Genomic DNA, 459,033 nt, shown 5'->3' with positions numbered 1-459,033 from the left:
CCTGCTTTTGCTGGTGCAAAACGAAGCAGGGTATTTGAGCCTGTGCGACATCTTGACCCGTGCCTGGCTGGGCAACCAGTACAAAGGACGTGCCGAGGTACAGCGCGCCTGGTTGAAAGAGTGTAGTGGCCTGATTGCCTTGTCCGGCGGGCGTATGGGTGATATTGGCCATGCCCTGGCCGATGGCAATCTGGACTTGGCCCGGGATTGTGCCCGCCATTGGGAAGACTTGTTCCCCGGTGCCTTTTATATTGAACTGCAGCGCAGCGGTGCGGACGGCGATGAGCTTTATGTACAAGCCGCCATGCGTTTGGCTGCAGAGCTGGAATTGCCGGTGGTGGCGACGCACCCGATTCAGTTTATTGCACGGGACGATTTCCGTGCGCACGAGGTGCGGGTATGTATTGCTGAAGGCGAGCAATTGGCCAACCCCAAGCGTGTGAAGCGTTTTACGCCAGAGCAATACTTTCTCAGCACGGATGAAATGCAGCAGCGTTTTGCGGACGTTCCTGTTGCACTGCAAAACACGCTGGAAATTGCCAAGCGTTGCAACCTGGAGCTGGAGTTGGGCAAACCTTATCTGCCCGACTTCCCGACACCCGATGGCATGTCGCTGGGCGACTTTTTGATCCAGCAGGCCAAGGACGGTCTGGAAATCCGCTTGACGCAGCTGTATGCCGATCCCCAGGAGCGCGAGAAGCAACGCCCGACCTACGAAGAGCGCTTGATGTGGGAGTGCAACACCATCATCTCCATGGGGTTCCCCGGCTACTTCCTGATCGTGGCGGACTTCATTAACTGGGGCAAGCACAATGGTGTGCCGGTCGGACCGGGCCGGGGCTCGGGGGCGGGGTCGCTGGTGGCCTACAGCATGGGGATTACCGACTTGGACCCCTTGCGCTATGACTTGCTGTTTGAACGTTTCCTGAACCCCGAGCGGGTGTCCATGCCTGACTTTGACGTGGACTTTTGCCAGGACAACCGCGAACGCGTGATTGATTACGTGAAACAGAAGTATGGCCGCCAGGCTGTCAGCCAGATTGCCACATTCGGTACCCTGGGTGCGAAAGCCGTGGTGCGTGACGTCGGTCGTGTGCTGGAGCTGCCCTACAGCCTGTGCGATGGCTTGTCCAAACTGATTCCTTTCAACCCTGCTGATCCCTGGACGCTGGAACGGGCGCTGGCCGATGAGCCTGCCTTTCGCGAGCGTTACGAGAACGACGAAGAAGTCAAAGCCCTGATCGATCTGGCCCGCCCCTTGGAAGGCCTGACTCGTAGCGTGGGCATGCACGCCGGGGGGGTTCTGATTGCGCCCGGCAAGCTGATTGATTTTTGCCCGCTGTACGCGCAGTCCGGCCCCGACGCCAACGCCGTGTCGCAATACGACAAGGACGACGTGGAGGCAGCCGGTCTGGTCAAGTTCGACTTTCTGGGCCTGCGTAACCTGACCATTCTGGACTGGGCCGTGCGCTATGTGCGCCAGTTCAATGCCGACAAGCGCGAGTTCGACATCATGGCCTTGCCATTGGATGACGACGCCTCCTACAAACTGCTTTGCGAAGGCAATACCACCGCCGTGTTCCAGTTGGAATCGCGCGGTATGAAGGAGCTGCTGCGTAGTCTACGGCCCTCCACCTTTGAAGACATTATCGCCATGCTGGCCCTGTATCGTCCGGGGCCACTGGAGTCGGGCATGGTGGTGGACTTCGTGAACCGGAAACACGGTCGGGCTGAGGTGGATTATTTCCACCCGGATCTGGAAAGCACGCTGAGCAGCACCTACGGGGTGATCGTCTACCAGGAACAGGTGATGCTGATCTCGCAGATTATCGGTGGCTACTCACTGGGTGGTGCCGACTTGCTGCGTCGTGCCATGGGCAAGAAAAAGCCCGAGGAAATGGCCAAGCATCGCGTCTTGTTCGAGGAAGGGGCGGTCAAGAAAGGTCACGACCCTGAGCTGGCGGTGAAGTTGTTTGACCTGATGGAAAAGTTCGCGGGTTACGGCTTTAACAAGAGTCACTCAGCTGCTTACGCGCTAATTGCGTATCAGACGGCCTGGTTGAAAGCGCACCATCCGGCCGAGTTTCTGGCCGCGACCTTGTTGTCCGATATGGACGATACCGACAAGGTGCAGATTTTCTGGAAAGACGCGCTGGCTAACGGTGTGGAAGTCTTGCCACCCGATATCAACGCGTCCAATTACCGCTTTGAGCCGGTCAAGGACAGCTATACAGAAAAAGGCTTGCCGCCGCGTACCATGCGTTACGGCCTGGGGGCTGTGAAAGGGACGGGTCAGGCCGCCGTTGAAGCGATTGTGGAAGCTCGCAAGCAAGGCGGTCCTTTTACTAGCCTGTTTGATTTCTGCCGTCGCGTGGACCGTCATCAGGTCAACAAGCGCACGATTGAAGCCTTGGTACGCGCCGGTGCTTTTGATTCGATTGACGAAAACCGCGCCGCCTTGCTGGCCAGTATTGGTGCCGCCACGGAAGCGGCTGAGCAGGCCGAGCGTAGCGCGAATCAATCCTCGCTGTTTGATGATGACTCCAACGATATCGTGGAAGGCGAGGTCGCGAAAGTCGCCCCTTGGAGCCTGCAAGATCGCTTGCGTCAGGAAAAGACGGCACTGGGTTTTTATTTTAGCGGCCACTTGTTTGACGCCTGGCGGGATGAAGTTCGTCGTTTCGCACCGACACCCTTGGCACGCCTGGAAGCCTCGCGCAGCCCGCAGTGGTTTGCTGGCGTGCTGTCAGCCGTGCGGGTACGCATGACCCGTCGCGGCAAGATGCTGTATGCCATGCTGGATGACGGCTCGGCGCAACTGGAAGTGGCGATCTTCAATGAACTGTTTGAAGAGCACCGCCAGCGTCTGAAAGAAGACCAGTTGATCATCATTCAGGGCAAGGTCAGCAACGACGACTACACCGGCGGTCTGCGTATCAATGCCGATTCGATTTTTGATCTGCAGTTGGCCCGTGAAGCGCGTGCCAGTTGCTTGAGCATTGCTTTGAATAACAATGCGGACGCGCAGCGTTTGCAAGCCTTGCTGGCGCCGCATCGAGCCGAGCAGCAGGGCGGTGTGCCGGTAGAGGTGCAGTTGCAACGCCCCGATTACGAATGTGTGGTGCAGCTAGGCCCGCAATGGCGTGTTCGTCTGGCTGATTCCTTGCTGGAGCAGTTGGAAGGCTGGGATGCCACACACGAGGTGGAGATCAGCTACCGATGAGGCCCTTGCGCATTCTGCACTCGGAAGCGGCCACCAGTTTTGGCGGTCAGGAAAACTACATCTTGCGCGCCATGCGCATCTTACGTGAACGCGGGCATCAGGTGGAGGCTGCCTGCCAACCCCATGCACAATTGACCGAGCGCTTGCGCGATGAAGGCTTTGTTGTTCATACCCTGTTGATGGATGGCCCGGCCAATTACATGCGCGGTGTGCGCCAATTGCGTCGGGTCTTGCGTCAAGGCCGGTTTGATGTGCTCAATAGCCATAGCCGCCGGGACACCATGCTGGCTGGCGTGGCCGGACGCTTGGCGGGGACGCCTTTGATTGTGCGCACGCGTCATCTGGCCAAGAAGGTCGGTTCCTTGATGTCTTACACCATCGTGCCCAAACGAGTGATCACGCCCAGCGATTATGTGCGCGATCACCTGATCGAGCGCGGCGTGAAGCCTGAGCATGTCCAGGTGGTCTACCCCTGTGTGGACCCCAGTGTGATCGATTCGGCACCCGCCCTGGATTTGCGCGCTGAGCTAGGTTTGGCATCTGACTCCTTGCTGGTAGGCTGCGTTGCCGTGTTGCGCCGTGAGAAAGGCCATCGTGAGCTGATTGCCGCTATGCATCCCTTGTTTGACCGCTATCCTCAATTGCACTTGGTGCTGGTGGGGGGCGGCTCGCCGGGCTACGAGCAATTGCAGGCCTTGATTGTGGAGCTGGGATTACAGGAGCGGATTCATATGCTGGGCGCTCGTGCGGATGTGCCCTCGATTCTGCCCAATCTGGATATTTTTGCCTTGGCGACCCATATGGAAGCCTCGGGCACCGTATTTGTAGAAGCGGGGTGTGCTGGCATTCCCGTGCTGGGCAGCCGCGTCGGTGGAGTGCCGGAGATGATGTTGGACGGTCACAGCGGTTTTTTGGCGGACTTGCATGACCCTAAGCAGTGGCGCGCCGCATTGGAAAAAATGATTCAAAGTACTGAGCTGCGTCAGGACATGGGAGCCGCAGGCCGCCTGTTTTGTCGTAGCGACGAGCGCTTTACCCCGGTTGCCATGGGTGACCGGCTGGAAAGCGCTTACTACCGCTGGTTAAAGGAGCTTCAGGGATGAAAGTGGCAAGCACGGTGCCCGTCATGATGTACCACCATGTCACCCCGGAAGGGGGCATGATCAATGCCAGTCCCGAGCATTTCGAGCAACATTTGCAATGGTTGAAAAAGCATGGCTGGACCAGCCTGACAACCGAGCAGTTTGTAGGCCATCTGCAAGGGCAGGGTGTACCGCCCAAATCGGTGCTGATTACCTTTGACGATGGTTACCTGGATAACTGGGTCTACGCCTATCCTTTGCTGAAAAAATATGGCTTCAATGCCGTGATTTTCCTGGTGACGAGCTGGATCAATGAGGGGCCTGTGCGTCCTTATCTGGGCCAGGGCCAGGACGTGCCCGAATGCCCGGATCATCGTGAATGTGAAGCGCGTATCGAGCAAGGTCGTAGTGACGAGGTGATTTTGCGCTGGAGTGAAATCCACGCCATGCAGACTGATGGCGTGTTCGAGTTCCACAGCCACACCCATACCCATACTCGCTGGGATTTGAGCGAACAGCGCGATCAAAAGAATGACAAGATGCGCTGGGAACTGGAGCAGTCGCGTACAACCTTGAGAGCCAATATGGGTACGGTCTCCGATCAGTTGTGCTGGCCTCAAGGTTATTTTGATCCAGATTACGTGCAGGTCGCCCAGCAGGCAGGTTTCCGCTATCTGTACACGACGCGTGCCTTTGGCTCCAACCAGCCTGGCAGCGATCCTTTGCATATTTATCGCTTCGCCGTGCGTGATACGACTGGCGTGTCAGTCGGGCGCAGGCTGAATGTCGCGGTACATCCCGTGATTGGTCCGATTTTCAACAGGTGGAAAGCATGGCGTCGTCGTCAACGACAGAAGTAGAGCGAAGCGCCTCCGGCAAGCGCCTGTCCGTTATCCTGATTACCAAAAACGAGCAGGCGCATATTCGTGCCTGCCTGGAGTCGGTGGCCTTTGCTGACGAGATCATTGTGGTGGACTCGGGCAGTACCGATCAGACCGTGGAAATTGCCCGTTCCCTGGGCGCGAAAGTCACGGTTACCCCGGATTGGCCCGGCTTTGGGCCGCAGAAGAATCGGGCGCTTGATCAGGCCACGGGCGAATGGGTGCTGTCCATTGATGCGGATGAGCGCGTTACCCCCGAGCTGGCACAGCTGATTCAGCAGGAAATAGCCCAGCCGCGTGGCACGGCTTACCGGATTGCCCGCCTGTCTGAATTTGCTGGCCGCTGGATGCGTCATAGTGGCTGGTGGCCGGACCGGGTGTTGCGCCTGTTCAAGCGCGGTACCGCTCGCTTTAACGATGCCAAAGTCCATGAAAGTGTGCAGACTGAACATCCTGTCCTGATTCTGGATGGGCATTTCCTGCATTACCCCTACGCCAGCCTTGAAGTCTTTATTGACAAGATCAACCGCTATTCCTCGGATGCCGCCCGTCAAATGCAGGCCAAGGGCAAGACCACCAGCTTGCCGGGTATTGCCGGTCATGCCAGTTGGACCTTTGTACGTCACTATATTGTTCGACGCGGCTTTCTGGACGGCCCGCAAGGCTTCATCCTGGCGTGTATGGCCGCTGCAGGCAGCTTGTTTCGATATAGTAAGCTGTGGTATTACACCCGTCAGAAGTCTGATTAGCCCTTTATAATGCCGCCTATGATTCCGATTCTTATGTACCACCAGGTCGGGGTGCCTGCTCCCAAAGGTTCGCCGTATCGAGGCTTGACCGTGCATCCCACTGATTTTCGGCGCCAGATGACGTGGCTGAAGCGCTTGGGCTATCAAGGTTTGTCCATGGCGCAATTGATGCCGTACCTGCGCGGTGAAAAGCAGGGCAAGGTTGTGGGAATCAGCTTTGATGACGGCTACCGTAACGTGTTTCAAAATGCCATGCCGGTGCTGGATGAGTTGGGCTTTACCGCTACTAATTACATTGTTGCGCGGCATCTGGACGGCTCCAACTTCTGGGATCAACCCAAAGGTGTGCCGCATTCCGGTCTGATGTCCTTGCCCGAGCTGCGCGCCTGGGTAAATGCCGGTCATGAAGCCGGTTCGCACACCTTGGACCATGTGCATTTGACTGATGTGTCCTCGGAAATTGCCCATTACCAGATCGCGCAATCCAAGGCAGAGCTGCAAGATGCGCTGCAAGTGGAAGTCAGCGCTTTCTGCTATCCCTATGGCGATCAGAATCAGGCTATCCGTGAGCAAGTGTGTCAGGCAGGGTATCTGAACGCCACCACCACCAATCGTGGCCTGGCGCGTTCGGACGATGACTTGTTTGATTTGCCCCGCGTGACGGTCTCGCGTTCCACCAATATTTTGCGCTTTGTGCAAAAGTGCGTGACACGCCTGGAAGACAAGCGCCGTACGGTTTCCCGCTCATGAATTCAGATCAAATCCACGACACGCCTGCTGCGATTGCCGAGCGTTTACGCATTGCTTTTGTGGTCGATCGTTTTGGTAACCGCTTTGGCGGTGCCGAGGCCTATGGCGTGGAGCTGATGCGTGAACTGGCCGAAAAGCACGAAATTACCGTGTTTGCGCGTGAGTATGACAGTCGTTGCGACTTGAAGCTGGCCTACGTGCCTATCCGTCATTGGTCACACTGGCCTGGCTGGATACGCGGCATCCTGTTCGCCCGCAAGGCGGCCAAGGCCACGGCCCAAGGTTTTGATATTGTGCATTCGCACATGAACGGGTGGTGCGGGGACGTGGAAGTGGTTCATGTCACCCCCGTGCGTTTCAACTGGCGGGTGCGACCCTTGCCCTGGCTTAAAAAGCTGGGTTCCTACTTCAGCCCGCGTGTCTGGGGCTATCTGGGTCTGGAAAAACGCCGTTTGCGGCCCGGTCCTCATGCCGTTGTCGCCGTTTCAGGCTTGATTGCCGAACAATTGCAGCAAGCCTATGGCAGCGTGCACGATTATCCCGTTATCGCTCCTGGCGTGGCCTTGCCGCAAGCCGATTTGCAAGGGGAAGAGCGTACCAAAGTGCGTGAGTCCTTGGGTTTCACCAAGGAGCAGGTCGTCTGTCTGCTGGTGGCGCGCAATCCCCTGCGCAAAGGCTTGAGTACGGTGCTGGAGGCCTTGGCGAAATTGCCATCTCATTACCGCCTGTTGGTGGTGGGTGGAAAACCTGGCCTGCGAGATCAGATGCGCCAACAGTTGCAGTCTCTGAATATGCAGGATCGTGTCATCTTGCAAGGCGAGACCTCGAACGTCGAACCCTTTTATCGTGCTGCCGATATTTACGTGCATCCCACCCTGAATGACAGCTTTGGCATGGCACCGCTGGAAGCCATGTCCTATGGTTTGCCGGTCGTCCTAAGTCCGGCGCCGTGGTGCGGCTTTGCCCAATATGTGCAGGGTGGTTATCACGCCTTGCTGCTCAGCCATCCGGAAGATGCCCAGGAACTGGCCCAAGCGATTGAGAAAATCAGCAAGGATCCGGTGATGGCCCGTAATCTGGTCGAGAACTCTCGGGAATTGCTGGCCCAGTTCAGTTGGCCTGCGGTGGCAAGTCGTTATCAGGAGCTGTACCAAAAAGTGTTGCTTCGCCGCCAAGCTTAAAACGCTGTTTTCTTTGTTATTGGTATTAAATTTTCAAAACTGCTGTTCAGTCATTGTTCAGCTTGCGCAATAGCGGATACACTTTGTGACCCGTAGATGCTCGGCCAGAGCATTTGCCTGTCATTCATAGCCGCTGACGGAGCGAGTTTTGAAGGTCCTGATCACTGATATTCATCACGGTAATGGCGGAGGCCATGTTACCTATATTTTGGGTTTGTTGCGTGGGTTGGCTCATCAGTGTGATTTCACTCTGGCGGCCCCGGCAACAGGCCGACTGTATCGTGAAGCTTTGCAGGTACCTGGCGTCAGAGTGTTGCCGGGCCTGTACACCGCCCGTATCGGGACGGCGTTATCAGAGATATGGAGTTTGCGCCGTTTTTTGCAGCGCGAGGCTTTTGATATCGTGCATTGCAATGGCAGCACCGATCACCGCCATGTCATGATCGCTTGTAAAACGCTGCCTAATCCTCCGGTCATTATCTGGACCAAACACAATACCAACCGTCTCCATAGCGTGGGTAACCGCTTGCGGGCGCGCTTTGGGACGGATCTTTGTATTGCCGTTAGCGATTATGTGGCGCGGCAACTGGCTAATTCCGATTACCGACGTTGCAATGTGGAACGTATTTATCACGGCCTGGACCTGGAGCATTATCGTCCAGTGAGCCCGCAGGAAAAGTGGGCCGCACGTCAGACGCTCTTCGGCTCGACTTTGCCTGACAATTGTCTGGTGCTGGGCTCGGTAGGTGGTACCGATCTGGAAAAAGGCTGGTTGCTGCTGGTGGAGGCGGTTGCTCGTCTGGAACCAGAGCTGAAACAGCGAGTCCGGGTGGTGGTGGCGGGGGATCCGCCAGCCGCCGCCGTCTGCGAAAAAGTGCAGGCTTTGGGTTGCGCCGAACAAGTGCTCTTTCCTGGATTGGTCAAGGATGTACGTTCGGTGTTGGCTGCATGTGATGTGGGTTTTGTGTTGTCTTATAAAGAATCTGCCTCCTACGCGTGTTACGAGTCCCTAGCACTGGGGCTGCCAGTTCTGATTTCCAATGCCGGTGGCTTGCCTGAAAGTATTGAACACTTGTATGAAGGCTGGGTGGTGCCTTGCGGTGATGTCGGGGCCATTGAAGCGCATGTGCGAGACATGCTGTGTCAGAAATATTGCTTGCAAACGGTGGGCAGACGGGCCAGGAAGCGGGCAGAGAAGCGGTTTGACGCGCAACGCTTTTCAGTAGATACCTATCAGGCCTATTTGAAAGCGCGGGCGCTGTCAGCGTCAGCTTATTAAGGGTGTATACAAAGAGGCGTTTTGAGTGTATTTCAGAACACCTCTTTTTTTATATCTCGCTCGTTAGGGCTGGGGGGGGCTGTCAGCGTTTCCAACTCTGCCAGCCAGAGCAAGGCTTCTTCGCGCTTGGTGCCACACATTTCAGGCGAGGCCTGTAAACCAGAGCAACAGGCAGGCCGTTCGGGCTGGCCGAAAATCCGGCAGCGCAGTTGCTCATCCAACTGGATACAGGGCACACCGGCTGGCTTGCCGTGGGGCATGCCGGGGATAGGGCTGGAAATTGAGGGGGCGATACAGCAGGCCCCGCATTCGGAGCGACAAATCATGCCCAGCCTCGGGACCAATACACCAGAATCCCGACATATTCTTTAATGATGGAGCGGCTGGACTGCAGGGCCATCAGATTGGGTTTCCACCTGGAAAACCCGGGACTGTTCGGAACCGTTAACTGTGGGGCTGCACCGGCTGGAATCACATCAACCCCTTGCTTGCGGAAAATGGCCATGGCACGTGGCAGGTGCAAGGCTGAAGTCACCAGCAGGACATGCTTGGCCTGCTTTTCTTGCAACAGCTTGGCCGTATATTCGCCATTTTGTTGAGTGGTCAGGCTGTCGTTTTCCATCAGCAGGGCCGAGGTGGGGACATCCAGGTTGTTCAGGGTGTTGGCCATGACCTTGGCCTCGCTGATGCCGCCGTCCAGCGCTGCTCCCGACAAGACGATGTAAGGCGCACGTCCTGCCTTATACAGATCAGCCGCCCGTTCTACGCGTGCCGATGTCTTTTGGGCTGTCTGTGGTAAGAACCAATTACTGCGGTTTTGGGCAGTGTGGCCACCTAGAACCACAATGGCATCGGCCTGCATCACCTGTTCAGCAGGCTGGTAGGGATACATTTTTTCCAGATACCCACCGGCATACAGGCTGGTGGCAGGCAGGGACCAGGCACCGGTCCAGAGCAGTCCGGCCAAGGCCAGGGCGGCAGCCGTTTTACGCTGGCGCAAGATAAACAGCAACACTGCCAGAAGTAATAGGGCTGCAAACAAGTTCAATGGAATGACCAGGCTGGTCAGGATGCTCGATACGCTCATGGGTGCTCCTGTTCTGACTCCAACACGTGCAGCACTTCGTTCAGCGTAGGCCATTGGCCATCACGTCCCAGGCAGATCGCCCGTGGTGACCAGGGGCCCGTGTCTTGTGGGTTGGTGACGCCACATAAGGTCAGTTGCTGCGCCTTGATGGCCGCGGCGACATGGGAGACGCCAGAGTCATTGCAAACTACCCACTGCGCCTGTTGGCAAAGCCGTGCAAACGCCCCTAAGGGTAGGGGCGGTAGACAACGTGCGCTGGGCGCATTGTGCAGGGCAGCCTCATGCTCGTTGGGCGGAGGACACATAATGACGGTTTTGCCTTGGGCTTGCAGATGTCGGGTCAGTTGGTCGAAATAGGGCCAGACTTTGACGCGGCCTTTGTGCAATCCCGTTGCAGTAGGGGCGATCAGAATATAGTCACCGGGGCGCAGGGCGGCTTGGCGCAAACTGTTGTCGCCTTCTTGCCGTTGCAGGGGGCTGAGCGTCAAATCCAGGGTGGCTGGGGCTTGTTCGGCTGCCGGGTTCAAATTCCACAGCTTCAAAGCCTGTTGAACAATATAGAACCAGGATTGCACCGCGTGCAACCGCTTTTGCGGCTTATTTAAAGGCCAACGTAATAAAAGGCTACGGCCGTCGTCCCGATAACCGCAGGCTGGCAGGCCAGCCAGTTTGAAGCTGAGCGCACTGCTAAGCGAATCAGGTAGCAGCAGGCCATACGCATGGCGATGGCCGTGCTGGCGACGATAGCGGCGTATGGCTTTGGCATCCTGGTGCCAGTGGCTGCTCATGGGGATGAAGCCATGCAAAGGGTACGCCGACAGCAGCTCGCGGGCCCAGGGACGGGCGCAAACCACAACGGGCAAACCGGTATCGAGCAGAGCCTGTAAACACGGCAGGCTCATGCATACATCGCCTAGCCAATTAGGCAATCGTAGGTAAAGGGCAGAGGGATCAGACATGAACAGGGACAACGAGGCAGAACGAACCAAAGCGGGGACGCTCGATTCAGGCAATGAGCGTTAGAATAAACACAATTAGATAGTATATAGGGTGTCCTCGTTGTCCAACGCCATAGAAACTAAAATCAAGCCTGCTGGGCACGATCCCGTCAAATCCGATCTCTGGAGGCGCATTTACAGCCGTTTGCTGCCTTATTGGAAGGTAGCGGTGTTGGCATTGATCCTGGTCAGTCTGTCCTCGGCTACCCAGCCGGTGCTGGCGGTGATCATGAAGCCGTTGCTGGACGATGGCTTTACCGGTGCCAAGCCTGATTACATGTGGTCCATTCCGCTGGCCGTGATCGGACTGATGTTTGTGCGGGGTGTGACCAGTTACGGTAGCTCCTATCTGTTTGCCTGGATCGCCAACAAAATGTTGCTGACTTTACGTGGCGACATGTTCTCCCGCTTGCTGGGATTGTCCGACTCGGAGTTCAAGCAAGGGGATACGGGGCGTTTGCTGAACCGTTTTACGATTGATGCTGGCACCATGACCGGGGTGGCTACCGAGGTGGTCACGGTCGTGGTGCGTGAAACCCTGACAGTGATTGCCTTGCTGGGCGTCTTGCTCTATATGTCCTGGCAATTAACGGTCATCGTGTTTTTGGTCATGCCCGCGTCGGTCTTTGTTGCCAAGATGGTGTCGCGTCGCTTGCGCCGCATTAACCGCGATACGGTGAATATGAACGCCGAGCTGACCCGCGTGGTCAGCGAAGCCATTGATGCTCAGCGTGTCATCAAGCTGTTTGACGGCTACGAGCGTGAAAACACACGTTTCATGTACGTGAGCGCGCGCCTGCGCCGTTTTGCCATGCGCGCCGCTTCTGCGGATGCGGCCTTGTCGCCCATTACGCAGTTGTTTGTGTCCATCGCTGTGGCCGGGGTGATTTTTGTGGCTTTGTATCAGGCCAATACCGGCACACTGACTATCGGTAGTTTTGCGGCGTTCATGGCTGCTTTGGGGCAGATTTTTGATCCTATCAAACGTTTGACCAATATTACGGGCACCATGCAGCGCATGTTGGTAGCGGCAGAAAGCGTGTTCAAGCTGGTTGATCAGGATCCGGAGCCTGACACAGGAACACGGGAGTTCAAGCAGCCCGTTCGTGGCCATATCGAATTTGATGCGGTCTCTCACCGTTTCCCTAACGCCCATCGCGACACCTTGTCCGAGGTCAGTTTTGCGGTGCAGCCCGGCCAGACCATTGCGCTGGTTGGTCGTTCCGGCAGTGGCAAGACCACGCTGGCCAATATGGTGCCGCGCTTTCTAATTCCAAGCAGCGGGCAACTGCGGGTCGATGGTATCCCCTCGGAAGAGCTGACGTTGCGCAGCTTGCGTAGCCAGATTTCTTTGGTCAGCCAGGATGTGGTGCTGTTTGAGGCGACGATCGGCCAAAACGTGGCTTATGGCGCGGGAGCCGAGGTCTCACCGGAGCGTATCTGGGAGGCCCTGGAAGCAGCCAATCTGCGTGAGTTTGTAGAGGGTTTGCCTCAAGGCTTGGATACGATGGTTGGTGAGAACGCCAACTTCCTGTCAGGTGGCCAACGTCAGCGCTTGGCAATTGCTCGCGCCCTGATAAAAAATGCACCCATCTTGATTCTGGATGAAGCAACCTCCGCCTTGGATAACGAATCCGAGCGTCAGGTTCAAATGTCTCTGGAAACCTTGATGAAGGGGCGCAGTACCTTGGTGATTGCTCATCGCCTGTCTACCGTACAAAATGCCGATCAAATCCTGGTGCTGGATGAGGGACGGATTATTGAGCAGGGCAGTCACGACGAATTGCTGGCCCGCAATGGTGTGTATGCCGGGTTCTACCAAATGCAGTTTCAGTTCAACGAATAAGCGGCTTCAGGCTGCACGATAAGGAACATCATGAAGAAGATCATTCTTGCGCTGGCCGGGCTGGCTGTGTTGGCAGGATGTGCCAAGCAGAATGCAGAATTGCGGGAGCAGGATTTGCGTCGATCCAGTTTTTTCAAGACTGAGCGACGCATCAATATGGATTTTGTGAGCATTCAGCGTGCCTTGTTCAAGCACCAGGCAGAGTGTGGCAAAGCCGCTGTGTTCAAGATGGAACCGGGGCAGGCCAGCTACGGCACCTTGCGTTATGAACTGGAGCCGGGGGCGGGTTGGGATAACAGTATTTTGATTGATCTGACCTTGATGCAAAAGGGGTGGGTAGATGCCAAGGTCTATAGTTACCGTGCCGATGTAAAAAAAGAAATCAAGGAAATCTTCACCTCTATTCGTGCTCCGGGCGTGTGCAATCCTGATGATGCGCCCAAAGAGGTGTTGCCCGAGGATGATTTTGTCCCCGTTGCACCGCTGTAATAGTTCAAGCGTTGTGCAGGGAGGCACTTCCAATACGTGAGGTGCCCAAACGGCAGGACAAGCCTGCTTTTGACCCGTCTTTTCAGGCGGGTTTATTGTTTTTAGTTGCTTCTAATAAGAGAGATGATGATGGATTCTGCCTCTACAACCCAAGTCAAACAGACCGCCGTGACGGCAACAATGCTCTATCTGATTTGCGGCAAGATTGCGGCGGGCAAATCCACCTTCGCCAAGAAACTGTCCGAGCAGTCAAAGACAGTCCTGATCAGCGAAGACTTTTGGCTGGCTAGCTTGTATCCCAGTCAAATTGGGTCTTTGGAGGATTACGCTCGTTGTTCCGGCTTGTTGCGTACCGCCATGGCACCGCATATTACGGGTCTGTTACAGGCCGGGGTATCCGTGGTGCTGGATTTTCCATCCAACACGCTGGCAACACGAGCTTGGGCGCGGGAGTTGATTGAAAACGCGGGCGTGGCTCACGAACTGCATTATCTGGATGTGGCTGATGCTGTGTGTAAAGCGCGTTTGCATGCCCGTAATGCCCGTGGGGAACATCTCTTTGAAGCAACTGAAGCGCAGTTTGATTTGTTCAGCCGCTATTTTGTAGCACCGCAGCAGTCAGAGGGCTTTAATGTTATTCGTCATCAGGTTGCGGAATAGGCTACGGGCTTGTTTTCTGGCTGTTAGTTGCCAGATACCGTTTGCTTGACTGCCTCTGCATGTGTGTCTGGGCTTTGTGTGTGTCGATGCTCGCGCGAGTGAGCTGTAATACAGCGTTAGCCTGGGTGTAGTGGTGTGTTTGTTGATGCCTTTTATGGCAAACCACTCATGGCGCACATAAAGCGCTTTGCTCTATTTGTTTGATTTGTTCTATTGAGCTGGCCGACTGAGTCCAACCCGCTATTGAGTGATACCTGCTTGCAGACTGCAGAGATCTTGCCGTGCGATAAGGGATGAAGGGGATTGGCTACCCAGCCAATCCCAAAGCAGAGCACTTACAGCAAGATAATGTCGTACTGTTCCTGGGAGTAGTGCGGGTCTACTTCCAGGGAGATAGGCTTGCCGATAAAGTCGCCCGCCACGGCCAAATGCTGGCTTTCTTCTTCCAGAAACAGATCCACCACTTCCTGAGCCGCCAGAATACGGAACTCTTTAGGGTTGAACTGCTTGGCCTCGCGCAGCACTTCGCGCAGGATTTCATAGCAGACGGTACGGGCCGTACGTACGGAACCACGCGATTGGCAGGTGGGGCAGGGCTCACACAGTTGGTGCGCCAAGGAATCACGCGTGCGTTTGCGTGTCATCTCCACCAAACCTAACTGGCTAAAGCCATTGATCGTCACACGAGTACGATCTTTGGCCAGTGCTTTTTGCAGCTCTTGCAAGACAGACTCCCGGTGAGTGGGGTCGTCCATATCAATAAAGTCCAGAATGATGATGCCACCCAGATTGCGTAGGCGCAGTTGGCGGGCCAGGGCAATCGCTGCTTCTAGGTTAGTCTTGAAAATCGTGTCGTCGAAGTTGCGGCCGCCGACAAAACCACCTGTATTCACATCTACCGTCGTCAGAGCTTCGGTCTGATCGATAATCAAGTACCCCCCCGATTTCAGATCCACTCGACGTGACAAGGCGCGGTTGATCTCTTCATCGACATGGGCGGTATCGAACAAGGCGCGGCTGCCTTTGTGATGATTAATGCGCTCCAGCACGGATGGCGTATAAATCTGTGCCCATTCCTTCATCTCTTGCACGACCGTGCGCGAATCCACCACGATGGACTGGGTGTTGGGTGTGACCATATCGCGCAAAACACGCTGCGCCAGGTTCAAGTCCGTATAAAGCACAGAGGGGGCGCCTTGCTCGCGGATACGCTCTTGAATACGGGTCCATAAGGTGCGCAGGTATAGCTGGTCTGCACTGATCTCTTCATCGGTTGCGCATTCGGCTTGAGTCCGTACGATAAAACCGCCTTTTTCATCCTTGGGCATCAGACGGCTGACGCGTTCGCGCAGCTCGATCCGGTCAGCATCCGAACCAATGCGTTGCGACACACCAATATGAGGATCAAAAGGCAGATACACCAGCATGCGGCCAGCAATGCTGATCTGCGTCGAGACACGAGCGCCTTTGGTGCCCAAAGGATCCTTGATGACTTGTACTAATAAAGACTGGCCTTCGAACAGGAGCTTTTCAATTGGCGTGGTCGCACTACCTTGATTGCGCTCGGCGCGATTCTGGCGCAAGTCGGCCACGTGGATAAATGCCGCGCGTTCCAGCCCTATATCAATAAAGGCACTTTGCATGCCGGGCAAAACCCGAGCCACTTTTCCCAGATACACGTTCCCCACATAGCCGCGTTGGATGCTGCGCTCGATATGAATCTCCTGGACAGCACCTTGCTCGACCAGGGCAACACGGGTTTCAAACGGAGTGACGTTAATCAGGATGTCTTCATGCATAGTTAGTTTCGCTAAAGGAATATCTGTTCCGAGCTAGTGTAGGGCCAAGTCAGTGAGGCTGCTATGCCTTTATGACTATATAGAGAGTTTAGTGAGAAGGAATGCTTCGCTTGCCTTTGTTCTGGAGGCTGCTTTGGGGTGGATGTGGTTCTAGCCGCTCTATGTAGGACGCCGCTCAGGGCCTCGGTACGGGGTGTTGGGGCGGACTACGTGCCGGCGCAACGCGCCGGTCCCCTTGTCAGAGCCACCATCAGGGCGCAGTCTGAACTCGCCCAGTGATTGGTCCCCCGGACCAATCACAAACCTTGGGCTCAAACAGCAGACTGCTTGCATCCCCGATGGTGACTCCGACTGCGGCAAGTCGTCTGACTCGCCCCAACACCCCGTACCGGGGCCCCGAGCGGCTAACAGCTCTGCATCGTGTTCGATCTTGGAGGCCACTCAACCGCCTATCTATATAGAGACACTCTTGATTTGGGGCGAGGGCATGGCGCTGTGTGTTTACCGCCGCTAGCCTGTTTGCCAACCATCCAACCATCCAACCATCCAACCATCCAACCATCCAACCATCCAATCATCCAATCATCCAATCATCCATCCATCCATCCATCCATCCATCCATCCATCCAGTCAGTCAGTCAGTCAGTCAGCCGATCCATCGACAGACGACTATTTTGGGAAGGAATTTCCCCTCCTATCTATATGGAGGGGGGAGTTATCAGAGGGTGGGGGGGATGATCTGACGAATTTCTGTGAGGAAAACAGCGGTCAGTCCATGTTTTGCTCTGTAGAGGGCTGAAGTCTTCCGCCCGTAGGCAAAAATTCGAAGTTAATCAAAAAATTATTTTTATAGTTATTCTTCATAGTTATCAATCGGCTACATCGTTCTGCAGAATTTTTCCTCCTCAAATATCCAGAAAAATGTCAAAGAAGGCTTGCAAGGCGGAAAATCATCGTGCTATAGTTCTTTTCTCGCTGCAGCACGCACAGGGTTTTCCCGGAAGCGCCGCAGAGAGCAGTTAGACAAGTTTCACCGCCTTGGCCAAGAGGCCCGCACCGAAGCTTGAATGACTGGTCAGGTAACTGACACGGTGTAAAATCCGGAGCTTGACAAATCAGAAAATTCTGTGTTAAAGTTCTAGGTTCTGCTCGCCACACGTACACACGGCTGCCCAGCTGTGTTCTGGCGGCATAAGGACCGGATCCCTGCGATCATCGGTCGGACGTCCCTTCCTTCCTCCTGGCCCGTTCTGGGCACCTTGTCTCCCTTCTTCTTCTTCTTCTTCTTCTTCTGTACGGCTTACTCGTGTCTGCTTCGGCTTGCCCATCGAGTAGCTCCCCCGCGTAGCATCCGGTGCTGCCAATACAGGTCGGAGCCTTCAGCCTCACCTTCCTTCCTTCCTTCTTCTGTATGGCTGTTGTTCGCCCCGTCTTCTCCGGCTTGCCTCGGGTAGTTACGTGGATTGGCATCTGGTGAGCCAAGAGAGCCTTTGGTTTGATCGAGCTGATGGCCTATCGGCTGGGGGGACGCTGGATCTTCCCCATTCTTCTTCTACAACACCTCTCCATCCCACCCGTAAAAACTCATTCCGGGCGCTTCTTAACCTACCTTCATTTCTCTGTTCGATTACCCGCCGTCGCTTCCATCGTCATGGTGCTTGCCTGACTCCGGCTGTGTGGAGTGTTTGTTGTTGATAGCTCTGCACACCTGCATCACCATCAGCTCGTTTCGGTTACCGATTCCCCTTCTTTCTATTCGGCTGCTGCCTACCGTGTCTATTGAGTATGTGGGGTGTGTACTTCCTCGGGATATAGGATTTATCTTCAGGCCGCTACTTCTTCTATTCATATGGTGGTAGCTCTGCCACTGTCATACGGTTAATGCCCAAAGTATGGGTAAAATGGTTCGGTATCGTTATTGTTAATGCTTGTTTCAGGAGAACCGAATGAATCAGCCCATTAGCCCCGAGCTTGAACCAGGCTTGTCGCTGCGCAAGATCACGCACATCTGCTATGGCTTGTTTTCTTTGGCTATGATCAGTGCAGGTATCTTCGGTGCTGCGGCTGTGGCAGCCGTGATCCTGGCCTACGTCAAACGCGGTGATGCGTCGGGCACCATTTATGCCAGTCACCTGGACTGGGTTATCAAGACTTTCTGGTGGGGTCTGTTGTGGGTGGTGCTGAGCGCTTTGCTAACGACCATCTTCATTGGTTGGGTAACCGCGCTGGTGGCCTTGGTTTGGATCGTTCATCGCTTGATCAAAGGCTGGTTGGCTTTGGCTGGTGGTCAGGCGCTGGGCCACGATTACTAGGCCGATCCAGTATCAGAAGAGTTCTGGGCCAGACCAGAAAGAAGTATTTTAAAAGGTGCTCTGATGAGCACCTTTTTTTATGTGATCTCGTTTTGCTCCATTCTGGGTACGATTAGTCTTGGGCCCTTTGCTTATGCGTGTTGACTCAGCCTCATCGTGACGGCTGGCAGCTTATCTTCTCTGCGCCCTATGTCAGGGGTTTCAAAAAAGTATAAGACGTTTTGCCCTGGTTTCAGGAGCTTAGGCCACTGCAAGCCAGGATGCTTGCTGCTTGAATGCTTGTACTGAAGGATGCCTGGTTTTATGTTGGGTGTTTTCCTGCATGGCTGGGTTTCTCTTCACCTATAAAAACCCCAAAGGGCAAGCCTCAGGGCGCCAGCAAGTGAACCTGCTCGATATGCATATGGTGCATGCATTCACGCAGCAGTAGCAGGTATATACCCAGGTTTTGATTGTTGACTAGCTGATGGATATTTTCCAAAGAGTTAGCGTTGATCATTTTCAGACTGACGGCCCCTTGGCTGGCGGCGGCATAAAGGGTGAACAGATCGTCGATCATGTCCCGATTGATGATGTGCTGTTCATTGCCTTGAGCTGTATGGAGCCAAGCATGTAGTTCTTCTGCATATTCAGCCGTGGCAAATACCGTGAACTGGCGTAGATCCAGACTGGCCGGCATGATGGCGTCTTCGACGACTTCAATGGCATGCTCCAACTGCGCCTGGCGTGAGCTTGAGTCTGAAAAACAATTGGCCAACAGCTGGACTGCGCTAAGTTCCGGGAAGTGCTCCGTATGTACAGGGGCGCCTTGATGAGCCAAGCTGATTTCGGCATGGTCTGCGCTGAAATCCAGAACGGCCACTTGTGCTTGGGGATGAGCGGCTTGCAGGTTTTGTAGTAATACGGAGGTACTGATCGGAGAAGGTCGCTTGAAGCTATCTGACATAACTATCCTTAAGGTATTTCAATCCGCTTGTTCTTGCTCTCCTGCTTGCTTGAATAAGGCCAAAGCAAGATGCCGTTGTGTGTCATGGTCTACGATGGGGGCCGGGTAGTCTTTCCCTGACCTGAATTCGATAGGGAGCTGCTTGGCCTGCCAAGGCGCGTGAATAGCTTGTTTGTCCAGCGACGCCAGTTCGGGCACATATCGACGTATGAACTGTCCGTCTGGATCAAATTTACGCGATTGGGTGATGGGGTTAAAGATGCGAAAGTAAGGCTGCGCATCGCATCCGGTGGAAGCGGCCCATTGCCAGCCCCCCACGTTAGAAGCCATATCGTAATCAAGCAGCTTCTGGGCAAAATATTGCTCCCCCCATCGCCAGTCTATCAGCAAGTCTTTTACCAGAAAGGACGCACTTATCATGCGCAGCCGGTTGTGCATATAGCCTGACTGGTTCAATTGACGCATGGCGGCATCAACAATTGGATAGCCGGTCTGGCCGTCTTTCCAGGCCTGAAACCAGTCTTCGCAATTAGGGAAGGGCAGGTCCTTGTAGGCCGGCTTGAAGCTCTCTGTCGCCGTTTCTGGGTGATGCCATAGGAACTGCTGGTAGAACTCTCGCCAGATCAGTTCGCTCAGCCAGGTGGCCGCGCCATCGGAGTCGCTGGGCCAAGCCAGAGATACGGCTTGGCGTATGGATAGTGTTCCAAAGCGCAGATGGGGGGCTAAATAGGACACGCCTCGTTTGGCCGGAAAGTCCCGGCGTTCATGATAGGCATGGATTCTGGGCTCAAATTGTTCCAGCAATGTCTGGGCGCCTTGCCAACCGGCGGGACTGAGCAGTTTCGCGCGAGATTTTTCCTGAAAACCCAATTCTTCCAAGTCAGGTAGGGTTTGCTCTGGCAGGGCGGCCCATTCTCCTTGCGAGCAGTCATAGGCTTGTGCATCCTCCGATTGAATACGCGCCAGCCAGTTCCGCTTGTAAGGTGTAAAAACCGTATACGGTTGTCTTTGCTGTGTCAGGATTTCATCCCGCGCAAAGATGACCTGGTCCTTGAATAGCTTTAGTTCCATGCCTTGGCCAGACAGGGTATGACTGACAGTCTGATCTCGTGCCATGGCCGCAGGTTCGTAGTCTTCATTGGCATAGACCGCCTTCGCATTCAGGCGGTTTGCCAACTCGGGAATTTTCTGTACTGGGTCACCGTGAGCCGTGATCAGTTCACTGCCATATTGGTGCAGTTGTTCCTGCACCTGCAGCAGACTGTCATGTATAAAAGCCAGCCGTACATCGTCGGCAGGCAAGGAGTCCAGGATTGTGCAGTCAAAGATAAACACACAGGCCACAGGCAAACCGCTTTTCAGGGCGTGGTGCAAGGCCGCGTGGTCGTGCAGGCGAAGATCGCGGCGCAACCAGCATAAAACACGTGGGGTTTGATCGGGAGCAGTAGAGATTGACATCGATATGAAGATGCGAAGGCTTGATGATGACACATGAAAAAGGGCCGCAGCTGAAAGCTCAGCGACGCGGCCCGATACTGCCAAAGGTGCCTGAGCACCCCGCGCTTATTTCAGGTGAGCGCTGACCAGTTTGGTCAGTTCAAACATGGAGACCTGATCCTTGCCGAACAAGGGGCGTAGTTTGGCGTCAGCATTGATGTTGCGACGGTTCTTGGGATCCTGAAGATCGTGTTTCTTGATGTATTCCCAGATTTTCTTCGTAACTTCAGTGCGCGGTAGCGCGCCAGAGCCAATCACCGCAGCCAGTGTTGGGCTAGGAGTGAGTGGTTTCATGAAGGCTGCATTGGGTTTGCGGGTAGCAGGTTTTTTTTCAGTGCTGGCCATGAACGGAACTCCTGAGAAACGAGTTGAAGGGGCGGGTTATGCGCTAGGGCACGACTTGTCTGTCAGCATACCGTGATACTCCTTATACGTCCAAGCCCTTTGTGAGTAGGAGCTTTGCTGGTCTGTAAGCAGATTTTCCAGTGTTTACAGGCTGCTGCAACGCAGTATTGATTCGGGCTCGGGACTTCTGTGCCGACATGCGCAGCGCAGGCAGCTGTAGCATAATGATGGATTCGGCCTGCTGACAGGCAATTGTGGCACCTGTTGCTTTATTGACGGTTCAAAGCACGGAGCCTTTGTTTGATATTGAGTAAAGATATGAGCCCTACTGTGGATACCCTGGTCATTCGTCGTCCTGATGATTGGCATTTGCACCTGCGCGACGGTGCTGTGTTGGAGTCGGTCTTGGGCCATACTGCGGCACAATTTGATCGGGCTATCGTCATGCCCAATCTGACCCCGCCCGTTACGGCAACTGCACAGGCTCTGGCCTACCGCGAGCGCATTCTGAGCGCATTGGCCAAAACCGAGTACGTCGGTAAGTTTGAGCCTTTGATGACCTTGTACCTGACCGATAATACTCAGCCCGAGGAAATCGTTCGCGCCAAGGAAAGCGGGGTTGTGCATGGCGTCAAGCTCTATCCTGCCGGAGCCACCACCAACTCTGACGCCGGTGTGACGGATTTGCTAAAGAACTGTTCCCGGGTGCTGGCGCAGATGCAGGAATCGGGCATGCCTTTGCTGATGCACGGCGAGGTTACGGACCCCAGCATCGACTTGTTTGACCGCGAAGCGGTATTCATCGAGCGTGTGATGATTCCCATGCGCAAGGCTTTCCCTGAGCTGAAAGTCGTGTTTGAGCACTTGACTACGGCAGAAGGTGCCGCCTACGTGAGCCAGGCCGATGGCCCGGTTGCTGCGACGATCACGGCGCATCACCTGCTCTATAACCGTAATGCCCTGTTCCAGGGGGGCTTGCAGCCACACTGGTACTGTTTGCCAGTCTTAAAGCGCGAGAAGCATCGCCAGGCTCTGGTAGACGCCGCAACCAGTGACAGTAACCGTTTTTTCCTGGGTACAGACAGCGCACCCCACTCGCGTAGCCGCAAAGAACAAAGCTGTGGCTGTGCGGGCTGTTACACCGCGCTGCATGCTATGGAGCTGTACGCGTCGGCTTTTGACAAGGCCGGTCGTTTGGATCGCCTAGAGGCCTTTGCCAGCTTGAATGGCCCCGCTTTTTACGGCTTGCCCGTCAATGAAGGAACAATGACGCTGCAACGCCGTCAATTCACGATTCCCGAGTCTGTGGAGATGGCCGGTGAGCCATTGATTCCTCTCGCTGCCGGTCAGGCTCTGGACTGGAGTGTGGTGAGCTAGGGAAAAAAGAGGCGGCTCGGTTCCTGCGTCTTTAATGACGCTTAGCCGGGCGGCTCTTAATATCTGATCTCACTGCGAAATACGTCCGTGGAAACTGTTTTTCTTGATGTGGTGTGGTCTGCCTTGGCCGCACGCATGGCCGCGACCGCTTTGGTCGTGATCTTGGTTTCGTGGTCTGTGGGCGCATTTGGCCCCTTGATCGGTGGTGCCTTGGCGGGCTTGCCCATGGTGCTGGGCCCCGGCTTTTATTTTTTGTCCCAACAGTTTTCCGCCGATTATGTGCAGCAGGCGGCAACCTATGCCGTGTATTCGCTGAGTGCGACGCAACTGTTTTTGCTGCTCATCATTCTTTGCGCTCCCAACTTGTCGCCTTGGCGCACCTTGCTGTGTGCGGTCGCAGCTTGGGCAGTGGCTGCCTTGCTTTTGTCCTTCATGCCCGTGCAGCCTGTGCTGGGGCTAGCCTTGTTTATTGCCGTCACTGCGTTCAGCTTGCGCGTGTCGCGCCGTTTGGCCGGCATGAAAGGGACCAGCAAAGCGAAGGCGGGCTGGGGCTTGCTGATATTCAGAGGAGCCTTGGCAGGACTTCTGGTCGCTATCGTGACCACCAGCAGTTCTTTGTTAGGGCCGAGCTTGTCGGGACTGATTATGGCTTTCCCCATTGGCTATACCGTGGTGGCTGTGACCATTCACCAAACCCTGGGTGCTGCCAGCTTGGTAGCGACCTTGCGTTCGGCTTTGTGGGGGACGGGGAGTCTGGTAGGGTTTTGCACTACGCTGGCCTTAGTCTTCACGTATATGCACTGGCTGCCGGCCTTGCTGTTGGCCGCCGCCGTATCGATTGCGATTACCTTGCTATTGGTGTTTCGCCCCTGGTCCCGCCGGGGCTAAATGCTTATTCTGCCTCGAACAGGTCCTGACCCTGTGTATTGCGTGGGGGCGTGAGCCCCAGGTGGCGCCAGGTGTTCAGGGTGGCAATACGGCCCCTGGGAGTGCGTTGTAAAAAACCATGCTGGATCAGATAGGGCTCGATCACGTCCTCGATTGTGTCGCGCTCTTCACCAATGGCAGCGGCCAGACTGTCTACTCCTACTGGACCACCGTCGAATTTATGGATGATGGCTTCCAACAACTTTCTATCCATTAAATCCAGACCTTGTGGGTCCACTTCCAGCATGGACAGAGCGGCTTGGGCGCATTCGGTATGGATGATGCCGCCGGTTTTGACTTCGGCGTAGTCGCGCACCCGGCGCAAAAGCCGGTTGGCAATACGCGGTGTGCCACGTGAGCGGCGGGCAATTTCGTAGGTGCCCTCGTCTGTTGTGCTGACATTAAGCAGGCCGGCACTACGTGCCACAATGTGCGTTAAGTCTTTGACGTCATAGAACTCCAGGCGGGACACAATGCCAAAACGGTCGCGCAAGGGGTTGGTCAGCATGCCTGCTCGGGTTGTCGCGCCGACCAGGGTAAAGGGCTGCAAATCCAATTTGACGCTGCGGGCGGCCGGGCCTTCACCAATCAAAATATCAATCTGGAAGTCTTCTAGGGCCGGGTACAGAATTTCTTCGACAACGGGGGAGAGACGGTGGATTTCGTCAATAAACAGGACGTCGTTGGGTTCCAGATTCGTCAGCAGAGCAGCCAGATCACCGGGGCGCTCCAGCACGGGGCCGGAGGTTTGACGTAGATTCACGCCCATTTCATGGGCAATGATGTGAGCCAGAGTGGTTTTACCCAGACCGGGCGGGCCAAACAGCAAAACGTGGTCCAAGGCCTCCTGACGTTGTCGAGCAGCAGCGATGAAAATTTCTAGCTGTTCACGCGCACGAGCTTGCCCGACATAGTCCTCCAGCATCTTGGGCCGTAAGGCGCGCTCGATGGACTCTTCGTTGGGCGACAAGGGTTTGGGCGTAATGATGCGCTGTTCAGAAGGCAGGCTGGAGAGCGAATCGGAGTGTATGGCCATGATGACTACGCTGATTGAATATACAGTATGGTACACCAAGCGCTAGCCGCCTGAGTACTGAGGCTCGTGGCAGCGTGCACAGAGTGCTTATGCAAATCGTCGCTCTGCTACAGGGAGGATCGTTTTGTGCCGACGGGTCTAGGCTGCTTCGCTTGGCATCCCGCATAATGTGGGTTGGAATTTTCAAACGAGATTTTAGCCATGTCCCTGGAATTACCTGATTTTGCTGATGTTGTGGCCGCCGCAGAACGCTTGGCGCCCGTGGCACACCGCACCCCGGTCCTGACTTCCACTACATTGAACGAGCGTCTGAATGGCGAAGTCTACTTCAAATGCGAGAACTTTCAGCGTATTGGTGCTTTCAAGTTCCGAGGTGGTTTCAATGCACTGGCGCGTTTGACAGATGAACAGAAAAAAGCCGGTGTCGTGGCATTTTCTTCGGGTAATCATGCTCAGGCCGTGGCCTTATCAGCCAAGCTCTTGGGTATACCGGCCACCATCATCATGAATTCGGATGCGCCGGTTCTTAAGCTTGCTGCGACGCGCGGTTACGGGGCCAAAGTGATTGAGTACGATCGCCTGACCCAAGACCGTGCCCAGATTGCCCAGGACTTGGTGGAGCGCGAGGGACTGACTTTGATCCCGCCTTTTGCGCATCCTGATGTGATTTCTGGGCAGGGCACGGCGGCTTTGGAGCTGTTTCAGGAAGTGCCCGATTTGCAGCAATTTTATGTTCCCTTAGGTGGAGGCGGCTTGCTGTCGGGCTGCTTGCTGGCCGCCAAGGCCATGGCACCGGCTTGTGAAGTTTTTGGGGTAGAGCCGCAGGCGGGCGATGATGCGCAGCAGTCTTTGCGTAGTGGGGCGATCGTCAAGATTGCACCGCCTGCATCGATTGCTGATGGGGCGCTGACCCAAGCGCTGGCCCCCATGACGTTCGAGCTGATTCGCAGCATGGTGACGGATATTTTGACGGTGCCGGATACCGAGCTGGTTCAGGCCATGCGTTTCTTTGCGGAGCGCATGAAGATGGTGGTGGAGCCTACAGGGTGTCTGGGTGCCGCAGCGGCAATGCGTCAGGGGGATTTGCAAGGCCGTAAGGTTGGTGTGCTGATCAGTGGTGGTAATGTGGATGTCTCCGCCTTGGGTCGGCTGCTGGCTTGATGAGGTCAGTGATTTGCATACGTAAGCATTTATCTTGCCGATGGTTCAGAAAGCAGATCAAACTGGAGTTGCAAACGAGCAAACGAGCAAACGAGCAAACGAGCAAACGAGCAAACGAGCAAACGAGCAAACGAGCAAACGAGCAACCCGCAGTAAGCCAATAGGGCAATTAGCCAGTACATCATCGCATCAATAAGAGTCACGGCGGATAAGCTGCCACATGGATAGATATAAAAAACCGGGCCGTTCATCTGAACGGCCCGGTTTCTTATTCATGGCAGTTTTTTGTCACGCGCGTGACAGCGACTTCAAGGCCTGCTTGATCCCTTCCGACACATCAATATCATCAGGTAGTGCTTTGACAGCAATACTGGCTTCCTTGTTGGAGTAGCCCAATGCCTCCAAGGCGTGCAGCACATCATCACGGCTATTGGGAACGGCGCTGACGGCGCCACCGCTGCCCAGGTCTGCACCCAGCTTGCCACGCAGTTCAAGTAATAGACGCTCGGCTGTTTTCTTGCCTATGCCTGGAATCTTCACCAGACGGGAAGTCTCCTGGCGAGTGATGGCATCGGCCAGTTCTTCAGCATTCATTCCTGAAAGCAAAGATAGGGCTGTGCGGGCACCAATACCGGTGACTTTGATCAGTGCCTTGAAAGTGCTGCGCTCGTTCAGGCTGGAAAAGCCAAACAGCACGTGAGCATCTTCACGAATGGCCAGATGGGTGAACAGATTGACCTGCGCCCCCAGCTCCGGCATTTGGTAGAGCGTACTCATGGGTACATCGATTTCATAACCGACCCCCCCTACATCCACGCAGATGGTAGGCGGTTGTTTTTCGATCAAGGTACCCCGGATGCGACCTATCATGATGTTCCTTCTGGATAGTTAACCCAAGATCCGGCCAGCGCGAATGCGACGGCGCGGCCCGCTTGTGAGAGCTCCGCTTTTTTGCAGACCACCCACCACACTGCTGTGATGGGCATGGCTGATGGCGCAGGCCAGGGCATCGGCCGAGTCCGGCGCAGGCAGGCCGTTCAACTGCAAGAGCCGTTGGACCATCAGTTGGATTTGTTCTTTGGCAGCGTGGCCGCTGCCGGTGACGGTTTTCTTGATCTGCAAAGCCGTGTATTCATGGACATCCAGCCCACCTACCGCCAGTGCACACAAGGCGGCGCCCCGTGCTTGCCCCAGCAAAAGGGTAGAGGCAGGGTTGCTGTTTACAAAGACTTTTTCAATGGCAGAGGTATCGGGCTTGCTTTGCTCAATCACTTCCGTGATGTGAGTCAAAATCAGCTTGAGCCGCTCTGCCAGAGGCAGATCGGGCGGGACCACGATGGTCCCGCTGGCCACATAGCGCAAGCTGGGCCCCTGGGCGTCGATCACTCCGAAACCAGTGCGACGCAAGCCAGGGTCTATGCCCAGGATTCGCATATTAGTGACGGAAGTGGCGTGTGCCGGTCAAGACCATGGCAATACCACGCTCGTTCGCGGCGGCAATGACTTCGTCGTCACGCACGCTGCCGCCGGGCTGAATCACGCAGGTGGCACCAGCTTCGGCAACCACATCCAGACCATCGCGGAAGGGGAAGAACGCGTCGGATGCGACAGCCGAACCCTGCAGGGTCAAGCCCGCGTTTTCAGCCTTGATGGAGGCGATGCGGGCAGAGTCCACACGGCTCATCTGGCCTGCGCCTACGCCTAGCGTCATGCCTTGACCGCAGAACACAATAGCGTTGGATTTCACGTACTTGGCCACGTTCCAGGCAAACAGCATGTCTTGCATTTGCTGGGTGGTAGGCTGGACTTGCGTCACGACCTTGAAGCCTTCGGTGTTGTCGCGGAACGTATCGGGCGTTTGCACCAACCAGCCGCCACCCACACGTTTGACGTCAAAAGCGTTGTGAGCCTGACCGGGCTGAATGCTCAGTACGCGCACGTTCTTTTTCGCGGCAAACACGTCCAGTGCACCTTGAGTGTAGGAAGGTGCCAGCAGGACTTCCACAAACTGGCTGCTGATCGCTTGGGCCGCCGCTTCGTCCACCTCGCGGTTAAAGGCAATAATGCCGCCAAAGGCCGAGGTTGGGTCTGTTTGGAAGGCTTTGCGGTAAGATTCTTCGGCGGTTTCGCCCAAGGCTACACCACATGGGTTAGCGTGCTTGACGATGACGCAGGCGCCCGCATCAAAGCTGCGTACACATTCCCAAGCGGCATCGGCGTCAGCAATATTGTTGTAGGACAGTTCCTTGCCCTGCAATTGCTTGTAGCGACCCAGCAGACCTTCACTAATGGTGCCGTCTGTGTAGAAAGCAGCGCTTTGGTGCGGGTTCTCGCCGTAGCGTAGCGTCTGTTCCTGTTTGAGCTGAATAGTCAGCACATTGGGCCAGGTGTTCACTTCGGGGGCGCTGTCCTGGGCAGGCTCGGCTTGAGCCAGGCTGCTCAGGTAAGCGGCAATGGCACCGTCGTAAGCGGCGGTATGGGCGTAAACCTTGGCAGCCAGTTCCAGACGCAGGCCGTAAGAAGGGTGACCAGCAGGGCCGTCCATATCAGCCAGTACGCGTTCGTAATCGACAGGGTCAATGACGACACAGGCGCCGCCTTCAGGCGTACCGTGGTTTTTGGCAGCAGCGCGCAACATGGCGGGGCCGCCAATATCAATGTTCTCTACCGCATCGGCAAAGGTGCAACCCGGCTTGGCAATGGTTTCACGGAATGGGTAGAGGTTGACGACCAGCAGATCGATACGGTCAATGCCGTGCTCTTCCAATGTCTTCAGGTGTTCGGCGCTGTCGCGACGGGCCAGCAGGCCACCGTGAATTTTGGGATGCAGTGTTTTGACACGGCCATCCAGAATTTCTGGCGAACCGGTGTGCTGGGCCACTTCGGTAACGCTCAGGCCGGCCTGGGCCAGCAGCTTGGCCGTGCCGCCAGTGGAGAGAAGCCGCACTCCGCGTTGGGCGAGTGCTTGGGCAAATTCGACAATACCGGTTTTGTCGGAGACAGAGAGAAGAGCTGTCTGGATTTTCATGGAAGGTGAGACGTGAGAGTTAGGAATCAGGGTTGCAGATTGTGGGCGCTGAGTTTCTTGCGCAAGGTACTGCGCGTGATACCCAGCATTTCTGCGGCCTTGGATTGGTTGCCCGCGGATTTCTCCAGGGCAACTTGCAGGACAGGCCGTTCCACGCAGGAGATGACCATCGACAACAGATCGCGTGGCTCGGATTCGCCCAGATCGGCGAAGTAGCGTTCGAGGCGTTCACGTACGGACTGTTCTAGTGGGTTGGTCGTTGACATTTTTTTCTGAAGGTATACGAAGTACTTAAATACAAAAGAGCCACACAGCTGTCTTTTATTGCAGGTAGGGCTGGTCCAGGTCGCATTCTTGAAACCAGTGAGTAATGGCTTCTAATTGATCTGCACAGTTTTCGATACGATTAATCTGATCCAGCCAGTGTCGGGAGTCCGGCATATCCGACAGATACCAGCCTATATGCTTGCGGGCAGTACGTACTCCAGTGTGCTGCCCGTAGAAAACGTAGTGGTCTTGCAGGTGTTCGATCATGCAATCGCGCAGCTCGCCAAAGGTGGGGGCTGCACGATGTTCGCCATGTTCGAGGTAATGCAGGATTTCCCTGAAAATCCAGGGCCGCCCTTGCGCGGCTCGACCAATCATGACGGCATCCGCTCCGGTGTACTCTAGTACGAATTTTGCCTTTTCGGGACTATCGATATCCCCATTGGCGATGACCGGAATAGAGAGGCTGTTCTTGACTTCGCGTATGGTGTCGTATTCGGCGTGGCCCTGGTAGAAGTCGCAGCGTGTGCGGCCATGCAGGGTCAACGCGGCGATGCCGATATCTTCGGCCAAGCGGGCAATACGAACAGCATTGCGCGATTGCGCATCCCAGCCAGTGCGGGTCTTGAGTGTAACCGGAACCTGGTAGGGAGTACATGCCTTGACAACGTGTTCAAGGATTTCAATGATGCGTGGCTCGTCACGTAACAGGGCTGAACCCGAGGCGACGTTACAGACTTTTTTGGCCGGGCATCCCATATTGATATCAATGATACGAGCGCCTTTGCTGATGTTGAATACGGCGGCTTCGGCCATCATTTCAGGGTCGGAGCCGGCAATCTGTACAGCGATCGGGTCAGCCTCTCCTTCGTGATTGAGGCGTCGTGCTGTTTTCACGCTATCCCACAAGCGCTTGTTGCTGGCGGCCATTTCCGAGACGGCATAACCGGCGCCCAGTGTCTTGCACAGACGACGATAAGGTCTGTCTGTGACTCCCGCCATGGGGGCAATGAAAATAGGGTTGGGAAGGGTCCAGGGGCCGATACGCATGGGGAAGATTTTAACCCTGCGACACGGCTTCGTGGGCAAGGACTTACAAGAAGAAAAGGACAGGCCCCGTATTAGGGCCCCTGTTGCTGGTGGGCCTAGGCGCGCATCCCTTGCAGCAGTTGTCGGGCAAAGGGCTGACGAGCGAAAGGCAGGGTGTCCATCGCCAACAGTCCTAGACCACAAGCGTGCTGGATCAAGGGGTTTTTGGTGGCAAACAGACGTGGCAAAGTGTCGGTGATGGCAGCAGTTAACCAGCGATCCGGACGACGCAGACGGGCATAGCGTGCCAAAAAGGGATCGGGGTTCTGGCTGCAATCGGCTTGCCAGGCGGCCAGACACTGTGACAATTGTGCGACATCGCGCAGGCCCAGGTTCAGACCCTGACCGGCAACCGGGTGCAAGGTCTGGGCGGCATTGCCTACAGCCAGCAGGCGCTCGGACAAGCGGCTGGGGCCAGCATGGAAGGCGAGCGGAAAGATGTGGCGCTTGGAGACCAGCTCCAGATGCCCCAGGCGCTCCCCAAAGGCCTGCAGCATGGCGGTCTGAAACGCGTCGACAGGCAGTTCGGCCAAGGATTGGCTGCGCTCCGGGCTATTGCACCAGACGATCGCGTATAGGTCCGGAGCGTCAGGGTGGGGCAGGGCTGCAAAGGGGCCATGTTCGGTAAAGCGCTCGTATGCCCAGCCGGTTTGAGGCTGGCTGGCGCGTACTGTCGTCAACAGGGCGTGTTGGCCGTAATCGCGTCGTACGCCGCTGGGACGGACGCCGTCACACTGCACGGCAATCAAGGCCGTGGCCTGACCGGCATCGTGGTCGACCAGAATTTGTTTGGGGGCGGAATGGGTACGGGCTTGCTGGGCAGGCAGCAGGGTGACGCCGCTGTCGCGCAACCGGGCATGCAAGGCCCAGAGCAAATCATCGTAATGCACCACCGCGCCCAGATCGGGGACGCCCAGTTCATCGGCCTGAATCAGGCAACGGCCCAGACGCCCCTTTTGGGATACATGCACGGTGCGCATCAGGGCGGCGCGCTCGGGCCAGGCTTTGAGCTGATTCAGAATCAAGCGACGGCTGCCGTGATTCAGGGCCAGGGTGCGCGGATCGCCTTGAGCATGTTCGGTGCTGGCCAGATTGAAGTTTTTCCCCAGGACGGCGATGCGTGACGGGCTTGGGTGCTGGGCAGCCAGCATTAGCGCCAAAGATGCGCCTACGGGACCGGCGCCACAAATGGCGATGTCGTAGTCGGTGGCATTCATGGGGGACCTCATGACGGCAAGGAAGTAATTCAGGTATTGTACGGGAAGGTGGCTGTCAAATTGGCGTTAAGCAATTGACAGCTGTGCTCAATGGCTGGCAGCACAAGCCCGGATTGGATGCCTTGCATGTCTCAGCAGACTTTGTCATTTGTACAGACCAAACCTTTTCGCCATAAAGTCACCGCCGCGTGGCTGTCTCTTTTATTAGGCGTGGTGGGCGCACAGCACCGTTATTTGGGCCGGCGTTTTTGGTATGTCCCGTTGGCGTTTACCAGTTTGGCCGTTCTGGGAACGCTGGTGTTTGAGCAGGGGCTGGATTCGCTATTTCCCAATTTGTTGATCTTGCCAGTCAGTGCCGGGATTATCGAGGCCGTCATTCTGGCTCTGCGTAGCCCCGAAAAATTTGACGCGCTCTACAACCGGCAAAGCGATCAACATAACCAGCATGGCTGGCCCAGTGTCCTGACGGCGGTGGTGGCTGCAGTTGCCTTTGCCAATATCAGCCTGTTCTGGCTGGTGCACATCATCATGGCCTTTTATCGCTATATGGGCTGGCTGGATTTGTCTGTGTATTAAACACATCAAGTGCCTTGTAAAGTAAAGGTTTTTCTAGGGGGCTGCCTTGTGGAAGGGGGCTGCGCACGTTACACTACGGGTTCTTTAGTTTTATAGGAGCTGTGTGGTGAATCCCGACCCCGGCGACAGTGCTAGTCGATCTATGTTCGACCTATCTATGTCCAGGCGCTTTCAGGCCCGCTGATTCCTTCACAGCTTGCCGCGTCCTGGAAATTTCAGGGCGTGGTATCTCAGGCAGTTGTTCTTGCTGCCTTAACTTCCCCGCCATTTCATTCTCTGAAAGCCTTGCGCTTTCTGAATCCTGATGTGTTGCAACGTTAATGTGCAATAGGGGGAATGTATGCGTATTTTTGATCTCTTTTTGCGCCGTGCCGGCATCCAGGCCTCTGCCCTGCGTGCTCGTGCCCCTTTGTCCGTCTCCCGTTTGACGGTTGTCTGCCCTCGTGGCGATCTGGCCCAGATCCGGCGTCGTATTTACTCGGACCTGAACACGGCGGGTATCCGCGTGGCCAATGTGCAGGTGGACCATTCCGATACGCACGATACCGCGTGCGTGACCTTGACCTGCCCGCCTGAACTGCGAGCAGAGCTGATGCAGCGTGCCCGGTTGATTCGGGATTATCCCGGTGTGTTGAATGTGAAGTGGGCAGGCCGGGAGCGTATTGCTATAAACTAAACCGCAACTGGATTTGCGGATGGCGCTGCTATGTCCTTGCTCGACTGGCTGACACCTTGGGAGTTTTCTCCTGTTCTGCTTTTGACCTTCTTGCTGGTCATCACTTTGTACGTCCGGGGGCGGCAAGTACACCGCCCCAATCTTTTGCGCCAGTCCTTTTTCTGGATTGGCCTGATTCTCCTCTACCTTTCTTTGCACACGCGCCTGGACTATTACGCCGAGCGCATGTTCTTCATTCATCGGGCCCAGCATCTGATCTTGCATCATCTGGGGCCCTTGTTTCTGATGGGTGCCTATCCTGGTCAAACCTTGCGCGCTGGCCTGCCTTCAAGCTGGCGACGGGCTCTGGCGCACTGGTTGCGTCGACCCAGTGGCCGGCGTGTCCAGGCTGTCCTGACCAACCCGATACTGGTCGCTTTCCTGTTTGTTTTCCTGGTCCTGATCTGGATGCTGCCTACGGTGCAGTTCTATTCCATGCTGGACTGGCGTTTGTACCGTTTGATGAACTGGTCTGTGGTGATCAGCGGGATCATGTATTGGAACCTGATCCTGGATCGCCGGCCTTCGCCACCGGCCCGGCTGTCGGTGGGTGGGCGTATACTTTCGCCGGTTATTACGATGGTGCCGCAAATGATTGTGGGTGCCATCATCACCTTTACCGAATACGATCTCTATCCAATTTTTGATTTATGTGGTCGTGCCATTGCGGGCATGGATGCACTGGATGATCAGGTCATGGGAGGCCTGATCATGTGGGTGCTGGCCGGTCTGGTAGAAGTGTTTGGCCTTTTGTATGCCTTGGGTACCTTGATGCGCCTGTCAGCGCGTCACCGTTTGCCAGAATCTCGCAGGCAGACAAACGCTATGATGGTCAGGGCCAATTGATTTTGTCGGGAGTATCCATGCAGTTTAAACCCGCCCGTTCCGCACTTTCTCTATGTCTGGCACTGTCGCTGACGTTCAGTTCAGTGATACCTGCACAGGCGCAGCCTGTGGGCATTCCTTCAATGGGAGCCGCTTCGGGTGCCGAGCTGTCTCCGGCTTTGGAGCGGACTTTGGGCAATGCCATTATGGAGCAGGGCAGGCGCTCGCCCGAATATGTGTCGGACCCGGATATCAATCAGTATCTGACGGATATGGGCCGCAGGCTGGCTCAGTATGGCCCGGCCATGGCGCAGCCTGTGACGGTGTTTGTCCTGCGCGATAGCAGTATCAACGCGTTCGCTTTGCCTGGTGGCTATATTGGTATTCATAGCGGTCTGTTTACGGCTTCACAGTCTGAGTCCGAGCTGGCTTCGGTGCTGGCTCACGAAATTGCCCACGTGGCGCAACGTCACGTGGCTCGCGGTATTACGCAAAGTGCCCAAAGCAACCACTTGTTGATTGCTGCTCTGGCCGGTGCCTTGCTGGGTGCCTTGGCGGGCAGCGGTGATCTGGCGATGGGGGCGGCTGCCTTCGGACAAGCGGCAGCCGTGGATCGTCAGTTGGGATTTTCACGGCAGGCCGAGCAAGAGGCTGACCGGGTTGGTTTCGAGATGCTGCTCAAGGCCGGTTACGAGCCTCAAGGCATGGTGCAGATGTTTCAGCGTCTGGCGGCGGCTTCGCGCTTGAATGAACGTGCGACAGCCAATGAGTACGCCAGCACTCACCCCATGTCTCAGCAGCGTGAATCGGACATCAGTAACCGGGTGCGCGGTTTGCCGGCCAGCAGTTATCAGGACACTCCTTCGTTTTGGTATATCCGTGCGAAGTTGATGGTGATGCAGGCCGGGGGCGGGCAGTCCTTGCGCGTTCTGGAGCAGGCGCTGCAAAGCACGAACCAGTCACAAAGTGATCTGGAGCGCTCTGCGGCGCAGTACGGTCTGGCTTATATTGCGCAAGGCCGTCAGGATTATGAGCAGGCTCGTGTGCATTTGACCGAAGCTCGGGGGCAGGGCCAGTTCCAGGCTCCTGAACTGGATACCTTGGGGATCCGCATTGCGATTGCCGATCGTGATGTGCAAGGGGCTTTGAGTTTAGCTAAACAAGCCTGGCAGCGGTGGCCCAAGAGCCAAGGGGTGGCTCTGGCTTATGTGCAGGTCTTGCAGCAATTGGGACAGAATGATCAGGCGCAGGCTTTCTTGACGGATCGCATCAAACAATGGCCTGATGAACCGCAATTGCATCAGTTGCTGGCCAAAACCTATGACCGTTTGGGCGATGGGGTTAAGGCTCGTCGTGCCATGGCTCAATACTATGAATTGGTCGGGGCATTGCCTACCGCGGTGGAGCAACTACAGCAGGCGCGCAATTTGACCCAGGATTTCTATCAGCAATCTGAGCTGGATACGCAGATTCGCCAATTGCGCGAGCGTGTTGAAAGTGAGCGTGTCTTGCTGGAGCGTTTCCGCTCCTGATGAGCCCGCAGGCCCGCTTTAAGCCGTTTTAGCTATTGGTTTCAAAAAAGCGGGCCAGTCTTGCGGGTAACCACCCCATATTGCCGGGAATACTACCTGTAATGAACCCGACATGCCCACCCTCGGCTGGCTGGTGCAGCAAAATAGAATCCGAGCAGTCCTGAATTGTTGGCAAACTGGTGTGCGGCACGAAAGGATCGTTGCGGGCATTCAAAACCAACGTGGGGATTTTGATATTGCGTAGCAAAGGTTTGCTGGACGCGCGCGTCCAGTAGTCCAGCGCATGGCTGAAACCGTGCATGGGCGCAGTGTAAATATCGTCGAAGTCGCGTATGGTGCGGGCCTGGTTTAGGCGGGCAGTATCGACCATTCCTGGAAAGCGATGGGCTTTGTCCTGCAACTTGCGGCGCATGCTTTTCAAAAAGTAGGGCGAGTAGAACCAGCGACCCATTCGGGATTCGGACAGGTAGCGGCCACAAGCGACCAGATCCAGTGGCACCGAAATGGAGGCACATGCCTGCAGCCAGGAGACCTCATCACCCGCTTCACCCAAGTACTTGAGCACGGCATTGCCGCCCAGCGAGGTGCCGGCCGCATGCCAGCGCACATTGGGCAGATGGCCACGAACGGTATTTAAGATAAAGCTGATTTCTTCCGAGTCGCCCGAGTAATAGGCGCGTGCCATACGATTTGGAAAGCCTGAGCAACCCCGGAAATGGGCGACAACTACAATCCAGCCGCGTGCGCGAAAGTACTGCGCAATGGCCTGGATGTAATGGCTGCGGCTGCTGCCTTCCAGGCCGTGAAACAGGATCAGAGCATGGGTGTCAGTGGTGCTGGGCAGGCTGTCCCAATCCTGGGGCTGCATCCAGCGGCGGGCAGCGGTACGGGATAGATGGGCGTCGGGCTGGGCGGTGGCGCCGTTGGCCAGCTTGTCTGCAAACAGGCCCGGCCCGGTCCAGTCCAGATCCAGAAAATCGCCATCGGGCGTATCAAGTCTTTGGCGGACAAAGGCAATATGGTGATGGCGGGCAAAAAATGCCCCGTGAATCGTTTGAAGGTGTCCGCCAGGCAGCCAGGCGGGCAGAGGGCAGGCGCTGGAATCCAGACGAGCAGTCACTTCGGCATGACGCCAAGGGTGCGCGTCTGCTCCGGGCACAGGGCCCGGCGCTATCGCATTGCCAGAGGGGGGAGCAGTGGGATCCAACGAAGCCAGCTTCAAAAATTAATGACCGTGAACCTTCTCGCCTTCTTTCAGGCGGTAGCGGGCACCACAGTAAGGACAAGCGGCTTCGCCAGTTTTGCTGATATCGATGAATACGCGAGGGTGCATATTCCATAGCGTGCTGCCAGGACGAGGGCAGTGTACGGGCAGATCGTCGGCTCCGACCATGATCAGTTCGTGATCTGCTTTTTTAGGTTCGATAGCGGCGCTCATAAGGTTCCTGATAACAATGAGAGGGTAACAATACCGTACACGTAACGGCGATGCTGAGCGTTACGTGCGTAGACTAGCGATTGTAGCAAGACCCGGCCTGTTTTTTCTTGACCATATTAATAGAGCAAGATGTTCGGGGCCGTCTTTTGCTTCTAGAATAAGAAAAATCACAAGTAAAGCTGCCTCCACAGATTACCGCTTGCGGGCAGCACATCTCAGGAGACGGCGTGTCAGCCTTCACAAGATTATCGGCCTTGTTGCCTAGCGCACAGGACCGTGTGCATATGCGCGCCGGTTTTATCGACTTTATTCCCGCTTTGATAGCCACTGTGGTCTGGGGTTTTGTGACGGGTGTGGCGATGGTCAAGTCTGGTCTGAGTGGCTTGGAAGCCACCTTGATGACCTTGTTTGTGTATGCAGGATCGGCCCAACTGACAGCCTTGCCGCTGATCGAATCTCACGCCCCCTTGTGGCTGATTTTCACCGCCGGTTTTATCGTCAATATCCGTTTCATTATTTTTGGAGCGGCCTTGCAGCCTTTTTTCCGCCATTTGAGTTGGAAAAAGCGTCTGGGCCTGGGTTACATCACCAGTGACATGGTGTTTGTTCTGTTTATGTCCAAGTATGGCGACTCCAAAGAGCGCGGCTCGCGCGAGCATCTTTGGTATTACCTGGGTATCATCCTGCCCGGTTGGCTGAGCTGGCAGATTGCTTCCTTGTCGGGCATTGTGCTCAGTGCGTATGTACCGCCTTCCTGGTCGCTGGAGTTTGCGGCCATTCTGGCTTTGCTGGCACTGTTGATTCCCCTGGTCAACAACCGTGCGATGTGGGCCTGTCTGATTACGGCCAGTGTGATTGCGTGGGTTGGACAGGCGCTTCCCCTGCGTTTGGGACTGGTGGCAGCCGTGCTTGGCGGAGTGTTGGCTGGCGTGGCGGCAGAACAACTGCAACGGCATAGGGATGCACGGTGATGAGCGATTGGCAGTATGATTGGTACGTTTTGGGTGCAATTGCCCTGTTGGTGTTGTGCAGCTTGCTCACCCGTTCAGGCTATTTCATGTTTGGTGATTTGCTGCCCCTGACCGAACGTATGCGGCGCGCCTTGCGCTTTGCTCCGGTGGCTGCTCTGGCAGCAATCATTATCCCGGAACTTTTGCCTTGGGCTTACGGCGACACCCCTCGACTGGATATTAAAGCCTTGGCCAGCCTAGTGGCTGTGCTGGTGTTTATTCGTACCCGTAACGCTGTATGGGTAATCGTGGCCGGGATGGTGTCGTTCTGGCTGATACGTGCCGTGATGCCCTGAAATCCTGACGCGAGTACTTAATGCCTGTGGCCGCTGTTGATGCTGGCAGGCATCAGTTAAAATAGGATTGTTACAAATGCTTGCCACTGATGGCAAGCCGACTTTTTGCGTACATGACAGATAAAACTCCTTCGACTCCCAATGACCTTACGTTTGCTGATTTCGGTCTGCACCCTGGAATATTAAATGCCGTCACCGAGGCGGGATATTCCAAGCCTACGCCTATTCAGGCCGAGGCCATTCCCGTGGTGCTGGCTGGCCGTGATGTCATGGGGGCAGCCCAGACTGGTACAGGTAAGACGGCAGCCTTTTCTTTGCCTATCCTGAATCGTCTGATGGCACACGCCACGACCAGCGCTTCTCCCGCTCGTCACCCGGTGCGGGCGTTAGTGCTGACGCCAACACGCGAGTTGGCCGACCAGGTGGCTGAGAGCATTGCGCTCTATAGCAAATCGGTCCCGCTGCGCTCGACGGTGGTATTTGGTGGCGTGGATATCGGACCACAAAAAGAAGCCCTGCGACGCGGCGTGGAGATTGTCATCGCGACCCCGGGCCGTCTGCTCGATCATATTGATCAGCGCACCATCAATTTAAGCCAGGTCAGCATGCTGGTGCTGGACGAAGCAGACCGCATGCTGGACATGGGCTTTTTGCCCGATCTGGACCGTATTGTTTCCATGCTGCCGAAAAGCCGTCAGGGCTTGTTGTTCTCGGCGACGTTCAGCAAGGAAATTCGTAAGCTGGCCCGTAACTTCCTGAATGATCCGGTCGAGATTGAAGTGGCCGCCCGCAACGCGACTGCCTCGAATGTGACCCAGGTGGTATACCCCATGTCAGCAGACGAGAAGCGTCGTGCCGTGGCGCATCTGATCAAGACCAAGAAGTTGACGCAAACCATCGTTTTTTCCAATACCAAGATTGGTGCTGGTCAACTGGCACGCTATCTGGAACGTGAAGGCATCAAGGCGGAATCCATTCATGGCAACAAAAGCCAGCTGGAACGCATGAAAGTGCTGGACGCCTTCAAGAGCGGCACCGTGGATGTATTGGTGGCAACCGACGTGGCCGCTCGTGGTCTGGATGTGGCCGGGATGCCTTGTGTGATCAATGTGGACCTGCCGTATAACGCCGAGGACTACGTCCATCGTATTGGTCGTACCGGGCGTGCTGGTGCCTCGGGGGAGGCGATTGCCTTGATGGCCCCCGATGAAGAGCATCTGTTGCAGGACATTGAAAAATTGATTGGCACCGTTGTGCCACGTCTGAAGCTGGATCTGCCGTCAACGGCTTCGTCGCCCCGTTCCGGCCCCAAGCGCCATGAGCGTCGTTCGTATCAGTCAAACACGCCACCGGTGGATGATTTTTTCTTAAAGCCTTACGAGCCATCGACCGCTGCGGCGCCTAAGCCAGCGGTAACGTCTTCTTCCAACACAACGCGCAAGCGTTCGGTGGGTGTCCTTTTAGGCGGCGGCCGCTACTAAGGCGCGCAAATCTCCAGGCCCGGTATTAAGCACCGGGCTGCGTTCTGAGATGCTGTGCACCAGACGTGTCAGATGTTCGATATGAGGCAGCATGGGACCGTAAAAAACGGTCCCATTTTCGTTTTGGATCAGCAAGGTGGGGAAGTCTTCGATATCTTCCTCGCCCAGCAGTTCAGGCTGCTCTTCAATATCAATCCAGATCAGGCAGGCTTGGGGAAATTGTGTGGCTAAAGCCTCAAAAGCGGGCTGATATTGCTGACAGGTTTTGCACCATTGGGCACAGAAACAGGCAATCAGCAAAGCGTTGGGCGTAGCTTGCAAATGGGCAGCCAGAGCGGGCAGATCGTGTTGGGCGTTGAACAAGGCCATAATTTCATACAGACAAAAAGAAGCGACTGTGTCTATGATACTCGGGTAATCGATTTTGCTTCGCAGGAGCTGTATGTCCCTTTTTTCATCTGCCCCATCTCGATCGGGCCCGGCTGGTGGATGGGCCAGTATTTCAACCGCCTTCAAGCGTTCATTGGTGTCGCAATTTCAGCCACGCATGCTGGTGGCTTTGGTCATGCCTTTTCTGATCATGTTTGTGGGCCTGATTCTGTTGAGTTGGCTGCTTTGGACGCCTCTGCAGAACTGGTTGCTGGAGGTGTTGGGCGGCTGGAATACCTTTGAGTCTGTGGATCAATGGCTGGTGGGCCTGGGCCTGTTCTCGCTGAAAGTGTATTTGGCCCCCTTGCTGGCCTTGGGCATTTTATTGCCGCTGGCAGGGGTGCTGGGCCTGATTATTGCAGCCGTTCTGGTCATGCCTTTGGTTTTGGGGCACTTGCAGCAGAAGGACTATCCCGATGTGATCAAGCAAGGTCATAATGCGACGGCTTATAGCGTCTGGAATGCTGTTTGGGTGGGCACCTTGTTTTTGGTGGGTTGGCTAGTCACCTTGCCCTTATGGATTTTTCCTCCTTTTGCGCTGATTCTTCCCGTGCTGTGGTGGGTCTTTGCCCTGACGCGCATGTTACGGGTGGACTCCTTGGTAGAGCATGCCAATGTGCCAGAGCGTAAATATTTGTGGTCCCGTCTGAATAGTCAGTACTGGCTGATCGGCCTGGTATTTGCCTTGTTGAATCTGATTCCGCCCGCTTGGCTGGTCTTGCCCGTGTTCTCGGCCCTGGTATTTGCTCATTTCTCTTTGGAAAACCTTCGTCGCCTGCGTCAGCAAGAGGCAGCTGCGGCTTCTACTTCACTCATAGACCATGACAACTAAGGATCAAGCCATTATTCGTTTGATTATCATTGGCGACGAAATCCTGTCGGGACGTCGTTACGATAAACATTTTTTAAAATTGATTGAGTTGCTGGGGGCCAGGGGCTTGCAGTTGGGAGGCGCGCAGATCATCCCTGATGATCTGGATACGATTGCCGCTACGTTGGAGCGCAGTTTTGCGACACCGGATATTGTGTTTTGCTGTGGCGGCATTGGCGCGACACCGGATGACCAAACCCGTCAGGCGACGGCCAAAGCCTTGGGTGTAGACCTGACGCTGCACCCCGAGGCAGCGGCCTTGATTACCGAGCGTTGCGCTGAAAACGAACGTAATGGCGTGGGTAGTGCTGATATGTCCTTGCCCGAGAACCAGCAGCGCTTGCAGATGGGCATGTTCCCCGAGGGGGCAGAAATTGTGCCCAATACATACAACAAAATCCCCGGTTTTTTCATTCACAACCATACCTTTATGCCGGGCTTTCCCGTGATGGCCTGGCCCATGATGGAGTGGACGCTGGATACTCGCTATCGACAATTGCATCATCAGGCTCATCGGGTAGAGCATTCTTTCCTGGCCTTTAATTTGCCTGAGTCACGCATTACACCGGCGATGGAACATGTAGAGCTGACTTGGCCTGGGGTAAAAGCATTTAGTTTGCCTAGTGTGGAGGGGACAGATGGGCGGCCTCATATTGATCTGGGCGTAAAAGGCGACCCGGAACCGGCAGCAGAAGCGTTGGACTATTTGCGCAAACAGGTGCTGGATTTGGGGGGAAGCTTGAGCCCTGCGCTAAAATAGCGCTTGCCAAGCGCGCGGCCATTTCATATTATGGAATTTGTTGCGTTGCATCATAATTCTCCTAATAATGACAACAAATTCCTTTACGCCTTCTAACGCATCGCCAAGCAATGGTGGGCAGATGTCGATCCAGGTGCTGGAACGCGCCATGATCCTATTGGACGAACTGGCCAAGCAATCCGAGCCAGTGGCATTGAAGAACCTGGCGGCGGCAACTGGCCTGCACACGTCTACGACTCACCGCATCCTGAATGATCTGGTGGTGGGACGGTACGTTGAGCGTGTGGATAGTGGTTTGTATCGCCTGGGCATGCGTTTGCTGGAGTTGGGCTCCTTGGTGAAAGGCCGCCTCAATGTCCGTGCGGCTTCCTTAGCTCCCATGCGCGAGTTGCACAAGTACACCGGACAAACGGTCAATCTGTCCCTGCAGCAGGGCGATGAAATTGTCTATGTAGAACGTTCCTGGAGTGAGAGCTCCGGCATGCAGGTGGTGCGGGCCATTGGTGGCCATGCGCCTTTGCATTTGACCTCTACCGGCAAGCTGTTTTTGGCCTCCTGGGAGCCGCGTCAGGTTCGGGCTTACGTCATGCGGACCGGTCTGGCTGGTGCGACCCGCAACAGCATCACTCAACTGGAGTTGCTGGAACGTGAGTTGGCGCAAGTTCGTCGCTTGGGTTATGCCCGCGATAACGAGGAGCTAGAAATGGGCGTGCGCTGTATTGCGGCGGGTGTGTACGATGATACCGGCAAGCTTTTGGCGGGCTTGTCTCTGTCTGCGCCTGCTGAGCGTTTGCACGACGACTGGATTCCTGTTCTCTTGAGCACGGCCGCCAGGATCTCTGAAACGCTGGGGTACGACAAACAGCGCTAGGTCTTTGTTTTATCGCTGTTTTTAAGTCATGGATGACAAATAAATGACGGTTTTGTTGCAGCGCAACAAATTTCGTTGACTTTGGTTTGAATAGCGCTTAAAGTTGAATTGTTGCAGTGCAACATAGAAGGTTTGCCTTGCGTAGTTGCGAGTGGGCTGGGCCTTCTACAGACCCTTGTCTAGTAACACTGACATTAATTTCACGTTGGCTTGACCCAGGCCACGTATCTCCAAGGAAAACATCATGAGTGCTATTCCACAAAACGTACTGGAATCCCAACAAGCTACTTTGAACAACCTGTTCGCTGCCCAAGGTCAATTGCTGCAAGGCTTTGAAAAGCTGGTTGGTCTGAACCTGAATCTGCTGCGCAGTTCGCTGGAACAAGCGGCTGGCCAATCCCAGCAAGTCATCAATGCCAAAGACGTGCAAGACGTTGTGGCCCTGTCGCAAAACGTGGCCAAGCCTAATGCTGCTCAGGCTCTGGAATACGGCAAAAGCGTGTACGACATTTTCTCCGACCTGCAACTGAATCTGTCGCGTATCGCTGAGGCTCAACTGGCTCAAGGTCAACAGCACGCTGCTGACGCGATTGACCAACTGGCCAAAAATGCCCCTACCGGCACCGAAAGCGCTGTTGCTTTGTTGAAGTCCTCCTTCGCCACGGCTTCCAATGCTGCTGAGACCGTTGTTAAGGCGGCTCGCCAAGCTGCTGATGCTGCTGAAAGCAACATCCAGGCTGCTACCAACGCCAGCTTGAAAGCGGCTGCTCAAGTGACTGAAGCCAGCAACAAAACGGTTGAAGCGGCTGCCGCTGCTGCAACTGCTGCTACCAGCAAGAAGTAAATCGTTGCTTGCCTGATTTGATCAGGTGTTAAAGGAAAAGCCAGCTCGATGAGCTGGCTTTTTTGCTTCGTGCAGTGCAAGTTGCCAATTTGTTTCTGGATACGGTTGCCCGCATCAAGCGGGCAATAGGCGTTTTACAGAGCGCGAATGCACTCGGAAATCAGTGCGGGGCCTTTGTAAATCAAGCCGGTATATAGCTGCACCGCCTGGGCACCTGCCTGGATTTTTTCCTGAGCCTGACGGCCGGATTCAATACCGCCCACACCAATAATCGGGAAGTCCGGTCCCAATTGCTCGCGCAGACGACGAATGACGTTCAAGGACAGCTCGTGCACCGGTGGGCCGGACAAACCGCCTTGCTCTTGACCATGCTGCAAACCTTGAACGGCCTCACGTGACAAGGTGGTGTTGGTGGCAATAATGCCGTCCAGTCCTTGCGAGGGAACGGTGTCAGCGATGGCATCAATTTGCGATTGATCCAGATCGGGTGCGATTTTCACTACGATAGGCACGTAGCGTTGGTGTTCTTCTGCTAATTCGGTACGCAGCGTCTGCAAGGAGCCCAGCAGGCGAGCCAGCTCGTCTTGAGCTTGCAGTGCACGTAGGTTTTGCGTATTAGGCGAAGAGATATTCACAGTGACGTAATCGGCGTGAGGGTAGACCGCACGCAGGCAGGTCAGATAGTCCTGATCGGCCTGCTCAATAGGCGTGCTCGCGTTCTTGCCAATGTTCAGACCCAGAATGCCACCTTGTGAACGAAACTGGCTTTTACGCACATTCTCGATAAAGGTGTCCAGGCCGTCGTTGTTAAAGCCAAAGCGGTTGATCAGGCTATTGGCTTCAGGCAGACGGAACAGGCGAGGTTTGGGATTGCCGGGCTGTGCTTTCGGAGTAACGGTGCCGACTTCAACAAAACCAAAGCCCAGTGCGCCCAAGGCATCGATATGTGCGCCATTCTTATCCAGACCAGCGGCCAGCCCTACGGGATTGCGTAGCTTCATGCCCATCAGTTCCAGAGGCTTGCTGGGCAGGCTTTTGAGCAAGCTGCCCAAAATAGGGGTTTGGTGGGCGCAATGCAGGGATTTCAGAGTCAGTTCGTGGGCGTGTTCAGCATCCAGACTGAACAGCACCCGGCGAGCCAAGGGATAAAGGCTGAATAGGGCAGACATGGGGATCGATAAAAGAGGACGTTAAGCCAGCCATTCCCAACGACCTTTTATCAGGAGCTGGTAGGGGCGAAAGCGGGTTTTGTAGGTCATTTTACGGCTTTCTTCGATCCAATAGCCTAAATAGAGCCAGGGCAGGGATTGTTGACGGCAATAATCCAGTTGCCAGAGTACGGCGTAGGTGCCCAGACTGCCGGTGTCGTCGGGATCAAAAAAGGTATAGACAGCGGAGAGTCCGTCTTGCAGCACATCAATGACCGCCACGATTTTCAAGGTGCCGTCGGGCTCGCGAAACTCCAGCAGGCGTGAGGTGACATGGCTGGCCAGCAGAAACTGGGCGTACTGGGACTGGTCGTCTTCGTCCATGCCGGCACCGGGATGGCGGCTGGCCTGGTAGCGGCGATACAGCTCGTAGTGCTCGGCGTTCCAGTGCAGGGGCAGATCTTGCACGATCAGATGGCCATGACGTTTTTTGGCACGGCGCTGGGCACGGTCAGGCTGAAAGTGCAGAGTGTCGCAACGCAAGGGCTGGCAAGCGCGGCATTGGTCGCAATAGGGACGATAGGTAAAGGTGCCGCTGCGTCGGAAGCCTTGTTGGACTAGCTTGGAGTAAACCGCGTCGTTAATCAGGTGCGCAGGAGCGGCAACCAGAGAGCGTGCCTGTTGTTCTGGCAGGTAGCTGCAACGGTAGCTGGCCGTGGAATAGAATTGCAGCGTTTGGGGACTGGTGGGTGCTTTGGGATAATTCATGCGACTCTGCCAAGCGTGATAGAGCCATTATGGGATGCTCGCGCCAGCCTAGCAAGTTGGGGGCTGGCCTAGTTGCAAAGCCCCGTGTGGCCAAACCGGGCTGGGCTGGTTCATGGCCCAGGCCAGGGCATCCATGAAATCCGCTCGGGGAATGGGGCTGGCGCCCAGACTGGCCAGATGCGATGTCTCTTGCTGGCAGTCTATATACGGTATCCCGGCAAATTTCAGAAAATCCACCAGATGGGCCAGGGCTATTTTGCTGGCATCGGTTTGTAAGGCAAACATGGATTCGCCAAAAAAGAAGCGGCCCAGATTCACGCCATACAAACCACCGACCAGCTTGTTATCCATCCAGGTTTCTATGCTGTGGGCGTAGCCGCTGTGATGCAAGTCGGTATAGACCTGCTGAATATCCGGGCTGATCCAGGTACCGGTGGCGCTGCGTTGCGCGGCGCATTGGCCGATGACTTGCTCGAAAGCCAGATCGCAGGTGACACGAAGGCGGGCCTCGTTCTGATCTTGCTGGCGTGCAATCTGGCGCAGCTTCTTGCCCAAGGAGCGGGAAATCTTGAATTTGTCCACTTCCAGCACCATGCGCGGATCAGGCGACCACCACAGTACCGGGTCGCCAGGGCTGTACCAGGGAAACATGCCCTGACTGTAGGCTTCTAGCAGACGTGGAACACTTAAATCCAGACCGGCAGCCACCAGCCCTTCCGGGCTGGCGTGCTCAGGGCTGGGCAGGGCCTGATCGGGAGTGACCCAGACAAGCGACATGATCAGTCGTGGTCGCGGGGGGCGATATCAAATTCGTGAATCTGGAAGCGACCAGCCTTGTGATCCTCCACGTAGCGCTCCAAGGTGGCGCTGACCGTGCGGAACGCCAGATTGTCCCAAGGAATGTCGTCCAGGTGGAAGAAACGGGCTTCCAGAGATTCCGGACCGGGATCCAATACGTCGCTGGTGACTTTGGCCAAGTAGTAAATATGCACTTGTTCTGCGTAGGGCACGCTGATGACGGTAAAGAGCGGGCCGGGTTCGACTTGGGCACCGGCTTCCTCACCCATTTCACGCAAGGCGCCTTGCCCCAGGGTCTCACCCAGTTCCATAAAACCGGCGGGCAAGGTCCAGGTGTTGTAGCGTGGTTCGATGGCACGACGGCACAACAAGATCTGATCGTCTTTCCAGGCAGGCACAATCCCGACCACATTACGGGGATTCTGGTAGTGCACCGCGCCGCAGTTTTGGCAGACATCACGCATGCGGTTATCGTCCGGGGGCACCAGTCGTGTCAGTTTGCTGCCGCATTGACTGCAGAAGTTTTGCGTGCGTGGAGCAGGGAAGTAAAAAGAGGCGGGTGGCTGGGTCATGCAGATTCTGTGATGGCGGTTCAAATAGGATCGGGCTCAGGCAAAACAATATACGCCAATTCGTCGGCGGGCGACACGCAGGATGACCAGACTGTCAGGGAACAGCGCCTGGGGTAGGCGGGTAAAGACCAGCCCTCGCTGTAATGAGGGTGCTCCAGATCCAGGCTGTCCAGGCCGTGTTGCTTTGTTCGCAATTGTTCCAGCAGCGCCGGAATATCGCGACTGGCCAATAAGGCCGGGCCGGTAGGGGTACGCAAATACAGCCGACCTTCAGCGCTGACGAACCACGCCTGGACGGCTTTTACGAGGCGTCCGGTGTGGTCTTGCAAATGCGCCAGATCTTCGGCCAGGGACACAATGAGAGGAGCGGCGTCCAGGCGAACATAGACACGCTGGGGGCCATTTTGGATAAACCAACGGCCTTGTTCATCCGTCTGATAATTGCGATTGAAAAATGCCAGCAATCCTGGGTGAGAAATGCGTTCACCCACGTGCTCGGGATGCTGGTTGGCATCGCCAGCCGGATGATGACGCCAATGGCCTGACTGATCCAAAGAAAGATATCCGCTGACAGCGGGTACATTGGGCCATTTTTTCATGGCTTCAATAACAGCAGCATCCATAAACCTCAGCCTTGCGGGGACGAAAACAAAGGGTGGCAACCGTATCGGTGCCACCCTTGATCATGTTGGGTCGACCACAAGGTTGACCTTTGGGCAGACGATCTTGCGCCTTAAACCATATAACTGCGCTGCATGGTTCCGGGAACGGTGTGCGAAAGAGGTTTTTCAATTTTGATTTCCCCTTTGCTATCGCTTTGCATGGCCCGGGATAACAAATTAGACAAGCGTTCACGCACGTCTTGGGGCACATGGCTAAACACACCCGAGAGCCACTCGATGTAATAGGGCAGCAAGTGCTCGCTTAACTCTTTGCCAGCTTCGGTCAGTTTAACAGTGAGTACACGGCGATCCGAGGCATTGTTTTGTCGCACCAGCAATTGCTGCTGCTCCAGCCCGTCTAGCAGGCCGGTAATGGTCGCGCGGGTGACACCGGCTTGTTCAGCCAGCAAGGCGGGACTTAAGCCGGAAGGTTGGCGGCTCAGCAAAAAAAGCAGAACCAGACGGCCTTCGGATAGGCCAAATTCGTTCAAGACGGTGCTGGAGGCGCGATTAATACTGGACGCCAGCGATAGAACGCGTAAACACAGTTCGATATCCTCGGTTTTAGGGTGAGCCTGGCGCTGGGATTCGCTCAGGATAGTTTGATATTTCAGATCGAGTAATTTCATAGTGCTGTGCCGTTGAGTAGTGCGCGGCAAAGAGCAGTAGTTATTTAGAAAGAATCACAAAGCCCAATAAAACCGAGCTTGCTTTCTTTTATTACTGAGCCGCTGCTTTTAAAGTGGAAATTTATCTTATTTTTTAATTCCATTTTCATTGATTTAAACACCTTTTATTGATCAGGAATTTTCATTTAGTAAAATAGTGCTGGTTTTTTTCAGTATTGTCAGTAGTGAGTTTATTGAATGGTCTCACTGTTTGTGTATACTCTTTTGCCTTCTTTTTTTCTCACATAACAAGGTTCTGGGACTCTCAATACCGGCATCTTGGTGATGATTGTTGATCTTGTGTTGTGAGTCTTATAGCGCAACAGCATCAAAATGATGCAAGCACGCAACGTTCGTGTTCAAAACGCCAGATCTTTGTTATGGGCAGGATGAGTGAGCTATATCAGAGGTAGACCGTCAAATTAAGTCGGTTCTCAAGCGCCAAGCAGAAAAACCAGGCGCAGCAACTCAAGAAAAACCGCAAAACGACGTGCAGGCGAGCGCTCGGCGTTTACAATGCTTACAGCGCTTCCCAAGCTCGACGATGCCTTCAAAAAAGGCGGTTGGATCATTCACCCCGCTTGGCGGATAGCAATACAGGCCCGTTTTTTACGGGCCTTTGCTTTCCGCAACTGGATACAAGCATTATCCAAAGCTTATTAGTGGTATTTGCCAGCATGTCCCCGAGCCCCTGCCCAGTTCGCAAGAAATGGCAGGGCTTTGTTCCGTTTGTACTCCGGGATTGAGTATGAGGCGTATCAGAAATGTCTTGCTATCGTTATTAAGGAAACGAAGGAATTATGAGTCAGTTCCGTATCGAACATGATTTGCTGGGAGACCGCCAAGTCCCCGATGAAGTCTATTATGGTGTTCATACCTTGCGTGCCAAGGAGAATTTCCACATTACCGGTACGCCTATTTCAACTTACCCGGAACTGATTAATGCTCTGGCACTGGTCAAGCAGGCTGCTGCTCAGGCCAATTTCAAACTGGGTTTGTTGGAGCAGGACAAGCATGACGCCATTGTGGCTGCATGCCAGGCCGTACAGACAGGCAAGTGTCATGAGCATTTTGTGGTAGACATGATTCAGGGCGGCGCAGGTACCTCGACCAATATGAATGCCAACGAGGTTATTTGTAACCTGGCTTTGGAGCATATGGGGCACAAGCGTGGCGAGTACCAATATCTTCATCCCAATGAAGATGTGAATATGGCCCAAAGCACCAACGACGTCTATCCAACGGCTTTGCACCTGGCGGCCTACCGTTCGCTGGATCCGCTGTTTGCGGCCATGGAACGTTTGCGTGATGCCTTTTTGAAAAAGTCCGAGGAATTCTCCTCGTACATGAAGATTGGCCGCACGCAGTTGCAAGATGCTGTGCCCATGACCCTGGGTCAGGAGTTCAACGCATTTGCCACCATGATTAACGAAGACATCGTGCGCCTGAAAGAATCGCGCAAACTGATGTGTGATGTGAATCTGGGTGGTACGGCAATTGGTACTGGTATTACCGCACATCCTGAATACGCCGAGCTGGCTGTAGCGGCTTTGTCCGATCTGTCCGGTGTTCAGCTGCGCGTGTCTGCCGACCTGATCGAAGCAACTCAGGATTGCGGTGGTTTCTTGCATCTGTCGGGCGTGTTGAAGCGGGCTGCCGTCAAGTTGTCCAAGCTGTCCAACGACTTGCGTTTGCTCTCTAGCGGTCCTCGTGCTGGTATGGGTGAAATTTGTCTGCCTGCTGTGCAAGCGGGTTCGTCCATCATGCCCGGTAAGGTCAACCCTGTGATCCCTGAAGTGGTCAACCAGGTCGCCTTTGAAGTGATTGGTGCCGACTTGACCGTGACCATGGCTGCTGAAGCCGGTCAATTGCAGCTGAACGCGTTTGAGCCTGTGATTATTCACTCCCTGCTGCGCAGCATGAGTTTGTTGAGCAATGCTTGCGACACGTTGACTCAGTTCTGCGTGGTGGGTATCACTGCCAACCGTGAATGCCTGGAAAGCAATATCGAACGTTCTATTTCCCTGGTGACTGCCTTGAACCCGTTTATCGGTTACAAAGCCGCTACCTCGGTTGCCGCCGAAGCCTTCCAGACAGGTACTAATATTCGTGATGTGGTTCTCAAGCGTGGCCTGATGGATGCCGAGACCCTCAATGAAGTGTTGTGTGCCGAATCGCTGATCCAACCTCGTGATCTGCGCGCTGCTGACCCAGCCTGAACCAATCTGAGCCAGGCATGATTTGGCCAACTTTGGCCAACGCCGGTAACAGTTTGGGAAGCCTCCAAGTTGGAGGCTTTTTTCTGCCCGCTCATTTCGCACAAGAAGGATACTGTGACCTTGTCTACATGCAGGAGCAGCAGGGGAATATGGAGTCGGTTTATTGGGCGGTTGCCTTTGGCGCCATTGTGGCCGGTTTTGTGCAGGGCCTGTCAGGTTTTGCCTTTGGTATGGTGGCCATGTCCTGCTGGGCCTGGTTTCTGGAGCCCCAACTGGCGGCGGTGCTGGCAGTGTGTGGTGCCTGGACGGGGCAGATGATTGCCGCCTTTACCCGGCGGCGCACGTCGTACTGGCAGATTCTCTTGCCTTTCTTATTCGGTGGGCTGCTTGGCGTGCCGTTGGGAACGTATCTGCTGCCTTTTCTGGATGCAGCGCTGTTCAAGGCGTTTCTGGGTACCTTGATGGTGATCTGGTGCCCCGTCATGCTGATGTCTAGCCGTCTGGGCCATGTGCGGGTGTGCAGTCGCTTGGCTAATGCTTTGGCGGGTTTGATTGGTGGTGTGATGGGCGGTCTGGGTGGGATGACCGGGGTGATTCCTACTTTATGGACCACCATGACGGGCCTGCCCAAAGACAAGCAGCGTGCCGTTATTCAAAACTTCAATCTGGCTACCTTGTCTGTGACCTTGCTGGCGTATATCGCCTCCGGTTCTATTGTCTCGTCCATGCTGCCCGCGATCGGGTTGGTCATGCTGGCGGTGCTGATTCCCGTATTGGCGGGCGCACGTCTGTATGTGGGGATCAGTCAAAGCACATTTCGCGCCATTGTGTTGAGTCTACTGACTTTGTCCGGGGTAGCGATGTTGCTGTCATCTGTCCCTGTGCTGCTGGCGCGCTAAGGCAGGTGGTTTAGACTTCTAGGGTAATGCTCTATATCGAAAAGGGGCTTGCTCCCCGCATAATAAATGTCGGCGATGGGAGCGCATTTCGGGTTCCCGCCCACTGGAGCAGAGCCTGTGAGAGTTCTGGGGTTTCAATTGTTGTTTGGTGATCACTTGGCACGCAGTGTGCGCGGGATATCCTGCGCCCCTCCCAGCCAGGCTTAAGTCAACGTTTCAAGGCGTTTTTACGCCCTCCTTGATTACCTGATTACAGTTGGAGTCTGCTATGACTGACTTGTTTGAAAATCCAATGGGCCTGATGGGCTTTGAGTTCATCGAATTTGCCGCTCCCCAGCCTGGTGTGATGGAACCTGTGTTTGCGATGATGGGTTTCACCAAAGTGGCGGTACACCGTTCCAAGAAAGTGTCCTTGTACCGTCAGGGCGAGATCAACCTGATCCTGAACGAAGAACCCAAGAGCCACGCTGCTTACTTTGCCGCCGAGCACGGCCCTTCGGCCTGCGGCATGGCGTTCCGGGTGCGTGATGCGCAAAAAGCCTATGAGCGTGCACTGGAACTGGGCGCCCAGCCTGTTGATATTCCTACCGGGCCGATGGAGCTGCGCTTGCCGGCGATCAAAGGGATTGGTGGCGCGCCTCTGTACCTGATCGACCGTTTTGGCGAAGGTAACTCTATTTACGATATCGACTTCGTCTACCTGGAAGGCGTGGACCGCCACCCTGTGGGTGCGGGCCTGAAAGAGATCGATCACCTGACCCATAACGTGTACCGCGGCCGCATGGCCTACTGGGCTCAGTTTTATGAGCACCTGTTCAACTTCCGTGAGATTCGCTACTTCGACATCAAGGGTGAATACACTGGCTTGACCTCCAAGGCCATGACGGCCCCCGACGGTAAAATCCGTATTCCTCTCAATGAGGAGTCCGCCAAGGGTTCGGGCCAGATCGAAGAATTCCTGATGCAGTTCAATGGTGAAGGCATCCAGCACGTAGCGTTCCTGACCGATGATCTGATTGCCTCCTGGGACAAGCTCAAGGCCATGGGCATGCGTTTTATGACGGCGCCGCCACAAACCTATTATGAAATGCTGGAAGGTCGCTTGCCTGAGCACGGAGAACCCACTGCAGAACTGCAAAACCGTGGCATTTTGCTCGATGGCACATCAGAAGGTGGTCACCGTCGTCTCTTGCTGCAGATTTTCTCTGAAACGCTGATGGGGCCTGTGTTCTTTGAGTTCATTCAGCGCAAGGGCGATGATGGCTTTGGTGAAGGTAACTTCAAGGCCTTGTTCGAGTCCATTGAGCGCGACCAGTTGCGCCGAGGTGTCTTGCAGGCTGACTAAAAAGGTGTTGTGTCAGTTCTCAAGGTACTGATGCAGATCTGTCCCCACTGTTTGGCGATGGCAAACAGTGGGGTTTTTTATTGGAGCTCAGCTTTATAGTCAGTCCGGCTGGTCTCGCGGAGGCTGCAGGATTCTGAATAGCTCCAGCATCAGATCTGACTGGGTAATCATGCCCACCAGTTCTTTGTGTTCATTGACCACCGGCATGTGACGATGGCGGCCCTGGCTGAACAAGGGAATCAGCTCGGCCACAGACCAGTTTGCATTGGCGGTGACGGCAGGCGAGGTCATGACTTCGGCCACCGTGGGAGCCGATTGCTGGCGGGGGCTTAAAAAGCGCTTGAGTCGCTGGCGCAGATTATCAGGTTGATCCAGTCCGGCGCGCTGCAAGAAGTCCGACAAGGCCAAAATACCAATCACATGTTTGTCTTGATCCAGCACTGGCAGGGCCTTGATCTTGCGCTCGCGCATCATGTCCCAGGCTTGTTGCAAGGGCGTGCTGACCTGGCAGGACAGGGGGGCATCATTCATCAAGGTCGCGCAGCGTCGTGTGCCCAGATTGCGTCGGAAGGCCGACTGGTGAACGTAGCTGACCAACTTTTCCAGATCATCCTGGCTGATGTTCAGCGTCTGGTTGTAGTGGCTTAGTGCAGCATCGTAATCCTGGTCCGTAAAGCGTGACAGTGTGCTTGTCGCACGAGTGGTGGGCTTAGGGACGGGGGGATAGGTAACCCCGGTCAGGCGGTTGTACAGCATGCCCAGGCAAATCAGCACGCAAGAGTCAAACAGGACCGGAAACAGCGCAAAGTCGTAATTGTGAATCCCGTTCAGGGCGGGGAAAACCGCCATTGCCACGCTAGGCGGGTGCACACAGCGCAGCGCCAGCATGATGGGCATGGCCACACACACGGCCATGGTAATGGCGGCAATTGGGTGAGGTAGCAAAATGGCGCAACTAATCCCTGTCAAAGCACCGACCAGATTGCCCAGCAACACATTCCAGGGCTGGGCCAACGGGCTGGTTGGCACCAGAAAAATCAGCAAGGCACTGGCCGCCAGGGAGGCTACCAGCCAGTGGTGCGTGTGGGCAAAATCCGACAGGTACAGGCTCAGAGAGGAAACAATCAGTACGCTAAGCGTGGCGCCTAGCGTGGCACGCAGCATTTCAGGGCGTGCAATGGCCAGCGACTTGGGGCGCAGGCTGTCAAACCAGTGACGAAATAAAGCAGACATACCCACCAGGGGGAAGAAGAAAGACAGCTTTAAATCATACTGCTAACTCTTCACTTCAGGGCTGAGCCCCTTGCTGAATACCGGCAATGACGGCGGGGCCCTTACGCTCGGTGGCGATTTGTTGGGGCACGGCATCGACCGTAATCACAATATGCTCGCGCTGCAGCGAATCCAGCAGCACGCCTGGTGCCAGCTCCTGACCAGGGCGGTAGGCGCGCACAGCCTGTTGATTAATGCTAAGTAAGGCGGCCCCACCCTGACCACTCACAATCATGCCGTGCAAACGCAGCTCGGGCATGGCGGTGCTGCCTCCAAACCACTGCGCAATTTGTTGCGTGCTGATCTGTTCGCGGTGGTCCTGCTCCAGCACAGGCGCAATCGTTCCTTCCGAGGGTAGGAATAGATGGATCAGCAGGTTGATCAAGGCCAGAGCAATACCGGCCTGACACAAACGCAGCCAAAGATGTGACGGAAATATGGCGGAAATAATACCCATTTAGACTGCATCGAATAGTGCATTGGCAGACAGCCCGTATGGCTGTCTTAAGGGCTCTTAGTGTGCGTGTGCTGCATGAAGCCCGTATGACAAGAGCTTGGGTTTTTTTGGGTGGCTTATTTCCTTCATGTCTCGATCTACTTTATCTCGCAGTCCGGCGCGTCGTTTGGCCGGATCGGTTCAGTCCCGCGCTCAACAAGGTTTTTCTCTGATTGAGGTCATGGTGGTGGTGGTCATCATGGGCATTATGGCGGCCTTGGTTGTCCCCAGCCTGATGGACCGGCCCGATCAGGCACGTGCCGTCGCGGCCCGTCAGGATATTGCCGCGCTGACACAGGCCTTGAAGCTGTATCGCCTGGATAACGGCCGTTACCCCAGTACGGCTCAAGGTTTGGCGGCGCTGCACCAGCGCCCCGCTCAGCCTCCCGAGCCACGCAACTGGCGCCCTTATATGGACCGTCTGCCTAACGACCCTTGGGGCAATCCGTACCAGTATCTGCAACCCGGCGTGCATGGCGAGATCGATGTGTTCTCGCTGGGGGCGGATGGTCAGGCTGGCGGGGCGGGTAGTGATGCCGATATCGGCAATTGGGACTGATGTGGCACAGCGGGGCTTTTCCTTGATCGAGACCCTGGTGGTCTTGTTGATCGTGGGTATTGTCAGCAGCGCAGGTTTAAGCGTGCTGGTACTGGACCGGGATCAGGGGATACAGCGGGAAGCCCGTCAACTGGCCCTGCGTCTGGCGCAGTTGCAAAGCTATGTGCGCGAAAGTGGCCGCAGCGTCGCCTGGAATGCGGATCAGCAAGGCTATCGTTTCAGCCTGATTCCGGACGCTACCGATGGCTCCAGCCCCACTGTGGGCTGGCTGCGCGATCAGGCTCGTTTTGCCCAATTGTTTCCCCAGCGATCCTGGACGCTGGAATCAGTGCGTGTGCGCCTGGAGCCAGCCGGGCCCTGGGTTTTTGTGAATGAATGGTTGTCCGCGCCGCGTCTGCTGGAGCTGGATGATGGCCACGAGGTACTGCATCTTCGCAGCGACCCGACAGGCCGTTTTGATGTGCAGTCATGACAGAGCGTGGCATGAGTTTGATTGAGGTGTTGATTGCGCTGGCCATCGTGTCGGTGGCCCTGACCGCCGGATTGCGTGCGCTGGGCTTGAGTGCTTCTGGCAGCCAGGCCATGCATGAGCGCAGCCTGGCTCTGCTGGCCGTTGATGGTGTGGTGGCCGAGATGCGTCTGCGCCGCCTGTTTCCCGATCCGGGTGAAACCGTGGTGCCTTGCCGCCAAGGTTCCTTGAATTTGCAGTGCAAGCAGACCGTACAAGCCACGGCCAATCGCTTCTTTCGTCAGGTAACGGTACAGGCTGCCTTGCCCCAAGGCCCCGTGCTGGCCGAGCTGCACGCGACCTTGGCGTCCTTGCCATGACAGATACTGGCCAGGAAGGCTTTACTTTGGTTGAAATGCTGGTGGCCTTGACCATCATGGCCTTGATCAGCCTGATGTCCTGGCGAGGCCTGGATGCGGTCTTGCATGCGGATGAGCAACTTGGTCAGCAGGCACGTCAGACCCAGGCCTTGTTCAATGTCTTGGCTCAAATGGGACGGGATCTGGAGCTGCATCTGCCCCCCGTGCCAGGCCCCGTGGACCCGACCGGGGCGATGGCAGTACTGCCCGCCAGTATTCACTGGCAAGCCCAGGGTGAAGGCCCGGCCATCCTGATGATTGAACGTCGTAGCGACGCTGGCGCGGGAACCCAGCAGATTCAATGGCGTTTGCAGCAGGGTGTGTTGCAGCGGGCCATTGCCCAGGCAGGAACGGTGTATCCCTTGCCCGAGCTGGGGCCTTTGCAAGCTGTGCTGGAGCAGGTCACTGCCTGGAATTTGCGTATCTGGATTCCGGCACGTGGCTGGCAAAGCTGGCCGTGGCCCGAGCAGGCTGGAGCAGCGGCGACTGGCATAGAGTTGACCGTGCAATTGGAAGGGCAGGAGCATCCATACCGCAAAGTGGTGATGCTGCTATGAAACGGGTATCCCAACAAGGCATGGCGGTGATCAATGCGCTGGTGGTCGTGATGGCAGTGTCCATTGCCACTATGGGCATTGTGCAGCGTCAAAGTGCACTGGCAACGCAACTGGCCAGCGAGCGTGACTACATGCAGGCCAACTGGCTGCTGCGTGGTGCGCTGGATTGGGCCGTGCTGGTCTTGCGTTTGGACTCGCAGCGTTCGGCTGTGACGCATAAAGGCGGCTTGTGGGCCCAGGCTCTGAGTGAGTTGAAGATAGAGACTCCCGACAAGACCCGTGCGGCTTACTTCTCTGGCTATATCCAGGACGAGCAGGGCAAATTCAATCTGGCTTTATTGCTGAGCGATGGCCGGATCCAGGCCCGCTACGTGCAGGCATTGGAGCAGTTGTTGGGCAGCGTGCAGCAGGAACCCTCGTTGGCTTTGGAGTTGGCCCAGCGGCTACAACGGGCTCAGGCCGGACAAGCGCCCTGGCCCTCTCATTTGCAGGACTTTTTCCCCAATGCGGTGCAACAGGCCAAGCAACTGGAGCCTTATCTCAGCTACCTGCCGCAAGCCAAATCCTTGAATGTGAATACTGCCAGTGCCCAGGTGCTGGCTGCGGTGCAGCCTTCCGTCAGTCTGGTTGAGTGGCGTGGCCTGTTGGCGCAGCGCGATCGGGGCCAGTGGTTCCGGGATCAGGCCGATGTCCAAGCCCGCTTGCAACGTCAGGAGGCGTTGGAGGGGCAAACGCTGACCGTGCGCAGTGAGTGGTTTTTATTAAGTGGTCAGTTACGACTTGACCATAGCCGGGTAGCGACCCAGGCCCTGATTAACAGGGCTGCGGACCGCAGCCGGATTGTCTGGATTCGTTGAAGTGATGAGCAAAGTGCTGCGTATTTATTTGGACTCCCCACCTAGGCTGGATCAGCCGGTGGACTTTGTGCTGCGCGACAAGCGTGCCAAGGTATTGCGCCGTGGTCGGGCAGAGATTCAGGAGTTCAAAGCCCTGGCCCGATCGTTGGAGCTGGTTTTACCGGCCGGGATGGCAACGGTGACTGAGGCGCGTATTCCTTCGGTCAGTGCGTCGCGGCGGCAGGCCGTGGCCTGCAGTGCGGTCGAGCCTTTGTGTTTGAGCCCTATTGAACAGGTGTGGGTGGCCTGCTCGGCACCGGGGCCTTCCGGTATGAGTCAATTAGTCTGGACGGAGCGCCAGCCCTTGCTGGCCTTGGGAGAGCAAGCGCGCCAGGCCGGAGTCCCTCTCAGTGGAGTCTATGCCTGGTCCGAGGGGCATGAGCAAGACAGGCAGGGCCAAGGTCAAATGCTGACAGTACCCGCTTGCTCCTTGTTGATGCCGGAGATGGCCGCCAGTGGCGGCGGGAACAGCGTGCTGCGCCAAAGTCTGTGGTGGACTCTGGCCGCCGTATTGAGCTGGACCTTGGTCTTGCAGCAGCAGGCGCAGTCCTTGCGCTCCCAGATGAAACAGGTACAGACCCAGATGGAGCAGGCTGTTCGACAAGCCTTGCCGCATTTGCCTGTCATTGTTGCGCCCTTGACGCAGGCCAGACAGCATCGTGACGGCTTGCTGGCCGATAAAAGTCCGGCCTCGGCGCCTTTTGATCGGTTGTTGATGGCCAGTGCTGTGCAATGGCCTGCCTTGCAAGGACAGGTGCGTGCATTGAATTTCAAGGACCAACAGTTGCTTTTGACACTGGCCAGCGATTTGCCCGCACCGCCTTTGCCTGCTGAATCGGAGCTGGAGTGGAAACAGGGCGAGTCGGCCCGTCAGTGGGAGATCGGTTTGAACAAAGCAGCGCAAGCGTCCAGCCAGCAAGGGGGGCAGCAATGAGCAAATTTGCTGCCTTTCAGCCTGTACTGCTGACCGTCCATAACAAGCTTGCCATTGCCCGACAGTACTGGCGAGCCTTGAGCCGTCGGGATCAGTTGGCCTTGTCGGTATTGGGGGCTGTGCTGCTTGTGATGCTTCTGTGGTTGTTGCTGTTACGTCCCGCTGTTCGTGATCTGGCCTTGGCAAAACAAGAGCTGCCGCGCCTGCAGTATGAGATGGCGCAACTGCAAACCGTGTTGTCGCAAATTCAGGTCCTGGATAAAGAGCTGGTCGCGCCGGTTGACGCGCAAGGACAAGACAAAGCCTTGCAGCGCAGCTTGCAGACTTTGGGCACCCAATGTCAGACAGAGGCGTCGCCGGCCCAGCAACGTGTTCTGGTCTGCCAGGCCGTGGCCGCTCCTGCCTTGATGGATTGGTTGATGCACGCCCCTCGTGTGCTGGGCTTTGCCGTGCAAGAAGTCAGCCTGAGTCGCTCGGTGGTGGATAGCCGCGAACGTGCAGGTTTGTTGGATGGCCGCATTGTGTTGGGTGCAGGAGAGCCTGCATGAAGAAACTGACCAAAATCATGGCCTGGACCTTGTTGGCGGTGTGTCTGCTGCTGGCCGCCGTGCCCTTTTTGCCTGCCCGCATGATGTTGATCTGGCAGCCGGAGCAATTGCCGCTACGACTGGAAACGGCTCACGGCAATCTGGCTTCCGGGCAAGGTCTGCTGGTGGTGGGGTCGGGTTTGTTGGCTCGCACTGTTCCCGGCCCTGTCAGTTGGCGTTGGCGTTTGACGCCCTGGCCGCAAATGGAAGTAAGCCATGCGTGGCTGGACCAGCCTGTGCGCTTGCAAGCCAGCCTGCAAGGCTGGCGCATTTCTGGCCAAAACCTAACGGTTCCCGCTGCGCTTTTAGGGCGTTTGCATCCCTTGTTGCAGACCGTACAACCGCAAGGGCAGTTGCAGTTGCGCTGGCCCAGTCAGGCGCTGGCCGCTGAAAGTGGACCTTTGCTGGAGCTGGATTGGCGCAATGCGCGCTCGGCTTTGGCGGCCCAAGCCGAGCTGGGTGATTACCAATTGGCTGTCAGCCGCAAGGGCCAGGGTGTGCAGCTAAGCCTGCGAACCCTGGCGGGGGATCTGACTTTGGCAGGTCAGGGTCAGTGGGGGGCGGCAGGCGGGCTGTTTGAAGGACGTGCCCAAGCCAAGCAGGCCGACGATCAACGATTCAAAGAGTTACTAGAGGCCTTGGGGCCTCAGCGTCAGGGTGTGACCCAATGGCGAATAGCCACAACGACTAGCAAGCAGGAATAACCATATTTTGACTATGAGTACCTTGACCAAACGACTTCCTGGGCTGCGCCCTCGCTTCTTTTTAAGTCTGGGGGCCGCCGTCCTATTAAGCGCCTGTGCCAGCACAGGTCAGAAACCTGAGCCCGGCCCGGATCCTTCTTCGTTTTTTGCTTCGGTAGGCAAGACGCCTGTACGCAGTACCCAGGCTGATCCGCGCTTTACCAATGACAATACGCCTTCTGCTGCCGTGACGCGTCGGGTTCCGCAGCGAGTCGGGGGCCGGGCCGCTCCGATCGACCTGCCCGACCCGGCCGAGTTTCCGCAAGGCAACGACATTACCTTGAATTTTGTAGATGCTGAGCTGGACGGGGTGGTGGCCGCCTTGGCGCGCTTTACCGGCCAGAACTTTATTGTGGACCCGCGTGTAAAAGGGCAACTGACCTTGGTGTCTGAGGTGCCGGTCGACGCCCGCACTGCCTACGAGATGTTGCTGTCAGCCTTGCGGATGCAAGGGTTTGCTGTATTGCGCAATGGCAAGGTCAGCCGAGTAGTGCCCGAAACCGAGGCGCGTCAACAGGGCGGTGCCGTGCGTGCCGCAGGTGCCGGGGCCAGCGGCAGTGGCGAGCTGGAAACCCGTGTGTTCACCTTGCGTTATGAAAATGCCACGGCCCTGGTTCCCGTGTTGCGGCCCATGATTTCGCCCAACAATCCGATCAATGCTTACCCCTCCAATAACACCCTGGTTGTGACTGACTATGGTGATAATCTGGATCGCATTGCCCAGGTGATCGCCGGGATAGATACCCCTGCCGGTTTGAATACGGACATCATCCCGATTGATTACGGAGTGGCGCTGGATGTGGCGGCCTTGGCATCCCAAATGCTGGATACTCCGGGAAATGATGTGGCGCAACGCATCACGGTGGTGGCCGATCCGCGCAGCAATTCCGTGTTGGTGCGGGCAGGCAGTCCGGCTCGGCTGGATTTGGCGCGGGATTTGATACGCCGTATCGACAGCCCGGAAAGCAATAAGGGCAATTTGCATGTGGTCTATTTGCGTAATGCCCAGGCCGTACAGTTGGCTGAAGTGCTGCGGGCTGCTTTGACCGGGCAATCCGGCTCAGGTAGTACGGCAACGGGTGGACAGCAACAGAGCAATAGTCTGGCTCCTGCTGGCAATGCCTCCAGCACCACGGGCGCGGCCAAGGCAATGGAAACGTCGGCAACAGCAGGTCAGTCCCAAGGCGAGATGGGCTTGAGTGCCGCTAATAATGCCAGTGGCACCGTGGCCTTTAGCGCTGGTGGGGCGACTGTTCAAGCCGACCCGTCTACCAATACCTTGATTATCTCGGCCCCCGATCCGGTCTACCGCAGCTTGCGTGAAGTGATCGACCAACTGGATCAACGTCGCGCTCAGGTGCTGGTCGAAAGCCTGATCGTGGAGGTGAATGCAGAAAATGCGGCCGAGTTCGGCATTCAGTGGATGACGGGCGGCGGCAATATTTCGGACGGCGGCTCGGGCTTTGTGGGCGGTGCCAATCTGGGCGGCAGCGGTATCACCAAGGCTGGGGCAACGACGCTTGATTCCTTGGCGGCTGGTTTGAGCCTGGGTGTGGTGAAAGGCACGGTGAACGTGCTGGGTCAGCAGATTGTCAATCTAGGTGTACTGGCGCGAGCGCTGGAGCGCCAGGGGGGCACCAATATTCTGTCTACTCCTAACTTGATGACGCTGGACAATGAAGAAGCCAGCATCATGGTGGGCCGTACTGTTCCCTTTGTGACGGGCCAATACACCACCACGGGCGACGGGGCCAGCAATCCGTTCCAGACGATTCAGCGTGAAGACGTGGGGCTGACCTTGAAAGTGCGCCCGCAGATCTCGGAAGGGGGCACCGTCAAGATGGCGCTCTATCAGGAAGTCAGCAGTATCGATACAGCCATGTCGGTATCGGCCAACTCGCCCGTCACACGCAAACGTGCGCTGAGCACGAATGTGCTGGTGGATGATGGCCAGATCATTGTGCTGGGTGGCTTGCTGGAAGACTCGATTGAGGACGGTACACAATCGGTGCCTTTGCTGGGAGATATTCCGCTGGTAGGCAGCCTTTTCAAGTACGAGAAACGCAAGCGCACAAAAACCAATTTGATGGTGTTCTTGCGTCCGCATATCGTGCGTAACGCGCAGGACAGCCAGAGTCTGTCTTTGGACCGCTACAACTATATGCGTGCCGTGCAGACTGGACTGCCGGATCGTTCCACCTGGTTTCACCCTGATGCGGGACACATGGTCTTGCCACAGGCCGCCGGTTCGTCCGCTGCGGTAGACCTGCGAGAGACGCTATGACCCGCCTGCCTTACTCCTGGGCACGTCAGCACCGCGCGGTGCTGACGCAGCAGCAAGGTGTGGGCACGCTGGTGATTAGCGAGCGCACACCGGATTGGGCCTTGGTGGAGTTGCGGCGACGCTATCCCGAGCTGGACGAGCGGCAAATCCCAGATGCCGAACTGGATACCTTGATTGATGCCAGTTATGCACAGGGCGACGATGCTGCCAGCGTGGTGGATGCCGCTGCCAACGAGGTGGACCTGGATCGACTGATGCAGGAACTGCCCGCTGTCACCGATTTGCTGGAAAATCAGGACGATGCGCCGGTCATTCGCATGATCAATGCCTTGTTTACCCAGGCCGTGCGCGATGGCGCCAGTGATATTCACCTGGAGCCGTATGAAACCCACTCGGTCGTGCGCTATCGGGTGGATGGCCGTTTGCGAGATATCGTCAGCCCGCGCCGGGCCTTGCACGGAGCCTTGGTGTCCCGTATCAAGATCATGGCCAGCCTGGATATTGCCGAAAAGCGGCTCCCACAAGATGGCCGTATTGCCTTGAAAGTAGGAGGCAGGGCGCTGGACCTGCGTGTCTCGATTCTGCCTACCGGACATGGCGAACGCGCCGTGATGCGCCTGCTGGACAAGTCAGCCGGGCAACTGGAGCTAGAGCGTCTGGGCATGGCCCCGGATATTTTGGCTCAGCTCGATGAGCTGATTCATCAACCACACGGCATTGTGCTGGTCACCGGGCCTACCGGCAGCGGTAAAACCACGACTTTGTATGCCGCTTTGGGGCGCATTGATACGGCACGCAGCAATGTGCTGACCGTCGAAGATCCGATTGAGTATGACTTGCCTGGCGTCGGCCAGACGCAGGTCAACCCTCGTATTGAATTGAGTTTCGCGCGCGCCTTGCGCGCCATATTGCGACAAGACCCGGACATCATCATGATCGGAGAAATCCGGGATCTGGAAACCGCGCAGATTGCGGTGCAGGCTTCCCTGACTGGCCACTTGGTGCTGGCTACCTTGCACACCAATGATGCGGTGTCTGCGGCCACTCGCTTGGTGGATATGGGGGTGGAGCCTTTTTTGCTGGCCTCTACCTTGCGGGGTGTGCTGGCCCAGCGATTGATACGCAAACTGTGCCGACATTGCCGTCAACCTGCCGAGCAGGGGCAATACCGGGCTAGCCCTGAAGGTTGCCAACAGTGTGCCCATACGGGCTATCAGGGGCGTACTGGGATTCATGAGCTGTATCGCATCGATGAACGTGCCCAGCACTTGTTAAATGACGCCGGAGCCGAACCTGCCTTGCGTCAGGCCGCGCGTGAATCGGGCATGCGAAGCTTGCGTGAAGATGCTCAGCGGTGGGTGGAGCAGGGCGTCAGTACGCCTGAAGAAGTATTGCGCGTCACGCGCGAGTTATAGGCGGACAGGACAGTATGGGGACCTATCACTATGAGGCCGTGGATCAGGCCGGTCGCAGCGAACGGGGGGTGCTGGAGGCCGAGAGCGAGCGTCTGGCACGCCAGCAATTGCTGTCCCGAGGTCTGCTGACCGTTTCCCTGAAAGCGGGGCGCAGTCGTGCTGTGGCTCGTGCCCGCAGTGCGGGTTTGCGCCGCACCGAGCTATCCTGGCTGACTCGTCAGTTAGCCAGTCTGGTGGCGGCGGGCTTGTCTTTGGAGGCCAGCCTGGGAGTGGTGATTGAGCAGGCGACGCGTCGGCCTTTGGTGCAACTGCTGGCAGCCTTGCGTGCTGATATCCGAGCAGGACAAAGCCTGAGCGATGCCCTGGCCAATCACCCTCGTGACTTTCCTGAAATTTACCGAGCATTGGTGCGGGCAGGTGAGCAGTCCGGTGAACTGGAACAAGTGTTGGATCGTCTGGCCAGCTTTATCGAAGACAGCGGAGCCTTGCGCGGCAAGGTGCTGACAGCCTTTATTTATCCCGCCATCGTCAGCCTGATTTCTGTGGCGATGGTGGTGTTTTTGCTGAGCTATGTCGTCCCCCAGGTGGTGGGCGCATTTACCCAAGCCAAACAGCAATTGCCCATGCTCACGCGCGTGATGATCGGCGCCAGCGATCTGTTACGCGACTGGGGTGTGGTGCTGTTTGTGGTGTTACTACTGCTGGCTGTGCTGGCCGCTTTCCTGTTGCGACAACCGGCCTTGAAGCTGGCCTTTCATCGGCGGCTGTTAAGCGTGCCCGTTCTGGGGGGCTATTTGCTGGGTGTGGATACTGCTCGTTTTGCCGCCACGCTGGCGATTCTGGCTGGTAGCAATGTGGCTTTGCTGACCGCTCTGGAAGCGGCAGGACGTACGGTCTCGAATCTGGCCTTGCGCGATGCGGTGAATCAGGCCGCTATTCATGTGCGCGAGGGTCTGCCTTTGGCGACTGCCTTGCAACGCAGTGCCTTGTTCCCGCCATTATTGGTACAACTGATTGCCAGCGGTGAAAAAACTGGCGAACTGGCCCCTATGCTCGATCGTGCGGCCACGACCTTGTCGACTGAACTGGAGCGCAAGGCCCTGACCATGACCGCCTTGCTGGAACCCTTGATGATTTTGCTGATGGGGGGCTTGGTCTTGCTGATTGTGCTGGCCGTGATGCTGCCTATTATCGAGATGAATCAGCTGGTGCAGTAAGCAGGTGTTCAATGGGAGTTGAACCAGGGTTTGATGCTTAGCTTGCGCCCTTTAGTTCGGGTCACCTTGAACAAGGTATCCGAACTAGGGAAATGATTGACAAGTTTTTGTACGGATTTTCCCGAGACAGGCTCGTATCACGTGCCAACGGCCTTGTACCTCTGGCTTTAGCGATATTTCCTCCGGCCGCAGCCATTACAGCGGTCTCCCCCCTCTCTGACGGCAATGTGCAGATAGATGGCAAGATCTGCTGCCGTCATTCAGGGGGAGTTGGCAGTTTTCGCCCCAACTCATCATCAAGATGTCGTCCCGCAGGACGTAATACATGCGCCACTTGGTCGCCATGTTGATGTACATCTGAGCCCTATGCGCAAGGCTACGATTTGTAGGGACTCTTTGCCTGCAGCAGTAGGCATCGCTAGTGCTGGATGCCCACTGTCATGGAGCATTCTAGGAAAGACAAGCCGTTCCTGACCCGGTTAGTAGGGCATTTTTATTCTCTCTGGGGTGTAGGCTACAGATAAAAAAAACCCCGATGCCAAGTACTGGCATCGGGGTAAAAAGTGTGCGTGGTGCGCACGCACACATAGTCAGACAATAGAACGTTGGATTCAGAGTATTTAAGTCTTACAGGTAGGCGGGGATCCCCAGGGCTGGGTCGCTGACGCCATGTGCGCCAAACTCCACTCGACCTGCGAAGCGACGGTAGTAGCTTGGGTCGTTGCTGCTGCGGACCACGAAGTCGTACCAGTGGCCGCTGGACTTCAGGGCCCAGGACTGTTTGGACTGCTGGCCGGGTTCAACCGTCACTTCCCAAGGGCCGTCTTCGCGGTAGGCCATGGATTGGATGGTGAAGGTGCAGGCAGACTGGCCGCCGTTCATCATTTCCAGATAGACATCGCCTTTGGTGACTTCGTAGCAGACACGAATTTCGGGGCGAGCGGCCTCGGACTGGCTCAGTACGCTGACATCGCCACGGAAGTGACGGTGAAAGCCGTTCGGGCCCAGTACCCACAGGTCGTAGTGACCCAGGTTATCGGTCTGAACGTCCCAGACATCGTCCAGCATCTGGTCGGGTTCGACCATGTAGCGGCGGGGAATGCGGTCCAGATTCAGCTTATCGTAGACATGGAAAACAGCAGCGGCTTTGCCTGTGTTGGAGAACAGCAGCTGTACGCCTTTTTCGCTATCGCAGCGGGCGCTGACGTGCAGTTCATAGGGCAGGGCACGCGACGGGCGCACACCGGTTTGCTGCACAGGAATGCGCTGATTGTCCAGGGGCTGAGGCACCTGAGCCAGGCGTTCCTGGGCACGGCGGATGGCATCGGCCTCGTCACGGCTACGACGTCCGTTCAAGGTGGGCAGAGGTTCGTCGTTCGGGCTGGCGAAGTTAAAGGCACTGGTCAAGTCACCACATACTGCACGGCGATAGGGGCTGATATTGGGCTCCATCACGCCAAAGCGCTCTTCCATGAAGCGGATCACGGAGGTGTGGTCAAAGACTTGCGAATTCACCCAGCCACCACGGCTCCACGGAGAGATCACGTACATCGGAACGCGTACCCCGGGGCCAAATACCTTGCCGTCACGTGGAGGTTGACCCATCAAGCCTGTGGGGCTGGGGTAGTTGTAGTATTCAAAAGCAATCTGCTCATCGGTCAGGGTGGTTTTGCCCATAGGCTTGCCCGTGTCCGGATCAATGGATGGTGCCGAAGGGGACGGTACGTGGTCAAAAAAACCGTCGTTTTCATCAAAGTTGACCAGCAGAACGGTCTTGCTCCAGACCTCGGGGTTCGATGTCAGTGCATCGAGCAGTTCCTGCGTGTACCAAGCACCTTGCACCGGGCTGGATGGGCCAGGGTGTTCGGAGTAGGCGGCCGGTGCCACGACCCAGGAAATCTGGGGCAAATTCCCTTCTTCGACATCCTTGCGCAGTTGGCCGAAGAAACCACCGTCGGGCATCGTGTTGGCCACGCCCTTGTACAGGGGATTACCAATGTCATCCGACGGCTCGTAAGGGGTATTGTTTGGCTTGCCCGATTGTTCGTTGGCACGACGATATTGTTTGAAGCCTGCCAGCGAGTTGTCAGTAAAATTGTCAGGCAGGTTTTGGTAGACCTTCCAACTGATACCGGCTTCTTCCAGACGCTCGGGATAAGTCTTCCACTCGTAGCCCAACGCCGAGGAACCCAGGCTGTCCCAGGCGTTGTTGACGGTACATTCACCCGTCCCGGTTGGGCCGTTAGTTCCCGTCCACATAAACATGCGGTTGGAGTTTGTACCGGTGTGCATGGAGCAGTGGTAGGCATCGCACAGGGTAAAGGCGTTGGCCATGGCGAACTGGAACGGCACCTCGGCTTCGCGGTAGTAGCCCATGGAGTGGGGGCGCTTGTACTTGGGCCAGAAAGCCATGCGGCCATGGTCCCAGGCTTGCTGCCCATCGACCCAGGCGTGGGGGGTGCCGTTGACCCGCTGAGCATTGCCCTTGGTGCTGTCCAAGTGGTAGGGCATGATGGTTTCGGTGGAGCTCAGGTTTTGCTGCCAGACATTGCGGCCATTCGGGAGCGGGATGGTGAAGCGGTCCCCGAAACCACGTACGCCTTTCATCGTGCCAAAGTAGTTGTCGAATGAGCGGTTCTCTTGCATCAGGACGACGATGTGTTCCACATCCTTGATGGTGCCCGTCTTGTTGTTGGCCGGAATGGCCAGCGCCTTGCGGATGCTGGGAGGGAAAGCGGCCAGGGAACCGGCAGCCAGGCTGGCACCGGTCATATTGCGTAGGAAATTGCGGCGTGAAGTCATTGTACTTAATCTCTTAGTCAATCAAGGGGCGCATTTCAGTTGCGGCGCGGGTTCGGGCGTGGGTTTGCCAGGCTCGGTGGGCTCTTCAGGCGAGCCTGTGTTACCCGAGCTATCGGTGTCGCTGCCACCACCGCAGGCAGCCAGCAGGCCGCAGAACATCAACAAGACGGATGCGCGTTTTAGGCGCTCAAAGGTGAGTGAAGCGTTCTTGGAAGTCATAAATAGTCCTTGCTTGGCGATCAGGGTTGGAGGCTGGACAGAGGCTGGCGGGATTCGTAAATGCTGGTCAGTTCGTCCGTGCTCAGGGCGCGGTCCCACATGGCCAGTTCGCCAAAGTCCATATTGATGTCGCTGCGTCCCCAGCGTTTGTAGTACTGGCCGGTAACGTCTTCGTTCAAGCCCAGTTCGCCCGTGCCGGTGCCCCCCAGGGCTTGCAAAGTACGGGCTTCCAGAGCCACCGAGCCAAACTGCGCGCCTTTTTTGGGGTCAAACACGTGGCCCAGCATCTTGCCTTGGGCCTTGTCGATGACGACGGCCACATAGGCCCATTCGTCGGGGGTGATGTTGTAGCCCTGGCTCTCGTTGCGGCCGCCACCGTAGCCCGTGTTAAAGCGGATGTCGCAGCCGTTGGCGTTAAATAGGCCCAATGCAAAACCGGGGTTGTTGCCCGAGTCATAGTTCTTGTTGGCCATGATGGAGGCGCCATAGCCGTGGCAGTTGTTGGCAGTGCGCAGCCAAAAGCCAATCGTCATTTGCTGCACGCTGCTCAGAGTGAACAGGTTGCGGCTCATGGACAGGCGGTAACCACGGTTGCCGTTGCCATCGACATTGCTGCCCATGATGCGCAACCCACCCTTGGGTGTGCTGGGGTCCAGGAAGTCAGCGGCAATCAACTGACCGGCCGGCACGGCAGGGGTCGAGGTTTGCAGCGTGCTGCCACCTTTGGCGTCGGTAAAGGGCTGGCTATTGAAGGTGTAATAGCTGAGCAGGCCGTTTTTCAGGGTGTCAGCCAGCTTGGGTGGGGGCTGGTAGCCTACATCGGCTTTCAGGGTCGAGGCCGCCTTGCCCACCTGGACCGAGTAATACAGGGAGTAGGTTTGCGCGGTATCGGAGGCAGGCAGTGGATCGGAGTACTGAGTAGTACCGGCAGGCAAGGTAGCGATCAGTTTGCCATCGCGCATGACCTGGATTTCTTGCGAGGCTTCGCCTTGCAGCACCCAGCTCAGGTCCACCATGTTCTTGTCGGCCGGTTTGCTGAAAACCAGATTGTGTACGCGGGTGTCGGCTTGCAGGGGCGAGCCACGGAAGCGGTATTGTTCGTTTTGCAGACCCAGGTGGGACAGGACGGTGGGCGCGATGTCAATGACGGCGGCCAGGGTGTTCATGTCCGTGCTGCTGGAGACTTGGCTGTCGATGGCAGGCAAGGAGGCCAGGGTTTTATTGGTAGCAATAAAGCTGGTCTTGTTGCGGTTAAATTGCGAGCCGGTGGTGCCGCCAAATTCGTCCAGGCCGTAGCTGGTGGTCAGGATGATCAGCCAGTCTTCCGACGCATCGGCCTGTGTGCGTTTGTCGATCAGGGCGAACAGCTTGTCCAGCGCAGCCAGGGAGTCGTTGACGGCCTGTTGGTAAGCCGGGCTACCCAGGCCTGCCTGATTGGCCGCACGGGCGGGGGCCTGGATTTGAGCCAGGATCAGAGATTTGCCTTCTTGCAGGTATTTTTGGGTTTGCTCGCTGACACAGCTATCAGAGTCGGTGCAGTTGGCCGCTTCGATGATGCGGCCTTCTTGCAGATCCTGACTCCACAGTGTGCGGTAGTCGCCGGTACTCAAGGCCAGGGCGGCCTGGGTTGGTTTGGAGGTCTGGGCGACCAAGGTGGGGCTATTGAGTTTGGTGTCTTCTTGGCCGACACCGCGCAGGCCGTGCTCGTCTGCCCAGACGCCGGTAATCAGGGAGGCCCAGCCAGGCAGTGGCAGGGTGCGTTGTTCGCTGGCAGTGCCCGCGTAGCCACCGGTTTGTGCGGGGGCAATGGTCAGGTTTTTCAGGGCAGGGTGCTGGCCTGCTTGACGGGCTTGCAGCAGGGCTTCGTAGCTTAAGCCGTCGATAGTGACGATCAGGGCTTTTTTGCCGCCCAGCGCCTGGGGTTTGTCGCCGGGCTCTACGGTAGGGGTTTCGGGATTGGTGCCAGGGTTAGCTGGGCCATCATTACCACCGGAGCCGCTGCCGCAGGCGGTCAGCAGCAGCGCCAGGGACAGAGAGAGCCCGGCTTGTTGCAGGCGCTGCACGGTGGGGGATTTCTGGGGACGGGAGGTGAAGGTCATACAGCCACTCAAGGAGAGAAGGTGGAAAGAGAGGCCGGACTGTGCATGAGGGTGGGCTGCCCAGTCGGCATCGGATCAGGACTGCGGGCAGTGTAGGAAGGGCGTGTGACTGCCCTGTGAACGGATCAGAAAATCCGCCGATGATTGGATTGTGTTTTATGTGAAGGGTGGGGCGGGGAGGGGATCAGCGGGGCTCAAAGCCTGGCTGGCTGCGGCTTGGCAGGCATATGACGGTGTGATGGATGGTTTGTTACGGTGGGGCAGTTTGGCGGGGCTGTAAGTGATTTTTATCTTTTAAGTAGCAAATTTAAGGTGGGTGATGGGTTTGAGTTGTAGTTTTTATCACTCTTCGTAGGTCGCCACTCGGGGCCTCGGAGCAGGGGGCGGAAGCGGACAACTTGCCGACGCGGCGGAGAGTGTCGGAAATTTTGTGTTCGAGCCTATGATTGTCTTGAAGGAGACAAGCGATGACACAAGAGCATAAGAAGGCACCCAGAGGTATGGTCTGAGTCAGGGATGGCTCGGGGTTTGGCGCGGCGCTGGCTGGCGTCACTCTCGGGGAGTCTGTTGTTGCTTTGTGCTAGTCCGCGACGATAGGGCGTGTTCCGGCTTGCGTCGGGAATGTCAGCATGGTGGGTTCTGCCAGTCCTGTCAGTGCTCGGATGACTTGTCGCGCTTGCTCCATGGGGGCGCTGCTGATGAAGGCGCTGTTGCCTGCTTGAGCCTGTGTGTTCAGGCAGTTAGCTTGTTCCAGGCGGCGGTGGACTTGAGCGGCGACCGCGAAGGAGGGTTCCAGGATATGGAAGCGTGAGCCACTGATGGCTTCGATGGTGGGGCGCAGGAAGGGGTAGTGGGTACAACCCAGCACGAGTGTGTCGGCCTGGCTTTGCAGGGCAGGGGCCAGGCGGGCGCGCAGCTCTGCTTCGATTTCCGGGCCGCTTAACTGCAGGGCTTCGACGCGGTCGGCCAGGCCGGGGCAGGGGATACGGATGACTTCCACGTTGCTGGCGTAGCGTTCGATCAGGCTTTGCAGGCCGCCGCTGTCCAAGGTGCGACTGGTGGCCATCAGGGCGATGCTACGGTTGCGACTCAGGGCAGCAGCGGGTTTGATAGCGGGTTCGATGGCGATGATGGGGATGCTTAGCGTGTCGCGCAAGGCCTGGGCTGCCACCAGGGTGGCGGTGTTGCAGGCGATGACCAGTGCTTTGCAGCCTTGGTCGACCAGCAACTGTGTCATGCACAGGGTGCGCTCGATGATCCATTCCGGGGAACGGTCGCCGTACGGGGCGCATTGTGAGTCGGCCAGATACAGCAGGTTTTCGTTTGGCAAGGACTGGCGCAGGGCGCGCCAGATGGACAGACCGCCCACACCCGAGTCAAACAGGCCGATGGGAGCCTGAGCAAAGGTAGGTGTTGTGGGAGAACTCATGGCGCTGAATATTTCTTGTGGAGCAAAGCTCGTATTATGGCGCGTTTGTGGATCTTGGAGCCGGTTACAGGGGCTGCTTGGGTAGAAAGTTAAGGTTTCCAGTTGCAACGAGTGGAGCTGATTTAGGGCGGCCCAAGATAGGCCGCCCTTTTGGGTTGCTTAAGCCAGTTGCTTCAGGACGCCACCGACGGCATCGAATAATGAATCAAGCTGGGCGTGTGTGGTGGTGAAGGCGGGGCCAAATTGCAGGGTGTCGCCACCAAAGCGTACGTAAAAGCCTTGTTTCCACAGCTGTAGGCCGGCTTCAAAGGGACGGATGGTGGGGTCACCGTTACGCGGGGCCAGTTGGATGGCACCTGCCAAGCCACAGTTGCGGATGTCGATCACATTCGGGCTATTGCGTAACTGGTGCAGGGCCTGCTCAAAATGCGGGGCCAGTTCGGCAGAACGTTGCAGCAGGTTGTCCTGTTCCAGCAACTCCAGGGCAGCCAGTCCTGCGGCGCAGGCGACAGGGTGGGCGGAGTAGGTGTGGCCGTGGCTGAACTCCACGGTGTGCAGTGGCAGGTCCTGGCCCATGAAGGTTTGGTAGATCTCTTTGCTGGCAATGACCGCGCCCATGGGAATGGCACCGTTGGTCAGTTGCTTGGCCATGGTCATGATGTCGGGGGTGACGCCAAAGTAATCGGCTCCGGTGTAGGTGCCCAGGCGGCCCAGTCCAGTGATGACTTCATCAAAGACCAGCAGGATGTTGTGCTGATCGCAAATCTGGCGCAGGCGTTGCAGATAGCCGGTAGGGGGCACCAGTACGCCTGCCGAGCCCGAGACGGGTTCGACAAAAACGGCGGCAATGGTGCTGGCGTCGTGCAGTTCGATCAGCTTCAGTAGTTCGTCGGCCAGGGTAAGGCCCCCTGTTTCGGGTTGGCCGCGTGTGAAGGCGCAATCGGCTTGCAGCACGTGGGGTAGGTGGTCGGCATCCATCAATTGACCGAACATTTTGCGGTTGCCGCCGATACCGCCCAGGCTGGTACCGGCCACGTTCACGCCGTGATAGCCACGAGCGCGGCCAATCAGACGGGTTTTTGTTGCCTGGCCTTTGATGCGCCAGTAGGCTCGCACCATCTTTACGACAGTGTCGGTGCATTCAGAACCGGAGTTGGTGAAGAAAACATGATCCAGACCGTCGGGGGTGCGCTGGGTTAGTTTGTCGGCCAGTTGAAACGCGGTGGGATGTCCAAACTGAAAGGCGGGAGAATAGTCCAGTTGTCCGAGTTGGCGATGCACGGCGGCCTGGATTTCATGACGGGCGTGTCCAGCCCCGCAAGTCCAAAGCCCGGACAGGCCGTCAAAAATCTGGCGACCCTCCTGGTCATACAGCCAGTTGCCTTCGGCTTTGACGACCAGACGCGGGTCCTGCTGGAATTGTCGGTTCGCGGTAAAGGGCATCCAGTGGGACTGGAGATTGAGTTCACTGGCAATCTGCTGTGGCGCAAAGTAGGGTGAGTTCATGTTTGTCTCCTCAAGGCGGTGAATACCCCCAGTGTAGAGAGCTAAGTTGTTGAGTAAAATACGTTTTTATTTAACTTCACTTATTGTTTTACTTACCTATATGCAGCTCAAAGGACTGTTGCAGGTTTCCGATTTTGATTTGCGTCTGCTGCGTGTGTTCAGAACGGTGGCGCAAGTGGGCAGCTTTTCGGCCGCAGAAGGTGTGCTGGGGATTACGCGCTCGGCCATCAGCCTGCATATGAGCGATTTGGAAAAGCGCCTGGGCGGAATCCGCTTGTGCCAGCGCGGTAGGGCCGGTTTTGCTTTGACGGAGGAAGGGCGGCAAGTATTGCGGGCCAGTGAAACCTTGATGGCTGCGGTGGAGAATTTTCGCAGTGAAGTGAACCAGCTGCATTCCAGCTTGCGGGGAGATTTGAATATAGGCTTGATGAATAGCCTGATCTCGCAGCCTCATATGCACATCACCTCCGCTTTGCGTGCCTTGCGGCAAAACAGCGAGGCGGTGCGTGTGCATATCAGCATGAGCACGCCAGGTGAAATTGAGCGCGGTTTATTGGATGGCCGTTTGCATATGGGTGTGCTGCCCGAAATTAATGCCTTGAGCGGGCTGGAGTATCGCACGCTGTATGCCGAGCCTTATTTTTTGTACTGCTCCTGGGAGCATCCTTTGTTTGCAGCGGTACAAAAAGGGGCAGTGTCTCAGGAAGCCTTGCGCCAGGCTGCGGCTATTGCGCCCGCTTATCGCATGAGCCCGGAGGCGATTGGACAGCATCAGGATTTGAATTGTGTCGCTACCGCCAGTGATCGGGAAGGAACCGCTTTTTTGATTTTGACGGGAGAGTACATCGGTTTCCTGCCTGAGCACGTGGCGGCTCGTTGGGTAGAGAAGGGCCAGATGATTGCGGTGGACCCACAGCAGCGTCAGTTTACGATTCCCTTGTCCTTGGCCATGCGCAAGGACAGACGTGCCCATGCGATTGTGGATTATTTTCTGGGCTTGCTCGATAGCGCGGTTCAACACTGACATGACCAGCACAGGCTGGACTTTGCTCATGGCGTTGAACCAGTGTGCTTAGACCGGCTCGGCACGGTGCCACAGCAAGGTGCCCACGCCTAGTTTGCCAGCCACCACGACGGGATCACGGGTAGACAGTTCCAGCGCGTCTTGGGTAAAGCGTGCCAGGCGTAGCTGGGGAACGCCCACCCAATCGGGGTACAGAGACATATCAACAAAGTGGGTGACGCATTGGGTCGCCTCGTCTACTTCAAACGTACCTGCATAGGCCAGGTACGTATCCAGTAGGGACTGACAATTGTCCTGTACCGTTCTGGTGCTGCTGCCCAGTTGTGCCCCCATATGGCCTGTTTCTGTGTAAATCAGTTGACCAATAGGGTTGGGCCCCAGCCCCGGATAGCGGGGCGAGCCATCCGCTGGAACAAACTCAAAGGACTGCAATTGCCAGACACCGATCAGCTTGTTACGTAAGGTGTGGGCCATCAAAAACTCCTGAACAGACAGTGTGCTTGCGTGTGTAACTGCGTGATCATGCTGTCTTTTCTTTTGTCATTCAATAAGCTGCCAATTTTTATTTTCTATCGTCAGGAGCTACGTGCCTTTACTTTTTAAGTGGCAATGGTCGGCATAAGTTACCCAGAATCTCCAAGGCCTGATCACTGTGTTCTGTCCAGGGGTGGCCAAAGTTAAGACGCAGGCAATGGCTGTAATTCTGGGTGGTTGAAAAGATGGAACCCGGCGCCAGACTGATGCCCTGGGACAGGGCCTGACGATGTAATTCCAGGGTCTGCACGCTTTGTTCCAGTTCTACCCACAGGAAGTAGCCGCCTTCGGGGCGGGTGGCCCGCGTGCCTGCGGGGAAGTAGCGTCCCAAGGCTTTGGAGAACTGCGCATACTGGTTTTTTAACTGGGTACGCAAACGGCGCAGATGCTGGTCGTACGCGCCTTTTTCCAGATAGCTGGCCAAGGCTAGTTGCGTGGGCACGGGGGAGGTCAGGGTGGTGGTCAGCTTGGCTTGGGCGACTTCGCGTATATAGCGTCCCGGGACGGCCCAGCCGATGCGGTAACCGGGTGCCAGGGTTTTGGAAAAAGAGGAACAGTGCATCACCAGACCTTGACGGTCGAAGGCTTTGGCGGGACGAGGGCGTTCCGTGTCGAAGTACAACTCGCCATAGACATCGTCCTCGATCAAGGGAATTTCATAGCGGGCCAGCAGCTCGACCAGTTGGGCTTTTTTAGTGTCGGGCATCAGGCTACCCAGCGGATTCTGAAAGTTTGTCATCAGCCAGCAGGCTTTGGGGGCGTGTTGCTTGATGGCGTGCTCCAGCGCTTCCAGATCAATGCCTTCACGCGGGTGGGTGGGCACTTCCAGGGCCTGCAGCTTCATACGTTCCAGCGATTGCAGGGCGGCATAAAAGGTGGGTGACTCCACCAGCACAATGTCACCCGGTTGAGTCACTGCGGCCAGACAGAGGTTCAGTGCTTCCAGAGCCCCGTTGGTAATCACAATATCGTTGGCATTGATGGCCATGCCTTGAGCCAGGTAACGCAAGGCAATTTGGCGGCGCAAGGGAGCGTGGCCCTGGGTCAGGTCATCCACGCTGGCCCAAGGGTCTTGCTGTTTCAGACTGGCGGACAAGAAGCGCCCAAGCCGTTCCAGAGGAAAGAGCAAGGGGCTGGGAAATGCGGATCCCAAAGGGGCTACGGATCGTTCGGAACTGGATTGCAAGATCGCCATGATCAGGTCGCTATTGTTGACGCTGGTCGCTTGCAGAGGGGGTTGGGAGGCTGTATCTGCCTCCAGCGTATGAGGAGCCAGACTGGAGCACACGTAATAGCCTGAACGCGGTCGCGCCTTGATCAAGCCTTGTGCTTCCAGTCGGTAATAGGCCTGGAAAATAGTCGAGGCACTGATCTTGTGCTTATCCATCAATTGACGCACAGAGGGCATGCGCTCGCCTGCCGCTACGGTGCCGTCAAGAATGGCCTGGGCCAGTTCCTTGGCCAGCGTCTCGTACAGTTTCATGTTGCTCTGTGCTCCATCTGATACGGTAATTTTAATAAATGTGGTTTTTTTATTATCTGATGGGTATGCCGGTAAATACAAGCAAGTCGCGGTTTACACGGCTTTCAAGCCAACTGATAGGGTTTTTTAAGCATTAACTGATTCTTGGAATGCACTGTACCGACGGGTAGCCTTGCCGGGTGTTTTCGTCCGTGCCCGTGTGGGCGGCGGGCCTATCTACTCAGAGGAATACCATGAACCCGACGGCGCTTTTGCTTGCCGCATTCATCCTGTCGATTGCCGGGCTTTTTGCCTTTATCTGGTCCTTGCGCAAGGGCCTGTTCGATGCTGACGTCAGTGGTGCACGCACTATTTTTCACAAGGGCGAAATCGGCCAGCCCGAAGAACCCTCTGCCGGTGATGCCCAACGGCAGGCGTTGAGTCTGGCTGCTGCCGACCATCTGGCAGAAAATCATGGCCAACAAGCCAGTGCCATTGAAATGGCTGCACGTGAGCAGGCTGACCGTTCCAGTTCCTTGCCTGCTTTTTTGCTGATTGTCTGTGCGGTGGTCTGGCTGGTGGTGGCTTCGTTTGCGGGGCTGATCAGCTCCTTGAAGCTGCACTGGCCCGAGTTTCTGGGGGATGTGTCCTGGTTGAGCTTTGGCCGTTTACGCACGATTCACCTGAACGGCGTGGCCTATGGTTGGGCGCCTATGGGCTTGCTGGGCCTGACCATCTGGATGCTGCCGCGCTTGCTGCAAACTCCCTTATTGGGTGGCCGTTTGGTGATGGTGGGCGGCCTGGTCTGGAACGCCGCCTTGGTGGCTGGGATGGGCGCGCTGGCCATTGGCTTGAATGCGGGCCTGGAGTGGCTGGAGATCCCTTGGCAAATTGGCGTGTTGTTTGCCTTTGGCGGCATGATGATTGGTATGCCGCTGGCCTTGATGCTCTCGCAACGCAAGGTCAAGCACTTATACGTGTCGGTTTGGTATATCGGTGCGGCGCTGTTCTGGTTCCCCATTCTGTATCTGGTGGCCAAGGTTCCTGGCGTGCACTTCGGGGTGGAGCAAGCCACCATGAACTGGTGGTTCGGGCATAACGTATTGGGCTTGTTCTACACCCCCATGTCGATTGCCGCCATTTACTATTTCCTGCCTAAAGTCATCGGGCGGCCCGTGCGCTCCTATAACTTGTCGCTGCTGGGATTCTGGACGCTGGCGTTTTTCTACGGACAGGTGGGGGCGCACCATCTGATTGGTGGTCCTATTCCTGAATGGCTGATTACCCTGTCCATCGTTCAAAGCATGATGATGGTGATTCCGGTGCTGGCCTTTTCGGCTAACCAGCACTTGACGCTGAAAGGTCATTTCAGTGCGCTGCGTCACTCGCCTGTTCTGCGTTTCATTGTCTTTGGCGCCATGATGTACACCGTCGCGTCTCTGCAAGGCTCTGCTGAAGCGCTGCGTTCGCTGAACTCCATTACTCACTTTACGCACTTTACGGTGGCACACGCTCATCTGGGTATGTACGGCTTTGTGACCATGGTGATTTTTGGTGGTGTGTACTTTGCCTTGCCACGCATTCTGAACACCGCCTGGCCTCGTCCCGCCTTGATCTCCTGGCACTTCTGGTTGGTGGTGGCTGGTTTTGCTGTCTACATGATCACGCTCAGCATTGGTGGCGTGCTGCAAGGCTTGGCCCTGCTGGATCCTGCGCGTGGCTTTATGGAATCGGTGGCGGTCACCATGCCGTGGCTGCAAGGTCGTTCCATTGGCGGCGCCATGATGACGCTGGGCCATCTGGTTTTCGCCCTGCACGTATTGCTGATGATTGTGAAGTCGGGTGCGTTTGCCTTGACCGAGTCCCGCTCGGCTCCTGTGCGCCGCATCGCTGAGCTGGAGGTTTAAGGTCATGGAAAACGAATTGAAGTTGATTATCGGGTCCATGGTGACTTTGTCCTTGGCAACGGCGGCCATGATTGTGGTGCCCTTTTTGCAACTGAAGGACGAGCCTGCCCCGGAAGGCTTGTCACCCTATACCAGTCAGGAAATACGGGGGCGGGCGGTGTATCGGGGCAATGGCTGCATTACTTGTCACACGCAGCAGCCCAGCACCACGGGTGCGGGTGTAGCCGATGCCAGCCGTGGTTGGGGGCGCGCTTCGGTCGCGGGGGATTATCACTACGACGATCCGCCTTTGCTGGGCACCATGCGTACCGGGCCGGATCTGTTCAATATTGGCGTGCGTCAGCCTAGTCAGGATTGGCATCTGGGCCATTTGTACGATCCACGCGCATATTCGCCGGGTAGCAATATGCCTCCCTATCGTTTCTTGTTTGAAGCCAAGAGTCCAGATCAGGTGCAGCCCGATGAGCGCGTCGTGAGTCTGCCGCCGGGTGTGGCACCGGAGGGCAAGGTGGTGGTGGCCCGTCCGGAGGCCTTGGATCTGGTGGTGTATTTGCAATCGCTCAAGCATGTGTATCCGATCTTGAGTGCGGATGCAGTGGGAGGTGAGGAATGAGTCGCCCTGTGCAAAGTCGTCAAAGCGAGAATGCGGATCCTCACGAGCAATACAACCCGGTTCCGCGCGTTGTGATTCTGGTGGTTTTGGCTTTGCTGGCTTGGGCGGTGTATTACATCGTGTCAGCTCAGCCTAACAGCTCTCCTCGCCTGGGGGATCAACGACCGTTGGCTGTGTTGGCTCCCGCTCCTGCCAGTGCGTCTGCGGACGGCAAGCAGTTGTATGCCAATGCCTGTGTAGCGTGTCACCAGGCGACGGGACAAGGTTTGTCAGGGGTGTTTCCGCCTTTGGCTGACTCTGAATGGGTGAAGGGAGAACCCAAGGTGCTGGCGCAATTGGTGCTGCATGGGATTACCGGGCCTATTACGGTGAAAGGTCAGGAATATCAGGGGGCGATGCCTGCGTTTGCAGAACAATTCAGTGATGCGGAGCTGGCGGCTGTGTTGAGCTTTATTCGCCATGAGTGGGGAAATGAGGTGGATGCTATCACTCCCGAGCTGGTTGCCCAGGCACGCACGGCCAGTGCTGATCGTAGTCAACCCTGGCAAGGGGAGAAGGAATTGCAGGACTGGATTGCGGCGCAGTGAGACGGCTGGGATGAGTTCTTCTGGAATTAATAATTAGAAGCACGTTTTGAAACGGTAGCCCGCCGGGAACAGGCCCCCGGCTTTTGAACCGATATCTCGCCCGACCCCAGGGTTGGAGATGTCGGTTTTTTTTGTTGGGTGTCTCGGTGTGGGGACGCCGCTTGGGGGCTGGGTCCAGGGGGGGCTTGACTACTTGCCGATGCTGCGCATCGGTGCCCTTGTCGATTCTGATATCCGGGCGCCCTGTGAACTCGCCCGGTGATTGGTCCCCTGGACCAATCACAAGCGTCGGGCTCAAGCAGCACAGGGCTTGCATCCCGGATATCAGAACCGCCTGCGGCAAGCAGTCTGAATCGCCCACCCCCCTGGCCCCGGCCCCCAAGCGGCTCAAAACAGAGAAATATAGAAAAACCGATTTGTGGCGGGAGAAAGTGCTGGTTGTATAGGAGACAGGGGGCTTTTTAGAGTTCCTTGGCTTGGCGCTTGGTGGGCTTAGGGCTTGTTGTTGGCCAAGTTGTTGAGATGGATTGAAGGGCTACTGCCATTGAGCGCAGTGAGGCCAGTTGAAAAAGCCCAAAAGCAATCATCAATGATGATCAGCATGCTTTCAGTACTCACACGTTAATGACTGGCATCTATTTGTATGTAGCGAGAACACGTAAGTCAGGGGCTTTTAGAGGGGGCTTTGAGGGTTGCGCTTAAAAATAGAGACCAGGCATTGAAATCTGTCTTTGGGCATCTAGATCTTGGAAGCAAACCAGCTTGAATCGTGGATATGCATCACTGTGAACCACTTGGGTCCCTCTACAGGGATTGGGCGGATCAGAGTACTTGCCGCGGTCAGGAGATAGCGTAGAGGTTCAAGCATCCTGCTGTTTGAGCCGGACGCTTGTACTTGGTCCGGGGGACCAAGTACCCGGCGAGTTCAGGATGCGCCCGTAGCTATCTCCTGACAAGGGCACCGGTGCGCAGCACCGACAAGTTCTCAGCCCAATCCCTGTAGAGGGACCCAAGTGGTGGCTTCACGGAGACCGTTTTCATCATTCAAAGGCCGATTTAACTCTCCGTGAAACCCCACTTATTAAAAACAGACTTACGCCGCCTTCTTCTGTAATGTCAGCCACAGACCCGCCAAGATAGCCACCAGTCCCAACCCCGCGCGAGCCGCCAAGGTATTGCCCAGAATCAGGAAATCCAATCCGGCTGTCACCACAGGAACCAGATAAAACAGGCTAGTGACATTGACCAGATTCCCGCTGCGAATCATGCGATACAGCAGCAACTGGGCCAGCACGGAAATCACCAGGCCAAGCCAAATAACAGGCCCCCAAAAGCCCAAGGTGTTCTCCCAGCGGATGTCTTGCCCTAAACCCAGAGACACCAGAATAAACAAGCCCAAAGACAAAGAGTATTGCAAAGGCATGCCCTGCAAAGCCCCCACAGGCTGGCGCTTTTGAACAATCGTCCCGACAGTAATGCTTAACAAAGCCGCAATGGCAAACACCAGACCCGTTACGGACAAACGGCTGACAATCAGGCTTTGATACACCACCAGAATCAGCCCGGTCAGCGACAGGGCCAAACCAGCCACACGGCTTAAGGAAAAACGCCGCTCGGTCAAGGCCAAGGTCAGAATCGGTTGTACACCCAGGATCGTTGCCAGCAGACCGGGCGTGATTCCCTGGGCCAGAGTTTCAAAATAGAAAAAGGAATACAGCCCGATCATCAGCAAACCGCTGATAGCCGGCAGCAGACGTTGCCCTTTGGGCGGTAGCCAGCCGCCATTGAAGTGCCCCAGCATAATCACCATAGGCAGGGCGATGGCAAAACGCAGGATCAGCATGGCCATAACCGAGCCATGGTCCAAACCGATACGAGTGAAAATACCCGCGCTGCCCCAAAGCAGCACGAACAAGGCAATAGCACCCCCTTGGGCGCGAGAAGAAGAAATCATGATCGTTCTTTATCTGTCTAAATAAATGAGATTTGTCTGCAAAGACATTCCCCAGGCGTATCAACCGCGCAGGAAAAGAAAAAGGGTCTTAGGAGCAGACGCTGTAGACGCGTGTGTCGACGACGACGTCGGACACGACTGCGGCTTGATTGACGACGCCTGGGGCGACGACAGTCAACAGCAAGACAGATGGGGGAGAGCCCGCCCGCAGCGACGCGGCCCGCGACAGGGGCAGAGTGCTTAGCAAAGAGGATGCGGGGCGGTTCATGAAATAAGAATCAGATCGTTAAATCGATGGAGCACTTTAGCATGAAATGTATTTGGTACGTCAATCGTCAGCCGCTAGGGTAATCGCTAGTACAGACGATCGTCCGGGCTATGTAAGAATTGCATCGATCGCGATTTCAGATCGCTGAGACATTTCCGAATAGACACGACATCCGCTGCCAATGCTGCCAGCGCCGATGCTGGGCAAAGAAGCCCGGACCGGTTCATTGTTTGAACCGGTCCGGGCTTTTTTGTTTGCCTGAAATCAATCCGACCTTGTAATTAGGTTGCGAACTATTCGGACCATGCCTGCCGGCAATACGCCATCGCGATACACGGAGCTCATGCAGCACCAGGAGTTTCTGGTGCCAGCCAGGCCGGGATCGTCACCTTGTTTTGGAGGCTTATGCCATGTTGGGTGTTGCGCTTTTCTTTATTGGGGCTGTGCTGATTGTCAATGGCGTGGGTTTGACTGGACGTATTGAAAGTCGAGATCTGGCCCCCTTTAATTTACTGGTGGGTTTGTTGGCCTTGTTCATCAATTTGCTGGGCCTGCAGCGTGGTGAGCAAATGGCGGATTATTTCGCCGCTGCCGGCGGGCTGCTGTTTGCCTTTACCTACCTGTATCTGGCCGTGGTGCAGTGGTATGGCCTGAAAGGGGCGGGCTTTGGTTGGTATTGCTTGTTTGTTGCCGTCAGTGCCTTGGCCTTTGCCGGATCTGCCAGTGATCCGCGTTTGATCGCCATGTGGCTTTTGTGGTCCAGCCTGTGGTTCCTGTTCTTTGTGGCCCTGGGGCTGGGACGGTCCTTGCGCATCTTGCCCGCGTACACCGTCCTGATCGGAGCGCTGACTTGCTGGTTGCCCGGGACCCTGATCCTGATGGATGCCTGGTAGTTTTCATAGGGGTGCAAGCGTGGTGGGGGGCCAGATTCAAGCCGTTTTTTGGAGTAACCTGATGCTCGCTTGTCGTGTTTACTGGCAGGTCCGTTGACCTGCACCCCTACCATGCTAGACAGGAGATGGACTTTGGCTCACAACGAACCCGTACGCGTCGGCGTTCTTTATTCCGCAACCGGCATGACCTCTACCATTGGTCAGTCGCAATGGCAGGGCGCCAAACTGGCGATTGAGGAAATCAACGAGGCCGGTGGCCTGCTCGGGCGCGAGCTGGTGGCAGTGTGCTACGACCCAGCGTCCAAGCCCACTTTATACGCTGAACAGGCCGAGCGGCTGATTGTGCAGGATCGCGTCAATGTGATCTTTGGTTGCTATATGTCCAGCAGCCGCAAGGCTGTGATCCCGATTGTGGAGAAGTGGAACAAGCTGCTGTTTTATCCCACTCTGTACGAAGGTTTCGAGTTCTCCGGCAATGTGATCTATACCGGCGCCGCCCCCAATCAGAACAGCGTGCAGCTAGCGCATTTCATGACCAGCAATTTCGGCGCGCGGGTCTATATGATTGGCTCGGACTACATCTACCCCTACGAGTCCAACCGCATCATGCGCGAGCTGGTCATGCAGCATCCTGATAGCCAAGTGCTGGGTGAACACTATCTGCCCCTGGATGCCAGCGAGGTCGATTACAGCCGCATCATGCAAGATATACGCCAGAAACAGCCGGACTTTATCTTCTCCACCGTGGTGGGCGATTCCACGGCCAATCTGTACCGTGCCTATGCCAATGCGGGCTTCAATCCGCAGACCATGCCCATTGCCAGTCTGACGACCTCAGAGGCCGAGATCGCCCAGATGGGGGCCGATATTGCCTGTGGGCACTTTACCGCTGCACCGTACTTCCAATCCATCGAGTCGGCCGTCAATGCGCGTTGTCTGGCCAGTTTGCGCAAGCGTTTTGGGGCCGACTGCCACCCTAATCTGTGTTGGGAAGCGGCTTATTCGCAGATGCATTTGTTCGCCAATGCGTATCGGCAATCCGCCAGCGATGCGATCGGGGATTTGCTGCCCTACCTGCTGGGCAGCGAGCTGGATGCACCTCAGGGGCGGATCAAGATCGATCCTAATAATCACCACACATGGCTTTATCCTCGGATCGGACGCATCAATGCCGACGGCGAGTTTGTGATTGTGCGCCAGGCAACGCGCCCGGTCTCACCCGACCCCTATCTGGTCACCCATTCTTTGGGCGACTGGACTGCCAAGCTGGATACTTTGGAGACATAAAGCGTGGCCAACTCCTCTTCCTACGGTGATGAGCCGGCAAACAAGCCCTTGCGAACGCGGAATCGTTTTCCGCATGCCACCTCGCCGCAGCTCAAAGAACTGCGGCAATTGACGATGGTGGTCATGCATCCGGACGATAGCGATGGCCGCTTGCTGACCCAGCAACTGCAGCGTATCGGGTGTTCGGTCCAGACCATCTGGCCGCCCACGCAAAACCTGCCTTCAGGAACGGATCTGGTATTTCTGGCCGTGCAACCGGACCTCTTGCACCTGCGCCTGGACTGGGTCTGCGAGGAAGACGCCCCCACAGTGATTGCCGTGGTTAATTATGAAAACCCCACGATAGTTTCCGCTGTGCTGGATTTGAATATTCAGGCGATCTTGCCTTCGCCCATTCGTTCTTTCGGTTTGTTGTCCACGGTGGTACTGGCGCGCAAATACCATAAGGAATTGCGCCAGCAGCGCCGCCTGATCAGCAAGTTGCAGACCAAGCTGCTGGGGCAGCGGCATGTAGCGCAGGCCAAGACGATCTTGATGCGCACTCATCAGGTGTCGGAAGATCAGGCCTACGATCTGATCCGCGAGCAGGCCATGAACAAACGCAGCACGATTGAAGACATTTCGATTGCCATTGTGAACGCCAGTGAAGTGCTGTCTTTGGGGCAGAAAGGTTCGTCCTTGCTGGGGAATTAGCACTTTTTTGGCTAGTCTGATGTGCTGTGGGTAGCGAGAGCAGGCGTAGAGATAATGAGCAATCAGGAACATGAACCAGGCAGGCCGGTGACACAGGAGCAGCGCACCGCCTGGGCGCAGTTGAAAAAAGACCGTGATCAGTTGAGCGAGCAAGTAGAGACTCTGGAGCGTGGTCACCAGGACTTGAGTAAATTTCTGCTCAAAGCCAAGCGCAATAATGGGATTGCCTGCACCTTGGTGGTGATTTTTACCGCTGCAGGCTGGCTGCTGGATGCTTCGGTCTGGCTGCGCTGGTATGTATTGCCGATTACGCTTTTTTGCTGCGCCTTGCTGTGGTTTGGTGGGAAGCGGCTGGAGCGGCTGATGCAAAGCAGGATTGCCAATCTATCCGAGTTTCTGCAACAGGCGGACGCACAAATAGAAAAGGGGCGGCCCATCTATGAGACAGACCACCCCCAAGCCAATCAAAGCTGAAACTACTTTGTCGGGCTCGGTGCCGCTACTCCCCAACCCAAAGCCTGATACAAGGCAATCACATTCAGGTACGAGCCGGTTTCCGCCATTGCCAGCTCTTGCCGGGTCTGGTTCAGACTGCGCTGATTTTCCAACACTTGCTGATAGGCCCCAGCGCCTATTTCATAGCGCGTCAAGGCGCGCTCATGGGCATTTTCCAGGTGTGACGCCGCTCGAGTCAGGCTAAGCAGGCTCTCTTGATGTTGAGTCAGCCTTTGCAAAGAGCCCTGAATTTCTTCCTGAGCTTGCAGCAGCACTTGTTGATAGTGCAGGCGTGATTCATCAGCCACGGCTTCCATGCCACGCAAGCGCGCTCTGGCATGACCCAAGCGCAGGGCAGGCCATTGCATGGCGGGTGAAACATCGAAGGCGCGGGCAGCATGGCCCAGGTCGCTACCCCTCAGAGCAAAGAAGCCGATAAAGCCAGCCAGATCCAGACGGGGGTACAGCTCGGCGGTGGCGGCGGCCACTTCGTGCGAACTGGCCAGGATTTCCTGTCGAGCGGCACGTACGTCAGGCCGGTTGAACAGCATGGCGTTGACGTCCCCCAAAGGCAGGGAGGCGGCAAAAGGTGCCTTGGCGCTAGGCAGCGGCGTATCAATACTCTCGGCTTGTCCGCCGCTTAGCACCTGGATACGCAAACGAGCCAGCTCCAGATCGCTGCGCAGTTGAGGCACCAGGGTTTTGGCTCGTTCCAGACCCGCCTGGGCATTGTCCAGATTCTCCGGCAGTTCCCGGCCCAACGACACACCAGCCTGCACCAGCTTGATGGTTTGTTCCCAACTGCGTACATCGTCCTCTGCCAGAGCCAGTCGTCGTTGCAAACCCTGTGCTTGCACATATTGACGCGCCAGTTCAGCGGCAATGGCCTGGCGAGTCAGATCCAATTGATCTGCACTGGCCTCGCTGCGAGCCTGGGCAGAGCGGGCCAATTGTTCCAGACGACCGAACAGATCAATCTCCCACGTGGCCTGCATGCCCAGGCGCCAGTTTTCGCTAATGCCGTGGTCAATGGAACCGTCTGCTGCGGCAAACTGTGAACCGCTACGGTTGTAGCTGGCGTGGGCCGTGACGGCCGGCAGGCGGTCGTGCTGGCGCTCGTCGATCAGGGCGCGGGAGGCCCGCCAGCGGGCCTGTGCCTGGGCAATATCCAGATTGTGATCCAGGGCCTTGGCAATCAGGGCGTCCAGTTGCGGGTCTTGCAGCAAGGTCCACCAGTTTTCGCCTTGTTCGGTGGTTTGGGCGAACTGACTGTTCCAGTTGGTGTCGGCCAAGCTTGGGGCGGTGGGAATGGAGGTGTCCAGTCCCACGGCACAACCGCTCAGGATCAGGCTGGGGATCACCAGTCGCAGAGCACGCGCCACAGGCGCGAGCCTGTTTGATAATGGTGGCGTCATGATGAGTGTTCTCCAGTCGAAGGGCGCAGGGCCTGAGCCAAATCGCGCGCCCGTGGGGTGTCTGCTTGATGGGCGTGATCACGCGCCAGCAAGGTATACAAAGTCGGCAGGATAAACAGAGTGAAGACCGTGCCAATCAACATGCCCGAGACCAGCACCACACCCAGACCAAAGCGGCTGTTAGCACCCGCACCGGAGGCAAACAGAAGAGGCACCAGACCAAAGACCATGGCTCCGGTTGTCATCAGCACTGGGCGCAAACGAATGCGGGCGGCTTGCAAGATGGCTTCGGGCTTTTTCAGGCCTTCCTTGAATTGCAGCTCATTGGCAAACTCCACCATCAAGATGCCGTGCTTGCTGATCAGACCAACCAGCGTTAACAGGCCTATCTGGGTGTAGATGTTGAGCGTGCCAAACCCCATAGCCAATGGCAGCAGGGCTCCGCACAGGGACAAGGGCACCGTCACCAGAATGATGATGGGGTCCACCAGGCTTTCGTACTGTGCGGCCAGCACCAGATAAATCACCACCAGTGCGGCCAGGAAAGCCCACACCAGAGACTGACTTTCCTGGGTAAATTGGCGCGATTCGGATTGCCAGTCATGCGTAAAGCCAGCCGGCAATTGCCGGGCGATGTCGTCCAGATAGCCCACTGCTTGCCCCAGCGTTACGCCCGGAGCGGGAATGGCTTGCAACGTGGCCGAGTTTTGCTGGTTGAATTGGCGCAGGCTGTTCGGTTCTACTTCGCTGTGAATTTGGACCATGGTCGACAAGGGCACCAGCTCGCCATTGGCACTGCGTACAAACTGGCGTGTCAGGGCTTGAGCCGTCAGGCGCAGTTCACGCTGGCTTTGCGGAATGACGTCGTACGAGCGGCCATCCAGCGAGAAGCGGTTCAGGTAGTTCTCGCCCACCAGTACAGCCAAAGAGTCGGCAATATCACGCAGGCTGATGCCCATGCTGGCGACTTTGCTGCGGTCAATTTCCACGCGGGAAACGGGCTTGTTGTAGTCCAGGTCGCTATCCACTACAACGAACAAGCCACTTTCACGGGCTTGCTGCTTCACCCATTCCATCGTGTCGTACACCGTGCGGTAGTCGCCGGGACTGCGCAGTACCAGTTGTACCGGCAGCCCGCCGCTGGAGCCGGGCAAGGGGGCAAGCTGGAAAGCAAAGATGCTGCTGCCGGGAATCGCGCTGACGCGTCCTTGCAGTTCGCCCTGTACGGCACTGGCATCGCGCTCGCGCTTGCTCCAGTCCTTCAGGTTGATCCCGCCAAAGCTGGCGGCTGGGCCATCGGTGCCCATAATCAGCCAGGTGCTCTCGGTTTCGGCTACGTCACGGTACGTGTCATCCAGCAGCTTGCCGTCGCGCTCGGCATAGGCCAGGTTGGCATTTTGCGGAGCTTTCACGGCTGTTAGCACGCTGGCCTGATCCTCAATGGGAGCCAGTTCACTGTGCGTCATTTGATAGAGCACGGGCAGGCTGATAAAGACCAGCAAGGCCATGGCGCCCGTGATCCAGCGATGACGCAAGGAGCGGGCCAGCAAGTGGCCATAGCGGGCCGACAGGCCACCAAAGAATCGCTCTGCCAGATGGGCCATGCGGCCTTCATCTTGCTGCGAGGGCAGCAGCAAAGAACTCATCACCGGGGACAAGGTCAGGGCCACCACGCCGGATACCAGCACCGCACCGGCCAGGGTCAGGGCAAACTCTTTGAACAGTGCCCCAGTCAGACCACCCATCAGACCAATCGGGGCATAAACCGCAGCCAGCGTCAGGGTCATGGCGATCACAGGGCCGGCCACTTCACGCGCGCCCAGCAAGGCTGCCACCACGGGCGAGCGACCCGCAGCGATGTGACGGTGCACGTTTTCAACCACCACAATCGCGTCGTCCACGACCAGACCAATAGCCAGCACCATGGCCAGCAAGGTCAGCAAGTTGATGCTGAAGCCAAAGGCCAGCATCAAGGCCGCGGCTCCCAACATGGACAAGGGAATGGTAGCCAGCGGAATCAGCACGCTGCGAAAGGAACCCAGACACAGATAAATCACCAGCACCACGATAATCATGGCTTCGGTCAGGGTCTTCAGTACTTCATCAATTGAGGCTTGAATGAAGCGGGCGGTTTCAAAAGCCAGGGCCACTTCTACGCCGGGTGGCAAGGTCGCTTCAATGGCAGGCAGACGGTCACGAATGCCTTCCACAATGCGCAAGGGATTGCCGCCGGGAGTGGGGAATAAACCCAGGTGAATGGCGGGCAGGCCATCCATCAAGGCGCTGGTCTCAGTGGCGGCGGCACCCAGTTCAACCTTGCCTATGTCGCGCAGTCGTACCAAAGAGGTGCCGTCTTCGCGCACGATCAGGTCCTGGAACTCGGCCACGCTGGTCAGGTCCGAGTTGAGTTGGATGTTGCTCAAGACATGCTGGCCTTTGACCATGCCGGGAGCGGCCTGATAGTTGTTGGCGCGTACAGCCTGGGCAATATCGGCAGCAGTCAGGCCATAGCCAGCCATGCGGTCCGAATCCAGCCAGAGTCGCATGGCCAGTTTTTGGCCGCCAAAGGTCTGGATCTTCGCGACGCCATCAATGGTGGAGAACATGGGTTCCACCACGCGGGACAAATAATCGTTCAGCTCCGGGATGGAGATCGACGTCGTGGAAAAGCCCACATAGGCCACGGCGGTGGAGTCCCCGGAGGAGCGCTCCACAACCGGGTCATAAGCGCCTTCAGGCAGGCGATAGCGCACCTGGCTGACCTTGCTCATGACTTCGGTCAGTGCCTGGGTGGAGTCGCGGTTCAGCTCCATGCGCAAGGTCACGACACTGCGGCTTTGCACGGAGTGGGAGGATAGATAATCCACCCCTTCCACCGAGGCCAGTGCCTGGGCGATGGGTTGGGTGACAAAGCCTTGCATCAGCTGTGCAGAGGCGCCGGGGTACTCGGTGGTAATCGTGATGGTGGAGTTCTCCAGCAGGGGATACTGCCGGATGGGCAGCTTGTCCAGAGAGAACAGACCCAACATCAGGAGCAAGGCACTGACCACCAGGGCAAGAACCGGCCGACGCACGAACAAGTCGGTAAAACCGGGACGGGAGGCGGTGTTCATACGGGCTCCTTGTCCTTGGCGGTCTGTACCGTGGAGCCGTCCTGAATCTTGATCTGACCGGCGCTGACCACCTTGTCGCCTTCTTTCAGGCCCTCAAGGATCTCGACATGCTCATCCCACTGCTCGCCGGTTTGTACGGCTACGCGTTTGACCTGCCACAGACCTTGATCCTTGGGGGAGGCCACAAACACGGTCTGGCCGTAAGCGGTGTAGGTCAGTGCGGTTTCGGGCACGGTCAGTACGGGGGCTTCGGCGGGGCGTTTCAATTGAGCGCGGGCGTACATTCCCGCTTTGAGGCGATTACCTGGATTGGGTAGTAGGGCTTGCAGGCGCACCGTGCGCGAATCACCGATCAAAGGATCGACAGCGCTGATTTCAGCCTGGAAGTTTTCACCCGGCCAGGCGTCAACTTGCACCAGCAAGGTCTGGCCCACGCTTAAATCAGACAGATTTTGCTCGGGCACCGTCAGGTTTACGCGCAATTGGCTGTCATCGACCAGACTGGCAATAGCTTGGCCAGGTTGCAGGTAGTGGCCCTGGTGCAGGCTGGTGATACCGATGCGGCCCGAGAAGGGAGCGGTAATTTGCTTCAAGGCCAGCTCAGCACGTTGATATTGCAGTTGAGCCTGGGCTACCGCGTGATCAGCCTGGGCCTGATCCAGTTGCTCCTGGGTTGCGGCTTGCTGTTCTTTTAACTTGCGCACCCGCGTCAGTTGAATAGCGGTCTGTTTGACTTGCGCCTGCTCGCGGCGCACGCTGGCTTGCTCCAGTTCGTCATTAAGCAAGACCAGAGGCTGGCCGGCTTTGACGTGCTGTCCGGAGGTGAAATCAATCTTGCGAATACGACCACTGGTCTCTGCGCTCAGCAACACTTGCTGCCAGGCTTCCAGTGCACCGACGGCATGTAAAAGACGAGGGGCGGTTTGGGACTTGACGCTGGCCAACTCGACAACGGCAGGGGGATAGCCGCCTGCTGCTTGAACTTCTTGTGAGGCTGGCAGCAAACGCCAGCCTATGGCCAATACGCCGGCCACAATGGGAATCATGATCCAAGTACGACGCGCACTCATGCTGCTGGACCTCCTGTTGGGCAAGAGAGCCACAGGGGCTGTCTGTTCGGAAGCGTCCAGCCGAATCGCTGATCGCTTTGTGACCAGTCTTCGGGCTTGAAATGGATGGCTGCTGCAAGCGGCTTGTGGACTTGGGTTGCCAGGGCAGTGGTGATTGTGCTTTGGCCAAGCACGGACTGCCGAAACCATGACAGAGGTCCGGCAAACATAGTCCAAATGAGGGGAGGCATGGCAGGTTCCTGTGACAATAAAGAGGCAGCCGATATGGCTTGCCTTAATTAGGTACCTGGACTATAAAACCTCAAGTTAACTTGAGGTCAAGGGGGTGGAAATGGCGAAAACAGTGGATTTCACGCGTGCACTGACGGTGGGAGAGGTGGCCAGGCGCAGTGGCGTGCCCGTGTCCACGGTGCATTTTTACGAGGCGAAAGGTTTGATTGCCAGTACCCGTAATAGTGGTAACCAGCGTCGCTTTGATTCGGTGGTTTTACGCTACATAGCGATCATTAAAGTGGCGCAGCGTACCGGAATTCCTTTGGAGGAAATTCACGAGGCCTTGCAGGGTTTGCCACCGGGTAGCAGACCGTCCAGCAAACAATGGCGGGCCATGTCCAGCCGCTGGCAAGACAGTTTGAATGATCGGATTGAGCAGTTGACGCGATTGCGCGATGAGCTGACCCACTGCATTGGCTGTGGGTGCTTGTCCATGAGTGAATGTCCCTTGCGTAATCCGGCCGATATCCTGGGCCAGCAAGGGCCCGGCCCCCAGATTCTGGAAAGAAAGCTGGAGGCCGGATCAGAGGTTTAGGTCGGGTCGGGCGACTGTGCGTACAGAGCGGTCGCCTCGGAGGTGACCAAGGCCTGATAGCGCTCGAAGTGGTTCAGGATATCGTTAATGACCTGGCTGGAGGACAAACCCATCAAGTCATAACCCCGACTGCCGTCCGCAAACACGGTGCGTATCTGCCATTCCTGAGGATGTGCCTGCTCGTTACGGGCGGCTGCTGCCGTAAAGCTGGCAACTCGACGGGCACGCAGTTCCACGCCATAGACGAAGTTGCGCTGGTTATCCGCCTGAATCGTCAGTTGAGCGGTATCTTGATCGCTGGTTTCCAGGCTGACATTCAGATTGCGCTTACCTAGTTCGTCGGCCACCGCCTGCAGCGCGGGAATGACGGTCGCGCCCATAAAGCGACGAGCATCCCGTCGATTGGGCGTGTGCAAGATGGTCGAGAGCCGATGACGCCAGGACACTTCTGAGCCTGGTGCCGGGCCGGACATGGGGCTTTGGCGACGCATACGTGACATATCCGCTTTCATGCCTTTGAACAGTCCCAGTATCAGCAAAAAGACGATCACAGCAAAAGGTAGGGCGCTGACCAAAGTGACAGTTTGCAGCGCGGTGAGACCACCGGCCAACAAAAGCAAGGCAGCGGCGACACCTTCCAGCGTGCACCAGTAAATCCGTTGCCATACAGGAGCGTCTTCTACGCCACCGGCTGCCAGTGTGTCGATCACCAGGGAGCCGGAGTCTGCTGATGTGATAAAGAAAATGGTAACCAGCAGTACCGCCAGAGCCGAGGTGACACCAGGCCAGGGCAGGTATTCAAAAAACTCGAACAAGGCCACAGAGGCGTTATTGGCTGCATCTTGAGCCAGTTGGCCAGCGGCAACTCCCATATCCAGGAAAATAGCTGTGTTGCCAAATACGGTCATCCAGAAAAAGGTGAACACGGTTGGAACCAGCAAGACCCCCAGGACGAATTCGCGCACGGTACGACCGCGCGAGATGCGGGCGATGAACATGCCGACAAAGGGCGACCACGCAATCCACCAGGCCCAGTAAAACAGGGTCCAGGCTTTCATCCAGGTTTGCTCTCGGAATGCTTGTGTACTGAATGAGCGAGCGAAAAAGTTATCCAGATATCCGCCAATATTCTGTACAAAAGCATTCATTAAAAAGGAGGTGGGGCCGACAGTCAGCACAAACAGCATCAGACACACGGCTACCAGCAGGTTCAGTTCGGAAAGGCGCCGAATGCCCACATCCAGACCACTGATCACCGATAAGGTCGCCAAGGCGGTGACACCGGTAATGAGTGCGATCTGTAACCAGGTCTCTTGAGGCCAGCCAAACAGGTATTCAAGCCCTGCGTTGATCTGTAAAACACCGAGACCCATGGAGGTGGCAATACCAAACAAGGTGCCGCAGACAGCAAAAATATCAACGCTGTCGCCAATCCAACCCTCGATGCGCTTGCCAAACAGCGGGTATAGGCCCGAGCGAATCGTCAGTGGTAGGTTGTAACGAAAACAAAAGTAAGCCAGTGATAGCCCGACTACGGCATAGACCGCCCAGGCATGCACCCCCCAGTGAAAGAAGGTGATGATCTGTGCCTGATGGGCTGACGTGGTTGTACTAGCCAGCCCTGAAGGGGGGGCCGAGAAGTGTTGCAGCGGCTCGGCCACGGCAAAAAACATCAAGCCAATACCCATGCCGGCGGCAAACAGCATGGCCATCCAGGTCAGGTAAGGGTAGTCAGGCTCAGAGTCATCGGGCCCTAATTTCAAATTGCCATAGCGGCTTAAGGCCAGATAAACCACCGCAAAGAAAAATAAGGCGACGGCAAGGATGTAGAACCAGCCGAAGCTTTTGATGACCCAGTCTTGCAACTGTTCAAAAATAAGCGCGGCGTCTTTAGGGAAAATGATCCCGATCAGCAAGAAAATCAGGACGATAAAGGTAGATCCCCAGAACACCCGTGGATGTAGCGTGCTTCTAAAAGGCAGCCCCATGTCATGCTCCGTTTGTAACTAAGAGGGCACAGCTTAACGAGAACGGCTGACAGTTGAAAGTCTTGTTAGATTAAGAAATATTTGCTCAGGCTCGGAAAGGATCTATGGGCAAAATTAATTCCTGATGTCCGGCCTGCCGTGTCAACTCCAACTGGTGCAGCACATTGGCACTGGCTGTATGCACAGCAGAATGCAGGTCTGCGCCCAATATCAGGTGAGCCAATAAGGTGGCGGCAAACAGATCGCCGGTGCCTTTGGCCGCACAGTCGACGCGTGGATGGCTAAGCAGCGTGTCGGCACGTGGTTCTTTGCGAGACATTAATAATTTGATCTGGCCATCTTGCCAGGATTCGGGGGCGGCACTGGTGGCAATGACCCATTCGGTACGGCCATTCAACAGGCCGTGAGCCGCGCTTGAGCTGGCCTGAATACTGTCACAAGACTGTTGAGACAGTAAGGACAACTCGTAGTTATTGGGTGTCAAGCCCGTAGCCAGCGGCAATAAGGTCTGGTGATAGACGGGGATCAGAGCCGGGTCTACATAGACGCCTACGTCCAGATCGCCAATGACCGGGTCCACAATGACCAGAATGTCGGGGTGCTCTTGCAGTAGCGCTTTTAACCAGCGCGCAATGATAATGGCCTGATTGGCGCTGCCCAGATAACCGATCAGCACAGCGCGCACCTTGTCCAGCGCACCGCGCAAGACCAGATCGTTCAGAAAGCCTTCTAGCCACTCATCGGGTACAGCACCGCCGTGCACCGTGGGGTATTGCGGGTTGTTGCTAAGCAACACGGTGGGAACGGCGGCTACTTTAAAACCGTGTCTACGCAAAGTCGGGCCGGCAACATTGTTGCCCACCCGACCGTAGACGACTTGGGACTGAATCGAAACGACATCCACATGGTAGGGATGTCGTTCACGATCAACAAACGTTACAGCAGTGTTCATGCAGCACAATCAGCGGAACTGGTTTGTTTAAGTTGGCTGAGCCAGTCGGTCAGGACCGTAGCGGCAGCGGCGTGTAGGCGCTTTTGTACCGCCATGGCTTCCAGACGCAGCATTTGCGGGTCGATATCCGCTTGGCCCAGTTCGTTGGCATGACCAACCAGCCAGCGCTCCAGCTTGCTGGTGTCGGCTTCCAAGTGAAATTGCAGGCCCAATACCTGGGTTCCAAAGGAGAAGGCCTGGTTGGGGCCCACATCCGTGCTGGCCAGGTGAATGGCACCGTCAGGAATATCGAACTGATCCCCGTGCCAGTGCAGGACAGGAATACCGCTAACTGCGGACAGGGGCGATTCTTTGCCCGCATCAGTCAGTTTCAAGGGAGAGAAACCGATTTCTTTCACACCCAGTGGATACACATTGGCTCCCAGGGCACGCGCAATCAGTTGTGCGCCCAGACAAATGCCCAGCAAGGGTTTGCCAGCCAGCAGGAATTTGTTGATCAGCTCCAGCTCATCGGAGAGAAATGGGTAAATCTTTTCGTCGTAGGCGCCGATTGGCCCGCCCAATACAACCAGCAGGTCAGCGTCCTGTTCACCCACGTGGCGCAGTGACTCGACGGAAGGGTCAATGTATTGAACTTGGTAGCCCTGCTCGATCAGAACAGGTTCCAGTGTGCCCAAGTCCTCAAAATGGATATGACGCAGTGCGATGACTTTCTTCATAGGGGGTTCTTTTAATTCAGATGGTAAGGATGTCAGCTCGTGGTACCAATGTCTACATTCATGGCGCCCGATAGGGGGAAGGTGCAACATGCCAGAGCATGACCTTGCGCCTTGTCCTGGTCGCTGAGGCAAAAGTCCGGTTCAGAGCGGTATTCGCCCTCCGAGATCTGTACCCGACAAGCACCACAAATTCCTGAACGACACTGACTGCGGATAGGGACATCGGCCGCTTCCAGCATTTCCAGCAAACTACTGCCTGGTTCGGGTGAGAGCGTCTGCCCTGTGCTGCGTACATTGATTTGCAAGGGAGCGCTGCCTGCTTCAGGCAGGATTTCCACACCGGACTTGGCAGGCGGGGAAAAAGCTTCAATCAACATATGCGAGATGGGATGCGCTTGAATCGTGTATTCGCGCAAGGCCTGGGCAAAGCCATGACTGCCGCAAATCACAACAGCCTGCGGGTCTTTCAACTGCTCCATGTTCTCAAAGGAGGGACGTCCCACTTTGAAATGCGCGCTTTCGCGGATTTTTTCTTGCGTGACAAACACCGTCAGTGTGAACCAGCTGGTGCTCAGATCCAGCTGCAGCAGTTCGTGCAAGAAGGGGATGTCGGCAATACGAGCAATACTGAGCAGCAAATGTACTTGTGGTACTGGCAAGCCATCCTGGGCTCGCGCCGCCAACTCACGCAGCAAGGCAATGGGCAGGGTAATGCCAATGCCGCCTGCGATCATGGCGATACGCTCATAACCCACAATAGAGTCCACCGAAATATCACCCGCCACATATTGCAGGGGCACGCTCATGCCCTCACGCAAGGTGGCGTGCAAATGATCGGAGACACTATTGCGGCCCGAACCTTTTACGGCAATTTCAATCAGGTCTGGATCGGCCATACGGGTGATCGAGTACATACGCTGTTGAATGGTGCCGCCGGTATCGGGGTAGCTCAGGGCGACATGCTTGCCCGCCCGCAAGGCGCTCAGAAAATCGAAGTGTTTACTTTGAACGCGCAAGGTGAACACTTTGACGTTTCCGGCCTCGGGGCGAACGGTCTCGCAGCGCGCCTGAATCGTGGCTGTCATTGCAGCGCCTCCTGTTGCTCGGCTTGGGCTTGTGCCTGCCCCGATTTGCTGTTCAAGCCAATGCGTTCGATCAGGCTTTCAACCGAACCGGTGTACACGCCAATCTCGTTGGAGTCGCCCGTATCGTGCAGGATGTCGCGAGCATTGGGGAAGTTCACCATGGAGAACACTTTTTCCCAGGCGCCCATTTCATTGTTGGCGAACATTTCCACGGTGCGCAAAATGATGGCGCGCATGTGTTCACGCTCTTTCTGGCTCAGGCCGTGAATGATGTCCGAAGCGACAAAGCTGAACACGCTGGAGTGGCTCCATTCGTCCATGGCATGGGTGCGAGTGACTTCATGGCACACGGTCTGGATGCTCTTGTCCTCGGCCATGGTTTTCAGGTAGTCGGTAATCAGGGTCTCGGACGCGCAGGCAATGGCAAAGCGGGTCAGGCGACGTTCGGATTCGGAGCTGCACTGGCTCAGGATGTCATTGCGCCACTGCACCAGGTTGAAGTTGGTGAAGTCCAGCGGCTGCAGGCCGCGCATGGAATAAATGTAGTTGCACGCCATGATCGACATGCGGGTGTGCAGGGCCTCGTCCAACAAGGCTTGGGACATGACATCTTGCAGCAGATTGCGATTGGAGCTTGGGGGCGGCGTTTTGATGATGTCTTCGCAAGAAGGGGTAACCACGTTGCATTCAACGTAAATGGTTTTAAGGTTGTAAATACCCCAGGCATAGGACAAGCACTGCGATTTTAATTCCTCGGGGGCTTCCAACCAGGCCTGATGCTCACGGAAAGGCAAAAGGCATTCGCTGAAATCCGCCTTGCTGGGGTCGAACGCCAGATTGTTGTAGTCCGGCAGTTCCTGATTGACAGCGGCCCGGTTTTTCCAAAGTACAGACAGCTTTTGCAGCATATTACGTACGGCGTCATCAGTTTCGTAGCTTTTGATTGTCATTTCAAACTTCCTTGCTGTTGATTGCGATCTGTTCGAAATGAACAGGTCGTTTCTGTATTTCGCCTATCTCTATTTCCAAATGGAAATCCGCAGGCTTAAAAGGATTTGCCGGTCCTTATGAGCAAGGCCCAAAAAAACCCGTCATCGAGTCTCTCAAGTCTTGGGGATCAGCATGGTTGAACTGCCGTTAAAGCAATGGCGTTTCCTGTGGTTGTGGGGAACTGGGGATGTTTCTGTCGTTTGCAGATTAAAAAGAGTGATAATCTGTTTGAGCGAATAGAAGTATGGCTGTTGAGTATTCGTTGGCTGCATTCTAATGATCCTATGACAATAAATGACAGACCATTTCAAGATCATTTAACAGACCACTTAAAAGCAGAAAATAAAATCCCGTTTTAATTCTTGATAAGAATGATCGGGATTGGCTTTCTGGCTGTGTTTCAGAGGGTTTTTAATTATTTATGCTTTAAATGTTTATTTAAATAACAATAATAAAAAGTGGTCTGGTGAATAAAGTTTTATTGGACTGCTTAATAACTTGATAAACAGAATAGGATGTGTATCTTTCGCCCTTGGAGCCATCAGGCCAGGGTTGAGTTTTTCTCTCGTGCCTGAAAAGCAGCCACGGTTGTAAAAGTAGCCAATCTTTGAACAGGAACTCCCATGAAGAGTCTTGCCGGTGGCGACACCCCCCACCAGCCTCTGGTGGGTTCGCAATTTCTACAGCAAAGTGATCGCAATCTTTGGGACATCATCGAAGCCGAGCGGGGTCGGCAACAACACACCATTGAATTGATCGCTTCCGAGAACTACCTGAGCCGAGCCGTTTTGGATGTGCAAGGCTCCTTGCTTAGCAACAAGCAGGCGCAGGGCTATCCAGGACAGCGGATCTACGGCGGGTGCGAACAAGCGGATCAGACTGAAGAGCTGGCTATCGAACGGGCCAAAGCGGTCTTTGGGGCATCCTATGCCAATGTGCAGGCGCACTCAGGCAGCCAGGCCAATCTGGCGGTATATCTGGCCTTGCTCTCACCTGGGGATACTATTTTGGCGCTGGATCAAAGCGCGGGTGGCCATCTTAGCCATGGTTCGCATTTCAATGTATCGGGCCGCTGGTTTCAGACCTGTTCGTATGGAGTAGATCGTCAGACCCAGTGGGTGGATATGGATGAAGTGCGTGCCCTGGCGCACAAGGAGCGCCCAAGGCTGATAATTGCCGGGGGCTCGTCTTATGCACGAACCCCGAACTTTGCCCAATTCAGAGATATCGCTAACGAGGTCAATGCCTATCTGATGGTGGATTTGGCGCATAGTGCGGGCCTGGTCGCAGCGGGTTTGATGGACTCGCCGGTCAAACATGCACACGTCACCACTTTTTCCACTCACGGCACATTACGGGGTCCGCGTGGCGGCATTATCCTGAGCAATGAACCCAAGCTGGCCGAGCGCTTGAGCCAGGCCGTGTATCCAGGCTTGCAAGGCGGACCCTTGCTGAACATTATGGCTGCCAAGGCGGTGGCTTTGGGTGAGGCGATGAGCCCGTCCTATAAAGCCTACGCCCAGTCCGTCATCAATAACGCTCGCAGCTTGTGCCGCCGCTTGTCCGAGGGCGGGTTGACGGTGGTGTCGGGGGGAACAGACTGTCATTTTGGTGTGGTGGACCTGCGCCCCTGGGATTTGTCTGGCCCTTTGGTGGAGCGGGTGCTGGCTCAGCTAGGCATTAGTTTGAGCAAACACCGGGTGCCTTATGAGCAAGACAATGCGGCGTATTCGGGAGTGCGCGTAGGCAGTGCTGCTTGTACCACTCGTGGTTTAGGTGAGGATGATTTCAAAGAAATTGGCGACATGATTCTGGCTTTGCTGGGCGGTGTGCGTAGTGGCTCACGCAACCCACGTACCGAAAATGCCATTCTGGAAGGGGTCGCCGACCTGAATCGACGATACCCCTTGATGTACTGATACCCGGCTCCTTTAGCCTTTGCCCTGACGTAGGGCGTTGGCCAGACGCAACATGGCTGACTCGATTTCATAAGCGGTCAGAGACGCATAGCCCAGTAACCAGCCCTGTTGTTTTTCCTCACCAATGTACAGACGGCTCAAGCCTGGCAGTTGAACCCCGGCACTTAAGGCGCGGCGCAAGGTGTGCTCCTCTGACCAGCCCGGCTCCAGAAAGCAGGGAATCTGCAAACCACCTTCGGGTCGGGCAGCACGAACAATGCCTTGCAAGTGCTGCTCGATGGCTTCCAGCATGATTTCCCGTCGTCCTGCGTACAACTTGCGCATGGCGCGAATATGAGAGTTGTAGTGTCCGTCTTCCATAAAGCGGGCCAGCGTCAGCTGCAGGATTTGCGGTGTGTGGCCGTCCATGATGCTGCGTGCCTGGGTAAAGGGTTTGACCAGTTCGGGCGGCAGCGCTATATAGCCCATGCGCAGGCCCGGATACAGGGTTTTGCTGAAGGTGCCTAAGTAAATCGTGCGCTGGTATTTATCCAGACCCTGCACGCATGCGGTGGGCAGCCCGTCGTAATGAAACTCGCTGTCGTAGTCGTCTTCCATAATCCAGCGGCCATTTTCTGCCGCCCAGTGGATGAGTTCCAGACGGCGTTCCAGTGACATGGTGGCCCCGGTGGGGTACTGGTGCGAGGGTGTCACATAAATACAGTTCGCGCCGCTTCGGTCCTCATTGAGCAAATCGGTGCGCAGCCCTTGTCTGTCCACGCCAATGGGCACCACACGGGCCTCGGCCGCTTCAAATGCTTTACGGGCACCGAAGTAGCCGGGGTTTTCAACCAGAATGGGCTTGCCGGCATCGACCAGTAATTGCGCGCACAGAAATAAGGCTTGGCGTGTGCTGCTCAGAATCAGAATCTGGTCGGCCGAGACTTTGGCGCCACGCTCCAGATTCAGGTACACAGCAATGGCTTTGCGCAGGGACTCGGTGCCTTGCGGGTCACCGTGCAGCAGGATGTTGGCCCGATAGTCTTTCATGGCCTGACGTTGCAGGCGCTCCCAGACATCGGTGGGGAAGTTGCGGGTTTCCGGCAAGCCGGTGGCAAAGGCTTTGATAGTTTGTTGATCAGCAATGCCGCCGCTTTCAAACACGGCGCGACCGCGACGGCTTAAACCGGTGCCCGGTTCCATCACACTGCGTTTCAGATCTTGAGCTTTGATACGACGGTAGGCGCTGCCACGCAGCTCGGTGCCTACTGATTCGGAAACATAGCTGCCCGAGCCTTCACGACGCACGATAAAGCCGTCGCGATGGAGCTGAACATAGGCGTTTTCAACGGTATCGCGGGCCATGCTCAGGGACTTGGCCAGGGAGCGTGTAGCAGGCAGCTTGACCCCGGGGCCCAGCGCGCCATCCAGAATCAATGCCCGCAAGGCACGCTGGATGCGCTGATGGAGATCCAGGGATTGAAGTTCGTCATCGTTAAGACGCATCTTCAAGGTATCCAGTTCAAACGAACGCGTCATGCGGTCTGCTCCAGGGAATATTAATGGTCTGACTAGTCAGACCATTGTGCTCGTAGACTTGATTGTCATTGCCGAAATAGGGGGGGCCTGTTTCGGCGTTCAGGTTTGTACAGGATCTCAACAAGTATGTCCCGACCCTTTAATTTCAGCGCAGGGCCCAGCGCCTTGCCGATGGATGTTCTATTGCAAGTACGAGATGAGCTGCTTGATTTTGCCGGCACAGGGGTCTCTGTGATGGAAATCAGTCATCGTTCCCAGCCTTTCATGGATTTTGCCCATCGTACTGACACCGCTGTACGTCGTGTTCTGGCTGTGCCATCGGACTATCACGTCTTGCTCCTGCAAGGGGGGGCGTATCTGCAGTTCTCTCAAATCCCGATGAACTTGTTTCATCAAAAAAAAACAGCAGACTATATACATACAGGGTTATGGTCGGAACAAGCCGCTAATGCTGCTAGGCAATATGGGGAAGTAAGAATCATAGCGAGTTCTTATGAAACTGGATTTGATCGTATTCCGGAAATTAATGAATCTAATATTAATCTGGATGCAGCGTACTTGCATTACACAGAGAATGAAACTGCACAGGGCTTGCAATTTTCAAAACCACCTGTTTCATCTATTCCATTGGTATGCGATGCTTGCTCCAGCTTGATGTCAAAACCGCTTGACATCTCGGCTCACGATTTGATTTACGCTTCGGCCCAGAAAAATATGGGCATCGCTGGTGTGACAATGGTATTGCTCAATCCTGCTATTTTAGACAAGCCTTTAGCGAGTACGCCACAGGTGTTGGATTTTTCCATTCAGGCACAAAAGCAATCCTTGCTCAATACCCCTTCTACATTTTCCTGGTATGTCTTGGGTTTGACTCTGGAGTGGATTGAGCGAGTAGGTGGAATAGACGTGTTGTATGAAATAAATAAGAAAAAAGCGCAACATCTCTATGGCGTCATTGATAAAAGCAATGGTTTTTATACCAATGGCGTTTGGTCTGACGATCGATCCATCAATAATGTGCCATTTCATATTGCTGAAACTAATTTGGAAGATTTGTTTGTGAAAGAAGCCCAGAAAAATGGTTTTCACGGTTTGAAGGGCCATCAATCAACAGGAGGCTTGCGCGCCAGCATCTACAACGCCGTCACCTTGGACGCGGTACAGGCGCTGGGAGCGTTCATGCGTGAGTTCGAGCGCACGCACGGTTAGGGCGTGGGCCTGCTTTGCAAAGTGGCCAGGCAAGTGGCCGCAACGTGGATAGAATTTTTTTAAGGAAAAGCGATGTACGACAACACTCTCAGCCTGTCCGATTTTGACAAGGAATTGGCCCAGGCCATCCAAGGCGAAGAAAGCCGCCAGGAAGATCACGTAGAACTGATTGCTTCGGAAAACTATGCCAGTCCCCTGGTTATGCAGGTTCAGAACTCCGTGTTTACCAACAAATATGCCGAGGGCTACCCGGACAAGCGTTACTACGCCGGTTGCGAGTTTGTGGACGTGGCTGAACGTCTGGCAATCGAGCGCCTGAAAGCCGTCTTCGATTGTGACTACGCCAACGTACAGCCCCATGCCGGAGCGCAAGCTAATACCGCTGTGTTCCTGGCCTTGCTCAAACCAGGCGATACGGTCATGGGAATGAACCTGGCCCAAGGCGGGCACCTGACACACGGCAACCCGATCAATATTTCCGGCCGTCTTTACAATATTGTTCCTTACGGAGTTGATATCCAAACCGGGCTGATCGATTACGACGAAATGGAGCGCATTGCTATCGAGACCAAGCCCAAAATGCTGATTGGTGGCTTTTCCGCGTATTCGCGTGTGAAGGACTGGGCCCGCATGCGCCAGATCGCCGACAAGGTGGGTGCCTGGTTCTGGGTGGATATGGCCCATGTGGCGGGTCTGGTGGCGGCAGGTGAGTACCCCAGCCCTCTGCCATACGCGCATGTGGTGACCAGTACGACCCATAAAACCCTGCGTGGCCCACGTGGTGGTGTGATCATGGCTAAAGGGCAGAGCGAGGATTTGTACAAACGCCTGAACTCGGCTGTGTTTCCTGGCGTGCAAGGGGGCCCCTTGATGCACTTGATTGCAGCCAAAGCGGTCGCGTTCAAAGAAGCCCTGCAGCCCGAGTTCCGGACTTATCAGCAAAATGTGGTGCGTAATGCCCGCGCCATGGCAGCGGTACTGATGCAGCGCGGCCATAATATCGTTTCAGGCGGTACGGATAATCACATGATGCTGATTAACTTGTCGGCCAAACCTTACACCGGTCAAGAGGCCAGCGATGCCTTGGCAGATGCCTACATTACAGTGAACAAGAACTCGGTGCCTAATGATCCGCGTTCGCCCATGGTGACCTCAGGCATCCGGATCGGAACCCCCGCTGTGACCACGCGCGGCTTTACCGTGGCCGATTGCGAGCAGTTGGCACACTACTTGTGCGATGTGCTCGATGCCTATGAGGCAGGCACGCTGGATACGATCAAGCACGAGATCCGTGAAAAAATCGTGACCTTGTGTCGAAGCTATCCGGTGTATCAAGTGCAGACAGAACCGGCGCAGTTGTAATTCAATGAAAAAGCCCAGTCATTAGCATGACTGGGCTTATCTTTAGGCATGTTGCTTGGGACATGAAGCGGCTTTACCCACCACCTTTTATGTTGAGGCTTGAGGCTTGAGGCTTGAGGTATAGGTGGTAGTGGCCATTCAGTCATCCGTTTAGCTCATGAGCGCCTTGCGGTTCTGTCTTGTATCCGCCAGTCGGCATACCCTTTGGCCCGCAGTTCACAAGCCGGGCATTGCCCGCAGCCATATCCCCAGTCATGCAGCGTTTCCCGATTGTTCTGGTAGCAGGTGTGGCTGTCTTCCCGAATCAGTTGTACCAAAGCATCCGAGCCAAGCTGGTGGGCCAATTCCCAGGTGTCGGCCTTGTCCAGCCACATCAATGGTGTTTCCACGGTCAGTGGGCGCTCGATTCCCAGGCTCAATGCCACTTGCAGCGCTTTCAATGTGTTGTCGCGGCAATCCGGGTAGCCCGAATAATCGGTTTCCGACATGCCGCCTACCAGCGTATCCAGGCCCCGGCGGTAGGCCAGGGCACCAGCCAGAGTAAAGAACAGCAGATTGCGACCGGGCACAAAGGTATTGGGCAGACCGTCTTCCTGCATGGCGATCGTCATGGATTCGGTCATGGCGCTGCCACCTATCTGAGCCAGAACATGGGCATCGAGCACATGGTCTTGCCCCAGGCGCTCTGCCCAATGCGGGAACCGTTGGCACAGTTTGTCTTTTAGTGTCTGACGGCACTGCAATTCCGCATGGTTGCGCTGGCCGTAGTCAAAGCCCACGGTTTCCACAAAGGCAAAGCGGTCCAGAGCCCAGGCCAGGCAGGTAGCCGAATCCTGTCCGCCTGAAAACAAAACCAGGGCCCGGCGGTGTGGAGTGTGCGGCTTCATGCTTTGGCCTGCGCGATGCTTAGGGCGCGGCGCTTCATGGTGCTGATCAGGGAATTGAGCAGCACGCCATACATAGGTACAAACAGCAGCAGGCTGACGCCCAGCTTGATGACGTAATCGACGATGGCAATCTCGCCCCAGTGTTCGGCCATGAAAGGATTGCTGCTATGCCAGAAGGCGATACCGAAAAAGGCCAGCGTATCCAGTGCCTGCCCGAAGACCGAAGCAGCGGCTGGAGCAAGCCACCACTGTTTGTAGTCGCGACGGATGCGGTCAAAGACCTGTACATCCAGCAATTGCCCTAAGACGTAGGCGGCAAAGCTGGCCAAGGCAATACGAAACACAAAGCTGTTGAATTCGCCCAGTGTCTGCAGGCCATTGAATTGGCCTTCATGAAAGAGCACGGAGACCACATAAGAGGCGATGAGGGCCGGAAACATGGCGCGGGTAATCACACGGCGTGCTTCGGACTTGCCCATCAAACGGACGGTCAGGTCGGTAGCCAGAAAAACAAACGGAAAGCTGAAGGCTCCCCACGTGCTATGGAAGCCGAACAATTCAATGGGAAGTTGAACCAGATAATTGCTGGCAATCACAATAAAAATGTGAAAGGCAATGAGAAGTCGCAAGTAGAACGACAGCCGTGAAGACGGCACGGTAGGCAGAGTCATGTCTGGACCTTTTTGGTGGATGGGGTGAGGGAACCCATTGGAAATGGACTGCAACCGACAATTGTACGAGTAGTTGCGGTTCAAGGGAATAATTGGTGGCCACAAGTGTAGCGCGCAGCTCGGCTGCGCTTATACGTCAGGCTTGATGAGGCTTATGGCCTACAACATAAGAGGCCTTGCATGCCAATCAAGCCTGCTTGCCAATGCCATTGAGCTTGATTGCCTGATTTCAAGGGGGCGTGCTCAGGCAGACACGGGTTGCAGGCGCTCTATTAATAAGCGTTTGTGCAGGAGGCGGACTTCTTCAAAGGGTACAGGCGAGTGTTGCGGTCCTAAAACCAGCAAAACCATTAACCACATCAGGGAAGGGGAGGCCGCCTGGAGGTAGTCTGAGGAGCTGACATCGGGGCGGATAAGCCCTCGTTGGATACCCAACTGAAAAAAAGCCTGGTTGGCCGTGTAGTTCTGGTCCAAGAGTTGTTGGCCCCAATACTGGGCCAGATCGGGGACACGACCGCTTTCGGTCATTAACAGCCTGAACATGGCTTGCACGTCCGGATTGGACAGGCGCTCATAGAGTTGATTGAGATACTCATCCACGAGACAGGACAGGGTGGCTGCCTCGCAGGTATCGGAAAGTTCAAAGGTGTTGCCTTCGGGGGGCAGCAGCGTGCTGCGGAGCATGTCCTCGAATACGTCATCTTTGCTGTTGTAGTGCGCGTAAATGCCGGACTTGGAGATTCCAGCGCGGGCGGCAATGCGCTCGAGCGAGGTTCCCAAAAAACCCCGGTGAGAAAATTCGTCAAAAGCTGCTTTCAGGATTTCGCGTTTACGCTCGGCCGAGGGCAGGTAACGTCGCTTGTTTGTGCTTTCGTTTTTATGAAGTTTATTTTGGTGTGTGTCTGTCATGTCATCCTGTGTGGATGGGCAAGATATGGGGCCTGCAGTATATCAGGCTGCTTTTCTCAGACCGCTGGCAAGCTACGTTCCATGAGACGTGACGTTTTGCTTGTTTTGTCACATAGTTGCAGAAATAATAGTTCTGCTCTGTGCTTTGGGGGCGCGGGTTTAACTGAAATGCAGCGTTTTGTTTTCTAAAACCTTTTTTAAAAATGTTTTATTTGTTTTTTACTGATTTTCATTTCCTTATTTCATAACAAGCACGGTATAACAACAAATGGGGCTGACGTTGGCGGTTTTTTATCTGTCATGAACTTGATCTAACGCAAAGGTTTTTTATAGCTTCTTGTTAAAAGACCTGTATGCAAAAAGTTTAGATGTAAACTGGTGTATTATTAAAAAGACTAAGCAGTCGTATCTGTTTTTTGTGTACTTTTTGCGGAGTGGCAATGGTTAGCAGGCAGTCCCATGATCAGGCTGAACAGTTAGACGCATCCGCACGAGCCGCCTGGGCTCGTATCTGGAGTTCCATCTCCCCCGAATCACAATTTCTTGCCTGGATGGACTGGATACGTCATCTGGCCCTTAGCCCCGGCAAACAAGAGCAGTTACGGCAGTTGGCCCAAAATCAGTGGGAACAGTTGTTCCGCGAATGGAGCCAAGAACTGGCTGCATCGACCCAACAGTCCTCGCAAACTGCTCAACCAGCCCCCACGCCAGCCTACACAGACCGCCGTTTTTCTGATCCTGCCTGGGACCGCTGGCCTTTTAATTTGTTGCGACAAACCTATCAGGCGCAACAGCAATGGTGGCAAAGCGCCACGGAAGGTGTGGCCGGTGTTGAGCCCCATCATCAAAAACTAATTGCCTTTGGTGTCGAGCAATGGCTGAACATGCTCAGCCCCAGCAATTTTGCCTGGACGAACCCGCTGGTGTGGGACAAAACCCTTGCAGAGCACGGAGATAACTTTAGCCGTGGTCTGACAAACTGGCAGCAGGATATGCAAGCCCAGTTCGCCGGTGAGCCTTCTGTAGGTGCGCAAGACTTCGTGGTTGGCAAGGATGTGGCGGCCACTCCGGGCAAGGTTGTATTGCGTAATGAACTGGTTGAACTGATCCAGTACGCGCCAACGACCAAACAGGTTCATCCAGAGCCGGTTCTGATCGTGCCGGCCTGGATCATGAAGTACTACATTCTGGATCTGTCCGAGCACAACTCCCTGATCAAATATCTGGTGGATCAAGGTCATACCGTGTTTTGCTTATCCTGGAAAAACCCCGTTGCCCAAGATCATGCGTTCGGGATGGACGACTACATTCGCCTGGGCTGGAAGGCTAGCCTGGATGCGGTCAACGCCATTGTTCCCGGCCAGAAAATCCACGCGACCGGCTATTGCCTGGGCGGCACCTTGCTGGCCATTGCGGCCGCTGCCATGGCACGCGATGGTGATGACAGGCTTGCCTCCCTGACTTTTTTTGCCGCCCAAACCGACTTTTCCGAGCCTGGCGATTTGTCCCTGTTTATTGACGAGAGCCAGGTCAGCCTGCTGGAAGCCCAGATGGCTGATGAAGGGTACTTACGCGCCAATCAGATGGAAGTTGCTTTTCAAATGCTGCGTTCCGCTGATCTACTGTGGGCGCCCATGGTGAGTAAGTATTTATTGGGCGAACGTCGCCCCTTGAGTGACTTGATGGCCTGGAATGCAGATGCCACGCGTATGCCAGCCACCATGCACTCGCAGTATTTGCGCCGCATGTATTTAAATAATGATTTAAGTCAAAACCGTTACCCGGTTCAAGGCCGTATTGTTTCATTGTCGCAAGTTAATTTGCCTATTTTTTGTGTCGGCACGGTTTCCGATCACGTAGCACCCTGGCGCTCTGTTTATAAACTGCATTATCTGGTCCCTTCTGAGATCACCTTTGTCTTGACCACAGGCGGGCATAACGCCGGAATTGTCAGCGAACCGGGTCATCCCCGTCGCAAATATCAGATTCATACCCGCGCAGCAGGCACTGCGCCCATTTTGGTGGACGATTGGCAGGCCCAAGCCGCCTCCCATCAGGGCTCCTGGTGGCTCGCCTGGGCTGAATGGCTGAAAACCCGTTCGGGTGCGAATGTGAAGCCACCGCAAATGGGGGCAGCTAAACAGGGTTATCCACCTGTCGGTCCGGCACCCGGTCAATACGTATTAGTGAAGTAAGCAGTCAGCTCATACACGCTCTCTTTCGAGCTGAGCTTTTCGCGCTGTTTTATGTCGGCGATGGGGACAAAACCTATCGCTGACGTGCTGTTTTGCCTGGACGGCAGTTTTCTTTTTCTCATTAGGCATGTTTTCCCATGGCCCCACAGATCTCTGATTTGAGTATCAAGTATCGAAGTGCTGCGCGTCGCCCTCATTTCGCGCTGGCTGCCTTGCTGCTGACCTTAGCGGGTTGTTCCTCGATGGCACCCGATTACCAGCAGCCCGCCGCCCCCGTTCCGCAAGCCTATTCGGACTTGTCTGCAGAGCAGGCAAATGCGGCGCGAGCGCGTGACCTGGGCTGGCGCCAATACTTTACAGATCCGATTCTGAGCAAGCTCATTGAGACGGCACTGAACCATAACCGTGATATGCGCGTGGCTGTGCTACGGGTAGATGAGGCTCGCGCCATGCTGAATTTGCAGCGCAGCGAACGCTTTCCTGAATTTACCGTGGGTGGTCAGACTGCGCGTTCGCGTGTGCCAGGCGATATGAACCCGAGCGGCCAGGCCGTGACGGGCGGCGATTACCGCGCCCAGGTCGGTTTGACCAGTTGGGAGCTGGATTTGTGGGGGCGTGTACGTAGTCTGGAAGATGCCGCCTTGCAGGGCTGGCTGGCTACCGAGGCAGGCCGACAAGCCGCGCATGTGGCTTTGGTCTCGCAAGTGGCCATTAACTATATTGTGGTGCGCGAGCTCGATGAGCGCGTGCAGATCGCTCGTAAAAGTGTGGAGACGCGTCAGGAGTCCTACCGTATTTTCTCCCGCCGCTATGAGGTAGGAGCAACGTCCAAGCTGGATGTGACTCAGGTCCAAACCTTGCTGACGCAAGCCCAGTCCATGCTGGCCCAACTGGAGCAGCAACGTGCTGTGCAATTGCATGCCTTGCAACAACTACTGGGTGCTGATCCGGGAGTGCCTCTAACGGGGACGCCTTTAAATGACACGCTCATGTTGGCCGAGCTGGCTCCCGGTTTGCCTTCTGACCTGATGATCTGGCGGCCCGACATTATTGCGGCTGAACATAAGTTGCGGGCAGCCAACGCCAATATTGGTGCAGCCCGCGCTGCTTTTTTCCCGCGCATTGCCTTGACCGGCAATTTCGGCACAGCCAGCGCTGAGCTCGATGGCTTGTTTGAATCCGGCAGCAAAGCCTGGATGTTCGCTCCCACGATTTCCCTGCCTATCTTTGATGGTGGCCGTCGCAGCGCCAATCTGGACGTCTCTTACGTGCGTCGTGATATGCGTATCGCCGAGTACGAGAAAGCGATTCAAACCGCTTTCCGTGAAGTGTCGGATGCTTTGTCGACGCGTCGTTGGTTAAGTCAGCAACTGGAAGTGCAACTGGTGGCCCGTAGCGCTCAGACTGAGCGCGCCCGTCTGGCACAGATGCGTTACGACAACGGTTCAGCCGCCTATCTGGAAGTGCTGGATGCGCAGCGCGACCTGCTGGATGTGGAGCAGCAAGTGGTGCAAACGCGCCGTGCGCTCCTGGCCAGCCAGATTGCCATGTATAGCGCCTTGGGCGGTGGGCTGGATCCTGCCGAGCCCCTGACCAACACCCATAACTCCTCTCCATCGAATCCATCCTCGAGCCAGCTATGAGCAAACCATCTTCGTTGAAAAAAAATCTTGTTCCCGTCCTAATCGTTGCCGGGGTGTTGGGCCTGGGCTGGTGGGCATGGCAGAAAATGTCCGATACGGGCCCTGGAGAAGGTTTTGTCAGTGGTAATGGCCGTATCGAAGCGACCGAGATTGATATCTCTACCAAGTTTGCCGGACGTATCCAGAGTATTGCTGCCCATGAGGGCGACTTTGTGAAGGAAGGCCAAGTGCTGGCCATCATGCAGCAAGACAGTTTGGAAGCGGCTCGTGACGAAGCGGTGGCTGGTTTGCGTCAGGCCGAAAACAATGTGGCGGCCTCTCAGGCGCAAGTTGCCTTGCGTGAAAGCGATGCTATCGCCGCCAAAGCCCTGATTGGTCAACGTGAGTCGGAGCTGGATGCGGCCCAGCGCCGTCTGGCCCGTTCCACGACCTTGGCCAAAGAAGGGGCTGCCTCCGCGCAGGAGCTGGATGATGACCGTGCGCGTGTGCGTGGTGCTCAGGCGGCGGTTGCTGCCACCAAGGCCCAGGCCAATGCAGCGCAAGCCGCCATTAACGCCGCTAAAGCTCAGTTGATTGGTGCGCAGTCGGCGGTGGAAGCTGCCACTGCGGCTGTTGCCCGTATTGAAGCCGACTTGCGTGACAGCAAGCTGGTCAGCCCCCGAGATGGACGAGTGCAAATTCGCGTTGCTCAGCCCGGTGAAATATTGGGTGCCGGTGGCCGTGTGTTGAACGTGCTGGACCTGTCTGATGTGTACATGACTTTCTTCTTGCCCAGCGAAGTGGCCGGCAGGGTGGCTCTGGGTACAGAGGTCCGTCTCGTGCTCGATGCCATCCCTGATATTCCGGTTCCTGCTACCGTGTCCTTTGTGGCCAGTTCGGCCCAATTCACCCCAAAAAGTGTAGAAACAGCCTCGGAGCGTCAAAAATTGATGTTCCGCGTCAAGGCTCAGATTGCCCCCGAGTTGCTGAAAAAGCACCTGGAGCAAGTTAAAACTGGCTTGCCTGGTGTGGCCTGGGTGAAGCTGGATCCTAATGCCAACTGGCCTGAGTCGCTGACTTCTACCTTGACGGAGTAAACCATGCTCAAGCAGCAAGCGGCGACTGTTGCTCGCGTTGTTGGGCTCAGCCAGCGTTATGGTGACACGCTCGCACTGGATCGGTTAAGCCTGGATGTTCCTGCTGCTTGCATGGTCGGACTGATTGGCCCTGACGGTGTGGGCAAGTCCAGCTTGCTGTCCCTGCTGGCCGGTGCCCGCATGATTCAGGAAGGCCATATTGAGGTGCTGGGTGGCGATATGGCGGAAAAAAGTCATCGCGACCAGATTTGCCCGCGCATTGCCTACATGCCTCAAGGTCTGGGCAAGAATTTGTATCCCACTTTGTCAGTGGAAGAAAACCTGCAGTTCTTTGGCCGTTTGTTTGGGCACGATGCGGCCGAGCGGCGCCGTCGTATTGACGATTTGACGCGCAGTACCGGACTACATCCTTTTCTTACCCGGCCTGCAGGCAAGCTTTCGGGCGGTATGAAGCAAAAGCTGGGTCTGTGCTGCGCCTTGATTCACGACCCGGATTTCCTGCTGCTGGACGAGCCTACCACCGGTGTGGACCCGCTGGCCCGCAAGCAGTTCTGGGATTTGATCGAGCGTATTCGCATCGAGCGCCCCAGCATGAGCGTGATTGTGGCCACGGCCTATATGGACGAGGCCCAGCGGTTTGACTGGCTGGTCGCCATGGATGATGGCCAGATTCTGGCAACGGGTTCACCCAAAGAGTTGCTGGAACGCACGGAAAGCCAAAGCCTGGAACAGGCTTTTATCCGCCTCTTGCCCGAGGACAAGCGCCAAGGACACAAAGCAGTAGAAATCCCGCCGCTGGATGTGGACGCAGACGATATTGCCATTGAAGCCGAGGGGCTGACGATTCGGTTTGGCGACTTTACCGCCGTGGACAATGTGTCTTTTCGGATTCGACGCGGCGAGATTTTCGGTTTTCTGGGATCGAATGGTTGCGGCAAGTCCACCACCATGAAGATGCTGACCGGCTTGCTGCCCGCATCCGAAGGTCAGGCCTGGCTGTTCGGCCACGAGGTGAACCCCAAGGACATTGATACCCGTCGTCGTGTGGGTTACATGTCGCAGGCTTTCTCTCTGTACAGCGAGCTGACGGTTCGACAAAACCTGGTGCTGCACGCCCAGTTGTTCCACGTTCCCGAGGATGAGGTGGATGGCCGTGTGGCCGAAATGGTGGAGCGCTTCGAGCTGGGGCAGATTCTGGACCGCCTGCCCGATGCAATTCCTTTGGGTATGCGCCAGCGTTTGTCTTTGGCCGTGGCCATGGTGCACAAGCCGGAACTGCTGATTCTGGATGAACCGACCTCTGGGGTGGACCCGGTCGCGCGCGACAATTTCTGGCGTTTGTTGATTGAGCTGTCGCGTCGCGACAAGGTCACGATTTTTATCTCGACTCACTTCATGAACGAGGCCGAGCGGTGCGACCGCATGTCCATGATGCACGCCGGTAAGGTGCTCGATAGTGACACCCCTGCCAATCTGGTGAAAAAACGGGACGCAGCGAGTCTGGAAGAAGCGTTTATCGGCTATTTGCTGGAGGCCAGTGGACCGGAAGCTGACGTAGAGCCAGCTACCGAGCAAGTCACCGTAGCCCAGGAACATAGCGACAAGCGCGATCACTTCAGTCTGCAACGTCTGTTGAGTTATACCTGGCGTGAAGCCCTGGAACTGCGTCGTGACCCGGTGCGCGCCACCTTGGCCTTGGCCGGTTCTTTGATTTTGTTGTTTGTGATGGGTTTTGGTATTACGCTGGATGTAGAGGATTTGCGCTATGCCGTCTTGGACCGTGACCAAACCAGTATCAGCCAGAACTATACCTTGAACCTGTCCGGTTCACGCTACTTTCTGGAACAGCCCCCGTTAACGGACTATCAGGATCTGGATGACCGCATGCGGCGTGGCAAGATTGCGCTGGCCATTGAAATCCCGCCCGGTTTTGGGCGTGATGTTTTACGTGGCAGCAAGCCTGAAATTGCCGCCTGGGTAGATGGTTCCATGCCTACCCGGGCCGAGACCATCCAGGGGTATGTGAAAGCCATGCACCAGCAATGGCTGGTGACACAAGCCAAGGAACGCCTGGGGGCAGGGGCCTTGGTGGTTCCCGCCAGTATTCAGGACCGTTATCGCTACAACCCGGACGTCAAGAGCTTGCCCGCCATGGTGCCGGCCGTGATCCCGGTGCTCTTGCTGATGTTGCCCGCCATGCTGACCGCGCTGTCTGTGGTGCGCGAAAAGGAGCTGGGTTCCATCATCAATCTGTACGTCACGCCGGTGACGCGAGTGGAGTTTTTGCTGGGCAAGCAGATTCCCTATATCGGCTTGGCGATGGTCAATTTTTTGTGCATGTGTTTGTTGGCGATCACGGTGTTCGACGTGCCTATCAAGGGCAGCTTTTTGACTTTGAGCGTGGCCACCTTGATGTTTTGCGTGATTTCAACCGGCATGGGCCTGGTCGCATCCACCGTCACCAAGAGTCAGATCGCTGCCATGTTCTTTGCCATGATCGGCACCATGCTGCCCGCCGTGCAGATATCGGGTTTACTCAATCCCGTGTCCTCCATGGAAGGGATCAGTCGCTGGGCAGGCGAAATTTACCCGGCGACACATATGTTCAACATCAGCCGTGGGGTATTTAACAAGGCCCTGACGTTCTCGGACTTGCAGGGCGCCTTGCTGGCCCTGGCGCTGGCGATTCCGGTGGTCCTGGGTGCGGCGGTCATGCTGCTGAAAAAGCAGGAGAAGTGAGATGAGAAAACTCAAGAATGTGCTGTTGCTGGGCCGCAAGGAACTATGGAGTCTGGCCCGCGACCCCATGATGCTGTTGCTCATCGTGTATGTGTTTTCGGTCTCGATTTACACCTCGGCCACGGCCCAGCCCGAAACCTTGAACAATGCGCCTATTGCGATTGTGGATCAGGACCAAAGCCCCTTATCCGCGCGTATTACGTCGGCTTTCTATCCGCCGGAATTTATTCACCCGCGCATGATCGAGTACGACGAAATGGACTCGGGCATGGATACCGGGGCCTTTACCTTTGTGCTGAATATTCCGCCGAATTTCCAGCGCGATGTGCTGGCCGGACGCAGCCCCGAGGTGCAGTTGAACATTGATGCCACCCGCATGAGTCAGGCCTTTACTGGCAATAACTACATCCAGCAGGTGGTGATGGGCGAGGTCAACGAGTTCGTGCGGCGATATCGCAGCGTTGACACCCTGCCGGTGGATCTGGCTTTGCGGGTGCGCTTTAACCCTACCTTGGAAAAAGCCTGGTTCGGCAGTATTGCCGAGGTCATCAACTCGGTCGCCATGCTGTCCATCATTCTGACTGGCGCTGCCCTGATTCGTGAGCGCGAACACGGCACCATTGAACACTTGCTGGTGATGCCCGTCACACCGGGCGAGATCATGGCGTCCAAGGTAACGGCCATGGGGCTGGTGGTGTTGATTGCGACCGCTGCATCCTTGAACTTCGTGGTGCGTGGCTTGCTGGGCGTACCGATTGAAGGCTCCATCCCTTTGTTCTTGTGCGGCACTGTGCTGTGCTTGTTCGCCATGACCTCCATGGGCATCTATCTGGCCACTTTGTCGCGCAGCATGCCGCAGTTTGGCTTGCTCCTGATGCTGACCTTGCTGCCTATGAACTTGCTCTCGGGCGGACGGACTCCCCGTGAAAGCATGCCTGAAATTGTTCAAAACCTGATGCAACTGGCCCCCACCACGCATTTTGTGTCTCTGGGACAAGCCATTTTGTTTCGTGGCGCCGGTCTTGAAACTGTGTGGCAACCCTTTTTAGCCCTGCTGGTGATCGGAACGGCCTTGTTTGTTCTGTCGCTGCGGCGTTTTCGTAACACCATCTCTCAGATGGCTTGATGGGCTGGGCCCCATTACGGGGCACTTTTTTCCTTTAAGGAGATTTCGATGAGCATGGAAACACTTCCCTTGGATCTGTACAAGGCCAATGTTGAGTTGCAACTGCGTATCACTCGCCTGCTGCAGGAAGGAGGACATCGCTGGCTGGAATCTGTACAGAAGAGCAATTTGCGCAGCATGGAGCAGACCACCGCTGAAATCGAGAGCTTGCTGCAAACCGGCAATTGGCAGTCCTTGGCCGCCTTGCCCGCCGACACCTTCTGGCGTTTGTTCCAGCACGGTGTCAATGACAGCCAGACCATCAATCAGCTTGCGATCGAGAACCAGACTGAATTTACGTCCGGCTTGCAGCAAGCGCTGGAAGCGTGGCAGAAGTCGGTGATGGCGATCGTCAGCGATACCAGCGCGGCGGTGCCTGTGATGGATATTTTCAAGCAGTGGGGCGCACCTTGGGCAACGGCTGCCAGCGCCTCAGACACTAAAAAGGGAGCATAAGCGGTATGTCTACGGTTAAACGCACAGCGTTGGTGACAGGAGGGATGGGTGGTCTGGGCCAAGAGATCGCCCGTGCCCTGCATGATGCGGGCCACCATGTTCTGGTGACTCATTCACGTAGTGAGGCCGATGCCCAGGTCTGGTTAAAAGAGCAGGCCGATGCAGGGTATGTATTTCAGGGCTATCACGTTGACGTGGCCGATTTCGAGTCGTGCCAGCAAATGGCGCAAGCCATTGAGAAGGATGGCCTGCAGGTCGACATCCTGATCAATAACGCCGGTATTACACGTGACGGTACGTTCCGCAAGCTCAGCAAAGACAAGTGGGACGATGTGCTGCGTGTCAATCTGGACTCGGTATTTAACGTGACCAAGCCTTTTATCGACGGCATGCTGGAGCGTGCTTGGGGTCGGGTGATCAATATCTCTTCCATTAACGGTAGCAAGGGGCAGTTCGGTCAAACCAACTACTCGGCCGCCAAGGCAGGGATGCACGGTTTTACCAAAGCGCTGGCTCAGGAAGTGGCGCGTAAGGGCGTCACGGTCAATACCGTCTCTCCTGGTTATCTGGCCACAAAGATGGTCATGGCGGTGCCCGAGGAAGTGCGTAACAGCATTATCGCGGGCATCCCGGTGGGCCGTTTGGGCCAGCCCGAGGAAATAGCCGCTTTGGTGGCTTTTATTGCCAGCGAGGCAGCCGGATTTATGACAGGTAGTAATGTCGCCATGAATGGCGGCCAGCATATGTACTAAGCCCGACCCTGTTCGGCTGCAGCCTGGATGGGCCCGCTTGTCGGGCCTGCGACTTACGAAAGGAATGGATATGCACAAAGATATCGCGATTGTTGCTGCAACTCGCAGCCCCATCGGCCGCTTTCAAGGGGGGCTGTCGACGGTGCCCGCTCATGATTTAAGCGCACAACTGATTCGTGCTGTGCTCCAGAGCACAGGCGTGGCAGCCGAGCAGATTGATGAAGTCATATTGGGCCAGATTCTGACCGCCGGTGCAGGGCAGAATCCGGCCCGTCAGGCAGCGGTCAACGCCGGCCTGCCGTATGAAGTCCCTTCGATGTCTCTGAACAAGCTGTGCGGTTCAGGTTTGAAAGCGGTGAATCTGGCGGCGCAGGCCATCGCCCTGGGTGATGCGGATCTGGTGCTGGCAGGCGGCCAGGAGAGCATGAGCCTGGCCCCGTTTGTCGTACACAAGGCGCGTACCGGCTTGGGTCTGGGCCATGCCATGATGGACGATACCTTGCTGCGTGATGGCCTGACCGATGCCTTCCACAATTATCACATGGGCATTACCGCAGAGAATCTGGCCGAGCGTTACGGCATCAGCCGTGAGCAGCAAGATGCGTTTGCCGTGGAATCCCAGCGTAAAGCTGTCGCCGCTATGGAGGCCGGACGCTTCAAGGACGAGATCACCCCGATCGAGGTTCCTCAGCGCAAAGGCGATCCCGTTCGTGTCGAGGCTGACGAGCAACCTCGTGCACAAACCACCTTGGAGTCCTTGGCCAAGTTGCGTCCCGCCTTCAAAAAAGAGGGTACGGTGACGGCAGGCAATGCATCCACCATCAACGATGGTGCTGCCGTGCTGTTGCTGGCCAGCGCAGAAAAAGCCAAGGAATTGGGCCTGCCTGTTCTGGCCTGGATTCGTGGTTGGGCCAGCACTGGCGTGGACCCGGCCATCATGGGCATTGGTCCTGTGTCGGCCAGTCGCAAGGTCTTGAAGAAGGTGGGCTGGGAGCTGGATCAGTTGGACCTGATCGAAGCCAATGAAGCCTTTGCCGCTCAATCGCTGGCGGTGGCCAAAGACTTGCAGTGGGATATGAACAAGGTCAACGTCAATGGCGGTGCCATTGCTTTGGGTCACCCCATTGGTGCCTCCGGCGCGCGTGTGCTGGTGACACTGGTTCATGAAATGCGTCGCCGTGGTGCCCAGAAAGGTCTGGCCACCTTGTGCATTGGCGGTGGTCAAGGCGTAGCGATTGCTATTGAGGCCGCTTGAACAGATAGCTGATTGAAGGGAGAAGATGATGACAGATAAGTCTCGTGATGACAGCACGGCTTGGTCCTCCTGGATGATGAATCCCTGGAACCTGGGTCAGACCGTCTCCTCGTACTTTGTGGATGCCTGGCAGCGCACCATTCTGTATGCCGACATCGAGCGTCAGGTCGGGGATCAGTACCAGGCCCAACGCAAGCTTGACGTGCCCAATGTGTTGAACTTCCCGGCTGAACTGGTCATGTCGGGTCTGACTCTTCCCCGACCCGTTAACTATCTGATGGTGCGCATTCTGGCACCGGATGATCAGCCTACCGATCCCAGCAAACGTCCTTTCCTGGTGGTAGACCCCCGGGCCGGGCATGGACCGGGCATCGGTGGCTTTAAGTCCGACAGTGAAATCGGTGCTGCGCTGCAAGCCGGGCACCCTTGCTATTTCGTCGGTTTTTTACCTGACCCTGTTCCCGGCCAGACGGTCGAGGACGTGATGCGTGCTCATGCCGCCTTTGTCAGCAAAGCGGCTGAACTGCATCCGGAAAGTCAGGGCAAGCCGGTAGTGATCGGCAATTGTCAGGCAGGCTGGCAGGTCATGATGGCTGCTGCTGTCTGGCCGGAGCTGTTTGGCCCGCTGATTCTGGCCGGCGCGCCCCTGTCCTACTGGGCCGGTCGCAACCCCATGCGTTATGCCGGAGGTTTGCTGGGGGGGAGCTGGTTGACCGCCATGACCAGCGATCTGGGCAATGGCCGTTTTGATGGCGCGTGGCTGGTCAAGAACTTCGAGAACCTGGACCCTGCCAATACCTTGTGGACCAAGCAGTACAACGTGTACGCCAAGGCAGACACTGAGGCCGAACGCTATATCGGCTTCGAGAAGTACTGGGGCGGTTATGTCTTTCTGAACGATGTGGAAATGCAGTACATCGTGGACAATCTGTTCATCGGCAACAAGCTGTCTACGGCTCAGTTACTGACTTCAGATGGCATCCGTATTGATCTGCGTAATATCCGTTCACCGATTGTGGTGTTCAGCTCCTTTGGCGATAACATCACGCCACCAGCACAGGCCCTGGGCTGGATTACCGACCTGTATCTGGACGACGATGATGTACGCAGTCACGACCAGACCATTGTATTTACGACCCATGATCGTATCGGGCATTTAGGTATTTTTGTGTCGGGCAGTGTAGGCAGCAAAGAGCACCGTAAGTTTGCCAGCACCATTGATCAAATTGATCTACTGCCTGCTGGTATTTATCGGGCCACCGTCGAGGAAACACCTGACGACGACACCTTGCTGAACGACCCGTATCTGATGTCGGTGCGTCAAAGCAATCTGGCTGAAATTGCCGAGATTGTGCAACCTGACCCTGAGTCAGACCGTCGCTTTGCTGCGGCTGCACGCTTGTCGGAAATCAATTTGGCTTTCTACAAGAGCACTTTACAGCCGTGGGTCAAAGCTTTGACCACGCCTTATACCGCTGCACTGCTGGAAACCTTGCATCCCATGCGCCTGTCCTACGAATCCTGGACCAGCACCCATCCTTGGGCCGCTACGATTCATCAATGGGCCGAGAACATTAGCCAGCAGCGTCAGACTGTCGACAAAGACAATCTGTTTCTGGAGGCGCAAGAGAATTTCTCCCAAGCCATGGAACGGGTCTTGAATAATTACCGCGACCGTCGCGACAGTATTTATCAGATCTGGTTTGACACGGTGTATGGTTCGCCTTTGCTGATGGCCTTGGCAGGGCATGCGCCGGGTGATTCTGCACCGGCACGCCCGCATCCTGGCAGCTCGCCTGAGCATCTGGCATTTGTGCGTCAGCAAATGCACAGGCTGGACGGTTTGTTGAACGAGGGCGGTTTGCTGGAAGCGGCACTGCGCGGTTTGTTCCATATTGCCAAACAGCGTCACAGCGTTGATGAGCGTTATCACCATGCCGCCATGCGCTTGCGCGAGCAGTACGATACGGGCCACGTTGATATTGAAAAAATGCGCGCAGCGATTCGCGAGCAAGCCTTGGTGCTGGCGCACCACGGTCATAAGGCCGTAGAAGCGATTCCGCATCTGTTGAGCAAACATAAGCCAGAGGAAATCCGTCTGGTAGCGTCCCTGATCAAGAAACTGATCAGTGCGATTGACGAGCAGGATGCCGCCCCCGAGGCGGTGGTCAAGGCCTCTGAAGAAGTGTTGGGCTTGTTCGAGGCAGCGGCTAAACAACAAGAGCAGGGCGGGAAGTCGAGCAGTGCGGACGACAAACCCGTTGCCGAAACGGCCAGCAAGGTCACAACGAAAGCCGCTGCTAAAACGACGCCAGCAGTGGCCAGGAAGTCGGCTGCTCCTGCGTCCGCCAAGCCAAGGACGGCCCAGCCAGTAAGGAAAACGGCTGCGAAATCGACGGGCACATCGTCAACAGGTACGAGCGCTAAAACAGCTGCAACAGCGCCAGTGAAAGCAGCCGCCAAGCCAGCAACAAAACCGCTTGCCCAAACCACGGCAGGCATTCCGGCTCACGCGGCGGCTAAGCCCGCTGTTGACAAGCCTGTCTCTCGCTCCGTAGGGGAGACCAAGGTCGGTGCCGCTACAAAAGCAAAGAGTAATGCCATGGCTAAACCTCAGGCTAAATCGGTAGAACCCAGCAAGGAAACGGGTAAAGCAACTAGCGCTGTCGGGACTCCAGCCGTCAAGTCAGCACCTGCCTCGCCAGCAAGCAAATCCGCCGCCAAGCCTGCAACGACCTCCTTGCCAGCATCCGGGCAAGGCAAGGTGGCGGCCACCAAGCCTGCCAGCACGGGTGCTGCATCCAGGACTCGTCAGCGCAAGTCTTGAGACTGGGTTCCAGTGAATTTTTGAAGGAGTTGTCAGTATGAAGTACTCATTTTCCGGCCATTCTGTTCTGGTGACGGGCGCCGCTTCGGGTATCGGTGCCGCAACGGCCCGCCTGCTGGCGGCCAATGGTCTGTCGGTTGTGGTGTCTGATGTACAGGCCGACGCGGTCCAGGCCGTGGTCAAGGAAATTGAGCAGGCCGGTGGCAAGGCGGTGGCGAACGTGGCCGACGTGACTCAGCCCGATCAGCTGAAAGCCGCTGTTGATGGCGCTATTGAACATTTCGGTGCTTTGCACTTTGCCGTCAATAACGCCGGTGTGGCCGGGGATTCCGGCCCGGCTGGCGAGATGGATCTGGACGGCTGGCGTCGCCTGATCGACATCAACCTGAACGGCGTGGCCTATGGTCTGCGCTATCAGATCCCCGCCATTTTGGCCGCCGGCGGGGGCGCTATCGTCAATATGTCGTCCATCATGGGGCTGGTGGCCAACCCCACTTTGCCCGGCTACAACGCCGCCAAACACGGGGTGATTGGCTTGAGCCGCTCGGCTGCGCTGGAGTATTCCTCCAAAGGTGTACGCATCAACACCATCCACCCCGGTTATGTGGATACGCCGATTCTGTCGGGTTTAGATGATGCCGCCCGTGCAGCACTCGTGGACCAACATCCGATTGGCCGTTTGGGTCATGCCGATGAAATTGCCCACGCGATTGCTTTCCTGCTCTCGGACGGGGCCAGTTTCATGACGGGGGCGTGTATGGTGGCCGATGGCGGGTATACCGCCAAGTAAGCGATCATGGTAGAAGTTCTTTTTTCGTTTGAAGGCATGAATCCGCCACCGTAGCTTGGGACTTAAACCAGTCAAGATGCCGATACTCGATTTTTATACGAGTATCGGCATTTTTCTTATTTCACACCGATGATCCTGATAGTGGTAATTGATACCGAACCGGGCGGCACTCCGGTGCCTGCATGAGCCTCGGTGATGGGGATATGGACTCTTGCAGAACCGCCAATACCTAGCTGTTTGACGATGCTTTGAAATAAGGGGGGCAAATCTTTAGTCAGGCTGGTTTTGCTTTCTCTGGCGGCCAGTATTTCCCCTGTTCCCAGCTCTTCGTCCAGCTCAAACAAGATGTCGCTGCTGGCGGTCACCATGGGTGCTTTGCCTTTGTTCAAGATCTTGTAAACCGTGCCATCCTGCATTTTGACTGCCCCCTTTTCTGCCGCCGCTGCAGCCAGAACCGATTGGGCCTGTTTCTCGTTCTTGGACAGCATGGCCTGTTCCAATAGTTTGTCGACATTGGCCAGTTCTACGGAAATGATGCTGGAGGACAATTGCAGGCGCTGGTCTATCTTGTCGCTAAAACCTTGGGAGAAGGCTTGTAAATCTAGCTTCTTGCCGATAGAGGCCAGTTTCTGTGTCTCGTGTGGCGCACTGTCGGCATACCAGGTACCGATGGCGTAGCTAAGACGAACATCGGCTGATGCCGCATTATTTACAATCATGCGCCTGGGCACGCCAGTGGGTTCGGCCTGGTTTGAGGTCAGAGCTTGTGCGACCAGCCGGTGCTGCAAGTCTTGCTTTGCTGCTTTCAGGTCGTCAATGTCTTTCTTGAGAGAGGCTATTTCAATCGCAGCCTGCCTGCTGTCTTGTGACAGGCCATTGGGCAGGTCGTGGCCACGAGTTTTTTGCAAATTCTCCAGCTCTGATTCCAGGGCATGTTTCTGGTTCAGCTCTTGTTCCAGGCGCTGACTTAAATCCTTGATGCGCGCCAGGTTCTGTTCCTGATCGAGAGCAATGGGGGCCAAGATCATGGAGCCGTCTGGCTCTGCGTGTAGTTGCAGCAACTGTTGTTGCAGTTGGCTGTTCAGGTTTTCGCTATCTGACAAGCGTTGTTGTAAGGCGATCAGTTGTGTGTTGGCCTGATGCAGCTCGTTTCTGAGTAAGGCATGGTGCTCGGCCTGGTTTGTGGTGTTCGGTGTGACGGGGATGGCGTTGGCTCGTGCCGAGTGCTCGTCCCCTTGCGGGCGGGCAAGGCCATCGCCAATGATGTTTTCATGGGCCAAGCGGTCCAGAAGACCAGTGCCAACCGAATGGGACGCCTCGTAAAACAGCAGCAAACTGCAGCAAAGTGCTGCGTTCATGTACTTTCTCATAGCTTGTTCAGGCTTTGAACGCGATCCATCATGTTGGAATAGACAGCGTTATTAATCCGGACACAAACCAGAGATAGCATCTTATTGACTTCGGTCAGCATGACTTCAGAGGCGTTTTCATCAATCAATGCTTCATTGGATTTGTAGACGCCAAAATTCTCGTCAATAGTTTGCATTTGCTGTCGGTATTTTTCGTAGGCAAGCGGATCCAGATCTTTTAGCGCGGCGAATTCTTGATAGCATTTATCTTCCTGGCTGGAGGCAATGGGCGCTTCAGTCGTGTGGGTAGGGGTGGTGGCTTGGCAAGCAGATAAAATAAAGGCGGCCACAATGGCCGCACCGGGAAAGGTAAATCGCATAAATTCCTCGAGATGTTCGACTATCTTTATTCCGTTTTTTGAGGGGCGAGCATTGAATTCGAGCCGTGCTGCAAACCGAGAAAATGGTGGGCCTGGCGCCTGTTTAGGCGATGGTCCGTTCGAATAGAGGCAGTTTGCATTAGCGTGTTGTGTGCATGAAATTGGAACATGCAGATTCAGCTTGCGAAGTAAGAACTATCTGATTTTCATGGCTTTCGATTATTGATGCAGGCAAAAAAATCGCCGCTTTCCATACAGGTCAGCGGCGATTTCATCGATAACGGCGAGTCTGTTGTGATCTTGGCAGACCCGGTTCTAAGGCTTGGTGCTTGTCGTTGTGGGCTGGATATAGAGCAGGGACAGCAGCAATAGCACCAGGCAGATAATGGCGGACAGAATATTGGTGCCGCCCCAGCCAGCAAAGCTGAACAGAAAGGCCGGAGCGAAGGCCCCCAGTGTGGCGCAGATGGAAACCCCCAGATCATTCACACCCTGTACTTCCAGAGAGTGCGGTTTGCCTTCCAGGGCCTGTGTCAGCAAGGCGCTGCCACCCACATAAGTAAAGTTCCAGCCTAAGCCTAGAATCAATAAGGAAAGGCTGAGCGTCGTATAGCTGTGGCCCACGATGTTGATCAGGCTGCTCAAGAGCAAAAGCAAAATACCGGTAATGGCAATGGTTTTCAAACCAAACTTCTGAATCAGAAAGCCGGTAAAGAAAGAAGGGGCGAACATGGCCAGTACATGCCATTGAATCGCGGTGCTGATATCTGAAAAATGTACATGCAGGTGGGACATGTGCATGGAGGCCTGAATCATCAGCAGGTTCATGATGCCGTAGCCAATCGCGGCGATGCAAATGGCGATGGCCAGTGTCTTGTTATGCAGTACCAGGCTTAAGGTCTGGCCACGGTTGCCTGGTTTGCGTGCAGCCTGTTGAGCAGGCTGTATGGGTTTGATGCACAGATTCAGAATGAATGAGACGACGGCCAACACGGTGAAAGCGGCATAGCAGGCGGCAAACTCGGGCCCAAAGCTGCTGGTTTTCAAACCCCGTATCAGCAAAGGGCCCGATACGGCGGCAATCACCCCTCCGGCTACGACCAAGGAAATGGCTCGCGGTTTTAACGCGGCGCTAAGCCCGTCGGTGGCGGCAAAGCGGTTGAAGTTGGCAAAGGCAATATAAATACCCAGTAGGGCATGTGAGGCCACCAGCCAGGAAAACTGCTTCATTTCGATTGCCCAGTAACCGACCACGCCAGAGGCGGCCAAGGGCAGACAGGCCAGCAGAAAGGATTTTTTTCGGCCTATGGCGGCCATCAGCTTGGACGCAGGCAGGGTAAACAGCATCACAAACAGGAACTGAAAACCGTAAGGCACGGTCGATAGCCAGGCTTCGGGCGCCAGACTGCCGCCGACCAGTGCTGCCATGGTGACGGACATGACGGCAGTAGTCAGGTTGATGGATTGGGCCAGGAAATACAGGTAGGTTCGAGATGGAAGATGAGTGGATGTCATGGTGCTGCGCGGTGATAGATAGACCTTTCAAGGGGAACGACTGTCTCGGCTCCAACGGTGGCTGAGTGCGTGAAAACGGTGGGGACCATTTTGTATGTTCACGATGCGCTTGTCTCGAACAGTGGGTGTACTATCCTGAAAACTGTTAGTTAATTTTTTCTAACAGTGTTAAGAGGCAGGCAGCATGGATTTTTATGAGCGTCTGAAGGAAGCGATTGTTCAGGGTGAATGGGCGGTGGGGCAGCCGTTGCCGTCCATCCGCAAGATGATGGCGACAGAAAACCTGAGCCATCACACCGTGGTCAGTGCCTACACCCGTCTGGTTGGCCAGGGGATGCTGGAGGCATTGCAAGGTCGCGGTTATTTTGTGGCTCGCTGGTCTGGTTTGGGGGAGCATTTGCCTCTGTCCCCTTGTGAAGCGGCACGGGACCCTTTGCTCAAGATCTTGCAGGCCAAGCCCGAGCAGTGCAAGTTGGGTTGTGGTTGGTTGCCTGTACCGTGGAGGGATACGGATGCCTTGGCCAAGGCTATACGCAAGACGGCGCGCTCGGGGCGCAGTGGTCTGGTGGAGTATGGAGATATTCAGGGCTATCTGCCGCTGCGCAAGCAGTTGTCCATGCTGTTGCGGCAATCGACCTTGATTGAGGTGTCCCCCCAGCAAATTGTGACGACCTTAGGTGCGACGCAAGCGTTGGATCTGATCGCGCGAATAGTGATTCGTCAGGGTGATTATGTTCTGGTGGATGAGCCTTGTAGCAGCAACCTGATCAAGCTGATCCGCTTGTGTGGGGGTGTGCCTGTCGGTGTGCCGCGCCTGGCCGATGGACCGGATGTGGCGGCTTTGGAGCAGATTCTGCAGGCGCACAAGGTACGGGCGTTTTTCTGCAATAGTACCTTTCATAATCCGACTGGGGCGGGCTTAAGTCCCAAGGTGGCTTTTGCCGTGGTCAAGCTGGCGGCGGAGCACGATTTCCTGATTGTCGAGGATGATGTGTATGGGGATTTCTTCCCCGGTGTGCGGCAGACTTTCGCGGGGCTGGGAGATTTGGAGCATGTGGTTTATATAGGCAGTTTTTCCAAGTCCTTGTCGGCCTCTTTGCGGATTGGCTATATCGCCTGTGGGACGTCGTTGCTCGATCCTTTGATTCGTTTGAAGTTGTTGACCAGCGTGGCTGTGCCAGGGTTTTGTGAGCGTTTCGTCAATACCATTTTGGCCGATGGCACCTATGCGAAACATACGCAGGCAATTCAGCGGCAGTTGATGACGCATCAGCACATTGCACAAAAGGCGTTGACGGAATATGGCTGGGTGTTTGAGGTTCCAGCGCAGGGCGGGATGTTTTTGTGGGTTGGGCACCCGGATATGCCGGATTTGACGGCTTATATAGAGAGGCTGGAACAGCAGGGGATCTTGCTGATGCCGGGGGCCTCGTTTGCTGTAGACAAGGATTTCAGGGACAGGATGCGCCTGAATGTGGCGCATTTGACGCAGGAGGTAATGCCTTGTTTGGGGTGGGTGTAATGCCTGCGCTGTTTGACTTCGTTTAGATTGTTTTCTTGTCTGAAGTGCCTCGGGTTGGTAGCAGGGGGGGCGTTCTGAAAGACGCCATTCGGGCTCGCCCCAGGGCTGAGCGGCTGAGTCCTTGCCGACGCTGCGCGTCGGTCCCCTTGGCAATTGCAGGATACGGGCGCGCCCTTAACTTGCCCGGTGATGTGTCCCCCGGACACATCACAAGCGTCGGGCGCGAACAGAAGGGCGCTTGCCCCCCGTATCCCGCCATCGCCCGCGGCAAGAACTCTGACTCGCCGCTCAGCCACGGGGCGAACGTGAATGGCTTATTGAAAGAAAATAGAGTCCCTTTGTGTTTACGATTTTGATGGCTTTGGCTTTGGCTTTGGCTTTGGCTTTGGCTTTGGCTTTGAACTGGTGGTGGATGCTTTGTCTTTGCCTGGCTTGGTTGGATGTGAGGGGTGTCGGGCCAGTTTGGGTGGGATCAAACGGTCTGAGTCCACTTAAGTGACTGAGCCGACAAGGAGTAGCCCGACGTGTTTGGCGTCCAGCTTGGGGTGCTGAAAGACGAAGATAGCTCAGAGTCGTATTTTTGTTGTTTTCGCTAGCTGGGTCCAAGCTGAACAGATTGCGTCTTTTAGTCGCTTTACTAAAGAAAGCCCTTGTCTGCGGTTGGCGGACAGGGGCTTGTTCCTGTGGGGCTTGGTTTAGCTTACGGTTTCAGGACGGGGTGGTGTCCTGCCAGTGGTTTCATGTTTTCCACGGCGTAGGCGACGTTCAAGATGCGGGCTTCTTCAAAGGCGGGGCCGATGATTTGCAGGCCCACGGGCATGCCCTCAGATATACCGGCGGGTACGGTGATGGCGGGTAGGCCGGTCAGATTGCTGGGGCCGGTAAAGCGGATGCCTTCATCGATGAAGTCCAGGGTTTTGCCGTTGATATTGACGGTATCGGTGCCGATATTGGGTACCTGGCAAGGCAGGGTGGGGGCAATGATGACGTCTACGTCGTTGAAGGTGGCGGTAAATTGCTGTTTCAACGCACGGCGTACTTGCTGGGCTTGCAGGTAGTCGATGCCGCTGAACAGTTCGCCCAGTTCAAACAGGAAGCGGATGTCGCCGCCAAAATCCTCGGGGCGCTTGATCAGGTCCTGGTGGTGGATGGTGGCGGCTTCGGTCAGGCTGACTGCCAGTTCGGCCCATTCGGAGTAGCGCAGGGCGGGGACGTTCAGCGGGATGACTTTGGCCCCTTGTTTTTCCAGGTCGGCCAGGCGGTCACGGATCACTTTTTCGATACCGGCGTCTACGTTCTTGAAGAAATAGTCTTCGATGATGCCGATGCGCAGTCCTTTGACATTCCCATTGAGCGCGTTCAGGTAGGAGCCGACCGGGACCTTGGCGCACGTGGGGTCGCGGCCATCAAAACCGGCAATCACCTCCAGCATGGCGGCGGCGTCCGCGACGGTTTTGGACATGGGGCCAACGTGGTCCAGGGTCCAGGCCAGCGGGTAGACGCCAAATTTACTGACGCGACCATGGGTGGGTTTCAGGCCGACGATGCCGCATGCAGCCGATGGGATACGAATGGAACCGGCGGTGTCAGTACCCAGGGTGTTGTAGGAGCTGTGGGAGGCCACGGCTGCACCCGAGCCACCGCTGGAGCCACCAGGGACGCGGTCGGCATTCCAGGGGTTGTGGACGGCGCCAAAGTGCGGGTTGTTGTTGTCGATGCCCCAGGCGTATTCGTGCATGTTCAGTTTGCCGGTGAAGATCACCCCGGCATCGCGCAGCTTGGTAGCCACGGTCGCATCGTCTTTGGAGACAAAGTCTTTGTGGATTTTGGAGGCCATGGTAGTGACCTCGTTCGCAAAGTAAATATTGTCTTTTAGGGCTAGCGGCACGCCGTGAAACACGCCTTTGTACTTGCCGGCCATGATGTCTTGTTCGGCTTGCTTGGCACTTTTTCTGGCCTGCTCGGCGGTGATGGAGATGTAGGCGTTAGTTTGCTTGTTGGATTGCTCGATGTAGGTCAGCAGATTGTCAGTCACTTCGACAGGGGAAACAGCTTTGTTGCGCAGTTTGTCCGCCAGTTCAATGACGCTCAGTTCAAGTAGGTCTTTATTCATGGTGGTCGCCTCCGGCCAGGTGTTTGATGGCTACGTCTGCATCGTCAATGGCAATGCCTTCCAAATTGCCTTTCATGGCCTGGATCTCACGCCATTTGACCTCCAGCTTCTCCAGATGCTGGGGGCTGGGATGTATCCCTTTCGCCGCCAAGGCGTCTTTCACACTTACCGTCATTTGTCTTCTCCTTGTGGTGGTCATAAAACAGGCATGCATAAATCGCGCGCACAAAAAAAGCCCCACCCCTGGTGTCAGGGAGTGAGGCTTTATTGCCTGCATGTCGCTGGCAACGTTGGCAGCGCATGCATCTGTTTTGGCAGACGAAGATGTCTGCTTATTTAATCTACAAAATATCGATGGCTAAACATACTGGGGTTTACCAGTGGGTCTACAACCATCCGTAATAGTGTATTTCGTCGCCTGTTTTAGAGACTGCCGATGCGCCTTGAGCCCGGCTGGTGCAAGGAGTTCCAGTGCCCCCAGCACCCCATGCTTCCTTATTGCTGGCTGGCGCCCTGCTGCCAGCGTAAATACGCGTGGCGAGTCTGGGCAGAGACGGACTCCAGTACTTTTTGATGCGTGACTTTATGGCGTGCTAGCAAGCGTGCATCGGCCACGGTTTTGGACTTGCAAAACCAGTGACAGCTATGTTGGAACAGATAAAGTTCGGCTGACAAATGATAGGCACGGCTTTTGGGGTCCAACTGCTCGGGATTGTCGACAACATGGCGCAAACCTGCGGCATGAATCTGCAAAAGCTGGCGAAAGTCGCGCGTCATGGACGGGATGATTCGTTCTGCGTAAGGCACACAAAAAGGCAACATGCCCACACGGGTGTTTTCTGCCGGTTCTTTTTGTAGTGCATCGGCCAAGGATTGAATCTGGGTAGCCACGGCGTTTTCAGTCTGGGCAAACATGTCCAGAACCTGCTGTTGGCGCGAGAGATCCTGTTCGCCAATCGCACGGGTATAGCCTTCTGTCAGCGTTTCCATGTGGCGTTCCAACTGAAAGCTGCTCAGATGGTGGCCCAGCAAGATAATGCGCCCGCGTTGATAGCGTGCCCGCACAAAATGAAGGGCAATAGCGGCGATCAGAAGAAGTATGACTGTGTCCATCACTCGTGTTTCCGTGCTGGGCCTGGCGCCTTGTTCTTGTTTCCCCGCAGCAGGGTTAGGCCAGGCTATAGAAAAATGCTGTCAAAGTAGCAGCCGGCCATTGTATCCCGTCATTCTTTATTCTTGTTTTCATTCTTATCAGGGATGACCGCCGATCAGTCTGCTTGGGCAAAACAGGCATGGCATTGTAAAAGATGGCTGTGCCATTTCGAGCCGCCCCCAAAGTCGAATACGGGCTTCGGCGTTGGGGGGCGGCTCATGTCTGTAGTGCCTTCGCTTGGTTGGCAGCAGCCTTAGCACAAGGGCTGCTTATGGAAGGATTGCCCTGCGGACCACACAGCTTGGTGTTGGTCTGCAATCCGCTCTGCTTTTAGGCTTTCCCTGCTGCAGGCAGGGCGCAGGTGCCGGATGCCTGTGTCTGCTCCTGACTGATCTGACGTACCACCAGGAACATGCACAGTGCCGAGACAATAATGCAGGGGATGGCGGAGGTGATTACACCAGCAGCGCCATAGCCCTGGCTAAGCAACATGCCTGCAATGGTGGGGCCCAGGGTGGCGCCAATACGGCCTACTGCGGCGGCGGTGCCAACACCCGTGGCACGCACGGCAGTGGGGTAGACGATGCCGCCAAAGGCATACAAGACACCCTGGCAGCCGATCACAAAAGCACCAGTCAAGGCGGCGGCCCAATACATCTGCTCCAGCCCGGAAGCACCGTTCAAACTGAGCAAACCGGCCAGGATTCCGCCATACATCAGGGCGATGACCAAAGCCTTGTGCCAGCGGTCTGTCAGATAGCCCAGCAAGACGGTGCCCACGGTTGCACTGACCATGAACCAGAATTGGGCGGTGCTGCCTTGTTTACGGCTAAAGCCCAGCTCCTGGAACAGGGAGGGCAGCCAGCTCAGCATCAGATACACCACCATCAATGTGAAGAAATAGCTGACCCACAAGAGCAGGGTACGGGCGGCAAGACCATTGCTGAACAGGTCCTGGAAGCGGCCTTGTACGATGGTTCGATTCTGGCGTGCTTGCAAAAACTCGCGTGACTCAGGCAGCAGCCACACCATCACGGGAATGACCAGCAGAGGCAGCAAGCCACCCAGGTAGAAGATGTTTTTCCAGTTCTCGCCAAAGTTGGAAGCGGCTACCAGCGACAAGATGGCTGCACCAACGGGCATGCCCGCATACATCATGCCCACGGCGCGGGCACGGTGTTCTGGTTTGACGGACTCGGCAGCCAAGGTGATCAGGTTGGGCATGGCTGCGCCCAAACCAGCACCGGCCAGAAAGCGCACCAGCAACAAGGTGGCCAGGCTGTTGACCCAGGCGGTGAACAAGGTAAACAGGGCAAAGATGGCGACTGAGGCAATCAACACGGCTTTGCGACCGTATTTATCTGCCCAGCGTCCGCCCATGAGCGAACCGGGCAGTAGCCCTAGAATGCCTGCGCTTAAAAAATAGCCTTGGTAGGTTTTATCCAGACCGAACTCTGCCGCCACGCCTTTCACGGCAATGCCAGCGGCCTGGATATCCATGCCTTCGATAACAGCGATCAGAAAGCAGATCGCCACCGTAATGACCGCGTGCTTGCGGCCGTGGGTTTGTGTCATTTCAATGTCTCCTCGGTTTACCGGGACGTTTTTTTTCTTGCTTCTGCCACCTGCCCGCCCCGAATTCAGGGTGCAGAAACCCGACTCATCGCGCGATAAAGCGGCGGTGAGCCGGGGGTAGAACTTTTTAGTTTTTTGAAATCAGGCCGTGGTGCCCTGTCGTTGCAGCAAGTCCAGAGCCACGTCCACGATCATGTCTTCCTGACCGCCCACCATGCGGCGTTTGCCCAGTTCGACCAGAATGTCCACGGTTTTCAGGCCGTATTTCTGTGCGGCCACTTCGCTGTGACGCAAGAAGCTGCTGTACACGCCTGCATAGCCCAGGGCCAGGGTTTCGCGATCGACGCGTACGGGGCGATCTTGCAAGGGGCGCACAATGTCGTCCGCTGCATCCATCAAGGTGTACAGATCCGTGCCATGGTTCCAGCCCATGCGTGCGGCGGCAGCAATAAACACTTCCAAGGGCGCATTGCCGGCTCCTGCGCCCATGCCCGCCAGACTGGCATCGATACGGTCGCAGCCTTCTTCCACGGCCACAATGCTGTTGGCCACACCCAGGGACAGGTTGTGGTGGGCGTGAATGCCGGTTTCGGTCTCGGGCTTGAGCACGTCCTTGAAGGCGCGGAAACGGTCACGCACATCATTCATGTTCAAGGCACCGCCTGAATCGACCACATAGCAGCAGGTCGCCCCGTAGCTTTCCATCAGCTTGGCTTGTTCGGCCAAGTGTTGCGGGGTCGTCATGTGGCTCATCATCAAAAAGCCCACCGTGTCCATGCCCAGATTGCGGGCATATTCGATGTACTGCTTGCTGACATCGGCCTCGGTACAGTGAGTGGCCACCCGCACGGTACGGGCACCGGCGTCGTAGGCAGCCTTCAGATCGTGGATGGTGCCAATGCCGGGCAGCAGCAAGGTGGCAATCTTGGCGTGCGTGACAACCGAGGCGACGGCCTCAATCCATTCTAGGTCGGTGTGCGCGCCAAAACCGTAGTTAAAGCTGGAGCCGCACAAACCATCGCCGTGGGCCACTTCAATGGAATCGACCTTGGCCTGGTCCAGGGCACGGGCAATATCCATGGCGTTTTGCACGCTGTATTGATGACGCACCGCGTGGCTGCCGTCGCGCAGGGTCACATCGGAGATATAGAGTTTTTTGTTGGGATCGTGTGCCATTGTGGTGTCCTTGCGTGTCATGCGGTTTGCGTCAGCAGGCGGGTTTGGGCCAGACGCTCGGCGCAGGCCAATGCCGCACTGGTCATGATGTCCAGATTGCCGGCATAGGCGGGCAGATAGTGGGCCGCGCCCTCGACTTCGATAAACACCGAGGTTTTCAGGCCGGAACGCCATCCCAGACCAGGCACATTGATGGGCTTGTCCTCGGGGATGACATCGAACTGCACTTTTTGTTTGAGGCGATAGCCCGGCACGTAGGCCTGCACCTTGTCGGCCATGCGCTGGATGGATTGTTCGATTTCCGCTTCCTTGCCCGGATCGCTCAGGGTGTAGACGGTATCGCGCATCAATAAGGGTGGTTCGGCCGGGTTGAGCACAATAATGGCTTTGCCCACGGTGGCACCGCCCACGACCTGCATGGCTTTGCTAGTGGTCTCAGTAAATTCGTCAATATTGGCGCGGGTGCCCGGACCAGCCGATTTGGACGAGATCGAGGCAATGATTTCGGCATAATGCACCGGGGTCACTTGCGAGACGGCCGCAATAATGGGCACGGTGGCTTGTCCGCCACAGGTCACCATATTGATGTTGGGGGCGTCCAGATTGTCGTCCAGGTTGACCACCGGGATCGTGTATGGACCAATGGCGGCAGGTGTCAGATCAATCACCTGGATGCCGTGCTCTTGCAGGACGGCATTGTGACGGGCGTGGGCACCGGCGCTGGTCGCATCAAACACGATGCGAATGTCCTTGAAGTTGGGCAGCTTCAACAGCCCGTCCAGGCCTTCATGGGTGGTGGGCACGCCCAGGCGGGCCGCACGGGCCAGGCCATCGGAGGCCGGGTCGATACCGACCATGGCGCCCATTTTCAGGTGTTTGCTTTGGCGCATCACCTTGATCATCAGGTCGGTGCCGATATTGCCCGAGCCAATGATGGCGACGGCAATGCCGTTGGGGTTTGTCATGTGTGTTACTCCGTACAAAGAGGACTTAGCCTGCGCTGAAGGTGACGGATACCGAGCCTATGCCCTCGATCACGGCTTCAAAATGATCGCCGGGGGCAACGGGTGCCATCGGGCCCAGGGCACCGGTCAGAATCAGATCGCCGGCCCGTAGCGGTTCGCCCAGTTTGGCCATGGTGCGAGCCAGCCAGGCGGCGGCATTAAAGGGGTGGCCCAGGCATTCGGCACCACTGCCACTGGAGGCCAGTTCTCCATTGCGATGCAGGCTCATGCGGGCATTGCGCAGGTCTAGACCGTCCAGGCGGCGGGCCGGACCGCCCAGCACGTACAGACCGCTGGAGGCGTTGTCGGCCACGGTATCCACAAAGCGGATATCCCAGTTGGCGATGCGGCTGCCGACGATTTCCAGCGAGGGCATGACCCAGCCCACAGCGGCGGCGACATCGCCAAAACTGGTGTCGGCATGGGGCAGGTCGCGATCCAGCACCAGGGCAATTTCAGCCTCGATCTTCGGTTGCAGGACGCGCTCGACAGGAACGGTTTCGCCATCGCCATAGGCCATGTCGGCAAACAGGGCGCCAAAGTCGGGTTGCGACACGCCCAGTTGCTGCTGGACCTTGGGGTTGGTCAGGCCAATCTTGCGGCCTGTCAGGCGACGGCCCTGGGCAAGACCTCGGGCAATATTGATGCGCTGGATGGTGTAGGCTGCCTCGGCATTGTCTTCACCAATCAGGCTGCGAATCGGCTCGATGGACTGACTGCTGTTCTCGGCCTGGCGCAAACGGCTGGCCAGGGTGTCGAGCAGATCGCTGGATGTTTCGCTCATCTCAACGCTCCAGGAAATCCAGAACCAACTGGTTGAACTTCTCGGCATGTTCCCACTGCGCCCAGTGACCGCATTGGTTGTAGACGTGCAGCTCGGAATTGGGGATACCTGCCAGCAGGCGCAGGCCGGTATCGAAAGGCACAACACGATCCTGACGACCCCAGATGATCAGGGTAGGAGCGCTAATGCTGGGCAGACGCGGGCTGAAATCTGGGAACTGACGTGGGTTGGCTTCCAGCGATTTCAGGAAGTTTTCCAGGTGATCCTTGCGGCTGAGCATATTGTTCAGGCGCGCTTGCAGCAGCTCGTCGGTCAGCACACTGGCGTCGAACACGAACACATTGTTAAAGCGTTTCAGGTTTTCCAGCGTGGGTTCGCGGTACAGGCCGTTCAGCAGCTTGATACCTTCGCTGGGCATAGGAGTAAACAGGCTCATGCCACCCGTGCCGCCACCCATCAGAACCAGCTTGGCCACACGTTCAGGCCAGGTCAGGGCAAAGGCAACCGAGCTATGACCGCCCATGGAGTTACCCAGCATGTGGATTTTGTCTATGCCCAGTTGGTCAATAATGCTTTTCACCACACGGGCGTTCAGGTCTGAGCGCGAACCGCTGTTGACGATGGAATCGCTCTTGCCCCAGCCAGGGCAATCGATCAGCAATACGCGGTAGCCAGCTTGCGTGAGCGGTTCAATATTGCGGTTGAAGTTGGCCCAGCCGGTGGCACCGGGGCCTGAGCCGTGCAACATGACGACCGTCTGTTCACCCTGGCCCAAATCGTTGTAATGGATGCGCAGTTCTTTGCCTTCCTCGACCACGGTCGCGAAACGGCTGTAATCAGATTCATTCAGACTCATGACAATCTCCTGAGGTTTTGTTGTGGTGGATTTCAGTTCTGGCGCGGATGGGCGGACAAGCCACCAAAGCCGGCAATCCACTCGGGAATTTCGCGGTAATAGCGATGCCCCGCTTCATAAGGGCCATAGGCTGACAGTCCGGCAAAAGCGGCCACCCAGGTCTTAACCTCGTGGGCACTGCGCCCGGCCAGTGCCGAGACGTCATCGTTCGCCACTTCATCGAGCTGTTGGTAGCTTTGTGTTTGAAGCAGATCCAGAAAGCCCTGGTCCCACTCGGGGTTGAGTGGGTGCAGAACAGAAGGGTCCTGAGTAAAGGCTTTGCCGGCATCAATGGTGCGTTGTGTACGGGCAGCACGCGCCTCGGGCGAGAGCGTGTAGCCTTCGCCATCGAGCGAGCGACGCACGGCATCGGGTGCCTCGGCATACACCGGCACAGGAGGTTGATGCGACAAGCCACCCGAACCGATCCACAGCACGCGCTTGCCGGTCGAGCGGGCCCATTGCCCGATGGCCTCGCCCAGCAAACGGGCACGTTTGAAGGTCGGCAAGGGGGCGGCCACCGAATTGATAAACACCGGGATGACCGGGTACTGATCCAGACTACCCACCAGATGTTCCAGCGGATAGGCGGCACCATGATCGAGCTGCATATCGTGCGAAATGGCCACATCCACGCCGCTATTGATCACATGGGTGGCGCATTGTGTCGCCAGCTCGAAGGGCACGTCCAGGCGTCCGGCCAGGCTGTCAAAATCACCAATGGCATGGGCGCCCGTGCCTATGCAAAAGCTGGGCATGACGTTGTAGAAAAAACCGTTGAAATGATCGGGAGTGAACAGCACGATCAGATCAGGTTTGAAAGCCGCGACACGTTCGCGGGCGGCTTTCTGTACCGCAAAAACTTCGTCCAGTACGGCTTGGGCCGGGTCGTGGTGACCCAGCAACGGCGTGTGTGAAAGACACTCCAGGTGTGCCTGCATGCCAGTCTCCTGACTCTGATTATGGGTGTAAGGGGGCCGCTGCTTCGACTGCCACTGCAGCGATTGCGGCTGGGCTGTTTGTTGCCTGTGCGATTTGTTTGGCCAGGTTGCGCAGGTTCTGGGCAGTGTCGTTCCAGACTTCCAGCGGCAGGACAGCCCGGTGTTCGATCAGCTCTTTAAGCGGGCGCATGTCACGGCCTTGATTGACGGTGATGGCTCCACAGATGGCCCCTTCGGGGTCCAGACCAATCAGGACAAAAGGAGGCGTGTCCAGATCGCCGCGCACAATCCAGTGGGCAGCGGCCATATCCCCGGCAAACTGGATGTTCATATCGCATTGGTCTGTCCAGAACCAAGCCGGGCTGGCCTGAGCCGGCTCCTGGTTGAGCATGTGGCAGACGGCCATGCAGGCTTGATGATTGGCGTTTTCCCAGGTTTCTTGCCGTTGCCAGCGTCCATCCATACCGATTTGCACGGTAGTGTCACCCGCTGCATAAATGGCAGGCTGGGAACTGCGACCATGCTCATCAATCACGATGGCACCTTGTTCGGTGTGCAATCCGGCGCTGTCGGCCAAGCGGGTATCAATCGTCACACCGACACCGTAAATCAGCAGGTCGCCTTGCAACTGCTGGCCATTGTCCAGTGTCAGCACGACTTTCTGTTCTTGGTCGAGGTGGGCCTTGCTGACCTGTGTGCCCAGGTGAAAGCGCACGCCACGCGCTTCATGTACGGTCTGCAGATACTGGCTGAGGACTTCCGGTGCGTTGCGCGACATGACCCGGGCGGCGGGGTCAATCAGTTCTACACTGGCACCCAAGGCGATCAGGCTGGAGGCCAGTTCCAAACCAATAACGCCCGCTCCGACCAGCAATACATGGCTGCCAGGCTTGAGCTGGGCACGGATACGGTTGGCGTCATCCAGCGTACGCAAGACATGCGATACCGAACCCAGCGCGTCCAGCTCGGGCAGACGGCGGGCTTGTGCGCCGGTAGCCAGCAACAGGCTGTCATACTTTAGGGTTTCGCCATTGGATAGGGTGACGCAGCCTTGTTGAGCATCAATCGTATCCGCACGAACCCCCAGTTTCAGGGTGATGTTCTGCTCGGTGTAAAAGCGTTCCGGATGCACGTTGAGCTGCACATTGTCCGGGTCCAACAAGGCATCTTTGGACAAGGGCGGACGCTCGTAGGGCAGGTACGGCTCCTCACCGACCAGGGTGATCTGCCCGGCAAATTCACGGCGGCGCAGTTCAGCGGCGGCCGTGGCTCCGGCTTGTCCCCCCCCGATAATCACAATATGAGGTGTCTGCATCACAGCTCCAGTCCACCGGCCACATTACGTATGCCGCGTATTCCCAGGCCTGCGTCGGCATTGATCATGACGCCGGTCAGCGTTTGGTTGTTCTGGCGCGAGGCCAGCAGCACAAAGGGGCCGGTAAATTCCTCAGGCTCGGGAAAGAATTGCAGGGGCAAAATTGCTTTGATGGCGTCGGGCGAGCGCGAGTCCATGATGCGCGTATCTTGCTGGCCCAAGGCTTGTGGGCCACGCAGATCGGTTTTCATGCCGCAGGGCCCCACGCCGTTGACACGCACTTTAGGGGCCAGCTCAAACGCCAGCTCGCGAATCAGACCGACCGCTGCATGTTTGCTGGCGGTATAGAGCGGGCCACCGCCTTCGGCGTAAAAGGCCGAATTGCTTAAGGTGAAAATCATGCTGCCGCAGGATTTAACCAGTTCAGCGGCGGCTGCCTTGGCACCGAGCAGATAGCCTTTGACGTTGATGGCAAACAGCTCGTCAAAGCCAGTGTCCAATTGCTCGATGCTGGTGTTGATCAGCCGGGCACCGTGGTCCCAGACTGCGGCGTTGCCAATAAAACAGTCCAGCTTGCCAAAGCGGGCAACCGTGGCAGCCACGGCTTTCTGGTTGTCCGCCGCGCTGCACACATCGCCCTGGATAGCCAGCACTTTGCCTGCAAACTTCTGTTCCAGATCGGCACATTTTTCTGCCGAGCGTTCCAGTACCGCCACGGATGCGCCTTCCTGTAGAAAGCGTTCCACCAATGCCAGACCCAGGCCTGAGCCGCCGCCGGTGATCAAAGCGACTTCGTTTTGTAGCCAGCCGTTCATGCCTGGGCCTCCAGATCGATATAGACCATGCCTTCGCTGATGATCACCGGATAGGTACGTAGCGCCTCGGTGGCGGGTTGGCACAGGGCCGCGCCCGTTTTCAGGCAGAAACGGGCAGCGTGCAGTGGGCACTCCACCGTGCCATCGTCCTCGACATAGCCTTCGGACATGGACGCGTTGCCATGTGTGCAACGGTCGTCAGTCGCATAGAAGGTGCCATCAATATTGAACAGGGCAATCTGACGGTCGGGAGTGTCTATCTTCAGTGCCTCGCCATCGGCCAGGGCACCGGTTTCACATGCGGTAATGCGTGTCATATCAATCAACATCGGAAAGTGAGCAGGGTCAGAACAGAACGCTCAGGTTGTGGGATGTAATGACCACTTGATCCAGAACGATCTCGCGTTCATACAGCTCCCAACCAAAGCGGTTGTCTGCACGGCGTACATAGTCCAGGCGTTTGCCGGCGTACCAGGTCTCGTCCTTCTCTTTCTGGGCGCGGTACAGGATGTAGTTGCTACGAATTTCGTAACCCTGGCCGTCGGCAGTGGGGCGAATACGCAGGTTGCTGACAAAGTGGCGGGTGCGCGAAGGGGGTTCTTCGGCCCAGGCCATGCCGGTTTCCAGGCGAGCGACGCGACGTTCCAGTTGGAACTTGTTGTCGTTAAAGATCCAGGTGGTGGGTGGCTGCACGCTGCGGCGACGGTCGCGGGTTTGCGCATTGGTGGTGCTGCGCATGTGGTAGTGCACATCCTCGGACAGCAGGTCCAGCCAGTCGCGAAACTGCCAGTCGTCCAGCAACTCGGCTTCCATGTACAGGAAGTCAGCAATTTCATGATGCAGTTGCATATCGACGATGGCTGTTTGGGTCGGTTCTTCAATGACGGCGCTCATTTCACCAACTCCTCTTCGTAGACGCGGCTGCGCTCCAGGACTTCATCCCAGGTCTCGGACACCATCAGGTCGGCCCAGTACTTGTACAGGCCGCGAGCGGCGGTTTCGGAGAAGATGTAGTTGGTGACGCCTGGCACGCCGTCGCTACGCAGACCTTCGTTACCCAGGCCCATTTCCATGCACAACTGGGTGCCACGGGCGCGTTTGCCACGCAGGATTTTTTGGATCTCAGCCCAGTTCTCGGAGTCGTCCTGCTCCAGGAATCCGGCAGGACCAAAAGCGCGGGTGGCGCTGCGTTCAAAGGCCGCCTTCACATTGTCGGGAGCGGCGGCATCGGCAATACAAAATGCCCAGACTTCCACCTGGTTCGGGCCGCGTGGATGCCAGACGCGCAGCGTTGCGGTACCGTTCAGCCAGCTCAGTGTCGGGAACATATTGTTGTGGCCAGCCAGACGCAGGGCACGCACTTCGCCCAGGCGCTCGTGCGCTTCGGCATAGGTGTCGCGAAAGTACTGCGAGACCTCACCGTCTACCCACACGTTGGCATCGGGCTGTTCGGTAAAAAAGAAGCCACTGCCATGGCCGCGTTGGCCATATTGGACGGCGTCTTTGGCGGTTTCCCAGACAGGGCGGGCGGTTTGACCGGCACCTAGCGCCTTGTCTTCGTCACCCGGTTTTTGGCCCAGCACCTGCACAGCAGAAGCGTGCGAGAACAGAGCGTGGTATTGGTCGGAAGCGAATTGCTCAGCGGGGAATTTCCAGTTGCATTCGATGGTCCATTTCTGAACCCCGCCAATGATTTCAGTCCCGCCTTCGCGTCGGTCCAACACACCGTCCAGATACCAGGCGATATCGCCCATGTATTCTTCCAGATCAGGAGCGCTCGCATCCCAGTTGCCAAAGACCAGACCCTTGTATACTTTGACGCGGGTCACTTCTTGCAGACCCCACTTTTCCTTGCACAAGCCTTGCGGATAGGCGCGCGGCTCCAGCGGTACGTCCACCAGATCGCCGTTGGTGCCATAGCTCCAGCCGTGGTAAGGACAGGTAAAGGCTTTGGTATTGCCCGAGTCGGCATAGGACACGCGCATCGAGCGGTGTCGGCATTGGTTCAGGAAGGCCTTGATCGAGCCGTCTTTTTGACGGACAACGATAATCGGGTCCTCGCCCATATAGGTATTGAAGAAGTCTCCCGCTTTGGGGATCTGGCTGGTGTGACACAGGAACAGCCAGGTGCGGCCAAAGATGCGCTCCAGCTCCAGCTCATAAATATCCGGGTCGGTGTAAATGGAAGGGGTAACGCGTCCATTACGTGCATCGACCAAGGCTTCGATTTTTTCAGGGTTGATTCCCATCGCTTGCTCCTCGCTATTGCAATGCGTGCTTTTGCGAAACAGGTTTTTGTCGCCAACGGCAAAATGTAGAAGCTTGAAATGAATTCGACCAATACTTGCTTTAGATCGGGTGATCGGCAAACCCGATAAGTCGGCTTTAAGACCCTGGCATGTATAGGGTTTAAGTCTGAAGGCCAATATTGATGCGGCTTTACAGGTACTTAGGGTTTACGAGAATCCCAATTGCTGCGCTGCAGCAATGAAAATCGCAGTCGCTTGTAACGCCTTTGGAGCAGCGACAATAGTGCTTGCAAGAACGGCTTGTTCGGGAGAAATACCGCAGGCCGAGCCCTATGCTGTTCGGGTCAGAGCCGGACAGGGCGACTAATTTGACAGGAGACTAACTTGGAATTGCGACACTTGCGTTACTTCGTTGCAGTCGCGGAAGAGTTGAATTTCACCCGTGCTGCTGAGCGGCTCTATACCTCTCAACCCTCCTTGAGTGAGCAGATCCGCAATCTGGAAGAGGATATTGGTTATCCCTTGTTGAACCGTACTCGTCGCAAGGTCGAGTTGACGGAGGCCGGAGCCGTTTTCCTGGATGACGCCCGCGAGATTTTGCAAAAAGTGGAAGAGGCGGTGATACGTGCGGGCAAGGCGGCTTCGCAAGCCAGGGAAGTGCTGACGATAGGCTTTGTCCCGGCGGCAGAGGTGCGTATCTTTCCAGCGGTATTGCCCGCTTTTCGGGCGGCTTTCCCCCAGGTGGATGTGGTGCTGCGTAGCCTGACATCCAACGAGCAAGAAGGCGCCATGGCCCGAGGGGAACTGGATCTGGCTTTCATGCGTGGCCCGGTGCGAGCCACCAATGTTTGTAGTGAAGTGGTATTGGATGAGCCCTTGCGGGTCTATCTACCCAAAGGTCATCGCCTGGAAGCGTATAGCTTGATTCCTCCGGCGCGTTTGAACCGCCTGCCCATGATTGCCGTGGATCGCTCTTATGGCCGCTCCATGCACGATGTGCTGGCTCGCTATCTGGCCCATCACAAGGTGGTGCCCGAGCATACCTACAATTCGGCCAACCCCCTGATGAGCATTAATCTGGTCGCGGCTGGATTGGGCTACACCTTGTTGCCAACCTACGCGGAATACTTCATGCCCAAGAACGTGGTGTCACGACCCTTGATTGGCGGCGGCCCGCGTTGCGAGTTATTGATGGCCTACCCGCGAGAGACAGGCAGCATGAGCGAAGCGGCTGCCAGCCTGATAGAGCGCATACGAGAGCTGGCACGCTGGCATGGTTCAGGACCCTCCGCGGCCAGCAGTCATTTGAAACAGGCACCCAGCAAAATAGCCTGTATGTAGTCAGCAAGGCAGGCCTTATTTGTCTTCCACAAAGCGCATACGGAAGCGGCGACCTTTGATGTTGGCGTTGGAAATACGGTCAAAGAATTGACGGGCAATTCCACGATCCAGGGCCACGTAGGAGCGGGCGTCGGTAATGGCAATCTTGCCGACCTGATCCCCTTTCAGACCGACATCACGCGTCAAGGCACCGAGCAGGTCGCCGGGGCGCAGCTTGTCTTTTTTGCCACCCTGAATTTCCAGTGTCATCATGGGTGCGCGCAAGGGTTCTTTTGATTGAGATCGCAAGGCTTTCAGATTGCCCCATTTCACTTCACGGCCCTGGAAGTCTTCAATCAGCTTGACCCAGCGCAGCTCGTTGCGCGAGACCAGATTCAAGGCCAGGCCTTTTTGATCACCACGACCAACACGGCCAATGCGGTGGATATGCACTTCGCTGTCTTTGGTGACGTCTACGTTGATGACAGCCCCCAGATTCTGAATATCCAGACCGCGCGAGGCCACGTCGGTGGCGACCAGCACAGCGCAGCTCTGGTTGGAGAACTGCACCAGAATTTCGTCGCGATCACGCTGCTCAAGATCACCGGTCAAGGCCAGAGCCTGGATACCTTCGGATTGCAGCTCTTCGACGACTTCCTGGCAACGCATCTTGGTGTTGCAGAAAACCAGGGTCGAGCAGGGGCGGAAATGCTCCAGCAGGGTCACCACAGCAGACAAACGCTGCTCGGGGTGAACTTCGTAAAAAATCTGTTCGATCTGGCTGGCATCGTGCAGGGCTTCCACTTTGACTTCGGCGGGGTTATGCAGAAAGCGGGCGCTGAGCTTGCGAATGTTTTCCGGGTAGGTGGCCGAGAACAGCAGGGTTTGACGACGGGGCGGGCAGTGCGAGGCAATGGCCACGATGTCATCGTGAAAGCCCATGTCCACCATACGGTCGGCTTCGTCCAGTACCAGGGTTTTCAGGGCGGACAAGTCCAGGTTGCCGCGCTCTAGGTGGTCCTGGATGCGGCCCGGTGTGCCCACCACTACGTGAGCACCGTTGCGCAAGGCTTCTGTTTGCGGGCGCGAGGGAACCCCACCGCACAGCGTCAGCATACGCACGTTAGGAATCTGGCGGGCCAGACGACGCAGTTCGGTCGTGACCTGATCGGCCAGTTCGCGCGTGGGGCAGATTACCAGGGCTTGTGGCGTCAGTTTGCTGGGGTTGAGGGTTTGCAACAGACCCAGGCCAAATGCGGCGGTTTTGCCGCTGCCGGTCTTGGCTTGGGCAATCAGGTCGCGGCCTTGCAGAATCAGCGGCAGGCTCTGTTCCTGAATGGCCGTCATTTTTTCAAAACCCAGGCTATCCAGGGTTTCAAGCAAGGCGGGCAAAAGGGGAAGGGTACTGAAAGAGGTATGGGGCACGATGGGTGACATCAAAAAGAACTGCAAAATAAAGGATTTAGCGACAGTTTACCGGTATCGCCTGGTGTGCGGCATCTTAATGTTGTTGCTCGGATCACTGTGTGGCATCTGCAGCCCAGCGCAGGAGAGTCTGCCAGGAGCAGATCATGCTGCTGTGATCGACGGTCTGATTGCTTGGCTTGGCGCACAAAAAAATAAACCCCAAGTTATCGAACCTGGGGTTTATCGGCGGTCTGGGAAAGCGTGGCGAACCCGCTTGTTGTTGGCTTATTCTGGTTTGCGGACTCGTACGGCTGACACGGCAGCAATCGAGATGAGCGCGGCAACGATAATGTAGACCGCGACAGGCACCCAGGAGCCGTCGTAACGACTCATGAGCCATGTTGCGATCAGTGGTGCTGTCCCACCGGCCAAGGCGGCACCGATTTGATAACCCAGGGTAATGCCGGTATAGCGGACACGTGTGGCGAAAATCTCCGAAAACATGGTGCCCAGCACGGCGGTGATCGGTGCCCAGATCAGACCCAGGGCAACAACCGTAGCAATCATCAGGGATGTGGTAGAACGTTGGTCAAGCAGCAGGAAGTAAGGGACGGCAAACAAGGCCATGGCTACTGCCCCAGCAATAAATACTTTGACGCGGCCGATATAGTCAGACAGCAGTCCCATCAGTGGAATGCAGAAGGTGGTGACCAGCGTGGCGACGGTCACCGCGTTAAGAACATCAAAACGTTCGTACTGCAATGTGCTGCTGGTGGCGTAGCTGACTACAAAGGTCGAGAACAAATAAAATGGCGCCGTTTCCACAATCTTGGCACCGATGGCGATCAGCACTTCACGCCAATGGTCTCGCAAGGTTTCAACCAATGGCATTTTGGCGACTTGACCCTCCTGCTTGGCTTTTTGAAAGTCCGGTGTCTCATCAATGCCATTACGTACCCATAGGCCAAGAAAAACCAGTCCGGCGCTTGCCAGGAAGGGGATGCGCCAGCCCCAGCTCATGAACTGCTCATCGGGCAGCAGGCTCATCAAGGTCATGGCCAAGGTGGCCAGCAGCATGCCAATGGTCACTCCCATCTGCGGAACGCTACCAAACAGCCCGCGTCGGTTCGGCGCCGCATACTCATAGGCTAGTAACAAGGCTCCGCCCCATTCTCCACCAATCCCCAAACCTTGAATCAGACGCAGCAGCACCAGCAAAATGGGGGCCCAGACGCCGATCGTATCGTAGCCAGGCAGCAGTCCAATCAGAACGGTAGCCCCGCCCATCATGGATAAGGTGATGACCAGGGTTTTCTTGCGTCCGATTCGGTCCCCAATATGGGCAAAGATCAAACCGCCCAAGGGACGAATGAAGAAGGTCAGGGCAAAGGAGAGGTAGGCCAGCATTAAACCGACGACAGGGTCGAAGGTAGGGAAAAACAGCTTGTTAAAAACGAGTGCGGCGGTTGTGCCGTACAGAAAATAATCAAACCATTCAATAGAACTGCCTGTCAGGCTAGCCAGAAGAACGCGCTTGGCGGAGGCACGTTGTGCGGGAGGGGTGACGTTTGCCGTCATGAGGGGTTTCCTTGTTATTGGTTCGCGTTGAGCCAATCAGCCCGGTGTAAAAGTAGAGGATTGTTCTTGCCAAAGGTCATAAGCCAGTGTCGCGGCAGCCAGGTCTTCCAAGGCTGTGCCAACGGCTTTGAACAGTGTGATTTCGTCGGCACTCTGGCGGCCAGGGTGTCGGCCCTGGCACAGATCTTCCAGCGTGGCGGTAATGTCAGCCGGATCGAATTTTCCGGATTTGATGGGTTCCAGAATGTCGCCCGATTTCATCGCTGCTTCATCGGTATCAACAAAAACGGTGGCGCGTGTAAAGCAGGCATCATCGCTCTCGCGCATGGTGGGCATGAAGCTACCGATCAGATCCAGGTGAGTGCCAGCTTGCAGCCATTCGCCTTTAATCAGCGGTTCGGTGGCCAGGGTGGCGCAGGTAATGATGTCAGCTTGTCGTGCAGCGCTTTCCAGCTCACGCACATGATGAGCGTCAAAGCCATCGCGGTTTAGCCGTTCGACCAAGGCGAGAGCATTGTCGGCATTCCGATCCCAGACCAAGACCGTGCGGATGGGGCGGACGGTGCGATAGGCATCGGCCAGCAGGCTGGCAATCCGACCTGCGCCAACGACCAGCAGTGTTTGCGAGTCTGGGCGGCTGAGCCAGCGTGCAGCCAGGGCCGAGGCGGCAGCGGTACGACGGGAGGTGATGACATCGCCGTTCAAGGCCGCCAGTGGTTTGCCTGTAGTCGCATCAAACAGGGTATAGGTTGAGTGCAGGCCAGGCAGGCCCTGAGTGTTATTGTCCGGGAAAATGGACACGGTTTTCAGGCCCAGATGTTTACCGGCTTGCCAGGCGGGCATCAGCAGCAGGGTGCCGGTTGCGTGACCGGAGTTTTCAATGGCGTGGTTATGCCGTAAAGGCACGTTGCAGCCTTCAATGAACATGGATTCGATCGCATCAAAAAGACGATCGAAAGGCATGGAGTGCTCAGTTTGAGCTTGATCCAGGATTTGCATGTGATCTACCATCAACGTACAGGCGCATGCCTGTAATTTTGAGAAAAAAATTTCTTATACGAAATAATATTGCCATATCGGAAAATCCTCTTTAAGGGTTTTCCATAGGTAGTGCATCCAGGAAGCCTTAAAAACTGCCATGACCCCCCCTGATGATCCCGTCAATGTATTGGCCGTCAAACTGAATCAATTACGCCGTCAGGCCAAATTGACCCTGCAACAATTAAGTGAGCGATCGGGGATTTCTGCCTCGGCCTTATCCAAGATTGAAAATGGGCAGCTCTCTCCGACGTACGAAAAAATCGCTGCCCTGGCCCAAGGATTAGATGTGCATGTGGGCGAGCTGTTTGGCCACACTTCCAAACCCACGCCCCTAGGTAGACGCAGCGTGTCTCGACGGGGGGAAGGGGTGGTGCACGATACGCGTCAGTACAGTTATGAAATTTTGCATAGCGATCTTGCAGATAAGCAATTTATCCCCTTGGTAACGACGATCAAGGCGCATGACTCCAAGGCCTTTAAGACCTTGTTGCGGCATGATGGCGAGGAGTTCATCTATGTGTTGACAGGGACGGTGGTGATACACACGGATTTTTATGCGCCTCTGGAGCTGGAAAGTGGAGACTCCTGTTACTTTGACAGCGCGATGGGACATGCCTGTATTTCTGGTGGCGAGCAGGACGCCACCGTGCTGTGGGTAAGTTCACATCCCTCCTTGGGTGAGTGACGCGCTGGCCGATCAGCAGGTAACAATGGCAAGGTCGGGCCGCCCCAGCGTTGCGCTTGGCATCGCGCAGGACGGCTTGGCTCGACGGTAAGATGGGCGCGGACGGCGCCCCTAAAGAACTATCTCAGTTACCAGATCCGGCTTAAATCCAGGGCCATAGAGCTTTTGACCTCTTCCATGACGGCAAAGGTGCGGGTTTCTCGGATACCGGGTAGTTTCCATAGCACGCGACCGGCAAAGTCCCGGTACGCACTCATATCTTCGTGGCGGGTTTTGAGCAGGTAGTCAAAGCCACCAGCCACCATATGGCACTCCATGACCTCGCGTCGATCCTGTAGCGCCAGCTTGAACTCTTCAAATACGTTGGGCGTGGTGCGGTCTAACAATACTTCAACAAACACCAACATCCCTGCCTTGAGCTTGGCCGGATTGAGCCGAGCCTCGTAGCCCAGGATATAGCCTTCTCGTGTCAGACGTTGCACCCGAGCCAGAGCTGCCGTTGGAGACAGGGCAACGGCTTCGGCCAGTTTTGTGTTGGCAATACGTCCGTCTTGCTGGAGCAAGTCCAGAATTTTCAGGTCTTGCTTGTCAAGTTGGTGCTCTTGGTCTTTCATGATTTATTTTTCACTATAGATCGATGTGAATATAGTGAGAAATTTTACATTTATTCCTTAATAATAGCGAAAAATTTGTCATCAATCTGTCTTTCGTATTTATTGCAGGGGTAGTTCATGGTCCTACAACAAGGTGCGTGCGCGTCGCCAGTTCGTGCTGCAGTCCACTCCTTTGCCGCTTTGACGCCTTGGTTGGAGCAATCCACGTTGCGGCAAGCCATTACTCGGGCCTGGCTGCGTCCAGAAACCGAGCTTGTGCCCAGTCTGTTGGAGCAGGCTCGTTTACCGGGTGAGATGGCGACCCGGGCGCAGGCTTTGGCACTGCGGGTTGCCGGAGCGTTGCGACAGCGTAAAACCGCCACCGGCAAGTCGGGACTGGTGCAGGGCCTCTTACAGGAGTTTTCCTTGTCGTCCCAGGAAGGCATTGCTCTGATGTGTCTGGCCGAGGCCTTGCTGCGTATCCCTGATACGGCAACACGCGATGCCTTGATTCGCGACAAGATCAGTCATGGCAATTGGCGTCAACACGTCGGCAAGAAAGGCACGCCCATCTTTGTCAACGCCGCCGCGTGGGGCTTGATGGTGACGGGCAAACTGGTATCCACCTATAGCGAAACTGGAATGTCGGCCTCGCTGGGGCGCCTGATTGCCAAAGGTGGTGAACCCCTGATTCGCAAAGGGGTGGATATGGCAATGCGCATGATGGGCGAGCAGTTTGTGACGGGTGAAACCATCCAGGCAGCCTTGCAACACGCAGGCTCCCTGGAGGCCAAGGGCTTTCGTTATTCCTACGACATGCTCGGTGAGGCGGCATTGACGGCGGCCGATGCCCAACGCTATCTGCAAGATTACGAGCAGGCTATTCATGCCATTGGCAAGGCCTCTAATGGCCGTGGCGTTTATGACGGCCCAGGGATTTCCATCAAGTTATCTGCCTTGCATCCGCGTTACAGCCGTGCCCAGATTGACCGGGTGCACGAAGAGTTGTATCCCTTGGTGTTAAAGCTGGCCCGTCTGGCATGTCACTACGATATTGGTCTGAATATTGACGCCGAGGAGGCCGATCGCCTGGAGATTTCCCTGGACCTGTTGGAGCGGCTTTGTTTCGAGCCAGACTTGCGGGGCTGGAAAGGAATTGGCTTTGTGATCCAGGCCTACCAAAAGCGATGCCCGTATGTCATTGACTATGTCATTGATCTGGCCCGTCGCAGTAATCAGCGTTTGATGGTTCGTCTGGTCAAAGGTGCGTATTGGGACAGTGAAATCAAACGGGCGCAGTTAGACGGCCTGGAAGGTTATCCGGTCTATACGCGTAAGCCCTACACTGATCTGTCGTATGTCGCGTGCGCACGCAAACTGCTGGCCGCACCAGAGCAAATCTATCCCCAGTTTGCCACTCATAATGCTCAGACACTGGCTAGCATTTATGAGTTGGCTGGGCCTGATCAGTATCATTCGGGACAGTATGAGTTCCAGTGCTTGCACGGGATGGGGGAACCCTTGTACGAGCAGGTGGTGGGCCACCCCGAGCAAGGCAAGCTGGGGCGACCTTGCCGCATTTATGCGCCCGTTGGTACGCATGAGACTTTGTTGGCGTATCTGGTGCGGCGCTTGCTGGAAAATGGGGCCAATACGTCGTTTGTGAATCAGGTCGCGGACGAGAGCATCGCGCTGGGCGAACTGGTGCGTGATCCTGTGTTGCAGGTCGAGCAAATGGCCGCGCAAGAGGGGCAGCTTGGCTTGCCGCATGCTGGCATTGCCTTGCCACGCGATTTGTATGGTGCATCTCGCCCCAACTCATGGGGACTGAATCTAGCCGATGAGCAGCAGTTAAAGACGCTTTCGCAAACCTTGCAGCAGGAAGCGAGCACGTCTATGCAGGTGCAAGCCATGTTGGGCACGGAGACGCCGCATGATGATTTGGCCGCAGCTGTGGTGACGGCGATCGTAAATCCAGCGGATCATCGTGATCAGCTCGGTCAGGTATGCAGTGCGACAGCGCAGCAGGTGGAATTGGCCTTGCAGACGGCCAGTCAGTATTTTCCTCAATGGGCTACGGTCGAGCCTGCCGAGCGTGCAGCAATTTTGTTGCGGGCTGCTGATGGCATGGAGGCGCAAATGCAGCCTCTGATGGGAATACTGGTGCGCGAGGCGGGTAAAACCTATGCCAATGCGATTGCCGAGGTCCGTGAAGCGGTGGATTTTCTGCGTTATTACGCCCAGCAAGTACAGGTCCAGTTTTCCAATCACAGCCATCGACCGCTAGGGCCAATAGTGTGTATCAGCCCCTGGAACTTCCCCTTGGCGATTTTCACGGGTCAGGTGGCCGCTGCTCTGGCGGCGGGCAATACGGTGTTGGCCAAGCCGGCGGAGCAGACCTCCTTGATTGCCGCCCAAGCGGTTCGTATCTTGTGGGACGCGGGTGTGCCGCGCCAGGCTGTGCAACTGGTGATTGGCCGGGGCAGTGTGGTGGGGCCACAGCTGACTTCGGATGATCGTGTGCAAGGCGTCATGTTTACTGGCTCAACTGAAGTGGCTCGTGGTTTGCAGGCGACGGTTGCCCAACGTATCGGTCGGCATGGGGGACCGGTGCCTCTGATTGCGGAGACGGGGGGGCAAAATGCCATGATTGTCGATTCGTCTGCATTGACTGAGCAGGTTGTGCAGGATGTGATCGTATCGGCTTTCGATAGCGCCGGGCAGCGTTGTTCGGCTTTGCGGGTTTTATTTGTCCAAGAAGAAGCGGCAGATCGTTTGATCACCATGCTGCAGGGCGCGATGGCTCAATTGCGGGTAGGCAATCCTATTGAGTGGGCTAATGATATTGGTCCGGTGATTGATCAGCGGGCTCAAGAGGGGATTGAGCGCCATATTGCAAAAATGCGTGCCAAGGGTCATGTCGTCCATCAGTTGAGTCTGGGCGGTGAGGCCGCCCGCACGCTGACAACGGCTAACGGCACCTTTATTGCGCCGACCTTGATTGAGCTGCCTGATCTGTCCGATTTGACGCAAGAGGTATTTGGCCCGGTACTGCACTTGTTGCGTTATCGCCGTGATCAACTGGATGCCGTGCTGGAGCAGATCCGGGCCAAGGGCTATGGTCTGACCATGGGTTTGCATACCCGTATTGATGAAACGATTGACTATGTTGTGGCGCGCAGCCATGTGGGGAATATGTATGTCAATCGCAATACGGTGGGGGCGGTCGTGGGAGTACAGCCGTTTGGTGGAGAGGGTTTGTCGGGAACAGGGCCCAAAGCAGGTGGACCTTTGTACCTGTATCGCTTATTGGCTGAGCGGCCTGAACAGGCGCTCAGTCAGCCTTTCGGCACAGACGGGGCAGGCCAGTTCTTAGGGAACCCACAGGAGTCTGCGCGACAAGCCTTGGCCAATTGGTTGGATCAGCATCCGGAACTGGCTCCAACGCGTACTCCGATGACGTTTTTCAGTAACCAACGCTTTGAGCTGCGTGGGCCAACGGGGGAGTCCAATACCTATCGCTTAGTGCCTCGTCAGGCCGTGCTGGGCGTGGCAGATAATGAGCGCGATCGTATCGCGCAATTGTGCGCCGTGTTGGCTGTTGGCAGTCAGATGGTATGGGATGCGCATGATGAGCAGGCACAGAGACTACATGCCCGTTTGCCCGCCTTGCTGCGTTCGGCCATTACGCTGTCTGATGATCTGGAGCGCTGCTACATTGATGCCATGCTGCATCACGGACAGGCCAGTTCATTGCAACGTTGGCAGCAACGGATCGCGGCCCGAGAGGGAATGATTGTCAGTATTACGGCATTAGCTCCAGGAGACCATGCGATTGCGTTGGAGCGACTGGTTCAGGAGCGAGTCTTGAGCGTTAATACGGCTGCTGCTGGAGGGAATGCAAGCCTGATGACGATGGCCTAAGCGATATGGATGTTCTGTAGGTAAACTGGAGCCTCAGTTCTTTGAGGCTCCGATTGTTTGACCTTGATGTTTTTGATCGGGTTCATCATTTTAGAAATAGGTCGACCATAATGAACACTATAGCGGCATCATTGATTCATAAACTGAACAATCCCCGCCTGGCTAACGATCAGTCCTGGACGGCTCGGGGTTGGGTCAGCGCAACGGATGGCAATACCTTTGCCGTTCTGAACCCTGCTACGGGCCAGTGCCTGGCCAATGTCGCCAGCCTGGCTAAAGCAGAAGTTGAAGTGGTCATCAGCGATGCTGAAGTGGCTCAGCGCGAATGGCAGGCACGCAGTGGGCACGAACGTGCCAAGTTGTTGCGCGCCTGGTTCGATGCCATGGTTGCCAATGCAGATGACCTGGCCACCATCATGACCCTGGAGCAGGGCAAGCCCTGGGCGGAGGCGCGCGGTGAAGTGCTGTACGCCGCCTCCTTTGTAGAGTGGTTCAGCGAAGAAGCCAAGCGCGTATACGGCGATGTGATGGGACACCCCCAGTCGGACAAACGCATTGTGGTGGTCAAGCAGCCTGTGGGTGTGTGTGCGGCCATTACTCCCTGGAACTTCCCTGCGGCCATGATTACTCGCAAGGTAGCGCCTGCTTTGGCTGCGGGTTGCAGCATTATTGTGCGTCCCGCCAGCCTGACTCCCCTGACCGCCCTGGCCTTGGCGGCGCTGGCCGAGCAGGTGGGTATTCCTGCCGGTGTATTCCAACTGGTCACAGGCTCGTCCAGCGTGGTGGGGGCTGCGTTGACGGAAAGTCCCATTGTGCGCAAGCTATCGTTTACCGGCTCGACCGAAGTGGGTCGTTTGCTGATGGCGCAATGTGCTCCTACCATCAAACGTCTGTCGTTAGAGTTGGGTGGCAACGCGCCGTTCATCGTCTTTGATGATGCCGATCTGGATGCCGCCATTGAGGGAGCGATAGCCTCTAAATACCGCAACAGTGGTCAGACTTGTGTATGTGCTAACCGTTTTCTGGTGCAGGACGGTATTTATGATCGTTTTGCCAAAGGCTTAAGCGAACGTGTTGCCACTCTGAAAGTGGGCAACGGGATGGATGAGGGGGTAGAACAAGGCCCATTAATCGAGCAAAAAGCCGTCGATCATCTGAGTGAGCTGATTGAGGATGCCCTTGAACACGGGGCCCGCGTTCTGCTAGGCGGTAAACCCCACCCCTTAGGCGGGACCTACTTCTTGCCCACGGTCTTGGGGGAGGCGAGCTCAGCCATGCGTGTGGCCCGTGAAGAGTTATTCGGCCCAGTGGCTCCATTGTTCCGCTTTGACACTGAAGAACAGGCCATTGCCATGGCCAACGATACCGAATATGGCTTGGCCGCCTACCTGTTCACCCGGGACAACGCGCGAGTCTGGCGGATGGGTGAGGCCTTGGAGTACGGCATGGTTGGTGTAAACACCGGTCTGATCTCTAACGAAGTAGCCCCATTTGGGGGCATCAAACAATCTGGCCTGGGCCGCGAAGGTTCACGCTACGGTCTCGACGAGTACCTGGAAATCAAGTACCTGTGCCAGCAACTATAGGGAGCGATCCCTGTCGCGCACAGCGCCGCAACAAGGCGCCATTATTGATGGCATTCATACTAAGGGGCCGGAGGTTGAACCGGCGCCTTTCAATGTATTGACCTTGCCCGATGGCGGCTTTGTGGGGGCGGCTCAGCGCCCTTGAGGGCAGGGCACTGATGTGGTGCTCAGTGGTGATGCTTTCGGTTCGAAGGCATCACGGTTGGGCCGCAATTCGCAGGGCGGGTTTCAAGGAGGCGGCCAGCATCTGCCCGTGGTTCAGCTCGCTGAAGTTCTCGTAGCTGACGTTCAGCCCGGCCTCTTGCAAATGCTTGGCCATATCCTGTGTGGACCATTGTGCCGCAGCATTGCTCATGGATGTACTGCGGCGCTGTCCGCCGACCATGATGGCGATCTGCTTGTCCTTGGCCCGCCTTGTATCAAAGGTCTGAGCCGTCTTGACCAGAATTCCGTCGTACCACCACAGTGAAGGATCGCCCGCCACGTACCGCTGGTACAGATCAGGGTGGGTAAATAGGGTATGCAAGGTAAACAGGCCACCATAAGAGTGGCCCCACAGCGTCTGGCGGGAGCGATCAATAGGCTCGCGCGTTTCTACTGCAGGCTTGATGTGTGTTTCTATATAGTCCAGAAAAATATCGGCGCCGCCCCCTAAACGACCCCGTACTTCCACCGACTTGCTGACGCCGTTCTCCGTGACCGGAGGCGTGTAGTCGAAGGAGCGGGCAATCACATCGTGACGCGCTTCGGTGTCGTAGCCAATGGCGACCAGTACCGGCGCAGACAGGCTGCTGATGGCTTTCAGGTCGTCCACATCAATACTGGCCATGGCGGCATTGCCATCGACCATATAAATCACCGGATGACCGCGTGCGGGAGCGGGGCGGTTCGGGGTGCCTATCTGTATTTTGTAGTGCCGCTTGCCGTCTTCCGAGGACATGATCAGCGTCTCGAAGCGGTATAGGCTTTGTTGCTGATCCACGATGGTGGGGCCCACTGATTCGTTCCAGGGGCGGGTAGTTTGTTGGGCTTGGGCGGGCAGCGTGCAGGCCAGGCAGAGCGTAGCGGCACTGAGCAGAAAGCGGGGTAAGGAGGTTTTCATCAAGGTCAGATTGCAGAAAGCTAAACAGGAATCATTCTTGATTATAGGGCCTGTGATATCTCAGAAAACCAATACCCGGACAACAAATCGTATCTCTATGATGAGGGGCGAATGATCAATCGTTCATTGCTCATTGTGGGCGATGAAGAGTTTGCCTGTCTGTAATAGGGGGTTGTCGACTGCTTTTGATCATGCAGCGAGAAGCGCAGAGCACAGAGTGTGCCTGGTGCAGAGATTGAAGCGGGTAGTGAAACAGGTGTGAAAAAAAGCCCGGATCCGCATGCTGCCAATCCGGGCTTTTCTTTACAGGGCTTGATCAGGCAATGCAAAGGGGTTCAGGCCGGTGCGGCCATAACCTTCTGCGCTTGCTGCATCATCCAGTACCAGCGTCGCCAAGTCATCCGCGACACTTTCTGCATTGGGTTCGCGTTCCTGTGAGATCACCTTCAGATAGCTGTGGCAGTGACCGCAGCTTTCCGCACGCACCACGGCTTCGGTGGAGTCGAAGCTCAGGTAGTCCAGATCGCCCGCATCGGCGCAGTTGGTGCATTTGGCGCGAACCATATGCCATTGGCTCTCGCACAAGGAGCAGTGCAAATAGCGCAGACCTTGTCTGGTGCCCTTATAGATCAGGCTGGCGACAGGGGCACTGCCACAAACCGGGCAACTGGGGGACTCTTCACTGCTGGCCACAGGCAAAGGCACTGTCCGTGCTGCCAAAGCCACGTCCAGAGAAAAAGCCGCCCACAAAAAAGGAGCCAGGGCCTGGGATACGGAATGGAATTGGTGTTGGGCCAGGGCCAGACCTGCATCCAGACGTGCCTGGGTGCTCATGGCGCGCAGGGCATCCAGATGTGGGGTAATTGCTGGTGAAGCACCAGGGATAAGCTGGTCCAGCATGGTATCCAGATGCGTTACCCATGTACCTTGGCGAGCGATCTCTACAGGATCAACGGCCACGGCATTGGAACGGCTTTCAGGTGAAACTGTTGCCTGAGCCTGAGCCTGAGCCTGAGCCTGAGCCTGAGCCTGAGCCTGAGCGACATCGGCGGCCAAAAGCAGATAGGCCTCCAGCTCATGGCCTGTAGCCAGTTCGCGCAAACGGGCCGCGCGGGCGGTGTACAGCTCATGCAATTCAGGCCGCAGGATGGGGTCAAAGTGCCGGGTGGACTCTTCCGATGGAACGGAACGACGGACAGGAACTTCGTTCATGCCTTGCCTTCCTTCACGTCTTTCTTGGTCGCTTGCAGCTCTTCATGCCAGCGATCGTGATGATGACGTATCCAGGCTTTGGAAACATAGCCTGTCACCATGCCGGTGATGGAGCCGCGCACCCAGATGGCCAGATAAATATGGCCCAGAATCAGCAAGATCAGCCCAATCCCAGCCACGGAGTGGATCAGGATGGCCAGACGCAGAACGGGAATGGAGAAGAACTCGGCAAAGTACGCGCGCCACATGATCAGGCCCGATATCAGCAGCGTGACGATAGACAGCATGATCAGCCAGAACAGTACTTTTTGACCGGCATTGTATTTGCCGATTTTCAATGGCTGCTTGGCGTTGTTCAGGATCACGCCTTTGACGTTACGAAACCAGATCAGATCGGTTTTGGCGGGCAGGTTGTACTTTACGAAGCGGGTGAACATATAGCCAAGGCCAACGAAAACTGCGATCCCTAAAAAGGGATGCAGAACGCGTGCCAATTGCGGGGTGCCCAGAAAGGAACTTAACCAGGAAAAAGAGGGGTAGAACCAGGATAGCCCCGAGGTGGCAGCCAGGAAAAAGCAGAGCACAACGGCCCAATGACATAGCCGCTCACGGAATGGGGTGCGCAGCACAAGATTACTTTTCTTGTTCATGATCGTCTCCTTGCGTTGCCTTGTCGTGCTCGTGTTCTTCGTCCTCGTCCACGCTGTTGGGGCCCACACCGATGAAGTGGGCTGCCATACCGGCCACCGCCACCGCACCAGCTACGGCAGCAGCAGGTTTGAGTACGTCTTTCCAGCCATCCACCACAGAGCTGATCTGCGGGTCTTTGGGCAGGCCCGCGTAGCGCTGCGGATCGTCCGCGTGTTGCAGCACGTACATGACATGGGTGCCACCAACACCTTGAGGATCGTACAGACCGGCGTTTTCATAGCCGCGCTCGTTCAAGTCCTCAATACGACTCAGGGCCAGATCCTTCATTTCCTGTTTTGAGCCAAACGCAATGGCGCCGGTCGGGCAGGTTTTGGCGCAAGCAGGAGCCTGGCCCACGGTAACGCGGTCCGAACACAGGGTGCACTTGTAGGCTTTATGGTCTTTCTTGGAAATACGGGGCACATCGAAAGGACAGCCGGCCACGCAATAACCGCAGCCCACACACAGGTCGGACTGAAAATCCACAATACCATTGGCATATTGAACAATCGCGCCGGGAACCGGGCAGGCTTTCAGACAGCCAGGGTCTTCGCAGTGCATGCAGCCGTCCTTGCGGATCAGCCATTCCAGCTTGCCTGCTTCGTCCTCGTGCTCGGTAAAGCGCATCAAGGTCCAACTGTCGGGGCTAAGGTCGCTGGGGTTGTCGTACACGCCGACGTTTTCTTCCACCTGGCCGCGCAAATCGTTCCATTCATTGCAGGCGACCTGGCAAGCTTTGCAGCCAATGCAGATGGACACGTCAATCAGCTTGGCCACTTCCATCTGGTGATCACGCACCTGTGGGGCTGGTGTGACCGAGTTGGTGGCCGAACGGCGTACTATGTTTTGCGAATTCATGCCGTGGCTCCCTTCATTTTTTCGACATTGACCAGAAAGGCTTTGAACTCCGGTGTTTGCGTATTGGCATCGCCAACGCCGGGGGACAGCGTATTGGCCAGAAAGCCCTTGCGGGTTTCACCTTCAAAGCCCCAGTGGCAGGGGATACCAATTTGCTGCACCTGCTGGCCGGCAACGGTCAGGGTGCGCATGCGTTTGGTCACCACCGCCTTGGCGGTGATGTAACCGCGCTTGGTTGTGACTTTGACGGTGTCGCCGTGGCGGATGTCTTTTTCAGCCGCCAGTTGTTCGCCAATTTCCACGAACTGTTCAGGCTGCAACATGGCATTCAGATAAGAGTGCTTGGTCCAGTGGCGGAACAATTCGGTAATGGAGTAGGTGGTGGCTACATACGGGTAATCGTGACGATTGCCCATGCGCTCGGCGTCATTGGAAAGAATCCGTGCGGTCGGGTTATGCGTTACGTTTTCGTGTAGCGGGTTTTTCGCAATGGGGCTTTCTACCGGCTCGTAGTGTTCGGGGAAGGGGCCGTCATTAATACCTTTTTCCGAGAACAGGCGGCCCAGCCCTTCGGGCAGCATAATGAACGGCGCTGCTGGGCTACCAGGAGGCAGGTTGGCCGGGAAGTCCGGAACATCCGCCCCGGTCCATTGCTGGCCGTCCCAATGCAAAATCTGGCGATGCTCATCCCAGGGTCTGCCCATTTCATCCATAGAGGCGCGGTTGTACAAAATGCGTCGGTTGGCAGGCCAGGCCCATGCCCAGCCAGGGGTGTTGCCCAAGCCCGTATCGGTGTTGTCCCGATTAGCCATCTGGTTGCCTTTCTCGGTCCAGGAACCGGTAAATACCCAGCAGTAGCTTTGTGTCGTGCCGTCATCGCGCAATTGCGCAAAGCTATCCAGCAACTGGCCCTTGCGTAGAATCTGCGTGCCGTTCTCGTCGAAAACATCAGCCAGTGCATAGCCATTGGCCTCTTTGGCCACTTCTTCCGGATGCGGGAAATGCGGGTCGTGATAGGTGTCGGCGTCCCAGGTCATGTTCAGGACTTGTTCGGGACAGGCACCACCTTCTTCTTCGTACAGGCGACGCAGTTCCATCATGATGTCGCCCAGGATGTTGGGGTCATGACGGGCCAGACCGGGAGGTTGCTGGCCGGCATAGTGCCATTGCAACCAGCGGCCCGAGTTCACGATGGAACCGTCCTCTTCAGCAAAACAGTTCGACGGCAGGCGGAACACCTCTGTCATGACTTCTTCTGTCTTGATGTCGTTGAACTGACCTTCATTGCGCCAGAAGTTCGAGGTCTCGGTGACCAGTGGGTCCACAATAACCAGGAACTTCAGCTTGGACAGGGCCTTGGACGTCTTGTTCTTGTCCGGCATCGCGGCCAGCGGGTTAAAACCTTGTGCGAAGTACCCGTTGACCTTGCCTTCATACATCATGTCGAAGTAGGCCAGCATGTCGTAGCTGCGATCCCATTTGGGCAGCAGATCAAAAGCGAAATCGTTAGCGGGCGTGGCGTGCTTGCCGTACAGGTTCTTGAGCAAAGAGATGAAGAACTTGGGTGTGTTTTTCCAGTAATTCACCTGACCGGGCAATACGTCTTTGGGCGTGGTTTCTTCCAGGTACTGTGCCAGTGTCTGCTGATTGTCCGAGGGCAGGTTCATATAACCTGGCAAGCGCAAGGACAGCAGACCCAGGTCGGTATAGCCCTGGATATTGGAGTGACCGCGCAAGGCGTTCACGCCGCCCCCGGCCATGCCGATATTGCCTAGCAAGAGCTGAATCATGGCGGCGCCACGAATGATCTGTGCGCCCCCGGTATGGTGCGTCCAGCCCAGCGCATATAGCCAGGTCAGCGTTTTGTTCTTGGCCGAACAGGAGCCAATAACCTCGGCAATCTGCAGGAAGTCGGCCTGTTTGACGCCGGTAATGTTTTCCACGACTTCGGGCGTGTAGCGGTCCACGTGCGCTTTTAACAACTGCAGCACGGAGCGTGGATGCGTCATGCTGTTGTCGCGCATCACTTCGCCGTTCTCGTCTAGCGCGTAGGTCCAGGAGGACTTGTCGTAGATCTTGGTTTTCGGATCGAAGCCGGAGAACATGCCTTCGTCAAAGGCGAAGTCGTCACGCACAATCAGGCAGGCATTGGTGTAGGCGCGCACGTACTCGTGCTGAATCTTGTCGTTCTCCAGCAGCCAGCGCACCATGCCCATCAAAAAGGCGGTGTCCGAGCCGGCGCGGATGGGCGAGAAGATATCGGCAACAGCGGCTGTACGGTTAAAGCGTGGGTCCACCACAATGACCTTGGCCTTGTTCTTGATTTTGGCCTCAATCACCCATTTGAAGCCGACCGGATGGGCTTCGGCAGGGTTGCCGCCCATCACAATCACCACGTTGGCGTTCTTGATGTCCACCCAGTGGTTGGTCATGGCACCGCGCCCAAAGCTGGGGGCCAGGGCTGACACGGTCGGGGCGTGACAGAGTCGCGCCTGACAGTCGATACCCAGCATGCCTAAGGCACGGGTAAATTTGAAGTCCAGCAGGCCGGTTTCGTTGGACGCGGCCGAGGAAGCCAGAAAGCCCGAGGATAGCCAGCGGTTCACCACCTGGCCTTTTTCGTTCTTGGCAATGAAGTTGGCGTCACGGTCATCTTTGAGCAAACGGGCGATGCGCTTGGTGGCTTCGCTCCAACTGATCTTGACCCATTCTTTGGAGCCCGGGGCTCGGTATTCGGGGTGCAGCAGGCGATTCTTGGAGTGAATCATGTCCAGCAGGCCAGCGCCTTTGGGACAGAGCGAGCCACGGCTGACCGGATGGTCCGGGTCGCCTTCAATATGGAAGATGCGCGGTTTCGCGTTTTTGGAGCCATCGCCCATGGAATACATGAGGATGCCGCAGCCCACTGAACAGTATGTACAGTTGTTGCGTGTCTCTTTGGATCGAAGGAGTTTGTAGGGCCGGACGGCGGCGGGAACTTGAGCGGCGGCTGTCGAAAGTCCCATCGCGGTCGCTGACAGCGCAGCTGCCCCAGCACCAAGAATTTTGAGAAACTGACGCCGACCAAAACTTGGTACGTTGGTATTCATGAAAGGTTCTTCTTGCAGAAAATGTGTTGGCAAAAGGATCGCTAATTGCCGGGCCGGATTATAGCAGTCTGTGTATAAACTGCTTTTGCTGTGCTGATACTGTCGTTTTTAAAGCGGATAGCGTTTAAGGTTTATTCGCACAGCAGCGGCCAATGACTCGCCACAGGTAGTACACAGCGATGCCGCTAAAGATAAAGGCGGGCAAAGCCCAGACCATACCTGCGCCGATCAGGTTGTCTCCCTGCGCGTTCAGGCAACTGGAGGCAGCCGTTTCTATGCAGTCTTTATAGCGGTAGTAGCGCTCGTAAAATAGCCACCAGAAAAAACCAGCCAGACTAGAAAAAATAATCAGGCCAATCGTTGATTTAAGGCGGGGTGTCGAGCGGAAAATCATGCTTGGAAATGTGGACCCATTGGTGTGATGAAAAAAGGGCTTATGCCCCGATTGTTTTAGCTGATTGCATTTTGCTAGGTGATCAACAGCAAAAAGAATAGGTGCAGCACAGATGCAAAATTGTAGCGATTCTGTGTGTCGATTTTGATGCAAGAGCAGACTCTGGCACGATGAGGTCAACATAAAACTCCGTTAATTCAAGGCATTGCCGTACTCTTTGAATTCTTTAGAGGTGCCATATAATTGAGAATGTATGTTATTCTCAGTTGCATTGTGTCGGATGTTCTGTTCCCATCGGCCCGAGTGCCTTGAGCCCGTATCCGCCAGGCTGACATCGTTTTTTCTCTCTATTCCTATGATCAGATTCACAGTATCGGACTTTGACCGACTCGGTCGTCCGGCAGGCTTTCACTATTGTTTGCCTCACTATGTTGGCCCAGATCGGGAGAGGGAGCAGCTTTGCATTGCCGAGGGGCGTGTGCAGGAACACGAGGTCAGGCCGGGCATCAAGCTGGTGCTGTCAGATATCGTCACGCACCATCACTACGAATCCAGTTCCGTCAGCGCGCCGCAGTTCTCTGCCATTGTGATGCTGCAAGGCCGCGCGCAAGCCCGCCTGGCCAGTCAGAATCAACTGAGCCTGGTCGCGCAAAGTGGTGTCAGTATTGCGCATAGCGAATCGGTCGCGTTGACTGGGATACACCCGGCCGGGCAACGTTTGCGCTGTATTAACCTCTCTTTGCGTTCAGCGGAAAGCGTGGGCGACTCGCGCTTGGGCGACACCCTGTCCAAACTGATGGGCCCATCCGGACTGTGCATGCAGAAGTGGACGGTCCCGCCGCATTTGCTCAACACGCTCGAACAGTTGATAGACAGCCCCTGGCAGGGGACGACGTACGATTTGCTGCTGGAAGGTGTCAGCCTGCAAATGCTGGCTCATGCGCTGGACGGATTGGCTCCAAAGCCTGCTAAAGAGTCGCCGGCCACGGCCCGTGACCGACAGCTACTGGAGCGTGTGCGTGAACGTTTGTACAACGCGCCGGGTGACGATCATACTTTGGCGGATCTGGCCAAGCTGGCCTGCATGAGCCCGAGCACCTTGCGGGTGAAGTTTCAGGCAACCTACCAGTGTTCTGTGTTTGGCTGGTTACGTGAGCGTCGTCTGGAGTTGGCACGTGATTATCTGGCGCAAGGCTGGAGCGTACAGCAGGCGGCTCATTTTGTGGGCTATCGCCACGCCACCAACTTTGCCACAGCCTTTCGTGAGCGCTACGGGATTGCGCCCAGTGAATTGAATTGAGGTGGCCGGGCGGCCAGCTCTGTCATTGTTCAAAGCTTTTTAGGCGTTTGCCATTCCCCACTCTGGCGAGCCTGGTCCATCCTGAAAAAGACCTCCCCTATGCGGGTTTGTTTTCTTATTTCAGACAGAGCTGTGTTGCCTTCCTCGCTTCCCCCGTATCCCTTGATGGTGTTGATTCTGGGCCTGCTGGCCTGCGTTGCACCTGCCACTATTGACGCCTATTTACCTGCTTTCAGCGCGTTGGAGCGCGAGTTTCAGGTACCCCCCGAAAGCGTGCAGCAGACCTTGGGTGTGTATATGTCTGCCTATGCAGCGATGTTGCTGCTGCATGGCACTTTGTCCGATGCCTGGGGGCGCAAACCTGTGATTGTGGCGTCCCTGGCGGTGTATATCACTGGCTCGGTGATGGCGGCCTTGGCGCCCAGCATGGATTGGCTCTTGGCTGCTCGGGTACTGCAAGGCTTGTCGGCCGGAGCGGGTTTGGTGATTGGCCAGGCCATGGTGCGTGATTGCTATCAAGGTGAACAGGCGCAACGGACTCTGTCTTATATCGTCGTGGTCTTTAATGTCTCGCCCGCGCTGGCCCCGATTGTGGGTGGTCAATTGATTGCGCTTTTGGGTTGGCGCGCTGTGTTCTGGATGCTGGCCGCCCTGGCCGCTGCGGCGTGCTACTTGTGCCTGCGTCGCTTGCCTGAAACCTTGCCCAGCAGTAAGCGTCAGCCTTTGGCCTGGCGCCAGTTGCGTAGCGATATTGGGCAATTACTGGGCGATGTGCCTTTTATGGGCATGAGTGTGGCTTTAAGTTTGCTGATTGGGGCTCAGGCCTTTCTGATCGGCGCTGCTCCGGATTTCATTTCTCATACTTTGAACTTGCCTGAAACCGCCTTTGCCGTGTTGTTTGTGCCTTTGGTGGTCGGGGCCATGTTGGGGGCTTTGGCCTCTGCCCATCTTGTGCGACATTGGGGAGACATCACGATTATTCGCTGCGCCTATGGCTTGATGCTGGCCAGTTGCCTTGTCTATACCGGGTATCTGGCCAGCGCCTGGCATCCTGCCTTGCCGTGGGCCGTGTTGCTCCCCGCCTTTTTCACCGCAGGTCTGGCTATGTTGATGCCGGTGGTGACCATGCGTATTTTGGCCCAAGTTCCCAGTCGGGCCGGGTTGGCGGCCTCCTTATTGGGCTTTTGCCAGATGAGTACGTTTTCGCTGGTCAGCGGTTGGCTGGTGCCGTGGGTCTACGGCCAGCCTCTGCGGATGTCAGCCGCCATGCTGATCTGCGTCTTGCTCAGTGCCGTTAGCTGGTTTTGGCTGCAACTGCGCGCGGATCGATGCCCCTCCTAGAAGGAAAGCGGCAGGACTGATATTTGGAATAGGGTTTTTGCGTTTAGGGATACGCTCATGCAAACTCTGTAGATGATAATTGTTCGCATCTAAAACCTGTTCTGAGATCCTTGCTCATGCCTGCTGTTTCAACCTGCTATGCCCGTTCAAGATTGCGCTTGCTTGTCCCTGTCACTCGTTCTGCCATGTTGCTGGTTGCTGCCAGCAGCCCGGCCTGGGCGCAGGATTCCGTGGCTGATACGCCTGTAGAACTGTCCACCATTACGATCAAGGGCAATCGAGACCCAGGCGTGACGGAAACCGATCCGTCTTACACCACCAAGGCCATGAGCACGGCGACGGGGCTGTCTCTTTCTATCAAGGAGACGCCGCAATCGGTCAGTGTGGTCACCCGAAAAATGATGGATGATCGCGGCATGCAGACGACGGCGGATGCCTTGCAGAGCGCGCCGGGTATATCTGTGACACGCAGCGATACCAACCGTTATTCCTTTTCCTCGCGTGGTTTTGGTATCGACAACTATCAGTTTGATGGTTTGACGCAGCCAGTTTTGTCGCCCTGGGCCTTTGGTGAAAGCAACCTGGACCTGGTCGTTTTTGATCGGGTTGAAGTGGTGCGCGGCGCGACCGGTTTGATGACGGGGGCCGGTAATCCTTCGGCAGCCGTCAATTATGTACGTAAACGTCCTTTGCGGGACTTTGCCGCATCGGGGGGGATCAGTGTCGGAAGCTGGGACTTTGCGCGTGGATACGCAGATGTGTCTACCCCGATTACGGAAGATGGGCGTATCCGTGGCCGTATTGTAGGAGCTTATGGCAAGGCCAATAGCTATACCGATTTGCAGGATACTAAAACCCGTACATTGTATGGCGTGGTCACGGCTGACTTGATGCCTGGCATGGAGTTGACGGGGGGTGTTGCCTATCAGTCCAGCTCCAATAATGGTTTTGGCAGTGGTTTTCCGCTGTTCTATAGCGATGGCTCTCGTACGGATTTCAAGCGTTCGATTTCCAACAATACAAACTGGTCACGCGTCGAGAACAATACGACAACGGGTTTTGTGGATTTGAGCCACCAGTTCAAGAATAACTTGAGCTTGCGCTTGACCTATAACCAGTCCTACACCGATGCCTTCATGAAAAACCTGTTTCGGGGTGGGTATCCGGATCGGGAAACAGGGCTGGGTACATCGAACTCGTACTCTTATTACGAAGGCGATGTACGCCGCAAGGCATTGAATGCGTCCTTGTCCGGGCCATTTACCTTGTTTGGCAAAGAGCACGAGTTTTCGGTGGGCTGGATGATGTCCCAGGATCGCGTATCTTTCCCGCAGTATCGGGCCGTACCCCCATTGGCTGCGGCGGCCAGCTTCTATCAGCCAGGCCGAGAGCCGGAGCCGAACTGGTCCAGTGAGCCATCCCAGGCAGATGATACGGATAACAAACAGTCCGGCGCCTATGCCGTTGGCCGCTTTGCCTTGAGCGATAGTTTGCGCTTGATGGTGGGGGGGCGGCTGAGCAACTGGGAAACTGATCAGACCTACTTTGGTTCCAAGCGTCAGTATCGCCATCGTAACGAGTTCATCCCCTATGCCGGCCTGATCTATGACTTTGACGATACCTATACCGCTTACGCCAGCTATACCGAGATATTCAAGCCGCAGAACGCCCGCAACGAACAGGGTGCGATTCTGGCACCGATTACCGGTAAAAGCTATGAGTTGGGCTTGAAAGCGGCATGGATGGATGGCCGGCTCAATGGTGCGTTGTCCCTGTTCCAGACACGGCAGGACAATTTGGCGGAAGCCACAGGTAATAATGTGATTGGTGCACCACCTAATACGCCTGCTTACCGCCCGGTGTCGGGGGCCAAAGTAGAAGGGGTGGAGCTGGAGTTGGGCGGAGAACTGATGCCTGGCTGGAATCTGGCCACGAGTTTGACGACCTTTACCGCCAAGGATGCGAAAGGCAAGCCCATCAATACCAGCAAGCCACGTACCTTGTTCAAGCTCTATACCACCTATCGCTTGTCAGGGGATTGGCAAGGGCTGACTGTGGGCGGCGGCATTGATTGGCAAAATCGCATGTATCAGAACGCCACGGCACCAGGCCGCAAAGTGGTGAATGTTGAGCAGGGCAGCTATGCCATCGTGAATCTGATGGCAAGTTATGACTTCAACAAGCGCGTCTCGGCCACCTTGAACGTGAACAACCTGTTCGACAAAAAGTACTACTCGCAGATCGGTTTTTATAACCAGGGCTGGTACGGTGCTCCGCAAAACGTGATGCTGTCCTTGCGGGCGCAGTATTAAGGGTGGAGTGAGCAGACAGGCTTGCCTGATACAAAAGCCTGCTTGGCAAGGACAAGCAGGCTTTTTTCATTGGAAGCGGAGACCTGAGCGGCGTTATCTCAGACGCAAAAATCTTGTGGTCCTGGAGCGGCAAGCGTGGCGCTGTCCGTCTGCCTTGAGGCCTGCGGGCTACAACATTCAGGATACCAAGGCCATTAAATCAGTCACCCCAATATCGACACCCGCTTGATACAACAAGGTGCTGGCCTGACCACGATGGTGAGTCTGGTGATTAAAAAAGTGCGTCACCAAAAGCGCAACATCCTTCTCCATGCTCTGGCCCGCCATATTGTTATAGCGTAGCGTTTGGCCCAGTTGCTCGGGTGTCAGTGTGGCCGCCCAAGCAATAATAATCAGATCCAGTTTGCGACGGTACGGATCCAGTTCCGCCAAGGTGTCGAATAACTGCTGATCCAGTGTACGTGGCTTGGCAAATACCTCCATTTCTTCGCGCAAGCTGAGGGCATCAGGATGTTGGGCAAAGCGGTGCAGCCAGATCGTATCCCCCACTGCAATGTGCATCATCGTCTTGAACAAGGAGCCAAAGAAGGCGCCGCACTCTTGATGCTGCTTCTCTGGGGGCAAGCGAGCGGCGGCCTGATAAAGACGGCGGTTCATTTGGCTGTTGTAGTCAGCCATGCGGATGGCAGTTTGAGGTGTCATAAAGAGCAGTATCCGGCAAGATGAGGCATCCTGATGATTTCTTTAAATAGATAGCGGTACCAAGATCAAGGGCCATCTTTGCCAGTCATGAGTTGTTCGGTTGATCCCGCGTTGACTGCTTGCCTGGCGTGCGGAAAGTTAAGTGGGCCCTGGTGCTCGATAAATTGCGCTGTGAATGTTTCAGCTGAAACAGGTCTTCCAAAAAGATAGCCTTGTATTTCTGGGCATTCATTATTTTTAAGGAATACGAATTGCTCTTCCGTTTCCACGCCTTCTGCAATCACATCCAGGCCAAAGTTCTTGGCTAAGTAGATAATAGCCCTGACCAGTGCGGCATTTCCGGCATATTCGTAGACATGGTGGATGAATGACCGGTCGATTTTCAGGCGGCTGACTGGATATGTTTTTAGCAGGCTTAATGATGCGTAGCCTGTCCCGTAGTCGTCGAAGGCCAGACCAACGCCTATGTTTCGTAAACCGCGAAACAAGTTTTTGGTGACTGCTTCGTTGCGAAGCAAGGAGGTCTCCACGATTTCCAGCTCAAGAGAACTGGCAGGCAGACCTGTTTCAGCCAGTAGAGCGCTGACTGTGTAGAGCAGGCGATTGGTACGTAGCTGTGCCTCGAACAGGTTTACGCTGATACGAAAATCGGGGATGGTTGCTTGCCAGCGCACGGCCTGACGGCAGGCCGTTTGTAATATCCATTCTCCTATAGCAGGCGCAGATGGCTTTTCGTTGAGCACATCAATAAAAGAGAGCGGCGTTAACAAGCCCCTTGTGGGATGGTTCCACCGAATCAGTGCTTCTGCTCCGGTCAACTGCCTAGTGTGTGTTGATACTTGGGGTTGGTAGAAAAGCTCAAACTCATCGTTTTCAAAGGCCAGGCGTAATTCCCGCTCGAACGATCTGCGTGCGACAGCGACCTCGCGCAAGGCCGGAGAGAACACCTCGTAGTATCCCTTACCGGATGATTTCGCTTTGTAGAGCGCCAGATCGGCTGCGCTCAGAATATCCTCGGCGCTAGTGCCGTGCGTCGGCGCGAGAACCACGCCAATGCTGATACTAGTGTCAAAAGACTGGCCAGCAAAGTTATACGGCGTTGCAAAGACGTTGATCAGTGTTTGTGCGGCTCTTCGTGCCGCCTGCACGCCGTTTCCGGGCAGCAAGGCCATAAACTCGTCGCCACCGAATCGAGCAAGCTTAATGGCGTTGGGAAATGTCGACTTTAATTGCTGGGCGATGTGTTTGAGGGCGGCATCGCCAGCCGAGTGCCCGAAGGTATCGTTGATTTCCTTGAAGTCGTCCAGCTCAATTAACAATATGGTTGCAGGGGTTTCGTTGGCAAGCGTTTGGGCAAGGCGTGCCCGCCACATTTCCCGGTTGGCAAGGTTTGTTAGTGCGTCTAGCGAGGCCAGTTGAAACAGCCTTTCTTCATGATGCCGGCGCTCAGTGATGTCTCGCACAATGGCGCCGATATGGGTGGTGTCTGCTTCAACCCAGGTCGATAATGAGAACTCTGCCGGGAACTCGGTTCCGTCCTTACGCAAAGCGGATAGTTCGATCGTGCGGTCAGCAAGTTTCATTCGCTCGCCCTGTCGCAACCGTAAAAGCTCTGTCTCGTAAACCTTACGCCAGTTGTCGGGCAAAATAATCGATCCTGGCTGGTTGAGGGTCTCGTCAGCTAGATAGCCAAAGATTTTCTCTGCAGAGCGATTCCAGAACGTGATGCGGCCATGCTCGTCAGAGCAGATGATGGCATCAGGAGAGGTGGCTGCGATATTTTCAAAACGGGCTTTGCTGTCTGATTTGGTTTGTTCCAGGCGGTGCGCTTCCATTCGCGCCATTACCAGGGTTGCCAGATCGGAAAGGTTGGCACGATCAGTTTCGGTGAAGACATGGCGCGGCTTGGTATCCATCAGGCATACCGTGCCCAATCGCTCCCCCGTTGGGGCGAGCAGTGGTTTTCCCGCATAGAAGCGAACGTGTGGCGGCTTAGTGACTAACGGGTTCGGTGCAAAGTGGGGGGCGTTCAAGGCGTCCGGGACAAGCAAAATGTCATTGGATAGGATGGTAGTCGTGCAAAACGAATCAGCGCGCCTTGTTTCGCACAGATCAATACCAACACGTGCCTTGAAAAACTGTCGGTCCTTATCGATCAGCGAAATCAGAGCGATTGGTACCTTGAATAATCTGGCTGCCAGGTTAACGAGCCGGTCAAACTCTTCTGTAGGGGGAGTATCTAGCAGTTTGTACTCCGCTAGGATGCGTAGGCGACGATTTTCTTCGACAGGTACCGGGGAGGAGAGGGATTTCATAGTTGTCCTGTGCTCCATAGATTTAACTGTAAAAATAATCAATAACTGGTGGCCGTATCGATTACGTTTATGTTTGGGAGCTGGTGCCCCTCCGGTTTGTTCTGTGTAACTGCCGTTTACTGATATTTATACCCTCAGGCGGGCGGTGTTGTCTTATCTATATGTAGGTAGTTATACGTAACGGGCAGGCGGCAGCAGGCCGTGGCTGTGACAGAAGGGGGAGGAAATGGGGGGAGGCAGGACGAAAAAAAGCCCAAACCGAAGTTTGGGCTTTCTGAATTTGGAGCGGGAGACGAGTCTCGAACTCGCGACCTCAACCTTGGCAAGGTTGCGCTCTACCAACTGAGCTACTCCCGCATTTTTTACTGCACTACCGACTTGTGACCAGCATTACTGGAGGCGCAAGCCGGAATCGAACCGACCTAGACGGATTTGCAATCCGCTGCATAACCACTCTGCCATTGCGCCGTGGTCGATTAAAAAGGGAAGCCTAGGCTTCCCTTAGGAATCTGGAGCGGGAGACGAGTCTCGAACTCGCGACCTCAACCTTGGCAAGGTTGCGCTCTACCAACTGAGCTACTCCCGCATTTTGCTGTGCAGATTGAATCTGTTTTCAGCGATTTACTTATTAGCTTTTGCTTATTAAGTAAAGAAAGCTAGTTTAGAGTGGCTATCTTTGTTTGTCAAGAGTTTTTGATATTTTGCTTATGCTTTTTATCGCTTACGCTTTTTATCTGTACTGCCTAACAAACTAGCCTGCCTATAAACTGCCTTTTGCTGCGAAACCAACGCTGCGCTAAGCAAGAACGTAACTATAGACCGCAGGAAATATGCTTGTCAATAGATTCTGTAAATTTTTCCGGAAAATAGGCCGTCCGAGCTATGCTTACTGCTTTCTTTGATTGTGAGACAGGGCCGTGGACAGGCAGCGTAATGTGGATTTGAGCTCTTTTAATACCTTGGGTTTGGATAGCCGCGCGCGCGACCTGGTGGTGTATGACAATGTTACCCAGCTACCTGCCTTGCAAGCGCTGGTGGAGCAGGGCGAGCGTATCTTTGTGCTGGGCGGTGGCAGCAATGTGGTGCTGGCCGAGCACGTGGATGCCCTGGTGATCAAGGTGGAAAGCAAAGGGATCCGTCTGCTGCAAGAGCGGGACGATGTCTATGTTGTGGAGGCGCAGGCGGGCGAGTGCTGGCATGATTTTGTTCAGCATTGCTTGAATCTGGGCTGGCCTGGTTTGGAGAACCTGGCGTTGATTCCCGGTACGGTGGGTGCGGCTCCGGTTCAGAACATTGGTGCTTATGGCCTGGAACTGGAGCAGCGGGTGCACAGCGTGTTGGCCTGGAGCTTTAAAGAAGGCAAAGAGGTGGAACTGTCTGCGGCCGAGTGTGGCTTTGCCTATAGAGACAGCCGCTTCAAGCACGATCCGGCGGGTAGCTGGTTGATTCTGGCGGTGCGTTTTGCATTGCCGCGTCAGTGGACGCCGGTGCTGGAATATCCCGATCTTAATAAGCAAGCTCATTTGGCGGGCGAGCCAGACCCGCAACGCATTTTCGATGCAGTCTGCGAGATTCGCCGTCAAAAATTGCCTGATCCCCACGTCCTGGGTAATGCGGGCAGTTTCTTCAAGAATCCCGTGGTGCAGACCGAGCAGCGTGATGCCTTGAAGCAGCAATGGCCCGATCTGGTCTCTTATGACCTTGGGCAAGGCCAATGCAAGTTAGCGGCAGGCTGGTTGATTGACCAGTGTGGCTGGAAAGGCAAGCGCGATGGCGCGGTGGGTGTACACGACCGCCAGGCTTTGGTGCTGGTGAATCATGGCGGCGGGACCGCACATGATATTGAACATTTGGCCCAAGCAATTCGTGGCTCTGTTCGGGAACGCTTTGGCGTGGAGCTGGAACAAGAGCCCGTTATGGTGAATTAAGCGTCTACCGCGCCCCACCATCGCAGCGTTTGTGCCAGATGGTGGCGTACCGCTTCCATGGCCGCTTCGGGTTTGCCCGCCTGCAGCGTGTCCAGAATGTGCAAATGTTCCTTCATGGCGGGTACGATGCGCTCGGGCAAAGGCCGTCGCGAGTGCTGCAGCACATTGATGCGATCACAATTTTCTTCGTAAATTGTCATGGCCGAGCGGTTCTGCAACGCTTGTGCCAGATAGCGGTGCAAGGCCCAGTCCACTTCCATGGCCTGAATCTGCAAGGCGGTGGTGACAAGGCCGCTTTGCGCCTGCTCCAGGATTTTCTGGTGTTGTTCTCGCAAGCTCTCCAGTGCGGGCTGCGTGGCACGGCTTGCCAATACCCTGGCCCCTTCCTGATCGAAGACACAGCGCAACTGAAAACATTCCCGTAGGGCTTCCGTGGTTGCCTCCAAAACCAGAACGCCGCGCTTGGGCAAGATAGAGACCAGCCCGGCCGCCGCCGCCCGCTTGACGGCCTCGCGCACTGGAGCCAGTGGAAAGTCGCTCAGTTTCATCAGCTCCGCCATCGACACCATCTGCCCCGCGCGTACCTGCCCGGTCGCCAACAAATGACGAAATGCCTGGAAGGCTTGGGTAGCCAGCAACGTGTCAGCAGAGGAGGAGGGAATACTCATGTAGCGTCTCCGTGGGTGCGTAATGTAGCTTCATGGCTGATTTTGTAGGGGTGGCTCTGATTGTATTCGGTATTTCTTATTGAATATGTACTGATATTCAAGATGAAATCTCTGCTGCAGTCCAAACAATAAAATAAATGGCTGAAGTAGTGGGTCGCCAATAAGCGAAAAAGAAGGCCCAATGGCGTGATGTTGCGCGGCGTAAAAAAGCCGGCTCGAAAGCCGGCTTTTTATCAGAGCGTCTGCAAGTCAGGAACTTACAGGCCCAGTACGTCCTGCATGGTGTACAGGCCGGTGCTTTTATCGCCCAGGAAACGGGCGGCACGCAGGCTGCCATTGGCATAACCGGCACGGCTGCTGGAGCGATGCGAAATTTCGATGCGCTCGCCTTCACCGCAGAAAAACACGGTGTGGTCGCCCACAATGTCGCCACCACGGACAACGGAAAAACCAATGCGGCCATCCTGACGCGCCCCGGTATGTCCGTGACGGGCCCAGTCGGCTACATCGTTCAGGGATTCGCCCCAGGTCTGGGCGATGACTTCACCCATGGCCAAGGCGGTGCCCGAGGGTGCATCCACCTTGTTGCGATGGTGGGCTTCAAATACCTCGGCGTCGAAACCCTGGTTCAACAAGGCAGCGGCCATTTCAATCAGTTTCAAGGTGGCATTGACGCCCACGCTCATGTTCGGGGCGAAGACAATGGCAATCTCGCGGCCAGCGGCTTGGATCTGTTGTTTCTCCGCTTCAGAAAAGCCGGTGGTGCCAATCACCAGACGGGTGCCGTGTTGGACGCAGGCATCCAGATGGGCCAGGGTGCCTTCAGGGCGGGTGAAGTCAATCAGGCAGTCGGCTTGGGCCAGGGCGTTCAGATCGTCCGTGATCTTGATTCCCGTGTCTTTACCCAGAAAAGCTCCTGCATCCTGGCCGATGGCTTTGGAGCCGCTGTGGTCCAAGGCGGCGGCCAGTGTCAGGTCGGTACTGTTCAAAACAGCTTCAATCAGCATACGGCCCATACGGCCGTCTGCGCCAGCAATGGCAATGCGCATGTATCCAGTGTCCTTAACGTAAAGCTTAAAGCGTGGGCTGGTTGCCGGTCACGCTGGGCGTGGGGGCCGTGTTTTCGGCGTCAGCGGGAGGCGGCGTTTGTTTCTTGCCGGTATCGCTGCGCTCGAATGGTTGGCGATCAGGCTGTTCGTCGCCTTGCCAGCGAACCAGGGTGTCGCCTTCAAACCAGACGGTGAACGTGCGCTGCTCGATCTTGCCGTAGCCAGGTCGGTTCAGGTAAGGATAGTCCCAACGGTCGGCGTGGAAAATGTCTTGCAAGGTCGGTGAGCCCAGTAGATAACGTACCTGTTCGCGAGTCATCCCCGGTTGCAGGCGGGCCACTTGCTCGGCAGTGATCCAGTTCCCCTGCTGAATGTCTGCGCGGTATGGGAAGCCCCATTTGGAGGATCCGCAGGCGCTCAGGGCGGCGGCAGCCAAGCTGGCTGCGAGTATGGCGCGGATGACAGGAGTGAATGAATTGGCCTTCTTCTGCACGAAATGCCCCAGTAGGAATAAAATCGTTATCATATAAGGGTTTAGGAAAAAGCGCATGAATTGCGCGTTGAACCGCCTCAAGACGAGCTGGTTTTTAATCAGAACGGACTTGAGATCCATCCCCATCAAGATGCGATAATTTAGCCATGAACGATCAAAATGAACTGAAGAACATGGGGCTTAAGGCGACGTTTCCACGCCTGAAGATTCTGGATATTTTTCGCCGCTCCGATCAGGACGGCCAACGACACCTGAGCGCTGAAGACGTATACCGTTTGCTCATTGCTGAAGAAGTCGATATTGGTTTGGCCACGGTATACCGTGTGTTGACCCAGTTTGAACAAGCCGGCATTTTGGTGCGTAGCCAGTTTGACGGCGGCAAGGCCGTCTTTGAACTGAATGATGGCGATCACCACGATCACCTGATTTGCACCAATTGTGGCGTTGTCGAAGAGTTTACCGATAGCAATATCGAAGCCCGTCAGCATCAGGTCGCACAGGATCACGGTTTTGTGCTGGAGAGCCATACGATGCTGTTGTATGGTATTTGCCCCAAATGTTCGGAAGCGGGCAAGCAGGCCAAGCCCGGTTTGCGTAGTTAATTCGGTTGTAGCTGGCCCGCAGGCCCAGGATCTGACGATTGGGGGGCAGGATAGCCAGGACGGCATTCTGAAAATTCAAAGAACAGTCAGATTCAGGCCATAGGGCATCACAGCCGGACATGAAAAAACCACCAGTTGCTGCGGCGCTGGTGGTTTGGTTTGCGTTTCAAAAGCGGCTTTACTGTCGCGCCAGCATTTCCCGTGCATGTTCACGCGTGGTTTGCGTAATTTTCAGACCACCCAGCATACGGGCAATCTCATCTACCCGTTCATCTTGCGTCAAGGGGCGGATCGAGGAAAAAGTCTGGCCTTGTTCGGTCGTTTTCTCGACTTTCAGATGATGGTTCCCACAGGCAGCCACCTGGGGCAGGTGGGTCACGCACAGAACCTGATGGCGTGCGCCCAGCTCTTGCAGTAGACGTCCTACCACTTCGGCCACTGCGCCACCCACACCGGTATCGACTTCATCAAAAATCAAGGTAGGTACACGAGCCGCTTGACTGGCGATCACAGACAGCGCCAGGGAGATTCGAGCCAACTCACCTCCAGAGGCCACTTTGGCCAGTGGACGCGGTGTGACGCCTTCGTGACCTGCAACCAGGAACTCCACGTGCTCGACACCATGGACTTGAGGTTCGCAGGCGGTCAGGGCGACCTCGAAACGGCCGCCTTGCATGGCCATGGACTGCATGGCCTGGCTGACTTGTTTGCCAAGCTGCACACTGGTTTTGCGTCTTGCCGCACTAAGCTTGCCGCTAAGCTCCTGATACTGCTTCTGCGCGTGCTGGGCCTTGGCTTGCAAGGCCTCCAAATCAAAAGATTGCTGTAACTGTGCGAGCTGCTCCTGCCAGGAGTCCAGCAGACTGGGTAATTCCTCGGGCTCCACTTTTAGTTTGCGCGCGGCACTGAAAATGGCTGACACCCGCTCCTCTGCTTGAGCCAGGCGCTCGGGGTCCAGCTCCATATCGCTTAAGTAGCTGTTCAGATCCGAGGCCGCTTCGGTGACGGCAATTTGTGCCGACTCCAGCGCATCCACAATCGCTTGCAGGCCAGGGTCATGGCGCAATAGGGCGCTCATTTCGTGGCTGGCCTTGCCCAGCAGTTGCTGTACCGAGGTTTCCTCGCCATCCAGAGCGGTCAGGGCCAGCGCACTGCCATCAATCAGGGCTTGAGCATGAGACAGACGGGTGTGTTCTTGTTGTAGCTGGTCCCATTCCCCAGCGCGCAGATTCAGGCTGGAGAGCTCATTGATCTGCCATTCCAGGCGCTCTTGCTCGCGCTTGCCTTGTTCCGCACTTTGGCTGGCTTGTTTGACGGCTTTGCGCGCCTGGCTCAATTGCTGCCAGGATTGTGCCACTTGACGCGCCAGTGGCAAATGGCCGCCTTGGCTATCGAGCAGATCGTACTGACTTTGAGGATTCATCAGGCTTTGATGTGCGTGCTGGCCGTGAATATCCACCAGCAATTCGCCCAGCTCACGCAACTGGGTCAAGGTTGCTGCGCTGCCGTTGATGTAGCTGCGGTTGCGCCCTTGCAGGTCAATCAGACGACGCAAGATCAACTCGTCCGAAACATCGAAGTCACGCTCGCTCAGCCAGCGCTGAATGTCTTGTTCGCAATCGAAGTGTGCGCTGACTTCAGTGCGTGTGCAGCCTTCGCGTATGGCTTTGGCATCGCCGCGTGCTCCCAGAACCAGGGAGAGCGCGTCAATCAGGATGGATTTGCCAGCGCCGGTCTCCCCGGAAAAGACCGTGAAGCCGGTGTCGAAATCAATCGTGGCTTGATCCACGATGACAAAGTCTCGAACGTGCAGGGTACGGAGCATAGAGGTTTATTCGTTTTCGTCGTTAGGCAAAGGGATGTGATTCCAGCCCAGTTTTTGGCGCAGAGTGGAAAAAAAGCTGTAGCCCTTGGGATGGATAAAGCGAATGGTGTCCTGGGAGCGACGCACATCAATGCGGTCTCCCTGCTGACAGTCGGACCAGGTTTGCATGTCAAAGTGCACACTGCCACCCGATTCCACCCGGCCCAGTGCCGTAATGGTCAAGTTCAAGGTACCTGTGTCGGGTAGCACGATGGGCCGGTTAGACAGGGTTTGCGGCGCGACAGGCACCAGCAAAAAGGCTTTCAGGGACGGGTGCAGCAAGGGGCCGCTGGCGGCCAGGGCATAGGCGGTCGAGCCGGTGGGAGTGGAGATGATCAGGCCGTCCGAGCGCTGGCGATACATGAATACACCATCCAGTTCTACGCGCAGCTCGATCATGCCGCCACGGCCAGCGCGGTTGATGACCACATCGTTCAGGGCCACGCCTGAATACAGCACTTGTCCGTCGCGCACGACGCGGCCTTCCAGCATGGAGCGCTCTTCAACGTCATACTCGCCTTTGAGAACGCTCAGCAAGGCGTCGTTGGCGTCATTCAAGGGAATATCGGTAATAAAGCCCAGGCGACCATGGTTGATTCCGATCAGGGGGACTTTACTGTGGGCTAATTCGCGAGCCGCGCCTATCATGGTGCCGTCGCCGCCCATCACGATAGCCAGATCGGCGTGCTCGCCAATTTGGGCATAATCGCCGATGGGAAATTCGGTAATACCGGCATTCTGGGCGGTTGTGGCCTCAAGCAATACCGAGCAACCAGTGCTGACCAGGGTATTGGCCAGCGATCGGATGGGCGCATCCAAGCCGGAGTCCTGGTATCTGCCAACAATGGCAACCGTTTTGAAATGCATGGGGCGAAAACCTTAAGATTAATGAAATAATGGCGATCAGTGGATTATAGAGTTGCCACTCTAGGCTTGGCTGTAAGATTCTCCCCTTTATCATGCAGTGCTGGTGTTTTTAAGTGACGTACGCGACATGGATGACAGAGCAAATGCCTTGTTGAAGGTGCTGATCGAGCGTTACATCGCCGATGGTCAGCCGGTAGGGTCTCGTACCTTATCGACCGTTTTTGATTTTTCTCCGGCCACCATTCGAAATGTGATGGCCGAGTTGGAAGGCTTGGGACTGATTCACAGCCCGCACACCTCGGCGGGGCGTATTCCCACGCCCAAGGGTTACCGCTTGTTTGTGGATCGTCTATTAGCGGCAGAGCGTTTCGAGCGGCCTGATGCTCGCAACCTTAGCCAGTATCTGCCTTTTGATGAACCCAACCGGGCGGTCAGTTCCGCCGCTGCCTTGCTGTCGAATCTGTCGCAGTTTGCTGGCGTGGTGCTGGCACCGAAAAAAGCGCAGACCTTCCGGCAGATTGAGTTTATTCGCCTGTCCGACAAGCGGGTGTTGCTGATTATCGTCACACCAGATGGCGATGTGCAAAACCGTATCCTGTTTGTGCCGCGTGATTACCTGGAGCAGGAGCTGGTCGAGGCCAGCAACTTTTTCAATCAGCATTTCTCTGGCCTGTCTTTTGAGTCGGTCAAGCTGGCCTTGTCGCAGGAGCTTAGCTCTTTGCAGGCGGACATTTCGCGCCTGATGCAGCAAGCGGTGGATGTAGGCAGCCATCAGCCTGACAGTGAGGAGGCCGTGGTGATCGCTGGCGAGAGCAAGTTGTTAAATGTCTCGGAAATGGTGGCGGACATGGATCGTTTGCGCCGTCTGTTTTCCCTGTTCGAGAAAAAAACCGATCTGTTGCATCTGCTGGATGTGTCCAGCCAGGCTGAAGGGGTGCAGATTTATATCGGCGGAGACTCCCAGCTCCTGCCGCTGGATGATGTCTCTGTGATTACCGCCCCGTATGGAGTGGACGGCAAAGTCGTGGGTACGCTGGGTGTGATCGGGCCATCGCGGATGGCGTATGATCGTGTGATTCCGATCGTGGACATTACGGCTCGGCTATTGTCCAATGCCCTGAGCCATCACTCGGCCAGTTAATGGATAGATCTTCAACCTGTTGGCAGGCGGAAGGTTTGCTGGCTGTCTAAGGTATTAATCATCATGCCCAAGTTGTTTGCTTCTCCTTATTTGCCCGAAGAGCAGGACGCCGATATGTTCAATGACCAGGCTCCGGTACGCCAGGCTGGGCCGGTCGGTATCTTGCTGGTCAATCTGGGTACGCCGGATCAGCCCGATGCGGCATCCATTCGCCGTTATCTGGGCGAGTTTCTGTCTGATCCTCGGGTAATTGAAATCCCGCAGCCGGTCTGGCAGATTATTTTGCGCCTATTCATTTTGCCCCGCCGTCCCAGCAAGCTGGCGCCGCGTTACAAAGACATCTGGTTGCCGCAGGGCGCCCCCTTGCTGGTCTACAGCCAGGCCCAGGCCGATGGTTTACAAAAGTTGTTGCACTCGCAGGGCCACGATGTAAAGGTGGAGCTGGGGATGCGTTATGGCAACCCGTCCATTGCCAGCGGACTGGATAAATTGAAAGCTGCAGGTTGCGAGCGGATTTTGAGTTTGCCCCTCTATCCACAATATGCAGCCAGCACGACCGCGACAGCGGTCGATTGTGTCGCGGCGCATCTGGGCAAACAGCGCAATCAGCCAGAGCTGCGTTTTCTCAAGCGCTATCACACGCACCCGGATTACATTGGTTCCTTGGCAGCGCTGATTCGTCGTTATTGGGATGAACATGGCAAGCCAGAGCGTTTGTTGTTGAGTTTTCACGGTTTGCCACGCCGCTGCGTGGAACTGGGCGACCCTTATTATCGCGATTGCCGTGAAACGGCCAATGCCTTGCGTGCGGCGCTTGATGAGCCTGCTGTAGAGGTCCACATGGCTTTTCAAAGTCGCTTTGGTGCGCAGCGCTGGCTGGAGCCGTACACCGAGCCTACCTTGCGTGAGTGGGGTAAGCAGGGAGTAGGACGTATCGATGCCGTTTGCCCCGGTTTCTTGGCAGATTGCCTGGAAACCCTGGAGGAGATTCAGGTGGAGTGTCGCGACGCCTTTTTGGAAGAGGGTGGTCGCGAGTTCCATTACATTCCTTGCCTGAATGACGACCCGCAATGGATCGAAGGTCTGGGACGGCTGGCTGTGCAGCATTTGGGAGGCTGGTTGCCCAGCCGTCTGGTGTCAGCCCAGTAGTGGCCAGGGAAGGTTTTAACGGGCCGAGCGAGCAAAATACGAAAGCAGGTCTTGAACTGGGGGCAGATGCCCCCATTTTTATGCGATCAACGAATTCTGTAGTGGAGAAAAATCGAATGGCTACACACGCCGATCCCAATAAGCCTCTGGACGGGGAAGTGACGGAAAACACGCCTGAGCAGGCGCAAACGGGCACCGTCGAGCAAGACCAGCCAGAGATTTTGGCCCAGCAGCCTGAAGAGTGTTCGGCTGATCTGGCGACCGAATTGGCCCAGGCCCAGGAGAAAGTGTCGCAGTATTACGACCAGTTGCTGCGTGCCAAAGCTGAAGTGGAAAACATCCGTCGTCGTGCGGATGATGATGTTGCTAAAGCCCGTAAGTTCGGCACCGAGTCCTTTGCCGAAAGCCTGATTCCGGTGCGTGATAGCCTGGAAGCAGCCCTGGCCCAGGGCGAGCAAAGCCCTGAAACCTGGAAAGAAGGGGTGGAGACGACCTTGCGTCAACTGAACAAGGCTTTTGAACGCAATAGCTTGAAAGAAGTGGCTCCACAAGCTGGCGACAAGTTTGATCCGCATCTGCATCAGGCTATCTCGGCCGTGCCTTCGGAGTTTGAAGAGGGCGCAGTCGCCCAACTGCTGCAAAAGGGTTACACCATTTCGGATCGCGTGTTGCGTCCCGCCTTGGTGATGGTGTCAGCTCCCAAGTAATCAGAGCTTGCCTGACTGTGCCAGCAGGCTTTCCGGGCTAAACCCACTTTCAAGCTTCTTTTCCGGGTTTCTGGCAGGCACAGTGAAAAAAATAGGGCTGTTGCTCTTGAAATGCGTACACAGTTCCCCATATGCATTTCATCAAATAATTTGCTTTCGCAATCAATCTTTTAGTCAGGTAAAAAATCATGGGCAAAATCATTGGTATTGACCTTGGAACCACCAATAGCTGTGTATCGGTGTTGGACGGCGACCAGGTTCGTATTATCGAAAATGCCGAAGGTGGTCGTACGACCCCTTCCATCGTGGCTTACATGCAGGATGGTGAAATCCTGGTTGGCGCTCCTGCCAAACGTCAGGCTGTGACCAACCCTGCCAACACCATTTTCGCGGTCAAGCGTTTGATCGGTCGTAAGTTCACTGAAAAGGCTGTTCAGACAGATATTGAACACGTGCCTTACACCATTGTTGCCGCTGATAACGGTGACGCATGGGTAGAAGCACAGGGCAAGAAGATGGCACCTCAGCAAGTGTCTGCCGACATCTTGCGCAAAATGAAGAAAACTGCCGAAGACTACCTGGGCGAAGAAGTAACCGAGGCCGTGATTACCGTGCCTGCTTACTTTAACGACAGCCAGCGTCAGGCAACCAAGGACGCAGGCCGCATTGCCGGTCTGGATGTCAAACGCATCATCAACGAGCCAACCGCAGCGGCTTTGGCTTTCGGCCTGGACAAGGCTGAAAAGGGTGATCGCAAGATTGCGGTGTATGACTTGGGTGGCGGTACGTTTGACGTGTCCATCATCGAAATCGCCGACATCGACGGTGAAAAGCAGTTTGAAGTGCTCTCCACCAACGGCGACACCTTCCTGGGTGGCGAGGACTTTGACAAGCGCATCATCGACTACATCATCGACGAGTTCAAGAAAGAAAGCGGCGTTGATCTGTCCAAAGATGTGTTGGCCTTGCAGCGTCTGAAAGAATCCGCTGAAAAAGCCAAGATCGAGCTGTCTTCTACGCAGCAGACCGAAATCAACCTGCCTTATATCACGGCAGATGCTTCCGGTCCCAAGCACTTGAACCTGAAGATCACTCGCTCCAAGCTGGAAGCGCTGGTTGAAGACCTGATCGAACGCACGATCGAGCCTTGCCGCGTTGCCATCAAGGATGCTGGCGTGAAAGTGTCGGAAATCGACGATGTGATCCTGGTCGGCGGCATGAGCCGTATGCCCAAGGTGCAAGAGCGCGTTAAAGAGTTCTTTGGCCGTGACCCACGTAAAGACATCAACCCGGATGAAGCTGTGGCCGCTGGTGCCGCGATTCAAGGTTCCGTCTTGTCGGGCGACCGTACTGACGTCTTGCTGCTGGACGTGACTCCTCTGTCCCTGGGTATTGAAACCCTGGGTGGCGTCATGACCAAGATGATCCAGAAGAACACCACGATCCCTACGCGTCATTCGCAAGTGTTCTCCACGGCTGACGACAACCAGCCTGCGGTGACCATCAAGGTGTTCCAGGGCGAGCGTGAAATTGCTGCCGGTAACAAGGCTCTGGGTGAATTCAACCTGGAGGGTATTCCACCAGCAGCACGTGGTCTGCCACAGATTGAAGTGACGTTCGACATCGACGCCAACGGTATCTTGCATGTGTCAGCCAAAGACAAGGGCACAGGCAAAGAGAACAAGATCACCATCAAGGCAAACTCCGGTTTGTCCGACGAGGAGATCGAGCGTATGGTCAAGGATGCCGAGGTCAACGCAGCTGAAGACCACCGCATCGCTGAACTGGCCGTTGCTCGCAACCAGGCCGAAGCTTTGATTCACTCGACCCGCAAGTCCTTGACGGACTACGGCGACAAGCTGGAAGCGGCAGAGAAAGAAGCCATCGAAAAGGCAATCGCTGATCTGGAGGAAACTCTGAAAGAAGGCGATAAGGAAGCCATCGACGCCAAGGTGGAAGCTTTGGGTGTGGCCTCGCAGAAACTGGGCGAGAAGATGTACGCTGACATGCAGGCTCAAGCCGCAGCACAAGAAGGTGCTGAAGGTACAGCCCAGCAGCAGCCCGCCGATGAGAACGTGGTCGACGCTGACTTTAAAGAAGTCAAACGCGATCAGTAATTGAGAGCCTGATTCAGGTTCCCTGGCCCGATCTTTGGCGGCATACGCTGGAGATCGGGCATTATTATTCAAACAGCGGCGTTTGGACGTCGTTAATCAAACATGGCAAAACGCGACTTATACGAAATTCTCGGTGTGGCCAAAAATGCGACGCAGGATGAAATCCGCAAAGCGTATCGCAAGCTGGCCATGAAGTTCCACCCTGACCGTAATCCGGATAGCAAGGACGCCGAGGAAAAGTTCAAGGAAGCCAAGGAAGCGTACGAGATCCTGTCCGACGAACAGAAACGCGAAGCCTATGACCGCTATGGTCATGCCGGAGTCGATCCCAATGCCGGCATGGGCGGTATGGGTGGTGGCATGGGCGGGGCCGGATTTGCAGACGCCTTTGGTGATATTTTTGGTGAAATATTTGGTGGTGGCGGTGGACGTCGCGGCGGTGGCCCTCAGGTTTACCGTGGCGCGGATTTGCGCTATGCGCTTGATATCAGCCTGGAGCAGGCAGCAGCCGGTTTTGATACAGAAATTCGCGTACCAAGCTGGGAAAACTGTGAAACTTGCTCGGGTTCGGGTGCCAAACCCGGTACCTCTGCACAGACTTGCCGTACCTGCCAAGGCAGTGGCGCAGTCCGCATGCAGCAGGGCATTTTCAGCATGCAGCAAACCTGCCCGACCTGTCACGGTAGTGGCAAGGAGATTCCTGATCCCTGCGTGGTGTGCCACGGCGAAGGCAAGGTTAAAAAGACCAAGACTTTGCAGGTCAAGATTCCTGCTGGTATTGATGATGGCATGCGCATTCGCTCCAGCGGCAATGGCGAGCCTGGCGTTAACGGTGGTCCTGCCGGTGACTTGTATGTGGAAATCCGCATCAAGCCGCACGGTATTTTCCAGCGTGATGGCGAGGACCTGCATTGCGAGCTGACCATCCCCTTTACCACGGCAGCCTTGGGCGGAACGGTGGAAGTGCCTACCCTGACAGGGCGTGGCGAAATCACCATTCCAGAAGGTACTCAAGTGGGCAAGACATTCCGCTTGCGCGGCAAGGGTATCAAGGGCTTGCGCTCTAGTTACCCTGGTGACTTGTACTGCCACATTCAAATCGAGACACCTGTACGTCTGAACGAAGAGCAAAAGAAGTTGCTGCGTCAGTTTGAACAGGCCTTGAACGATGGTGGCGTCAAGCATTCGCCCAAAAGCGAGTCCTGGACGGATAAGGTGAAGGGTTTCTTCTCCTGAATCCTGCAAGGCAAAGCGCAGTAAAAAGCCCGGTACATGTGTACCGGGCTTTTTTATGCCTGCCTGAGCAGGCCCTGGGTTTCAGCTATCAGGGCTGGGCTTCCAGTGCAGCCGGGGCATCAGTTGGAGCTGGGGCGGGTGCCTGTCCTTGCTTTGTTTCCTGGGCTTCAGGAGCGGCAGCACCTTGTTTCTGGCGCTCGTGGTCTGCGGCAATTGCCACGACCATTTCCTTGGGTTTCAGGTATTTGCGCAAAGCCGCATTGACCTGTTCGGCATTGAGTTTTTGCAGCTCCTGGTCCATTTTCTCGGACCATTCAAAGCTACGACCCAGGTCCAGGTAGTTCAACCAGGCGCTGCTGACCACGGTGTCCTGGCTGCGCGACAAGCGACGATAATTCAGCAAAGCATTCACACCTTCTTTGACCTCTTGCTCGCTAAAGCCATCTTTTAGTGTTTGAGTCAGTACTTCGTCGATGGTCTTGCCCAGTTTTTCGCTGTTACTGGGGGCGTGGATGGCATAGACCTTCCACGAGCCATTGGGCTCATAGCTGGACGCCTCCACCTGACTGCGTACGTTGTAGGACAAGCCATCTTCCACTCGCACGCGGTTCCACAGGCGCGAAGTTTCAGACAGGCCCAGCAAGTAGTTGGCCAAGTAGACAGCCGGAAAGTCAGCATCGCTGTCTTGTAACTTCAGGCCCAGATCCGCTAGATAAAAGGCGTTGGCCTTGTCTGGGGTGTTGATATCGAAGACCTTGGGGGCCACGGTTTGCAGTGGGTCGTCCGGACGCTGGTAGGTCGGGGCTTTGCGCCAGCCCTTCAGACCCTCCGCCAAAGCCTTGCGAACTTCTTCCTTGTCAAAGTCGCCCACGGCGCTAAAGGCGACATCGCCCGTACCGTAGAATTTTTGATGGAAGTCCCGTACGTGCTTGATGTTTACCGCTTGGACTCGCTCTATGCCTTCCTCAAAGCTGGGCGTGTAGCGAATATCGTCTTTAGGCCAGGGGTTGGTATAGCGTTCAATGGCCTGGCTTGCCAGGGCTGCAGGCTCGGTACTGGCCGATTTCAGGTCGGTTACAACGGCTTGCTGATATTTCTTGAGCTCGTCTTCGGGGAAGTTCGCCTCGCGCAGCACATCCAGCGCCAGAGCAATGGCTTTAGGCAGGTTCTCTCGATTCGAGGATAGGCTCAGGTACAAACGGCCATTGGAGCCGCTGGTGCTGAACTGGGTTTGCATGGCGGTGAACTGGTCGGAAATCTGTTCCCGATTCAGCTTTTTGGTGCCGGTGCTCAGCAGGCTGGCCACGGCAGCGGCGGTAGCTGTCTGGTTCTTGAGTTGATCAGGTGAGCCAAACTTGAAGGACAAGCGGGCCTCCACACGTTCAGCGCGCGTTCCCTTGGGTAGCAGCGCCATTTTCACTTCGCCCAGGTCCTTGCCCAGGGACAGGGGCTGCAGATCAGTGCGGGCCATGATGTTGGCAGGGCTAGGATCAAAGGCCTCTACCGCTTTGCCACTGTCCTTGCCGGTATAGTCTTGCACCAGTTTGGCCACATCTACTGTAGTGGCTTGCGGGGCGCGCAGCGGTTTTTCTGTAGGGATGTATAAACCATTGCTGCGGTTGCTGGCTACCAACCAGGTCTCCAACGCCTTTTGAACGTTTGGCAGCTTGGCCGCTTCTACCCGGTCGCGCTGCAGAAAGAACAAACGCCAGTCCCCGCTGGCAGCCGCTTCAGACAGTGCGCTGGCCAAGCTGGAGGGATTGGCATAGGTCTGTGTCCAGCCTGTCATCCATTGGCTGCGGATGCGCTCCAGATCCGTCTCTTTCAGCGGGGACTTGGCTAAACCCTCCAGCGTGTCATTCATGACCTTCAAGGCCTTTTGCTGATCCATATCGGGTTTGAGCTCGGCACCAAACAAGGCGTAGCCCGGATCGTGGCTTTCGGAGTCAAAGCTAAATACGCTGGTAGCCAGGTTCTGGTTGACCAGGTTCTTGTACAACTGTCCGCTGGGGGTATCGCCCAAGGCGCTGATGCCCAGGCTCAAGTCCATATATTCCGGGCTGGCGGCGCTGGGCAGGTGGTACAGCGACATGATCAGGGGGGTACCACCGTGTCGGCGCAAGGTGACTGTGCGCGTGCCGTCTTGCACCGGCTCAACCGTGTATTCGGGGCGCAGTGTACGAGTTGGCTTGGGGATGGAGCCAAAGGCCTTGGCAATGTTTTCCAGGGTTTGATCGGTGTCGAACTGCCCGGTTATAAAAAGCACGGCATTATCGGGCTGATAGTAATCGTGGTAGAACTTGCGAAGCTGTTCAATATCCACATTTTCTACGTCGGAGCGGGCGCCGATCGTGGTCTTGCCGTAGCTATGCCATTGGTAGGCGGCAGCGGTCAGTTTTTGCATCAGAACACGGAAAGGGCTGTTTTCACCGCTTTCCATTTCATTGCGTACCACGGGCATTTCCGCTTCCAGATCCTGCTTGTCGATCAAGGCGTTGACCATGACATCGGCTTGCCAGTCCAGATACCATTTCAGGGTTTCGGGATCTGCAGCGAAGCTGGCAAAGTAATTGGTACGGTCGCTGGAGGTGGTGCCGTTGGCTTCCAGACCGCGTTTGGAAAATTCGCCCAGCGCATTGCGCAAGGTGGGCGTGCCGCGAAACAGCATGTGCTCCAGCAGGTGAGCCATGCCGGTTTGCCCGTAGTTCTCGTGTCGTGAGCCGACCAGATACGTCATATTGACCGTGGTCGTGGGTTTGGAGTCGTCTGGGGCCAGAACCAGGCGCAGGCCATTGTCCAGAGTGTATTGAGTGACGCCTTCGACAGAGGGGCCTTGGGCCAGACCTGCGGGTAGGGCATAGGCTGCCAGCGAAGTGGACAGCAGCGCAGCCCCTGCAAGATGGCGCAGGCGCAGGGCGGCAATCAGTACAGAGAGTTTCATGAACACATCCTTACGGTTTTAGCGATGAAAAAGCCAGCCAAGCCGACCAGTGTCTTTTGTAGCATGGGGTCGTTTGGCTGGGTAGGCAGCTTGCCTTACAAATGTCCGGCGTGATCGAAAAAAAACCCATCAGGGACACTGATGGGCAAAACAGCAAGAAAACGATGCCGCGTCTAGCTGGGTTTGTGTTTTAGCCTCTCCAAAGCCTCCTTGCGTAGGTGGCTTAGGCTCTTGAAGAGAAAATCGTAAAGTGCAGCCAATTGCTTGGGGTTGTAGTGTGCCGTGGCATCCATGATGTGATGGCCAGGCAGGTTCATATCAGTAATCAGGCGCTTGCAGCGCTCTTGGTTGGGATACAGGCTGGTCATGCGCCCGTCGCGCGGGTGCGGCTTGCGCAGCAGATATCCGGCGCTTTCCAAGCGTGTAATCAAAGCCTGCGTACCACTGGGACTCAAGTCCAGTAGCTGGGCCAGCTTGCCGGGAGACAGAGGTTTGAACTCCAGTACGAACTCCAGAGCCTTGTATTCATTCAGGCTCAAGCCCGCTGCTTGTGCCAACTGGGTTTTGTTTGCCTCCAGGTAGACATCAAACTGGCGCAGCATCATGCGCACAATGTCGCTTTGCATATGCCCTGATAAAACCTCGTCCCTTGCTTCTGGCTCGGTCCAATCCGTTCTCAGGGGCTGTTTATTAGGCATATGCACACATCCTTAGCGCGGGGGAGCGCCCAGCAAACCGTTAATCAGTCCGGTGACGGGGCTTAGTAGACCGACATTGGTGGTGGCGACTGTGTTGCCAGGAGGCGTTTCGGTCGTGGCCGCAGGTGGGCTAAGCAAACCATTGCCCAGCAGACCGGTGATGGGGGCCAACAAGCCTGGGTTATTGGCCATGTCGCCACCAAGACCACTCGTCACGCTGCTGACCAGGTGGGTGACGGGGGCGAGCAGGCCAGCGTTTTGTTCTGTGCCGTCCGCAAGTCCGCCAGTCAGGGAATGGGCCAGACCAGTAATGGGGGACAGAAGCCCGTCATTGCCGACGTTCCCGCCTGCTAAGCCACCAGTTAACCCGTCGACCAGATTGGTGACAGGGGTCAGTAAACCGGCGTTGTTATTGAGTGCTGTGGTTTGAGCACCGAGCAAAGGTTGTAGCTGATTGCTGTCATGCAAGAGTGCATCGCTTGTCGCGGCAAGGCTGCCCGTTAGGTTTTCCAGCGTGGAGCTAATCGGGTTGGGATTGTTGGGGTCGTTATGGAGCAGGCCTCTTGCGCTACCGACCGTATCACTGACTCCATACAGCAAGTTGCCCGCCGCTTGTCCTGCGTTGAGTGGGAGATTGGCGTTTTCAATGAGCTTGCCCACAATATCGATGCCATGTTCAGTTTCGTCCAGGGTGACGTTGACGCCCTCGCTGTCGATGATGGTGCCTAGATCAATTGCTTCCATTATTCGAGCTCTCCAGGGCTCTATATCCTGGATGTCTAGTATTTGATCAGCGCTTAATCCAACACGCTGTCCGTAATCGCGCAATCCGACAGGCAGAATGTTATCTACTGCTTGACCTGTATTTGCCAAGCTCGTTTCAAGCGGGCCGGGTTGGACGACCATTGTTTCTGCTGTTCTCAGGTTTTGACTCAGGTTCAGATTTGCTGGAACAGCGAGAGGGCTGGCTCCCAGCAAATCGGCCTGGGCAGTCGTAGAGAACAGACTGGCTGTCAGGCTGAGCAAAACGATCCTGCTGGACGTAAAACGTGTCTTTATAGTCATGACTTACTCCATCTGAAGATCAGGATTGCTCAGGCGTTTCAAATCTGAATGAGTGAGCTCCTGGGGATAAGGGATGGGGCGGTTGAGCGCCCCATCCTTCCGTTTAGCGGGGGCCGCCCAGCAAGCCGCCGAGCAGGCCGGTTACCGGGGCCAGCAAGCCGCCGTTGTTGGTGGTCCCACCACCGGCATTCACGCTGCCAGAGGCACCGCCATCTACCGAAGGGGCTGCTCCGCCCAAAAGCCCGCCGGTCAAACCACCGACCAAGCCAGTTACAGGAGCCAGCAAACCGCCGTTGGCGGCGTCACCACCACCCAGTCCCCCGGTCAGGCCACCCACCAGATTTGTGACGGGAGCCAGCAAACCGCCGTTGGCAGCATCACCACCACCCAGTCCTCCGGTCAGGCCACCCACCAGATTCGTGACGGGAGCCAGCAAACCGCCGTTGGCACCTTCGCCACCACCCAGTCCCCCGGTCAGGCCACCCACTAGATTCGTGACGGGAGCCAGCAAACCGCCGTTGGCACCTTCGCCACCACCCAAACCGCCGACCAAACCACCGACCAGACCCGTGACAGGAGCCAACAAGCCGCCGTTAGCGGCGTCACCACCACCCAGTCCTCCGGTCAGGCCACCGACCAGATTTGTGACGGGAGCCAGCAAACCGCCGTTGGCAGCGTCACCACCGCCCAAGCCTCCTGTCAGGCCGCCGAGCAAGCCGGTAACTGGTGAGAGCAAGCCACCTTCGCCGTTACCTGTCAGGCCACCGGTCAGGGAGGCGACGGCTTGTGTGGCGTGGTTCAAGGTGTTGCCCAGCGGGTTTGTATTGCTGTCAGTTTGGTGAACCAGTCCACCGACCGAGGCAACGGCCTGGCCCAAGTGTCCAACGACACCGCCCAGACCCAGCGGGGCGGCGCCATCGATCTGAGTACCCACATTGCCCAGGGCACTACCTACGCCGCCCAATAGGGCGTTGATGGGCTGGCCAACACCTAGGCCATCGCCCACTTGTTGAGTGATATTGGTCACCGTGGCACCTACAGGAGCGACCACGGTATCCAGGGTTTCACCGACATTGCCCAGGATGGGGTTCAAGCCAACAGGCAAGATGTTGTCGACAGTCTGGCCTACGTTGGCAAGGGAAGGTTCAAGAATGGGGGCGGCATCGGTACCGTCCAGCAAACCGCCCAAACCGAGTTGGCCGGTGATGGGATGCAACAAGCTGCCTTCGCCCAAGAGGGAGTCGGTCAGTGCCGCCACGCCACCTGTGGCGTGGCCCAGCACGGCGGTCAATGGATTAGGGTTGTTGGCGTCAGCATGCAGCAAACCGCCTGCACTGCCCACCGCGTTGCCCAATCCCGTTAAGAGACCGCCTACGCCTTGGCCTAGATTCAGGGGCAGGCCACTATTGCCCAGTTGCTCGCCCAGATTGGTCACAACACCACCTACTTGCTGTGTTAGACCATTGATGGGCTGGCCCAAGCCGGTTGCGCCGCCAATTTGTTGAGTCAGACCCGTGGCTGTGTCCACGACAGGAGCAACCACGGTGTCCAGTGTTTTGCCCAGTTTGCCACCGGTATCTTGTAGACCGACTGGCAGGACATTGTCGACGGCTTCGCCGACATTATTCAGCGTAGTTTCAAGGGGGCCTGGAGTGTGAGGGTTTCCGCCGTTATCACCACCGCCGTTATCACCACCGCCGTTATCACCGCCGCCGTTATCGCCACCGCCGTTGTCGCCGCCGCCGTTGTCGCCGCCGCCGTTGTCGCCGCCGCCGTTGTCGCCGCCGCCGTTGTCGCCGCCGCCGTTGTCGCCGCCGCCGTTGTCGCCGCCGCCGTTATCACCACCGCCGTTGTCGCCGCCGCCGTTGTCGCCACCGCCGTTATCACCGCCGCCGTTATCACCACCGCCGTTGTCGCCGCCGCCGTTGTCGCCACCGCCGTTGTCGCCACCGCCGTTATCGCCGCCGTTACCTGGTCCGCCCGTACCTGGGCCAGGGTTGGTGGGGGTTTCTCCACCGCCACCACCACTGCCGCCTCCTAATAAGCTGCCGCAGGCGGTCAAGGTCAATGTGCTGGCCATTAAGGTGGCCAGGAGTGTCAGGCGTAGGCCTGGTTTCTTGCTGTCTGTATTTTTATGCATTGCTTGCTCCAATAAATGATCGGGGTACTTGCTTGCTTCCTGATTCTTGTATAAGCAATTTGCATGCCAATTAATTGGGTTTGCGATAGGCCGCATGTGCTCTTGGTTTGGCGCAAAGTAAGCAAAAAAAAGAGGGCTATTTGTTACGGGTTTTGGGCTTTGGGTGGAACGTGTTACGTAACAAAAAAAGAACCGCTGACAAGCAGCGGTTCGGTAGAGGGAGGGCAGGGCGCTCAGGAGGTTCGTGGCACCAGGGCCTTGGCATCCAGCCAGGCTTTGGTGTTCTGCCTGAAGGTGCTCATGCTATCGACCAGAAAGTCGTACATGGCAATTAGCTGGGCCGGGTTTTGATTCGCTGCGGTGTTGATGGCCTGATTAATGGCACGCTCTTTCACAGCCAGAACCTCGCGACACTTTTCCATCACCGGGTGCAAGGCAATTACGCGCTTGTCCAGGGGGTGACGGCCCCGTGTGATGTAACCCCGATGTTCAAGGCGGTTGATCAGGGCGCTGACACCGCTGGCACTCAAGTCCATCAGGTGTGCTAACTGACCAGTGGGCAAGGCATCGAATTCCATGATGTATTCCAAGGCCTTGAAATCGTTCAGAGGCATGTTTGCCTCTTCGGCCAAGCTGGCTTTCAGAGCTTCTGCGTAGATGGTGAACTGACGACCCAGCATCTTGCCCAGATCCATCAGCATCTTTTCTGAAAGCATGCTGTGTTCATCGTTGTGCGAGGACCAGTTGGAGCGGGCCCCGGCACTTTGTGCGCCAGGGTGACGGCTCACCGGCAAACTGACCGGGTTCATGACTTTATTCATCATTGACGGCCACCTCCCAGCAGGCCACCGAGCAAGCCGGTTACGGGCGCCAGCAAGCCGCCATTGGCTTGCCCACCGCCGCTTGTGTCTGCATTTGCCTGCACGTTGACGCCGCCGGTCAATCCACCCACCAGGCCGCCGACCAAACCGGTAACCGGTGCCAGTAAGCCGCCACCTGCCTGGCCTTCTACGGCGGCGCCACCACCAATCGAAACACTGCCTGTGATACCGCCCAGAAGGCCGGTTACAGGGGCTAGCAAGCCACCGTTGGATGCGTCACCACCAGTCAAGCCACCCGTTAAACCGCCAACCAGGTTAGTGACGGGGGCCAATAGTCCGCCGTTGGCGACCTCACCACCGCCCAAGCCTCCGGTCAAGCCACCGACCAGGTTGGTAACCGGGGCCAGTAGCCCACCGTTCGCGCCGTCGCCGCCGCCCAAGCCGCCAGTGAGTCCACTGACCAAACCAGTAACCGGGGCCAGCAGCCCACCGTTGGCAGCATCACCGCCGCCCAAACCGCCGGTCAAACCACCGACCAGGTTAGTGACGGGTGCCAGCAAACCGCCGTTCGCTCCATCTCCGCCACCAAGGCCACCTAGCAGCCCGGTTACAGGTGCCAGCAGGCCACCCCCTTCACCGCCTGTGATGCCGCCTAAGCCACCTGTCAGGGAAGCGACGGCTTGGGTGGCGTGATTCAAGGTGTTGCCCAAGGGATTGGTGTTTGCATCTGTCGCGTGCAACAACCCGCCTGCCGAGGCGACAGCCTGTCCCAGATGTCCTACGACACCGCCCAGTCCAAGAGGCGCTGCATTGTCCAACTGGCTACCCACGTTCCCCAAGGCACTACCGACACCCCCGAGCAACGCATTGATGGGTTGGCCTACTCCTAGGCCATCACCCACTTGCTGAGTCACATTGGTGACGGTGGCAACGACCGGTGCCACCGTGTTATCCAAGGCGCCACCCACATCACCCAGAATCGGGTTCAGGCCCAGCGGCAGAATGTTGTCCACGGTTTGCCCGACATTGCCCAGTGCAGGTTGCAGGATGGGTTCGCCGCTGCCCGCCAACAAGATTCCGTCCAGGCCCAGTTGTGAGGTCAATGGGTGCAGCAGGCTGCCTTCACCCAGCAAGGAGCCGGTCAGCACTTCTACGCCTTTGGTGGCGTGGTGCAGGGTGTTGCCCAGCGGGTTGGGGTTGTTGGGATCGTTAACCAGCAAGCCGCCGACCGAACCGACGGCTTGACCCAGATGGGATAGCAGGCCGCCAGCGCCTTCACCCAGATTCAGGGGCAGGCCTGTCTGACCTAATTGCTCGCCCAGATTGGTCACAACGCCACCGACTTGATTTGTCAGACCGTTGACCGGTTGGCCCAGTCCAGTCACGCCGCCGACGGTGCGTGTGGTGTCGGTCACGATGTCGGTGACGGGTTTGAGTGCGCTATCGAGCGTTTTGCCCAGTTGATTGCCCGTTTTGCTCAGGTTCAAGGGCACTACGTTGTCCACTGCCTGGCCCAGATTGCCCAGCGCATTTTGTGTCAGGCTAGTGTCCTTGCCGCCGTTATCGCCGCCACCATTGTCCCCACCGCCGTTATCTCCACCGCCGTTGTCTCCGCCGCCATGGTCGCCATCGCCGGGGTTGGGCAGGTTGGGATCAACAACAGGTGGGCGAACCGATACATCCAGACCATCGCGTACCCCACCGCGCGAGGAGCAACCGGCCAGAACGGCGGCGCTGATGACTAAGGTAGCGACAACGGCGCGTTGCAGCTTGCGTTGGGTCGAGGCGTTTCTTGCTGAATTCCTTGCTTTCATGTCTGACTCCGATCTGAAGTGTGAGCACGCCCTCAAGGGGCTCTTGATAGACATTAAGCAAGTATCGTGCCAGATTTGTTTGGTGATGCTTTGTTTTGGTTTTATTGTTTTTAATCAAATGGTTAGGTTGGTTTTTTGTTTTCTTTTGAAATCATGCTGCCAGGTTTCAAGGCTCATTTAAGCTTGTTGAAGGCTGTTTTTGTGGAGTGTTCCGTTCCTGTTACGTAACGTTTTTCGTAACACCTGAGCTTGAAATTCGTTGGAATGCAAAACAAAAAAGGCCATCTTGTGATGGCCTTGGGGGAACTGTGCAACAGGTGCCGTGTTTAAAACCCGTCGTAAAAGAACAGGAAGTTAGTGTTTAAACGTAGCTTGCGTTCATCGGAGTTAACCGGCAAATCTCCCAGTGGTTTGGCGACATTGATGTCAAACAAATAATGCTTGTTGTTCGATAGCCGGACCCCAATCGCAGCAGATCGCAGGTTGCGGTTGTTGTAGCTGTTGAGTCGGTCCAGGTTGTACCAGGCGCGCGCCCAGTCATAGGCGATATACGGCTGAATGTTGTTGAGCCAGGTGGAAGAGTTTGTGAAGCGTCGGTTGATCTCCAGCGTAGCGCCCACGCCTTTGTCGCCCGCCAGTTCGCCTTGTGGGTAACCATAGCCATGCCGCCAGGCGCCAAAAGAAATCTGTTCGGAGTTTGGTAAGACGTTCGAGCTGTACTGGCCGCTGGCTGAGAAACTCATGCCGAACTGGCCTGGCAAAGCCAGGTTCTGTTTGAAAGAGGCTGTCCAGCGGGTGAAGTCCAAATCCAGATCCGATTCGGCATCACGCTGCAAATAGGTGTTCAGGGATTTGCGGGCGCCCATGGCATCCAGGCCTTTATATACCCCGAAATTGACCTCGCGAGATTGGCGTGGCGAGGCATCGGTATAGCGCAATTCGGCCTTCAGAGCGCGTACGTCCGTGGTGTTTTCAATCCAGACATTATCCAGCGTTTTGTGGGTGTAATCGTCCAGGGAGCGGCTGGCATAAAAGCCCGCTGTGCCTTTAAGGCTGCGCTGATTGTTCAGAATAAAGGGATAACTGATCGCCGCCCCGATGCGTTCGTTGATGACCTTACGGTTCCAGCCCTGGCTTTCCAGCACTTCGTCGCGCGGCTCGGAGCGGTAGTGATAACCGTCAATTTCCAGGTTCAAGCCGTTGCCGGTCAGGGGGATGGTCAGGTTACCGCTGACATATTTGACGTCTTCGGAGTGGGTAGGAATGGCGGCGGTCAGTTTTAGCTCTTCGCCCAAGGGAGTCAGGCTATTGGCGCTCAGTTGTACCAGAGCCTGCTTGCTGGAGCCCATTTCCGCGACACTGGCATTGGCTCTGAAGGATTTGTGCTGGGCATTGATGAGCAGTTCAGAGGCGCCATCGGTGCGTACGGGCATGTCCAGCTTGGGATCGATTTTCAGGCCAGGGATGGTACGCAGCAGATTCATGGTGCGCTCCAGCGTGCGCTGGGTCAGCGGCTTTTCATCCACCATGGCCTGGGCAATGCGTTCGATGCGTGCCTGGCTGCGTCCTGGATCGCCCTCAATACGAACACTGCCCACATGGCCCTCCACCACCGTGACCTTGATATGTCCTTGCGAGAAGTCCTGCTGCTGCAAGATGGCAAAGGACAGCGGGTAGCCTTGTTGTTGATACAGGGCGGTGATTTTGTTCACCTCATTGATCAACTGGGCAATGCTCAGTGTTTTGCCGGCCAGGGGTTCCAAAATAGCGGTGATCTGCTCAAAAGGAATACTGCGACTGCCGCTGACATCAAAGCTGCGCACCACCACTTGCAGTTGCAGTTGTTGTTGCAACTGACTTTGGGCTGCTGCGGGCGGGATATGTAAAGAGGGCGTGCGGGTGCTGGGTGTAGGCGCATTAATAGGCGGCAAAGAGTCAACCGGGTTCCCCCGCAAGGGGGCGTCTGCCCAGCTTTCTGAACCTGTTGTGGCCAGACCCATGCATAAACCCAAGCTGATGATGATATCGGGGGTTTTTTTTCTGGGCAGGGCCAGCGACAAGTGGTGCTTGAGATTCATGTTCATTAATGAGTATTCGCTAGAAATCGGGCGCTTTTTTCTACTGTGCCGTAGTTTATCTTCGCTGTCACTTTTTGGTGTTTGAAAGCAGGGAATTCCTTCTTGCCGCTTTAAAAAGCGTTAACTATTACATTCTGAAACGTAAAAAAAATAGGCATGATTTAGCTCGTTAGCGAACAGTCCTTTATCACTGTATTCATGCTTACTTAAGGGGGTTCTGGTTTTCCCTTGTGGGTAGCGACGAATCGAAAAAAAACCGCTTTCTTTCAAGTAATTAAAGCTGTATTCCTGGTGTTCTACAACAATGGGTTTCCGTTTGTTCTGTTTCATTTTGAAATGATAAAAACGGTAACATTAACAAGATTCGACACAAAACAGGTAAGTAAAAGTTTCAAATTAGCTGTTTTTTAGCCTTTTTTCATGGGAATTTGGCTGTTGTAAATACACAATCATGCGTTTTTCGTATCTTTAGGCTAGAATTCGTTTGTGTATTTAACGGTTGTTACACGTAAACCCTAGTAAAAACATAGACATACCTGGGTTTAAGATGATTTCATCTGAAAAATACAAAAATTGATAACAGTTAGCGGTGAAAGTTGCCAAATTTGGCAAAGTGTTGTGCCCCGAGGGGCCTCTAGCCCTCGCCATTGAGGGTGGTTTTTTCTTTTTAAATGGGGACGGTCATGAAGACTCAACTTCAGCAATTCTGGAACGATGAAGACGGTGCAACGGCTATTGAATATGGCCTGATCGCGGGGCTGATCGCTGTGGCGATTATTGCTACGCTGACCGCTGTAGGAACAGATCTTAAAGCTATGTTTAAGGCGGTCTCTGATGCTATTAAGGGTGGTACTTCCGCAGGAGCTCCTGGAACAGGCGGTACGCCCTAATTGTAGTTTTGTTCGAGCATCAGCCAATTCAAGAATGGCTGTGCCTTTTAGCTTGAATGGCTGATGCTTATGTCTGTTTTAATTAATCTTTCTTTTGTTTTTATTCTGTTTTTCTTTTCCGTTCAGATTATTTATAACGATCTGAGATTACGGAAAATCCCTAATGCCTTATTAGTTTTTTATGGTTTAGCGGTTCTGCTGCATAAGCTTGTTGTCAGCCTGTCTTATGGCCTTCCTTTGGGATGGGTGGCGGGCTGGGGGGACTCCTTGATCGGTTTTGCAGCCGCCCTGATCGTGTTTTATCCAGTCTGGTTATTACGTTTGATGGGGGCAGCCGATGTAAAGCTGATGGCGGTGCTGGGCCTGGCCTTGGGGTGGAAAGAAGCCGGCATGGTGGTGTTGTTTGGCACGGTATTGGCCGGTTTGCATGCCTTGGTACTGGTGCTGATTCCATCGTTGGAACGTAAGTACGGATTTGCTTTGCCGGGCGTCCGGGTCAAGGCACGTAGTGTGCCTTTGGGGGCCTGGTTATGCCTTGCAACAATGGGGTGGGTATGGATTCACAATCAATAAAGCCCCCACGAGAGGGCCAATTCGCAAAACGGCGTGGTGTCGATAAAAAGTATCAACAAGGAGCCTACGCGCTGGAGTTTGCATTGGTTTTTCCCCTGCTGTTTCTCTTTATGTATGGCTTGCTGACGTTCGGTTTGATCATGACCGCCCAGCAGTCTTTGAATTTTGCGGCCGAATCCGGTGCCCGTGCTGCCCTGATTGAGCCAGGTGCTGGGCCGGGCGGCCCTATGCTTAACCCGGATCGTTTGCAGGCACGCGCGGATCGCGCCAAGGCAGTGGCTGCCGATCAGGTGCAGTGGTTAAGCAGTTGGGTGGGCAGTGAGCATGTACGCATCACCACGGATTTGCATAGTGAAGAGCTGCGTGTTGGCATTGTGTACGACTATCTTCAAGCCCCGCTGATTCCCCGTTTCGCTCCCGATACCTTGTTTGCCTTGGTGGTGCCCGAACAATTAAAGGGCAATGCGCAAATTAATTTGCTGGTCGCTGGCGAAGTGGGCGCAATGGGGGGCACGCCATGACTCGGTTAGCCCAGTCCTTGCCTGCCACGCAGCACCAGCAAGGCATTGCTGCTATCGAATTCGCCTTGATGGTGGGGGTTCTACTGCTGATCTTCAGCGGCATCATCACGTTTAGCTCTTTGTTTTTGGCCAAGCAGAAAATGAGCCATCTGGTCGGTGACCTTTCCCGGCAAGTGACGATGCACGTCAAAACCGTGGATGAAATTGCCCCCTTTTTGAATGACGTACTGGCGAAAGATTATGGCAAGGGCCAAGCCAAGAGCGATGCGTTTTTGCATTGGTTTGGCGATCTTAGTGCGGATGTTCAGTCCCAGGCCTGTACCTCGGAGCCGCAGTACGACTGCGCCCAGCTTTCCCTGACGCTGGATATTGAACCCGGAATCCTTTCTCAAACCCTGGATCTGCTCAGACCTGAAGAAGATCAGGCAGATCCATTGCGCAGCTTAAGCGCCAAGACATTACTCGTACTACGGAGACCACATTAATGAGCGGCATTATGAAGGGGGCAGCAGTCCTTTTATTGCTGATCGCAGCCGTGCTGGTTGCGTTTGCCTTGTACCTGGGTATGAAGCCCAAACCCGAGGTCATCCAGCCAGTAGTCAGCACGCAAAACACAGAGCCTGCGGCCAGCTTGCAGGCGGTGGTTCTGGTCAAACGAGATGTGAAAGCCGGGGAAACCTTGCAGGCCGATGCCCTGGAGCTGGCGCAGTGGCCTGCCGCTCCCGCTCAGTCTTTCAATAACTTGGAGGCCTTGACCGGCAAAACCTTGCGTTTTGATTTGGGCCAGGGCCAGCCGGTGCTCAGTAGTTTCATCGCCAAAAGCCTGGCCAGTTATCTGGAGGATGGCGAGCGTGCCGTTACCATCCCCATTGATGTCATTACCGGCGCCAGTCATAGGGTGGAGCCGGGCGATCTGGTTGATATTTTCATCACCTTCAATAGTGGTAACGAGGTCAACGACACGCAAGCCCGTTTGTTGATGCCGCGTGTGCGCGTGCTGGCCTACGGCGGTGCCTCGCTGTCCGGGCCGGATCCGGTGCAAGCCAATACCAACAATCGTGCCGAGACCCAAGCCCGCCATGCCATGTTGGCGGTCCCTGTGGAGTCGGTCAATGAGCTTTTGCTGGCCAGCCGCAGCGGCGGCCTGCAATTGGTCTTGCGTGCGCCCCAGGACGAAAACCTGCCTGATGCTTCTTTATTCCCCGAATTTGCGGGCTTGATTCCAGCGCGTGCGGGGCTGGACGCGGATCAACGCGACGCCTTGAAATTGCCGGAAAACCGTGCGATGGCCGGTTTGGGCTTGCGCGAGTTTGCCATCAGCCAGACTGAAAAAGAGCAGGTTCAGGCACGAGCCAAAGCCAATGGTGAACCGTATGCGGCGCCGCCGCGCCGCACGGAAGTCATCCGCGGGGGCCGTTTAGAGGTCATTCAGTATTAAGCAATACACATCTTGTTGTGGGGACGGGTCAGCCAAGCTGTGGGGGCTGACGGGAAGCGACGCAAGGCAGCATGGATTAAACACATGAGACAGAAAATCAAAAAAGCGGGTCTGGGTTTGGGGTGCTGGTACGCGCTCTGCTTGTTGGGTCTGGCACCGATTCCAGCCATGGCACAAACGACGCAGACCAGCGCCAGCCAGAAGGTGATTCGCCTGGTCGCTAACGATCAGGATGTTTTGCGCTTGTCGCAAGTGCCGCAGCGTGTGGCGATCAGCGATGAAAGTGTGGCGGATGTGCAGATCCTGTCTGCGTCGGCCGGACAGCGGGGCGAGGTTCTGCTGATTGGCAAGCGCGCAGGCACAGCGGATTTGCGTGTCTGGATGCCGGGTCGCACCAACCCGGATCGCTGGACTATTGAAGTGACCAGCCAGGTGCAGCAGCAACTGGCGCAATCGGGCAGCCCTCTGTCGGCACAGATCTCCAGTGCCGGGCAGCAGTCCTTGATTACGGGGAGTAGTCCGTCTTTGCTGGATCATCAAAATGCCATGGCCGCAGCACGTTCTGGCTCCGGCCCGGATGCGGATGTGCTGGACCTGTCCGAGGTCAGCACCAGTGGCATGGTGCAGGTAGAAGTCAAAGTGGTGGAGGTTTCCCGTGAAGTGATGAAGGACATCGGCCTGAGTGCCAATGCCATTGGCGGTAAACCCTGGTCGGGCGGGGTGAACTTGCTGCCTCAGGCTTTAAGCGGCGGTTTGAGTCTGGCGTATAACTCGCGCAACTTTAGTGCGGCCTTGAATCTGCTGGAACAAAATGGCTTGGCCCGTGTGCTGGCCGAGCCGACTTTGGTCGCCATGTCCGGCCATAGCGCCAGCTTTCTGTCCGGTGGCGAAATCCCTATCCCCAGCTCGGGCGGTTTGGGAACGACCACGGTGGAATACAAGCCTTTCGGGATTGGTTTGACGGTGACGCCAACCGTGCTGTCTGCCGAACGTATTGCCTTGAAGGTTGCCCCGGAAGCCAGTGATCTGGATTACTCACGTGTGGTGGAAATGCCCGGTGGCGGCGTGATGCCCTCCCTGCGCACCCGCCGTGCCGATACCACGATCGAGCTGGGTGATGGCCAGAGCTACATCATCAGTGGCCTGGTGTCGCGCCAAACCGCAGCCGCCGTCAAAAAGATCCCCTTCCTGGGTGATCTGCCGATTCTTGGCAGTTTTTTCCGTAACGTGCAGTACAGCCAGAAAGAGCTGGAACTGGTCATTGTCGTCACGCCCCGTCTGATCAAACCTATCCAGAAAGGTGCCACGATTGCCTTGCCGGGTGGTCGTCAGGAAAAGCTGGATGACGCACCCAATGCCTGGGGCTACTTCTTGCTGGGCCGTCATGGTTACGAGCAGATGCCAGGGTTTTCGCGCTAAGCGCGTGGAGTGGTGACGTGCAACGATATCGGGAATATCTCTTGTGTACAGAGCACCCCGAGCTGGCTGTGATGATCAATACGGCAGCCGCCGGCTTGCTGACGGTAAGGGCGATTGAGCCCACGACCGAGAGTTTGCGCCGGGAGTTGGCCAAGCAAGCAGAACCTTTGGTGTTTTTTGACTTTGTGCATGGACAGCATGGGGATGAAAACGGACCGGTCATGACTTTGGTGCGCGGCCTGGCCCGACTCGATGCCAGTGTGCAGCGTGTGGCGGTGGGACGGGCCTCGGTGCCGCAGGGGCCTGTGAATGCCTTGCGTGCGGGTGCCAATGAGTTCCTGAACCTGGATACGACTGAAGACCTGCATCATCAGTTGCAGGTGCTGATAGAAAAACTGGGGCAGGCCCAGCATAGCCCTTTGCTGGACAAGCCTTTTCGCAGTGTCTTGTTGATGGGCGCGCGTATTGGCGTCGGTTGCAGCACCGCCGCCAGCAGTCTGGCCTGGCTCTTGCAGCAAGAGATGAATCGCGTGGGCAAGGAAGTTCGCGGTGTGTCTTCGGCCAAGCCTTTACCGATTGAGCTGGTGCCGCTGACCGAGCGGGTGGGTTTGCTGGATCTGGGAGCGCCTACCGGAGACTGTGCGTTGTACATGGGCTTGGGGTCGGATTTTGACTTTATTCAGGCCGCCTCGCAGCGTCATCGCATGGACGACACCATGCTGCACTCGGCGCTGGCGCAGCACAGTAGCGGTTTGAACCTGCTGTCTTTGCCCGCCGATGTGAACACCTTGAATCAGATCAGTCTGGAGGATTCGCTGGGCCTGTGCAGTTATTTGCGTGAACGCATGGGCTGTCTGGTCATTGATGCCGGTGGCTTTCCTAATCCGCGTTTTCTGGTGGAACTGGAGTCGCTGGTGGACGAGGTGCTGGTGGTAACCGACCAAAGTATGGGAGCGCTGGTATCCCTGGCGGAATTCATGGCTGTGCGTGCGCAGTTCGATGCGCTGGCCAATGTGCGTCTGGTGGTCAATCAGTTTGATCCGGCTTACGGCTTTTCGGGGCAAGCCATTGCAGAGCGCTTTGGCCTGGAACTGGCAGCCGTTCTACCGGATCGGCGTCTTGGGCATATGCGCAGCGCCGGGCTGGGCAAGATTTTGGTGCAAGTGGATGAGAAGGACCCGTATACCCGTGCCTTGCAAAGTCTGGCATCGGGGCTGACGGGACGCAGGCAGGGGCTGTCACAAAACAAGGTCAGTTCGGTTTTGGGACGGTTGAAATTCAGGTTCGGGGGCTGAACAGGCCCAAGCATGGAAAAGTAAAGCATGAACAATACTTCATTGCTCGGTGGTCGTCCCGACCTGATTCAGGTTCGGGAACAGGCCCATGAACATTTGCTGGCTCGCATCGAGGAGTTGGGAGCCGAGTTTGGCCGCTGGACACGGCAGGCCATTCAGGATTTTGTGGGTATCGAATTAGCCAGCTTTGTGCGTTTGAAGCGGGTGCCTGTCAACGAACAGGAAGTGCGCGAGATCGTGCAGGCGCTGACTCGTGAACTGGCGGGTTTGGGGCCTTTGGAGGATCTGCTGGAAGATCCTGGGGTCGAAGATATTCTGATCAACGGCTACGACAAGCTGTTTGTGTCGCGTGGTGGCGTTCTGGGGCGTGAACCCAGCGGCTTTACCGACGATCAGCATGTGCTGCGCATTGTGCGTCGTATTTTGGCTCCGCTGGGACGCAGGTTGGACGAGTCGGTTCCGATGGTCGATGCCCGTTTGCCCGATGGTGGTCGCCTGAACGTGGTCATTCACCCCTTGGCGGTGGATGGCCCCATGGTCTCCATCCGCAAGTTCCGCAAGGATCCGCTCAAACCGGAAGACTTGCTGCGCCTGGGGGCCTTTGACGAACCGGTTGACCGCTTGCTGCAAGCGGCCGTGGCTTCGCGTTGCAATATTTTGATTTCTGGCGGGACCAGCTCGGGCAAGACCTCTTTGCTAAATGCGCTGGCCTTTTACATCCCCAAGACCGAGCGCGTTGTCACAGTAGAGGATACCGCCGAACTGGCCTTGAACCACCCGCATGTGGTGCGTCTGGAAGCGCGTCAGGCAGGATATGACGGCAGTGGCGAGATTTCGATTCGTGAACTGTTGCGTAACAGCCTGCGTATGCGTCCTGACCGGGTGGTGGTGGGTGAGGTGCGAGGTGCCGAAGTCATCGACATGCTGCAGGCCATGAACACCGGCCATGAAGGTTCCATGGCCACAATCCACGCCAACTCGCCGCGTGAATGTGTATATCGAGTGGAAATGCTGGCCGGTTTTGCGGGTTTCCAGGGTAGTGAAGACAGCTTGCGCCGGCAGATTGCCAGTGCGCTGGACTTCATTATTCAGATTGGTCGCTTGCCCAACGGCAAGCGCCGGGTGCTGTCTATTACCGAAGTGACCGGCATGGGCGATGGCGTGATTGCCATGCAAGAGCTGTATCGCCACGAATCCTATGTGCTGGACGATGGCACCGAACAGGATCGTTGGGTCAGCCTGGGCATTCATCCGCATACCCGCAAGTTGCTGCAGTATCGCGACCAACTGGCTAACGAGCAAGTTCAGGCCCAGGAAAACACGCCTAAAGAAGGCGGTGGTTTTTGGGATTGGAGACGCTAAATGATGGCGTTGTATATCGCTTTGGCGGCTGTGATTTTAATGCTGGGGGCGTTGCTGCTTTGGGCCAAAGGTGCCCAGCACCAGCAGGCACAGCGTTCAGCCCACGTTCTGGAGCAGCAGTTGGCTTTGCGCCCGGCGGTACAGAGCAGCGTACGGGTACAGCCCGGCACCCAGGATGCCTGGTTGGGCGCACCGAAAGGGTGGCGTGAGTTCATGCTGCGCACCGGGATTCGGCCCTCGCAGCGTTTTTATCTGACCCTTTTGCTGTGCATCGTGGTGCCGCCTGCTGTCTTGCTGGTGCTGGTTGGCCCTGTGGCGGGGGGCGCCATGCTGCTTGCGACGGTGCTGGGAGCCTATACCTTTTTGTGGTTTCGCAGCGATAAGCGTCACCGCAAAATCGTTTCGCAGATTCCGGACTTTCTGGATCTGATGGTTCGCTTGATCACCATCGGTAACAGTATGGGCGCGGCCTTTTTAAGTGCGGCTGACAACACGCCGCAACCTTTGGGCCAGGTGTTGCAGGATGCCAACTCCCTGCATCGGTCTGGTCAGGATCTGGATGTGGCCTTGCGTGCGGTGTCGCGCCAACACGGCTTGCATGAGCTGTTTTTGGTGGCTGCCGTTATCAGCGTAGCGATGCGTTTTGGTGGCCGTAGTGACCAGACCATGGAACGTATGGCGGGTTTCATGCGTGACCGGGAAAATGCGCGCAGTGAGCTGGTCGCCTTGTCGGCTGAAGTACGCCTGTCCGCCTGGATTTTGGCTTTATTGCCGATCCTGATCGGGGTCTACATTCTGATTTTCAATAACGAGCTGTTCCTGACGATGTGGAATGACCCGGTGGGTTTTCGCATGCTGTTGTTCGCAGCAGTCCTGCAGTGTGTGGGTTGTTATTGGCTGTATTGGATGGCACGCAATGTCTAGGAGCAAGACATGATGGCCTTGGAAGCACAAACCGTTCTGGTCTGGGGAGCCGTGGCTTGCGCATTGGCAGGCTTGATTCTGTTTGCTTTGTGGTTTCACCACCATTGGCAGCAGCGTCAGCAAGCCACGCGTTTAAGCCAGGTCGTTGATGAACGCCTGAAAGGTGCAGCGCATACGTCGCAGGCGCCTAGCCAGTCTCGTCAAACGGTGGAACAGATCAAGATGCAGGCAGGCAGTTTGGGGGAGCGTTGGCTTAAAGGGCGCTTCGGATCCAGCCTGCTTAGTGAAGAAGATCGCGTGCTCGTCATGAATGCTGGCTTCAAGCATATTGATGTGGCGCGGCAGTATTTCGTCTTGAGTCGAGTGGGCCTGAGCATTTTCCTGATCATCTTGTTCAGCTTGCTGCCCATGACGCGCAGGCTAAATGAGTATGTGCCGTTTGTGTCCGTGTTCATTGGTTTTGCCCTGGGCTGGATGTTACCCAAATGGTGGCTGGTACGCCGCGTCTCGCAGCGTCGTTTGCGTATCGCTGCCGAGCTGCCTTTGTTTGTGGACTTGCTGCGTTTGTTGCAAGGCGTGGGCCTGTCCATGGACCAGACCTTGCACACCATCGAGCGTGAATTTCATGACGTGATTCCCGTTATGGGTTCCGAGCTGACCATTGCGGTTGAGCAATACGCCCGTGGCCGTACTCGTGAGCAGTCTTTGGAGCGGATTGCCAGCGGCTTTACCAACGAGGATCTGGCCGTGATCTGCCGCCTGATTGTGCAGGTGGATCAGCACGGCGGTGCCATGCAAGAACCCTTGCACCGCTTCGGTGTGCGCTTGCGCGAGCAGCGTCGTCTGGAGCTGAAGGCCAAAGTGGGCAAATTGACGGTGAAGATGACGGGCGTCATGGTGCTGACTTTGTTGCCTGCCTTGTTGATTATTACTGCAGGGTCGGGTTTTCTGGCCTTGTTCCGTGGCTTGAGCCAAGTGGCCGGAGGATGATTTTAATGAAAACGTCGACATGGATTCGTCCCGTAATGCGCTGGGCTGCACTGGGTTTGGGCAGTACCTTGCTGGTGGCGTGCTCCACCACGGATTCGGCTTACGAGCTGGTGCGTCAGCAACAGGAGCAGGAAGCCTTTTTGCAGAGCAAAGAGATTGAGCACTGGGAAAAGCGCAAGCCCACCGACAAGCAGATGGCGGTACGCATGCTGCAAGAGACGCAGAAGCAGGGACGTTACTTTGCGTCCCTGGCCTATGCCGAGGCCATGGAAAAAGAATACGGCACCGATCCAGAGGTCATGGTGTTGCGGGCCGAGGCGCAGCGTCAAACCGGGCAGTTGGAACAAGCCGCGCATACGTTTAAGGCTCTGTTGAATACGCCAGTGGCCGGGAGGGCCTATCAAGGCTTGGGTTTGATCGCTGGTTCGCAAGAGCACTTTGATCAGGCCGCCCATTTTCTGAAACAGGCCGCTCAGCAAGACCCTACGAACGCGATTGTCCAAAGCGATCTGGCCTATGCCTACTTGCGTTCCGGCCGCCCCCAGGAAGCACGTCTGGCCTTGGGCAAGGCCGCAGAACTGGCCCCGGACAATCCCAAGATCTTGAGCAATATGGCCTTGTATCTGCTGGTTAGCCAGGAGACGCAGCGGGCAGATTTTGTGATGCAGCAGGCGGGTATGGACCCGGCAACCCAGCAAGCCATTGTGCAGATGGCCGAGCAAATTGGGCAGGAACTAGAGCAATTGCATGCGCGTCAGCAAATGCAGAAACACCAAGAGCTGCGCATGGCAGCGGCTGCAAAGGATGAGCAGGCCAGAGCTCAGGCGGTGGCATTGAGCTCAGCCCCCTCGGTGGCAGCGGATCAAGTGGTCTTGAATCGATCCGCTCAGCCTCAGCGTCAGGTTGTGGCTCGTCCCGCCTCTGTTGTGGTTTCCTCCACGCAAGCGGGCTTGAACCGACCCTTGCTCGAGAGCCTGGGCCCTGTGTCCTCGTCAATGAATTGATTGCCGTTTTTTCAAGGATATCGCAATGAACCGATCCCGCATTTTGGCCTGCTGCACCTTGTTGATGGCCAGTAGTGCCTGGGCGCAGACACAAGCTCCGCTGACTGGAACCATGGTTTCAGGCACCAGCACCTACCCGGTCAGCACCAGCCCGGCAGCAGCCAGCAATCAGGGTGTGCATACACCGGCCGCTCCGGTGGCGGAAACAGTGCCCGCTGAACGTCAGCCTTACGAGAAGTACCGCTTGAGTGATGAGGAAGTACATCCTTGGCCTGAAGTGGAAGGCCTGCCTGTGCATGTGCAGAACGAGCGTCGCCATATCCCACCACGCATCGAGGTGGGCCCTGATACCCGCAGCCTACTTAGCATGCAGGCCGACCCGGACCGGGAAGGCAAGGCCTTGCCCGTGCACGGAGCCGCAGCCAATCTGGTGTGGGAGCGTTACTTGAACAGCTTCAAGCATCCCATTCCTGAGTACATGAAAGAACGCATCAAAACAAACAGTAGTGATTAAGCCTATAGGGCTGGAGCAGGCCAGGAGAGCGAGATGAAATGGGGAATAACTCGAACCCAAAACGAGCAGGCACACAAGCAGCAAGGTTCCATTATTGTGCCTGCGGCTGCAGCTTTGCTGGTGGGGCTGGTGCTGCTGGGGGCGGCGCACCTGGGACATAACTTCCATGTGAAGCGGGGGCTGCAAAACGCGGCTGACCTGGCTGCCTTGGCGGGGGCGCAGGCCCTGGGTTCTGGGGATGCACTGGGCTGTCAGCAAGGTGAGAACATGGCCAGGTTCAGCCTGCGTAGCCAACCCGATTCGCCTGCGGCGGGTTTGACGGGCGATGGCGCCAAAGTCCTTTGTGGTCAATGGAACAGCAACCAAAGTGACCCGACCCAGCGCTTCGTGCCGGCCTTGCCCGCTGACTCGGTGCGCGTCCACTTGAGTTATCAACCCCCTTCCTTGTTTCCCTTTTTCACCTCCTCGGTGATCGAAGCGGTTGCCACTGCCAAGAACAGCGAGCCGGTTGCGACCTTTTCCGTGGGCAGTCGATTGCTGTCCTTAAAACGCAATGGCCTGGTCTATAACCTGCTGCGCGGCGTAGGTCTGCGTCCGGATCAATTGACGGTGCTGGACTCAGCCGGTCTGGTCAATGCCAAAATTACGCCTTCCGGTTTGTTGAAAGCCCTGGGATTGCCTGCCACTGTCATTGCCGGTGTCGGAACGCCGCAGGAGTTGGCGCAACTGGAACAACTGACCTTGGCTGATTTGCTAAGTGCCAGTCTGGATTTGCTGGATCAGCAAAAAACACTGGGTCTGGATGTTGGCGCCTTACAGGACTATATTCGCTTGCTGCTGGGTGTCGGCCCCCTGGATTTGCCGATCAAGCTGCTGGGGGATGGCGGTATCTTGGCCCTGATCAATGGTGTGGATCCTCTGTCGGCCTTGAATGTGAATCTGGATGTGCTGCAATTGGTCAACACCGGTTTGGTGGTGGCCAATGGTCAGAACCTGATCGATCTGAACCTGACGGCGCTGCCAGCCGGTTTGACCGATATGTTCAATAATGCCCTGGATTTGCGAGTACGGATCGTAGAGCCGCCTAGTATTGCCATGGGCGGGGTAGGCACTAAAGCGAATTCGGCAGGTGTACGTGTTTATCTGAATCTGGATACCTCCAAGATTCCGCTGGCAGGCCCGATTTTGAAAATCCTGGGGACGGAAGTCAGCCTGCCGGTCATTATCGAATTGTCCCAGGCCTCTGGCGAACTGGTGAATATCTGCCGCGCTCCGATTGCCGAGAATCAGGCCACCATTGCGGTCAGTTCCTCCTTGGTGAACGTGTGTCTGGGCAAATTTCCGCATTCGGATTTCTTCTCGACCAGCAACAGTTGCAAGGATGAGTCCTTTGGGGATATTCAGCGTCACCGCATCATTAACGTGCTGGGTATTTTGCCCTTGACGGCCAAAGTGACCTTACCCCTGATTGATACCAAAGATCCGGTTCACGTGACGCTGACGGCACCTCCGGGCGAGCCTTCGGAAGCGACTGTCAATGCCACTCAACTGGACCTGTCCCGTAGTGTGCGTCTGCTCTCTGATGCCGTTCTTTCCGGCATTCTTGGTGATTTGTTGAACACCCCATGGAGCGGTGCATCCGGCAAGCGTCAGATGGCAGAAAGTCTGGTGGGGGATGGGGCAGGTCGATCAGTGTCGGCTGTTGTGAACGAGATGAACTGGTCCAAGGAGCGCATGGAGCAATTGTCTCGAACCATGAGCCAGAACGGCTTAATTGGTGTGCTGGGCGGAACTCTGGGCTTTGTCGATAATTTGCTGACCACCTTGCTGGGTGCGCCCTTGAGTGATCTGGCCTGCGTGATCGGTGGTATTGGTGGTCAGCAAGCGATGCGCGAGTGCCGGACAGGTGCGGTCGAGGTATTGGTCTTTAAAGACTCCAACCTGGTCGGTGCCGTATTAAGTCTGGTCGTCGCTTTGTTGGACCCTGTGTTGCAAGGTTTGAGTGCGCTGCTGGAGGGGTTGCTAAAGCTGCTGGGCCTGAGTCTGGTCGAGGCTGATGTGAAACTTCACGATGTGCAGTGTGGTACTGCCTATCTGGTGCAATAGGGCGGGAGGCGAACACAGCAATGAGTGTCAGCTTTATGGGTAATGAACCTGTTTTATACGTCTGGGAGGGCAGCTCCGATCTGGTGACGCGCGCTGAGCGTGCCATGGAGCCCAGTTCGGTAGCGGTCATGCGCGTAGAGCCTTCCTTGGTGCTGGACGCCGAGCGTCATCCCACGCGTCATGCGGTTGCTTTGGTGTCTGTCAGTGTGATGGCCCAGGGGCGTTTTGAGCAGCACCAATGGCTGGTTGAGCATGCCATTCCGGTGATCTGGGTCGCTTCGGAGAACCGGGGCTATGACCCCCGTTTTTACCCGTCGGCGTACTCCTATACTTTGCCGCTTTCTTTCAGTCAGGCCGAGTTGCGTACCCTGGTTGCCAAGTTGGCCGGCTTGACCGCACAGGTCGAGCGTGAAGGGCAGGGTGGCCCTCAGCCATTAGTTGCCGTCTCGCCTGTGATGCGAGCCTTGATTGCTGAGGCGGATATGTACGCCGATAGCGGGGCCAGTGTGCTGATTCATGGCGAAACAGGCGTGGGTAAAGAGCGTATTGCCCAACTGTTGCACGAGCGCTCCTCACGTGCCCAAGGCCCTTTCGTTCCGGTGAACTGCGGGGCAGTGCCCGAGGGTTTGTTCGAGGCTCATTTCTTCGGCCATGCGAAAGGGGCCTTTACGGGCGCAATTGGCGCTCATAAAGGCTATTTCGAGCAGGCAGATCAAGGCACCCTGTTCCTGGACGAAATCGGGGATTTGCCCTTGCATCAACAGGTCAAACTACTGCGCGTTCTGGAGCAGCGCTGCGTGACGCGCCTGGGGTCGACGCAACAGATCCCGGTCGATTTTCGTATGGTCGCGGCCACCAATAAAAACCTCTTGGGTTTGGTGCAGCAGGGTCAGTTTCGCGCTGATCTGTATTACCGTCTGGCCGTGGTTGAGCTGCTGATTCCGAACCTGGAGCAGCGCGGCTCTCAGGAAAAGATCGCTATTTTCTGCGCCTTGCTGGAACAGGCGCTGGAGTGTGACGTTGAAGATATTCCGCAATGGGTGCTGGATGCCGTAGGCAACATGCGCTTTAACGGTAATGTGCGGGAACTGGCTAATCTGGTTGAACGTGTTGCTGTCATGAGTAAACAGTTCGGTGCCTGGGAGTCGGTACAACTGCGACAAGTGCTGGAACGCTTTAACGCCCCGGTGATGGCTCCGGCCATGGCTTTGCCTGAAGGGGCGCCTATTTTGGAGCGGCCCGAGCCGGTCATCAGTCTGAGTGCGCAGGAGCAGGAGGAGCGCGCTCGCATTATCAATGTTCTGGATACGCAGAACTGGCGACGCCAGGATACGGCTGCTGTATTAGGAATTTCTCGCAAAGTCTTGTGGGAAAAGATGCGCAAATTCAACATAAAGGCACAAGATGCGACAACGCGCGTTTAGAATACGGGCTGATTCTGTGTATCAAGCTAAACACAAAAAAATGGATTATCAAGGGATGGGTATGGTGAACCTTAGTCAGAAGACGGCGGCGTTGCTGTCCTTGGGAGGACTTTTTTTATTGTCAGGGTGCAGCTCGATGTCTTTGGTGCAGGAGCCAGAGCGGCCTGTAGTGGCGCAAACTCAAGAGCAAGATGTCCAGGAAGTGGCGCCTGTCGCTTCGCCGGAAGTGGCCCCTACACCGGCACCCGCTCCGGCTCCGGCCTATCAGAACACCACAGTGGCCCAGTTGCAGCAGTTGATTCAGGCGCGTGCCGTCCAAGAGCTGCGTACCGCCTATAACGGTCGTTTTGGTGCCAGCTTGCTGTTCTCTGCCGAGAGCATGACGTATTACGTGGCCCTGTTTCAGCAGCGTGAATTCTGGCGTGTGTTCAAGACCACCGACGAATCCCTGGCCGAGCGTATGTACACCCAGTACCGTCAGGACACGGTAGACTATGCCGCCGCTGATCTGGAGCGCATCAAGCTGCAGGCCGAAGTGGCTGATGCTGAAAAGAAATTGAATGAAAGCGCGGACCAGTTGACTGTTTTGCAAAACGATCTGGCTTTGCAGCGTCAGCAAGAAGCTTTGGCCATCGCCCAGCGTGAAGAGTCCCGCCGTGAAGCTCAGGCTCTGGCCGAGCAGGAACGTGAAGCCCGTGAGCAGCTGCGTGAATTGCAGCGTCAGATCAATGAGTTGGAGAAGCAGCGCGCTGGGATGTTGCAGCGTCAGAAAGGGCGTTGATGGCTTGAAAAGCGTGATGAAAAACCCGCAGCAGTTTTGTAACTGTGCGGGTTTTTTTATGTCTGAAGGGAAAGCGCCCTTGGCTGACCTTATGCCCTTGTCTTTGGCGCCTCGGGTGTTGATTTCCTGTCCGTCGTCGAACAGAAGGTGGTTGTTTAGCGCGACAAGTAACGCATCGCCTCTTCCAGCCCTGCGCTGGTAACGGGGTACATATGGTCGGACATCAGGTTCTGAATGATGGCGATGGATTGTCGATACGGCCAATAAGCCTGCGGTTCCGGGTTGAGCCAGGCGATACGTGGCCAGTGATCGTTCAGCCTTTGCAGCCAGGCTGCGCCGGTTTCCTTGTTGTAGTGCTCAACAGAACCACCTGGAGCCATGATCTCGTAAGGACTCATGGTGGCATCGCCTACGATAATGATGCGCCAGTCCTCGTTGTACTTGCGCAGCAAATCCCAGGTATCCAGCCTCTCGCTTTGACGGCGAGCATTGTTCCGCCAGACTGATTCATACACGCAGTTATGGAAGTAATACGCTTCCAGGTGCTTGAATTCAGAGCGTGCAGCCGAGAACAGGGATTCTACCTGGGCGATGTGGTCATCCATGCTGCCGCCAATATCCAGTAGCATCAGCACATTGACCCGGTTTTGTCGCTCGGCCTGCATGTGTAGATCCAGCATGCCGGCATTGCGAGCTGTCTCGCGTATGGTGCTGTCCAGATCCAGCTCGGTGGGGGCGCCCTGGCGGGCAAAGCGGCGCAGGCGTCGCAACGCCATTTTGAAGTTGCGTGTGCCCAGCTCTTGCTGGTCGTCGTAATCCACGAACTCGCGCTTTTCCCAGACCTTGATGGCGGTACGGTTTCCTGCAGAGGGGCCGCCGATACGGATCCCTTCGGGGTGATAGCCACCATGTCCAAACGGTGAGGAGCCACCCGTGCCAATCCATTTGCTGCCGCCCGCATGTCGCCCTTGCTGTTCGTTCAGACGTTCCTTGAACATCTCCAGCAGTTTTTCCAGCCCATGCTTTTCCAATGCAGCTTTCTGTTCAGGTGTCAGGTTGCGGGTCAGTGTTTTGCGTAGCCAGTCCTCGGGCAAGGTCTTGTCCTTGGCCAGCGCCTCCAACTGTGGCTGATAGAACTCACCAAAGGCCAAATCAAAGCGGTCGTAAAGGGTTTCGTCCTTGATCAGCACCAGTCTGGACAGATGGTAAAAATCGTCCAGCGTGGGGGGCATGATCCCTTTGCACAATGCGTCCAGCAGCGTCAGGTGTTCCTGAATGGAAACCGGCAGGCCGCGCTCGCGCAGGTGGTAGAAGAAATCAAGCAACATGGCCGTGCTGCCTTAGTTTGTCCAGCAAGTGGGCGCGGACATCCGGCCACTCGCCTGCCATCAGGCTGTAGAACAGGGTGTCGCGTATCGTGCCGTCGCGGCGCATAGCATGGTGGCGAACTCGTCCGTCGAAACGAGCTCCCAGGCGGGTGATGGCTTGCTGGGATTGGAAGTTCAGGTGGTCGGTACGCCAGCCTACGACGCCAGCTCCCAAGGTCTCGAAAGCATGTTGCAGCAAGAGCAGCTTGGTCGCGGTATTGACGTGGCTGCGCTGGGCGCTGCGAGCATACCAGGTGTAGCCGATTTCCAGGCGGCCCACTGGCGCAATAATGTCGTGATAACGCGTGGTGCCGACAGCTCGGTCTGTGCTCAGGTCCCATACCAGAAAGGGCAGCATATGGCCCTGTTCCAGACCGTCCAGAGCTTTATTGACATAGTCCTGGGTCTGGCCGGGGGCGGGGACGCTGGTCACACGCACATTCCAAAGTTCGCCATCGGCCGCAGCCGCTTCCAGCAATTTCACATGCGCCAGTTGCAAAGGCTCCAGACGCACGCCCCATCCTTGCAGCGTCAAGGGAGCCAGTGGCTGGGAAAAAGCGCTTGTTTGCATATCAGCTCCGGCGCTGGCTGCGTTGGCTCATGGCGGCCAGACGCTGCATCAAGGACAAGTCTTGTTCGTTTTTCAGCAAGGCACCGGCCATGGGGGGCAGGCCTTCATCCAGCTCATGCAGGGCATCGGCCGGAATGTCGTTAGCCAGTAGCAGACGCAGCCAGTCCAGAAATTCCGAGGTGGAGGGTTTTTTCTTCAAGCCAGGGACATCGCGCAGGGCAAAGAAGGTATCTAGGGCGCTGGACAGGATGTCGCTGCGCAGGTTGGGATAGTGCACGGCCACAATCTGTTCCATGGTCTCGCGCTCCGGGAAGCGGATGTAATGAAAGAAACAGCGGCGCAGGAAGGCGTCAGGCAGATCTTTTTCGTTATTGGACGTGATGATGATCAATGGGCGGTGGCGCGCCTTGACGGTCTGGCGAGTCTCATAGACATGAAACTCCATGCGGTCCAGTTCCTGCAGCAAGTCATTGGGGAACTCGATATCGGCCTTGTCGATTTCGTCGATCAGAACGACGGTGGGCTCCTCGGACTCGAAGGCTTGCCACAAGGTGCCTTGCACAATGTAGTTGCCGATATCGTGGACTTTCTCATCGCCCAATTGGGAGTCGCGCAGACGCGAGACCGCGTCATATTCATACAGACCCTGATGCGCTTTGGTGGTGGACTTGATATGCCATTGCAGCAGGGGACGTCCCAGGGCACGGGCCACTTCCAGGGCGAGCAGTGTCTTGCCGGTACCCGGCTCGCCTTTGATCAGCAAAGGACGTTGTAGCGTCAAAGCGGCGTTGACGGCCAGCTTCAAATCATCGGTGGCAACGTACTGGTCGGTGCCTTCAAAACGGGTCGTAGTAGTCATAAATCGGCTCAAACTTGTACTTAAAATGTTGATCTGTCAAGAATAGAAACTCGGGTATAAATACTAGTATCAGTCATCCTTGGCAATTATCATACAATCGTCTCAGTACTCGTCGGTCAGCATCACAGAGCCAGGTGTCGCGTTGATTCACCTTTTGCTGCAATAGACGCAGAGCCTGACCCGGACCGTTTTCAACTCCACGACAAAGCGAATAGCGATGATGAAGTTGCAAATGAAGCGGTGTGTCTCTTTCTTTCTTCTGGCCTCCAGCTCCTGTCTGCCCTGGGCAGCCCAGGCGCAGGATTCCGAGCCGATCAAGGCCAATCCCGAGGCGGCGCGCGACAAGATCTCCATGTGTATAGGCTGTCATGGCTTGCCCGGTTACAAGGCCAGCTTTCCCGAGGTCTATCACGTTCCCATGATTGCCGGGCAGGGTGCTGCGTATATAGAAGCGGCGCTCAAGGAGTATGCCAGCGGTGCTCGAACCTTCCCCACCATGCAAGCCATTGCGCTGAGCTTGTCCGAACAGGACATGGCGGACATTGCCGCGTATTACGCGGGCAACAAACCTTAAGGACGGGGAGGTACGTATGAGAAAAACAGTCTTACTGGTGGCAATGGGGCTGATGGCCGCAGGGGGCGGTCAGGCAATGGCTGCTGACGATTTGGTCAATGCAGGCGGACAAGCCTGGAAGAACCTGAATTGTGCCTCCTGTCATGGCGAGGATGCGAAAACGCCCTTGAATCCGGAGTATCCCATTCTGGCTGGCCAGCATGCGGATTATTTACGTCAGACCTTGATGGCGTACAAGCGTGGGCAGGCCGGAGCGCCGGCAACGTCCAATATTCGCAAGAACGCGATCATGGGAGCGATGGCCAACACCATGAGCCAAGCGGATATTGACAGTATTTCCGTGTGGCTGTCGCGTCAGCCCGGCCCCTTGAGCCATAGGAAGTAAAGCTGCTTGCGGCGTTAGTCGCGCGTGCTGTGGCGCAAAATCAATTCGATATAGCGCTCATTGTTTAGCGGCGTGCCCAGACGTTGTGCTTCCCAGATCACCTCGCCCAGTGCCTCCATGATGATGTGCGCTGCGGCATGCTGATCGTGCTTGGTCAATAAGCGCTGATACGCTGCCTTGATGCCCGGAGGCTGGTCAATCGACAGTTGCTCATTGATGGCCAGGTGCATGGACAGGTGCAAGAAAGGGTTGCTGCGTCCTTGCTCCACGGAATAGTCCTGACTGACGGCATCGGCGTTACGTAAATCGTCGTGGTACTCGGGGTGCTGCTGTACCAGATCCACTGCCATGGTCTCTAGAGCGGTCAGCAGATGACCACTTTGGTGTTTGTCCCAAGCTTCAATGAAAAATTGGCGAACCTGCTCGCGAGAGGGGTTGAACATGGTGGAGTCGAGAAAAAAATGGTCAGAAAATGCGAATCTTTGGCGCGCATTTTACGGGAAACGGTGAGAATGACTGGCTGGTACAAGCCACCATCGGGGCCGTGTAGAATAGATAAGTTGTCAAGAATGCAAGCATTTTTGACAAGCTTTGAGTTTACAGGTGCCTGAATACGCGCGAATTAAGTTAAACTCTTATATAAGACTTCGGAAACGCAAAAGCGTTCCGTGTTTAGCTATCCCTAATATTGGAGCACAACTGGAGCATCCATGTCCTATCAGCATATCAAGATCCCCGCGTCGGGGCAGAAAATTACAGTTAACGCGGATTTTTCCCTGAATGTTCCCGATCAACCCATTATTCCCTACATCGAGGGTGATGGTACGGGCGTGGATATTTCGCCAGTCATGATCAAAGTGGTCGATGCTGCGGTTGCCAAAGCGTATGGCGGCAAGCGCAAGATCGAATGGATGGAAGTGTTCGCCGGTGAAAAATCCACCAAGGTGTACGGTTCCGACGTCTGGCTGCCAGAAGAAACTCTGGATGCCGTTAAAGACTACGTCGTGTCCATCAAAGGCCCTCTGACCACCCCCGTTGGCGGCGGCATCCGTTCCCTGAACGTGGCCCTGCGTCAGCAACTGGACCTGTACGTCTGCCTGCGCCCTGTGCGCTACTTCAAGGGTGTTCCTTCGCCTGTGCGTGAGCCAGAAAAGACCGAAATGGTCATTTTCCGCGAGAACTCCGAAGACATTTACGCCGGTATCGAATTTGCTGCTGAGTCCGAAAGCGCCAAGAAGCTGATCGACTTCCTGCAAACCACTCTGGGCGTGAACAAGATCCGCTTCCCCAATACTTCCGGTATCGGTGTCAAGCCTGTTTCCCGCGAAGGTACCGAGCGCCTGGTGCGCAAGGCCATCCAGTACGCCATCGACAACGATCGCTCTTCCGTGACCATCGTTCACAAGGGCAACATCATGAAGTTCACCGAAGGTGGCTTCCGTGATTGGGCCTACGAACTGGCTCAAAAAGAATTCGGCGCTGAATTGATCGACGGCGGCCCATGGTGCAAATTCAAGAATCCCAAGACCGGTCGCGAGATCATCGTCAAGGATTCGATTGCTGACGCCTTCTTGCAACAGATCCTGCTGCGTCCTGCCGAGTACGACGTTATCGCCACACTGAACCTGAATGGCGACTACATCTCCGACGCTCTGGCTGCTCAAGTCGGTGGTATTGGTATCGCTCCCGGCGCCAACCTGTCCGACTCCGTGGCCATGTTCGAAGCTACCCACGGTACTGCTCCCAAGTACGCTGGCAAAGACTACGTGAACCCAGGTTCGCTGATTTTGTCCGCTGAAATGATGCTGCGTCACATGGGCTGGACCGAAGCTGCTGATCTGATCATCTCCAGCATGGAAAAATCCATCACCTCGCGTAAAGTGACTTATGACTTTGCCCGTCTGATGGAAGGCGCTACTCAAGTGTCCTGCTCCGGTTTTGGCGATGTCATGATCGAAAACATGTAATGAAAACAGGCTGTTAAAGCCAGTTTTCCACATGAAAAACCGTCGACCTTCGGGTCGGCGGTTTTTTTTCGCCTCATGCTTTGGCGGGCCGTTCCGCTCCTGTCTTTTTCTTCTATCATTGCGCTCATATTATTTTTGATCGTTAGTTTTATGCAATTAAAAATAAAAAGAAGGTGTGATTTTTACTAGGTAAAAACCCGGATAAATCCAATAAAACAAGAGTTTTCGACTGTTTCCATAATTATTGATATTGCGATTAATTGACGATGGCTATAAATTTGCTACATCAAATAATTCTAAGGAGCAGTTATGACTATCACAGGAGCTACGTTGGTCGCCGAGCACGAGCGGGTCACCGTTACTCAGGCCCCATCCCGTCAGGAGACAGAGGAGATTCTGGAACGTATCCATGAGATCGGTCCGCTGTTACGCGAGCTGGCCCCACAGGCTGACCGTAATCGCGTGTTGTCGGATGAGGCGGTTCAGGCTTTGGAGTCCACCGGGGCCTGGCGCATTTCGACCTTGAAGCGCTACGGCGGGTACGAGGGTGGCGCGGACATGCTCTTGCAGTGCGCCAGCGCCGTGGGCTATTACGATCCGGCAGCCGCCTGGTGTGTGGTGATCTCGAATGGTTCGGTCATGCTGGCCAACCGTTTTAGCGATGCGATGCTCGATGAGGTGTTTGCAGATGGCCCTATCCGTGCTGCGTCCATTTTTGCTCAACCGCAAGGCACGGCAACGCCGGATGGCGATGGCTGGCGCATTACGGGCAAGTGGCCTTTTGCATCGAACAGCAACCATTCGGACTGGGCGCTGGGGATTCTGTTCATCAAGGAAAGCGAGCTGGTCGAGCCTACCGTGGGCTTTGTGTTGATGCGTCGTGATGAGTTTGACATTCAGGACACCTGGTACACCATCGGTATGCGCGGTTCTGGCTCCAACACCATGGTGGCTGAAAACCTGTGGGTGCCCAAAGAGCGCTTGATCACGTTTCAGCAATTGATGGGTGATGTGCAGGAGCAAGATCCTTCGGCCACGTTTGGCCGTCGTTTGACGCCGCACCTGACCATGTCCACCTGCATTCAAGCGCCATCTTTGGGAGCGGCTCAAGCTGCCGTGGATTTCACCAGTGGCGTCAGTGGCAAGCGTGGCATTACCTATACCCATTACAAGAAACAGTCGGACTCGGGGGCGTTTGTGCAGAACTTGGGCTCGGCCAGTATCCAGATTGATGGCGCCCGTTTATTGTTGGAACGTGCTGCGGCGCAGATTGATGCGGCTGCCTCTGGCATAGTGCCCATGCCCTTGGAACTGCGTGCGCGTCATCGCGCCGGGATCGGCCATGCCGGACACGAACTGGTGGATGCGGTGAACAATCTTTGCTGGTTGCATGGCACCGCTTCGTTTGCGGAAAACAGCCCGCTGGGCCGGATGTGGCGCGATATTAATACCGGTACTCGCCATGCCTCGATTACCGCGCCCATGGGATACGAGCTGCACGGCAACGGCATGACCGGTACGCCTTATATTTCCAACAAGCTCTAAGCCATGACGGCGACATTGCTGATCAATGCGCCCTCGCGCCGTTGTCGTGCCGATGGCGTAGAGGTGCAGGCCTGGTATGGCCTGCGTTACGCCCAAGGCACGCATCGTTTTGAAGCGGCGCAGGCGGCGACGGGGCGGGTGGCAGCGACATCTCTGGGTCAGGTGCCTTTATTTCCGCAGCGCCCCAGCCGCCTTGCTGCGGTCATGGGCGCAGGCAGTGCCAACCCCCAATCTGAAGATGCTTACTTTCTGAATGTGTGGGCGCCAGCTCAAGCGCAAGGTCTGCCTGTCGTCTTTTTTATCCACGGTGGTGCCTGGATGAGTGGTGGTGCTTCTTTGAATTGGTATGACGGCACCCGTTTGGCAGCGCAGGGCATGGTGGTCGTCAATGTGAATTATCGTCTGGGCGCCTTGGGGCACTTGGGTGATGCACAGGCGGATGATTTGCCTTTACCAGCAGCCGATTTGCTCTTGGCGCTGCAATGGGTGAAAGATCGCATCCACGCCTTTGGTGGCGACCCGGACAAGATCACCTTGATGGGGCAGTCGGCGGGTGGCTGGTACGCGCATTTGCTCAGTGTGCTGGAGTCCACGCGAGGCTGGATTGATCGCGTGGCTTTGCTCAGCATGGGGACGCGCACACCGTGGACGCCCGAGCAACAAAGAAAAACCACGGAGCGTGTGCGACAAAGCCTGGGCGATCAGTGGTTGATGGCGGACGTGGATACCTTGATGCAGCATGGCATGCTGGCCTTGGGTAAAGAGCCACCACGCTTGGCTCATGCTCCTTCGGCATTCCTGCCTGTGGCCAGTGCCGGGATGCCGCCGGATTTATTGAATCCTGACTGGGCGGCACAAACCTGCCATGCGCAGGCGGTGTATCTGCGTTGTACTGCCCAAGAGTCCTCGGTGTTCTTTTTTGACGTGCCTTTTCATCGGCAGGCGACGCAAGAGCAGGTCGATCAGGCTTTGGGTGTATGGCCTGCGGAAGATTTACCCGCCAACCTGCTGCGAAACGGCGTGTATCAGGGAGCAGAGTCGGGCTTGACACCGTATCAGCAAGTTGTGGCGGCGTCTTCCTGGTTGCAGTTTCAGCGCTTTCCTACCCAGTATGCGGCTAGCCTGAAAGCAGCGGGGCGAGCTGTGGTGTGGAGTGGCTTTACAGAGCAAAGCCCACTTGATGCGGTGTTCAGTGGGCATTGTTTTGATCTGCCGTTTCAGTTTGGCAACTTCCTGGCTTGGCAGGATGCCCCTATGATGCAGGGGGTAACGCAGGAACGATTTGAGTGTGTTTCCCAGGACTTGAGGGGGGACATTGCTCGTTTTGTAGGGGCATGACTCCAGAAGCTGATCTACTCCGCGCGGTGGGCCTTCCAGTTTGGAATGGCCTGTTGCACGTGTTGCGAACTCAAGGGGCTAAGCAGGCGGTGTAGGTCACCAAATAATTTACGGGCCGTATTGCCGACCCAGTTGTCAGGCAATAGCTCGGGTGCCAGGCCGGGATCCAGAAAGGGCAGTCTGCGCCAGCGGGTCACCATGGGCATATAGAGGCGGAAGGCTTCCAGCGGGTCGCCCGTGCCCTGGCGCAAAGCGGTTTGCCAGACCTCAACCTCGTGCTGATATGAGTTTAAAAAGGACTGGTACTCGTTGGCCAATTTGTCCCAATTCCACCAGCGGGAAATTTTTTCCTGAATATCGCTCAGGCCACTGGGTTCGCAGGTGAACAACTCAATATAGGGCCAGAGCTGGTGCTCGCGTATGTACTCGACAGCCTCTGCCTGCAAGCGCGCCGGACCTATATACAGGCCCGCATTCACCGTGCCAAAACCCATGCGGGCCAAGCCGGTACGAATCTTGTGACGGTTCTGGCGTTCGCTTTCTGGAACAGAGAAGGAGACCAGTAGCCAGGGATCCCGAATATTCATGGAGGGCGAGGAGAAAATCCGCTCGTCACCGGCTTGCATATGCGGTTCCAGCTCGGCGGCCAAGGCATAGCCTTTGCCTGAGGCGGCTTGTTGGCTGACCAGTACGCCTTTTTTCTTGAGTCGGGAAATAGCGGATCGCACACTGGATGGCTCAGCGCCCAGGTCAGCTAGCAGTTGGACCACGCTGGCCACCGGAATGATGACGCCCGTGGGACGGGCGAACAGACCGTAGAGCGTCAGAATGTAGTGGTGCGGGGCAAGTTGCTCGTGCTCGCCATGGTCTCGGCTGGCGATGAACTCATCAATCGCGACGCTTGCTTTCATTCTGTTTTCCGGTGGAGGGGCTGATCGCTACCCATTTTTGATAGTAGGTTTGTAGCGGGCCATTTTACCGTGCGTGCCCCGGCGGCGCTAGCGTGGCCGCATTCGAGGCTTGTTACGTCTTGTACGACAGGGCTGCGACATGGCCTTTCAGGGCAGGTTTTCCTCCAGCACGCTGTCCAGCACCACGATGTCCTGAATATGCGCAGCGATGGCATCGAGCATGGCCTGATGAGCGTCACTCTCCCGGTAAGCGTCCAAAGCTTCCTGCGTGCGGAATACGGACAGCAGGGCATGGCTGTAGCGCGCAGAGCTGCGCGACAAATTCGGCACCCACTCAAAGCGCTCTATGCCTGGGCACTCCTGGCGTATGCGGATAAAGGCGTGATCCAGCTTGGGGACCAGCTCCGGGCTGAGCGGGGTGTGGGGCGCCATCAAAACGATATGTAGATACATGCTGTCCTTCTTGTCAGGGATAGGCCCTGTTGCCGTAGTTCAGGGCTTTATTAATTGGTGTTTTATTGCAAATAAATAATTACAGATCATTATTCGCAATAAATTACAGGCAAATTGTATAGGCCTATAGTGTTTAAAACGACGATTTTTCATAGGGTTAATACCTAAAATAAACAAAAAAAGACATTGATTGTCTATTTTGTTATTGCAAATAAATGACGATCGAAACAGAATTTAGGCCAAGCGAGCAGGCTACAGGAGCGCTCGCCTCATTTTGGGTTTTGGGTCTTTAACGCCTGAGCAGAGTCATCGTCATGAAAGAAAACATAAGTGGGTTGGGAGCCAGGGCGGTACGCGAAGCCTTTGGGCACTTTCCGTCGGGGGTTGCCGCTATTGCGGCTGTGCTCGATGGCAAGCCGCACGTCATTGTGGCGTCCAGTTTTTCCGTAGGGGTATCGCTGGATCCGCCTTTGGCCGCCTTTTTTGTACAGAAAAGTTCCTCGACCTGGGCGCTGCTGTCGAGCGCCTCGCGTCTGGGGGTGTCAATTTTGAGTGCTGAACATGCGGCTATTTGCCATCAGCTGGCTGGGCCGGACAAGGACAGCCGCTTCAGCGATATCGAGGTCGAGCTGACCGAGGAGGGGGCTGTCCATATCCAAGGGGCATCAGTCTGGTTTGACTGCAGTGTTTTTCAAGTGCATCCGGCCGGGGACCACGATGCCGTGCAATTGCTTATCCACGATGTGCAGATCGAACGCGAAATCTCGCCACTGATCTTTCATCGTTCTCGTTTCACGCAGTTGGTGGCCTGAGCCACCGGATCAAAAACAAACAACAAGAAGCATAACTATCACAGTGAAGGGGACATCTCTTGGACGCACCTACATCATCTTTGCGCGAGCAGCCCATGACTGCTGCGCAGCGTCGACGCGTTATTTTGGGGGTTGGGGCGGGTAACGCCCTGGAGTGGTACGACTGGACGGCGTATTCGATTTTTGCCGCCTATTTTGCCAAGCAGTTTTTTCATAGCGAGGACCCGCTGGCGGCCTTGCTGGGCACGCTGGCAGTATTTGCCGTGGGCTTTTTCATGCGCCCTTTGGGAGGCATCTTTTTTGGCTGGCTGGCCGACCGCAAGGGGCGACGTTTCACCATGACTTTGTCCATGCTGGTGACAGCCTTGGGCAGTTTGGTAATTGGTGTTGCACCGACTTATGACATGGTAGGGCCGATTGCTGCCTTGTTCTTGTTGATGGGCCGCTTGTTGCAAGGCATTGGTCATGGTGGGGAGGTGGTGTCCTCTTTCACTTACGTCACTGAAATGGCACCTGCCCATAAACGCGGGCTGTGGTCTTCCTCCGTCTTTGTGTTTGTCACGATCGGGGTTCTGGCGGCTGTCTTGCTCAGTGCCTGCCTGACCAGCCTGCTGGGTGAAGAGGTTGTGCGGGCCTGGGCATGGCGTGTGCCCTTTGTTCTGGGTGGTGCTTTGGGGGTATATGCGCTGTATCTGCGCAGAAAACTGGACGAAACCCCCATGTTCAAAGCCCGTCAGGCTGCCCAGGCTTCGGGGAAAACGGCACGTCCTGGTGCGCGGGTGTTCTGGTCAGAGGTCTGGAAATACCGCAGCGCCTGCTTGCGCGTTTTTGCCTTGTCGGCAGGCGGCACGGTGCTGTATTACGTCTGGGCCATTATGGCACCCACCTTTGCCATTACCTCTTTGGGCATGCCTGCTGCCAAGGTGATGTGGGTAGGCGTTGGGGCCAATCTGTTCCTGATCCTGTGTTTGATTTTCTGGGGGGCATTTTCGGATCGCTTTGGTCGCAAGGCGAACTGGTACTTCTTTTCTATCGGCTCCATCATCAGCATCATCCCGCTGACCATGGTGCTGACTGGCGGCCAGGGCGAGATCTGGCGTTTGGTGGTGTTCATGGTAGGCGGCATGTTTTTAATCTCTGCCCCTACTGCGATCATGCCCGCCTTTTTCCCCGAGCAGTTTCCGACTCGTATCCGGGCGGTCGCCATGGGTTTGCCGTATTCGGTCGCTGGTGCCCTGACGGGCGGGACTGCCCCCTATTTGCAAGCCTGGCTGCATTCCATCAATCAAAAGCAGGTGTTTGACTGGTACCTGATTGGTCTGTGCATTCTGGCCTTGTGGGCCACCATTGCCTCGCCCGAGACCAAGGGCAAGGACTTGCACGACTGATGTGTACAGGCGCTGCCCGGCTGAAAAAGCTGTGCAGCGTTTTTTTGAATTTTCTAGGAGTAGTGAGATGTTGCGTGAGCATATTGAAGGCAAGTGGATTGCTGATTTTGTAGAAGTGTTTGGACTGTGCAAGGTGCAGCCCGGCGAGATGGCCGTTGTGCTGTCCGAGACGCAATCGCGCTCCGTGCTGGCCGAGCTGGCCGAGTTGGCCCTGACGCAAATGGGCGCACGGGTTTGTCATGTGAAATTAGTCTCGCCACGTCTGAAAAGCAATATTGCCTTGCGCTCGACTGGGACTTCTTTGGCTCTGGAGGGTATGGACCCGATTGTTCAGGCTTTGGCAGGCAGCCAGTTCATCGTGGACTGCACGGTAGAAGGGTTGCTGCATTCGCCCGAGCGTGCGGCTCTGCTGGCCAACGGTGCCCGCATCATGATGATCAGCGACGAGCATCCCGAGATTCTGGAGCGGGTCAAACCCAGTCCTTACTTGCAAAGCAAGTGCGATATTGGCGGCAAACTAATTAGCGATGCCAGCGTCATGCACATCAGCTCCGAGGCCGGTACGGGTTTGACGGTCAGCCTGGCGGGGGTGATCGGACGCGGCAGCGCCGGGATTGCCGACAAGCCGGGCAGTTTTGGGTACTGGCCTGCCGGCTTATGTATTTGCTACCCCAGCAATGGCAGTGTGAATGGCACGCTGGTGCTCGATAGCGGGGATGTGAACCTGACCTTCAAGCGTTATCTGGAATCGGCGGTGACCCTGCGTATCGAAAACGATTATGTCGTGGCTATTGAGGGCAAGGGCGTGGATGCCGATTTGATCCGTTCCTACTACGCAAGCTGGAATGACAAGGATGCCTATGCGGTCAGCCATGTGGGCTGGGGCATGGCACCGGCAGCTCGTTGGGATTCCTTGGCCATGTACGACAAGCGCGATACCAACGGAACGGAGTTGCGTGCCTTTGCGGGTAACTTTCTCTTTTCTACTGGCGCCAATCCTGCGGCAGGTCGTTTTTCCGATTGCCACTTCGACTATCCGATGCGTAATTGCACGGTGAGCCTGGATGGCCGTGAAGTGGTCAGCAAGGGGGTGTTGCAAGGCGATCTGGCCTAAAGCGCTAGCCAAGGCGGTACCGGCAGGGGAATGGGCCTACCGAGCCTGGGCTGCTTGGTTGCTCGTTGATATTCCGTGCTACAAAACCAAGCTTAAAGATTGATGGTTATATTGTTTGATAGCCATCAAGCTGTTCAGGCTTATCGCTGTCGCTATTTTGCTTTGTGCGAAGGCAACGCGGCCAAGTCTTGCTGGGTTTTCAGAGGTACGGATTATGCGCGAAGGATTGGAGAAATTACTGGCCGCAGGCAAGGATAATGCCTTGCTGCGCTTTGGCTTGGGCAATGCGTGTATGGGCGAGGGTGATTTGGAAGCCGCTCGTGAACATTTGTCCAAAGCGGTGGAAATGAATCCGCGTTACACCGCAGCCTGGAAGCTATTGGGCCGGGTGCTGGTGAATCTGCAGCAATTCAAACAGGCCAGGGAAATTCTGGAGCAGGGTTTGGTAATTGCCCAGGAACAGGGCGATAAGCAGGCTGAGAAAGAAATGCAGGTGTTTTTGAAACGGGCCGTAAAGGCTTTGGAGCAGGCAGCCGAATAAACATTACGAATGGGCGACGGATCTTTTCTTGCGATGCGGGTATCAGTGCATTCCCTAAGTGTGACAGCGTTATAAATGGGGCACAATACGTTTCATGCAGGTGAGGAGACATAGCCCGCGAAGCTGGGCAACAAAGACCGGAACAAAACGGTCACTATTATAAAAGCAATAGGCAGTACAACATAACAACAACAAAAAAAAGGCCAGCGAAAGCTGGCCTTTTTTACGTCTGTACTCAATAAAGAAAATCAAACACCGGGTTCAGACATGGCTTGCAGCACCAGTTTGACGGCACCTTGCCCACCTTCATTGGGCGCGCATTCCATATAGGCCAGAACGCTGGGCAACTGGGTTAGCCAGCGACGCACGGCATGACGCAAAACGGGTTCGCCATTGCGTGAGCCGTAGCCCGTGCCATGGACAATTCGTACACAGCGCACACCGTGTTCCAGACAGGAACGTAGAAAGTTGTCCAGTCGCTCTCGGGCCTGCTCCAGATCGGAGCCATGCAAGTCCAGGCTGGACTCAATCGGCCAACGGTTGCGCTCCAGGTCGCGCAAGACATCGGGGCCACAGCTGGCACGCAAATGTCGTATATCGTTGCTCTCGCCTTGCACGCTGACATATTGGTCAGAGGCTTGGGGCAGGGCAGGTGTGTTGACGGGCGCACCTACCGCGTGGCGACGACGTTGCTCCAACTGTTCCGGGCTGGCTGTAGGGCGGCTCATAAGCATGCTTTGACCGCGTTTTTTCAAGGGAGCGACGTCACGCATGGACTGGCGTAGCCAGGCCCTGTCGCTGGGGTCCAATAAAGAAATGGGGTCTTGGGCTGCTGCGGCGCTGCTGGCAGGAGCCGGCTTGGCCGGCTTGCCACCGGGATCCGGTGGACGGGGACGCTTGCGAGCTTGAGGACGAGCGGGGGCCGGGGGCGGGTTGAGATCCTGGCGGACCTGACCTTGCAACTTCTTCAGGTCTGCCAGGCTGCGGCCTACGGCTTTGGGCTTATTTGTTTTCATCCAACCAGCGCTGTGCATCCAAGGCGGCCATGCAACCGCTGGCTGCACTGGTAATGGCCTGACGATAGATATTGTCTTGCACGTCACCTGCGGCAAACACACCGGGAACGGAGGTCATGGTTGCCATGCCTTTCAGGCCGCTACGAGTGGTGATGTAGCCATCGTGCATATCCAGTTTGCCTTCGAAGATCCCGGTGTTGGGTTTATGGCCGATGGCGATAAAAGCGCCGGTCACGGCCAGATCTTCAGTGGCTTGGGTTTGCTTGTTGATAATGCGCACACCGGTCACGCCAGAAGCATCGCCCAGCACTTCTTGCAATTCGCTGTGCAGTTTCAGGCGGATATTGCCGTTCTGGACGCGATCCATCAGTTTGTCGGTGAGGATGGGCTCGGAGCGGAAAGTGTCGCGACGGTGAATCAGTGTCACGGTTTTGCAAATATTGGACAGGTACAGGGCTTCTTCTACGGCGGTATTGCCACCACCGACGACCACCACGTCTTGATTCTTGTAGAAGAAACCGTCACATGTTGCACAACCGGAGACGCCACGGCCCATGAACTCCTGTTCCGATGGCAAGCCCAGGTATTGCGCCGACGCACCTGTTGCAATAATCAGCGAATCGCAGGTGTAGACTGTGCCACTATCCCCATTCAAGGTCAGCGGGCGGGTGGACAGGTCAACCGAGGACACCATGTCAAAGATTAATTCTGTTTCGAATCGTTCCGCATGCGCCTGGAAACGTGCCATAAGATCAGGTCCCTGGACGCCTTGGGCATCGGCTGGCCAGTTATCTACATCCGTGGTGGTCATCAGTTGGCCACCTTGCTCCATGCCGGTGACCAAGACAGGGTTGAGGTTGGCGCGGGCTGCGTAGATCGCTGCGGTATAGCCGGCCGGGCCTGAGCCCAGAATGAGTACTTTTGCGTGCTTAGTAGTCGACATCACAGAAAATCCGAAAAAGACGATCTCCAATTATAATGAGTCCATGGCAAGAATACCTGCAACATCCCCTCGTTCGTCCCGGTCATCCAAAAATGTGCGTAATGGGCCTTCCGCCCTGCAACAGCGCCTGACAGGACTGCTGCGCGAAGCGCGGTGGATTATCTTCGCTGCGCTGGCAGCCTGGCTCGGTCTGGTACTGGCGACCTGGGATCCGGGCGACCCTGGCTGGTCGCATTCCGTGCATTCGGGGCTGACTCAAAATGGCGGGGGCATTTTTGGTGCCCATATCGCCGATTTCCTCTTGTATCTATTTGGCCTGACAGCCTGGCTCTGGGTGGTGCTGCTGGTACAGCGCGTGGCTGTGGGCTTTTATCGTCTGACCGCTTTACTCTTGCCCGGCACCAAGAGCGAGGACGTCTTGCCGCGGGTGCATTGGGAAATTGGCATCGGCTTTTTCTTTTTGTTTCTGGGCAGTATGGGCCTGGAGTCGCTGTTCTTTAAAGATCTGGGGCAGCAATGGCAGCTTCCGGCGGGGGCTGGTGGGCAGTTAGGCCAATTGTTTTCGCAACTATTGGTAACGTCGATAGGCTTTGGCGGTGCCACTTTAGTGCTGATGGGCCTGCTCGCCGGTGGGGCCAGCTTGTTCTTCGGTTTTTCCTGGCTGACGCTGGCTGAACGACTGGGCGGATTGATCGAAGGGGCGATTCGTCGTGTGATGATCTTGTGGTCGGCGCGTCAGGATCGCCGGGTAGGCGAGGTCAAACGTGCCGAGCGTACGGAAAGCGTGGTGGCCAAGCAGGAGCAGTTGGTACATGAACAACCTGTTCGTATCGAACCTGCGTTTGTGGCCGTGCCCAAATCCGAGCGCGTCGAGAAAGAAAAGCAGCAGACCTTGTTCAAGGTGCCTCGTCAGGCTGGCGAAGCGGGCGATTTGCCTCCGCTGTCTTTGCTGGACCCGGCTACAGACAATGTAGAGACCGTGTCGCAGGAAACGATAGAATTCACCTCGCGCCTGATTGAAAAGAAATTGTCCGACTTCGGTGTCGCGGTAACGGTGGTGGCGGCTCAGGCTGGCCCCGTGATTACCCGTTACGAGATCGAGCCTGCTACGGGTGTGAAGGGTAGCCAGATCGTGAATCTGGCCAAAGACCTGGCCCGTGCCTTGAGTCTGGTCAGCATTCGGGTGGTGGAAACCATTCCCGGCAAAAACCTGATGGGTCTGGAGCTACCCAATCCCCGCCGCCAAATGGTGCGTCTGGAGGAAATCGTCGGCTCGCAAACTTATCACAGCAGTGCTTCTTTGCTGACCATGGCTTTGGGCAAGGATATTGCTGGTAAGCCCGTGGTAGCGGATTTGGCCAAGATGCCCCACCTGCTGGTAGCCGGTACCACGGGCTCCGGTAAGTCGGTGGGTATCAACGCCATGATTCTGTCGCTGCTGTACAAGGCAGACCCGGCCGATGTGCGCCTGATCCTGATTGACCCCAAGATGCTGGAGATGAGTGTCTATGAAGGCATTCCTCATTTGCTGGCACCGGTGGTCACGGATATGCGATTGGCGTCCAACGCCTTGAACTGGTGTGTGGCGGAAATGGAAAAACGCTACCGCTTGATGAGCAAGCTGGGCGTGCGCAATCTGGCCGGTTACAACGCCAAAATACGCGAGGCGCAAAAGCGTGAAGAGCCTATCCCTAATCCTTTCTCTTTGACGCCGGATGCTCCCGAGCCGTTGTCCGTGTTGCCCATGATCGTTGTCATTATCGACGAGCTGGCTGACCTGATGATGGTGCAGGGCAAGAAGATCGAAGAGTTGATTGCCCGTTTGGCCCAGAAGGCCCGTGCCGCTGGCATCCACCTGATTCTGGCCACGCAGCGCCCGAGTGTGGATGTGATTACGGGTCTGATCAAAGCGAACATTCCTACCCGTATTGCTTTCCAGGTGTCCTCCAAGATCGACTCGCGCACCATTCTGGATCAGATGGGGGCGGAAACCTTGCTGGGCATGGGCGATATGCTCTACCTCCCCCCTGGTACAGGTTTGCCTAAACGAGTACACGGCGCTTTTGTCAGCGATGAGGAAGTTCACCGTGTTGTCGAGCACTTGAAAGAACATGGCGAGCCCGATTACATCGAGGGCCTGCTGGAAGGTGCTGTCGAAGGCGAATCGGGTGAGGGAGTCAACCCTGTGACGGGTATGGCGGATGCAGAAGCCGACCCGCTGTATGACCAGGCTGTTCAAGTCATTATCAAAAATCGCCGCGCCTCGATTTCCTCGGTGCAGCGTCATTTGCGTATCGGTTATAACCGAGCCGCCCGACTGTTGGAACAAATGGAGCAGGCAGGCTTGGTGTCGGCCATGCAGCCCAACGGTAACCGCGAAATTCTGGTCCCCGCAGGAGGTGCCAAAGATGAAGATTAAGACACTGTTGGCCAGCATGCTGCTGGCCGCTACACCTGCCTTGACCATGGCCGCGTCGGCCAGCGAGCAATTGCGCTCTTTTGTGCAAGATGTGCATGCCGCAAAAGGCGAATTTTCCCAGCGCACGGTCGATAGCAATGGCCAGTCCAAAGGTGCGCCGCAGTCCGGGCAATTCGTGTTTCAGCGCCCCGGCCAGTTCAAATGGCATGTGCAACGCCCTTATGAGCAGTTGATCGTGTCTGACGGCAAGCTGCTCTATCAATACGACCCGGATCTGGCCCAAGTTACCGAGCGTGGTGTGGACCAGTCCATTGGCGCCTCGCCTGCCGCGATCTTGTTTGGTACCGGCAATCTGGAAGATTCCTTCCGTCTGGTTGAACAAGATGCGCGGGATGGGCTGGAGTGGATCCGAGCCACGCCTTTGCAAAGCGATGCTGGCTTTTCCTACGTAGACATCGGCTTCAAGGATCGTGAGCCACGTCGTCTGGAATTGCAGGACTCGTTCGGGCAAACCACGTATATCGACTTCACCGGCTTGGAACCGAACCCTCGGATTACCTTGGGTACCTTTACGTTCAAGGCTCCTGCCGGAGTGGATGTCGTCTCCATGCCTTGATGCACATTCTGTTTTTGTGCAGCTATCGTCAGAGGCAGCGCTTAGCTGGCTCTGACAAAACAAGTTTTCAATACAGACCTGGTCCGCTTTGACCAGGTCTTGCCATTTTAGGAAGGGCGATCGCCATGCGTGATTTGTTCGCTCAGGAACCCGCCGCACCCTTAGCCGAAGCGCTGCGCCCCAAAACCCTCGATCAGGTGGTGGGCCAGTCTCACCTGTTGGGCGAGGGCAAGCCACTACGTTTGGCTTTTCAGTCCGGGAAACCACACTCCATGATTTTCTGGGGGCCTCCCGGTGTGGGTAAAACCACGCTGGCGCGTTTGACGGCCAGTGCATTCGAGTGCGAGTTCATCGCCTTGTCCGCCGTCTTTTCAGGCGTGAAAGACATTCGTGCGGCCATGGAGCAGGCCCAGCAGAATCTGGCCATGGGCAAGCACACCATCCTGTTCGTGGACGAGATACATCGCTTCAACAAATCTCAGCAGGACGCGCTTCTCCCTTATGCCGAAAGTGGCTTGGTGACCTTTATTGGCGCCACTACAGAAAATCCATCGTTCGAGGTCAATTCGGCTTTGCTGTCGCGGGCGCAGGTCTATGTGCTCAAGTCTTTGACGGATGATGAACTCAAGCTGCTGCTGCGCCGCGTACAGGAGCAAAATGCGCTGGATGGTCTGGCGTTCGACGATCAAGCTGTTGATACCTTGATCGGCTATGCCGACGGTGATGCCCGGCGTTTCTTGAACCTGCTGGAGCAGACTAATACGGCCGCCAAGACCTCCGGCACCGAGCGGGTCACAACGGACTTTCTGCAAAACGCGCTGACCTTGAACTCTCGGCGTTTTGACAAGGGGGGCGACAATTTCTACGACCAGATTTCTGCTTTGCATAAATCGGTGCGTGGTTCCAACCCGGATGCCGCCTTGTATTGGCTGACCCGGATGCTGGATGGTGGGGCAGATGCCCGTTATTTGTCGCGCCGCATCATCCGCATGGCTTGGGAGGATATCGGTCTGGCCGATCCGCGCGCCATGCAAATTGCCAATGATGCCGCCTTGACCTTTGAGCGCCTAGGCAGCCCTGAAGGAGAACTGGCGCTGGGGCAGGCCGTGATTTATCTGGCTATCGCCGCCAAGAGCAATGCCGGTTATATGGCATACAACCAGGCCCGCGCCTTTGTGAAGCAGGATAAAAGCCGTGAAGTGCCCGTGCATTTGCGCAACGCCCCGACCAAGCTGATGAAAGAGCTGGGCCACGGTCATGCGTATCGCTATGCTCATGACGAGCCCAATGCTTACGCGGCGGGTGAGACTTACTTGCCGGAGGGTATTCCCGATCCGCATTGGTATCAGCCCGTGCCCCGTGGTCTGGAAATCAAGATTGCTGAAAAAATGGAGCGCCTGCGTCAGCTGGACGAGCAGGCCGGTAAAAAAGATACCTAAGACAGGACAGGCGCTTGCTTGACCTGCCACCTCCGTATTTCCCGATATCCCGCTACGGCTTGCGCTGTGCTGCGCTTGTGGTGGCTTGTGGTTAAAATCACCAGATCAATCGGGATTGAACCATCACCTATATGGCTATTAAATGTTAGATCTGAACCAATTACGCAAAGACTTGGAGCCGCTGGTACAGGGCTTGGCGAAACGTGGCGTGCAATTTGACACCGAGCGTTTCCAGCAGCTGGAAGCCCGCCGCAAAGCGGTACAGGTGGAAACCGAAACCCTGCAGGCCGAGCGCAATGCACTGGCCAAACGCATTGGCCAGCTCAAGTCCAAGGGCGAAGACGCCAGCGAGGCATTGGCTCAATCCCAGCAAATCCCGGTGCGCCTGAAGCAGTTGGAGCAGGACCTGTCCCAAGTACAGGCCGAGCTGTCCTCCTGGTTTGCCACGATACCTAACCTGCCGCACGACAGCGTGCCGGTGGGCGAGTCCGAAGAAGACAACGTCGAAGTACGCCGCTGGATTCCCGGTCCTAAAGATGATCAGGGCAAACCTGCACATATCACTTTTGCGCCGCGTGATCACGTGGACCTGGGCGAACAATTTGGCCTGGATTTTGAAGCCGCCCGTAAGTTGGCTGGTGCCCGTTTCATGGTTCTGCGTGGCCCTCTGGCCCGTTTGCACCGTGCTCTGGCTCAGTTCATGTTGGATACTCAAGTGGAAGAGCACGGCTACACCGAGTGCTACACCCCTTACATCGTGAACGCGTCTACCTTGTACGGCACAGGCCAACTGCCCAAGTTCAAGGACGATATGTTCTGGGTTACCAAAGGTGGTCAGGACAACGAACCAACTGATCCGGCCGAATCCAAGCCTGAAGACCTGTACCTGATCTCCACCTCCGAAATCAGCTTGACGGGCATGGTGCGCGACGAGATTCTGGCTGGTGATGCGTTGCCTATGCGTCTGACTGCTCACTCGCCTTGTTTCCGTTCGGAAGCCGGTAGCGGTGGTCGTGATACCCGTGGCGTCATTCGTCAGCACCAGTTCGACAAAGTGGAAATGGTGCAGATCGTTCACCCCGAACAATCCTACGAAGCGTTGGAGTCCATGGTCGGCCATGCCGAGCATGTTCTACAAGCTCTGGAACTGCCATACCGTGTGGTGCAGCTGTGTACCGGCGATATGGGTTTTTCTGCCGCCAAAACCTACGATCTGGAGGTGTGGCTGCCAGCACAAGACACGTTCCGCGAGATTTCCTCGGTCTCGAACTGCGAGGCTTTCCAGGCCCGTCGCCTGCAAGCCCGTTTCCGTGCCGACAGCAAGGCTCGACCCGAGTTTGTGCATACATTGAACGGCTCTGGTCTGGCTGTAGGCCGTGCTTTGGTAGCCGTCCTGGAAAATCACCAGCAAGAAGATGGCAGCGTCATTGTGCCCAAGGTTCTGCGTCCTTATATGGGCGGTCTGGAACGCCTGGTGCCTGCGCAGTAAAAGCATCTGCCTGAATCGCAAAAGGGCTGATGACCTTCATGGTCCTCAGCCCTTTTTTATTCCTGGTTCCGTCGTGAAGGATTAGTCATCATCCCAGTCGCGTTCCTGGTGCTTGCGCCAGCGCTTGTGTGCGCGTCGCTGCTCCTTGCGCCATTCCTTGTTGGAGCGGCCATATTCCACGTAGCCGGGACGATAGACATAGCGGGGAGGGTGGTAAACCACCGGCGGTGGAGCGACATAAACCGGGCGTTCCACAACATGAGCGGGCGGGTAGTAGATCGGTCCGTAACCGATACCGGGAATACCGACATTGATGTCCACACTTACACCACCTGCAAAGGCAGTGTGGGTGCCCAAGACCATCAAGCCAGCTAATAGTAGCTTTTTCATATGCTGCACCTCTCGTGACTCTAGCTGCAGCGATTGTTGCTTGAAATCGGTGTACCAAACGTTAGGCAATCCTGGCAAAGCACTTCCAAACGCAACATGGCTCGTATGAGCTATGCGGCAGGTTTACCTTTCTTAACACATGTTTCCCCTGCCCGACAGGACAGGGGAGGTGCATGAGCGGATTCAGAAGGTGTGGCGTTCAACCTGACGATGGCGGATGGGGCGACGATTGTAATTCGCATGCAATTGTCGACCGTGTACGGAATCCATTTGCTTGTTCAGGTGTGGGGTACGGCGTGGGTTGCGTTGCGCAGGCTCTGTGCGCGGCTTGGAGCTGACCTCCAGAAACCAGAGACAGAGAGAAGCCCAGAAAAAGAGTGACAGGATATTGACCAGCCCACCTCGCAGCGAGGCGTAACCTGTCGCATCCGAGGCCCGAATATTGAGCAGGTCTGCTAAGGCTGGAATAGAACCCAGGGTTTCGATGATCAGGCTACCCGGTATCCGGAATCCCCAGCGCATAGTCTGAAGGATCTCATTCAGGCTATATATACCGTCGCCATTCGCGTCAATAATCCATTGGAAGGTTTGCATGACAACTCCTTTTATCAAGTCCAGCGCGTGGCACTGGAATTCCAAGGGCTGCCCCCAAAAGGCAGGGCTATGATGCATCAATGTCTGTTTTCACTATAGGCTCACCCCATGCGCCGGACAAGCCAGGAAGGCCGAAATACAGGGTAAACCCTTGATTATTCAGCCTTCTTTTTTTGGGGTTAATATCCGCTACGCATGAAGCTGCCACCTGATAAATCTTCAGCGAAGTATTCAGTACGCAGGCCCGTTACGTTGCCGACCGGGTTGACCGTGAAATCCAGATACGAGACCGAGCCCTCGACGGCGTTTTCACCCAGCAGACTGAAAACGAAGCGAGAGCCGTCCCAGTGGCGTAGCTTGTAGGACGATTGGCCTTGTTTGCCCAGACTGAGTGTCAGCGTACCGTTGGCGAGGGTGATGGACGCCTGACCGTAGTAATCGTTGTCGTACGTGCCCGTGTAGCGCTCCAGCGGTAAGGGCTGGACAGGTGTGGCAGGGGGTGTTTGGCCCGCTAATGAGCCGAAAGGTTGGAACATTTCCTGCTGGAATTGATCATGAAGGACGGTGTACCAGTCTTGTGAGGTGGAGCCGTTACGCACCAGCTCGATAAAGGAAATTGCACTGGCCTCGGCGACGCCGCTGGGGGCTGCATTTGTAAGTACCACAATGCCAAGTGCAGAATCGGGCCAGTGCATGAAAACGGTAGAGGCGCCCAGTAGAAAAGCTCCCGAGTGTGAGTTCAGTCGCTGGCCATAGGGATCATTACCGACATTAAAGCCAAAGCCGTATTGGTGGCCGGGCGGAGACTGGCGCACCAGTGCGGGTTCCAGAGCAGCCGGTGCGAATAGTTTGCGACCTTCGGCACTGGTGCCCATGCCTTGCAACAGGGCTAGCCAGCGCGCCATATCGCGTGCGCTAGAACTGACGCCACCAGCGGGGGATTGTGCATCGGGCTGGCGTTGATATAAAGCCTGGTAGCGCCCGTCTTGCCAACTATGTCCTATGGCACGGTTATCCTGGGCGATGAAGTCAGCAAAGCGCGAGCTGCTGCGGCTCATTCCTAAAGGTTGGTATAGCTCACGCTCCGAAAGTGTGGCCCATTCGGTGCCTGCGGCGTTGGCAACGGCCTGAGCCGCCGCAGTCAGACCAAAGTTGGTGTAGGCGTAGTGGCTACCCAGTTGTTTGACAGGCACATACCGCAGGCGGTGCAAAATCGTGTCGCGGTCATAGCCCAGATCTTCCAACTGGTCCCCTGCGTGGTCGGGCAAGCCTGATCGATGGGCGTAAAGATCACCGACGCTAGGTTGGGGGCCACCGCCAGCAAGCAGAAAGTCCGGTAGCTGTGTGGCTACGGGAGTGTCCCAGGTGATGACGCCTGCATCCACTTGCGTGGCAACGACGGTGGCGCCCACAGATTTGGAGACTGAGGCAAGCTGGAACACAGTGTCTGGCGTGATAGGCTCGGGTTTGCCTGTTTCGCGCACACCAAAGCCTTGGGCATAACGCAGCTCTCCATTCCAGACAACGGCCACGGCAACGCCAGGCACGCCAGAGCGCTCCATCAATTGTGGCACCAGGGTTTGCAGGCCTTGTAGGCCGCGCTCAAGCTGTGCTTCAGTCAGGTCGTTGGAAGGCGCATGATCATAGTTGCCGCTGCAAGCGGCTAGCAGCAGGCTGGTGGTGCTGAGCAGTGGAATCAGCAGGCGTTGTGGTGAGAGCAGGGAAATAGGCATGGTCAAAGGCTTAGAGGGGAGAGGGGGACAGGTTCGTGCGGCTCCAGACATGTTTATGCCATTCCGATGGACAAACATGAAAGCGTGCTTTGAAGAGCTTGCTAAAGCTGGACTGATCCGTGAAGCCGCAGCGCCAGGATAAGGCGCCCAAGTGAAGTTGAGGAGTTTGTTCGATGAGCGATTTAGTGCGTTGCAGACGAATTTCACGCAGGGTTTGCATGACCGAGGTGTTCTGTTGGGCGAAGGCCGCATATAGACGCGTGCGTGAACAGCCTATACCTGTAGCGATGGCGGTAGCGTCCAGTTCGTGTCGATGTATGTTGCGCTCCATCAGACGTATAGCCGCTTGGTAACGCCCTTGGTGCAGGTTTGCGGTAGTGTCCGCAGGCTTGCTCAAGAACTGTTTACCCAAGTTGTGCAGCATGAGCATTGCCATTGAACGGGTTTGTTCGAGTAGCGTCGCATACTCACTTGCTGCCAGTGTGGTTGGGCTCTGTAATAGCAGGGCCATTTGGCTCAGTTGGGTGCTCAGGATGGGGGCTAGCACAGATCGTGGCGGAACTAGGAGCATGGCACCGGGTTCGTGCCCCAAGGCGGTGAGAACTTCTTGACGTGGAAGTGCCAGAAAGACTTCACGCGCGTTTGGGCTCCAGTGGTAGTCGCACATGCGCCAGGGGTCATACAGGCCCAGCGCCCCCCTTCCTATGGATTGTTGTTCGCCCGCCGCAGCATCACGCAGGACTTCACCGGATTCTATAAGGGTAAGGACCAGCATTTCAGGGGCGCCTGCTAGGCGGCGGGGAGCGGCGCGCATACTATAAGCTGACGAGCGCATTGTGCCCAATAAGCAGTTATCAGCGCGCAGCGTGGTCAGTTCTGCATTTAGCTCGACACCAGGTGGCAACGGCAGCATGTCGACCCATCGGTGTGCTTGTTCACGCCACGCCTCAAAGCGTAGTGCAGGCTCTGTATCGCAAGAGGATAGGCGTTGTGGCAGGCAGAGCTCGGTAGTCGGCGGCATTCGAGGATTTTGTCGTCGGAAAAGGCGTTGGTTGGCTAGGGGAGGGAGCGTATCACTGTCTTGTGATGCTAGAGAGCTTGATTCTGCTTGTCTATCGTTGAAAACACCGTTTGGTGTCACTTGCTATTAGTCCAGGCGCAGGCTTCTTACCTTGCTGTCGCCGCCCTGGCTCTTGTCCTAGCTCGGACAGAACAGGGACGGCCAACCATTGGGAAAATGTCATGATGGCTGGGTTTTTTATAACGTGGAACTCTGTTTGGTATATCAGTTAGCCAAAGGCCAATTGATTTTGCCACGATCCCGATCGTGGATGGCTGCTGGCTTTGGTCCTCCTATCCCAAGTTTTGGCGACTTGTCCCAGAGGGGGAGGGGCAAGTAGTCCAGCATGCCGTGCTGGCGTCGATCCGAGAGCTGTCAATCAGCCGTGCAGTGGCGGTGAGGTATGGGATTGCCTTCTCTTAGTGTCGCTTGCTCAAGCTGATTTTGTTAAAGCATTCCTCGGTATTCATTTTTAATGCTTGTCATCACCTCCTATTTCATCTATATTTATGGGCTTGCTTGTAATCATATAAGCAATCGCGGACAGGTGGCAGAGTGGTCGAATGTACCTGACTCGAAATCAGGCGTACGTGCAAGCGTACCGTGGGTTCGAATCCCACCCTGTCCGCCACCTAAGATTTTAAAAGCCCTTGATTATTCAAGGGCTTTTTTGTTTTCTGCCGGTCTGAATATCCTGTTCTCTGTGCTTGGTTTGTTTGCCGTTTTGTCACATGAGCACGTTAAGGTAAAAGTGTCAGTGGCAGCCGATGTCCGGGAAATTCACCCGTCACATTTTGCATGGCCGACTTTTTTGCAGCGTAGGCAGAAGATATATAGGGCAATGCGCTAACACCGGGGCCGATGGTGTTTGACTTTGCTCTGGAGGCCTTGAGGATTCCGGACAAAAGGATCCCATTGCATTTCCCGGCAGTGGGGGCGGCGAGTACACTTGAGGTTTCAGTTCTCTGTTGTCAATACTCACGAGGTATCTATGCTGAAAGGTAAAAAAGCAGTTGTAACAGGATCGACCAGCGGTATCGGTCTGGCCATGGCCACCGAATTGGCAAAAGCCGGTGCAGATGTGGTGATCAATGGTTTTGGTCAGCCTGAAGATATCGAGCGCGAGCGCAGCACGCTGGAGTCCACGTTTGGTGTCAAAGCCTATTATCTGAATGCAGATCTGAGCGACGCACAGGCCACGCGTGACTTTATTGCCAAGGCGCAAGAGGTCCTGGGGGGGCTGGATATTCTGGTCAATAACGCTGGGATCCAGTACACGGCACCTATCGAAGAGTTCCCCGTCGATAAGTGGAATGCCATTATTGCCTTGAACTTGTCGGCCGTATTTCACGGCACTGCTGCTGCCTTGCCCATCATGCAAAAGCAGGGTTGGGGGCGCATTATCAATATTGCCTCGGCTCACGGTCTGGTGGCCTCGGTGAATAAATCGGCTTATGTGGCTGCCAAGCACGGTGTAGTGGGCCTGACCAAGGTGACGGCGCTGGAAAATGCTGGCAAGGGTATTACTTGCAACGCAATCTGCCCGGGCTGGGTACGTACACCCTTAGTAGAAAAACAGATTGAAGCGATCAGCCAGCAAAAAGGTATTGATATTGAGGCCGCCGCTCGCGAGCTGCTGGCTGAGAAACAACCTTCCCTGCAGTTTGTCACCCCCGAGCAATTGGGCGGTGCCGCTGTGTTCTTGTCGTCTCCCGCTGCGGATCAAATGACGGGTACGACGCTAAGCCTGGATGGTGGCTGGACGGCTCGCTAATTGTTGTCAGAGCGTATTGTGTGGATAACAGATAAAGGGCTTGGCCCTTTATCTGTTTGTATAGAAAGGATATAGGCGCATGTTGTTATTGCTCTCGCCAGCAAAAAAGCTGGATTACGACTCCCCTGTACGCACGGAGCTGGCGACCCAGCCTCTGTTTGTGGAGCAGGCGCAAGGCTTGATTGATATTTTGCGCACTCAGTCCGAAGAGGATATCGCTGGTTTGATGAAGCTAAGCGACGATCTGGCTCGTTTGAATGTTCAGCGCTACCATGAATGGGAGCCCAAGTTTGACCGCTCCAACGCCCGTCAGGCCATTCTGGCTTTCAATGGTGATGTGTACGAAGGTATGGCTGCGACAGACTTGTCGGACAAGGAACTGCAGTGGGCGCAGGACCACATTGTGATTCTCAGTGGTTTGTACGGCGTATTGCGTCCCTTGGACTTGATGCGCCCTTATCGTCTGGAAATGGGGACTCGCTTGAAGAACCCCGGTGGTGCGAATCTGTACGCGTACTGGGGCAGCCGCATTGCCAACTATCTGAACGAGCGTCAGGACGGGGAAACCAAGCCCGTCGTTTTGAACCTTGCCTCCGAAGAGTATTTCAAGGCGGTGGATCAGAAAGCCCTGCGTGCGCGTGTGGTGCAGTGTGTATTCCAGGACGAGAAAAACGGTGTCTGGAAGATTATCAGCTTTTACGCCAAGAAAGCCCGTGGTTTGATGGCACGCTTTGTTATCGATAAGCGTGTTCAAACGGTGGAAGGTTTGAAAGCGTTTGATCGTGAAGGCTATGTATTTCAGCCCGAGTTGTCCAGCGAGGATAAGCTGGTGTTTCGTCGCTCCGAACAGGACGTCAAGGCTGGATAAGCATTTAGCTTTATTACTTTCGTAGTAGGGGCAGATCTTTAGTTGCTCTGCAGTCTTGCTGGTACGAAGAGGAAAGGCAGGGCCATATATTGCGCCTTGCTTTTTTTTGGCCAGCGGCCTGAGGAAGGCTTGGTGCCCTATGCTCTTGTGCTTTGTGCTTTGTGCTTTGTGCTTTGTGCTTTGTGCTTTTGCGTATTTGGCCTTGATAGCGAGTTCCCCATGTATACGGGATAGGGCCATCACGCCCCTTGCTGTTTCAATTCCTGCTTGCGCTCCGGTGGCAACTGCGGGCCAGTGCTGTATTCCAGACCTCTCATGTCCTGACGTATCAATTGGGCGGCCTTGCTCATTTGGCGGATAGGGTAGGCGAGCATGGCCAGTTCGCCTTCGGTTTCGATAGAGGCGGGCGGCTCTGCATCCTGATCGTTGATCAGTGCGCCAATCGCATCCAAAGAGTTCTGTATGCCCGGCGGGATCTGGCTCAAATTAGCCAGAAGTGGCGTGGCGGCGCTGATTTGCGAGGCCAGTACATGGTTTTGAATCAGCAGATTATTCAGTAGGGATACATTGGCTTGACGGCTGACAGGCTCATCCATCATGCGATAAAAGGCCGAGGCAAAATTGCTGAAGGCAATGTGTACGTTTTTGTTGGCCACTTGCCAAGCGGTATCGGCTTCCATCAAGTCTAGATCCACTTGTTCTTTCTGGGCTTCTGTCATCGTGGGCTGGCCATCCTGCCCGCTCTTGAGGCTCTGGTTGTGCAGACGACTCAAACGAGCGAATTCCAGACCGGCACGCCAGAATTCTTTGTTTGCGGCCAAGGCCGCGCGAGCCAGTCCTGTCATGGCGCTGGACTCCCAGTTGGGCAGCAAGTAGCTGGCTGCCATGGCGATACCGCAACCAATCAGCGTATCCACCAAACGTTCTCCAATAATGAAGGAGCCACCCGTGGACAGGAACTGGAAGGACAGGATCACAAAGATCGTGTTGAACAGAGCCGATAGCAGGAAGTTCAACTGGACCAGACTGTTGCCCAAGAGGTAGGCCAGTAACATGGCAATCAGATACAGCTCGCGGTTGTTGGTCAGTTTCAGAAGCAGGAAAGCGGCCGCACAGCCCAGCACCGTGCCAAAGAGACGCCAGCCATTGCGCTGGCGGGTAATGGCAAAGCCCGGTTTCATGATGACCAGAATCGTCAGGATGATCCAGTAGCTGTGGGCGGTCAGGGCACTGACCAGGCCCAATTCGCTTTGGAAGTGAGTGCTGAGTGCGCCGACACCCAGTGCCACCATGGAAGCAATACTGACCCGTGCCGCATAGCGAAAGTGCGAGGACTTCAGCTTGAAATTGCTGGTCAGCATGCCCAGCCGTAGCTCCTCGCGCGACAGCATTCGGCTTAGCGATTTATTCAGGTACTGATCAACTGGAAGATTCTGGCTGGCCCGGTGAGACAGGCTGGCCATATGCTCGACGATCCGGTTCAGGTTACGCAGGCGGCGTAACACCTGAACTAATAGTGCATACGTTTCCGGGTCTGATTGAGACATGCCCTGGCGCTTGTATTTCTCCAGCTCGTATTCCATGGCGCGGATCTCTGCTTTGACGCTGGAGCGACGAGTTGTGCGAGCACTGCGTGAAACATTCATGGCAATGCGGCCAATATCCAGCGACAGCTTGTGCAAGCCATCACGCGCAAAAACCATGAAATCGCTGTCGGAAAGCTGGCGGCGCAGGACGGTGTAGTCGGTATAGGTCGCGACCAGCGAGTCCAGAATGCTGACCATATTCAAGAAGATTGTCAGCAGTGCCTTGCGGTGGTGATCGCCTCGTCCATAACCGCGTGGCAGTTCACGCAGCACCACATCACGGGCGGCCTGATGCTTTTCGGTCATATTGGATTGCAGATTGATCAGCCGTCGATAGCAGGCGTCCAGGTCCGAGGTGGAGTCATAGAACTGTGAGCGCGCTTCCATGTATTCCGCTGTGGCAAACAGGGCTACCGCCAGTGTCTGGCGCTCTTCCCGATACCAGAACAGGCGTCGGAACAGGGTGCTGAACAGGTAATAGGACAGGCCACCGGCAAAGGAGTACAGCGTATGGGCCAGCACCTCGTGAGGCTGCATGGGAAAGCGCATCGTCAAGGTCATCAGCAGCAGGGCGGCAAAACCAATCAGCCCGCCACGACGGCCAAAGACGGAGAACATACTGTACAGAAAGCACAGAAAGGGGACGCACAGCACCAGGAGCAGGGGCGAGCTGGAGGCCAGACCCGTCAGGCCGACTGTGACCGTGCCCAGTGCAATGCCACCGAGCATTTCATTGTTGCGGTAGCGGCGCGGGCCGCCCGGCTGGTCAATGATGGCCACACAGGTGGCCCCCATGGAGGCAATGACGCCAATATCATAGTGACCGAAGAAACGGCCCAAAATAATGACCGGCAACAACACGCCGATGGACTGGCGCAGCCCACCGAAAAAATAGTGGCTATACAGGAATTGTTTTAATTGTGGGATGGGCGATGCCATAAAATACCCGGACAGCTCGTCATGGGTAGACAGTATATCGTTTTACGTATGTAAGCTTTAAGCCTGTTTTTTTGCACTTTACCAACAATCACAGTTGCTCGCTTTGTGCAGTCAAGGTAAAGTAACTAGGTGTTTTTGCTCCATATCCGAGCAAATTGTAGCGAGGCACTGTTAACCGGGCCATCCGCCCGGTTTTTTGCGCCTAAAAACTTTGTTGCTGGCCGCGTCACAAGCGTGGGATGCCAGGACTTCCGTTTCAAGCTAACGCATACGTTTTTGTGTGCACGCACTGGGTGTCGAAGAGTGCAGGCCGGACGGTAATGTGTCTGGGTGGTGTGGTCCTGTGGGCCATGAAGCGCCAGATCATGTTGCTGACATCGGTTCAAGCTCGGACCGTCGTGGTCGATCGATATTGCAGAGCAAGACTGAAAGGAAAACTCATGTCTGAATTAAATGGCGCAGATATTGTCGTGCGCACGCTCGCGGACGAAGGCGTGGAACACGTTTTCGGTTATCCGGGTGGTGCCGTTCTCTATATCTACGACGCAATCTTCAAGCAGGACCGCTTCCAGCACATTCTTGTGCGCCATGAACAGGCCGCTGTTCATGCTGCGGATGCCTATTCCCGTTCGTCTCAAAAAGTGGGTGTGGCACTGGTAACCAGTGGCCCGGGCGTCACCAATGCTGTCACCGGTATTGCAACCGCTTACCTGGACTCCATTCCGATGGTCATCATCAGTGGACAGGTCAGCACCCAGGCAATTGGTGAAGATGCTTTCCAGGAATGTGATGCCATCGGTATCACCCGCCCTTGCGTCAAGCACAACTTTTTGGTGCGCGATGTTCGTGATTTGGCCGATACCATTCGCAAGGCATTTTTCATTGCCACGACGGGCCGCCCTGGTCCTGTGCTGATTGATATCCCCAAAGATATTACGACCGCAACGTGTAAATACACGCCCAAGCGTGGCGAGGTCAAGATGCGCTCCTACGCGCCTGTGACCAAAGGCCACCAGGGGCAGATCAAGAAAGCCGTCCAGATTCTCAATAGCGCCGAGCGCCCACTGATTTACGTCGGTGGTGGCGTGGTGCTGGGTAATGCCGAAAACGAGCTCAATGAGCTGGTCAAGTTAAGCGGTGCTCCGTGCACGACTACCTTGATGGGGCTGGGCGCTTATCCAGGCACGGCCGACCAGTACATCGGCATGCCTGGCATGCACGGTACCTACGAAGCCAATATGACCATGCAGCATTGCGACGTTCTGGTCGCTGTCGGTGCACGGTTTGATGACCGCGTGATCGGCAATACCCGTCACTTTGGTCAGAATCCACGCAAGATCATTCATATTGATATTGATCCCTCCGTGATCTCCAAGCGCGTGAAAGTGGATGTGCCTATCGTAGGCTGTGTTAAAGACGTGCTGACCGAGCTCAACGAGCTGTATGCGCAAAGCCGTCAGGAAGCGCAAAGCCGTCAGGAAGCGCAAAACCCGCCTTCCTTGAACGACTGGTGGAAACAGATCAATGTCTGGCGTGGCAAGAACTCCTTGGCCTACGCCAAGTCGGACGAACTGATCAAGCCGCAATACGTGGTGGAATCCCTGTGGGAAGTGACGGGCGGCAACGCTTTCGTGACCTCCGACGTAGGACAGCATCAGATGTGGGCGGCTCAGTACTACAAATTCAATAAGCCCCGTCGCTGGATCAATTCCGGTGGCCTGGGCACGATGGGCGTAGGCTTGCCTTACGCAATGGGTGTGCAAATGGCCAACCCTGGCCAGGATGTTGCGGTCATCACGGGTGAAGGTTCTATCCAGATGAACATCCAGGAACTGTCTACGTGTAAACAGTACCGCTTGAGCCCCAAGGTTCTTTGCCTGAACAATCGTTATTTGGGCATGGTGCGCCAGTGGCAGCAAATCGACTACGGCTCGCGTTATTCCGAGTCCTATGTGGATGCACTGCCTGACTTTGTCAAACTGGTGGAAAGCTATGGTCACGTGGGTCTGGAGATCGACAAGCCCGCCGATGTGGTCCCCGCTATTCGCGAAGCCTTCACCACGCACAAAGACCGCCTGGTATTTCTGAACTTCATCACGGATCAAACCGAAAACGTGTTCCCGATGGTGAAAGCAGGCCGCGGCCTGACAGAAATGCTTTTGGGCCCGGACGATCTGTAAGGAGAGAACCATGAAACACGTCATTTCTATCCTTCTGGAAAACGAGCCCGGCGCACTGTCCCGTGTGGTCGGCCTGTTTTCGGCCCGTGGCTATAACATCGAGACCTTGACGGTTGCTCCAACCGAGGACGACACCCTGTCTCGCATGACGATCGTTACCCGAGGGGCGGACGACGTCATCGAGCAGATCACCAAGCACTTGAATCGTCTGGTTGACGTGGTCAAGGTGGTGGATCTGTCCGAAGGCCCTCACATCGAGCGTGAACTCATGCTGATCAAAGTGCGGGCGGTGGGCAAGGAACGTGAAGAGATGAAGCGCATGGCGGATATTTTCCGTGGCCGCATCATTGATGTTACGGACAAGACATACACCATCGAACTGACCGGTGTTCAAGACAAAATTGCTGCTTTCATCAATGCGCTGGATCGTACGGCCATTCTTGAAACAGTGCGCACCGGGGTCTCTGGTGTCAGCCGTGGCGAACGTGTCTTAAAGCTGTAAGCCAAGGCTTTTTCAGGACATAATTACCGCTTTTATTCAGGGGGCTGCTTTTCAAGGCGGCTCCTTGTAAAGGGTAAACACGGCCTGGTGCTGTGTAGACCGCGGTGGCCTGTTCTGGAAGTAATGAGTCAAGGTCTTTTTTGTGCCGCTGCTGCATGAGCGGCCATTCTCGAATTGCTGTTTAAGCGAAATTATTAAATTTGGAGCACCTGAAATGAAAGTTTTCTACGACAAGGATTGTGATCTTTCCCTGATCAAAGGCAAGACCGTTGCCATCATCGGTTACGGCTCGCAAGGCCACGCCCACGCCCTGAACCTGCACGAATCCGGCGTGAACGTGGTTGTTGGTCTGCGTAAAGGCGGCGCCTCCTGGAGCAAAGCCGAGAATGCTGGCCTGAAAGTTCAGGAAGTGGCTGAGGCCGTCAAGGGTGCTGATGTCGTCATGATCTTGTTGCCTGACGAAAACATTGCTGAGGTTTACCGCAACCAGGTTGCTGAAAACATCAAGCCCGGCGCTGCTCTGGCATTTGCTCACGGCTTTAACGTTCACTACGGCCAAGTTGTGCCACGTGACGATATCGACGTCATCATGATTGCTCCCAAGGCTCCAGGTCACACCGTTCGCGGTACTTACAGCCAAGGCGGCGGTGTTCCTCACCTGATCGCTGTGTACCAGGACAAGACCGGCGCTGCTCGCGACGTGGCTCTGTCTTACGCATCCGCTAACGGTGGTGGCCGTGCCGGTATCATCGAAACCAACTTCCGCGAAGAAACCGAAACCGACTTGTTCGGCGAACAGGCTGTTCTGTGCGGTGGTGCAGTTGAGCTGATCAAGGCTGGCTTCGACACGCTGGTTGACGCGGGTTACGCTCCTGAAATGGCTTACTTCGAGTGCTTGCACGAGCTCAAGCTGATCGTGGACTTGATCTACGAAGGCGGTATCGCCAACATGAACTACTCGATCTCCAACAACGCTGAATACGGCGAATACGAGACCGGTCCGAAGATTGTTACCGACGAAACCCGCAAAGCCATGCGTCAGTGCCTGGAAGACATCCAGACTGGTGTGTACGCCAAGAACTTCATCCTGGAAAACGCCGCTGGCGCTCCTACTCTGATCTCGCGTCGTCGTATCAACGCCGAATCGCAGATCGAGCAAGTGGGTAGCAAGCTGCGCTCCATGATGCCTTGGATTGCCGCTAACAAGCTGGTTGATAAGTCCAAGAACTAAGTTTGATATCGGGGCAGTTCCATAAGCTGTCCTGGTCTTGAACCTGAACCGGCTGACGTCTTGCGGCGTCAGCCGGTTTTTTATTGCTGCAAGAATTTGACCTTCAACGCAGCTTCTGCTTGGGCTAAAAGCAAGCGTGGAAGCGCCTTGTTCTCGTCTTATAGCCGTATTGGTGAGGGCGCGATAAAATGCAGTGCTTGATTGGTCTATCGTGCCCCTGTCGGGGTGGCGCGCAAGCGGGTTCGATAAAATCCATTATTTATCCGCGAACTCCCTGGCCGCAGGCCCCTTGGCCATTTCTGTTCGCTCTGGCTTATATTTGCTGGAATTATTCGCACTCTGTAGCTTTGTGGACAATGCTACATTTGAGTGTTCAGTCCTTAGCAACAACTCTTAAAGCATAAATTATGCCCAATTTGCTCAATGATGAAACACGTCGTCGGCGTAGCATCTATCTTCTGCCCAACGCATTTACGACCGCCAATCTGTTTGCGGGGTTTTATGCCGTTGTGCAGGCCATGAATGGCCGTTTTGAAGCGGCGGCCATCGCCATTTTCCTGGCGCTGGTATTTGATGGCATGGATGGGCGGGTCGCTCGTTTAACCAACACCCAGTCCGCCTTTGGCGAGCAGTACGACTCCATGGCTGACATGATTTCTTTTGGTGCAGCACCCGCGCTGGTCATGTATGTCTGGGCCATGCAGGGTTTGGGGCGCTGGGGATGGTTGGCTGCCTTTATTTACGTGGCCGGTGGAGCATTGCGCCTGGCTCGTTTCAATACCAATATTGAAGTGGTCGACAAGCGCTTTTTCCAGGGTTTGCCAAGCCCGGCCGCTGCTGCGCTGGTGGCCGGCTTTGTTTGGCTGGCCGTGGACAACAAGCTGTCCTTGCAAGTGAACGTCATTCCCTGGGTTGCCTTTGGCTTGACCATTTATGCCGGTCTGGCCATGGTGTCCAATGCGCCTTTCTATAGTGGCAAGTCCTTTGCGGTCAGCCGTAGCGTACCGTTCTGGGCCATGCTGCTTTTTGTGCTGGTCTTTGTGTTTGTCTCTACTGATCCCCCTGTGTTCCTGTTTGGCTTGTTCTGCCTGTATGGTTTGTCGGGTTGGTTCGTTATGGCCTGGCGCTGGCGTCGGGCCCGAGCCTTGGCACGACTTCGGCGTGGAAACAACTAAAATACTCGGCTTGCGCGGGTTTTCAGGTCGAAATGCTTAACGCCTTCTCCAGTTTTTAGCTATAATCATTTGCTTGCATCGGACCCTGTGGTCTGGTGCGTTCAATTTCATTTTCAACACGTTAGGGCACCTCGGTCCTAACGCAAGTCTTAGAGGCTAAATAAAATGGCAGTTGCAGATATCAAAAAAGTCGATATCGTTTCCGAGTTTCAGCGTAAACAAGGCGATACAGGCTCCCCAGAAGTGCAAGTGGCTTTGCTGACCGCTCGCATCAACGAATTGACTGGCCACTTCAAGGCTCACAACAAAGATCACCACTCCCGTCGTGGTCTGTTGCGCATGGTTAGCCGTCGTCGCAAATTGCTGGATTACCTGAAAGGTCGTAATCCAGACGCTTACCGTGCTTTGATCGAAAAACTCGGTCTGCGTAAGTGATACCGGGGCTGGCTCCCCGCTAAACAACCGTGCATTCGGCGAACTGGTTTCGCTGTGTGCACGGTTTTTTTATTGTAAGGATTCTCCTAATGTTCAATAAAGTCACCAAGTCTTTCCAGTACGGCGAACATACCGTCGTTCTGGAAACCGGCGAAATCGCACGTCAGGCGTCAGGTGCCGTGCTGGTTTCGATTGAAGACACGGTTGTGTTGGCCACTGTTGTTGGCAAAAGTGAAGCGAAAGCAGGTCAGGATTTTTTCCCTCTGACCGTTGATTACGTCGAAAAAACCTACTCCGCTGGCAAGATCCCTGGTGGTTTCTTCAAGCGTGAAGGCCGTCAGTCCGAGCGCGAAATCCTGATCTCTCGCTTGATCGACCGCCCACTGCGCCCTCTGTTTCCTGAAGGCTTCTACAACGAAGTTCAGGTCATTATTCACACGGTATCGGTCAATCCCGAAATTGATCCTGATATCGCTGCCATGATTGGTGCCTCGGCTGCCCTGGCTATTTCCGGCATTCCTTTCAACGGTCCTGTGGGCGCTGCTCGCGTGGGTTACGTTGATGGCCAGTACGTGCTGAACCCATCCGCCACTCAGCTGAAATCCTCGGCTCTGGATCTGGTTGTGGCCGGTACCGAACAAGCTGTGCTGATGGTTGAGTCCGAAGCCAAGCAATTGTCTGAAGAGATCATGCTGGGTGGTGTGGTGTTTGCTCACGAGCAAATGCAAGCAGCCATCAACTGCATTCACGAACTGGTTGAAGAAGCTGGCAAGCCCGAGTGGGATTGGCAGCCTGCTGCTGTTAACGAAAGCCTGTTGGCTGCGGTAACCGCTGCCGCTGAAGAGGGCCTGACACAAGCCTACCAAACTCGCGAAAAACAGGCTCGTACCGAGCAAGTGCGCGCTGTTTACGCTCAAGTTAAAGAAACGGTCAAGGCTCAAGCTGAAGCCGCCGGTCAGGCCCTGCCTGATATGGTTGCCGTCGAAAACATGATGTTCGACCTGGAAAGCAAGATCGTGCGTTCGCGCATCTTGAGCGGTGAGTCCCGTATTGACGGTCGCGACACCCGTACCGTTCGTCCTATCAGCATCCGTCTGGGCGTTCTGCCCCGTGCTCACGGTAGCGCCTTGTTCACGCGTGGCGAAACTCAGGCATTGGTGGTGACCACCCTGGGTACTAAGCAAGACGAGCAGATCATTGATTCGATCATGGGTGAATACCGCGATCGCTTCATGATGCACTACAACATGCCTCCGTTCGCCACCGGCGAAGCTGGCCGTTTTGGCGCTCCCAAGCGTCGTGAAATCGGTCACGGTCGTCTGGCCAAGCGTGCTTTGACGCCCTTGCTGCCAGCCGCTGAAGATTTCCAGTACTCCATCCGCGTGGTGTCCGAGATCACTGAATCTAACGGTTCCTCCTCCATGGCATCCGTGTGTGGTGGCTCTCTGTCCATGATGGACGCTGGTGTGCCTGTGCAGGATCACGTGGCTGGTGTGGCCATGGGTCTGATCAAGGAAGGCAACAAGTTTGCTGTGCTGACCGACATTCTGGGTGACGAAGATCACCTGGGCGATATGGACTTCAAGGTTGCCGGTACCGAGAAAGGTATTACTGCTTTGCAGATGGACATCAAGATCCAGGGCATCACCAAGGAAATCATGCAGGTTGCATTGGCTCAGGCTCACGAAGGCCGTATGCACATCCTGGGCAAGATGAAAGAATCCATCGACGGTTCCCGTACCGAGATGTCCGAATTCGCCCCTCGCATGCTGACCGTGAAGATCAACCCCGAGAAGATTCGTGACGTGATTGGTAAGGGTGGTGCCACCATCCGTGCTCTGACCGAAGAAACCGGTACACAGATCGATATTTCGGATGACGGTACCATCACGATCGCCAGCGCCGATCTGGACAAGGCCCGCGAAGCCGAGCGTCGTATCAAAGAACTGACCGCCGAAGTTGAAGTGGGTCAGGAATACGAAGGCCCCGTGATGCGCTTGCTGGACTTTGGTGCGATTGTGCAAGTGCTGCCAGGCCGTGATGGTTTGCTGCATATCTCCGAGATTGCCAACTACCGTATCGCCAACATCAATGACGTGCTGAAAGTGGGTCAGGTTGTTAAGGTCAAGGTCATCGAAGCTGACGAGAAAGGTCGTCTGCGTCTGTCGATCAAGGCAATCGGCGGTATTGAAGCCCAAGGCGGCCCAGCCGCTCCTGCTGCTTCCTGATAGCGTTTGCAGTCTGCATGAAGAAAAACCCGCCGAAAGGCGGGTTTTTTGCGTTTGGCTGCTTTTTGGGAGAGGGGCTGCGTATTGGGTTGTGTCAGGAGCTGGAGGGTAATCTGTTGGTGCTGTACCTGTACCTGTACCTGTACCTGTACCTGTACCTGTACCTGTACCTGTACCTGTACCTGTACCTGTGCTTGTTATGCCAGTGGTTTCAGTCGTAGCCTTAGTTGTAGTTGTAGTTGTAGTTGTAGTTGTAGTTGTAGTTGTAGTTGTAGTTGTGGCTGTGACTTTGCTTGTTGTTGGTTCGCTATTTCTGAGCTGTTTGTTTCTTGGGGCGGTTTCGGTCCAGTAGGGGCTGGAGAGGCTTTACGGAGCGGAGGGATAAACAGTCGGTCAGGTTCAGGTGGCGGTTGCAGGGCGATGGCTTGGATTGGTTTTCAGGCAGGACGCAAAAAAGCCCGCTTTGAAGCGAGCTTTTTTGATTGGTACTTATTTGTCACGAGCGAATAAAAACCGAGGTTTTTATGGTGGGCAAAGAGATCTGCCAGCTATCGTGAATATTTGGTGCATCCAGCCGGAATCGAACCGGCACGATCAAAGATCGAGGGATTTTAAGTCCCTTGCGTCTACCAATTCCGCCATGGATGCAGCGGGAGATGATGGCGGAAGCGGTGAGATTCGAACTCACGGATGGGTTACCCCATCGCCGGTTTTCAAGACCGGTCCATTCAACCGCTCTGGCACGCTTCCTATTCCTTGGGCTTTTTCCCGGCACGCTCTTCGTGTGAAAAGCACGGCGGCCAGGAAAGCCTTAAAGTGTAACGTATAAATTTGCCAACGTCATGGAAATAATCTGTTTTCATGGCAGGAATAGGGGTGTTGATACCAGTGCCTGTGATAGATTGCAGCAAGTAAGGTGGCTTTTTGTTGTTTGTCTTTTGGCCGCGCTGGAAAAAATAGTCTAGAGATTAGGGAGTAGGTATGCGAGTTGTGGAGATTACCGAGTTTGGAAAGCCGGAAGTGTTGCGAGTGGGCGAGCGCCCCATGCCACAAACAGGTCCTGGTGAGGTGCTGGTCAAGGTGCTGGCGGCGGGCGTGAACCGTCCGGACGTCTTGCAACGAGCAGGCGCTTACCCGCCACCGGCTGGTGCCTCTGATATTCCTGGTCTGGAACTGGCCGGTGAAATCGTATCGGGCGATGTGCAGGGTAGTGAGTTCAAGATTGGTGATCAGGTCTGTGCGTTGGTTACTGGTGGTGGCTATGCCGAATATTGTGTGGTGCCAGTACAGCAGTGCTTGCCTATTCCTGCGGGTTTCAGCTTGCTTGAAGCGGCGGGCCTGCCAGAAACCTTCTTTACGGTCTGGAGCAATGTGTTTGAGCGTGGCCAATTGAGCAAGGGCGAAACCTTGCTGGTTCATGGTGGTGCCAGTGGCATTGGAACGACAGCCATTCAGTTGGCGGTGGCTTTGGGGCATACGGTGTATGCCACGGCTGGTAGCGACGAGCGCGTAGAGGCCATTAATCGTCTGGGCGGGATTGGTATCAACTACAAAACCGAGGTTTACGAAGACGTCATCAAGAGCAAAACAGGTGATCGTGGCGTGGATGTGATTCTGGATATGGTTTCTGGTGATTACATCAACCGGGATTTGACGTGCCTGGCCGATGACGGCCGTATCGTCATTATTGCTTTGCTGGGTGGGGTGAAGGCCACGATTAATTGTGGTGAGATTCTACGTCGTCGTCTGACTATTACCGGCTCAACCTTGCGCTCTCGTTCTGTAGAGTTCAAGGCGCAACTGGCTCAGGCGCTGAAAGCGCGAGTCTGGCCTTTGCTGGAAGCAGGGCAGGTTCGCCCCTTGATTCACGCCACTTTCCCTCTGGAAAAAGCCAGTGAAGCGCACGCCATGATGGAGGCGGGTGAGCAGGTGGGCAAGATCATTCTTATTCCTTAAAAGCTGCGAGGGGTGGCGTGGCCGCCCCTTTTCTTATCGTGTTGAAATGAATTTTCTGCTAAATATGCGCGAAATGGATTCGCTCACGCTACAATAGTCGGTTAGCTGCGCCTTGATTGTGGGCGTTGGTGTAACTTTTTGACTGGCATCAAGGGAGCAATGAGCGTACATTCTTCGCGTAAACGACTGGTTGCGGGTAATTGGAAATTAAATGGCTCGCTTGATGGCAACAGCCGTCTGCTGCAAGAACTGCTCGTTCAGCCTGATGCTCAGGCAGATTGTGATGTGCTTGTATGCGTTCCTTATGTGTATTTGTCCCAGGTGGCAGGTATCTTGAAAGATTCGACCATCGCGGTCGGTGCTCAAGATGTCAGTGTCCACGCCAAGGGGGCGTATACCGGGGAGATCTCGGCGGCAATGCTGGTTGATGTGGGTTGTCGTTGGGTGATTGTCGGGCATTCCGAACGTCGTCAGTATCATCAGGAAAGCAGTGCTCAAGTCGCCGCCAAAGTTATTGCGGCACTGGATGCGGGCTTGACGCCGATTGTCTGTATTGGCGAGCAGTTGGCCGATCGTGAGGCGGGGCAGGAAACCTGTGTGGTGCAAGATCAACTCGAACCTATCAAGGCTCTTGGGGCCGAGGTGGTTTCCAAACTGGTGCTGGCCTATGAGCCGGTCTGGGCGATTGGTACGGGTCTGACCGCAACGCCGGAGCAAGCGCAGCAAATGCATCAGCAGATTCGTACCTACATGGAATCGGATCAGTTGCGTATTTTGTACGGTGGCAGTGTGAAAGCGGATAATGCCGCAGAGCTGTTTGCCATGCCGGATATTGATGGTGCCTTGGTGGGTGGTGCGTCTTTGGATGCACAGGAATTTTTACGTATTGTGGCCGCTTAAAGGGTCTGGAGTCTTTAAATGCAAGATTGGATGTCTTCCGTTCTGATGGCGGTGCAGGTTATCTCCTCGCTGTTGATTATTGGTCTGGTTCTGCTGCAGCAAGGCAAGGGCGCTGATATGGGCTCGGCCTTTGGTGGTGGCTCGGCGGGTAGTGTGTTCGGCGCAGCAGGTGCGGCCAACTTTTTGTCGCGCATGACCAAATGGGCGGCAATTGTCTTTTTTGTGTCTACTGGCGGTTTGGCTTGGGTAGCTCATCACCCAGCCCAAAAAGCGGATGCGGGTGTGATGCAGGGGTATGAATCCTCTGTGCCTGGTGCAGCTTCATCGGGTGCTGCTTCGGTTCCTGCGCCAGCGGCTTCTGTACCTGCAGCGGTTCCTTCGGCAGCCCCTGAACCAAGCGCGCCAGCAGTTCCTGCTGCTGAGTAAGTCTGGCCTATTTGTGGGGTTCTTGTCGCTCTCTCTATAAGGGCTCACAAAGGTCACGCGCAGGATCTGAAGGTGCGATATCGAAGCCCGCTTTAAGGCGGGCTTCATTTATTTAGTGACGTTTATGCAAAATATGCCTGAGTACGGGCTTTTTTGGGTGTTTGGGCTGGTTTTGTACTGACAGTCTTACTTTTGTCATGCTAATATCGCTGTCTTGATTGCTTGCCGACGTGGTGGAATTGGTAGACACGCTATCTTGAGGGGGTAGTGGCGAAAGCTGTACGAGTTCGAGTCTCGTCGTCGGCACCAAACTAAACAGTAAGAAGGCTTTGTGATTGCAGAGCCTGAAAATAAAACCTGATCCTGAAAAGGGCAGGTTTTTTTTTGCCATTTTTTTGGTGCTTAGTGTCTTGCTCAAATTGTAGGGTTTTGGGGTGTTTGTTCTGGTTTGAAAGGGGTTTCGACTGAGTCGGTACGTTCTGAGTTTTGTTAAATCTCCATTTCTCATAATATGAGAAATTGCTGTGATCACTGCTTTGGGTGTCCCGAGTTTGGGATGGGCTTTGGAGGCTTGCTTCTAGTTAGGCGGCAGGGTTTGTTTTTTTGTTGTGTTTCCATAGAGCCAGTATTGGCGACCGATTGCCAGCAGAAGTTAAAGCAAGTTCTTAAGAGGGTTTTGGCTTTAGCTTGCTAATCGTCGCTCTAGGTTGAGGTGGCTTGGAAAGCCGCTGTAAGTGGGTTTTTGTTGTGTATAGCCAACAAGCTGTGTACAAAGATTCACGTTTCCGAAGGGTTTCGTAGTCAAGCGACGGGAATTTTGATGCAATAGCGTTAACTTCCCATCGCGGAGTTAGAAAGAGCAGCAGCACTGTTGTAGTTGGGCTGCTCTGATTTACTCAAATCTACGGAGATTTCTTACATGAAAAAGACTCTGCTCGCTGCTGCTCTGATGGCCGGCTTCGCTGGCGTCGCACACGCAGAAACGTCTGTCACCCTGTACGGTATTCTGGACGGTGGTATCGGTTACCAAAAATTCAAAGCTACTGAAACCTACGTTAACGGCGCCGGTGGTTCTTACGAACAGAAGAAAACCGGTATGATCAACGGCATCCAGTCGGGCAACCGCTGGGGTCTGAAAGGTTCCGAAGATCTGGGCGATGGCCTGCGCGCTGTATTCCAACTGGAAAGCGGCTTTGACCTGTCCACCGGTAAGTCCGCTCAAGGTGGCCGTCTGTTCGGTCGTCACGCCACTTTGGGTCTGGCTGGTGACAGCTGGGGTCAACTGGACTTCGGTCGTCAAACTAACATCGCCTCCAAGTACTTGCCAGGCGTAGCCGATCCTTTCGGCGGTGGTTTCGACCAAGCTAACATCGGTGGTGCTTTCACAGCCGCTAACACCGCTCGTTACGACAACATGGTCATGTACCAAACCCCTAACTTCTCCGGCTTCCAGTTCGGCGTTGGTTACTCTTTCAACACTGATGGCTCTCAAGTCGCTAAGATTAACGAAGTTAACAACATTAATGATGGTCTGGAGCGCAACCAGCGCGCCGTGACCACCGGTCTGCGTTACGTTAACGGCCCTATCGGTGTTGCTCTGACATACGATCAGTACAAAACTGCTGAAAGCCGTGCTGTTGTGAATGGTCCAGTTAGCGGTGGTGACACTGTTAAGTCCTGGAACATCGGTGGTAGCTACGACTTTGAAGTTGTGAAGGCTTACTTGGCTTTCGGTCAAACCCGTGACGGTTTGTTCGCTGCTCAATCCTACAGCGGTTTTGGTTTGGGTGATGCAATGCTTGCCAATGGCTTGAACAGCCTGGACGGCCTGAAAGTTAACTCCTACTTGGTCGGTTTGTCCGCTCCAGTGGGTGCCGGTACTGTGATGGGTTCCTGGACGATGGCTGATCCTCGTTCGGCTCCAGATGCACTGGCTAACTCCACGCTGTCGTGGGAAATGAAGAAACAGCACACCTTCAGCCTGGGTTACAGCCACCCACTGAGCAAGCGCACGAACGTGTACGCAATTGGTTCCTACGCCAAGAACGTGTACTTCATGCCTGATGCTAAGTCGACTCTGATCGGCGTTGGTCTGCGTCACCAGTTCTAATCGTTTCGCGTAGCTTGCCTACGCGTTGCGAAAGGCGAATTTTCGGATTCGCCTGAACTGCAGAAGTATAAAAAGCCATCCTTCGGGATGGCTTTTTTATTTCCGTTTTTTGAGGTGTCTGTTGAAGTCCGTTTGGGCTATAGGGGCTTTATTTGGTTTTGCTGCTCGTGTTGATGAGTGTGTTGGTATGTGTTTGCTGTTGAGTTAAGGTTGTGGGTTTCTTGGGGTAGTGCTCTGTTGTTGTGGTGTAGGGTCTGGGGCTGCAGCTGGAGTGCGTGCTAAGTCCGTCTAACAGACGTTGCGACTGCTTGGTCTTGTTTGGCTTGCTTACAAAATAAGCATGAAAAATTCCTTTTCTTCTGCTTGGTGGCTGACATTTACCTTACAAAAACGAGTAAGATGTTTAATTGAGGTCTACAATCGCAACCCTTAATAGAATAAATAATCAATAGTTGAAGGGTTTCCAGTCAGGTAGCTGACAGTTTTTGCGGCGTGGGTGCAACACCCGCGCATAGATGTAATGCTTTGGGGTTATCCCCCAAAACTGTGCTCTCAAAATGCTACAATCCAAGAGTTTATTTACTGCGATTGGATGCTTTGCATGAACCTGCAAGAGTACTTTCCCGTTTTGCTATTTATCATCGTTGCCACTGGGATTGGCCTGGCTTTACTTTTGGTCGGTCGAGTGCTCGGTCCTAACCGGCCCGATGCTGAAAAGCTCTCTCCTTACGAATGCGGTTTTGAAGCATTCGGCGATTCGCGCATGAAGGTGGACATTCGTTACTACCTGATCGCGATTCTGTTCATCATGTTCGATCTGGAAATCGCTTTTCTGTTTCCCTGGGCTATGGCCAATGGAACAGTAGGCCTGGTCGGTTTCTGGACCGTTATGGCGTTCCTGGCCGTTTTGACGGTCGGTTTTATCTACGAATGGAAAAAAGGCGCTCTGGATTGGGAATAACCCATTCATAGAGAACCCTGTCGGGGTTTTCGCGTCTGCTGCTGGGCATAAGGGGCACGAGGATGCGTCTTGATGACAGCGGGTTTGGTCAGCAACAGGATAGGCCGGGGCTTCCCAGGCTCTGATCCGGCAAAAGGCAACTACTATGGCTATCGACGGCATTCTCAAAGAAGGTTTTGTGACGACCAGTGCAGACAAGTTTCTGAACTGGGCAAAAACAGGGTCCATGTGGCCCATGACATTTGGTCTGGCCTGTTGTGCAGTGGAAATGATGCACGCTGGTGCGGCTCGTTATGACCTGGACCAGTTTGGCATTATTTTTCGTCCCAGCCCTCGTCAATCTGACTTGATGATTGTGGCGGGCACTCTGTGCAACAAGATGGCGCCTGCCTTGCGCAAGGTGTACGACCAGATGGCTGAGCCACGCTGGGTTGTTTCCATGGGCTCCTGTGCCAATGGTGGCGGTTACTACCACTACTCTTACTCGGTTGTGCGCGGCTGTGACCGCATCGTGCCGGTAGACGTGTACGTGCCGGGCTGTCCTCCAACCGCTGAGGCTTTGGTTTACGGCTTGCTCCAAATGCAGAACAAGATCCGTTTGACCAATACCATCGCACGCTGAACGGTTAGAACAGGCTAAACAAGACTATGACACGGCTAGAAACTTTAAAAACCAACTTGCTCTCTATTCTTGGTGAGCAGGCTGCGTTGACGCAAGCGCGCAATGAACTCACTTTGGAAGTGCCGGTTGATGCATGGCTCGATACCTGCACACTGCTGCGTGACCACGCTGACTTGCGCTTTGAGACCTGTATTGATTTGTGCGGGATTGATTATTCCGCCTGGAAAGCACCCACCTATCAGGCTGCATCGGCTCAGTTTCCCCACCGCTTTGCTGTTGTGTTGCACTTGATGTCCTTGAAGCACAACTGGCGTTTGCGTGTGCGCTGCTTTGTGCCAAACGACGATTTCCCCGCTTTGCCAACCCTGTTCGAGGTCTGGCCTTCGGTGAACTGGTTCGAGCGCGAGGCGTTTGACCTGTACGGCATTATTTTCGAGAACCACCCTGATCTGCGTCGCATCCTGACCGACTACGGTTTCATCGGCCATCCGTTCCGCAAAGACTTCCCCATCTCCGGCTACGTCGAAATGCGCTATGACACCGAGCAGAAGCGGGTCATTTACCAGCCCGTCACCATCGAGCCGCGTGAGATCACGCCACGTGTGGTGCGCGAGGATGATTACGGAATTGGGCGATAAGCATCATGGCAGAAATTCAAAACTACACCCTGAACTTTGGTCCTCAGCACCCCGCCGCACACGGTGTGTTGCGTTTGGTGCTTGAGCTGGACGGCGAAGTTATTCAGCGTGCTGACCCTCATATTGGTCTGTTGCACCGCGCCACCGAGAAACTGGCCGAAAACCGCACTTTTCTGCAAACCCTGCCTTATATGGACCGCTTGGACTATGTGTCCATGATGGTGAATGAACACGCCTACTGTATGGCTGTGGAGCGTCTGGTCGGTGTGCAGGTGCCTTTGCGTGCCCAGTACATCCGCGTCATGTTTGACGAGATCACTCGCATTCTGAACCACCTGATGTCCGTGGGTTCGCATGCGCTGGACGTGGGTGCCATGGCCGTGTTTCTGTACGCCTTTCGCGAGCGCGAAGACCTGATGGACTGCTACGAAGCGGTCTCCGGTGCTCGTTTGCACGCAGCTTACTACCGTCCAGGTGGCGTGTACCGTGATCTGCCCGGCAGCATGCCCCAGTACAAGGCCAACAAATACCGCTCCGACAAAGAACTGAAAGCCATGAACGAAGCGCGTTCAGGTTCCTTGCTGGATTTCATTGAAGACTTCACCAACCGTTTCCCTGCTTGTGTTGACGAGTACGAGACCTTGCTGACCGATAACCGTATCTGGAAGCAGCGTTTGGTGGGCGTAGGTGTGGTCGACGCTGATCGCGCCAAGGCGCTGGGCTTTACCGGCCCCATGCTGCGTGGTTCGGGCGTGGAGTGGGATCTGCGCAAGATGCAGCCCTACGAAGTCTACGACCGCGTCGAGTTTGATATTCCTGTGGGTCGCAACGGTGACTCTTACGACCGTTACCTGGTTCGTATCGCAGAAATGCGCGAGAGTAACCGCATCATCCGTCAGTGTGTGCAGTGGCTGCGCAACAACCCCGGCCCTGTCATCACGGATAACCACAAAGTGGCGCCGCCGTCGCGCGAACGCATGAAAACCGGGATGGAGGACCTGATCCACCATTTCAAACTGTTCTCCGAAGGGATGCACGTGCCGACTGGCGAAGTGTATGCCGGTGTGGAGCATCCCAAGGGCGAGTTTGGCATTTATCTGGTATCTGACGGCGGCAACAAGCCTTACCGCATGAAGATCCGTGCTCCGGGCTTCGTCCACTTGCAGGCCCTCGATGAAATGAGCCGCGGTCACATGATTGCTGACGCGGTCACGATCATCGGTACGCAGGACATTGTGTTTGGCGAGATCGACCGTTAAGGTCGCGCCTGGAAAAACGGAACCGAATTATGTTGCTTTCCGAAAAAGCCTACCAACAGATAGATAAGGAACTGAGCAAGTTCCCGGCAGATCAACGTCGCTCTGCCATCATGGCCTCCCTGGCCATTGCCCAGCAGGAAAAAGGCTGGGTATCGCCAGAAATTATCGAGGATGTTGCCCAATACATTGGCGTGGAGCCGATCGCGGTGCAGGAGGTTGCGACCTTCTACAACATGTTCCACACCAAACCCGTTGGTCGCGTCACTATTTCCGTTTGCACCAACTTGCCCTGTGCGCTGCGTGATGGCGTCAAGGCTGGCGAATACCTGAAAGAGAAGCTGGGTATCGAATATGGTGAAACCACGGCGGACGGCCAGTTCTCCCTGATCATGGGAGAGTGCATGGGTTCATGTGGTGATTCGCCCGTCATGTTGCTGAACAATCAGCACATGTGCGTGCGCATGGAAGCCGAGCGCATTGATGCCATGCTCGAAGAATTGAAGACACACGGAGAATCGGCATGATTGCACCGGACATTCTGCGCAAGTTCGCTCAGGGATTGGAACCTAACCCTGGTGGCGACCTGTCGCGCAGCATGATTTTTCATGATCGTCATATTCAGCCACAGATTCTGGCTGGTTTGAACGGCGACAACTGGGGCCTGGAAGAGTACGTCAAGCGTGGTGGCTATGAAGCCCTGCGTAAAGTATTGACCACTGGCATGAAACCCGAAGACGTGATTGCTGAAGTCAAGACTTCGGCGTTACGTGGTCGTGGTGGTGCAGGTTTCCCATCAGGTTTGAAGTGGAGCTTCATGCCTCGCAGCTTGCCCGGTCAAAAGTACCTGGTATGTAACTCTGACGAGGGTGAGCCCGGCACTTTTAAAGACCGCGATATTCTGCGTTTTAACCCGCATATCGTGATCGAAGGCATGGCCATTGCCGCCTACGCCATGGGCATTACCGTCGGCTACAACTACATCCACGGTGAAGTGTTTGAAATCTATCAGCGTTTTGAAGAAGCGCTGGAGCAGGCCCGCGCGGCAGGCTTTCTGGGTGACAAGATCCTGGGGTCGGACTTCAGCTTCCAACTGCATGCGTTCCACGGCTACGGCGCCTACATTTGCGGTGAAGAAACCGCATTGCTGGAATCCCTGGAGGGCAAGAAGGGCCAGCCTCGCTTCAAGCCACCATTTCCAGCCAGTTTCGGTCTGTACGGCAAGCCAACGACCATCAACAATACCGAAACCTTCGCGGCTGTACCCTGGATTCTGCGCAACAGCGGCCAGGAATACCTGGAAGTAGGTATCCCTAACGCCGGTGGCACCAAGATCTTCTCCATTACTGGCGACGTAGAGCGTCCCGGCAATTACGAAGTGCCTTTGGGTACCCCCTTTGCCACCTTGCTGGAACTGGCCGGTGGCATGCGTGACGGTCGCAAACTGAAAGCGGTGATCCCCGGTGGTTCCAGCTCGCCCGTTTTGCCCGCTGACATCATGATGGCCACCAACCTGGACTATGACTCCATTGCCAAGGCGGGTTCCATGCTGGGTTCGGGCGCTGTCATTGTGATGGACGAGACGCGCTGCATGGTCAAGTCCCTGCTGCGCCTGTCTTATTTTTACTATCACGAAAGCTGCGGCCAGTGTACGCCGTGCCGGGAAGGCACAGGCTGGTTGTGGCGTATGGTGCATCGTATCGAGAACGGTCAAGGTCGTCCGGAAGATCTGGACATGCTCGACGACATCGCACACAACATCATGGGCCGCACCATTTGCGCCCTGGGTGATGCTGCGGCCATGCCGGTGCGCAGTTTCGTTAAGCATTTCCGCGACGAGTTCGCACACCACATCGAGCATAAAGGCTGTGTGGTGCCTCAATATTTGTAGGCCAGGACAACGTAATGGTAGAACTCACCATCGATGGCATTAAAGTTGACGCCCCGGAAGGCAGCATGGTCATTCAGGCTGCCCATGACGCCGGGGTCTACGTGCCGCACTTCTGTTATCACAAAAAACTGAGTATTGCCGCCAACTGCCGCATGTGTTTGGTGGACGTGGAAAAAGCGCCCAAGCCTTTGCCTGCTTGCGCCACTCCCGTCACCAACGGCATGGTTGTGCGTACTCGTTCGGAAAAAGCTGTGGCTGCTCAAAAGAGCGTCATGGAATTTCTGCTGATCAACCACCCTTTGGATTGCCCCGTGTGTGACCAGGGCGGTGAGTGTCAGCTGCAGGATCTGGCCGTGGGTTACGGTGGCTCCGAGTCGCGCTACAAGGAAGAAAAGCGCGTCGTGGCCGCCAAATCCATGGGCCCACTGATCTCGACCGAAGCCATGCAGCGTTGCATTCACTGCACCCGCTGTGTGCGTACCGGTGAAGAAATCGCCGGTGTCCAAGAGGTTGGTATGCTCAACCGTGGCGAACACGCCGAAATCACCACCTTTGTGGGTCGCGCAGTCGAGTCCGAGTTGTCGGGCAACATGATTGACGTTTGTCCCGTGGGTGCCTTGTTGTCCAAACCTTTCCGTTTCAATGCCCGTACCTGGGAATTGGCCCGTCGTCGCAGCGTTAGCCCGCACGACAGCGTGGGTGCCAACCTGGTACTGCAAGCCAAGATGGACAAGGTGTTGCGCGTCGTACCTTTCGAGAACGACGAAGTCAACGAGTGCTGGATCAGCGACCGTGACCGTTTCTCCTACGAAGGCCTGTACACCGAAGATCGTCTGACTCGCCCCATGGTGCGTGGTGATGATGGCCAGTGGCGTGAAGCCTCCTGGAACGATGCCATGCAAACCATCGTTGCCGGCATGAATGCCGTACGCGAGAAGTTTGGTGCAGATCAATTGGGCTGTATTGGTTCGGCTACCTCCACAACCGAAGAACTGGCTTTGCTGGCTCGTCTGGGTCGTGCGCTGGGTACCGAAAACGTGGACTTCCGTCTGCGTCAGACCGATGCCCGTCTGGACGGCGCTCTGGCCGGTGTGCCTTGGTTGGGTATGCCCCTGACGGCCTTGAACGAGCTGGATCGCGTTCTGGTCGTGGGTTCCTTCCTGCGCAAAGATCACCCCTTGATGGCTCAGCGTCTGCGTCAGGCAGTCAAACGCGGTGCTCAAGTTTCCTTTATTGATTCGGCTGCCGATAATCCATTGTTCAATGCGATTGCTGGCCGCATGACGGTGGCCCCCAGTCAGTTGGCCAATTCCCTGGCTCAAGTGCTGGTTGCCGTTGCCAAAGCCAAAGACAGCGCCATTCCTGCGGGTCTGGAAGGTGTACAGGTTTCTGCTGAGGCTCAGCAAATTGCTGACAGCCTGGCGTCCGGTGAACGCGTGGCCATCTTGCTGGGCAATATGGCGGTCAACTCGGATCAGGCCAGCGTGATTGCTGCCAACGCCAATGCCATTGCACAGGCTAGCGGTGCCAAGCTGGGTTTCCTGACTGCCGGTGGTAACACGGTGGGTGGTTACCTGGCCAACGCCGTACCGGGCAAGGGCGGTCTGACCGCCGAGCAAATGCTGGCTCAAACCCTGCGTGCTTACCTGGTTTTAAATGTCGAGCCTGCACTGGACAGCGATCTGGGCGAACGTGCTGTAGAAACATTGAAGTCCGCCACTTTCTCGGTGGCACTGACTTCCTATCGTTCCGCTGCCGAGCAGTGGGCCGATGTGATGTTGCCGGTATCTCCTTTCACTGAAACCTCCGGTACCTTTGTGAACGCCGAAGGCCGTGTACAAAGCTTCAAGGGCGCTGCTGCTCCTGTGGGTGATACCCGTCCGGCCTGGAAGGTTCTGCGCGTACTGGGCAATCTGTTCCAGCTGGATGGTTTTGACGACGAAACTTCCGAATCGGTGCGTGACTCTGTCATGGCTGCCGGTGTGGAATCGCGTCTGTCCAACCAGATCAATCTGGCTGCCAGCGTGCTGCCTGCTGCTAGCGGTCTGGAGCGTGTGAGTGATGTGCCTATCTACCGCAGCGATGCGCTGGTGCGCCGTTCGGCTCCTTTGCAGGAAACACCTGCTTCGGCCGCCCCTACGGCTCGCATGGCCGCCGCCACGTTGACTCAACTGGGTTTGGCCGACGGCGATCTGGTGAAGGTTCGTTCTTCGCAAGGCGAAGTCAGCTTGCCAGCTCAGCTGGATGACACCGTGGCATTGAACTCGGTGCGTGTTGCCACCGCTTTTTCTGAAACTGCCGCTTTGGGTAGCGCATTCGGTCAATTGACAGTGGAGCGTGCATAACATGGAATTTCTCTCTGCCATCAATAGCTACGGTTCGGACCTGCTGGGTCCGGACGCATGGTATGTGGTGTGGACGCTGCTGAAGATTGTTGCTATCGCGGTGCCCGTCATTCTGTGTGTTGCTTACCTGACCTACTGGGAACGCAAGATGATCGGCTTCATGCACGTTCGTCTGGGACCGACCCGTGTTGGTTACCGCGGCTTGCTGCAGCCTTTCGCTGACGTTTTCAAACTGCTGACCAAAGAGCTGATCGTGCCGGCGAAGTCCAACAAGGTTCTGTACCTGTTGGCTCCGGTAGTGACGCTGATGCCTGCTTTGGCCGCCTGGGCGGTGATTCCTTTCAGCCCCGATGTGGTTCTGGCCGACGTTAACGCCGGTTTGTTGTACATTCTGGCGATTACCTCGCTGGGTGTGTACGGTGTGATCGTGGCTGGTTGGGCATCCAACTCCAAGTACGCCTTGCTAGGTGGTCTGCGTGCCGCCGCTCAGGTGCTGTCCTACGAACTGGCCATCGGCTTTGTCCTGATTACCGTGCTGCTGGTGTCCGGCACGCTGAATCTGTCGGGTATCGTGGTCGGTCAGACTCAGGGTTACTTTGCGGACAAGGGCTTGAACTTCCTGTCCTGGAACTGGCTGCCACTGCTGCCACTGTTTGTGATCTACGTGATTTCCGCCGTTGCTGAAACCAACCGTCACCCGTTTGACGTGGTGGAAGGCGAATCGGAAATTGTGGCCGGTCCTATGGTGGAGTACTCCGGTACCGGTTTCGCTCTGTTCTTCTTGGGCGAATATGCCAACATGATTTTCTTGTCGGCTCTGGCGTCCATCATGTTCTTGGGTGGCTGGACTCCAATCGTCGAGTTCGCTCCATTTACCTGGATTCCGGGGTGGCTGTGGCTGGGTCTGAAGACCTTTGTCGTGGTCTCCATGTTCATCTGGTTCCGTGCAACGTTCCCACGTTACCGCTATGACCAGATCATGCGTTTGGGCTGGAAAGTATTTATCCCGCTGACCGGTGTTTGGCTGGTTATTGTGGCGATCTGGATGCAGACGCCCTGGAACATCTGGCAATAAGGCTAAGGGGCAAGATTATGGAAGCAATCAAAGATTTCTTTGGCAGCCTGATGCTGTCCGAGATGCTCAAAGGCATGCGCCTGACGGGGAAGTATTTCTTCAAGCGTAAAGTGACGCTGCGTTATCCCGTTGAAACCACGCCCGCTTCGCCACGTTTTCGCGGTTTGCACGCTTTGCGTCGCTACGAAAACGGCGAAGAGCGTTGCATCGCGTGCAAACTGTGCGAGGCAGTATGTCCCGCCATGGCTATCTCGATCGAATCAGCCGAACGTGAGGACGGCACCCGTCGCACCACGCGTTATGACATCGATCTGGCCAAGTGTATTTTCTGTGGTTTCTGTGAAGAAAGCTGCCCGGTCGATTCGATCGTGGAAACGCATATTCACGAATACCACGGCGAAAAACGCGGCGATTTGTACTACACCAAGGACATGCTGCTGGCTATCGGTGATCGCTACGAAGACGAGATCGCTCGTCGTCGTGCCGCAGATGCACCTTATCGCTAAGGCCGGAGCTCTACACTCATGTTATTTACTACTGTTCTGTTTTATGTGTTGGCGCTGGTGATGGTGGTGGCCGCGTATCGCGTGATCGCTGCCAAAAACCCGGTTACGGCCGTATTGCACTTGATTCTGGTGTTCTTCACGGCCGCCATGATGTGGATCACCATGGGGGCCGAGTTCCTGGGCCTTTTGCTGGTGGTGGTCTATGTGGGCGCGGTGATGGTGATGTTCCTGTTCGTCATCATGATGCTGGACGTACGTCAGGAATCCGCTGCCAAGAAATTCAAGGCTCATGTGCCGATGGGGCTGTTGATCGGCGCCATCATGGTTCTGGAAATGGGCTTTGTGCTGACCAAGCTGTGGTTCACAACGGCACCTGCTGCCGCAGTGGCTGCGGACTACAACAACACCCGCGTCATTGGCGAGTTGATGTACTCCCAGTATGTACTGGCGGTGTTGCTGGGCGGCATTGTGCTGCTGGTTGGCATGATCTCGGCCATTGCGCTGACTCTGCGTAAACGTGAAGGTGTCAAGCGCACCGTCTCCAGCGAACAGGTCAAGGTTCGCGCCAAAGACCGTCTGCGCATGGTTTCTATTCCTTCTCAAACCGAAAAGCCGTCGGTGTCCAGTTCGGCTGACGCTGTCGTGCCAGGAGACAAATGATGATGACGCTGACGCTTGCGCACTATTTGGTCCTGGGCGCTGTGCTGTTCACGATCGGCCTGTTTGGCTTTTTCCTGAACCGTCGCAACCTGATTATCCTGCTCATGTCTGTTGAGCTGATTCTTTTGTCGGCCAACATGAACTTTGTGGCCTTCTCAACGTGGATGGGCAACGAGGCCGGTCAGGTGTTTGTCTTTTTCGTCCTGACGGTCGCAGCGGCCGAGGCGGCCATTGGTCTTGCAATTCTGGTTCTGTTGTTCCGTAACCTTAATTCGATCAATGTCCAAGATCTCGACCAGCTCAAGGGTTGATGGGATAGCACACTAATGAACTCCATAAATCTTTACTTAACGATTGCGCTTGCCCCCCTGGTGGGCTCGGCGCTAGCCGGTTTGTTCGGTACCGGCTTTCTGGGTCGATTTATCGGCAAGACAGGCGCTCACCTGATCACGATCGCGGGCGTGCTGCTTTCTTTTGTCGGCTCGGTCATGGTCCTGTTTCAGGTTCTGGACGGCCAGACCTTCAATGGTCCGGTCTACACCTGGATCACCATTGGCAGCATTCAGTGGGACATCGGTTTTCTGATCGACAAGCTCACTGCCCTGATGATGGTGGTGGTCACTTCCGTATCGCTGATGGTGCACATCTACACCATTGGCTACATGAAAGATGACCCCGGTTATCAGCGCTTTTTCTCCTACATCTCGCTGTTTACCTTCTCGATGCTGATGCTGGTCATGTCCAACAACATGTTGCAGCTGTTCTTCGGTTGGGAAGCAGTGGGTCTGGTCTCCTACCTGCTGATTGGTTTCTGGTACGAGCGCAAGACCGCGATTTTCGCCAACATGAAGGCCTTCCTGGTCAACCGTGTGGGTGACTTCGGTTTTGCTCTGGGGATTGGCTTGCTCTACGCCTACACCGGCTCCATGAACTACAGCGACGTGTTCGCCAAGGTTCAGGAACTGAGCACCATGACATTCCCCGGTACCGACTGGCAATTGCTGACCGTTGCGGCTCTGGCCCTGTTTGTAGGTGCCATGGGTAAATCGGCTCAGGTTCCTTTGCACAGCTGGTTGCCTGACTCCATGGAAGGTCCTACCCCTATCTCGGCACTGATTCACGCCGCGACCATGGTGACGGCCGGTATCTTCATGGTGGCGCGTTTCTCGCCTGTGTTTGAACAGTCGACAACCGCGCTGTCCTTCATCATCGTGATCGGTGCAACCGGTGCCTTGTTCCTGGGCTTGCTGGGTATTATCCAGAACGACGTCAAACGCGTTGTGGCGTACTCCACCTTGTCCCAGCTCGGTTACATGACGGTGGCTCTGGGAGCTTCGGCTTACTCGGCCGCTGTGTTCCACCTGATGACGCACGCCTTCTTCAAAGCCTTGCTGTTCCTGGGCGCTGGTTCGGTCATTATCGGCATGCATCATGATCAGGACATCCGCAACATGGGTGGTCTGCGCAAGTACATGCCTATTACCTGGCTGACATTCCTGATCGGTACGTTGGCGCTGGTGGGTACACCGTTCTTCTCGGGTTTCTATTCGAAAGAGCACATCATCGAAGCCGCAGGCGAAGCTGGCATTTGGGGTTCGACCTATGCTTACTACGCCACACTGATCGGTGTGTTCGTTACCTCGCTGTACTCCTTCCGTCTGTATTTCCTGGTCTTCCACGGCAAAGAGCGCTTCCGTGATGTCAAACACGACGAGTCGCATGCTCATGATGATCATCACGCTCACGGTGGTGATCCTCACGAGTCGCCCTGGGTGGTGACGCTGCCTCTGGTTCTGCTGGCCATTCCATCGATTTTCGCTGGTATCTGGTTTGTGGATCCGCTGCTGTTCGGTGGTTACTTTGACGGCATTGTTACGGTTCTGCCCGACCACCCTGCAATGGCAAACCTGGCTGCCCACTGGACTGATTGGATGGCATATGCCTTGCATGGTTTTGTGACGGTGCCATTCTGGCTGGTTGTAGCCGGTGCGGTGGTGGCTTGGTACATGTACCTGGTCAATCCCGCCTTGCCTGCCGCTATCAAAAAGAACTGCTCTTTTATCTACCGTATCCTGGAGAACAAGTACTACGTTGACTGGTTCAACGAGCAAGTGCTGTCTCGTGGCGTTCGCTGCCTGGGTACGGGCCTTTGGAAAGGTGCTGACCGCGGTCTGATTGACGGCCTGGTGGTCAACGGTAGTGCGCGCGTAGTGGGCTGGGTGGCTGCAATCAGCCGTCATATCCAGTCCGGCTATGTCTATCACTACGCCTTTGCCATGATCCTCGGGATCCTGGCGCTCTTATCCTTTTTTGTACTGACGGTTCGGTAATGGCTAGCGATATGGCGTCTTCTACTCTTCCTTGGTTAACGCTGGCGATTTTCGTACCCATCGTCGCTGGCCTGTTGGTGCTGGCTCTGGGGCGTGATGATCGTCCCACCTTCACCCGCTGGCTGGCTCTGCTGGGTTCGATTGCCGGTCTTGTTGTCACTATTCCTCTGTACACGGGCTTCAATCCGGGTACAGCCGACATGCAGTTTGTCGAGCTGGCCCCCTGGATTGATGCCTTCAAGGTGAATTACCACCTTGGTGTGGACGGTATTTCCATGTGGTTTGTTCTGCTGACCGCTTTCATCACGGTGATCGTGGTGCTGGCGGGCTGGCAGGTGATTACCAGCCGCGTGGCGCAATACATGGGTGCCTTCCTGATCCTGTCGGGTCTGATGGTTGGCGTGTTTGCCGCTCTGGATGGCTTGCTGTTCTACGTGTTCTTTGAAGCCACGCTGATCCCGATGTATCTGATCATCGGGATCTGGGGTGGTCCAAACCGCGTGTATGCATCGGTCAAGTTCTTCCTTTACACCCTGATGGGCTCCCTGCTGACGCTGGTTGCTTTCATCTACCTGTGGAACGTGTCCGGCGGCACTTTCGATATCCTGACCTGGCACAAAGTTCCCCTGGACTACACCACGCAGGTGCTGATCTTTGTGGCGCTGTTCATGGCGTTTGCAGTGAAAGTGCCTATGTGGCCTGTCCACACCTGGTTGCCGGATGCCCACGTGGAAGCACCTACCGGTGGTTCCGTGGTGCTGGCCGCCATCATGTTGAAACTGGGTGCTTACGGTTTCCTGCGCTTTTCCCTGCCCATCGCTCCTGATGCCTCGCAAGGTCTGGCCGGAATCATTATTGCCTTGTCCCTGGTCGCGGTGATCTACATTGGTCTAGTCGCCATCGTTCAGGACGATATGAAAAAGCTGGTGGCTTACTCCTCTGTGGCTCACATGGGTTTTGTCACACTGGGCTTTTTCGTATTCAACACCACGGGTATGGAAGGCGCGATCATGCAAATGATCTCGCACGGTTTCGTGTCTGGCGCCATGTTCCTGTGTATTGGCGTTCTGTACGACCGTCTGCACAGCCGCCAAATTGCCGATTACGGTGGTGTGGTCAAGGTCATGCCTCGTTTCGTCACCTTCTTTGTGCTGTTCTCGATGGCCAACAGCGGTTTGCCAGGCACCAGCGGTTTTATCGGTGAGTTCACCGTCATCATGGGTGCGGTTGAGTACAACTTCTGGATTGGTCTGTTGACTGCAACAGCGCTGATTACAGGTGCGTCTTACTCGCTGTGGATGCTCAAACGTGTGGCTTTTGGCCCTGTCGGTAACGACAAGGTTGCCGGCATGAGCGACCTGAGCGGCCGTGAGTTCTTCGTTCTTGGCGTAATGGCGATTGCGGTGCTGGGCATGGGTGTCTATCCCAAGCCGTTCACCGAGGTCATGCACGTTTCGGTTGAAGCGTTGCTGCAACACGTCTCCATCTCGAAACTGTAGGCCGAATCACTATGGATACTACCTTTAACTTTTCTCTGGCTTTGCCCGAGATCCTGCTCCTGGTTCTGGCTTCGTGTGTGCTGATTTTTGATGCATTCAGTACACACAAACAGCGCCACTCGACGTTTGTTTTCAGCCTGCTGACGCTTGCCGTGGTTGCGGCCAGCGTGGCCTGGCAGTGGTCCAAGGGCGTTAGCGGCGTCTCGTTCGGTGGCCTGTTCGTCGTGGACGAGATGGCTCACTTCCTGAAGCTGCTCTCGTGTGCAGCCGTGGCCGCCACCCTGATTTACGGCCGTGAATACGCTGAGCAGCGTGACATGATGGAACGTGGTGGTGAGTTGTACACCCTGACTCTGATGGCTCTGCTGGGCCAGATGATCATGATTTCGGCCAACAGCATGTTGACGGCTTATCTGGGTGTGGAGCTGATGTCCTTTGCGCTGTACGCACTGGTTGCGCTGCGTCGTGAACATCGCCAGTCCATCGAAGCGGCTCTGAAGTACTTCGTGCTGGGTGCTTTGGCATCGGGTATCTTGCTGTACGGTATGTCCATGATTTTTGGCGCTACCGGCCATCTGGAATTCCCGCTCATCGCTGAAGTCATCTCCAACGGTCAAGCCGAGCGTCTGGCTCTGGTCTTTGGTGTGGTGTTTGTGGTGGCTGGTCTGGCCTTCAAATTGACGGCGGCTCCTTTCCACATGTGGACACCGGACGTCTACCAAGGCGCCCCAACCACCGTCACCCTGATCATCGGTGCTGCTCCCAAACTGGCTGCTTTTGCCGTGACCATGCGCTTCCTGGTTGAAGCCTTGCACGGTATTGCCGTGGACTGGCAGCCTATGTTGCTGATCATGGCTGTGCTGTCGCTGGCTCTGGGTAACCTGACGGCGATCATGCAAAAGAATCTCAAGCGTATGCTTGCGTATTCGACCATCTCGCACATGGGTTTCATTTTCCTGGGCTTGCTGGCTGGCGTGTTCAATGGCGAGACTCACTCTCAAGCCTACGGCGCTTCGTTGTTCTACGTGGTGATCTACGTTCTGACCACACTGAGCACCTTCGGCCTGATTCTGATCTTGAGCCGTCGCGGTTTTGAATGTGAAAACATCAGCGACCTGAAAGGTCTGAACCGTCGCAACCCTGGCTTGGCTCTGGTCTGGCTGCTGTCCATGTTCTCCCTGGCTGGTATTCCTCCGCTGTCCGGCTTTGCCGCCAAGCTGAGTGTTCTGCAAGCCGTGGTGGGGGCGGGCTATGTCTGGCTGGCCGTGTTTGCCGTGATCATGTCCTTGATCGGTGCTTTCTATTACCTGCGTGTTGTCAAGGTCGTTTACTTCGACGAACCCGAAGGTGAAGCGCATCCTGTGGCAACAGGCTTGATGACCAAGCTGGTCATGATGGTGAATGGTGTTCTGATTATCGGCCTGGGCTTGTTGCCGGGTGGCCTGATGGATACCTGCATCCGCGTGATTCAGTCTTCCTTGCAGTTTTAAGTAGGTAGCACTATGGACCAAAGCCTTTCCATCTGGGTCTTGATTGTTCTTTCCGTGATTACGGCAAACTTGCCGTTTCTTGTGGAAAAGCCCTTGCTGGTTTTGCCTTGGTCCTTGCCGGGCGAGCGCTCTGGTCTCTCGCCCTGGCTGCAACTGATTGTCGGCCTTGTGTACCTGGCCGTGCTGGCCGTGTTGGGCTTGGGAATCTACACAATGATTGCCTCCAGCTCTGGCCTGAACTCCTTGCCCGTTCTGTTGGGTAAGCTGCTTCTGGGTCTGGTATTGGTAGGAGCCATGTTTTACTTTCCGGTTTGGCGCTCGCGCCATCAGAAAGTGTCCAAAGGCTTTTTTTCTCGCCTTTTGGAAGTCTGTGCGTTTTACGGGATTGTGGGTGCGTTCGGCTTTGCTTTTGAAGCAAGCATCGGTAATCCGTTCAAACAGACTTGGGTGTTCTACACCATTACCTTTGCGTTGTTCTTGGTAATGGCGTATCCCGGTTTTGTGTATCGCTATTTGATGCGACACCCCAAGGGCAAGTTTGAGTAGTGGTGCTATTGAATAAAAAAACCTCGCAAATCAGTTTGCGAGGTTTTTTTATGTCTGGCCGCTCAAGGTCAAAAAACTGTTTGGTGCCTTTTTCAGTGCGTCAGTCCTAAAGTCTTGTCGTCCGATTATTATCCCGCCTGGATGCTCGATAGCTGTCTGTTGAAGGCCTGTTGGGCTAGACTTGCTTCGTTCGTCAGTCTAGCCACAAGCTGCCCGTACAATCGATCAAGGTTTGTCCAAAGGGGCATGGGTGGCACCAGCCACTCCCAGTCGCTTGCAGACGCCCTGAGCCTCTTGAGCGAGGACCAGCGTCAGTTGCTCGGCAGGCAGGGCACGGCCCAAGGCAGCACTTTGTCCGCTCCACAGGGAGCTGAATTCAGTGCGACCTTGTTTCTCGGCTTCGATACGTAGCGGGCTCAGTGCCGAACCCGCATGGGGGAATACCGGAGCACTGGTGCTTAACGGGCCGATTTCATCCATCAGGCGAGTGCGGATGCTGCGAGCCGGGCGGCCAGAGAACAAATTGGTCAGCGCTGTGCCGTCTGAACGACTATTGGACAGGGCTTGGCGATGCAGCGGGGTGATCTTGGATTCAGGACAGAACAAATAGGCAGTACCAATTTGAGCGGCGCTAGCACCCAAGGCCAGGGCAGCAGCAATACCGCGCCCATCGGCAATACCTCCGGCAGCAATCACAGGGATGCTGACAGCATCAGCAATTTGGGGAACCAAAGACAGGGTGCCTACTTGTGTATGCACCTTATCGTCCAGGAACATGCCACGGTGGCCACCGGCTTCCAGGCCTTGGGCGATGACGATGTCGGCACCGTGCTCTTGCAGCCAGACCGCTTCGGCCGTGGAAGTCGCACTGGACATGACCAGAGTGCCGACCTTTTTCACGCGTTCAAGCAGCTCGGGGGAGGGCAGACCAAAGTGAAAACTGACGACTTCAGGTTTTAATTCCTCAACCAATTCAGCATGTGGGTTGGAGAACGGTGCGCGTGCTGCTTTGGGCAGTTCCTGATTCGGATCCAGGCCGTATTCCTGGTAATAGGGGATTAATCGCAGCCGCCACTCTTGCAGGGCCTCTGGCTCCAGGCGCAGGTCGTCGTGACAAAAGAAGTTCAGGTTGATAGGGGCCGAGACAGCTTGCCGGAACAAACCCACTTGTTCCCGAATCTGTTCTGGGCTGAGCATGGCGCAGGCCAGAGATCCCAGACCGCCCGCGCGAGCAACGGCAATAGCCAGTTCGCTGTCTTGGGCACCTGCCATAGGGGCTTGAACGATGGGTTGCTCGATGTGAAGCAGATCCAGCAAAGTATTGTTGGGCCAGATGTACATGAAAGGCGTCCTCGTCATTTCGCGATAGCGTTTATCGTAGCAGGATGGGTTCAGGCTGGAAACTGACATCGTCGTGTACAGCTTGCGGTGTGCAGGGCCCGTGGCAGGCTACAATAATCGTCTTTTGGCACAATGGCTGTGCTGTATTTTTTGCTTTGTGGACGATCTGATGTCTCATCTCATTCTTCAAGGGCCGCGCCTAGATAGCGCCATCATCGAAAAAATTGCCGCAGTGGTGCAGGCCGATGGAGTGCAGGAGCTGGGGCCTACCGCCGTACGCCTGTTGGGTGCTGACGCCACGCAACGTGCCCACGTGCAAACCTTGTGCAAGACCGGCGCGATGGACTTTGCCTTTTTGGAGCAGATTGACCGCCTGAAAGAAATGCGTGTGCTGGCAATGGACATGGATTCCACGCTGATCAATATCGAGTGTATTGATGAGATTGCCGATATGGCTGGCCGTAAAGAGCAGGTTGCCACGATTACCGAAGCAGCCATGCGCGGCGAGATCAAGGATTTCTCCGAAAGCCTGAATCGCCGTGTTGCGTTTCTGGAAGGTGTGCCTGTCAGTGATCTGACTCGTGTCTATGAAGAGCGTTTGCAACCCAATCTGGGCGCAGAACGCTTGATTGCGACGGCTCATGCTCATGGCGTGAAAACCTTGTTGGTCTCGGGTGGCTTCACCTTCTTTACCGAACGTATGAAAGACCGTTTCAGCTTGAGCTACGCCCACTCCAATACCTTGGAAGTGGTGGACGGCACGCTGACCGGCAAGGTGCTGGGCGCAATCGTGGATGGTCAGGCCAAAGCTCGCTTCTTGCAGGAACTGGCTGTGGAACTGGGCGCTGGTCCGGAACAATGTATTGCGATAGGCGACGGGGCCAATGACCTGCCCATGATGTCCAAGGCCAAGTACTCGGTGGCCTACCGTGCCAAACCGGTGGTGCAGGAGCAAGCCAGCTTTGCGTTGAATCACTCTCCACTGGATGCCGTACTGAACTGGTTCCGCCTGGATGTTTGATGGTGGTGGATCGCCAGCGTAGTCTGGCGATGCAAAGTAAAGCTAAACGCAGCGCAGCAAACTACCTGAGAACCAGGCCAGGCAGAAAGAGGGGCAATGGAACGATGCGTCGATCCGGCTATTTCCTTATAGTGTGGGGCGCTTTTCTTGAGCCCGGAATTCGGTTTGTTGCCAAGCAAACAGTGCAATGGTTCGATCCGTATTCAGAACGCCTCATTGGCTAGAGTCAACACTCAAGTAGTCAGACTTTACCGTCGAAAAAAGAGCGCTGTCAGTGGCAGCGCTCTTTTTATGTCCAGCCTTGTTGTTAAGGCTTATTTCTCTTTGCGCAAACTGTTCAGCACATTACGTACGGCCTGGATGCGGTTCTTGATTTCCTCGCCCTTGGTAATTTCAATCTTCAGCTTGTCCGGTCCAGCCAGGCGCACCTGCTTGTTCTTTTGCACCAGCTCGATAATGCTGACTGCGTCTACATTGGGTTTGGAAGAAAACTGAATTGTTGCCTGGGCTTCGCTGGCATCGATTTTCACAATCCCTAATGGTTCGGCCTTGATGCGCAAGCGATGCACCGCCAGCAGGTTCTCGCCCGCCTCTGGCAGCAAGCCATAGCGGTCGATCAGTTCCTCATGGATATGGATCAGATCGTCTTCTGTACGAGCGTGTGACAGGGCCTTGTAGTGCCCCAAACGGGCATTCACATCCGGGCAGTAGTTGGCCGGCAGCAGGGCGGACGTGTGCAGGTTCACTTCGCACTGCAAGGCAAAGGGCGAATCCAAGTCAGGCTCTTCACCGGCTTTCAGGGCTTTGACGGCGGTGTTGAGCATATCTGCATACATGGAATAGCCTACTTCCTGAATGTCTCCGGATTGGGACTCGCCCAGTACTTCACCGGCACCCCGAATTTCGAGATCGTGCATGGCCAGGAAAAAGCCTGCGCCCAGCTCTTCCATGGCTTGAATAGCTTCCAGGCGTTTTTTCGCATTGCTGGTGATGGCATCTTCGCCGGGGGTCAGCAGATAGGCGTATGCCTGGTGGTGAGAGCGGCCGACGCGCCCACGTAACTGGTGTAATTGAGCCAGACCTAAGCGATCCGCGCGGTGGATGACGATGGTGTTGGCGGTTGGCACGTCAATGCCGGTTTCAATAATCGTGGTGCACAGCAGCACGTTGTAGCGCTTCTGGTAAAAGCCCTTCATGACGGCTTCCAGCTCGCGCTCGGGCATTTGACCATGAGCCACGGCAATACTGGCCTCAGGCACCAGCTCTTCCAGACGGGCGCGGCGGTTGTGGATGGTTTCAACTTCGTTGTGCAGGAAGTAGACCTGGCCACCGCGTTTTAATTCGCGCAGCAGGGCCTCGCGTATGGTGCTGCCATCTTCACGACGTACAAAGGTTTTGATCGCCAGACGTTTTTGCGGCGCCGTGGCAATCACGGAGAAGTCCCGTATACCCTCCAGAGACATGCCCAAGGTACGGGGGATAGGGGTGGCGGTCAGGGTCAGGATATCGACTTCGGCCCGCAACTGCTTTAGGGCCTCTTTTTGGCGCACACCAAAGCGGTGTTCCTCATCGATGATAACCAGGCCCAATTGTTTGAAGCGTACGTCCGAGGATAGGATCTTGTGCGTGCCAATCACAATATCGACGCTGCCGTCGCGCAGGCCCGCAATGGCGGCTTGGGTTTCTTTGGTCGAGCGGAAGCGAGACAGCTCGGCAACACGGATAGGCCAGTCGGCGAAACGATCTGAAAATGTTTGTGTGTGTTGCTCGGCCAGCAGGGTGGTTGGGCACAACAAGGCCACTTGTTTGCCATTGGCCACGGCCAGGAAAGCGGCACGCAGGGCGACTTCGGTTTTACCAAAGCCCACATCCCCACAAACGAGGCGGTCCATAGGCTGGCCGGAGGTCATGTCGTTTACGACTGCCTCAATAGCAGCGGCCTGATCCGGTGTTTCCTCAAAGCCGAAACCCTCGGAAAAGGCCTGATAATCATTCAGAGGCAGCTTGAACTGAAAGCCTTCACGAGCAGCGCGCTGGGCGTACAGAGCCAGCAGTTCAGCCGCGCTGTCACGTGCTTGCTTGGCTGCACGGCGGCGGGCTTTATCCCATTGGCCAGAACCCAGTTGGTGCAAAGGCGCATGCTCGGGGTCGGCACCGCTGTAGCGGGCAATGACGTGCAACTGCGCCACAGGCACATATAAGGTGCTGCCCTTGGCATATTCCAGATGCAGAAACTCGACCGGGCCTTCGCCCAGGTCCATTTCTTTCAGACCGCAGTAGCGACCAATCCCGTGCTCGGCGTGAACCACGGGGTCGCCCTCGCGCAGTTCCGACAGATCCCGCACCATTGCTTCCACATCGCTGCTGCGCTCGTTGCGGCGGCGGCTGCTTTGTGTGCGTGTCTGGGAGGGGTAAAGGTCATTTTCGGTCAGCAGACTCAGACTGTCGTGCACCAGCGCAAAGCCACGCGACAGGGGGGCGACGATTAGGGCAAAAGCGGCGTCCGACTCCAGAAAATCGGTCAGACTCTGACAGTCGGCTGCGGGCGACAGATCGTGGTCACGCAGCATTTGTAGCAAGGTTTCCCGACGGCCCGCCGAATCAGCGCACAGCACCGTCCGGTTCTTTGGGTCTAACACCTCTTGCCGCAATTGAGCCAACGGATCCTTGTCGCGTCGGTTGACTGCGACAAGGGGTAAAGCCTCGAAGTCTGGGTGGGCAATGGGCTGATCGTCAGCTTGCGTGTTCAGACTGAGGCGACTAAAAGGTTTGATGCCGTTGAAAAACTGCTCATCAGACAGAAACAGGCTTTCTGGAGGCAAAATCGGGCGCTCACGGTCGTTTTTCAGGAAGGAAAAACGGCTATGGGTATCGCTTTGGAAGCGGCCAATCGCGTTTGGCGCGTCCCCGTGCGTGATGACCAGGCTGCCTGCTGGCACATAGTCCATCAAGGTGGCGGTCTTTTCAAAGAAGAGCGGCAGATAGTATTCGATGCCCGCAAAGGCAATGCCATTGCCTACATCTTTATAGGGCAGGGCGCGTGAAGGATCGCCTTCAAAAAACTCGCGAAAACGCGCCCGGAATTGCGTGCGCGCCTCTTCGTCCATAGGGAATTCACGACCGGGCAAGAGCTGGATTTCCTTGACCGGATACAGGCTGCGCTGGGTATCGATATCAAAGCTGCGTATGCTTTCGATCTCGTTGTCGAACAGGTCCAGACGGTAGGGCAGCACCGAACCCATAGGGAACAGGTCAATCAGGCCACCGCGAATACTGAATTCGCCCGGAGCGCTGACCTGTGTCATGTGGGTGTAATTGGCCAGCATCAACTGGGCGCGCAATTGCGCCTCGTCCAGCTCATCGCCCTGGCGGAAGGAAAAGGTGTAGGCGGCCAGAAAAGAAGGCGGTGCCAGACGATACAGGGCGGTGGTGACGGGAACCGTCAGCACATCAACCTCGTGCATGGTCAGGGCATGCAAGGTGCGCAAACGCTCGGAGATCAGATCCTGGTGGGGAGAGAAGCTGTCATAGGGCAACGTTTCCCAGTCCGGCAACTGGCGCACGCGCAGGGCGGGTCCAAACAACAGGATTTCCTCGGCCAGCCTTTGGGCGGTCAAGGGATCGGCACACAGTACCAGAATAGGCGCTTTATGCTGGCGGGCCAGGTCGGCAATCAGGCAGGCATCGCCCGAGCCAGGAGGCATGGGCTGCGAGTAGCGTTGACCGGGGCGTAAGGCGGCCAGCACATCTTGAGTGCTGGGCAGGGACAGGGAGTGCTGTTTTTCGGTTTCCATCAGGATTGTCATTATAAAATCACCCACCTATGAAGACTACCTTGATTGCAATTGTTCCAGCCGCCGGTATTGGCTCGCGCGCCCTGGATTCTGCCACGAAGACGCAAGGCGTGCCCAAGCAATATCGTTTGCTGGGCGGGCAGCCCATGTTGCGCCGTTCGGTACAGGCTTTGCTGGCCGATGAGCGCATCAGCCAGGTGCGGGTGGCCGTGGCCCCCGGTGATACCTGGGCGACGGCGGCACTGGACGGCTTGCCGCGTACGGTTTGCCTGCCCTGTGGTGGTGACACGCGGGCTGAAACGGTGCTCAATACTGTGCAGAGCCTGGATAAGGACGAGCAGGCCTGGGTTCTGGTTCACGATGCCGCTCGCCCGGGTTTGCCCAAGCAGGCCCTGGCACGTTTGATTGATGCCTGCTTGCAGGCGCAACGTGGTGGCTTGTTGGCCTTGCCCGTGCCTGATACTGTCAAGCGCGCAACGCCTGCGGAGCCAGTGGGGGTGTTGGAAACGGTGGACAGAGAAGGACTCTGGCTGGCGCAGACTCCCCAGTTGTTTCCCGCCCGTGCCTTACGTGGGGCCTTACAAGCGGCTAAAGAACAGGGTTTTGTGGTGACGGATGAAGCTAGCGCCATGGAATTGGCGGGCAGCCAACCCTTATTAATATTGGGGTCGGCGCGGAATTTTAAAGTCACCTGGCCTGAAGATTTTGAATTGATGGAGAAGTGGTTATGAGCATGCCAATTCGCGTAGGACAAGGTTTTGATGTACATGTGCTGTGCGAAGGCCGGCCTTTGATCTTGGGCGGCGTCACCATCCCGCATACGCATGGCTTGATGGGGCATTCGGATGCCGATGCCTTGCTGCATGCCATTACCGATGCGATTTTGGGGGCGGCAGGCCTGGGCGATATTGGTCGCCACTTTCCCGATACAGACCCTCAATACAAGGGCGCTGATAGCCGTGTCTTGTTGCGTCATGCTTATGAGCAGGTGCGCGCTGCGGGTTGGTTGGTTGGGAATGTGGATGCCACGATTCATGCGCAAAAACCCAAGATCGCACCACATGCCCCGGCGATGGTGGCCAATATCGAGGCCGATCTGAAATTGGAACCTGGCAGTGTGAACATCAAGGGCAAGACAAACGAGGCGATTGGCTTTGTGGGGCGCCAGGAAGGGATTGCGGTCACCTCGGTGGCCTTGCTGTATCGCGCCTGAGTGGTTTTGGTCTGAGACTAGCCTTGGGCAGGGAAAATCCCTGCCCAAGTCTTATTCAGCTCAGGAAGTTTTGCTGTCCTTATCGGCCTGGGTTCCAGGCGCATTGCGACTGGCACGGATACGTGGCAATTGAATGCGAGCGGTCAAGCCTTCGGACGGAGCACTGACCAGTTCAAAGTGCCCTCCGACCTGTCCTAGCAAACGTTCCACAATCGCCAGTCCCAAACCTGCACCACTGACACCTGTGCGGGCAGAGACACCGCGCGAGAAGGGGCGCAGCAGGCGCTGGATGTCGCTTTTTGCAATACCGGCTCCCTGATCCTTGACGGCGATGATCAAAATATTGCCATGTTGATGCGCCGACAGCTCGATGCGTGCCCGATCATCTTCGGGACTGCGTCCATAGCGGCGGGCATTTTCGATCAGGTTAGAGACGATACGCTTCAAATCGTGTGCGCTGATGCGGGCATACAGATTGGGTTCGACGGAGGCCGTCAAAATGCCACCCAGCGATTCGGTATGCGTGCGCTCACGCTCGTAGACATCATTGAGCACGGCGGACACATCAATGCCATGCTCGGGCACAGCCGCAGCAGGACGGGCATATTCCATCAATTGACCAATACTGTGGTCAATCTGAGCCAAGTCCTCGTCAATGGCGGCACGAGTCTCGTCCGATACCTGACTTAATTCAATTTCCAGACGCATGCGGGCCAGTGGTGTGCGCAAATCGTGCGAAATACCGGCCAGCATGATCTCTCGATCCGCCTCTGTTTGGCGGATATCTCGGGCCATGCGGTTAAAGGCGATATTCATGTCACGGATTTCAACCGGGCCTTTTTCAGGCAGGGTGCTGGGTGTTTCACCACGAGCCAACTGCTGGGCCACTTTGGCCAGTTGGGCCAAAGGCCGGTTCACAAAGCGCACACTGACAGCGGCACCGATCAGGGCCAGCAGCAAGGCGGTAGCGCCCCAGCCCAGCCATTCCACTCCGGCGGTCAGACTTAATTGTTCGCGATCAAAGACCAGCCAATACTGATCGTCATTGATATCAAACGAAACCCAGATACCCGGCACGCTGTTGACCGACCACATGATCAAGGTCTGGCTGCCTAATGCGCCACGCACTTCGGTAGAGACATGCTGCCAGTAGTTGGAGCGCGGCAGGGGTTCAAGCTCGTCCGTGTTCTCGCGTGGTTGCACGCGCAGACTTTCCTTGGTGGCCAGATCCAGCAACAGGGCAGGTCGTACCGCCGGGGGTGCGTACACCAGAGCCGATCGGGTGATGCTGACAATGGACGCCACGCGTTGCGCCATTTGGGCTGCGCGTGGGCCTTCTTCCATACTGAAGAATACTTGCAGCCAGGCACCCAGGCTGACGAGCATTAACGCTGCGAGCAATAAAAAAGACCGGCTGAATAAACCCAGCCGGATACTTGAGTTTTTTGTTGCTCGGCGTTGGGCGGCCACGGCGGGCCGCCCGTCTTGCTGACCGGAAGACAAGGTCAGTTACCGCCGTCTGGAACAAAAACGTAGCCCAGGCCCCAGACCGTTTGAATAAACACGGGCTTGGAAGCATTGGGTTCGATCAGCTTGCGCAGACGCGAAATCTGGACGTCCAAACTGCGGTCAAAGGCTTCGTATTCACGGCCACGCGCCAATTCCATCAGTTTGTCGCGCGACAAGGGGATCTTGGGGTGACGGGCAAACACTTTCAGCACGGAGAACTCGCCCGTTGTGATGGGGACAACTTCGTTATTGCGTGTCAGTGTTCGAGTGGACAGGTTCAGCACATAAGGACCGAACTCAATCGATTCATTTTCCTGACTAGGTGCGCCGGGGTGTTCCTCGGTACCACGGCGTCGCAAGATAGCGTTGACACGGGCCAGCAGTTCGCGGGGGTTGAAAGGTTTGATGAGGTAGTCATCGGCACCCATTTCCAGGCCCACGATACGGTCGATTTCTTCGGCCTTGGCGGTAAGCATGATGATGGGGGTATTGTCGTGACCGCCGCGCAGCCGGCGACAGATGGATAGGCCATCCTCGCCTGGCAGCATCAGATCCAGTACCAGCAGATCGAAATGCTCACGTTGCCAGAGTTTGGCCATTTCTTTACCGTCTTCGGCAACGAAGACGTTGAATCCTTGTTCAGACAGGTAGCGGCGCAGCAAATCGCGCAGCCGGGGATCGTCGTCAACGACAAGGATTTTGCGGGTGAGGGGGGGTGTCGGCGTATTCATAGCGAAAATGTAACAGGCATCAGAAAGCGCGTATAGGGGGGTGTAGAAAAATATTACACATTAAGTGTTTTGTACTATTTATGCGCCTTGCAGCAGGTTTAGGGTGATTTAGAAGACGATTGTATGGTGGCAAATAATCTGATTGGTCGGTTTGAGCCAAGTCAAAAAAAAGAGCGGCCAGAGAAGAAATGCGCTCTGAGTTGCGCTGTGGAGTGTTTTGTCCTTGTCCGATCCCAGGGAGCTGCCTATTTTGAGGCTGCTTAAACTAAAATAGCGCGATGGATGCACATATTCTTGCCTTGGAGACTTCCTCCAATCTCTGTGAACTGACCTTGTTATCTCGCACACAGGCGGGTATTTCGCTTGTGGAGCTGAGTCACGAGGGGAGCGGCGACCACGCCGAACGCCTTTTGCCCATGGCCGAGCAACTGCTGGAGCAGGCGGGGGTAGATAGACACGCCTTGACCGCGATTGCGTTCGGGCAAGGCCCAGGTGGATTTACCGGGCTGCGCGTGGCCTGTGGCGTGGCTCAGGGTATGGCTTTTGCCTTGGGCTTGCCGGTACTGCCGGTCTCGTCCTTGTTGGCGGCTGCCGCTTGCGGCACGCCCATCGAGGGGACGGCTTATGTGGTGGCACAGGATGCGCGCATGCAAGAGGTGTATGCCGCTGTGTACAGTTGGACGGCCAAGGGTTCCTGGTCCGTGCTGCAAAGTCCGGTCTTGCTCGATGCCGCCCAGGTCACTACCTGGATTGTCCGTTTGCAAGCGGAAGGGTTGATTGCTCAGCAACAGCCCATTTGTGTCCTTGGTGACGCTCTGGAGCAGTTTCCTGATCTGGCCCCAGCCGTTCTGGCTCAGGGCTGGGAAGTGGGCCAGCCGTGGCGTGCAACCGGTGCCAGTGTGGCGCATTTGGCCTTGCATGATCTGGACGAAGGACGCGGTGTCTCCCCAGACCTGGCCATGCCATTGTATGTGCGCGAGAAAGTTGCCTACACCATTCAGGAACGTGAACAGGGCTTGGGTGGAAACCCGGCCGCTCTGGATCAACCTTTGCAAATTGAAGCCATGCAGGCAGGCCATGTATCTGCTGTGCTGGATATTGAACGCTGCGTGGAAACTCACCCTTGGACGGCAGGCAATTTCACGGATGCTTTGGGCAATAGTGCGTATTGCTCCCGAATCATTCACAAGCAAGGGCAGGTTCAAGGCTATGCTATTTGGTTGCAAGCCCCCGATATGATTGAACTTCTGCTGATTGGGGTGTCCCCCGAGCAGCAGCGCCGCGGTCTGGCCTGGCAATTGCTGGACGATGGCCTGGAATGGGCCCGTCAGCAGCAGCTCGAGCGCGTGGTTCTGGAGGTGCGAGCCTCGAATGCGCCGGCTATCGGCTTATATCAGAAGTATGGTTTCAAGGCGGATGGTTTACGTAAAAACTACTATCCGCTTAGCGATGGACGGCGTGAAGACGCGGTCTTGATGAGCCTGAGCTTGGCCAGCAAGGCAGGGGCATGATCGATTTTCAGCCTATCTCCCCTTTGCAGCGCACCTGGCTTTTGGAGTTGGGGCTGGAGCGTGCTTTTTTGGCGCGTCTGCCCCAGGCGCAGCCTGGTGGGCAGTCCGCCCCTGTGGCCGCCCCTGCGCAAGAGGCCGCAGCAGCGATGCAGACGGCTCAGCCGGTAGAGCGGCATCTTAATGATGCGGGCAGTCCGTCCCCCTCAGCCCCCGCAGCGGCTACGGATGCCATGTCGGCCCGAGATCAGGCACTGGCTGTCTTGCGTAAATCCGGTGCCAGACCGGTAGCGGCAGCTCCTGTCGAGGAAGTGGTGCAGCGGCCTGCCGTGCTGATTCAGCCTGAAAAAGCGCAGGATATGGCCAGTTTGCTGGAGCAAGTACAGGCTTGTCAGGAATGTGGTTTGCACACGGGGCGAGCTCAAGTAGTGTTTGGTTCAGAGCTCTTGTCCGAGCCGGACTGGATGATTATTGGCGAAGCACCGGGCACGAGCGATGATCGTAGCGCCAAGCCTTTTGATGGCAAGGCGGGTCTGCTCTTGCAAGCCATGCTCAATAGCGCGATTCCCAATGCCTCGGTTTATAAAACGCATCTGGTGAAGTGCCGCCCCCTGGGTAATCGTCCCCCCACACAGGAAGAGCTGGCTGCATGCCGGGCTTTTCTGGACGCGCAAATTCGCTTGGTACAGCCACGTCGTTTGTTGGCCGTCGGCCATTTGGCGGCGGTGGCACTAAGTGGTCGTGATGAGGATCTGGAAACCTTGCGGGGTCAGGCTTTAACGTATACCGATGCTCAGGGGCGCAGCCTGCCTTTGGTGGTGACATACCATCCGGCCTCGCTCTTGTTGCGCCCGCAGCACAAAGCCAATGCCTGGCGGGATTTGTCTTTGCTGCGCGAATTGCAAAACCAGCCCTGATACAGGTCCTTTGGGTATTTTTATCGCCGGGCCGCCCCAAGATAAAAAGCGCCCCCTTGGGGGGCAGCAAGCCGCAGGCGCAGCGTGGGGGTATGTTTTATCGCCGGGCCGCCCCAAGATAAAAAGCGCCCCCTTGGGGGGCAGCAAGCCACAGGCGCAGCGTGGGGGTATGTTTTATCGCCGGGCCGCCCCAAGGCTCGGCGCCCCCGATCAAAAGCGCCCCTTTGGGGCGCTTTTGCTTACTTGGCCGTCAATGCCTGCCCATGTCCTTCTTGTCCGATGCAGGCTTCCAACTCGGGATGGGCGCGCAGATTGGCATTTTTCCAGATGATGAATACCGTCATCAAGGATGCCACCATCAGGCCAAAGAACACAATGATGTAGTTGATGGGTAAACGCAGCCACAGCAACAGGCTGTACAGCGCCAGCATGAACAGAATATTCAGTTGTTCATTGAAGTTCTGGACGGCAATGGAGTGACCGGCCGACAACATGACGTGGCCGCGATGTTGTAGCAGGGCGTTCATGGGGACGACGAAAAAGCCGGATAAGCCCCCAATACCCATCAGCAGGGTATAGACCGCCCATTTTTCGTGGACCAACGGCATGAGCAAAACCACAAAGCCCATGGCCACGCCCACCGGCAGAACGGCCAGGGATTTCTTCAAGGGAACGCGAGCGGCAAAGACAGCGCCAAAAACCGTCCCCAAGGCTGCTACTCCCATCAGCACCGAGGCCTGATCCAAACGGTAGCCCAGATGCTGGGCGCCCCATTCGATCACAATGAATTGCAAGGTGGCACCGGCACCCCAGAACAAGGTAGTGACGGCCAGTGAGATTTGGCCCAGCTTGTCCTGCCACAAAATGCACACGTAGGAACGAAACTCCTTGAGCAGCAAGATGGGATTTTTTTGTTGAGGTGGGTAGTCGATATTGGTGCGGGGAATCAGCAGATTGCACAGTGCTGCAGACAGATAAATAAAGGAAATCAGCAAGATAGCGACTTCGGCACGCGTCTGGGCCAACGGTGCAATCAGAGGGTGTTCGGCCAGCGCGCTAGCGATCGATGGGTTGATCAGGATACCGCCCAACACCGTGCCGCCGATGATGGACAGAACGGTTAGCCCTTCAATCCAGCTATTGCCCTTGACGAGCAATTCGGGCTTGAGCATTTCCGTGACGATGCCGTATTTGGCGGGGGAGTAGGCGGCAGCACCGATACCAACCAGGGTGTAGGAGATAAAGACCAGAACCAACTGCTGGGAGTCGTTCATGCCAAAGTACTGGTGGCAGAACATCAACATACAGCCAATCAGCTTGATGGCGTTGGTGGCGAACATGACTCGACCCTTGGGATACGAGTCGGCAAAAGCACCTACAAACGCCGCCAACAGGACGTAGGACAGCGCAAACCACCATTTCATCATCGGGACCATCCAGATAGGTCCGTGCAAATCTGCGATCAGGGCGATAGCGGCAATCAGCAAGGCATTGTCAGCAACTGATGACAATGCCTGCGCGGCCATGACCAGATAAAAACCTTTATTCAAAATACATTCCGAATGCGTGTGCTTTTTGAAAACAGTATGGTGGCTGCAAAGCACGAATCTAGGCCAGGTATCAGGCAGGACGAGCTGGCCGGGGGCTGCTCACCACGGTTCTCCTGAAAAACCTGTGCCGGTGCGAAATTTACGAACAGAGATGGGGAGCAAGAATAACAGGGACTGCGGTGGCAGTGGTATCAGAAATTCATTGCATGTGTTTGTCTGCTTGGATTTTCGGGACGGGCGGGCACTGCCAAAGCACTATTGTAAATGGTCTGCTCGACACTATTGCCCCGCTTGCCACGCAGGGTAAACAGGGCTTGACGGCGGGCGATGGGGGCTGCCTTACTATTTCAGCAGCCGAGCCGTGGTTTTCATTTGTTTTTTAGCTGTCTTTGCGGTGGGTGGCAGGTGCTGCGGTATCATACGACTCGCGGTGCCAGGCAGATCAAAATGGCGCCGTGTGCCTGTTCAAATTGGTCTTTTCTGAGCTGACTTCTACCCTGTGCGTCTAACCCAGATCAAACTCGCTGGTTTCAAATCTTTTGTGGACCCGACCTCCATCCCAACTCCCAGTCAGTTGGTGGGTGTTGTCGGGCCCAATGGCTGTGGGAAATCGAACATCATCGATGCGGTGCGTTGGGTGCTGGGCGAGAGCAAAGCCTCCGAGTTGCGTGGTGAGTCCATGCAGGACGTTATTTTCAACGGTTCATCGCAACGTAAACCGGCTGGCCGTGCGTCGGTTGAACTGGTTTTTGATAATTCCGAAGGGCGGGCCTCAGGCCAGTGGAGCACCTATGCCGAGATCTCGGTACGGCGTGTCCTGAGTCGGGACGGGACAAGCAGCTACTTTCTGAACAATCAGGCCGTTCGTCGGCGTGACATTCACGACATCTTTTTAGGTACGGGCCTGGGGGCGCGTGGTTACGCCATCATCGGGCAGGGCATGATTAACCGCCTGATTGAAGCCAAGCCCGAAGAGCTGCGCGTATTTCTGGAAGAGGCGGCGGGCGTGTCGCGCTACAAGGAACGTCGTCGCGAAACCGAGAGTCGCCTGCGCGACACCCGCGAAAACCTGCTGCGGGTAGAAGACATCCAAAGAGAACTGGATGCGCAACTGGAGAAATTGCAGGCACAGGCCGAAGTGGCGCGCCAGTATCGGGATTTGCAGCAAGACGGTGAACTCAAGCAAAACCTGCTGTGGCTGTTGAAAGAGTCCAATGCACAGGGCGATCAGAAAGCCCGTTTCCTGGCGATTGAGCAAGCTCAGACCAAACTGGAGGAATCCATTGCCGGCTTGCGGCATACCGAGTCTGCGTTGGAATCACAGCGACAGGCGCATTTGCAGGCCGGGGACGCTTTGCATCAAGCGCAAAGCCAGTTGTATGAGGCCGGCTCCCAAGTGTCTAGCCTGGAGGCGGAAATCCGCCACGTGCTCGATTCGCGCAGCCGCATGGCGCAGCGTCGCGAGCAACTGGAGCAACAACAGCACGACTGGGTCGAGCAACAAGAACATTGTCAGCAGGAGCTGGAAAACAGCGAACAGCAGCGTGAAGAAGCGGCGGTAAAGCTGGAGGAGTTACAGATTCAGCTAGAAGAGGCGCAAGGAGCCTTGCCCGATCTGGAGCGGCGTGTACGCGAACAGGCCCAGCGTCGGGACGAAATGCGCATGGCTTTGGCGCGTCTGGAGCAGAATTTGGCCTTGGCGGCACAATCGCAGCGCGATGCTGACCGCCAGATTCAAGGCGTGGAGCAGCGTCAGGAGCGCTTGAAGCAGGAACTGCGCGAACTCAATGCCCCGGACCCGGACAATCTGGAACGTCTGCAAGGCGATCTGAATATGCTGCAAAATCAGTTGCAGCAAGCTCAGGAGCATATGCAGCATCTGGAAGCCCAGCTTCCTCGATTGGAACAAGAGCGCAAAGAAGCGCAGGAACAAGCTGTGCAAGGCGGGCAGGACATGGCCCGTCTGGAAGCGCGTCATCTGGCCTTGAGCCGTTTGCAGGAAGACGTGGCCCGCAAGGGGACTCTGGAACCCTGGCTGGCCAAGCACGGGCTGGAGAGCATGAAACGTCTTTGGCAAAGCCTGGACGTGGAGAAGGGCTGGGAAACCGCGCTGGAAGCCGTGCTGCGTGAGCGCATGACGGCTTTGGAGCTGCGTCGCCTGGATATGGCGGCTGCGTTCGCCAGCGATGCGCCACCTGCTCGTTTAAGTTTTTACCAGTTGCCCGAAGCGGGGGCGCCTGCCAAGCCCGCGCTGGATTTGCCCTTGCTGACCTCGGTGCTGCGACAGCAGGAAGGTGGTTTGCGTAGCTTGCTGGATAACTGGTTGCACCAGGTTTATGTCTGCCAGGACTTGAAGCAGGCTTTAAGCTTGCGCGAGCAGTTGACGGATCAAATGGCCATTGTGGTGCGTGACGGTCATTTGGTGGATAAGCACAGCATTCGCTTTTATGCACCGGACTCCGAGCAAGCCGGGATGCTGGCTCGTCAGCAGGAAATTGCGCATCTCGAGCGAGAGCTGCGTGGCGCTCAATTGATTGTGGACGAGCTGGGCCATACCAGCACCCAGGCCGAAATGGCCTTGCAGCAAGTGCGTAATGGTCTGGTTCCGGCCCGAGCCCGCGTGGGCGAGCTGACCGCTCGTATGCACGATGTGCAATTGGAACACTCCAAGCTGGCTCAGCAAGCGCAGCAATCGCAAGAGCGCGGTGGTCGTATCAACGAGGAACTGGAAGAACTGGCGGTGCAGCGCGAAGAGCTGCAAGCGAACCGCGAGGAGTTCGAGGCCCGTTTTGAAACGCTGGACGAAGAGTTGGCCGAGCATCAGGGGGTATTTGCCGAAGCGCAGATGGAAGGCGAGAAGGGCGCCGAGCAGGCTGAGCAGGCTCGGCGCACAGTCCACGAGCGCGAACGTGCTGTGCACGATGCCCAGTTTGCCGAACGTGCCTTAGTGCAACGTATGGCCGAACTGGAGCGCAATCTGGCCTTGGCGCAGGAGCAGGCACAACGCGCTGCCGGCCAGTTGGAAGGTTTGCAAGGCGAACTGCTGGATCTGGATGCCTCGGCCGCACAAGCCGGTTTGCAGGATGCGCTGGAATTGCGTGCCGAACGCGAGGAAGCAGTACGCTTGGCAAAAATCCAGCTCGATACACTGGCAGCCCAATTGCGCGAGCATGAACAGGCCCGTGCCGAGCATGAAAAGAATCTGGGACCTTTGCGCGAGCAAGTCACTGAATTGCAGTTGCAGGAACAAGCGTCGCGTCTGGCGGTCGAACAGTTTGCTGAACAGTTGGACAGCAGAAAGGTAAACCGTTCCGAACTGTGGAGCTTGTTACAGGAAAAGACACCGGAATGGCAGCGCGTGGGTTGGTTGCAGTCTGAAGTGCAGCGTATCTCGCGCCAGATTGAAGGCTTGGGTCCGGTGAACCTGGCGGCCCTTGAAGAGCTGACTACAGCGCAAGAACGCAAGACTTATCTGGATGCCCAGCATAAGGATTTGAGTGATGCCATCGAGACCCTGGAAGATGCAATTCGCAAGATTGACCGCGAGACGCGCCAGTTGCTCATGGAAACATTCAACATCGTTAATCAGCACTTTGGTGAGCTTTTCCCAAGGCTATTTGGTGGTGGAGAGGCTAAACTGACGATGGTGGGCGATGAAGTGCTGGAAGCCGGGGTGCAAGTCATGGCTCAACCACCAGGTAAACGCAATAGCACGATTCATTTGCTCTCTGGTGGTGAAAAGGCCTTGACCGCGACAGCGTTGGTTTTTGCCTTTTTCAAACTGAATCCTGCCCCCTTTTGTTTGCTGGACGAGGTGGATGCGCCATTGGATGATGCAAATACCGAACGCTATGCCAATCTGGTGGCCAGCATGAGTGAACAAACCCAGTTTTTGTTTATTTCTCACAATAAAATTGCCATGCAGATGGCTAAACAACTGATCGGTGTCACCATGCAAGAGCAAGGTGTGTCCCGAATTGTGGCAGTGGACGTAGACGCTGCCATGCAAATGAGCAGTGTGTAAGCCTGTTTTTTTTAATCCGCTAGTGTTGATTCGACGGAACTGACAATGAGTGATTTGCAAATCGCACTGATTTTATTGGGCATTTTGCTCATCTTGCTCGTGGTGGTCTTTAACTGGTGGCAAGACCGCCGAGTGCGCCAGCAGATGCAAAGCCAATTCCCGGATGGGGATACGGATCCTTTGATGAGCCAGCTCACCGAGCTGGAACGTCGCGAGCCCAGCATGACGCGTGGCGGGGATGCTGCGGCTGCTGGCAGCGAGCACGATGCCGCTGAGGCCGATTGCACCACCGAGGCCGTCATTGACATCAGTTTCAGCCAGCCAGTGGACGCCCAGGATTTGGCTCAGGCCTTGCAGTCCATCTCGCGTACGGGTGCCAAGCCCGTGCGTTACTTTGCCGAGTGCGAAGGGGGCGGTCATCGTGCTCGTTTGCGTTCGGGCGAGTCCTACGCCAGCATGCAAATTGCCGTTTTGCTGGCCAATCGCAGCGGTCCCTTGTCAGCCATTGAGTGGTCGCAGGTCTGGATGGCCGCGCAAGCGTTGGCGCAACAATTTGATGGCTCGGTAGAAGGTCCTGAACAGGACGATGTGTTGCGTCGTGCAACTGCCCTGGACAATACCTGCGCCGATCTGGACGCGTTGGTGGGGGTGTCGGTGCGTTTGCCCGGCCCTATGCCGGCTTCTTCCGTGATTCAGATGGTCAAGGACGCCGGTTTTTTACCCTTTGGTCAGCAACTGGCCTGGCTGGCCGATTCGGGCCAGCCCCGTTTTACCGCCATGTTCGACGGCGCCCAACCCAGGGATATTCAGTCGGCCAGCATTGAGCGTATTGACCTGTTGCTGGACTTGCCCAACAGCCCGGCGGACGATCATGCCTTTAGCCGTATGGCAACGGTGGCCCGTGATCTGGCCAGCCGTCTGGACGGCGTGGTGTTGGATGACCAAGGTCGCCCCTTGCCCGAGAGCACCGATCAAAACATTGATGAGCAACTAAGCAATCTGTACGAACGCCTGGAGCAAGCTGGCTTTACGGCAGGCCAGGAACGTACAGGCAGGATTTTTTCGTGAGTTTGAAGCGAGTACAGCAGTTACATGAAGAACTGGCCCAGCATAACTGGGCCTATTACGTTCAGGATGCACCCAGCATTTCGGACGCGCAATACGACGCATTGATGAACGAGCTGCTGGCGCTGGAAGCCGAGCACCCGGAATGGATTACCCCGGACTCTCCTACGCAACGCGTGGGCGCAGCACCTTTGGACGGCTTTGACACTGTTGAGCATGCCGTTCCCATGTTGTCTTTGGGTAATGCCTTTGATGATGCGGAGGTGCAGGCTTTTGACAAGCGCGTCGCCGATACCTTGGTCGAGGCCGGTGTGGTGGGTTTAGACCGCCGGGTAGATTATCTGGCCGAATACAAGTTTGACGGCTTGGCGATCAGCCTGCGTTATGAACAAGGTCTGTTGGTACAAGCATCGACTCGCGGTGATGGCACCACGGGTGAGGACGTCACCAGCAATATTCGCACCATTAAATCCATTCCTCTGCGCTTGCGCGGCGATGCGGCGCAATTGCCCGCCGTGCTGGAGGTGCGGGGCGAGGTCTTGATGAATCGGGCGGACTTTGAGCGCCTGAACGAGAACCAGACCAAGCGTGGCGAAAAAGTATTTGTGAATCCGCGTAATGCGGCCGCAGGCAGCTTGCGCCAGTTGGATCCGAAAATCACTGCTAAACGGCCTTTGCGCTTTTTTGCCTATGGCTGGGGGGAAGTCAGCCCTATGCCTGCCGTGACTCAGCCGCAACATGCCTTGTTTGCCGAACCCGTAGGCGATGCGCTGCCCCGTGATACCCAATCGGGCATGATGGACTGGCTGGAAAGCCTGGGTATGCCCTTGAGCCGCGACCGCAAAGTCGTCAAGGGCGTGCAGGGCCTGCTGGATTTTTATACCGAGACGCAAGAGCGCCGTACCGGTTTGCCCTTTGAAATTGACGGTGTGGTGTACAAAGTCAATTCTTTGGCCGCGCAGCGTGTCCTGGGCTATGTGGCACGTGCGCCACGCTTTGCTGTCGCTCACAAATTCCCCGCGCAGGAAGAAATAACGCGTGTGGAGAACATCGAGTTTCAAGTGGGTCGCACCGGTGTTGTCACGCCAGTCGCACGTTTGAAACCGGTCTTTGTGGGTGGCGTTACAGTGACCAATGCCACGCTGCATAACGAAGACGAGGTACGTCGCAAAGATGTGCGCGCAGGCGATACCGTGGTTGTTCGTCGTGCCGGGGATGTGATTCCGGAAGTTGTTGCCGTGGTGCTAGAGCAGCGCCCCGAAGGCAGTATGCCCTTCGAGATGGTCAAGGAGTGCCCGGCGTGTCATTCGGCGCTGGAGCGTCTGGACGGTGAGTCCGCCTGGCGCTGTACCGGTGGCTTGATTTGCCCCGCCCAGCGCAAGCAAACGCTGATTCACGCGGCCAGCCGTAAAGCCCTGGATATTGAAGGTCTGGGTGAAAAGCTGGTGGACCAGTTGGTGGAAACCGGACTGGTCCATACCTTGGCCGATATTTTCAAGCTGAAGGTAGAGAAGTTGGTGCTGCTGGAGCGGATGGGACGCAAGTCCGCCGAGAACCTGATCGAGGCGATCAACAAGGTGCGTGAGCCAGCCTTGAATCGTCTGATCTATGCCTTGGGTATCCGCCATGTTGGCGAGACTACGGCACGCGATTTGGCACAGCATTTTGGCTCCTTGCAGGCCTTGGAGCAGGCTGATGAAGAGGCGCTGCTGCAAGTTAACGAAGTGGGCCCGGTTGTCGCGGCTTCCGTACGGCACTTTTTTCAGGAACCTCATAATCGTGAAGCCCTGGATGATTTGCTGGCCGCTGGGGTGACACCTCAACAGGCACAAGCCCGTGCCAATAGCGCTAATCTGCCGCTGGCGGGCAAAACGGTTGTCATCACGGGAACCTTGCCCAGCATGAGCCGTGACGAGGCTACGCGCCGCGTATTAGAGGCGGGCGGTAAGGCCAGTGGCTCAGTCTCCAAAAAGACCGCCTATGTGCTAGCGGGAGCTGAGGCCGGTTCCAAGCTGACCAAGGCACAAGAATTAGGCGTGACTATTTTGGACGAAGCCCAGTTTCTGGCTTTATTGGCGGGTGAGTAAGGCGCTGGTGTATGAAGGTCAGTGTCTGGCGAGCATGAGGAGCGGAGTGCTCTTGTCTGAAGCCAGCGGTCCAGCAGAGTCTTATTCCTGTTATGTCTGCGGGAGAACAAGCGTAGAGTTGCTGGCGCTTTACCTCTTGTTTCAAGCCCGAGGTGAATTGACCGAGGGGTTATCCTTGGCCTTGGTTCCGAAAGAGGCATGATCCGACTTCATGAGCAATAAATATGGCGCCTCAAGGGCGCCATATTTGTTTTCCTGCCAGCCGTTTTATCGGAAAGACAAAGCGGCCGTCAAAGCCGTTACTTGATGTTGGCTTCTTTCAGGATTTTCTGCTGGTACTCGGCCAGCTTGCGCTGACGCATCATCTCTTCCAGTTGAGGCTTGACTTCAGCCATGGCCGGGAAGGTCACAGGACGAGCATCGTCTACCTGAATGATGTGCCAGCCAAACTGGGACTGCACAGGTGCTGCGCTCAGTTCGCCTTTTTTCATTTTCTCTACCGCCTGAGCGAACTCCGGTACGTAGGTGGAGCTAGGCGCCCAGCCCAGATCGCCGCCTTGCTGGCCGCTACCGGTGTCGATGGAGTCTTTCTTGGCGGCATCCGCAAAGCTGACTTTCTTGGACTTGATCTTTGCCAACAGGTCTTTGGCAGCCGCTTCGTCCTTGACCAGGATGTGGCGCACCTTGTATTCCTGCTGACCTTCTTCCATCGCCTTGATGGTGTTGTATTCCTTGGTCAGATCGGCTTCGGTAACAGGGTTCTTTTTCAGGTAATCGGCCATCAAGGCACGGACCAGAATGCTCTGGCGAGCCAGTTCCAGCTCTTGTTGAACCTGGTTGGTCTTGTCGATACCGGCTTTTTCAGCGGCTTGCACCACGGCCAGACGGTTGACCATTTCCTGTTTGACTTGCTCACGCAGCTCGGGCGAGTCCTTGGCGCCTTGCTCGACCAGAACGGCGACGAACTGATCCAGGTCTTTTTGCGTGAGGTTTTTGCCATTTACGGTGGCAATCGTCTGTGCATAGACCGGAGCAGCCATAGCGCAGGTCAAGGCAAATGCGGCAATACGTTTCATGAGCATCCTTAAGCAGTAGTTTTGGCTTGAATAGCCAATGCGTGAATCGGGAAAGGCATTAGATCGTGGACGCGATCATACACAAGTCTGTGTCGTGCCAGTGTTGAAATTCCATCAAATTGTTTCGAGGCGATGATCACCCGAAAGTGGCTTGCGCCCCCTTGAGCACCGGCGTGGCCGGCATGCAGATGGGATTCATTAATGATGTCCAGTTCAGAGGGTTCCAGAGCCTGGAGCCGTTCGTGAATCAGGGAAGCGAGTGCGTCTGTCATGGTGAAATCAAGATTTTGGGGGAGTGGAGTTGTCGGACGAGTCTTGCAGGTAGCGGCCCAGCCACAAGGATTGGGCAACGACAAACACCAGCATCAAACCCAGCAGACCAAAGGCTTTGAAGTTGACCCATTGGGACTCGGTAAAGTGGCCCGAGAAGGCAACGTACAAATTCACCAGGCCCATGGCGACAAAGAAGCTGGCCCAGACCAGGTTTAATTTGTCCCAAACATGGCCGGGCAATACCAGATGGGTGCCCATGAATTTTTGCATCAGGTTGCGATGCATCAGATAGCGTCCGCCCAGCAGCACCAGCGCAAAGATCCAATACAGCACGGTCGGTTTCCAGCGGATGAAGACATCGTTGTGGAAAAACAAGGTGGCACCGCCAAAGACCACAATGACGGCCAGATTGATCCAGTGCGAGGTCTCGATTGCCTTGCTGGTGAGTTTTAACCAGAGTATCTGCAATACCGAGGCGGCCATGGCCACGCCGGTTGCGACATAGATGTCGGAGAAACGAAACGCCAGAAAAAACAGAACGAGCGGGAACAGATCAAATAAAAGCTTCTTCATGCGTCAGGTTCAAAGGTCATGGACAGGGAGTTAATGCAATATCGTAGCCCAGTGGGTGGGGGGCCGTCTTCAAAGACGTGGCCCAAATGAGCATCGCAGACATTGCACAGCACTTCGGTGCGCCGCATGCCGTGGCTGGTATCCAGTTCCTCGCGCACATTGTCCGGGTTCAGGGGAGTGAAGTAGCTGGGCCAGCCGCAACCGGCATCAAACTTGGTGTCAGAAGCAAACAGGGGCGTGCCGCAGCCAACACAGCGGTAAATGCCGGGCGTGGTGGTGTCCCAGTAACGGCCGGTAAAGGCACGTTCCGTCCCTTTCTGACGCGTGACATAGAATTCTTCGGGGCTGAGTTGGGCGCGCCACTCGGCTTCGGTTTTACGTACTTTTTCCACGTGTGCTGCCTTATGAAAAACAGATCAATGCCTACAAGAGGCGCAGTCCTACATAGTAATCGACAATTAGAGTGCGTTTGGAACAGAGGGTTCCAAAGTGCAGCCTGTCCTGACTGCCCAGTCAAGAAAATAGCGGTACAGGGCACTTACTTAGTGAGCTATCACTTTAGTTAGTGCACTATTTAAACTTTTAATATTTAAGGTAAACACCAATATCTGAAATTCGTGTGACTTGATACGTTTCTGGTATCTGCTGGTGATTATCTGTATTACGATTTTTTGACCGTGAAATCGGTCCACAACAACGAACAAATATTGGGAGAAAAGGATGAACTGCATTACTACTGGTCGTCTGACGACATTGGCTGCAGCCCTGGCTTTGAGTCTGCCCGTCGCCGTGTCTGCGCAGATCAAAGTGGGTGTGACGGTGGCAGCGACAGGACCGGCGGCCTCGCTGGGCATTCCTGAACGCAATACCGTCAGCCTGTTGCCTACTGAGGTGGCCGGCCAGAAAATCGAGTACATCGTTCTGGACGATGCCACCGATACCACGGTGGCCGTACGCAATATGCGCAAGCTGATTACGGACGACAAAGTGGACGTGGTGATCGGTACGTCCGTGACTCCCGGCTCCCTGGCGATGGTGGACGTTGCTGGTGAAACCAAGACTCCCATGATCAGCGTGGCTGCCAACGCCAAGATTGTTGAGCCTGTCGAAGGCGCTCGTACCTGGGTCTTCAAAACTCCCCAGAATGACCAGTTGATGGCCGGTGCCTTGGCAGAGGCCATGGTCAAGCAAAACGTCAAAACCCTGGGCTTTATTGGTTACAACGACGCCTACGGTGATGGCTGGCTGAACGTGATTACTGAAGCGGCTCAAGCCAAGGGCATTAAAGTGCTGGGTGCCGAGCGCTATGGCCGCAACGATACCAGTGTGACCGGTCAGGTTCTCAAGCTGCTGGGCACCAAACCCGACGCCATTTTGATCGCCGGTTCCGGCACTCCGGTTGCCTTGCCTCAGCGTGAACTGAAAGGCCGTGGCTTTGCAGGCATCATTTACCAGACACACGGTGCCGCCAACAGCGACGTGCTGCGTGTGTGTGGCAAAGACTGTAACGATATGATCTTGCCAGCCGGTCCTTTGCTGGTCGCCGAACAACTGCCTGACAGCAGCACGGTGAAAAAGACGGCTATGGAGTACAAGGAAAAATACGAAGCCAAATATGGTGCTGGCTCCATCAACACCTTTGGTGGGCATATGTGGGATGCCGGTCTGCTCGTGACCGAAGCCATTCCAGAGGCCCTGAAATCTGGTGCAAAGCCAGGTACCCCCGAGTTCCGCGCAGCCTTGCGTGATGCTCTGGAGCAAACCAAGGAACTGGCCGCTTCCCAAGGCGTGTTCAATATGTCTGCAACAGATCATGCCGGTCTGGATAAGCGGGCCCACGTGATTGTGAAAGTGGTCGACGGTAAATGGACGTATCAGCCTGATCTGTAATATCTGACAGGCAAAAACCGGCTCCCAAGCCGGTTTTTTCCAAGGCGGGTGCCTGAGGATCCTGGCGCCCGTTCCCGCTACAGGCCTGCGTTTGCCGTAAGCCCTTTGCCCTTTTTGTTGTACAGGATGTTGTCCGACATGGATACCACCATCGCTTTGATTTTGTTGCAGGATGGCATATTGAATGGCGCCATCTATGCTTTGCTCGGGCTCGCCCTGGTTCTGGTTTTCCTGGTTACCCGCGTCATCTTTATTCCACAAGGTGAGTTCGTCACCTTTGGCGCCTTGACCTTGGCTTTCGTGGTCAATGGCCGCATGCCGGGAACCGTTATTTTGTTATTGATCGCCGGTGCGCTGGTGTTCTTGCTGGAGTTGCTCTCTGCCTTGCGCAGTCGCAGCCTGACAGGCATGCCACGCAAGTTTCTGGTCAATATCGTGATTCCTGTCGCGGTTTACTTTGCTGCCCCTGCCATTGTCAGCTCGCAGTTGCCCTTGTGGGTGGCCGTATTGTTCTCGCTGGCGGTTGTGATCCCGCTGGGTCCCATGGTGTATCGCCTGGTGTACCAGCCGATTGCCGAAGCCAGCGTGCTGGTGCTGCTGATTACTTCGGTAGCCGTGCACTTTGCGCTGACCGGTTTGGGTCTGGTGTTCTTCGGTCCGGAAGGCTGGCGCACGCCTCCTTTCATGGAAGGCGAAGTGTCCCTGGGCGCAGTAAGCTGGTCGGCCCAAACCTTTTTTGTGATGGGCGCTTGCGTGTTGCTGATTCTGGCCTTGTGGGGCTTTTTCGGTAAGACCCTGTATGGTCGCGCTCTGCGTGCAACGGCGGTGAACCGTCGTGGTGCCCGTCTGGTGGGTATCAGCACCAATATGTCCGGCTCTCTGACTTTCACGCTGGCTGCAGCTATTGGTGCCTTGTCCGGCATGCTGATCGCTCCTGTGACGACCATTTACTACGACACCGGCTTTTTGATCGGTCTTAAAGGTTTTGTGGCGGCGATTTTTGGCGGTTTGATCAGTTACCCCGTCACCTTGTTGGGCGCTTTGTTCCTGGGTGTTCTGGAGGCGTTTTCCTCTTTCTGGGCTAGTGCCTACAAAGAAGTTATTGTATTTACCATGGTGATACCGGTGTTGTTGTGGCGCTCCTTCGGTAGCAAGCACGTGGATGATGAGGAGTAAATCACATGAGACACTTGCTGACGCTACTGTTTATTGCGGTTCTGTTGGTTTTGCCGCAGTTGGGCGCAACGCCCGAATTCTGGATTACCCAGCTTAACTATATTGGCTTGACCAGCCTGGTTGTTCTGGGCCTGGTGCTGTTGACCGGCGTGGGTGGTTTGACTTCGTTTGGTCAGGCCGCGTTTGTGGGTCTGGGTGCCTACACCACGGCCTATCTGACGGCTCGTCTGGGTTGGTCGCCCTGGTTCAATCTGCTGATTGGCATGGCTATCACCATGATGGTGGCCTACATTCTGGGGGCGATCACACTGCGCTTGTCCGGCCACTTCCTGCCCTTGTGTACCTTGGCTTGGGGGCTGGCCTTGTACTACCTGTTCGGCAACCTGGAGTTCCTGGGTCAGTACGACGGTATTTCCGGTATTGCTCCTTTGGAGTTCTTCGGTATTTCCCTGTCCTCGGGCCGGGATATTTACTACCTGATCTGGGCGTTCGCCTTGCTGGCGATGTGGGGTACGCGCAACCTGCTGAACTCCCGTCCCGGACGTGCCATTCGTGCTCTGAAGCATGGCAGCGGCATGGCCGAATCCTTTGGCGTGAACATGGCCAATTACAAGGTCATTGTGTTCGTTTACGCTGCCTTGCTGGCTTGCGTATCCGGTTGGCTCTATGCGCACTACCAGCGCGCGGTATCACCCAGTCCTTTCGGCTTGAACTACGGTATTGAATACTTGTTCATGGCTGTGCTGGGCGGGGCAGGCAGTGTTTGGGGTGCTGTTTTGGGTTCGGCTCTCGTGCTGAGCCTGAAAGATCAATTGCAGAACTGGCTGCCCAAGCTGCTCAATACCGACATCAACTTCGAGCTGATCGTTTTCGGTATTTTGATGGTGCTGATTCTGCAATACGCTCGCGACGGTCTGTGGCCCATTTTGCACAAGGCTTGGGAACAGGTTTTCGGTGCGCAGAAGCGCAATCAGGCGGCTCCTCCGCAAGCCGAGGCTCTGCCTCAGCGTGAGCGTCCCCAGGCCGGCTCGCTGGTTCTGGAAGTGAACAAGATCCGCAAGGAGTTCGGTGGTCTGGTCGCCGTGAATGACATCAGCTTCACCTTGAATGCGGGTCAGATCATGGGCCTGATCGGTCCTAACGGCGCGGGCAAGAGCACAACCTTTAACCTGATTACCGGCGTGCTGTCGGCCACCAGCGGTCAGGTCAGCTTCCTGGGGCAGCTGATTGATGGCAAGCCTGCACGCGAGATTTCTCGTCTGGGCGTAGGCCGTACCTTCCAGCACGTGCAACTGCTGCCTACCATGACGGTTCTGGAAAACGTGGCATTGGGCGCTCACTTGCGTCGCAATGTCGGTGTGGTGTCCGCCGTTCTGCATACTGAGCGCCGTAGCGAAGCCGAGCTTTTGCACGAAGCGGCTGTTCAGCTGCAGCGCGTGGGCCTGGGTGATTACCTGTACGAAGAGGCGGGCAATCTGGCCCTGGGCCAACAGCGTATTTTGGAAATTGCCCGTGCTCTGGCTTCCGATCCGCTGCTCTTGCTGCTGGACGAGCCGGCTGCTGGCTTGCGCTACAAGGAAAAGCAGGAATTGGCCAAAGTGCTGGATCAGCTGCGTAGCGAAGGCATGAGCATTTTGCTGGTTGAGCATGACATGGACTTTGTCATGAATTTGACGGACAAGCTGGTTGTCATGGATTTTGGCACCAAGCTGGCCGAAGGTTTGCCCAAGGAAATTCAGGAAAATCCAGCGGTGCTGGAAGCCTACCTGGGTGGTATTGATGACGACCTGGATCTGGATCAGGTCAATGAGCCCGCCTCGGCAGGAGCAGCGCTATGAGTTCGGCACAATCGAAAGACATTATCCTGAAAGTAGACAATCTGGCGGCTCAGTACGGCAAAGTCACGGCCGTGACGGGAGCCAGTCTGGACGTTCGGGCAGGCAGCATTGTGACGGTGATCGGCGCCAATGGTGCAGGTAAGTCCACCTTGCTCAATTCCATGATGGGCTCTTTGCCCAGCGTGGGCCGTAGCACAGGCTCGGTGCAGTACGAAGGGCAGGAGATCAGTCATTGGGAAGTGGAGCGTCGCGTGGCGGCTGGCATTTCCCTGGTGCCGGAACGCCGCGAGCTGTTTGGCAGCATGACCGTCGAGGACAATCTTCTGCTGGGCGGCTTTCGCCTGTATCGTGCCCGTCATCCCGGCTGGCGCGACACCATGGACAAGGTTTACACCTTGTTTCCACGTTTGAAAGAGCGCCGTACTCAGCTGGCAGGGACTTTGTCAGGCGGGGAGCGGCAGATGCTGGCCGTAGGCCGTGCCTTGATGGCGCAACCCAAAGTGCTGATGCTGGATGAACCCAGCCTGGGCCTGGCGCCGCGTGTGGTGCGGGAGATCTTCATGATCATCGCCCGACTGCGCAGTACCGGCGTGGCCATCTTGCTGGTCGAGCAAAATGCTCGTGCCGCTTTGCAAGTGGCTGACTACGGTTATGTACTGGAGACGGGCGATGTGGTGCTGCAAGGGCCCGCGTCTGACCTGGCTCATAATCCCCGAGTGATAGAAAGCTATCTGGGCTTGGGGCAGGGCAAGCGCGAGCAGGAAGAAGCCAGCGCTTAGAAGCGGTAGCCGACCCCGATGGTGGCAACCACGGGGTCCAGCTTGGCCTTACCAATGGACTGACCGTTCAGTTTCACGTCTGGACGGATGCTGATGTAGCGTACATCGGCGTTCAGGAACCAGTTCTTGTCCAGCTTGTAATCCACACCGACCTGGGCTGCAAAACCCCAGCTGTTTTTCAGTTTCAGGTCGGAGCCCGCCAGCGCACCGCGCGATTCGGTGTCAAAGAACATGGTGTAGTTCACGCCCACGCCCACATAGGGCTGGAAGTCGCTGTCAGGCAGGAAGTGGTATTGCAGGCTCAGGGTTGGGGGCAAGTGCTTGGTTTTGCCGATACGGCCCAGATTGCTGTCAATATTGTGCTGGAAGGGGAAAGCGCCCAGCAGTTCAATACCAATATTGCGGGTGGCCATATAGGTCAGCGAGAAGCTGGGGCGGGCATTATTGCCTACGTCCAGCTTGACGGTGCCGTCAGCCACAGAGCCGTTATTGGATTTTGGGGATACCCAGGTCACGCCACCTTTGAGCAAGAAATCACCCGCTTCGTGTGTTTGGCCTTGAGGCGCGTACAAAACAGCGGCCAGTCCTACCGCGAGCAAGGACAGGTGCAGACCGGGAAACAAGTGGCGGGCTTTCATAATGACTCCGTAGGGGGGGTGTAAAGCCTACAGAGTGAATGAGGGCTGGGTTTGCAGATTTGATCCAAAGCAAGCTTCAGGGGTAGTTGACCGCCTGACCTTGTTGTAGATCAAGTAAGTAGAATTCATACGGGGCCAAATTCACCCCTATGTGTGTTTTTTGCATCACCTGGTAACGAGCTGGAAAAGAGAAAGGCGGGCGTGAGAGAGCTCGGATGATGGGCTCACACCCCCAGGAGTGCGTGCAGGGCGTCGTACTTATGGCTTAATTCGCTGCGGCTGAATCGCTCGATAATTTGCCCTTGTTCCAAGACATGAAACTGATCGCTGAATTCCGCCGAGAACTGTGGGCATTGCTCGGCCAGCACAATGGTGTAGCCTTCGTGGCGTAAGGTGCAGATCAGCTTGCCAAGTGCCTGGGCCTGTACCGGAGCCAGTCCCTCGGACACCTTGTCCAGCAGCAGTAGATTCACACCTGTGCGCAGCAAGCGCGCAATGGCCAGTATTTTTTGTTCGCCGGTAGACAGATGGGTGGCCATATGGTGGCGACGTTGCTCCAGGCTGGGTAGCAGCTCATAGATCTGCACCAGTGACATTCCACCACCCAGGGCAGTCCCTATAGCGGGCGGTAGCAAGAGGTTTTCCTCACAGCTCAGACCGGTGAAGATGCTCTGTTCGTAAGGGCTGTAGCCCACTCCCAGATCTGCCAACTGGTGTTGGCTCAGGTGTATGGTTTCGGTGCCTTGAATACGGATGGAGCCTCGGCGGCTATCGGTTAATCCCGCGATGGCGCGTAACATGGCGCTGCGGCCGGCCCGACTTCGGCTCAGTACGGTGCAGATCTCGCCCGCAGCAACCTGCAAACTCAATCCGCGCAAGAGCGGAAACTCTCGTTGGCAGGCGTACAGATTCTCAATATCCAGGGCAGCCCGTGTCATGAGAATGCTCCTTGTCGTAAGGCGTCAATATGGGCCTGTACGTTGGCTGGTCGGCTCAGGATTCCGTTACGTGTCCTTCGCCGCTGATTGTGGTGATTCCATCACCAGCGAACTTTAGGCAGGGTTCTTCATGTGTTTCAGTATGGAAGCGCCAACGAAGCAAAACCATGCGGGTTTGTCATAGGAGAGATCGGTTTAATGCACTGTTTGGTAAACAAATGTTGTTAAACCAGGCATGTGTTACTTAAGTGTTAACGGTTTTCGGCTTGAAGTCACACAAGTCCGAGATACCACACTGGGGACATTTGGGTTTGCGGGCCACGCAAATGTAGCGGCCATGCAAAATCAGCCAGTGGTGGGCGTCCAGTAAAAAAGGCTTGGGAATCACTTTTTCCAGCTTCTTTTCCACTTCGACCACGTTTTTTCCTGGCGCAATGCCGGTGCGGTTGGCAACGCGAAAAATATGGGTATCCACGGCAATGGTGGGCAGGCCAAAAGCGGTATTCAAGACCACGTTGGCGGTTTTGCGTCCTACGCCAGGAAGAGCCTCTAGTGCTGCGCGGTCACAGGGAACCTGGCCTTGATGCTGCTCCAGCAAAATCCGACAGGTCTTGATGACGTTGGCGGCTTTGGTCTTGTACAGGCCAATGGTCTTGATGGCTTCACGCAGCCCTTCTTCACCCATAGCCAGAATCCCTTGCGGTGTGCCGTGTTCGGGAAAAAAGCGGGCAGTAGCCAGGTTCACGGAGCGATCAGTAGCCTGGGCCGACAGAATCACCGCAATCAGCAGTTGAAAGGTGTCGGCGTATTCCAGTTCGGTGGTGGGCTTGGGGTTGGCGGCCTGAAAACGGCTGAAAATCTCGTGGCGCTTGGCAGCGTTCATGGCGTAGTTTCGCTTGCAGTCTTGCCGGCGCGTCGCGCACGGGCGCGGGCCAGAGCAGAGGCAATGGAGGCCTCTCGTTTATCGGCCTGATCGGCCGAGTTGGCCAGGACGGGTTTATTAGCTAGCGTACGGGCAGCCAGATCCGAGCTTTCCTGGTGTCGGGCCAGCAGGCGGTCGCGGCGTCGTTCCGTGTCCAGGCGAGCCTGTATGGCCTGTTCGCTGCTCCATTCATCCGTAGGGATCATGCTGATGCAGTCTACTGGACAGGGCGGCACACATAGCTCACAGCCGGTACAGCGGTCAGCCAGTACGGTGTGCATCAATTTGTTGGCACCGATAATGGCGTCCACCGGACAGGCCTGAATACAGAGCGTGCAACCAATGCAGTGCTCTTCAATAATGACTGCGCGGCTGGGGCCGGTGAATTCCCCACAGGAAGGGTCCAGGGGCAGGGCTTCACGACCCAGCAGCTCGGCCAGGGCCTGCACGCCTTCCTGGCCGCCGGGCGGGCAGCGGTTGATCGCCTCGCCTTCAAGCGCAATGGCTTGGGCATAGGGCAAACAGGCATCGTAACCACAGCGGGTGCACTGGGTTTGAGGGAGCAGGGCGTCAATGCGCCGTATTAAGGTGTTGGACATGAATGCAAAAACGGGGCCGTCTGGCCCCGTCAGAAACGGCCTTAGCCAAATATCAGTTGTGCTGACGGATGAAGTCCCTGATTTTAGGACAGATCAGCGTGCGCCAGCGGCTTCCGGAGAAAATCCCGTAATGACCACAGTTGGGCGCGGTGAATTGTTGCTTGAGTTCAGGCGCGATTTTCGAACATAGCCCCTGAGCCGAATGAGTCTGGCCCTGGCCGGAAATATCGTCCAATTCGCCTTCAATAGTAAACAAGGCCACGCCATCGATATCCTGGGGGCGGACTTGTTCGCCATGCACGTGCCATTGGCCTTTGGGCAGACGGTGCTCCTGGAACACAATGCGGATCGTGTCCAGGTAGAACTCGGCGGGCATGTCCAGCACGGCGTTGTATTCGTCGTAGAAACGGCGGTGGGCTTGTGCATCGTCATCGTCACCTTTGATCAGGTGCTGATAAAAGTCGTAGTGTGAGCTGACGTGACGATCCGGATTCATGGCGACAAAACCGGCATGCTGCAAAAAGCCGGGGTACACACGGCGGTGAGCACCAGGGTATTTGGTGGGCACCCGGTGAATCAGATTGTTTTCGAACCAGGAATAGGACTTGGTGGTGGCCAGACGATTCACCTCGGTGGGGGACTGACGCGTGTCGATGGGGCCACCCATCATGATCATGCTGCGTGGCATCACGGCCGAGCGACGGCTTGCCATTAAGGAGACGGCAGCCAAGACCGGCACCGTGGGCTGACAAACCGACATGACGTGCACTTTCGGGCCCAGTGCCTGGATGAATTCCTGCACATACAGGACGTAATCGTCCAGATGGAAGGGGCCGGCTGAACGAGGCACCATGCGGGCATCAATCCAGTCAGTAACATAAACCGAGTGATCGGGCAGCAGCGCGCGTACGGTTTCGCGCAGCAAGGTGGCGTGGTGGCCGGACAGAGGCGCGACCAGCAGGATCGTGGGGTCCTGATCCGCTTTGGGATGATCGCGCTTGAAGTGGATCAGCCTACAGAACGGTTTGCTCAGGTGCTCGACCTCCTGCACGGCGACGGTTTGGCCGTCGATCTGGGTTTCGTCCAGCCCCCAGGTTGGTTTTTCGTAATCCTTGCCGATACGGTGTACCAGTTCAGAGGCCGCCGCCAGTTGGCGCGACAGGGGCGTATAGGCCAGTGGACTGTAGGGGTTGGAAAACCATTGAGAGCCGGTGCCGGTAAAGGCGGCGAGCGGAGCCAGAAAGGACCGCTGAAGTTCGTGCAGATCGTAAAGCATAGTGTGCGCCTTGGTGTTGCCTAATTTGATACAGAGGAATGTATATGCTTATTTCCTTGTGGGAAACAATACGACGTTTATCGTTCCTCTGGCCTTGGTATTTTCCCTTGCTGCGGTGCGGCAGGTTTTTTTATCAAAAGGCGAGATTGGGCGCAAGAGTGGCTGGATACAAACGCAGCCACCGAGTCGGGTCTATATAGAGCGAGCGACGTGCTTAGCGTTCCAGATACTGTAGTTTGTTCTCCACACCGTTCCAGTCGTCCGCATCTTCCAGCGGTTTTTTGGAGCGGTTGATGCTGCCAAAAACAGGCGTCAATTCAGCGTTCAGTTCGATGAAGTGCACCTGATCTTGGGGCACGTCCTCTTCGGCAAAAATGGCATTGGCCGGGCATTCGGGAATACAGACGGCGCAGTCAATGCACTCGTCCGGGTCAATCACCAGAAAGTTCGGGCCTTCACGAAAACAGTCGACGGGGCACACGTCCACACAATCGGTGAATTTGCACTTGATACAGTTTTCGGTGACGACGTGGGTCATTTCAGTAACACTCCTGCGGTATCGCTAAGGCGGTTGATCACGGCAAAAGGCCGTGGATGGGGTGCGCGACAACGCACAGGGCCTGAACGATAAAAATGGGATTTGAATCGAATCTTTCGATTTTAACGAATATTCAGCTTCTTGCTTATTGAGATGGCGCAATAGCTCATCTGCTAGATAGCGGTACGCAAGAACTGACGCCCGTGCTATGGTTGCGCAATCAAAATCGGTAGGTTTGTGATGATCATTACCTCTTTACTTGATACGGACCTGTACAAGTTTTCCATGATGCAGGTTGTCTTGCATCATTTCCCGGCTGCGCATGTGGAGTATCGCTATAAATGCCGCACTCCCAATATTAATTTAAGCCAGTACCTGGACGAGATCCGGGCGGAAATTCATGCCCTGTGCCAGTTGCGTTTTTCTGACGCCGAGCTGGATTATTTACGCAGCCTGCGCTTTATCAAAAGCGATTTTGTCGATTTTCTGGGTCTGTTCCATCTGCCCGAGCGTTGCATTCAGGTGCAGGCTGGGGCTGTTCCCGGCGAGATCGAAATTTCGGTCCAAGGCCCCTGGCTGCATACGATTCTGTTCGAGATCCCGGTGCTGGCCATCGTGAACGAGGTCTACTTTCGCAATGAATGTCCACAACCACAATGGGCGGAAGGGCGCGAGCGTCTGCAGTCCAAGATGCGTCTGGTGGTCGATGATCCGGCCTTAAGTGACTTTCGTGTGGCTGACTACGGCACGCGCCGTCGCTTTTCCAAGCAGTGGCACGAAGAAGTGGTCACCACCATGATTGAGCAGATGAAACCGCACTTTGCCGGCACCAGCAACGTCTGGCTGGCCATGAAGTATGGGGTAACGCCGCTGGGCACCATGGGACACGAATATTTGCAGGCTTGTCAGGCTCTGGGCCCTCGCTTGCGTGATTCGCAGATTTTCGCCCTGGAGGTGTGGGCCAAAGAATATCGCGGTGACCTGGGCATTGCCTTGTCGGATGTGTACGGCATGGATGCTTTCCTGCGCGACTTTGACATGTATTTTTGCAAGCTGTTTGACGGTGCCCGTCACGACTCGGGCGATCCTTTCATCTGGGGTGAGCGCTTGCTGGCGCACTATCAGGCTAACCGTACCGATCCGCGTACCAAGACCTTGGTGTTTTCTGATGGTTTGACCATTCCCAAAGCCATTGAGCTGGCGCTGCGTTTTGCAGGTCGCTGCAAGGTGTCTTTTGGGATTGGCACCAACCTAACCAATGACCTTGGCCATGAGCCTTTGCAGATTGTCATGAAGATGGTGCGCTGCAATGGTCAGCCGGTGGCGAAAGTGTCCGATGCTCCGGAAAAGACCATGTGTGATGATCCGGCGTATCTGGCGTATTTGCGGCAGGTTTTTCAGTTGCCGCCAGCGTAAGCCTTTGGCGACCTGAGGCGTTAATGTTGTTTCAAAACCCTTTGCACACGCAAAGGGTTTTTTTCATAGACACAGCAGTGCCGCCAGATGCCCTCCGGCTTCACGTGCCTGGGCAATGTGCTTCTCATTCAAGGTCTTGGGCGCCAGAATGGCCTCAGGCGTCTGGGCGTGAAAATTGAAGATCCGGATCGGGGCGGCCAGCTCCAGCCGCCAGCCGGTACAAATCCGCTCCAGTTGTCGCTGGGCTCCTTGTCCATCGCTACCGGCACTGATCAAGGCAGAGTAGGGACGGCCATTTAGCTGATCCAGCACCTCGTAGTAATTCCGGTCCAGACACTCTTTCATGGCCCCGCTCAGACTGGCCAGGTTTTCGGGGGCGCAGAACAGATAAGCGTGGGAGTCGCGCAAATCCTGCGCTTGCACCTGATCGCAATGCAAACGTTTGATACGGATCTGTTCTAGCCCTCCCAACTCCTGGAGCACCTCCAGCGCGCCTTGTTCAGCCTGTTCAGCCAATTGCCGGGCCGCGCCGGTACGGGAGTGCCAAATCAATAGAAGCTGGCGGCATGTGTTCAGACTCATAAGCTCTTACTCGCGGTGATAGACTAGCGTCTACAGTATAGAGAGCCACCTCAGCGCTGAGTGGCCACATCGACGTAATTCACATGAATCACACCGCTTCCCCCCCTATGGCCGAGTCGGCCTTCAACCCTCTATGGTTCGCGCAAGCCAGCCACGGACTGGATGAAGCAGGGCGTACGCTATTGCAGGCGGCTGCCGACTGGGCGGGGCCTATTTTGCTGGATCTGGCCGGAAGTACCGGCGAACCGTTGGACAGCCATTGCGCTCAGGTAGCGCTTATTTTGGCTGGTTTGGGTGTGGATGCCCAAACCCGTGCCAGCGCCTTGTTGGCCGTCACCCCCGCCCCTGGGCCGGAGATCAAACAGGATCCGGTTCAAAAAGCCTTTGGTGCCGAGGTCATGACCTTGGTGCGTGGCTCGCGCGCCTTGTACCGCCTGGGATCGCTGACAGGCCAGGCCAAGGAGCAGACGGGCGGGGGTGATCAAAAAGAAATGAAGCGCAAGATGCTGCTGGCGATGGCCGCCGATTTGCGCATTGTCTTGATGCGCCTGGCCTCGCGCTTGCAGTCCTTGCGCTGGTACCGACAGTCCAGAAATGTCTGTCCGGTAGGGTTCGCGCGCGAAACGCTGGAGCTGTATACGCCGCTGGCTAACCGCCTGGGGATTTGGCAGATCAAGTGGGAAATGGAGGATCTGGCCTTTCGTTTTCTGAACCCCGAGGTTTACAAACATATTGCCAGTCAGTTGGAAGACAAGCGCGTGGAGCGCGAAACCCTGATCAGTCAGGTTCGTGATCAACTTTTGGCGGCCTTGAAACGCGAGCATATCGTGGCCGAGGTCTCGGGCCGACCCAAGCATATCTTCAGCATCTGGAACAAGATGCGTAACAAGCATCTGGACTTTGAACAACTGTTTGATTTGCGCGCCTTGCGCGTCATCGTTGAGGATGAACGCAGCTGCTACCACACGTTGGCTGTGGTGCATTCCTTGTGGACGCCTGTGCCCGAGGAGTTTGACGATTACATCTCCCGCCCCAAGCCCAATGGTTATCGCTCCTTGCATACCGTCATTGCGGATGCGCAGGGGCGTTGCTTTGAAATTCAGATCCGCACGCGCGACATGCATCAGTTCGCGGAATACGGGATGGCTGCCCACTGGCGCTACAAGGAGGCGGGAGCCCAAGGCGGGCAGCAGGTGGCCGATGGTGAGGACGATAGAAAGATCGCCTGGATGCGTCAATTGCTGGCCTGGGACAGGGAGGCGTCCACGTCAAACGCTACCGCGCCTGGTCCGCAAGCAGACAGCAGCAAAGAGTCGGCTTCCGAAAAGACAGTAGAACCCGTCGCCAGTAAGAAACCGGCAGTCGCCCGGCCTTTGAAGGCTCAGGAAGACGAGCATATTTATGTGCTGACGCCGCAGGCTCGCGTTATCGAGCTGCCTGTGGGGGCGACGCCGGTGGACTTTGCCTACTATCTGCATACCGATCTGGGCCACCGTTGTCGCGGTGCGCGGGTTGATGGGCAGATGGTGCCTTTGTCCACGCGTTTGTCGACGGGCCAGACGGTAGAGATTGTGGCGGCCAAATCCGGTGGCCCCTCGCGTGACTGGCTGAACGTACAACTGGGCTTTCTGGCCAGCCCGCGTTCGCGCTCCAAGGTGCGGGCCTGGTTCAACGCGATTGAATTGCAGCAGCGTATCTCCCAAGGCCAGAGCATGGTCGAAAAAGAGCTGCAAAGGCTGGGCCGTACCGCCGTCAATCTGGAACAGATGGCCCAGCAACTGGGTTTTGCCAAGGCGGATGACTTGTATGTGGCGGTGGCCAAGGATGAATTCAGTCTGCGCCAAGTGGACGCCTTGTTCCGTGAGGATGTGCAGGAAGAAGAACCCGTACAGCGCGTGTTTGATGCGGCCCGGGAAAGTGTTTCCAAAACCGGGAAAAGCGGTGTGCTGGTGGTGGGCGTGGACTCCCTCATGACACAGCTGGCCCGCTGTTGCCGTCCCGCACCGCCTGACCTGATTGCCGGTTTTGTGACCCGTGGTCGGGGAGTATCCATACACCGTGCCGACTGCAAGTCTTATCAGGAACTGGCTGATCGACAACCTGAAAGGGCTATTAGCGTTGATTGGGGCGATACGGGGGATACTCAGTATCCGGTGGATCTGGCGATTGAGGCTCAGGAGCATCCCAGCCTCTTGCGTGATCTGTCTGAAGTATTTGCCCGCCTGCGCTTGAACGTAACGGGTATTAATACCTTGAGCCGTCGTTCGTTGACACGCATGATATTTACCATTGAAGTGCGTGATGGCGAGCAAATTCAAAAGGCTTTAGCGGCCTTGAACGAGTTATCGGGTGTTAGCGCCCGCCGCTACTCGTCCTGAACTGCTAAAATTGGTAAACCTAAACCTCGCGGGTGTTGTGCCCGCGATTGTTCTTGTCAATCAAGAGAGCGAGCTTTGAAAACCTATACCTTGCCCGACCCGGATGGACATTTTGGTCAGTTTGGTGGTTCGTTTGTCGCTGAAACGCTGGTCCACGCCCTGGACGAGTTGAAAGCAGCCTACGAACAGTATCGGAACGATCCTGAGTTTCTGCGCGAGTTTCATTACGAACTCAAGCATTTTGTCGGTCGTCCCAGCCCCGTGTACCATGCCCGTCGATGGTCGGAGCAACTAGGTGGAGCTCAGATCTGGTTCAAGCGCGAAGACCTCAATCACACTGGCGCACACAAGATCAATAACTGTATTGGTCAGATCCTGCTGGCTCGCCGCATGGGCAAGCCACGCATTATTGCTGAAACCGGTGCAGGCCAGCACGGCGTGGCAACGGCTACGGTCGCTGCCCGTTACGGTCTGGAATGTGTGGTCTACATGGGTAGCGAGGACGTGCGTCGTCAGGCTTCCAATGTGTACCGCATGAAGCTGCTCGGTGCGACGGTTGTGCCCGTGGAATCCGGTTCGCGCACCCTGAAAGATGCGCTGAACGAGGCTATGCGTGACTGGGTCACCAACATCAGTAATACCTTCTACATCATTGGTACGGTGGCTGGCCCTCATCCTTACCCGATGATGGTGCGCGACTTCCAATGCGTGATCGGTGAAGAGTGCGTGCAGCAAATGCCTGAGGATGCCGGTCGTCAGCCTGATTACGTCTTGGCGTCGGTCGGTGGCGGTTCCAATGCCATGGGCATTTTCTACCCCTATATCGAGCACAAGGATGTGGAGCTGATCGGTGTGGAAGCGGCTGGACGCGGCCTGGATACGCTGGAGCACTCGGCTTCCCTGAACAAGGGACTGGTGGGTGTGCTGCACGGTAACCGTACCTATGTACTGCAGGATGATGACGGCAACGTCATGCCTACGCACTCGGTGTCGGCTGGTCTGGATTACCCGGGTGTGGGCCCCGAGCACGCCTGGCTGAAAGATTGTGGCCGCGCCCACTACGCCACCTGCACCGATGAAGACGCTCTGAAAGCGTTTCACGATTGCTGCCGCATCGAAGGCATCATGCCTGCGCTGGAGTCCTCGCACGCGCTGGCTCATGCGGCTCGCATTGCTCCGACTTTGTCCAAGGATAAAATCATTCTGGTCAGTTTGTCCGGTCGTGGCGATAAGGACATGCATACGGTCGCCGAGTACGGCGGCTTGACTCTGTAAGCAATCGGGAACTGATATGTCGAGTAATGTGCGTCTGCAAAAGACGTTTGAAGGTTTGAACGGGCGTTGCGCCCTGGTGCCGTATATTACGGCCGGAGACCCTTCGGTGCCCGCTACCGTGGCCTTGATGCATGCCTTGCGTCAGGCCGGGGCAGATGTCATTGAATTGGGTGTGCCTTTTTCTGATCCCACTGCCGATGGCCCGGTGATTCAGCAAGCCGCTGAACGTGCCATCAGCCGTGGTGTCGGCTTGCGTAAAGTGCTGGAGATTGTGCAGCAGTTTCGCCTGATCGACGAGGAAACGCCGGTTGTGCTGATGGGTTACGCCAATCCTATCGAACGTATCGGTCAGGCCGAGTTTGCCGTGATGGCAGGCAAGGCGGGTGTGGACGGCGTGCTGACGGTGGATTACCCGCCTGAAGAGTCCGAGGATTTCACCCGTTTGCTGACCGAGCAGGGCGTGGACACCATTTTCCTGCTGTCGCCCACTTCCACGGACGAACGCATTGCCAAGGTGGCCGAGTTGGCTCAAGGCTATGTGTACTATGTTTCCCTGAAAGGGGTGACCGGTTCGGCCCAGATTGATGTGGCTGATGTGGAACACCACTTGCAGCGCATTCGTCAGCACGTCAAAATTCCGGTCGGAGTAGGTTTCGGGATTCGTGATGCGCAAAGTGCCAAAGCCATCTCCCGTTGTGCGGACGCAGTTGTTATTGGTTCCAAGCTGATTCAGACTATGGAGCAGGCTGTGCAAGAAAACGCGGGCAAAGAGCAAAAGGATAAGGACGCAGCGGCGGTTGCCGCGGCCAGTCAATGGCTCGCACAGATACGTCAGGCGCTGGATAATTAGCCTAAATACCTATTCCGCGTATAGAATCATCTGCCTGTTCTTGAGGAACAGGCGCTTTTTTTCAGAATAAAGAGTTTGGTGGGCCGGGTGCCGGCCAAGCGAAAACAGGATCTAACAATGAGCTGGATCGAGAAAATACTCCCGCCGCGAATTAACCGTAACCCCGAAAGCAGCCGTCGCGTTCCCGAGGGGCTGTGGGTGAAATGTCCGTCGTGTGAGTCTGTGCTCTACAAGGAAGATCTCCAGGCAACTTTGAATGTTTGCCCCAAGTGCAGTCATCACATGCGTATTGGTGCGCGTGGCCGGATCAAATCCTTGCTGGACCCCGAAGGCCAGACCGAAATTGGTTCTAACACCCGTCCTATGGACCCCTTGAAGTTCCGCGATTCGCGCAAATACACCGAACGCGTTTCCGAGGCAGCCAAACAAACGGGCGAAACTGAGGCGATGGTGGTCATGAGCGGCACGATTTTGTCTGTGCCAGCCGTGGTGGCTTGCTTCGAGTTTGAATACATGGCCGGTTCCATGGGGTCGGTGGTGGGTGAGCGTTTCACACGTGGTGTTAAGGCGGCTATTGCCGACCGTAGTCCTTTCATCTGTGTGGCCGCTTCGGGTGGCGCGCGTATGCAGGAGAGCTTGTTCTCCCTGATGCAGATGGCCAAGACCACGGCTATCCTGGCCGAACTGTCCGAGGCGGGTTTGCCGTTTATCAGTATTTTGACTGACCCAACCATGGGTGGTGTATCGGCCAGTTTTGCCTTTATGGGCGATGTGGTGATTGCCGAGCCTAATGCCTTGATTGGCTTTGCCGGTCCTCGCGTGATTGAGCAGACTGTGCGTGAGAAGCTGCCTGAAGGCTTCCAGCGTGCCGAGTTCTTGCTGGAGAAGGGCGCGATCGATATGGTGGTGGACCGTCGTGAGTTGCAGCGTGAACTGGCGGAGCTGCTGGCTTTGTTGACTCGTCAACCGGCTGAGGCTGTGTCGCGTCATTCTTGATTGCCACGGCTTGACGCTTAGGGAAAAACGCCATCTGGGTTCAGGTGGCGTTTTTTTTTGCCTACTCCGCTGTAGTTTTTTTTGCATAGGGGGTTGTGCTATTGGAACGTTGGTCTCTTGGTTGAGACTTCAGGGCGAGATTGGCTTGGTTTTCTTGGGGTGGGGGGAGTACGGCCTGGGGGCGGGGCCTTGGCCCGTGCTGCGCACGGGTGCTCTTGGCTATTGAACAACCCAGGCGCCCAGTGAACTCGCCAGGTACTCGGTCCCCTCGGACCAAGTACAAGCGTCTGGCCCGAACAGCGCTGGGTTTGCACCCTGGATTGTTCAATAGCCCGCGGCCAAAGCTCTGACTCGCATTCGGGCTGTACTCCCTACCTCAAGAAAAAGGGAATATCGCAGAGGGCTCAAATAGAGGGCTGTATCTGCTGTCTGCACCTGCAACTGTCCTGTGTCTGAGCCTGTGTTTTGGCCTATGCCTCGTTCGGTTGTGTATGCGCGTACGTTTTCTGCGCTGTTGGCTTCAGCTTTGTTTTTTCTCTTTATTCCTATCTTCGGCTTTGTATGCAACTGGAGTTGAAAGAGTGGTGGGTTTGAGCTTAGGGCTAAGACTAGGGCGGGTTTAATGCTGGGCTAGATGCCGAGGCGGGTGGGGCTAGGCTGGAGTTTGGGCGAAAGAGGATAGGGGCTTGTTGGGGGAGTGGCTTGGATTAGCGGGAAGGGAGAAGGGGAAGGAGAAGGGGCTCAGGTGATTGCTCTTTGTGGATACGACAGGCATAAAAAACGCCGCCCTGGAGGGCGGCGTTTTTAGTCTTGCTGTTTACTGCGTTTCGACCTGTTGCAGCGGTTCGCTGTTCTCGGTTTCTGCAGTACGTTGCTTGCGTGGGCGACCCAGGCGCACTGGTGCAGGCTGATAGTCGTCCTGTGTTGCCGAGCGAGCGGTTTCCACCAGTTCGATGCCTGCGGCGTTCAGTACGGCTTCCAGAGGAGCGGCAGCGGGCTTCTGTGCTTGTTCGGCGGCAGGAGTCTCTGTGGCAGCGGTTTGAGTCTCTACGCGAGTCTCTGCGGCTGCAGTTTCCACTGGAGTGGCTTGAACGGCTGGGGCTTCAGTTGTGGACTGAGCTTGTGCAGGAGTCGCGGCTGTTTCTACGGCTTCAGCTGGAGCTTCGGTGACTTCTGCTTTGGCTGGTTCGGCAGCAGCTTCTGCTTGTACAGGAGCAATGGCCTCTTCAGCTGCAGGAGCTTCTGGAGCGACTTCGGCGGCGGGAACAGTTGTCTCTTTCTGAGCAGCAGCGGTTTCGACGGCTACAGTTTCCACTGGAGCAGCTTCAACGGCTGGGGTTTCTGCCACGGCTTGGGCTTCTGCTGGAGTTGCAGCTGTTTCTACGGCTTCGGCTTGAGCTTCAACGATTTCTGCTTTTGCAGGTTCGGCAGCAGCTTCTGCTTGCACAGGAGCAACAGTTTCTTCAGCAGCAGGAGCTTCTGGAGCAACTTCGGCCTGAACGGCTGGAGCGGCTACTTCTTCCTGAGCTGAGGCGGTTTCAACTGCGGCTGCTTGAGTCGTGACGACTTCTTGAGCAGGTTGTGCAGCTTCGGCAGCGGCTGGAGCTTCCTGAGCGGCGACAGCCGTCACTTCTTGGGCTGCTGGTGCCTCTACGGCTGCTTGGGGCTGCTCAGGCTCGGCTGCTGCGGTTTGGGCAGCGGCTTGTTCCTGGGCATCCAGGGCAGCGGGGTTAAAGCTGGGTGTTGCGTGAGCAACGTAGGCGCTGGTATTGCCTTCTTCGCTGTTCTCTTCGTTTTCGGCCACTGCGTTGGCGTCTGTGTTGCGACGACCACGACGGCTACGACGACGGCGACGTTTGCGCTCTGGATCCAGGGCGCCGTTCTCGCTGTTTTCGTCCGTTTCAGTATCCGAGTTGTCGCCGGTATCAGTGTTGTCGGCCTCAGCCAGCTGTTCAGCACGTTTTTGTGCTTCTTGCTTGGTGGCGGCAACAGCAGAGGCTGCGGCAATGCTGGCAACAGCCTGTTCGGGCTGGGCGGCCGTGCTGTTGAGGTCTTTGTTCAGCTCGACGTTTTCTGTGCTGCCTTCTTCGCGGCGTTGACGGCCACGGCCTCGACGGTTACGTGGGTTGCGGCTGTTGCTGCTGCCTTCGTCGGCGGTGGCAGGCGTCGTAGTCGTGCTGGTGCTTTGCGGGGCTTCCGAGGCGGCTTCGTTATTGGCCGAGGCATTGCGGCGGCGACCACGGGTATTCGCGCTGGTGCTTTCCGTGCTGGCTTTTTCTTCCTGAGCTGCTTCCGGGCGGTTGGACTGGCGACGACCACGTCCACCTTGACCACGGCCACCGTGGGATTGGCCTGGACGGCCTTGGCGGCGACCGGAAGGAGATTTGCTCTCTTCGGATTTGCTGGCTTCGGTCACGGGCTCCGTGGGTGTACCGGACAACCAGCTCAGCAAACGTTTGAGCAGGCCGGGTTTGTTGTCGCTGGCAGCGGCGCTGGCGGCTGCGGCAGCAGCAGCTGGCTTGCTCATGGGAGCAGGCTGGGCCGGCGTGGTGCTTTTGACCAGGGCTTCTGGACGAGGCTTGATTTCGTGGCTGCGGTGCGGCACCAGGCTGTCTTGCTGTTCAGGCTGCTGAACCAGCTCGTAGCTGCTGCGCAGTTCGTCCAGGCGTGGGTCATCGTGGCGCAGGCGCTCGATGATGTGGTGCGGGGTTTCCAGATTCTTGTTGGGAATCAGGATCAGGGCGATGTTCAGACGTGATTCGATTTTGGTGATGTCAGCGCGCTTTTCGTTCAGCAAGAAAGTAGCCACGTCCACCGGCACTTGAGCGTGCAGGGCGGCAGTGCCTTCTTTCATGGCTTCTTCTTGCAGCAGGCGCAGAACATGCAGGGCGCTGGATTCAGCATCGCGAATCACGCCGGTACCGGTGCATCGTGGGCACGTGATGTGAGAGCCTTCGTTCAGGGCAGGGCGCAGGCGCTGACGAGACAGTTCCATCAGGCCAAAGCGCGAGATCTTGCCCATCTGAACACGAGCACGATCCAGGTGCAGGGCGTCACGCAGGCGTTGTTCGACAGCACGCTGGTTCTTGCTGTCTTCCATATCGATGAAATCGATAACAATCAGGCCACCCAAGTCACGCAAACGCAACTGGCGGGCCACTTCGTCGGCTGCTTCCTGGTTGGTGCGCAGGGCGGTTTCTTCAATATCGGCACCACGCGTGGAGCGGGCCGAGTTCACGTCAATGGCAACCAGCGCTTCGGTATGGTCGATAACGACAGCACCACCCGACGGCAATTGCACGGTACGTGAGTAAGCAGTTTCGATCTGGTGTTCGATCTGAAAGCGCGAGAACAGGGGGATGTCATCGCGGTACATTTTCACGCGATGCAAGTTGTCGGGCATGACCACGCTCATGAAGGCGGCGGCCTGCTCGTGAATTTCATCCGTGTCGATCAGGATCTCGCCAATATCGGGCGAGAAGTAATCGCGTATCGCCCGGATAACCAGACTGGATTCCAGATAAATCAGGATAGGGGCAGCATTGTCGCGGGCCGCGCCGTCAATGGCGGTCCACAGCTGCATCAGGTAGTTCAGGTCCCACTGCAGTTCTTCGACGCTGCGGCCGATACCTGCGGTGCGGGCGATGATGCTCATGCCCTGCGGGATATCCAGCTGGTCCATGGCTTCGCGCAGTTCCTGGCGGTCTTCGCCTTCCACGCGGCGCGATACGCCACCCCCACGAGGGTTGTTGGGCATCAGAACCAGATAGCGACCTGCCAGGGAAATAAAGGTGGTCAGGGCAGCGCCCTTGTTGCCACGCTCTTCTTTTTCAACCTGGATGATCAGTTCCTGGCCTTCGACCAGGGCGTCCTGGATGCGGGCGCTGCGTACATCAACCCCTTCTTTGAAGTAGCTGCGAGCCACTTCTTTGAAAGGCAGAAAGCCGTGACGCTCTTCACCGTAACTGACGAAGCAGGCTTCCAGGCCGGGTTCGATACGGGTGATGACCCCTTTGTAAATATTGCCTTTGCGCTGTTCGCGCCCGGCTGTTTCGATGTCGAGGTCAATGAGTTTTTGACCGTCAACAATGGCGACGCGTAGTTCTTCTTGATGCGTCGCATTGAACAACATGCGTTTCATGAGTGTGGATCTCCGTTGTCATGGAGCACCGAAATATCGGCGCACGACCGCGGGTCACAGGTGTGTAGCGCTATAGCTGCATCAGTTTGGGGCAGGCAGGCAAAATCGGCCTACCGGCTTATAGTCTGGGAGGCACGAGTCGCGCCAAAGCGCGAAGTTCAATCAGCAGGAGGGTCAGAGTCACAGTGTGTGTTTGACGAATATAAAATTGCTGGGGGAACGGCAGTCGCATAAATCATGCGGCTGGTGCAAAAGAACGGGACAATCTGTGCAGGAATTCAGCGCCGCACGCGGGAGGAAAGCATCTCTTGGAAAGCGGGCCTTCTTGCCACACGACTTTCGTTATTTCGGACTCACCCCGGCGACCTTATGACCCGGAAGCTGGAACTCAAGGATACAATTATCAGTCCTTGGTTATCCAACGGAGACGCACCCTTTGCATCTCTACGCTGGACCCAGTCTCAGCTTCTATAGGCTGAAGCGATTATATGCCCCTTTTTGTTATGTGCAAACCTCATGAATCACAAAGATCAGCCCCTCAAGTGCGAATATTACGCATTGATGAAACGCGGGCGGGTCAGCGTATAGATAATTTTTTGTTACGCGAATGTAAAGGGGTGCCAAAAAGCCACATTTACAAAGCCATTCGCGGCGGTCAGGTTCGCGTGAACAAAGGCCGCATCAGCAGCGACTATCGCTTGCAAGATGGCGATATGGTGCGGATTCCGCCTCTGCGTCTGCCTGAACCCGAGCAGGCCCGTCCCGTCCCCGCTGCCGTTTTCCCAGTGGTGTTCGAGGACGAGCACATGATGGTGATCGACAAACCTGCCGGTGTGGCTGTGCATGGTGGCAGTGGCGTGTCTTTTGGTGTCATCGAGCAGTTGCGTGCGGCGCGCCCTCAGGCACCCTTTCTGGAACTGGCTCACCGTCTGGATCGTGACACCTCCGGTTTGCTGATTATTGCTAAACGTCGCGCGGCTTTGGTCGGTTTGCATGATATGTTCCGTGAAATCCGTGCCCGCAAGTTTTACTGGGCGCTGGTGCAGGGCGATTGGGTGAACGATCGTCAACATATTCGTTTCCCCTTGCTGCGCTGGCTGACTGAAAGTGGCGAGCGGCGCGTCAAGGTTGACCCGGCTGGCAAGCCTGCGCATACCATCATCACCATGCAGCGCCGCTTTGGCCGCTTTACCTTGGTGCAGGCCGAGCTGAAAACCGGCCGTACTCACCAGATTCGTGTTCATTTGGCCCATTCGGGTTTTCCGATTGTGGGTGATGATAAATATGGCGACGATGCCATCCGCGATCAATTTGCCCGTCAAGGTTTCAAGCGCATGTTCCTGCATTCGGGACGCTTGGAGTTCAATCATCCTGTCACCGGACAGCCCCTGGTTCTGGAGGCGGCTTTGCCAGCGGCCTGTCAGGCCGTTCTTGAGCGTTTGGAGAAGTTGTTATGACGCGTTACGCCGCCGTTCTGTTTGATTGGGACGGCACAGTTATGGATTCGACGTACTCAATTGCCAGTTCTATTCAGTTGGCCAGTGCGGACCTGCAATTGCCTGTGCCTTCGATTCAGCAAGCCAGTTGGGTTATTGGTTTGTCGCTGGAAAGCGCCTTGTACCGCGCTGTACCGGATTTGACCGCCGAGCAGATGCCGCTGTTTCTGGAGCGTTACCGCTATCATTTCATGCAGCGTGACCCTCATATCAAGCTTTTTGACGGAATTTTACCTTTCATGGGTGAACTTCGTGGCCGTCAGATTGCCTTAGGAGTGGCAACAGGTAAAAGTCGTCAAGGTCTGGACAGGGTGTTGCAGCAGGTCAAACTCAGCACTTTTTTTGATGCGACCCGTTGTGCGGACGAAACCCGCAGCAAGCCAGATCCGGAAATGCTGCATCAATTGCTGGCTGAATTGATGCTGGAGCCCGAACAGGTCTTGATGGTGGGTGATACCGTGCATGATATTCACATGGCGGCCAATGCGGGCATGGATAGTGTGGCTGTCACATATGGCGCACACGATCCTCAAACTCTGGCCAAGGCAGAGCCTACGGTCATGGTTGATAATGTGGCGCAAATGCGCGATTGGGTATTGGCACGGATTTAAGACAAGGCAAGCGGGTTTGATGGCCGCCTTGCCGGCAGGTTCAAGGAGATGGAGATGTTCAAATCACGCTCGCAGCCCATACGTCCCTCTGAAATTACTGATGAGTCGGTCTGGCGGGCTCGCCGCCGTCTGCTGTTGCAGGCTCCGGGGGCCTTGGCCTTGGCGGCCAGCTTGCCGGGTCAGGCTCAGGCCGTCCCTGTGGGGCAGGCCTTGACGTTCACGCCTTCCCAGCGTTGGAAGCTGGACGAGACGCCCACCCGCGAGTCCGATGTCACCACCTACAATAATTTCTATGAATTTGGCACGGGCAAGGAAGACCCTGCGCGTCACTCGGGGAAATTCAAGACGGAACCCTGGACCTTGCAGATCGACGGTTTGGTGAACAAGCCGCTGACCCTGGATATGGATCAGATCTTGAAGCTCGCCCCCTTGGAAGAGCGTATCTACCGCCTGCGGTGTGTGGAAGCCTGGTCCATGGTAGTGCCTTGGGTAGGGTATTCCTTGTCGGCCCTGTTGAAACAGGCGTCGCCCCAAGGCTCAGCCCGCTTTGTTCGCTTTGAAACGGCAGCAGACCCGGAAACCATGCCGGGCTTGCGCTCACGTATCTTGGACTGGCCTTACGTGGAAGCATTGCGGCTGGATGAGGCCATGCACCCGTTGACCTTGCTGGCTACCGGTCTTTACGGAAAAAGCCTGCCTGTTCAGAACGGAGCGCCTGTGCGGTTGATCGTGCCCTGGAAGTATGGCTTCAAGTCGGCCAAGTCCCTGGTGCGAATTACCCTGACGGACACCATGCCCGAGTCCAGCTGGATGAAGGTGGCTCCTCATGAATATGGTTTTTACGCCAATGTAAACCCCGAGGTGCCGCATCCGCGCTGGAGTCAGGCGACTGAGCGAGTCATTGGTTCGGGATTTTTTGCCACTAAAAAGCCGACCTTGCCTTTCAATGGCTATGCACAAGACGTGGCTGGCATGTATGCCGATATGGATTTGAGGCGGTTTTACTAATGGCTACCTGGAAGGCCGCCCAGTTAGACAGGCTCAAGCCCCTGGTGTTTTTGTTGGGCTTGTTTCCCTTGGGGCGCTGGGTATGGCTGGGTTTCAATAATGGTCTGAGTGCGAATCCCGCCGAGTTTTTGACGCGCTCCAGCGGGGTCTGGGCCTTGGTGCTGTTATTGCTGACCCTGGCCTTGAGCCCCGTACGGCGTTTGCTGGCGCAACCCGCTTTGGTGCGTTGGCGTCGTATGTTGGGTTTGTTCAGTTTCTTTTATGCTGCTTTGCATACGCTGGCCTGGGCCTGGTGGGATCGTTCGGGGGATTGGCTGTCCATGTGGCAGGACGTGGTACAGCGGCCCTTGATCGCTATTGGTGTGGTGGCTGTGCTGATTTTATTGGCCTTGACCCTGACCTCCACGAATGGCTGGCAAAAGCGTTTGGGTCGTGGCTGGAGTCGTTTGCATCAGACGGTGTATCTGGCGGCGGTCCTATCCATTCTGCATTTTTATCTGATTCGTATCGGTAAAAATGATGTGGTGGAGGTCTATGTTTATGGTTTGGTGCTGGCGGGTTTGTTGATTTTGCGCCGCTGGCCCACCCTGAATAAGACAGAGCATTAAAAAGAACAGGTAATGAGCACTAGCCCATTACCTGTTTTTTTTTTAATCCAAACTTTGCAAAATGGCGGCTGTTTCGGCGTCCAGAATACCGTCATAGCGGGCCGGACGGTAGTGCATCTGAAAAGCGGCAATCACGTTTTGTGTGGCCTTGTCGAAAACACCACTGTCCGGAGTCTCATAGCCTGCTTTTCGCAGCAGAGCCTGAGTTTGAGCAGCAGAGGGCAGGGGGCGCGTAGCGTACTGTGCTTGCAGCGCGTGAGCCTGTGATTCCTTGTACCAACGGCCTATGCCCGCTTGGGCCAGTTCCTTCCAGGGGAAATGGGGGCCGGGATCCAGCTTGCGCTGTGGGGCCACATCGCTGTGACCAATAATATTGCGAGCAGACACGCCATGGCGCTGAGCCAGATCTTTTAACAATACTTTGATTGCCTCAATTTGCCCGGATGTATACGGGGCCCAGCGGCCATCTGCCAGGCGTCCCATGTTCACGATTTCGATGCCGATAGAGCCGGTGTTCAGGTCCGTGAAGCCGTACCAGGAGCCTATGCCAGCGTGCCAGGCGCGGCGCTCTTCCGGAACCAGGCGGTAGACAGTAGGACGACGCTCGTCGCTGACCAGGTAATGGGCGCTGACATCGCGTTGTGTCAGCACTTTTAGAGACGTGGCGTGGTCGCCGGCGGTGTAGTGCATGACCAGATATCGCACTCGGCTGTTTTGGCCCTGAGCGCTATAGCTGTCATCAAGTTTGAAGGGGCCACTACCGCCACAAGCCGCCAATAAGGCCGTCAGGCTGAGCGCGCCAATCCGAAGGCTGCGTTTCAAGGCGGGGGTAAGGCAAGACAGGGGTTTCATCTTAACGACCCGCCAGAAACAAGAAAATGCAGGGGGTTTTGTCCAGGGCGGGCGCTGGGCGTTCACGCCACTGTTCCACCGTGGCGGTCTGGATCAATTCACGCGAACCCGTCAGATCACGTGCCAGACACAAGCGTGTTGTGGGCTTCAGTGCCTGCAGCAGGGTGCTGTACATGGCCTGGTTGCGGTAAGGCGTTTCGATCAGGATCTGAGTTTGTTTCAAGGTCTGGGACTGGCTTTCCCATTGTCTAAGCTGCTTGGCGCGTGCGGCGCCATCGACAGGCGCATAGCCGTGAAATACAAACTGTTGTCCGTCCAGGCCGCTGGCCATCAGGCTCAACAAAATGGAGGAGGGGCCAACGTGTGGACGCACAGGGATTTTCATTTCGTGGGCCATGGCCACCACTAGTGCGCCGGGGTCGGCCACCGCAGGGCAGCCAGCTTCTGACACAAGGCCAATCGCCTGGCCTTGTAGGGCGACTTTCAACCACTCGCGCATTTCACCGGGTTTGTTGCCGCGCTTGTCCAAGGTATGAATGGTGATTTCCTGCAAAGGCACCACTGGCTCGACCAGTTTCAGAAAAGCACGGGCGGTTTTGGCGTTCTCGGCAATAAAGACGGTCAGTTCGCGCGTCAAGGCTTTGACGTCGGCGGGTAGCCAGCCGCTGATCGGGCTCTCGCTTAAGCCTACGGGGATCAGATGCAAGGGGGCGGCTTGGGGCATGGCGAATCAGTCCTAAACGGAAGGGGTAAGAAGGTTGGGGCGCAAGGGGTTTAATCCAAAGTGACGCAGCATGGTGCACAGCTCGATCAGGGGCAGGCCGATGATCGCGGTCGGATCGTCCGAGCGCATGGATTCCATCAGAGCAATCCCCAGACTTTCGGCTTTGGCGCTGCCAGCAGTGTCATAAGGCCTTTCTTGCAGCAAATAGTGCTCAATTTCCTCATCGCTTAATGCGCGAAAACGACAATTGGTAACAATATCGCTGCACAGCAGTTCCTGGCCGTCAGTCACGCATAAGGCGCTATGGAAATCAATGTGTTGACCGCTTAGGCGACGCAGTTGTTTCTGTGCACCAGCGTGGTCGCCGGGCTTGCCGATGGCGTCCTGGCCCGACGTGGCAACTTGATCGGAGCCAATCACCAGTGCGCCTGGGTTTAGCTGGCTGATACGGGTGGCTTTTTCACGCGCCAGACGCAGGCTGAGCTGTGCAGGAGCCTCCCCAGGAAGTGGGGTTTCGTCAATGTCAGGAGACTGACAGGTGAAAGGCAGGCCCAAACGCGCTAACATAGCGCGGCGATAGACTGAGCTTGATGCAAGGATGAGACGCATGGTGTGTTTTAGCTGTGCTTTGGTTTGACTGCTTTGTGCTTAGCACGGTATTATCTAATGTTTTCTTCGTTATTGAAATGGTTGTGGGCTAGCTTGGCAGTTTGCCAGCGAGGTTTTACATGCTTCAATACCGAAGGGCAGGGAAAAGAAGCAGTACAAGAAAAATGGTAGAGCGCACCCAAGCGATACCAAGGCAGTAAAACAAACAAGCAGCAAACAAGCGACAAGCAAAACAAACAAGCGGTATCCAAATCCTGGCAAGACCGCGGTTTGATGCCCTAAGCATACTTATGACGACACAGTATATCGACACCTTGAATCTCGCCCGTGCCCCTCAGGAAATGTCGGGCCAGGTGCTGGTGGAGGATTTGTCTCGTCTGGTATCCGATTTGCCCGATCAAGGCGATTTGCGCATTGACTGGAGCGTTTCGGGTCGGGAGGATTCTGCCCGGCGTCGGTTTGTGCATGTGCAGGCCAAAGGTAGTGTCATTTTGGAATGCCAGCGCTGTGTGAAGCCTTTTGCGTGGCCCATCGATATTTCTAACGAAGTGCAGATTGTGGCAACCGAGGAAGAACTGGAGCTGGACGATGACGATACGGAAGGTCCTGATCGTATCTTGTGTGAAGGCCAGTTGGATGTCCTGGGGCTGGTCGAGGATGAACTGATTCTCAGCGTGCCTTATGTGCCGCGCCATGAGGTTTGTCCCGACGCTCAGTCGCTGTCCATGGACGCTAAGTCAGACGACCTGGATGAATCCGCTTTTGAGCGGCCGTCCCCGTTTGCTGTGCTGGGTTCGCTCAAGAAGTCTTGATTGTTTGTTACTAATTCGTTAATTTTTCGGGCTGCACCCATTTATTCGGGGTTGTCCATCTACAGGAGTCATCATGGCTGTTCAGCAGAATAAAAAGAGCCCGTCCCGGCGTAACATGCGTCGTTCGCACGACGCGCTTACTGGTCCTTCGACGGCTATCGAGCCTACGACTGGCGAATTGCACCTGCGTCACCACATCAGCCCCAACGGCATCTATCGTGGCCGTAAAGTGCTGAAGACAAAGAACGACGAGTAATAGTCTCTTTGTCGTTGCAAGCAACATAGGTTGCATGCTTGATGTCTAACAAAAAAATACGTATTGCCATCGATTGCATGGGCGGCGATATCGGTTTATCCGTCACTGTCCCTGCAGCGCTGCTTTTTGCCAAGCGCTATCCGGATGTGCACTGCTTATTGGTTGGCGAGCCTCAGGCCATCGAGCAAACATTGCGTGCGCAAGGTAATGTCGATACCTCCTGGTACGACATTCTTCCCGCATCCGAAGTTGTCACCATGGCCGATTCGGTCGAGGTGGCCCTGCGCCGCAAAAAAGATTCCTCCATGCGAGTGGCTGCCCAGTCTGTCAAGGACGGGATAGCTGATGCCTGCATTTCTGCGGGTAATACCGGCGCCTGGATGGCAATTTCGCGCTACGTACTCAAAACTTTGGATGGGATTGATCGCCCAGCCATTGCTACGTCCATCCCGAACCAAAAGGGCGGGGCCACGATCATGCTGGACCTGGGTGCCAATGTGGATTGCTCTGCAGAACACCTCTTGCAGTTCGCCATTATGGGATCTGCTCTGGCCAGTATCGTGGATCGCCATGAGCGTCCTACTGTGGGCTTGCTCAATATTGGGGAAGAGGTCATCAAAGGCAACGAGGTCGTCAAAAAGGCGGCTGAATTGTTACGCTCTAGCGGACTGAATTTTTACGGCAACGTAGAAGGTGACGATATCTGTAAAGGTACTGTCAACGTGGTCGTGTGTGACGGTTTCGTGGGCAATGTGGTCCTCAAGTCCATTGAAGGTCTGGCCAAGATGGTCGGCAGTATGCTGCGCGACGAATTTACCCGTGACCCTTTAAGCAAAGTGTCCGCTTTGCTGGCTCGTCCTGTCTTGAATCGTTTCCGCGACAGGGTGGATAATCGCCGTCATAACGGTGCAGCCCTTTTGGGTTTACGCGGTATTGTTATCAAAAGTCATGGTTCTGCCGATGCCTACGCTTTCGGTTATGCTTTGCAACGAGCCCGCGGTGCGGTGCTCAATGGTCTGCTCAGCGGTACCAGCCAGGCAGTCGAACGCATCATGCAAAGTGTGAGTTTGCATGAACAGCAAAGCGGCGAACCAGATACACGCCATACTTCAGAGCCCTCGTCCTCATAAGAACGGGCTTGATCGGGAACATAAAATGACGATATTTGCCAAGATTATCGGTACAGGTGGCTATCTGCCTCCTCGGATTGTGTCTAACGATGATCTAGCGCTTGAGCTGGCTCAAAAGGGTATCGAAACCTCCGATCAGTGGATTGTCGAGCGTACCGGTATTCACCAGCGTCATCTTGCTGATCCCGGTGTTCGTACCAGTCATTTGGCAACACACGCCGCGCGTCAGGCGCTGGAAGATGCGGGCATTGCTGCCCAGGATCTGGACCTGATTGTGGTGGCTACTTCCACTCCCGATTACGTTTTCCCCAGCACGGCGTGCCTGGTCCAAGCCGAATTGGGCAACAAGGGCGCGGCCGCGTACGACGTACAAGCGGTGTGCAGCGGCTTTGTCTATGCACTGACGACCGCCGACGCCATGATCAAGGCAGGCCGTGCGCGCAATGCGCTGGTTATCGGTGCTGAAGTGTTCTCCAGCATCCTGGATTGGAACGACCGCTCTACCTGCGTCCTGTTCGGCGACGGTGCGGGCGCTGTGGTTCTGCAAGCCAGTGATGAACCCGGTATTTTGGCCGCCCAGCTCAATGCGGATGGCAGCCAAATGGGTATTTTGTGCGCGGCAGGCAATGTCTCGCACGGCCAGGTTGTGGGTGATCCCTTCCTGCGTATGGACGGTCAGGCTGTGTTCAAACTGGCTGTCACTTCACTGGCCGCTTCGGCCAATCAAGTCTGCGAACAGGCTGGTGTTTCCTTGTCTGACATCAATTGGCTGGTTCCGCACCAGGCCAACGTTCGCATCATCAATTTTCTAGGTCGTAAGCTGGGTATCCCCTCCGAGAAGGTGGTTATCACGGTTGATCAACATGCCAATACCTCGGCAGCCAGTGTGCCTTTGGCCCTGAATGCTGCTCGCCGGGATGGTCGTATCCGTACCGGTGATCTGGCGCTGTTGCAAGGCGTGGGTGGCGGCTTTACCTGGGGTTCGGTGCTGGTCCGCTGCTAAGTAGCGCGATTCGGATTACCGCCTCATCTCTTTGAGTTTTTCTACCATGAAAATTGCGTTTGTCTTTCCAGGACAAGGCTCGCAGTCCGTGGGCATGCTCGATGCCTGGGCCGAGTCCGCTGTCGTACAGCAAGCCATTGCACAAGCCAGCCAGGCGCTGGGTCAGGACCTGGCCCAGTTGATGGCACAAGGACCTGCTGAGGCTTTGAATCTGACTACCAATACTCAACCTGTCATGCTGGCGAGCGCCGTGGCCATGTACCAGGCCTGGATTCAGGCCGGAGGCCCCGTTCCTGCCGTGATGGCCGGCCATAGCCTGGGTGAATACTCGGCCCTGACTGCTGCTGGTGCGTTGAGCCTGGAACAGGCTGTCCCGCTGGTTCGCATTCGTGCCGATGCCATGCAGGCTGCCGTGCCCGTCGGCGCGGGTACCATGGCTGCCGTGTTGGGTCTGGATGATGATCAGGTGCGCGATGTATGTGCGCGAGCCTCCGAGGGGCAGCAGATTGTTCAGGCTGTTAACTACAATGCGCCTGCTCAGGTTGTGATTGCCGGGAATGTAGAAGCGGTAGATCGTGCATGTGCTCTGGCCAAAGAGGCCGGTGCCAAGCGTGCCTTGGTGCTGCCCGTGTCGGCCCCGTTCCACTCCAGCCTGCTGGAACCGGCTGCCACCGTGCTGGCTCAGGCGCTGGCGTCGGTGGATGTGAAGGCTCCTACGGTCTCTGTTATCAATAACGTGGACGTAGCCGCACCTACCGGCCCTGAGCAGATTAAAGACGCGCTGGTTCGTCAGGCTTGGCATCCTGTACGCTGGGTGGAAACCATCCAGGCCATGAAGGCCCAAGGTGTTACCCATGTAGTCGAGTGTGGTCCAGGCAAAGTGCTGACCGGTCTGGTCAAGCGTATTGACCGTGATCTGATTGCCTTGTCGATCAGCGACCCTGCATCCTTGCAGGCCACTTTGGAAGCCCTGGAGGGAGCATAAATGCAAGAATTGGATCTAAGCGGCAAGACTGCCCTGGTAACTGGCGCATCGCGCGGTATCGGTCAGGCGATTGCTAAAGAATTGATGGCACGTGGCGCCAAGGTTATTGGTACTGCCACGTCCGAGTCCGGCGCGCAGGCGATTTCTGCTGTACTGGACCAGAATGGCAGTTATGGCCATGTATTGAATGTGGACGACCCGGCTGCTTGCGAAGCGCTGATTTCTGCCTTGAGCAAAGAAGATGGCGGTCCGCATATCCTGGTCAATAATGCCGGTATTACGCGTGACAACCTGGCCATGCGCTTGAAAGATGAAGATTGGGATGCAGTTATCCAGACTAATCTGAGTGCCGTATTCCGCCTGTCGCGTGCCGTTATTCGCCCCATGATGAAAGCCCGCTGGGGCCGCATCATTAGCATCACCTCGGTGGTGGGCGAGAGTGGTAACCCTGGCCAAGCCAACTACGCCGCTGCCAAAGCCGGTGTGGCCGGCATGAGCCGCGCCTTGGCGCGCGAGCTCGGTAGCCGTAACATTACAGTTAATTGTGTCGCTCCGGGCTTTATCGATACGGACATGACACGCTCTTTGACCCCTGAGCAGTCGGCGGCAATCTTGTCGCAAATCCCTCTGGGACGACTGGGTGCTGCTGAGGATATCGCCAACGCGGTAGCCTTTCTGGCCGGGTCGCAAGCGCAATATATTACGGGCAGCACCATCCATGTGAATGGTGGTATGCATATGTAAGGCTTGGCATCGCGCCCGGCTGAGGTAAAATTGCGGGATTATTTGGGGCCTATTGCTTGAGCCGGCGTTGTACGAATAACGTTAGGCCTCATACAAGAACGCCGTTTTTTGTCATAGCTTATCCCTCTTAGTAGTATGGATTGGCTATAATTTGCGGGAATTTTTCCCAACTTGGAGAATCTGCATGGAAAGCATCGAACAGCGCGTCAAGAAGATCGTCGCTGAACAACTTGGCGTTAACGAAGCCGAGATCAAAAACGAATCTTCTTTTCTCGACGACCTCGGTGCCGACTCGCTCGACATGGTCGAGCTCGTGATGGCGCTCGAAGACGAATTCGAAACCGAAATACCAGACGAAGAAGCTGAGAAAATCACGACGGTCCAGCAAGCTGTGGACTACATCAATTCTCACAGCAAGCAGTAAGTTCAATTAAGAGGGTGGGCGGCATGTGCACGCCCTCGCTCCAGAGCGGTTTCCAGAGAGTAACTTGTGCCCGGCGGCTTTAGCTTGCAAGACGCAGTTATTCCCTTTAAACCGCTTTTTTTGTGTTTAGGAGTCATCCGTGAAACGACGTGTCGTGATTACCGGGCTGGGTATTGTTTCCCCGGTCGGCAACGATATTCCTACCGCGTGGGATAACATCGTCAATGGGCGTTCGGGCATCGGGCGTATTACCCGTTTCGATCCTTCGGCCCTAACAGCCCAGATAGCGGGTGAGGTCAAAGGTTTTGAATTAGCACCCTACATTTCAGTCAAAGAAGCCAAGCAGATGGATACCTTTATCCATTACGGCGTGGTAGCAGGTATGCAAGCCTGGAAGGATTGCGGCTTGGACATCAACAGCATCAATGCTGAGCGTGTTGGCGTTATTGTAGGTTCGGGGATTGGTGGTTTGCCCCGTATTGAAGAAACCCAAAAAGAATATCTGGAACGGGGGCCACGTCGGATTTCCCCGTTCTTTGTGCCTGGTTCTCTGGTCAACCTGGTGTCCGGCCAGTTGTCCATCGGTCTGGGCCTGAAAGGTCCTAGCTACGCGGTTGTGTCGGCATGTACAACCGGTCTGCACTCCATTGGTGATGCTGCTCGTCTGATCGAGTATGGCGACGCTGATGTGATGATTGCGGGTGGTGCCGAATCCACTGTGTCCCCGCTGGGCATTGGCGGTTTTGCGGCCATGCGTGCACTGTCCACCCGTAACGACGACCCGGAAACGGCATCGCGTCCCTGGGATATGGACCGCGACGGCTTTGTGCTGGGCGAGGGTGCTGGTGTGCTGGTGCTGGAAGAGTACGAACACGCCAAGAAACGTGGCGCCCGCATTTACGGCGAGTTCGCCGGCTACGGCATGAGCTCGGATGCTCACCACATCACCTCGCCAGACCGTGACGGTCCGCGTCGTGGCGTGATGAATGCCTTGCGCAATGGTGGTATCAACGCCGACGAGGTTCAGTACGTCAACGCACACGGTACTTCCACGCCGCTGGGCGACGTGAACGAGTCCGAAGCATTGAAACTGGCCTTTGGCGATCACGCTTACAAGCTGGTGGTCAATTCCACCAAGTCCATGACGGGTCACCTGCTGGGTGCTGCCGGTGGTATTGAAGCGGTGTTCACCACCTTGGCGGTGTATAACCAGATCTCGCCTCCAACGATCAATATTTTTAATCAGGATCCTGCTTGTGACCTGGATTACTGCGCTAACCAGGCGCGTGATATGAAGATTGACGTGGCCTTGTCCAACTCTTTTGGGTTTGGCGGCACTAACGGTTCGATGGTGGTTCGTCGTCTTCGCTAAGTTAGACCGTCCCACTCTTGACGCCCAGTCCTGGTCGATCGGAGCTCCGGCCCCGGTGCGCCGACTGGGCGTTGTTGTTTATGTATTGCTTGCGTCAGGCTTGGCCTGGGCGATGTACAGCTGGCAATGGCCCTGGGCTGTTTGTCTGTTCCCAGGTGCTTTGTGGGCTAATTTTTTGTATGCTCGCAGTCGTCGGGTGTGGGGTGGGCGCGCTACACTAGCGCATCGGGCAGGGCTATACTTCTTGCAGTACGAGGGCACAGCAAAGGCGTCCGTGCAAATAGAGCAGATCTGGCGGTGTGCTTGGTTCATGACTTTGCGCTTGCGTTTTGATTGCGCCGGTAGGGCCTGCCGTACGATTACTGTATGGCGCCGTACTCAGCCGTCGCAGGCCTGGTGGGCCTTGTGTCTATGTGCTAACCGGCTGTCCCATCAGGTCCGTGCTCAGAATAAGGATTCTTAATGAGTGAACGCGATACCGATGCCGAACTAGTTGCACGTGTTCAGCGTGGGGATAAGCGAGCCTTTGACCTGCTGGTACTGAAGTACCAGCGCAAAATCATGCGTCTGCTCAGCCGTATGGTACGTGACCCGTCTGAAGTTGAAGACGTGGCTCAGGAAACCTTCATCAAAGCGTACCGAGCTCTACCTCAGTTTCGGGGTGAGAGTGCTTTTTACACTTGGCTGTACCGTATTGCGATCAACACGGCCCGTAATTGGCAGGCCTCGGCCGCACGACGTCCCAACACTTTGCAGAACGTCGAAACCGAAGAAGGTGAAACTTTTGACCGAATCGACAACCTAAGCGATATAAGCACGCCAGAATCCATGATGGTCAGCCGCCAGATTGCTGAAACAGTGAATACAGCAATCCAGGCGCTGCCCGAAGAGTTGCGGACAGCTATCGTGCTACGTGAAATAGAAGGTATGAGCTACGAAGATATTGCTCAGACCATGGACTGCCCTATAGGAACTGTACGCTCACGCATCTTTCGAGCCCGCGACGCCATTGCTGCGCAGTTGCGTCCCATACTGGATGGTGAAGATAGTGAACGACGGTGGTAAGGATTGATGATGCAAGCCCTGAAATCCCATTCCGATGAAGATCAACTGAATGCCTGGGAGGCCGCCGTGTCTTCCTGGGTGGATGGCGAGGCTGAAATACGGCCCGAGGAACTGGACTCCCCTTATGGGCGTCAAGTCTGGGATACCTATCATTTGATTGGTGACGTCATGCGTACCGACGCACTGGCTATCCGTACTTCGGACCGTTTTTACGCGCGTCTGTCCAAAGCGATCGACGAAGAGCCTACTGTGCTTGCTCCAAGCGCCATGAAACGTCCTTTGGTGCAGCGCTACGGTGTCAGCGGCTTGGCTGTGGTGGCAGCGGTGGCGGCAGCCTTGTGGGTGGGATTACCTTACATGGGCGTGACTTCAGTGCCTGGCACTTTGGTGGCCAGCGCCCAGGACGATCAGCTCTGGAATGATTACGCGGATTTGCATCGCGATTTTGTTGGTACCGGCCCAGTACGCCATGTGTCCTTTGAAAGTGGAGCCCTGGGTCAATGAGGTCTGTACGTATGCCATCGCAGATGGGTTTGGCGCGTCTCTATAAGGGTTTGCTTGCCTTTTCGCTGGTGGTGTTGTGTGCACCGGTGCTGGCTCAGGGGGCTGACGGGCTGGAGCCTCTGGATCTGCCTTGGCTGCAGAAAGTTCACAAAGCGGCGCGCGATCTGGACTACTCCGGGGTCATTATTTACACGCAGGATCAGGCCAGCCAGTCCATGAAGTTGGTTCACATTATTGATGGTACTGGCGAGCGCGAGCGTCTGGAAATTCTGGATGGTGAACCGCGTGAGTTTCTGCGTCAGAACGAAGTGACCCAATGCCTGATTCCCGAAAAGAAAATGGTGGTGATCGAGCGGCGTGAAAACGAGCGCTTTCCCAGTTTTCTGGTCGGTGATGTCAGTCAATTGCCAAAATTCTACGATATGCGCCGTTTGCCTTCGCGCGAGCGCGTGGCGGGCCGTCCTTGCGATCTGATCGAGTTGGTCCCCAAGGATGATCAGCGTTATGGCTACCGTGTGTGTGCCGATACCGATCACCATTTGCTGTTGAAAATGCAGACTTTGGACCCACAACAAGCGGTAGTGGATCAGATCGCTTTTGCCTCGGTCGCTTTTGGAGAGCAGGTGGATTTGCAGCAATTGCGCACCAACTGGAACCCCAGCAAGTGGGACGTGGTTGAGCCCGAAGTGCAGAAAATTGATATAAGCGAATTGGGGTGGCATTTGGCTATGCCGGCCGGTTTTACCTTGCGCTCCGAAATGCTTCGGCCCATGCGGGCTGGTCGTCAGGTAACCCATCTGATGATGTCTGACGGTCTGGCCGCTATTTCCGTGTTTCTGGAAAAGGTAGGGACTCCCGAAGCAGAAGAAAATAGCTTGGGTGCCTTTCACCGTGGCTCCATGAATATGTACCGCAGTCGCATCAACGATTATGTTTTAACCAGTACGGGGGCTGTCCCTGTACAGACTCTGCGCGCTTTGCTTGAAGGCACACAGTTCACCCCACCATCCCGGACACATTGACTATCGTCCGCCAGGAGTATTTGAATGGAAAAATCGAGTCATAAAATGCGTATTCCTGTTCTCTCGGCCTTGACGGCTGCCGTGGTACTGGCAACGGGTGCGCCTATGGTCTACGCGCAGGCCCAGCCTGTCACGACAAGCGAGCAGGTCCAAAGCACGACATTGGGCCTGCCTGATTTTACGGGAGTTGTTGCCAAGACCGAAGATGGGGTGGTCAATATTCGCACCACAGAGGCGGTGCGGGTACGCTCACCTGCCATGGGCCCCGGTTCGGACCCCTACGACATGTTCCGCTGGTTTTTTGGGCCTGATTTCATGCCGCCAGGCATGGCTCCCCAACGGCCCCATGGGGGCAATAATGGGCAGCAGCCCCAGGAGCGCACTGTGCCGCGTGGCGTGGGCTCGGGCTTTATCATCTCGGCCGATGGCTACATCCTGACTAATAATCATGTGGTGGCGGACTCCAACGGCATTTTCGTCACGCTGAGCAATGGTAAGGAATATCCAGCCAAGATCATCGGTACGGACGAACGCACCGATGTGGCTTTGATCAAGATCGAAGCCAAAGACCTGAAGCCTATGGTGATTGGGGACTCCAAGCAGCTCAAGAAAGGGCAGTGGGTTTTGGCGATTGGTTCGCCGTTCGGTCTGGAGTCCACGGTGACCTCCGGGATTGTCAGCGCCATCAACCGCGAAACGGGCGATTACCTGCCTTTCATTCAGACTGACGTGGCTGTAAACCCCGGTAACTCCGGCGGCCCCTTGATCAACCTGAATGGTGAAGTGGTGGGCGTGAACTCCCAGATCATTTCGCGCAGTGGTGGTTTTATGGGTATTTCCCTGGCCATTCCCATCGATGAAGCCATGAATGTGGTTGAGCAGCTCAAATCCGACGGCAAGGTGACTCGTGGTCGTATCGGCGTGCAGATCACCCCGGTGGCCGATGATGTGGCAACAGCACTGGGCCTGAAAGACAGCAAGGGTGCCTTGGTCAGCAGCGTGGAAGAGGGTGGTCCTGCTGCCAGAGCCGGTATTCAGTCCGGTGACGTGATCTTGAAGTTCAATGGTCGCACCATTGATCAAATGACGGATCTGCCCCGTATTGTGGGTGGTACCAAACCAGGTCAAAGCTCCACGTTGGAAATATGGCGTAAGGGCAAGGTGCAGACAGTCAAGATCGATGTCGAGGAAATGCCTTCCAGCAGCCCGGTTGTCGCCGGCAAGGATCAGAAAGACGCGCCAACCGCCAGCAGTACGGATGCCTTTGGTCTGAAAGTGACTGCTGTCTCTGATGCTGATTTGAAGCGTTTAGGTGTCGAGAGTGCTGTTCAGGTCGTGGATGCGACCGCTCCTGCCAGCGAGGCCGGTTTGCAGCCCGGTGATCTTATTTTGCGCGTCAACGATAAAGACGTAGGGACACCGGATCAATACGCTAAAATGGTTGCATCTTTGGATAAATCCAAACCTGCGGCCTTGCTGGTTTTGCGTGCAGGCCAGTCGCAATGGGTTTTGATTACGCCATCGAAATAAAAATTCTGTAAAACGGCTAAAATGGTAGCCATTGATGAACTCCGGCCAGGGGCCGGAGTTTTTTCGCCACTATTTGCGGGGGCATTTTGCCCCGAATAGATTATGGTTCCACGTGCGCCCGTCTGACAGGACGGGTCTTGCGTTTTCGGCGCGTGGACTGAAAAGGGGCGTCATGGGCGCCCCTTTCTTGTGCCGTTTCTCTGGCATTGCGCCTCAACATTTTCTTTGTTTATTAACGGGTTTATGGACCACATCCGCAATTTCTCTATTATTGCCCACATCGATCATGGCAAATCGACCTTGGCTGACCGCCTGATCCAACGCTGTGGTGGCCTGGCCGACCGCGAGATGTCGACCCAGGTTCTGGATTCGATGGACATCGAGAAAGAGCGTGGCATTACGATTAAGGCCCAGACCGCCGCTTTGCACTACAAGGCTCAGGATGGCAAGGTATACAACCTGAACTTGATCGACACTCCCGGCCACGTTGACTTCTCCTACGAGGTCAGCCGTTCTTTGTCGGCCTGTGAAGGTGCCTTGCTGGTCGTGGATGCTTCCCAAGGCGTGGAAGCGCAGACGGTGGCTAACTGCTACACCGCGTTGGACCAGGGCGTCGAAGTGATTCCCGTGCTCAATAAAATGGATTTGCCTTCGGCTGATCCGGATTCGGCACGCCAGGAAGTGGAAGACGTTATCGGTATTGATGCCAGCGATGCGATTGCGGCCAGTGCAAAAACGGGTCAGGGGATCGACGAAATCCTTGAGACCATCGTCGCCCGTGTGCCTGCACCTGTGGGCGATCCGGCAGCGCCCTTGCAGGCCTTGATCATTGACTCCTGGTTTGACAACTACGTGGGCGTGGTCATGTTGGTGCGCATCGTTAACGGTATGCTCAAGCCCAAGGAAAAAATCCTGTTGATGGCCACCCGCGCCACGCACCTGGTCGAGCACATCGGTGTGTTCACTCCTAAATCGGAGAACCGTCCTCATTTGTCTGCTGGCGAGGTGGGTTTCATCATTGCCGGTATTAAAGAGCTGGAACACGCCAAGGTGGGCGATACCATCACCCTGGCTGGCAAACCTGCGGACAAGGCGCTGCCTGGCTTTAAAGAAGTGAAACCTCAGGTGTTTGCCGGCTTGTACCCGGTGGAAAGCAGTGAGTACGACCAGCTGCGTGATTCCCTGGAAAAGCTCAAGCTGAACGATTCCTCCCTGATGTTTGAGCCCGAAGTGTCTCAGGCGCTGGGTTTTGGTTTCCGTTGCGGCTTTCTGGGCCTGCTTCACATGGAAATCGTCCAGGAGCGTCTGGAACGTGAATTTGATATGGACATCATCACTACCGCGCCGTCGGTGGTGTACGAGGTCGAGCGCCGTGATGGCGAAGTCCTGATGATTGAGAGCCCCTCCCGCATGCCGGAGGTGTCCCATATCGAAGACGTGCGCGAGCCTATTGTTGTGGTTTCGCTGCTAATGCCACAGGAATACGTGGGCCCGGTCATGACCCTGTGTACAGCCAAGCGCGGTTTGCAGTTAAATATGACCTATCATGGCCGTCAGGTGAATCTGGTCTATGAAATGCCCCTGGCTGAGATCGTGCTGGACTTCTTTGACCGACTCAAGTCCGTATCGCGTGGCTACGCTTCCATGGACTACGAGTTCAAGGAATACCGTTCGGCCGATGTGGTCAAGGTGGATATCCTGATTAACGGCGACCGTGTCGATGCCTTGTCCATGATTGTGCACCGTAGCAATGCCCGTTACCGTGGACGCGAAGTGGTCGCCAAGATGCGCTCCTTGATCCCGCGCCAGATGTTTGATATTGCTATTCAGGCCGCCATTGGTGCCGAAGTTATTTCTCGCGAGAACGTCAAGGCATTGCGTAAAAACGTGCTGGCCAAGTGTTACGGCGGTGACATCTCTCGCAAGAAGAAACTGCTTGAGAAGCAAAAAGCGGGTAAGAAGCGGATGAAGCAAGTTGGGAACGTCGAAATTCCGCAGGAAGCCTTTTTGGCAATTTTGCAGGTCGAAGATAAGTAATGCTGTAGTCGGCACCCCAAGCCGACTACAGCCAGGACTGCCTTAATTTCTTTAAAGGAAACCGATGAGCTGGGATTTCGCTCTGATTTTGTTTGTACTGCTAATACTGACCGGCGTAATCTGGTGTTTGGATCGATTCTTCCTGCGTTCCCGCCGTCTGGCGCGTGCGCGGGCCGCGATGCAAGCAATACCGGAAACGGCAGCTCAAGACCCTGAGCATTTGCAGCAACTGCGCCAGGATGCGTATGACCAGGCCAACCGTATGCCCTGGTGGATTGAATATGGCGTCAGCTTTTTCCCAGTCATTTTGTTTGTATTCGTCTTGCGCTCGTTCATTATCGAGCCATTTCGCATTCCGTCGGGCTCGATGTTGCCGACGCTGAAAAATGGCGACCTGATTTTGGTGAACAAATACGAGTACGGTATTCGTCTGCCTGTTAGTGGCACCAAGGTTGTTCCTTTGGGGCATCCCGAGCGTGGCGATGTGATTGTGTTTCGTTACCCCGTGGATACGTCCGTGGACTACATCAAGCGCGTGGTCGGCGTGCCCGGTGACCGTGTGGAGTATCGCGACAAGGTGTTGTCCGTAAACGGTCAGGTCATTACCCAAGTGCGCAGTGGTGATTACTACGAACCGGATCGCTCCGCTTACATTGGGCGTTATCTGGAAGAGCTGGGCAAGGTGCAGCACAACATCTTGCTGAACAAAACTGCGCCTCAGGGTTTGATGCCCATCGTGGCCTTCCCCCATCGTGATTCTTGTGAATATTTTTCCAATGGCATTTCGTGTGTGGTGCCTGATGGCAACTACTTTGTCATGGGAGACAATCGCGACAATAGTCTGGACAGTCGTTATTGGGGCTTTGTGCCCGATGAGAATATTGTGGGGCGCGCCTTCTTTATCTGGATGAATTTCCGCGAACTTAGCCGTATAGGTCGCTTCCATTAATGAAACGTCTTGCTTTGCTTGAAGCCGCTATCGGCTACTCCTTTAAAGACATCGGCCTGCTGGAGCAGGCCTTGACCCATCGTAGCCACAGCGCTCGTCATAACGAGCGGCTGGAGTTCCTGGGCGATTCGGTTCTGAACTTCACGGTTGCGGCCTTGTTGTTTGACCGCTTTCAGCGCATTGATGAGGGCGATTTGTCGCGCCTGCGAGCGAATCTGGTCAAACAGGCTGCGCTGGCTGAAATTGCAACCCGTCTGGGTTTGTCGGATTATTTGCGTCTGGGCGAAGGGGAGCTGAAAAGCGGTGGTTTCCGCCGTCCTTCCATTTTGGCGGATGCGCTGGAAGCGATTTTTGGCGCTGTTTTTCTAGACGCGGGTTTCACACAGGCCCAAACCGTCATCACTCAGCTGTATGAACCCATGCTGGTTGATGTGGACCCCAAAACCTTGGGGAAAGATCCCAAAACCTTGCTGCAGGAGCTGCTGCAAGGTCGCAAGCTGGATTTGCCGCTGTATACCGTGGTGGCCACGCATGGCGCAGCCCACGATCAGCTTTTCGATATCGAATGCACGATCGCCAAGCTCAACATCCATGTCCGTGCCAGTGGCAGCAGCCGTCGTGCGGCTGAACAAGCCGCCGCAACGCAGGCCATTGCTATTTTACAAGCTGAATTTCCAGCCAAGACGACGCGCGCCAGTCGCCATCGTCGCCCCTCACAATTGACACTGCCTGTGGCAGTGTCGCAGGAAGCAGAATGACACAGACTCCTTTTCGCTGCGGTTTCGTGGCTATTGTCGGACGACCGAACGTCGGCAAGTCCACGCTGGCCAATGCTTTGATCGGCAGCAAGATTTCGATTGTGTCGCGCAAGGCGCAGACTACGCGCCACCGCATCAACAGCGTGTTGACGCGTGACCACGATCAAATGGTATTTGTGGACACCCCCGGCTTTCAGACCAAGCACGGCGGGGCCATGAACCGCATGATGAATCGTGTTGTTACCCAGGCGCTGGCCGATGTGGACGTGGTGGTGCACGTGGTCGAGGCTGGCAAGTGGTCCGCTTCGGATGCCGAGCTGCTGCCCATGCTGCCTAAAGGCGGCAAGACCATTCTGGTCATCAACAAGGTTGATGCGCTCAAGAGCAAGAATGACTTGCTGCCCTATATCGCCCGCCTGTCGCAGGAATTCGAATACGGTGCCGTGATTCCGGTCAGCGCGGCCAAGCGCCTGCAACTGGACCCCTTGCTGGACGAGATCGCCTCCCGTTTGCCTGAAGGCGAGGCCATGTTCGACGCGGATACCATTACCGACCGCTCGGTGCGCTTCATTACCTCGGAGCTGCTGCGCGAGAAGATCTTCCGTCTGGTAGGTGATGAACTGCCTTACGGTTGTACCGTGGTCATCGAGCAGTGGGACGAAAACGAGCAGGGTGCCCGTATTTCCGCCTGCGTGGTGGTGGAACGCGAAAGCCATCGTCCGATTCTGTTGGGTGCTGGTGGCATGCACATGAAGCGCATTGCGACTGAGGCTCGCCAAGATATTGCCAAGCTGATCGACAAGCCTGTGTTCCTGGATGTGTACATCAAGGTGCGCAAGGGCTGGTCTGATCGTGAAGCGGTCCTGCGCGACCTGGGGTATGAGTAATCCCCGTCATCGCTATCAGGACGAAGCGGGCTACATACTGCACACCAGTGCCTGGCGTGAAACGTCTCTGATCTGTCATGCCTTTACGCGTAACCACGGGCTGGTGCCGATGGTCGCTAAAGGCGCCAAAAGGCCGCATTCTATTTTGCGGCCTGCTTTGTCTGTGTTTCAGCCTTTATTGTTGGCCTGGTCGGGCAAGAATGAAGTCAAGACACTGACGCGGGCGGATTGCGCCGGGATTCGCCCTTTGAAAGGCCGCGCCCTGATGTCGGCCTGGTACATGAATGAATTATTGATTCGTTTGTTGCCGCGTGAGGACCCGCACCCCGTTTTGTTCGATGCTTACGAAGAAGCCCTGGTGCATTTGGCACAGATTCCTCGTCCGCCTGTGGCGGGGGCCTTGCGGCGTTTTGAGTGGGTGCTGCTGACCGAAACAGGTTATGGCTTTGATGAGGCCACACCTGATTTCAACGATCCAGTCAGTGAGCCGGAATTGCGCATACGCTTGCGTGAACGCTTGAACAGTCTGCTGGGCCGCCCCTTGCATACCCGATCCGTCCTTATGCAGTTGCAACGCTATTGATATGGCCGTCTCCCTTCCTTCCGTGCTGGTTCTGGATACCTGCGTCCTGATCTCCAACGTTCTGCGTCGCTTGCTCCTGGCCCTGGCCGATGAGCAACTGTTCAAACCTGTCTGGAGTCCCGTCATTGGTGATGAGTGGCGTCGTAATGCGGGCCGCCTGTGGAAAGTTATGCCCCTCTCCATCGAGGAGCAGTGGGAAGAGCTGCAACAGCGTTACCCTGAAGCCGATTTAGGCGACAGTAGCGAGTTCAAGAAGAATTTGCGCTATTCCGATGTCAAGGACTGGCATGTGATCGCCACTGCCCGTCTGGCGCAGCAGCGTTATCCTGATCAGCCAGTCGGTATCCTGACCCGGAATCTGAAAGACTTTAATCGCTCCGAGCTGCGACGCCTGGGGATCAGCCTGTGGGAGCCGGATCAGTTGTTAGCTTTGTATATGGCCGCGCATCCGGACTTGATGCAGCGTTTGCTGGATGGTTTGCCCGCTTTGATGCTGACGCCCGAAGCGCAGGCACTGGATACGCATACTTTGTTAAAGCGTGATCGTTTGTTCAGTGTGGGACAGGCTTATTTGCGGCGTCAGAAAATGGACGAGGCACACTCATGAAGCAAGGTGTTTTGCTGTCGGTTCTAGCCTCAGCATTGTTCGCTTGCTTGTACTATTACGCCACCGTGCTGCATCCGCTCAGTGGTGAGCAGATTTTTGCCTGGCGTATTGTGCTGGGCCTGCCTGCGTTGGCGTTGGTGATCACCCGTGCACGGCGCTGGCGGGAAGTGCGTTGGGTTCTACGGCATTGGCCCGGTAATTGGCGCTATTTTGCGCTGCTCTTGCTGGCGGCTGTATTGGTCGGGGTGCAGCTTTGGATTTTTGTCTGGGCACCTTTGCACCAGATGGCGCTGGACGTGTCCTTGGGCTACTTCCTGCTGCCGTTGGTGATGGTGCTGGTAGGACGGGTGATCTACAAAGATAGATTGAGTACTATCCAGTGGATTGCAGTTGTGCTGGCGGGCTTAGGCGTGCTGCATGAGCTGTTCCGCGTAGGGAGTGTGTCCTGGGCGACAGCAGTGGTGGTCCTGGGCTATCCGCCTTATTTCATGTTGCGCCGTTACCTGCGCCTGGGGTCGCTGGCTTCGCTGTGGTTTGACCTCAGTTTCTTGTTTCTGCCCGCCTGCTGGTTGCTTTTTGTCCAAGACACGCAGATGTGGGGCCTGTTTGGCAATGAGCCGCGCTTGCTTTGGCAGGTCCCGGTCCTGGGCCTGATCAGCTCGGTTGCGCTGGTCAGCTATCTGTCTGCCAGCCGTCAGCTGCCTTTGGCTTTGTTTGGCATCCTGGGCTATGTTGAGCCGGTGCTCTTGTTCTGGGTGGCGTATTTGCTGCTGGACGAACCCATGAGCGTGAATCAGTGGTGGACTTATATTCCGATCTGGATTGCCATCGCCTTGATGGCTTTGGAAGGGCTTATCAAGATGTGGCGGCCCGGACCGCCTGTACCGCCTCTCAAGGCGTGAATCCTGTCTGCCTAGAACCCCCCACAAGGTTGTCTGCGTCGAACAAGACGTTTTGAGGGTTTCTCTTGAGTGTGGCGGACTCTTAAAAAAACGACTCCTGTCATAACCCCCGAAAAACTCGGGTTGCTATCCGGTTTTCAAAGGGGGGCATATCGGGAGTCGTTTTTTTGACTATGAAAATCTTCTTGGAGAGATCGTCCGGGAGGCACCGGAGCTTGTCCTGCGTGGCCCAAATATGCCGCTTAGCGCAGTGTCTCGGGACAGTCAGGTTGATTGCGCAACAGATTTGCCTGGGTGACCGAACAACCAGCCGGCACGTCTTCCGTAATCCAGACATTCCCGCCAATCGTGGAGCCTGCTCCCAGTGTGACGCGACCCAGTATCGTGGCGCCAGCGTAAATGACGACATCGTCTTCCACAATCGGGTGACGGGCCTGGCCCTTGAGCAGCAAACCTTTCTCGTCCTTGCTAAAGCGTTTGGCACCCAGGGTGACGGCTTGATAAATCCGAACCCGTTTGCCGATAATGGCCGTCTCGCCAATGACAACGCCAGTGCCGTGGTCGATGAAGCAGGAGTGATCAATTTGTGCGCCGGGGTGAATATCAATACCGGTCTGGCTATGGGCCAGCTCGGCAATAATGCGGGCGGTCAGCGGTAGACCCAAATTGGTCAGGGTATGGGCGATGCGGTGGTGAATCATGGCCAGCAGGCCGGGATAGCACAAAAGCACTTCATCGACGTTGCGGGCAGCCGGGTCGCCTTGATAGGCGGCGACTACATCCAGGTCCAGGGTGCGGCGCAAGTCTGGCAGTTTGTCAGCAAAGGCCTGAATGGCTTTGTGAGCCTGTTCCTCAATGGTCTGACGGTCATGTTGGTCGCCGCGCAGCAGAGCAGCGCGTTGTAGCTCGATCCGAGCTTGTTGCAGCAGGGTGTTGAGAGCTTGGCCCAAGTGGTGGCCGACAAAGTGGTCTTCATATTCACGGCGCAGTTCCGGGCTACCCAGACGCATTGGGAACAAAATGCCTTTGAGCTGCTCGGTGACTTGAATCAATGCCTGGACGGATGGAAATTCCTGGCCTTCAAGCTCGTTCAAGCGTTGATGCGCCTGTCGCCATTCTTCGCGGGCCCCGCGCAGATTGTCGACGATGTGTTGAGTTTCAAAGACTGCCACCAGTGTTCTCCAGAGGGGAAATTTTTTACAAGGTTTACTATACCCGCGCGTCTGATCCAGGACACGAAAAACAGGGCGCTTCATCAGGGTGATTCGTCGGAACGTTAATCAGGTCTGAGGGTATCACTTCACGCTTAGGGCAAGATCACGCAGATGAGGGGGATACGTGGGTTTTCAAGCTAAGGCGTTTGAATCAGCCAGCAATAAAAAAGCCCCCTTCGGAAAGGGGGCTTGGGGGAGGCGGGTTCGCGATCTTATTCGCGGTTACCGCCCAGTATGCCCAAGAGCATCAGCAAGTTGCTGAAAATATTGTAGACGTCCAGGTAGATTGCCAGGGTGGCCGATACGTAATTGGTTTCGCCACCGTTGATGACGCGCTGCAGATCAACCAGCAAGAAAGCCGAGAAGATACCGATAGCCATCACGGAGATGGTCAGCATCAGCGCAGGCAGTTGCAGGAAGATATTGGCCAGAGCCGCAACCAGCAAAATGACGGCACCGACAAACAGGAACTTCTGCATACCGGAGAAATCACGTTTGGTGGTGCTGGCAATGGTTGCCATGGTGCCAAAGACTGCGGCGGTACCGCCAAAGGCCAGCATGATCAGTTGTGCGCCATTACCCATGCCCAGGACAAAGCCCAGCAGACGCGACAGCATGATGCCCATGAAGAAGGTGAAGGCCATCAGCAGGACAACACCCATTGAGTTGTTCTTGTTCTTTTCGACCAAGAACATCAGGCCAAAGGCACCGACCAGGAAAACAATAGCGCTCAGGCCTGGGCTGGCGCCCATTACCCGGTTAATACCCGACGACAGACCCAGCAAGGCTCCCAACACGGTGGGAATCATGGACAAGGCCAGCAGCCAGTAGGTGTTGCGCAGGACGCGATTGCGAGCAATCAGCGACTGGGTGCCCAGGGTGCCGTTATGCTCAGGCAAGCTTGATTGACGAAATTCGCTCATGATGAGTCCTTAGAATACAGAGAGATCAGTGGTCAAGGATAACTGACAATTACCTGAATAATCAAGAATCTTCTTTATTATTCAAGCCCTCAGTTTGTGGGCATGTACCTGGCATCCCTGTGTCTGGTATACACGCCAGCGTTCGCGGGCCTGGGTACGGTCAGCTTCCCGTTCGGACACGATTTCCAAAATACGCGCAAATTGTTCAAAACCGGGCGGGCATTGGGCATCCAGATTCAAGAGCCAGCTTTGTTCATCAGTGGGCACGGGGGCGGCGCTGGTCAACAAAACCGGGGTGGTGGCTGCCAAAGGGTCTTCTACACCCACATGTGGCACAAAGGCCGTGGATTCAAACCCCCAGAGCAGCCGATCGAAGCGAGCAAGTTGGCGGGCATCGGACAGATACACCACCACCTGACGGCCCGCTTCGTAATGCTTGCGTACGACCTCGCAGGCCGTACGCAAGCGATCTGGTGCGCCGAAAGCAAAATCGACGCGACTCATGCTTAGCGACACTGATTAAGCAAGTACTGAACCAGCAAAGGTACGGGACGGCCGGTGGCGCCCTTGTCCTTGCCACTGCGCCAGGCGGTGCCAGCGATGTCCAGGTGAGCCCAGCGGTACGCTTTGGTGAAGCGGGACAGGAAGCAGGCGGCGGTGACCGAACCGGCGGGTGGGCCACCGATATTGGCCATGTCGGCGAAGTTAGAGCGCAGTTGCTCCTGGTAGGCATCGTCCATGGGCATGCGCCATGCCGTGTCGCCCGTTTGCTTGCCCGCTTGCATCAGCTCGTCGGCCAGGTCGTCGTCGGTGGAGAACAGGCCCGTGTTGACGTGGCCCAGCGCGACGACGCACGCGCCGGTCAGAGTAGCCATGTCGATGACGGCGGCGGGTTTGAATCGTTCGACGTAGGTCAGGGCATCGCACAGGACCAGACGGCCTTCGGCGTCCGTGTTCAGGATTTCGATGGTCTGGCCTGACATGCTGGTCACGACGTCGCCTGGTTTGTTGGCGCGGCCGCTAGGCATGTTCTCGCACGAAGCCACCACGGCAATCACTTCGCGGTCGATGTTCAGCTCGGCAATGGCACGCATGGTGCCTAGAACGCTGGCAGCACCGCCCATGTCGTACTTCATCTCGTCCATATTGCCGGCTGGCTTGATGGAGATACCGCCCGAGTCGAATGTCAGACCCTTACCCACCAGAACGATAGGGCCGTCTTCGTGTTTGGTCTTGGTGTTGGGGGTGTGGCGCAACACGATGAATGCAGGGGGTTCATCCGAGCCTTTGGCAACGGACAGGAACGAGCCCATTTTCAAGGCTTCAATCTGCTTGCGCTCCAGCACTTCGGCTTTCAGCGTCTTGAACTCCTTGGCCAACTGTTTGGCCGTTTTGCCCAGATAAGTGGGGGTGCAGATATTGCCGGGCAGGTCAGCCAGCAGTCGGGTCAGGTTCACACCGTTACCAATAGCCTGACCTTGTTCCAGACCGGCCTTGGCTTCGCTGGCTTGGGTACGGGCCGTCCACAGCAGGAACTGGCTTAGCTGGGGGGCGGGTTCCGGTTTGCTCAGTGTTGCCGTGTAGCGGTAGCTGGCGCGGCATACCGCGACGGCTGCATCCTGGGCACGGCTGCGCAAGGTGGTGCCTTTGCAATCGATGCTGGCCAGGGCCGAAACGGCTTCTTTCAGGTCTGCTTTCAGGCAGTAAGAAGCCAGGCAGGCCTGGGCTTGCGTATGAGTTGCTGCTTTGTATTCCTCTTGAGCGCCTAAGCCGACTAAAATAACGCGTTCGGCTTTAACGCCAGGCAGATTGCGCAGCACCAGGTGGGTATTGGGCTTGCCTTTAAACTCGGCTTTGACAGCAGCGCTCACCGCTCCGTTGCTGGCGCGGTCGATAAGTTCCGCTGCAGGGCTTAGAATGCCCTCGGCAAAGACGCCAACGCCTAGTGCGGCCGTCTTAATTTGGTGCAAAGAAGCGGATGTCTGTGTGCTAAATTCCATTCAACTATCCTCAGTGTGTCGCAAATCGTACCTGCGATTATCTCGCAAATTCTCATATGTCTCTATTTAAACGCTCTGCGGTATCCGAAATCTTAAGTCACAGTGGCGTTGTACTGTCCACTTTGCTGATTGTGTGGCTTAGTGTACTTCTGGTGCGTTTGTTAGGCGAAGCGGCCAATGGCACGATTGGCCCTGACGTGGTGCTGGGTCTGGCCGCCTTTTCCAGTATTACCGCCTTGCCGATTATTCTGGCTGTTTCCCTGTTCATTGCCGTGCTCACGACGGTGACACGCAGTTTCAGAGAGTCCGAAATGGTGGTCTGGTTCGCCAGCGGCCTGTCCTTGAAAAACTGGATCACCCCCGTTTTGCAATGCGCGGTGCCGGTTGCGATCTTGATTGCCGTACTGACCTTGCAGGCTTCGCCCTGGGCTTATCGTCAGATTGCCGAATACCGCCAGCGTTTTGAGCAGCGTTCGGACCTGAGCAAAGTCACTGCCGGGCAGTTTATTGAGTCCGATGACGGCGCCCGTGTGTTTTACGCGGATTCCCCGGAAAAAGAAGGAGACGAGCTGGGCAATGTGATTGCCCGTGTGATCGACCCGCAGTGGCTCAGCATTGTGACAGCGCAAAGCGCCCGCATGGAAGAGCAGCCCAATGGCGATCGTTTTCTGGTCTTGAGCGAAGGCCATCGCTATGACTTGAAGCCCGGTCAGGCCGAGTTCCGCATGGTGGACTTTGAAAGCTATGGCATGCGTCTGGAAAGCCGTGACGCGGGCAACACTGCAGAAACCATCCGTGCCCGTGCCGAGCAGCAGATCAAGGCTCGTCAAACCACGTTGTTATTCAGTGATGACAATCCCGAGTCACGCTCGCAGATCATGTGGCGTTTGGCCTTGCCGTTGGCGGCGTTGAATTTAGCCTTGCTGGCAATCCCCTTGGGGGCGGTGAACCCGCGTATGGGTCGGTCGGGCAATATTCTGGTGGCGGGTCTGGTCGGACTGTTGTATATGAACCTGATCAACCTGTCGCGTGGCTGGATACGCAATGAGCAGTTGGGCTTTGAGATTGGTCTGTGGTTGGTCCATGCAATCTTCTTGCTGATCATGGTCTTTATGATGTGGCGTAAATTGCGCATCAAGGCTCCTAAACCGCCAGCGACAACTTGATAGAAGAAAGGGGCGTGATGCCCCTTTTTTGTGCCAGTCACTATTTGACTGATTCGGCTACTCAAGCCCCATCCAGCAAATCTTGTCGCTCTTCCACCGACTGCTTCAGAAAGTGCCACAACCGGGTCAGGCTGGGATTTTGACGTTGCTCTTCATGGCAGAACATCCAGAAGCGGCGACGCAACTCCACCTGATCGGGCAGAACACAGCGCAAGCGTGGATCGGTTTTCGCCAAAAAGCAGGGCAGCACGGCAATCCCTTGTCCTTGCAAGGTAGCCTGATATTGCGCAATCACGCTGGTGCTACGAAAGCGTACGGCGGCAGATCGGACAATTTCCTCCAGGTAGCGCAGGCTGTCACTGAACACCAGATCATCTACATAGGCAATAAAGCGATGCCGAGACAGATCCTGCACGCTTTCTATGGGTGGGTGGCTATTCAAATAATCTTGATGGGCATAGAGCCGCAAGCTGTAGTCAGCCAAACGCGTGCACCAGTACGGCCCACGCTGGGGGCGCTCCAGTGCAATGGCCAAGTCCGCATCCCGACGTGACAGGCTGATAGGCCGGGGCACGGGCAGCAGCTCCAGAGTCAGCTCCGGATACTGAGTCTGAAAAATGCTGAGTAAGGGTGTCAGTACATAGCTGCCGAAGGCTTCGGTGCAGCCCAGGCGCAGCTTACCTGTCAAAGGTCTGGCCTTGCCGGTAATCGCATCTCGTGCCGCCAGCAAGCGGTTTTCTACTGGCTCCATGCGTTGCTGCAGATTCAGCCCTTCACTGGTCAGGCTATAGCCGCTGACGGTGGACTTGTGAAACAGGCGCAAGCCCAATTCCTGCTCCAAGGCTTGAATACGGCGGGCTACGGTGCTGTGTTGCACGCCCAGCCTCTGGGCCGCGACGCTGATTCGTTGGCAGCGAGCCACTTCCAGAAAATAACGCAGATTATCCCAGTCCATCGTGATGAGCCCGCCTTGAAAAAGACTTGTGCATAAATGCCCAGCTCCTGTGCATTTTTCATCATGGTAAACGGGTCTTGAGGCTTCTACACTCGATGAGAACCCTCATACAAGTGGGATAACAAATAAGGCTTAGCCGCCTGAGCAATTCATTGGAGACATGCTATGACGGAAGTGGTTCGTGTACCTTTGCTGATCGATGGACAACATGTTCAATCCAAGAGCACCCGTTGGGACGATGTGCTCAATCCAGCCACCCAGGAAGTGGTGGCCCAAGTGCCTTACGCCACAATGGAAGAGCTGGAGACCATTATTGCCAGCTCGGCCAAAGCCTATGAAAGCTGGCGCCATTCCAGCCAGGGCGCTCGCATGCGCGTCATGCTGAATCTGCAGCGTCTGGTGCGTGAAAACAGTACCAAGCTGGCTGAGGCCATCTCGCGTGAGCACGGCAAAACCATGCCCGATGCTGAAGGTGAAGTAGGCCGTGGCCTGGAGGTGATCGAATACGCGTGTTCCATTGCTTCGATGCAGTTGGGCGAATATGCCGAAAACGCCGCAGGTGGTATTGATGTCTACACCCTGATCCAACCCTTGGGCGTGTGTGCAGGCGTGACTGCATTCAACTTCCCGGTGATGCTGCCGTGCTTTATGTTCCCGCTGGCTGTGGCTTGCGGTAATACCTTCGTGCTCAAACCTTCCGAGCAGGACCCTAGCGCCAGTCTGATGCTGGCCGAGCTGGCTCTGGAAGCCGGTCTGCCGCCAGGCGTGCTGAACGTGGTTCACGGCGGTGCTGATATCGCCAATGCCTTGGTCACTCACCCCGAAGTCAAAGCCGTGTCCTTTATTGGTTCGACTGCTGTCGGCACCGAGATCCACCGTCGTGCGACGGAGGCAGGCAAGCGCTCGCAAGCCATGATGGGTGCTAAAAACCATTGCATCGTGATGCCAGATGCCGATCGTGATGTAGCGATCAACCAGTTGCTGGGTGCTGCTTTTGGTGCGGCAGGCCAGCGCTGCATGGCGATTTCGGTGGCCGTCATGGTTGGTGAAACCGGCGAGTGGATCGATGAGCTGGTCAAGCGTGCCGCAACCATGAAGGTCAATGTCGGTACTGATCGTCAGGCCGATCTGGGCCCACTGGTCTCGCCACGTGCTCGTCAGCGTGTGGAGTCCTTGATTGAAGCTGGGGTACAGGAAGGTGCCAGCCTCTTGCTCGATGGCCGTGGCGTGAAGGTGCCAGGTTATGAAAGCGGCAACTTTGTAGGCCCAACCATCTTCAATGATGTGAAAGCCGACATGCGCATTTACGAAGAAGAAATCTTCGGGCCTGTGCTGTGCATTGTGCGTGTCAACACCCTGGAAGAAGCGGTGCAGTTCATCAACCGCAACCCCAATGGTAATGGCGTGTCCATCTTCACCCAGGATGGCGGCCATGCGCGCTACTTCCAGAACCGTATCGACGTAGGCCAGATTGGTATCAATATCCCCATCCCTGTGCCGGTGGCCTGGTTCAGCTTCACGGGTTCGCGTGCGTCCAAGTTGGGTGACTTGGGCCCGAACGGCAAACAGGCTGTTCAGTTCTGGACACAGACCAAAACCGTCACAGCTCGTTGGCAGGCTCACGCCAATACGATGAATACAACCATCAGCATGACGTAATCGTTGCATCTATATATATAACTTAATGCAATAAGCGGGCTGCTTCTTATTACATATAATAGTCCTGTACCTGGGGCTATTAACATATGAATATTCAACAATTCCGCTTTGTCCGAGAGACCATCCGACGTAACTTCAATCTGACTGAAGCCGCTCGTTCGCTTTATACCTCCCAGCCGGGGGTGTCCAAGGCGATCATCGAGTTTGAAGATGAGCTGGGCATCAAGATTTTTGAACGTCATGGAAAACGCATTAAGGGCCTGACCCGACCGGGCGAAGCCGTCGCTGAGGTGATTGACCGCATCATGCGCGAGATCGACAACCTCAAGCGTGTCAGCGACGACTTCGCCCGCCGCGATGAGGGCACTTTGGTCATTGCTTGTACCCATGCCCAGGCACGATATTTGCTGCCCAAGGTGATCCCTGAATTCCGTCGTCGCTTTCCCAAGGTCCATATGTCCTTGGCGGAAGGTAGCCCACCCGTGCTGGCCCAGATGGTGCTACACGAGCAGGCCGACGTTGCGATTGCAACTGAAACCCTGGCCTTGACGCCGGGCCTGGTCGCGTTGCCGGTCTACACCTGGGAGCACACGGTGGTGGTGACGCCGGATCATCCGTTGGCTGATCTGCCTGCCAACAAGCAACTGTCCATCGAAACCCTGGCGCAATATCCCATCGTGACTTACGACCATGCCTTCTCGGGTCGGGGTTCGATTGATGAAGCCTTTGCCAAGCACGGCATCACTCCGGACATTGTGCTGGAGGCGATTGACGCTGACGTGATTAAGACCTACGTTGATGTCGGTCTGGGTATCGGTATCATCGCTGGCATCGCGTTCGATCCGCGTCGTGACAAGGGTTTGGTGGGCCTGCCAGCAGGGCATTTGTTCGGCGCGCACCATACCAAGGTAGCGGTGAAAGCCGGGGCCTTCTTACGTGACTACATTTTCGAGTTGTTGGAGATGTTGGCACCGGAATTGACCCGCGATGTGGTGCTTAGCGCTCTGGATGAAAAGCAGACTGGTAGCCCGTTGTAAAGCAGCGGCTGTTGGGCTGGTAACAGAGCCATCGTGATCACACGGTGGCTCTTCTTGTTTGTTGTGCTGCCAGTGGATGATTGCAAAGTTGGTAAGACTTATGGTCGAAGGTTATAAGTAAAAATTGAAACAAGCTATCGGCTCAATTGACTATGATAATAAGAATGATTATCATTATCCAACTTTCTTAGCCAATGGAGCTTTCTGTGTCTCAATACGTCAGTGCAGTCGTGGTTGGAGCAGACCGTCTGGGGAATATTCCCGACCTGCTCAAGATCCACAATATTTCGATCAAACACCATATTAGCGGTCGTGATCCCGCGCATCAGAAAAAAACCCTGCAGTTGCCTTCCGGCACCGATTTGTTGATTCTCCTGACCGATTTCCTGGGTCACAACGTCATGAAAACCTTCCGGGCCGCTGCCTTGAAGTCCGGTATTCGAGTGGTCGCCTGCCGACGCTCGGTTTGCAGTATGAAGCAAGCCTTAACCCAATGCGGCTATTGTGAGTCTTGTCCGCTCGGTAAGTCCAAGAGCCACTAGATTGGCGGCATGACTTACTGGGGCAAAGAAGGAGTCTGTAAGAAAAAAAGCCACTGTGATGAAACAGTGGCTTTTTTGTGTATTGCCTGAAATGGCAGCAGGGCGGTCTTTACTTGACGCTACGCAGACGGGCTTCGGATTGCTGGGTATCGGCAGCGGCCAAACGCCGTGCACCGTTATAGCGTTTTTTCCAGTAACCCACTTGCATGCTCTCAACGCGTACTACGGCGCCAGTGCGAGGCGCATGAACAAATTTGTCATCGCCCAAGTAAATGCCTACGTGAGAAAAACGAGCGCCACGGGTATTGAAGAAAACCAGGTCGCCTTTGCGCAGCTCGCTACGGTTAACTGAGATGCCTTCTTTAGCAATGTCTTTGGATTGGCGGGGCAGTTTCAGTCCCAGGGATTTTTCAGCGACATAAGACACTAGGCCACTGCAATCAAAGCCAGTGCTGGGAGCGTCGCCACCAAAGCTGTACTTCACGCCCAGAAAATTAAGGGCAGTGGTGGCCAAGCCATGGTTAGAGGAAGCGTTTCGGCTGCTGCGGCTTTCGGTACGCCCTTGGCGACGATCGCTGCTATACGCAATATTAATGTCGTTGCGAGCGCGATTGGCCAGATACGTACCTAACGGGTCGGACTCGGTCTGGAATTCGTAATCGGCGTAGTAAGCGTGATCCAGCTCTGCACGATCTTTGTTCTGGCTGGACTGTTGAGTTCCAGTGGTGGCGCACCCGGTTAAGGCTAGCGCACCGGCTAACAAAAGATACTTGGCGCTGCGATAAGTAATATGCAAAAGTGCGGGTGGATTCAGGTAATGTGGCGGCATGACCAGGGCTTTTTTAAGGACTTGGTGGGCAGCAGCACAACCTTGATGCCTATTTTTGCTGAAATTAGCAGCAATTGATGGGTATCAGGGCTGTAAGTATGGCTAAAAGCACCATACTTTGCCGAACGTTGCTGTGCGTTGAGTGCTAAGCAGTGTACCGGATGATAATTGCACCGTAAAGCATTGTAGGAGTGTATTTTGCGATTGAATCATACAGTTGCAAAGTGTGGCTGGCAGCGGTTTTCAGGCCCTGTTCATGGGTCCAGTGCTCTTTTGGGTGGCTTGCAGGAAATTAACCGAAATAGAGCGAAGTTTTACTGTTTATAGAGATTGAATGATGCGATTTATAGGACAAGCCCTAGGGAAAGCACTAAATGAAGGAGTACGGCTGCGTGAGTTGTGGGCTTGGGCCATGTACGATTTTGCAAACTCTGGCTACACCACCGTGATTTTGACCAGTGTTTACAGTGCCTATTTTGTAGGTGTGATCGCTGAAGGCCGCAGTTGGGCTACCTTGGCATGGACCTTGGCCTTGTCTGCTTCGTATTTAAGCATCATGTTGACCATGCCCGGACTCGGTGCAAAAGCCGATGCCCGTCAAGGCAAAAGACGGCTTTTGTTTAGCAGCACCATAGGTTGCGTGTTGGCAACCGTGATGTTGTATTGGGCCGGCCCCAATGACATTGTCTGGGCTCTGGTTTTCATTGCGTTATCCAATTATTGCTACTGCATAGGCGAGTCCGTTATCGGCGCTTTCTTACCGGAAATCGCTCGGCCTGACGCCTTGGGACGAGTCTCCGGTTGGGGCTGGGGTTTTGGCTATTTTGGGGGTATGTTGGCTTTGGGGCTGTCTCTCGGTTTCTTGACCTGGGCAACGTCGCAGGGCTGGACGGCTCAGGAGTATGTACCGGGCATTGCTTTGATTACGGCTACCTTGTTTGCTCTGTCGGCCTTGCCTTCTTTTTTGTTTCTGCGCGAACGCAGTGCACCTAGTGGCGCAGAGCAGCAAGGCATGCTGTCGCGTTTGATTGCATCGGCGCGCGATGTGCATCAGCATTTTCCCGATTTCCGCACCTTGTTGTTGTGTGGTGCTGCCTATCAGGCCGGGATTGCCGTCATTATTACCTTGTCAGCGGTGTACGCCACTGAGGCCATGGGCTTTACGATGGCGCAAACCATGGCCTTGATTTTTACCGTCAATATCGCGGCAGCGGTGGGGGCTTTGCTGTTTGGCCATGTACAAGATCGCATTGGCCATCGGCGTGCGTTGGCACTGACGCTGTGCGCTTGGCTAGTCATGGTGGGGATTGCGGTCAGTACGCGTTCTTTGGCCGGATTTTGGACCGCAGCAGCCGTTGCCGGGCTATGTATAGGAAGTAGTCAAAGTGCGGGTCGGGCCATGGTGGGCTTGTTGGCACCCAAGAGCCGTTTGGCCGAGTTTTTCGCCTTGTGGACTTTTGCCATTCAGTTGGCTGCCGTATGTGGTCCGCTGTCTTATGGCCTGGTGACTTGGCTAAGTGGTGGAAACCACCGTTTGGCTCTGACCTGCACGGGATTGTTTTTTCTGGCGGGCCTGCTGATCCTGTCGCGTTTGAATTTTCCGCGTGGCATTTTGGCCAAGAATCAAGCCGATCTCAGTTGTCAGGATTGAGTAAGTAAGGCACGTTACGTTTATATAAAATTAAGCTGGGCTGCCCTTGCGCATCCCAAAAAAAACACCAAATCTGGAAAATAAAGGAGCCAAACTATGAGCGGTCCAACGTCTATTGAATCCGTCCTGTCGGAAAGTCGGGTATTTCCCGTGTTCCCGGATCTGGAACGCGATGCTCGCATCGCTGGCATGGCAGCCTACCAGGAGCTTTGTCAGAAGGCCGAGCAGGATTATCCCGGCTACTGGGCGGAGTTGGCCCGTGATCGTCTGGTCTGGACCAAGCCTTTCACCCAGGTTCTGGACGATAGCAAGCCCCCGTTTTACAAGTGGTTCTATGATGGTGAGCTGAACGTCTCGGCTAACTGTCTGGACAAGCACCTGGGCACACCCACCGAAAACAAAACCGCGCTGATCTTTGAAGCTGACGGTGGCGAAGTCACTAAAGTGACCTTCCGCGAGCTGTACGAACAAGTTTGCCAGTTTGCCAATGGTTTGAAAGCCCTGGGCTACAAAACCGGCGAACGCGCCCTGATCTATATGCCCATGTCGGTGCAAGCCATTGTGGCCATGCAGGCATGTGCCCGTTTGGGTATTACCCACTCTGTGGTGTTTGGTGGTTTCTCGGCCAAGAGTCTGCACGAACGTGCGGTGGACGTGGGCGCTACCTTGGTCATTACCGCTGACGAGCAACGTCGCGGTGGCCGTGCCATCCCTTTGAAAAATGCAGTTGACGAAGCCCTGAGCGGAGGCGACTGCGAAGCCGTGCGTCACGTTATCGTGTACAAGCGTACAGGCGGGCCTGTTGCCTGGCACGAAGGCCGTGACCTGTGGTGGGAAGATGCCGTCAAGGGCCAAAGCAGCGATTGCCCAGCCGTGTCCGTGAATGCAGAACACCCTCTGTTTGTTCTGTACACCTCTGGCTCCACTGGCAAGCCTAAAGGCGTGCAGCACTCTTCGGCTGGCTACCTGCTAGGTGCCATGCTGAGCGTACAGTGGACCTTCGATGCCAAAGACAGCGATGTGTTCTGGTGTACAGCCGACATCGGTTGGGTAACAGGCCACACCTTCATCACCTACGGCCCTCTGGCCGCTGGCGTGACACAAGTCGTGTTTGAAGGCGTGCCTACCTATCCGGATGCTGGCCGTTTCTGGAACATGATTGAGCGCCACGGCGTGACGGTGTTCTACACGGCACCTACCGCTATTCGCTCCTTGACCAAGGCAGCCGAAGCGGACGAGGCCATTCACCCCAAACAATACAATCTGGATAGCCTGCGTATTATTGGTTCGGTGGGCGAGCCCATCAACCCTGAAGCTTGGATGTGGTATTTCAAGAATGTGGGCCGCGAGCGTTGCCCCATTGTGGATACCTGGTGGCAAACTGAAACGGGCGGTCACGTCATTACTCCCTTGCCAGGCGCCACTCCATTGAAACCCGGCTCCTGCGGTTTGCCATTTCCCGGCATGGACGTGGCGATTGTGGATGAGGTAGGTGAGGAGGTCGAGCGCGGCAACGGCGGTTTCCTGGTCATTCGCAAGCCTTGGCCCAATATGATACGCACCATCTGGGGTGACCCGGATCGCTTCGTGAAAAGCTACTTTCCGCCTGAGCTCAAAGGCTATTACCTGGCCGGTGATGGTGCGCAGCGTGATACCGACGGCTATTTCTGGGTCATGGGCCGTATTGACGATGTGTTGAACGTCTCGGGCCACCGTTTGGGCACGATGGAAGTGGAGTCGGCTTTGGTTGCCCACCCACTGGTGGCTGAAGCGGCTGTTGTGGGCAAGCCTGACCCAACGACGGGTGAAGCCATTGTGGCGTTTGTGGTGCTCAATGGCGATCTGCCATCGGGCGAAGAGGCCGACAAGGTTGCCGCCGATCTGCGCAATTGGGTAGGCAAGGAAATTGGTCCTATCGCCAAGCCTCGTGAGATCCGCTTCGGCGAGAACCTGCCCAAGACACGTTCGGGCAAGATCATGCGTCGTCTGCTGCGTTTTGTTGCCAATAACGAGCCGATTACGCAAGACGTATCCACGCTGGAAAACCCAGCAATTTTGGATCAGTTGTCCGAAGCACACTAAGTTTTTTGGTAGTTCCTGTTTGACCCTGGTTTCTTTCCGGAGCCAGGGTTTTTTTATTGCTTCTGATTATTGTGTCTTTGAGACCTGCTCAATACGGAATTAGCCTAGCATTGAGTCCGTGGTCAAAACATCGGTCCATGAATTCAAAGAAAAGGGGAAAGGTTTGAGTGGGGAACAGCAGGCAGACAGGGGTGCTTTGGCGCTGATGGGTTTGGTGGTGCTGACCTGGGGCATGAGCTGGGTCGTGATGAAGGCGATGACCCTCTACATCGGGCCAGTTGATCTGATTGCAGCACGCTATGCAGTGGCATTCGTTTTCTTATGGTTGGTGCTGCGTCTTAAAGGCGGACATTTGCGGCCCACACCCTGGAAGCTGAGTCTGGGTGTGGCCATTTTCCAGACCACTGGATTTCAGCTGCTTAGCCAGTTTTCCTTGCAGGTGGGTGGGGCGGGCAAGATGGTTGCCCTGGCTTACACCATGCCCATCTGGATCTTGTTGCTGTCCTGGCCCATGTTGGGACAGCGTCCCCAAAAGCGCCACGTAATGGGTATGGTGCCTGCGATTTTGGGTTTGATGCTCCTGATCGCGCCTTGGAAGGGAATGGGCGGCATACTGGGTTCTGTTTTGGCAACGCTCAGCGGTGTGAGTTGGGCCTTGGGGGCAATTTACTCCAAGCAGCTATTTGAACGTCATCGTGTTGAGCTGCTTAACGCCACAGTCTGGCAATGCCTTTTGGGAGTGGTCATTGTCCTGCCCTTGAGTTTCTTGATCCCCCAGCGCTCTTTGGTGATGGAGTGGCAAATGTTTAGCGGTGTGTTGTATCTGGGTGTGATCGCCACTGGCGTGGGTTGGTTGCTTTGGATGGCGGTGGTCAGCCGCGTCAGCGCGACCTTGGCTGGTATGTCCAGCTTGGGTGTGCCTGCACTGACCGTTCTGCTGGCCTGGTTGCTGTTGGACGAATGGCCCACTCAATTGGAGTTGATGGGAACTGGCCTGATTCTACTGGGGCTATTTGTCGTTAACTGGCCCAGCCGATCGCGCAAATCAAAAAGAACTTAAAAAAACCACCCGCGTGTGAACTGACTATTGTATTTCGCCATGAAAAACACCCCAAAGGTTGGATCAATGTCCAACTTTTGGGGTGCAGTTCAGTGGGTGGTTTTTTTCAGCATCAAACTGTCTGGCCTTGGTGTTATCGCCAAGGCCAGAGTTATTTTTACATGCCGTTGTACACCGGACCTTCACCACCTTGTGGAGGCACCCAGACGATATTTTGGGTAGGGTCTTTAATATCACAGGTTTTGCAGTGCACACAGTTCTGTGCATTGATCTGCAGCTTGTCGTCGCCGGTTTCGGTCTTGATGAACTCGTACACGCCGGCCGGACAGAAGCGGGCTTCAGGGCCACCGTAACGAGCCAGGTTTACGGCTACAGGCACGGATGGATCCTTCAGCGTCAGGTGAACAGGTTCATCTTCTTCGTGGTTGGTGTTTGAAATAAACACGGAACTGAGACGATCGAAGGTGATCTTGCCATCAGGCTTGGGGTAGTCGATGCGGGCGCATTCGGCTGCCGGCTGCAAACAGGCGTGGTCAGGCTTGTTGTTACGTAGCGTCCAGGGCATTTTGCCTTTGAGCAGACCTTGCTCCACAAAGGTCATGACGGACGCAATCGAGCGACCTTTCTTGAACCATTGCTTGAAGTTACGGGCCTTGTTCAGTTCCTCATGCAGCCAGGACTGTTTGAAATTCTCGGCATATTGCGACAGTTCGTCCTGCTTGCGACCCGCTTGCAAGGCTTCGAAAGCGGCTTCAGCGGCCAGGGAACCGGATTTGATGGCAGCGTGGCTACCCTTGATGCGTGAGGCATTCAGGAAGCCCGCATCACAACCGACCAGTGCGCCACCGGGGAAGCTGAGTTTGGGTAGTGCCAGCAAACCACCGGCCGTCAGGGAACGAGCCCCGTAAGCAATGCGCTTGCCGCCTTCAAATGTGGCGCGCAGGGCAGGGTGAGTTTTGTAACGCTGGAACTCTTCAAAGGGAGACAGCCAGGGATTGGCATAATCCAGACCCACCACCATCCCGACCATGACCAGATTGTTATCCAGGTGGTACAGGAAGGAGCCACCGTAGGTGTCTGAATCCAGAGGCCAGCCAGCGGTGTGAATCACCAGACCGGGCTGGGACTGGGATGGATCGACTTCCCACAGCTCTTTAATGCCAATGCCGTAGCTTTGTGCATTGCGGGATTCGTCCAGCTTGAAGCGTTCGGTCAGCTCACGGCCCAGGTGGCCACGCGAGCCTTCGGCAAAAATCGTGTAGGACGCCAGCAATTCCATGCCAGGCTGGTAGTGGGAGGTGTGGGTGCCGTCACGGGCCACGCCCATGTCACCGGTCAAAACACCACGTACCGCGCCTTGCTCGTCGTACAGAATGTGGGCAGCGGCAAAGCCGGGGAATATATCCACGCCCAGGGCCTCGGCCTGTTCACCCATCCATTGCACGACATTGCCCAGGCGGACGATGTAATTGCCATGGTTCTTGAAGCAGTCGGGCAGCAACCACATGGGAGTGCTGCGTGCGCCTTTTTCGGTCAGGAACAGGAATTTGTCTTCGGTCACTTCTACCGAAATGGGGGCGCCTTGCGCTTTCCAGTCCGGCAACAGTTCGTCCAGCGCGCGCGTATCCATGACGGCGCCGGACAGGATATGGGCCCCCACTTCAGCGCCTTTTTCCAGGATACAGACGCTGATTTCTTGTTCTTTTTCTTGGGCGAGCTGTTTAAGACGTATCGCGGTGGCCAGACCAGCAGGGCCAGCGCCGACGATAATAACGTCATATTCCATCGATTCACGTTCAGACATTGCTGCTGATCTCCTATTACGGCTTAGCGCTTTGTTCTTGATTGTTGGCGGGTGAAATTCGTGTACTGTGCGTACGGTCGATTGTATTGTAGTCTGAGCAATCCCGTTTTGAGTTCAGAGGCTAGGGGGGGTGTCCGTCCGCTTCCGGGTTCATCAGTAAATATCAGTAAGGAGAGCATGTAATGACACAAGTAGTAGATTCTGGTGCAGGAGCCACTTTTGATATTGCCGTACGCTGGGGCGATCTGGATGCCATGAATCATGTTAACAATACGGTTTACTTTCGCTACATCGAGGAAGCGCGTGTCCAGTTAATGATGAAGCTGGGCATGGTGCCACCTTCTCCACGTACCGGGGTGCTGGCTCATGCCAGCCTGGATTTCCTGCGTTCGATCCTGTATCCGGCGACTGTTCGGATTGTGCATAAATTATTGAAAGTCGGCGGCAGCAGCATTGAGCTGGAAGTCTTTGTAGGTGACGCAAATCAAGCTGATGTCATTTATGCACGTGGTCGCTGTGTGCTAGTGTCCATTAACCCCCAAGGTGGCTCTCAACCTTGGACCGAAGATGAGCGTAAACAGATACACTCGGTTTTTCAGGGTTAAGCTTTACGTATACGGAAAGCGTAGTCAAGTCGTAGAATGCCTGATAGCACCTTATGGTGCATAGCGGCATTATTGGACAAAGTTTGCTGTTTAGGCCAATTAAAGAGTTATTGGAGAGTCAATTGAATAAAGTCTATCCAAGCGCCAAGGAGGCGTTGCAGGGAGTCGTTGCCGACGGACAGACAGTCGCGGTAGGTGGATTCGGCTTGTGCGGAATTCCCGAAGCGCTGATTGCTGCGCTGCGCGATAGCGGAGTCAAAAACCTGACCTGCATTAGCAATAATGCCGGGGTGGATGGCTTTGGTCTGGGTCAGTTGTTGGAAACTCGTCAGATCCGCAAGATGATTTCCTCCTACGTGGGCGAGAACAAAGAGTTTGAACGTCAGTATCTGGCCGGCGAGCTGGAGCTGGACTTCACCCCTCAGGGCACACTGGCTGAAAAGTTGCGTGCCGGTGGTGCAGGCATTCCTGCTTTCTTTACCGCAACAGGCGTGGGCACCATCGTGGCTGAGGGTAAGGAAATTCGCGAGTTCAACGGTCAGCAATACGTGATGGAAGAGGCCCTGGTGCCCGATGTGTCACTGGTCAAAGCTTACAAGGCCGACCGCAGCGGCAACCTGGTGTTTCGCAAGACCGCGCGCAACTTCAACCCGAACGTGGCCATGGCTGGCAAGATCACCATTGTCGAGGTCGAGGAAATTGTCGAGACCGGCAGCCTGGACCCGGATGATGTGCATTTGCCCGGTATTTATGTGCACCGTATCGTGCTCAATGCACAGCCTGAAAAGCGCATTGAACAGCGTACCGTTCGTTCTTCCTGATTAGCGAGGCAAGATAATAATGGCTTGGAATAGAGATCAAATGGCGGCACGCGCCGCCCTGGAGCTTCAGGACGGCTTTTACGTCAACCTGGGTATTGGTTTGCCTACGCTGGTTGCCAACCACGTGCCCGAGGGCATTGAAGTCTGGCTGCAATCGGAAAACGGTTTGCTGGGCATTGGCCCCTTTCCGACCGAAGACAAGATTGATGCGGACCTTATCAACGCTGGCAAGCAAACCATCACCACCTTGCCCGGTTCGTCCATTTTTTCCTCGGCAGACTCGTTTGCCATGATTCGTGGCGGCAAGATCAATATCGCGATTCTGGGCGCCATGCAGGTGTCGGAAAAGGGTGATCTGGCCAACTGGATGATCCCTGGCAAGATGATCAAGGGCATGGGCGGTGCCATGGATCTGGTCGCTGGCGTTGGCCGTGTCGTGGTCCTGATGGAGCACGTGGCCACCAAGAAAGATGGCACGGAAGACCTGAAAATTCTGCCTGCTTGCACCTTGCCCCTGACAGGCGTGGGGGTGGTTGACCTCATCATTACCGATCTGGGAGTGATGGAAGTGACGGAAAATGGTTTAAAGTTGCTTGAGTTGGCACCAGAAGTCAGCCTTGAGTACATTCAGTCCAAGACAGGCGTCCCGCTGGACGTCAGTGCGGTGGCCTGATCGGTCTCTCTGGCTTAAAAAGCTTCGGCGCGAGTCGGAGCTTTTTTTATGTTTGATCGGTGCGTGAACGCTGTTTATGTAAAGGAAGTTGGCATGGCCCATCCCCCCGTTGCCGCACGCTTGCAGGCGCTGCGCGAACAAATGCAATTTCAGTCCGTGCAGGCAAGCATCTGGCCTACATCCGACCCTCATCTGTCTGAATACCTGCCTGATCGCTGGAAAAGCCGTCAGTGGCTCAGCGGATTTGTCGGATCGGCCGGGCTCCTGGTGGTGACGGCCGATTGGGCCGGCTTGTGGACCGATAGCCGTTATTGGGAGCAGGCAGCCAAGGAGCTGGACGGTAGCGGCATTCAATTGCAACGTGCCGGCGAGGCCGGCGTGCCGGAGCCAGCCAATTGGCTGGCGGAGCATTTGCCTGCCCAGTCGCGAGTCGCGCTCGATAGCCAGTCGGTGTCGGCACAAAGTCTGCTGGCCTGGCAAAAGGCCACGCCGGAGCTGGAGTGGGTGCTGGAAGCCGATTTGCTCAGCCCGATCTGGACGGACCGGCCTGCTGCGCCTGTTGGCCAGGTGGTGGAGCATCTGCCCCCTTTTGCCTGCCGTACTCGTCAGGAAAACTTGAGCAGCACCCGGGCCGCCATGCAGGAGCAGGGCGCCCATTGGCATTTGCTGAGCGCACTGGATGATATTGCCTGGACCCTGAATCTGCGCGGCAGTGATGTGTCCTATAACCCGGTGTTCCTGTCGTACTTGTTGATTGGCCCGGATCAGGCATTTCTGTTTGTGGATAGCAACAAGCTGTCGGCAGGCATACAGGAGGCGCTGGCTTTGGACGGCGTGCAAGTTCAAGGCTATACCGAGTTGTCGTCCTTCATGCGTGCTTTACCCGCGTCCATGCCTATCCTGCTGGATATGGCGCGGACCACGGCTTGGGCGGCGCAACTGGCGGCACATTTGAATGTAGTGGAGTACATCAATCCCGCTCAATTGCTCAAGTCCTGCAAGACCGATGCCGAGCTGGATCATGTGCGTGAAACCATGGAAAAAGACGGCGCTGCCTTATGCGAGTTCTTTGCCTGGTTTGAGCAGCAAAGCGACGTGAACGAGCTGGATGTGGATGAACATATCTGCGCTGCCCGTGCTCGTCAGGAAGGCTTTGTCAGCCCTAGTTTTGGCACGATTGCTGCTTATAACGCCAATGGCGCCATGCCGCACTATCAGGCTACCCAGCAGTCCCATGCCCGTATTGATGGCAATGGCCTGTTGCTGATCGATTCGGGCGGGCAGTATCAGGGGGGGACGACGGACATCACCCGAGTGGTGCCGGTGGGGCAGGTATCTGCCGAGCAGATTCGTGACTTCACGCTGGTGCTCAAAGGCATGGTGTCCTTGTCCATGCTGGTGTTCCCGGAAGGCATTGCCGGTCAGCAAATTGATGTGCTGGCGCGTCAGCCTTTGTGGGAACAGGGGCTGGACTTCGGTCATGGCACCGGACATGGCGTGGGGTACTTCATGAATGTGCATGAAGGTCCGCAGTCTATCTCCTGGCGAGGCCGTATCGGACCTCATTCGGCCATGCGTGCCGGTATGATTACGTCCAACGAGCCTGGCTTGTATCGTCCCGGCCAGTGGGGCATTCGTATCGAGAATCTGGTGGCGGCGGTACCAGCCATGCGCAGCGAGTACGGGCAATTTCTGCGTTTTGAAACCCTGACCTTGTGCCCCATTGATACGCGTTGTATAGATGCCGCACTACTGACCGCTGCCGAGCGTCAGTGGCTCAATGAATATCATCAGCAAGTGCGCGAACGTCTCTTGCCCCGTGTTCAGGGTGAGGCACGTACATGGCTTGAGCAAAGGACGCAGGCGATCTGATCGCACCGTCTGCTGTTGTCAATAGTTGCAAGGACAAGTGGTATTTCCGCTGTGAAATGCCACTTGTCGGGTCGCCAAGCATGGGCGCTTGCCGTTATAATCCAAATTTCCCGCTATCGCCTGATTTGACCTCAGGCGCCTTTTATAATGACCACCAAATATGTATTCGTAACGGGAGGCGTTGTGTCCTCCCTGGGCAAAGGTATTGCGGCTGCATCCCTGGCTGCCATCCTGGAGTCCCGCGGTTTGCGCGTGACTATGCTCAAGCTGGATCCCTACATCAACGTAGACCCGGGCACCATGAGCCCCTTCCAGCACGGTGAAGTGTTTGTTACTGAGGATGGTGCGGAAACTGACCTGGACCTGGGCCACTACGAGCGCTTTATTTCCGCTCGCATGCGCAAGGTCAACAACTTCACCACGGGCCAGATTTACGAATCCGTGCTGCGCAAAGAGCGTCGCGGGGATTATCTGGGCAAGACCGTGCAGGTTATCCCGCACATCACCAACGAAATCCAGGACTTCATCATTCGTGGCGCCAAGGCTGCCTACAATGGCGAGGCTGATGTTGCCATCGTCGAGATTGGCGGCACAGTGGGTGACATCGAATCCCAGCCTTTCCTGGAAGCTGCCCGCCAGATGAACCTACGCCTGGGCCGTAACAACACCGCTTTTGTTCACCTGACACTGGTGCCTTTCATTGCATCGGCTGGCGAACTCAAGACCAAACCTACCCAGCACTCGGTGCAAAAGCTGCGTGAAATCGGTATTCACCCCCATGCTTTGCTGTGCCGAGCCGATCGTGTCATTCCTGATGACGAGCTAGCCAAGATTTCGCTGTTCTCCAACGTGCCCATGGACGCCGTGATTTCGGTTTGGGATGCGGATTCCATTTACAAGATTCCAGCCATGCTGCACAAGCAAGGTCTGGACAGCTTGGTGTGCGATGCCTTGGCCTTGTCGCCTCCACCGGCAGATCTTTCCATGTGGGATCGTTTGGTCCAGGCACAGGAGAATCCAGAGCACGAAGTACGCATTGGTATGGTTGGCAAGTACGTAGACCTGACCGAATCCTACAAGTCGCTAAGCGAAGCGCTGGTTCATGCCGGTATCCATACTCGCACCCGTATCAATATCGAGTACCTGGATTCCGAAGTGATCGAGAATGAAGGTACGGATTGCTTGAAAGGTCTGGATGCCATTCTGGTCCCAGGTGGCTTTGGCAAACGTGGTACTGAAGGCAAGATTCGCGCCATTCAATACGCTCGTGAAAACGGCGTGCCATTCCTGGGCATTTGCCTGGGCATGCAATTGGCCGTGGTCGAGTTTGCTCGCAATGTGGGCAATCTGGTGGGCGCGAACTCTACCGAGTTCGATCCATCCGCCGTGCACCCGGTAGTGGCCCTGATTACCGAATGGGCTGATCGTGAAGGTAAGATTGAACACCGTGATGGCACCTCCGATCTGGGCGGCACCATGCGCAAGGGCGCACAGCGTTGCCCCGTGAAACCTGGTTCGCGCGCTGAAGCCATTTATGGCCCAGAAGTCAACGAGCGCCACCGTCACCGCTTCGAGGTCAACACCTTGTACGTGCCGCGCCTGGAAGAAGTGGGTATGGTAATCTCGGCTCGTACTCCTACCGAGAACCTGCCAGAAATCATGGAACTGCCTGATCATCCTTGGTTCATGGGCGTGCAATTCCATCCGGAATTCACCTCGACCCCGCGTGATGGCCACCCGCTGTTTACCAGCTATATCAAAGCTGCTCTGGAGCGCCAGAAAAAAACGGCTTGATAACTTGGTATGACTGAAAAGGCCCGCGCTATGCGGGCTTTTTCATTTAGGCAGACAAGTATGCTGCACGGTGATGCAGCATCGCTGTCTGGAATGTGGGAGAATGCAGCAATACTGAAACGAGGTCTATTATGGATTTATGCGGTTACGATGTTGGCCTGGATCGCCCCTTTTTTCTGATCGCTGGCCCTTGTGTGATTGAGTCGCGTCAAATGGCGTTTGATACAGCGGGTCAACTCGCCGAGATTACCTCGGCTCTGGGTATCCCCTTTATCTACAAAAGCTCGTTTGACAAGGCCAACCGGAGCTCGGATAAGTCCTATCGTGGTCCCGGCATGGCGGAAGGTCTGCAGATTTTGGCGGATGTGCGCTCACACTATAAAGTGCCGGTCCTGACCGATGTGCACGACAAAGATCAGGTCGATGATGTGGCAGCCGTGGTGGACGTATTGCAAACCCCCGCTTTTCTATGCCGTCAGACCGACTTTATTCAAGCCTGTGCCGCTACCCTGAAACCTGTGAATATCAAGAAAGGCCAGTTCCTGGCGCCTCAGGATATGATTCAGGTGGTGGCAAAAGCACGTGCAGCGGCAATGGAAATGGGCGGTGATGGCTCCACCATTATGGTCTGTGAGCGTGGCGCTTCGTTTGGCTACAACAATCTGGTATCCGATATGCGCTCTTTGGCGATCATGCGCGCCACGGATTGCCCGGTCGTGTTCGATGCCACTCACTCGGTGCAGTTGCCGGGTGGGCAGGGCACCTCGTCGGGTGGTCAGCGTGAGTTTGTTCCCGTGCTGGCGCGTGCCGCAGTTGCAGCAGGTGTGGCTGGCGTGTTCATGGAGACTCATCCTAATCCGGACAAGGCCTTGTCTGATGGCCCCAATGCCGTTCCCCTGTCACAGATGTCAGATTTGCTGCGGACGCTGCAACAGATCGATTCGATTGTTAAAAACAGCGGTGCCCTGCAGCACGGCTATTAAAAATAGTTTTGGAGACAGTATGCCTGCATATTTGATTGCGAATGTCGAAGTAAGCAACCCCGAACAGTACAAGCAGTACCAGGAGTTTTCCAGCCTTGCCCTGAAAGCTCACAATGTGAAAGTGTTGGTGCGTGGTGGCGAAACGGTCGCTCTGGAAGGCAATGCGCCTTTGCGTACCGTGGTCATGGAGTTCGACACGCTGGAACAGGCCCAGGCTTTTCATGATTCCGAGGAATACCGTCGTGCCCGTAAAGCGCGTGAAGGTGCGGCCAAAATGACCATGTACGTGGTGCAAGGTCTGTAAAAACAGGCTATTCCATCTAGACAGGCAGAAAAAGGGAGTGCGAAAACACTCCCTTTTTCAATGTTTGCAGGCATAGATCCGACCTGCTCGACCACTATTGCCTGAAGGCGTTGCTCTTGTTTTGATGCTCTCGAATGCCGAATGTCTTTGTGCCTGAAGGCAGGTGCGAGCGGGCGGATTTTTCAGCGTCACCAGGTGCTCTATCAGCCGCAGAGAGTGCTTTTTCCTTTCCTTATCGTCCCATGCCCCTTGTGAATACGTGGCGACGCTTGCGGTTTAAAAACGTGGATCACGCAGGGCAGGCAGAGTAAGCTCGCGGACAAAACTGGCGGGAGACAGTTGCAGCAGGCTGCGCACAATGGTGAGGACGTCATGGACTGGAATTGTCTCGCCTTGGTCCCGTTCAGCGGCAGTCCGCAGCGGAACATCCAGGCCATCTCCCGTATTCAGATAGCCCAGTTGCAGACACGTGACGGCCAGGCCTTGATCCCTATAACCTTCGCGCAGGCTGTCAGCTAAACCACTCAAGGCAAATTTCGTTGCCCCGAAAGCAACTTCCGGTCGACCGCTTTGGCGAAGGCCCGAAGTGGAGCCTGTCAGAATCAAGCGGGGCTGGCTGCTGCGCAGCATATTGGGCAGCAAGTGGCGTATAGCCAATAACGCGCCGGTCAGGTTTACATCAACCAGGCGGCGCAAAGCTTGATCGGACTGCGATAGAAAATCGTATTCCGGGCTGAATGCCGTGTCTTCCCAGATTCCCAGGTTATAGATCAGGACATCCAGCAAGTCCGGGCAGGCGGTTGCCAATTGGCTGGCGGCGTCAGGCTCGGACAAGTCGGCGCTGATCCAATGCTGATGTGCGCTGGGGTCTGGGTGCAGGGAGCTGGCCAAGGTGCTGGGTGGCCGTCTGGCCACACCATACAGCGTGTTGCCATCTTGGGCCAAGCCGTCCATCAAGGCGCGACCCAGACCCATGCTGGCACCAATAATCATGATATTCATACTGTTTTCCTGTGGAACAGATGTGCGTGGAGAGCATGGCTCTGCAGGTGATCGTTATTGTGTATCGGGATGGCGGGACAGGGGTTGATTCAGGCCGTACTTGTCAGGTTTTTCAGTCCCCCGTAGAATCGTTGACTAGGCAATAATTGTGTGGTCAATAGAAATGGTAAACGCAGCAGAATCGACGCAGAAGACGCCGGGGCGTGTCTTGTCAGTCACAGAATCTATATTAGCGATGATGGGTTTGTGTTTTGTAGTGATGTTGGTAGCCATTGATCAGACCGTGGTAGGGACAGCCTTACCCACCATCGTGTCCGAGTTGCATGGCTTTGAGCTGTATGCCTGGGTGGCAACCGCGTATTTGCTGACTTCGGTGATTACCGTGCCTATCTTTGGTCGCTTGGGGGATTTTTATGGACGCCGCCGCTTCGTGCTGGTGTCCATTGTCCTTTTTACCTTGGCCTCTGTATTCTGTGGCATGGCGCAAAGCATGCTGCAGTTGGTACTTGCGCGGGCCTTGCAGGGCATAGCCGGGGGCATGTTGGTAGGGACGGCATTTGCCTGTGTGCCTGATCTGTTTCCCGATCCTCGTGTGCGTTTGCGCTGGCAAGTGATGCTTAGCGCGTCCTTTGGGATTGCGAACGGGATAGGGCCTTTTCTGGGTGGGATTTTGACCGAGCACTACGGCTGGCGCTCTGTGTTCTATGTCAACCTGCCTGTTGGCTTACTCAGCCTGTATTTTGTCTATCGCTACCTGCCGCAGATTCGTCACTTTCGTCAAACCCAAGTTCGCCTGGATTATCTGGGCGCTTTTTTGCTGATGGTCGGTTTGGCCTGTGTTCAACTATTGGTAGAGCTGCTGCCTCACTATGGTGGCAGCTATTTGATGGTCTTGTTGGGGCTGTGTAGTGTGGCCGCTTTTGTCTTATTGGTCAGTTGGGAGCGGCGGGTTGCGGAACCTTTGTTGCCCTTGGTTCTGTTCAGTAGTCCTGCTCAATTCTCCTTGCTGGTTCTGTCTGCCGGTTTGGGCTTTATCCTGTTTGGTCTCTTGTTCTACGCGCCTTTGTTGTTGCAAGGGGGGTATGGTCTACGCCCTCAAACAGCCGGTTTATTGGTCACCCCCTTGGTGGTGTTCATTACGGTGGGCAGTATCATTAATGGCCGTATGATTACGCGGCTGCGTCGTCCCACCCTGATGTTGTACCTGGGCTTGACGTTGTTGACGATTGCCTGTCTGGGCATGGTGTTCATCCAGAAAACCGATCCGCACTGGCATTTTGTCCTGTACGCCACGATTGCCGGAACCGGGGTTGGTTTCATCATGCCGAATTTGACGGTGTTTGCGCAGGAAATTGTAGAGCGTTCCATGCTGGGGATTGCCACGGCCATGCTACAGTCCATGCGCATGGTGGGCGGCATGTTGGGAACTGCTGTTGTCGGAGCCTTGATCAATTACCAATATGGCGAATCCATCCGCACGCAATTGACGGCTTTGCCTGCAAATGTCGTTAACGCGCTGCAAGACCCGCAAGTCTTGATGAGTGCAAGCCAGCAGTCACAGTTTCTGGAGCAGGCCGGGCTGGACGGGCAGATGTATCTGGGCTTGGCCCGCGATGCTCTGGCGCATGCCGTCAATATGGGTATGGCCGTGACCTTGCTGCTGATAGTCTGGTGTTTCTATTGGGTACGTAAAGTGCCGCCAATACGGTTTAATCGTCAAGAACAGTCTTGAACATGATGAATGAATTTCCGCAACTTCAAGCGGCTCAGCAATTGGGGCGCACCTATCGCAGTCTGATGGCGGCGTTTGACCAGCAGTTGGGCATGCCCTTGCCACGCTGGCGTGTCCTGATTGGCTTGTACCAAGAGAACGGCTGCCTGTCTCAAAAGCAGTTGGTTCGCTTGCTGCGCATTGATCCGGCTGCGGTGACACGGCAGCTTAAAAGCATTGAGTCCTTGGGGCTGGTTGAGCGCTTCACCGATGAGCAGGATAATCGGCTGACCAATGTGCGCCTAAGTCCTGCTGGCCGTGAGCTGGTTGAGGCCACCTTGCCGCGTCGCCGCCGCCTGGTGGAGGCCATGCTGCAAGATTTCTCCGACCAGGACTTGAACCAGTTGATCACTTTGCTGGGCAACTGGGAAAGCGCCTTGTTGAAAGCGGCCGACAAAGATTTACTTTGAGACGTATCGGTACTTTTTGTATTTACAGAGACGCCGCCTAGTCTCGGAATTTCTGGTGATAATAAACATGTGCCGGTTTCGATCAGGACGAAGGCAGGGGCTGGAGTCCCGGCTTTTTTCCAGCTTTCGAGACCAGACATGGCACGGCTGTGTCATGGGCAGGTACAATCCTGTTTTAGCAGGAGGGCAGGGGCGCTGATTGCACTATAGCTGTCGCGCTTGCTGATCTTTTCAACTTCCAGGCTAGGCGCCTTTTCAAGCTGATCTTCATATCGGTTTACGGCGATACGCCCGGCAGCAGGATTGTTTAACTTATCTAGCTTAATGCTACTTCAGGCAGGACTGTCAAAATCATGAGTGCAATCGTAGATATTATTGGCCGCGAGATTCTGGACTCCCGTGGTAATCCAACGGTGGAGTGTGATGTATTGCTCGAATCGGGCGCTATGGGGCGTGCCTCCGTTCCTTCTGGTGCATCCACTGGCGCTCGCGAAGCGTTGGAGCTGCGTGATGGTGACAAGAGCCGTTACCTGGGCAAAGGTGTTTTGCGCGCTGTCGAGAACCTGAACACAGAGATCTCCGAAGCCTTGATGGGTTTGGATGCTCAAGAACAAACCTTTATCGATCGCACCCTGATCGAGCTGGACGGCACCGAAGACAAGAGCCGCCTGGGCGCGAACGCCATGCTGGCTGCCAGTATGGCGGTGGCCCGTGCCGCTGCTGATGATTCGGGTCTGTCCCTGTACCGTTACTTTGGTGGCAGCGGTGCCATGGCCATGCCTGTGCCGATGATGAACGTCATCAACGGTGGCGCACACGCCAACAACACCCTGGACTTGCAAGAGTTCATGATCATGCCCGTGGGTGCCAAGAGCTTCCGCGAATCGCTGCGTATGGGTGCAGAAGTTTTCCACACCCTCAAAGGCCTGATCCACGATCAGGGCATGTCCACTGCGGTGGGCGATGAGGGTGGTTTTGCTCCGAACGTGGCCAACCACGAAGCCGCGATCGAGCTGATTCTGCGTGCTATCGAGCAAGCTGGCTACGAGCCTGGCACCCAGATTGCTCTGGCCCTGGACTGCGCGGCTTCCGAGTTCTACCGCGATGGTAAATACCACCTGGCTGGCGAAGGCGGTGTGTCCCTGAGCTCGCAAGACTTTGCCAACCTGTTGGCCAACTGGTGCGACAAGTACCCCATCATCTCCATCGAAGACGGCATGGCCGAAGACGATTGGGACGGCTGGCGCATTCTGAGCCAGCAATTGGGCGACAAGATCCAGTTGGTTGGTGACGATTTGTTTGTGACCAACACCAAGATTCTGAAGAAAGGGATCGAGTTGGGTATCGGTAACTCGATCCTGATCAAGATCAACCAGATCGGCACCCTGACCGAAACCTTTGCCGCTATTGAGATGGCCAAGCGCGCTGGTTACACCGCCGTGATTTCGCACCGCTCGGGTGAAACCGAAGATTCCACCATTGCGGACATCGCGGTGGCGACGAACGCCATGCAGATCAAAACAGGCTCCTTGTCCCGTTCTGATCGCATGTCCAAGTACAACCAGTTGTTGCGTATTGAGGAAGAATTGGCAGAAGTTGCTACCTTCCCAGGTCGCGAAGCGTTCTATAATCTGCGCTAATTCTGTTTGATGGACCGGGTCGTAAGACCCGGTTCTTATATCGCCATGCGCCTGATCGTTCTGCTCCTGCTGTGTTTGACCCTGGTAACCCATTACGCTTTATGGTGGGGCAAAGGCGGTTGGCTGGACGTACGGCAAATGCAGACCAAGCTGGTCGCGCAAAAAGAAACCAATGAAGCCCTGACAGCGCGTAATAACGCTTTGCTGGCTGAGGTTCAAGATTTACGTTCGGGTACTCATGCCGTTGAAGAGCGGGCCCGTAGCGAGTTTGGCATGATGCGTGAAGGCGAGATCTTTGTGCAGATCGTGCCTCCCGGTGGTTCGGCTGCCACGACAGCTAGCCCACGCTAAGAAGTAGCGCGCAAGGCGCTGCTGGAATGGCTGATCAGCCAGTTCAGTTCTGATTATTCTTCTACCTTATGTTTGGGTCGTTGATCCGGGCTTTGTTGCGCCCCTTGGATGTGGGCCTGAATGGGACTTGGTTTTAAGTGCCAGTCATCTCAGGATAAGAGTTAGTGGCGTAGTGGCTATGAAGTCCCTTTGGCTTTGTGGGTTTTGTGATCGCCTTATCTGCACTTTCTTTCTCCTTGGTCTTTTTTACTGCCCTGACTACGGCCACAACGGGTTGTAATTCTGTCTCCCGCTTGGGCAGGAATGCGTTTATAGCGTCCTATGCCGCCGACACCTGACGCCCGCCTTGGGTCGCGCTGCAGTTAGTAGCAGGCGGGGTTTGGGGGCAGGGAGTCAGCTCCTCCTGAGTCTGGGGTGGGGGCGGCAGGTCCTGGAGAGTGGGTGCCATCACCTGGTCCTTGAACAGAGTCATTCCATGAGGGCAGACGACCACTCCCATCCGTCGATGGTATTCCCGCTGGCTCTCTATCTGCTGACCAGCCTGTTTGGGAAACTGGCAAGGCAAGCGCGTTTTCAGTTTGCTGGGTATAGATAACTCGACCGTCAGCTAAGTCATCCCACTGCACTGCATCGGACTGCATAGGGTGTCTGATTTCCAGGCGTAGCCAGACCGCTGCAGAACCTGAAGGACTGGGCATACTGGCGGCAAACTTGGGTAGCAGGCGAAGCAAGGAAAGAGGCCCTGGCTTATGGGCATAGAGCAGGTACAAGTGCAGTGTGTTGGCCTGGTAGATGCTGGGGCCGCCGTGGCTGGCTTGCCCGTCTTGCAGCGCCTGCCAGCCTTGGGTAATACTTGCACGCCCCTTATGCTGCCCGGAGGGCTTGCCGTACTGCATAAAAGCCTGCACTGAGGGAGACAGAATCTGGATTTGCCACTGATCGTGTAGGGGCACGTTGGCAGCGGCCAGTGTTTGGCCGAATGCCAAGGCAATGGTTTCAGGCTGGGCATGATGCACGCTGGCCTGGCGTGCGGCCTGTAACAGGCCGTGCTGTAGGCGTACGCGCAAGGAGTACAGCGTCAGCACGTCCAGCACCAGCCAGCTAAGTAGGATGATGGCCAGCAGGGCTCCCATGATGTGAGAGCCAGCCAAGCCGGATTGACGATGGAGTGAAGAAAAAAAATCAGCCATGATGGTTGTCATCATGGCTGACTGTCTTCTAGCCCGATAGAGGGACTTGTGCGAGCGTAGTGTCTCGTAGAAACATCGGCCTAGTGCAGGGTGTCGTCACCCGGCTGCGTGTCGCCCTTGTCGACAAACAAGGATGCACAATCGATTGCATCGTACTGATAGGGTTTACCGCAGAAGTTGCAGGACACATTGATGGTGTCTTGTTCTGCCAGCATTTGCTCGATCTCTGCCTGGCCCAGCATACGCAACATATTGCTGACGCGTTGACGGGAACAAGGGCAATGCCAGCGTACGGACTGGGGTTCGAAGACTTGCAGATCTTCTTCCCAAAACAGGCGATGAATCAAGGTGTCGCTATCTAGTTGCAATAACTCCTGGGTCTGGACCGTGGAGCCCAGCGCCAGAGCGCGTTCCCAGGTGTCCAGGTTCTGAGCCAGACTGTGGCCGCCTTGGGGTGGGATGCGTTGTAGCAAAAGACCCCCACAGCGGTTCTCATCGGCGGCCAGCCACAAGTGTGTATCCAGTTGCTCGGAGGTGCGCATATAGGTTTGCAGCACCTCGGCGACTGTTTCACCTTCCAGCGGAACTACGCCTTGGTAGGGACGGAAGTCCTTGCTGCTTTGGCGAGGGGCCAAGACGACAGTAAAGCGGCCCTGGCCTTGCGGATTCAGCAGGGTTTGCAAGGTGCCGGTTTGGGGCACCGGATGGTTCTCACGCAGCGAAACCGTTGCGCGTATGTCCATGTCCGAGGTGCACTCCACTACCAGCAGGGCAATGGGACCATCACCCTGGATTTGTAGAATCAGGGAGCCGTCAAACTTGAGATTGCCCGCCAGGAGCACCGACGCGGCTACCAACTCGCCCAGCAAGTCGCGGATGCAGGCAGGGTAGTGTTGGTGTTCCAGCCCCATTTGCCAGGCTTGTTCAAGATGGACAATCTGGGCGCGTGTGCTTTGGTCGGCGAACAGGTATTTTTTTAAAATGTCAGTCATGACTTTGCGGTACTACTAAAAAATGAAGAGGCAGCCTGCCTGCTCAGGTGGCCGCCGAAGTAACACGGGTGGGGCGCGCATCGATCAGACGAGTCTTGCTAAGACGGTCGTGCAGGAACTGCTGGTCTTTGTCGAACCAGGTCCAGATAAAGTTCAGAAAAGGCGTAAACACAATAAGAAGGTCCGTGGACGCATAGCCTGTGTAGCCAGACAGAAGCTGAATCAGCAAAGCCCCCAGCAAGGGCAGGGGCCATAGCAGAATATAACGCAGCAGCAGGGTACCGAGGGCAGGAATCTGGCCCTGCTCGTTCACCAGACGCATATGCCAGGTCTTCATGGGCAGGGTTTGGCCTGCTTTGCGCCAGCACAGTACGAAATAAATCCCCAATGCAATAAACAGAATGACCTGACGCACATGACGCAGATCCAGGCCGCTACGGCTTTGGGTCAAAGTATCAAACAGATAGCCGGCGGTAAAAATAACGCCAAACAGCAGGATGGATTCATACATCATGCAGGCAAAGCGTCGCCAGCGGCCAGGGGTAGTGAAGGTGGGTGTCATGGTGCGTTTTGAAGCAGGCAAGACTGTCATTATCGCGTATATCGGAGGCGAACGGAACGTCGCCCCTATAAACAAGGGCCAAGCCATTGATTGATATGGACTTGGCCCTTGGGGCATGTGCAAGACTGTTTAACGCTTAATCGTCGCTGGCCGAATCTTCGCTGGTGCCCGAGGCCGTTTCGTTATTGCGATAGCTGGCCGGAACCATGTCAAAGCAGAACAGACGGCAATCCAGAGCGCCGTTGTACAGTGGGTAGCGACGCTTGGGCTTGAGGCGCATATGACGCGGCAGCTCCAGGTCGCTGCTGATCATGTTGACGCTCCAGTTGGCGAAGTTTTGCTTGAGGTTGCTGGCCCAGTTTGGCCAGAAGTCCTCGTCCTGATGTTCCAGACGCTCGCCGTAAGGAGGATTGGTGACAATCCAGCCGGCTTCTGTCTCGGGGCGAATCTTCAGGGCATCGCCTTGCTCGAAGCGAATCGTCTCCAGCGTCAGGTGCGAGCGTTCCAGGTTGGAACGGGCAGCATCCAGAACGGTAGGGTTGATGTCGTAGCCAATGAGCGGGGTATCCAGACGAGGGGCGATCATGGAACGCGCTTCGTCCTTGATGTCACGCCACAAACGCTGGTCGTGGCAGCGCAGACGCTCGAAGTGGAAGGGACGCCAGATTCCGGGAGGTGCTCCCAGAGCCATCCAGGCGGCTTCGATCAGAATTGTGCCACTACCGCAGAAAGGGTCGATCAAGGGTTTGCTGGGGTCCCAGCCAGATAGGACCAATAGGCCCGCTGCCAGGTTTTCACGCAAAGGCGCATCGCCCTTGTCGTGACGCCAGCCACGCTTGAACAGGGACTCGCCACTGGTGTCCAGATAGAAGGTGGCGCTGGTCTCATCCAGGAACAAATGTACCTTGGCGTCTGGGCGTACCGTGTCGATGGAAGGACGTGCGCCTTCCAGATCTCGCAGGCGGTCACAAATCCCGTCTTTGGCGCGCAGATTGCAGTACTGCAGGCTTTGCATGGGGCTGCGTACCGCCGAGGTGTCAACGCGCAGTGTTTGCTCGGGGCCGAACCAGCGCTCCCAAGGCGTTACGCGGGCCAGGGCCAGAATGTCTTCCTCGTTGGTGACAGGAGCGTGCGAGACTTCCAGCAAAATGCGTGTCGCCAGTCTTGAGGACAGGTTGGCGCGCATGACGCCAATCCAGTCTGCGTCAAAATGGCAGCCGGCACGGCCGGTTTGCACGTTCTCGTAACCCAGTGCTTGCAGTTCCAGCGACAGCGCCTCTTCCAGCCCTTGGGGGCAGGGTGCAAATAGACGGTAGCGTTCGCCTTGCAGGGCCTTGACCTGGACGCGCTCATTTTGCTCGATATTGCTATCGGGCAGGCGTTGGCCGGGCTTTGGGGCCTGAGGGCTATCTACACGCTGGATGGGAGACACGTACTGCGGAAAGGCATCCGAGTCACCGGCGGGCTTGAATAAGCCACTGGGCATTTTTCCAGCAGGGGTACGGTCCGAAGTTTCCTTGTCACCTTGGAACGCAGGGCGTTCGCGGCGCTCGCCAGAGAAATTACGGCGTTCACCGGTTTGCGGGCGGCTGTCGCGGTCACGGTTGAATGCGGGACGCTCACGGCGTTCACCAGAGAATTCGCGACGTTCGCCCGATTGCGGACGGCCACCTTCGCGGTTGCGGTCGAATGCGGGACGCTCACGACGCTCACCAGAGAATTCGCGACGTTCGCCCGATTGCGGACGGCCACCTTCGCGGTCACGGTTGAATGCGGGACGCTCACGGCGCTCGCCAGAGAACTCACGACGTTCGCCCGATTGCGGACGGCCACCTTCGCGGTTGCGGTCGAAAGCGGGACGCTCACGGCGCTCGCCGGAGAATTCGCGACGTTCGCCCGATTGCGGACGGCCACCTTCGCGGTTGCGGTCGAAAGCGGGACGCTCACGACGCTCACCAGAGAATTCACGACGTTCGCCCGATTGCGGACGGCCACCTTCGCGGTTGCGGTCGAAAGCGGGACGCTCACGACGCTCACCAGAGAATTCGCGACGTTCGCCCGATTGTGGACGGCCACCTTCGCGGTTGCGGTCGAATGCGGGACGCTCACGACGCTCACCAGAGAATTCACGACGTTCGCCCGATTGCGGACGGCCACCTTCGCGGTTGCGGTCGAATGCAGGACGTTCGCGGCGTTCACCGGAGAACTCACGACGTTCGCCCGATTGTGGACGGCCACCTTCGCGGTTGCGGTCAAATGCGGGACGCTCACGGCGTTCGCCGGAGAATTCACGACGTTCGCCCGATTGTGGACGGCCGCCTTCGCGGTTGCGGTCGAAAGCGGGACGCTCACGACGCTCACCAGAGAATTCACGACGTTCGCCCGATTGCGGACGGCTACCTTCGCGGTTGCGGTCGAAAGCGGGACGTTCACGGCGCTCGCCAGAGAACTCACGACGTTCGCCCGATTGCGGACGGCCACCTTCGCGGTCACGGTTGAATGCGGGACGCTCACGGCGTTCGCCGGAGAATTCACGACGTTCGCCCGATTGTGGACGGCCACCTTCGCGGTCACGGTTGAATGCGGGACGCTCACGGCGTTCCTGGTCACGTTTTTCTACGTAGGGGCGTGCCTCGCGTTTGGGGCCGCCTTGGCGGTCTTGCTGCTGGCTGGCCGCACGTGCGCGCGCACCCGAGCGCACGCGGGGTTCCGCATTGCTGGCTTTCTTTTTAGTGCCTGGGCTCAGGCTAAGTGTCTTGCGTTCAGATTGGTCTGACATGAATAAGGTATTAGAAGGGTTTTATAACCACCAGGATGAGGACCAGCAGCAGAACGATGACCGGAATTTCATTGAACCAGCGGAAGAATACGTGTGAGCGGCTTTGTTTCCCTTGTTGGAACTGCCGCAGATAGCGCCCGCACACACCGTGAAAGGCAAACAGGATCAAAACCAGGGTTAGTTTGGCATGCATCCAACCCTGTCCTTTGCCTATGCCGTAATACAAAAATAGTCCCAGGCCTGTCAGCAAGGTCAAAATGGCCAAAGGGGCCATAAAACGATACAGGCGTCGGGCCATACCCAAGAGCGTTTCATAGGTCTTGGTATCTTGCTCCTGGGCAAGATTGACATAGATGCGGGGCAGATAAAATAGCCCCGCAAACCAGGAGGTTACAAACAAGATGTGAAATGTTTTTAACCAAAGCATGATTTAACCACGTATTTGGCCATTGCCATGCAAGACCCATTTGTAGGTCGTCAGGCCTTCCAGGCCAACAGGGCCACGGGCATGAAGACGGTTGGTGGAAATACCGATTTCTGCACCCAGGCCGTATTCGAAGCCATCGGCAAAACAGGTAGGCAGGTTCACCATGACGGAACTGGAGTCTACCTCGCGCTGGAAGCGCTCGGCCTGGCTCAGGTTTTCTGTCACGATGGATTCTGTGTGCTCAGAGCTGTACTGGGCAATATGGTCCATGGCCTGGTCCATGGAATCGACAATGCGGATCGCCAGAATGGCCGCGGCAAATTCGGTTTCCCAGTCTTGCTCGGTAGCGGGGGCCACGTTGGCGACCAGGGCACGGGTTTGTTCACAGCCTCGCAACTCCACCCCTTTGTCCTGTAATTGGCGGGCCATTTCTGGCAGGAAAGCCGGTGCAATGCTGCGGTGGATCAGCAAGGTTTCCATGGTGCCGCAAATACCGTAGCGGTAGGTTTTGGCATTGAACACGATGCGAGAGGCTTTTTCCAGATCGGCAAATTCATCCACGTAGACGTGGCAGTTTCCGTCCAGGTGTTTGATCAGGGGAACCGTGGCTTCGGCGCTGAGCCGCTGGATCAGGCTCTTGCCACCACGCGGGACAATGACATCCACGTAGTCGTTCATGGTGACGAGCAAGCCAACGGCATCGCGATCGGTGGTGGGAACGACTTGCACGGCATCTTTAGGCAAGCCGGCACGCTCCAGACTGCTGGAAATAATGTGTGCCAGGGCCTGGTTAGAGTGAAAAGCTTCACTGCCGCCGCGCAGAATGGTGGCGTTGCCAGATTTCAGGCACAATGCGGCGGCGTCAATGGTCACATTGGGGCGTGATTCGTAAATGATGCCGATCACCCCTAAAGGTACACGCATCTGAGCCACGCGCATGCCATTGGGACGGGTGCGCGAGGCGCTGATCTGACCAACGGGATCGTCCATGTCCGCAATTTGACGCAGGCCTGTGGTCATGATCTCCAGTGCCCGGTCTGACAGAGCCAGGCGCTCGATCATGGCCGGGGCGATCTGACGCTCACGTGCCGCGCTCAAGTCCAGCTCGTTGGCGGCTTGCAACTGGGCTTTTTGCTCAATCAGGGCATCCGCCATATAGCGCAGGGCGTCGGCTTTGGCTTTGCCTGTGGCGGCGCGCATGCGACGGGCTGCAAGCTGGGCGCGCTTGCCCAAATCTTGCATCATGGCGGACAGATCGCCGACCTGGGTGGTGGTAGAGGACTGGGTGATATCGTTCATAGCCGTGTAACTCTCCGGTTCAAGAGAGCATTATCGCAACAATTAAGAGGTTAAGGGGTGTCGGACGCTTAGCGGCGGGGCGCTTGTGTCGCAACCGCGATACGCATGGTCAGGCGGCGCATTTCTTCCCACGGGTCTTGTTGACGTCCGCTGGGGTGCAGGCCTTTGATCAATCGGTCTATATCGTGAGCATGTAGCACCGAGGCAGGCCAGCTTTGAGGCGGGATGCGGTCCAATGCCTGACGGACGAGTTTTTCGCGTGGGCCAAAAATGCGGTATTGGCGAAACAGGTTGGACAGATCCTGCCCTTGTTGACGGGCTTGCGATAAACGTGCCAGGGTGCGGATTTCCTCGCCTACCGCCCACAAGACCAGAGGCAGGGCCTCGCCCTCTGCCTGCAAGCCATCGAGTACAGTCAGGGCGCGTTGACTATGGCCAGCCAGCATGGAGTCGCGCAAATCAAACACGCTGTAGCGAGCCACGTTCAGGACGGCGTTTTCCAGTTCCTCTTGGCTTAACTGACCGGGAGGGTAAATCAGGGCCAGTTTCTGAATTTCCTGGTGAGCCGCCAAGAGGTTGCCTTCGACCTTGTCAGCCATCCATTCCAGGCTGTTGCGCTCCAGGCTTTGATCCTGGGCTTTGAGGCGTTGGGCAATCCAGCCTGCCAGGGAGTTGCGGTTGACGGGCTGGATGTCAATCCAACTGGCCACTTGCTCCAAGGCCTGGCACCATTTGCTGTTGCGTGTGGCTTTATCCAGGCGGGGGAGTTGGATCAGAAAGCTGGTGCCATCCATCTGCCCGCCACTGATCAGTCCGCACAGTTTTTGCAAGGCATCACCGCCCGGCTTGCCCGGTTTGCCACTGGGAATGCTGACATCCACCAGTTTTTGATCGCCAAACAGAGAGATGTTCTGGGCGACAGCAAACAGCTGTGACCAATCTGCGCGTGCATCCAGGGTAAAGCTGCTGCGTTCCGTAAAACCATCCTGGCGGGCGCGAGCGCGCACGGCATCGGCGGCTTCAACCAGCAAAAGGGGCTCGTCGCCAGACACCACATAAAGCGGTTGGAAGGCTGCAGATGGCGTGGCCAGCTCGCGCAGCAAGGTGTCGTGGTCGACCCTGCGCCCCATCTTTACAACGGTGCCTGTTGTCGGTTGGGCAGCAGCTCCATCTCTTCCATGGAACTGAGCTCGGGCTGACTGCTGATGAAGAGGTAGGCGCTGGTGACATCGGGCGAGCTTAGGCGACGCACAATGCGGTTGATCAAGGATTGTTCCATATCACGGAAAATCATCTCGATTTCGCTGTCTTTGGCTTGGACGGCTTCCGCGTCATAAGGCACTTCACGTATGACGTCCAGCGTGGTGGGCGGCAGAACTACGCGGCCTTTGGCGTCCAGCAGCTCAAATGTGAAGGTCAGTTGCAGTTCGTATTCTTCCACCTGGCCTTTGGCGTTGATGGAGATTTCACGCTGATTACGGTTGAGCGAGAGCTGTCGCAAAATGGCCTGGGCCTCTTGCGGGCTCTCCACAAAGCGACTTTGAGGCGAGCTGGCCAATAGGGTTCGACGCAGGTTCGCGCCAAAAGCGCTGTTGTCTGTAATGTTGGTGTAAATCGCGTTGAACGGCAGTGGGGCTATTCCTTTGAGGTGGAAACCACACGCTGTCAGAAAAAAACTGAGCAGGATGATCAAGCCCGCCAGTCCCCAGAACCTGGGTGCAGGAACAGACAAGGCGCTGGAAGGAAGCAGGCGGGCTAAGTGCATGATTAACCTACGACGTTAACAAGTTTGCCAGGCACCACGATGATGCGCTTGGCGGGACGGCCTTCCAGATACTTGAGCACCGCTGCGTGTTCGGCTGCGGCTTGTTCAATGGCGGCCTTTTCTGCTCCCTGGGGTACGACCAGAGAGCCGCGCAGCTTGCCGTTGACTTGCAGCATCAACTCGACTTCGTCGGCAATCAAGGCTTGTTCATCCACGACAGGCCATTGGGCATCCAGCATATCGCCTTGACCGTCAGCCCAACCCAGCTCACGCCACAACTGCCAGGTGATGTGGGGGACAACTGGATACAGAACGCGCAACAGGATGGAGGTAGTTTCAGCCAGCGCACGTTGTGCGGCCGGCGTGTCTTCCCATTGCGTCTGCTCCAGGGTGTTGAGCATTTTCATGCAAGCCGACACGACGGTGTTGTACTGAATTCGCTCGTAGTCGTAATTGGCTTGTTTGAGCAAGGAGTGGATTTCCAGACGGGCACGTTTGGCAGCAGCGTCCAGATCGCTCCAGTCGGTCGTTTGTGCATTGCCAGCGCGCAGAGCATCGGCGCGGTTGTAGCAGAAGGCCCACAAGCGACGCAGAAAGCGGTTGGCGCCGTCCACGCCCGAGTCCGACCACTCCAGTGTCTGCTCTGGCGGGCTGGCGAACATGATGAACAGGCGGGCGGTATCTGCTCCCATGGTATCGATCAGGGACTGGGGATCCACGCCGTTGTTCTTGGACTTGGACATGGTGCCAATACCGTTGTATTGAACGGGCTGACCATCACTCTTTAAGCGGGCACCGATAATCGCGCCTTTCTCGTCGTAAATGTTTTCGACAGTTTCAGGCCAGAAGTATTCGATACCCCCTTGTGGGGTGCGACGGGTATAGCTGTGATTGAGCACCATACCCTGGCACAGCAGGCGAGTGAAGGGCTCGTCGATCTTGACCAGCCCCATGTCGCGCATGACTTTGGTCCAGAAACGGGCGTACAGCAAGTGCAGCACAGCGTGTTCGATACCGCCGATGTACTGATCCATGGGCATCCAGTAATCGCTACGTGGATCGGTCATGGAATCGTGCAGATTGGGGGTGGTGTAGCGCAGGAAGTACCAGGACGAGTCCACAAAGGTGTCCATGGTGTCCGTTTCGCGACGAGCCGGTTTGCCGCAAGAAGGGCAAGCGCACTTCAGGAAGGCTTCGTGCTTGTTCAGCGGGTTGCCGCTGCCATCGGGAATCAGCTCTTCGGGCAGAACCACGGGCAGGTCTTTTTCTGGAACAGGCACCGGACCGCAATCGTCACAATGGATGATCGGGATTGGGGTGCCCCAGTAACGCTGACGGGAAATGCCCCAGTCGCGCAGACGGTAGGTGGTTTGTTTCTCGCCCAGTTCCTTGGCGTTCAGATCGGCAGCAATGGCATCGACGGCAGCGACGTGCGCCAGGCCGTCGTATTTGCCGGAGTTGATGGTTTGACCTTGCTGCTTGTCACCGTACCAGTCTTGCCATTGGGTGGCGTCGTATTCTTTGCCTTCAACGCCAATGACTTGCTGAATAGGCAATTGGTACTTCAGCGCAAAGGCGAAGTCGCGCTCGTCGTGAGCGGGCACGCCCATCACGGCACCGTCGCCGTAGCTCATCAAGACGTAGTTACCGACCCAGACAGGAACGTCCGCACCCGTCAGGGGGTGCTTGACGCTCAGGCCGGTAGGCAGGCCTTCTTTCTCGCGGGTCGCCATATCGGCTTCCGTGGTGCCGCCTTTCTTGCATTCCTCGATAAAGGCAGCCAGCTCAGGGTTGTGACGAGCAGCCAAAGCAGCCAGTGGGTGTTCAGGGGCAACGGCACAGAAAGTGACGCCCATGATGGTGTCCACGCGGGTCGTGAATACGTACAGTCGCCCATCCTGAATCAGTTGGCCTTGCTCGTCACGAATTTCGTGAGGGAAGGCAAAGCGCACGCCCTGACTCTTGCCGATCCAGTTTTCCTGCATCAGGCGAACACGTTCGGGCCAGCCGGGTAGGCCGGTTTTGACGGTCTCCAGCAGCTCTTCGGCGTAGTCGGTAATGCGCAGGTAGTAGCCAGGGATTTCACGCTTTTCAACCAGCGCGCCCGAGCGCCAGCCACGGCCTTCAATAACCTGTTCGTTGGCCAGAACGGTTTGGTCTACCGGGTCCCAGTTCACGGTCTGGGTCTTGCGGTAGGCAATGCCTTTTTCCAGCATCTTCAGGAACAGCCACTGGTTCCATTTGTAGTATTCAGGGTCGCAGGCGCACATTTCGCGCGACCAGTCGATAGCCAGCCCCATCGCCTGCATCTGCTTTTTCATGTAGGCAATATTGTCGTAAGTCCACTTGGCGGGTGGCACTTGCGATTTGATGGCGGCGTTTTCAGCAGGCATGCCAAAAGCATCCCAGCCCATAGGCATGAGAACGTTAAAACCGCGCATGCGTAGCTGGCGCGCCATCATGTCGTTGATGGTGTAGTTGCGCACGTGGCCCATGTGTAGCTTGCCGCTGGGATAGGGCAGCATGGAGCATGCGTAAAACTTGGGTTTGAGCGAGCCATCGGGAGCGGTGGCGTTTTCGACGGCGCGATAGGCGTCCCGATCGGTCCAGTTTTGCTGAGCGAGTTGTTCAACCTCGCTGGGGTTGTAACGTTCCTGCATGAGTGGCAATACCGTTTTAGACAAAAGTAAAGGAGTATCCGCCATTATACGGGGCAAATCTCGCTGTGGACGGCTGCATGGTGGGCAGTGTGCATGAGCGTAATGGCAGATAGGAGGCAGGCCTGTCACAGCAGCCTGTGAAGCGCAAAAAAAACCCCTGCAGGGCAGGGGCTTTTTTTGAAAACCAATCCGCTGCAGTAGCGGCGGGCGCGAATTAACGCAGCTTGGTTTCTTTGTACTCGACGTGCTTGCGAACGACGGGGTCAAATTTCTTGATCACCATTTTTTCAGGCATGTTGCGCTTGTTTTTTGTGGTGGTGTAGAAGTGACCGGTGCCGGCGGACGATTCGAGTTTGATTTTTTCGCGTATACCTTTAGCCATGATGAGCTCCTGGTTAAATGTTTAAGAAGCGCAGCTTAGTATTTTTCGCCGCGGGAGCGCATTTCGGCCAGAACGGAGTCGATACCGTTCTTGTCGATGGTGCGGATAGCATTAGCGGAAACGCGCAGGCGAACCCAGCGGTTTTCACTTTCAACCCAGAAACGACGGGACTGCAGGTTTGGCAGGAAGCGACGCTTGGTTTTATTGTTGGCGTGCGAAACATTGTTGCCCGACATTGGGCCTTTTCCGGTCACTTGGCATACGCGTGCCATGGTCATACCCCTTGAGATCTAAATCAGCCTCCGCTAAACGAAAAAAGCCGCGGGCGATTGTAAAATTAGGATCGTGTTAACCCCAGTGCTGGGGTACAAAGAAGATTATTCTAATATGGAAAAATCACTTAGATCAAGTTTTACCGTGCTTTCCTCGCGGCATTGCGGCCAAACAGCCACGATAAGATGGCACAGATCGCCAATACGGCGGTCAATGGCAAAGCATTGGGAGCAGCCCAACTGCTGACGGCGAAACCGGCTAACGCTCCACACAGCATTTGCAAAGCGCCCATCAAGGCCGAAGCAGTTCCCAGGCGAAGACCTTGTTCAGACAGGGCCAGGGCGGCGGAGTTGGGGTTTACAAAGCCCTGACAAGCCATAAAACCCATCAGTGTCACCATCAACCAGGTCAGATCCAGCACGCCCAGCAGGGTCAGAATCGCGCCCAGCACAGTAAAGATCACCTGCAGTCCCTGCGCCACGCGCAACAATGTGGGTGGGCTGTAAGTATTGAGCAAGCGGGCACTGACTTGAGAGAAAACAATCAGACAGGCCGCATTGGCACCAAAATAAAAACCGAAATGACGCGGCTCGACAGAAAACAAGTCGATAAAAACGCGCGGCGATCCGGCGATATAGGCAAACATGCCCGCAGAGCTGAAACCGGCGGCCAGGGAATAAAACATGAACGGCCGGTCACGCAGCAAGGCGCTGTAATTATGTGCGATCAGTTTGGGCTGCAGCGGCAGTACGCGCTCCGGGGCCAGAGACTCTTTCATGGTGAAAAAAGTCAGCAGCCACAGGAGCACACCACAGCCTGCCATGAAGTAAAAGATGCCGCGCCAGTCGCTAAACAGCAGGATCTGGCCGCCAATCAGCGGAGCCAGAATGGGCATAACCCCCATGATCAGCATCAGCATGGACAGGGCGCGGGCGGCTTCACGGGTCTCGAAACGGTCCCGGATCACGGCACGGGGAATGGCCATGCCAGCCGCCCCTCCGAAGGCCTGGACGATACGCCAGACAGTTAGTTCATCAATATCGCTGGCGCGTGCACAGAAAAAAGAAGCGGTGGTGAAAATCAGCACGCCCATCAGCAAGGGCAGCTTGCGGCCGAAGCGGTCCGCCATTGGGCCATAGACCAGTTGGGCCACACCGACGCCCAAGAGGAAACCCGCTAGCGTGCGCTCTACCATGCCTGCCGAGGTGTTCAGGCTCTGGGCCATCGCCGGGAAGGCGGGCAGGTACATATCAATGGCCAAAGGGCCCAGGGCCGTGAGTAGCCCCATCAGAATCAGCCAGGGTGGAAATGCAGGGGAGTGGTTGCGTGTCATCGGGCCAAGTATTAAGGTGGGGCAGATCCTGGCCGAGAGCCTGAACCCACTACCCTGTGCCGCGCATCAATGCAAGCCGATGCAATGGGCCAAAGGCAGGCAGTTTAGCATGGGGCAACGTCAATATTGGGGTGAGTGCTTTAGGTTTGAAGTATGTGATCCGTGACTTTGACGCAACGGATCCAGGGGCGGATTGTATTAGGCTACAGGATTGACAGCTTACGGGCGGTGTGTCGCGGTAGGCGGCACATTGTCATCTTTGTTTGTTTACATGCAAGGAGGCGAAGTTGAGTTCAATTTCATCCATGGTCCAAGCCAAATTAGATCAACTCAGCGTTCCGGTTCGACTGACCTTGCCCAATGGTGAGCAGGTCGGGACAACCAACGCATCGGTTCATCTGACGATCAAAGACAATGCCACCTTGGCGCAACTGGCTGCCGGCCAGTCCGGACAGTTGGGCGAGGCCTACGTGGAGGGGCGTATGGACTTTGACGGGTCCATGCGCGATTTGATGCAATTGGCCGCTGATATCTTGCCGGGCTCGCCAGTCGATGCCGCCCAGGCGGGCTGGCTGACCTCCATCATCAAGCACCTGACTTCTGTCTGGCGTCACTCCCAGGAAAAGGACGCCAAGCAGATCCAGTTTCACTACGACTTGTCGGATGATTTCTACGCCTTGTGGCTGGACCCGCGTCGGGTCTATTCCTGCGCCTATTACCGCGAGCCGGACATGACGCTGGCTCAGGCTCAGGAAGCCAAGCTGGAGCACATTTGTCGCAAGCTACGTCTGCAATCCGGCGAGCGTTTTCTGGATGTCGGGGCCGGGTGGGGGGGGCTGTTGATGTGGGCTGCTGAACACTACGATGTGGACGTGACAGGTATTACCTTGTCCCGCAACCAGCATGCCTATGTGAACGGGCTGATCGAGCAAAAGGGTCTGTCGGGCCGCGCCCGTATGATGCTGCTTGATTACCGTGAGCTCGATGAACTCAAGCCTTATGACAAGCTGGCCTCGGTGGGCATGTTCGAGCATGTGGGGCGAGCACAGTTGACGGCCTATTTTGACAAGCTGCGTCGTTTGGTCAAACCCGGTGGTTTGATTCTGAATCACGGTATTACGGCCGGTGGCGTGGACAATAGCCAACTGGGCGCCGGGATGGGCGACTTTATCGAGAAGTACATTTTCCCCGGTGGGGAGCTGACTCATATCAGCCATGTATTGCGTCATTTGGCGGAAGGCGGTCTGGAAGGGCTGGATATTGAAAATCTTCGTCCCCACTATGCGCGTACCTTGTGGGCCTGGAGCGATGCACTGGAAAGTCAGTTGGACAAGGCCAAGGCGACGCTGGATTCGGAGCAGGGCCAAAAATCCCTGCGTGCTTATCGGGTGTATCTGGCCGGTTGTGCCATGGGCTTTGAGCATGGCTGGATCGCCTTGCATCAGGTTCTGGCTCAGGCCCAAAGTGTAGGGCGGACCCAGGAGCTGGAGTATGCGCCTGGCATCGTGTATCCATGGCGACGGGATTACATGTACCAGCCTTAAGTGAGTCATCCAAAGAGCAAATGACAAGGTGTTATGCCTTGTCATTTGCCTTTTTGGGCCCGGTTTCTACATCCCTCAATTCGCCCTGAATTATTAAGTAACAAAAAAAAATTTAGAAAATCGCTGAAACCACGTCAAACAAGGGTTTTGTTGTGTTTTAACCATTGACATATTTTTGGATTTTACTGGTTTTTCGTGGTAATAATTTGTTTTTGATTGCAAAGACCCGTAGAATGGCTTCCTTGTCTTATTCATCAATTCGATCCAGAACCGCTCGTGCAGCGTGTTCTATTCGCACCAAATCATCGCCCCGCGCGGTGTGACCCGGCCCCAGCCGTCTTGTTTCGGTCAGGGCGCAGAACGATATAAAAAAGGGTGTTGACCCATACGCATCGTTCCGGGTTTTTCGTGAGTGCCTGGCACTCGTCTATACGTAGGTATGTATTGGCGATAAAAGTATCGTCTTCCGCACACCCCTTTAGCCTTGGCGCCGACTGATCATGCAGGACGCGTCCACAGTAACTCAAGGAGGAGCATCATGTCTTCATACTTCCCTCACGCCGGTGCCAAGTCGCGCTTGCACCGCTTTCCCCTGATTCAAGCCTCTGTGCTGACCAGCGTTTTGCTGGGTTTGTCGTCCGCCGCACAAGCCGCTACCCCGGTTTCCTGCGAACTGGATCGTGCTGTTCGCTTTGGCGGTATGAATTGGGAATCCAACCTGGTCCTGACTGAAGTCGAGCGTTTTATTGCTGACAAGGGCTATGGCTGCAAGACTGAGGTCATCTCGGTCGAGACGCTTCCGGCTTTGGCTGCATTGGAGCGAGGCGACCTGGATGTCAACACGGAAATCTGGCTCAACAGCGTGGCAGACCCCTGGAAACAGGCGCAAGCTACGGGGAAAGTAAAACGTATTGGTGATATCTACATGGGTGGCGAAGCCTGGTTCATTCCACGCTACACGGCCGAGCGTTTGCCAGAGCTGAAGTCCGCCGCGGACTTGCCCAAGTTCAAGGATGAATTCAAAGACCCTGAAGAGCCCGGTAAAGGCCGTTTCTATGGCTGCCCGGCAGGTTGGGGGTGTGAAGTGGTCAGTGGCAATCTGTTCAATGCCCTGAAACTGGGTGATACCTACACCTTGTTCTCGCCCGGTACCGGTGCCACGCAGAAGGCTGCCTTGACCTCCGCTTACCAGCGCAAGGAAAACATCGTTTTCTACTACTGGTACCCGACACCGCTGGTGGGCTCCATGGATCTGGTCAAGCTGGAGTTGCCAGCCTATGACGCGAAAAAGCATGGTTGTTTGACGGACCCCAATTGTGCCAATCCGGAGCCTAGCGACTACCCCGAAAATCCGGTGTTCACCGCTGTTAATACGGAGTTCTCCAAGCAGGCTCCCGAGTTGACGGCCTTCCTGGCCAATGTCAGCGTGCCTTTGGAGTTGATGAACGACACCATGGCTCATATGGAAAAAACCGAGGGTGAGCCCGAAGATGTGGCGCACTGGTTCCTGAAAGAGCACCAGGATACCTGGTCCAAGTGGGTGCCTATGGAAGTGGCTCAGCGCGTAAAAGCCGCTCTTTAGTATTCGTGTTGTTGTGTAAGCGAGGCCGGCCTCGGTATCGGCATCCTTCGGGGTGTGGGCACTGAGCCGTACCTCGCTTTTGTGCCTGGTCAGTTTGTGGCCGGCAGGCTCATGGCCGGGCGGCACGCCCGCGCCACATGCACGAGTTTTACGGAGTGTTTTTTATGTTTCCTGAGTTGATTGATCCGCGCGCCTTACGTTTGCCCATCGATCAGTTCGTGGGTGATCTGGTTGACAATTATTCCAGTGCCTTGCGCGCCATGACCCAGCCTTTGCTGGATATGCTGGTTTTTATGGAGTCCGTCTTACGCAGCAGCCCTTGGTGGGCGGTTGTGTTGGTGGTGGTGGTGCTGGGTTGGGCTGCCAGTCGTCGGGTTCTGTTCTCCGTCGCCATGGGGGCGATGTTGTTCGCCATCGGTTTGATTGGCTTGTGGGATGCAGCCATGCAGACCCTGGCGCTGATGATCGTGGCCGTTTTCCTGTCTGTCCTGATAGGCATACCACTAGGTTTGTTGATGGCCAGCTTTAACTGGCTGCGCCGCATCATGATGCCGATCCTGGATGTGATGCAAACCATGCCCAGCTTTGTCTATCTGATTCCGGTGGTGATGCTGTTCAATCTGGGCAAGATCGCCGCCCTGATTGCCACCATCATTTATGCCATTGCGCCTGTCATTCGTTTGACGGATCTGGGAATACGTCTGGTCGACAGTGAAGTGCTGGAAGCCTCGCGTTCTTTTGGGTCCAATCGTTGGCAGCAGCTCTACGGGGTGCAACTGCCCCTGGCCATGCCTAACATCATGGCCGGTATTAACCAGACAACCATGATGGCCCTGGCCATGGTGGTGATCGCTTCCATGATCGGTGTGCGAGGGCTGGGCTACGAAGTGCTGCAAGGCATTAACCGCCTGCAAGTGGGCCGTGGCCTGATGGCCGGTTTGGGTATTGTGCTGTTGGCAATCTTGTTTGACCGTATTACGCAAGAGTTCGGTCGCCGCTTTCAGACGCGGGAGGCCTCATGAGCAAGATTGAAGTTCGCAATATTTATAAGATCTTTGGCTCGCAACCCGAGCGCTGGCTGCAAGAGGCTTGTGACGGTGTTCGCAAAGATGAGCTGCTGGCCAAAAGCGGTCATACGCTGGGTCTGCGCGATATCAGCCTGTCTATCGAGCCTGGCAGTATTTACGTCATCATGGGCTTGTCCGGTTCAGGCAAGTCCACCTTGATTCGCCACTTCAACCGTTTGATTGAACCGACGGCAGGGCAAATTCTGGTGGATGATGTGGACGTGATGAGTCTGGATGGCAAGGCTCTGATGCAGTTCCGTCAGCAAAAGATCAGCATGGTCTTTCAGCGCTTTGGCCTGTTTCCGCATCGTACCGTGCTGGAAAATGCCGCTTATGGCCTGCAGGTGCAGGGCATGGGCCGCGCCGCCCGGGAAGAGAAGGCCACTTATTGGCTGGAGCAGGTGGGTCTGCAGGGGTTTGAAAAACAGTATCCCCATCAGTTGTCTGGCGGTATGCAGCAACGTGTGGGCCTGGCACGCGCTTTGGCCACCGATGCGGACATCCTCTTGATGGACGAAGCGTTTTCGGCGTTGGATCCGCTGATTCGACGTGAAATGCAGGATCAGTTGCTGGAGCTTCAGGCCCGTCTGAACAAGACCATTGTGTTTATTACGCATGATCTGGATGAGGCCCTGCGCCTGGGTAACCGGATCGCCATTCTGAAAGATGGTGAGCTGGTCCAGGAAGGTTCGCCCGAAGATATTTTGCTCTCGCCCGCCAGCGATTATGTACAGGCTTTCTTGCAAGACGTGAACCGCAGCAAGGTGCTGAATGCGGCCCATGCGGTGCGCGATTCCAGCAAGACATTGACCTTCACCATGCGTACCCGTGCTGTTCATGCGCTGGAGCGCTTGAGCGAACGGGGCGTGCGTTATGCGCCTGTGCTAGATGGCAAGCGCCTGGCCGGTGTCTTGATGCGTTCCAGTGCCCAGGAAGCGGTGCAGCAAGGCGCACGGGACATCTCCGGCTTTGTGGATGAAATGAGTTCAGTGCCCGCGACCATGGGGCTGGATGAAATTCTGGGGCAATTGCTGCGTAGCAGCGAACCTTTGGCAGTGACTGGGGAGAATGATGAGTTCCTGGGCCTGCTATCGCGTAGCAAGGTCGTGGACCTGGTCAGCCCATTGATTGATGCGGTTGAGGAGTCGGCGCAGGCAGAGGCGGATGCGTCCTCGGATTCAACTACAGACGATACCGTCAAGCTTGCGGAAGCTATTGAAGGCAGTAAGCCTGCTGCCTGAGTTTCCTTGTCTTGGTAAGGCAACAGAAAAAACGGGACCAGTTATTCAACTGGTCCCGTTTTTTTTATATGTTTGCGCGTTGAAGATTTACCGTATTTCGGCCTTGGGCTTTTGAGGCTGAGCAAAGAGTAAAAAAGCACAGGGTAGTCAGTATCGGAGCGTCTGAGTTTGCCGTGGACTGAGTGAGTGTCAGTGCCCCAGGTCTGGCTTATTGGGACGCCTGCGTCTTGCGCCTTGTCGGATTGTAGATGCGCAAAATATGAACGTACCAGAACAGCAGCAACAAGGCAGAAGCCCCCAGGCCCAGGCTGGACATGGTCCATAAGCTGGCCGCCCCCACAGGTGCTCCCGGTGCCAGCCATTGAATAACGCCTTCCAGCGATCCGGCTGCAGGTCCAAAACCCAGCCACCACCCTCCACCCAAACCCAGTACGCTCAAGGCAAAGAATTGCAGCAGCATGGGGACAAAAGCCACTTTATACGCGCGCAGCAGATAGGAAATCAGGCATTGGAACGCATCGAAAAAGTGGAAAAAGGGCAGTAGTTGCAGCAACAGCAAAGCCCGGAGTGCGACATCGGCATCATCGGTGTAGGCATGGGCCAAGGTCGGACGCAGCAGCACCAATAGGGTAATCGTTAAGGTCACCCCCGCCAGCACGATTGCCAGACTCAGCATTCCCACTTGGCGGGCGCGATGATATTGCCTCGCACCAATCGCTTGAGCGCTGACTGAGGCAGCGGCAACGCCCACGGCCATCGGCACCATAAAGCAGACGGCGGCCAGATTGGCCATGATCTGGTGCGCACCCGATGCAAAGACTCCCTCGCGGGCGACCAGCAGTGCCATGAAGCTGAAGGCGCAGATCTCGATCAGGTAGGAGCCGCCCATAGGCAGACCCAGACGCAGCAGTTCTTTTTGGGCCGCCCAGTTGGGTAGCCCCAGTCGCAGCGTAAACGGCTTGTAGTAGCGGTCGGTACGCAGCAACCACAGGCCTGCCGCCAGCATCAGCCAGGACACTACCGTAGTGGCCAAACCTGAGCCGACGGCGCCCATGGCCGGTAGTCCAAATTTCCCGAAAATCAGCACCCAGTTGAACAGGGCCTTGAAGGCCACGCTGAACAGATTGATCAGCATGACGGCCTTGGGGCGCGATGTGGCGGTACCCAGGCAATAAATGGTTCGGAATACCAGGGCGGCGGGTAGAGCCAAGATCAGACTGCGTAAATACCAGGTCACCCGGTCGTGAACCTCAGGGCTTAAGTCGCCCGACCAGCGTAACCATATATTGGGAAAGGCCAGCGCCAGGGTGCCGATCAAGGTCAGCAAAAGGGCCAGCCACACGCCTTGCCCCCACCAGCGGCCCACTTCTGTCAGGCGGCGCGCGCCAAATTGCTGCGCAATGATAGGAATCAGAGCGTGGATGACGCCCATCAAGCCAATAAAAACGGTGATGTAAATGGATACGCCCAGGCCCATGGCCTGTAGGTCGATCGGGCTGCTGTGGCCGACCATAACGGTATCCAGAACACCAAAGGCGATACCTGCCCAGGAGCCAACGAGCACAGGCCAGGCCTGACGCAGGATCTGACCTGCCTGGCCTTTCCAGTTGCGATGAAACACGGAGGACATGATTGAAACTTACTGAGCTTGCACTCGCAGCAGACGGAAAGCCTCGTGGCGATCTGGCCCGCGTTTACCTTGCCAGAGCTGGACCGCATTGTCGGGAATGGGGGCCTTGCCATCTTTCAGGTCGCGCAGGGAAAACTGTTCCAGTACCAAGGAGCAGCGGTTATCAAAATTGATATTGATGTTGTTAAATACCAGAAAGGATGCTCGTTGCCCCGAACCCAGCCCCCAGGAGCGCAGGCATTCACCGGCTTGCTTGTGCGCCTGCAGGGCGGCAGACAGTTCGCCGGATACATCGCGGTAGCTACGTACGTAGTCCAGCGAGGGCATCCATAAAGTCACCAGCAAGAGCCAGGTGGTAATGAGGCCACCTGCAGACAAGACTGTGCCACGCAACAGCCCTGGCGGGTTGGAGGACAAGCGCCAGCGCACCAGTGCGATCCAGGCGACGGTGCCGAGCACGGCAATAATCATGACCGGCCAGGAGATAAAGGTGTCATAGCCTTGCGTCTGGCGGGCAATATTTTGCGAAATCTGCCGTGGCCATCCGGTTTGCTGAGCAAACCAGCCCAGCCAGACGGTTGCCGCTGTCAGCGAGAAACACATGATGGCAAACCAGTCCAGCGTGTTGATGACGCCACGACGCAGGGTGGGCAGCGAGAAAGCAGCCAGGATGGCGCAAGGCACGACCAGCAAGGCGTATTCGGGCTCGAAGGCATCGCGCATGAATAATAGGCTGATGAGCGGAACCAGAAAACTGATGGCAGGTACGTAAATATGCGGGGCTTTGAGCCAGCTGCGCCATTGCCACAGCGCCAGCAATGCCAACGGCCAGATAGGCCAGAGGAACCAGAGCAAGTCGCGCAGATTATTCAACTGCTCCTTGAATCCGGCCCAGCCCCAGGCTGCCAGATGCCACAGACGCCACTGTTCAGTCCAGTACACGCTGACACGCTTGGCCGGGATCCACCAGGCCATAATGATGGCCAGGGTCAGCACGGCACTCAGGGCCAGCCATTGGCTGTGCTGGCGCAAGGGGCCGCGTGGAATAAAGCACAGCGCAGTGGCCAGCATAATGGGGCCAGCGCCCAGCCAGCCACGGGTCAGAAAGCAGGCGCCCAAAGACAGGCCCAGCATGATTGCACCTGAGGCTGGGCGGTCGAACATGCGTACCAGGCTGTACAAGGCCAGGGCTTGGAAAGCAATGATGGCCGGCACTTCCGACGTTTCATGCATGCGCCAGATGATGCCCACTGTGGCCACTGTCAGCAGCAAGGTGGCGTCGGCAATCATGCGCCCATAGGCGGTGGGCGAGGGCTCCCCCCCAAAGGGCAGGCGTAACGGTTGGGCTTCGGGACGACGGGCCAGCCAGTAGGCACTGTGCCAGACCGAGGCTGCCAGCATGCCGAACCACAGTAAATTGGGCAGGCGGGACGCCACAATATTGGCGTTCAGTTCGGAGGTGAACAGCTTGAGCAGCGGCGCAAACAGCGTAATGAACAGCGCCCCCAGCCAGGTCGTCAGCGGCCCGTCCTGGGCATGCGCCAGATCGCCCACCTGCGGCAACAGCAAAGCCTGACCGCTGGGATCAGACAAAGCGGTCAGCATGGTTGCAAGCCCGATGACATCGTCTGCCTTCCAGGGATCACGGAAAAACAGACCCGCAAGAATGTAAATTGTCCCCACAACAAGCAGGACCAGTCGGGGAAGTTTGACGGCAGCGGTAGCAGTCAGGCGGGCAGGGGTGGAGGTGGGTATGAGGCTAGATGACACGTCTAGGGTAAAACAGTCTGTTGATTCGCCCTATCTTAATGCAAAGGGGGCGCCTTGGCCGGGAAATGTACGCTAAAAAAGGACCCCCACGCTGCGCCTTCGGCTTGCGCTCTACCTCGCGGCTTGCATGCCGCTCGGATTCGCCAGGCACACAACAGTCCGCAATGGACTGCTGTGTGTCCGGGCTCATCCCCGAGGGGGGCTTTTTACCGGGGGCGCCGAGCCTTGGGGCGGCCTGGCGGTAAAAAAGGCAGCCGAAGCTGCCTTTTTTGCGCTGAACGCGGTATGTCGAGAAAGAGAGCTTATTCGCCTTTCTTGACGGTACCAGCCGTACGGGCAAAACGGGCGCGGAATTTTTCAACGCGGCCAGTTTCCACGATACGGGTTTGAGCGCCCGTGTAGAAGGGGTGCGACTCGGACGTCACGTCACACTTGAACAGCGGGTAAGTCTGACCGTCTTTTTCGGTGGTTTCGCGAGTCTGGACAGTGGAACGGGTGATAAAGGAGTTGCCCGTTTGCAGATCCAGAAACACCACGTCACGGTATTCTGGGTGAATGCCTTCTTTCATGATGATTCCTGTTTTGACAAATAAGGACCGCCAGCAAGGCACGTATTTACAAAAACAAAGCTGCACAGGGCAGATTTTCAATCTTTCTTGTAACTACCGGCACTAAAAAGCTAGAGGGCTGTTTTTTTAACCGGGTTTGGGTTTTACATCCCGCCCGATTGAATAATGCCTAAAGACTTTTTGCCACGTATCCGATGAAGCCTGAGATTTTAGCATCGAGCCGCCGCTTTTCAAAGAAAACTCCGTCAAAGCGCGGCACAAGTGCAACAGGGTCTCGCTCGCTGGCGGGTGGACAGGCCCCGAAAACGGCCAGTTTGCCAGCCTTTTCGCGGTCCTGATCCTTGCTTTTCAAGGCGCTCAGGTGGTTTGCCTGCGCTTGCGGAAAGACAGAATCCAGATACCGACGGCCAGTTCCAGCGCCGCAATAATCCACAAACCACTTTGGAAGTTACCGCTGGAATCTTTCAGCGCACCCAACATGAAGGGGGCGCCGAAGCCGGCCAGATTAGCTACGGAGTTGATGAAGGCCACACCGATAGCGGCTGCCGAGCCAGCCAGTACGGCATTAGGCAATTGCCAATACACCGGAATGCAGCCCATGGTGCCGGATACGGCCACAATCAGGCTGATAAAAGCCATCGTCGTATTGTTGCCCAGGAACAGACCCACACCAGCCAGACCGATCGCGCCGATGATGACGGGAATGCCCGTGTGCAGTCGGGCTTCGCGGCGACGGTCGGCACTAAAGCCCAGCGTCAACTGGAAAATAGCTCCAAAAACATAGACCAGGCCTACCAGTAAACCAACTTGTAGCGGATCGGTCGGGCCTAGCGAGCGTACCAGGGTGGGGGCAAAAAAGGCCAACGTGGAGTTCGCGGCCACGATGCCAAAGAACATCAGGGTCAGGGTCCACAGATCGGCATTGCCCAAGGCTTTCTTGAAGCTGTGCTCGCGCGGGCCTGCGGCCTTGGCGTCCAGCACTAACTCCTGTTTGATCAGGTCTTTCTCTCGCAGGCTTAACCAACTGGCTTTTTCCGGGCTGTCCACAATGAACATCACTGCCAGAATGCCTGCGAAAATCGTCGGCAGGCCTTCTAGCAGGAATAACCATTGCCAACCGGACCAATCATTGACGCCATCCAGACGCGTCATGATGAAACCGGCCAGTGGTGCGCCCACAACCGAAGCCACCGCCGAGGCGGAAATAAAGACCGCAAACGCTTTGGCGCGACGATGGGCCGGGAACCAGAAGGTCAGGAACAGCAATACACCGGGCTGGAAACCCGCCTCAAAAGCGCCCAGCAAAAAGCGCATCACATAAAAGTAGGCGGCCGTTTTGGTAAACATCATCAGCACGCAGATCAGGCCCCAGCCAAAAGCGATACGGGCCAGGGTCTTGCGCGCGCCAATACGCAGCAGCAACCAGTTGCTGGGCACTTCAAAAAAGAAGTAGCCCAAAAAGAAAATACCGGCGCCTATGCCGTAAACGGTTTCGGAGAACCCCAGTTCGGGCTGCATTTGCAGCTTGGCAAAACCGATGTTGAGCCTGTCTATCCAGGCCAGCATCCAAAGCAAAAAGATGAAGGGCAAAATGCGCCACATCACTTTTTTGTAAATCTGATCCAGTTCCTGCTTGCTGGCGGATGGGGCCTGGGCTCCGTCCGCAAGGGTGCTGCTCGTCATGAGGGTGTCTCCTTGTGTGGTACAGCGTGTTATGGCTGATCTGGGGGCAGGCGCTCGGCCATAAGCTCGCAGGCAGCAATGATGGGGTTGATCACCGGCACAGCCAGCCTGCTTTGCAGCGCTTGGGCGCTTTGAGCCAGGGGGCCGCCGCCGATGATGACGGCGCGGGCACCGTCCTGTTCGATACATGCCACGACACTGTCGGCCAGCTCCTGATCCTGACGTTCAGGGGCCTGGGCCAGATCCAGCGGGGCGGTAGGGGTCAGGCGCAGGCCGGAGAACTGGTTGCTCCAGCCATAGCGCTGTACTTGGTCCAGAATGGATTGCTCCAGGCCGGGCGTCGTGGTGGCAATGCCAAAAGGGGTGCCTGCTCGGGTGGCCTGCAGCATGGAAGCCTGGCCTATGCCGATGACTGGCACCTTTACGTGCTCAGTCAGGGCCTGCAGGCCGGGATCACCAAAAGCACCGATGATGATGCCGTCCGAGCCTTGCGCCTGGGCCAGTATCAGCGGGTGCCTGGCGATGGCGGCGGCTTGCTCCAGTTCCTCCATTTCGGTCAACATGCCCGGTCCCTCGGGGGCGGTCAGCCCCCGGACCAGGATGTCGCTGCGCTGCAGGCTCTGAAAGCAAGCCTGGGCAAGCGCAACCATCATGTCGGTGGTGGGGCGGGAAGTATTGGGGTTGATGAGCAGTACGGTATGAGACATAAATACAGGAGCCGCTGTAATGCGGCTTATCAAGTGAATCAGGTATCCAGGGGGCGGCCAAAGGTTTCGGGCGCCAACTGCAGGACGGCGGCAAAGGTGACATACATGCCCGCCATTAAGGTGAACATGCCGGCGACACCGTAGCCTTCCAGCACCCAGCCGCTAAGCGTGGGGATAAATGCGCCCGCCAAGGTGCCCAGCGCCAGAATGAAGGCGGTACCAAAGGCGCGGACGCGGGTGGGATACAGCTCGGGAGAGAAAATCCAGATCGTGGTGTTCAGCAACAGTACGCAGAACTGGAAGGCCGCACCGAACAGCAACACCAGGTAGATATTGAAGCTTAGAAAGCCAAAGGCCAGACCACTGGCGCAGGCCAGTAAAGCTCCGTAGGTGAAGACGCGTTTGCGAGGCACGCGGGAGCCCAGGTAAGAGGCGGTCAAGGCACCCAGCAAGCTGCCCGACTGCATCAGGATGGTGAAGGTATAGCTTTTCACCAGGGAGTAGCCTTGCTCTACCAGCAGAGTCGGCATCAGGGTCAGAACCGTCAGTTGCGCGCCGTAGGTCATGCACACGGCAATACCGGTGACCAGCGTGCGCATGGCCAGCGGGCCTTCGAAAATCTCGCTCAAGCGTACGCGCTCTGCTTTTTGCGCTTGTGGGCCGCTGTGCAGATAAGGGTAGGGGTTGGCAACGTGTCGGCCCAGCTTGCCCGAGGCCAGAATATTCAAAACCTGATTGGCCTCGTCGATACGGCCTTGCGACACCAGAAAGCGAGGTGTTTCAGGAATATAACGACGGTAGAACAGCACCATGAAGGCGGGCATGACCAGCAGGCCAAACACCCAGCGCCAGCTCTCGGGGCCGGGAAAGAGGGTAAAGACCAGCAAGCCGAAGGCCGGAGCCAGCATATTGCCCAGACCGCCACCCGCGACGTTGATCGTACCGACGGCGGTGCCGCGAAAGCGCGAGGAGCAGAACTCGGCCAGCATAGTGACGGCAATCGAGATCTCGCCACCCAGACCAAAGCCCACAATCATGCGACCCAGGCCCAGTACCCAGTAGCTGGGGGCCAGGGCGCAGATCAGCGCGCCCAGCGTGAACAGGGCCAGATTGATGGTCAGCATGACGCGGCGACCATAGTGGTCGGCGATATAACCAGATAGCAAGCGCCCCAGGGCCGCAGCGGCAAAGGTCAAGGTGTTCAGAAACCCGACATCACGAGGCGTCAGCCCCCAGTGTTGCTGTAGAAGCGGGCCTACCAGGCCCACGGCATTTTGCTCGAGCACGTCAAACAGCACGCCCAGCAAAATCAGGGCCAGCACTTTGCGGTGTGAGTTGGTGACGCCTATGGTTTCCAGCGAGTTTTCCAGTTGCTGCTGAACCGTGTGATTGTTGGCCGTAGAACTGGCCTGTGCCTGCTCGGTGTCGGCCGGCAAGGTTTGCTGCTTGCTAGACATGGTTTCTCCTCGTTTCAGGACATGCTTGGCACGTCCGCCCATAACATTATTTTTTCAGCCATTATTAATATGAAAAAATATTTTCAAAACTAGGGTTAACGAGAAAGATTTTGCAGTTTTTTTATTCTGTTCTTTAATTCATTGATAAAAAAGGGGTTTTAATAAAAAAAGGATCATCGCATTTTGCATATGATCCTTATTCGATTCTTGGGATAGCCTCTGGCAGCCTGACTTGTGCTGGGCTGACTTACCTTCTTGGCTGCATGAGCAGTGGATGGGTTTGTGATGCCAGTTTCAGCGGTCTACAGCTCCAGAAAACTGTCGTGGAAAGCTTCCACCATGCCCAAATGGCGACGCCCAACCGGGCCGGCCTGATCCATTATCTGACTCAGAATCAAATGGCATAAGCCGATCACCGCCACGTGGTTGTCCAGCACACCGGGCGACTGGACATCGCATCGCAACGTCCAGCGACAGGCACTTTTCTCGGCGCTGAGTTGATCGGTGATATGCAGCACATTCGGGTTCAGCTGAGCTATTTGCCTAATCAGCTGATCCATATTGCGCACCCGGCGACGCAGGGCAAAGATCACCACCACATCGTCGGCGTGTATGCCGGCCAGATGCTCCCCCATGGTTTCGCCAGGGCCGGGAATCAGATGGGCTTCAGGGACGATTTGCAGCAACTGCCAGCGAAAGTAATTGGCCAGAGCATGGCTGGATCGAAACCCCATTACCCACACTTTGCGTGCGCCCAGAATGGCCTGGGCAATCTCTAGCAGTAGTGAGTCGGGAATGCGTCGGTAGGTGGAGGCCAGATTGTTCTGGCTCTGTTGCAGGTGTGTGGCCAGCGAGCGTTCGGCTTCTGTCTCGGTCGCGGCCAGCAGCAGGGGAGAGCCCGCTTTCTTTTCGGAGCGCACTTGCTTGCGAGCCGCTTCGTAGTTGCTATAACCCAGGCGCCGAATAAAGCGGGTAACCGTGGCGTTAGATACATTGGCCAGAGATGCCAGCTCAGACGCGCTGTAGCCGGCCAGATCGCCTGGGAAATCCAGGGCAAATTCTGCCAGACGTCGCTCTGATGGGGATAGATCGTGAAGAATGTCACGTACGCGTCCAACAAAGGACTTCACGGCGGGATCAGACATGGCGCTCCGTACTCTTGTAGTGTGTTCAGGATTTTACGGGGAAGCTCATGGAACTGTATCAAAAATCCGGCAGTTTCCGCCGGACCCGGTCGGCTACAGATCCCCGCGTTCGGCCATGGAGACAGTCTGGCTGGGCGTGACAATAATATGGTCCAACAAACGTATATCTACCAATGCCAGTGCCTGACGTATGTGCCGGGTCAGCCTGATGTCGGACGCGCTGGGATAGGCAGCGCCAGAAGGGTGATTGTGCGCCAGAATAATGGCGCAGCTATGGTGGCGCAGGGCAGCGCGCAAGATCTCCCGTGGGTAGACCGAGGCCTGATTGACGGTGCCCCGGCTGATTTCCTCGGCGCAGATCAGGCGCAGTTGATTGTCCAGAAACAGGGCCAGGCAGTGCTCCACGGGCAAATGTCCAATATGGGCCAGGCAATAGTCGCGTACCTTGTCCGCCTGATTCAGTACTGGCAATCCGGTCAGGGATTCCAGGGCACAGCGGCGTTGCAGTTCCCGGATAACCAACAGTTCCGCGCATTTGGCTGGCCCGATTCCGTCCAGCTGACGCAGGGCAGACGCATCGGCCGATAATAATCCTTTGAGTCCGTTAAAATGTTCCAGCAACATCTGACCGAGCTCGACAGCATTGCGCCCGCGTGTACCGGTGCGCAGGACAATACCCAGCAGTTCCGGGGTGCTCAGGCAGGCAGGGCCGTGCGCCAACATGCGCTCGCGGGGCCCTTGGCGGCGTAAAGTGGATGTGGCCATAAGAAACGTTAAAATGCGGTAATTGAATGATTTTCTATAGTGAGCGATCGTGAGTAACTCTGCTAGTTCCGAGCTTGGAATTGTCCGTCAGGATTCCTACCTGACTTTGCACTATCGTATAGAGCTGGCCAGTGGCCCGGCGGCAGGCTCTGTGTTCGCGGATACCTTTACGGGTCGTCCGGCGACCTTGCAACTGGGCAATGGTCAGTGGGCCCCCGGTATGGAAGAAAAATTGCTGGGTCACCGTGAGGACGAGCGCTTTCAGCTCGACATCACCCCCGAGGATGCCTACGGTGCCCGTAATCCGGACCTCTTGCAGCGCATCACTCGTGAAATGCTGGCCAGCAATGCTGCCGAAGGGGTGGAGTTCGTACCCGGTGACATGGTGGAGTTTGCCGCCCCGAATGGCAGCCGCTATTCGGGCGTGCTCAAGGAAATCGACGACAAGACGGCCTTGTTCGATTTCAACCATCCTTTGGCCGGTGTGGCCTTGCGTCTGGATGTTCATATTTTGGGGATTCTGTAATGAGTCAAGTTACTCCCGTTCAGAACGCTGAGGTTGTTCTGGCCCAGCCCCGTGGATTCTGTGCTGGGGTCGACCGCGCGATTGATATTGTCGAACGCGCCTTGGAATTGCACGGCGCACCAATCTATGTGCGTCATGAAATCGTCCATAACCGTTACGTGGTCGAAGACCTGCGCAACAAAGGGGCGATCTTTATTAAAGAGCTGGACGAAGCTCCCTCGGGCGCGATCGTGATTTTCTCGGCCCACGGCGTCTCGCGTCAGGTGCGTGACGATGCCGAAAAACGTGGCCTGAAAGTCTTTGACGCCACCTGCCCGCTGGTGACCAAAGTGCATATCGAGGTCTCTCGCATGCGCGCCGAAGGCCGGGAAATCATCATGATTGGTCACGTCGGTCACCCTGAAGTTGAGGGCACCTTGGGGCAGGCCGACGGCGGCATGTACCTGGTGGAAACGCCCGAGGACGTCGCCAATCTGAAAGTGGCTGATCCCGACAAGTTGGCCTTTGTGACGCAAACCACCTTGTCCGTGGACGATGCGGCGGTTGTGGCCCAGGCCTTGCGTGAACGCTTCCCCAATATCGTCGAACCCAAGAAAAGCGATATCTGTTACGCCACCCAGAACCGTCAGGATGCGGTCAAGATCATGGCCCCTCAGTGCGACCTGGTTCTGGTGGTGGGCAGTACCAATAGCTCGAACTCGAATCGTTTGCGCGAAGTGGCTGAACGCAAAGGCGCTGAAGCCTATCTGTTGGATAAACCGGAAATGATTGATCCGGCCTGGCTGGTGGGTAAAAAGCGCGTGGGTGTGACGGCCGGCGCATCGGCACCGGAGGTTCTGGTCAATCAGGTGATTCAGCGCTTGCAGGAACTAGGCGTGGGTCGTGTACGAGCCCTGGATGGGGTGGAGGAAAACATTGCCTTCCCGCTGCCCCGAGAGCTGTCGCGCAAGATTGAAAACCTGAACAAATAAAAAAACGAATTTTGCAGGGTGGACAGGAGACAAGATGATTTTATATAGCTACTTTCGCAGTTCCGCCGCTTACCGGGTGCGGATTGGTCTGAACCTCAAGGGACTGGATTACCAGATCAAGCCTGTGCATCTGCTTAAAGATGGCGGTCAGCAGCATCAGCCAGATTATGTGCAAATCAACCCTGTCCAGTTGTTGCCTGCCTTGGACGACGATGGTTTGATCATCACGCAATCCCTGGCTATTTTGGAATATTTGGACGAACGCTATCCCGAACTGCCGTTCTTGCCTAAAACCTCAGCAGAGCGGGCCTGGGCGCGGTCCATGGCTCAAACCGTGGCCTGTGATATTCATCCATTGAATAATCTGCGTGTGCTGCAGTACTTGAAGAACGAGTTGCATGCCCAAGAAGATGCGCGCAATCAGTGGTATCGCCATTGGGTCAGCGTAGGACTGGGGGGGCTGGAGGCCTTGGTGCAACGCCATGGCAAAAAAGGTCACGCCTTCATCTTTGGTGATATGCCCGGTATGGCTGAAATTTGCCTGATTCCCCAGATGTTCAATGCGCGTCGCTTTGAGATTGACCTGACTGCTTTTCCTCGCCTGTTGGCGGTGGAAGAAAAATGTCTGGAACTATCCGCGTTTCAAGAAGCCGCTCCTGACCGTCAGCCTGATGCGGCCTGACGCCAAACGTGAAGGCCGCCCGAAGCTGGGCTGGCCGGAATCCACCCGCCTGATAGGCGGGTTTTTCTTGCCTCATTGCCGTTGATGTGGCGGCCTGGGGGAGTAAAGGACAAAACATGAAGATTGGTTTTTGTGGATTGGGTCGAATGGGTCAACCGATGGTGCGCCGCCTGTTGGGGGCGGGTTATCAGGTCAGTATCTGGAATCGCTCCAAAGACAAGGCACTTGCACTATTGGAAGCAGGAGCAAGTTGGTGTGATACTCCAGCGCAAATGGCCCAGCAGTGTGAAGCCGTATTCCTGTGCGTGTTCGATGCCCAAGCAGTGCACGATACCGTTCTGGGTGAGCAGGGCCTGGCCACTGTGCACGGAACCTTGCAGATTGTGGTAGACCACTCCTCGATTTCACCTCGGGCGACGCGTGAGATGGCTGCCCAATTGCAGCAGCGTTGCGGGGCTGACTGGCTGGATGCCCCTGTATCGGGTGGTGTCGGTGGGGCTGAACAAGGTACATTGGCCATCATGGTGGGTGGACAAGCGGCACAGCTAGAGCGCGTGCGCCCCGCACTGGCGGCGTATTCGCAGCGCGTCACCTTGATGGGGGCGGTCGGGGCTGGCCAAGTAACAAAATTATGCAATCAGACCATTGTGGCCACCACCTTGACCGCCATCGCCGAGGCCTTGAGCCTGGCCAATGATAATGGTGTGGATGCTTCTAAAATCAGTGAGGCTCTGGGGGGAGGTTGGGCCGATTCGGTGCTGCTGCAATTGTTCGTGCCGCGCATGACGCAGCGCGACAATCAAGTAAAAGCGTCGGTCGACACCATGTTGAAGGACTTGAACACGGTGGCAGAGTTGGCCAGTGCCAGTCATACCAGTATGCCCGTGGCCCATGCAGCCCAGCAAAGTTACCGTGTGGCTCATCGTTTGGGACTGGGCGAACAAGATGTCGCTCGCATTACGCACGTGAATAGTTACAATTACGGGGAATAAACCATCTTCAGTCAAACTTAGTTTCGGTATTATGTCGGCTGTTTAAAGTTGGGACTGTAGATCTACAAAAGGGAAGTCATGAAAAAAAGTACAGGGCTAGTCACACTGGTTGTCGTGTTAGCGGCTGCATACGGCGGTTCGACTTGGTATACCGGTAAGAAAACTGAAGCGCTGGTCAGTGAGAAAGTGGCCCAGTTCAATACCCTGGCTGCCGAGCAGATGCAGCAAATGGGCTTGAGCGAGTCAGTCGTCATGAATGTGCTGGATTACCAGCGTGGCGTATTTTCCTCTACCGCTCGTTACACCATCACTATCAAGCCTTCTGATGCTGAAGATGCGCCTCTGGAGCTGACTTTTGATGACAAGATCAGCCATGGTCCGCTTCCTATGTCGGCAATGGCTCTGGGTAACTTCACTCCTGTTGCCGCCTTGTCGCGCAGCACCCTGGTCAAGACCAAGGACACGGAAGGCTGGTACAAGCTGACTGGCGACAAGACCCCTTTGTGGGCAGACAGCCTGGTTGGTTTTGACGGTGCCGTGGACACCAACGTGCACTTTGAAGCCATCAAGCACCAAGGCAATGAAATCAGTGTGGATTTCAGTGGTGGCCAGTTGCGCACCAAAGCCGGTGGCAAGAGCAAAGATATTGTTGTGACTGGCAGCTTCCCCAAGCTGTTCGTCGATGACATCAGCGAAGATCCATTGAAGCTGGAAGCCTCCAACTTTGTGGTGGATTTCAAGCAAGATGGCGACATCAATGTAAACGGCACCCAGGTTGGCAAGCTAAGCGTGGATAACGTGAAGATGCAAACCGCCGAGACCGATGGCATCACTTTCAAGCAAATCGCTGTCAACTCGGACGCTGTCACCAAAGACTCCATCAGCGATACCAAGGTCATCTACACGGTCAGTGATCTGGTGTTTGAGGACAAGGTCAATCTGGGTTCGATTGAGTTGTCCATGAACTTTGATCGCGTCTATGCACCTGCTATTTCTGCGCTCTCCAAGCTGATTTCCGACTCCAATTTGCAAAACGATATGGATTCGGTTGATGGCCCAACTGCTCAGAAGATAATGGAACTGGTTCTGCAAGCGCTGGAGCAAAAACCTGTGCTGCGTATTGAGCCGCTGCGTTGGTACACTGCCGCTGGCGAGTCCAAAGCCACTTTGCGCGTGGACTTCCAAAAGCCCGATGCAACGCTGCAACAGTTGAAAGAAAGCCCAGAGCTGTGGGTTGAAGCGATTCCTGCTGCTCAGTTGGATGTCTCGATCTCCAAGCCCATGCTGCGTGGTCTGGCTACCGATATGGACAAGGCCGAAGGCCTGACGCCTGAGGAAGGCAACGCTGCCATGCTGGACATGATGCTGGATGCTGCTGTGGCGCCTTACGCCAAGTCCAATATGATCAAGAATGACGAAAACGATATCTCTACCGTTATCAAGTACGATGGTCAGGATCGCGTGTTCGATATCAACGGCCAGCGCTTTACCTCCGAGCAATTGCTGGGTCTGGTCCTGATGGGCATGATGTAATTTATCTGGGCTTTGTCCAGCGTAAAGCCCACCGAAATTCGGTGGGCTTTTTTTTACCGCCGGGCCGCCCCAAGGAAAAAAGCCCCCTTGGGGGGCAGCAAGCCGAAGGCGTAGCGTGGGGGGCTGTTTTATCGCCGGGCCGCCCCAAGGAAAAAATCCCCCTTGGGGATGAGCCGGGACATACAGCAGTCCATTGTGGACTGCTGTATGCCAGGCGAATCCGAGCGGCATACAGGCCGCGAGGTGGAGCGCAAGCCGAAGGCTTGTTTTGATTCAGTAATTGGAAGGAAGCCAGCTCATGGCCAGTTTATCGGACCAGCTATCCAGGCTGGTATACAGCACAGAACAAGGACGCGTGTGTCCGGATTGCGGACAGCCTCAGAACCAGTGTCGTTGCGAAGAAAACAAGCGCGAACAAGCCTTGTCTCAGGTTCAGGGGCCAGTGCGCTTGAGTCTGGAAACCAAGGGACGCAAAGGAAAGGGAGTGACCGTGGTAACAGGTCTGGTGATGCCTGAAGAGCAGCTCAAGGCGTTGGTCAAAGAACTGAAGAGTGCGTGTGGGGCGGGTGGGACGTTAAAAGAGGGAACGCTGGAGATTCAGGGTGATCATCGAGCCGTTGTGCAGGCACGCCTGGAACACAACGGCTTGACGGTCAAGCGGGTTGGCAGACCCTGATAGGGAATTAGAAGCTGTAGCCCAAGCCTACGCCACCAAAGACACTGCTTTTCTTTTCGACTAACGGACTGTCCTTGGCTTCTTCACCCAAAGTGTTCACGCCGAGCAGACCTTGCAGGGACCAGCTTTCGCTGATCTTGTGGGTGTACTGGCCGTACAAGGCATAAGAGCGCAAACCAGCGTCAGGGCGGTACGTGCGCAGTTGGCCATTGCTGCCAGCAGCTTCATGCGATTTCACGCCAAAGTAGGTGCGCATGGCTTTTTCGTTGGACCATTTCAATTCCGCACCCAGCGAGAAGCTGCTGTCCTGATCGTTCCAGAGGCGGTAACTCAGATCTAGAACGGCAGTGGCGCCGTAGCCGCTTTTCAGTGCCTGGTAGTAACTGCCTTCGATCTTGGCATTGCCTAGTCGGTAAGCAGTAAATACACCCAGATTGCCGTGACGATCAATATCGTCCGTACCGTACAGGCGGTCGGCATCACCGGATTTACGTGCGCGGGCCAGGGCGGCGTAGGTGCCGATAGTCCAGTTGTCTGTCAGATTGGTTTGCAGGCCGATGGCAGGCATGCCTGCTTTTGGGGCCAGGAAAAAGTGGCCGTTACGGTGCGACAGCAGAGGGTAGAAACGGCCACTGTAACTGTCGGCCCCTTCGTATTTTGGGGCGAAACCCACGCCGACACCCACCGTGGTTTGCTGCGCCAGTGCCTGACTGGTTCCTAAAGCACATAAAGCAGCCAGTAGCAGGAAGGGGCGCAGAGCAGAACGGGCGAGGGTGGGCATAACAGATTTCCTTGTGATACGGGGTAAAAACAGGCCCGCTTGTCGCGAGCCTAGCTATCGTATCAAGGTTTGAACAGGCTTAGGTAAAATAATGACCGGCCTGTATGGTCTGTTGTCCCAGGCCTACATCTGCTCAGGCCCGAATGTAAATCCAGTTGTCTGCCTGCAGTTTCACCAGCGCGGTGATAGCCCCGTGCTCCAGCGTCTGGAAGCGTTCTGGTGCATTGAGGCCCTGATTGCGCAGTGTATTGGGACACAGGTAGGTGTAGGTGTCGCAATCGTGTTCAGCGCCTTCTACGCAGGCTTTAACGGCCTGGGCATTGGCGATGATACGAATCTGAGCATCCGGGATGTCCTTGAGCAAGTTGCGCGCATTGCTGCGGGCACGCTCCAGGGCATCGACAGTAGGAGCATGCAAAAGAACACGAGTACTCATGAATAAACATCCTGCTTGATATTAGCGTGGGCCAAAAACGCGTTCGGCAATGTCGGGCGAAGCGCCGGTCTGCATTTGAATGCGACCCTGCTCATCTTGCCAGACCATGGCGGGGGTGGCACGCAAGTCCCAGCCCATCATCAGATCTTCATTGCGGGTCAGGTCGGCCTCGATGTCGCTGGGTATGCTGTCCAGCCCTTTCACACCGGCGCTGCGGTCTTTCAGCATGGCCAGGGAGTGCTCGTTCAAGGCCTTGGTTGGGTCTTTGGCGGCCAGGATGGCGGCCGATTTCAGACTGCTGCTGGGAGCCAGAATGCCCACCATGATGTGACGCAGTTGCACCTTGCCGGACTCAACCCAGGGGCGGGCCATTTGCCAGAACTGCATGCAGTAAGGGCAGTTGGGATCGGTAAAGACGTAGACCACGCGTGAGGCCTTATCGTCGCCATCTTTGATCCAGCGGGACTTTTCCAGCTTGCCCAGCATGTCTTTGGCGATAGCCGGTTGCACCAGCTCGTCCAGGCCTGCAGGACGTACCTCTTCGCCTTTGGCATCGATCATGGTGCCGACCATCATATGCTGCCCATCGGGCAAGTTGTAGATAGCCAGAGCCCGATTTCCGCTATAGGCACCCCAGGCTTTCAGGCCACCGGGGGCATCAAACTCGCCCACAATAGACAGCCCTTGTTCTTCCAGGGCTTTCAGTGCAGCGGGACGGTCGGCGGCTTGCGCGGCCGTGCTTGCACATAGCAAACCGGCCAGGGCAAGACGAATCGAAAAAGAAGAAAGCGACATGGTAGTTATTCCTGCAAAACAGTCGGTGAGTGTATATACCAAGAAAATATATACTAAGATCAAAATGGAATAAAAGGATGGGACTGGGCCTTGCCTGGATAGTTCCCCATGCCTGTTCTGATTCGGTCGTTTCTTTGGTTCAACCGAGGGCGCGGATTTTCAGGTTAGCCAATTCCAGTAAGCGATAGGTTTCGTGTACAGGCAAACCCATCACGCCGGTATAGCTGCCACTCAAATGGCTGATAAATGCGCCACCCAGGCCTTGAATGCCATAGGCTCCGGCTTTGCCCATAGGTTCGCCGCTGGCACAGTATTCTGCAATTTCTTGTTCGTTTAGGGTTTTGAAGCTGACTTCGCTAATGCTGATGCTTTCAAATTCCACTCCACCTACGCCCAGGGACAAGGCTGTCATCACTTTGTGACGGCGGCCCGAGAGCTCGCGCAAGATACGTGCGGCGTCGTCCAGATCCGCAGGTTTGCCAAAAATGTCTTCGCCCATGCAGACCGTGGTGTCGGCACTTAAAATAGCGCGTTCTTGATCCAGGCTGCTGTTCTGTACACGCCATTCCAGCGCGCGCAGCAGTTTGTCGCGGGCGGTACGCCGAACATAGTCCAGCACGGCCTCTTGTTCCAGACGGGGTTCATCCTCGCCTGGAGGGCTGGGTACATTCAGGACTTCATGAGTAATCTGGATGCTGTTGAGCAGGTCGTGGCGGCGCGGGCTGGCAGAGGCCAAGTAGATGGGCTGAAAAGGCATAGAAAATCAGAGCTAAAGAAGATTCAGGCGCGGTGATAAGGATGCCCGGTCATGACGGACCAGGCGCGATACAGTTGTTCGGCCAGAAAAATGCGTACCAGAGGGTGGGGCAGCGTCAGGGAGGACAGGCGCAGCATGCCGTGGCAACTTTGCTTCAAGCTTGCGTCCAGCCCGTCCGGGCCTCCGACCAGAATCGCAATATCCTGACCACTGCTGCGCCAACGTTCCAGTTCCTGGGCTAGCTTGACGGTGGTCAGGTCCTTGCCGCGTTCGTCCAGAGCAATACGCATTGCCTGGGCGGGGATGGCTGCTTCAATACGTTTGGCTTCAGCCTGCATCATCTGGGCAGGTGTTTTGCCGCTGGTACGGGGCTCGGCCTTGATTTCACGCAGTTCTATGGCGCAGTCCTGGGGCAGGCGGCGAGCATATTCCTGCCAGCCTTGTTCTACCCAGTCGGGCATACGCTGACCGACGGCAATGACAATGAGTTTCATGAAATGTCGTACAAGAAAAAAAGCCCCCACGTTGCGCCTTCGGCTTGCGCTCCCCCTCGCGGCCTGTATGCCGCTCGGATTTGCCTGATACACAGCCGTTCCCAATGGGCTTCTGTGTGTCCGGGCTCATCCCCGAGGGGGCGTTTTTTACCGGGGGTGCCGAGCCTTGGGGTGGCCCGGCGGTAAAAAAAAGGCCGCATCATAAGCTGCGGCCTGGGTGTTGCCGACAGGCAGGAGCAAGAGCTTAGTCTGCGTCTTCGTCGGCGCTGGCGAAAAAGCCAGTGGGTGGAACCTGGCGCGATTGCGGCAGCAGTTCCACTTCGACAGGGCGCTCGCCCCAAAGTTCTTCCAGGTTGTAATACTGGCGGATGGCGGGCTGCATGCAATGCACCACAATGTCACCCAAATCCAGCAATACCCATTCGCCGGTGTCCTCGCCTTCATGGGCCAGAACGTCGACTTTGTTTTGACGTGCTTTATCAAACACGTTCTGGGCCAGAGCGCGGGTTTGCCGGTTGGACGTACCACTGGCGATGACCACACGATCGAACAGGCCGGTCATGTGGGTAGTGCTAAAGACCTTGATGTCTTGAGCTTTGACGTCTTCGAGGGCATCGATGACGAGTCGTTGAAGTGTTTCTATATTCATAAAAAGAACTATACAGGGCGCACCTGTGGGTGGGAAAGATAGAGCCGTTTTTTGTCAATGTATTGAGCGACTTCTTCCGGGACCAGGGCGGTGATGTTGTCACCGCGCTGCACTCGCTCCCGAATTTGGGTGGCCGAGATGTCCATGGGCAGAAAGTCGATCTGATGTAAACGGCGCTGAAGTCGACTCAGCTCCTGTTGCAAGGCTGCGGGCGTTTCCACAGGACTGCCGGGGCGCTGGGCCACCGCCAGCTCGACGTATTCAAGAATTTCCTGCCAGTCGTTCCAGCTGCAGAAATTATGCAGTTGGTCGCTGCCTAAAATCCAGTAGTACCGCGACCCGGCAGGCAAGCTGCGCACCGTGTCTATGGTGTAGGTGGGGCCGCCGCGTTCGATCTCTACGGGGTTCACTTGCAGCCCGTGGTGGCTTTGGGTGGCCAGTTCGGCCATGGCCAGACGGTCCTGGGTGCTGGCACCCAGGGCGTCGCGTTGCCAGGGCTGGGCAGCGGGCAGCAGTTGAACCTGATCCAGCTGCAATTGCTCGAATGCAGCAAGAGCCAGTGCTATATGGGCTTTATGGATGGGGTCGAAACTGCCACCCAAGAGCCCGACTCGCTTTAAATCCATTCGCGAGGCACCAGGTATTGCGCCAAAGCCGCTTCCGGTGTGCCAGGTTCGGGCGACCAGTTGTAGCGCCAGTTTGCCTGGGGAGGCATGGACAGCAGGATGGATTCCGTACGCCCCCCCGATTGCAGACCAAACAGGGTGCCGCGGTCAAAGACCAGATTGAATTCGACATAGCGGCCACGACGAATGGCCTGGAAGTCCCGATTTTCCTGGGTGTATTCCTGATCCATGCGGGCACGCACGATGGGCACGTAGGCATCGGTAAAGGAGTTGCCCACGGAGCGGGTCAGGGCAAAGCTGGCTTCAAAGCCGGACTCGTTCAAATCGTCGTAGAAAATGCCGCCAATACCACGGGTTTCGTTGCGGTGCTTCAGATAGAAATACTCGTCGCACCAGCGCTTGTAGCGCGGGTAGTAATCCGCACCGTGCGGTGCCAGGGCATCGTGGCACACCTGATGGAAATGGCGGGCATCGTCTTCGTGCAGGTAGTAGGGCGTCAAGTCCATACCGCCGCCAAACCAGAATACATCGTCTTGATCCGCTGTCTGGGCCTGGGCCACAAACATGCGCACGTTCATGTGCGTGGTGGGCACAAAGGGATTACGCGGGTGTATCACCAGCGAAACACCCATGGCCTCCCAGGGGCGTCCGGCCAATTCAGGGCGGTGGGCGCTGGCCGAAGGAGGCAGGGTGTGGCCTTTGACATGGCTGAACAAAACGGCAGCCCGCTCGAACACGGGGCCGTTCTCCAGCAGGCGGGACAGACCGCCACCGCCTTCTGGACGATCCCACTGGTCCGACTCGAAAGGCGTACCATCCAGTTGCTCCAGAGTGTCCACGATGTGGCTTTGCAACTGACGGAAATAAGCCTGGACGGTATCAATGGGTAAAGACATGAAAAGACCTTGCTGCGACAATCAGGATTCGTTGCTGGGCAGGGCGCGCCAGCCAATATCGGTGCGAAATTGCTTGCCGTCGAAATGCGTTTGGGAAATGGCCTCGTAAGCGGCTTCCTGAGCGCGACGGATGGAGTCGGCCATGGCGGTCACGCACAGTACGCGACCACCAGAGGTGACGACGGTACCGTCTTTCATTTGAGTGCCCGCATGGAAGGTGATGCACTCGTCGGTGTCTTTCGCAAACTGGGTGATGGCATCACCGGTACGAGGCTCTTCGGGGTAGTTGGCCGCAGCCAGTACTACGCCAATCGCGGTACGACGATCCCATTCGATAGTGGCCTCGTCCAGCTTGCCAGCCAGAGCCAGCTCGAAGGTTTCGGTCAGATCGCTTTTGATGCGCATCATGATGGGCTGGGTTTCAGGGTCGCCCATGCGGCAGTTGAATTCCAGCACTTTGATCGGACGGGTTGCGTCCGGACCATCGTCAATCATCACGCCAGCGTACAGAAAACCTGAGTAGGGCAAGCCTTCCTTGGCCATGCCTTGCATGGTGGGGTGAATGACTTCGCGCATGATGCGGTTGTGCAGCGTAGGACTGACGATAGGGGCAGGGGAGTAAGCGCCCATGCCACCCGTGTTCGGGCCTTGATCGCCGTCTTTCAGACGTTTGTGATCCTGACTGGTGGCCATCGGCAGTACATGCTTGCCGTCGCACATCACGATGAAGCTGGCTTCCTCGCCGGTCAGGCACTCTTCCACGACCACGCGGGCACCGGCAGCACCAAAGCGGCCATCGCCCAGAATATCGTCAATGGCGCTCAGTGCTTCTTCCAGCGTGGTAGCCACGATCACACCCTTGCCAGCGGCCAGGCCGTCGGCCTTGACCACAATGGGTGCGCCTTGCTGGCGGATGTAATCCTTGGCGGCGTCCGGGTCGGTAAAGGTTGCGTAGGCGGCTGTTGGAATGTTGTGGCGCACCATGAAAGCCTTGGCGTAGTCCTTGGAGCTTTCGAGCTGCGCAGCAGCCTGGGTGGGACCAAAGATTTTCAGGCCGGCCGCACGGAAGGCGTCCACAATGCCAGCGGCCAGAGGCGCTTCCGGGCCAACGACGGTGAAGGCAATTTTTTCTTGCTTCACAAAGGCAATCAGTTCCTGGATATCGGTGATCGCCAGGTTTTCAATACGTTCGGCACGTGCGGTACCGCCATTGCCCGGGGCAACGTAGACAGTCTGTACGCGTGCAGATTGGGCCAGGCGCCATGCCAAGGCGTGTTCACGGCCGCCGCTGCCGACAACAAGTAGCTTCATAGTGATGAGTCGGGCAGGGCCCGCAAAGAGGAGTTTTCAGGAATCAGGTTATTCGGCTTCGTCCATGACAGCGGTGGTGTAGACCTCTTGGACATCGTCCAGGCCTTCCAGTGCGTCCAGAAGTTTTTGCATTTTGACGGCATCATCGCCGCTCAGTTCGGTCTCGTTCAGGGCTTTCATGACGACACCCTCTACTTCGGGGGTCAGACCGGCTGCCTGGAACGCTGCTTGCACAGCCGGGTAGTCCGTGGGAGCGCATAGCACTTCGATCAGGCCTTCTTCATCCGTCACGATGTCGTCGGCACCGGCCTCCAGGCCGATCTCCATAATCGTGTCTTCCGAGGTGCCTGGGGCGAACAGAAACTGACCGCAGTGGCGAAATTGAAACACGACCGAGCCGTCCAGACCCAGATTGCCGCCATTTTTGGTAAAGGCGTGACGCACATCCGAGACCGTGCGCTGACGGTTGTCAGTCATGCAGTCCACAATCACGGCAGCACCGTTAATGCCATAGCCTTCGTAGCGAATTTCTTCGTAGTTGGCGTCGTCTGCCCCGCCTGCGCCGCGCTGGATGGCGCGCAGAATGTTGTCTTTGGGCATATTGGCCGCAGTTGCCTTGTCCCAGGCCATGCGCAAACGTGGGTTGGACTCGGGGTCAGGGCCGCCGGCACGCGCGGCCACGGTGACCTCACGAATGATCTTGGTCCAAAGTTTGCCCCGTTTTGCGTCCTGACGACCTTTACGGTGCTGAATATTCGCCCATTTACTATGTCCGGCCATAAAGTATTACCAATTCAGTAGACTACGTTCAAAGAAAAACAGATCTATTTTAACCTGTCTGTGCGACAAGGCCCGAGCTTGGGCGAAAGTCGCTAGAATCTAGGCACTTGGCATTCTATCCGGAAGAGAACAAACAATCATGGCCGATCCAATTTTGCTTGCTCAAAACAGCAATACTCCCATTTACCTGTTGCCTGCTCTGGCCAACCGGCATGGTTGTATTACGGGGGCGACAGGGACAGGCAAAACTGTCACCTTGCAAGTACTGGCCGAGGCTTTTTCCCGGCAGGGAACCCCGGTTTTTCTGGCCGATGCCAAGGGAGACTTGAGCGGAATTTCTCAGGCTGCCCAGCCCAATCCCAAATTGCAGGAGCGTCTGCAAAAGCTGGGGCTGCCTGAACCGGCCTGGGGCGCCAATCCGGTTGCTTTCTGGGACATTTTTGGCGAGCAGGGCCATCCAGTGCGGGCCACCATCTCCGACATGGGGCCTTTGCTGTTGGCCCAGATTCTGGAGCTCAATGACACCCAGGAAGGAATATTGAACATTCTGTTCCGGGTGGCTGATGATGAGGGACAACTGATTCTGGACTTGAAGGATTTGCGTGCCTTGCTGCAAGACATATCGGATCGTGCTGCCGAGCTGCGTAATCAGTACGGCAATATTGCTGCCGCGAGTGTAGGGGCCATTCAACGCGCCTTGCTGCGCCTGGAAACCCAAGGGGCGGATCGCTTCTTTGGCGAACCCGCCCTGGATGTGATGGATTGGATTCGTACCGACTCTGCTGGGCGCGGCATGATCAACGTGCTGGCCGCCGACAAGCTGATGCAATCGCCCCGCTTGTACGCGGTGTTTCTGTTGTGGATGTTGGCTGATCTGTACGAGCGCCTGCCGGAAGTGGGCGATCTGGACAAACCGCGTCTGGTTTTCTTTTTTGACGAAGCCCACTTATTGTTTACAGGTGCCCCCAAGGCTTTGCTGGAAAAAGTCGAGCAGGTCGTGCGTCTGATTCGCTCCAAAGGCGTGGGTATTTATTTCGTGACACAAAACCCGCTGGATATTCCTGATACCGTTCTGGGCCAGTTGGGTAATCGGGTTCAGCACGCTTTGCGCGCCTTTACGCCGCGTGACCAGAAGGCTGTCAAGACAGCAGCGCAAACGATGCGCCCTAATCCCGGTTTGGATATTGAAGCAGCGATTACCGAGCTGGGGGTGGGGGAGGCTTTGGTGTCCATGCTGGATGCCAAGGGCATTCCCACGCCTACCGAGCGTGCCTGGCTAGTGGCTCCAGGTAGCCGGATTGGCCCGGCCACTGATGCCGAGCGACAGGCGGTTCGACAAGCCTCCTTGTTCGGCTTGAAATATGACCAGGCTATTGACCGCGAATCCGCCTACGAGGTGCTGGCCAAGAAAACAGCGGACGCTGCCGCCAATGGTGCAGCAGGCGCCACACAGGTCGGCGCACCAGCAAACAAGGACGATGGCTTGATGGGCGTGGTCAATGACTTTCTATTTGGATCAACAGGGCCGCGCGGTGGCAAGAAAGACGGTTTGGTGCAAAGCATGATTAGAACCGAGACCAAACGGGCTGCCACTAAAGTGCTGCGTGGGGTATTGGGCTCTTTATTTGGAGGAAAACGTTAATGCCCTTGCAACTGCCGCATTTAATTATTGCCACCGCACGGCCATCAGAAACCACACGTTGGGCGGACGAATTCCGCAAGGCCTACCCTGATTGGAAAGTTGACGAGTTCGTAGCGGGTCAGCCCAGCACCGGGGCGACCTACGCCGTGGTGTGGCAACCGGATACGGCCTTGTTCAAGCAGGAACCTACGCTGCGCGCCACTTTCAATCTGGGGGCGGGCGTGGATGCGGTGGCAGGCCGTATCCCAGCCGAGATGCCTTTGTACCGTCTGGAGGACGCGGGCATGGCCGAGCAAATGGCCGAATATGCCTTGTATGGTGTACTGCGTGCCGTGGGTCGTTTTCAGCCCTACGAAGAGCAGGCGCGCGAGGGCAAGTGGAAAGCCTATCGCCCGATTGATCGTCGGCAGTGGCCGGTAGCCGTCTTGGGGCTGGGCGCAATTGGCAGCAAGATTGCCAAGGTCATCGCCAGCCTGGGCTATCCCGTGCGTGGCTGGTCGCGTCGTCTGCATGAAGCGGACTTCCCTTGCTATGCGGGTGAAGAGGGCCTGAAAGCGTGCGTCTCTGCCAGCCGTATCCTGGTCAACGCTTTGCCACTGACGCCGCAAACGGAAGGGCTGATCAACCGCGACCTGTTGTCCAATTTGCAGCCCGGTGGTTTTTTGATCAACGTGGCTCGTGGTGGACATTTGGTCGATGCGGATGTGCTGGACGCGCTCAAAAGCGGTCATCTGTCAGGCGCTTTGCTGGATGCCTTCACCCACGAGCCGCTGCCTGCGGATCATCCGTATTGGGGCATTCCTTCTGTGATGGTTACGCCGCATATTTCGGGCATCACCGTGCGAGAGCTGGCGCTGGAGCAAATTGGCTCACGTATCGAGCTTTTGCAGCAAGGTAAACCAGCGGCCGGACGAGTGGATCATAGTCAGGGTTATTAAGCGTTTTCAAATTGAGGGCCAGTCTGCCAGCACGGTGGAAGCTGACAGGCTGCCTGCTGTTTCGTGAACGAAGCAGTGCTTTTTCAAAATAAGGCCATTGCGGCCAGCTAAAACCACAAGGATAGAGGAATGAGTAAAGTTCATCGCATTGCCGTGATCGCGGGAGACGGGATCGGCAAGGAAGTCATGCCTGAAGGGCTGCGTATTTTGGAAGTGGCTGCTCGTCGTCACGCCATCAATTTTGATTGGAAAGTGCTGGACTGGAGCTCGGACTACTACCAGAAGCACGGCACCATGATGCCGTCAGATTGGAAAGCCCAGTTGATGGATACCGAGGCCATTTTCTTTGGTGCCATGGGCTGGCCTGATCTGGTGCCTGACCATGTTTCTCTGTGGGAGTCCTTGTTTAAATTCCGTCGTGAATTTGATCAGTACATCAACTTGCGTCCCGTGCGTTTGATGCCCGGTGTGCGTTCGCCGCTGGCAGGTCGTGAACCTGGTGATATTGATTTCTTTATCGTGCGCGAGAATACCGAGGGCGAGTACTCCAATAGCGGCGGCATCCTGTTTGAAGGCACGCAGCGCGAAGTGGTCATTCAGGAAAGCGTCTTTACCCGCACCGGTACAGACCGTGTTTTGAAGTTCGCTTTTGAACTGGCTAAAAAACGAGGCAAGCACGTCACCGCCGCGACCAAATCCAACGGTATTTCGATTTCCATGCCTTGGTGGGATTCCCGCGTGGCCGCCATGGGCGAGCAATACCCGGATGTGAAGTGGGACAAGTATCACATCGACATTCTATGTGCTCACTTTGTGCAGCACCCGGACTGGTTCGATGTGGTGGTGGCTTCCAACCTGTTTGGCGATATCTTGTCCGATCTGGGCCCGGCATGTACCGGCACCATCGGTATTGCGCCGTCGGCCAACCTGAACCCTGAACGTGTGTTTCCATCCTTGTTCGAGCCCGTGCATGGCTCGGCACCGGATATCTACGGCAAGGGTATTGCCAACCCAGTCGGTCAAATCTGGAGTGGTGCCTTGATGCTGGATTTTCTGGGCTACCCACAGGCAGCGGCCGAAGTAGTGCAAGCCATTGAGCAGGTGTTGGCTAATGGTCCGCGTACGCCCGATCTGGGCGGCCAGGCGAGCACCTCAGAAGTCGGTGCTGCCATCGCCCAGACTTTGGAAGCGATGGCCTAAACCCTTAGCTGGACTTGGGTGGGCGCAGGCCTGCCCAAGTTGGTTTGTACTTGTAGTGATTGCATGAAGTAGTGCTCAAAGCTAGCGACCACGGAACATCACAAGGCCGCTGTGGCGATGACGTGCGCTACGGTGTGTTGGTTTTGGATATCGGGTGCCCACCATCAATGTTGGGTAGGACGTCGTTTTTGATATCAGTGTGATTGAGTGCTTTTTCCAGCTCTGTCAGCACCTGACGAGTCGTAGCTAAGTCAGCGCTTGCGGATTGAAATTGTGGAAGTAGGGATTGGAGCCAGACATCATAGCGGCTCATGATCTGTTGATAGGCTTCCTGCCCGGTATCAGTGAGTTCCCAAATTGGCGAGCGATCATGGCGAGGATTGGAATGTGGTTTCACCAATCCGTCTTCAGCGAGCTTGTTCAAGCGCTTTTGTGCTCCCTGGCGCGTCATCCCCATACTTTCAGCCACCATGGGAGCGGTCATGGCGTGGTTGGCGAGTGCGAGAGCGCCCAAGACTTGCCAGTTGGTGCTATCTGTCACGATAGTCCGCACCAGCTCATTCCCATTTTCAAGTAGTGCAGTTTTCAAGCGGAAAATGGCGAGAATGATTTCCGTCAATGATTGCTTTTGACTGCTATCAGAGTAGTTGCTAATCGTTAAGCTCCTTTCGTGGATACCGGTTGCCGCCGTAAGTTGAGTGGCATCCCATAGTACCGGTTTCAAATGTTGTGGCGTTTGATATTTCCTGCTGAGCAGTCTCAGTACCCCGGCTTTGACAGAGCGGCACCATCTTTAGCATTCAAGATGATGAGGCTTAGGTTTGTGACGCCAGCCAAAATTTCTATGGTTTGGATGAGGATGAACATTGGCCCGAAGGTGCCTGATGCTGCTAGCTTGGATAGCGCCAGTGCACTGGGTATCAAAATCACGATACCGAACGCGGCAATGATTTTCATACGCTTGATTTTAATTGCCAGTGTGGGATGCGAGGCGGAGCCTGCCATCGCTTTCCCTAGCCCGCCTGTGAGGGCAAGCAGCGGAACCAATATGAATAGCCCTGGAAAAACGATCATACGTTTTACGAAAGCGATTTCTTGCTGGCTGCCAAGAATCTCGACCAGCGTCGTGGAAAGCAGAAAACTGAAGATTACGATCCCGGCAAGGCCGCCAGCAATCGCATGAATTTTAGGTTTTATCCCAGGTGATTTTTTTACCATGGTTACCTTCCGAGGTGCTTGTGCGTTGAGAAAGATAGAGCGTCAGTCATTGCTGTACAGCTCATTATAATGGTAACTGATTTCCAGTATGGAAATTGGTTGTCATTTTGAGGTGGCTCAATTGAGTCATAGCGCTTTTGAGTATCGACAGAAAAGGGCGCTCTTTGGGGGGGGGCTCTTTCTTAGTGAGGATGCTGGATGAAAGCTTAGGTGAGCCCAGCTATTTGATGTTCTGGCCCGATTGGTATTGCGCCATCGGGCCAATAAGTAGGGAAAAGGCAAGAATGGCCATCGCCCAGACTTTGGAAGCGATGGCCTAAATCCTTAGTTGGACTTGGGTGGGCGCAGGCCTGCCCAAGTGATGGCGCCAATCATGATGGCACCGCCCAGCAGCGCACGGCTGCTGGGGTATTGAGCGAAGAGCAGCGCCGCAAAGGCAATGGCGTAGACGGGCTCCAGGGCGATCACAATCCCGGCGCTGCGCGCATTCAGAACGCTGAGTGCAGAGACCAGCAGGTAGTGCGACAGCGCTGTGCAAAACACTCCCAGCAGGGCAATCCAGAACCAGTCTAATAATGTGCTATCGCCCAGCAGCGGTATGGCAAAAGGCCAGCACATCAGGGCGACAAACAGGTTCTCCCACCAGGCCACTTGCTGTGCCGACAAATGTTTGGCAGCGCGGCGGTTGATCAGGGTGAACATGGCAAAGGTAAAACCGGAGGCAATGGCCCAGGCCAAGCCGATGGTCGATTGATCCTGAAAGTCGAAAGAGGGGGTAACCAGCAACAAACCGACGGTGACCAAAGCCAGAATGATCCATTCCGATACCGTGACGCGCTCTCGCAATACGGCCCATTCGCACAGGGTAATGAAGGCCGGGAAGCTGGCAAAACCCAAGGTGGCAATGGCCACGCCGCCTACTTTGACGGCCACAAAAAAAGTGGCCCAGTGAATGGCCAGCATGATGGAGGCCATAAGAAGGGTACGAAAGTCCGCGGCTTTCATGCCTTGCCCCAAACCGCGTCCTTGGGAGCGGATACTGATAAACAAGGCCAGGACCGCAAAGCTGGCCCGGCCAGCGGTGATCAGCATGGCGCCGACCTGGATGAGTTCACCAAAAATACCGGTCAGTCCGAACAGAACGGCGGCCACATGAATGGCTGCCAGAGCACGTCCATGCGTCATGGAAAGCGATCCGAGAAAAAAGAGTGAAATTTACGCTATTCTGGTGCTTTAGATCAGCCAGCGATAGGGCAGCGGGGTCGGGCAGGCAATACGTGTAAGGCATCATTCTAAGACATTGCAACGGGCCCCCTCATCAAAGGAGTAAAACAATGACGCAGATGGTTAAGGCGATACGGATTGAACGTAATGGAGGCCCGGAGGTATTGCAGTGGGCTTCGGTAGAGTTACCTGCTCCGCAGGAACAAGAAGTCACCATACGGCAAAAGGCGGTGGGTTTGAACTTTATCGATATTTATTTCCGTAATGGCCTCTACAGCCATCCCTTGCCCCATGGTTTGGGGTTTGAGGCGTCTGGCATTGTGGAAGCAGTCGGTTCGGGTGTCACGCACCTGAAAGTGGGTGATCGCGTCGCTTACGGTCAAAGTCCCCTGGGGGCGTATGCCCAAGCACGTAATGTACCTGCCGACCGTGTCGTGCGTATTCCCGATGCCGTCTCTTTTGAACAGGCCGCAGCCATGATGCTGAAAGGTCTGACTTGCTGGTACTTGCTGCGCCAGACTTATCGTGTGCATGAAGGCCAGACGATTCTGTTCCATGCCGCTGCCGGTGGCGTGGGTTTGTATGCCTGCCAATGGGCGCGTGCCTTGGGTGTGAAATTGATTGGTACGGTTTCCGGCCCCGAAAAAGCAGCACTGGCGAAAGCGAATGGTGCTTGGGAAGTGATTGATTACTCCTATGAAGATGTAGTGCAGCGTGTATTGGAACTGACCAATGGCCAAAAAGTGCCGGTCGTTTATGACGGTGTGGGTAAAGACACCTGGGAGCGTTCGCTGGATTGCTTGCAACCGCGTGGCTTGATGGTCAGCTTTGGCAATGCCTCCGGCCCGGTAACCGGTGTGAATCTGGCGACTCTGGCCGCCAAGGGTTCCTTGTATGTGACTCGTCCTGTGCTGGGGGCTTATGTGCCGACGCAGGAAACCATGCAGGCCGCGGCAGATGAGATGTTCGAGCTGGTTTTGCAAGGCAAGATCAAGCCGCTGATTGGCCAACGCTTTGCACTGGATCAGGTTGCCCAGGCGCATGAGGCTTTGGCGGGTCGTCGCACGACGGGGTCTACCGTTTTGACACTGGATTAAAGCGGATTATCGGGTGTAGAGAGTGATGAACAGATAGTCTTTGTTCAGCGCTGTGCTTGAGACCAGAGGTGTGCTTATGAACCACTCATCTGCCCTTGTTGGCTTTACGTCATTTCCCAATTTACCTATCTGGTAGTTGAAAAGACGTGCTCAGCAGTCAGCCTGAATAGTTTGCCTTCTAAAAAAATGGCCTCCAGATTGGAGGCCATTTTCATTTCAGCAAAGCAACGGTGTCCGCTGGCGAGCAGCGGATAGAAGTCACCCTTGCTCGTGGTATTGGCGCACGCGCTCGACCTCGTTGCGCGAACCCAGAATCACGCCAATGCGCTGATGCAGTTCTGTGGGCTGCACGTCCAGAATGCGCTGTGTGCCGTCAATCGACAGGCCACCAGCCTGCTCGACCAGGAAGCTCATGGGGTTGGCTTCGTACATCAAACGCAGCTTGCCTTTACGACCGGAGGCGCGGGCATCACGGGGATACATGAAGATACCGCCACGGGTCAGGATGCGGTGTACGTCGGCCACCATGGAGGCGATCCAGCGCATATTGTAGCTTTTACCCAGTGGGCCTTCTGGGCCTGCCAGACAGTCGTCGATATAGCGTTTTACCGGGGCTTCCCAGTGACGCATATTAGACATGTTGATGGCAAATTCAGCGGTGTCCTCAGGGATGGTGACGCGCTCGGTGGTCAATACCCAGGAGCCCATTTCCTTGTCCAGCGTGAACGCGGCAACGCCGTCACCCACAGTCAGTACCAGCATGGTTTGTGGGCCGTAAATGGCATAACCGGCCGCAACCTGGCGCACGCCGGGCTGCAGGAAGTCCTGCTCTTCGATGACGCGGTCACGCGCTTCAGGCGGTACGCTCAGCACCGAGAAGATCGTGCCAATGGACACGTTCACGTCAATATTGGACGAGCCATCCAGCGGATCGAACAAGAGCAGGTTTTCGCCCTTGGGGTAGTAGTCGGGGATACGGTGCAGGGTGTCCATTTCCTCGGAGGCCATGGCAGCCAGATTGCCGCCCCATTCATTGGCTTCCAGCAGAATTTCATTGGACAGGACGTCCAGTTTTTTCTGAACTTCGCCCTGGACGTTCTCGGAGTCCAGAGAACCCAGAACGCCGCCCAGCGCCCCTTTGCTGACGGCATGGCCAATGGCCTTGCACGCGCGAGCCACGGTCTCCAGTAGTAGGCGCACATCGGCGGTGACCGTTTTTTTCTGGCGCTGTTGCTCCACCAGATACTGAGTAAGGTTTTTCTTCAAGACAGACTCCGAGGTCAAAGAGTTAATGCTTTATGTACGATTTCGGCCACATTACCCGACAGGCCGGGTTCGGCCTGAATACGCTCCAGCGCTGCCTTGAGCAGGTCGCGGGCTTCGGGTTCAAAGCGGGCCCAGTTATCAAACACACGGGCCAGACGGGCAGAGATTTCCGGGTTGAGCTTGTCCAGGGCAATGACTTGCTCGGCCCAGAAGGTATAGCCTTCGGGCGTGTGTACCGCCTGCATATTATTCATGCAAAACTGGAAAATCAGAGAGCGAGCGCGGTTGGGATTGCGCATCGAGAAAGCCGGATGCAGCATCAAGGCGCGCACTTGGGCAACTTGTGTGCTGGGGGCGGTGGCCTGCAAGCTGAACCAGCGGTCCAGCACCAGGGGATTGTCTTGCCAGCGCTGGAAAAAGTCATCCAGGCCGTCTTGGCGATCTTCTTGGTCGCCGTAGTTCACCAGCGCACTTAAGGCACCCATGCGATCAGTCATATTGGTGGCCTGATCGTATTGATTGCGTGCCAACCGTGGGCCGGTACTCACGCCGGCAACCAGCAGATAATTCAGAGCCAGATTGCGCAAGGAGCGCTGGCCTGCCTGCAAGGCGTCTGGGCTGTAAGGAGCCTGTTCCAGGCTCAGGTACTGGTACAGCTCTTGCCAGTAGGGAGTCAGGGCCAGACCCAGTTCACGTTGGAGTTGACGGCGGGCTTGAACAACGGCACGCGGGGTCATGGGCTGGGTCTGTTCCAGCAATTCACGCTCGCTGGGAAGGGACAGGATACGGGCCTTGTAAGCAGGGCTTAAGGCGGGGTCTTGTACCAGCGCATGCCAGGTTTGCACCACGGTCGCCAATTGTGTGGCCGAAGGAGTGCGTCCCGAGGCCGAGGACAAAATCAGACGGGTAGCCAGCAACTGCGCCGCTTCCCAGCGTGCAAATGGATCCGTGTCGTGGCGGGCTAGCAAAGCCAGCTCGGAATCCGGACGGTAGTAGTCCACCCGCACGGGGGCAGAGAAATTGCGCAGCAGGGACAGAACCGGAGCGTCGGGAATCTGCGTGAAGGTCCAGCTTTGTTCCGCTTCAGTGAAATCCAGCACCAGCGTATCGCCTTGCTGATCATCCAGGTGCAGGGTTAAGGGAGCGCCTTGTTGATCCAGCATGCCCAGGGCAAAGGGGATATGCAAGGGGGGTTTGGGCGTGGATTTGTTTTCAATCCCAGCGGGGGCATTGCTTTGGCGCAGGGTCAGCGTAGCGGTCTGGGTGGCGGGGTCGTGTTGCAGGCTGACCTGAACGCGGGGAGTGCCGGCCTGCTGATACCAGCGTCGGAACTGTTCCAGGCTGCGGCCAGGCTTGACTTGGCGATACACGCTGTCCATGCTGTCCACGAAATCATCGCACGTGACCGCTTGGCCGTCATGGCGCTTGAAGTATTCACGAATGCCAGCCTGAAAGTTTTCTTCGCCCAGCAAGGTGTGCTGCATGCGAATGACTTCAGCGCCTTTCTCGTAAATCGTGGCGGTATAAAAGTTGCTGATTTCCTGATAGCTCTCGGGACGGATAGGGTGAGCCATCGGGCCGGCATCTTCAGGAAATTGGGCCGCGCGCAAGACGCTGACATCATCAATGCGTTTGACGGCACGAGCGCTGGCAGCTTGAGGGCCGTCCAGTCCTTGCGCCAACATGTCTGCCGAGAACTCCTGGTCGCGGAACACCGTCAGGCCTTCTTTCAAGGAGAGCTGGAACCAGTCGCGGCACGTCACGCGGTTGCCCGTCCAGTTGTGGAAATATTCGTGACCAATAACGGCTTCGACGGCGTTGAAGGACGCATCGGTGGTGCTTTGTGCATCGGCCAGCACATAGGCGGAATTAAAAATGTTCAGGCCCTTGTTTTCCATCGCGCCCATATTGAAGTCGCGAGCGGCCACAATCATGAAGCGGTCCAGATCCAGTTCCAGGCCGAAGCGTTGCTCATCCCAGCGTACTGAATGCTCCAGGCATTGCATGGCCCATTCTGTTTTATCGCCGTCACCACGATCGCAATAAACCTGCAATAGGGCAGGCTGGCCATTGGCCTTTTTGATTTCACGCTCGCGTACATCAAAATCGCCGGCCACCAGCGCAAATAAATAAGAAGGTTTTGGAAAGGGGTCTTCCCAGATAGCTTGAGTACGGCCATCGTCCAGTGTGGTGCTTTCCAGCAAATTGCCATTGGAGAGCAGATACGGGTAGCGCTTGGCATCGCCACGCAGCACCACTTCATAGCGGGACATCACATCGGGGCGGTCCGGAAAGAAAGTGATACGGCGAAAGCCCTGGGCTTCGCATTGAGTAAATAGGTTCTGGCCCGAGATATACAGGCCCATCAGCATGGTGTTCTCTTGGGGGCGGCAGCGGCTCACCAGTACCACGTCAAACTCTGTGGCCGCCGGCGAGAGCGTCAGGCCCTGCTCATCAAGCTGGTAATCCTGGGCGTTCAGGGCGACGCCATTCAGACTGATTTCAATGAGTTCAATGTCTTCGCCATCCAGCACCAGGGGGCGGATCTGGCCATCCCGGCTGCTGGCTCGAAAAGCCAGACGAACCAAGGTTTGCTCGGCCGCCAAATCAAATTCCAACCGTACCTTTTCTATTTGATAGGGGTAGGGTTGGTAATCGTGGCGGGAGATCGTGGGTAAGGTGTCTGTGCGCATGTGATCCTGGTCCGACAATCGAAAAAGATGGTCTATTGTAATGTTGTTTGAACGCCCACACTGAGCGCCAGAAACAGGCAGTACACTAATTGTTCGCCAGCGCTGTGGCGCTGCCATTAATCGGGCTTGAACGTGCAAGCGAAAAACAAGCAAAGGTGAAACGATGAGCTTATTTTCTGAAGGGGCTTCCTGGCGCGCCCTACGCCTGATGGGCCTGGCATTCGCGTTGTTGACTACGGCTTGCGCTGCGCCTAGCTGGTCTGCCAAATTGACGCGTTATCAGCAATGGCCCACCACCACCAGTGGCGATACGTATTACATCAAGTCCTCGCCAGACAAAAGCGGCAGTTTGCAATACCAGTCTTTTGCTGATTCTGTGCGGGCTTCTATTGGGGTGACAGGACTGGTGCAAGCCCCTGATCTGAAATCGGCGCGTTTCGTGGTGCAAATGGATTATGGCAATCCGCAGGAGCAAAGCTGGGTGCCGCAATTTGCAGATAGCTTTTATGGCCCATCCGCATGGGGAATTGGTCGCGGCTATTATGCGCCAAATGATGGCTGGGGCGGCGGTTTCTTTTATTCTCCGAATGTAGTGAATGTTCCTGTCACTATGTATAAAAATTATCTAAATGTAATTATTACGGATAATCAAAACTCGGGCGCGGAAGTGTATCGCGCCACCGCTGTGTCGTATAGCCATTCTGACAATCTGGACCAGCAGATGCCTTTTTTGTCCCAGGCCATATTTGATGGTTTTCCCGGTAATAATGGACAAGTGATTGATATCCGATATCCATTACCTCGAGATTGAGTCGCTAGAACCCCGATATTATGTAGGGGTTTTAGATCAATAAGAAAGGGACCGCTTGAAAAGCGGTCCCTTTCTTTTGTTTGGTTTCCAAGCTTATTTGATAAGAAACTCTTCACGGCTGCGGCCATTGGCTTCTGCATCAATGATCCAGCGTGGTGGACGACCACGGCCCGTCCAGGTGTCTTGGGTGCCGGGGTGGCGGTATTTGGGAGGCAGGCTGGTTTTGGGACCATTGGAGCTAGCGCCAGCGCCGCGACGGGCAGAGTTTTCCAGAGCTTCAGCAACTTCTTCAATCGTGATCTCGTTGTCTTGCATGGACTTGACGATAGACGCAATGACAGGACGACGCTGTTTAACTCTAAGGGATTTCATCTGCTTTTGCAGACGCAGAATCTCTTTTTCGATCTTCTGCTTTGCGGAGCTGTAAGTTTCGACTGACATATAGGATTCCTGTTTCATGTTTGTAGTTATCTGATAAACCCTGCCTGCACAAGCTCATGTTTATCATGTGAAAGCAGTGTACTTTGATTTTCTTGAAAAGATAAGTGGTTTGGATAAAAAATAAACCCTTAATCAAAAAGGTGTTTGGTTTTTGTAATTATTTAAGGGTATTAGACGATTCTATGGCTCTTGATTAATTAATCTAATCAGGGGTTATCATAAAACCGAATGGGTTTATACCAAAACCATATGGGTTCATTTCTAATTAGACGGATTTTTAAATAGTTTTAATTCCGTATCAGAAAATGTCGTAAGTAGAATATTTGAACCGATTGCTTCAATCGGCTGATTTAGGGGGGGAGGGGCGTAAATGGCCTGATCCGTACGTGGGCATCGCATACGGTGGCACATTCTGTTTTAATGCTCAGATGGACGGAAGCCAAGTTGATGTCAGCACGTCTATTGGTACCCATTTTCGTCCCTTGCAGCCATGGGCTTGCCGGGGATCTGTCAGTAGGAATAAACGATGAAGTTAGTTGATCCGGCTATCAATGCTCTGGAATGTGCCCGTGGACTGTTGCTTGACCCCTGGGGTCTGGACGAAAGTCATTTGTCTGGCGCGCTCGGTGAGATCTTCACCCATCAGGCCGACTACGCCGATTTGTATTTTCAGTACACCCGTAGCGAAGGCTGGGCGCTGGATGAGGGGATCGTCAAAAGCGGCAGCTTTTCAATCGAGCAGGGCGTGGGTGTGCGTGCATTAAGCGGCGAGAAAACCGCGTTTGCCTATTCGGACTCCCTCAGTCCCGAGGCGTTGCTGTCCTCGGCCCGTGTGGTGCGTTCGATTGCACGCCAGGGCGGTTCGGGTAAAAGCGGCATTTTGGTGCCGACCGATTCACCGCGCCCCCCCTTGTATACCGGCACGGACCCTATCGCCAGTTTGCCTGCCCCTGAGAAGGTGGCTTTGCTGGGAAGGCTGGATGCTTTGGCGCGTGCGGCAGATTCGCGCGTGGTGCAGGTCATGGCCAGTCTGGGGGCGGAATACGATGTGGTGCTGGTCGCTGGTAGCGATGGCCGGTTGGCAGCCGATGTACGTCCCTTGGTGCATTTGTCCTTGTCGGTCATTGTTGAACAAAATGGCCGTCGTGAACGCGGCTCGGCAGCCGGTGGCGGGCGGGTTGACCTGTCCTATTTCTCTGACGATATGCTGCGCAGTTACGTGGACAAGGCTGTGCGTTCTGCCATGACCAATCTACAAGCCAAACCGGCACCCGCTGGGCAGATGACGGTGGTTCTGGGGCCGGGCTGGCCAGGTGTCATGCTGCACGAAGCGGTAGGCCATGGTTTGGAGGGCGATTTCAACCGGCGAGGCAGCAGCTTGTTCTCGGGCCGTATTGGCCAGCGCGTGGCCTCTAAAGGCGTGACCGTCATTGATGATGGCACCTTGGAAAACCGCCGTGGTTCCTTAAATATGGATGACGAGGGCAATACCACGCAACGTACGGTTTTGATTGAAGACGGTATTTTGAAAGGCTACTTGCAAGATACCCATAATGCGCGCCTGATGGGGACGGCCATTACGGGTAATGGCCGCCGTGAATCCTACGCCAGCCTGCCCATGCCGCGTATGACCAACACCTTTATGTTGGGCGGCGATAAGGATCCTCAGGAAATTATTGCCTCGGTTAAAAAAGGTTTATATGCCGTAGACTTCGGTGGCGGCCAGGTTGATATTACTAGCGGTAAGTTTGTTTTCTCCGCCTCGGAAGCCTGGGTGATTGAAAATGGGAAACTGATGTACCCCGTTAAAGGGGCCACCCTGATTGGTAGCGGGCCCGATGCCATGAATCAAATCAGTATGATCGGTAATGACATGCAGTTGGATTCAGGAGTGGGTACTTGCGGTAAAGAAGGTCAAAGTGTTCCGGTTGGGGTCGGGATTCCTACCGTGCGGATGGAAAACCTGACTGTGGGTGGAACCGCCTGATTTAATTTGCTGGCTAATCAAAACCAATAAAAAGACCGCCCGAAGTTGAATTAACGGGGGCGGTCTTTTTTGATGCCGCTTTTATTGCAGCGCAGCACATTGCTTTTAGTTTTGATTTTTGCGCGGCAGTCACAACGGTGTTGGGATTAATGAGTATGGTTTTTCAGACAGTGCCTGTCACCGGCCTGGGTTTGCGCACGCGAATGGCCCACCAACACAACAGGGCCCCCGAACACACCATGGCCGAGCCTTGCCAGAAAGTCAGCGTCAAGGGGGCTTGCAGCAAAAAGGTGGACAGGACGGCTGAAATGACCGGAATAAAGTAAGAGGCGCCGGCCAGTATGGTGACATTGCCATGCAAAATGCCCACGTTCCAGGCGGCATAACCAAAGCCCATCGCAATGGCAGCCAGCAGCAAATACAGTAAAGCGGGCACTGTGAACGTGATGGCAGGCGCGCCTTGGATCAGGTATTTCATCCACAGGGCCGCTGCTGTCAGCATGAAAAACAAGGTGATGCCATTTTTGCCCTGGGCGATGCGGGCGGTCATGGTGCTGTAGCCGGCCCAGATCAGTGCACCGCTAAAGGCCAGGCCGTAGCTCAAGGGATTGTCCTGCACATTCAGCCAGATGTTGTGCAGACTCAAGCCTTGTTCACCGCCCAGAATCCAGCTGATACCCATCATGGACAAGAATAGGCCCGGCGCAATCAGCCAGTTGGCTTTTTGCTTATTGAACAAAATAGCGGCCACGATAGTGAAGGTGGGCCACAGATAATTGACCATACCCACTTCAATGGCTTGCTGACTGTTGTGGGCATAGCCAATGGACAGGGCCAGGCACAACTCATAGGAGACAAACAGCACACTGCCCCAGATCAGGTAGCGGCGCGGAAAACTGCGCAAGCGTACCCAGCCTACTGACAAAAGCAGAAAGACCGAGGCCAGGGTGTAAATCAGGGCTGCGCCGCCGGTTACGCCCAGAGAGTCACTGACGCTGCGTATCAGACCGACAATCGTGCTCCAAAGGACAATGGCGATCAGTCCGGTCAGGGTGGCCTTATCAGATTGCTTCATGCTGGTTTTACTGTCTGCCAGGCGCACCGTGGGCAGGTCGTGGCTTTACTTGGCCGAGACGGTGATGGGTTAATGGGCTGGGTCTGTATCAGGCTGTGGCAGTTTGCAAGCAGGATTCTGATGCAGTGCCCCTGCCTTGCTTAAAGACAGACCGATCCGCCTCGGTAAAGGCGCATGACAGTGTACTGTAAGCTATGTGTCGTCTTGGCGCGATCAGGGCGAAGAAAGGATAGGGCGGGGCATTTTCCACATTTTGCTGGCCCGCTCAATAGGGGGCGGGTACTTACTTTTTGGGGTTTTAAGTCGGCTCTGCGTGTTTACGCTCCGTATGATTTTGAGTGTAAATCGGTTTGACTTAGATCTTTTCTAGGCATATCATTTCAACACGAATTAATCGTGCTGAATTATTTTGTTTGGCTAATTAAATGACCACAGATCAACACTACGATTTACGAATTTTGCGGGCTTTGCGCCAGATTACGCGCTCGATTGCCCTGCATTCCAGGCAGCTGTCGGCGTACAGCAATATCACCGCGCCTCAGTTGATCTGCCTGCGCACCATTATTGAAAAAGGCCCGCTGACGGCTACAGCCATCAGTCGCGAGATGCACGTCAGCCCCAGCACCGTGGTCGGTATTCTGGATCGTCTGGAAGACAAGAAACTGGTGCTGCGTGAGCGCGGTCGTGAAGATCGGCGCATTGTTTTTGTCAGTGCGACACCAGAGGGTAAGACCTTGGCACACGATACGCCATCCCCTTTGCAAAAGAAGCTGTCGGACGCCTTGAAAGAGTTGCCCGAGCTGGAACAGGCCACCATGACCTTGTCCCTGGAGCGCATTGTGCGCTTGCTCGACGCTGACCCGGATGTTGTGCTGGAGGCCGATGAGACGGCCTCGCCTATTCTTGAGGTCCCGGAAGGGGATGTTCCCCCTGAATCCGGGTTGGTGGTTTGACGGACCGACCCAGTCCGGGCAGCTCGGCCGGCAGTGTGACTGCCATCGATCCTGCCCCCAGTGACCCGGCGCTGATCCTGCGAGCGCCTCAATTGCGCGATGCTGCTGCAATCCATCAACTGATTGCCGACAGTCCGCCATTGGATCTGAATTCTGAATATCTCTATTTGCTGCTCAGCGAGCACTTTTCCCAGACCTGCGTTATCGCGCAGCGTGGGGAACAAATAGACGGTTTCATCTCTGCCTACTTTCTCCCCGACCGTCCCGATGTGCTCTTTGTGTGGCAAGTTGCCGTGCATGAGCGCGCCCGCGGGCGTCGTCTGGGGCAGGCCATGCTGGAGCACTTACGAGAGCGTTTGCGTGGTCGTTCCCTGCGCTATCTGGAAACGACGGTCAGCCCCGGGAACCGGGCGTCGCGCGGCTTGTTTGCGGCCATGGCACGGCGTTGGGGTGTGCCCATGCAGGAACAGGAATTTTTTGATACCGCCTTGTTTGCCGATCAGGCTCACGAGGCAGAACCTCTATTACGAATCGGCCCCTTGGACTCTGGATAAGGGGACTTTACGCAAAAGAACGGTAGAGCCGGTCTGGTTCGCTGATTGTTGTTTGTCGGCTCAAAAGACACGCCGTTCTATAACCAGGAGAGGAAATATGACTGATTTAAAAATATTCGACCGGATGGAGTCTGAAGTACGGGGCTACGTCCGGTCCTTCCCGGTCATTTTCAACAAAGCCCGAGGCTCGGTTTTGGAGGACGAGTCAGGTCGGCAATACATCGATTTTTTCAGTGGGGCCGGTACGCTCAACTACGGGCACAACAACCCCCATCTGAAAGAAAAGCTGATTGAATACCTGAACACCGACGGCTTGGTACATGGTTTGGACATGGCCACCAGCGCCAAGAAGTATTTTCTTGAAACGGTGGATAAAATTCTGCTCAAACCACGCGGGTGGAACTACCGCTTGCAGTTTACCGGGCCGACGGGCACCAATGCCGTGGAGGCGGCGTTAAAACTGGCACGCCAGGTCAAGGGTCGCCAGAATGTGATTTCCTTTACGCACGGTTTCCACGGCGTCAGCACGGGTTCCCTGGCAGTGACGGCGAATTCCAAGTTTCGTAGTGCAGCAGGTGTCGCCCTTGGCAATACCTCGTTCATGCCCTATGACGGGTACTTGGGCCCGGACGTCAATACGATGGCTTATCTGGAACGTTTGCTGGAAGATCCCAGCAGTGGTTTGGACCATCCTGCCGCGGTCATCGTGGAAACCGTGCAAGGTGAAGGGGGCGTGAACGTTGCCACACAGCGTTGGTTGCGTGAGCTGCAACGTCTGTGCCGCGAGCACGATATGTTGCTGATTGTCGATGACATTCAGGTCGGCTGCGGGCGTACTGGCCGTTTCTTCAGTTTCGAGCAGGCCGGTATCAGCCCTGACATTATTACCTTGTCCAAATCCTTGTCTGGCTTTGGCTTGCCCATGTCCCTGGTCTTGCTGCGTCCTGAGCTGGATGTGTGGAAGCCCAGCGCCCATAACGGTACCTTCCGTGGCAATAACCTGGCGTTCGTGACCGCCGCTCAAGCCCTGGAAAGTTACTGGGCCAACGAGGACTTTGAAGCCGAGATCCAGGGTAAAGAGCGCCAAGTGCGCGATTGGCTGGAAAATCTGGTGCACAGCTACCCCGATCGTGGCTTGAGTGTGCGTGGTCGCGGCCTGATCCAAGGTCTGGTGACCCCACCCGGTGCTGGTCTGGCCAATGAAATTGCCGCACAGGCTTTCAAGCAGGGTTTGGTGGTTGAAACGTCGGGCGCCCATGACGAAGTTCTGAAGCTGCTGCCTGCGCTGACGATCAGCAATGAAGAGCTGACTCAAGGGCTGGACATTATTGAACGCAGCGTGGCGCAGTGCCTGTCCAAGCGTGGCAGCCAAGCCAAGATTCTGAAGATTGGAGGAGCACGCTAATGTTGGTGAAGAACGTACAGGATGTGATTGGAACCCGCGACGAGGTGCGTACAGATACCTGGGTCAGCCGCCGTGTTTTGCTCAAGAAAGACGGCATGGGTTTTTCCTTTCATGAAACCGTTATTTTTCCTGGCACCGAGACGCACATCCACTACCAGAATCACCTGGAAGCGGTATGGTGCATCGAGGGCGATGGTGAAATCGAAACCGTTGCCGACGGCAAGAAATACGAGTTGGGCCCAGGCGTGGTCTACGCTTTGGACCAGCACGACGAACACTATCTGCGTGGTGGTAAAGAGCCGCTGCGAGTGATCTGCGTATTCAATCCGCCCTTGACCGGCCAGGAAGTTCACGATGAGAAAGGGGTTTACCCAGCCATCGTGGAAGACTGAAGACCTAAGGAGAGCATGATGACAGTGACCATGAGCGATCTGTACACATCCCGTACAGAACGAACGGCGGCCATCGTCAGCCGCCAGGAGCCGGTGGTGTATCCGGACCCGGTAGGTAGCCAGCCTTTGAACAAGTCCCAACTGCGGGAGTATGAGGACAACGGCTTTTTGCTGCTGCCCGATTTGTTCAATGCGCAGGAAGTGCAAGCCTTGCTGGGCAATGTGGAGGCGATGAGTGCGGATCCCGGCATCTTGTCCCGTGAAGAGGCCGTGGTGGAAAAAGGCAGTCAGGCCGTGCGCTCGATCTTCCGGGTGCATGAACTTAGCGAGTTGATTGCCCGCCTGGTGCGGGATCCACGTGTGCTGGATGTGGCTCGCCAGATTCTGGGCTCGGAGGTGTATGTGCATCAGTCCCGTGCCAACCTGAAACCGGGCTTTACCGGCAAGGAGTTTTACTGGCACTCGGACTTCGAGACCTGGCATATCGAAGATGGCATGCCGCAGATGCGCGCATTAAGTTGCTCGGTGCTGCTGACGGACAATAATGTGTGCAATGGCCCCTTGATGCTGGTGCCGGGCTCGCACCGCCAGTTCATCTCGTGCACGGGGCAGACACCGGACAACCATTACAAGGAATCCTTGCGCAAGCAGGAGTATGGCGTGCCCGATCCGATCAGCCTGCGTTTGCTGGTGGATCAAGGCGGCATTGAGGCCATTACGGCTAAGGCCGGTTCGGTGATCTTTTTTGACTGCAATACCTTGCATGGCTCGGCCAGCAATATCTCGCCTTGGCCACGAGCCAATGTGTTTACGGTCTATAACAGCATGGAGAACTGCGTGGGCGATCCCAAGCAGGGGCTGACACCCCGTCCTGCTCATGTGGCGACTCGCGGACAGTTCCCTGTCCTGACGCCATTGAGTGGGCCGTTGCTGGAGTCCTAAGCACGAAGAAGGTCTGTACCTTGCGTGCAGATTTGGCCGGATAAAACGCTCCCTGGATTTGTTTCTAGGGGGCGTTTTTTGTGTATTCAAGACTTTGCATAAGGGGATGAGGCGGCCAGTCTCTAGGACCGGGTTGTGGGCGGACTATTGGTCTTGATCGCATTGACGGGTCTGGGCCCAGGAAAGCAGTGAGCGCAGACAATTCTTTGGTCATGGCTTAGGTCGGAATCATTTGAGATGCTTGCTGGCCAGGATCAGTGGCTTCAATGCACCTAACTGGCCCATTTTATTTATACCCGGATAATATTGACTGATTAATAATACCCGGGTAAAAATAGGGCCTTCTTACTTGACGCATTGGTTTTGCTATGAAAACGACTTATCCCCATACTTACACCAGCTTTATGGGCCACCGCCGTATCGCGCACGGTTCCATGCTGGTCAATGTGCTGGCCGTGAAAAAAGTGCTGGAAAGCCAGGTTAACGATCCCGTGTTGATCTTTGACGATGAGACGGGCCGCTTCGTGGATGTGAATACGCACGGGACGGACGAAGAGCTGGCGCAACGCTATGCGTCTGTGGACGTCCCTGAACCTGAGCTTGAGCAGATAAAAGAAGAGGCCCCACGAAGCCGTGGTCGCCCCAAGCTGGGCGTCGTCCCCCGCGAGGTGACCTTGTTGCCACGACATTGGGATTGGCTGGCAACCCAGCCTGGAGGTGCATCGGTTGCCCTACGCAAACTGGTGGAACAAGCCCGCCGAGCCAGTGCCGCCAAAGATCAGCGTCGTCAGGCGCAAGAGCGGGTCTATAACTTCATGACGGCAATCGGTGGCGATTTGCCCGGCTTTGAAGAAGCCATGCGAGCCTTGTTTGCCGATGAGTGGGAGCGATTCAAACAACTGCTGGCAGCCTGGCCGGAAGATGTGCGTGAGCATGCTATCAAACTGGCTGAAGCTCCGGCGACATCCTTGCTTGAATAAGACTTGGGGACAGAGAGCATGAGCACCAAGCCTCAGCCACATGTGTATCTGGAGCCGACTCAGGCATTAGGTCGTGCCTTTGTCATGCGCGACGCACGCAAGCGGCGGCCAGTTTTTGGGTTCAGGCGGCCCATTCTTGATTGGTCCGAAACAGGGGCGACGGGATCTGGCTATGCTGGTTTAGCGACAAAGCACAGATTCGTTTTTGGCTTTTGCTGATAAGGCGGATTACCTGGGAGGGCTGGCCCGTCGCCGTGCAGGTTTGGAGAGCTCCCTCTACGGAGCCTTTGCAGGAGATTGACTATTTTTTTGGAAAAAGCCGTTTGAGCGCGGTTCAGGGGAGAGCCACGCTCAAGTGACGCAGTGTTAGCGTTCACGCCGCCTGAATAAAGTTGCTCAAGAACGCCTGCGTTCGTGCTTCCTGCGGGTTGCAGAATACTTGTTCGGGCGGGCCGGATTCCACGATCACGCCTTTATCAAAGAAGCAGACGCGGTCTGAGACTTCCTTGGCAAATTGCATTTCGTGGGTCACCAGCAAAATTGTCAGATCCTGTTCCTGACTCAGCTTTTGGATCACGCCCAGCACTTCGCCCACCAGTTCCGGGTCTAGAGCCGAGGTTGGCTCGTCAAATAGAAGAATGTTCGGTTCCATGGCCAGGGCTCGAGCAATGCCGACGCGCTGTTGCTGCCCGCCAGAGAGCTGGCTGGGGAATTTGTCCGCATGGTCGATCAGACCCACCAGATCCAGATATTTGGTGGCCCGCTCGCGCGCCTGTTCTTTGGACAGGCCCAGCACATGGGTGGGCGCTTCGGTGACGTTGCGCATCACCGTCATGTGCGGGAACAGGTTGAACTGCTGGAACACCATGCCCATTTCCTTGCGCATTTCGCGCAAATGGTTTTGGCTGGCGGGCACCAGCTTGTCATCAACTCGTTCGTGCCAGAGAGGTTTGCCTGCTACCGTGATGACGCCTTCGTCAATGGTTTCCAGCGTCATCAGGATACGCAGTACCGTGGATTTACCAGAACCGGAAGGGCCGATGATGGTGACTTTCTCACCAGGCTCTACTTGGAAGTTCAAGGCATCCAGGACAGTGACATCACCGAATTTCTTGGTGACATTGTCAAATTGAATGATGGGGTTTGTAGTGTCAGTCATCGCAGGGGAATTCCTTGCTTGGGCAAGCGCTGGTCCAGCGCTCGTACCCCAGCCGAAGCCAGGAGGGTCAGCAGCAGGTACAGGCCGCCCACCATGGACAGGGGAATGATGTAGTTAAAAGTGCGGTCACCAATAATCTTGGCCACGTTCAGGACTTCCAGCACCGATACGACAGAGAGCACGGGCACGTCCTTCATGATGGACACCAGGTAATTACCCATGGCCGGGATGATGCGCGGGATAGCCTGGGGCAGGGTGATGACCATAAAGGTGCGCAGCGGAGAAATATCCAGCGCGCGAGCGGCTTCAGTCTGGCCGTGAGTAACAGACTCCAGACCGGCTCGATAGACTTCAGACAGATACGCGCTGTATTGCACCCCCAGCGCCAGCGCGCCGGTCAGAAAGGCGGGTAGCACGATGCCGTAGTCCGGCAGCACGTAGTACAGGAAAAACAGTTGCACCAGCAAAGGCGTGTCGCGCAGGAATTCGGTCAGTACATAGGCGGGCCAGGAAATCAGGCGCAAACGCACGCTTTTCAGGCCGGCCAGAATCAGTCCTAGCACCGCGGCCACACCGAAGCCTAGCACAGCGGCCTGGATGGTGACCCATAAGCCTTTGAGTAAGATAGGCAGGATAGACAGCGCAAATGCTCCGTTGCTGCTGGTGTCCCATTCAATACCAAACAGCATGTTCAGCTCCTTTGCGCGCGCCAGCGGCCGGTTGCGCGTTCCAGCAATTTCATCAGGACGGTCAGTACCAGTGCCATGCCAAAGTACATCAGCAAGAGCAAGGTGTAGATGGTGGTGCTGTCCTGGGTGAAGTTGCGTATTTGTTCAGCTCTAAAGCTCAAGTCCCCCAAGCTGATCAAAGAGACCAGGGCCGTATCTTTCAGATTCTGCACGGCCAGATTCCCGAAGCTGGGCATCATCTCGGGGATGGCCTGGGGCAGGCTGATGCGCCACAGGGTTTGGCGCTCCGTAAAGTCCAGGGCCTTGGCGGCTTCCAGTTGGGAGTGTGGCACGGCCTGAATAGCCCCACGTACCACTTCGGCACCATAGGCGCCAATGTTCAGGCCCAAGGCCAGGGTGCCAGCCACGACCGGGTCCAGACGCCAGTCCAGACCCATGGACTCGCCCAGAATCGGCAGGGCAAAGTACAGCCAGAACAGTTGTACCAATAAAGAGGTGCCGCGAAAAACTTCAATAATCGTGATGGACAAAGAGCGCAGGGCGACCGAGTGGGACAGCCGGCCTATGCCCAGAGCAAAGGCGGCGATAGCTCCCACCACGGTTGAATACAGGGTGAGTTGTATGGTGACCCAGGCCCCTTCCATCAGGGGCAAGCTGTAACTTAACCAATCCATATCAGGTTCCAGACAAGGGCAGGCGACGCACGTTGAATGCTCTGTTGGCCCTTGCAAGGAGCCGCGCAGGCCCGTGCGGCCGCCTTACCCGCAGGTGAAGGATCAGGCTTTACACAGCTGTTCCGTGGATTTCTCAAACGAATGCTTGACGTCTTCTTCGGTAAAGCCATGCTTGCTCAGGATGGCTTTCCATTCATCGGTTTTTTTGAACTCAGCCAGTTCCTTGTTGACGGCATCACGCAGGTCCTCGGACTCCTTGGCAAAGGTAAAACCGCCCCAGCTACGGACCGGCTTGCCATTGATGATGGGATCCTTGAATTCGGCAGCCAGTTCCACCTTGCCATCTCCTTTGGAGGCCAGGTCGCTGGCAGTCTGGCCGGTAGCCGCATAGGCATCGGCACGACCTGTGGCTACGGTCGAGATGGCATCGGCGTTGTTGGAAATGGTGACCATGCGCGCGTCAGGCACACCCAGGGCCTGCATCATCTCTAGCTGATCGGCTCCCGCCATGATGGCAATCTTGTGATCGGTCTTGGCGAAGTCTTCGTAAGAGTGGATGTTCTTGGGATTGCCCTTGGCCACCAGCAGGCCTTCGCCGTAAGAGCTGTTGGGCTCGGAGAACAGCACGGTATTGCAGCGTTGCGGCAGGATGGCCATTTCAGCAGCCACCATATCAAAGCGTTTGGCTTGCAGGCCGGGAATCAGGGAGCCGAAATTGGCGGTTTCCCATTTGATTTCTTTGACACCCAGGCGCTCCATGATGGCCTGGGCCACTTCAGGGCCGGCACCTTGGGCTTTGCCGGACATGTCCATATATCCGTACGGAATTTCATTAGCAACGGCGACGCGAATCACGCCGCGCTCTTTGACTTGTTCCAGCGTGACAGCTTGGGCGCTGGAAGCGGCGGCCATGGTGCCCATCAGGGCAAAGGCCAGCGCGCAGAGGGGCTTGGATTGTAGTTTCATCATGAGTCCTTTTTTCGCCTATACCATTTCGTTATAAATGATTTGTTTTACGAAAGATTTGCAGGGAAATCATAGCGCATAAAATCATTCGTACTCAAATTAAATGGATAGAAACTATCGATCAAAAGAACTGATTAGAATTTCTATATAAGCAAAGTAGTTGATCTTAGGGAAAATGCGCGGTGTCTTGAGTGCGCGTTTTCACTATGCTCCCAAGGATTCAAGAGCGCTTGCCCTCTCAAAAGCGCCTGACTTGTGCCTACCTCAGGTTGATTCATGAATAAGTTCGGCGCGCCTTCGGGCGCGCCGACACCTTTTTGGAAAGTGCGCTTTGGCGCGCTTTCAACACTGCTGGTACGGGAAATGCACGGGATCAAGCAACTGTGCTGACCCAGCAAGAACGCTAAGCCCGCGCGGTGTAGCGTCTCTTGTACCGGCAGCTGGCAACTTCTTCAGATCAGAAGTGCAGCCAGAAGAAAAAGTGGGTGACAGACTTACTTAATGCAAATCGTGGAGCTTGTATGCGCACAGAAGAGGGCGGTTTTATGAAACAGCATCTGATTTGGGTGCTGGTTGCGATGCTGGGGGCCTTTTCCCTGGGGACGGTAGCTCTGAGCCGGGGGGAGAGCATCAATGCTCTATGGATCGTCGTCGCGGCAGTCTGCGTCTATTTAATTGCCTATCGTTACTACAGTCGTTTCATTGCTCGTAAGGTCTTTGAGCTGGACGCTACCCGCATGACGCCAGCCTGGCGTCATAACGATGGTCTGGACTACGTACCGACCAATAAACATGTGCTCTTTGGGCACCATTTTGCTGCAATTGCAGGTGCTGGTCCATTGGTGGGGCCGGTGCTGGCAGCGCAAATGGGGTATTTGCCCGGCATGCTCTGGATTCTGGCCGGCGTGGTGTTTGCGGGGGCGGTGCAGGACTTCACGGTTCTGTTCATCTCCATGCGCCGTGACGGGCGCTCGCTGGGGGATTTGATCAAGTCCGAACTGGGCACGGTGCCGGGTGTGATCGCGCTGTTTGGCGCTTTTCTGATTATGGTCATCATCCTGGCGGTGCTGGCGCTGATTGTGGTCAAGGCCTTGATCAACTCGCCGTGGGGCACCTTCACGGTGGCAGCAACGATTCCGCTGGCTATCTTCATGGGGATTTATCTGCGTTTCTTAAGGCCAGGCCGCATTGGCGAGGTCTCGGTGATTGGGCTGATCTTCCTGCTGGCCACCATTGTGTATGGTCAGGACGTAGCTGCACATCCAACTTGGGGGCCATTCTTTACCCTGAATGGCGAAGAGCTGACCTGGGCGTTGATTATCTACGGCTTTATCGCTGCCGTGCTGCCCGTGTGGCTGTTGCTGGCGCCGCGTGACTATCTGTCCACTTTCCTGAAAATTGGCACCATTGTGGGGCTGGCCATCGGGATTGTGATCGTGGCACCCGAGCTGAAAATGCCCGCCACCACCCAGTTTATTGATGGCACCGGTCCAGTCTGGTCCGGTAGCTTGTTCCCCTTCTTGTTCATCACCATTGCTTGCGGTGCCGTGTCCGGTTTCCATGCCTTGATTTCCTCGGGTACCACGCCCAAGATGATCGAGAACGAAACCCAGGCGCGCTACATCGGTTACGGTGGCATGCTGATGGAGTCCTTTGTGGCCATCATGGCGTTGGTGGCCGCTTGCGTTATCGAGCCTGGCATTTACTACGCCATGAATAGCCCGGCTGCCTTGATTGGCACCACGCCCGAACAGGCCGCGCAAGTGGTGTCCAGCTGGGGCTTTTTGATTACACCGGCTGACCTGACCCAAATGGCCAGTGACGTGGGTGAAAACAGCATCATTTCTCGTGCCGGTGGTGCTCCTACTCTGGCCGTAGGTATGGCCTTCATCTTGCATAACGTCATCGGCGGGCCTGCGATGATGAGCTTCTGGTACCACTTCGCCATTTTGTTTGAAGCCTTGTTCATTCTGACGGCCGTAGACGCCGGTACGCGTGCAGGTCGTTTTATGCTGCAAGATTTGATGGGCACCTTTGTTCCGGGCTTGCGGCGTACGGAGTCTCTGGTTGCCAACTTGATTGCCACTTCCTTGTGCGTGGCGGCGTGGGGCTACTTCCTGTATCAGGGCGTGGTCGATCCGTTGGGCGGCATCAATACCTTGTGGCCCTTGTTCGGTATTGCCAACCAGATGCTGGCGGCAGTGGCGCTGGTCTTGGGGACGGTGGTGCTCTTTAAGATGAAGAAAGACCGCTACGCATGGGTGACCGTGGTTCCCACTCTCTGGCTACTGATTTGCACACTGGTGGCGGGCTTTCAGAAAATGTTCCACCCCGATCCCAAGATCGGCTTTTTGGCCCACGCCAAGGTGTACCAGCAAGGTCTGGCCGAACAAACCGTCATGGCACCGGCCAAATCACTGGAGCAGATGCAGCAGGTCATTTTCAACGATTACGTGAACTCCACCTTGTGTGGTCTGTTCATTTTCGTGGTCTTGAGCATGGTGTTCTTTGGCATACGTTGCGTGTTGAAAGCGCGCCGCAGCACAGAGCCGCATTCTGCCCAGACCCCCTACCAGCCATTGCCGGCTCAAGCGGCAGTAGGAGCTTGATATGAAAGGTTTATTGACAGGAGCGATCTCGTGCAGTGCCCAGGCAGGGCGGGGTACCGGGCGCTATCTGGCCACAACCTTGCGCCTGATGGTGGGCGTGCCTGATTACGAAACCTATTTGAATCATATGCGGGTGAATCACCCCGATCAGAAACCGATGGAATACGCCGAATTTTTCCGCGAGCGACAGCAAGCGCGTTATGGCGGAAAAGGACGGATAGCGTGTTGCTAAATTAGGCAGCTAAGGGCCAGAACCCTGTGTTCTGGCCCTTTCGCATCTGAGCAGGACAGATAGCGATCGGTTTTGTATACAGATGTAAAAATAAGACAAACAAGCCAGCTAAACGATTTATCGTGATTTTTTGCGATAACACGAAACAAAAGGGCCAATAAAAAATGCTAAACGAAATGATCGTTTCGTTTGATGGTGTTTTTTAGCGGCTTGTTGGTATAAATATTTTGTTATTCTGCGTTTTTGTGGGTGAATCTTGCCGGTTTTGTTGGCGGCACGTCCGGAACTGTGTTAGGATTTTTCCCATGACTTTCGCAATCCCCGTTTTCTTCTTTTATTTTTATGCTTTTCCGATGCCGCTGGTGGAGGAAAGGACGGGTTGCACCAAACACAAGTAAGACCTAAATCCTGAAATAAGCCGCCAGCATTGTCCGGGCGGCTTTTTTTTCGTTTGCCCCCGGATCTGGCAAACCAACTGGAGTTCAATCGTGTCGCACAATACTGATGATTTACGGATTCGTGAAATTAAGGAGCTGTCTCCCCCATCCCATGTGATGCGCGAGTTCCCGTGTACCTCTGCTGTCTCGACCACGGTTCACAAGGCACGTCGCAGCATTCACAAGATTCTTCACGAACGCGATGATCGTCTGGTGGTCGTGGTGGGCCCTTGTTCCATTCACGATACTGAAGCTGCAATGGACTACGCCCGCCGTTTGACGGTGGAGCGCAAGCGTTTTGCGCCCGAGCTGGAAATTGTGATGCGTGTGTACTTCGAAAAACCACGTACCACAGTAGGCTGGAAAGGGCTGATCAACGACCCGTTCATGGATGGCAGTTTCAACATCAATCAGGGTTTGCGTACGGCGCGTGAATTGCTGCTGGCCGTCAACCAGTTGGATTTGCCCGCAGGCTGCGAGTTCCTGGACATGATTACGCCTCAGTACATTGCCGATCTGGTCTCCTGGGGCGCCATTGGTGCTCGTACGACGGAAAGCCAGGTTCACCGCGAGCTGTCCTCCGGATTGTCCTGCCCCGTGGGCTTCAAAAATGGCACGGATGGCAATATTCGTATTGCTCTGGACGCGATCAAGGCCGCTTCGCAGCCGCACCATTTCCTGTCGGTCACCAAGGGTGGTCACTCCGCCATTGTGTCCACCGTGGGCAATAACGATTGCCACGTGATTCTGCGCGGTGGCAAGACGCCGAACTACGATGCTGAAAACGTCGAGGCAACCAGCCAGGCCATGATCAAGGCCGGCATGGTGCCGCGTGTGATGGTCGATGCCAGCCACGCCAACAGCAATAAAGACTACCGCCGTCAGCCCGAAGTGCTGGCCGATGTGGCCGGTCAGATCTCGGGCGGCGATATGCGTATCTGCGGCGTGATGATCGAAAGCCATCTGGTAGGCGGTCGTCAGGACGTGGTGGAAGGCAAGCCCTTGACCTACGGCCAAAGCATCACCGACGGTTGCATTGATTGGGATGACACCGTGGTGGTTCTGGAAAAACTGGCCCAAGCGGTGCGTCAGCGTCGCCAGGCGCGAGTCGCTCTTGAAGAGGGGGCACTTAGCCACTCATAATAGGGTTTTGCCTTTTTGGAATGCTCATGAATGCTCCCGGTCATGCCGATCTAGCGCGGCGCCCTTTACCTGAAGGTTTTGTAGAAGCCTTGCAGGCTCAGTTCCAAGAGCGGTGCTCGCTTTCTCACGCTGTGCGTGAACACCATGGACGGGATGAATCGCCGTATCCACCCATGCTGCCTGATGTGGTTGTTTTTGCTCGCAGCACAGAAGAAGTCGCCTGGGTGGCGCGGCATTGCCATGAGCACCATGTGCCCCTGATTCCTTACGGGGCTGGTTCCTCGCTGGAAGGGCATTTTCTGGCGATTCAAGGTGGCGTCAGTCTGGACTTGTCCGGCATGGACGAGATCGTGGCGATCAATGCCGAGGACTTCACCGCGACAGTGCAGGCTGGCGTGACACGCATGGCCCTGAATGAGCATATCCGTGACACAGGTTTGTTCTTCCCCATCGATCCCGGTGCGGATGCCAGCCTGGGTGGGATGGCTGCAACCCGCGCTTCAGGTACCAATGCCGTACGCTACGGCACCATGCGTGAAAACGTCCTGACTCTGAAGGTCGTGACGGCAGACGGCCGCATTATCGATACGGCTAATCGCGCCAAGAAATCCTCGGCCGGTTACGACCTGACTCGCTTGTTCATTGGTAGCGAAGGCACGCTGGGCATCATTACCGAAGTGACGGTCCGCCTGTACCCGCAGCCCGAAGCCATTTCCGCCGCCATCTGTAATTTCCCCGATCTGCGCTCTGCCGTGCAAAGCGTGATCGAGGTCATTCAAATGGGTATCCCAATTGCGCGTGTCGAGTTCATGGATGCCGCAGCAGTGCGTGCCACCAATGCCTACAGCAAGCTAACGCTGAAAGAGTCGCCCCTGCTGCTGTTTGAATTTCACGGCAGCCCCAGCGGTGTGCAGGAGCAGGCTCAGGTGGTTCAGGAAATTACCCGCGAGAACGGCGGCATGGACTTTGAATGGGCCGATAAGGCCGAGGACCGTTCGCGTTTGTGGACGGCTCGACACAATGCCTACTTTGCCGGTTTGCAACTGCGCCCTGGCTGCCGCTCCAGCACCACAGACGTTTGTGTGCCTATTTCCGCCCTGGCAGAATGTGTGGCGCAAACCGCGGCCGATATGGATCAGGCTCCGTTCCCGTACACCATCGTGGGCCACGTGGGCGATGGCAACTTCCACGTCCTGATGCTGCTCGATGCCGACAGCCAGGAAGAGTGGGACGAGTCCGAGCGCCTGAATCATCGTCTGGTAGAGCGTGCCATTGCCATGCAAGGTACATGTACCGGCGAGCACGGTGTGGGCTTGCACAAGATGGAGTTCATGCTGGCCGAGCACGGTCAGGATGCCCTGGATGTGATGAGCAGCATCAAGCATGCGCTGGATCCTCATAACATCATGAACCCTGGCAAGATGTTGCCTGCGCGTCCTCTGGGCTGATCGCGCTTGAGTCACACTTGAGTCGCCCTGAAAGCCCGGACCTTGTGTCTGGGCTTTTGTGTCTTGGGCAGTACCGTTTTCCAGAAACCCCAGGCACTGGCAGCGTCGGCCTGTACATGCGTCAGGGCAGGCGTACAATGCCTTTTTTAGTTAGTCAGGTGTGCGCCGGACCATCGGTCTGCCTGCTGCGACACCTCTCATCATCACTGCAATGACTATTTCCACCAAAAAAGGTCGCGTCGTTATCGGAATGTCCGGCGGCGTGGACTCCTCTGTCTCGGCCTGGTTGCTTAAAGAGCAAGGCTATGAAGTCGTGGGCCTGTTCATGAAGAACTGGGAAGACGACGACGATTCCGAATTCTGCTCCTCGCGCCAGGATTGGCTGGATGCGGCCAGCGTGGCCGATCTGGTCGGGGTCGAGATTGAGGCGGTCAACTTCGCAGCAGAATATAAAGACCGCGTATTTGCGGAGTTCTTGCGGGAATACTCGGCGGGCCGTACTCCGAATCCCGATGTTCTGTGTAATGCGGAAATCAAATTCAAGGCCTTTCTGGACCACGCCATGACCTTGGGCGCTGATTGGATTGCGACCGGCCATTACGCTCGCGTGCGTGGTGTGCCCATGACCGGGGGCGGTACAGACTACCAGTTGCTCAAAGGTCTGGATGCTTCTAAGGATCAAAGTTATTTTTTGCACCGCCTGAATCAGGCGCAGTTGTCGCGCACCTTGTTTCCTTTGGGCGAGATCAACAAGCAGGAAGTGCGCCGTATTGCCGAAGAACTGAAGCTGCCCAATGCAGCTAAAAAAGACTCGACCGGCATTTGTTTTATTGGCGAGCGTCCTTTCCGCGAATTTTTGAATCGCTATCTGCCTACTCAACCCGGTCCGATCAAGACACCGGAAGGGCAGGTGCTGGGTCAGCACGTGGGCCTGGCTTTCCACACCTATGGTCAGCGCAAGGGTTTGGGCATTGGTGGCGTCAAGGGCAAGCAGCGCGAAGACGGTACCGCCGACGCCTGGTATGCCGCCCGTAAAGACTTGGCTACAAACACCTTGTATGTTGTGCAAGGGCACGATCACCCCTGGCTGTTGCAGTCCGAATTGAAGGCTGAGCAGACTAGCTGGGTAGCAGGCCATCCGCCGGCGTTGGGCCCGATTCATGCCAAGACCCGCTATCGCCAGGCTGATGCCGCCTGCACGGTGCTGGCGGCTGAAGGTGATAGCCTGTCTCTGCATTTTGATCAGCCTCAGTGGGCTGTAACCCCCGGTCAGTCCGTGGTCTTGTACGACGGTGACCGCTGCCTGGGCGGCGGCATTATTCAATAAGAGGCGGGCATGGATCCCATTCTTGTCATCAGTTTGCTGGTGCTGGGTGCCGGTATAGGGTTGGCCGCGGGTCTGTTGGGGATTGGCGGGGGCATGATTCTGGTGCCATTCCTGACCTTCCTGCTGCCCTTGTTTGGCGTGCCGCAAGAGTTGGCCGTGCACGCCTCCATTGCCACGGCCATGGCTACGATTCTGTTTACTTCCTTGTCCAGCGTGCGGGCGCACCATAAACATGGTGCTATCCGTTGGGACGTGGTCAAGGTGATGGTGCCCGGTTTGATCGTGGGCGGGCTGCTGTCGGGCGGCGCGATTTTTGCCATGATCAACAGCACGGCGCTGGCGATTGTGTTCGGTGTGTTCGTCTTGTATTCGGCTTCAAAAATGGCGCGCAAGTCGACCCCGGTGCAAGGCCGCTCCTTGCCTGCCCCATTTTGGATCGCTGCCATGGGCGCCTTGATCGGTTTCGTCTCCGGTCTGTTGGGTGCGGGCGGGGCCTTCTTGTCCGTCCCTTTCATGCTGCGTGGCAATGTGCCTGTGCGACAGGCCGTCGCCACTTCGGCTGCACTGGGCTTTTTCATCGCGCTGGCCAATAGCGTGGGCTATATCTGGTCCGGTCAGGCCACTTTCGGCAGCCATCCTGGCATGATTGGCTTTATCTACTGGCCTGCCTTGTTGATTGTTTCGGCCACCAGTATTTGTACCGCGCCCTTGGGCGCCAGCCTGGCCCACAAAATTGACCAGGTGACGCTTAAGCGTATTTTTGCCAGCATGCTGACTGTGCTGGCGATCTATATGATTACGCAGGCCATTACACAGGCTTAAGTCAGGCAAGAAAAAGGCAGACCCACGGGTCTGCCTTTTTGCTTTTAGAGCGTTTCAATACGCTTCCCATACTGAGTTGCCGCAGGTTTGTCCAAACATCAAGCACTATGCCGGGCCTTTTTTCAGACATAAAAAAACCCATTCAAAAGAATGGGCCCTGGCTTGCTAGCGCAACGCTCACTGCGTAGGCGGTAAGGTGCTGGCAAACGAGGGACGCGCTTGGAGTTTTTCATCCAGGCGTTGCAGATTGCCGTACTGCGAGCGCCAGTCCAGCTCAGGAAAGCGCAGGTCCAGATAACCCAGTGCGCAGCCTACGGCAATGTCGGCCAGGCTAAAGCTGGTGCCCATGCAAAAGGACTGGTCACCCAGGGTGTTGTTCATCGATTGCAGGGCAGCGGTGATTTTGCTGTTCTGGCGGTCAATCCAGGCGGGCAGACGTAGCTCTTGGGGGCGGCGATTTTCCACCACGATGGCAACGCAGGCGTCAAGCAAGCCATCGGCAATGGCTTCCCAGCATTTGACTGCAGCGCGATCACGTCCGGCTTGGGGGATCAGGCGGCCGACGGGCGAGAGGGTATCCAGATATTCGACGATCACGCGGGAATCAAACAAGCTTGCCTGATCATCCATAATCAGACAGGGAACTTTGCCCAGTGGATTGTGTTTCAGAATATCGCTGTCATCGGCCCACACATCCTCCAGAATCAGCTCGTAATCGAGCTTTTTTTCCGCCATGACAACACGCACTTTGCGCGCGTATGGGCTGGTGAGGGAAGCTATAAGTTTCATAAAAAGCTATCAAAAGTTGCAGGCTCAAAAAGTATAGCAGGAACCTATGGGCGAACGCCCCGCAGGCCGGGCCTGACCCTGTCGCTGGAAACAATGTTGGAAAACTGTGGTTTATTCGTCAAAGCCTGGGACTGCCGTCGCTTTCTACCCCCATGCTGAACACCTGACATACGGGTGTCGGCCCGCAATGTTAGAATGCGGGCTGACTTTATTCCCCCTTCTTTTCTGTAGAACGATGCACATAGCCGATACCCTGAGCACTCTGAATGCCTTGTCGCCATTGGACGGGCGTTATGGCAGCCGTACCGCCCCCTTGCGTGGCCTGTTGTCCGAAGCCGCATTCATGTGGCATCGCGTGGAGGTCGAAGTGGCCTGGCTGATCGGCCTGTCCGACGCGGGTCTGCCTGAACTGCCTACTTTCTCTGCCGAAGCCCGCCAGGTACTCAAGAGCCTGGTGCAGAACTTCTCGGAAGACGATGCTGCCCGCATCAAAGCCATTGAGCGCACCACTAACCACGACGTGAAAGCCGTGGAATACTGGTTGAAGGAAAAAGTGGCCGACCACGCCGAACTGTCCGCCGCGGCCGAGTTCATTCATTTTTCCTGCACGTCTGAAGACATCAACAACACCTCGCACGCCCTGATGTTGACGCGTGCCCGTGAGCAGGTGATCCTGCCCCAGCTGCAAGAAGTGTGCGATGCCATCAAGGCTCAGGCCCGTCTGCATGCCGATCAGCCTTTGCTCTCGCGCACCCACGGCCAGCCTGCCAGCCCCAGCACCATGGGCAAAGAGTTCGCCAACGTGGCCGCGCGTTTGCAAAACGCCATTGCTGCCATTGCCGCTGTTCAGCCTCTGGCTAAATTGAATGGCGCGACTGGTAACTACAACGCGCACTTCTCGGCATACCCCGAAATTGACTGGCCTGCGTTCAGCAAGAAAGTGCTGGGTGGTTTGGGTCTGACGCAAAACGTCTACACCATTCAGATCGAGCCGCACGATTGGATGGCTGCCCTGTTTGACGCGATTGCCCGTGCCAACACCATCCTGCTGGACTTCAACCGTGACGTTTGGGGCTACATTTCCCTGGGCTACTTCAAGCAGCGCTTGAAAGAAGGTGAGATCGGTTCGTCCACCATGCCGCACAAAGTCAACCCGATTGACTTTGAAAACTCGGAAGGCAATCTGGGGCTGGCCAACGCCATGCTGCGTCACCTGTCCGAGAAGCTCCCTATCTCCCGTTGGCAGCGTGACCTGACGGATTCGACCGTGCTGCGTAATCTGGGCGTGGCCCTGGGCTACAGCGTGGTGGCCTACGACGCCTGCCTGCGTGGTATCGGCAAACTGGAACTGAATGCTGCCGCTGTGGATGCGGACATTGATGCTTGCTGGGAAATCCTGGCCGAACCAGTTCAAACCGTGATGCGTCGCTACGGTTTGCCTCAGCCTTACGAACAACTCAAAGCTCTGACACGTGGCCGTGGTATTACCGAGGAAGCGTTGCGCGAGTTTATTGGTGGCCTGGAGCTGCCCGCAGACGCTAAAAACTATTTGCTTGAGCTAACTCCACGCAGCTATCTGGGCGTCGCGGTACAGTTGGCTCAGGCAATCTAAATCCAAACGGCTGTGTTCTTGCACAAGGGCACAGCCGATCGGGTTTCTTGAGCCAGTGCTTTATGAAGTGTTTTATGTTTCATCACACAGGAGTTCCCATGAAAAAACTTGCGTTTTTGACTGCCGCTGCCGCTTTGTGCGCCGCGTTTGTCACGCCAGCTACAGCCCAATTCGCCAAGCCTGAGCAAGCGGTGGACTACCGTCAAGCCAGCATGGCCTTGATCGGTTCGCATTTTGGTCGTATGGCTCCCGTCGCTAAAAAGGAAGCTCCTTATGACGCGGCTGCGATCGCCAAGAACGTGGAAGTGCTGACTGTTTTGGCTGCTTTGCCTTGGAGCGCGTTTGGTGCCGGTACTGAAGGCGGCGAGACCAAAGCAGAAGCCTGGAGCGATGCCCAGGGTTTCAAGCAAGCTACCGATGATTTCACCGCTGCGATCGACAAGCTGAAAGTGGCTTCCGATTCAGGCGATTTTGATGCCTTCCGTGTGGCTTTTGGTAATGTGGGCAAGTCCTGTAAGACTTGTCACGACGCTTACCGCAAAGAAAAATAAGCAGCCGTTTTGCTTATAAAAAAAAAGCCCTCGAGAGAGGGCTTTTTCTTTTAGGTTTGTACCTGTGTTTGAAGGGGGCTGTTTGCCTGTGGGCAAGATAGTCAAGAATCATGATGGGATCTCAGTGTTGATAGCCCGTTTCACCGTGGGTGCGGATATCCAGACCTTCGCGTTCATGGTCAGCATCGACACGTAAACCACCGCAGACGACTTTGGCAATCTTGAAGGCAATCCAGGCGGCCACACCGGACCAGACCAGAGTCAGCAAGACGCCTTCGAGCTGAATCCACAACTGCATCCAGATACTGTTGCCAGCAGCGGTGCCGGGACCACCTAGAACAGGTGCGTTGAACAGACCCGTGAGCAACGCGCCCACAATTCCGCCCAAACCGTGAATGCCAAACACGTCCAATGTATCGTCGGCACGCAGCCAGCGCTTCAGAACATTAACGCCCCACAAGCAAGCCAGGGAAGTAATCAAGCCAATGGCCAGTGCACCGGAGGGAGCCACAAAACCGGCTGCTGGGGTAATGCCGACCAAACCTGCAATGGCACCCGAGCAGGCACCCAGCAAGGAAGGATGACCTTTGCTGATCCATTCGCCCAATGTCCAGGCCACAACGCCAATGGCAGCGGCCAACATGGTGTTGAAGAAGGCGAGCGTGGCATTTTCATTGGCAGACAAAGCCGAGCCAGCGTTGAAACCGAACCAGCCTACCCACAGCAGAGCCGCACCAATAAAGGTCAAGGGTAGGTTATGAGGTGGCATGGCTTCACGACGGTAGTTCAAACGTGGGCCAATCATCCAGGCACCGACCAGACCCGCAATACCAGCATTGATGTGTACGACCGTTCCTCCCGCAAAGTCCAGCGCGCCACGGGTGTTGAGCAAACCGCCGTTCTGTCCATCGGCAAACCAGACCATATGGCAGATAGGCAGATAGGCCAGGGTGAACCAGATCACAGTAAAGACCAAAATGGCGGACAGACGGGTACGTTCTGCCAGACTGCCGACAACCAGGGCGCATGTCAGACCGGCAAACGTGGCCTGGAAAGACGCAAACAGCAGTTCAGGCAGGGTGCCTGACATGGAGAACTGTTGGTCAGCGGCAGTAAACATGCCATTGAACAAGACCTTGTCGAAACCACCAATCAAGGGATTGCCAGCGGTAAAAGCCAGCGAGTAGCCATAGATAAACCACAGCACCACCCCCAAACTGAACACCAGCAAGGTTTGGGACAACATGGACAAGGCATTTTTTTGACGCACCATCCCTGAGTAAAACAGGGCCAGGCCCGGCGCGGCCATCATTAGTACCAGAAGCGTGGAGACCAGCATCCACGAGAGATCAGCGTTGTTCATGATGGAGTCTCCGATTACAGGGCTTGCTCATCGCATTCGCCGGTGCGGATGCGGATGACGTGGTCCAGCGGCTGGACAAAGATCTTGCCGTCACCAATACGACCGGTGCGGGCGCTGCTTTGAATGGCTTCCAGAACGCTTTGCAACTGCTCGTCGGGAATAGCCAGTTCAATGCGGATCTTGGGCAGGAAGTCGACTGCATATTCTGCACCGCGGTACAGCTCAGTGTGGCCTTTCTGGCGACCAAATCCTTTGACCTCGGTCAGTGTCATCCCCTGTATGCCCAGATCGGAAAGGGCCTCGCGTATCTCGTCAACCTTGAAGGGTTTGACGATGGCGGTAATTAATTTCATAGGTGTTCCTGAAGTAAACACAGGCAAGCTGGCCTTGCGGATGCAATGGAACACCGAGGGGGGTAGGAGACGGTTGAGAGGGGGCCGACCGGGATGGGTAATCCTGGTGGATGGCTTGAGTGCAACCGGCAGCGCCGGTTTGAGCGACTCTCCGGCTGTCAGCAGGATGTGCGACAGCGCGAACGCAAGTGGTAGGCAAGCGGACCTGTGTTGTAGGTTGAAGAGCAACACAATTCCGGCAAGGCGAGTAAGCTAGCTAGGCACGTGACCCCGGTCTTGCCTAGTCGGTGGGCAGCGAGATAACAGCAGCGCTCTGTGACGCCTGTCTCCGCTCATCTCACCACCGCAGGAACAACGACTATGGAAAAATAATATATGTTGCAACGCAACAAGTGCGCATTGTGTGCATTTTTTTTTAAAATAGTCTTAACTTTGCAACATTTTCCTGCTGCCAAAGCATGATTCAAATGTGGGGCAAGGCGCTGGCAGGGCAGCGACATTTTCTGCGCTGCCCTGGATTGCGCCTACATGGCAGGGGTGCAGGATGTTTGAGTGGGCGAGGTCTGTCAGTTCCTGGCTTTGCTAGGCGGCTCATTGCCCGGGATTTTCTTCGGATCGGGTTCGGGGTTCGGCGTTTTGCCCGGAGGTGTGGTGTCGGGGGCCTTGGTCGGATCAATGGCAATCAGCATGACAATCTCCTGATGTGATGATCTGTTAGCCTAGCGGGTTTTTGTAGTGGGCGAAGTAAACAACTATGACCAGAAGATGGCTGCGCAAAATTGGGGTAGCGATGTGCTGGATCGATGTGTCCAGACGCAAAAAAGCCCGCTGTGGCAGCGGGCTAATTTACGGTGTTGCGGCATGGTGTACCGCAAGCAGCAGGATATCTGGTGGGTCGTGACAGACTCGAACTGTCGACCAATGGATTAAGAGTCCAGTGCTCTACCAACTGAGCTAACGACCCCCGTTTCCTGCGAAGAAAATGATTATAGAACGGAAATTATGTAGCGCAAGGACGGGTTACATAATTTTACGTTTATCAGAAAGCGGGATCAGGTCGAGTGAAGGTATCGCACATGTTCAGTTGCCCAGTTTGATAGCCTTGCATGAACCAGGCCATGCGTTGTTGCGCGCTGCCATGGGTAAAAGAGTCTGGAACCACATAGCCTTGAGACTGCTTTTGCAAGGTGTCATCACCTACCGCTTGAGCCGCGTCTAGCGCAGAGCGGATATCGCCCGGTTCCAGAATCTGGCGTTGTGCATCGGCGTGATTGGCCCAGATGCCGGCGTAGCAGTCTGCCTGCAGTTCCAAACGCACGGACGCCTGACGGGCTTGCGAGGCCGAGCCGCTGCGACGGGCTTCATCCACACGGCGCATCATGCCCAATTGGTTCTGAACGTGGTGGCCCACTTCATGCGCAATCACGTAGGCAGGGGCAAAGTTTCCCTTGACGCCCATCTTTTGCTCCATCTCGGTGAAAAAGCCCAGGTCTATATAGAGCTTTTGATCGGCCGGGCAGTAAAACGGGCCCATGGCCGATTGGCCTGCGCCACAAGCCGTGGGAGTCGCGCCGCGATACAGAACCAGTACGGGATCGCGGTAGCTGCCATTGGTTTGCTTGGCAAAAATATCGCGCCAGACATCCTCGGTTTCACCCAGGATTTTGGCGATGGTTTGGCCCTGTGTATCCGAGGCGGCAATCGGTTGAGATTGCGGGGCGCTGGTGGGGCCACCGGCCAGGTTCAGCACCACATTGGGGTCGACCCCAAAGTACAGGGCTACCAAGGCCAGCACGATTGTCCCCAAACCGATCTTGCCGCCGCTCAGGCGTGGCCCATTGGCACGGCGGTCCTCGACATTACGGCTGGAGCGAGATTTATCCAGACGCATCACGCTCTCCTTGAATTTAAAAACGTCAATGTACTCTGATTTGCGGGCCAAAGCAGGGGCATTTTCGATTCTTGTCATCTTCTAAAGGGAGGGGGGCTTTAATTACCCCATCATGACAAGTCTTTGAATTACTTGGGGTAATGCGACTTGTCCAAAGGCTATCCCCGCGCTTGCCCACTGAAAATGTGGATAAGTGGATAAGTAAGTCACCCGGACGCTGCGGTATGCTACTTTTCTCAGGGCGTAGCCTACTGGAGAGCGAGTATGTTGGGAGGAACCTTGTTGGCCTTGCGCGACCATGCGCGCGTGCGTGCCATCGGATCGGTCATTGCTCGATACGGAATCGGGGATGTGATGCATCGTCTGGGTCTGTCGGAGCTGCTGCCCGGTAACAAAACCCCGGTGGCGACAGAAATGCCCGAACGCTCGGCGCCTGAACGTTTGCGACGTGCCCTGGAGGAGCTGGGGCCTACCTTTATCAAACTCGGTCAGATTCTGGCCACACGCAATGACCTGCTGCCTCTGGAGTGGACCCAGGAACTGGAAAAGCTGCAAGGTCATGCCGCGCCGGTGCCTTGGGAGACTATTCGACCCGAATTGGAACTGGCTTTAGGGCAAACCGTAGACCAAGCCTTTGCGCGTTTTGATATCCAGGTGCTGGCCTCGGCTTCTATGGCGCAGGTGTATCGTGCCTGTTTGCGGGACGGTACTGAAGTGGTGGTGAAGGTGCAGCGCCCCGGTCTTGAGTCTTTGATCCAGGCTGATCTGCGTTTGCTGAAACAGATTGCCCGCTTGGTGCAGCAGCAGGGTTTGTTGCCTGAGTATCGCCCCTACGATATTGTGCGCGCCTTGGCCGAAGCCATTGCCGATGAGCTGGACTTTACGCGCGAAGCAGCCAATACCGTGGCTGTGCGCGAGAATATGCAGCCCTTTAAAGACATTGTGGTGCCGCGCGTTTATATGGAGTGGACCAGTGCCACCGTCATGGTGCAGGAGTTTGTGCCCGGAGTCTCACCAATTCAAGAGGCGCAGTTGCAAGCCATTGAAGTGGATCGCCCCTTGCTGGCGCGCCGGGGAGCCTTGGCGTTCTTGCATATGGTTCTGGAGGATGGGCTATTTCATGCCGACCCGCACCCCGGCAATATGATGGCGTTGCCGGGCAATCAGGTCGCCTTTATTGATTTCGGTCTGGTCGGTCATTTGACGGAACGTCGTCGTCAGCAATTGCTGGTTCTATTGCGCGCAATTGTGGACGGGCAGGCCGATGGGGTGGCTACCACCTTGCTGGATTGGTCGGGTGCGGAAGATTTTGATTGGAGCCGGCTGGAAGAAAGTGCCCAGCGCTATGTTGCCCGACAAAGTAGTGGGCTTTTGTCCATTTCGGTTGCTTTGCTGGATTTTATGGCGCTGGCGCGTGAGAACCATTTGATTTTGCCGCCGGATCTGGCTTTGCTGTTCAAGGCTTTTATCACCGCGGATGGCGTATTGAAACGTCTGGACCCGCAATTTGATGTGGTTGAGGTTGCACAACCGGTCATTCTGGCTTTGATGCGTAAGCAGTATTCCCCTCGTCGTGTTTATGCAGACTTGCAACGCAGCTTGCTGGAGTCCCGTCAATTGGCGATGGATGCGCCTCAATTGCTGCGTTTGCTGATGCATCGCGTCCGGCAAGGCAAGATCTCTGCCCGTATTCAAGTCGAGGGTATGCCGCGTCTGGCCTCATCGCTGGAAAAGGCGGCTACCCGTTTGGCCATTGCGATTGTGACGGCGGCCTTTGTATTGATTTTGGGGCCGGTGCTGGTTACACGCGGCCCCGCTTGGCTGGGCCTGACTATCTTTAGCTGGGCCGGTTTATTGGCCGCCGTTCTGGGGCTGGTTCTGGTCTTGTGGGGATTTTGGCGACGGCGCTGAAAGTATCGTGAGGCCGTCGCTCTTTGTGCAGAGAGTGTTCAAGCGGCTAGTCACCATCCAGTTTAAAAGACGGCTAGTAAAAATGCGGCTCAGCCCAAACAATCCCCGCATTATCCCCAGGTTTATTCACAGCTTCTGGGGATAAGTCAGGCTTACATAAAGTCGTCCATGCCGCCGCCTACCGGTGCCAGGCCGGTGATCCAGTACACGCCCCAGGCAATCAGTACGGCAATGAGCAGAGCGAGTAAACGGGTTTTCCAGTTGTCTTTGCTGGCAGGTAGCGCAGGTTCACTGGGTACGGGCATGCTGCCCTTGACCATGACGCTGGTTAATTTCTGACCACCCAGGACGCGATACAGGAAAATAGCCAGGATATGCAAGCCGATAATGGCCAGCATGATCCATTCGTTGGCTTTGTGCAGACCCGTCAGGGTTTTGGACCAATCGCTGCTGAGATAGGCCAGAGGGCCTGAGGTAAAGATATCGTCGTTGGCAAACAAACCAGAGATGGCCTGAAAACCAAACACAATCAGCATGACCCAGACCGACCAGGCGCCGACAGGATTGTGGCCTGGGTAGACGGCAGGTTTATCACGCAAATAACGCAGGCTGCGTATCGGATTGGGGAAGAAGTGGCTAAAGCGCGAGTAGTAGCCACCGATCAAACCCCAGACCAGACGAAAGGCCAACAGTCCCAAGGCCAGCAGACCAAAGCGTACGTGCCAGTCCATCCATAGCCCGCCAACTTTGATTGTCACAAAACAGCCCACAATGCTAATGACAAACAGCCAGTGGAACAAACGGGTGGGTAAATCCCAGACGAGTAAAGGGCGGGTTGTGGAGGTTTGCATAGGGAAAATCCGGAGAGACGTAAACACCTGATTATAGTCAGTGTTCCGTTTGAGTCCGCTGCTCCTTGCAGGTTCCCCTTACTGCATAAGTGGACGGCGCTTGCGTAAACTGATTTTGCGCCCATCGTATCGGTATTCGTCGATCATGGCCGGATTGTCCTGGCTGGGTGTTTCCATAATCAGGGTTCGGCCGTGATGCCGGACCCGGATTTTGGCGCTGCATGAGCCAAAGGCTGGCGAGACGGTATAGCCCTGGGACGATACGGTGACCCAATGGTAATTGATCGAGCAAGCACCCAGGCCCTTGTCGACTGAAATCAGGGCGGTTTGATTGTTGGCTTGCTTGAAAGCGTAGGGGATATTGATCATCCCTTTTAGCTCTGGCTCTATGGTCTTTGCGTCCAGTTGCAGCCGCGCTTCGTAGACATAATCGCTTTGACTTACCTGCAGTGTGCCGTAGGGGCTGTCCAGACTGAGCTGTGAGGGCGGTTGAGGCCAGGCCTGGCTTGCCGCGCCGTGGGCGACAAACGGTTGCAGGGCTAAAGCAAGCCCAATGACAACGTAGCGGATAAAGACCTTAAGGGCGGGCATGATCAATCAGGGCTGAGGACGATCAGGACTCAGTGAAAAACACAAAGTGCCATAGATCGTCTGTATTTGTAAGTTTCATAACATTTTATGTATTTTCTTGTTGCGTAGAATACCGGATAGCAGAATTTTTCGCTATAAGGATAAGAACATAAGGTGATTATTTCACTCCTGTGTCGTGGGCAAAGAGCGGTAATTAGCCCTGAAAAGCATCATGTCCCAGACTGAAAGAAACCGGCTGAATTGGGCTATCATTGCCAAGTCGCCCCGGATGGGGCCAAGCCGCATTTCTTCGCCGCAGCAGAGACTCATTATGCAATCCACCCCAGATGCCGCACTGGCGTCAGAATCGGGCTCCGCGCTTGCTGCCCAGCAGGCCAAACCCGGTGTTTTACTGGACTATGTCAGCTCCAGCCGTTTGCCCACGCCTTGGGCTGTCTTTCAAATTCATGTGTTTGTAGAGCGCAGCAATCAAAAAGAACACGTCCTATTGACCCTGGGGGACGTGGCCGATGGCCATCCCGTCCTAGCCCGTGTGCACTCCGAGTGTTTGACAGGCGATGCCTTATTTAGCCTGCGCTGTGATTGCGGCCCTCAACTGCAACTGGCGCTGGAACGTATTGCGACGGCTGGCCGTGGCGCCCTGATGTATTTGCGCCAGGAAGGGCGAGGCATTGGTCTGGTGAACAAGATTCGTGCATACAAGCTGCAAGATCAGGGAGCCGACACCGTAGAGGCCAACGAGAAGCTCGGTTTTCCGGCCGATATGCGTCGCTACGATATTTGCAAGGATATGCTCGAGCACGTTGGTATCCAGAAACTACGTCTGATGACCAATAACCCGCGCAAGGTAAAAACCTTGCAGGACATCGGTATTGATGTGGTGGAACGTGTACCGCATCAAATTGAAGGTAATCCCTTTAACGAGGCCTACCTCAATACCAAGCGTTTGCGTTTGGGGCATTGGCTGGAGACAGACGAATAAGCGCGGGGCCAGCCTGACGCCCTGTGAGCGCCTGTACGGGTTCAAGGATCATTGGGCTAAGACTGGACTTGTACGCTTAGGATAAAGGGCCATGCATAGGCCCTTTTTTGTCGCCGGGCCGTCCCAAGACAAAAAGCCCCCCCTTGGGGGGCAGCAAGCCGAAGGCGTAGCGAGGGGGCCCTTTCCGTCGTCGGGCCGCCCCAAAACAAAAAGCTCCCCCTTGGGGGGCAGCAAGCCGAAGGCGTAGCGAGGGGGCCTTTTCCGTCGCCGGGCAGGAACAAGAAGCCGGATGCGACAAAAAACAAAGCCAGACTGGACCGAGGTCGCAGTCTGGCAGGAGCGTAGCGTGCTCAGCCCTGGGAGTTGAAACAACATCAGATTCTGAGCGAGGCCGCGTGACGGCGCGAGTGTTGCGGCCTGATTGACTCGGACCGCGTCTGTTTTAGGCGGTGCTCTTTTCCAGCAAGGCGCTGACACTGGCTTTGGCATTTTCTACAATCTGGTTGCGCAGCTCAGGTGCTTTGCCCAGGCCTTCAGCGTACACAATACGTAGGTCTGTTATGCCCATGAAACCGAACATCACGCGCAGATAGCTTTCCTGGTGCTCCATGGCCTGGCCTTGCTCCGATTCGGAGTAGATGCCACCACGGCTCAGAACCAGATATACCGTTTTGTCGCCGGCCAGACCTTCTGGTCCATTGCTGGTGTAACGGAAGGTGCGACCAGCTTGAGCCAGACGGTCCATCCAGGCTTTGAGCTGGCTAGGGATGGTGAAGTTGTAGAAGGGGGCGCCAATCACAATGACGTCCGAGGCCAGAAACTGGTTCAGGTATTGTTCGGTGATCGCATTCTCGGCGCGTTGACGTTCGGTCAGGGTGGCAGGGTCCAGGCCCAGGCGCATGCCCAGGGAGTCAGCCGAGAAGTGAGGGGGCGGGTTCAGGGCCAGATCGATATGCTCCACTTGGACTTGATCGTTTTGCTGGCGCAGTTGATCAACCACAAATTGTGAAAGTTCGCGGGAGACGGAGTTGGCGCCGGTGATGCTGGAGTCTACGTGTAGCAGTTTCATGATGTCTGTTGTCCAAAGCGATGAAGGAATGGTGTCATTATGTTTGATGCTCATACCTTTGATAAGCCGGCTTTTCTGAGAAAGATTATTCTAATTTTGTTTGTAATTCTGGAAAGCATCCCTGTATGTATGACTTAAATGACATGGTGTTGTTTACCGAAGTGGTGCAGCGCGGCGGGTTCAGCGCAGCCGCTCGGCACCTGGGTATGCCGCCATCGCGCGTGTCGCGGCGTCTTAGCCGCCTTGAAGCCGAAGTGGGTGTGCGCCTGTTGCAACGCACCACGCGTAGCCTGTCTCTGACCCCGGCCGGGGAGGTGTTCCTGCGTCATTGCCAGGCCATGCGCGACGAGGCTGAAGCGGCTTATGCCGCTGTTGCACAAGTGCAGCAAGAGCCGCGTGGTCTTTTGCGTATCAGTTGTCCGGTCACCTTGGCACATACCGTCTTGTCGACCGTGTTCGCCCAATTTCTGATCCGCTATCCCCAGGTTGAGCTGGAGGTGGAGGTCAGCAACCGTGTGGTCGATCCGGTGGCCGATGGAATTGATGTGGCCTTGCGAGTACGCAGCACCCTCAGCGATAGCGCCAGCTATATCGTGAAACGCCTGGGCGAAACCGGAGCGATTCTGGTCGCCCAGCCTAGCTTGCTGGCGCGGTTTGATCCGGTGCGAGGCCCGGCAGATTTGGTTAAATTGCCCACGGTGGCCATGTCGGCTCGGCAAGGTCAAAACGAATGGGAGTTGTACGGTCCCGAGGGAGCCAGCGTGACGGTAACGCACAGGCCACGCTATATGGCCTCGGATTTATTGACCTTGCGTGAGGGGGTAGAGCAGGGCATAGGCGTGGGTATCTTGCCCGACTATATGTGCTGCGATGCCTTGAAAGCTGGACGTTTGGTGCAGGTCCTGCCGCAGTGGGCCCCCTTGCCGGGGATCATTCACGCCGTATTTGCCTCCCGCCGAGGCATGGCCCCGGCGGTGCGGCATTTTCTGGATTACCTGGGTGAGCAACTGCCAGTGCATCACCCGCAGATTTAACCGTCGTGGCCTGCAGTGGCTGTAAAGGGACAACTGCGTTGCGCGGGCAAAATCGCCCAGTTCAGATCAATCATGGGGCTGCGTTCAGAGGACCAGCGCTGTTCGGTCAGCCCCTTGATGGGGGCTTGTTCATACAGTTCGAGCAAGGGCTTTGGCGGCTTGCCTCGGGTCTGGATGCTGTAAACAATCAGGGCCCCGCATTGCAAATCCTGCGGAAGTTTCAGCCAGGGCGAAGCGGCAGGATCGGCATCGATAAAGACCATGACGTCCTGGCCTGCATGAACGGCGATATTTCCACCCAGCCAGGTATCCGCTACCACGACCTTTAGGGGGATGCCGGGCATGTGCTCTTTCCAGATGGCCTGCATCTGAGCAGACACCTCGGGGCCGGGGAAGGTGGAGCGAGAATCCCGGCCTGTATGCCAGGCCAGTGGACCACGGGCCAAGGCATAGCCCGATGCCAGCAGAATCTGCAGCACGATCACAATAATGGCGATACGGCGCAACTGAATCTTGTCCTGGCCATGCAGGATCCACAAGGCAAAAAAGCCATACAGCACAAAGAACGTCGTGGCCCAAGAGGCCACCAGACGGGTGCCCATAATGGCTGAAATCAAGACTGTGCTGATCATGGGGGTCAGGCCTACCCATAGCACAAACTGCTTATCGCTGCGGGAAATCGCATCGGCATAGCGCTGCTTGTCTTGCAGGGCGGTATCCGACTGAGCCCGCTTTTTCTTGTCCCGATGGTTCCAGATGCCCAGCGCGATCATGGCCACTATCATGGGGCTCAGTCGCCCTAGTTGGTCCAGGCTAAAAGCTAGTAGCTCTTTGTAGGCCTGCCAACGAGTATGCGTTTCCAGCGAGCCATCCATATATCGGAAGGGGGCGAAGTCATGCTTTACCAGCCAGTACAGGTGGGGGGACAAAACCAGTACATAGGCAAGCAGGGCCAGACCCACGCCTACCCAGGTTTGTCGTTGACGCCACATGCCGCTGCGCAGGAAATACAAAAAGAAGGCGGTGAACAGAATAACGGCGCTGTATTTGGTGACGGTAGACAGCGCCGCGACTGCGCCCAGCCACAACCAGTCTGCCGGTTTCTGGTCCCGGCTGGCACGATAGAAAAACCAGGTCGCGGCGGTTACGGACCACAGCTGGGCCGTGTTGTGATTAAAAATAGTGCCGCGCAAGGAAAAGTAAATACAGACAGAGCTGATCAGCAAGACCATCAAGGCGCGCTCAGGATTCAGGAACTCGCAGGCCAGTTTCCAGATAAACCATAGTCCCAGCACCGAGGCTGTCATGCCTGCTGCAAAGGTCAGCCAGGCCGGGCGTCCGAGCATACTGGTTAAGGCGGCCATCACCCACGAGGGGAAGGGGGGATGTTTCAGATAGCCCAGCTCAAAACTGGCCGACCAGACCAGCTCTTCCATGCCGTCCAGGTCAGGCGCTTTGTGGCTAATAGCCATCAAAACGGACCACAACAAAACCATGAATAACAGATACAGCAGCACATAGCGCTGGTAGGTGTCGGATGGGGTAGACGCTGGGGTTTGGGCAATCATGCGTAGGACGAAAGCGTAAAAATAATTAAGTGTACTTCCAGTGCGTTGAAAATCACCGATTGGACAGGCGCACTAATCTGGGCTACGATGCGCTTCGTCATTAGGGAGTAGCCGCTTCGAATGAGCGAAGATCAGCGTCAACATACTTGACCTATACAGGGTCATGGCGCTGGTAGCAACTTAGCCTGGCAAGACTTTTGACCATAGACCTTCGCGTTTGGCCGGGAGGGTTTGTGGTCATTCGTCTCGTATCCGGCCAGGAGTTGTTATGGAAGCGTTGTTTATCTCCACGGGTGTGGTTGCTCTAGCAGAAATTGGGGACAAAACCCAGTTGCTCGCCTTTATTCTCGCAGCCCGCTACAAACGCCCTTGGCCCATTATTCTCGCTATTTTCATAGCAACCTTAGTCAATCACGGTCTGGCTGGTGCCATTGGTGCCTGGGTTCCGGCATTGCTGGATCCTGAAGTGCTGCGTTGGGTGCTGGGTATTTCCTTTCTGGCCATGGCCATCTGGATTCTGATTCCCGACAAGATCGACGATGCAGAGGCCACACGTACTCGCTTTGGTGTGTTCGGGACCACCCTGGTCACCTTTTTCCTGGCTGAAATGGGCGATAAAACCCAAATCGCCACGGTCGCTTTAGCCGCTCAATATCAAGAATTCGGTTTTGTGGTGCTAGGCACGACTTTGGGCATGATGCTGGCCAACGCTCCGGCCGTTTTGTTCGGTGAGCGCATCGCCCGCCGTTTGCCTATTCAGTTGGTCCACCGGATTGCAGCCGGTATCTTTGCTGTGCTGGGTGTGCTGGCCCTGTTGGGCGGCACCCAAAGCCTGGGGTTCTAGCATAGCTAGGGGTTGGATACCACTTGCCGTAGTCGGCCCGGATGGGTTGACCTGCGACGAGCGGTATCCATATTCACAATGGGTGCCAGAGTCAAAGGCACAGGCGAGTGGGTAGGCGCGCTTTTTCCATGATTGAGGACACTGATCGCCTCTTGCAACTGGGCACCGTTCTGATTCAACTCTTGAGCGGTTTCGCTCAAATCATGAACCAGAGCGGCATTGTCGGTGGTAATTTGATCCACTTGTTTCAGGGCTTGGGTCAGTTGGCTCAAACCAATGCTTTGTTCACTGGTAGCGGTAGAGATTTCACCCATCAAACCCGCTACTTCAGAGACCGACGTCAGAATTTCCTGCATGGTTTGGCCCGCATGCGCTGCATGATTCGCCCCTTCGGCACTGAGTGTTTGGGTTTGAGTGACCAGTTGCTTGATTTCATCGGCCGCTTGGGCTGCTTGCTGGGCCAACGAACGCACGGCAGACGCGACCACCGCAAAACCTTTACCGGCTTCTCCAGCCCGTGCTGATTCAATCGACGCGTTGATTGACAGGATATTGGTTTGAAAGGCGATGTTGTTGATCATCGAGACGATATTGCCAATATGCTGCGAGCTTTCCAGAATCTGTTGCATGGACGAACTGACCTTCTGAACCGCCTCATTGCCACGACTGGCAATATCAGCACTGCGGCTGGCCAGTTCATGGCTGGCCTTGGCATTGTCTGCCGTTTGCAAGACGGTTTGCCCAAATGAACTCATGCTGGCGGTAGTCTCTTGCATGGAGGACGCTTGTTCTTGAGTGCGTGCTTCCAGCAAGGCACTATTGTCAGAGAGCTTGCGTGATACCCGCTGATTGTTTCTGCAGCTCTGGTCCACGTCCGTGCTGATGCTCATCAGGCTTTTGCGCATCAGGTCCAGGTTTTGACCCAGTGTCTCCAGGTTTTTGACAGCAGGCCCACGTGTATTGACTGTCAGATTGCCCGCTGCAATTTGTTGAGCGATGTGCGTGGCTGTTTTAAACGATCCCAAAACACGCCGCATCAAGATCGCTTGATAGCCCAAAATTATCAACGTGCCCACGCCCAGGGAGCTGGCCAGCAGAGTCATGCTTTGCTGTGGCATTTCCGTATTCAGAATCATGGCAATAATCCCGCCGGTAATACCCAGATTCAATATGCCTTTGCGCAGAAAAGCCGCCAGTAAACTGGGGCCAAATAAAAATCGTAGTCCTGCAAAAGGGCGCTGCCAGCTGCGGACCGTAATATTGCCAGCGCGTATGGCCCGTGAACGATTTCGGCCCTCGCGCAGTTCCTGATAGAACTGTTCAGCGGCTTGAATAGCTTGAGGTTTTGCCCGTACCCGTACCGAGGCAAAGCCGGTTAGTTCACCTTGTTCAATAATTGGGCTGGCATGGGCTAGAACCCAATAAAAACCGCCGTCTTTACGGCGGTTTTTAACGACTCCAACCCACGAACGCCCCTGCTTTAGGGTATGCCACAAATCTGCAAAAACCTCGGAGGGCATATCGGGGTGGCGCACGATATTGTGTGGCTCGCCAATCAACTCCGCCCGACTAAAGCCGCTTACCTCGACAAAGGCCGGGTTTGCATAGATGATGCGCCCGGCCAGGTCAGTTTTGGAGATGAGATATTGTTCGTCCAGCAGCTCGGTTTCGATGCCGGTAATTGGTAGGTTCTTGCGCATAACCTTCCCCTTTATATTTTTGTATCAGCAAAAGACGCGCGATAAACGGATCAATTTCTTGTTGTGAATTTTCGTGAATAGTATCATTTGATCCGTTTTTTATGTCTAAAAATAAAAAATTGATAATCAAATGAAAATCATTGTCACAAATGGGTTGAAACTGAAAAAATTGATCCGTGCTGATACAGGGGGAAAGAGGCGCTCAGGAGGGCAGGTACTGGGCGTGGAAGGCTTCGCTGAGCAGTTGCAAAAGCAAGGCGATAGGAATGGGCTTGGCCAGGGCTGTGGCGTTGCCGGGCAGGCCACCGCGTGCGTGAATGTCGGTGGCACTCAGAGCGGAAATGACGTAGATCTGGGTATGTCCGGTTTCGGGGGCGTCCGCCAGGGCTTTGAGCATGGCAAAGCCATCGAGCTTGGGCAAGTTCAGGTCCACAATCAGGACATCGGGGTAGAAATTGCCTGCAGCAATCAGACCTTTGAGCCCATCCTGCTCACAACGCAGTTCAATCGGGAAGGGCAGATGTTCCATGGCCATACGGTAAATAGCCAGCAGATCCAGATCGTCTTCAACGACCAGCACGCGCAGACAAGGTTCATCGTTGCCAACGGGCAGGCTTGAGGGGGTGGGGGCATCGGGTAGTTGCGCACTACCTCGCCCTTGGCGCTCTTGCAAAATGGTTTGCACGGAGTCGCGGTCAATGCGTCGGTGGCCGCCTTGGGTTTTCCAGGCCTTCAAGGTCCCGGCTTCTACCCAAAGTTGTACGGTGCGTACGGACACACCTAGTAAATCAGCAGCCTGCCGAGTGGAGTAAACGGCGTCGTTCATGGAGTCAAAAAAATGAAAGCAGGCCAGACCGGGGTAGTGAAAGAAAGGGCCCCGATGTAGCAGTGCAGAGTGTAGAGACGATATTAGTAAGTACTGAAATACTAATACTGGCAATGGGAAGTGGCCTGTTCATGCCCAGTGATAGGCAGAGTATTTGACACACATGCTTCTAATATCTCCGATTTTCAGATGTTCATGTTTCTTCAGGGAATCACTTTAATCTGGCGGGCCTGTGAACCTGGACTCGCCCTGCTGATTTTACGCGTATCCCTTGTGCTGTCGTGTTACCGGACCTTCCAGTGTAGGCCCTTGAACACACTTGTCCTCTAGCGCAACAAATAGGTGTCCGGGATCGTGACGGGGCTGCCAAACCAGGAAATCAGGGTGTTTGCACCCTAGTGTTTTTTGTTGGTATTGACCTTGATCCCAGCCTGCCTTTATGAAATAAATAGGAATCTATTTTATGCAAGTCTCCTCGTTTTCTACAATCAGCGTTGTGCGTCTTATGATACGGCTGTTTGTGATTTTAAGCATTATGGCGCGTCATTTTGGAGCCAGGCTTTTTAAAATTAATGATACCTTTCCCGCCATTTTTCTTATTGGTAATGAAATAAAGTTATTAGGCAATTGATCGTTTGTTTCACCCAGGCCGATGCAGGATATCGGCGTGTCGATAATCCCATCCCAAAAAAAAGCAGGCGTAGTTTCGGGGCCTGATCTTTGGCGGCATGGCGATTGAGAACGCACTGAGGCAGGCACAGTGCTTGTTTTGGGGCAGAAATAGGGGATTGGCTTGTTGCTCACATTATTTACCAGTTTTTTAATGGGGCAACGCTTGTTTAATCAAGCGAGTGTTCCTAAATGGCCCAGGCTAACTTATGAAAGATCGCATTGTTCGGAGCAAATGCTCGATGCCTTGCCGGATGCGATTGCTATGTTTGATTCCAGCGGGATGCTGCAGGGCTGTAATCGGGCCATGCGCAACTTGTTGGGTATTCCGGAGTTAGTCAATCACACAAATGATTTTCTGGATTTTTTTCAACGTCTCGAAAATGGACTGCAGGCCGATTTAGCGTATTTGCTGCCTGGAATTAGCCAGGCTATTTACCGCGCCCATCATCCCTTTTATTGTATGCACCGGGATGGCGAAGGTGAGCGCCGGCGTGCGCTGGAGTTTCACTCCTATGCTGCGCCAGCTCCCGCTACGGCCACTTTATTGATGATTCGTGATGTCAGCGCACAAATGCAAAAAGAACGGGACCGGGCAGACTGTTTTGCAGTGGCCGCTCATGAAATACGCTCTCCGCTGGCGGCCATCAGCGGCTACATTGAATTGCTGCAGTTAGAGTCCACCCCGTCAGCCTGGGCTGGCAAAATTTACATGAAGTTACGAGAAAAAGTTCGAGGGGTGGATGTGCTGCTCGACGATTTGACGCGTCTAAATCGCATCGAGTATGAAGGGGTTGGCAGCCGGGAGTGGCGCACGTCAGATTTGCGTGCGGTGTTGCGCCTGAGCCTGCGCTCTTTCAATGAACAGCGCCACCGTATTTGCCTGGATTTACCTTCGCACAACATGTGGGCCAGAGTGGATGTGGTTCCTTTGCTAGTGGCGCTGCGCAATGCCTTGGAAAATGCCTTGAAGTACTCTGCTGCGGATACGGTGGTGACCTTGCGTTTGCGGCCTGGCCAAATGGGTTGGGCCTGTATCGACGTCCTGGATCAAGGCCCGGGTATTGATCCTCTTTATAAAGATAAGGTGTTTGACAAGTTCTATCGCCTGCCCGGCCAACAGGTGCAAGGCAGTGGTCTGGGTTTGTCCATTTTGCGCTCGATTGTCCAGCATCACGGGGGCAGGGTGTACTTCAAGGATCACCCAGGGGCAGGCGCACATTTGGTCATGGAATTGGTTTTGTTGCCTTCCGCGTCGTATATACCTTAATCTTCCCTAAAATAGGGTTATTTTCATATATTTAAGTTTGATATAAGGTACAATTTGCCCTCTTTTCGATGAAGCGAGGTGATCGCCTTTTCAGGTGCACCTCGCTTTGAAGTTTTTATGTTGCGGTCATCTCGTTGGTAGGGAGCGCAAAATCCGTTAAAGGAGCACACGATTATGCAAGGCTTGCACTTGACCGCAGACCTTTACCAATGTGCATGCAGCCCGGAGCTGCTGATCGATGCCCAGAAACTGGCTGATTTTTGCCGCCAGCAGACGATCGATGCTGGGCTGACGATTGTTGGTGAAGAGTGGCAGGCATTTCCCGAGTTTGAAGGGCAGCCCGGTGGTGTCACCGGTGTCCTGCTGCTGGCGGAGTCTCATTTAGCCATTCATACCTGGCCAGAGCGCGACGGCGTGACGCTGGACGTGTATGTTTGCAACTTCATGCAAGACAACTCAGGCAAGGCGACCCGCCTGATTAACGGTATTGAGCAGGCTTTCAAGCCCGGCCAGGCCCAGCGTAATCGCTTGTGGCGTGGCGAGGCCGATGGCCCGGCTCATGCAGGCGAACTGCTGACGGAAAACCTGAACCAGGATGCCTTGTACGGCTTTCGCTTTACCGAGCGTTTGCTGGAGCGTCAGACCGCTTTCCAACGTCTGGAATTGCTGCGTTCCGAAACCCTGGGTACGACCTTGCGCTTGGACGGCTGCATGATGACCTCCGAGGCCGAAGAGTTCTTCTACCACGAGGGCCTGATTCACCCGGCCGCCATGGCACACCCCAATCCACGTCGCGCCTTGATTGTGGGCGGTGGTGATGGTGGTGCCCTGGAAGAACTGTTGAAGTACCCCAGCCTGGAGCGAGTCTCCTTGGTTGAGCTGGATGGCGAAGTGATCGAGGTGGCTCGCGAGCACTTGCAGTCTATTCATAAGGGGGCCTTTGATAACCCGCGTGTGCAGATTCAGATTGAAGACGGCGCGAAATTTCTGGCCAATACACAGGAGCGGTTTGATCTGATTTACCTGGATCTGACCGACCCCGAAACGCCGGCTGGTCCTTTGTACACCGCCGCGTTCTTTGAGTCCTGCAAACGCGCGCTGGCAAGCGGTGGTGCTTTGGTCTTGCACCTGGGTTCGCCTTTCCACGAAAGCCAGCAGGTCAAGAACCTGAGCGCATCCCTGGCCAGCGTGTTTGCGCAGGTGCATGGTTACGGTCTGCATATTCCGCTGTACGGTTCTTACTGGGGGCTGGCGATTGCTTCCGACGAGCTGAACCCGCGTGCGTTCTGCGCCGAGCAAATCCAGGAACGTCTGGAACAGCGCATGAGCAGCGAGAATCAGGATTCTCTGCAGTTCTACAACGCTGATCTTCATGGCGCCTTGTTTGCTCTGCCTACTTTCTACCGCCGCCTGATGCCGGTGAACGAGGCCAATCTGGAAGAGGTCTGTTAGGCCGCCCGCGATAAACGGCCAAAGCTTGGCGATCCGCTGACTTTGCTAGAAATAGAGCCCCTGATCTCAAGTAGATCAGGGGCTTTTTTTGTCCGCGATGCTGTCAGTGCGCCATGTGTCGCACTGAGTCGAAGCTTTATAGAGCAGGTTTAGCAATGGCTGAGACAAGGTCAATATACGCTCAGGCGCGCGTCAAAAGTCCGCCCTAGGGCAGGGGTGGGGCATCGCAACGGTGTGCAGCAGTGCAGGCGTGGGAAGTGGAGCGGATTGAGGGTGGGCATTTATTGGCCGCTCACGCGGCGGGCTTGGGTTTGAGACGTGTCCAGAGCAGCCGGAAACACACGGGCGCACAGGAAATCGACGAAGGCTCTGACTTTGGGCGAAGGATGTTTGCTGGCAGGCCAGAGGATGTAGAAAACGCCAGTGCGTTCTGCATAGTCGTCCAGAACGGTTTGTAGCCGCCCATCTGCCAGAGGCTCGCTGATCGAGAATTCTGGCAGATAGGCGATGCCCAAACCCTGCACGGCAAAGCACACGCGTGTCT

Annotated in this window: 407 protein-coding genes, 8 tRNA genes and 1 riboswitch (2 of these 416 running past the window's edge); of the genes, 228 read left to right on the top strand and 187 right to left on the bottom strand. The window is 55.9% G+C overall.

What is annotated here, in order from left to right; genetic code table 11:
• The 7 genes from dnaE to CA948_RS09490 all read left to right on the top strand — a co-directional run.
• Positions 1-3,223, top strand: partial view of a DNA polymerase III subunit alpha gene (gene dnaE, locus CA948_RS09520; RefSeq protein WP_108727885.1) — the 3' portion only. Its footprint begins 254 nt before the window's first position; 3,223 of the gene's 3,477 nt are visible here — the last part of the coding sequence; its start codon lies beyond the left edge, outside the window; its stop codon occupies positions 3,221-3,223.
• Positions 3,220-4,326: a glycosyltransferase family 4 protein gene (locus CA948_RS09515; protein WP_108727884.1), complete on the top strand. Its 1,107-nt coding sequence runs from the start codon at positions 3,220-3,222 to the stop codon at positions 4,324-4,326. The genes dnaE and CA948_RS09515 overlap by 4 nt, the downstream gene beginning before the upstream one ends.
• A complete protein-coding gene (locus CA948_RS09510; RefSeq protein WP_094196037.1) occupies positions 4,323-5,165 on the top strand; it encodes a polysaccharide deacetylase family protein in 843 nt (280 codons plus the stop codon). The genes CA948_RS09515 and CA948_RS09510 overlap by 4 nt, the downstream gene beginning before the upstream one ends.
• Positions 5,138-5,935, top strand: a complete 798-nt coding sequence (locus CA948_RS09505) for a glycosyltransferase family 2 protein (protein WP_108727883.1) — start codon at positions 5,138-5,140, stop codon at positions 5,933-5,935. The genes CA948_RS09510 and CA948_RS09505 overlap by 28 nt, the downstream gene beginning before the upstream one ends.
• Before the next feature lie 33 nt (positions 5,936-5,968).
• A complete protein-coding gene (locus CA948_RS09500) occupies positions 5,969-6,685 on the top strand; it encodes a polysaccharide deacetylase family protein (protein WP_108727882.1) in 717 nt (238 codons plus the stop codon).
• A complete protein-coding gene (locus CA948_RS09495) occupies positions 6,682-7,866 on the top strand; it encodes a glycosyltransferase family 4 protein (RefSeq protein ID WP_094196040.1) in 1,185 nt (394 codons plus the stop codon). The genes CA948_RS09500 and CA948_RS09495 overlap by 4 nt, the downstream gene beginning before the upstream one ends.
• 148 nt (positions 7,867-8,014) lie before the next feature.
• Positions 8,015-9,145 (top strand): glycosyltransferase, encoded by a 1,131-nt coding sequence (locus CA948_RS09490; RefSeq protein WP_108727881.1) that lies wholly within the window; start codon positions 8,015-8,017, stop codon positions 9,143-9,145.
• A gap of 32 nt (positions 9,146-9,177) precedes the next feature.
• Here CA948_RS09490 and CA948_RS09485 read toward each other — a convergent pair whose 3' ends face one another.
• From CA948_RS09485 to CA948_RS09475, 3 genes are read right to left on the bottom strand one after another with little or no spacing between them, the layout of a single operon-like run.
• On the bottom strand, positions 9,178-9,471 hold the full coding sequence (locus tag CA948_RS09485) for a YkgJ family cysteine cluster protein (RefSeq protein ID WP_108727880.1): 294 nt from the start codon (positions 9,469-9,471) through the stop codon (positions 9,178-9,180).
• On the bottom strand, positions 9,468-10,232 hold the full coding sequence (locus CA948_RS09480) for a YdcF family protein (protein WP_094196043.1): 765 nt from the start codon (positions 10,230-10,232) through the stop codon (positions 9,468-9,470). The genes CA948_RS09485 and CA948_RS09480 overlap by 4 nt, the downstream gene beginning before the upstream one ends.
• A complete protein-coding gene (locus tag CA948_RS09475; protein WP_108727879.1) occupies positions 10,229-11,134 on the bottom strand; it encodes a glycosyltransferase family 9 protein in 906 nt (301 codons plus the stop codon). The genes CA948_RS09480 and CA948_RS09475 overlap by 4 nt, the downstream gene beginning before the upstream one ends.
• A gap of 148 nt (positions 11,135-11,282) precedes the next feature.
• On the opposite strand from CA948_RS09475, the gene msbA reads away from it, so the two are divergent.
• The 3 genes from msbA (at position 11,283) to CA948_RS09460 (ending at position 14,225) form a co-directional block, all read left to right on the top strand.
• On the top strand, positions 11,283-13,076 hold the full coding sequence (gene msbA, locus CA948_RS09470) for a lipid A export permease/ATP-binding protein MsbA (RefSeq protein WP_094196045.1): 1,794 nt from the start codon (positions 11,283-11,285) through the stop codon (positions 13,074-13,076).
• 30 nt (positions 13,077-13,106) lie between these two features.
• Positions 13,107-13,565 (top strand): hypothetical protein, encoded by a 459-nt coding sequence (locus CA948_RS09465; protein ID WP_094196046.1) that lies wholly within the window; start codon positions 13,107-13,109, stop codon positions 13,563-13,565.
• A 123-nt stretch (positions 13,566-13,688) separates the two neighbouring features.
• On the top strand, positions 13,689-14,225 hold the full coding sequence (locus tag CA948_RS09460) for a P-loop nucleotide/nucleoside kinase family protein (protein WP_238988580.1): 537 nt from the start codon (positions 13,689-13,691) through the stop codon (positions 14,223-14,225).
• A gap of 335 nt (positions 14,226-14,560) precedes the next feature.
• Here CA948_RS09460 and rng read toward each other — a convergent pair whose 3' ends face one another.
• On the bottom strand, positions 14,561-16,024 hold the full coding sequence (gene rng, locus CA948_RS09455; RefSeq protein ID WP_094196047.1) for a ribonuclease G: 1,464 nt from the start codon (positions 16,022-16,024) through the stop codon (positions 14,561-14,563).
• A 1,946-nt stretch (positions 16,025-17,970) separates the two neighbouring features.
• Here rng and CA948_RS09445 point away from each other — a divergent pair.
• A complete protein-coding gene (locus CA948_RS09445; RefSeq protein WP_094197537.1) occupies positions 17,971-18,336 on the top strand; it encodes a DUF4870 family protein in 366 nt (121 codons plus the stop codon).
• A gap of 367 nt (positions 18,337-18,703) precedes the next feature.
• Here CA948_RS09445 and CA948_RS09440 read toward each other — a convergent pair whose 3' ends face one another.
• The 3 genes from CA948_RS09440 to CA948_RS09430 all read right to left on the bottom strand — a co-directional run bounded on the left by CA948_RS09440 (position 18,704) and on the right by CA948_RS09430 (position 21,124).
• Positions 18,704-19,282 (bottom strand): hypothetical protein, encoded by a 579-nt coding sequence (locus CA948_RS09440; RefSeq protein WP_108727877.1) that lies wholly within the window; start codon positions 19,280-19,282, stop codon positions 18,704-18,706.
• An 18-nt stretch (positions 19,283-19,300) separates the two neighbouring features.
• On the bottom strand, positions 19,301-20,740 hold the full coding sequence (locus CA948_RS09435) for a cryptochrome/photolyase family protein (RefSeq protein WP_108727876.1): 1,440 nt from the start codon (positions 20,738-20,740) through the stop codon (positions 19,301-19,303).
• Positions 20,741-20,845: 105 nt separating this feature from the next.
• The gene (locus tag CA948_RS09430; protein ID WP_009459783.1) at positions 20,846-21,124 is read right to left on the bottom strand and encodes an SWIB/MDM2 domain-containing protein; all 279 of its coding nucleotides are present in this window, start codon (positions 21,122-21,124) and stop codon (positions 20,846-20,848) included.
• Between the two features lie 318 nt (positions 21,125-21,442).
• Here CA948_RS09430 and pyrC point away from each other — a divergent pair, with 318 nt between their 5' ends.
• On the top strand, positions 21,443-22,501 hold the full coding sequence (gene pyrC / locus CA948_RS09425) for a dihydroorotase (RefSeq protein WP_108727875.1): 1,059 nt from the start codon (positions 21,443-21,445) through the stop codon (positions 22,499-22,501).
• Positions 22,502-22,588: 87 nt separating this feature from the next.
• On the top strand, positions 22,589-23,389 hold the full coding sequence (locus CA948_RS09420; protein WP_238988579.1) for a hypothetical protein: 801 nt from the start codon (positions 22,589-22,591) through the stop codon (positions 23,387-23,389).
• A gap of 4 nt (positions 23,390-23,393) precedes the next feature.
• Here CA948_RS09420 and ruvB read toward each other — a convergent pair whose 3' ends face one another.
• On the bottom strand, positions 23,394-24,464 hold the full coding sequence (ruvB, locus tag CA948_RS09415) for a Holliday junction branch migration DNA helicase RuvB (protein ID WP_094197533.1): 1,071 nt from the start codon (positions 24,462-24,464) through the stop codon (positions 23,394-23,396).
• 201 nt (positions 24,465-24,665) lie between these two features.
• On the opposite strand from ruvB, the gene CA948_RS09410 reads away from it, so the two are divergent.
• Positions 24,666-25,625 (top strand): threo-3-hydroxy-L-aspartate ammonia-lyase, encoded by a 960-nt coding sequence (locus CA948_RS09410; protein WP_108727874.1) that lies wholly within the window; start codon positions 24,666-24,668, stop codon positions 25,623-25,625.
• Positions 25,626-25,913: 288 nt separating this feature from the next.
• Here the strand turns inward: CA948_RS09410 and ruvA are convergent, their stop codons facing one another.
• From ruvA to CA948_RS09380, 6 genes are all read right to left on the bottom strand, one after another.
• Complete coding sequence (ruvA, locus tag CA948_RS09405) at positions 25,914-26,495, bottom strand: Holliday junction branch migration protein RuvA (RefSeq protein ID WP_108727873.1); 582 nt, start codon at positions 26,493-26,495, stop codon at positions 25,914-25,916.
• 18 nt (positions 26,496-26,513) lie between these two features.
• Complete coding sequence (ruvC, locus tag CA948_RS09400; RefSeq protein WP_094197530.1) at positions 26,514-27,059, bottom strand: crossover junction endodeoxyribonuclease RuvC; 546 nt, start codon at positions 27,057-27,059, stop codon at positions 26,514-26,516.
• 1 nt (position 27,060) lies between these two features.
• Positions 27,061-28,653, bottom strand: coding sequence for a bifunctional phosphoribosylaminoimidazolecarboxamide formyltransferase/IMP cyclohydrolase (gene purH, locus CA948_RS09395; protein WP_108727872.1), 1,593 nt, complete (start codon positions 28,651-28,653; stop codon positions 27,061-27,063).
• 26 nt (positions 28,654-28,679) lie between these two features.
• Entirely contained in the window at positions 28,680-28,919 is a 240-nt protein-coding gene (locus CA948_RS09390) for a helix-turn-helix domain-containing protein (RefSeq protein WP_003803089.1), read from the bottom strand.
• A 55-nt stretch (positions 28,920-28,974) separates the two neighbouring features.
• Positions 28,975-29,970 carry a tRNA dihydrouridine synthase DusB gene (gene dusB, locus CA948_RS09385; RefSeq protein WP_094197528.1) on the bottom strand — a complete coding sequence of 332 codons (996 nt, stop codon included), beginning with the start codon at positions 29,968-29,970 and terminating at the stop codon, positions 28,975-28,977.
• 95 nt (positions 29,971-30,065) lie between these two features.
• Positions 30,066-31,226: an FAD-dependent monooxygenase gene (locus tag CA948_RS09380; protein WP_094197527.1), complete on the bottom strand. Its 1,161-nt coding sequence runs from the start codon at positions 31,224-31,226 to the stop codon at positions 30,066-30,068.
• A gap of 126 nt (positions 31,227-31,352) precedes the next feature.
• Between CA948_RS09380 and CA948_RS09375 the strand changes: the two genes are divergently transcribed.
• The 4 genes from CA948_RS09375 to CA948_RS09360 all read left to right on the top strand — a co-directional run bounded on the left by CA948_RS09375 (position 31,353) and on the right by CA948_RS09360 (position 34,874).
• Complete coding sequence (locus CA948_RS09375; protein ID WP_230017567.1) at positions 31,353-31,802, top strand: hypothetical protein; 450 nt, start codon at positions 31,353-31,355, stop codon at positions 31,800-31,802.
• Positions 31,803-32,142: 340 nt separating this feature from the next.
• Positions 32,143-32,478 (top strand): hypothetical protein, encoded by a 336-nt coding sequence (locus tag CA948_RS09370; RefSeq protein ID WP_003803097.1) that lies wholly within the window; start codon positions 32,143-32,145, stop codon positions 32,476-32,478.
• A 30-nt stretch (positions 32,479-32,508) separates the two neighbouring features.
• Entirely contained in the window at positions 32,509-33,363 is an 855-nt protein-coding gene (locus tag CA948_RS09365; protein WP_094197525.1) for a cytochrome c oxidase assembly protein, read from the top strand.
• Between the two features lie 17 nt (positions 33,364-33,380).
• A complete protein-coding gene (locus CA948_RS09360) occupies positions 33,381-34,874 on the top strand; it encodes a M48 family metalloprotease (protein ID WP_094197524.1) in 1,494 nt (497 codons plus the stop codon).
• A 28-nt stretch (positions 34,875-34,902) separates the two neighbouring features.
• Here the strand turns inward: CA948_RS09360 and CA948_RS09355 are convergent, their stop codons facing one another.
• Positions 34,903-36,033, bottom strand: coding sequence for a YheT family hydrolase (locus tag CA948_RS09355; RefSeq protein ID WP_094198418.1), 1,131 nt, complete (start codon positions 36,031-36,033; stop codon positions 34,903-34,905).
• Positions 36,034-36,099: 66 nt separating this feature from the next.
• A complete protein-coding gene (locus CA948_RS09350) occupies positions 36,100-36,312 on the bottom strand; it encodes a zinc-finger domain-containing protein (RefSeq protein ID WP_094197523.1) in 213 nt (70 codons plus the stop codon).
• A gap of 284 nt (positions 36,313-36,596) precedes the next feature.
• Between CA948_RS09350 and CA948_RS09345 the strand changes: the two genes are divergently transcribed.
• The 3 genes from CA948_RS09345 to CA948_RS09335 all read left to right on the top strand — a co-directional run bounded on the left by CA948_RS09345 (position 36,597) and on the right by CA948_RS09335 (position 39,099).
• A complete protein-coding gene (locus tag CA948_RS09345; RefSeq protein ID WP_094198417.1) occupies positions 36,597-37,283 on the top strand; it encodes an AzlC family ABC transporter permease in 687 nt (228 codons plus the stop codon).
• Positions 37,283-37,618: an AzlD domain-containing protein gene (locus CA948_RS09340; RefSeq protein WP_094197522.1), complete on the top strand. Its 336-nt coding sequence runs from the start codon at positions 37,283-37,285 to the stop codon at positions 37,616-37,618. The genes CA948_RS09345 and CA948_RS09340 overlap by 1 nt, the downstream gene beginning before the upstream one ends.
• A gap of 113 nt (positions 37,619-37,731) precedes the next feature.
• Positions 37,732-39,099 carry a DEAD/DEAH box helicase gene (locus CA948_RS09335; RefSeq protein WP_094197521.1) on the top strand — a complete coding sequence of 456 codons (1,368 nt, stop codon included), beginning with the start codon at positions 37,732-37,734 and terminating at the stop codon, positions 39,097-39,099.
• On the opposite strand, the gene CA948_RS09330 is transcribed toward CA948_RS09335, so the two are convergent.
• Positions 39,079-39,468 (bottom strand): thioredoxin family protein, encoded by a 390-nt coding sequence (locus CA948_RS09330; protein WP_108727870.1) that lies wholly within the window; start codon positions 39,466-39,468, stop codon positions 39,079-39,081. The two genes, CA948_RS09335 and CA948_RS09330, sit on opposite strands and share 21 nt — an antisense overlap.
• Before the next feature lie 73 nt (positions 39,469-39,541).
• Between CA948_RS09330 and CA948_RS09325 the strand changes: the two genes are divergently transcribed.
• The 4 genes from CA948_RS09325 (at position 39,542) to phaP (ending at position 42,874) form a co-directional block, all read left to right on the top strand.
• A complete protein-coding gene (locus CA948_RS09325) occupies positions 39,542-40,360 on the top strand; it encodes an EI24 domain-containing protein (protein ID WP_108727869.1) in 819 nt (272 codons plus the stop codon).
• The gene (locus tag CA948_RS09320; RefSeq protein WP_108727868.1) at positions 40,350-41,159 is read left to right on the top strand and encodes a competence/damage-inducible protein A; all 810 of its coding nucleotides are present in this window, start codon (positions 40,350-40,352) and stop codon (positions 41,157-41,159) included. Before CA948_RS09325 ends, CA948_RS09320 begins: the two co-directional genes overlap by 11 nt.
• 121 nt (positions 41,160-41,280) lie before the next feature.
• On the top strand, positions 41,281-42,030 hold the full coding sequence (locus CA948_RS09315) for an IclR family transcriptional regulator (protein ID WP_162496905.1): 750 nt from the start codon (positions 41,281-41,283) through the stop codon (positions 42,028-42,030).
• A 244-nt stretch (positions 42,031-42,274) separates the two neighbouring features.
• Entirely contained in the window at positions 42,275-42,874 is a 600-nt protein-coding gene (gene phaP / locus CA948_RS09310; protein ID WP_094197516.1) for a TIGR01841 family phasin, read from the top strand.
• A gap of 134 nt (positions 42,875-43,008) precedes the next feature.
• On the opposite strand, the gene CA948_RS09305 is transcribed toward phaP, so the two are convergent.
• From CA948_RS09305 to CA948_RS09280, 6 genes are all read right to left on the bottom strand, one after another.
• A complete protein-coding gene (locus tag CA948_RS09305; protein ID WP_094197515.1) occupies positions 43,009-44,043 on the bottom strand; it encodes a quinone-dependent dihydroorotate dehydrogenase in 1,035 nt (344 codons plus the stop codon).
• Between the two features lie 21 nt (positions 44,044-44,064).
• Positions 44,065-44,790, bottom strand: coding sequence for an arginyltransferase (locus tag CA948_RS09300; protein ID WP_094197514.1), 726 nt, complete (start codon positions 44,788-44,790; stop codon positions 44,065-44,067).
• A 48-nt stretch (positions 44,791-44,838) separates the two neighbouring features.
• Entirely contained in the window at positions 44,839-45,567 is a 729-nt protein-coding gene (gene aat / locus CA948_RS09295; RefSeq protein ID WP_108727867.1) for a leucyl/phenylalanyl-tRNA--protein transferase, read from the bottom strand.
• A gap of 2 nt (positions 45,568-45,569) precedes the next feature.
• On the bottom strand, positions 45,570-46,160 hold the full coding sequence (locus CA948_RS09290; RefSeq protein ID WP_094197512.1) for an NUDIX hydrolase: 591 nt from the start codon (positions 46,158-46,160) through the stop codon (positions 45,570-45,572).
• A 20-nt stretch (positions 46,161-46,180) separates the two neighbouring features.
• Positions 46,181-46,783: a DUF2946 family protein gene (locus CA948_RS09285; RefSeq protein WP_108727866.1), complete on the bottom strand. Its 603-nt coding sequence runs from the start codon at positions 46,781-46,783 to the stop codon at positions 46,181-46,183.
• A gap of 110 nt (positions 46,784-46,893) precedes the next feature.
• Complete coding sequence (locus CA948_RS09280; RefSeq protein WP_094197510.1) at positions 46,894-47,451, bottom strand: MarR family winged helix-turn-helix transcriptional regulator; 558 nt, start codon at positions 47,449-47,451, stop codon at positions 46,894-46,896.
• Between the two features lie 839 nt (positions 47,452-48,290).
• On the opposite strand from CA948_RS09280, the gene CA948_RS09275 reads away from it, so the two are divergent.
• The 3 genes from CA948_RS09275 to hppD all read left to right on the top strand — a co-directional run bounded on the left by CA948_RS09275 (position 48,291) and on the right by hppD (position 51,953).
• Complete coding sequence (locus CA948_RS09275; RefSeq protein ID WP_094197509.1) at positions 48,291-49,709, top strand: aspartate ammonia-lyase; 1,419 nt, start codon at positions 48,291-48,293, stop codon at positions 49,707-49,709.
• Positions 49,710-49,858: 149 nt separating this feature from the next.
• Positions 49,859-50,608 carry a sulfite exporter TauE/SafE family protein gene (locus tag CA948_RS09270; RefSeq protein ID WP_094198416.1) on the top strand — a complete coding sequence of 250 codons (750 nt, stop codon included), beginning with the start codon at positions 49,859-49,861 and terminating at the stop codon, positions 50,606-50,608.
• A 268-nt stretch (positions 50,609-50,876) separates the two neighbouring features.
• Complete coding sequence (gene hppD / locus CA948_RS09265; protein WP_094197508.1) at positions 50,877-51,953, top strand: 4-hydroxyphenylpyruvate dioxygenase; 1,077 nt, start codon at positions 50,877-50,879, stop codon at positions 51,951-51,953.
• Between the two features lie 99 nt (positions 51,954-52,052).
• Here hppD and CA948_RS09260 read toward each other — a convergent pair whose 3' ends face one another.
• Together CA948_RS09260 and CA948_RS09255 are read right to left on the bottom strand one after the other, a co-directional pair.
• Positions 52,053-53,186, bottom strand: coding sequence for an HPP family protein (locus tag CA948_RS09260; protein ID WP_108727865.1), 1,134 nt, complete (start codon positions 53,184-53,186; stop codon positions 52,053-52,055).
• A 55-nt stretch (positions 53,187-53,241) separates the two neighbouring features.
• Positions 53,242-53,682, bottom strand: a complete 441-nt coding sequence (locus tag CA948_RS09255) for a hypothetical protein (protein WP_108727864.1) — start codon at positions 53,680-53,682, stop codon at positions 53,242-53,244.
• 127 nt (positions 53,683-53,809) lie between these two features.
• Here CA948_RS09255 and gspG point away from each other — a divergent pair, with 127 nt between their 5' ends.
• The 11 genes from gspG to gspF are packed head-to-tail and all read left to right on the top strand — an operon-like array spanning position 53,810 to position 63,780.
• Positions 53,810-54,280, top strand: a complete 471-nt coding sequence (gene gspG / locus CA948_RS09250) for a type II secretion system major pseudopilin GspG (protein WP_094198415.1) — start codon at positions 53,810-53,812, stop codon at positions 54,278-54,280.
• Positions 54,255-54,752, top strand: a complete 498-nt coding sequence (locus tag CA948_RS09245; protein WP_230017572.1) for a type II secretion system protein — start codon at positions 54,255-54,257, stop codon at positions 54,750-54,752. The genes gspG and CA948_RS09245 overlap by 26 nt, the downstream gene beginning before the upstream one ends.
• A gap of 11 nt (positions 54,753-54,763) precedes the next feature.
• Complete coding sequence (gspI, locus tag CA948_RS09240) at positions 54,764-55,108, top strand: type II secretion system minor pseudopilin GspI (RefSeq protein WP_230017573.1); 345 nt, start codon at positions 54,764-54,766, stop codon at positions 55,106-55,108.
• Complete coding sequence (locus CA948_RS09235) at positions 55,105-55,704, top strand: PulJ/GspJ family protein (protein WP_108727862.1); 600 nt, start codon at positions 55,105-55,107, stop codon at positions 55,702-55,704. Before gspI ends, CA948_RS09235 begins: the two co-directional genes overlap by 4 nt.
• Positions 55,701-56,561: a type II secretion system minor pseudopilin GspK gene (gene gspK / locus CA948_RS09230; RefSeq protein WP_108727861.1), complete on the top strand. Its 861-nt coding sequence runs from the start codon at positions 55,701-55,703 to the stop codon at positions 56,559-56,561. The genes CA948_RS09235 and gspK overlap by 4 nt, the downstream gene beginning before the upstream one ends.
• 4 nt (positions 56,562-56,565) lie before the next feature.
• Positions 56,566-57,534 carry a GspL/Epsl periplasmic domain-containing protein gene (locus CA948_RS09225; protein WP_108727860.1) on the top strand — a complete coding sequence of 323 codons (969 nt, stop codon included), beginning with the start codon at positions 56,566-56,568 and terminating at the stop codon, positions 57,532-57,534.
• Entirely contained in the window at positions 57,531-58,082 is a 552-nt protein-coding gene (gene gspM, locus CA948_RS09220) for a type II secretion system protein GspM (protein WP_108727859.1), read from the top strand. Before CA948_RS09225 ends, gspM begins: the two co-directional genes overlap by 4 nt.
• Positions 58,079-58,825 (top strand): type II secretion system protein N, encoded by a 747-nt coding sequence (gspN, locus tag CA948_RS09215; protein WP_108727858.1) that lies wholly within the window; start codon positions 58,079-58,081, stop codon positions 58,823-58,825. The genes gspM and gspN overlap by 4 nt, the downstream gene beginning before the upstream one ends.
• A gap of 13 nt (positions 58,826-58,838) precedes the next feature.
• Positions 58,839-61,148, top strand: coding sequence for a type II secretion system secretin GspD (gene gspD, locus CA948_RS09210; RefSeq protein ID WP_108727857.1), 2,310 nt, complete (start codon positions 58,839-58,841; stop codon positions 61,146-61,148).
• On the top strand, positions 61,145-62,563 hold the full coding sequence (gene gspE / locus CA948_RS09205) for a type II secretion system ATPase GspE (protein ID WP_094197497.1): 1,419 nt from the start codon (positions 61,145-61,147) through the stop codon (positions 62,561-62,563). Before gspD ends, gspE begins: the two co-directional genes overlap by 4 nt.
• Before the next feature lie 14 nt (positions 62,564-62,577).
• Entirely contained in the window at positions 62,578-63,780 is a 1,203-nt protein-coding gene (gspF, locus tag CA948_RS09200) for a type II secretion system inner membrane protein GspF (RefSeq protein WP_094197496.1), read from the top strand.
• Positions 63,781-63,841: 61 nt separating this feature from the next.
• On the opposite strand, the gene CA948_RS17935 is transcribed toward gspF, so the two are convergent.
• The 6 genes from CA948_RS17935 to aptA all read right to left on the bottom strand — a co-directional run bounded on the left by CA948_RS17935 (position 63,842) and on the right by aptA (position 71,835).
• Positions 63,842-63,976 (bottom strand): helix-turn-helix domain-containing protein, encoded by a 135-nt coding sequence (locus CA948_RS17935; RefSeq protein WP_420866713.1) that lies wholly within the window; start codon positions 63,974-63,976, stop codon positions 63,842-63,844.
• A gap of 431 nt (positions 63,977-64,407) precedes the next feature.
• Positions 64,408-66,582: a phosphocholine-specific phospholipase C gene (locus CA948_RS09195; RefSeq protein ID WP_108727856.1), complete on the bottom strand. Its 2,175-nt coding sequence runs from the start codon at positions 66,580-66,582 to the stop codon at positions 64,408-64,410.
• A gap of 21 nt (positions 66,583-66,603) precedes the next feature.
• A complete protein-coding gene (locus CA948_RS09190) occupies positions 66,604-66,801 on the bottom strand; it encodes a hypothetical protein (protein ID WP_094197489.1) in 198 nt (65 codons plus the stop codon).
• Positions 66,802-66,821: 20 nt separating this feature from the next.
• A complete protein-coding gene (locus tag CA948_RS09185) occupies positions 66,822-68,900 on the bottom strand; it encodes a LamG-like jellyroll fold domain-containing protein (RefSeq protein ID WP_108727855.1) in 2,079 nt (692 codons plus the stop codon).
• A gap of 580 nt (positions 68,901-69,480) precedes the next feature.
• Positions 69,481-70,329 carry a glutamate racemase gene (murI, locus tag CA948_RS09180; RefSeq protein ID WP_108727854.1) on the bottom strand — a complete coding sequence of 283 codons (849 nt, stop codon included), beginning with the start codon at positions 70,327-70,329 and terminating at the stop codon, positions 69,481-69,483.
• A 159-nt stretch (positions 70,330-70,488) separates the two neighbouring features.
• A complete protein-coding gene (gene aptA, locus CA948_RS09175; protein WP_094197486.1) occupies positions 70,489-71,835 on the bottom strand; it encodes an omega-aminotransferase AptA in 1,347 nt (448 codons plus the stop codon).
• Positions 71,836-71,935: 100 nt separating this feature from the next.
• On the opposite strand from aptA, the gene CA948_RS09170 reads away from it, so the two are divergent.
• Complete coding sequence (locus tag CA948_RS09170) at positions 71,936-72,859, top strand: LysR family transcriptional regulator (protein ID WP_108727853.1); 924 nt, start codon at positions 71,936-71,938, stop codon at positions 72,857-72,859.
• Between the two features lie 48 nt (positions 72,860-72,907).
• Here CA948_RS09170 and CA948_RS09165 read toward each other — a convergent pair whose 3' ends face one another.
• Both CA948_RS09165 and CA948_RS09160 read right to left on the bottom strand, forming a co-directional pair.
• Entirely contained in the window at positions 72,908-73,333 is a 426-nt protein-coding gene (locus CA948_RS09165) for a lipocalin-like domain-containing protein (RefSeq protein ID WP_108727852.1), read from the bottom strand.
• A 118-nt stretch (positions 73,334-73,451) separates the two neighbouring features.
• Complete coding sequence (locus tag CA948_RS09160; RefSeq protein ID WP_108727851.1) at positions 73,452-74,876, bottom strand: aminotransferase-like domain-containing protein; 1,425 nt, start codon at positions 74,874-74,876, stop codon at positions 73,452-73,454.
• Between the two features lie 233 nt (positions 74,877-75,109).
• Here CA948_RS09160 and CA948_RS09155 point away from each other — a divergent pair, with 233 nt between their 5' ends.
• The 3 genes from CA948_RS09155 to CA948_RS09145 are packed head-to-tail and all read left to right on the top strand — an operon-like array spanning position 75,110 to position 77,962.
• Entirely contained in the window at positions 75,110-76,762 is a 1,653-nt protein-coding gene (locus CA948_RS09155; protein ID WP_108727850.1) for a cbb3-type cytochrome c oxidase subunit I, read from the top strand.
• Between the two features lie 4 nt (positions 76,763-76,766).
• The gene (locus tag CA948_RS09150) at positions 76,767-77,375 is read left to right on the top strand and encodes a cbb3-type cytochrome c oxidase subunit II (protein WP_094197481.1); all 609 of its coding nucleotides are present in this window, start codon (positions 76,767-76,769) and stop codon (positions 77,373-77,375) included.
• The gene (locus tag CA948_RS09145; protein WP_108727849.1) at positions 77,372-77,962 is read left to right on the top strand and encodes a c-type cytochrome; all 591 of its coding nucleotides are present in this window, start codon (positions 77,372-77,374) and stop codon (positions 77,960-77,962) included. Before CA948_RS09150 ends, CA948_RS09145 begins: the two co-directional genes overlap by 4 nt.
• A gap of 1,093 nt (positions 77,963-79,055) precedes the next feature.
• Here CA948_RS09145 and CA948_RS09140 read toward each other — a convergent pair.
• A complete protein-coding gene (locus tag CA948_RS09140) occupies positions 79,056-79,916 on the bottom strand; it encodes a DMT family transporter (RefSeq protein WP_108727848.1) in 861 nt (286 codons plus the stop codon).
• 678 nt (positions 79,917-80,594) lie between these two features.
• On the opposite strand from CA948_RS09140, the gene CA948_RS09135 reads away from it, so the two are divergent.
• The 4 genes from CA948_RS09135 to CA948_RS09120 all read left to right on the top strand — a co-directional run bounded on the left by CA948_RS09135 (position 80,595) and on the right by CA948_RS09120 (position 83,531).
• Positions 80,595-81,077 (top strand): AmiS/UreI family transporter, encoded by a 483-nt coding sequence (locus CA948_RS09135; protein ID WP_094197477.1) that lies wholly within the window; start codon positions 80,595-80,597, stop codon positions 81,075-81,077.
• A gap of 183 nt (positions 81,078-81,260) precedes the next feature.
• Entirely contained in the window at positions 81,261-82,364 is a 1,104-nt protein-coding gene (locus CA948_RS09130) for a transporter substrate-binding domain-containing protein (protein WP_420866724.1), read from the top strand.
• Positions 82,365-82,367: 3 nt separating this feature from the next.
• The gene (locus CA948_RS09125) at positions 82,368-83,057 is read left to right on the top strand and encodes an ANTAR domain-containing response regulator (protein WP_094197475.1); all 690 of its coding nucleotides are present in this window, start codon (positions 82,368-82,370) and stop codon (positions 83,055-83,057) included.
• Positions 83,058-83,111: 54 nt separating this feature from the next.
• Positions 83,112-83,531 carry a hypothetical protein gene (locus tag CA948_RS09120; protein ID WP_108727847.1) on the top strand — a complete coding sequence of 140 codons (420 nt, stop codon included), beginning with the start codon at positions 83,112-83,114 and terminating at the stop codon, positions 83,529-83,531.
• Between the two features lie 2 nt (positions 83,532-83,533).
• Here CA948_RS09120 and CA948_RS09115 read toward each other — a convergent pair whose 3' ends face one another.
• The 3 genes from CA948_RS09115 to CA948_RS09105 are packed head-to-tail and all read right to left on the bottom strand — an operon-like array spanning position 83,534 to position 89,150.
• Positions 83,534-84,967, bottom strand: a complete 1,434-nt coding sequence (locus CA948_RS09115; protein ID WP_238988578.1) for an efflux transporter outer membrane subunit — start codon at positions 84,965-84,967, stop codon at positions 83,534-83,536.
• Positions 84,964-88,080 carry a MexW/MexI family multidrug efflux RND transporter permease subunit gene (locus tag CA948_RS09110; protein WP_108727845.1) on the bottom strand — a complete coding sequence of 1,039 codons (3,117 nt, stop codon included), beginning with the start codon at positions 88,078-88,080 and terminating at the stop codon, positions 84,964-84,966. Before CA948_RS09110 ends, CA948_RS09115 begins: the two co-directional genes overlap by 4 nt.
• Positions 88,077-89,150: an efflux RND transporter periplasmic adaptor subunit gene (locus CA948_RS09105; RefSeq protein WP_108727844.1), complete on the bottom strand. Its 1,074-nt coding sequence runs from the start codon at positions 89,148-89,150 to the stop codon at positions 88,077-88,079. Before CA948_RS09105 ends, CA948_RS09110 begins: the two co-directional genes overlap by 4 nt.
• A gap of 331 nt (positions 89,151-89,481) precedes the next feature.
• Here CA948_RS09105 and soxR point away from each other — a divergent pair, with 331 nt between their 5' ends.
• Positions 89,482-89,958: a redox-sensitive transcriptional activator SoxR gene (soxR, locus tag CA948_RS09100; RefSeq protein WP_094197470.1), complete on the top strand. Its 477-nt coding sequence runs from the start codon at positions 89,482-89,484 to the stop codon at positions 89,956-89,958.
• On the opposite strand, the gene CA948_RS09095 is transcribed toward soxR, so the two are convergent.
• The 5 genes from CA948_RS09095 to CA948_RS09075 form a co-directional block, all read right to left on the bottom strand.
• Entirely contained in the window at positions 89,955-91,946 is a 1,992-nt protein-coding gene (locus CA948_RS09095; RefSeq protein WP_094197469.1) for a BCCT family transporter, read from the bottom strand. The genes soxR and CA948_RS09095 overlap by 4 nt on opposite strands.
• Positions 91,947-92,031: 85 nt before the next feature.
• Positions 92,032-92,898 (bottom strand): pyridoxine/pyridoxal/pyridoxamine kinase, encoded by an 867-nt coding sequence (gene pdxK / locus CA948_RS09090; protein WP_094197468.1) that lies wholly within the window; start codon positions 92,896-92,898, stop codon positions 92,032-92,034.
• The gene (locus CA948_RS09085; protein WP_094197467.1) at positions 92,895-93,617 is read right to left on the bottom strand and encodes a glutamine amidotransferase; all 723 of its coding nucleotides are present in this window, start codon (positions 93,615-93,617) and stop codon (positions 92,895-92,897) included. Before CA948_RS09085 ends, pdxK begins: the two co-directional genes overlap by 4 nt.
• Before the next feature lie 32 nt (positions 93,618-93,649).
• The gene (locus CA948_RS09080; protein ID WP_094197466.1) at positions 93,650-94,702 is read right to left on the bottom strand and encodes a 2Fe-2S iron-sulfur cluster-binding protein; all 1,053 of its coding nucleotides are present in this window, start codon (positions 94,700-94,702) and stop codon (positions 93,650-93,652) included.
• Positions 94,699-95,652: an AurF N-oxygenase family protein gene (locus CA948_RS09075; RefSeq protein ID WP_094197465.1), complete on the bottom strand. Its 954-nt coding sequence runs from the start codon at positions 95,650-95,652 to the stop codon at positions 94,699-94,701. The genes CA948_RS09080 and CA948_RS09075 overlap by 4 nt, the downstream gene beginning before the upstream one ends.
• Positions 95,653-96,315: 663 nt before the next feature.
• Between CA948_RS09075 and CA948_RS09070 the strand changes: the two genes are divergently transcribed.
• On the top strand, positions 96,316-97,611 hold the full coding sequence (locus CA948_RS09070; protein WP_094197464.1) for a serine hydroxymethyltransferase: 1,296 nt from the start codon (positions 96,316-96,318) through the stop codon (positions 97,609-97,611).
• 12 nt (positions 97,612-97,623) lie between these two features.
• On the opposite strand, the gene pdxR is transcribed toward CA948_RS09070, so the two are convergent.
• On the bottom strand, positions 97,624-99,129 hold the full coding sequence (gene pdxR / locus CA948_RS09065; RefSeq protein ID WP_108727843.1) for a MocR-like pyridoxine biosynthesis transcription factor PdxR: 1,506 nt from the start codon (positions 99,127-99,129) through the stop codon (positions 97,624-97,626).
• Positions 99,130-99,255: 126 nt separating this feature from the next.
• Between pdxR and serC the strand changes: the two genes are divergently transcribed.
• Both serC and glyA read left to right on the top strand, forming a co-directional pair.
• Positions 99,256-100,338 carry a 3-phosphoserine/phosphohydroxythreonine transaminase gene (gene serC / locus CA948_RS09060; RefSeq protein WP_108727842.1) on the top strand — a complete coding sequence of 361 codons (1,083 nt, stop codon included), beginning with the start codon at positions 99,256-99,258 and terminating at the stop codon, positions 100,336-100,338.
• Positions 100,339-100,410: 72 nt separating this feature from the next.
• Positions 100,411-101,700 carry a serine hydroxymethyltransferase gene (glyA, locus tag CA948_RS09055; RefSeq protein ID WP_108727841.1) on the top strand — a complete coding sequence of 430 codons (1,290 nt, stop codon included), beginning with the start codon at positions 100,411-100,413 and terminating at the stop codon, positions 101,698-101,700.
• A gap of 155 nt (positions 101,701-101,855) precedes the next feature.
• Here glyA and queC read toward each other — a convergent pair whose 3' ends face one another.
• From queC to CA948_RS09040, 3 genes are all read right to left on the bottom strand, one after another.
• On the bottom strand, positions 101,856-102,587 hold the full coding sequence (gene queC / locus CA948_RS09050; protein WP_108727840.1) for a 7-cyano-7-deazaguanine synthase QueC: 732 nt from the start codon (positions 102,585-102,587) through the stop codon (positions 101,856-101,858).
• Positions 102,584-103,258: a 7-cyano-7-deazaguanine/7-aminomethyl-7-deazaguanine transporter gene (locus tag CA948_RS09045; protein ID WP_108727839.1), complete on the bottom strand. Its 675-nt coding sequence runs from the start codon at positions 103,256-103,258 to the stop codon at positions 102,584-102,586. Before CA948_RS09045 ends, queC begins: the two co-directional genes overlap by 4 nt.
• A gap of 243 nt (positions 103,259-103,501) precedes the next feature.
• Positions 103,502-104,167 carry a TetR/AcrR family transcriptional regulator gene (locus CA948_RS09040; protein WP_094197458.1) on the bottom strand — a complete coding sequence of 222 codons (666 nt, stop codon included), beginning with the start codon at positions 104,165-104,167 and terminating at the stop codon, positions 103,502-103,504.
• Between the two features lie 440 nt (positions 104,168-104,607).
• Here CA948_RS09040 and CA948_RS09035 point away from each other — a divergent pair, with 440 nt between their 5' ends.
• The 10 genes from CA948_RS09035 (at position 104,608) to CA948_RS08990 (ending at position 119,065) form a co-directional block, all read left to right on the top strand.
• The gene (locus CA948_RS09035; RefSeq protein WP_108727838.1) at positions 104,608-106,362 is read left to right on the top strand and encodes a PHA/PHB synthase family protein; all 1,755 of its coding nucleotides are present in this window, start codon (positions 104,608-104,610) and stop codon (positions 106,360-106,362) included.
• Between the two features lie 137 nt (positions 106,363-106,499).
• Positions 106,500-108,005, top strand: coding sequence for an efflux transporter outer membrane subunit (locus CA948_RS09030; protein WP_094197456.1), 1,506 nt, complete (start codon positions 106,500-106,502; stop codon positions 108,003-108,005).
• A complete protein-coding gene (locus tag CA948_RS09025; RefSeq protein WP_094197455.1) occupies positions 108,002-109,081 on the top strand; it encodes an HlyD family secretion protein in 1,080 nt (359 codons plus the stop codon). Before CA948_RS09030 ends, CA948_RS09025 begins: the two co-directional genes overlap by 4 nt.
• Positions 109,082-109,084: 3 nt before the next feature.
• On the top strand, positions 109,085-111,820 hold the full coding sequence (rbbA, locus tag CA948_RS09020) for a ribosome-associated ATPase/putative transporter RbbA (protein ID WP_108727837.1): 2,736 nt from the start codon (positions 109,085-109,087) through the stop codon (positions 111,818-111,820).
• Between the two features lies 1 nt (position 111,821).
• Positions 111,822-112,946: an ABC transporter permease gene (locus tag CA948_RS09015; protein WP_094197453.1), complete on the top strand. Its 1,125-nt coding sequence runs from the start codon at positions 111,822-111,824 to the stop codon at positions 112,944-112,946.
• Between the two features lie 48 nt (positions 112,947-112,994).
• Entirely contained in the window at positions 112,995-113,441 is a 447-nt protein-coding gene (locus tag CA948_RS09010; RefSeq protein WP_094197452.1) for a phasin family protein, read from the top strand.
• 5 nt (positions 113,442-113,446) lie between these two features.
• A complete protein-coding gene (gene phbB / locus CA948_RS09005; protein ID WP_094197451.1) occupies positions 113,447-114,193 on the top strand; it encodes an acetoacetyl-CoA reductase in 747 nt (248 codons plus the stop codon).
• A 70-nt stretch (positions 114,194-114,263) separates the two neighbouring features.
• Complete coding sequence (locus tag CA948_RS09000) at positions 114,264-115,448, top strand: acetyl-CoA C-acetyltransferase (protein WP_108727836.1); 1,185 nt, start codon at positions 114,264-114,266, stop codon at positions 115,446-115,448.
• Positions 115,449-115,473: 25 nt separating this feature from the next.
• Positions 115,474-118,275, top strand: coding sequence for a DUF3141 domain-containing protein (locus CA948_RS08995; RefSeq protein ID WP_108727835.1), 2,802 nt, complete (start codon positions 115,474-115,476; stop codon positions 118,273-118,275).
• 37 nt (positions 118,276-118,312) lie between these two features.
• Complete coding sequence (locus tag CA948_RS08990; RefSeq protein WP_108727834.1) at positions 118,313-119,065, top strand: SDR family NAD(P)-dependent oxidoreductase; 753 nt, start codon at positions 118,313-118,315, stop codon at positions 119,063-119,065.
• Between the two features lie 116 nt (positions 119,066-119,181).
• On the opposite strand, the gene CA948_RS08985 is transcribed toward CA948_RS08990, so the two are convergent.
• The 3 genes from CA948_RS08985 to CA948_RS08975 all read right to left on the bottom strand — a co-directional run bounded on the left by CA948_RS08985 (position 119,182) and on the right by CA948_RS08975 (position 122,309).
• Positions 119,182-120,423 carry an FKBP-type peptidyl-prolyl cis-trans isomerase N-terminal domain-containing protein gene (locus CA948_RS08985; protein ID WP_159086130.1) on the bottom strand — a complete coding sequence of 414 codons (1,242 nt, stop codon included), beginning with the start codon at positions 120,421-120,423 and terminating at the stop codon, positions 119,182-119,184.
• 8 nt (positions 120,424-120,431) lie between these two features.
• Complete coding sequence (locus CA948_RS08980) at positions 120,432-120,794, bottom strand: hypothetical protein (protein ID WP_108727832.1); 363 nt, start codon at positions 120,792-120,794, stop codon at positions 120,432-120,434.
• Between the two features lie 315 nt (positions 120,795-121,109).
• Positions 121,110-122,309 (bottom strand): MFS transporter, encoded by a 1,200-nt coding sequence (locus tag CA948_RS08975; protein WP_094197445.1) that lies wholly within the window; start codon positions 122,307-122,309, stop codon positions 121,110-121,112.
• 184 nt (positions 122,310-122,493) lie between these two features.
• On the opposite strand from CA948_RS08975, the gene CA948_RS08970 reads away from it, so the two are divergent.
• Entirely contained in the window at positions 122,494-123,831 is a 1,338-nt protein-coding gene (locus tag CA948_RS08970; RefSeq protein WP_108727831.1) for an aminotransferase-like domain-containing protein, read from the top strand.
• 700 nt (positions 123,832-124,531) lie between these two features.
• On the opposite strand, the gene CA948_RS08965 is transcribed toward CA948_RS08970, so the two are convergent.
• The 14 genes from CA948_RS08965 to hcaE form a co-directional block, all read right to left on the bottom strand.
• Positions 124,532-125,944 (bottom strand): amidase, encoded by a 1,413-nt coding sequence (locus CA948_RS08965; protein ID WP_108727830.1) that lies wholly within the window; start codon positions 125,942-125,944, stop codon positions 124,532-124,534.
• A complete protein-coding gene (locus CA948_RS08960; RefSeq protein ID WP_026484623.1) occupies positions 125,937-126,119 on the bottom strand; it encodes a hypothetical protein in 183 nt (60 codons plus the stop codon). Before CA948_RS08960 ends, CA948_RS08965 begins: the two co-directional genes overlap by 8 nt.
• 320 nt (positions 126,120-126,439) lie before the next feature.
• A complete protein-coding gene (locus CA948_RS08955; RefSeq protein ID WP_108727829.1) occupies positions 126,440-127,057 on the bottom strand; it encodes a hypothetical protein in 618 nt (205 codons plus the stop codon).
• Between the two features lie 370 nt (positions 127,058-127,427).
• Entirely contained in the window at positions 127,428-128,672 is a 1,245-nt protein-coding gene (gene mhpT / locus CA948_RS08950; protein ID WP_094197441.1) for a 3-(3-hydroxy-phenyl)propionate transporter MhpT, read from the bottom strand.
• A 141-nt stretch (positions 128,673-128,813) separates the two neighbouring features.
• Positions 128,814-129,848, bottom strand: coding sequence for a 4-hydroxy-2-oxovalerate aldolase (gene dmpG, locus CA948_RS08945; RefSeq protein WP_094197440.1), 1,035 nt, complete (start codon positions 129,846-129,848; stop codon positions 128,814-128,816).
• 17 nt (positions 129,849-129,865) lie between these two features.
• Positions 129,866-130,813: an acetaldehyde dehydrogenase (acetylating) gene (locus tag CA948_RS08940; protein WP_035272042.1), complete on the bottom strand. Its 948-nt coding sequence runs from the start codon at positions 130,811-130,813 to the stop codon at positions 129,866-129,868.
• 25 nt (positions 130,814-130,838) lie between these two features.
• Positions 130,839-131,636: a 2-keto-4-pentenoate hydratase gene (gene mhpD / locus CA948_RS08935; RefSeq protein WP_108727828.1), complete on the bottom strand. Its 798-nt coding sequence runs from the start codon at positions 131,634-131,636 to the stop codon at positions 130,839-130,841.
• 1 nt (position 131,637) lies between these two features.
• The gene (locus CA948_RS08930) at positions 131,638-132,492 is read right to left on the bottom strand and encodes an alpha/beta fold hydrolase (protein WP_094197438.1); all 855 of its coding nucleotides are present in this window, start codon (positions 132,490-132,492) and stop codon (positions 131,638-131,640) included.
• 32 nt (positions 132,493-132,524) lie between these two features.
• Positions 132,525-133,472 (bottom strand): 3-carboxyethylcatechol 2,3-dioxygenase, encoded by a 948-nt coding sequence (locus tag CA948_RS08925; protein ID WP_094197437.1) that lies wholly within the window; start codon positions 133,470-133,472, stop codon positions 132,525-132,527.
• 19 nt (positions 133,473-133,491) lie between these two features.
• Entirely contained in the window at positions 133,492-134,787 is a 1,296-nt protein-coding gene (gene hcaD, locus CA948_RS08920; RefSeq protein WP_234354330.1) for a 3-phenylpropionate/cinnamic acid dioxygenase ferredoxin--NAD(+) reductase subunit, read from the bottom strand.
• Positions 134,787-135,602 (bottom strand): 3-phenylpropionate-dihydrodiol/cinnamic acid-dihydrodiol dehydrogenase, encoded by an 816-nt coding sequence (hcaB, locus tag CA948_RS08915; RefSeq protein WP_094197436.1) that lies wholly within the window; start codon positions 135,600-135,602, stop codon positions 134,787-134,789. Before hcaB ends, hcaD begins: the two co-directional genes overlap by 1 nt.
• On the bottom strand, positions 135,599-135,919 hold the full coding sequence (gene hcaC / locus CA948_RS08910; RefSeq protein ID WP_094198412.1) for a 3-phenylpropionate/cinnamic acid dioxygenase ferredoxin subunit: 321 nt from the start codon (positions 135,917-135,919) through the stop codon (positions 135,599-135,601). The genes hcaB and hcaC overlap by 4 nt, the downstream gene beginning before the upstream one ends.
• A 28-nt stretch (positions 135,920-135,947) precedes the next feature.
• Entirely contained in the window at positions 135,948-136,496 is a 549-nt protein-coding gene (gene hcaF, locus CA948_RS08905) for a 3-phenylpropionate/cinnamic acid dioxygenase subunit beta (RefSeq protein WP_094197435.1), read from the bottom strand.
• Entirely contained in the window at positions 136,493-137,851 is a 1,359-nt protein-coding gene (gene hcaE, locus CA948_RS08900; RefSeq protein ID WP_094197434.1) for a 3-phenylpropionate/cinnamic acid dioxygenase subunit alpha, read from the bottom strand. The genes hcaF and hcaE overlap by 4 nt, the downstream gene beginning before the upstream one ends.
• 384 nt (positions 137,852-138,235) lie before the next feature.
• Here hcaE and CA948_RS08895 point away from each other — a divergent pair, with 384 nt between their 5' ends.
• The gene (locus CA948_RS08895; RefSeq protein ID WP_108727827.1) at positions 138,236-139,192 is read left to right on the top strand and encodes a LysR substrate-binding domain-containing protein; all 957 of its coding nucleotides are present in this window, start codon (positions 138,236-138,238) and stop codon (positions 139,190-139,192) included.
• Between the two features lie 15 nt (positions 139,193-139,207).
• Here CA948_RS08895 and dbpA read toward each other — a convergent pair whose 3' ends face one another.
• The 3 genes from dbpA to lhpI all read right to left on the bottom strand — a co-directional run bounded on the left by dbpA (position 139,208) and on the right by lhpI (position 143,155).
• A complete protein-coding gene (gene dbpA / locus CA948_RS08890; protein ID WP_094197430.1) occupies positions 139,208-140,608 on the bottom strand; it encodes an ATP-dependent RNA helicase DbpA in 1,401 nt (466 codons plus the stop codon).
• 255 nt (positions 140,609-140,863) lie between these two features.
• The gene (locus CA948_RS08885) at positions 140,864-142,156 is read right to left on the bottom strand and encodes an MFS transporter (protein ID WP_094197429.1); all 1,293 of its coding nucleotides are present in this window, start codon (positions 142,154-142,156) and stop codon (positions 140,864-140,866) included.
• Between the two features lie 36 nt (positions 142,157-142,192).
• Positions 142,193-143,155 (bottom strand): bifunctional Delta(1)-pyrroline-2-carboxylate/Delta(1)-piperideine-2-carboxylate reductase, encoded by a 963-nt coding sequence (lhpI, locus tag CA948_RS08880; protein WP_108727826.1) that lies wholly within the window; start codon positions 143,153-143,155, stop codon positions 142,193-142,195.
• Positions 143,156-143,294: 139 nt separating this feature from the next.
• On the opposite strand from lhpI, the gene CA948_RS08875 reads away from it, so the two are divergent.
• Positions 143,295-143,882, top strand: coding sequence for a helix-turn-helix domain-containing protein (locus tag CA948_RS08875; protein ID WP_094197428.1), 588 nt, complete (start codon positions 143,295-143,297; stop codon positions 143,880-143,882).
• A gap of 128 nt (positions 143,883-144,010) precedes the next feature.
• Here CA948_RS08875 and CA948_RS08870 read toward each other — a convergent pair whose 3' ends face one another.
• Positions 144,011-144,496, bottom strand: a complete 486-nt coding sequence (locus CA948_RS08870; RefSeq protein WP_094197427.1) for an Lrp/AsnC ligand binding domain-containing protein — start codon at positions 144,494-144,496, stop codon at positions 144,011-144,013.
• Between the two features lie 117 nt (positions 144,497-144,613).
• Between CA948_RS08870 and putA the strand changes: the two genes are divergently transcribed.
• Both putA and CA948_RS08860 read left to right on the top strand, forming a co-directional pair.
• Complete coding sequence (gene putA, locus CA948_RS08865; protein WP_108727825.1) at positions 144,614-148,399, top strand: trifunctional transcriptional regulator/proline dehydrogenase/L-glutamate gamma-semialdehyde dehydrogenase; 3,786 nt, start codon at positions 144,614-144,616, stop codon at positions 148,397-148,399.
• Positions 148,400-148,509: 110 nt separating this feature from the next.
• Positions 148,510-149,985 carry an NAD-dependent succinate-semialdehyde dehydrogenase gene (locus CA948_RS08860; protein WP_108727824.1) on the top strand — a complete coding sequence of 492 codons (1,476 nt, stop codon included), beginning with the start codon at positions 148,510-148,512 and terminating at the stop codon, positions 149,983-149,985.
• 196 nt (positions 149,986-150,181) lie between these two features.
• Here CA948_RS08860 and CA948_RS08855 read toward each other — a convergent pair whose 3' ends face one another.
• From CA948_RS08855 to CA948_RS08825, 6 genes are all read right to left on the bottom strand, one after another.
• On the bottom strand, positions 150,182-151,087 hold the full coding sequence (locus CA948_RS08855) for an alpha/beta hydrolase (RefSeq protein WP_108727823.1): 906 nt from the start codon (positions 151,085-151,087) through the stop codon (positions 150,182-150,184).
• 303 nt (positions 151,088-151,390) lie between these two features.
• Positions 151,391-152,299, bottom strand: a complete 909-nt coding sequence (gene fdhE / locus CA948_RS08845; protein WP_108727822.1) for a formate dehydrogenase accessory protein FdhE — start codon at positions 152,297-152,299, stop codon at positions 151,391-151,393.
• Positions 152,296-152,949, bottom strand: coding sequence for a formate dehydrogenase subunit gamma (locus CA948_RS08840; protein WP_108727821.1), 654 nt, complete (start codon positions 152,947-152,949; stop codon positions 152,296-152,298). The genes fdhE and CA948_RS08840 overlap by 4 nt, the downstream gene beginning before the upstream one ends.
• Entirely contained in the window at positions 152,933-153,847 is a 915-nt protein-coding gene (gene fdxH / locus CA948_RS08835) for a formate dehydrogenase subunit beta (protein ID WP_108727820.1), read from the bottom strand. The genes CA948_RS08840 and fdxH overlap by 17 nt, the downstream gene beginning before the upstream one ends.
• Positions 153,844-156,936 (bottom strand): formate dehydrogenase-N subunit alpha, encoded by a 3,093-nt coding sequence (gene fdnG, locus CA948_RS08830; protein ID WP_108727819.1) that lies wholly within the window; start codon positions 156,934-156,936, stop codon positions 153,844-153,846. Before fdnG ends, fdxH begins: the two co-directional genes overlap by 4 nt.
• A gap of 124 nt (positions 156,937-157,060) precedes the next feature.
• Complete coding sequence (locus CA948_RS08825) at positions 157,061-157,330, bottom strand: hypothetical protein (RefSeq protein WP_108727818.1); 270 nt, start codon at positions 157,328-157,330, stop codon at positions 157,061-157,063.
• A 355-nt stretch (positions 157,331-157,685) separates the two neighbouring features.
• Between CA948_RS08825 and CA948_RS08820 the strand changes: the two genes are divergently transcribed.
• The 3 genes from CA948_RS08820 (at position 157,686) to fauA (ending at position 162,283) form a co-directional block, all read left to right on the top strand.
• Positions 157,686-158,630 (top strand): helix-turn-helix transcriptional regulator, encoded by a 945-nt coding sequence (locus tag CA948_RS08820; RefSeq protein WP_159086129.1) that lies wholly within the window; start codon positions 157,686-157,688, stop codon positions 158,628-158,630.
• A gap of 165 nt (positions 158,631-158,795) precedes the next feature.
• Complete coding sequence (locus tag CA948_RS08815) at positions 158,796-159,971, top strand: multidrug effflux MFS transporter (protein WP_108728738.1); 1,176 nt, start codon at positions 158,796-158,798, stop codon at positions 159,969-159,971.
• A 116-nt stretch (positions 159,972-160,087) separates the two neighbouring features.
• Entirely contained in the window at positions 160,088-162,283 is a 2,196-nt protein-coding gene (gene fauA / locus CA948_RS08810) for a TonB-dependent alcaligin siderophore receptor FauA (protein ID WP_094197420.1), read from the top strand.
• Between the two features lie 177 nt (positions 162,284-162,460).
• On the opposite strand, the gene CA948_RS08805 is transcribed toward fauA, so the two are convergent.
• From CA948_RS08805 to CA948_RS08785, 5 genes are all read right to left on the bottom strand, one after another.
• A complete protein-coding gene (locus tag CA948_RS08805; protein ID WP_108727816.1) occupies positions 162,461-162,985 on the bottom strand; it encodes a DinB family protein in 525 nt (174 codons plus the stop codon).
• Between the two features lie 65 nt (positions 162,986-163,050).
• The gene (locus CA948_RS08800) at positions 163,051-165,300 is read right to left on the bottom strand and encodes a putative bifunctional diguanylate cyclase/phosphodiesterase (protein WP_108727815.1); all 2,250 of its coding nucleotides are present in this window, start codon (positions 165,298-165,300) and stop codon (positions 163,051-163,053) included.
• A 281-nt stretch (positions 165,301-165,581) separates the two neighbouring features.
• A tRNA-Gly gene (locus tag CA948_RS08795) sits at positions 165,582-165,657 on the bottom strand.
• 37 nt (positions 165,658-165,694) lie between these two features.
• Positions 165,695-165,768, bottom strand: a tRNA-Cys gene (locus CA948_RS08790).
• 42 nt (positions 165,769-165,810) lie between these two features.
• Positions 165,811-165,886 (bottom strand) — tRNA-Gly (locus CA948_RS08785).
• A 349-nt stretch (positions 165,887-166,235) separates the two neighbouring features.
• Here CA948_RS08785 and murB point away from each other — a divergent pair.
• Positions 166,236-167,228 carry a UDP-N-acetylmuramate dehydrogenase gene (gene murB / locus CA948_RS08780; protein ID WP_238988674.1) on the top strand — a complete coding sequence of 331 codons (993 nt, stop codon included), beginning with the start codon at positions 166,236-166,238 and terminating at the stop codon, positions 167,226-167,228.
• Here murB and CA948_RS08775 read toward each other — a convergent pair.
• From CA948_RS08775 to CA948_RS08765, 3 genes are all read right to left on the bottom strand, one after another.
• The gene (locus CA948_RS08775; protein ID WP_108727813.1) at positions 167,225-167,896 is read right to left on the bottom strand and encodes a GntR family transcriptional regulator; all 672 of its coding nucleotides are present in this window, start codon (positions 167,894-167,896) and stop codon (positions 167,225-167,227) included. The genes murB and CA948_RS08775 overlap by 4 nt on opposite strands.
• A 257-nt stretch (positions 167,897-168,153) precedes the next feature.
• Entirely contained in the window at positions 168,154-168,945 is a 792-nt protein-coding gene (gene dapB / locus CA948_RS08770; protein WP_108727812.1) for a 4-hydroxy-tetrahydrodipicolinate reductase, read from the bottom strand.
• Positions 168,946-168,970: 25 nt separating this feature from the next.
• Positions 168,971-169,438, bottom strand: a complete 468-nt coding sequence (locus CA948_RS08765; protein WP_319802190.1) for an outer membrane protein assembly factor BamE — start codon at positions 169,436-169,438, stop codon at positions 168,971-168,973.
• Between the two features lie 146 nt (positions 169,439-169,584).
• Between CA948_RS08765 and fur the strand changes: the two genes are divergently transcribed.
• A complete protein-coding gene (fur, locus tag CA948_RS08760; protein ID WP_094197413.1) occupies positions 169,585-170,040 on the top strand; it encodes a ferric iron uptake transcriptional regulator in 456 nt (151 codons plus the stop codon).
• Between the two features lie 178 nt (positions 170,041-170,218).
• On the opposite strand, the gene recN is transcribed toward fur, so the two are convergent.
• Both recN and CA948_RS08750 read right to left on the bottom strand, forming a co-directional pair.
• Entirely contained in the window at positions 170,219-171,865 is a 1,647-nt protein-coding gene (gene recN, locus CA948_RS08755; protein ID WP_108727810.1) for a DNA repair protein RecN, read from the bottom strand.
• Positions 171,866-171,871: 6 nt separating this feature from the next.
• On the bottom strand, positions 171,872-172,771 hold the full coding sequence (locus tag CA948_RS08750; RefSeq protein ID WP_094197411.1) for an NAD kinase: 900 nt from the start codon (positions 172,769-172,771) through the stop codon (positions 171,872-171,874).
• A gap of 127 nt (positions 172,772-172,898) precedes the next feature.
• On the opposite strand from CA948_RS08750, the gene hrcA reads away from it, so the two are divergent.
• The 5 genes from hrcA (at position 172,899) to dnaJ (ending at position 179,121) form a co-directional block, all read left to right on the top strand.
• Positions 172,899-173,912, top strand: coding sequence for a heat-inducible transcriptional repressor HrcA (gene hrcA / locus CA948_RS08745; protein ID WP_094197410.1), 1,014 nt, complete (start codon positions 172,899-172,901; stop codon positions 173,910-173,912).
• Between the two features lie 63 nt (positions 173,913-173,975).
• The gene (hemH, locus tag CA948_RS08740) at positions 173,976-175,061 is read left to right on the top strand and encodes a ferrochelatase (protein WP_108727809.1); all 1,086 of its coding nucleotides are present in this window, start codon (positions 173,976-173,978) and stop codon (positions 175,059-175,061) included.
• Between the two features lie 116 nt (positions 175,062-175,177).
• Complete coding sequence (grpE, locus tag CA948_RS08735) at positions 175,178-175,768, top strand: nucleotide exchange factor GrpE (protein WP_094197408.1); 591 nt, start codon at positions 175,178-175,180, stop codon at positions 175,766-175,768.
• A gap of 188 nt (positions 175,769-175,956) precedes the next feature.
• Complete coding sequence (gene dnaK / locus CA948_RS08730; RefSeq protein WP_108727808.1) at positions 175,957-177,885, top strand: molecular chaperone DnaK; 1,929 nt, start codon at positions 175,957-175,959, stop codon at positions 177,883-177,885.
• Between the two features lie 102 nt (positions 177,886-177,987).
• The gene (gene dnaJ / locus CA948_RS08725) at positions 177,988-179,121 is read left to right on the top strand and encodes a molecular chaperone DnaJ (RefSeq protein WP_094197406.1); all 1,134 of its coding nucleotides are present in this window, start codon (positions 177,988-177,990) and stop codon (positions 179,119-179,121) included.
• 88 nt (positions 179,122-179,209) lie between these two features.
• On the opposite strand, the gene CA948_RS08720 is transcribed toward dnaJ, so the two are convergent.
• From CA948_RS08720 to CA948_RS08690, 7 genes are all read right to left on the bottom strand, one after another.
• Entirely contained in the window at positions 179,210-182,062 is a 2,853-nt protein-coding gene (locus CA948_RS08720) for a M16 family metallopeptidase (RefSeq protein ID WP_108727807.1), read from the bottom strand.
• A 173-nt stretch (positions 182,063-182,235) separates the two neighbouring features.
• Entirely contained in the window at positions 182,236-182,688 is a 453-nt protein-coding gene (locus CA948_RS08715) for a MarR family winged helix-turn-helix transcriptional regulator (RefSeq protein WP_238988673.1), read from the bottom strand.
• Positions 182,689-182,772: 84 nt separating this feature from the next.
• Complete coding sequence (locus CA948_RS08710) at positions 182,773-183,504, bottom strand: hypothetical protein (RefSeq protein WP_238988672.1); 732 nt, start codon at positions 183,502-183,504, stop codon at positions 182,773-182,775.
• Positions 183,505-183,928: 424 nt separating this feature from the next.
• The gene (locus tag CA948_RS17855; RefSeq protein ID WP_275263468.1) at positions 183,929-185,965 is read right to left on the bottom strand and encodes a collagen-like triple helix repeat-containing protein; all 2,037 of its coding nucleotides are present in this window, start codon (positions 185,963-185,965) and stop codon (positions 183,929-183,931) included.
• 233 nt (positions 185,966-186,198) lie between these two features.
• Positions 186,199-186,789: a MarR family winged helix-turn-helix transcriptional regulator gene (locus CA948_RS08700; RefSeq protein ID WP_230017640.1), complete on the bottom strand. Its 591-nt coding sequence runs from the start codon at positions 186,787-186,789 to the stop codon at positions 186,199-186,201.
• Positions 186,786-188,600 carry a collagen-like triple helix repeat-containing protein gene (locus CA948_RS08695; RefSeq protein ID WP_230017641.1) on the bottom strand — a complete coding sequence of 605 codons (1,815 nt, stop codon included), beginning with the start codon at positions 188,598-188,600 and terminating at the stop codon, positions 186,786-186,788. The genes CA948_RS08700 and CA948_RS08695 overlap by 4 nt, the downstream gene beginning before the upstream one ends.
• Positions 188,601-188,926: 326 nt before the next feature.
• On the bottom strand, positions 188,927-190,684 hold the full coding sequence (locus CA948_RS08690; RefSeq protein ID WP_238988671.1) for a ShlB/FhaC/HecB family hemolysin secretion/activation protein: 1,758 nt from the start codon (positions 190,682-190,684) through the stop codon (positions 188,927-188,929).
• A gap of 677 nt (positions 190,685-191,361) precedes the next feature.
• Between CA948_RS08690 and CA948_RS08685 the strand changes: the two genes are divergently transcribed.
• The 15 genes from CA948_RS08685 (at position 191,362) to CA948_RS08615 (ending at position 205,919) form a co-directional block, all read left to right on the top strand.
• Positions 191,362-191,568, top strand: a complete 207-nt coding sequence (locus CA948_RS08685; RefSeq protein WP_108728734.1) for a Flp family type IVb pilin — start codon at positions 191,362-191,364, stop codon at positions 191,566-191,568.
• Between the two features lie 69 nt (positions 191,569-191,637).
• On the top strand, positions 191,638-192,141 hold the full coding sequence (locus tag CA948_RS08680; protein WP_108727804.1) for an A24 family peptidase: 504 nt from the start codon (positions 191,638-191,640) through the stop codon (positions 192,139-192,141).
• Positions 192,123-192,662 (top strand): TadE/TadG family type IV pilus assembly protein, encoded by a 540-nt coding sequence (locus tag CA948_RS08675; protein ID WP_238988670.1) that lies wholly within the window; start codon positions 192,123-192,125, stop codon positions 192,660-192,662. The genes CA948_RS08680 and CA948_RS08675 overlap by 19 nt, the downstream gene beginning before the upstream one ends.
• Entirely contained in the window at positions 192,659-193,147 is a 489-nt protein-coding gene (locus CA948_RS08670) for a TadE/TadG family type IV pilus assembly protein (RefSeq protein ID WP_108727803.1), read from the top strand. Before CA948_RS08675 ends, CA948_RS08670 begins: the two co-directional genes overlap by 4 nt.
• Positions 193,147-194,100, top strand: coding sequence for a Flp pilus assembly protein CpaB (gene cpaB, locus CA948_RS08665; RefSeq protein WP_108727802.1), 954 nt, complete (start codon positions 193,147-193,149; stop codon positions 194,098-194,100). The genes CA948_RS08670 and cpaB overlap by 1 nt, the downstream gene beginning before the upstream one ends.
• 84 nt (positions 194,101-194,184) lie before the next feature.
• Positions 194,185-195,519: a type II and III secretion system protein family protein gene (locus tag CA948_RS08660; RefSeq protein ID WP_108727801.1), complete on the top strand. Its 1,335-nt coding sequence runs from the start codon at positions 194,185-194,187 to the stop codon at positions 195,517-195,519.
• A 17-nt stretch (positions 195,520-195,536) separates the two neighbouring features.
• Complete coding sequence (locus CA948_RS08655; protein WP_230017650.1) at positions 195,537-196,814, top strand: CpaE/TadZ family protein; 1,278 nt, start codon at positions 195,537-195,539, stop codon at positions 196,812-196,814.
• A gap of 27 nt (positions 196,815-196,841) precedes the next feature.
• Entirely contained in the window at positions 196,842-198,176 is a 1,335-nt protein-coding gene (locus tag CA948_RS08650; protein ID WP_094197398.1) for a TadA family conjugal transfer-associated ATPase, read from the top strand.
• Positions 198,177-199,100, top strand: coding sequence for a type II secretion system F family protein (locus tag CA948_RS08645; protein ID WP_094197397.1), 924 nt, complete (start codon positions 198,177-198,179; stop codon positions 199,098-199,100). It abuts the gene before it with no gap.
• A 9-nt stretch (positions 199,101-199,109) separates the two neighbouring features.
• On the top strand, positions 199,110-200,090 hold the full coding sequence (locus tag CA948_RS08640) for a type II secretion system F family protein (protein WP_108727800.1): 981 nt from the start codon (positions 199,110-199,112) through the stop codon (positions 200,088-200,090).
• A gap of 5 nt (positions 200,091-200,095) precedes the next feature.
• Positions 200,096-201,094: a tetratricopeptide repeat protein gene (locus CA948_RS08635; RefSeq protein WP_108727799.1), complete on the top strand. Its 999-nt coding sequence runs from the start codon at positions 200,096-200,098 to the stop codon at positions 201,092-201,094.
• A gap of 25 nt (positions 201,095-201,119) precedes the next feature.
• Positions 201,120-201,608, top strand: coding sequence for a DUF3613 domain-containing protein (locus CA948_RS08630; RefSeq protein WP_108727798.1), 489 nt, complete (start codon positions 201,120-201,122; stop codon positions 201,606-201,608).
• Between the two features lie 33 nt (positions 201,609-201,641).
• Entirely contained in the window at positions 201,642-203,714 is a 2,073-nt protein-coding gene (locus CA948_RS08625) for a pilus assembly protein TadG-related protein (RefSeq protein WP_094197393.1), read from the top strand.
• 20 nt (positions 203,715-203,734) lie between these two features.
• Positions 203,735-205,138: a sigma 54-interacting transcriptional regulator gene (locus CA948_RS08620; RefSeq protein WP_094197392.1), complete on the top strand. Its 1,404-nt coding sequence runs from the start codon at positions 203,735-203,737 to the stop codon at positions 205,136-205,138.
• 136 nt (positions 205,139-205,274) lie between these two features.
• Positions 205,275-205,919, top strand: coding sequence for a DUF2968 domain-containing protein (locus tag CA948_RS08615; protein ID WP_108727797.1), 645 nt, complete (start codon positions 205,275-205,277; stop codon positions 205,917-205,919).
• Between the two features lie 155 nt (positions 205,920-206,074).
• Here the strand turns inward: CA948_RS08615 and CA948_RS08610 are convergent, their stop codons facing one another.
• Genes CA948_RS08610 through CA948_RS08600 form a run of 3 tightly spaced genes read right to left on the bottom strand, consistent with a single transcriptional unit; the run spans position 206,075 to position 208,716 of the window.
• Positions 206,075-207,247 (bottom strand): vWA domain-containing protein, encoded by a 1,173-nt coding sequence (locus CA948_RS08610; RefSeq protein WP_094197390.1) that lies wholly within the window; start codon positions 207,245-207,247, stop codon positions 206,075-206,077.
• A complete protein-coding gene (locus CA948_RS08605) occupies positions 207,237-207,857 on the bottom strand; it encodes a GNAT family N-acetyltransferase (RefSeq protein WP_108727796.1) in 621 nt (206 codons plus the stop codon). The genes CA948_RS08610 and CA948_RS08605 overlap by 11 nt, the downstream gene beginning before the upstream one ends.
• 1 nt (position 207,858) lies before the next feature.
• On the bottom strand, positions 207,859-208,716 hold the full coding sequence (locus CA948_RS08600; RefSeq protein WP_094197388.1) for an AAA family ATPase: 858 nt from the start codon (positions 208,714-208,716) through the stop codon (positions 207,859-207,861).
• A 217-nt stretch (positions 208,717-208,933) separates the two neighbouring features.
• Here CA948_RS08600 and CA948_RS08595 point away from each other — a divergent pair, with 217 nt between their 5' ends.
• Both CA948_RS08595 and CA948_RS08590 read left to right on the top strand, forming a co-directional pair.
• Positions 208,934-209,290 carry a c-type cytochrome gene (locus CA948_RS08595; RefSeq protein ID WP_108727795.1) on the top strand — a complete coding sequence of 119 codons (357 nt, stop codon included), beginning with the start codon at positions 208,934-208,936 and terminating at the stop codon, positions 209,288-209,290.
• Positions 209,291-209,306: 16 nt separating this feature from the next.
• Complete coding sequence (locus CA948_RS08590) at positions 209,307-209,675, top strand: c-type cytochrome (RefSeq protein WP_108727794.1); 369 nt, start codon at positions 209,307-209,309, stop codon at positions 209,673-209,675.
• Positions 209,676-209,689: 14 nt separating this feature from the next.
• Here the strand turns inward: CA948_RS08590 and CA948_RS08585 are convergent, their stop codons facing one another.
• Positions 209,690-210,118: a DUF1841 family protein gene (locus CA948_RS08585; protein WP_094197385.1), complete on the bottom strand. Its 429-nt coding sequence runs from the start codon at positions 210,116-210,118 to the stop codon at positions 209,690-209,692.
• Between the two features lie 267 nt (positions 210,119-210,385).
• On the opposite strand from CA948_RS08585, the gene icd reads away from it, so the two are divergent.
• From icd to CA948_RS08570, 3 genes are all read left to right on the top strand, one after another.
• Positions 210,386-211,642, top strand: coding sequence for an NADP-dependent isocitrate dehydrogenase (icd, locus tag CA948_RS08580; RefSeq protein WP_042488358.1), 1,257 nt, complete (start codon positions 210,386-210,388; stop codon positions 211,640-211,642).
• Positions 211,643-211,951: 309 nt separating this feature from the next.
• Entirely contained in the window at positions 211,952-213,187 is a 1,236-nt protein-coding gene (locus CA948_RS08575; RefSeq protein WP_108727793.1) for an acyl-CoA dehydrogenase family protein, read from the top strand.
• Positions 213,188-213,190: 3 nt separating this feature from the next.
• Positions 213,191-214,525: a carboxylesterase family protein gene (locus CA948_RS08570; RefSeq protein ID WP_108727792.1), complete on the top strand. Its 1,335-nt coding sequence runs from the start codon at positions 213,191-213,193 to the stop codon at positions 214,523-214,525.
• 14 nt (positions 214,526-214,539) lie between these two features.
• Here the strand turns inward: CA948_RS08570 and CA948_RS08565 are convergent, their stop codons facing one another.
• Both CA948_RS08565 and CA948_RS08560 read right to left on the bottom strand, forming a co-directional pair.
• Entirely contained in the window at positions 214,540-215,436 is an 897-nt protein-coding gene (locus tag CA948_RS08565; RefSeq protein WP_094197382.1) for a PaaX family transcriptional regulator, read from the bottom strand.
• Positions 215,437-215,583: 147 nt separating this feature from the next.
• On the bottom strand, positions 215,584-215,889 hold the full coding sequence (locus CA948_RS08560; protein ID WP_108727791.1) for a Dabb family protein: 306 nt from the start codon (positions 215,887-215,889) through the stop codon (positions 215,584-215,586).
• 314 nt (positions 215,890-216,203) lie between these two features.
• On the opposite strand from CA948_RS08560, the gene CA948_RS08555 reads away from it, so the two are divergent.
• From CA948_RS08555 to CA948_RS08540, 4 genes are all read left to right on the top strand, one after another.
• Entirely contained in the window at positions 216,204-216,701 is a 498-nt protein-coding gene (locus CA948_RS08555) for a flavin reductase family protein (protein WP_108727790.1), read from the top strand.
• 59 nt (positions 216,702-216,760) lie between these two features.
• Positions 216,761-218,089 (top strand): MFS transporter, encoded by a 1,329-nt coding sequence (locus CA948_RS08550; protein WP_238988669.1) that lies wholly within the window; start codon positions 216,761-216,763, stop codon positions 218,087-218,089.
• A gap of 67 nt (positions 218,090-218,156) precedes the next feature.
• Positions 218,157-219,203 (top strand): 2,5-dihydroxypyridine 5,6-dioxygenase NicX family protein, encoded by a 1,047-nt coding sequence (locus CA948_RS08545; RefSeq protein ID WP_108727788.1) that lies wholly within the window; start codon positions 218,157-218,159, stop codon positions 219,201-219,203.
• A gap of 214 nt (positions 219,204-219,417) precedes the next feature.
• Positions 219,418-219,744, top strand: coding sequence for a tetratricopeptide repeat protein (locus CA948_RS08540; RefSeq protein WP_094197377.1), 327 nt, complete (start codon positions 219,418-219,420; stop codon positions 219,742-219,744).
• A gap of 248 nt (positions 219,745-219,992) precedes the next feature.
• On the opposite strand, the gene CA948_RS08535 is transcribed toward CA948_RS08540, so the two are convergent.
• Together CA948_RS08535 and trxB are read right to left on the bottom strand one after the other, a co-directional pair.
• Positions 219,993-220,760: a Smr/MutS family protein gene (locus CA948_RS08535; protein WP_108727787.1), complete on the bottom strand. Its 768-nt coding sequence runs from the start codon at positions 220,758-220,760 to the stop codon at positions 219,993-219,995.
• Positions 220,747-221,703: a thioredoxin-disulfide reductase gene (gene trxB, locus CA948_RS08530; protein ID WP_094197375.1), complete on the bottom strand. Its 957-nt coding sequence runs from the start codon at positions 221,701-221,703 to the stop codon at positions 220,747-220,749. Before trxB ends, CA948_RS08535 begins: the two co-directional genes overlap by 14 nt.
• A 43-nt stretch (positions 221,704-221,746) precedes the next feature.
• On the opposite strand from trxB, the gene CA948_RS08525 reads away from it, so the two are divergent.
• The 4 genes from CA948_RS08525 to serS all read left to right on the top strand — a co-directional run bounded on the left by CA948_RS08525 (position 221,747) and on the right by serS (position 227,666).
• Positions 221,747-224,122 carry a DNA translocase FtsK gene (locus CA948_RS08525; RefSeq protein WP_108727786.1) on the top strand — a complete coding sequence of 792 codons (2,376 nt, stop codon included), beginning with the start codon at positions 221,747-221,749 and terminating at the stop codon, positions 224,120-224,122.
• Positions 224,112-224,738, top strand: coding sequence for an outer membrane lipoprotein chaperone LolA (gene lolA / locus CA948_RS08520; RefSeq protein WP_108727785.1), 627 nt, complete (start codon positions 224,112-224,114; stop codon positions 224,736-224,738). Before CA948_RS08525 ends, lolA begins: the two co-directional genes overlap by 11 nt.
• A gap of 125 nt (positions 224,739-224,863) precedes the next feature.
• On the top strand, positions 224,864-226,177 hold the full coding sequence (locus CA948_RS08515; RefSeq protein WP_094197372.1) for a replication-associated recombination protein A: 1,314 nt from the start codon (positions 224,864-224,866) through the stop codon (positions 226,175-226,177).
• Between the two features lie 142 nt (positions 226,178-226,319).
• Positions 226,320-227,666, top strand: coding sequence for a serine--tRNA ligase (gene serS / locus CA948_RS08510; RefSeq protein ID WP_108727784.1), 1,347 nt, complete (start codon positions 226,320-226,322; stop codon positions 227,664-227,666).
• Positions 227,667-227,747: 81 nt separating this feature from the next.
• Here the strand turns inward: serS and CA948_RS08505 are convergent, their stop codons facing one another.
• The 4 genes from CA948_RS08505 to CA948_RS08490 form a co-directional block, all read right to left on the bottom strand.
• Positions 227,748-228,056, bottom strand: a complete 309-nt coding sequence (locus CA948_RS08505) for a hypothetical protein (protein WP_094198403.1) — start codon at positions 228,054-228,056, stop codon at positions 227,748-227,750.
• Positions 228,057-228,239: 183 nt separating this feature from the next.
• Positions 228,240-228,650, bottom strand: a complete 411-nt coding sequence (locus CA948_RS08500; RefSeq protein WP_094197370.1) for a hypothetical protein — start codon at positions 228,648-228,650, stop codon at positions 228,240-228,242.
• 179 nt (positions 228,651-228,829) lie between these two features.
• The gene (locus CA948_RS08495) at positions 228,830-230,383 is read right to left on the bottom strand and encodes a serine hydrolase (RefSeq protein WP_203226762.1); all 1,554 of its coding nucleotides are present in this window, start codon (positions 230,381-230,383) and stop codon (positions 228,830-228,832) included.
• 10 nt (positions 230,384-230,393) lie between these two features.
• Positions 230,394-231,296: a helix-turn-helix domain-containing protein gene (locus tag CA948_RS08490; protein WP_420866723.1), complete on the bottom strand. Its 903-nt coding sequence runs from the start codon at positions 231,294-231,296 to the stop codon at positions 230,394-230,396.
• A 688-nt stretch (positions 231,297-231,984) separates the two neighbouring features.
• Here CA948_RS08490 and CA948_RS08485 point away from each other — a divergent pair.
• From CA948_RS08485 to yaaA, 3 genes are all read left to right on the top strand, one after another.
• A tRNA-Ser gene (locus CA948_RS08485) sits at positions 231,985-232,074 on the top strand.
• A 360-nt stretch (positions 232,075-232,434) separates the two neighbouring features.
• A complete protein-coding gene (locus CA948_RS08480; RefSeq protein WP_108727782.1) occupies positions 232,435-233,217 on the top strand; it encodes a 3-hydroxybutyrate dehydrogenase in 783 nt (260 codons plus the stop codon).
• 79 nt (positions 233,218-233,296) lie between these two features.
• Positions 233,297-234,085 (top strand): peroxide stress protein YaaA, encoded by a 789-nt coding sequence (gene yaaA, locus CA948_RS08475; protein ID WP_108727781.1) that lies wholly within the window; start codon positions 233,297-233,299, stop codon positions 234,083-234,085.
• Between the two features lie 239 nt (positions 234,086-234,324).
• Here the strand turns inward: yaaA and CA948_RS08470 are convergent, their stop codons facing one another.
• The gene (locus CA948_RS08470; protein ID WP_094197367.1) at positions 234,325-236,610 is read right to left on the bottom strand and encodes an FUSC family protein; all 2,286 of its coding nucleotides are present in this window, start codon (positions 236,608-236,610) and stop codon (positions 234,325-234,327) included.
• Between the two features lie 440 nt (positions 236,611-237,050).
• Between CA948_RS08470 and ilvB the strand changes: the two genes are divergently transcribed.
• The 7 genes from ilvB to CA948_RS08435 all read left to right on the top strand — a co-directional run bounded on the left by ilvB (position 237,051) and on the right by CA948_RS08435 (position 244,582).
• Positions 237,051-238,790 (top strand): biosynthetic-type acetolactate synthase large subunit, encoded by a 1,740-nt coding sequence (gene ilvB / locus CA948_RS08465; RefSeq protein ID WP_108727780.1) that lies wholly within the window; start codon positions 237,051-237,053, stop codon positions 238,788-238,790.
• A gap of 10 nt (positions 238,791-238,800) precedes the next feature.
• Positions 238,801-239,292: an acetolactate synthase small subunit gene (gene ilvN / locus CA948_RS08460; RefSeq protein WP_003801075.1), complete on the top strand. Its 492-nt coding sequence runs from the start codon at positions 238,801-238,803 to the stop codon at positions 239,290-239,292.
• Between the two features lie 214 nt (positions 239,293-239,506).
• A complete protein-coding gene (gene ilvC / locus CA948_RS08455) occupies positions 239,507-240,523 on the top strand; it encodes a ketol-acid reductoisomerase (protein WP_094197365.1) in 1,017 nt (338 codons plus the stop codon).
• A gap of 407 nt (positions 240,524-240,930) precedes the next feature.
• Positions 240,931-241,698, top strand: a complete 768-nt coding sequence (pssA, locus tag CA948_RS08450; protein WP_094197364.1) for a CDP-diacylglycerol--serine O-phosphatidyltransferase — start codon at positions 240,931-240,933, stop codon at positions 241,696-241,698.
• Positions 241,699-241,863: 165 nt separating this feature from the next.
• Complete coding sequence (gene rpsO / locus CA948_RS08445; protein ID WP_003801068.1) at positions 241,864-242,133, top strand: 30S ribosomal protein S15; 270 nt, start codon at positions 241,864-241,866, stop codon at positions 242,131-242,133.
• A gap of 89 nt (positions 242,134-242,222) precedes the next feature.
• Positions 242,223-244,361, top strand: a complete 2,139-nt coding sequence (gene pnp, locus CA948_RS08440; protein WP_108727779.1) for a polyribonucleotide nucleotidyltransferase — start codon at positions 242,223-242,225, stop codon at positions 244,359-244,361.
• Between the two features lie 17 nt (positions 244,362-244,378).
• On the top strand, positions 244,379-244,582 hold the full coding sequence (locus CA948_RS08435) for a hypothetical protein (protein WP_094197362.1): 204 nt from the start codon (positions 244,379-244,381) through the stop codon (positions 244,580-244,582).
• A 341-nt stretch (positions 244,583-244,923) separates the two neighbouring features.
• Here CA948_RS08435 and CA948_RS08430 read toward each other — a convergent pair.
• Positions 244,924-245,009: transfer RNA gene (locus CA948_RS08430), tRNA-Leu, on the bottom strand.
• A gap of 12 nt (positions 245,010-245,021) precedes the next feature.
• Positions 245,022-245,111: transfer RNA gene (locus CA948_RS08425), tRNA-Ser, on the bottom strand.
• A 231-nt stretch (positions 245,112-245,342) separates the two neighbouring features.
• Here CA948_RS08425 and CA948_RS08420 point away from each other — a divergent pair.
• The 20 genes from CA948_RS08420 (at position 245,343) to CA948_RS08325 (ending at position 265,572) form a co-directional block, all read left to right on the top strand.
• A complete protein-coding gene (locus CA948_RS08420) occupies positions 245,343-246,317 on the top strand; it encodes an NAD(P)H-quinone oxidoreductase (RefSeq protein WP_108727778.1) in 975 nt (324 codons plus the stop codon).
• Between the two features lie 159 nt (positions 246,318-246,476).
• Complete coding sequence (tpiA, locus tag CA948_RS08415) at positions 246,477-247,217, top strand: triose-phosphate isomerase (protein ID WP_108727777.1); 741 nt, start codon at positions 246,477-246,479, stop codon at positions 247,215-247,217.
• 18 nt (positions 247,218-247,235) lie between these two features.
• Entirely contained in the window at positions 247,236-247,643 is a 408-nt protein-coding gene (secG, locus tag CA948_RS08410) for a preprotein translocase subunit SecG (RefSeq protein ID WP_094197359.1), read from the top strand.
• Between the two features lie 224 nt (positions 247,644-247,867).
• A tRNA-Leu gene (locus CA948_RS08405) sits at positions 247,868-247,952 on the top strand.
• A gap of 610 nt (positions 247,953-248,562) precedes the next feature.
• Positions 248,563-249,753: a porin gene (locus CA948_RS08400; RefSeq protein WP_108727776.1), complete on the top strand. Its 1,191-nt coding sequence runs from the start codon at positions 248,563-248,565 to the stop codon at positions 249,751-249,753.
• A gap of 601 nt (positions 249,754-250,354) precedes the next feature.
• A complete protein-coding gene (locus CA948_RS08395) occupies positions 250,355-250,714 on the top strand; it encodes an NADH-quinone oxidoreductase subunit A (protein WP_003801061.1) in 360 nt (119 codons plus the stop codon).
• A 145-nt stretch (positions 250,715-250,859) separates the two neighbouring features.
• Positions 250,860-251,336: a NuoB/complex I 20 kDa subunit family protein gene (locus CA948_RS08390; protein WP_003801059.1), complete on the top strand. Its 477-nt coding sequence runs from the start codon at positions 250,860-250,862 to the stop codon at positions 251,334-251,336.
• 26 nt (positions 251,337-251,362) lie between these two features.
• Positions 251,363-251,974 carry an NADH-quinone oxidoreductase subunit C gene (locus CA948_RS08385; RefSeq protein ID WP_042482529.1) on the top strand — a complete coding sequence of 204 codons (612 nt, stop codon included), beginning with the start codon at positions 251,363-251,365 and terminating at the stop codon, positions 251,972-251,974.
• Positions 251,975-251,979: 5 nt separating this feature from the next.
• Positions 251,980-253,233, top strand: coding sequence for an NADH-quinone oxidoreductase subunit D (locus tag CA948_RS08380; RefSeq protein WP_094197357.1), 1,254 nt, complete (start codon positions 251,980-251,982; stop codon positions 253,231-253,233).
• Positions 253,234-253,262: 29 nt separating this feature from the next.
• On the top strand, positions 253,263-253,757 hold the full coding sequence (gene nuoE / locus CA948_RS08375; protein WP_026483139.1) for an NADH-quinone oxidoreductase subunit NuoE: 495 nt from the start codon (positions 253,263-253,265) through the stop codon (positions 253,755-253,757).
• Positions 253,754-255,121, top strand: coding sequence for an NADH-quinone oxidoreductase subunit NuoF (gene nuoF, locus CA948_RS08370; protein ID WP_094197356.1), 1,368 nt, complete (start codon positions 253,754-253,756; stop codon positions 255,119-255,121). The genes nuoE and nuoF overlap by 4 nt, the downstream gene beginning before the upstream one ends.
• A 14-nt stretch (positions 255,122-255,135) precedes the next feature.
• Positions 255,136-257,466, top strand: a complete 2,331-nt coding sequence (gene nuoG, locus CA948_RS08365) for an NADH-quinone oxidoreductase subunit NuoG (protein WP_108727775.1) — start codon at positions 255,136-255,138, stop codon at positions 257,464-257,466.
• A gap of 1 nt (position 257,467) precedes the next feature.
• On the top strand, positions 257,468-258,541 hold the full coding sequence (gene nuoH, locus CA948_RS08360) for an NADH-quinone oxidoreductase subunit NuoH (protein WP_108727774.1): 1,074 nt from the start codon (positions 257,468-257,470) through the stop codon (positions 258,539-258,541).
• Between the two features lie 17 nt (positions 258,542-258,558).
• A complete protein-coding gene (gene nuoI, locus CA948_RS08355; protein ID WP_003801051.1) occupies positions 258,559-259,047 on the top strand; it encodes an NADH-quinone oxidoreductase subunit NuoI in 489 nt (162 codons plus the stop codon).
• Positions 259,048-259,065: 18 nt separating this feature from the next.
• Complete coding sequence (locus tag CA948_RS08350) at positions 259,066-259,707, top strand: NADH-quinone oxidoreductase subunit J (protein ID WP_042482517.1); 642 nt, start codon at positions 259,066-259,068, stop codon at positions 259,705-259,707.
• Between the two features lie 2 nt (positions 259,708-259,709).
• Positions 259,710-260,018, top strand: a complete 309-nt coding sequence (nuoK, locus tag CA948_RS08345; protein WP_026483136.1) for an NADH-quinone oxidoreductase subunit NuoK — start codon at positions 259,710-259,712, stop codon at positions 260,016-260,018.
• A 15-nt stretch (positions 260,019-260,033) separates the two neighbouring features.
• Positions 260,034-262,037, top strand: coding sequence for an NADH-quinone oxidoreductase subunit L (gene nuoL / locus CA948_RS08340; RefSeq protein ID WP_094197353.1), 2,004 nt, complete (start codon positions 260,034-260,036; stop codon positions 262,035-262,037).
• Between the two features lie 11 nt (positions 262,038-262,048).
• Positions 262,049-263,536: an NADH-quinone oxidoreductase subunit M gene (locus CA948_RS08335; RefSeq protein WP_162496904.1), complete on the top strand. Its 1,488-nt coding sequence runs from the start codon at positions 262,049-262,051 to the stop codon at positions 263,534-263,536.
• Positions 263,537-263,547: 11 nt separating this feature from the next.
• A complete protein-coding gene (gene nuoN / locus CA948_RS08330) occupies positions 263,548-265,026 on the top strand; it encodes an NADH-quinone oxidoreductase subunit NuoN (protein ID WP_108727772.1) in 1,479 nt (492 codons plus the stop codon).
• Positions 265,027-265,038: 12 nt separating this feature from the next.
• Positions 265,039-265,572 carry a DUF2818 family protein gene (locus CA948_RS08325; protein WP_094197350.1) on the top strand — a complete coding sequence of 178 codons (534 nt, stop codon included), beginning with the start codon at positions 265,039-265,041 and terminating at the stop codon, positions 265,570-265,572.
• Between the two features lie 225 nt (positions 265,573-265,797).
• Here CA948_RS08325 and CA948_RS08320 read toward each other — a convergent pair whose 3' ends face one another.
• A complete protein-coding gene (locus CA948_RS08320; protein ID WP_108727771.1) occupies positions 265,798-266,913 on the bottom strand; it encodes an NAD(P)H-dependent flavin oxidoreductase in 1,116 nt (371 codons plus the stop codon).
• A gap of 169 nt (positions 266,914-267,082) precedes the next feature.
• Between CA948_RS08320 and serB the strand changes: the two genes are divergently transcribed.
• Entirely contained in the window at positions 267,083-267,934 is an 852-nt protein-coding gene (gene serB, locus CA948_RS08315; protein ID WP_094198401.1) for a phosphoserine phosphatase SerB, read from the top strand.
• 314 nt (positions 267,935-268,248) lie between these two features.
• Here the strand turns inward: serB and mfd are convergent, their stop codons facing one another.
• Positions 268,249-271,728, bottom strand: a complete 3,480-nt coding sequence (gene mfd / locus CA948_RS08305) for a transcription-repair coupling factor (RefSeq protein ID WP_108727769.1) — start codon at positions 271,726-271,728, stop codon at positions 268,249-268,251.
• Positions 271,729-271,757: 29 nt separating this feature from the next.
• On the opposite strand from mfd, the gene ispD reads away from it, so the two are divergent.
• Complete coding sequence (ispD, locus tag CA948_RS08300; protein ID WP_108727768.1) at positions 271,758-272,459, top strand: 2-C-methyl-D-erythritol 4-phosphate cytidylyltransferase; 702 nt, start codon at positions 271,758-271,760, stop codon at positions 272,457-272,459.
• Positions 272,456-272,941, top strand: coding sequence for a 2-C-methyl-D-erythritol 2,4-cyclodiphosphate synthase (gene ispF, locus CA948_RS08295; protein WP_094197345.1), 486 nt, complete (start codon positions 272,456-272,458; stop codon positions 272,939-272,941). Before ispD ends, ispF begins: the two co-directional genes overlap by 4 nt.
• A 60-nt stretch (positions 272,942-273,001) precedes the next feature.
• Here the strand turns inward: ispF and CA948_RS08290 are convergent, their stop codons facing one another.
• Together CA948_RS08290 and ompR are read right to left on the bottom strand one after the other, a co-directional pair.
• A complete protein-coding gene (locus tag CA948_RS08290) occupies positions 273,002-274,327 on the bottom strand; it encodes a sensor histidine kinase (protein WP_108727767.1) in 1,326 nt (441 codons plus the stop codon).
• 119 nt (positions 274,328-274,446) lie between these two features.
• Positions 274,447-275,181, bottom strand: coding sequence for an osmolarity response regulator transcription factor OmpR (ompR, locus tag CA948_RS08285; RefSeq protein ID WP_003801024.1), 735 nt, complete (start codon positions 275,179-275,181; stop codon positions 274,447-274,449).
• A gap of 278 nt (positions 275,182-275,459) precedes the next feature.
• On the opposite strand from ompR, the gene tsaB reads away from it, so the two are divergent.
• Both tsaB and CA948_RS08275 read left to right on the top strand, forming a co-directional pair.
• Positions 275,460-276,692: a tRNA (adenosine(37)-N6)-threonylcarbamoyltransferase complex dimerization subunit type 1 TsaB gene (tsaB, locus tag CA948_RS08280; protein ID WP_108727766.1), complete on the top strand. Its 1,233-nt coding sequence runs from the start codon at positions 275,460-275,462 to the stop codon at positions 276,690-276,692.
• Complete coding sequence (locus CA948_RS08275; protein WP_108727765.1) at positions 276,689-277,606, top strand: uracil-DNA glycosylase; 918 nt, start codon at positions 276,689-276,691, stop codon at positions 277,604-277,606. The genes tsaB and CA948_RS08275 overlap by 4 nt, the downstream gene beginning before the upstream one ends.
• A 239-nt stretch (positions 277,607-277,845) precedes the next feature.
• Here the strand turns inward: CA948_RS08275 and lplT are convergent, their stop codons facing one another.
• A complete protein-coding gene (lplT, locus tag CA948_RS08270) occupies positions 277,846-279,156 on the bottom strand; it encodes a lysophospholipid transporter LplT (protein WP_094197341.1) in 1,311 nt (436 codons plus the stop codon).
• 499 nt (positions 279,157-279,655) lie between these two features.
• Here lplT and smc point away from each other — a divergent pair, with 499 nt between their 5' ends.
• Genes smc through ligA form a run of 3 tightly spaced genes read left to right on the top strand, consistent with a single transcriptional unit; the run spans position 279,656 to position 286,332 of the window.
• Positions 279,656-283,180 carry a chromosome segregation protein SMC gene (gene smc, locus CA948_RS08265; RefSeq protein WP_108727764.1) on the top strand — a complete coding sequence of 1,175 codons (3,525 nt, stop codon included), beginning with the start codon at positions 279,656-279,658 and terminating at the stop codon, positions 283,178-283,180.
• A 45-nt stretch (positions 283,181-283,225) separates the two neighbouring features.
• Positions 283,226-284,248 (top strand): cell division protein ZipA C-terminal FtsZ-binding domain-containing protein, encoded by a 1,023-nt coding sequence (locus tag CA948_RS08260; protein WP_108727763.1) that lies wholly within the window; start codon positions 283,226-283,228, stop codon positions 284,246-284,248.
• Positions 284,245-286,332: an NAD-dependent DNA ligase LigA gene (gene ligA / locus CA948_RS08255; RefSeq protein ID WP_108727762.1), complete on the top strand. Its 2,088-nt coding sequence runs from the start codon at positions 284,245-284,247 to the stop codon at positions 286,330-286,332. Before CA948_RS08260 ends, ligA begins: the two co-directional genes overlap by 4 nt.
• Positions 286,333-286,631: 299 nt before the next feature.
• On the opposite strand, the gene CA948_RS08250 is transcribed toward ligA, so the two are convergent.
• Genes CA948_RS08250 through msrB form a run of 4 tightly spaced genes read right to left on the bottom strand, consistent with a single transcriptional unit; the run spans position 286,632 to position 288,646 of the window.
• A complete protein-coding gene (locus CA948_RS08250) occupies positions 286,632-287,408 on the bottom strand; it encodes a peptidylprolyl isomerase (protein WP_094197337.1) in 777 nt (258 codons plus the stop codon).
• Between the two features lie 8 nt (positions 287,409-287,416).
• Entirely contained in the window at positions 287,417-287,680 is a 264-nt protein-coding gene (locus CA948_RS08245; RefSeq protein WP_009456641.1) for a BolA family protein, read from the bottom strand.
• A 7-nt stretch (positions 287,681-287,687) separates the two neighbouring features.
• A complete protein-coding gene (locus CA948_RS08240) occupies positions 287,688-288,254 on the bottom strand; it encodes a septation protein A (RefSeq protein ID WP_009456639.1) in 567 nt (188 codons plus the stop codon).
• Positions 288,251-288,646, bottom strand: coding sequence for a peptide-methionine (R)-S-oxide reductase MsrB (gene msrB / locus CA948_RS08235; RefSeq protein WP_094197335.1), 396 nt, complete (start codon positions 288,644-288,646; stop codon positions 288,251-288,253). Before msrB ends, CA948_RS08240 begins: the two co-directional genes overlap by 4 nt.
• 328 nt (positions 288,647-288,974) lie before the next feature.
• Here msrB and CA948_RS08230 point away from each other — a divergent pair, with 328 nt between their 5' ends.
• From CA948_RS08230 to CA948_RS08215, 4 genes are all read left to right on the top strand, one after another.
• Positions 288,975-290,144 carry an ABC transporter substrate-binding protein gene (locus tag CA948_RS08230; RefSeq protein WP_094197334.1) on the top strand — a complete coding sequence of 390 codons (1,170 nt, stop codon included), beginning with the start codon at positions 288,975-288,977 and terminating at the stop codon, positions 290,142-290,144.
• Positions 290,145-290,282: 138 nt separating this feature from the next.
• Positions 290,283-291,320 (top strand): branched-chain amino acid ABC transporter permease, encoded by a 1,038-nt coding sequence (locus CA948_RS08225; RefSeq protein ID WP_094197333.1) that lies wholly within the window; start codon positions 290,283-290,285, stop codon positions 291,318-291,320.
• Between the two features lie 5 nt (positions 291,321-291,325).
• Positions 291,326-293,158, top strand: coding sequence for a branched-chain amino acid ABC transporter ATP-binding protein/permease (locus CA948_RS08220; protein ID WP_108727761.1), 1,833 nt, complete (start codon positions 291,326-291,328; stop codon positions 293,156-293,158).
• The gene (locus CA948_RS08215; protein WP_094197331.1) at positions 293,155-293,937 is read left to right on the top strand and encodes an ABC transporter ATP-binding protein; all 783 of its coding nucleotides are present in this window, start codon (positions 293,155-293,157) and stop codon (positions 293,935-293,937) included. Before CA948_RS08220 ends, CA948_RS08215 begins: the two co-directional genes overlap by 4 nt.
• Here the strand turns inward: CA948_RS08215 and CA948_RS08210 are convergent.
• The 6 genes from CA948_RS08210 to fdxA form a co-directional block, all read right to left on the bottom strand.
• On the bottom strand, positions 293,934-294,575 hold the full coding sequence (locus CA948_RS08210; RefSeq protein WP_094197330.1) for an OmpW/AlkL family protein: 642 nt from the start codon (positions 294,573-294,575) through the stop codon (positions 293,934-293,936). The two genes, CA948_RS08215 and CA948_RS08210, sit on opposite strands and share 4 nt — an antisense overlap.
• A 224-nt stretch (positions 294,576-294,799) precedes the next feature.
• A complete protein-coding gene (locus CA948_RS08205; RefSeq protein ID WP_094197329.1) occupies positions 294,800-295,513 on the bottom strand; it encodes an ABC transporter ATP-binding protein in 714 nt (237 codons plus the stop codon).
• Between the two features lie 244 nt (positions 295,514-295,757).
• Entirely contained in the window at positions 295,758-296,396 is a 639-nt protein-coding gene (gene nth, locus CA948_RS08200; RefSeq protein WP_108727760.1) for an endonuclease III, read from the bottom strand.
• Positions 296,393-297,034, bottom strand: coding sequence for an RnfABCDGE type electron transport complex subunit B (locus CA948_RS08195; protein WP_094197327.1), 642 nt, complete (start codon positions 297,032-297,034; stop codon positions 296,393-296,395). The genes nth and CA948_RS08195 overlap by 4 nt, the downstream gene beginning before the upstream one ends.
• Positions 297,035-297,086: 52 nt before the next feature.
• The gene (locus tag CA948_RS08190) at positions 297,087-298,310 is read right to left on the bottom strand and encodes a polyhydroxyalkanoate depolymerase (protein ID WP_108727759.1); all 1,224 of its coding nucleotides are present in this window, start codon (positions 298,308-298,310) and stop codon (positions 297,087-297,089) included.
• A 214-nt stretch (positions 298,311-298,524) separates the two neighbouring features.
• Positions 298,525-298,848 carry a ferredoxin FdxA gene (gene fdxA / locus CA948_RS08185; RefSeq protein WP_026483116.1) on the bottom strand — a complete coding sequence of 108 codons (324 nt, stop codon included), beginning with the start codon at positions 298,846-298,848 and terminating at the stop codon, positions 298,525-298,527.
• Positions 298,849-299,088: 240 nt separating this feature from the next.
• Between fdxA and pncB the strand changes: the two genes are divergently transcribed.
• Positions 299,089-300,264: a nicotinate phosphoribosyltransferase gene (gene pncB, locus CA948_RS08180; protein ID WP_094197325.1), complete on the top strand. Its 1,176-nt coding sequence runs from the start codon at positions 299,089-299,091 to the stop codon at positions 300,262-300,264.
• A gap of 63 nt (positions 300,265-300,327) precedes the next feature.
• Here pncB and CA948_RS08175 read toward each other — a convergent pair whose 3' ends face one another.
• Positions 300,328-300,846 carry a flavodoxin family protein gene (locus CA948_RS08175; protein ID WP_108727758.1) on the bottom strand — a complete coding sequence of 173 codons (519 nt, stop codon included), beginning with the start codon at positions 300,844-300,846 and terminating at the stop codon, positions 300,328-300,330.
• Between the two features lie 83 nt (positions 300,847-300,929).
• On the opposite strand from CA948_RS08175, the gene CA948_RS08170 reads away from it, so the two are divergent.
• The 4 genes from CA948_RS08170 (at position 300,930) to accD (ending at position 306,345) form a co-directional block, all read left to right on the top strand.
• On the top strand, positions 300,930-303,224 hold the full coding sequence (locus tag CA948_RS08170; protein WP_108727757.1) for a RelA/SpoT family protein: 2,295 nt from the start codon (positions 300,930-300,932) through the stop codon (positions 303,222-303,224).
• 75 nt (positions 303,225-303,299) lie between these two features.
• Positions 303,300-304,499: a tryptophan synthase subunit beta gene (trpB, locus tag CA948_RS08165; RefSeq protein WP_094197322.1), complete on the top strand. Its 1,200-nt coding sequence runs from the start codon at positions 303,300-303,302 to the stop codon at positions 304,497-304,499.
• 16 nt (positions 304,500-304,515) lie between these two features.
• Positions 304,516-305,349 carry a tryptophan synthase subunit alpha gene (gene trpA / locus CA948_RS08160; RefSeq protein ID WP_094197321.1) on the top strand — a complete coding sequence of 278 codons (834 nt, stop codon included), beginning with the start codon at positions 304,516-304,518 and terminating at the stop codon, positions 305,347-305,349.
• A 117-nt stretch (positions 305,350-305,466) separates the two neighbouring features.
• Positions 305,467-306,345: an acetyl-CoA carboxylase, carboxyltransferase subunit beta gene (gene accD / locus CA948_RS08155; protein ID WP_094197320.1), complete on the top strand. Its 879-nt coding sequence runs from the start codon at positions 305,467-305,469 to the stop codon at positions 306,343-306,345.
• A gap of 817 nt (positions 306,346-307,162) precedes the next feature.
• Here the strand turns inward: accD and CA948_RS08150 are convergent.
• Positions 307,163-310,486 carry an Rne/Rng family ribonuclease gene (locus CA948_RS08150; RefSeq protein WP_108727756.1) on the bottom strand — a complete coding sequence of 1,108 codons (3,324 nt, stop codon included), beginning with the start codon at positions 310,484-310,486 and terminating at the stop codon, positions 307,163-307,165.
• A gap of 488 nt (positions 310,487-310,974) precedes the next feature.
• Here CA948_RS08150 and CA948_RS08145 point away from each other — a divergent pair, with 488 nt between their 5' ends.
• The 4 genes from CA948_RS08145 to CA948_RS08130 are packed head-to-tail and all read left to right on the top strand — an operon-like array spanning position 310,975 to position 314,209.
• On the top strand, positions 310,975-311,943 hold the full coding sequence (locus tag CA948_RS08145) for an RluA family pseudouridine synthase (RefSeq protein ID WP_199827831.1): 969 nt from the start codon (positions 310,975-310,977) through the stop codon (positions 311,941-311,943).
• Positions 311,940-312,593 (top strand): HAD family hydrolase, encoded by a 654-nt coding sequence (locus CA948_RS08140; protein ID WP_094197318.1) that lies wholly within the window; start codon positions 311,940-311,942, stop codon positions 312,591-312,593. The genes CA948_RS08145 and CA948_RS08140 overlap by 4 nt, the downstream gene beginning before the upstream one ends.
• Before the next feature lie 54 nt (positions 312,594-312,647).
• Positions 312,648-313,601, top strand: coding sequence for a protein-methionine-sulfoxide reductase catalytic subunit MsrP (gene msrP / locus CA948_RS08135; protein ID WP_108727755.1), 954 nt, complete (start codon positions 312,648-312,650; stop codon positions 313,599-313,601).
• Positions 313,601-314,209 (top strand): protein-methionine-sulfoxide reductase heme-binding subunit MsrQ, encoded by a 609-nt coding sequence (locus CA948_RS08130; protein ID WP_094197316.1) that lies wholly within the window; start codon positions 313,601-313,603, stop codon positions 314,207-314,209. Before msrP ends, CA948_RS08130 begins: the two co-directional genes overlap by 1 nt.
• A 42-nt stretch (positions 314,210-314,251) precedes the next feature.
• On the opposite strand, the gene CA948_RS08125 is transcribed toward CA948_RS08130, so the two are convergent.
• The 3 genes from CA948_RS08125 to CA948_RS08115 are packed head-to-tail and all read right to left on the bottom strand — an operon-like array spanning position 314,252 to position 316,352.
• Positions 314,252-315,061 (bottom strand): N-acetylmuramoyl-L-alanine amidase, encoded by an 810-nt coding sequence (locus tag CA948_RS08125; RefSeq protein ID WP_094197315.1) that lies wholly within the window; start codon positions 315,059-315,061, stop codon positions 314,252-314,254.
• Position 315,062: 1 nt separating this feature from the next.
• On the bottom strand, positions 315,063-315,785 hold the full coding sequence (locus CA948_RS08120; protein WP_094197314.1) for an SAM-dependent methyltransferase: 723 nt from the start codon (positions 315,783-315,785) through the stop codon (positions 315,063-315,065).
• A gap of 12 nt (positions 315,786-315,797) precedes the next feature.
• Positions 315,798-316,352, bottom strand: coding sequence for a Maf family protein (locus CA948_RS08115; protein WP_238988667.1), 555 nt, complete (start codon positions 316,350-316,352; stop codon positions 315,798-315,800).
• A 332-nt stretch (positions 316,353-316,684) separates the two neighbouring features.
• Between CA948_RS08115 and CA948_RS08110 the strand changes: the two genes are divergently transcribed.
• From CA948_RS08110 to rarD, 19 genes are all read left to right on the top strand, one after another.
• The gene (locus tag CA948_RS08110; RefSeq protein WP_108727753.1) at positions 316,685-317,206 is read left to right on the top strand and encodes a YceD family protein; all 522 of its coding nucleotides are present in this window, start codon (positions 316,685-316,687) and stop codon (positions 317,204-317,206) included.
• A gap of 73 nt (positions 317,207-317,279) precedes the next feature.
• Positions 317,280-317,462, top strand: coding sequence for a 50S ribosomal protein L32 (gene rpmF / locus CA948_RS08105; protein ID WP_003800968.1), 183 nt, complete (start codon positions 317,280-317,282; stop codon positions 317,460-317,462).
• Positions 317,463-317,503: 41 nt separating this feature from the next.
• Positions 317,504-318,592 carry a phosphate acyltransferase PlsX gene (gene plsX / locus CA948_RS08100; protein WP_094197311.1) on the top strand — a complete coding sequence of 363 codons (1,089 nt, stop codon included), beginning with the start codon at positions 317,504-317,506 and terminating at the stop codon, positions 318,590-318,592.
• 25 nt (positions 318,593-318,617) lie between these two features.
• A complete protein-coding gene (locus tag CA948_RS08095) occupies positions 318,618-319,595 on the top strand; it encodes a beta-ketoacyl-ACP synthase III (protein ID WP_094197310.1) in 978 nt (325 codons plus the stop codon).
• A gap of 46 nt (positions 319,596-319,641) precedes the next feature.
• Positions 319,642-320,580, top strand: a complete 939-nt coding sequence (gene fabD / locus CA948_RS08090; RefSeq protein WP_108727752.1) for an ACP S-malonyltransferase — start codon at positions 319,642-319,644, stop codon at positions 320,578-320,580.
• The gene (fabG, locus tag CA948_RS08085; protein WP_042482415.1) at positions 320,581-321,324 is read left to right on the top strand and encodes a 3-oxoacyl-ACP reductase FabG; all 744 of its coding nucleotides are present in this window, start codon (positions 320,581-320,583) and stop codon (positions 321,322-321,324) included.
• Positions 321,325-321,508: 184 nt separating this feature from the next.
• Entirely contained in the window at positions 321,509-321,748 is a 240-nt protein-coding gene (gene acpP, locus CA948_RS08080; RefSeq protein WP_003800961.1) for an acyl carrier protein, read from the top strand.
• Between the two features lie 139 nt (positions 321,749-321,887).
• Positions 321,888-323,120 carry a beta-ketoacyl-ACP synthase II gene (gene fabF / locus CA948_RS08075; protein WP_094197308.1) on the top strand — a complete coding sequence of 411 codons (1,233 nt, stop codon included), beginning with the start codon at positions 321,888-321,890 and terminating at the stop codon, positions 323,118-323,120.
• A 462-nt stretch (positions 323,121-323,582) separates the two neighbouring features.
• On the top strand, positions 323,583-324,185 hold the full coding sequence (gene rpoE / locus CA948_RS08065) for an RNA polymerase sigma factor RpoE (RefSeq protein WP_009456579.1): 603 nt from the start codon (positions 323,583-323,585) through the stop codon (positions 324,183-324,185).
• 6 nt (positions 324,186-324,191) lie between these two features.
• On the top strand, positions 324,192-324,689 hold the full coding sequence (locus tag CA948_RS08060; protein WP_094197306.1) for a sigma-E factor negative regulatory protein: 498 nt from the start codon (positions 324,192-324,194) through the stop codon (positions 324,687-324,689).
• Positions 324,686-325,711: a MucB/RseB C-terminal domain-containing protein gene (locus CA948_RS08055; protein ID WP_238988666.1), complete on the top strand. Its 1,026-nt coding sequence runs from the start codon at positions 324,686-324,688 to the stop codon at positions 325,709-325,711. The genes CA948_RS08060 and CA948_RS08055 overlap by 4 nt, the downstream gene beginning before the upstream one ends.
• A gap of 24 nt (positions 325,712-325,735) precedes the next feature.
• Positions 325,736-327,241, top strand: a complete 1,506-nt coding sequence (locus tag CA948_RS08050) for a DegQ family serine endoprotease (protein ID WP_094197304.1) — start codon at positions 325,736-325,738, stop codon at positions 327,239-327,241.
• 243 nt (positions 327,242-327,484) lie between these two features.
• A complete protein-coding gene (gene lepA, locus CA948_RS08045; RefSeq protein WP_094197303.1) occupies positions 327,485-329,278 on the top strand; it encodes a translation elongation factor 4 in 1,794 nt (597 codons plus the stop codon).
• 64 nt (positions 329,279-329,342) lie between these two features.
• The gene (lepB, locus tag CA948_RS08040) at positions 329,343-330,227 is read left to right on the top strand and encodes a signal peptidase I (protein ID WP_094197302.1); all 885 of its coding nucleotides are present in this window, start codon (positions 329,343-329,345) and stop codon (positions 330,225-330,227) included.
• A complete protein-coding gene (rnc, locus tag CA948_RS08035; RefSeq protein WP_094197301.1) occupies positions 330,227-330,985 on the top strand; it encodes a ribonuclease III in 759 nt (252 codons plus the stop codon). The genes lepB and rnc overlap by 1 nt, the downstream gene beginning before the upstream one ends.
• A complete protein-coding gene (gene era, locus CA948_RS08030) occupies positions 330,982-331,872 on the top strand; it encodes a GTPase Era (RefSeq protein ID WP_094197300.1) in 891 nt (296 codons plus the stop codon). Before rnc ends, era begins: the two co-directional genes overlap by 4 nt.
• Complete coding sequence (gene recO, locus CA948_RS08025) at positions 331,865-332,455, top strand: DNA repair protein RecO (RefSeq protein ID WP_108727749.1); 591 nt, start codon at positions 331,865-331,867, stop codon at positions 332,453-332,455. Before era ends, recO begins: the two co-directional genes overlap by 8 nt.
• A gap of 1 nt (position 332,456) precedes the next feature.
• Complete coding sequence (locus tag CA948_RS08020) at positions 332,457-333,062, top strand: PIN domain-containing protein (RefSeq protein WP_108727748.1); 606 nt, start codon at positions 332,457-332,459, stop codon at positions 333,060-333,062.
• A complete protein-coding gene (gene rarD / locus CA948_RS08015; protein WP_094197297.1) occupies positions 333,059-333,964 on the top strand; it encodes an EamA family transporter RarD in 906 nt (301 codons plus the stop codon). Before CA948_RS08020 ends, rarD begins: the two co-directional genes overlap by 4 nt.
• A 242-nt stretch (positions 333,965-334,206) precedes the next feature.
• On the opposite strand, the gene epsC is transcribed toward rarD, so the two are convergent.
• The 4 genes from epsC to CA948_RS07995 form a co-directional block, all read right to left on the bottom strand.
• Positions 334,207-335,136, bottom strand: coding sequence for a serine O-acetyltransferase EpsC (epsC, locus tag CA948_RS08010; protein WP_108727747.1), 930 nt, complete (start codon positions 335,134-335,136; stop codon positions 334,207-334,209).
• A 254-nt stretch (positions 335,137-335,390) separates the two neighbouring features.
• Positions 335,391-336,101, bottom strand: coding sequence for a Bax inhibitor-1/YccA family protein (locus CA948_RS08005; protein WP_094197295.1), 711 nt, complete (start codon positions 336,099-336,101; stop codon positions 335,391-335,393).
• 81 nt (positions 336,102-336,182) lie between these two features.
• Positions 336,183-336,605, bottom strand: a complete 423-nt coding sequence (locus tag CA948_RS08000) for a DNA polymerase III subunit chi (protein ID WP_094197294.1) — start codon at positions 336,603-336,605, stop codon at positions 336,183-336,185.
• A gap of 2 nt (positions 336,606-336,607) precedes the next feature.
• The gene (locus CA948_RS07995) at positions 336,608-338,101 is read right to left on the bottom strand and encodes a leucyl aminopeptidase (RefSeq protein ID WP_108727746.1); all 1,494 of its coding nucleotides are present in this window, start codon (positions 338,099-338,101) and stop codon (positions 336,608-336,610) included.
• A gap of 56 nt (positions 338,102-338,157) precedes the next feature.
• Between CA948_RS07995 and lptF the strand changes: the two genes are divergently transcribed.
• Entirely contained in the window at positions 338,158-339,267 is a 1,110-nt protein-coding gene (lptF, locus tag CA948_RS07990; protein WP_108727745.1) for an LPS export ABC transporter permease LptF, read from the top strand.
• A 61-nt stretch (positions 339,268-339,328) separates the two neighbouring features.
• Here lptF and CA948_RS07985 read toward each other — a convergent pair whose 3' ends face one another.
• Positions 339,329-340,222 carry a LysR family transcriptional regulator gene (locus tag CA948_RS07985; protein ID WP_094197287.1) on the bottom strand — a complete coding sequence of 298 codons (894 nt, stop codon included), beginning with the start codon at positions 340,220-340,222 and terminating at the stop codon, positions 339,329-339,331.
• A 165-nt stretch (positions 340,223-340,387) separates the two neighbouring features.
• Here CA948_RS07985 and CA948_RS07980 point away from each other — a divergent pair, with 165 nt between their 5' ends.
• The 3 genes from CA948_RS07980 to CA948_RS07970 all read left to right on the top strand — a co-directional run bounded on the left by CA948_RS07980 (position 340,388) and on the right by CA948_RS07970 (position 343,460).
• Positions 340,388-341,881, top strand: a complete 1,494-nt coding sequence (locus tag CA948_RS07980; protein ID WP_108727744.1) for a CoA-acylating methylmalonate-semialdehyde dehydrogenase — start codon at positions 340,388-340,390, stop codon at positions 341,879-341,881.
• A gap of 86 nt (positions 341,882-341,967) precedes the next feature.
• Positions 341,968-342,918 carry a CysB family HTH-type transcriptional regulator gene (locus tag CA948_RS07975; RefSeq protein WP_094197285.1) on the top strand — a complete coding sequence of 317 codons (951 nt, stop codon included), beginning with the start codon at positions 341,968-341,970 and terminating at the stop codon, positions 342,916-342,918.
• 206 nt (positions 342,919-343,124) lie between these two features.
• Complete coding sequence (locus tag CA948_RS07970; RefSeq protein ID WP_009456553.1) at positions 343,125-343,460, top strand: DUF2325 domain-containing protein; 336 nt, start codon at positions 343,125-343,127, stop codon at positions 343,458-343,460.
• 109 nt (positions 343,461-343,569) lie between these two features.
• On the opposite strand, the gene CA948_RS07965 is transcribed toward CA948_RS07970, so the two are convergent.
• Entirely contained in the window at positions 343,570-344,289 is a 720-nt protein-coding gene (locus CA948_RS07965; protein WP_395013561.1) for a C40 family peptidase, read from the bottom strand.
• A 334-nt stretch (positions 344,290-344,623) separates the two neighbouring features.
• Between CA948_RS07965 and CA948_RS07960 the strand changes: the two genes are divergently transcribed.
• The 3 genes from CA948_RS07960 (at position 344,624) to CA948_RS07950 (ending at position 349,082) form a co-directional block, all read left to right on the top strand.
• Positions 344,624-345,940, top strand: a complete 1,317-nt coding sequence (locus CA948_RS07960; protein WP_162496902.1) for an MFS transporter — start codon at positions 344,624-344,626, stop codon at positions 345,938-345,940.
• Positions 345,941-346,036: 96 nt separating this feature from the next.
• On the top strand, positions 346,037-348,022 hold the full coding sequence (acs, locus tag CA948_RS07955) for an acetate--CoA ligase (RefSeq protein ID WP_108727743.1): 1,986 nt from the start codon (positions 346,037-346,039) through the stop codon (positions 348,020-348,022).
• Between the two features lie 163 nt (positions 348,023-348,185).
• A complete protein-coding gene (locus CA948_RS07950; RefSeq protein WP_230017715.1) occupies positions 348,186-349,082 on the top strand; it encodes a DMT family transporter in 897 nt (298 codons plus the stop codon).
• Between the two features lie 157 nt (positions 349,083-349,239).
• On the opposite strand, the gene CA948_RS07945 is transcribed toward CA948_RS07950, so the two are convergent.
• The gene (locus tag CA948_RS07945) at positions 349,240-350,886 is read right to left on the bottom strand and encodes an electron transfer flavoprotein-ubiquinone oxidoreductase (protein WP_162496901.1); all 1,647 of its coding nucleotides are present in this window, start codon (positions 350,884-350,886) and stop codon (positions 349,240-349,242) included.
• Positions 350,887-351,068: 182 nt separating this feature from the next.
• Between CA948_RS07945 and CA948_RS07940 the strand changes: the two genes are divergently transcribed.
• The 7 genes from CA948_RS07940 (at position 351,069) to CA948_RS07910 (ending at position 357,938) form a co-directional block, all read left to right on the top strand.
• The gene (locus tag CA948_RS07940; RefSeq protein ID WP_108727741.1) at positions 351,069-351,491 is read left to right on the top strand and encodes an acyl-CoA thioesterase; all 423 of its coding nucleotides are present in this window, start codon (positions 351,069-351,071) and stop codon (positions 351,489-351,491) included.
• 122 nt (positions 351,492-351,613) lie between these two features.
• Positions 351,614-352,312, top strand: coding sequence for a CoA transferase subunit A (locus CA948_RS07935; RefSeq protein WP_094197279.1), 699 nt, complete (start codon positions 351,614-351,616; stop codon positions 352,310-352,312).
• A 19-nt stretch (positions 352,313-352,331) separates the two neighbouring features.
• Complete coding sequence (locus tag CA948_RS07930; RefSeq protein ID WP_042482349.1) at positions 352,332-352,985, top strand: CoA transferase subunit B; 654 nt, start codon at positions 352,332-352,334, stop codon at positions 352,983-352,985.
• Between the two features lie 93 nt (positions 352,986-353,078).
• Positions 353,079-354,857 carry an aminopeptidase P family protein gene (locus CA948_RS07925; RefSeq protein WP_108727740.1) on the top strand — a complete coding sequence of 593 codons (1,779 nt, stop codon included), beginning with the start codon at positions 353,079-353,081 and terminating at the stop codon, positions 354,855-354,857.
• Between the two features lie 147 nt (positions 354,858-355,004).
• Entirely contained in the window at positions 355,005-356,651 is a 1,647-nt protein-coding gene (locus tag CA948_RS07920; protein WP_094197277.1) for a CTP synthase, read from the top strand.
• 131 nt (positions 356,652-356,782) lie between these two features.
• Complete coding sequence (kdsA, locus tag CA948_RS07915) at positions 356,783-357,634, top strand: 3-deoxy-8-phosphooctulonate synthase (protein WP_162496900.1); 852 nt, start codon at positions 356,783-356,785, stop codon at positions 357,632-357,634.
• A 19-nt stretch (positions 357,635-357,653) separates the two neighbouring features.
• Positions 357,654-357,938: a DUF1330 domain-containing protein gene (locus CA948_RS07910; protein WP_094197276.1), complete on the top strand. Its 285-nt coding sequence runs from the start codon at positions 357,654-357,656 to the stop codon at positions 357,936-357,938.
• 276 nt (positions 357,939-358,214) lie between these two features.
• On the opposite strand, the gene CA948_RS07905 is transcribed toward CA948_RS07910, so the two are convergent.
• Positions 358,215-358,940 carry an SDR family NAD(P)-dependent oxidoreductase gene (locus tag CA948_RS07905; protein WP_108727739.1) on the bottom strand — a complete coding sequence of 242 codons (726 nt, stop codon included), beginning with the start codon at positions 358,938-358,940 and terminating at the stop codon, positions 358,215-358,217.
• 163 nt (positions 358,941-359,103) lie between these two features.
• Between CA948_RS07905 and CA948_RS07900 the strand changes: the two genes are divergently transcribed.
• The 4 genes from CA948_RS07900 (at position 359,104) to ftsB (ending at position 363,112) form a co-directional block, all read left to right on the top strand.
• Positions 359,104-360,672, top strand: a complete 1,569-nt coding sequence (locus CA948_RS07900; protein WP_108727738.1) for an MFS transporter — start codon at positions 359,104-359,106, stop codon at positions 360,670-360,672.
• Positions 360,673-360,674: 2 nt separating this feature from the next.
• Positions 360,675-361,121 carry a MarR family winged helix-turn-helix transcriptional regulator gene (locus CA948_RS07895; RefSeq protein ID WP_094197273.1) on the top strand — a complete coding sequence of 149 codons (447 nt, stop codon included), beginning with the start codon at positions 360,675-360,677 and terminating at the stop codon, positions 361,119-361,121.
• Between the two features lie 353 nt (positions 361,122-361,474).
• Positions 361,475-362,761, top strand: coding sequence for a phosphopyruvate hydratase (gene eno, locus CA948_RS07890; RefSeq protein WP_009456510.1), 1,287 nt, complete (start codon positions 361,475-361,477; stop codon positions 362,759-362,761).
• Between the two features lie 9 nt (positions 362,762-362,770).
• Complete coding sequence (gene ftsB / locus CA948_RS07885; RefSeq protein ID WP_230017720.1) at positions 362,771-363,112, top strand: cell division protein FtsB; 342 nt, start codon at positions 362,771-362,773, stop codon at positions 363,110-363,112.
• Positions 363,113-363,474: 362 nt separating this feature from the next.
• On the opposite strand, the gene CA948_RS07880 is transcribed toward ftsB, so the two are convergent.
• The 12 genes from CA948_RS07880 to CA948_RS07825 all read right to left on the bottom strand — a co-directional run bounded on the left by CA948_RS07880 (position 363,475) and on the right by CA948_RS07825 (position 376,729).
• The gene (locus tag CA948_RS07880) at positions 363,475-364,317 is read right to left on the bottom strand and encodes a TadE/TadG family type IV pilus assembly protein (RefSeq protein ID WP_230017723.1); all 843 of its coding nucleotides are present in this window, start codon (positions 364,315-364,317) and stop codon (positions 363,475-363,477) included.
• 65 nt (positions 364,318-364,382) lie between these two features.
• The gene (gene hslO, locus CA948_RS07875; RefSeq protein WP_094197271.1) at positions 364,383-365,294 is read right to left on the bottom strand and encodes an Hsp33 family molecular chaperone HslO; all 912 of its coding nucleotides are present in this window, start codon (positions 365,292-365,294) and stop codon (positions 364,383-364,385) included.
• Between the two features lie 43 nt (positions 365,295-365,337).
• Entirely contained in the window at positions 365,338-365,808 is a 471-nt protein-coding gene (locus CA948_RS07870; protein ID WP_230018758.1) for an RDD family protein, read from the bottom strand.
• A 184-nt stretch (positions 365,809-365,992) separates the two neighbouring features.
• Positions 365,993-367,342, bottom strand: a complete 1,350-nt coding sequence (locus CA948_RS17775; RefSeq protein WP_234354434.1) for a THUMP domain-containing class I SAM-dependent RNA methyltransferase — start codon at positions 367,340-367,342, stop codon at positions 365,993-365,995.
• A 1,303-nt stretch (positions 367,343-368,645) separates the two neighbouring features.
• The gene (locus tag CA948_RS07860; RefSeq protein WP_094197268.1) at positions 368,646-369,062 is read right to left on the bottom strand and encodes a CopD family protein; all 417 of its coding nucleotides are present in this window, start codon (positions 369,060-369,062) and stop codon (positions 368,646-368,648) included.
• Positions 369,063-369,065: 3 nt separating this feature from the next.
• A complete protein-coding gene (locus tag CA948_RS07855) occupies positions 369,066-370,361 on the bottom strand; it encodes a glutamate-5-semialdehyde dehydrogenase (protein WP_108727736.1) in 1,296 nt (431 codons plus the stop codon).
• Positions 370,362-370,429: 68 nt separating this feature from the next.
• Positions 370,430-371,491 (bottom strand): DNA polymerase III subunit delta, encoded by a 1,062-nt coding sequence (gene holA, locus CA948_RS07850; protein ID WP_094197266.1) that lies wholly within the window; start codon positions 371,489-371,491, stop codon positions 370,430-370,432.
• Positions 371,492-371,493: 2 nt separating this feature from the next.
• A complete protein-coding gene (locus tag CA948_RS07845; protein ID WP_094197265.1) occupies positions 371,494-372,126 on the bottom strand; it encodes an LPS-assembly lipoprotein LptE in 633 nt (210 codons plus the stop codon).
• Positions 372,127-372,128: 2 nt separating this feature from the next.
• Positions 372,129-374,786, bottom strand: a complete 2,658-nt coding sequence (gene leuS / locus CA948_RS07840) for a leucine--tRNA ligase (RefSeq protein WP_094197264.1) — start codon at positions 374,784-374,786, stop codon at positions 372,129-372,131.
• A gap of 214 nt (positions 374,787-375,000) precedes the next feature.
• Positions 375,001-375,168 carry a 50S ribosomal protein L33 gene (gene rpmG / locus CA948_RS07835; protein ID WP_003802781.1) on the bottom strand — a complete coding sequence of 56 codons (168 nt, stop codon included), beginning with the start codon at positions 375,166-375,168 and terminating at the stop codon, positions 375,001-375,003.
• A gap of 35 nt (positions 375,169-375,203) precedes the next feature.
• Entirely contained in the window at positions 375,204-375,440 is a 237-nt protein-coding gene (gene rpmB, locus CA948_RS07830; protein ID WP_003802782.1) for a 50S ribosomal protein L28, read from the bottom strand.
• 140 nt (positions 375,441-375,580) lie between these two features.
• Positions 375,581-376,729, bottom strand: a complete 1,149-nt coding sequence (locus CA948_RS07825; protein ID WP_094198393.1) for a Bcr/CflA family multidrug efflux MFS transporter — start codon at positions 376,727-376,729, stop codon at positions 375,581-375,583.
• A 350-nt stretch (positions 376,730-377,079) separates the two neighbouring features.
• Between CA948_RS07825 and CA948_RS07820 the strand changes: the two genes are divergently transcribed.
• The 4 genes from CA948_RS07820 to CA948_RS07805 all read left to right on the top strand — a co-directional run bounded on the left by CA948_RS07820 (position 377,080) and on the right by CA948_RS07805 (position 382,208).
• Positions 377,080-378,318: a class I SAM-dependent methyltransferase gene (locus tag CA948_RS07820; RefSeq protein ID WP_094197263.1), complete on the top strand. Its 1,239-nt coding sequence runs from the start codon at positions 377,080-377,082 to the stop codon at positions 378,316-378,318.
• Positions 378,319-378,856: 538 nt separating this feature from the next.
• Positions 378,857-379,900: an ABC transporter substrate-binding protein gene (locus CA948_RS07815; protein WP_162496898.1), complete on the top strand. Its 1,044-nt coding sequence runs from the start codon at positions 378,857-378,859 to the stop codon at positions 379,898-379,900.
• Positions 379,901-380,064: 164 nt separating this feature from the next.
• Entirely contained in the window at positions 380,065-380,922 is an 858-nt protein-coding gene (locus tag CA948_RS07810; RefSeq protein WP_094197262.1) for an ABC transporter permease, read from the top strand.
• The gene (locus tag CA948_RS07805; protein WP_108727735.1) at positions 380,919-382,208 is read left to right on the top strand and encodes a quaternary amine ABC transporter ATP-binding protein; all 1,290 of its coding nucleotides are present in this window, start codon (positions 380,919-380,921) and stop codon (positions 382,206-382,208) included. The genes CA948_RS07810 and CA948_RS07805 overlap by 4 nt, the downstream gene beginning before the upstream one ends.
• Before the next feature lie 208 nt (positions 382,209-382,416).
• On the opposite strand, the gene CA948_RS07800 is transcribed toward CA948_RS07805, so the two are convergent.
• The 8 genes from CA948_RS07800 to radC all read right to left on the bottom strand — a co-directional run bounded on the left by CA948_RS07800 (position 382,417) and on the right by radC (position 391,934).
• Positions 382,417-383,838, bottom strand: coding sequence for an MATE family efflux transporter (locus tag CA948_RS07800; protein ID WP_094197260.1), 1,422 nt, complete (start codon positions 383,836-383,838; stop codon positions 382,417-382,419).
• 9 nt (positions 383,839-383,847) lie between these two features.
• Positions 383,848-385,608, bottom strand: a complete 1,761-nt coding sequence (locus tag CA948_RS07795) for an ArnT family glycosyltransferase (protein WP_108727734.1) — start codon at positions 385,606-385,608, stop codon at positions 383,848-383,850.
• A 302-nt stretch (positions 385,609-385,910) separates the two neighbouring features.
• On the bottom strand, positions 385,911-386,177 hold the full coding sequence (locus CA948_RS07790) for a type B 50S ribosomal protein L31 (RefSeq protein ID WP_009456467.1): 267 nt from the start codon (positions 386,175-386,177) through the stop codon (positions 385,911-385,913).
• A gap of 357 nt (positions 386,178-386,534) precedes the next feature.
• Positions 386,535-387,860, bottom strand: a complete 1,326-nt coding sequence (locus CA948_RS07785; RefSeq protein ID WP_108727733.1) for an MFS transporter — start codon at positions 387,858-387,860, stop codon at positions 386,535-386,537.
• A 29-nt stretch (positions 387,861-387,889) separates the two neighbouring features.
• Positions 387,890-388,567, bottom strand: coding sequence for an aspartate/glutamate racemase family protein (locus CA948_RS07780; protein WP_108727732.1), 678 nt, complete (start codon positions 388,565-388,567; stop codon positions 387,890-387,892).
• Between the two features lie 38 nt (positions 388,568-388,605).
• Positions 388,606-390,024: an MFS transporter gene (locus CA948_RS07775; RefSeq protein WP_108728727.1), complete on the bottom strand. Its 1,419-nt coding sequence runs from the start codon at positions 390,022-390,024 to the stop codon at positions 388,606-388,608.
• 302 nt (positions 390,025-390,326) lie between these two features.
• On the bottom strand, positions 390,327-391,169 hold the full coding sequence (locus tag CA948_RS07770; protein WP_108727731.1) for a MurR/RpiR family transcriptional regulator: 843 nt from the start codon (positions 391,167-391,169) through the stop codon (positions 390,327-390,329).
• A 93-nt stretch (positions 391,170-391,262) separates the two neighbouring features.
• On the bottom strand, positions 391,263-391,934 hold the full coding sequence (gene radC / locus CA948_RS07765) for a RadC family protein (RefSeq protein WP_108727730.1): 672 nt from the start codon (positions 391,932-391,934) through the stop codon (positions 391,263-391,265).
• Positions 391,935-391,983: 49 nt separating this feature from the next.
• Between radC and CA948_RS07760 the strand changes: the two genes are divergently transcribed.
• From CA948_RS07760 to CA948_RS07735, 6 genes are all read left to right on the top strand, one after another.
• A complete protein-coding gene (locus CA948_RS07760) occupies positions 391,984-392,460 on the top strand; it encodes an FKBP-type peptidyl-prolyl cis-trans isomerase (protein ID WP_223254057.1) in 477 nt (158 codons plus the stop codon).
• Positions 392,460-393,431 carry a 4-hydroxy-3-methylbut-2-enyl diphosphate reductase gene (gene ispH, locus CA948_RS07755; protein ID WP_108727729.1) on the top strand — a complete coding sequence of 324 codons (972 nt, stop codon included), beginning with the start codon at positions 392,460-392,462 and terminating at the stop codon, positions 393,429-393,431. The genes CA948_RS07760 and ispH overlap by 1 nt, the downstream gene beginning before the upstream one ends.
• A gap of 34 nt (positions 393,432-393,465) precedes the next feature.
• Positions 393,466-394,113 (top strand): maleylacetoacetate isomerase, encoded by a 648-nt coding sequence (maiA, locus tag CA948_RS07750; protein WP_108727728.1) that lies wholly within the window; start codon positions 393,466-393,468, stop codon positions 394,111-394,113.
• Between the two features lie 116 nt (positions 394,114-394,229).
• Positions 394,230-395,105 (top strand): NAD(P)-dependent oxidoreductase, encoded by an 876-nt coding sequence (locus CA948_RS07745; RefSeq protein ID WP_108727727.1) that lies wholly within the window; start codon positions 394,230-394,232, stop codon positions 395,103-395,105.
• Positions 395,106-395,183: 78 nt separating this feature from the next.
• Positions 395,184-396,638, top strand: coding sequence for a YdgA family protein (locus tag CA948_RS07740; protein WP_094197254.1), 1,455 nt, complete (start codon positions 395,184-395,186; stop codon positions 396,636-396,638).
• Between the two features lie 298 nt (positions 396,639-396,936).
• Positions 396,937-397,314, top strand: coding sequence for an SUI1 family translation initiation factor (locus tag CA948_RS07735; protein ID WP_094197253.1), 378 nt, complete (start codon positions 396,937-396,939; stop codon positions 397,312-397,314).
• 7 nt (positions 397,315-397,321) lie between these two features.
• Here the strand turns inward: CA948_RS07735 and CA948_RS07730 are convergent, their stop codons facing one another.
• The 10 genes from CA948_RS07730 to CA948_RS07685 form a co-directional block, all read right to left on the bottom strand.
• Positions 397,322-398,095, bottom strand: a complete 774-nt coding sequence (locus tag CA948_RS07730; protein ID WP_108727726.1) for a MipA/OmpV family protein — start codon at positions 398,093-398,095, stop codon at positions 397,322-397,324.
• A 133-nt stretch (positions 398,096-398,228) separates the two neighbouring features.
• Positions 398,229-398,531, bottom strand: a complete 303-nt coding sequence (locus CA948_RS07725; protein WP_108727725.1) for a DsrE family protein — start codon at positions 398,529-398,531, stop codon at positions 398,229-398,231.
• A gap of 21 nt (positions 398,532-398,552) precedes the next feature.
• A complete protein-coding gene (gene dsbG, locus CA948_RS07720) occupies positions 398,553-399,326 on the bottom strand; it encodes a thiol:disulfide interchange protein DsbG (protein ID WP_108727724.1) in 774 nt (257 codons plus the stop codon).
• Positions 399,327-399,465: 139 nt separating this feature from the next.
• Positions 399,466-400,083, bottom strand: coding sequence for a Maf family protein (locus CA948_RS07715; RefSeq protein ID WP_094197249.1), 618 nt, complete (start codon positions 400,081-400,083; stop codon positions 399,466-399,468).
• Positions 400,084-400,106: 23 nt separating this feature from the next.
• Complete coding sequence (gene rlmH / locus CA948_RS07710; RefSeq protein WP_108727723.1) at positions 400,107-400,577, bottom strand: 23S rRNA (pseudouridine(1915)-N(3))-methyltransferase RlmH; 471 nt, start codon at positions 400,575-400,577, stop codon at positions 400,107-400,109.
• 244 nt (positions 400,578-400,821) lie between these two features.
• The gene (gene rsfS, locus CA948_RS07705; protein ID WP_108727722.1) at positions 400,822-401,226 is read right to left on the bottom strand and encodes a ribosome silencing factor; all 405 of its coding nucleotides are present in this window, start codon (positions 401,224-401,226) and stop codon (positions 400,822-400,824) included.
• A gap of 8 nt (positions 401,227-401,234) precedes the next feature.
• Positions 401,235-401,852, bottom strand: a complete 618-nt coding sequence (nadD, locus tag CA948_RS07700; protein ID WP_108727721.1) for a nicotinate (nicotinamide) nucleotide adenylyltransferase — start codon at positions 401,850-401,852, stop codon at positions 401,235-401,237.
• Positions 401,843-402,748 carry an oxygen-dependent coproporphyrinogen oxidase gene (gene hemF, locus CA948_RS07695; RefSeq protein ID WP_108727720.1) on the bottom strand — a complete coding sequence of 302 codons (906 nt, stop codon included), beginning with the start codon at positions 402,746-402,748 and terminating at the stop codon, positions 401,843-401,845. The genes nadD and hemF overlap by 10 nt, the downstream gene beginning before the upstream one ends.
• 21 nt (positions 402,749-402,769) lie before the next feature.
• Positions 402,770-404,059 carry a phosphoribosylamine--glycine ligase gene (purD, locus tag CA948_RS07690; protein WP_094197245.1) on the bottom strand — a complete coding sequence of 430 codons (1,290 nt, stop codon included), beginning with the start codon at positions 404,057-404,059 and terminating at the stop codon, positions 402,770-402,772.
• Between the two features lie 48 nt (positions 404,060-404,107).
• Complete coding sequence (locus tag CA948_RS07685; RefSeq protein ID WP_026483044.1) at positions 404,108-404,839, bottom strand: YebC/PmpR family DNA-binding transcriptional regulator; 732 nt, start codon at positions 404,837-404,839, stop codon at positions 404,108-404,110.
• A 139-nt stretch (positions 404,840-404,978) separates the two neighbouring features.
• Between CA948_RS07685 and CA948_RS07680 the strand changes: the two genes are divergently transcribed.
• The 3 genes from CA948_RS07680 (at position 404,979) to CA948_RS07670 (ending at position 408,619) form a co-directional block, all read left to right on the top strand.
• A complete protein-coding gene (locus tag CA948_RS07680) occupies positions 404,979-406,481 on the top strand; it encodes a helicase HerA-like domain-containing protein (protein ID WP_108727719.1) in 1,503 nt (500 codons plus the stop codon).
• Entirely contained in the window at positions 406,481-407,419 is a 939-nt protein-coding gene (locus tag CA948_RS07675) for a 2-hydroxyacid dehydrogenase (protein WP_108727718.1), read from the top strand. Before CA948_RS07680 ends, CA948_RS07675 begins: the two co-directional genes overlap by 1 nt.
• A gap of 129 nt (positions 407,420-407,548) precedes the next feature.
• The gene (locus tag CA948_RS07670; RefSeq protein ID WP_108727717.1) at positions 407,549-408,619 is read left to right on the top strand and encodes a tartrate dehydrogenase; all 1,071 of its coding nucleotides are present in this window, start codon (positions 407,549-407,551) and stop codon (positions 408,617-408,619) included.
• 127 nt (positions 408,620-408,746) lie between these two features.
• On the opposite strand, the gene CA948_RS07665 is transcribed toward CA948_RS07670, so the two are convergent.
• The 3 genes from CA948_RS07665 to CA948_RS07655 all read right to left on the bottom strand — a co-directional run bounded on the left by CA948_RS07665 (position 408,747) and on the right by CA948_RS07655 (position 411,022).
• On the bottom strand, positions 408,747-409,238 hold the full coding sequence (locus tag CA948_RS07665; RefSeq protein ID WP_159086128.1) for a MarR family winged helix-turn-helix transcriptional regulator: 492 nt from the start codon (positions 409,236-409,238) through the stop codon (positions 408,747-408,749).
• A 140-nt stretch (positions 409,239-409,378) separates the two neighbouring features.
• Complete coding sequence (locus CA948_RS07660) at positions 409,379-409,837, bottom strand: hypothetical protein (protein ID WP_108727715.1); 459 nt, start codon at positions 409,835-409,837, stop codon at positions 409,379-409,381.
• A gap of 324 nt (positions 409,838-410,161) precedes the next feature.
• The gene (locus CA948_RS07655) at positions 410,162-411,022 is read right to left on the bottom strand and encodes a DMT family transporter (protein WP_094197241.1); all 861 of its coding nucleotides are present in this window, start codon (positions 411,020-411,022) and stop codon (positions 410,162-410,164) included.
• A 149-nt stretch (positions 411,023-411,171) separates the two neighbouring features.
• Here CA948_RS07655 and CA948_RS07650 point away from each other — a divergent pair, with 149 nt between their 5' ends.
• Positions 411,172-412,158 (top strand): quinone oxidoreductase family protein, encoded by a 987-nt coding sequence (locus tag CA948_RS07650; protein ID WP_162496897.1) that lies wholly within the window; start codon positions 411,172-411,174, stop codon positions 412,156-412,158.
• A gap of 258 nt (positions 412,159-412,416) precedes the next feature.
• On the opposite strand, the gene CA948_RS07645 is transcribed toward CA948_RS07650, so the two are convergent.
• Complete coding sequence (locus tag CA948_RS07645) at positions 412,417-413,442, bottom strand: class 1 fructose-bisphosphatase (protein ID WP_094197240.1); 1,026 nt, start codon at positions 413,440-413,442, stop codon at positions 412,417-412,419.
• Positions 413,439-416,117, bottom strand: a complete 2,679-nt coding sequence (pepN, locus tag CA948_RS07640) for an aminopeptidase N (RefSeq protein ID WP_094197239.1) — start codon at positions 416,115-416,117, stop codon at positions 413,439-413,441. The genes CA948_RS07645 and pepN overlap by 4 nt, the downstream gene beginning before the upstream one ends.
• Before the next feature lie 163 nt (positions 416,118-416,280).
• Here pepN and CA948_RS07635 point away from each other — a divergent pair, with 163 nt between their 5' ends.
• Positions 416,281-416,928, top strand: a complete 648-nt coding sequence (locus tag CA948_RS07635) for a DUF4136 domain-containing protein (protein ID WP_094197238.1) — start codon at positions 416,281-416,283, stop codon at positions 416,926-416,928.
• A gap of 93 nt (positions 416,929-417,021) precedes the next feature.
• Here CA948_RS07635 and CA948_RS07630 read toward each other — a convergent pair whose 3' ends face one another.
• A complete protein-coding gene (locus CA948_RS07630; protein WP_094197237.1) occupies positions 417,022-417,369 on the bottom strand; it encodes an H-NS histone family protein in 348 nt (115 codons plus the stop codon).
• A gap of 526 nt (positions 417,370-417,895) precedes the next feature.
• Here CA948_RS07630 and tldD point away from each other — a divergent pair.
• Complete coding sequence (gene tldD / locus CA948_RS07625) at positions 417,896-419,356, top strand: metalloprotease TldD (protein WP_094197236.1); 1,461 nt, start codon at positions 417,896-417,898, stop codon at positions 419,354-419,356.
• Between the two features lie 163 nt (positions 419,357-419,519).
• Here tldD and yddG read toward each other — a convergent pair whose 3' ends face one another.
• Positions 419,520-420,431 carry an aromatic amino acid DMT transporter YddG gene (yddG, locus tag CA948_RS07620; RefSeq protein WP_108727714.1) on the bottom strand — a complete coding sequence of 304 codons (912 nt, stop codon included), beginning with the start codon at positions 420,429-420,431 and terminating at the stop codon, positions 419,520-419,522.
• 425 nt (positions 420,432-420,856) lie between these two features.
• Here yddG and CA948_RS07615 point away from each other — a divergent pair, with 425 nt between their 5' ends.
• The 6 genes from CA948_RS07615 to CA948_RS07590 all read left to right on the top strand — a co-directional run bounded on the left by CA948_RS07615 (position 420,857) and on the right by CA948_RS07590 (position 425,657).
• Positions 420,857-421,384, top strand: coding sequence for a MarR family winged helix-turn-helix transcriptional regulator (locus CA948_RS07615; RefSeq protein WP_042481944.1), 528 nt, complete (start codon positions 420,857-420,859; stop codon positions 421,382-421,384).
• Positions 421,385-421,419: 35 nt separating this feature from the next.
• Positions 421,420-421,938 carry a diaminobutyrate acetyltransferase gene (gene ectA / locus CA948_RS07610; RefSeq protein WP_238988665.1) on the top strand — a complete coding sequence of 173 codons (519 nt, stop codon included), beginning with the start codon at positions 421,420-421,422 and terminating at the stop codon, positions 421,936-421,938.
• Positions 421,939-422,035: 97 nt separating this feature from the next.
• Positions 422,036-423,343 carry a diaminobutyrate--2-oxoglutarate transaminase gene (gene ectB / locus CA948_RS07605; protein ID WP_094197232.1) on the top strand — a complete coding sequence of 436 codons (1,308 nt, stop codon included), beginning with the start codon at positions 422,036-422,038 and terminating at the stop codon, positions 423,341-423,343.
• Positions 423,343-423,735 carry an ectoine synthase gene (locus CA948_RS07600; protein WP_094197231.1) on the top strand — a complete coding sequence of 131 codons (393 nt, stop codon included), beginning with the start codon at positions 423,343-423,345 and terminating at the stop codon, positions 423,733-423,735. The genes ectB and CA948_RS07600 overlap by 1 nt, the downstream gene beginning before the upstream one ends.
• 18 nt (positions 423,736-423,753) lie before the next feature.
• Entirely contained in the window at positions 423,754-424,677 is a 924-nt protein-coding gene (gene thpD / locus CA948_RS07595) for an ectoine hydroxylase (RefSeq protein ID WP_094197230.1), read from the top strand.
• Between the two features lie 368 nt (positions 424,678-425,045).
• Positions 425,046-425,657, top strand: a complete 612-nt coding sequence (locus tag CA948_RS07590) for a DUF2239 family protein (RefSeq protein WP_108727713.1) — start codon at positions 425,046-425,048, stop codon at positions 425,655-425,657.
• A 373-nt stretch (positions 425,658-426,030) separates the two neighbouring features.
• On the opposite strand, the gene ehuA is transcribed toward CA948_RS07590, so the two are convergent.
• The 4 genes from ehuA to ehuB form a co-directional block, all read right to left on the bottom strand.
• A complete protein-coding gene (gene ehuA / locus CA948_RS07580) occupies positions 426,031-426,816 on the bottom strand; it encodes an ectoine/hydroxyectoine ABC transporter ATP-binding protein EhuA (protein WP_094197227.1) in 786 nt (261 codons plus the stop codon).
• Positions 426,813-427,505: an ectoine/hydroxyectoine ABC transporter permease subunit EhuD gene (gene ehuD, locus CA948_RS07575; protein WP_083053302.1), complete on the bottom strand. Its 693-nt coding sequence runs from the start codon at positions 427,503-427,505 to the stop codon at positions 426,813-426,815. Before ehuD ends, ehuA begins: the two co-directional genes overlap by 4 nt.
• A 2-nt stretch (positions 427,506-427,507) precedes the next feature.
• Positions 427,508-428,179: an ectoine/hydroxyectoine ABC transporter permease subunit EhuC gene (gene ehuC, locus CA948_RS07570; protein WP_094197226.1), complete on the bottom strand. Its 672-nt coding sequence runs from the start codon at positions 428,177-428,179 to the stop codon at positions 427,508-427,510.
• Positions 428,180-428,281: 102 nt separating this feature from the next.
• Positions 428,282-429,148 carry an ectoine/hydroxyectoine ABC transporter substrate-binding protein EhuB gene (gene ehuB / locus CA948_RS07565; RefSeq protein ID WP_108727711.1) on the bottom strand — a complete coding sequence of 289 codons (867 nt, stop codon included), beginning with the start codon at positions 429,146-429,148 and terminating at the stop codon, positions 428,282-428,284.
• 518 nt (positions 429,149-429,666) lie between these two features.
• Here ehuB and CA948_RS07560 point away from each other — a divergent pair.
• The 6 genes from CA948_RS07560 to CA948_RS07535 all read left to right on the top strand — a co-directional run bounded on the left by CA948_RS07560 (position 429,667) and on the right by CA948_RS07535 (position 437,163).
• Positions 429,667-431,754: a carbon starvation CstA family protein gene (locus CA948_RS07560; RefSeq protein ID WP_108727710.1), complete on the top strand. Its 2,088-nt coding sequence runs from the start codon at positions 429,667-429,669 to the stop codon at positions 431,752-431,754.
• A gap of 1 nt (position 431,755) precedes the next feature.
• On the top strand, positions 431,756-431,986 hold the full coding sequence (locus tag CA948_RS07555; protein ID WP_108727709.1) for a YbdD/YjiX family protein: 231 nt from the start codon (positions 431,756-431,758) through the stop codon (positions 431,984-431,986).
• Between the two features lie 485 nt (positions 431,987-432,471).
• Complete coding sequence (gene aroG / locus CA948_RS07550) at positions 432,472-433,566, top strand: 3-deoxy-7-phosphoheptulonate synthase AroG (protein WP_269467009.1); 1,095 nt, start codon at positions 432,472-432,474, stop codon at positions 433,564-433,566.
• Positions 433,567-433,592: 26 nt separating this feature from the next.
• On the top strand, positions 433,593-435,014 hold the full coding sequence (locus CA948_RS07545) for an FAD-binding oxidoreductase (protein WP_108727708.1): 1,422 nt from the start codon (positions 433,593-433,595) through the stop codon (positions 435,012-435,014).
• A 211-nt stretch (positions 435,015-435,225) separates the two neighbouring features.
• Positions 435,226-436,341, top strand: a complete 1,116-nt coding sequence (gene mnmA / locus CA948_RS07540) for a tRNA 2-thiouridine(34) synthase MnmA (protein WP_108727707.1) — start codon at positions 435,226-435,228, stop codon at positions 436,339-436,341.
• 9 nt (positions 436,342-436,350) lie between these two features.
• The gene (locus CA948_RS07535) at positions 436,351-437,163 is read left to right on the top strand and encodes a sulfite exporter TauE/SafE family protein (RefSeq protein ID WP_108727706.1); all 813 of its coding nucleotides are present in this window, start codon (positions 436,351-436,353) and stop codon (positions 437,161-437,163) included.
• Positions 437,164-437,340: 177 nt separating this feature from the next.
• On the opposite strand, the gene CA948_RS07530 is transcribed toward CA948_RS07535, so the two are convergent.
• Positions 437,341-437,952: a glutathione S-transferase family protein gene (locus tag CA948_RS07530; protein ID WP_094197216.1), complete on the bottom strand. Its 612-nt coding sequence runs from the start codon at positions 437,950-437,952 to the stop codon at positions 437,341-437,343.
• Positions 437,953-438,187: 235 nt separating this feature from the next.
• On the opposite strand from CA948_RS07530, the gene purB reads away from it, so the two are divergent.
• Together purB and CA948_RS07520 are read left to right on the top strand one after the other, a co-directional pair.
• Positions 438,188-439,564 (top strand): adenylosuccinate lyase, encoded by a 1,377-nt coding sequence (purB, locus tag CA948_RS07525; protein WP_108727705.1) that lies wholly within the window; start codon positions 438,188-438,190, stop codon positions 439,562-439,564.
• 98 nt (positions 439,565-439,662) lie between these two features.
• The gene (locus tag CA948_RS07520) at positions 439,663-440,115 is read left to right on the top strand and encodes a c-type cytochrome (RefSeq protein WP_108727704.1); all 453 of its coding nucleotides are present in this window, start codon (positions 439,663-439,665) and stop codon (positions 440,113-440,115) included.
• Between the two features lie 121 nt (positions 440,116-440,236).
• Here CA948_RS07520 and CA948_RS07515 read toward each other — a convergent pair whose 3' ends face one another.
• The 5 genes from CA948_RS07515 to ypfJ form a co-directional block, all read right to left on the bottom strand.
• The gene (locus CA948_RS07515) at positions 440,237-441,478 is read right to left on the bottom strand and encodes an ammonium transporter (RefSeq protein WP_094197213.1); all 1,242 of its coding nucleotides are present in this window, start codon (positions 441,476-441,478) and stop codon (positions 440,237-440,239) included.
• A gap of 14 nt (positions 441,479-441,492) precedes the next feature.
• Positions 441,493-441,831 carry a P-II family nitrogen regulator gene (glnK, locus tag CA948_RS07510; protein ID WP_009456229.1) on the bottom strand — a complete coding sequence of 113 codons (339 nt, stop codon included), beginning with the start codon at positions 441,829-441,831 and terminating at the stop codon, positions 441,493-441,495.
• A gap of 566 nt (positions 441,832-442,397) precedes the next feature.
• The gene (locus CA948_RS17850; RefSeq protein ID WP_257502692.1) at positions 442,398-442,520 is read right to left on the bottom strand and encodes a hypothetical protein; all 123 of its coding nucleotides are present in this window, start codon (positions 442,518-442,520) and stop codon (positions 442,398-442,400) included.
• Positions 442,521-442,719: 199 nt separating this feature from the next.
• Positions 442,720-442,795, bottom strand: a tRNA-Lys gene (locus CA948_RS07505).
• A 75-nt stretch (positions 442,796-442,870) separates the two neighbouring features.
• A complete protein-coding gene (gene ypfJ, locus CA948_RS07500) occupies positions 442,871-443,722 on the bottom strand; it encodes a KPN_02809 family neutral zinc metallopeptidase (RefSeq protein ID WP_108727703.1) in 852 nt (283 codons plus the stop codon).
• Between the two features lie 264 nt (positions 443,723-443,986).
• Between ypfJ and CA948_RS07495 the strand changes: the two genes are divergently transcribed.
• Positions 443,987-445,633 (top strand): ABC1 kinase family protein, encoded by a 1,647-nt coding sequence (locus CA948_RS07495; RefSeq protein ID WP_094197211.1) that lies wholly within the window; start codon positions 443,987-443,989, stop codon positions 445,631-445,633.
• A 152-nt stretch (positions 445,634-445,785) separates the two neighbouring features.
• On the opposite strand, the gene CA948_RS07490 is transcribed toward CA948_RS07495, so the two are convergent.
• Together CA948_RS07490 and CA948_RS07485 are read right to left on the bottom strand one after the other, a co-directional pair.
• On the bottom strand, positions 445,786-446,484 hold the full coding sequence (locus CA948_RS07490; RefSeq protein ID WP_108727702.1) for a cytochrome b/b6 domain-containing protein: 699 nt from the start codon (positions 446,482-446,484) through the stop codon (positions 445,786-445,788).
• A gap of 78 nt (positions 446,485-446,562) precedes the next feature.
• Positions 446,563-447,075, bottom strand: a complete 513-nt coding sequence (locus CA948_RS07485; RefSeq protein ID WP_094197209.1) for a hypothetical protein — start codon at positions 447,073-447,075, stop codon at positions 446,563-446,565.
• 310 nt (positions 447,076-447,385) lie between these two features.
• Here CA948_RS07485 and ribA point away from each other — a divergent pair, with 310 nt between their 5' ends.
• Entirely contained in the window at positions 447,386-448,057 is a 672-nt protein-coding gene (gene ribA, locus CA948_RS07480) for a GTP cyclohydrolase II (protein WP_094197208.1), read from the top strand.
• 442 nt (positions 448,058-448,499) lie between these two features.
• Here ribA and CA948_RS07475 read toward each other — a convergent pair whose 3' ends face one another.
• Positions 448,500-449,126, bottom strand: coding sequence for an FMN-dependent NADH-azoreductase (locus tag CA948_RS07475; RefSeq protein WP_094197207.1), 627 nt, complete (start codon positions 449,124-449,126; stop codon positions 448,500-448,502).
• A gap of 125 nt (positions 449,127-449,251) precedes the next feature.
• On the opposite strand from CA948_RS07475, the gene CA948_RS07470 reads away from it, so the two are divergent.
• Complete coding sequence (locus CA948_RS07470; protein WP_108727701.1) at positions 449,252-450,160, top strand: LysR family transcriptional regulator; 909 nt, start codon at positions 449,252-449,254, stop codon at positions 450,158-450,160.
• Here the strand turns inward: CA948_RS07470 and CA948_RS07465 are convergent.
• Complete coding sequence (locus CA948_RS07465; protein ID WP_094197205.1) at positions 450,157-451,728, bottom strand: glycosyltransferase family 39 protein; 1,572 nt, start codon at positions 451,726-451,728, stop codon at positions 450,157-450,159. The two genes, CA948_RS07470 and CA948_RS07465, sit on opposite strands and share 4 nt — an antisense overlap.
• A gap of 90 nt (positions 451,729-451,818) precedes the next feature.
• A riboswitch (yybP-ykoY riboswitch) is annotated at positions 451,819-451,996 on the top strand.
• Between CA948_RS07465 and CA948_RS07460 the strand changes: the two genes are divergently transcribed.
• The gene (locus CA948_RS07460; RefSeq protein ID WP_094197204.1) at positions 451,997-452,572 is read left to right on the top strand and encodes a TMEM165/GDT1 family protein; all 576 of its coding nucleotides are present in this window, start codon (positions 451,997-451,999) and stop codon (positions 452,570-452,572) included.
• A gap of 5 nt (positions 452,573-452,577) precedes the next feature.
• On the opposite strand, the gene CA948_RS07455 is transcribed toward CA948_RS07460, so the two are convergent.
• A complete protein-coding gene (locus tag CA948_RS07455; protein ID WP_108727700.1) occupies positions 452,578-454,272 on the bottom strand; it encodes a methyl-accepting chemotaxis protein in 1,695 nt (564 codons plus the stop codon).
• Between the two features lie 202 nt (positions 454,273-454,474).
• On the bottom strand, positions 454,475-455,098 hold the full coding sequence (locus CA948_RS07450; RefSeq protein WP_094197202.1) for a helix-turn-helix domain-containing protein: 624 nt from the start codon (positions 455,096-455,098) through the stop codon (positions 454,475-454,477).
• A 904-nt stretch (positions 455,099-456,002) separates the two neighbouring features.
• On the opposite strand from CA948_RS07450, the gene CA948_RS07445 reads away from it, so the two are divergent.
• Positions 456,003-457,037, top strand: a complete 1,035-nt coding sequence (locus CA948_RS07445; RefSeq protein ID WP_238988664.1) for a sensor histidine kinase — start codon at positions 456,003-456,005, stop codon at positions 457,035-457,037.
• Between the two features lie 174 nt (positions 457,038-457,211).
• Positions 457,212-458,489, top strand: coding sequence for a polyamine aminopropyltransferase (gene speE, locus CA948_RS07440; RefSeq protein WP_108727698.1), 1,278 nt, complete (start codon positions 457,212-457,214; stop codon positions 458,487-458,489).
• Between the two features lie 281 nt (positions 458,490-458,770).
• On the opposite strand, the gene CA948_RS07435 is transcribed toward speE, so the two are convergent.
• A protein-coding gene (locus tag CA948_RS07435; RefSeq protein ID WP_108728725.1) for a LysR substrate-binding domain-containing protein crosses the window boundary here: on the bottom strand, positions 458,771-459,033 show its 3' portion. Its footprint extends 670 nt past the window's final position; 263 of the gene's 933 nt are visible here — the last part of the coding sequence; its start codon lies beyond the right edge, outside the window; it ends in the stop codon at positions 458,771-458,773.

Origin of the sequence: Alcaligenes aquatilis (assembly GCF_003076515.1) — a bacterium.
In the GTDB taxonomy this organism is placed as follows: domain Bacteria; phylum Pseudomonadota; class Gammaproteobacteria; order Burkholderiales; family Burkholderiaceae_B; genus Alcaligenes; species Alcaligenes aquatilis.
The sequence above is the reverse complement of the archived record's forward strand: the minus strand, read 5'-3'. Positions and strand labels throughout refer to the sequence as shown.

What these genes read in the sequence shown, in the direction of transcription:
- CA948_RS09515 (WP_108727884.1), top strand. Translation starts at nt 3,220, where the DNA reads ATGAGGCCCTTGCGCATTCTGCACTCGGAAGCGGCCACCAGTTTTGGC.
- CA948_RS09510 (WP_094196037.1), top strand. Translation starts at nt 4,323, where the DNA reads ATGAAAGTGGCAAGCACGGTGCCCGTCATGATGTACCACCATGTCACC.
- CA948_RS09505 (WP_108727883.1), top strand. Translation starts at nt 5,138, where the DNA reads ATGGCGTCGTCGTCAACGACAGAAGTAGAGCGAAGCGCCTCCGGCAAG.
- CA948_RS09500 (WP_108727882.1), top strand. Translation starts at nt 5,969, where the DNA reads ATGTACCACCAGGTCGGGGTGCCTGCTCCCAAAGGTTCGCCGTATCGA.
- CA948_RS09495 (WP_094196040.1), top strand. Translation starts at nt 6,682, where the DNA reads ATGAATTCAGATCAAATCCACGACACGCCTGCTGCGATTGCCGAGCGT.
- CA948_RS09485 (WP_108727880.1), bottom strand. Translation starts at nt 9,471, where the DNA reads ATGATTTGTCGCTCCGAATGCGGGGCCTGCTGTATCGCCCCCTCAATT.
- CA948_RS09480 (WP_094196043.1), bottom strand. Translation starts at nt 10,232, where the DNA reads ATGAGCGTATCGAGCATCCTGACCAGCCTGGTCATTCCATTGAACTTG.
- CA948_RS09475 (WP_108727879.1), bottom strand. Translation starts at nt 11,134, where the DNA reads ATGAGCCTGCCGTGTTTACAGGCTCTGCTCGATACCGGTTTGCCCGTT.
- CA948_RS09465 (WP_094196046.1), top strand. Translation starts at nt 13,107, where the DNA reads ATGAAGAAGATCATTCTTGCGCTGGCCGGGCTGGCTGTGTTGGCAGGA.
- CA948_RS09460 (WP_238988580.1), top strand. Translation starts at nt 13,689, where the DNA reads ATGATGATGGATTCTGCCTCTACAACCCAAGTCAAACAGACCGCCGTG.
- rng (WP_094196047.1), bottom strand. Translation starts at nt 16,024, where the DNA reads ATGCATGAAGACATCCTGATTAACGTCACTCCGTTTGAAACCCGTGTT.
- CA948_RS09445 (WP_094197537.1), top strand. Translation starts at nt 17,971, where the DNA reads ATGAATCAGCCCATTAGCCCCGAGCTTGAACCAGGCTTGTCGCTGCGC.
- CA948_RS09440 (WP_108727877.1), bottom strand. Translation starts at nt 19,282, where the DNA reads ATGTCAGATAGCTTCAAGCGACCTTCTCCGATCAGTACCTCCGTATTA.
- CA948_RS09435 (WP_108727876.1), bottom strand. Translation starts at nt 20,740, where the DNA reads ATGTCAATCTCTACTGCTCCCGATCAAACCCCACGTGTTTTATGCTGG.
- CA948_RS09430 (WP_009459783.1), bottom strand. Translation starts at nt 21,124, where the DNA reads ATGGCCAGCACTGAAAAAAAACCTGCTACCCGCAAACCCAATGCAGCC.
- pyrC (WP_108727875.1), top strand. Translation starts at nt 21,443, where the DNA reads ATGAGCCCTACTGTGGATACCCTGGTCATTCGTCGTCCTGATGATTGG.
- ruvB (WP_094197533.1), bottom strand. Translation starts at nt 24,464, where the DNA reads ATGGCCATACACTCCGATTCGCTCTCCAGCCTGCCTTCTGAACAGCGC.
- CA948_RS09410 (WP_108727874.1), top strand. Translation starts at nt 24,666, where the DNA reads ATGTCCCTGGAATTACCTGATTTTGCTGATGTTGTGGCCGCCGCAGAA.
- ruvA (WP_108727873.1), bottom strand. Translation starts at nt 26,495, where the DNA reads ATGATAGGTCGCATCCGGGGTACCTTGATCGAAAAACAACCGCCTACC.
- ruvC (WP_094197530.1), bottom strand. Translation starts at nt 27,059, where the DNA reads ATGCGAATCCTGGGCATAGACCCTGGCTTGCGTCGCACTGGTTTCGGA.
- purH (WP_108727872.1), bottom strand. Translation starts at nt 28,653, where the DNA reads ATGAAAATCCAGACAGCTCTTCTCTCTGTCTCCGACAAAACCGGTATT.
- CA948_RS09390 (WP_003803089.1), bottom strand. Translation starts at nt 28,919, where the DNA reads ATGTCAACGACCAACCCACTAGAACAGTCCGTACGTGAACGCCTCGAA.
- dusB (WP_094197528.1), bottom strand. Translation starts at nt 29,970, where the DNA reads ATGCGTATCGGCCCCTGGACCCTTCCCAACCCTATTTTCATTGCCCCC.
- CA948_RS09380 (WP_094197527.1), bottom strand. Translation starts at nt 31,226, where the DNA reads ATGAATGCCACCGACTACGACATCGCCATTTGTGGCGCCGGTCCCGTA.
- CA948_RS09375 (WP_230017567.1), top strand. Translation starts at nt 31,353, where the DNA reads ATGTCTCAGCAGACTTTGTCATTTGTACAGACCAAACCTTTTCGCCAT.
- CA948_RS09370 (WP_003803097.1), top strand. Translation starts at nt 32,143, where the DNA reads ATGCGTATTTTTGATCTCTTTTTGCGCCGTGCCGGCATCCAGGCCTCT.
- CA948_RS09365 (WP_094197525.1), top strand. Translation starts at nt 32,509, where the DNA reads ATGTCCTTGCTCGACTGGCTGACACCTTGGGAGTTTTCTCCTGTTCTG.
- CA948_RS09360 (WP_094197524.1), top strand. Translation starts at nt 33,381, where the DNA reads ATGCAGTTTAAACCCGCCCGTTCCGCACTTTCTCTATGTCTGGCACTG.
- CA948_RS09350 (WP_094197523.1), bottom strand. Translation starts at nt 36,312, where the DNA reads ATGAGCGCCGCTATCGAACCTAAAAAAGCAGATCACGAACTGATCATG.
- CA948_RS09345 (WP_094198417.1), top strand. Translation starts at nt 36,597, where the DNA reads ATGCGCGCCGGTTTTATCGACTTTATTCCCGCTTTGATAGCCACTGTG.
- CA948_RS09340 (WP_094197522.1), top strand. Translation starts at nt 37,283, where the DNA reads ATGAGCGATTGGCAGTATGATTGGTACGTTTTGGGTGCAATTGCCCTG.
- CA948_RS09335 (WP_094197521.1), top strand. Translation starts at nt 37,732, where the DNA reads ATGACAGATAAAACTCCTTCGACTCCCAATGACCTTACGTTTGCTGAT.
- CA948_RS09330 (WP_108727870.1), bottom strand. Translation starts at nt 39,468, where the DNA reads ATGGCCTTGTTCAACGCCCAACACGATCTGCCCGCTCTGGCTGCCCAT.
- CA948_RS09325 (WP_108727869.1), top strand. Translation starts at nt 39,542, where the DNA reads ATGTCCCTTTTTTCATCTGCCCCATCTCGATCGGGCCCGGCTGGTGGA.
- CA948_RS09320 (WP_108727868.1), top strand. Translation starts at nt 40,350, where the DNA reads ATGACAACTAAGGATCAAGCCATTATTCGTTTGATTATCATTGGCGAC.
- CA948_RS09315 (WP_162496905.1), top strand. Translation starts at nt 41,281, where the DNA reads ATGTCGATCCAGGTGCTGGAACGCGCCATGATCCTATTGGACGAACTG.
- phaP (WP_094197516.1), top strand. Translation starts at nt 42,275, where the DNA reads ATGAGTGCTATTCCACAAAACGTACTGGAATCCCAACAAGCTACTTTG.
- CA948_RS09305 (WP_094197515.1), bottom strand. Translation starts at nt 44,043, where the DNA reads ATGTCTGCCCTATTCAGCCTTTATCCCTTGGCTCGCCGGGTGCTGTTC.
- CA948_RS09300 (WP_094197514.1), bottom strand. Translation starts at nt 44,790, where the DNA reads ATGAATTATCCCAAAGCACCCACCAGTCCCCAAACGCTGCAATTCTAT.
- aat (WP_108727867.1), bottom strand. Translation starts at nt 45,567, where the DNA reads ATGTCGCTTGTCTGGGTCACTCCCGATCAGGCCCTGCCCAGCCCTGAG.
- CA948_RS09290 (WP_094197512.1), bottom strand. Translation starts at nt 46,160, where the DNA reads ATGACCCAGCCACCCGCCTCTTTTTACTTCCCTGCTCCACGCACGCAA.
- CA948_RS09285 (WP_108727866.1), bottom strand. Translation starts at nt 46,783, where the DNA reads ATGGATGCTGCTGTTATTGAAGCCATGAAAAAATGGCCCAATGTACCC.
- CA948_RS09280 (WP_094197510.1), bottom strand. Translation starts at nt 47,451, where the DNA reads ATGAAATTACTCGATCTGAAATATCAAACTATCCTGAGCGAATCCCAG.
- CA948_RS09275 (WP_094197509.1), top strand. Translation starts at nt 48,291, where the DNA reads ATGAGTCAGTTCCGTATCGAACATGATTTGCTGGGAGACCGCCAAGTC.
- CA948_RS09270 (WP_094198416.1), top strand. Translation starts at nt 49,859, where the DNA reads ATGGAGTCGGTTTATTGGGCGGTTGCCTTTGGCGCCATTGTGGCCGGT.
- hppD (WP_094197508.1), top strand. Translation starts at nt 50,877, where the DNA reads ATGACTGACTTGTTTGAAAATCCAATGGGCCTGATGGGCTTTGAGTTC.
- CA948_RS09260 (WP_108727865.1), bottom strand. Translation starts at nt 53,186, where the DNA reads ATGTCTGCTTTATTTCGTCACTGGTTTGACAGCCTGCGCCCCAAGTCG.
- CA948_RS09255 (WP_108727864.1), bottom strand. Translation starts at nt 53,682, where the DNA reads ATGGGTATTATTTCCGCCATATTTCCGTCACATCTTTGGCTGCGTTTG.
- gspG (WP_094198415.1), top strand. Translation starts at nt 53,810, where the DNA reads ATGTCTCGATCTACTTTATCTCGCAGTCCGGCGCGTCGTTTGGCCGGA.
- CA948_RS09245 (WP_230017572.1), top strand. Translation starts at nt 54,255, where the DNA reads ATGCCGATATCGGCAATTGGGACTGATGTGGCACAGCGGGGCTTTTCC.
- gspI (WP_230017573.1), top strand. Translation starts at nt 54,764, where the DNA reads ATGAGTTTGATTGAGGTGTTGATTGCGCTGGCCATCGTGTCGGTGGCC.
- CA948_RS09235 (WP_108727862.1), top strand. Translation starts at nt 55,105, where the DNA reads ATGACAGATACTGGCCAGGAAGGCTTTACTTTGGTTGAAATGCTGGTG.
- gspK (WP_108727861.1), top strand. Translation starts at nt 55,701, where the DNA reads ATGAAACGGGTATCCCAACAAGGCATGGCGGTGATCAATGCGCTGGTG.
- CA948_RS09225 (WP_108727860.1), top strand. Translation starts at nt 56,566, where the DNA reads ATGAGCAAAGTGCTGCGTATTTATTTGGACTCCCCACCTAGGCTGGAT.
- gspM (WP_108727859.1), top strand. Translation starts at nt 57,531, where the DNA reads ATGAGCAAATTTGCTGCCTTTCAGCCTGTACTGCTGACCGTCCATAAC.
- gspN (WP_108727858.1), top strand. Translation starts at nt 58,079, where the DNA reads ATGAAGAAACTGACCAAAATCATGGCCTGGACCTTGTTGGCGGTGTGT.
- gspD (WP_108727857.1), top strand. Translation starts at nt 58,839, where the DNA reads ATGAGTACCTTGACCAAACGACTTCCTGGGCTGCGCCCTCGCTTCTTT.
- gspE (WP_094197497.1), top strand. Translation starts at nt 61,145, where the DNA reads ATGACCCGCCTGCCTTACTCCTGGGCACGTCAGCACCGCGCGGTGCTG.
- gspF (WP_094197496.1), top strand. Translation starts at nt 62,578, where the DNA reads ATGGGGACCTATCACTATGAGGCCGTGGATCAGGCCGGTCGCAGCGAA.
- CA948_RS17935 (WP_420866713.1), bottom strand. Translation starts at nt 63,976, where the DNA reads ATGGCTGCGGCCGGAGGAAATATCGCTAAAGCCAGAGGTACAAGGCCG.
- CA948_RS09195 (WP_108727856.1), bottom strand. Translation starts at nt 66,582, where the DNA reads ATGACTTCACGCCGCAATTTCCTACGCAATATGACCGGTGCCAGCCTG.
- CA948_RS09190 (WP_094197489.1), bottom strand. Translation starts at nt 66,801, where the DNA reads ATGACTTCCAAGAACGCTTCACTCACCTTTGAGCGCCTAAAACGCGCA.
- CA948_RS09185 (WP_108727855.1), bottom strand. Translation starts at nt 68,900, where the DNA reads ATGACCTTCACCTCCCGTCCCCAGAAATCCCCCACCGTGCAGCGCCTG.
- murI (WP_108727854.1), bottom strand. Translation starts at nt 70,329, where the DNA reads ATGAGTTCTCCCACAACACCTACCTTTGCTCAGGCTCCCATCGGCCTG.
- aptA (WP_094197486.1), bottom strand. Translation starts at nt 71,835, where the DNA reads ATGAACTCACCCTACTTTGCGCCACAGCAGATTGCCAGTGAACTCAAT.
- CA948_RS09170 (WP_108727853.1), top strand. Translation starts at nt 71,936, where the DNA reads ATGCAGCTCAAAGGACTGTTGCAGGTTTCCGATTTTGATTTGCGTCTG.
- CA948_RS09165 (WP_108727852.1), bottom strand. Translation starts at nt 73,333, where the DNA reads ATGGCCCACACCTTACGTAACAAGCTGATCGGTGTCTGGCAATTGCAG.
- CA948_RS09160 (WP_108727851.1), bottom strand. Translation starts at nt 74,876, where the DNA reads ATGAAACTGTACGAGACGCTGGCCAAGGAACTGGCCCAGGCCATTCTT.
- CA948_RS09155 (WP_108727850.1), top strand. Translation starts at nt 75,110, where the DNA reads ATGAACCCGACGGCGCTTTTGCTTGCCGCATTCATCCTGTCGATTGCC.
- CA948_RS09150 (WP_094197481.1), top strand. Translation starts at nt 76,767, where the DNA reads ATGGAAAACGAATTGAAGTTGATTATCGGGTCCATGGTGACTTTGTCC.
- CA948_RS09145 (WP_108727849.1), top strand. Translation starts at nt 77,372, where the DNA reads ATGAGTCGCCCTGTGCAAAGTCGTCAAAGCGAGAATGCGGATCCTCAC.
- CA948_RS09140 (WP_108727848.1), bottom strand. Translation starts at nt 79,916, where the DNA reads ATGATTTCTTCTTCTCGCGCCCAAGGGGGTGCTATTGCCTTGTTCGTG.
- CA948_RS09135 (WP_094197477.1), top strand. Translation starts at nt 80,595, where the DNA reads ATGTTGGGTGTTGCGCTTTTCTTTATTGGGGCTGTGCTGATTGTCAAT.
- CA948_RS09130 (WP_420866724.1), top strand. Translation starts at nt 81,261, where the DNA reads ATGACCTCTACCATTGGTCAGTCGCAATGGCAGGGCGCCAAACTGGCG.
- CA948_RS09120 (WP_108727847.1), top strand. Translation starts at nt 83,112, where the DNA reads ATGAGCAATCAGGAACATGAACCAGGCAGGCCGGTGACACAGGAGCAG.
- CA948_RS09115 (WP_238988578.1), bottom strand. Translation starts at nt 84,967, where the DNA reads ATGACGCCACCATTATCAAACAGGCTCGCGCCTGTGGCGCGTGCTCTG.
- CA948_RS09110 (WP_108727845.1), bottom strand. Translation starts at nt 88,080, where the DNA reads ATGAACACCGCCTCCCGTCCCGGTTTTACCGACTTGTTCGTGCGTCGG.
- CA948_RS09105 (WP_108727844.1), bottom strand. Translation starts at nt 89,150, where the DNA reads ATGAGTGCGCGTCGTACTTGGATCATGATTCCCATTGTGGCCGGCGTA.
- soxR (WP_094197470.1), top strand. Translation starts at nt 89,482, where the DNA reads ATGGCGAAAACAGTGGATTTCACGCGTGCACTGACGGTGGGAGAGGTG.
- CA948_RS09095 (WP_094197469.1), bottom strand. Translation starts at nt 91,946, where the DNA reads ATGGGGCTGCCTTTTAGAAGCACGCTACATCCACGGGTGTTCTGGGGA.
- pdxK (WP_094197468.1), bottom strand. Translation starts at nt 92,898, where the DNA reads ATGAACACTGCTGTAACGTTTGTTGATCGTGAACGACATCCCTACCAT.
- CA948_RS09085 (WP_094197467.1), bottom strand. Translation starts at nt 93,617, where the DNA reads ATGAAGAAAGTCATCGCACTGCGTCATATCCATTTTGAGGACTTGGGC.
- CA948_RS09080 (WP_094197466.1), bottom strand. Translation starts at nt 94,702, where the DNA reads ATGACAGCCACGATTCAGGCGCGCTGCGAGACCGTTCGCCCCGAGGCC.
- CA948_RS09075 (WP_094197465.1), bottom strand. Translation starts at nt 95,652, where the DNA reads ATGACAATCAAAAGCTACGAAACTGATGACGCCGTACGTAATATGCTG.
- CA948_RS09070 (WP_094197464.1), top strand. Translation starts at nt 96,316, where the DNA reads ATGAAGAGTCTTGCCGGTGGCGACACCCCCCACCAGCCTCTGGTGGGT.
- pdxR (WP_108727843.1), bottom strand. Translation starts at nt 99,129, where the DNA reads ATGACGCGTTCGTTTGAACTGGATACCTTGAAGATGCGTCTTAACGAT.
- serC (WP_108727842.1), top strand. Translation starts at nt 99,256, where the DNA reads ATGTCCCGACCCTTTAATTTCAGCGCAGGGCCCAGCGCCTTGCCGATG.
- glyA (WP_108727841.1), top strand. Translation starts at nt 100,411, where the DNA reads ATGTACGACAACACTCTCAGCCTGTCCGATTTTGACAAGGAATTGGCC.
- queC (WP_108727840.1), bottom strand. Translation starts at nt 102,587, where the DNA reads ATGAAGCCGCACACTCCACACCGCCGGGCCCTGGTTTTGTTTTCAGGC.
- CA948_RS09045 (WP_108727839.1), bottom strand. Translation starts at nt 103,258, where the DNA reads ATGACTCTGCCTACCGTGCCGTCTTCACGGCTGTCGTTCTACTTGCGA.
- CA948_RS09040 (WP_094197458.1), bottom strand. Translation starts at nt 104,167, where the DNA reads ATGACAGACACACACCAAAATAAACTTCATAAAAACGAAAGCACAAAC.
- CA948_RS09035 (WP_108727838.1), top strand. Translation starts at nt 104,608, where the DNA reads ATGGTTAGCAGGCAGTCCCATGATCAGGCTGAACAGTTAGACGCATCC.
- CA948_RS09030 (WP_094197456.1), top strand. Translation starts at nt 106,500, where the DNA reads ATGGCCCCACAGATCTCTGATTTGAGTATCAAGTATCGAAGTGCTGCG.
- CA948_RS09025 (WP_094197455.1), top strand. Translation starts at nt 108,002, where the DNA reads ATGAGCAAACCATCTTCGTTGAAAAAAAATCTTGTTCCCGTCCTAATC.
- rbbA (WP_108727837.1), top strand. Translation starts at nt 109,085, where the DNA reads ATGCTCAAGCAGCAAGCGGCGACTGTTGCTCGCGTTGTTGGGCTCAGC.
- CA948_RS09015 (WP_094197453.1), top strand. Translation starts at nt 111,822, where the DNA reads ATGAGAAAACTCAAGAATGTGCTGTTGCTGGGCCGCAAGGAACTATGG.
- CA948_RS09010 (WP_094197452.1), top strand. Translation starts at nt 112,995, where the DNA reads ATGAGCATGGAAACACTTCCCTTGGATCTGTACAAGGCCAATGTTGAG.
- phbB (WP_094197451.1), top strand. Translation starts at nt 113,447, where the DNA reads ATGTCTACGGTTAAACGCACAGCGTTGGTGACAGGAGGGATGGGTGGT.
- CA948_RS09000 (WP_108727836.1), top strand. Translation starts at nt 114,264, where the DNA reads ATGCACAAAGATATCGCGATTGTTGCTGCAACTCGCAGCCCCATCGGC.
- CA948_RS08995 (WP_108727835.1), top strand. Translation starts at nt 115,474, where the DNA reads ATGATGACAGATAAGTCTCGTGATGACAGCACGGCTTGGTCCTCCTGG.
- CA948_RS08990 (WP_108727834.1), top strand. Translation starts at nt 118,313, where the DNA reads ATGAAGTACTCATTTTCCGGCCATTCTGTTCTGGTGACGGGCGCCGCT.
- CA948_RS08985 (WP_159086130.1), bottom strand. Translation starts at nt 120,423, where the DNA reads ATGAACGCAGCACTTTGCTGCAGTTTGCTGCTGTTTTACGAGGCGTCC.
- CA948_RS08980 (WP_108727832.1), bottom strand. Translation starts at nt 120,794, where the DNA reads ATGCGATTTACCTTTCCCGGTGCGGCCATTGTGGCCGCCTTTATTTTA.
- CA948_RS08975 (WP_094197445.1), bottom strand. Translation starts at nt 122,309, where the DNA reads ATGACATCCACTCATCTTCCATCTCGAACCTACCTGTATTTCCTGGCC.
- CA948_RS08970 (WP_108727831.1), top strand. Translation starts at nt 122,494, where the DNA reads ATGGATTTTTATGAGCGTCTGAAGGAAGCGATTGTTCAGGGTGAATGG.
- CA948_RS08965 (WP_108727830.1), bottom strand. Translation starts at nt 125,944, where the DNA reads ATGAATAAAGACCTACTTGAACTGAGCGTCATTGAACTGGCGGACAAA.
- CA948_RS08960 (WP_026484623.1), bottom strand. Translation starts at nt 126,119, where the DNA reads ATGACGGTAAGTGTGAAAGACGCCTTGGCGGCGAAAGGGATACATCCC.
- CA948_RS08955 (WP_108727829.1), bottom strand. Translation starts at nt 127,057, where the DNA reads ATGGACACAGTCATACTTCTTCTGATCGCCGCTATTGCCCTTCATTTT.
- mhpT (WP_094197441.1), bottom strand. Translation starts at nt 128,672, where the DNA reads ATGACACAAACCCACGGCCGCAAGCACGCGGTCATTACGGTGGCGATC.
- dmpG (WP_094197440.1), bottom strand. Translation starts at nt 129,848, where the DNA reads ATGGCACACGATCCCAACAAAAAACTCTATATCTCCGATGTGACCCTG.
- CA948_RS08940 (WP_035272042.1), bottom strand. Translation starts at nt 130,813, where the DNA reads ATGACAAACCCCAACGGCATTGCCGTCGCCATCATTGGCTCGGGCAAT.
- mhpD (WP_108727828.1), bottom strand. Translation starts at nt 131,636, where the DNA reads ATGAGCGAAACATCCAGCGATCTGCTCGACACCCTGGCCAGCCGTTTG.
- CA948_RS08930 (WP_094197438.1), bottom strand. Translation starts at nt 132,492, where the DNA reads ATGAGTCTGAATGAATCTGATTACAGCCGTTTCGCGACCGTGGTCGAG.
- CA948_RS08925 (WP_094197437.1), bottom strand. Translation starts at nt 133,472, where the DNA reads ATGCAGGCACACCTGGAGTGTCTTTCACACACGCCGTTGCTGGGTCAC.
- hcaD (WP_234354330.1), bottom strand. Translation starts at nt 134,787, where the DNA reads ATGCAGACACCTCATATTGTGATTATCGGGGGGGGACAAGCCGGAGCC.
- hcaB (WP_094197436.1), bottom strand. Translation starts at nt 135,602, where the DNA reads ATGAACGGCTGGCTACAAAACGAAGTCGCTTTGATCACCGGCGGCGGC.
- hcaC (WP_094198412.1), bottom strand. Translation starts at nt 135,919, where the DNA reads ATGACACGCATTACCGCATGTGAAACCGGTGCCCTGGCCGATGGCGAG.
- hcaF (WP_094197435.1), bottom strand. Translation starts at nt 136,496, where the DNA reads ATGAGCGCCGTCATTGAAGAACCGACCCAAACAGCCATCGTCGATATG.
- hcaE (WP_094197434.1), bottom strand. Translation starts at nt 137,851, where the DNA reads ATGGGAATCAACCCTGAAAAAATCGAAGCCTTGGTCGATGCACGTAAT.
- dbpA (WP_094197430.1), bottom strand. Translation starts at nt 140,608, where the DNA reads ATGTCACCCATCGTGCCCCATACCTCTTTCAGTACCCTTCCCCTTTTG.
- CA948_RS08885 (WP_094197429.1), bottom strand. Translation starts at nt 142,156, where the DNA reads ATGACGGCAAACGTCACCCCTCCCGCACAACGTGCCTCCGCCAAGCGC.
- lhpI (WP_108727826.1), bottom strand. Translation starts at nt 143,155, where the DNA reads ATGCAAATCCTGGATCAAGCTCAAACTGAGCACTCCATGCCTTTCGAT.
- CA948_RS08875 (WP_094197428.1), top strand. Translation starts at nt 143,295, where the DNA reads ATGACCCCCCCTGATGATCCCGTCAATGTATTGGCCGTCAAACTGAAT.
- CA948_RS08870 (WP_094197427.1), bottom strand. Translation starts at nt 144,496, where the DNA reads ATGAAAGACCAAGAGCACCAACTTGACAAGCAAGACCTGAAAATTCTG.
- putA (WP_108727825.1), top strand. Translation starts at nt 144,614, where the DNA reads ATGGTCCTACAACAAGGTGCGTGCGCGTCGCCAGTTCGTGCTGCAGTC.
- CA948_RS08860 (WP_108727824.1), top strand. Translation starts at nt 148,510, where the DNA reads ATGAACACTATAGCGGCATCATTGATTCATAAACTGAACAATCCCCGC.
- CA948_RS08855 (WP_108727823.1), bottom strand. Translation starts at nt 151,087, where the DNA reads ATGAAAACCTCCTTACCCCGCTTTCTGCTCAGTGCCGCTACGCTCTGC.
- fdhE (WP_108727822.1), bottom strand. Translation starts at nt 152,299, where the DNA reads ATGAACGAAGTTCCTGTCCGTCGTTCCGTTCCATCGGAAGAGTCCACC.
- CA948_RS08840 (WP_108727821.1), bottom strand. Translation starts at nt 152,949, where the DNA reads ATGAACAAGAAAAGTAATCTTGTGCTGCGCACCCCATTCCGTGAGCGG.
- fdxH (WP_108727820.1), bottom strand. Translation starts at nt 153,847, where the DNA reads ATGAATTCGCAAAACATAGTACGCCGTTCGGCCACCAACTCGGTCACA.
- fdnG (WP_108727819.1), bottom strand. Translation starts at nt 156,936, where the DNA reads ATGAATACCAACGTACCAAGTTTTGGTCGGCGTCAGTTTCTCAAAATT.
- CA948_RS08825 (WP_108727818.1), bottom strand. Translation starts at nt 157,330, where the DNA reads ATGATTTTCCGCTCGACACCCCGCCTTAAATCAACGATTGGCCTGATT.
- CA948_RS08820 (WP_159086129.1), top strand. Translation starts at nt 157,686, where the DNA reads ATGATCAGATTCACAGTATCGGACTTTGACCGACTCGGTCGTCCGGCA.
- CA948_RS08815 (WP_108728738.1), top strand. Translation starts at nt 158,796, where the DNA reads ATGGTGTTGATTCTGGGCCTGCTGGCCTGCGTTGCACCTGCCACTATT.
- fauA (WP_094197420.1), top strand. Translation starts at nt 160,088, where the DNA reads ATGCCTGCTGTTTCAACCTGCTATGCCCGTTCAAGATTGCGCTTGCTT.
- CA948_RS08805 (WP_108727816.1), bottom strand. Translation starts at nt 162,985, where the DNA reads ATGACACCTCAAACTGCCATCCGCATGGCTGACTACAACAGCCAAATG.
- CA948_RS08800 (WP_108727815.1), bottom strand. Translation starts at nt 165,300, where the DNA reads ATGAAATCCCTCTCCTCCCCGGTACCTGTCGAAGAAAATCGTCGCCTA.
- CA948_RS08775 (WP_108727813.1), bottom strand. Translation starts at nt 167,896, where the DNA reads ATGAGTATTCCCTCCTCCTCTGCTGACACGTTGCTGGCTACCCAAGCC.
- dapB (WP_108727812.1), bottom strand. Translation starts at nt 168,945, where the DNA reads ATGCGCATTGCCATTGCTGGCGCAGACGGCCGTATGGGCCGTATGCTG.
- fur (WP_094197413.1), top strand. Translation starts at nt 169,585, where the DNA reads ATGAACGATCAAAATGAACTGAAGAACATGGGGCTTAAGGCGACGTTT.
- recN (WP_108727810.1), bottom strand. Translation starts at nt 171,865, where the DNA reads ATGCTCCGTACCCTGCACGTTCGAGACTTTGTCATCGTGGATCAAGCC.
- CA948_RS08750 (WP_094197411.1), bottom strand. Translation starts at nt 172,771, where the DNA reads ATGCATTTCAAAACGGTTGCCATTGTTGGCAGATACCAGGACTCCGGC.
- hrcA (WP_094197410.1), top strand. Translation starts at nt 172,899, where the DNA reads ATGGATGACAGAGCAAATGCCTTGTTGAAGGTGCTGATCGAGCGTTAC.
- hemH (WP_108727809.1), top strand. Translation starts at nt 173,976, where the DNA reads ATGCCCAAGTTGTTTGCTTCTCCTTATTTGCCCGAAGAGCAGGACGCC.
- grpE (WP_094197408.1), top strand. Translation starts at nt 175,178, where the DNA reads ATGGCTACACACGCCGATCCCAATAAGCCTCTGGACGGGGAAGTGACG.
- dnaK (WP_108727808.1), top strand. Translation starts at nt 175,957, where the DNA reads ATGGGCAAAATCATTGGTATTGACCTTGGAACCACCAATAGCTGTGTA.
- dnaJ (WP_094197406.1), top strand. Translation starts at nt 177,988, where the DNA reads ATGGCAAAACGCGACTTATACGAAATTCTCGGTGTGGCCAAAAATGCG.
- CA948_RS08720 (WP_108727807.1), bottom strand. Translation starts at nt 182,062, where the DNA reads ATGAAACTCTCTGTACTGATTGCCGCCCTGCGCCTGCGCCATCTTGCA.
- CA948_RS08715 (WP_238988673.1), bottom strand. Translation starts at nt 182,688, where the DNA reads ATGCAAAGCGACATTGTGCGCATGATGCTGCGCCAGTTTGATGTCTAC.
- CA948_RS08710 (WP_238988672.1), bottom strand. Translation starts at nt 183,504, where the DNA reads ATGGAAGCAATTGATCTAGGCACCATCATCGACAGCGAGGGCGTCAAC.
- CA948_RS17855 (WP_275263468.1), bottom strand. Translation starts at nt 185,965, where the DNA reads ATGCATAAAAATACAGACAGCAAGAAACCAGGCCTACGCCTGACACTC.
- CA948_RS08700 (WP_230017640.1), bottom strand. Translation starts at nt 186,789, where the DNA reads ATGATGAATAAAGTCATGAACCCGGTCAGTTTGCCGGTGAGCCGTCAC.
- CA948_RS08695 (WP_230017641.1), bottom strand. Translation starts at nt 188,600, where the DNA reads ATGAAAGCAAGGAATTCAGCAAGAAACGCCTCGACCCAACGCAAGCTG.
- CA948_RS08690 (WP_238988671.1), bottom strand. Translation starts at nt 190,684, where the DNA reads ATGAACATGAATCTCAAGCACCACTTGTCGCTGGCCCTGCCCAGAAAA.
- CA948_RS08685 (WP_108728734.1), top strand. Translation starts at nt 191,362, where the DNA reads ATGAAGACTCAACTTCAGCAATTCTGGAACGATGAAGACGGTGCAACG.
- CA948_RS08680 (WP_108727804.1), top strand. Translation starts at nt 191,638, where the DNA reads ATGTCTGTTTTAATTAATCTTTCTTTTGTTTTTATTCTGTTTTTCTTT.
- CA948_RS08675 (WP_238988670.1), top strand. Translation starts at nt 192,123, where the DNA reads ATGGATTCACAATCAATAAAGCCCCCACGAGAGGGCCAATTCGCAAAA.
- CA948_RS08670 (WP_108727803.1), top strand. Translation starts at nt 192,659, where the DNA reads ATGACTCGGTTAGCCCAGTCCTTGCCTGCCACGCAGCACCAGCAAGGC.
- cpaB (WP_108727802.1), top strand. Translation starts at nt 193,147, where the DNA reads ATGAGCGGCATTATGAAGGGGGCAGCAGTCCTTTTATTGCTGATCGCA.
- CA948_RS08660 (WP_108727801.1), top strand. Translation starts at nt 194,185, where the DNA reads ATGAGACAGAAAATCAAAAAAGCGGGTCTGGGTTTGGGGTGCTGGTAC.
- CA948_RS08650 (WP_094197398.1), top strand. Translation starts at nt 196,842, where the DNA reads ATGAACAATACTTCATTGCTCGGTGGTCGTCCCGACCTGATTCAGGTT.
- CA948_RS08645 (WP_094197397.1), top strand. Translation starts at nt 198,177, where the DNA reads ATGATGGCGTTGTATATCGCTTTGGCGGCTGTGATTTTAATGCTGGGG.
- CA948_RS08640 (WP_108727800.1), top strand. Translation starts at nt 199,110, where the DNA reads ATGATGGCCTTGGAAGCACAAACCGTTCTGGTCTGGGGAGCCGTGGCT.
- CA948_RS08635 (WP_108727799.1), top strand. Translation starts at nt 200,096, where the DNA reads ATGAAAACGTCGACATGGATTCGTCCCGTAATGCGCTGGGCTGCACTG.
- CA948_RS08630 (WP_108727798.1), top strand. Translation starts at nt 201,120, where the DNA reads ATGAACCGATCCCGCATTTTGGCCTGCTGCACCTTGTTGATGGCCAGT.
- CA948_RS08625 (WP_094197393.1), top strand. Translation starts at nt 201,642, where the DNA reads ATGAAATGGGGAATAACTCGAACCCAAAACGAGCAGGCACACAAGCAG.
- CA948_RS08620 (WP_094197392.1), top strand. Translation starts at nt 203,735, where the DNA reads ATGAGTGTCAGCTTTATGGGTAATGAACCTGTTTTATACGTCTGGGAG.
- CA948_RS08615 (WP_108727797.1), top strand. Translation starts at nt 205,275, where the DNA reads ATGTCTTTGGTGCAGGAGCCAGAGCGGCCTGTAGTGGCGCAAACTCAA.
- CA948_RS08610 (WP_094197390.1), bottom strand. Translation starts at nt 207,247, where the DNA reads ATGTTGCTTGATTTCTTCTACCACCTGCGCGAGCGCGGCCTGCCGGTT.
- CA948_RS08605 (WP_108727796.1), bottom strand. Translation starts at nt 207,857, where the DNA reads ATGCAAACAAGCGCTTTTTCCCAGCCACTGGCTCCCTTGACGCTGCAA.
- CA948_RS08600 (WP_094197388.1), bottom strand. Translation starts at nt 208,716, where the DNA reads ATGACTACTACGACCCGTTTTGAAGGCACCGACCAGTACGTTGCCACC.
- CA948_RS08595 (WP_108727795.1), top strand. Translation starts at nt 208,934, where the DNA reads ATGATGAAGTTGCAAATGAAGCGGTGTGTCTCTTTCTTTCTTCTGGCC.
- CA948_RS08590 (WP_108727794.1), top strand. Translation starts at nt 209,307, where the DNA reads ATGAGAAAAACAGTCTTACTGGTGGCAATGGGGCTGATGGCCGCAGGG.
- CA948_RS08585 (WP_094197385.1), bottom strand. Translation starts at nt 210,118, where the DNA reads ATGTTCAACCCCTCTCGCGAGCAGGTTCGCCAATTTTTCATTGAAGCT.
- icd (WP_042488358.1), top strand. Translation starts at nt 210,386, where the DNA reads ATGTCCTATCAGCATATCAAGATCCCCGCGTCGGGGCAGAAAATTACA.
- CA948_RS08575 (WP_108727793.1), top strand. Translation starts at nt 211,952, where the DNA reads ATGACTATCACAGGAGCTACGTTGGTCGCCGAGCACGAGCGGGTCACC.
- CA948_RS08570 (WP_108727792.1), top strand. Translation starts at nt 213,191, where the DNA reads ATGACGGCGACATTGCTGATCAATGCGCCCTCGCGCCGTTGTCGTGCC.
- CA948_RS08565 (WP_094197382.1), bottom strand. Translation starts at nt 215,436, where the DNA reads ATGAAAGCAAGCGTCGCGATTGATGAGTTCATCGCCAGCCGAGACCAT.
- CA948_RS08560 (WP_108727791.1), bottom strand. Translation starts at nt 215,889, where the DNA reads ATGTATCTACATATCGTTTTGATGGCGCCCCACACCCCGCTCAGCCCG.
- CA948_RS08555 (WP_108727790.1), top strand. Translation starts at nt 216,204, where the DNA reads ATGAAAGAAAACATAAGTGGGTTGGGAGCCAGGGCGGTACGCGAAGCC.
- CA948_RS08545 (WP_108727788.1), top strand. Translation starts at nt 218,157, where the DNA reads ATGTTGCGTGAGCATATTGAAGGCAAGTGGATTGCTGATTTTGTAGAA.
- CA948_RS08540 (WP_094197377.1), top strand. Translation starts at nt 219,418, where the DNA reads ATGCGCGAAGGATTGGAGAAATTACTGGCCGCAGGCAAGGATAATGCC.
- CA948_RS08535 (WP_108727787.1), bottom strand. Translation starts at nt 220,760, where the DNA reads ATGAAAACAAATAAGCCCAAAGCCGTAGGCCGCAGCCTGGCAGACCTG.
- trxB (WP_094197375.1), bottom strand. Translation starts at nt 221,703, where the DNA reads ATGTCGACTACTAAGCACGCAAAAGTACTCATTCTGGGCTCAGGCCCG.
- CA948_RS08525 (WP_108727786.1), top strand. Translation starts at nt 221,747, where the DNA reads ATGGCAAGAATACCTGCAACATCCCCTCGTTCGTCCCGGTCATCCAAA.
- lolA (WP_108727785.1), top strand. Translation starts at nt 224,112, where the DNA reads ATGAAGATTAAGACACTGTTGGCCAGCATGCTGCTGGCCGCTACACCT.
- CA948_RS08515 (WP_094197372.1), top strand. Translation starts at nt 224,864, where the DNA reads ATGCGTGATTTGTTCGCTCAGGAACCCGCCGCACCCTTAGCCGAAGCG.
- serS (WP_108727784.1), top strand. Translation starts at nt 226,320, where the DNA reads ATGTTAGATCTGAACCAATTACGCAAAGACTTGGAGCCGCTGGTACAG.
- CA948_RS08505 (WP_094198403.1), bottom strand. Translation starts at nt 228,056, where the DNA reads ATGAAAAAGCTACTATTAGCTGGCTTGATGGTCTTGGGCACCCACACT.
- CA948_RS08500 (WP_094197370.1), bottom strand. Translation starts at nt 228,650, where the DNA reads ATGCAAACCTTCCAATGGATTATTGACGCGAATGGCGACGGTATATAT.
- CA948_RS08495 (WP_203226762.1), bottom strand. Translation starts at nt 230,383, where the DNA reads ATGCCTATTTCCCTGCTCTCACCACAACGCCTGCTGATTCCACTGCTC.
- CA948_RS08490 (WP_420866723.1), bottom strand. Translation starts at nt 231,296, where the DNA reads ATGCTGCCGTTGCCACCTGGTGTCGAGCTAAATGCAGAACTGACCACG.
- CA948_RS08480 (WP_108727782.1), top strand. Translation starts at nt 232,435, where the DNA reads ATGCTGAAAGGTAAAAAAGCAGTTGTAACAGGATCGACCAGCGGTATC.
- yaaA (WP_108727781.1), top strand. Translation starts at nt 233,297, where the DNA reads ATGTTGTTATTGCTCTCGCCAGCAAAAAAGCTGGATTACGACTCCCCT.
- CA948_RS08470 (WP_094197367.1), bottom strand. Translation starts at nt 236,610, where the DNA reads ATGGCATCGCCCATCCCACAATTAAAACAATTCCTGTATAGCCACTAT.
- ilvB (WP_108727780.1), top strand. Translation starts at nt 237,051, where the DNA reads ATGTCTGAATTAAATGGCGCAGATATTGTCGTGCGCACGCTCGCGGAC.
- ilvN (WP_003801075.1), top strand. Translation starts at nt 238,801, where the DNA reads ATGAAACACGTCATTTCTATCCTTCTGGAAAACGAGCCCGGCGCACTG.
- ilvC (WP_094197365.1), top strand. Translation starts at nt 239,507, where the DNA reads ATGAAAGTTTTCTACGACAAGGATTGTGATCTTTCCCTGATCAAAGGC.
- pssA (WP_094197364.1), top strand. Translation starts at nt 240,931, where the DNA reads ATGCCCAATTTGCTCAATGATGAAACACGTCGTCGGCGTAGCATCTAT.
- rpsO (WP_003801068.1), top strand. Translation starts at nt 241,864, where the DNA reads ATGGCAGTTGCAGATATCAAAAAAGTCGATATCGTTTCCGAGTTTCAG.
- pnp (WP_108727779.1), top strand. Translation starts at nt 242,223, where the DNA reads ATGTTCAATAAAGTCACCAAGTCTTTCCAGTACGGCGAACATACCGTC.
- CA948_RS08435 (WP_094197362.1), top strand. Translation starts at nt 244,379, where the DNA reads ATGAAGAAAAACCCGCCGAAAGGCGGGTTTTTTGCGTTTGGCTGCTTT.
- CA948_RS08420 (WP_108727778.1), top strand. Translation starts at nt 245,343, where the DNA reads ATGCGAGTTGTGGAGATTACCGAGTTTGGAAAGCCGGAAGTGTTGCGA.
- tpiA (WP_108727777.1), top strand. Translation starts at nt 246,477, where the DNA reads ATGAGCGTACATTCTTCGCGTAAACGACTGGTTGCGGGTAATTGGAAA.
- secG (WP_094197359.1), top strand. Translation starts at nt 247,236, where the DNA reads ATGCAAGATTGGATGTCTTCCGTTCTGATGGCGGTGCAGGTTATCTCC.
- CA948_RS08400 (WP_108727776.1), top strand. Translation starts at nt 248,563, where the DNA reads ATGAAAAAGACTCTGCTCGCTGCTGCTCTGATGGCCGGCTTCGCTGGC.
- CA948_RS08395 (WP_003801061.1), top strand. Translation starts at nt 250,355, where the DNA reads ATGAACCTGCAAGAGTACTTTCCCGTTTTGCTATTTATCATCGTTGCC.
- CA948_RS08390 (WP_003801059.1), top strand. Translation starts at nt 250,860, where the DNA reads ATGGCTATCGACGGCATTCTCAAAGAAGGTTTTGTGACGACCAGTGCA.
- CA948_RS08385 (WP_042482529.1), top strand. Translation starts at nt 251,363, where the DNA reads ATGACACGGCTAGAAACTTTAAAAACCAACTTGCTCTCTATTCTTGGT.
- CA948_RS08380 (WP_094197357.1), top strand. Translation starts at nt 251,980, where the DNA reads ATGGCAGAAATTCAAAACTACACCCTGAACTTTGGTCCTCAGCACCCC.
- nuoE (WP_026483139.1), top strand. Translation starts at nt 253,263, where the DNA reads ATGTTGCTTTCCGAAAAAGCCTACCAACAGATAGATAAGGAACTGAGC.
- nuoF (WP_094197356.1), top strand. Translation starts at nt 253,754, where the DNA reads ATGATTGCACCGGACATTCTGCGCAAGTTCGCTCAGGGATTGGAACCT.
- nuoG (WP_108727775.1), top strand. Translation starts at nt 255,136, where the DNA reads ATGGTAGAACTCACCATCGATGGCATTAAAGTTGACGCCCCGGAAGGC.
- nuoH (WP_108727774.1), top strand. Translation starts at nt 257,468, where the DNA reads ATGGAATTTCTCTCTGCCATCAATAGCTACGGTTCGGACCTGCTGGGT.
- nuoI (WP_003801051.1), top strand. Translation starts at nt 258,559, where the DNA reads ATGGAAGCAATCAAAGATTTCTTTGGCAGCCTGATGCTGTCCGAGATG.
- CA948_RS08350 (WP_042482517.1), top strand. Translation starts at nt 259,066, where the DNA reads ATGTTATTTACTACTGTTCTGTTTTATGTGTTGGCGCTGGTGATGGTG.
- nuoK (WP_026483136.1), top strand. Translation starts at nt 259,710, where the DNA reads ATGACGCTGACGCTTGCGCACTATTTGGTCCTGGGCGCTGTGCTGTTC.
- nuoL (WP_094197353.1), top strand. Translation starts at nt 260,034, where the DNA reads ATGAACTCCATAAATCTTTACTTAACGATTGCGCTTGCCCCCCTGGTG.
- CA948_RS08335 (WP_162496904.1), top strand. Translation starts at nt 262,049, where the DNA reads ATGGCGTCTTCTACTCTTCCTTGGTTAACGCTGGCGATTTTCGTACCC.
- nuoN (WP_108727772.1), top strand. Translation starts at nt 263,548, where the DNA reads ATGGATACTACCTTTAACTTTTCTCTGGCTTTGCCCGAGATCCTGCTC.
- CA948_RS08325 (WP_094197350.1), top strand. Translation starts at nt 265,039, where the DNA reads ATGGACCAAAGCCTTTCCATCTGGGTCTTGATTGTTCTTTCCGTGATT.
- CA948_RS08320 (WP_108727771.1), bottom strand. Translation starts at nt 266,913, where the DNA reads ATGTACATCTGGCCCAACAATACTTTGCTGGATCTGCTTCACATCGAG.
- serB (WP_094198401.1), top strand. Translation starts at nt 267,083, where the DNA reads ATGTCTCATCTCATTCTTCAAGGGCCGCGCCTAGATAGCGCCATCATC.
- mfd (WP_108727769.1), bottom strand. Translation starts at nt 271,728, where the DNA reads ATGGAAACCGAAAAACAGCACTCCCTGTCCCTGCCCAGCACTCAAGAT.
- ispD (WP_108727768.1), top strand. Translation starts at nt 271,758, where the DNA reads ATGAAGACTACCTTGATTGCAATTGTTCCAGCCGCCGGTATTGGCTCG.
- ispF (WP_094197345.1), top strand. Translation starts at nt 272,456, where the DNA reads ATGAGCATGCCAATTCGCGTAGGACAAGGTTTTGATGTACATGTGCTG.
- CA948_RS08290 (WP_108727767.1), bottom strand. Translation starts at nt 274,327, where the DNA reads ATGCTCGTCAGCCTGGGTGCCTGGCTGCAAGTATTCTTCAGTATGGAA.
- ompR (WP_003801024.1), bottom strand. Translation starts at nt 275,181, where the DNA reads ATGAATACGCCGACACCCCCCCTCACCCGCAAAATCCTTGTCGTTGAC.
- tsaB (WP_108727766.1), top strand. Translation starts at nt 275,460, where the DNA reads ATGGATGCACATATTCTTGCCTTGGAGACTTCCTCCAATCTCTGTGAA.
- CA948_RS08275 (WP_108727765.1), top strand. Translation starts at nt 276,689, where the DNA reads ATGATCGATTTTCAGCCTATCTCCCCTTTGCAGCGCACCTGGCTTTTG.
- CA948_RS08260 (WP_108727763.1), top strand. Translation starts at nt 283,226, where the DNA reads ATGAGTGATTTGCAAATCGCACTGATTTTATTGGGCATTTTGCTCATC.
- CA948_RS08250 (WP_094197337.1), bottom strand. Translation starts at nt 287,408, where the DNA reads ATGAAACGTATTGCCGCATTTGCCTTGACCTGCGCTATGGCTGCTCCG.
- CA948_RS08245 (WP_009456641.1), bottom strand. Translation starts at nt 287,680, where the DNA reads ATGACAGACGCACTCGCTTCCCTGATTCACGAACGGCTCCAGGCTCTG.
- CA948_RS08240 (WP_009456639.1), bottom strand. Translation starts at nt 288,254, where the DNA reads ATGAAGAAGCTTTTATTTGATCTGTTCCCGCTCGTTCTGTTTTTTCTG.
- CA948_RS08230 (WP_094197334.1), top strand. Translation starts at nt 288,975, where the DNA reads ATGAACTGCATTACTACTGGTCGTCTGACGACATTGGCTGCAGCCCTG.
- CA948_RS08225 (WP_094197333.1), top strand. Translation starts at nt 290,283, where the DNA reads ATGGATACCACCATCGCTTTGATTTTGTTGCAGGATGGCATATTGAAT.
- CA948_RS08220 (WP_108727761.1), top strand. Translation starts at nt 291,326, where the DNA reads ATGAGACACTTGCTGACGCTACTGTTTATTGCGGTTCTGTTGGTTTTG.
- CA948_RS08215 (WP_094197331.1), top strand. Translation starts at nt 293,155, where the DNA reads ATGAGTTCGGCACAATCGAAAGACATTATCCTGAAAGTAGACAATCTG.
- CA948_RS08210 (WP_094197330.1), bottom strand. Translation starts at nt 294,575, where the DNA reads ATGAAAGCCCGCCACTTGTTTCCCGGTCTGCACCTGTCCTTGCTCGCG.
- CA948_RS08205 (WP_094197329.1), bottom strand. Translation starts at nt 295,513, where the DNA reads ATGACACGGGCTGCCCTGGATATTGAGAATCTGTACGCCTGCCAACGA.
- nth (WP_108727760.1), bottom strand. Translation starts at nt 296,396, where the DNA reads ATGAACGCTGCCAAGCGCCACGAGATTTTCAGCCGTTTTCAGGCCGCC.
- CA948_RS08195 (WP_094197327.1), bottom strand. Translation starts at nt 297,034, where the DNA reads ATGTCCAACACCTTAATACGGCGCATTGACGCCCTGCTCCCTCAAACC.
- CA948_RS08190 (WP_108727759.1), bottom strand. Translation starts at nt 298,310, where the DNA reads ATGCTTTACGATCTGCACGAACTTCAGCGGTCCTTTCTGGCTCCGCTC.
- fdxA (WP_026483116.1), bottom strand. Translation starts at nt 298,848, where the DNA reads ATGACCCACGTCGTCACCGAAAACTGTATCAAGTGCAAATTCACCGAT.
- pncB (WP_094197325.1), top strand. Translation starts at nt 299,089, where the DNA reads ATGATCATTACCTCTTTACTTGATACGGACCTGTACAAGTTTTCCATG.
- CA948_RS08175 (WP_108727758.1), bottom strand. Translation starts at nt 300,846, where the DNA reads ATGAGTCTGAACACATGCCGCCAGCTTCTATTGATTTGGCACTCCCGT.
- CA948_RS08170 (WP_108727757.1), top strand. Translation starts at nt 300,930, where the DNA reads ATGAATCACACCGCTTCCCCCCCTATGGCCGAGTCGGCCTTCAACCCT.
- trpA (WP_094197321.1), top strand. Translation starts at nt 304,516, where the DNA reads ATGTCGAGTAATGTGCGTCTGCAAAAGACGTTTGAAGGTTTGAACGGG.
- accD (WP_094197320.1), top strand. Translation starts at nt 305,467, where the DNA reads ATGAGCTGGATCGAGAAAATACTCCCGCCGCGAATTAACCGTAACCCC.
- CA948_RS08150 (WP_108727756.1), bottom strand. Translation starts at nt 310,486, where the DNA reads ATGAAACGCATGTTGTTCAATGCGACGCATCAAGAAGAACTACGCGTC.
- CA948_RS08145 (WP_199827831.1), top strand. Translation starts at nt 310,975, where the DNA reads ATGCCCCTTTTTGTTATGTGCAAACCTCATGAATCACAAAGATCAGCC.
- CA948_RS08140 (WP_094197318.1), top strand. Translation starts at nt 311,940, where the DNA reads ATGACGCGTTACGCCGCCGTTCTGTTTGATTGGGACGGCACAGTTATG.
- msrP (WP_108727755.1), top strand. Translation starts at nt 312,648, where the DNA reads ATGTTCAAATCACGCTCGCAGCCCATACGTCCCTCTGAAATTACTGAT.
- CA948_RS08130 (WP_094197316.1), top strand. Translation starts at nt 313,601, where the DNA reads ATGGCTACCTGGAAGGCCGCCCAGTTAGACAGGCTCAAGCCCCTGGTG.
- CA948_RS08125 (WP_094197315.1), bottom strand. Translation starts at nt 315,061, where the DNA reads ATGAAACCCCTGTCTTGCCTTACCCCCGCCTTGAAACGCAGCCTTCGG.
- CA948_RS08120 (WP_094197314.1), bottom strand. Translation starts at nt 315,785, where the DNA reads ATGCCCCAAGCCGCCCCCTTGCATCTGATCCCCGTAGGCTTAAGCGAG.
- CA948_RS08115 (WP_238988667.1), bottom strand. Translation starts at nt 316,352, where the DNA reads ATGTTAGCGCGTTTGGGCCTGCCTTTCACCTGTCAGTCTCCTGACATT.
- CA948_RS08110 (WP_108727753.1), top strand. Translation starts at nt 316,685, where the DNA reads ATGACGACACAGTATATCGACACCTTGAATCTCGCCCGTGCCCCTCAG.
- rpmF (WP_003800968.1), top strand. Translation starts at nt 317,280, where the DNA reads ATGGCTGTTCAGCAGAATAAAAAGAGCCCGTCCCGGCGTAACATGCGT.
- plsX (WP_094197311.1), top strand. Translation starts at nt 317,504, where the DNA reads ATGTCTAACAAAAAAATACGTATTGCCATCGATTGCATGGGCGGCGAT.
- CA948_RS08095 (WP_094197310.1), top strand. Translation starts at nt 318,618, where the DNA reads ATGACGATATTTGCCAAGATTATCGGTACAGGTGGCTATCTGCCTCCT.
- fabD (WP_108727752.1), top strand. Translation starts at nt 319,642, where the DNA reads ATGAAAATTGCGTTTGTCTTTCCAGGACAAGGCTCGCAGTCCGTGGGC.
- fabG (WP_042482415.1), top strand. Translation starts at nt 320,581, where the DNA reads ATGCAAGAATTGGATCTAAGCGGCAAGACTGCCCTGGTAACTGGCGCA.
- acpP (WP_003800961.1), top strand. Translation starts at nt 321,509, where the DNA reads ATGGAAAGCATCGAACAGCGCGTCAAGAAGATCGTCGCTGAACAACTT.
- rpoE (WP_009456579.1), top strand. Translation starts at nt 323,583, where the DNA reads ATGAGTGAACGCGATACCGATGCCGAACTAGTTGCACGTGTTCAGCGT.
- CA948_RS08060 (WP_094197306.1), top strand. Translation starts at nt 324,192, where the DNA reads ATGATGCAAGCCCTGAAATCCCATTCCGATGAAGATCAACTGAATGCC.
- CA948_RS08055 (WP_238988666.1), top strand. Translation starts at nt 324,686, where the DNA reads ATGAGGTCTGTACGTATGCCATCGCAGATGGGTTTGGCGCGTCTCTAT.
- CA948_RS08050 (WP_094197304.1), top strand. Translation starts at nt 325,736, where the DNA reads ATGGAAAAATCGAGTCATAAAATGCGTATTCCTGTTCTCTCGGCCTTG.
- lepA (WP_094197303.1), top strand. Translation starts at nt 327,485, where the DNA reads ATGGACCACATCCGCAATTTCTCTATTATTGCCCACATCGATCATGGC.
- lepB (WP_094197302.1), top strand. Translation starts at nt 329,343, where the DNA reads ATGAGCTGGGATTTCGCTCTGATTTTGTTTGTACTGCTAATACTGACC.
- rnc (WP_094197301.1), top strand. Translation starts at nt 330,227, where the DNA reads ATGAAACGTCTTGCTTTGCTTGAAGCCGCTATCGGCTACTCCTTTAAA.
- era (WP_094197300.1), top strand. Translation starts at nt 330,982, where the DNA reads ATGACACAGACTCCTTTTCGCTGCGGTTTCGTGGCTATTGTCGGACGA.
- recO (WP_108727749.1), top strand. Translation starts at nt 331,865, where the DNA reads ATGAGTAATCCCCGTCATCGCTATCAGGACGAAGCGGGCTACATACTG.
- CA948_RS08020 (WP_108727748.1), top strand. Translation starts at nt 332,457, where the DNA reads ATGGCCGTCTCCCTTCCTTCCGTGCTGGTTCTGGATACCTGCGTCCTG.
- rarD (WP_094197297.1), top strand. Translation starts at nt 333,059, where the DNA reads ATGAAGCAAGGTGTTTTGCTGTCGGTTCTAGCCTCAGCATTGTTCGCT.
- CA948_RS08005 (WP_094197295.1), bottom strand. Translation starts at nt 336,101, where the DNA reads ATGAGCGAATTTCGTCAATCAAGCTTGCCTGAGCATAACGGCACCCTG.
- CA948_RS08000 (WP_094197294.1), bottom strand. Translation starts at nt 336,605, where the DNA reads ATGAGTCGCGTCGATTTTGCTTTCGGCGCACCAGATCGCTTGCGTACG.
- CA948_RS07995 (WP_108727746.1), bottom strand. Translation starts at nt 338,101, where the DNA reads ATGGAATTTAGCACACAGACATCCGCTTCTTTGCACCAAATTAAGACG.
- lptF (WP_108727745.1), top strand. Translation starts at nt 338,158, where the DNA reads ATGTCTCTATTTAAACGCTCTGCGGTATCCGAAATCTTAAGTCACAGT.
- CA948_RS07985 (WP_094197287.1), bottom strand. Translation starts at nt 340,222, where the DNA reads ATGGACTGGGATAATCTGCGTTATTTTCTGGAAGTGGCTCGCTGCCAA.
- CA948_RS07980 (WP_108727744.1), top strand. Translation starts at nt 340,388, where the DNA reads ATGACGGAAGTGGTTCGTGTACCTTTGCTGATCGATGGACAACATGTT.
- CA948_RS07975 (WP_094197285.1), top strand. Translation starts at nt 341,968, where the DNA reads ATGAATATTCAACAATTCCGCTTTGTCCGAGAGACCATCCGACGTAAC.
- CA948_RS07965 (WP_395013561.1), bottom strand. Translation starts at nt 344,289, where the DNA reads ATGCCGCCACATTACCTGAATCCACCCGCACTTTTGCATATTACTTAT.
- CA948_RS07960 (WP_162496902.1), top strand. Translation starts at nt 344,624, where the DNA reads ATGATGCGATTTATAGGACAAGCCCTAGGGAAAGCACTAAATGAAGGA.
- acs (WP_108727743.1), top strand. Translation starts at nt 346,037, where the DNA reads ATGAGCGGTCCAACGTCTATTGAATCCGTCCTGTCGGAAAGTCGGGTA.
- CA948_RS07945 (WP_162496901.1), bottom strand. Translation starts at nt 350,886, where the DNA reads ATGTCTGAACGTGAATCGATGGAATATGACGTTATTATCGTCGGCGCT.
- CA948_RS07940 (WP_108727741.1), top strand. Translation starts at nt 351,069, where the DNA reads ATGACACAAGTAGTAGATTCTGGTGCAGGAGCCACTTTTGATATTGCC.
- CA948_RS07930 (WP_042482349.1), top strand. Translation starts at nt 352,332, where the DNA reads ATGGCTTGGAATAGAGATCAAATGGCGGCACGCGCCGCCCTGGAGCTT.
- CA948_RS07925 (WP_108727740.1), top strand. Translation starts at nt 353,079, where the DNA reads ATGGCCCATCCCCCCGTTGCCGCACGCTTGCAGGCGCTGCGCGAACAA.
- CA948_RS07920 (WP_094197277.1), top strand. Translation starts at nt 355,005, where the DNA reads ATGACCACCAAATATGTATTCGTAACGGGAGGCGTTGTGTCCTCCCTG.
- kdsA (WP_162496900.1), top strand. Translation starts at nt 356,783, where the DNA reads ATGGATTTATGCGGTTACGATGTTGGCCTGGATCGCCCCTTTTTTCTG.
- CA948_RS07910 (WP_094197276.1), top strand. Translation starts at nt 357,654, where the DNA reads ATGCCTGCATATTTGATTGCGAATGTCGAAGTAAGCAACCCCGAACAG.
- CA948_RS07905 (WP_108727739.1), bottom strand. Translation starts at nt 358,940, where the DNA reads ATGAATATCATGATTATTGGTGCCAGCATGGGTCTGGGTCGCGCCTTG.
- CA948_RS07900 (WP_108727738.1), top strand. Translation starts at nt 359,104, where the DNA reads ATGGTAAACGCAGCAGAATCGACGCAGAAGACGCCGGGGCGTGTCTTG.
- CA948_RS07895 (WP_094197273.1), top strand. Translation starts at nt 360,675, where the DNA reads ATGATGAATGAATTTCCGCAACTTCAAGCGGCTCAGCAATTGGGGCGC.
- eno (WP_009456510.1), top strand. Translation starts at nt 361,475, where the DNA reads ATGAGTGCAATCGTAGATATTATTGGCCGCGAGATTCTGGACTCCCGT.
- ftsB (WP_230017720.1), top strand. Translation starts at nt 362,771, where the DNA reads ATGGACCGGGTCGTAAGACCCGGTTCTTATATCGCCATGCGCCTGATC.
- CA948_RS07880 (WP_230017723.1), bottom strand. Translation starts at nt 364,317, where the DNA reads ATGATGACAACCATCATGGCTGATTTTTTTTCTTCACTCCATCGTCAA.
- hslO (WP_094197271.1), bottom strand. Translation starts at nt 365,294, where the DNA reads ATGACTGACATTTTAAAAAAATACCTGTTCGCCGACCAAAGCACACGC.
- CA948_RS07870 (WP_230018758.1), bottom strand. Translation starts at nt 365,808, where the DNA reads ATGATGTATGAATCCATCCTGCTGTTTGGCGTTATTTTTACCGCCGGC.
- CA948_RS17775 (WP_234354434.1), bottom strand. Translation starts at nt 367,342, where the DNA reads ATGCCCAGTGGCTTATTCAAGCCCGCCGGTGACTCGGATGCCTTTCCG.
- CA948_RS07860 (WP_094197268.1), bottom strand. Translation starts at nt 369,062, where the DNA reads ATGCTTTGGTTAAAAACATTTCACATCTTGTTTGTAACCTCCTGGTTT.
- CA948_RS07855 (WP_108727736.1), bottom strand. Translation starts at nt 370,361, where the DNA reads ATGAACGATATCACCCAGTCCTCTACCACCACCCAGGTCGGCGATCTG.
- holA (WP_094197266.1), bottom strand. Translation starts at nt 371,491, where the DNA reads ATGGGGCGCAGGGTCGACCACGACACCTTGCTGCGCGAGCTGGCCACG.
- CA948_RS07845 (WP_094197265.1), bottom strand. Translation starts at nt 372,126, where the DNA reads ATGCACTTAGCCCGCCTGCTTCCTTCCAGCGCCTTGTCTGTTCCTGCA.
- leuS (WP_094197264.1), bottom strand. Translation starts at nt 374,786, where the DNA reads ATGCAGGAACGTTACAACCCCAGCGAGGTTGAACAACTCGCTCAGCAA.
- rpmG (WP_003802781.1), bottom strand. Translation starts at nt 375,168, where the DNA reads ATGGCTAAAGGTATACGCGAAAAAATCAAACTCGAATCGTCCGCCGGC.
- rpmB (WP_003802782.1), bottom strand. Translation starts at nt 375,440, where the DNA reads ATGGCACGCGTATGCCAAGTGACCGGAAAAGGCCCAATGTCGGGCAAC.
- CA948_RS07825 (WP_094198393.1), bottom strand. Translation starts at nt 376,729, where the DNA reads ATGGGGCTACTCACGGCCCTGGGCCCTTTGGCCATTGATATGTACCTG.
- CA948_RS07820 (WP_094197263.1), top strand. Translation starts at nt 377,080, where the DNA reads ATGGTCCAAGCCAAATTAGATCAACTCAGCGTTCCGGTTCGACTGACC.
- CA948_RS07815 (WP_162496898.1), top strand. Translation starts at nt 378,857, where the DNA reads ATGTCTTCATACTTCCCTCACGCCGGTGCCAAGTCGCGCTTGCACCGC.
- CA948_RS07810 (WP_094197262.1), top strand. Translation starts at nt 380,065, where the DNA reads ATGTTTCCTGAGTTGATTGATCCGCGCGCCTTACGTTTGCCCATCGAT.
- CA948_RS07805 (WP_108727735.1), top strand. Translation starts at nt 380,919, where the DNA reads ATGAGCAAGATTGAAGTTCGCAATATTTATAAGATCTTTGGCTCGCAA.
- CA948_RS07800 (WP_094197260.1), bottom strand. Translation starts at nt 383,838, where the DNA reads ATGTCCTCCGTGTTTCATCGCAACTGGAAAGGCCAGGCAGGTCAGATC.
- CA948_RS07790 (WP_009456467.1), bottom strand. Translation starts at nt 386,177, where the DNA reads ATGAAAGAAGGCATTCACCCAGAATACCGTGACGTGGTGTTTCTGGAT.
- CA948_RS07785 (WP_108727733.1), bottom strand. Translation starts at nt 387,860, where the DNA reads ATGACGAGCAGCACCCTTGCGGACGGAGCCCAGGCCCCATCCGCCAGC.
- CA948_RS07780 (WP_108727732.1), bottom strand. Translation starts at nt 388,567, where the DNA reads ATGTCTCATACCGTACTGCTCATCAACCCCAATACTTCCCGCCCCACC.
- CA948_RS07775 (WP_108728727.1), bottom strand. Translation starts at nt 390,024, where the DNA reads ATGTCTAGCAAGCAGCAAACCTTGCCGGCCGACACCGAGCAGGCACAG.
- CA948_RS07770 (WP_108727731.1), bottom strand. Translation starts at nt 391,169, where the DNA reads ATGTCTGATCCCGCCGTGAAGTCCTTTGTTGGACGCGTACGTGACATT.
- radC (WP_108727730.1), bottom strand. Translation starts at nt 391,934, where the DNA reads ATGGCCACATCCACTTTACGCCGCCAAGGGCCCCGCGAGCGCATGTTG.
- ispH (WP_108727729.1), top strand. Translation starts at nt 392,460, where the DNA reads ATGAGTCAAGTTACTCCCGTTCAGAACGCTGAGGTTGTTCTGGCCCAG.
- maiA (WP_108727728.1), top strand. Translation starts at nt 393,466, where the DNA reads ATGATTTTATATAGCTACTTTCGCAGTTCCGCCGCTTACCGGGTGCGG.
- CA948_RS07745 (WP_108727727.1), top strand. Translation starts at nt 394,230, where the DNA reads ATGAAGATTGGTTTTTGTGGATTGGGTCGAATGGGTCAACCGATGGTG.
- CA948_RS07740 (WP_094197254.1), top strand. Translation starts at nt 395,184, where the DNA reads ATGAAAAAAAGTACAGGGCTAGTCACACTGGTTGTCGTGTTAGCGGCT.
- CA948_RS07735 (WP_094197253.1), top strand. Translation starts at nt 396,937, where the DNA reads ATGGCCAGTTTATCGGACCAGCTATCCAGGCTGGTATACAGCACAGAA.
- CA948_RS07730 (WP_108727726.1), bottom strand. Translation starts at nt 398,095, where the DNA reads ATGCCCACCCTCGCCCGTTCTGCTCTGCGCCCCTTCCTGCTACTGGCT.
- CA948_RS07725 (WP_108727725.1), bottom strand. Translation starts at nt 398,531, where the DNA reads ATGAGTACTCGTGTTCTTTTGCATGCTCCTACTGTCGATGCCCTGGAG.
- dsbG (WP_108727724.1), bottom strand. Translation starts at nt 399,326, where the DNA reads ATGTCGCTTTCTTCTTTTTCGATTCGTCTTGCCCTGGCCGGTTTGCTA.
- CA948_RS07715 (WP_094197249.1), bottom strand. Translation starts at nt 400,083, where the DNA reads ATGCCTTTTCAGCCCATCTACTTGGCCTCTGCCAGCCCGCGCCGCCAC.
- rlmH (WP_108727723.1), bottom strand. Translation starts at nt 400,577, where the DNA reads ATGAAACTCATTGTCATTGCCGTCGGTCAGCGTATGCCCGACTGGGTA.
- rsfS (WP_108727722.1), bottom strand. Translation starts at nt 401,226, where the DNA reads ATGAATATAGAAACACTTCAACGACTCGTCATCGATGCCCTCGAAGAC.
- nadD (WP_108727721.1), bottom strand. Translation starts at nt 401,852, where the DNA reads ATGGATTTAAAGCGAGTCGGGCTCTTGGGTGGCAGTTTCGACCCCATC.
- hemF (WP_108727720.1), bottom strand. Translation starts at nt 402,748, where the DNA reads ATGTCTTTACCCATTGATACCGTCCAGGCTTATTTCCGTCAGTTGCAA.
- purD (WP_094197245.1), bottom strand. Translation starts at nt 404,059, where the DNA reads ATGAAGCTACTTGTTGTCGGCAGCGGCGGCCGTGAACACGCCTTGGCA.
- CA948_RS07685 (WP_026483044.1), bottom strand. Translation starts at nt 404,839, where the DNA reads ATGGCCGGACATAGTAAATGGGCGAATATTCAGCACCGTAAAGGTCGT.
- CA948_RS07680 (WP_108727719.1), top strand. Translation starts at nt 404,979, where the DNA reads ATGGCCGATCCAATTTTGCTTGCTCAAAACAGCAATACTCCCATTTAC.
- CA948_RS07675 (WP_108727718.1), top strand. Translation starts at nt 406,481, where the DNA reads ATGCCCTTGCAACTGCCGCATTTAATTATTGCCACCGCACGGCCATCA.
- CA948_RS07670 (WP_108727717.1), top strand. Translation starts at nt 407,549, where the DNA reads ATGAGTAAAGTTCATCGCATTGCCGTGATCGCGGGAGACGGGATCGGC.
- CA948_RS07660 (WP_108727715.1), bottom strand. Translation starts at nt 409,837, where the DNA reads ATGGTAAAAAAATCACCTGGGATAAAACCTAAAATTCATGCGATTGCT.
- CA948_RS07655 (WP_094197241.1), bottom strand. Translation starts at nt 411,022, where the DNA reads ATGACGCATGGACGTGCTCTGGCAGCCATTCATGTGGCCGCCGTTCTG.
- CA948_RS07650 (WP_162496897.1), top strand. Translation starts at nt 411,172, where the DNA reads ATGACGCAGATGGTTAAGGCGATACGGATTGAACGTAATGGAGGCCCG.
- pepN (WP_094197239.1), bottom strand. Translation starts at nt 416,117, where the DNA reads ATGCGCACAGACACCTTACCCACGATCTCCCGCCACGATTACCAACCC.
- CA948_RS07635 (WP_094197238.1), top strand. Translation starts at nt 416,281, where the DNA reads ATGAGCTTATTTTCTGAAGGGGCTTCCTGGCGCGCCCTACGCCTGATG.
- CA948_RS07630 (WP_094197237.1), bottom strand. Translation starts at nt 417,369, where the DNA reads ATGTCAGTCGAAACTTACAGCTCCGCAAAGCAGAAGATCGAAAAAGAG.
- tldD (WP_094197236.1), top strand. Translation starts at nt 417,896, where the DNA reads ATGAAGTTAGTTGATCCGGCTATCAATGCTCTGGAATGTGCCCGTGGA.
- yddG (WP_108727714.1), bottom strand. Translation starts at nt 420,431, where the DNA reads ATGAAGCAATCTGATAAGGCCACCCTGACCGGACTGATCGCCATTGTC.
- CA948_RS07615 (WP_042481944.1), top strand. Translation starts at nt 420,857, where the DNA reads ATGACCACAGATCAACACTACGATTTACGAATTTTGCGGGCTTTGCGC.
- ectB (WP_094197232.1), top strand. Translation starts at nt 422,036, where the DNA reads ATGACTGATTTAAAAATATTCGACCGGATGGAGTCTGAAGTACGGGGC.
- CA948_RS07600 (WP_094197231.1), top strand. Translation starts at nt 423,343, where the DNA reads ATGTTGGTGAAGAACGTACAGGATGTGATTGGAACCCGCGACGAGGTG.
- thpD (WP_094197230.1), top strand. Translation starts at nt 423,754, where the DNA reads ATGACAGTGACCATGAGCGATCTGTACACATCCCGTACAGAACGAACG.
- CA948_RS07590 (WP_108727713.1), top strand. Translation starts at nt 425,046, where the DNA reads ATGAAAACGACTTATCCCCATACTTACACCAGCTTTATGGGCCACCGC.
- ehuA (WP_094197227.1), bottom strand. Translation starts at nt 426,816, where the DNA reads ATGACTGACACTACAAACCCCATCATTCAATTTGACAATGTCACCAAG.
- ehuD (WP_083053302.1), bottom strand. Translation starts at nt 427,505, where the DNA reads ATGCTGTTTGGTATTGAATGGGACACCAGCAGCAACGGAGCATTTGCG.
- ehuC (WP_094197226.1), bottom strand. Translation starts at nt 428,179, where the DNA reads ATGGATTGGTTAAGTTACAGCTTGCCCCTGATGGAAGGGGCCTGGGTC.
- ehuB (WP_108727711.1), bottom strand. Translation starts at nt 429,148, where the DNA reads ATGATGAAACTACAATCCAAGCCCCTCTGCGCGCTGGCCTTTGCCCTG.
- CA948_RS07560 (WP_108727710.1), top strand. Translation starts at nt 429,667, where the DNA reads ATGCGCACAGAAGAGGGCGGTTTTATGAAACAGCATCTGATTTGGGTG.
- CA948_RS07555 (WP_108727709.1), top strand. Translation starts at nt 431,756, where the DNA reads ATGAAAGGTTTATTGACAGGAGCGATCTCGTGCAGTGCCCAGGCAGGG.
- CA948_RS07545 (WP_108727708.1), top strand. Translation starts at nt 433,593, where the DNA reads ATGAATGCTCCCGGTCATGCCGATCTAGCGCGGCGCCCTTTACCTGAA.
- mnmA (WP_108727707.1), top strand. Translation starts at nt 435,226, where the DNA reads ATGACTATTTCCACCAAAAAAGGTCGCGTCGTTATCGGAATGTCCGGC.
- CA948_RS07535 (WP_108727706.1), top strand. Translation starts at nt 436,351, where the DNA reads ATGGATCCCATTCTTGTCATCAGTTTGCTGGTGCTGGGTGCCGGTATA.
- CA948_RS07530 (WP_094197216.1), bottom strand. Translation starts at nt 437,952, where the DNA reads ATGAAACTTATAGCTTCCCTCACCAGCCCATACGCGCGCAAAGTGCGT.
- purB (WP_108727705.1), top strand. Translation starts at nt 438,188, where the DNA reads ATGCACATAGCCGATACCCTGAGCACTCTGAATGCCTTGTCGCCATTG.
- CA948_RS07520 (WP_108727704.1), top strand. Translation starts at nt 439,663, where the DNA reads ATGAAAAAACTTGCGTTTTTGACTGCCGCTGCCGCTTTGTGCGCCGCG.
- CA948_RS07515 (WP_094197213.1), bottom strand. Translation starts at nt 441,478, where the DNA reads ATGAACAACGCTGATCTCTCGTGGATGCTGGTCTCCACGCTTCTGGTA.
- glnK (WP_009456229.1), bottom strand. Translation starts at nt 441,831, where the DNA reads ATGAAATTAATTACCGCCATCGTCAAACCCTTCAAGGTTGACGAGATA.
- CA948_RS17850 (WP_257502692.1), bottom strand. Translation starts at nt 442,520, where the DNA reads ATGCTGATTGCCATTGATCCGACCAAGGCCCCCGACACCACACCTCCG.
- ypfJ (WP_108727703.1), bottom strand. Translation starts at nt 443,722, where the DNA reads ATGCGTCTGGATAAATCTCGCTCCAGCCGTAATGTCGAGGACCGCCGT.
- CA948_RS07495 (WP_094197211.1), top strand. Translation starts at nt 443,987, where the DNA reads ATGTTGGGAGGAACCTTGTTGGCCTTGCGCGACCATGCGCGCGTGCGT.
- CA948_RS07490 (WP_108727702.1), bottom strand. Translation starts at nt 446,484, where the DNA reads ATGCAAACCTCCACAACCCGCCCTTTACTCGTCTGGGATTTACCCACC.
- CA948_RS07485 (WP_094197209.1), bottom strand. Translation starts at nt 447,075, where the DNA reads ATGCCCGCCCTTAAGGTCTTTATCCGCTACGTTGTCATTGGGCTTGCT.
- ribA (WP_094197208.1), top strand. Translation starts at nt 447,386, where the DNA reads ATGCAATCCACCCCAGATGCCGCACTGGCGTCAGAATCGGGCTCCGCG.
- CA948_RS07475 (WP_094197207.1), bottom strand. Translation starts at nt 449,126, where the DNA reads ATGAAACTGCTACACGTAGACTCCAGCATCACCGGCGCCAACTCCGTC.
- CA948_RS07470 (WP_108727701.1), top strand. Translation starts at nt 449,252, where the DNA reads ATGTATGACTTAAATGACATGGTGTTGTTTACCGAAGTGGTGCAGCGC.
- CA948_RS07465 (WP_094197205.1), bottom strand. Translation starts at nt 451,728, where the DNA reads ATGATTGCCCAAACCCCAGCGTCTACCCCATCCGACACCTACCAGCGC.
- CA948_RS07460 (WP_094197204.1), top strand. Translation starts at nt 451,997, where the DNA reads ATGGAAGCGTTGTTTATCTCCACGGGTGTGGTTGCTCTAGCAGAAATT.
- CA948_RS07455 (WP_108727700.1), bottom strand. Translation starts at nt 454,272, where the DNA reads ATGCGCAAGAACCTACCAATTACCGGCATCGAAACCGAGCTGCTGGAC.
- CA948_RS07450 (WP_094197202.1), bottom strand. Translation starts at nt 455,098, where the DNA reads ATGAACGACGCCGTTTACTCCACTCGGCAGGCTGCTGATTTACTAGGT.
- CA948_RS07445 (WP_238988664.1), top strand. Translation starts at nt 456,003, where the DNA reads ATGCTCGATGCCTTGCCGGATGCGATTGCTATGTTTGATTCCAGCGGG.
- speE (WP_108727698.1), top strand. Translation starts at nt 457,212, where the DNA reads ATGCAAGGCTTGCACTTGACCGCAGACCTTTACCAATGTGCATGCAGC.